Origin of the sequence: Paenibacillus sp. FSL R10-2199, from assembly GCF_038000235.1 — a bacterium.
Classification (GTDB): domain Bacteria; phylum Bacillota; class Bacilli; order Paenibacillales; family Paenibacillaceae; genus Paenibacillus_AQ; species Paenibacillus_AQ phytohabitans.
In genome coordinates this window covers 5,820,389-6,281,761 of sequence record NZ_JBBOBO010000001.1, presented here as the reverse complement: position 1 = coordinate 6,281,761, position 461,373 = coordinate 5,820,389, and the positions used below count along the sequence as shown (strand labels likewise).

The window sequence follows — 461,373 nt, the reverse complement described above, 5'->3', positions numbered from 1 at the left end:
CCAGACTACAGGACGAGAGCAAAGCCTACACGAATGTACGGGCATTGCTGGAGCATTCGACCCTGCCTAACCTGTTCGACAACCATCCGCCGTTCCAGATTGACGGGAATTTCGGAGGCACCGCGGGAATTGCCGAGATGCTGCTGCAGAGTCACACGGATAGCATCAGACTGCTGCCCGCGCTGCCTGCAAGCTGGAGCGAGGGCAGTGTGAAGGGGCTGCGGGCAAGAGGCGGCTATACCCTCGACTTCTCGTGGGCCGATGGACTCGTTACGGAAGCGGTGGTATCATGTACCGTATCCGGTCCTTGCCGGATCGAAGGCCCGGGCCTGGATTCCGTTTTCTTCATAGGGGAAGCGGGAGGCTCTTATACGTTTACCCGGTAAGCGTGAGCCGGAAGCTGCCAGGATAGAAGTTTATAGAAGACTGCGGAAACAGGAAGCTGGCAGAGTTGATGATTATAGAAAATTGCGTAAACAGGAAGCTGGCAGAGCGGATGATTATAGAAGACTGCGGAAACAGGAAGCTGGCAGAGTGGATGATTATAGAAGACTGCGGAAACAGGAAGCTGGCAGAGTGGATGATTATAGAAGACTACGGAAACAGGAAGCTGGCAGAGTAGCTGATTATAGAAGACTACGGAAACAGGATACGGTCAGAATGGATGATTTATAGAAGATTGTGCTGGGATTGGCGCATTTGCGCCAATCCTTTTCTGTGATTATGCAGGAAATTCTGCGTATAAAATAGACCCGCCCGAAGTAGGCGATACGCGGAAATGAAGGGGATAAATCCCACTAATTCCGCCGAAAGTTGGCTGTACGCGGAAATGAAAGGGATAAATCCCTCTAATTCCGCCGAAAGTGGGCGATGCGCGGAAATGAAAGGGATAATTCCCACTAATTCCGCCGAAAGTGGGCGATGCACGGGAATCAAAGGGATAAATCCCTCTAATTCCGCCGAAAGTGGGCGATGCACGGGAATCAAAGGGATAAATCCCTCTAATTCCGCCGAAAGTGGGCAATGCACGGGAATCAAAGGGATAAATCCCTCTAATTCCGCCGAAAGTGGGCGATGCACGGGAATCAAAGGGATAAATCCCTCTAATTCCGCCGAAAGTGGGCAATGTGCGGAAATGAAAGGGATAATTCCCACTAATTCCGCCGAAAGTGGGCGATGCACGGGAATCAAAGGGATAAATCCCTCTAATTCCGCCGAAAGTCGGCGATGTTCAGGAACGAAAGCGGGCGACAAGAGGAAACGAAGAGCAAAAGTGCCCCTGAATCCGCCGAAAGTCGGCGACAAGAGGAAACGAAGAGCAAAAGTGCCCCTGAATCCGCCGAAAGTCGGCGTCAGGAAGAAACGAGGAGCAAAAGTGCCCCTCAATCCGCCGAAAGTCGGCGACAAGGAGGAAATGAGGAGCAAAAGTGCCCCTCAATCCGTCCGATGTGCGCAGGCAAGAGAAAGGTGTAAACTATCTGTCTTGTTCTTCATTTATAGCTGCAGCCGTGTAATCGCCAGCGGGTGCATTAAGTCATTTGAAATGCCGGGAGCGGCTCAACAACCGCTGGCTGCTCCTGTACTAAAGAACGGAAATTCAGTTGCCGCGCAGCAAGCAAGCGTTTTCTTTTTATCGAATTTTCGGGGGGAAGTACTATAGTTTATGAATTGTAAGCGCATTCTGAAAACGTATAATTAGAGATGTCAACAAGAGAATTTATAAGCATAAGCGATTAGCCAAAAAGGGGAGGCATAACAACATGCACAAAACGGCAAAACGTTCAGCCAAGGCCGCGGCAGCCGGTGTATTAGCACTCACACTGGCACTTACAGGCTGTGGTTCTGGCAACAACAGCAGCAACACCGGAAGCAAAGATAACGCCAGTGGAGGAAACGCCAGTCCGGCGGCAGCCGGAGACGATAATGCTCCGGTAACATTCTCGGTATTTATGAGTGGTCCCGGGCAGCAGCCTACGCCTGACAACAAAATTCTCAAACTGATGAAAGAAAAAACCGGGGTCAGCTTCAATATGGAATTCCTGGTCGGCGACCTGCAGCAGAAGCTAGGCGTCATGATTGCCGGAGGTGACTATCCGGACATCATGTCAGGGGACGACAAGCTTATCAATGCCAAAGCTTACATTCCGCTGGAGGATCTGATTGAGAAGTACGCGCCCAACCTGAAGAAGCATTATGCCGATGTGTGGAACCAGATCAAGGATGAGAGTGACGGACACATCTATGTACTGCCAAGCTATGGCGTATATCAAGGTAAAATTACTGAACCGACTTACCAGGGACCAGGCTTCTGGCTGCAAAAGAAGGTGCTGGAGGAAATGGGCTATCCAACGCCTAAGACCCTTGATGAATATTTCGATATCATTGCCAAATATAAAGAAAAACACCCGGATGTCATCGGGTTCGAATCGCTCAACTTCGACTGGCGTGTGTTTCCGCTGCAGAATGCGCCTGAGCATCTGTCAGGACATCCGAATGACGGAGCGGTTATTGTAGACAACAATGTAGCGCAGATTTTTGCCGACAAGGATATGTCCAAGGATTACTACAAGAAGCTTAATGAGATTAACGCTCAAGGGCTGATGGATAAGGAAGCGTTCGTGCAGAACTATGACCAGTATCTGGCCAAAATCGCAAGCGGCAAGGTCGTCGGTATGTTTGACCAGCACTGGAACTTTCAGGACGGTGAGACTTCCCTGATCTCCCAGGGCAAAATCGAAGATACGTACATCGGCTTCCCTCTGCTCTATCCGGGTGCTGAGGAATGGTACCGTGACCGCGGAGCAGTCGGCACCAACCGCGGCTTCGGCATTTCGATCAATGCCAAGGACCCTGAGCGCATTATCAAATTCTGGGATCAGATGATCACTGAGGAATGGCAGAAGACGATCCAATGGGGAGTCAAGGGCGAGGATTATGAAGTGAATGCGGACGGTTCGTTCTACCGGACACCGGAACAACGGGCAAACGCTGACAAGACAAGCTGGCAGGTAGCTAACAAAATCACAGGTATGCACGGTTATATGCCTAAAATTCAAGGTACGTACAGCGACGGAAATGCAGCAGATCCGGGTACGCAGCCACAGGAATTCTTCGACAGCCTGAAGCCTTATGACCAGAAGATTCTGAAGGCGTACAACAAGAAATCCTGGTCTGAATTCTTCAAGGAACCCAAAGAGAACAATATCTACTTCCCGGCGTACTCCATCGTGCTTAAGGATGGTTCGCCAGCTCAGCTTGCACAGTCCAAGCTGAATGACCTTCAGGTTAAATTCCTGCCCAAAGCCATTATGGCCAGTCCGGCAGAGTTCGAAGGTGTATGGCAGGATTATGTGGACAAAATCCACAAGCTGGACATCAAGGCCTACGAAGACCGGATTAATGAAGGCATCCAGCAGCGTATCGAAAAATGGAGCGTCAAGTAAGCGGCACTAAGGCTTGAAACGGAGCGGGAAATGAACTTTCCCGCTCTTCCTAAATAGGAGTGGAGAGAACGATTACACAGGAGGGAATACTACATGTCTGATGCCGTACTGGACAAACAGGTCAAGAAACAGAAGACCCGTAGAAGCAAAGTCGATCCGGAAATCGGTGTGAGCCTCAGCTGGAAGACGCTAAAGATACAGAAACAGCTTATTTTTATGTCTGTGCCGATTGCCATCTATCTAATTATTTTTAACTATGTACCCGTTTGGGGCTGGATTATGGCCTTTCAGAATTACCGCCCGGCGCTGTCCTTCGGCCAGCAGGAGTGGGTAGGCTTCCAGCAGTTCAAATTCTTATTCTCCGATGAGACCTTCATGCTGGTGTTGCGCAACACGGTTGCCATGAGCTTCATCAATCTTGTACTCGGTACGGTGACGGCTATCGGCCTGGCTTTGCTGCTGAATGAGATTAGACTCAAGTTCTTCAAACGTATCGTCCAGTCAATTTCATATTTGCCGCACTTTCTGTCCTGGGTTATCGCAGCGGGTATTGTCGCTACCTCCCTGTCGATTGATGACGGGATTGTCAATGTCATTCTAATGAAGCTTCACCTGATCAAAGATCCGATTATGTGGCTCAGTGAGGGCAAGTATTTCTGGGGCATTGTCGGGGCTTCCAACGTGTGGAAAGAAGTAGGCTGGGGTACGATTATCTATCTGGCCGCGATTACCTCCATTGACCCTTCCCTGTATGAGGCAGCATCCATCGACGGCGCTACGCGTCTGCAAAAAATGCGTTTTGTCACTCTTCCGGGAATTAAAGCAACCTTTGTGATTCTGCTGATTATGAATATTGGACATATTCTGGATGCCGGCTTTGAACTTCAGTACCTGCTCGGCAACGGTCTTACTATAGACTATTCGCAGACCATCGACATCTTCGTCATTAAGTACGGGATCTCTATGGGGAACTATTCTCTGGCTACGGCAGCAGGGATCTTCAAGACCATCGTCAGCGTTATTCTCGTCTTCATGGCCAACTATACTGCCAAACGTCTCGGCGAAGAGCGGTTAATCTAAAGGAGGAAGCCCTTATGAAAGCTGTAGCAAAAGGATCAAGCCGCATAGAGCCGGTTGTGTTTCATACACTGAACACGCTGTTCATGCTCTTTGTGGTTGCTGTAACCCTGTATCCATTCCTCCACACGATGGCTGTTTCGTTCAACGACGGCAGTGACACGCTGGCCGGTGGAATCTATCTCTGGCCCCGTTCGTGGACGCTGGAGAATTACAAGGCGGTCTTTGTTTCAGGGACGATCTACCATGCCGCATTTATCTCGGTATCCCGCACGGTCATCTCAACGCTGCTCGGTGTTTTTCTCACCACTATGCTGGCTTATGCACTGGCGCAGCCACAATATATTTTTCGCAAAAAAATCGGCCTGCTGTTCATCCTGACCATGTATTTCAATGCCGGACTGATTCCGAACTACTTCCTGATCAAGAATATGGGCCTGCTGCATAGCTTCATGGTCTATATCCTTCCGAGTCTGGTCAGCGCATTCAACCTGATCATTATGCGGACCTATATCCGCGGTCTTCCGTTCAGTCTAACCGAATCGGCGAAGATCGACGGGGCGGGGGATTTCCGGATTTTCTGGAAAATCATCTTCCCGCTGTGTACTCCTGTACTGGCAACGGTTGCTTTGTTCATTGCGGTAGGTTCATGGAATGCCTGGTTCGATACCTTCCTCTATGCTTCCTCGGATCTTAAGCTAAGCACACTGCAATATGAAATGATGAAGCTGCTGGGTTCCACGATGAGCACGAACAATGATCCTTCCATGCTTGCGGGAGGCCAGAATAATCAGGTGCAGGCCCTGGTTACACCGGCTTCCATCCGTTCCGCGATCACGATCGTTACGGCTGTCCCGATTTTGTTCGTCTACCCTTTCTTGCAGAAGTATTTCGTGGTAGGGTTGAACCTGGGAAGTGTGAAAGAATAATTGTCATTTAGAATGATATAAGAAAAATATGGATAATATAACCGTTTCGGGTGAAGCCGAAGCGGTTTCTCCTGTTCAATACTGGTCAGCCTTGCAGAACTCAAAATACTTAAATAAAGAGGGTGATCCAATGCTTAAGGTACTGTTTGCCGACGATGAGCCGCTTATGCTGGAAGGGCTGCGATTCCTGGTAGACTGGGAGAAATTAAACTTTGAAGTATGCGGTGAGGCTCTGGACGGGGAGGACGCGCTGGAGCTGATTCACAGCACCCGTCCTGATCTGGTTATAACTGATGTGCGCATGCCGGTAATTGACGGTCTTGAACTAATAAAAAGAGCTTCCAAAACCGATTTCCGGCCCAAGTTTATTATCTTCAGCGGCTACGCCGACTTTGAATATGCCAAGCGGGCGCTTAAGTACGGGGTATCCAACTATTTGACCAAACCTCTGGATGAGAAGGAACTGACAGAGGCGCTGCAGATCGTAACCGACCAAATCCATAAGGAGCGCAAGGTGTCCTCACGGCGCGAGGCTCTTTCGGCTCTGATGCAGGCGGATACGGTATCCCGGCTCCTGATGCGGGAGAACACGGAAGAGGAGCGGCAGAAGGGGATGAAGAGCCTTGGGATCACCCCCGCCTCGCGGATATGCTGTATACTGGTCCATGGAACAGCGCCTGACAGTCTTCAGCTGCGTGAGCAGGTCTCTGCCATGGGCGGCAAGGAGCCGCTGTGCAGCCTGAGCGTCTATCCGTTCACTGCAGGAAGCGGGAAGCATGGATATTTGCTGGTGTCCCCGCAGGAAGGACCGGAGCTTGACCCGGCCATGCTCACAAGCTGGATGGATGAAATACGTCCCTTGTACAGCACTCCGGTCTGTTTCACGGCAAGCCTTCAGCATCACGGACCGGAAGCTCTGAATTCGGCTTATCAGGATGCGCTGGCTGCTGAGCTGTGCAGGCCGGATGCCGCGGAGGGCGGAGCGACCGGCTTCTTCGAGAAGCAGGATAAGACTCAGATGGCGATGCTTCCGGCAGAGCTGAGAAGATCGCTGCTGCAATCCGTCACTGAAGGGAAGCTTGAGCACCTGAGCGGGCAACTCCGCGATGTGTTCAAGATATTCTCGGCGGAGGTGGCTTCAAGCTCATGGATCGACGCTTTTCTGGCCAATATCAAAGCTGAGCTGCTACGTGAAATTACTGCCAGAGGGGGAGACTATGCGCAGTGGGTGAAAAAATGGTTTCCGTCCCGGTATACGGCCAGCTGCCTGCCTCTGCTGGAGAGGCAGACGGAGGAGGAGCTGTGCGAGGCTGCAGAATGGTTCGCAGCTGCTGCGGACGGCAGGCGGGAGGACCAGATAGTGTCTGCCGTGACGGAGTATGTCCGCAGGCATTATCAGGAGAAGCTGAAGCTGCAGGATATTGCGAAAGTTCTGCATGTGAATTCCGCTTACCTGGGACAACGGTTCAGGAAGCATTACGGCAGCTCTTTTAACGACTATCTCCATGAATACCGCATTGAAGAAGCCAAGAAGCTGCTGCGCCGGACCGATATGGGTATTTCCGATATCTCAAGCCGGGTGGGCTATGCGGACGCTGATGTGTTCGCTGCCAAGTTCAAGGCGCTCAACGGCGTTACGCCTACCGTATACAAGAAGAGCTAAATCAAGGGGAGGAGGGGACTGCATGAAGCATAAACGGAAGCCGTCTGCCTTCATCAATGATATTCCGCTCAAATACAAGTTTTTGTTTATCTACTTACTGTGTGTTCTCGTCCCCATACTCAGCATCAACGCCCTTTTTTATGTGCAGATCAGCCGCAACGTGGAAGTACGGGAGAGGGAGAATCTGGGGATTTCGGTAGACCGGGTGGTCTATGATCTGATGCAGATCGTGAATGAATGTGTGGCGATCAGCAATACGGTGGCTGCAGACCGGCCCTATATGGAGATGATGGATTATGCCTACCCGGATAATGAGGCTTATTATGATGCCTATAACGATTTTCTTAAGGACAAGCTGCGGCAGTACAGCAATCTCCACTCCTATATCTACTGGATGGGCATATATACCTCCAATCCGACGATCCAGAATGGCAGCAGCTATTTTATTCTGTCAGACAAGGATAAGCAGAGTGAATGGTACCGCAAAATATCAAGCAGCACAGACAAGGTATTGCTGACCTCCTATCAGGGGACCAACCCGCTTAATCCGCCCCAGCAGGAGGTGTTTGTCAGCCTGATCCGCAAGCTGGATAACTTTACGGGCCAGCCCTACAATAAGTATTTGCGGATTGATCTGCGGCTGAACAATGTGCAGGAGCTGTTCCAGAAGGAGCGTGATTATCTGGATTTCAAGCTGCTGGATGAGAAGAACCGGATCGTGCTGGCATCGGGTCAATCCTTCTACTCGCTGGACACCAATGCTCTGCTGAATGTGGACACAAGCCTGGATCAGCCATCCAAGCAGATTGTCCGTACGCTCAGCAGTGCAGCCTACACCAAGGGCTGGCGTCTGGTCGGAACTCCGGAGGGCCGGAAGGTGAATCATGAAATGGTCCATGCCCTAAGGATCTCACTGATTCTTGCTCTATTAACTATAATTCTCCCTACCCTGCTCATGATTGTGATTATAAGGTCCTATAATCTGCGGGTCAGATTGCTCTACAAGCATATGAAGCTGGTCAAATATGAACAGTTCGAGAGCATTGATATGTATGAGGGGAAGGATGAAATCGGCGGACTGATCCGCAGCTTCAATCTGATGACCGGGAAAATCCGCAATCTGATCAATGATGTCTATAAGCTGGAGATTCAGAAGAAGGACCTGGAGCTTGAACGGGTACGGGCGGAGCTGAAATATCTGGAAAGCCAGGTGGACCCTCATTTCCTCTTCAATACGCTGAATGCCATATTGGTCATTTGCAAGAAATATAAGTATGAACAAGTCACGGATGTCATCCGCAATCTGGCGCTGATTATGCGCAGGCTGCTAAGCTGGAAGGATGATCTTATTACTGTAGAGGAAGAGGTCTCTTTTATCGAAATGTATCTGCAGATTGAGAAGTTCCGCTTTCAGAACCGGTTCTCATATGTGCTGGATATTGAGCCGGAGGTGCTGAAATGCCGGATTCCCAAGATGAGCATACAGGCCTTGGTGGAGAATTCCTGCAAGCATGGCCTGCAGTCGGTCAAATGGGCAAGGGAAATCCACGTGTCCGCGGCGAGGGATAACGCTGGCCTGCTGATCGTAGTGACGGACAATGGCAAGGGAATCGAGAAGGAGAAGCTGGAATGGATCAAGTCCCATCTGGAAACGGAGCAGGATTCCGGACAAAATGTCGGGCTTCGCAATGTGTATAAACGCTTGATGTTGTACTATAACGGCAGAGCCAGGTTCAGCATTGAGAGCACCGAATATGAACAGACGGTCATTACCATCCGGATTCCCGAGGACTTGAGCCTGGATCTGGTAGTGGAGGGATCTCATGTATAAAGTGGTACTCGCGGATGATGAAACCCTCGCATTAGAGGGATTGCGGACACAGACGGATTGGGAAGAGCTGGGCTTTGAAATCTGCGGAGCCTGCGAGAATGGGGAGGAAGCGCTGGCTGCGATTGTACAAAACTCGCCCGATCTTGTGATTACAGATATCCGTATGCCCGGGATTGACGGGCTGGAGCTGATAAGGCGCGTGCGCAGCCTTGAGATGGAGCAGCCGATCTTCGTCGTTCTCAGCGGCTACGGCGAATTCGAATATGCAAGAACTGCCATTCGTTATGGGGTAAGTCACTATCTGCTGAAGCCGGTCGTAGAGGCCGAATGGGATAAGGTGCTTACAGACATTACGGATGAGCTGGAGCTGCGCGTTAAGCAGAGGATGCAGCAGAGCATGCTGGCGAGCCGGCTGCTGCCGCTGGCGATTGCGCGCATGCTTGAGGGCCACTGGGCCGAGCCTGAAGAGGAGGCGGCCGAGCAGATGGACCGTCTGGATGAGACCGTTACGGGCTGGACGTATCTGCATGTGGAGGGCGATAGCAGCAATATTACAGACCTTTGCCGGGAGCTGGCCGGACCGGCAGGTGCCCTGTTCATTGACCTGCCCGGCGATCAGGCCGGACTGGTTGTGGAGAGCTCGGCGGGGGCGGCCGGGCTGGCGGAGCAGCTATATGCCGGGCTGATCCGCAGCGGTGTGAAGGGCTCCGTCAGCATCGGGCCGAGTGTACAGTCACTCCGCGAGCTGCCTGTCTCCTACAGGGAAGCGGCAGGGGCTGCGGCCCGCCGCTATTTCTATTCAGACGGAAGCGGTCCGGTGCATTCGGCCATTGAAGGCGAGGGCCAGGTGAACTACAATCTCCCTGCCACAGAGTTGCTCGAGGAAATAATAAGCGCTGTGGAGAGGCTGCAGGAGCAGAAGGTTCAGGAGAAGCTGAACGAAATGTTCAGCGTGTTCAAGGAGAACCGGACAGATCCGGGAGTTGTACAGATGACCAGCATGGATATCATGCTGAGAAGCATGGAATTGCTGAAGGAATTCGGCGGAGCGGACGATCAGTGGATCGGTTCGCTTGATTTTTTCAGAACGGAGCCCAAATCACTGGAAGCCCTGCAAGCCACCCTTCAGAGCGCGCTGGCAACAAGTATGAATTATATCCGGCAGCACAAGGAACGTAACTCAGAGCATCCGCTTATCCGCGTAGAATGCTTCTTGCGGGATCATTATTCCAGGCATTTGACTGTAAAAGAGATTGCCGAGCATTTCTATATCAATCCGGTGTACCTGGGCCAGGCCTTCATCAAAAAGCATGGGATCAGCATTCTGGAGTACATTCACAATCTGCGTATAGAAGCAGCCAAGAAGCGGCTGATCGAAACCCGCGACACAGTCAGGAGCATTGTGGAGAGTGTGGGTTATGTGCACTATCACCATTTCCTGAGAGAGTTTGAGAAACGGACGGCACTGAAGCCGGTGGCATTCCGTGAACAGGCCCAGTCTGAAAAAGGATAGGATCCATTAATTTATTAGGGTCCATGTATTTAGTATGGTAATGGTAAACGCATACAAATTCGCTATGATAGAGATAGCTGTCCAACAATGCTGTTATTCACAGGAGGTCCACGGCATAGGCATGCAGGCCCATTGGAATATCTATGGCCCGTCCATTGAAGAAATCCGCAGCGCCCTTGAGCTGTACGCCTCTTTTGGGGCTCAAAATCCTGATTACGGAGCTGGATATCTCCATGTTCCGTAATCAGGATAAGCGCACGGACTTGAAAGCGCCAACATTAGAAATGCTGAGGCTCCAGGAGGAGCGTTATGCGGAGATCTTCGCCCTTCTGCTGGAATACAAAGCTTCCATTGATTCGGTGATCTTCTGAGGCGTGGCCGATGATTATACCAGGCTGGACGGTTTCGCAATCCTAATTGTTATAACCATCTTATCGCTAACAACAATGGAGGGAATTAAATGACAACTCAATTGAATCAGGCTACCGGAAAGGTACCCCCTAACGGTAATCCGCTGGTAGCGCACAGATACGGAGCCGACCCTTATGCCCTGGTATTCGGGGACAGAGTCTACCTGTACATGACCAACGACGCGCTGGAATATGATGAGAGCGGTGTGGTGAAAGAGAACTCTTACAGCAGTATCAATACCATTACCGTCATCTCCTCTGCCGACCTGGTCAATTGGACCGATCATGGCGCGATTGCCGTGGCCGGACCGGAGGGCGCTGCGAAGTGGGCTACCCAATCCTGGGCACCGGCAGCAGTTTATAAGGTGATTGGCGGCAAGGACAAGTTCTTCCTGTACTTCGCCAATAATGCCAGCGGGATTGGGGTTCTCTCAAGTGACAGTCCGGTGGGGCCATGGGTTGACCCAATCGGGAAAGCGCTGATTCTGCGCTCTACACCGGGGGTAGCGGATGTGACCTGGCTGTTCGACCCGGCGGTTCTGGTCGATGACGACGGCAAGGGCTACATTTACTTCGGAGGCGGTGTCCCGGAAGGACAGTTCGCAGAGCCGGGCACAGCCCGGGTGATGAGGCTGGGTGAGGATATGACCAGCGTAGTGGGTACGGCTAAAGTGATTCCGGCACCATTCATGTTCGAGGATGCCGGAATTCATAAGCGGAACGGTGTCTACTACTATACTTACTGCTCGAACTTTTATGACGGGGAACGGCCGGAGGACAGCCCTCCGGCGGGGGAGATCGCCTTTATGACAAGTGATAGTCCCATGGGTCCCTGGACATATCAGCGGACGATCCTGAAGAACCCGGGACATTTCTTCGGAGTCTCCGGGAACAACCACCATGCGGTGTTTGAATTTCATGACAGCTGGTATATTGCTTATCACGCCCAGACCTTATCCAAGGCACAAGGGATTGCGAACGGCTACCGCTCCACGCATCTTAACCGCCTGACTCATCTTGAGGACGGGTCCATTCAAGAGATTCATGCGGACTATGAGGGCGTGCAGCAGCTTGTCACACTGAACCCGTATGAACGCATTCCGGCGGCAACAATGGGCTGGAGCGCGGGGGTGAAGACAGAATTTCTCACTGCCGGGGGAGAGCAGATCGTAACGGATATAGAGAACGGCGGCTGGATCGGATTATCCGGAGTGGACTTCGGGAGCCGGGGAGCAAAAGCGTTCCAGGCTTCGGTTCTGGGCCTTGAAGCCGGCGGTGTACTGGAGCTGCATCTGGATGATCCGGCTGGCCCGCTCGCCGGCAAGCTGTCCGTGCCTGCGGCGAACGGGGCAGAATGGACGGAGCTGAAGACGGAGGTCCATGGAGCCGTAGGGGTACATTCACTCTATCTGGTATTCTCGGGCGCGAGCAGCAAGGACTTGTTCAAGCTGGCAGCTTGGCAATTCACGACAGAAGCATAACTAACCTCAAGGAGGCCAAAGCATTGAATACCGCGATCATTACCAATCCTGTAATGTGGGCAGATGTCCCGGATGTGGATGTCATCCGGGTCGGCCCTGTATTCTATATGGTCAGCACCAGCATGCACTCCATGCCGGGCTGTCCGATTATGAAGTCAGAGAATCTGTACGACTGGGAAATAGTGAATTATGTCTATGACACCTTCGAGGATCATGAGGCCCACCGGCTGGAAGACGGCCAAGGGATATACGGCAGCGGTTCTTGGGCGGCCTCCCTCCGCTATAAGGAAGGAATCTACTATGTATGCTTCTCCTCCAATGATATGGACCAGTTCTATATCTACCGGACCGGAGATATTGAGCATGGGCCCTGGGAGCGTTCGGTGATTCCGGGACTTCATCATGACCCGGCTCTGCTGCTGGATGAAGATAACCGCAATTATGTGATCTATGGGAACGGGGACATCATGCTCAAGGAGCTGACAGCGGATCTGACGGCTGTGAAGCCCGGCGGAACGGATCAGCTGCTGCTGGAAGGCGAACGGGAAGACATCGGTCTGCGGATTGAAGGCTGTCATGCGCATAAGCGGAACGGCTATTATTATCTGTTCTTCATTGAATGGCCGAGAACCGGCAATCAGCGCAGACGGCAGCTATGCTACCGTTCCCGTGAGCTGCCGGGTCCTTACGAGCGGAAGGTTATTCTGGATGATGATCTGGGCTACCAGAATAACGGTGTCGCGCAAGGCGGCATTGTCGATACACCGGACGGTGACTGGTACGCGGTGCTATTCCAGGATCATGGGGCTGTCGGACGGATTCCCTGCGTCCTCCCCGTAAGCTGGGAGCAGGATTGGCCGGTGATCGGGGAGAACGGTGAAGCACCTAAAGTGTTCCGGACGAAGCTTCCTGCGGGTGAGCCGAAGCCGCTGGTGATCAGTGATGAGTTCGATTATACCAGCGGCCGGCTGGCGCTGAACTGGCAATGGAACCATAATCCCGACAACGGGCTATGGTCGCTCACCGAGCGGCCGGGTTATCTGCGGCTGCGCACCGGACGCACAGCAGACAGCATTCTGCGGGCGCGTAATACACTGACCCAGCGGACCGAAGGTCCGGCGTGCAGCGCGGAGACGCTGATTGATCTCTCAGGCATGCAGACCGGCGACAGGGCAGGTATGGTTGCCCTGCAGAACGGGTACGGGACGGTCGAGGCTGCGGCCTTGAAGCAGGGCGGGTTCAGCGTGAATATGTGCGTCAACAGCGGAGACGGCTATCCGCAGACGGTGGAGAGTATTCCATTCACCGGCAACAGGATATATCTAAGAATCGATTTCAATTTCGAGGATAGCGTGGACCAGGCCCATTTCTTCTATTCGGCGGACGGGGCGGTCTGGAAGGCGATTGGCGGGACGCTGCATATGAAATATACACTGGATCATTTCATGGGCTACCGGATTGGCTTGTTCAATTATGCAACCCAATCAGCCGGCGGTTATGCCGATTTCGATTATTTCCGTTATCGCAGACAAGGCTAAGTCCGGGTCTTGAAACCGAACCCGGAAGCCTGGGATACTGAAGGCGGAGGGGGCAATTTAAGAATACCTGCCAGAGGCGGCCACAGAGTAAAGGTGTGCAAATAGTGGCGTAATCAACAAATGAGGGGCATTGGTTAATGCTTCTCATTTGCTTGTCGTCTAGCCCGCACCCGCTCCAGCAAAACTGCCGAGATAACTACAATTGCCTATTCTTCCTGCCGGGTTTCAGCCTGTTTGGAAGCAAGCTTCTCGCGGTAGGCCCGGGGGGAGAAGCCGGTAAGCTGCCGGAACTGCCGGCAGAAATGCTCGACATTCGCATAGCCGCAGAGTGCGGCGATCTCCGCAATTTTGTGCTGGCCATAGCCAAGCTTCTCCTTGGCCAGCCGAATCCGGCAGTGAATGACATCCTCCATGCAGGAGATGCCGAAGGTGGATTTGTATATGGTCTGCAGGTAGCCTGTACTTATATGCAGATGCCCGGCCATAGAGGACACGGTCCAAGGGTGGCCGGGGTTGCTGTAAAGCGTCTTGCGCAGCTCCAGAAGATTATAATATTGCGGAGTCAGCTTGTCCTCGGACGCCTCGGACAGCTTATTGAACAAGAGCCGGAACAGGTAGTCAATGGATAGCTCCCGGTAATCGTTCTGGAAGGAGTTCTCCAGTGTCAGCAGTTGAAACAGCTGATGACAATAGCCGGGGTCCGGCAGCGAGAACGGAGTACCTACCGGTAAGACGGTCTCTGTAATATAAGATTCATCCGCATCAAAGCGGACCCAGTCATTCACATACTTCCGGGAGCAGGCCCGGTAATAGATGCTGTGCTTAGGCGGATACAAGACAGCAGAATGAGCGGGGAATTCCTTCAATTCCCCATTGACTTCAAACAGTGCCGGAGTCTGTGTCAGTACAAGAAGCCAGGCATCCAGCCCTTCCGGAATGCTGTACACGAAATCATGCTGATGCGCAGCGTCATATTCAACGTAGTGTATTGCGGGCATTGGCTTCTCCTTCCTTCGGATAGATCAATTAATGGTCAGTAAATATCATTGTTAGAAATTCGCTCAATCTCTATAATTTATAGTGTGTATCACGAGCGTAACTGAATAATGACAGTGGAAGGTGTATTGCTGGTTATTAGAAATTATCAATAAGAAGGAAGGTTATTGATTAATGATACCACAACGGAACGAGGATCGGAATCAGATCCTTTGCTATACAAGGCTGCCGCAGGAGGATATGGTGTACGCTTCAAGGCTTGCCCACAGCATGCACTTGGCTTACAGCACAGACGGGCTTCTGTTTCAGGAATTGAATCATAACTCGGGTGTTCTGTTCGCCAAGGCGACGGAGAATGAAGACGGGACACTCCGGGCCAAGAGCCTGAATCATCCGTATCTTTTCCACTTGGCTAACGGGTTTTACGGCGTAATTGCCGTGCGTACTGAGGCAGACGGTGAAGCCGATGAAGAGAGTAAGGGGAAGGTGCTGTTGTTCTCCTCTGCCGATTTACTGCAATACAGCGAGGTGGGACTGCTGGAGCTTAAGGCCGATACCTTTGTAAGCGATGTCTCCTGCCAATACGATCCTGAGCGGAACGGTTACCTGATCAGCTGGATAGATGAATATGGTCAGGGGTATGAGAGCTGGATGACCGACATCATGAGCCTCAAAAATGTCTCGGCTCCGGAAAAAGCAAAGCCGTTCACTCTGGATACCGTGCTTGCCGATATTGAAGGGATTCTGCCGCGTAATGTGATCTCTGTCTCCGCAGAGACAGCCCGCAGACTCTTCTGCAAGCTTACTGTTCCAGAGAACATTGCTATCGTGGTACCGGACCGCGTAAGTGCGGCTTCGGTAGAGGAAGTGAAGGCTGTGCGGGCAACGGCCTTATACAGCGATGGTACGCAGGCGTCCAAAAAAGTGGATTGGAATATGGGCGCCATCGACTGGAGCCAGTCGGGAACCTACAGAATTACCGGGGAGATCCATCAGGAGCATTATCCGTTTCCAATCGCACTTGACCGTGCAGACCCCTGCATTGCACAGTGGAAGGGGAAATATTATTTCATTGCCACCAATGATGCGGATCAGAATCATACGCTGTATATGAGGGAAGCGGATACTATTCCCGGACTGGTAACGGCTGAAGAGGTGCTGATTCTCGATTCGTCCACCCATGAACAGATTCGCGGTCTGCTGTGGGCGCCGGAATTCCATGTCATTGAAGATGAGCTGTACATTTTTCATGCGGCAACCTCTGGTGGATTCTTCTATGAAGAGTCGCATGTGATGAAGCTGCGGGCAGGTGGTCATCCGATGAACGCGGCGGACTGGACCATCCCGGAGCGTGTAGTGAAGAAGGACGGCACATATTTGTGTGAAGCAGGCAAGACGATTTCTCTGGACATGACTGTCATCCGGTGGAACGGCAAGCTCTATGCGGCATGGTCGGAGCGCCAGTTCGTGCCTGTCGATCTGGGGGCCTGGGTCTATATCGCAACCATCGATCCGCAGGAGCCGTGGAAGCTGACCAGTGATCCGGTGCTGCTGACACGGCCCGACTATGGGTGGGCCAACAATCATACCTTTGTAGATGAAGGGCCTTTTGCCCTGTATTCGGATGACAAGCTCTACGTGACCTTTGCCAGCGCAGCGGTGGATGCCACCTATGTTGTCGGTCTCCTGACTGCAGATAAGGGGGCGGATCTGCTGGATATAGAGAGCTGGACCAAAGGCAATTATCCGCTGCTGACCTCCAGAAGTGTGCCGGGAGAATACGGTCCGGGCCATAATTCTTACGTGACGGACGAGGATGGGGTCATCTGGAACGCCTATCATGCGAGACCGGGAATTGACGGACCGCGAAGCTCCGGCCTCCGCCGTGTGCATTTTGACATTGACGGTGCTCCGGTTCTGGATCTCACAGAGGATAAGGACCTGAATCCGGAGCTGAAGCAGGTATCCATGGAAGTGAACGTAGGCTAGCTAGTGGGTCTGTTATCCGCATCAGCGTCTCCCTGGAAGAGTGAACGCAAGAATGAACGGGATCATCATTGTGGACGATAACGCCCTTAATATGCAGAAGACTTGCAAGGAAGAGGAGGAATTGATTATGGAATATCATGTTGCCATTCAAGGGAGCGATCAGGCGCCGGGTACGGCGGAACAGCCATTCTGCTCCGTTTCCCGTGCTGCGGCTCTTGCGGTGCCGGGAGATACGATTACAGTACATGCGGGGATATACAGGGAATGGGTCAGCCCGGCCAATGGAGGTACAGAGGAACAGCGGATTGTATATCAGTCTGCCGGGGATGGGGAAGTGGTTATCACCGGTGCTGAGCCTGTGGCCGATTGGACGGATGAAGGGGACGGCGTCTGGAGTACGGAGGTACCGAACACCCTGTTTGTTGTCCGCAACCCCTATAAGGTTAAATTGCACGGGGACTGGCTGTTTGAAGGCGCGTTCCAGCCGCATTTGGGAGAGGTATACCTTGACGGCAAGTCTCTATATGAATGTGATGGCGTTGACAAGCTGCGCAATCCCCAGGTTTGGCCTCAGGCCAAATATGCGGAGGACTCTCTGCTGCAGTGGTATGCGGAAGTAAGCTCCACGGCCACCACAATATGGGCGAACTTCGGCGGCAGGGACCCGCGCAAAGAGAATGTGGAAATCAATGTGCGCCCTTATTGCTTCTGGCCGGAGAAGACCGGCCGCAGCTACATAACTGTCAGGGGCTTCACACTCCGGCAGGCCTCACCCCAGTGGGCTCCGCCAACAGCTTTGCAGGAAGGGCTCATTGGCCCCCATTGGAGCAAGGGCTGGATTATTGAGGATAATCTGATCAGCGAGTCCAAATGTACAGGCATCAGCCTCGGCAAAGAAATCACCACCGGGCATAACGAATGGTCGGAGAACCGGATCAAGGGCGGAACGCAACGGGAGCAGGAGGTTATTTTCCGTGCTTTGCGCAAGGACTGGCACAAGGACCGGATTGGAAGCCATATTGTCCGCAACAACGTGATTCATGACTGTGAACAGGCTGGAATCGTAGGGCATCTAGGAGGTGCTTTTAGCCAAATCTATCAGAACCGCATTTACAATATCCATCATAAACGTATTTTCCACGGCGCAGAAGTCGGAGGCATCAAACTCCATGCTTCACTGGATACCCAGATTTGCGGGAATGTCATTTACAGCTGTTACCGGGCGCTTTGGCTGGATTGGCAGGCGCAGGGCACCCGTATCAGCCGAAACACCTTTTACGACAATTTGTCCGAGGATCTCTTTGTGGAGGTCTGTCACGGCCCTTATATGGTGGATCACAACCTGTTCCTGTCTCCGATGAACTTTCGCAATATGGCTCAAGGCGGTGCGTTTGTTCATAATCTGTTTGCCGGCAGGTTTGTGGTGCGTTCCGAGCTTACCCGTTATACACCCTACCATATGCCTCATGAGACAGCTGTTGCCGGGTTCAGTAATATCACGGGTGGCGACGACAAGTATTATAACAACCTATTTATAGGTGATGACGATCCGCGCAACGAGCCGCTGCCGATGACTTTTTTCGAGCATCTCCCACTCACTCCAAGAGAAAATCTGGATGATAGCGGTACCCGGGTAATGGACGGTATCCCGGATAACTCCCGCTGTTATCTTCATCCTGTGGGGCTTGGCGGGTACAACGATTACCCGGACTCCATGCACAAGCGGTGGTGGGAATACACCAAGGAAGAAATTGCGGCGATGGAAGAAGCTGGAAAGCCGTTCCAGCCTGATAGGATGGCACTTCCTGTCGCGATACAGGGCAATGTGTATTTGAAAGGCGCGGTCCCCAGTTCTCATGAGCCGGATGCAAGGGCCTATGTTCACAACGGTGTTGAGATCGAAATCGATCCAGCTGTAAACAAGGTGCAGGTGTATATTAAAAGCCCTGAAATGATGCATGCTGCAGCTCCAGCGGTAGTTACGACTGAGCTGCTCGGCAGAAGCTATCACGCGGAGATGAACTATGAGGAACCGGATGGCTCCGCTTACCGTTTTGACCACGACTTTTTTGGCAAACAGCGCCCGGATCAAAATATCACGCCTGGACCATTTGAATTGCTAGATGATAGTCCGGTGAAGATTGTGCTGTAACGCGGAGTAACGGGCAAGGCTCCCACACTTGGTTTATTAAATAAACTAAGTATGGGATATACATAAATTCAAGGAGAGGGATGAGAGACATTGAACGGGAATAATCCGAAGTATTTAACACAAAAGCCAGGGTATGATCAGGAGCGGGAAGGGATCGCGCGGGGAGAAATCCGCACGATAGAATACCCTTCAGCAACAGTAGGCAACACGCGGAAGGCCCGGGTGTATACACCGCCCGGATATTCCAGTGCAGAGAAATACAGCGTCTTGTATCTGCTCCACGGCATTGGCGGAGATGAGGACGAATGGTATACCCACGGCAAACCGCAGATCATCCTGGACAATCTGTATGCCGATCAGCTGCTGAAGCCCATGATCGTTGTGCTGCCGAACGGCCGGGCGATGCTGAATGACCGGGCGGAAGGCGATATTTTCGCCCCCGACAAGGTGCAGGCCTTTGCGACATTTGAATCGGATTTGCTGAACGATCTTATTCCTTATATAGAAGCGAATTATTCAGTCCTGACGGACCGGATGCACCGTGCCCTGGCCGGATTATCCATGGGAGGTGGGCAATCGCTCAACATGGGTCTGAGCCATCTGGACCGGTTTGCCTGGATCGGGGCGTTCTCCCCGGCTCCCAACACGAAGGAGCCTGAGCTGCTGGTACACGATCCGCAGCAGACGTCCACAGCGCTTAGCCTGCTCTGGTTATCCTGCGGCGATCGGGACAGCCTCAAGTATGTCAGCGACCGGACGCATGCCTATTTCGCGGAGCATGCGGTGCCGCATATCTGGGTTGAAGAACAGGGTGATCATGATTGGCCGGTCTGGAAGAACGGCTTGTATCAGTTCTCGCAGCTTATTTTTTAAATGGTTAGGGGCGTTCGGAATGGGCACCTCGTATGCCGCTGGAAGTGCTGCTATTGTAGCGGCGAAACGTCCTGCCGGACGTACACTGATTGTCCGTTGAACAAGCGTTGACCCAAGCGCTGACCGAGTACTGATTGAGTACTGATCGGGCATTGATTAAGTGCTGATTGAGTACTGATTGAGTACTGATTGAGTACTGATTAAGCATTGATTATCCACCGTTTGCCCATCAATCGCCCACTAAAAAAACACCCAACGTCCGACGAACGCCAACTAATCAGCCTCTAATCACTCACCTTTCGTCCACCGATCGCACAAGACTGCACTGCACTTAATTCATTGCAATTCACCTAAAATGGAGAATACAGCAAAATTAGATGCTCTTTTTCCACTTGCTTGCCTGCAAACGCCGGAATCCGCTTAATTAAGATACGTTTTTCCACTTGTTTGCTGACGAGGGCGATTGGTTGGATAGGAGCAGGCGGGTTGGCCGACGAGGGGCTCAATTGGCCGGAATTGGGCGGCAGTAGGCTGGAGAAGTTAGCTTATATATACTCAATTAAGCGCGATAAAGGCAGCCCCAAGCCATGTACATGGCTCCGGGGCTGCCTTTTCTTTTATACCTGGCCTTGCCGGTCAACGCTTATTTATTCGCAATCGCATCGGCACGCATTTTAACAATTTTGTCTGCTCTTTCTTTGTCGACAGCAAAGACATCATTCCAGCCGAGACCTTCGACATCGCTCTTGAGCTTCGTCCAGAGCTGATCGAATTCGCCCTGATCCTTGGCGAAGATCATTTTCCAGGAGGTGTTCTTCACATAATCCGAAATCTGGCTGCGTTTGTTCTTGACGTCTGAAGAATCGGAGCCGAGACTTGTATTGATGTTAGGTACAATATCGATCATATTGTTCTTCTGATAGTATTCGGTCGGAGTGATCGCGTCATAGGTTTTCTGCCAGTCTGTAGTCAGCGCTGTTTTGTTGGCTTCAATGGTGGAAGCCCAATAGGTGCTGTTGTAGAACTCCTTGGTTTCCGGGTCGACTACGAAATCACTCATAATCATCGAGTTCACCTTACTCTGGCCGTCCTGATAACCGCCGCCGCCGTACTCATCAGGTACAGGGGTATTCTCCTGGAATGCCGTTTGGCCTACCTCGGTCAGCTTGAATTTGCCGTCAGGCGTCTTTTCATAGTTGAAGCCTTCGAAGCCGTTGGTGTAATAGCGCAGACCTTCAGGGGAAGACATCCAGTCCATCAGTTCCATGATTCGTTCCGGTTCTTTCGCTTTGGAGCCGATGGCAAAGACTCTTCCGTTCCCGAAGTAAGCATCACTGTTCTGGATCAAGTGGGTGTCCGCAATCGGAACCGCAACGTTGCCGTCGCCCTGATTGCCTCTTTCAATCGTGTTGTAGAAGCCTCTCTGCCAGGAGTACCACAGGAGAAGAACCTGTTTGTTGGTCAGCTTTTCGGACACCTTGTTCCAGTCCTGGGAAGGAGAGTCCGGGTCGACAAGGCCCATCTTGTTAGCGTTATAGTAGAATTGCAGAATCTTCTTGTACATACTGTTGTCGTCTACGATCGGAACGATATCGCCTTTGGCATTCAGTTGAATGGTTGTAGTCCCGTTCGGCTGTTCGTAGCCATACCAGTTGCTGAGCCAGCGGACATTCTCCATGCTTCCGCCGTCCCAGTCCTTCCACAGCGTGATCGGAACAATAGGCTTGCCATCCGGAGTCTTCGGATATTTGGCCTGCATGTCCTTCAGGGCGGTCATCAGATCGTTCAGATTATTCAGCTTCGGCGCGCCGATTCCCTTGTAATAGTCCCAAGGCAGAATCGGGCTGGAGTATGGCAGCTCTTCCGAGAAGGTGGTTGGCGAAGTATCGGCGGTGAAGGCCGGCAGGGCATAGATTTTACCGTCCGGATTCTGCTTCTCGAAGGCAACATTGAACGGCTTGAAGTGATTGTCTACATATTTGGACAGATGCTCTGTATTCTTGATCAAGTCCGTAAGATCCATAATCATCCCCGCCGGAATCAATTCCTCGAGCTGGCTGTTCTCAATAATCAGAAGGTCCCCGAGGTCTCCGGATGCCGATCGGGTCTTGTACAGCTGATCGCCGGCCACCTGCGGAGCCAGAATGTTCAGCGTGATATTGAACTTGTCTTTCAGCAGTTTACCGTACCACCCGGTCTGCTCGCCCTGGTAGTTAGCCGCATTGTTAAATACCGTAAGGGTCAAAGGTTTGCTGTGATCAATGCCTGTACCCGAATCGGATGACTGGGCAGGTGTCCCTGGTTCGGCCGTCCCGGCAGCAGGTCCTGCATTGTTGGAATTTCCACTACAACCGCTTAGTACCGTTGTTACCAGAAGAATGGTCGTCCCGAGTAACAGCGCGGACTTTCTTCCCAGCTTAATGTGTGTTCTCATGTGTAGCCCCCCCGAATGATTAATGTATCATAATGGCGCAAGCGCACTAACCTTTGACTGCACCAATTATAATTCCTTTGACAAAAAATCTCTGGAAGATCGGATAGACCAGCAGAATAGGTGCGACTACGATAATGGTAACCGTCATGCGGATGGAGGTAGAGGTCTGCTTGGTCGCCAGCGTTGCCATCGCCGTTGATCCGGCATTCTGCAGATTGACCATAGTGGACAAGGAGCTTGCCTGATTGATGTAGTTATACAGAATGAACTGCAAGCTGTACAATTTGCTGTCCGTCACCAGCAGCAGCGTGTCCTGGAAGGAGTTCCATTGGTTGACTGCCGAGAAGATGGCAACGGTTGCAAGGATCGGCTTGCTGATCGGCAGAATGATTTTGTAGAAAATCGTGAAGATCCCGGCACCGTCAATGCTGGCCGCTTGCTGCAGCTCCTTGGGCGTTGCTTCCACAAAGGTTTTGACCAGGATAATGAAGAATGGAGCTACCACGGACGGAAGAATATACGCCAGGAAATTGTCGGTCAGATGCAGGGTTCTCATGGTCAGATACCACGGGATGATCCCGGCATTGAAGAACATCGTAATGATGGTGAAGCGGTACCAGAATTTCTTGCCCCACATATCCTCCTGCGCGAACATGAATCCCAGGAAGGCAGAAGCGCCGACAGTGAGAAGGGTACCTATTACCGTTCTGGCCAGCGAAATGACAAAGGCATTGCCGAGGCCCGGTATTTTGAATACATCGACATAGTTCTGGAAATGAATCCCCTTAGGCCAGAAGATAATCTCACCCTTGGCACTGAGATCGTTCGCGCTGATGGTATTGATAATGATCGAATAGAACGGATAGACACAGATGAAGGCGAAGAGGGAGAACAGGATATAGATGACGGTGGAAATGATTTTGTCGGTGGCGCTGACCTGCATTTTGACCGTTTTGGAGATGTCTATATCCCGGCTGTTTGGCGTAAGACCCGTCTGGCTGTCACTCATACGATGCCCTCTCCTCTCAACAATTTGGACAGTCCGTTTACCGAAAAGAGAAGCACCACACTAATCAGGCTCTTCAGCATACTGATGGCAACGGAGACGGAATAACTGCCGCCGCCCATGGCGAGGTTATACACATATAAATCGAGAACCTGTATAGTGTCCTTGTTAAACGCATTTTGGAAGACAAAATATTGCTCCAGTCCATTGTTCAGGAAGCTTGCAATCTGGAGCATCAGCAGCACGAAGTAGGTCGGCATCATGCTTGGCAATACGACATGCCGGATCACCTGCATCCGGGTTGCACCATCCACATAAGCCGCTTCATACAGCGACTCGTCAATACCCATGATGGCGGCGATATACAGGATCGCTGACCAGCCGAGTGTCTTCCAGGTAGCCCAGAACCACATGGTAAGCCAGACATGATCCGAGTTCTGAAGGAAAAGGACCGGAGAATCGGACAGCCCCGTCATGTGGAGGAAGCCGTTGACCATACCTTCACTGGAGAACATGGAGAAGGCCAGGGAGTAGACGAGGACCCAGCTGATAAAGTTCGGCAGCGTGGTTACGGTCTGAATGAATTTGCGGAACCGCACAGCCTTGATCTCGGTCAGGAAGATGGCGAAGATCATCGGGAGCCAGGAGAAGAGAATGCCCAGACCGCTAATGCCGAAGGTGTTCTTGATGACCTGGAGCAACTGGTCGACCTTCACCTGATTCTCAACCAGAGAGTGGAACCACTTCAAGCCGACAAACGGCGATTGGGACAACGGAATGGGCGGGGTATAGTCAAAGAAGGCATATACCCATCCGTAGAGCGGGTAATACGCAAAGACAGCAAGTAAAACCATAAAGGGCGAAATGTAAAGGAATTTCCGGAAAGAATTGCTTCTAATGCTCTGGCTGCGCATCGTTTCACTCCTCTTCGTATTCTCTTTGTATAATTGCCTCGTTGAAGCTTTCCAGGACTGCTATTCCTGGAAGTCTAAGTCTGCCTGTCATCCCCCTTTTTCAAAAGCAATTTCAACGGCCCCGAGGAGTGCGCTGTTCGTTGTTTCCCCTATTGTTTCCCCTAACCCTTCTATATTGATAACGCTTTCATATATGAAATCTATAATAAATTATCATCTACCTACTAACAATGACCGATCCTCACCACTTATTGATCTATTATGAGGTGAAATCCGGATGGGATCATGAGCATGTCCTCTCCGCAAAAGAAGTGGAAAAAGGACACTTAATTTTCTCGAATGATTCGATCTAAGATCATTAGGTGGAAAAAGTACAACTAATAAATCCGATATCCTGGTTTATGGCATAAACAGGATAATTAAGTGCTGTTTTTCCACTTGCTGCCGGACAGTAGCGTTAAATCATATAATTAGTTGTACAATTTCCACTTACGTTCCATGTCAGCCTGTTCTGCAATCCGTTGATTTCCACGTTTAATAAAAGCAACATTCGTCGATATGAAAGCAACGTCAAGCTATAGATTACAAGGTTCGTGTGTGATTAAATACATAAAGAATACAGCATTTTCTCTGGAACCTACATTTGGAATGATGCGAAAGGATGAATACGAATTATGGACAAACAACAACAGCTCGGCTTGACGCCTCCGATGGGCTGGAATTCATGGAACACCTTCACTTGGGATATTAACGAGCAACTGATCCGGGAAGCCGCCGATACTCTGGTGGCAGACGGCTACAAGGATGCGGGATATGATTACATTGTCATCGACGACTGCTGGAGCCTGAAAGAACGGGACAAGGATGGTAAGCTGGTCGCCGATCCGGTCAAATTCCCGAGCGGAATGAAGGCGCTTGCAGATTATATTCATTCCAAGGGACTGAAGTTCGGCATGTACTCTTGTGTAGGCACACATACCTGCGCCGGGTATCCGGGGAGCTTCGAGCATGAATTCCAGGATGCGGAATCCCTGGCCGAATGGGGCGTGGATTTTCTTAAGTATGACTATTGCTTCAAGCCCAGACATATGTCGGGAGAGCTGCTGTACAAGCGGATGAGCTTGGCGCTTAAAAACTGCGGAAGAGACATTCTGTTCTCCGCGTGCAACTGGGGCGAGGATAACGTCTATCAGTGGATTCGTGAATCCGGCGCGCATATGTACCGTTCTACCGGAGATATCCAGGACAGCTGGGAATCCATCAAGACCCTGGCTTTGTCGCAGTTGGATAAAGCCGCCTACACCGGCGCCTATTGCCATAACGATCTGGATATGCTGGTAGTCGGCATGTACGGGGGCAGCAACAGTGACTTCATCGGCAGTCAAATCGGCGGCTGCACGGATGTGGAGTACAAGACCCACTTCTCACTATGGAGCCTGCTGGGTTCTCCGCTGATGATCGGCAGCGATATCCGCAAAGCTAATGAGGCCACCAGGAATATTCTGCTGAACCCGGACCTGATTGCGATCAACCAGGATGTGGAGAGCCGCGGGGCTTACCGCATCAAGCCGGAACCCCAGTGGTTCCATGCAGATGATGTATTCATGCTGGTCAAGGTATTGTCGGACGGAGACCTTGCGATCGGCTTCTTCAACCTGAGTGATGGACAGAGAGAGATGTCGCTGCAATTCTGGGATTTCGGAATCCCGTATGCCTCCGGCAAATCGCTGTCCCTGTATGACTGCTGGGAGCATAAAGAGCTTGGCGTATTCAGAGAAAGATATGCTCCGGTCGTTGCAGCCCATGATTGTCTGATTGTGCGGGCTAAATTGGTGTAGAGAAGAGAAGGGCGTGAACATGAATAGAACATGCAGACAATGCGGTGTTCCCCTGATGACGGATGATGTGGCGATTTACCTGAAGCTGGTCACGCGCAATGCCCAGGATTTCCTGTGTATCAATTGTCTTGGAGAGCAGCTGAAGTGCGGGCGCGAGCCGATTGAGCGGCTGATCAAATACTTCAGGGAGTCGGGGAAATGTGTGTTGTTCCGTTAAAACGCGTTACCTCCGCTGCTTTATGTTTATCTATATAGCGAGAGAGTGTAAAGTGGAAGGGAAAGGGTGGATGGGGCAAATGGTTAAATACAGAACGGCAGCTCCGCATGAGCGCGAGGAATACATAGATTTGGCCAACCTGGCATTCCGCTTTGATTTTGAAATCCTGATGCCCAAGGCTTATGACAAAAGTGTAGATTCTTCGGCCATGCATAAGGTTGCTGAGGATGAGCAGGGCAGGCTGCGCGCACTGGTGGCTGTGTTCCCCGAGTCTCTACGGGTAGGTGAGGATACGTTGCGGACCGGCTATCTGGGGACCGTATCGGTCCATCCGCGTGCGCGCGGTGAAGGGCATATGAAAGCGCTTATGAATCTGTGGATTGAAGAGCTGCGGGGTACATGCGATATGGTTGTATTATATGGGCAGCGGCAGAGATATGAGTATTTCGGCTTCACGCTTGGCGGTGTCAAGTTCAAGTATACTGTGGCAGAAGCCAATGTGCGCCATGGCTTAAGAGAGGTGGATGACACCGGTATATCCTTCAGTCCGCTGTTTGAGATTGAAGGAGGAGCAGAATTTGCGCATAACCTGAACATCTCGCGCCTTGCTTATGTTGAACGTAACTTAGAGCAATTGCCGCTGATTTTCAGCACCCTCTGTCAAAAGGCACTTGGCGTTCTGGATCAGGGTAAGCTGATCGGCTATCTGGTTGTCAACGAAGCGGGCGATGATATAGCTGAATTCGCGCTGGAGAAGGCGGACGACATTCTGCGGACGCTTAAGGCATACATGGCCTATAGCAGAGCAGGGCGAATAACGATGTACGCGCCGGAATATGAGATTCCGCTGAATAAGGCTCTTGGCGGTATTGCCGAAGACTTTGTGACCGAGAACTCAGATATGTATCATATTCTGGATTTCGCCAATGTCCTGAAGGCTTATCTGACGCTGAAGCTCAAGACTACAGGTCTGGTCCCGGGGGAATTCTCCGCAGTGATGGACGGACAGCCGGTGACGGCGCGGGTGGACGAAGAGGGCGTGAGCGTTGAGCGGTCTGCCCGGCCGGGAGCTGTGGTCCTTGACAGGCTGCAGGCTCAGACGCTTCTGCTGTCACAACACAGCCGTTGCATGGCAGTGGATGCGCCTACAGGCTGGTTCCCGCTGCCGCTGTTCTGGTACAAGATTGATAAATTCTGAATAATTCCATGTCTTATAATAGAGCAACGCAAGCCTTCTACTCCTGGAGGCTTGCGTTTTTTTTGGCGTATCTTCCAGGCGAGATTCCGGTAATCTTGGTGAAACTGCGGATGAAGTTGGCATAATCGCTGAAGCCCGAAAGCTCACAAGCTTCGGCGACTGAGTTGCCGGCAGACAGGTGGCTTTTGGCAAGTGATATGCGCTGATCGATAATGTAAGAGCGTACCGTAAGTCCGGTATGCTCCCTGAACAGCCGGCTTATATATTTGCTGCTGTAATGAAACTCCTGCTCCAGCTGCTCAGAGGAGATAGCTTCGGCCAGATGCTCCTTGATGTAGGTCATCGTATGGCTAACCAGCGCCGGCATAAGATTGTTCGATGAGCAGGTAGATGACTGATACAAGGTGTTGATGAACACAAGCAGGCGGGTTGCATAGGACTCTGCCAGCAGATCCTGTCCGTATGCCTCCGAGCCCAGGCAAGTAATCAATTGGTCTGCAAGGCGGCAGTACAACACCGTCTGCTCCCGCGAGAGCCGGGTAAGATTGTTCTGTCCCAAGGGATGGGATTCAAAGCAGGCTAACAGATTAGAGCGGCCGCTTGAAAGTCTCTCCAAAGCTGACTTCTTGATATTCAGCCCTATCCGTTCATACATTTGATTGTCAATACAGATACAACGGTGCATTTCGCCGGGGCTGATAATGATTAAATCGCCGGGGACCAGTTTGTAGCAGGACTGCTCCAGATACATATAAGCATTGCCTCTCAGAAATAAATAGATTTCGTAAGCATCATGGCGGTGATAAGGCAAGGCCGGGTTAATGAGCTCGGTATCTGTTGTTTTATGAAAGCACAGCAATTCTTCCTGAATAGGGGTGAAAATATAGTGTATGTCCCGATCCATAGCTAACATTCCCTTTAATGTAATTTAATGTAACAATAGGCATTCGCGCAATATATTATCGTTAATATGCAAGGATTATACAGCGAATAATTTATATAATACAGTTAAAGGAAGCGTTTGCAAGTATTGTGAGAAAATTGGACAAGCATACGAGTGGTACAGCTGCGCTTCGACCGGACTGGAGGTGATAAGAACAAGGTTTGGCCGAGATTACACGAAGAGGAGATGGAATTAATGATTTCAAGGGTAAAAAAATCACTGTGCACCTTATTGGCCTGTGTAACTGTGCTGTCTGTTATGATGGTACCCGCACCTCCCAAGGCTTCAGCAGCAAGCGATGTGAACGTGAATTTGTCAGCCGAGAAACAGGTGATCCGCGGCTTCGGAGGCATCAACCTCCCTGCCTGGATAGGCGATCTGACCGCAGCGCAAAGAGAAACGGCCTTCGGCAATGGTGCGAACCAGCTGGGATTCTCTATTCTGAGAATCTATGTGGATGACAATAAGAATAACTGGTACAAGGAATTAGATACGGCGAAGGCAGCTATTGCTAAGGGAGCCCTTGTTTTTGCTTCACCCTGGAATCCCCCAAGCGATATGACAGAGACCTTCAACCACGATGGCGATACATCGGCCAAACGCCTCAGATACGACAAGTACGCAGCCTATGCCCAGCATCTGAACGATTTCGTTACGTACATGAAGAATAACGGAGTGGAGCTGTATGCGATTTCGGTTCAGAATGAACCGGATTATGCCCATACCTGGACCTGGTGGACTCCCGCAGAAATGCTTACTTTTATGAAAAATAATTCCGGATCTATCAACTGCAGGGTTATAGCTCCTGAGTCATTCTCTTACCTGAAGAATATGTCCGACCCTATTCTTAATGATTCACAGGCGCTTGCCAATATGGATATTCTAGGCGCGCATACGTATGGAACTTCGTTTAACAACTTTGCGTATCCTCTTTTCAAACAGAAGGGGACAGGGAAAGAGCTGTGGATGACAGAAGTCTACTACCCCAACAGCAATAATAACTCGGCCAATCTTTGGCCGGAAGCACTGGAAGTAGCCTATCATATGCACAACGCGATGACAGAGGCGGATTTCCAGGCCTATGTGTGGTGGTACATCCGCCGTCAATACGGTCCGATGAATGAGGATGGCACGATCAGCAAGCGCGGAGACAGCATGGCACAATTCTCCAAATTCATCCGGCCCGGATATGTAAGGGTAGACGCCACCAAAAATCCCAATACAAACATCTACACCTCGGCCTACAAAGGGGATAACAAGGTGGTCATTGTGGCCATTAACAAAGGCACTTCGGCTGCAAGCCAGAGCTTTGTCCTGCAGAATGGCACGGCAGCGAGCGTATCCGCCTGGATCACAGATGCCAGCCGTAAGGTAGCCGCCGGGACATCCATTAATGTGTCGAACGGTTCCTTCACGGCCCAGCTTCCAGCCCAAAGTGTGACAACCTTTGTAGCTGCACTTGGCAGCGGAAGTGGCACCGGAACGGGCACCACCTATGAGGCCGAGACAGACACAGCATTGACGGCTGCTGCAGCAGAAACGATCAATGCAGGCTACACCGGCAGCGGCTACGTCAATTTTAATGCCGCAACCGATGCCGCAATTCAATGGAACAGCGTGTACTGTGCGGTTGCAGGGACCAAGAATGTGAAATTCCGCTATGCGCTGGAGACAGGTACAAGAAATCTGGATGTATATGTGAATGGCACCAAGGTCATCAGCAATACCGCCTTTGCAGCAACGGGGAGCTGGTCAACCTGGGCAGAGAAGACGGTTCAGGCAGCCATGAATGCCGGGACCAATACGGTAAAAGTGGTGACTACCGGTACGGAAGGACCGAATGTAGACAGTATCAATGTATCTGCCCAGTAGGGTGATGCAGTGTCAATATGGAACCCCGGGCCCTCCGCTTTTTGGAGGGCTAAGGCTGTTCACCAATGATTGTAATTTCCGTATTGATCCATTTGGCTACAGCTATGCCTTTGGCCCTTAGCAGCAGAGTGTTGATGATATCCTCTCCCCAATTCTGCTCATTCTGTGAGATCACCCGCGTAATCTGCCCGTTGTCCATCGACTGCTTCAACGAAGGCGTGAGGCCCAGAGCGATATTATAGCGCGTCAGGCCTTTGGCTTTCCAGACCAGGACAGAGCTTGAGCTGGATACGAAATCCAGACTGACCAGAGCGCTGAAATGGGGATGGGCCGAGATCATTTGCTCCAGCTGCAACGCTGCGTTGTCCTCACTGCCGTCATTATGACGGATTTCCAGTACATCTATCTCGGTATGCTCCGCCAAATAATCCTGCAATCCGCGCAGCCGTTCTTGAGTGCCCCGCATGCGGGACATTCCAGACTCGACCAGAATCATCCCTTTTCCGCCAAGCAGGCGTTCCACAGTCTGTCCAATAGTAGCGCCGGTTGCTCTATTATCAGCCCCGATGAAGGCTTCTCTGCTGCTGGCAGGCGAATCCGACTCAAAACAAACCACGGGAATCCCCCGGGCTACCGCTTTGTTAATTACGCTGGTAAGCGCCAGGGAATCCGCCGGGGCGATGGCGATTCCGTCTACGCCCCGCTTGATCATCATCTCCATAATCCGGATCTGCTGCTCCAGATTGGCTTCGTCAGGCGCTTGAACCAGCAGCTCTACATTATGCTTTTTTGCCACAGCTTCTGCTTTCTCCGTTATCATTTCGTAGGTGGCATTCACCATGGGATAGATAATACCGAAAGTCAGCGGCAGCTCCCCGCTCCGACTTGATGAAGAGTCCAGGGCTTCCTCCGAAGGAATATTAGTGGCTCCGGAGGAACGGGAGCAGCCGCCAAGGATGAAGCCTGCTGCCAGCAGCAGGATAAAGACATACCGGATCCGCATTCTGGAAGAAGTCACTAATTACCCGCTCCTTTACGGCTGGGCTGAAGCTGATCCCCGGAATTTCCGTGCTTGCGATATTCCATAGGCGTCATCCCCGTTACTTTCTTGAACAGATTGGAGAAGTAATGCTGATCGTTGTAGCCTACACTAAACGCAATCTCAAACGTTTTATGTCCCGTTGACTTCAGCAGCTCTTTGGCTTTATCCATGCGTGTGGCCGTCAGGAATTCAGTGATCGTCTGTCCGGTCGCCTGGCTGAAGGTTTTGCTCAGATGGCTGGGACTGACCCTGACCTGACTGGAGATGTCGTTAAGGGAGAGCTGTTCTTTGTCATAATGCACACGGATATAATGCTTAACTTTGTCAATCAGCTCACGATATTTATCTGCCCCCTCGGATCTCCATTCCCATAGCCGCTCCAATAGCCGGTTCAAATAATGCAGACCTTCATCTGTATTGGAAATATGCTTCAGCTGTGTCTGGAATTCCTTAATGAGCTCCTCAGGATTTGGAGCCGCGCGAAAACATTTCTTAGCCGTCTGCACCAGCTCCAGGGTGATGTCGTTCATCAGGTAATAGGCGTACACGGATTGCCAATTCATCTGCTGGAGCTCCGCAGAGAGCTCCAGCAGAAATGCGGGAACCTGTTTGTGGTCACCCAGCTTCAGAAACTGGATCAGCCGGTTCCGGTCGAGCAGGATACCGCTGGCGGATGGATCGAAATATGCATCAAGCAACGCTGCTGAATTCAGTCTGGACATCTTCTTGAACATCCGGTCATCCTCGGCCTCCAGATAGGAGAGATGAATGCCCTGCAGCCGTTCCCGGACATCACCCAGACTGACGGATAGCTCCAGGCCGCAAGCCGCTCTCAGCTTCTGCTTCAGAATCCCGCAGATCTCTTCCAGGGCAATGCTCATCTGGGCCGGATTACTGCCTTTATAGATCAGGACAGTTTCAGTGCGGCTGCGCTTATAAATGAAGCCTTCTGCCAGCTCCTTCAGCAGGCCTGCGAGCAACTCTTCGGCATCCTGCGGCGCACCTGGGGAACCCGTTCCTGCATCGCTATCCAATGGATTTAACGTAAATATGGCAGTTGCATAGTAAGGGGCCATAATCATCAGCTCTAGCTGTTCCGCCGATTCGATGGCGGCAGCGGTACTGATCAGTCCTCCGCACAGATCGGCGAACAGATTCTCGGGGGTATAGGCTTGTTTTTGTTTCATCCGCAATTCTTCATCAATCCTGGAGCTGACACTATGGAGCAGCTGCAGCAGATCCGCAGAGCTGAACGGCTTCAGACAATAATCCTCAACCCCAAGCCGTAGCGCCGCCCTGGCGTATTGGAAGTCATCATGACCGCTTAGAATAATGATTTTGATTTTTGGGAACTTTTGCCGGACGACAGAGCTCAGCTCCAGCCCGTTCATAAAAGGCATTTTGATGTCGGTAATGAGAATGTCGGGGAGCTGTTCTTCGATGACCGGAAGTGCAAGCTCACCGTCGGGGGCGTCACCGCAAAAGATAAAGCCTTCTTTCTCCCAATCTACGGATTCCCGTATACTTTCACGGATCAGGATCTCATCATCCACCAGCATAACCTTTTTCATCTTCGGGTCCCCCTGTTCTTGGGTATGCGAACGGTAATTTGTGTGCCATAACCTTCTGAACTGTCCAAGCGGATTCCATACTCGTCTCCGAAATACAGCTGCAGCCGCTGATGTACATTCTGCAGACCGAATCCGTTCTGAGCGGTGTCCGGATCCTCCGATTGAATGGGATGCTCGAAAGATTCTCTGAGCTGCGCCAGCCGTTCTCCGGGAATGCCAATTCCATTGTCGGCTACGGTGAGCATGATGGAGTTCGCGTCTGTATGTCCGCTAATGCTGATCAGCCCTTTGCCTCTTTTATTTTTGATCCCGTGATAGAGGGCGTTCTCTATCAATGGCTGCAGCGTCATATTCAGAATCGGATATTCCTGCAGCTCCTCCGCAACTTCAATCTTGAACTCCAGAATGTCACGGTAACGCATCTGCTGGATGATCAGGTAGCTCTGGGCATGGGCAAGCTCAGAGCGGATCAGTACCCAGTCACGCCCTTTATTCAGGCTAAGCCGGAAGAACCCGGATAGCGCTTTCACGATCCGGATGACCCCATCGTTATTCCCCGCTTCAGCCATCCATACAATGGAATCCAGTGTATTGTATAAAAAATGTGGATTGATCTGCGCCTGTAGCGTCCGCAGCTCCGCCTTTTGCAGTTGCTGCTGCTTGCGGATGCTCTGCTCCAGCAGCGCTTTGATCTGCTCGACCATAATGTTGAAGCTTTGTCCCAGATCGGCAATTTCATCATTGCCGTCCGGTTTGACCTTGGCTTCCAGGTAGCCGCTTGCCGTCAGGCGCATCTTGTGCTGCAGCAGCTGGATGGGTCTGGTCAGCCGCCGCGTAAGCAAATAATTAAGCGTTATCGCGAAAATGATGCTTAAGCCTACGCTGACTATAATCAGCTGCCTGATCCGGTTGGCTTCGGCAACGATCTCCTGCAGCGGGGCCATGCCGATAATCTTCCAGCCCGTCGATAGGGAGGAGGTATGGACAATGAACCAGGGCGGGCCGGCGGTCTGAAGCACAAAGCTCCCGCTCCCGCTTATTTGCCCGGCAGGTAATCCCGTTTCTTGAACCAGGGCCACAGCCGCTTCTTGAACAGGCGGCACATAGATGGGGTTGTTCTGCTGATCGAGCAGGTAGAAGAACCCTGTTGTACCAATCGTCATCTTGTCGCAGAATTCCTTGATGAAGGAATCGTTCAGATCCACAATGATGAATCCGATCACCTCATGCGTGATCCGCTGCTTGACGGCTGTCATGATCGATATGACGCCCTGATCCCTATAGGTGAAGCCATCAACCCGGTCATAACCGGAAATCAGGGGCGGAGGAATCCGGAGAATGAGCTCGGGGTTCTGGGACAGTGTCTGGAAATGCGGATTGCGCAGCGGATTAATATTGGATTGAAAAATGCCCCTCCGCTCGCTGATCCCCTTGCCGTACAGATTAATCAGGCTGATATTGAGTACATCCTCATATTTGTAGGTGTCCCGGTAGAGTGTGAAGGTCTGCAGAATTGCCTTGGCCTCTTGATAGGTTTCAGATTGTGAGAAAAGAAAATGGATGACCTGGGGGTTATTGCTGAGCTCCAGCAGCCGCTCGGTATCTTTGAACAGATTATCGATATTCGTTCCCAGCATGTCAGCCTGAAGCATACTTGAAGCCTTGCTGTGACTGGAAATGGAAGTATAGGATTTCTGGTAAGAAATGAGGCCGACAGCGATCAGCGGTATCGTGGACAGCACAATAAACAAAGCCAGCAGTTTGGCCCTCAGACTGGAGGAGATCCAGTGTGTGATCCGCATCATCGGAAGTTCCCTTTCGCAAGTAGAGTAGATTTGGCTTCAATATATAGTTTATAACAAATTCTGGGATGCCGATACCCGAAAAGAAAGCGCAATCAAAATTCACACCTTTTAAATAAAAAAATACACAAAATCCTCCCGTGGACAGAACAATGCCAAAAATAGAAAGCAAACGCCAAAGGCTGCCCGTATAACGGACTTTTGTAAGCGGTTTATAATGGGCAGAACACCAGAACCTGGTGAATGCCGAGGGGGAGGAATATATACGTATGAAGAGATTCGGGAAAATGGGAGCAGTACTTGCACTAACCTTATCTATGGTCATGCTTGGAGCATGCGGCAACAATAATGGGGGGAGCAAGGCGAATACCGGAAAGGCCGGGAATGCGGCAACAGAAGCACCGGCGGCGAATGGCGGAACCAAGACGGAGGCCAAGGACATTACGCTCGGTTTCTCGCAGGTGGGTGCAGAGAGCGGCTGGCGTAGCGCCAATACGAAGTCCATTCAGGATTCAGCCAAGGAAGCAGGCTATACGCTGAAATTCTCGGATGCGCAGCAGAAGCAGGAGAATCAGATCAAGGCCATCCGTTCCTTTATCCAGCAAAAGGTGGATGTGATTGCCTTCTCCCCGGTCGTGGAATCCGGTTGGGATACTGTACTTAAAGAGGCAAAGGCTGCAGGAATTCCGGTGGTTCTGACCGATCGTGCGGTAGATTCCAAAGACACCTCGCTATACGTTACTTTCCTCGGCTCCGATTTCGTGGAAGAAGGCCGCAAGGCGGGTGAGTGGCTGTCTGAGCAGTATAAAGACGCTTCAGAGGACGTTAATATTGTGGAGCTGCAGGGAACAACAGGCTCTGCTCCAGCCAATGACCGTATGGCAGGGTTTGCCGAAGTCATCAAGAGCAATCCGCATCTCAAGGTCATTGCCTCTCAGACCGGCGATTTCACCCGGGCCAAAGGTAAGGAAGTTATGCAGGCGTTCCTGAAGGCCAATAAGGATATTGATGTGCTGTACGCCCATAATGATGATATGGCACTCGGGGCGATTCAGGCGATAGAGGCGGCAGGGCTGAAGCCGGGCGAGGATATTAAGATAATCTCTGTCGATGCGGTGAAGGACGGAATGCAGGCAGCCAGCGAAGGTGAAATCAATTTCATCGTTGAATGTAATCCGCTGCTTGGACCGCAGCTGATGCAGGTGGTGCAGAAGGTAGTTGACGGCCAGGCGGTTGAGGCCCGGATTGTGACTGAGGAATCAACCTTCACTTCCGAGCAGGCCAAGGAAGCGCTGGCTGGCCGGGAATATTAATCAGCAAGCCTAATAGAACGCGGCTAAGGCGGCAGGACAACCACCTTGGCGTTTCTATGGAGAATGAGGAGTGGATGCAACCATGAGCACGCAGCTGCCCATACTGCAAATGACCGGGATTCATAAACGGTTTCCGGGTGTAAAAGCATTGACTAATGTGAACCTCCGCCTGTTCCCTGGTGAGGTTCATGCCTTGATGGGGGAGAATGGTGCCGGCAAGTCAACGCTGATCAAAGTATTGACCGGCGTCTATTCCATTGATGAAGGCGGCGTAGAAATGGAGGGTGCGCCCATTTCCCTGCACAGCCCGCAGGAATCGCAGGCTGCGGGAATCAGCACAGTATATCAGGAAGTCAATCTGTGCCCCAATCTGACCGTTGCCGAGAACATCTTCATTGGCAGAGAGCCGCGGAGATTCGGATGCATTCTATGGAAGGAAATGAATCTGCGCGCTGCGGAGCTGCTCCGGGAACGGATGAATCTGCAGATCGACGTTACCCTTCCGCTGCATATGTATTCCGTAGCGGTTCAGCAGCTGATCGCAATCGCCAGAGCGCTGAATATTTCAGCCAAGGTACTGATTCTGGACGAACCGACCTCAAGTCTGGATCAGAATGAAGTGGAGCAGCTGTTCCGCATTATGAGGAAGCTGCAAAAGGATGGTTTGTCGATATTGTTTGTCACGCATTTTTTGGATCAGATGTACGAAATCTGCGACCGGGTAACCATCCTGCGGGGGGGTGAACTTGTCGGTGAATATAGGGTTAAGGAGCTAACCCGGCTGGATCTGGTCTTAAAAATGATCGGCAAGGAGCTTAATTTGCTGGAAGAGCTGCCGGGTCTGGCAGCAGAATACAAGGATGCCCTGGGTGATGAGCTGATCAGGGCTGAAGGGCTGGGCCGCAAAGGCGGGATTGAGCCGTTCGATCTGTCGATCCGCAAGGGTGAGGTAGTAGGGCTGGCAGGACTTCTCGGTTCAGGGCGGACTGAGGCAGCCCGGCTGTTCTTCGGTGCCGACAAACCGGATTCCGGGCAATTGAAGCTGGCGGAATCAGGAGGTGGGGTACATTCGCCGCGGGAGGCCATTGGACGGCGGATCGCCTTCTGCTCCGAGAACCGCAAGACAGAGGGGATTATCGGCGATCTGACGGTAAGAGAGAATATTATCCTTGCGCTGCAGGCCAAGTACGGCACGTTCAAGACCATCTCCCGCAGGCGGCAGGAGGAGATGGCTGGAGAATATATCCGCATGCTGAATATCAATCCTCCGAATCCCGACCTGCTGATCAAGAATTTAAGCGGCGGAAATCAGCAGAAGGTTCTCCTGGCACGGTGGCTGCTGACGGAGCCTGAGCTGTTCATTCTCGATGAGCCGACACGGGGCATCGACATTGGAGCCAAGGCGGAAATTCAAAAGCTGGTGCTGACGCTCTCACGGCAGGGCATGTCATTCCTGTTCATCTCCTCCGAGCTGGAGGAAGTGCTGCGGGTCAGTGACCGGATCGCTATCTTGCGCGACCGCCGCAAAGTGAAGGAAATTTCGGATAAGGACATGAGCCAGCAGCAAATTATGCAGGCGATTGCGGGAGGCTGACACGACCATGAGCCAACTGGTAAAACATCATTTATTCTGGCCGCTGTGCGTTCTGGCTGTACTGCTGCTGTTCAACCTGTGCTATTCGCAGGACTTCTTCTCGATTACAATCCATGACGGACACTTATACGGAAGCCTGATTGATATTCTTAACTTCGGAGCACCGCTTATTCTGGTGGCCATTGGGATGACACTGGTAGTGGCAACCAAGGGCATCGACCTGTCTGTCGGCTCCATTGTCGCTATATCCGGCGCCATTGCCTGCCTGAGCATCAGCCAAGCTTCAGACCCGAATGCCTTGGGTCTGATTCTAACCTCGGTGCTGCTGGCAGCAGGTTTGTCGCTGATGCTTGGCGCATGGAACGGTCTGCTCGTCTCCGGGGCCGGAATTCAGCCGATTATAGCCACGCTGATTCTGATGGTTGCAGGGCGGGGGATCGCCCAACTGGTTACAGGCGGACAGATTATTACGGTAACCAGCACGAAATATGCCTATATCGGGTCCGGCTCACTTGCTGCGCTGCCATTTTCAATATTTGTCGTAGCCCTGGTTCTGGTCATTGCCGTGCTGCTTACCCGTAAGACAGCGCTGGGCCTGTTTATAGAATCGGTGGGCTGCAATCCGGCGGCCAGCTCCATGTCCGGTATCCGCGCCCGCTGGGTTATTCTGTCGGTGTATGTATTCTGCGGTTTATGTGCCGGCATTGCCGGACTATTGCTCAGCTCGAATGTTTCCAGCGCTGACGGCAATAACGCCGGACTCTGGTATGAGCTCGACGCTATTCTGGCAGTAGTCATTGGGGGGACGTCGTTGAACGGCGGACGTTTTTATCTTACAGGTACCGTAATCGGTGCGCTGATTATCCAGACGCTGACCACAACCATCTATATGATCGGCGTCCCGCCGGAAATTACACTGGTCGTCAAAGCTTTGGTCGTGCTGGCGGTCTGCCTGATCCAGTCGGATACCTTCCGGGCCGCTATTGCCGCCCGCTGGAAGCCGCGGCATTATCCCGCAGAGAAGGAAGTGACCCGTCATGTCTCTTAACCGCAAGTTTATTCCGATTGTGGTCACCATCGCGCTGTTCCTCGTCATGTTCGCCGCCGGTTCCTTCCGGTATACCGGATTCTTCTCCCTGCAGGTGCTGATGAATCTGCTTATCGACAATGCCTTTCTGCTGATTACGGCCGTTGGCATGTCCTTTGTCATTCTGTCAGGCGGCATTGATCTCTCGGTCGGCTCTATCATTGCCTTGTCGACCATGGTCTCCGCAAGCCTGGTGCAGCAGCAGGGGTGGCCGCCGGCTGTTGTTATTCCGCTGGTGCTCCTGATGGGTGCGTTGTTTGGCAGCATTATGGGAGCGATCATTCATTATTTTGCAATCCAGCCGTTCATTGTAACGCTGGCGGGAATGTTCCTGGCCCGGGGTTTATGTTATGTAATCAGCATTGATACCATTACCATTGATAATTCCTTCTATACCGCCATTGCCCAGACGAGAATCCCGCTGCCGGGCGGCAGCTTTCTCTCGATCAGCGCCATTATTGCTCTTGTTGCCGTTGCTGTGGCGATCTTCACCGCCCATTACACCCGGTTTGGCCGCAATGTGTATGCGCTTGGGGGCAATGAGCAATCGGCTCTGCTGATGGGGCTTCCGGTGGCAAGAACCAAGGTGCTTGTCTATACGCTCAGCGGATTGTGCTCGGCACTTGCAGGAGTGGTCTTCACCTTTTATATGCTGTCGGGTTATGGGCTTCATGCCGTAGGCTTTGAGCTGGATACCATCGCGGCTGTCGTCATTGGCGGAACACTGCTGACCGGCGGTGTAGGTTATGTGCTGGGCACCTTCTTCGGTGTACTCATCCAAGGTGTGATTCAGACCATTATCAGCTTCGAGGGCACACTCAGCTCTTGGTGGACCAAAATTGTTATTGGCCTGCTGCTGTTCATTTTTATCCTCCTGCAGCGGGTGTTAAGCTCAAGGCGGTTGACTCTTAAAGAATAAGAAGATTGGATGGGGAGACAAATAATTCTTGTCTCCCCATGTTTTTGCTATATAATTGTAATCGCTATCATATGAAGGAGGGGTCCTGTTGAGAACGGCCAAGGGGTGCCTGGTTCTGCTGCTGTTACTGCTGCTGGGCGGCTGCTCAGGCAGCGGAGGCAACAATACGCAGGCATTGATGATGCCTCATCATTCTCCTGCAGTGAATCCCGGCTTGCTGCCGCCGGCAGATAGAGCCATGGCCAAGCCGATTGTGCTGGGCTTCTCCCAGCTTGGGTCGGAGAGTACCTGGCGGGAGGCCAATACCGCTTCGATCCGGGAAGCCGCCGGGGAGGCGGGGATTACCCTCATCCTGAAGAACGCCGAACAGGATCAGCAGCAGCAGTTCGATGCCATTCGTGCCTTTATCCGGAGCGATGTTGATGTCATAGCGATTGCTCCTGTGGTTCAGACCGGCTGGGAACCGATTCTTCTGGAAATCAGGCAGGCAGGGATTCCGGTTATTATTGTGGACCGTTCAGTCAACGTGGAGAACAGCTCGCTCTATGTCACTTTTATCGGTTCTGACTTTTATGAAGAAGGGGTAAAGGCAGCCAAATATGTGATTGATAAGATGCGCCATCATAGCGAAGCCATCCATATCGCAGAATTGCAGGGTACCGTAGGCTCGACACCGTCGATTGACCGTGGGCGCGGGTTCCGGAAGATGCTCGGGGATAAGCAGGACCTCCGGATTACAATGACTGCCCCGGCAGATTTCACACAAAGCGGCGGCCGTGAGGTAATGCGGACTTTTTTGCAGCAGCCGAAGGAGCAGTGGCCCCGGGTGCTCTTTGCACATAATGATGATATGGCTATTGGTGCGGTGGAGGCTATGAAGGAGGCCGGTATTGTACCGGGAAGCGATATTATAATAGTTTCAGTGGACGGCACACGGCGGGCATTTGAGCAGATGGCGGCGGGAAGTATTAATGCTGTTGTCGAATGCAATCCGATGCTGGGTCCCCTGCTGATGCAGGCAGTCAAAGAGATTATGGCTGGCCGGACGCTGCCCAAGCGAATGGTAACGCCGGAGGACATTTACACGCAAGAACTGGCTGGTAGGGAGATAGATAACCGTAAATATTGAAGAAGCAGCCTGGCGCTTTTGCTCCGGCTTTTTTTTTGCAGATAAAACGCCAAAAAAATTCAACTTTTCAAACAAAAAACTACATTGTTCCAAGCCGGAATCTATATTAAGATGATCTCAGATAACAAATATTAGTAGATTTGTCCAAAGAATGCTAGAAGGGAGGGGCTGCCGGGCGACCGTTATTTGTGCGGCAGCCGATTGAAAGGGATTACCAATTAATCTTAATGGAGGTATGCCGATGTTTAAAAAGCTCTTGGTCATTGCAGTAACCCTTGTGTTATTCCTGAACGGTCTGCCCTTGATGTCTGTGTCTGCTGCAAACAATGCCACGGCCAAGCAGCCGGGGAATTCCAATCCCCTGATGGATCACAAGCTGGGTGCCGATCCTTTCGCACTGACGTATAACGGAAGAGTCTATGTCTATATGTCCAGTGATGCTTACGTCTATAACAGCAACGGAACCGTGAAGGACAATGATTTCAGCGCCCTGAACAAAATCAATGTCATCTCCTCGGCGGATATGGTGAACTGGACAGATCACGGCGCCATCCCGGTGGCCGGAGCCAATAATGTCAACGGCAGCGCCGGCATTGCCAAATGGGCCTCTCTCTCCTGGGCGCCTTCGGCGGCGGTGAAAAAAATTAACGGCCAGGATAAATTTTTCCTGTATTTTGCAAACGGTGCATCAGGCATCGGCGTGTTAACGGCGAATTCTCCGATTGGCCCCTGGTCGGACCCGCTGGGCAAAGCGCTGGTGACAGGGGCTACACCCGGCATGTCCGGGGTGACCTGGCTATTTGATCCGGCTGTCCTGGTGGACGATGACGGCAGCGGATATCTGTATGCAGGCGGGGGTATCCCCAACACTTTGGACCCGGCATCCATAGCCAATCCCCGGACAGCCCGTGTGCTGAAGCTGGGTGCGGATATGACGAGTATTGTTGGAAGCGCATCCACCATTGATGCCCCTTATATGTTCGAGGATTCGGGCATTCATAAGTATGGCGGCAAATATTATTACTCGTACTGCTTCAATTTCTCCGGCACACACCCGGCTGCCTATCCGGCCGGTGAAATCGGGTACATGGTGAGCAACAGCCCGATGGGGCCTTTTACGTATACCGGACATTTCCTGAAGAATCCGTACACCTTCTTCGGAGTAGGCGGCAACAACCACCATGCGGTATTTAACTTCAACAACCAATGGTATGTAGTGTACCATGCCCAGACCGTAGCGAAGGCTGTACTCGGCGATGGCAAAGGCTACCGCTCACCGCATATCAACAAGCTTGTCCATAATGCGAACGGGAACATTCAGGAGGTTCAGGGAGACATGGCGGGCATTGCCCAGATTGCCAATCTGAATCCGTTCACCAGAGTGGAAGCCGAAACCATCGGCTGGAATGCAGGCATAGCTACTGAAGCTACTCAGGCTGCAGGCGGCCCTGTAAGCAATATGAATGTGACCAGCATTAACAATGGGGACTGGATTGCCGTAGGCAACGCGGATTTCGGTTCCGGGGCAAGCAGCTTCAAGGCTAATGTGGCCTCCGCCACAGGCGGCAAAATTGAAATCCGGCTGGATAGCGCAACAGGCACACTCGCAGGCACGCTTGATGTACCGTCTACCGGAGGCGCGCAGACCTGGAAAGAGGTTGAGACCCCTGTCAGCAATGTGACAGGTGTTCACAGACTCTACCTGGTATTCACCGGATCAGGCTCGGGCAATCTGTTTAATCTGGATTACTGGCAGTTCTCCACGGGCACCACTGCTCCCGGAACGGGAAGCAAAGTGGAAGCAGAGGATATGACCCTCAGCGGCACTTATGCGGGCAAGATCACTTCTCCGTTCAGCGGGGTAACGTTGTACGGGAATGATGATGCTGCTGCGTTCAATCAATATTTTGCCTATGGTACCCATAATATCTCAGTCCGTGGGGCTTCCAGCAGCTCCGCCGCAGCCAGGGTCGATTTGCAAATTGGCGGGGTGACCGTTGGCTCCTTCTACTTCAGCGGAACCACACCTACCGTGCAGACCTTGTCCAATGTGGCCCACGGCACCGGAAATCAGGAGGTTAAGCTGATCGTAACTACGGACAATGGAGCCTGGGATGCTTCTGTGGATTATATTGAATGGAGCTTATAATCGCCAAAGGAGATGGATTCAAATTGAAGAACAATATTAAAAAGCTTGTAGGCGGGCTGGCTTTAGCCGGCATATTACTCTCATCCGTCATGTCGGGGAACGCCAGTGCTGCGCTTACCAATGGGCCGAAGTTCCTGGGGAATATCATTGCAGGCAGTGCTCCTGCGAGCTTCGCCACCTATTGGAATCAGGTGACGCCTGAGAATGCAACTAAATGGGGAGCGGTTGAAGGCAACCGCAATAATATGAACTGGGGCGGTGCGGATACTTCCTATAATTATGCGGTAAGCAGAAACCTCCCCTTCAAGTTCCATACACTGGTCTGGGGAAGCCAAGAGCCTGCATGGGTTGCCGGCCTGTCGGCGGCAGAACAGAAGTCGGAGGTCAGCGCATGGATTACCGCAGCGGGACAGCGTTATCCTAAGTCGGCCTTCGTGGATGTCGTCAATGAACCGCTGCATGCCAAGCCCTCTTACCGCAACGCCATCGGCGGCGACGGAAGTACTGGCTGGGATTGGGTGATCTGGTCCTTCCAGCAGGCCAGAGCCGCGTTCCCGAACGCCAAGCTGCTCATCAATGAATATGGCATTATTGGTGATCCAAGCTTGACCGATAAATATGTGACGATTATCAACCACTTGAAGTCCAGAGGTCTGATCGACGGCATCGGCATTCAGTGCCATCATTTCAATATGAATACAGTTAGTGTCTCTACCATGAATACTGTGCTTGGTAAACTGTCCGCAACAGGCCTGCCTATCTACGTCTCCGAGCTGGATATGACCGGTGACGACAATACACAGCTGGCCAGATATAAGGAGAAGTTCCCTGTGCTGTGGGAGAATCCTGCGGTGAAAGGCGTGACCCTCTGGGGCTACATCCAGAATCAGACCTGGGAACCGAATACGCATCTGCTGAATTCTAACGGATCAGAGCGTCCGGCGCTGAAATGGCTCAAGCAATACCTGGGCGGCTCGTCGGCTCTCATGGAAACAACGGACAGTCAGGATATCACGGATAGTGTGATCCAGCCGGACAGTGTGGTCGAGCCAGAGCTTCAACTGGATCTCCAACCAGTGCTGGAACCCGTTCCGGCTGAGTAAGCTGAAGCAGGCCTTCAGCATAAGGGCTGTTGCCAAAGTGTGAACAAGGCTGTTTCTGATGCGTGAATATGGCTGCTCCCCATGCGCGGTAAGACGCGCCGGGAGCAGCCTTTTTGTGAGATGGGCAGTACGGAGGCGCGAGGGCCGAATGTAAGCGAAAAACCGACACATTGGGGAGTGCGGAGGCGTGTGGGCGGAATGTAAGCGAAAAACCGAACACATTGGGGAGTGCAGAGGCGTGCGAGCGGAATGTAAGCGAAAAACCGAACACATTGGGCAGTGCGGAGGCGTGTGGGCGGAATGTAAGCGAAAAACCGAACACATTGTACTTGTGTAGCTGGACCATAAGGTCTTCTGAGATCTTCATCTTGCGTTCGCTGACCAAAAGTGGCACACTAGTAATAGATGCAGTAAACGTGGCAAAGAATGCCCCGCTCCCTTCTCTTTAAGAAGGCGGCGGGGTTTTGTGCGTTTAGAGATTAATTTTATTGCAGAGCGGGGGAATTGGAGTGGGATTTACAGAAGAACATGACCATTGGTTAAGCAATCATTTGAAACGAAGAAAGGGGGAGCGGCTTGATGCGCTAAAGCGGGGACACAGCTACGGCAACCGCTTATTCGTGGAATATGTGTGGTGGCCGCTTGTTGGATATTTTCAGGGACTCCATCCGGAATATGAAGTTAAGGACTGGCGTGGGAGATCGTATTTTATTGATTTACTGTGGAAGGTCGGTTCCTCGCGTATTGCATTTGAGATTATGGATTATGGATCGCATGGCACGGACCGGAGCAAATACCGGATGGACTTGAATCGCGGTCTCTTCCTGCAATCACAGGACTACATGGTTCTCTATATCTCGCTGGATGAGATGAAAGACAATCCGCCTTTTGTTCTCTCCACAACGCGGAACGTTCTGGCTCCTTATTTGTCGGCCGGAACTGCTAATAAAAGAAAAGACAAATCCTATTCTCGAATTGAACGAGATCTGATGCGGTTAGCCATCCGTAACCACCGTGTCCTCCGTCCGGGTGATGCCGCGAGAGAACTTGAGCTACATAACACGACAGTTATTAAATACAGCCGTATGCTGGTGGATAAGGGGAAATTTCGCCCTGTAGCGAGAGGGATATCTCCACGGGTTACATACTACGAGTACATAGGTACCATTCAAAGCCCGGATTTGGTCTGAAGAATAGTACAACCCGGGATGTAAGCGAAAAACCGAACACATTGGGGAGTGCGGGGGCGTGCGAGCGGAATGTAAGCGAAAAACCGAGCACATTGGGGAGTGCTGGGGCGTGCGAGCGGAATGTAAGCGAAAAACCGAGCACATTGGGCAGTGCGGGGGCGTACGAGGATGGCGTAAAATAAGTTGTGTACCAGTATTTGGAGCCTAGTCAGGCAACAAAAAAGTAGGGTATCCTCAGGATTGCGAAACCACCAAGGAGGAACCCTACCAATGACTATTTTACCCGAAAGCTCACTGAATAATCTATTTGAAAAACTTGTTAACGATTTTGTGAAAGACCACTTGGAGTCCATCATGCGTGCAGAAATGCAGGCGTTCATGGCGAGCGAGGAAGCAGGTACACGCAATAGCCGTAACGGATACTACACCCGAAACCTGCACACGAAATACGGCAATCTAGAGGACCTGGAGGTCCCCCGCGACCGCCAAGGATTGTTTCAAACTCAGATGTTTGAGCCGTACCAGCGGCGGGACGGGTGGCTGGAGGAAGCGGTCATCCAGATGTATAAAAGCGGCATGGGGACGCGGGATGTGGCCCGGTTTATTGAAAGTATGTTTGGAAGCCATTACTCTCCAACGACCGTTAGCAACATTACGGCTACCGTCCTGGACGACATCCACCAGTGGCAGAAACGGCCGCTGAGCAAGCGCTACAGCGTGATCTACCTGGATGGGCTGTACGTGAAGCTCAAACGGGGTACGGTCCGCGGTGAGGTCGTTTATTTTGCGATGGGGATTGACGAAGAGGGACAACGTCAAATCCTCGGGTTCTACGTCGGCGGTCAAGAGAGTTCGAACGGCTGGCGCGAGGTGCTGAAAGACCTGTACGACCGTGGAGCGCAGGAGGTGTTGCTCGGTGTGTTTGACGGGCTTCCCGGGCTGGATGCGGCCTTTAAAGAGACGTACCCGCAGGCGGATGTGCAGCACTGTGTGGTGCACAAGGTGCGGGCCACGTTCCCCAAAATCCGGATCGAGCACAAAACCGATGTCCTTGAAGACCTGAAGACCGTGTATACCGCACCGGATGAGGTCGTGGCCCGGGCTAACTTTGATACGGTCAAAGCCAAGTGGAACAAGCTGTATTCGAAAGAAATGAAGTCCTGGGAGGAGCAGTTGTGCACACTCCTGACGTTCTACAAGTACCCGGAGCCCATTCGCAAAGCGATCTATACGTCGAATCCGATTGAGCGAATGAACAAGGAAATCCGCAAACGCCTGAAACCGATGAACAGTTTGACGAATATGGATGCGGCAGAGAAAATCGTGTATCTCGAAATGCTCGACTACAATGAACGTCATGGGCAGCGGGTCGTTCCTGGCTTTGGGATGGAACCCGTCAAAAAGAAGCTAAACGAGTTATTTGAAGCACGCTACCCTTCCTTGCCTACACCCGAAGAAGAATAGCGGATGAATCCAGTTTCTGGGGGTCGGGGTTCCCCGCCCCCAGAAACACCTGCACCCCCAACCCGTAACCCGGGGAGGTACTTCTACTCTCTTACACAAACTTCTTGACGCTACCCGTACGAGCGGAATGTAAGCGAAAAACCGAACACATTGGGGAGTGCGGGGGCGTGCGAGCGGAATGTAAGCGAAAAACCGAACACATTGGGGAGTGCGGGGGCGTGCGAGCGGAATGTAAGCGAAAAACCGAACACATTGGACACTGCGGAGGCGTATGGGCCAAATGTAAGCGAAAAACCGAACACATTGGACGCTGCGGAGGCGTATGGGCCAAATGTAAGCGAAAAACCGAACACATTGGGCAGTGCGGAGGCGCGTGGGCCAAATGTAAGCGAAAAACCGAACACATTGGGCAGTGCGGAGGCGTGTGGGCCAAATGTAAGCGAAAAACCGAACACATTGGGCGGTGCTGAGGTGTATGGGCCAAATGTATGCGAAAAACTTAGCACCCGCACCAACATCGCTCACCCGCACAGGTAAGTTATCCCCGCGCCCACCAAGGCATCCGCCAATCTCACCCCCCACCCCCATCCGCCGGAGGAAGTACATTCCCCTCCCTATACACCTTCCTGTACTGTGACGGCGTGTAAGAAGTAACCTTCTTGAAGATCTTAGAGAAATACAGCGGGTCGTGGTAGCCGACCGAATAAGCCAAGGATTTCACAGATAACCGGGACTCGCCCAGCAGCCCGCAGGCCCGCCGAATCCGAAAGGCGGTGAGATAGCCTGAGATGGAGGTGCCCGTCTCTTTCTTGAACAGCCGGAACAAGTAGCTGCGCTCGATTTTGACATAATCTACAACATCCAGAACCGACAAGGCAGATTTCCAATAGTTCCTCTCCACATATGCCTTGGCTGAACCTACATAGTCTTTCTTGAGGGAAGCCTGTTCGCTTGGATAATACTCCATGTAATAGGTTAACAACAGGCGAAATCCGGCATCCGACCGCTCCCGTTCATACGGCTCGATTGCATTCGCCTCGACTCTATCGAACATGGGCTTGAGGTCCTGCGGAGCAGCCGTTACAACGGGGTGATCCGGTGATATATGAATCATGTCCAGTAACCGCAAAGCCTCCGTTCCGCCACATTCAATCCAGCAATACGCCCACGGGTCTTGTGGATCAGGGTAATAATACACCTCCATCTGCGGGAAAATCACAAAGCTGTCGCCGGCCTCCAAAGGAAAAACCGCCTGGCTTGTCTTCAAATAGCCCCTGCCGCTTACGATATAATGCAGGGCATATACATCACGGACGCCCGGTCCCCATCTGTGCAGATTGGGTGGCTTATACCCGTTCCCCTTCACCAGCGGACCCTCGCTGAGTCCGTATTCCTTAGCGTTCATAGTCAGCACCCGTATCCTTCAACAGTATGATACTACTAGGGTAAAGCAATCTGATGAATAAAGATAGATCGCTGAGCCGGTACCGCACTTTAAATGGATAGCAACGCCGGTTCAATAACCGCATGTAAAAATGATAACGCTTTCTTAAGAATGTTGGCTTACGCCCTCCCTGGGCTCGAAGGTAAACTAAAGGTACGAGGGAGGAGCGAATATGGAATTGCAAACACAGGTAAGGAGTCCCGGGACCGGCGGAAGCCGGCGGTCGTTTTTATGGAAGCGTTTCAAAAAACAGAAGGTATTGCATTTGTTCGTCGGGTTGGGCATGATCTATCTGCTGATCTTCGCCTATACTCCAATGTTTGGTATTCTGATGGCCTTCAAGGATTACAGCATCTCCGGCGGGATTAAAGGGATCTTCACGAGTGAATGGGTCGGCTTGGAGTATTTCGATGAATTCGTGCATGATTATCAATTCGGCAAGCTGGTCCGCAACACGCTGGTCCTTAGTCTGCTGAAGGTCATCTTCGCCTTCCCGGCGCCGATTCTGCTGGCTATAATGCTGAATGAAGTGAAGCACATGGCCTTCAAGCGGTTGGTGCAGACGATCAGCTATCTGCCGCATTTTATCTCCTGGGTAGTCGTGGTTGGCGTATCCTATGCCTTCCTGTCCGCCGATGTCGGTGTGGTCAATAAGGCGCTGATGGCGATAGGCTTCACGGATGAGCCGCTGGCCTTCCTGACCAGTCCGAATTACTTTTGGGGGCTGGCGGTAGGGAGTGCGGTCTGGAAGGAGATGGGCTGGTGGACGATTATTTTTCTGGCGGCGATATCGGGGATCAGTCCTTCCCTCTATGAGGCTGCTGAGATTGACGGTGCCGGAAGGCTGGCGCGTATCCGCTATATTACCCTGCCGGGGATGAAGGGAACCATTGTTGTTGTGCTTGTTCTGACCATCGGAAGTATTCTCGGCGGCGGACTGGTGGGCTCCAACTTCGAGCAGGCCTACCTGTTCGGCAACAGTATCAATAATCCAACCTCTGAGATTGTCCAGACCTACGCATTCAGGGTGGGGCTAAGCGACGGGCGGTTCTCCTATGCAGCGGCGATAGATTTAATTCAATCAGTGATTTCGGTAGCCCTGATTTTCTCCAGTAACTATATTGCCAAACGGGTGTCAGGCTCAAGTCTTTTTTAGAGAGAGGAGGAAAAGCTGTGCTGAAGAGTCAGCGGCAGAAGGATGTTGTTTTTGACAGCGTGATCTATGTGGTATTGTTCATTATTATGCTCACGATGCTGTATCCGTTCTATTATGTGTTAATTGCTTCCTTCAATAAAGGCTCGGACTCGCTGCTGGGCGGTGTGTATCTGTGGCCCCGGAACTTTACCCTGGAGAATTACCGGGTGTTCATGGATGATCCCAAGTGGGTGAAGGCATTCCTGGTCTCCGTACTGCGTACGGTTTCCGGCACCTTGCTCGGACTGCTGCTCACCAGCATCGTCGCTTACGGCCTGTCCCATCGTGATCTGTTGTTCAGCAAGGTCTATTTCACAGTGATCGTATTCGCCATGTACTTCTCCGGCGGACTGATCCCTTATTATGTGGTGCTGCGTTCACTCGGCTTGCTTAATTCCTTTGCGGTGTACATTGTCCCGTCCATGCTCAGCACGTTCTTCCTGCTCATTGCGATCTCGTTCTTCCGCGAGATTCCTGCTGAGCTAAAAGAGTCTGCGCATATAGACGGGGCCGGCGAGCTTACGATATTCTTCCGCATCATCCTGCCGGTCTCAACACCGGTGCTTGCGACCATGGCCTTGTTCATGGGGGTCGGGCAATGGAATTCCTGGCTGGATTCAGCCTATTTCGTCCAGTCCGAAGAGCTGCGCACGCTGGCCTTCCGCATGATGGAGGTCATCAACAAGAGCAACTCTCCGATGGATTCGCTGGCGGTAGCCAACAGTGTCTCGGCGGGTGTCACCAGCTTCTCCTTGCAGGTCACTTCAATGGTCGTGTCCATTGTTCCGATTATCTGTGTGTACCCGTTCCTGCAGAAGTATTTCGTACATGGCATCATGCTGGGGTCGGTAAAAGGTTAGACCATTATTAATTCAATCATGGAGGGATTAGCTTGAACAAAAGCAGAAGCTTCAAGATGGTTGCAGCCGCACTCTCAATTGCCGTATTATCCGCCTGCGGCAGCGGAGGAAATGCCGTCCAGGTCGCCCCGTCCGTCAGTCCGGACGCAGCAGCAGGCGGGAATTCTCCGGCCAAACCTGCGGAAGTGAAGGAATTGAGCCTGTTCATTGATGCGTCGTGGTACCCGGTTACGGAATGGAAGGGCCCGGTCGCCGACATGATTACCGAGAAGACGGGAGTGAAGCTCAAGGTTACGGTCGCTACCGATGATAAGCAGCTTCCGCTGATGATTGCCTCCGGTGACCTGCCGGACCTGGTGTTCACCTCTTCCAACATAGACCGGTTATCCGACTCGAAGCTGTCATATTCCTGGAATGAGCTGATTGAGAAATATGCGCCGGATTTCAAGATTGACAAGACCCGGATTGCCATCCATACCATGGATGACGGCAAGTTCTATACCGTGCGGAATTCCTTTGCGACCCAGGAGGAGATGAAGAATAGTAAATATTCGTTAGGCAGCGACGGCAACCCGGGCATCGCGGTGCGGGAGGATATTCTGAAGGAGCTGGGGAATCCGCCGATCAAGACCCTGGATGATTTCGTCAAGGTGCTGGGCATGGTCAAGGAGAAATATCCCGAGATGGTCCCGCTGATCATGGACAAGGACTGGATTGAACAGTATTTCCTGGCCCAGTTCGGTACGGAGACCCTGCTCGACGGCTGGTATGAACAGGACGGCAAGGTGGAGTATGCGATCAGGCAGCCCAAGATGCTGGACTTCTTCAAGTTCATGAATAGCCTGTACCGCAATGGCTATATCCTGGCTGAGAATTTCGCACTGGCCAATGACCAGATTGATGATCAATATGCTACGGGCGGCAAAGCCTTCGCCCATAGCCATACCGTATCCACCGCAGATACCGATAACATCAAGATCAAGAGCAATCAGGGGAACTTCTCCTTCAAGATGCTGCCAAGCGTATTGTCGAAGGATGCCAAGGTAGTCAGTTCAGGACTCGGCTTCTCCGGAACCTTCATCACCAAGAAGAATAGGGACCCGGAGGCCTCCATCAAATTCATCCAGTATCTGGCCAGCGACGAGGGCAAGAAGCTGACGATGTTCGGAGTCGAAGGGATACACTGGACCTGGAATGAAGAGGGCCACCCCGACTTCAAATATAATCCGTCCGATGCCGATTTTGTGAACAGCAACGGGATTAAGTGGTGGTATCTCTATAACGATGGGGTTACCGAGGGCATGCTGTCTTATGTTCCTGAGCTGCAGAAGACGCAGGCGCTGATGGATCTGAAGTCCGTCAGAGTCTATAAGCCGGAGATCGGGCTGATCCAGACCCAGCCGGATTCACAGGAGAAGACCATCAAGACAAAGATTGACGAGATGGTCAAGAATGAGAAGGTCAAGATCTATCTGGCAGAATCGGAAGAGGCGGCAGTCGCAGCCTATGAGAATATGGTGAAGAATGCAGAGAACATAGGGCTGCAGAAGCTCACCGACTGGGCGAATACAACCTATCAGAAGAAAAAAGAATTATTCAAGTAAGGGAATTCCTGCCGGTAGAGACCTGTCTCTACCGGGTTTTACATGTTCATGGTAGGATTAGAAAAAAAGAAGTCGGGCACCGGGGGGGGACAGGCTGCCGTGAGCATTGTACGCAAAATGATATTAGGATATATCCTGCTGATTTTTATTCCGGTCGTTACCTTCGGCTATTATTATTACAGCAAGCTCTATGACAGTGTAAGCAGACAGTTTGTGGAGAGCCGTCAGAAGATACTGGAGCAGGCCTATTCCAATATGAAGGCGGATCTGGCCCGGATCGATTCCACCCAGCGGATGCTCCAGTACAACCCGTATGTCACTGACTATCTGGACGGCAGCTATGAGACGGACTCAGAGAGCATATATGCCTATAACCGTTATATTAATCCGGTGATTCTGCAATCGCTTAATATCAGTCCGGAGATCGACACGTTCAGAATCTATATAACCAAGCAGGGCGTGTTGCCCATTACTGACCGGCTGCTCGAACTATCAGCGCTGGATGAACAGGGTGCCGAGGCTACCCGTATGCTGCGGCCGGGACAGGGCAAATGGATACTCCCCGATTCCAAGGTCGAAGCACCCCCGCTGGTGTTCTATCAGAACATATATAATCATGACTTTACCGAGATTGTCGGACTGCTGGAGCTGCGGGTCGGCAGTGAGCTGATCCGCAAATTCTACCGGGCGACAGGCGGAGGGGATTGGACCGCGCTGCTTCTACCGCCGGAGAGGGAAGGCATTCCCTCGGCGGTTGATCCTGCAACCTGGGCAAGAATGGCATCGGAGGAGTCGCAGACGTATTTCATCAACCGTAAGGTCATCGTCAACCAGCTGTTCATTCAGGAGCTGGGTGTCCGGGTCGCCGTGATCGGCAAGGTATCCGAGGTGTTCCGTTCGATCAGGAGCCAGGAGATCGTGATGATTACCACCTTCGCCGTCCTGCTGGCGTTATTGTCTTTTGCTTATTACACGCTGGCTGCGACGATCACTAAGCGCGTCCTCCGGCTGGCCCGGCATATGCGCAACCTGAATGATGATAATCTGAAGCAGTCGATCAGCAAGGAAGACAAGCCGGGCCGCAAGGATGAGATCAGTTTCCTCACCGAGACTTATAATTCCATGCTCCTGCGTATGGATGAGCTGATCAACAATGTCCACCGTGCGGAGCTGCGCAATAAGGAAGCCGCTTACAAAGTCCTTCAGGCCCAGATCAAGCCGCATTTCCTCTATAATACGCTGGAGACGATCCGGATGCTGGCGGAATCCAACAACGACCAGGAAGTGGCTGAAATCTCGTACTGGTTTGGCAAGCTGATGCGGTACAGCCTGTCCGCCCAAGAGGATCATACGGTCCTCTCCCAAGAGATTGAGACTGTGGTCTTCTACCTCAATATTCATAAAATGCGGCTGCAGAAGAGACTGACCTATGAGGTCGATATCGCTGTGGCTGCCGAGCAGATGAGCTGTCCAAGGTTCATCCTCCAGCCGCTGGTCGAGAATAGCATCATCCATGGAGCCTCCGTGACGCTCCGGCCTGTCCATATCCGCATTCAGGCCGCCGAGACGGAGGACGAGATCAGGATAAGTGTGTCGGACAGCGGCATAGGGATTCCCGAAGACAGGTTGCAGCAGATCCACAGCCGGTTATCCCAGGGAGATGAGGTGAAGCCCCGGGAGGAGGCGGAAGGAGGCGTGGGGCTGTATAACGTCAGCGAGCGGATTAAATCGTTCTATGGCGGAGCTTCCCGGCTGGTTCTGGAGAGTGAGGAGGGCAAGGGTACCTGCTTGACTATTATCATAGCGAAAGGGGCGGCGAGCGAGCATGCGAATCTTAATAGTAGACGATGAGCCGATCATCCTTGGAGGACTGGTCAAGGTGATTGGCGCAGCCGCGCCGGTCGGAACTGAAATCCGGGAGGCAGGCGACGCCTTCGAGGCTCTTGGGATCATGAAGGAATACATGCCGGATGTTACGGTAACCGATCTGCATATGCCGGAGAAAAACGGGTTTGAAATGATGGAGGAGGCCAAGGAGAACGGTTTATGTGAGCGCTTCATTATTCTTACGGGATATGATGATTTTGAATACGCCCGCCGGGCGCTCCGTTACGGCGTGGTGGACTACCTGCTGAAGCCAGTGGACAAGGAGGAGGTGTCCCGTCTGCTGAGTCAAGTGAACCGGGATCTTCCCTCTATGGACAGCACGGACTGTCCTCCTCATGCCAAACGGATTCTTGCGTATACCCGAATGAATTATATGAACGACCTTTCCCTCGATCATCTGGCCGACCTGATGAAGCTTCATCCCAACTACATCAGCAACCTCTTCAAGAAGGTGACCGGCGATACGTTTGTGAATTATCTGAATGCCACCCGGATCAAAGAAGCGCAAAAGCTGCTTAGTGCCCACCGTGATCTGCCAGTTAGCGAGATCGGGCGCCGGGTCGGGTATGAGAATAAGCATTACTTCAATAAAGTATTCAAGAAATATACCGGCAGTACACCGGGTGCCTACCGGGAGGCGCATTGAAGCCTTAGCCCGGAGGGGCGGCGAGCAGAATGCGGGATTCATGCTATCATCTCATCCCGCGTTTTGCCTTCATGCACTTCAGATTATAGGTGCGGCCGTAGGCTTTGGCGTATCTGATCATTTGGTCAAGCATACGGGTGTCCTTCAGTTTGGTGAACGGGCAGGGATCGGGGGCGGTATTCACTTCCAGAATCCATGGGCTAAGCCGCCGGTCTAAGGCAAAATCTACGCCGATTTCATTCAGCGCCGGATAGGCAGAGCTTAATTGAATGGCAGACTTCACGCCAAGTTCGTTCATTTGCGTAATCAGAGCGCTGTGCTTCTTCAGGCTGGTGTGAACGCCAAGCAGTTCCTCGACCGGATATATGGTCCCGCCCTGACTTCCATTCGTAACCACCTTCTGCGGATGCGCGACGCGTCCTGCCGCTCCTGTAGCTTCCCACTTTCCCTGAGGATTGCGCTGCACCATTACGCGGATATCAAACGGCCGCCCGCCGTATGTCAGAAGACGGATACCCTTCTGTACTAAATAGGATTTCCCTCCGGTCTCCTCCATGATTGCTTGATATGCCTTGTCATAATCATCGAATATGCTCACCCGTGTACCTGCCTGATAGCGGTAGGTGCATTTTTGCGTCACGACAGAATCTCTCCCGCCAGAGCTGCCCCGGCTTGCAGGTGTCCTCTGTTCAACCCGGATAACCCCCTCGCCAAGTGAGCCGCAGCAGGGCTTAATATATACCATCTGGTATTTCTGCAGCATTGCATGCAGAACACTCCGGCTCATTCTTCGTGTGTCCGGGATATGCCTCTTTAATTCCGGCTTCTCCGCCAGTACTCTTGTCTTCGTCAGTTTACTGGAAATACGGCTGATCTGCTTCTTCATCGTAACCCTCCGTCCGGTAGCTTCTTATAGGCCATAGTACGGCAGAGAGCGGGCTTTTGATTGGGCAGACGTGATGGGCAGAACACACCGGGAGATTGCTACATATGTTATTGAAGGTGTGAATCCAAGAGGCTGCGGCATGCAGCCGGAGCAGGAGGCATCCATGATGCTGATGGACAATTGGCGGGATAAAGTACTTGAAGTCATCGGGCAGTTTCCCTGGTACAAGGGGCTTATTAGCAGCAGTGAGACTATGAATTACAGTCTGCAGAACCTTCCCCTGATGACCTCGGACATTCTTGAAACCCATTATTATAGCAGCTCACCCGATGCTTCGCTCGCCGTATACCGGACATCGGGTACAAGTACAGGCCGGCGCAAGGCTATAGTCTACTCAGAAGAAGATGACGCCCATTATATCAATATCAAAACCAAGCTGTTCGGTGAGTTGATTGCAGGAAGCGGATGTACTAGGGCGCTGGCCGATATGGGAACCGGACATGCTGCGAATACGGCGCTGGCCATTTTCGAACGGCTGGGACTTGTCAGCAGCTCAATCCCCTTCGAGCTGCCGATAGAGCAGCATATCGGGCGGATTCAGGCATTTAAGCCCGACCTGCTGTATACGATGCCCTCTATTCTGGACCATATCGTAAATGCTGCTGAAGATCCGCGTTCGCTCGGAATCCGCAAGATCATTCTGGTTGGTGAGATCGCTACAGTGGAGTGGCAGCGGAATATGGCCCGGCTGTTCGGCCTTGAGCCGCAGGACATTACCGATACGTACGGGTCTATTGAAATCGGCACAATCGCGTACTATTCGCATGATCTGGGCCGGTATATCTTTGCTGACGGAATTGTTGCGGAAGTCATCGGAACTGAGGCATTAGGGGAAGGGCTGGACCCTCTGGGAGTTGGCGAAGGCATCCTGGTGCTTACCTCAGCTGTCCGCAGGCTGCTGCCCGCTATCCGTTTTGTTACCTATGATGTCGTAAGGGATTTCAGGACAGTGAAGATAGACGGGACGGAGAAGCAGAGCTTCGGATCTATCGTCAAACGGGTGGGCCGCGAGCTGAAGCACGGGGAGAAGATCAGTATCTACGATATTGAACAGGTGGTCTACCGTCATCTCCAGGATGCAATGATCCGGGTCCAGGTCAGCAATAATGCTTTAACTGTGTATATCCAGAGCAGATCTGCGGTTCCATCCGAAGTTCCGGCGATCAGGGAAGAAATCAGGGAATGCATTCCGGAAATCGGTCTGATGATCCGCAATCATCTGCTTGACGATATTGAGGTCATTCTGGCAGCAGAGGACGGAAAGCTCCAGAGCGGACAGGTGAAGAACAAGAAGCTGTATTATCAGAAGGATGGAGTCAATGACAGGGCAGAGCTGAACCTGGACACCGGTATCTTATCCGCCATCGGCAAGACGCCATTGATCAGGCTGGACCATCTGTTTCCGCGAGGCGGGTTCAGCGTATACGCGAAGCTGGAGCTGATGAACCCGGGAGGAAGCGCGAAAGACCGTCCGGCACTGTGGATGATCCGGGAGGCTTGGAAGGAAGGGCTCATCGGGCCGGGTACAGTCATCATTGAATCAAGTTCGGGAAATATGGCGATCAGCCTGGCTATGATCTGCAAATATCTGGGGATGAGCTTCATCAGTGTTGTGGATTCCAGGACGACAGAGATGAATCTTCAGATTCTGAGGGCCCTGGACGCAACCATCGATTATGTTGCCTGTCCCGATCCCGAAACAGGGGAATTTCTGCCGGCCAGACTGAAGCGAGTGCAGCAGCTGCTCGCGGAGGTACCGGGCAGCTATTGGCCGAACCAGTATGCGAACCCCAATAATTATCTGTCCCATTATCATACAACCATGAAAGAGATCGTGGCTGAGCTTGGACAGGTGGATTATCTGTTCTGCGCTGTCAGTACATGCGGGACGATCCGCGGGCTTGCAGAATACGTGAAGGACAACGGGCTGCAGACCCGGATTGTGGCTGTTGATGCAGCGGGCAGCGCAATTTTTGGCGGCAATCAGGAGAAACGGCGGTTCCCCGGCCTTGGTGCCGGCATTGTGCCGCCTTTTTGCAGAACAGATTTGATTGACCATATTGTGCATGTTAACGATTCCGATATGGTTCAGGGCTGCCGGGCGCTTGCGCGGAAGGAATCCATTCTGGCCGGAGCGTCCTCCGGGGCAGTTCTTGCGGCCATCCGGCAGATGAAGCAGCAGCTCACTCCCGGAGCTGTCTGCGCCGCTATTCTGCATGATAAGGGTGAACGTTATCTCGATACGGTATTCTCGGATTCCTGGGTTCAGAGCCAGTTCGGACAGCAGCTGCCGCCAGCAGATGAAGAGTTCCTAACTTGAACGCATAAGGAGGAGACAGGTTGCTGTACTTAAATGACCAGGATCTGCGGGCAGTGGGCCTGAATTGGGCTGCTCTTGCAGAATCAGCAGAAGCTGCGGTGCACCTCATCCATTCCGGTGATTATGTGCAGCCGGTAAAGCCCTACCTGAGGTACAAGAATCCCCGTAACCGGATCATTGCCATGCCGGCTTATGCCGGGGGGAATGTCAATACAGCTGGGATCAAATGGATTTCCAGCTTCCCTGACAATATCAGGTCGGGTCTCCCGCGTGCGCATAGTATCATCGTATTAAATGACCAGGGTACGGGCCAGCCCTCAGCTATTCTGAACTCGCCGCTTCCGAGCATCGTCAGAACGGCTTCTGTCAGCGGGCTGATGATCCGCCATGTGCTGCAGAGCCGTTCAATGGAGCGGATTCAGCTTGGCATTATCGGCTGGGGGCCTATCGGGCAATATCATTGTCAGATGGTTATGGCTCTGTTCGGAGACCGGATTGAACGGGTCCGTATCTACGATATACGGGGAGCAGACTTGTCAGGAATTCCATCTCCATACATGGAGCGGATGGAAGTGGCAGAGACGTGGGCGGATGTCTACTTGCATTCTAATATTCTTATCACCTGTACAGTGTCCGATCACCGGTATATTGATATTCCCCCCGCCAAAGGCATGCTGCTTCTGAATGTTTCACTGCGTGATTACAAGCCGGAGGCGCTGGCTTCACTGAAAGCGATCATCGTCGACGACTGGGAGGAAGTATGCCGGGAGAATACGGATATCGAGCAGCTTCACCTGGAACAGGGGCTGACCCGTTCCGGAACACAGACGCTTGCCGATGTCGTCTGCCGCCGCAGTCTCAGTACATTCGCCGCCGATGATCCAATCCTTTTCTGTCCGATGGGCATGGCTGTTTTTGATATCGCTGCGGCGGTGCATTATGTTAAAAAGGCGAGAGAAATGGGGATTGGGACTGAGCTGGCTTAAACGGTGAATGTCCTGGATCTATGCATAATTTCGTCCCCTCCAGCAAATACCAACAGGAGGGGGATGGATGCCGCATGGAACAACAACAATCAGCCAAAGAGCATAATGAGCCAGAGAGATTGTATCCGGATCTTGCGTTCAACGTAGAACGGATGGAGCTGGAGTTTCTGGGTTGCTCTGATATTATGTACCGGAATTGCAGCATTGACGGGACCAACCGGGCAACACTGATCTATGTGGACGGGATGTGCGATACGCATGCCGTGGATGAATTTGTGCTGCAGCCGCTGCTGGAGCATTTCCGCAGAAGCACTAAGGTCAATGAAGGCAGAGAGGCAGAGCTAAAGGAGGTCTTTATTCCGACACTGCAAATCCGCATAGTCTATGATACGAAGGAAGTCATCCAGGCCGTTCTGCGCGGGGAGACGGTTATTTTCACAGAGGGCAACGCTTTTGCGATGGTGGCCAGCCTGATCAAGATGGAGAAACGTTCGATTGAGGAGGCTACTTCGGAGAAGGTTGTCCGCGGCCCGCGGGATGCATTCATGGAAACGCTGCGGACCAATACCTCCCTCCTCCGGCGGCGTATCCGCTCCTCCAAGCTGAAGCTGGAAAGTATGACACTCGGCAGTATCACGGAAACGGATATTGTAATCGGCTATATGGAGGGTATCGTCAAGGAGAGCCTGATCAAGGAAGTGAGAGCCCGTCTGCAAAAAATCCAAATTGACGGGATCATTCATTCCAGCAATATCGAAGAATACATTGAGGATAACGTGTTCTCGCCTTTTCCGCAGATTCAGAATACCGAGCGGCCCGATGTGGCGGTCTCCAGCCTGCTGGAAGGCAAGGTTATTATTATTACGGACAACACGCCGTTTGTGCTCATCGTTCCAATGACCTATTGGTCCGGGCTGCAGGCTGTAGATGATTATACCGACAGATTTATGTATGCCTCCTTTGTGCGCTGGATCAGATATACCTTCGTCCATACTTCACTTTTATTGCCTTCCCTTTACGTGGCATTGACCACTTACCATCTGCAGGTCGTGCCTACACCGCTCGTGGTCAGTATTGCCTTTGCCAGAGAAGGCGTTCCACTTCCGGCAGTGTTTGAGGCTCTGATTATGGAGTTTATCTTCGAGGGTCTGCGTGAAGCAGGGATCAGGCTGCCCCAGCAGGTAGGGCCTGCGGTGAGTATTGCCGGAGCCCTTGTTATTGGACAAGCGGTAGTAGCTGCTGGAATCATATCTACACCCATGGTAATCATTGTGTCTCTGACGGGGATCGCTTCATTTGCTTTTCCGCTGTATAACCTGGGAGCTGCCTACCGGATGCTCCGGTTTCCTCTGCTCATTGCCGCCGGAATTCTCGGCTTCTATGGAATTGTATTGTTTCTGATTATGCTTTCGGTGCATATGGTGACGCTGAAGCCGTTTGGGATACCTTATATGGCGCCTTATGCGCCGCTGTCTATGGAGAATCTGAATGATGTGCTTGTACGTGCACCCAAATATAAGATGCGCAGGCTGATGCCATGGCTGGCCAATGGCAAGACTGAGCGGTTCCCCAAACGCACCAAATAACCGGCAGGAAGGGACGGGGGCATATGTTCAGGAAAATAAGCTCTGTGTTCCTCGCCTTATCCCTGATTCTGACCGGCTGCTGGGACCGTCAGGAATTGAACGACCAGGCGATTGTCCTGGGCTGGGGCATGGACTTGATGGAGAACGGAGAATATCTGGCTACGGCCAATCTTGTGCTGCCGCTGGTATCCAAATCAGGCGGTCAGGAAAGCGGAGGACAGAGCAGCACATCCGGGTTCATGACCGAAAGTGCCTTCGGCAAGAACAACAGGGATGCCGAACAGAATATGCAGAGAAAGCTTTCGCGGGTACTGTTTCCGGGACACCGGCGGAATATCTTTATCGGGGAGAAGCTGGCGGAGAAGGGGGTCTTCTCCATCATGGACGAGTATGGCCGAAGCCCGATGGTCCGCCCGCGGTCGAATATTTTTGTTGTCAAGGGCGGGACTGCGCAGGAGGCGATGAGCATTGCTTATCAGCTTGAAGCCAATCCGGCAATTGCCGTGCAGAAGATTCAGGAGAAAAGCGGGGCACCGATCAGCCGCTCACTGCTGGACTTCTTCATCATGGCCAATGGCACCGGTTGCGGCGTCATGCCTGCACTCTCGATTGAAACTCCGGAAGTTAATACGGACAAGAAGACACCGGAGGACAGCCCGCCGCAGACGACCTTAAGCTTATACGGGGCGGCTGTTTTTAATGAGAAGCTGAAGCTGGCGGGATATCTGAATTATGATGAATTCTGGGTCAGACTCTGGATTACGAACCGGCTGGCCTTCCGGAATTTCACTACAATTATCAACTCTATTGATGCAGACAAGCCGGAGGGAGCGGCAGCGGATGCCCTCTCTGGAGCAACCAGGGGCAAGACCGTGAGCATTAATGTGGACACCTTCAAGAGTCAAATTACACCGGTTATGACCGGAGCTCTGCCCAAATTCCGGATTCTGCTGGAGGGAAAGGGGTTCATTGAAGAGAATAATTCACCGCTGAACCTCTCCAGGCCGGACAATGTGCAAAAGGTCGAAGCCCGGATGAATCAATACCTTGAAGCGAGGATTAAGAAAGTCTTAACCAAAGTGCAGAAGGATTTCAAATGTGACATCTTCGGTTTCGGAGATACGATTCATCACCGCCATCCGTATCAGTGGAAGAAGCTTGCTGCGGATTGGGATACGATCTTTCCGGATATTGATATGGACATTACGGTTAAGCTGAACCTTACTGGAACAGGCCTGACAGGACAATCGCTGCTGCCAACGAGAGACGGCGGTGAAGGGAAATGAAGATCAACAACCGGCAGCTGTTCTGGATGATTATGATGCTGGAAATCGGGATCAACCTGCTGATTTCGATGACAGCAACGATTCTTTATGCCAAGCAGGACGCCTGGATTTCCTACATTCTGGCTGGAGGCGCGGGTCTGGTCATTACCTATATTGCGTCCAAGCTCAGCTCCCGGTATCCCCGGCAGACCTTGATAGAGTACAGTGTGACTATTCTGGGAAAATGGGGCGGCAAGCTGATTGTCATTCCGTTCATTCTCCAATGGTTCTGGGTGATCAGTCTCATTCTGCGCGATGAATTCTTGTTCATACGCTTGAGTGTCCTCTATAAAACACCTGCCTGGGTAGTCATCGGAACGATGCTGGGCGTAGTTATATACACGGTCTATCATGGAGGCATTGAAGCCATCGGCAGGGTCAGTGAGCTGTGGGGGCCGATTCTGATGATTATTCTTGCGCTCACCTTTGCGCTCACCATCAATAATCTCAATGCGCCGATGCTGCTGCCCGTATATGCAGATATCGGACCGGGACCAATCCTGCAAGGAGCCCTGGCACCGGTCTCGCTGCTGGGCGAATCCGTTCTGCTCATGATGCTGTTTCCCTTTGTGGAGCATCCCGGCAAAGGAACCCGAAAAGCGGTGCTGCTGGGAGTGGCCTTATCCTCGGTAATGCTGCTGTTTGGCGTATTGTGGGTCATTATGACCTTCGGTCCGGCTGTAAGCGGACGGCTGCAATTTCCTTTTTTTGAGATGGTCAAGCTGGTCTATCTGATGGAGTTCATTCAGAATATGGATATATTTGTGATGGCGGTGTGGCTGGTCTGCATATTCGTCAAGCTGTCCATCTATATGTTCATTACCAGCTATGGCGTGGCCCAGTGGACCGGCAAGACCGGCAGCTGGAAAAAAATATCCCTGATCGTAGCCGCAGTCTCGTTCATCCTCACCATGCTGGTGATCATTCTGAATCCTCCGGCCGGGCTGCTGCTGAAGGGGGTATGGATCCGTTATGTGCTGCCTGTGAATATGATCGGAATTCCGCTATTCCTGTGGCTGGTTTCTGCTGTGAAAGCAAACCTTCATACAGATATCCGGCGCTAGTCTTACTGCGAAGAAGAGAAACGCAGTAAAATCCAATAAGATTGAACAAAGTCGCGAAATTTGCGACTTTTTTGTTTTATTTACGTATATGTATCTCTATATAGACTTAAATACGTAAAAAGGAGCGATGCATCTTGAATTTCATGAATGGGGATGGGAATAATCCGATCCCGGGACGCAAGCTTCCCGAGCTGAAACCGGGAATGTACAAGAAGATTGGATTAGGGGTAGCCGCTGCCGCTGTGTTGATTTATATTGGCGCAACTTCATTCTATACCGTGCAGGAGCAGGAACGTGCAGCTATCCTGACCTTCGGCAAATACACCAACGAGTCCTCGGCAGGACTTCATTTCAAATGGCCTTATCCAATACAGGAAGTGATAACGGTGCCTGCGGAACTGACCCAGCGGATACATATCGGGTACCGTCAGGAGGCTGATGGAGCTGTAGCTGTTGAAGATGAGGCGATGATGATTACAGGCGATGAGAACATCGTATCTGCCGATGCTGTAGTACAGTGGAAGATCAGCAATGTCCGCAATTATCTGTATAACATTGATGACCCGGACAAATTTCTGCGTAACTCGGCCAGCTCCTCCATCCGTGCGGTCATTGGTTCCGAGAAGCTGGATTATGCCATTACAGACGGAAAGACGGTTATTCAGGATAAGGTCCGGGTGCTGCTCGTCGATCTGCAGAAGAAATACAACACCGGTATTCAGATCATTGATATCAAATTCCAGGATATTGAGCCGCCGAGCGGTCAGGTAGAGGAAGCCTTCCGCGAGGTTACCAATGCCCGTGAAGAGAAGAACACGAAGATTAACAACGCCAAGAAATATGAGAACGATATCATCCCTAAGGCACGCGGTGAAGCGCAGGCGCTGATTGAGAGAGCCGAGGGCGAGAAGAAATCACGTATCCTGAATGCGCAAGGCGATGTAGCCCAGTTTAACGCCATATTTGCCGAATATAGCAACAATAAGAGCGTAACCGAAAGCCGGTTGATTCTGGAGACACTGGAGACTATATTACCTAGCGCCAAAATCTTCATTACCAACTCGGATAGCGATACTGTGAATTATCTGCCGCTGAATGAGCTGATGCGCAGCACTCCGGTCAGCCCGGCAGCTTCGGCCACGCCGCAAGGAGGAGATGCAGAGTGACAAGAAACCAGATCATCGGACTGATATCAACTATTGTTCTAGCTATTCTGCTTGCAGGCTCTATGTATGTAGTGAAGGAGGGTGAATACAAGGTAGTCCTGCGCTTCGGTGAAGCGATGCGTACTGTTGAGGAGCCTGGACTGAGGCTGAAAATCCCTTTTATCGAGAATGTCTCAGCTCTCCCCAAGTATCAGATGACATACGAAAGCTCACCCACCAGCATTCTGACGAAGGACCAGAAGCCGATTGTGGTTGATAATTACACCGTCTGGAGAATTACCAATGCCTCGCAATTCCTTAGAACCGTACAATCGGTAGGCGGCGGGATTCAGCGTATTGATGAAGCGGTATATAACTCCGTGCGGCGCAAGCTGTCGGAAGTCAATTATGAGAATATTATCAGTGAGGACACCGGACGGGGCAATATTAACGATGAGATCACCAATGATGTCATTGCCGCCTTAACCCGTGATAATTACGGGATTGAAGTGATTGACGTACGGATCAAACGTACGGATCTGCCGGAGGAGAACAAACAAAGTGTATACAACCGGATGATATCGGACCGCCAGTCCATCGCTGCGCGTTATCTGTCCGAGGGTGACGAGGAATCCAAGAAAATCACCTCCAAGGCCGACCGTTCCTCAAGAGAGCTGATGGCCCAGGCCGAAGCCGATTCTAAGAAAATCATCGCTGAAGGAGAAGGGGAAGCCGCCAGGATCTATAACCAGGCCTATGGAAAGTCTCCTGAGTTCTATAGCTTCTATCGTACGCTGGAGAGTTATGTGACCACGCTGAAGAATGAGCCGGTTATCATGATGCCGATTGACTCGCCATATGCCAAAATATTGATGGGGCAATAACCTCATCTGATCTATTGGCGGGATGTAAATATGAGAGGCCCATGCGGTTTGCGCATGGGCCTCTTTGATATGCTGCTGAGTGTATTCACCTATTTTTATTCACAGCCTACGCCGTCACCATCCCGATCCAGTTTGCGCGAGTACCCTGGTTCTCCGGCACGGATGGGGTCAGCTCCTGCCGCCCGAACAGCATCACAATTCTTGTAATATACATCCTGGACAGGTGCTTTAGTGGCCGCAGGTTTGTTGGTGGCCTTGGGTTTTGTTGTGGTGACAGGTTTGTTGGTAGCCTTGGGCTTGGTTGTGGTGACGGGTTTGTTGGTGGCTTTAGGTTTGGTTGTAGTAACGGGTTTCTTAGTTGGAACAGGTTTCTGTGTTGGAATGGAGGCAAGTGTATTTCTTGAGACACCCGGTTCCTCTGTTGCAACAGACTTCGTGGTGGCCGCAGGAGCTGGTGAAGGTGAGGGGGCTGCCGCGCTTAAAGTCTGATCTTCGGTTTTGGGAATAATAACGATTGCAATAATGAAACAAAGGAGCAGCTGAATTCCTGCGTACTTTGAAACCTTCTTCCGGTTACGGTTATCCTCATTCCCCCACCAGATCACTTTCTGAGGGAAGATCATTCCGAATAACCAGACAGGGATGGCGGCGAGGGCAAGGAAAAGGAAATTGAAGGCGATTACTACAAGGAAAGGGAAGGATAATAGCAGGAGGATTTCAAACAAAATAACAATTGCACTAATGATGAGAGCTTTTTTTGAACGTGACATAATAAACCCCTTTAATGTATTAGTTGACTCCAATTAGTTTAACAATTAAAGGAAGTTTTTTCTATATAAAACGACCCCATCTTTCGACAAAAATGCAAACGATTTTGGGGGTTATTTTGATAGAGAATTACACGAATGTACATGCTATACTGATGGGGTGTCTTCAACTATCCCTATAGAATCAAAGGGGATATCACTTATTTTGTAAGGGGTATGTTATGCTTGTTAATTTGCTCATCAATTTTTCATTGCTTACTACGTTTATCTTTTTTGGGGATATGATATTGGCCCTCTTAAAAGGAAAGCGGGCGTTCTCCAAGCTTCAATTACATGCTTTATACGGAATCGGGTTTGGACTGTTTGGCATTGTTCAGCTGTATTTTGCTTTTCCTTTAGGCGATGGCACCATTATAGACTTCCGGCAAGTCTCGATCCTGGCATCCTCATATCTTGGCGGGCCTGTTACCGGGATGATTTCGACAAGTTTAATTGCTTTGTTCCGGCTTTTTTTCCTTGGTCAAATTAATGAAGCGACCCTGTTGGGTGTTGTAAATATCGTGATTACTTTTCTGGTGGGCGTTTTTGCTTTTTCGCTTAAAATCCCCGCATTTTACCGGTGGCTGGCTGCAGCTTGCGGTATGGTCATACTCTCCACCTGTATACTGCTTCCGCTGGTAGGCTGGACTAACATAGGCACGATTCTTTTATTTGACATGATCTGTTTCATGGCATGCCTGTTTAATTATTTGCTCATTAACCACCTGGAGAAATCCCATGACGCATTAGAAATGTTTAAAGAGGCGGCAGAGCGGGATTTTCTTACGGGACTCCATAATCCCCGGTCCTTTAATCTGATTTTCAAAAAAACGGCGGAAATAAGCGCGCTCCAGAATGAACCGTTCTCTCTGCTGTTAATAGATATCGATCATTTCAAGGTTGTTAATGATACATACGGGCATGCGGCCGGAGATGTGGTCCTGTCCAAACTCGCTGATATTCTCCAGTCCGGTATCCGTATACGCGATTATTGTGCGCGCAAAGGAGGGGAAGAGTTCGCGGTTCTGCTTCTGCGGTGTACGGCGGATAAGGGCATGACGGTTGCCGAGAAGCTGCGTTCCTCGGTTCAAGACAGCATCTTTGTACTCCCTGACCAGTCCCAGCTAAGGATAACGATTTCTGTAGGGGTTTCTTCTTTTCCGGAATCTGCCCCGGCAGAAATGCTGGAGAAAGCCGACGAAGCTCTATATGAGGCTAAAGGAAAAGGCAGAAACCAGGTATGCTATGCTGAAGCGCGTCTTACATAAACTCGGTGATCAGTCAGGCGGTTAACGGACGGGCGTATAGTGGAGCACCACGACGCCGGAGCCGAAGGTTGTGGTTCCGCTCAGCTTCAGATCCAGCCGGTCACGGATTTCCCCCAATAACTTAGGACCGTGTCCGGCAACAATTGGCTGTACCAGGAAGTGATATTCATCCACCAAGTCTAGCCCTGCCAGAGTGGAGCCCAGGCCGGGACCGCCGTTAACGATCAGGCTCTTTCCTTCTGCCGTAAGCTGCTGCACTTCCTCTAATACGGTCCCCGTTAGCAAAAAAGAGTTCTGCCACGACAAGTGATCCAGCGTCCGCGAGAAGACATACTTGGGTTTCCGGTCGAGCTTATGTGCAAAGTCGACCATAAATTGGGGTCCTTCACCGCTAATAGCAATGGCTGGCCAAGCGCCTTCCATCAGCTGGTAGATTTTACGTCCCATAAGCAGGCCATCGGCCTGGTCCATCAAATCCGCCGTATACTGGTGGAGCTCCTCATCCGCTATCACCTGCGTGTGGTCGCAGCAACCGTCCAGTGTCACATTCATCTGCAGAATTACACGTCCCATATGCAGCCTCCTTATGTTACATTTTAGCCCGCTAAATACAGCTTTAGTTTAACGGACGAGGGGGGATTAAACAAATCCGCCCTTTAGCATAATTATCAGATTAACAGCTATTGACAATCTGCTACTATGTGTTACTATGTAGTGGTAGTAAGTAATACTGAATACCAGTCATACAGAGTAGTGAGGAGGAATTGTGCTGGATAATCTGACAGAAATGCTCAAGGGCGTACTTGAGGGCTGTGTCCTTGAAATTATAAGCCGCAACGAAACCTACGGTTACGAAATCACAAGGCAGCTGAATGCCCTCGGCTTCACCGATGTTGTAGAGGGAACGGTGTACACCATCCTGATCCGGCTTGAGAAAAGCCAGCTGGTCGATACCACTAAGAAACCTTCGGATATGGGGCCGCCGCGAAAGTTCTTCGCGCTGAATGATGCGGGGCGTGAGGAGCTGCAGAAGTTTTGGGGGAAATGGGAGTTTGTATCATCCAAAATGAACGAGTTAAAGGAGAGAAATCAATGAATTTTTGGGATAAGATCACCGGCAGAGATATGACCAAAGAATTCCAGGCTTTTGAGTTGCGGGTAAAAAAGCTCCCGCCTGATTATCAGACGGCCTGGGAGAAAATTAAAGCTGAGCTTTGGCCGCATTCTGATTTCACCGGCCGTAACCTCATGCCCATTCTTGACGGTGTGCTTGGCCTGCTGGAAGAAACGGCGGCGGACGGCCAGAATGCCCGGGAGGTATTAGGTGATGATATCCGGGGCTTCTGTTCAGCGCTGGCGGGTGAAGAAGGGGCAAAGTCTTACCGCGACAAGTGGCGCCAGCAGCTTAATGATAATATTGCCCGGAAATTAGGGAAGTAGGAGGAGGATACAATGAAAATACGGGATATGATCGAGGGGAAAAAAGAGTGGCGGGCGCATGTTGCGCGTGTCAAAGCACTGCCGCAGGATTACCAGATTGTCTATAAAGAGCTGCAAAAATATCTGTTTAAGGTCGGTCCTGTGGAGCTGACGGAGGGGAATGGCTTGCTCTCGGGGATTGTCGATCTTTTTGAGGAGGGCGCTGCACTGGGGAAAGGGGTGCTTGAAGTGACGGGCAATGACGTAGCGGCGTTCTGCGACGACCTCATCAAAGATTCCAAAACCTACGCTGATCTCTATCAGGAATCTGTGGACCAGGAAGTAGCCAAGGCCATGAAAAAGGCAACGGACTAAACAAAGTGAACGGGGGAAGCAGAAATGGGCAATGCCATTGAAGTGAAAGGTCTGCGAAAGTCCTTCAATAATATAGAAGTTCTGAAGGGCGTCGACTTTGAGGTGCGGAGCGGCGAAATTTACGCTCTGCTCGGTTCCAACGGTGCGGGGAAGACAACAATTGTCAGAACCCTAACTACGCTGCTGAAACAGGATGGGGGAAGTGCAACCGTAAACGGCTTTGATGTCGCATCGAAGCCTGATCATGTACGCCAGTCGATCAGCCTGACCGGACAATTTGCTGCCGTGGATGAGATATTGACCGGGCGGGAGAATCTGATCATGATCGCCAGGCTCCGGCACCTGAACCATCCGCTTCAGCTAGCAGACGATCTATTGAAGCGGTTCGGCCTGACTGAAGCCGGGAGCCGCAGAGTATCAACCTATTCAGGCGGGATGCGCCGGAGGCTCGACATCGCCATGAGCCTTGTGGGAGAACCGCAGCTTATCTTCCTCGACGAGCCGACCACCGGACTTGACCCCGAAGGGCGGATCGAAGTCTGGAAGACAGTCAAAGAGCTTGCCGCTAAGGGCACGACTGTATTTCTGACCACGCAGTATTTGGAGGAGGCCGAACAGCTGGCCGATCAAATCGCTATTCTGCATGAGGGCAGGATTATTGCGAGCGGCACACTCACGGAGCTGAAGAAGCTGTTTCCGCCTGACAAGGTGGAGTACGTGGAGAAACAACCCACATTAGAAGAGATATTCCTTGCCATCACCGGTAATAGGGAGGGAAAGTAAAATGGAAATGACAGCGAGACACTTCTTCAGTGATATGAGCGTTATGCTTGGACGTTCCATGCGCCATATTATCCGCAGCCTGGATACCATCATCACAGTCACCATCACTCCGATTGCCATGCTGCTGCTGTTCGTTTATGTGTTCGGCGGGGCCATTCAGACCGGCACGGACAACTATGTGAATTACCTGCTGCCCGGCATCCTGCTGATTGCAATTGCCAGCGGCATCTCCTATACGGCCTACCGGCTGTTCATGGATATGCAGAGCGGCATCTTCGAACGGTTCCACTCGATGCCGATTGCGCGCTCGGCGGCGCTCTGGGGGCATGTGCTGACCTCACTCGTGTCCAATGCGATTTCGGTTGCCGTCATCATTCTTGTAGCGCTCCTTATGGGCTTCCGCTCTCCGGCTGGCGTATTATCATGGCTTGCCGTGGCCGGTATACTCGCACTGTTCACGCTGGCCCTGACTTGGATCGCGGCGATTGCCGGACTGTCCGCCAAATCGGTAGACGGCGCAGGCGCCTTTTCCTACCCGCTAATCTTCCTTCCCTTCATCAGCTCCGCATTTGTGCCTACTGAAACTATGCCGCGGGCTGTCCGCGCCTTTGCCGAGAACCAGCCGGTGACCTCCATAGTGGAGACTATCCGCGCCCTGTTGGCGGGGCAGCCTGCCGGATATGACATCTGGACTGCACTTGCCTGGTGCCTGGGGATACTGGTTGCCGCATATCTGTTTGCGATGCGCGTATACAAACGGAAGGCGGCGTGAACGGCTGCCCGGTTTCTGATATTAAAAGCATGGCGCCTTCCCGGACCTTCCGGGACAGGTGCCATTTTTATGTGCGGACTAGGTATTGTCCCGGCGTTTCAATTGCTGGTGTTCTTAGACGCCTTAGCTGCGGTTTTACCGTTTCATCGGCTTTCTGTGGCTGATTTCTGATAACTTGTCATGAAATCCTGCACAGAATACAACATTTCCCCTCACATATCGCCCCAAATCCGGAATTGTTGTATGAAATGCAGGATTTTACCTTTTTCAAGCGGCTTAGCCGAATTATTCTTGTATTTTATACAACAATCCTCCTGGAAACCTAACTATCAATGATCCAAAGTTGTAAAACGTACAACATTTATCTCTACAGTGTTTACTGAAAAGTCTCCATCCTGCTGCAGCGCCCTCTGCCCATATATATTCCGTGAATCTAGTGAGCTTAATCTATATTTTTCACCCTATCCTTTGGTAATTCAGGTTATAATGACCATGTATATTGCAGGATATTGGGAAGGCTATGGCCACCAAGCCAGAGATTCTGTGATTTTACATCCCATTAACATGCTTCATATGTTCGCGTGATATAACTGAAACAATCGGTTATTGGAGGAGAAGATTAGATGAAGCTGAGTAAAGAGGAGAAATCATGGATTCTGTATGACTGCGGTAATTCTGCCTACTCGATGGCGGTGACTACGGCGCTTTTGCCCATTATCTTCGGCATGTTCACCACTGTGGGCAGCAGTATGGATTTGGGCTATTTCAATTCCATTGCCAGTATTCTGGTGGCGGTGCTCAGTCCGATCCTGGGGACGATTGCCGATTACAAGGACAGGAAGAAGCGCTTCTTTATCTTCTTCGCAGCGGTAGGCGTGCTTGCTACGGCTTCCCTGGCCTTCGTGTCACCGGATAGCGGACAATGGCAGCTGCTGATTGCTTTTTACATTCTGTCAGCGGTCGGGTTTGCCGGGGCTAATATCTTCTATGATTCCTTCCTGGTTGATATTACAGATGATGAGCGGATGGATAAGGTATCCACAAGAGGGTTTGCCTTCGGTTACATCTTCAGCTGTATTCCGTTCGGAATCAGTCTGCTGCTGATCTTCATGATGGGGATGGATAAGGCCATCGGCTATCAGATTGGATTCATCATCACTGCACTATGGTGGGGGCTGCTCACTGTGCCTATGATCAGAGATGTGAAGCAGCGCTACTATATTGAGCCTGAACCTAATCCGGTTGCAAACAGCTTCAAAAGAATGGCGAACACCTTCATGAATATCCGCCAGCACAAAATTGTATTTGTATTCCTGATTGCTTATTTCTTCTATATCGACGGGGTAGATACCATTATTAAAATGGTGGTGCCGTATGCGACGTCGGTGCTGGGCGGGGATTCGCTGGACACTTTCACCCTGTTGGGAATTCTGCTAATCATCCAGATCATTGCCTTTCCGTGTGCGATCCTCTATGGTAATCTGGCCAAAACCCACTCTGCCCGCAAGCTGATTATCTTCGGGATTTTCACTTATATCATTTCCAGTATTGCGGCTTTCTTCATCACCTCAGTGTGGCATATCTTTATTCTCGGCGCGCTCATCGGTTCGGCCCAGGGCGGCATCCAGGCGCTCAGCCGCTCGTATTTCGCCAAAATCATTCCGAAGGAGAATTCCAATGAATTCTTCGGCTTCTATAATATCTTCGGCAAGTTCGCGGCAATTCTCGGCCCGGCGCTGATGTCACTGACTACGACGTTAACGGGCGAGGCCCGCTTTAGCATTTTATCCATAATTCCGCTGTTTCTGATCGGATTCTTCATCTTCATCACACTACCTAAGGGGAACTGACATGGAACCGACAACGCCTCGCGCGCCATTAGCTAAACATCTGATCGTCATTTCCTACGATGCCTTCTCGGAGGACAACTGGGAACTGGCCAGCCGGCTGCCCAATTTATCCAGACTGATTAAGCAAGGTGCCCACAGCAACCGCTTGCGGAGCGTATATCCCACACTCACCTATGTAGTTCATACCACCATCGCTACCGGCGTTCATCCGGACAAGCACGGCATTCACCACAACAATCCGCTGCAGCCGTTCGTGAAGGAGGAGGATCAGCGCTGGTTCTGGTTCCGTGAGGCGGTCAAGGTACCGACAATTTATGATGCTGCACGTAAGGCAGGGCTCAGTACCGCCGGACTCCTCTGGCCGGTTTCGGGCAAGTCCTCGATCCGGTATAATATCCCGGAAATCAGGGCGCTGAAAGGTGAGAATCAGGCACTTAAGGTGCTGAGAAGCGGCAGTCCCGCCTACTGCATCCGTATGGAGCTGAAATACGGCCGGATCAGGCAAGGGATTACCCAGCCTTATCTGGATGACTTTACAACGAAGTGTGCGATAGACACGATTAAGCGCAACAAGCCTAATCTGCTCATGATGCATCTGATTGACCTGGATGATGCCAAACATCTGTATGGGACAGACAGCGATGAGGTGAAAGAAGTCATCCTGCGCATGGATAACCGGCTGGGTGAGATCCTGCAGGCTGTGGAAGATACCGGGATCAGGCAGGATACGGTAATTATGGTGCTCGGAGACCACGGCCAGTTCAATGTGCGCTACAAAGTGCATTTGAACAAGCTTTTGCAGGCAAAGGGTCTTATCTATGAAGAGGGCGGCGTAATGAAATGGCGGGCATACTTCCAGTGCGGCGGAGGTTCAGCGTACCTGCATGTCCGGCCGGGAGACGAAGAAGCAGAGCGGCTCGCGCTCACGGCTATTGAAGAATGTAGGCAGAATGACATGTCAGGGGTTGAAAGCGTATACCACAGAGAGACATTAGACCGTCTTCATGCAAGCCATTCCACAAGAGTAATGCTTGAAGCGCGGCGCGGCTATTCCTTTGATGAGAGTCTGGAGGAGCAGCTGGTTGTCGATTTGCAGGCACATGGAATTCGTTATGCTACGCATGGTTATTCTCCTGACAAAAGCGGCTACCGGTGCAATTTTGTCGTCTCCGGCGGCATGATTAAACAGGACTATTCTATCGGCGACATCGAAATGGTCGATATTGCGCCAACGCTGGGAAGAATTCTGGGGATCGATTTCGGGCATGGCGACGGGAGAGTGCTGGAGGAGATTGTCCGGGAATAAAAAAGTGCAAAACCGGCAAAAGAGTCCGATTGTCTTCTATACCCGGATGAATTAGTGTAGACGGGAAAAGAAAGGTGGATGCCCGTATGATATTTAACTATTCGTTTGTACCCGCATTGGATAGCCTGTATGACATGGAACAGGGTTATGGCTTTGCCGCTGCGCCGGCAGGCTCGAAGAATGAGGAGCTCAAGGATTCATGGCCCGGAGATTATTTCTCTCCTGCGGTGCCGACACTGCTGATGGATGTGCCGAATGGCAATTACACCGTAACGCTGGAGATCGGTTCACCGGACACCTCCGCCGTTACTACCGTAAGAGAAGGACTCGGCCGGCTCAGACTGCTTGAGCTGAAGACCGGGCCCGGTGAGATCACCACCCGCAGCTTTGCTGTGTATGTCGAGGATGGTGTGCTCAAGCTGGCTTTCGGCGGTGCTGCACCAAGTGTGCGGCAGGTGACGGTTAACCGGGTAAGCTCCATCCCTACTCTATTTCTTGCCGGAGATTCTACCGTAACGGATCAGGCCTCGGGGCAATTCCCTTATACAGGCTGGGGCCAAATGATCGGATTGTACCTGGATGAAGACATTGCTGTGGCGAATCATGCACGTTCCGGCAGAAGCGCCAGAACCTTTATTGAGGAGAGCCGTCTGCTGCGGATAGCCAAAAGACTGCGCAAGGGCGACTTCCTGCTTGTACAATTTGCCCACAACGATGAGAAGGAAACAGAAGAAGGTGCGGGTCCGTTCACAACCTATCAGCACTACCTGAAGCAATATATTGATCTTGCGCGGTCAGCCGGCGCGTATCCTGTGCTTGTAGCACCCATGCACCGGCGGTTCTTCGAGGAGGATGGGGCCATCCGGAATACCCACGGGGATTATATTGAAGCTATGAGGCAGCTGGCCGTCCGGGAAGCTGTACCCTTTGTGGATCTCGCTTCACTCAGCAAAGTATATTTTGAGGAGCTTGGTGAGGCTCGTTCCAAGCAAGTATTTCTGTGGGCGGAACCGGGCCAATATGCTAACCTTCCTGAGGGAGCAGAGGATAACACGCATTTCTCGGAAGCCGGGGCCATAGAAATGGCCAGACTGGTAGCGAAGGGCCTACAGCAGACAGAGGCGGACAAGCTCAAGCAGCATCTGATCAGCAATATAGGGGATTCCTTAATTTAAGCCAGATATTCGAGTTTATTTGTGTTTATTTATATTCAATAAAGTTCATCTATACTTTATAATGTTCAATATAATAGTTCATTTAAGTTTTAACTACACCCCTATATGTCTGGAGAGCTGAACAGTGATTAGAAAAGCGAGTGTTATGCATGTTTATCCCGATGCTTATGAGGAGTACAAACGCCGTCATGATGAGCTTTGGCCGGATATGGCTGAAGAGCTGAAGAACCATGGCGCACATAATTATTCTATTTTTCTGGATGAAGAAACGGGCAGCCTGTTTGCTTACGTAGAGATTGAAGACGAAGAGCGGTGGGATCAGATGTCGCAGACGGAGATTTGCCGGAAGTGGTGGGTGTATATGGAGCCGTTAATGGAGACTAACCCTGACCACAGCCCGGTGTCCAAGAATTTGAAAGATGTATTCTACTTAAAATAACCGATAGCCAAGAGTGCCCTGTGATATTGTGGGGCACTTTTGTATTGTACAAGAGAGTGAAGCGGACTGAGAATCGCTTATCTTGTTCATACTGGCGATTCATGCACAATAACAGCAAGATGAAGACATTCAAATAACAATGCCAAGCACGAAGCCGTCGTATCCCTTGCTGCCTACCGTCTGCAGTGCAGTAGCCTCGATTCGCGGCTCGGCGGAGAGCAGATCCATAAACTGACGGACGCCCTGTACGCGGTCATCTGGACTGTCTGCCTGAATGACTTCACCATCACGCACCACGTTATCGGCCACAATGACTGCTCCCGGCCGGGCCAGCTTCAATGCCCATTTCAGATAATGGGGATTGTTCGGTTTATCGGCGTCAATAAAGATGAAGTCAAAAGGGCCATGACCCCGGGCTTCAAGTGTCGCCAGCGTCTCAAGTGCCGGCCCCTCAATCACCTCCGTTTTATCCGCTAACCCTGCCATTCTCAGATTATCCTCAGCGACGACTACATGTTCATGCTCGAACTCGAGCGAAACCAGTCTTCCTGCTTCCGGCAACGCCCTGGCCAGCCAAATGGTGCTGTAGCCGCCCAGCGTGCCGATCTCCAGAATATTAACGGCACCTTTCATTTTAGCCAGAAGATACAGCAGCTTCCCCTGGTTCGGAGCAACATCAATCGCCGGTAATCCTGCACCTTCATTAGCGCCCAGAACGGCGTCCAGCACCGGATCTGCCGCCAGCAGCTTGTCATTGAAATACGCGTCAACCTTACTCCATTTGTTCTGTTCTTTCATGTGAATCCCTCCGTTTGGTTAAGTGTTGTATTGGATCTGTTTTAAATATAAGGTAAAATAATTCATAAAACTAATATATGTTTTTGTAGTTTGCATATAATTTGATTATGAATCGAGGCGATCTGCATGAACCTGCATGCACTAAGACTATTTTATTATGTTGCCGAGACGGGCAGCGTCACGAAAGCGGCTGCACGGCTCAATATCAGCCAGCCGGCGGTTACCAGCCAAATCAAGAAGTTCGAGAAGGATTTGGGGTTGCCTTTGTTTAACCCCAGCGGCCGCGGTATTTCACTTACTTCCTTTGGAACAGAACTGGCGAAGCAGGCAGGGAATCTCTTCACCTATGAGGAACAAATGGATGAATTTGTAGAAGACTACCGCCAGGGCAAAAAAGGGAAGCTGCGTATCGCCGCTACTTATCTGCCGGCTAATTTCCTGGTTCCCGGCTGGGCTGCCAGATTCAAAGCGGGACATCCAGGGATTGAGATCGAGATTACAACAATGAACTCCCAGCAGGCCTTTGAGCAATTGCAGCGGCATGAAGCAGACGTTGCCTTCTATGGGGGCGGAGCCAAGGAGAAACCGGAGGATGTCGAATGGCTGGAGCTTTTCGAGGATGAGCTGTGGTTCGTGGTAGCCCCTTCCCATCCCTATGCAGACCGTACGGTTTCACTGCCGGAGATGATGCAGGAGCCGTTCATTATGCGGGAGGAGGGCAGCTCAACAAGAGAGCGCCTTGTCTCGTTATGTACGACTTATGGCCTGAAGCCGCCAGAGGTCGCACTGCAATTCAGCGGACTGGGTGAAGCCATCCGTTCAGTAATCGCGGGGTATGGTGCAAACTTCATCTCCTCTCTCGCAGTGCACGAATATGTGGAGTGGAAGCAGCTCTCCCGTGTGCATGTGGAGGGGATTCACCTAAGCAACCATATTGCTGTCTGCACGCGTAAGAATGAATCCCTGCCTGCCGCGCTGCAGCAGTTTATTGATATCTGCCGCCAATGAGTAACAGATAAACAATAATTAAATATCATGTTTCAATCTAAATATATTGATAAACGATAAATTATGTGGTAAATTAAACTCACAATTCTGAAGTGAGGTGCTTTTACAATGAAACGCAAACCAGGGTCGACCACTTTTTTGAAGGCAGTGATTGTGCTGTTTGGATTGGCTGCACTTGCTCTATGTGTATTTGTAGTGCCGGAGATCGCGGGGTTTGCAGCAGAGCTGTATCCGGATATGGCTTACATACAGGCTCTCGTGATGATCGATCTGTACGGGGCGGCACTGCCTTTTTACATCGCACTCTATCAGGCCTTTAAGCTGTTAGGCTACATCGACCAGAACAAGGCATTCTCGGATACCTCTGTACAGGTGCTGAAGAATATCAAGAACTGTGCAGTCGCCATCAGCGGTATGTTTGTTATAGGCATGCCCCTGTTCTATCTGATGGCGGAGAGGGATGATGCCCCGGGGATTATCGTCATCGGAATGATCATTATCCTGGCTTCCATGGTGATCGCTGTATTCGCTGCAGTGCTCCAGAAGCTGTTGAACGAAGCTATTGAACTAAAATCTGAAAATGATTTGACAGTCTGAGGTGATGACCATGGGGATTATAATCAATATTGACGTGATGCTGGCGAAACGGAAAATGAGTGTAACTGAGCTTACGGAGAAGGTGGGCATAACGATGGCTAACCTGTCTATACTCAAGAACGGCAAGGCGAAGGCGATCCGGTTCTCAACGCTCGAGGCAATCTGCAAGGCATTGGATTGTCAGCCGGGAGATATATTAGAATACACTCCGGAAGCTACAGAATAAAAGGGAGCGGGGAACGAGGAGAGGACGATATTGAAATCATTGGTACGGCTGCTGCATTTCGGCTATCATCACGCGATGAGCTGCATTTTTCCCGTTGCGATCTTTGGAACCCTGATACTTACCAGTAAAGTAGAAGTGCCCTTCATCCACCGGTATGATGCCATTCTGCTGATCCTGCTGACCGTGCAGTACCTTATGTACCGCAGCGGGCTGGAGACCCTCGATGAGATCAAGGTAATCTGCGTATTTCATGTGATTGGTCTGGTGCTGGAGATTTATAAAATAAGAATGGGCTCATGGGCATACCCTGATCCGGGATACACGAAGCTGCTCGGGGTACCGCTGTACAGCGGATTTATGTATGCCAGCGTGGCAAGCTATATGTGCCAGATCTGGCGCAGGCTGAAGATGGACATGACCGGCTGGCCGGGGCTGGCCTCTGCGGGATTGCTGGGCGGAGCGATCTACCTGAACTTTTTCACGCACCACTTTATTCCGGATTTCCGCTGGTGGCTGACGGCGCTCGTGGTAATTGTTTTTTGGAGGACATGGATCATCTACCGGGTGCAGGAGCGGACGTACCGGATGCCGCTGACGCTGGCTTTTTTCATTGTAGGCTTCTTCATCTGGATCGCTGAGAATATCGCTACCTTCTTGGGTGCCTGGAAATATCCGGACCAGCATGAAGCCTGGCATCTGGTGGGCTTCAGCAAGATCAGCTCATGGTTTCTGCTAATTATCATCAGCGTCATTATTGTGGCTCAGCTTAAGCATGTTAAGGCAGGGCGTTCATAATTCAGGACGTTCATAATTCATAATCAGCACTCTTCACTAATCGGCTAAATGTGTCGATAATAATTCTAAACATTCACATTTAGGAGATGCTTATGGATAACTTGGCAGCATTGGTCGCAGCAGCACCTTTCTTCAAACAGATTCACGCACAGGATATTATGATCGGCATTACGGACCGGGAAATATTCCATTATTATGCACCCAGTAAAGTGCTGGATTTCGGCTTAACCAAAGGAAGTCCAGTTTCGCCGGATGATCCGTCCCTCGGCAATGCCCTGGCCGGACGCGCCACGACAAACCGTCTGTCACCTGAGCTGTATGGAGCAACTGTAATTTCTTCGGCAGTCCCGATTTACGGTACGGAGGGAGAAGTGATCGGGGCTTTCGCAATTGCCTATACGCTGGAAAATGAAGATAAAATGGAACAGCTGACGGAAAGCATTAATCAGATCAGCGGCCAGCTTGTGGATATGGTTCAGAATGTGGCGGCCCAGTCTCAGGAGCTGTCGGCGACAACCGCGCAGATTCTGGACAATTCCCGCAAGACGGTGGAAGAGTCCAAGCAGGTGAATAAGGTTGCCGGATTCATCCGGGAGATCTCCGAGCAGACGAATCTGCTGGGCCTGAATGCGGCGATTGAGGCTGCGCGGGTCGGAGAGCAGGGGGCAGGCTTCGGTGTGGTGGCGACAGAGGTCCGCAAGCTGTCGGTGCATACGAAGGAAGCTACGAAGTCGATTGAGGATTCTCTTAGCACGGTACAGCGCTCGATCCGGGAGATGGAACAGGAGATTGAGGCAATCGCCAAGTCTTCCTCGGCGCAGGCTGAGCTCGTTACCCAGTTCAGCGATGTCATTGAGAAGCTGAATGAGACCAGCGGTGAGATGGCCAGATTCATTTCATCCGTAATCCAATAAAATATCATAAACAAGGCGGCCGTTAGGTTAACGGCCGCCTTGTTGTATTCAGGAAGGCGTCAGGAATTAGAACTGCACGGAGGATTGGCATTCAGGTGATCGATCTGCTGCTCCAGCACTGCGCCAGCTTTGCCCAGAAACTGAGTAATCAGCAGGAGCTCTTCTTCCGTATATGAAGCAGCCAAGGCAATCATAGCCGAATGAAGTGTGGAATATGTCTCTATGACATCCGCTTTATGCTCATACAGCGGAACGATAATCACCTTGCGGCGGTCACCCGGGTCATTTTCTCTGCGGACATAGCCGGTTTTCTCCAGCCGGTCGATTAATGCGGTGACGCTGCCGGTAGTCAGTCCGGTTAGCTTCGACAGTTCTCCGGCGGTAATCGGACCTTTTTCACGCAGGATATCTACGGATATGAAGTCATTATTGTATAGTCCGAGGGCGGAGGCCACATTCTGCTGGTATTGTACTGTCCGGGTTCCCAGTCCGCGCATCAGCAGGGTGAATTGTTCCTGGAGCTCTGTCGGCTGAACGGGTTCTTGGCTGGACATGAGTAGTCCTCCTTAGGGAGAGATAGATAGCTTGGACGCGCCAGATTTGCAAATTTAAGATGTTTGGCGGACGGGTTAATGATTCATTTTATTGTAGCGAATCGCTTCATTATTTGCAAAAAGAGAATCTATCGGACAGTACTCCGCGTCCAGAAAGTGACGCCGTTCAGAGGGTAGGACATACTTACGCCGGTTCCGGCCTTCCCTGCGGATACCAGTGACAGACGGTTCCCGTCCGGCTGAAGTGTGAATAACTGCTCAATATGATAGACACCTGGCGGAGGTGCAGATTCGTAGAGGTTAAGGATTACACCAGCGGCAGTTATTGCAGTAATGTCTGCTTCATGTACACCTTCTACTCCATATTCTATTTGCATGGGCTTGCCGTTCTTCAACCCATAGGCATCCACTTTAACCGCGAAGCGTGCCGAGCCGAACCTGAATTTGCCGAAAGCCCGGACAGCAAAGTTACGGCAGGTTCTGTTCCGCAGCAGCGCAGGCAGACCTAATCTGCGCAGCACAGCAACAGCGGAGGTAGAGATGCGGGAATCGAAGCAGAGCCGGGTGGAAACAGATGGAACGCCTAAAGTTACAGGCAGAGTCTGCTGATCAGAGAAGGGAAAGCGGTAGGCTGTCCGGGTCCGCAGATCAAAGCCGAAGTCGGTGGACTTGCTCCCGGTGAAGCTTGAAGCCGTGCGCGCTTTGCCGTGTTCAGTAATCTCAAAGGCTGCACCCAGATTATCCACTGTCCACTCCAGTGCAGCTTGTCCGTGACTGTCTCCAAGCCCGAGCATTATGGAGATGTCAACGGACTCGGTATGCTCCAGTTCCTGCATGGCCCGTGCCGCGAGCAGGTTGGTCAGCCCTGGAGCCAGGCCGACACTCAGCAGGGCTGCAGCCTGGAGGCCATTCTTCACCGGGTCCAGCTTCTGCAGCTTGCTGAGGAACTCGCCGCTCGCCGAGACATCTACATAATGCGTGCCGCTCTGTAAGCAGGCTTCTGCCAGCCGGGTATCCTGCTGGTCCAGGCACATCACAACCAGCTTCACCCGTTCAAGCAGCCTCTGGTCCAGCGGCTCCTCTGCCGCCAGACGCAGCGGCTTCACATAACCGCCGGTACTCCGGGAGAATTCTTCGGCACGTTTCAGGTTTCTTCCCGCCGCATAGACCTTCCCGGGATGCTTCCCGCCAAGAAGCCGGCAAATCTGTGACCCGACATGACCATAACCGCCGATGACTATAATATCTGTTTTCATTGTATCTTCTCCGTCCTTGAATATTGAATGTAAGCTTACCTGCGATATAATAGGAATTATGTTTCATTATCGGGATTTCAAGGACGGGAGACCATCCCACATATGTGGGATTTAGAGAGGACACCAAGATGAACGAGGCGATGAAAAGCATTCTACAGCTGGACCCGGCCCGGGGCGGGAGAGCTATGAATTCACAGCAATACAGGGAAGCGGTTATTGCTAAACTCCGTTCTATTATCCCGTTTGCCGCGGCCTGCTGCACAACAGTAGATCCCCATACGCTTCTAACCACCGGGGCAGTCACGGAGCAGGGGCTCGCAGCTGTGCACTCTGTATTGTTCGAATATGAATATCTGCATGAGGATTATATGAAGTATGAGCACTTGGCTGAGGCGGAGCTTCCGGTAGCCTGCTTAAGCGGAGTTACCGGCGGAAGCCTTGAGAAGAGTCAGCGTTACCGCAAAGTACTGCAGCCCGCCGGGTTCGGAGATGAGCTGCGCGCAGCGCTCATGGCAGGCGGGGTCTGCTGGGGCTTCCTGACGTTATTCCGTCCGCTGGATAGCCTTCCGTTTCAAGCGCAGGAATGTGCCCGGATCGCTTCCGCTGCTCCGCTGATTGCTGCCGGACTGCGCAGTTACGCCACATCGCAGCCCGGCAAGGATTCGGACAGCGGGGCGCCGGAAGATAACGGAATTATGATGCTGAATGAGCGGCTGGTTCCGCTGAGTGCGAATGCAGCGGCGAATTATTGGCTGGAGCAGATGCAGAAGTTCGAACGTCTGGATACGGGAGTATTGCCGGGTCCGGTACGGGCCGTGTGCTTACGGGTCGTAGCGGAGGAGAGAGCTTCCGGTACTGTCCCTTCAAGCGCTAAAATATGCCTTCAAACCGGGGATGGGACTTATCTGACCGTTACAGCCAGCAGGCTGGACGGTCCGGAAGGCATGCTGGCCGTTTCATTTGTAAATGCCAGATCCTCCGATGTATTCCGCCTGCTGGCCGATGCCTTTACCTTAACCGCACGCGAGAAACAGCTTGCAGAGATGCTGCTGCTGGGGTTATCCACCAAGGAACTGGCGGAGTCGCTCCATATCTCTGCTTATACCGTTCAGGATCACCTGAAGTCAATCTTTGCCAAAGCAGGCGTGTCCAGCCGCCGGGAGCTGATCAGCAGGCTGCTGTCACGATAAGAAGAGCGGGGGTCCTGATGAATCATCTTAAAGATAGGATTAGACTTGTGCGTATGCGTATGGATGGAGGTATCGGCTGAACCTATAACTTCGGCCCGAATACAAAATTGTTGTATAAAATACAACATTTTCCTCATGATTTCGGCTCAAATCCAATAATGTTGTACAAAATGCAGCAATTCTCCTCCACCATGCGGTTTAGCGGGACAATTGTTGTATTTCTTACAACAATCGGCCTGAACACCCGGGTATATACCAATACAAGTTGCAAAACGTGCAACATTTATGTCTACAAAGCTTTTTATGTCTACCAAGTAGTCTCCATTCTGCCGGCGCCATTCCCACAGTGCTTGGAGCAACAGTCTGTTCGCGCAGCATTCTCACATAGTTCCACTATCAATCTATCAATCCATCCATCCATCTCAATGTAAAAAGGGGTCTCAATAGCCATTTCTGGCGGTTGAGACCCCTTTATTCCTTTATTAATGATAATGATGCGTTGCCATTACCCTTTATTTACTGACGCAAAGTCTTCAAGGCGCCGCTCCAGGCCAGAACCTGATCGAGCATGGCATTAACGTTGGCGGTATGCAGATCAGCCGGTTTGAAGACGGAGCCGTTCTCGAAGTCAGTGAACAAGGAGAGCAGAGGGTGTACGCGAACATCCGCTACGGACAGCTCGCCGAGAATTCCGCGTAAATGCTCAGCGGCGCGGACGCCTCCGGCTGAACCATAGCTTACGATACCGGCTGCCTTGTTGTTCCATTCTTCACGGGCGGAGTCCAGGGCATTCTTGAGTGCTCCGGTAAGACTGTGGTTATATTCCTGTACGATAAACACGAAGCCGTCCAGTGTTGCCAGCTTGGCTGCCCACGCTTGGGCTTCCGCATAGCTGTCGGTTTCACCGAGAAGCGGCAGTTTGAAGTCGGCAATATCCACGATTTCGTAATTGGCATCTCCGCGTGCATCTGCAATACCTTTCACCCATTCGCCTACCTGCGGGCTAACGCGGCCTTGGCGGGTACTTCCCAGAATAATTCCGATGTTTAATGTTGTCATTGTAATTCCTCCTCGAATGTGGTTGTAAGTTTTTTGAAGTATCTCTTATGTTTTTATTATAGCTTATAACTTAAATAAAGCAAGTTATTTTTAGAAACTATTATTAGGCGAATCTTACTAGACCGATATACTTGAAAAGACAGATATACTTGAAAGCACCCGGTCATCAGTGTGCAAAGCGGTACCATTTACAATGCTGTATGTATTGCAGCTTCCGGTAGCGCACCCGTTAACTTTTGTGGAGGATGGCCTGAATATACATCTATTAAGGTTTTGCTCCCATTATGTCATGATGCATAACATTGACAGGTGTATTTTAGGCGAAATTACAAAAGGAATGGATTTGTAATTGATTTTAGTAGCGAAATCAGTTTAAAATATACACAACAAGTTAGTTATTCTAACATATAATTAAATCATCTTATGCATTCATAGCGAATTGAGAGGTGGAGCGGTCATGATAGAGGAAAAGAAACGGCAGGAACAACTGGAGCTCCCGCGTGATTGCACCTTCTCGCCAGAAGACTGGCGTATACTGGCCCAGTATTGGTACCCGGTGGCGGCCGCAGATGAGGTTCAGGATAAACCTGTTCCGGTGAAGCTGCTGGATATGAAGCTGGTATTGTACCGCAGCGAAGGCAAGGTGGTCATTGCCCGGGACCTCTGCTTCCACCGTGGAGCGCCCTTAAGCAAGGGCTGGGTTGAGAACGGTGAGATTGTCTGCCCGTATCACGGCTTCCGGTATAACTGTGAAGGAAAGTGTACGGCGGTGCCGGCGCATCCAAGCAGCAAGATCTCACCCAAATTGAAATTGATTGTCTATCCCGCCGTGGAGCGTTATGGCCTGATCTGGACCTGCCTTGGTGGCGCGCCGGAGCAAATCCCATCTTTTCCGGCCTGGGATGATCCCGACTACATTAATATTCTAATTCCGAGCTTTGATATTGCCGGTTCCTCCGGGCGGCAGATGGAAGGCTTCCTGGATGTATCGCATTTCGCTTACGTGCATACGGCAACCTTCGGTGACCGCAACAACACAGAGGTCCCCCAGTATAAGGTATGGCGTGAAGGGGATACGGAGCTGGTAGCGGAGTATTGGAGCACAGTCAGCAACTACGGCAAAGGTCAGGAGAACCCTGCACCCGAAGGGTTCATGTGGCTGCGCGAGTTCCGCGTCTTTGCACCGTTTGCCGCTTCGCTGACTGTCTATTTCCCGGATGAGGGCAGGCTGAAGATTCTGAACTGTGCATCCCCGGTATCCGCCCGCTATACCCGGCTGTTCTGCCCGATCTCCCGTAACTTTGACAAGAGCGCCCCTGTAGAGGATACGATCAAGTTCAATCTGCAGGTGTTCCAGGAGGATGCGGAGATGGTGGAGTCGCAGACTCCGGAGGATCTGCCGCTCGATCTGCAGGCGGAAGCCCATATCCCGGCAGACCGGACATCGATTGCCTACAGACAGCTGCTGACCAGCCTGGGACTGGGCAAGAATTATACGTCTTAACCGCAGGTGTAATTCCTTCGAACCGTTGTTTATACGAATAGAAAGCAGCCCGATGGTCAGCGAATGACCGGGGCTGTTTTTTGTGTTTAGTTATTATATTCTAATTCACTGATGTCGCAGCATTCTGAAAATTGGAAGTGTGCTATATTGAAGGAATAAATTAGGTTTGAGGTGAGCAGATCTATGGAAATCGAATTGAATAGACTATTCGCAAGAAAAATGGGGGTTATGCTTGAAGCCAGGCTTATCTGGTACAAGCATTATTACTTCTTTTGTGATGAAATAATTGAACAGATGGATAAACCGCCATATTGGATTATGGACCTGGCAACCCAAAAGTACATTGGGGACGCTATAAGAATAGTGAATACGTACGCATTCTCAGAACCCTTTGAGGCTTTTCCGGATACTGTATACGATCTGCATATTGGCTGTCTCTATTTGCGGTATGAACGTAAGGAAATCTCATGGGCCTCCTTTTTGGCGGACTCCGGTAGATTCGCTGACAGTTACCAGGCAGTGAAGCAACCCTGTGAATTTTTTTATTATATGCTTAATGATTATGAGGATCATGAATACTGGAGCCCGTTAGAGCGTGAACAGGCGGAGAGTGTGGAAAGAGAGTTTCAGAGTGCTATTGCTGAGGCGAAAAGGCTGTATAGCCCATTTGTTGATTATTTCCGTAACTATGTTGCCGGCCAAAGGGGGAAGTGAATCTCAAAAAAGCTTCAATAAGCTGGCGGATGACTGTATAGAAGCGGAATGAAATAAATAACAGTAAAGTTTGAATATATAAAAACTATCCATGGAGCTTGAGTGGTTGCTTTAGGTAAAATATGGTGGTTGGGATTCCGGTACAGGAAATCGCCGCGCAAATTAGATTTGGAGGAGATATTATAAACTATATTGAGGTTGCCCAAAAAAGTACTGCACACTTACTTCCCCTGGTATCAGAGTTGTACGGGTTATACGGCTATGAGTTCGGGCAGATTGAGGCGCATGAGGGTGGGCGTAATATTGTATACACCTGTGAAAAAGCAGGCGCCAGCCCCAAAATACTCAGGTTCGCTTTCCTGCCTGACCGGAGCCGCGACGATTTCCTGGGTGAACTGGAGTATGTCCGCTACCTGTATGAGCATGGAGGCAGCGTCGCGAATGTGATCAGCTCCCGGAACGGGAATCTGCTGGAAGAGATTACTCACGATAATCACAGGTATTTTGTCAGCCTGTTCACTAAGGCCGCAGGAAAAATGCTGGTGGAGCATCATTACCGGTACAGGGAAGGTGTGCCCATTACCGAATATTATTATAACTGCGGTAAAGTACTGGGGAAACTGCATCAGTTATCCAAAGAGTACACGCCGGTCCATCGCCGGTATAGCTTTTTTGACAAATACAATCCCGCATATCTGGATGAGCTGATTCCTGAATCCCTGGCCTTGCTTAAGGGGAAGCTGATTGAGCTGCTTAGCACCCTGCGAGAAGTGGAAGCGAACGGGGAGACTTTCGGAATGCTTCATTTCGATTACAATGACGGGAATTATTCAATAGATTATGATACCGGACAAATTACCGTATACGATTTCGACAATTGCTGTTTCGGCTGGTATATGTTTGAGCTGGCAGCTCTCTGGACACATGGAGTGGGCTGGATACAATTTGAACCCGATCCCGGTAAACGTAAGGAATTCATGGCTGATTACTTTGCAACCGTTCTCGCAGGGTACAGGTCAGAGACCCGGATTGAACCAGCGGTGCTGGATCAGTTGCCTTTATTCATCCAAGTTACCCTGATGGAAAGTGTTGTGGATGCCTTCGAGGTCATGCGGAATAACGGCGGGGAACCGGAATGTGACGGGCGGCTGTCTTTTCTCATTAAATGCCTGGAAGACGATATTCTGTATAACGGATTTTTCGATGAGATTTACTCGTGCGACGAACCGTTTGAGTATGAAGGATGAAACAGATGCCGTCCCCCGGAGGACGGTATTGCCGTTTTTATCCGCGAAATTAAAATAGGTTGATAACCTACGTAATTTGTGCTTTAATTCAGTAGTACAATTTACGCCTACAACAAATGTGAGGAAGTGACCAATCGTTAGTCCTTCTATGGCAACAGCTGGAGCAAAGACCTCTTGTTATGCATATTATTGAAACGTGATGTAATTCTTTCTGAAATACAAGGAGCTAGAGACCACTTATGAAAAAATCATTTGATATCCGCAACAAGCCTATATTGCTGTTCACTTTTCTCTTGCTGCTCAAGAGTGGGGTGGCGTGGTATGTTGTTTTTAATGACGGGCCTAACTGGGGCACCATGTTTACGGAAATTCCATTTTTCCTCATTGTATTCAGTCTCATCGAGTGGCTGGCACGCAAGCGGAAGATTCTCTATTATATGGTGGCCAATCTTTTTATAACGGTCATTTATTTCGCTGTGCTGATGTACTACAAGTATTATGGCGTCATTGCGACATATCATGCGCTGCAGCAGGCCGACAAAGTTACGAAGGTTGGGGAGAGCACCTATTCCCTCATCACTCCTTATTATCTGTTTATCTTCGTGGACGTCGTGTTCTTCCTGTTCCTGATGTTCCGGCCGAAATATATTTCGCGCTGGAAAGAAAGAGGTACCGTGCGGATGAGCCGGCCGGTGCTGACAGTGATCACTGCTGTCTCCATCGGACTGTGTATCTTCAATATCTGGCCGAACCATGCGAGCATGAATGAGATCAAGAAAGCCGAGAGTATGGGCATCCTCAACTACGAGGTATATACCCTGTTCGCCGATACTACGGAGAAGGAAGAAATCATCGACAGCAAAGAGATTACGCAGACGGCTGTGAATGAATTGAAAGGCATTACCGTGCCAGAGTCCCCCCAGTATTTTGCTGCCGACCAAGGCAAGAATCTGATCGTGGTCCAGATGGAATCCTTCCAGAACTTCCTGGTCGGCCTGACCATTGACGGACAGGAAGTTACGCCGAACATTAACAAGCTTGTGAAAGACAATACTTATTTTAATAATTTTTATACGGATGCGGGTCAAGGTACAACCTCGGACGCGGAGTTCGTGGTGAATACTTCTTTTTATGTGCCCAAGAATGAGCCGGCGACTTCTTCCAATTATATGAACAAAGCACTACCGAGTCTGCCGGGTCTGCTGAAATCAAACGGCTATCATACGTATACCTTCCATACCAACAGCGTGGATTTCTGGAACCGCAAAGAACTCTATGCAGCCATCGGATTCGATAAGTATTATGATCAAAGCTTCTATGGGGACGATGACCATATTGCTTTTGGTTCTTCAGACGAAGTGCTGTTCGCCAAAACCGTACCCGAGCTGGCCGCTCTGGATGCGAAGGAAGAGCCGTTCTATGCCATGGTAATCTCCATGAGTGCTCATCATCCTTTCCGTCTGCCGGAGGATAAGCTTAAGATGACTCTGCCTGAGCAGTATCAGGGGACCTTGCTTGGCGACTATATCCAGTCCCAGAATTATGCGGATTATGCGATGGGGCAGTTCCTGGATGAACTTAAGGCCAGCGGAGTGTGGGACGACAGCCTGATTGTATTTTACGGGGATCACCAGGGTGTACCGCTCTATGCGCTTGGCGATAACGAGAAGGATTGGCTGAAAGAGCTGATCGGGTATGAGTACGGTTATACGGATATGTTCAATATCCCGTTCATTGTGCACTCTCCGTCCGGAACGCTGCCCGCTGTAATTGAGCATACCGGAGGACAGATTGATATTCTGCCGACTGTAGCCAATCTGCTGGGCGTCTCCGTGCAGAATCAGCTTCACTTCGGGGAGGATCTGCTGAATCAGGAGACCAATCTGTTACCGGTCCGGCACTTCCTGCCGACGGGCTCTTTTATCAATAATTCAAGTATTTATGTAACCGGAGAAGCCTACGCAGACGGAACCAACTTCAGCCAGAAGGATAATTCTGTGATTGCTGGCGGATCGACTGAAGCGCAGTTCAATAACGTGCAGAAGCTGCTGAATATGTCTAACAGTTACCTTGAGCAGCTGCCGGACCGTCCGGATGTTCAGTCAGAAGAATAGGTTTAGGTTTGAAAAAAGGCAGACCCAAAAGCCGTAATGGCTGGCGGGTCTGCCTTTTTTGTAAGCTACACAGTATAATTCTCCAGGGAAACGATCCATTTGCCGTCCTGATGCTCGATGGTGTGCAAGCCGGTATAGGAAGCCGGGAATTTACTGCCGCGGTTGTTCCAGTCTAATTCTTTTATAATATGATAGATAATATTAATGACTCCGCCGTGAGTAACAATCATGAGGTTACCTTCCGGATGGCGGTTGGCCTGTTCTTCGCATAAGCGGCCGAACGCTTCCTTGATACGTGTGAAGAACTCCAGCGGGCTTTCGCCGCCGGGATAGCGCTCGTCCATCCGTAAACCGGAGAAATACAAACCCGGAAACCGTTCATTTACGATTTCGTTCGGCATGCCGGCGATCACGCCATTATTCATTTCCCTCCAGTCCATACTGCGCTCGAGCGGCAATCCGAGCTCTCTTGCCAGCTCACCAGCCGTATCCAGAGCCCGCTGCAGATCGCTGCTGACAATACGCTTTATGTTAAATGAAGACTGGTTATCTTGAAGATAGCGGCCGAGCTTCTCGGATTGTCGGTAACCTTGCGTGATAAGTCCCCGCTGGCTCCATCCGCCACGGAATCCTTCATCATCTTTGCCGTGTCTTACCAAATAAATCGCCAATTTTCCTTCGGCCTCCTGTTCTGTAGAGAGTAAGCATGCTTCCTTATGCGGGATGCCCTGCTAAGTTTATCACTCACTTTCCAGATTTATCAAGAGGGGAAGTTACAACCGGGATAACAAAGCTTGACAAAAGCCGGACACGGGCCTGCTTATACAATTCAGGTCAGGGAATTACTTAATTCGCCGGCGTGAATACTACCCGCTGCTGACTGCCTGCCGGAGTATTCCACACTTCTTCAATCTTGGACAGCGGAAAAGCAATAGGGTTCGCAATGAGCTTGCCTCCAGCAATCGCATCGATGAGCGCCGGGAATTCGGCCAAGTATCCGGCTGGAGTCACAGACCCTTGACCGCTGCCGATGATCTGGAAGTTGGCCGAGCGGAGTGCGGCAGAAGGGATAGCGGCATCTGCTCCGGCAACGGAACCAATCTGGATCCAGGTCAGCAGCCGGCTGCGGTCAGACCGGCGGGTCAGCAGCGGAATCATAGCCAGTCCGGCAGGCTCGCCCCACAGATAGTCAAGAACGATATCCACTTCCGAAGCCACCTCGCCGAGGCGCCGGGCAGCTGCTTGCGGATCACCCGCAAGTGACACCGTTACATCCGCGCCAAGCGGCGTAAGCGAACGGAGACGCTCCGGGTCCCGCCCGGCAGCGATAATCTGACTGGCCCCCATAAGCTTGGCGATCTGGACCGCCATCTGTCCGGAATTGCCGGTTGCTCCCAGAATGAGAACCTTGAACCCCGGCTGTGCCTGAACCCTGCGGCGCAGGGTCACCCAGGCTGACATGGCCGGATTCATAGCGGCAGCGATGAGCACAGGATCGGCATGAGCGGGAATTGGCACACTGCGCCGCAGGTCAATTACAGTTTTGTCGGCAAAAGAGCCTAGAGCAGTATCTGTTGTAACGAAATAGACCAACTGACCGTCCGGCAGCCTGCCTACCCCGTCAACACCAGGGATCAGGGGTAATTCATCCGTACTGGTGTAGTGAGAACCATTGGCTTGTGCCCGTACCCGGAGATGCAACCCGGCTGCAAGCACATCAACTAGAGCTTCATGTTCTCCAGAGGGAACCGGAGTATCGTGAATTTCATATTTCGGATCTGAATCGAAGGATCGTACAACAACAGCATACATAATATTGGCCTCCATTTGCCCCATGGGCGAATTTTGTTTGTGACACAAACTAAAAAGTTTGTAATACAAACAATATAGTTTGTTTCACGTACAAAGTCAACGGCGATTATGATACAATGTGGACAGCAGGTTAGATAAATGATGAATTCCGGAGGGGCGAATATGAGCAGTTACGATGATTCTTTTGATAAACTGGATGATCTGTCGATTGTGGACAGTCTGGTGCAGCTATCCTTCCTGATCCAGAACATTCTCGCCAGAATAGGGGCGGAGCATGATCTCTCGATCATTCAGATCCGTCTGCTGGGTATCCTGAGGGACCGGGAACCGGGTATGCTGCAGCTGGCCAAGCATCTGGGACTTGATAAATCCAGTATTACCGGACTCGTGGACCGTGCCCAGCGCCGCGGACTGGTGGAGCGGACCGTGTCACCGGCCGACAAGCGGGGATTCAACGTGAGGGCAACTGCGGCAGGGTGGCAGATCATTCATGAAGTCGGAGAGCAGATTGAACGTCAGATTACGGAGGTAACCGCAGGTCTTACTGAAGCGGAACGTGCACAGACTATTGCTCTTGCCAGTAAGATTCTGATTACTGCGCCTGGGGCGAGTCGCTGAACAGAAAGAAGGCCATCCGCAAAGGATGGCCTTAGAAATTTCAAAGGATAGCTCAGATTATTTATAGACTCCCCGATAGCCTTCGGGTAATAATTCTGCTATTTTTTTCATTATGTATGAGAGGGTGGACTCTTCATATTCTTTTTTATCCTGCTCCTTCGCCCGCTGAAGCAATTCGAATTGTTGTCCGATCTGGATATGCACATCTGCCTTATTGAACGTTTCCGCCTTCATATCGCCATCTTGATGAATAGGTAAAAGCTTCTCTGTCCCATATAACCCGACAGGTACAATGGGAGCTCCGGTTAATCTTGCTATAAGAAGGATACCTTTCTTCGCTTCAATCAAACTGCTGGCTCTGCTTCGGGTTCCTTCCGGGAAGATCAGTAAGCTTTCCCCTTGTTTAACAAGCTTGATTATCTTTTCGAGACCCTCTTTGTCAGCGGTATTGGGCTTAATAGTTGTAGTCTTAATTACATTAACACCGATGCTGGTCACTGCATTATTTGACAGCTTTTCACCTGCTACAAAAGTCGGATCAATCGCTTTTAGAGCTTTGTCCAGCACTAATCCATCCGAATTGCTTAGATGATTACATACAAAAATAGTCGGTGTTTGTATTTCTTTTAAGTTTTCACTGCCGGTTATATGTATATTTGCATATTTGTTCAGGTAATTATTAATAATATTTCTCGATATGGATGTGACCCATTTATCCGGCAAAAAATTTATGATTCTTGCCGCTGTAGCGGTAATCATATACGTATCCCCCCAATATTCACCTGCATCAAGGATACCATATCCTGACATGAAGATTAATGTCTATTGGAAGAACGAATAAAGGCCGCCATCACTGGAAGCCTCTATGTATCCTACTCCATCTCCATAGTGCCTTTAACCCTTGCTAAATATTCAGCATAATAGAACAGCAGTATACCCAGGAGAAAAAATCCGCATCCAAGCAAACCCTCTTCGGCCATCCGGGTAAGGATGGTTGTAAATTCATTATCCCCGGTACGAATAAGCAGTTTTGTCGCTTCTACACCTCTTGTCAGCGGGAAGAATTCAGATAATGTGTACATCCAGTCCGGCATATAAGAACGCGGGAAGCTGGCTCCGCTGAACAGGAGCAACACGCTTGCAAGCAAATTGGACCAGATATGCATCGAAGGCGACCAGAGCGCAAAGCTTGAGATCACAAACCCAAGTCCGCAGGCGGCGGAAATGGATACGGTCCACACGAGGCCAAGCCATGCAAGCTGCTCTCCCGAGAAGGTAAGCCCAAAGATCAGCATTCCGAAAGCGAGTCCAAGTGCTGCCGTGAACAGGCCGCTGACAATATGAAAGATAGCCCGGGCAAAGAAGACGGCTATTTTGCTGGCAGGGCTTGCCACTACCAATTGCAGTGTACCCATCTGGCGGTCAGAGTTAATAACGGTCATCATGCCGAAGACAGCGTTCATCACGCATAACAGAAGCGCATTCGAAACCACATAACCGGCAAGATTGCTTCCCTGGAAAGCGTATTTGGCCAGCATTGCGAAGAAGAGCAATTGGCTTAACGGGTTAATGACCATAACCATCAGGTAGACACCGGGATTAAGCCAGCCGAACAGTGCTTTGAACGACAGGTGCGCATGCCGGTAAAACCGGGCAACAGATTCCATTTTAGAACACCCCTAAATTTCCATTTATTCTGGCTCGTTTCTCTACAAGCCGGTAGTAGGCAAGAGAAATAACGAGATAAAAGACGGTTAACAGCAGCAGTACTCCCCAAGCAACAACAAGCTCATCCTGTTTCATATCCTTCCTGCTAATGATTCTTAGTAATTCAATGGCCCAAGTAGGGGGCAGCACCCAGGATAAAGGCTTGACCCAGTCTGGAAGTACGGAGACCGGAAACATAAAACCGCATATGAGATACACCGGATATTCCAGCATGTTCATCAGGGCATAAGCCTGACGGGACAGCGTAAAAGACATGGCCAGAAAGAAGGAGAAGACCGACAGTGCGCATAGGACAAATAGGTAAGCAAGTATGAATTGCAACGGATGCCCGATAATCACTGGAACGCGGTAAATGACGATTAAATAAAAATAAGAAATCAGTATGGATAATATTCCCCATAGAGTGTTGGCAATAATTTTGCCGGCCAGCGTAAGCCCGAATGGGGTAGGGGCTGTGAACAACAGCTCTAAAGTTCCATAGTACTTCTCACGGTTAACATCACTGGCGGAAGAGAATACGATGGAGGACCAAAGGGTAATGAACCCGGAGCCCAGCACAACATACTTAAAAATTTGCTCCGCAGAGGAATTTCCATATACCAATATCGCTATGGTCGAGAACAGGAATGGCATCAGGAAGATAATAAACTGGAACATTGGACGGGCGAGCGAGAGCTTCATATGTACTTTAATCGTATGGAGTAAGGATCTCAGATCCGGTGTAAGGGTGTAACTCATGAGGCATCCCCGCCTAATATTTGAATATAGACATCCTCTAAAGTAGGCGTTGTAATCGACAAATTCGCCATTCTTACCGGGCCTGCAATATGATACAGCTCCATGATGAGCTCTTGGGGAAGTCGGGTTTGAATTCGCAATCGCAATCGCTGCAGCTGCTCCGGCTGATCAATTTGCAGATGGAGGGTTGCCGGATGCGCCGTGATTATCGCCTGTTCCTCCTCCGTAAATTCAGTGATGCTGCAGGTTACAACGGAAATTTGATCGATTCGCTTCTTAAGCTCCTCTGGAGTGTCCAGTACAGAAATCAGCCCTTTATCTATAAAAGCTATCCGGTCGCAGAGCTCATCCGCTTCAGGCATGTAATGCGTAGTGAGCAGAATCGTCGTACCTTGCCGCTTTAAATGATGCAGAATATCACGCAGCTGCCTTGCGCTCACCGGGTCAAGCCCGATCGTCGGTTCATCCAGGAACAGAATTCTCGGCTCATTCACCAGACCGCGGGCAATCTGCAGCTTTTGCTTCATGCCCTTGGAGAAGGTTTCGACTCTGCGGTGGGCAACTCCGGTCAAACCTACCAGCTCCAGCAATTGTGGAATCCGGCTCTTCTGCACCTGGCGGGGGACTTTATATAAATCTGCAAAATAAGCGAGATTATCATAGGCCGATAACCGCCAATACAGATTGCGCTCTCCACCGAGAATAAAGTTGATCTGTGAGCGCAGCTTCTTGAATTCCTTCACAGGGTCAAGCCCGAGAATACGGACCTCGCCGGATGTCGGCGTTAGCAGCGTGGTCAATATTTTTATCGTTGTTGTTTTACCAGCGCCGTTCGGACCTAATAACCCGAGAATCTCCCCTTCACGCACAGAAAAGCTGATACCCTGAAGAGCCTCGACAACCTTTCGCTTTCTTCTGAAAATGCCTTCCTCGGTTTGATAGGTCCGCTTCAAATTATGAACCTGGATGATCTCTATGCTCATGTAAGATAACCACCTTTATAATATAAGATAAACGTCTAATATTAAAATACCATCCCATTTCTATTTTAGGCAAGTACATTTTTTATGATGAAATGAAAAACGACCACCCGGTTAACGGGTGATCGTCTAATTTACAGCTATTCCATTTGCACAAATGAACTCAGCTCTTGCAGCAGCCTGTTGAACCTGGAATGATCAAGCTCGAAATATTTAATGTTGCCAACCTTCTCCTCAACGATCAGACCGGCTTGCTTCAATATTTCCAAATGATGCGAGATTGTCGCAGTCGTTAAATCGAGTGTGTTCGCAAGCCTTGCCCCGTACTCCTTGTGCTGATGCAGAATTCGCAGAATCATAATGCGGTTACGGTCGGATAATGCCTTCAGCTGCTTCTCCAGCTCCAGGCTCCGCTCCAGGGTATTCAATGGAGTGTTATAACAGCCATAAATAACGATGCAGGTATGATTATCGAATATCCGGATATGACGGGGAGTCAGGAAATAGGAAGGGATGAAGTAGAACGTCTGATAGTTACTGACTCTGCGAAACGATTTTTCCATCAGCTTTTGCGCCAAGTGAAGCGGCTCCAGCCCGAAAGCCTGGGCTTCTTGGATGGCAGCTTCATATAAACCTTGCTTAGTGTTCAGGTGCTCCTGAAAGACAGCCGAGGTTGTTATCTCCTGCAGCAAGAGATTGATGGATACACGAATCGGCTTTATATCAGTGAACATGACCTTTATAAATTCCGGCTTATCGCCAAACATGGAGGCCGGATTAAGGCCAAAATCAGCAGTTGTATCCGGATGGAGCAAAGCTTCAGCAATCTGCTGCTGTGGCACTTCCCCGCCAAAAATATAGAATAGATAAGACTCGTCAGACAGCCCGGAAATTTCATCCAGGAATAAAGCCATATCATTGAAATGGGGAAACGGAATAAAAAACTCATACAGGTACATGAAATCCCAACGGCTGCTTATTCTCCAGTTAGTAATAAAGGCAATGGCCTCAGCAGATAACGCTTGATGCAACAGCTCATGCTCATGCTGTGCATAGGAATGCTGGTCAGCCTCGGTATAACTTGATAATAATGCAATAGCTTCCGCTACAGAAGAGATTGTATGTATAACTGTCTTAGTAATGCTGTTCTCACTCTGTTCGAGCGCCAATGGACATCCCCCTTTACTCTCATTTCAACATAAGAGATGAAACTTCTTTTGTCAAATTGCTGGTGCGCGCTTATATCTTGACAGCAACAATTCAAACATGATAACTTTACGGTAGATTAATAAAGGCAATGTAACCTAAGGGTTCAACCTCGCTGAGAAGTGGGGTTGGGCCCTTTTTGCATTGGCGGACCAGAGGAGGATTCATATGCGGAGAACAGAATTGCTGCTGCAGCGGCTGGACGAAATCGGCAAGTCACTGGAGCGTACGGGCGATGCTCTATTATTATTAGGTGTTGGTTCCGTTGGGGTCGAGACGGCACGGATGGATGAGTACTCAGATTTGGATTTCTTCGTTATTGTGAAGCCGGGAGTGACCCGGAGATATATCGACCGGTTGGATTGGCTCGAAGCCATACAGCCTCTTGCCTATGCTTTCAAGAATTCGGACCTTGGATATAAGGTGTTGTTCGAGGATGGGATTTTCGCGGAATATGCTGTATTCGAGGAATCGGAGCTGGCGGACGCCGCTTACACGGAGGGCCGGGTGATATGGAAGAACCCCCTGTATGCCAATACGGCAATCGCCAGACCTTTAAGACCCCTCCCTTCTCCGAAGGAGGATTCCCTGGACTTTCCTTTGAACGAAGCCTTAACCAATCTATACGTAGGCCTCGGACGTTATGCAAGAGGTGAGCGTCTATCCGCTACGCGGTTTATTCAGGGATATGCTATTGACAGGATTCTGTCTGTACTCCATCTGCTGGAGGACGAGGTTGATTATTATCCCGACCCGTTTGGAAATGAAAGACGGCTGGAGAAGAGATACCCCCGTTTTGCAGAGATTATCGGCGGGATGATTCAGGGATACGATCATGTGCCCGAATCGGCACTATGCATTCTGGATTTCTTGGAAGAGGTGTATCCGGTCAATCCAAGGTTAAGTGATGAGATCAGGCGGTTGGCCAAGCTAATGTAAAGTAACGGACTTGCTTCCTGTTATGGGAAAGAAAGGTTCTTGAATTTCTTTCCCGAAATGCAGCCGGGGTGGAATTTGTGGTATCTTATTTCCGTCCAAAGAAATAAACGATTAAATGAAAAGGGATGATTTCCGTAGACCAGGAACTTGTGGCGGCTCTTGCCACCGAATTTAGGAACTCGCTCAAGGTGCTTAACGCGGTCGGAGATGAGACCCGGCAGGCCATCCTGATGGCCTTGCTTCAAGGGCCGCAGAATCCCGGTATGCGTGTAGGTGAGATAAGGGTGGAAACCCACTTATCCCGTCCGGCCGTTTCGCATCATCTGAAAATCCTGAAAGAGGCACAGATTATTAGCGTCCGGAAAGTAGGAACACGTAACTATTATCGTCTGGACACCGGAAGCAAGCTGATGTTGTTGAAAAGCTTAGTAAGCGAATTGGAGAAGGCCCTTGCACAATGTGACAGGTAATCATCGGAGCCGTAATCCGGAAGAGGAAGGGAGGGGACCGTCAATGAATCAGACAGTTCAAGCGGTGAACGGAGTAAACATTCCCCAACTGGGGTTTGGCCTGTATAAGATCAAGAATGGGGAAGCCTTTGAGCAGACGGTAGAGAATGCTATCCGGAGCGGGTACCGCCATTTCGATACAGCGAAAATATACGGTAATGAAGCGGCACTGGGCCGGGTCATCCTGCACAGCGGCATTGACCGTGAGGAGTTCTTCATTACCTCCAAAGCCTGGACGACGGATCTTGGGTATCATGCGACGAGAAAGGCGTTCGAGCAGACTTGCCGGAAGCTGAACGTAACGTATCTCGATATGTATCTGATACATTTCGCAGGCCCTCATTATGTTGAGGCCTGGAAGGCGATGGAGGAGCTGTACGATGAAGGCAGGATCAAAGTCATAGGTGTTGCCAATTTCGGTATCCGGCATCTGGAGCAGCTCAAGAAGAACGCCCGGATCCTGCCGATGGTGAATCAGATCGAAACTCATCCGGAGTTCCAACAGAACGAATTGTATGACTATATGGTTCAGAACCGGATTCTTCATGAGGCGTGGGGGCCGCTCGGGCAGGGAAGCAAGGTGCTGCTGGAGCATCCGGAGCTGACAGCCATCGCTCATGCTCACCGCAAGTCGGTTGCGCAGGTCATTTTGCGCTGGCATCTGGAGCGGGGGAGTATTGTTATCCCTAAGTCGTCCAATCCGCAGAGGATCCAAGAGAATAGCGAAATTTATGACTTTGCACTGAATCGGGAGGAAATGGAACGAATCCGGAGGTTGGACACGGGGAAGAGATATTCCGTAAACCCGGCAGGTCTTATGGTTAATCCGGTGTACGTGACATTCATGAAGCTATTCATTCCAAGGTGACTCCGCATATAGACAATGCGCATAGAGAAGAGGCCAGCCCGCGAGGGGGTGGGCCTGGAATTTCCCGTGAATTACCCGTAATGATGTATTGCGGCAGCCGTATCTTAAGCAGTCAAGGTGCTTTCGTTCTCTCCGCCAGTGAAGCAATCGACTCCATGTCCTGATCGGTTAACTGACTCAGGAAATGCCTGCGTATTGCCTTGGAGACTACAGGAAGGGCTGCCTCCAGGGCGGATCGGCCGGCAGAAGTAATGATGATTTGTACACCCCGGTCTGTGTCCAGCGGTTTTCTTAGTACGAGACCCCGTTTCTCCATCCGCGTCAGATGATGGGATAACCGGCTTTTATCCCAGTCCATAGAGTCAGCCAGCTCCTGTTGGCGAAGCTTGCCCTCCCCGAATTGTACTAACCGGTCTAATACTCCGAAATCGCCCTCGGATAGCCCGGTATGCTCAGACATCTCTTTCACAACCCGGCCGAAGATACGTTTGAAGGAGCCTTTCCACATATTCCATAATTGCATTTCATCTTCGTTTAATTCGCTCATATTGTCCATAGAAGGATCATAGCACGGTTGACGTATCAACCACAAGATGCTATTGTATGTTTGTTGGTTGATACGTCAACCTAAAGATTCATAAACATATAGGAGTGTGACTATTCAATGGAATATGTGAAGCTTGGACGAAGCGGCTTGGATGTATCGAAGTTAAGTCTTGGAACCATGAGCTTCGGGGTACCTGAACGCGGCAATACCCCGTGGTCGTTGAATGAAGAGAACAGCAGACCGATTATTAAAAGAGCAATCGAATTAGGCATTAATTTTTTCAGTACTGCTAATATGTATTCCGATGGTACCAGTGAAGAGATTCTCGGAAGGGCCATAAAGGATTTTGTCCGCCGGGACGAAGCGGTGATTGCCACGAAGGTGTTCGTACCGATGCGTAAGGGTCCCAATGCAATGGGGCTTTCCCGTAAAACCATAATGACCGAAATTGATAACAGTCTACGACGGCTTGGAACAGACTACATTGACCTGTATCAGATTCACCGCTATGATCCGAATACGCCGATTGAGGAGACGATGGAGGCTCTCCATGACTTAGTAAAGGCTGGCAAGGTTAGGTACCTTGGAGCATCCTCCATGCTGGCATGGCAGTTTGCGAAGGCGCAGTCCACCGCAGAGCGAAACGGCTGGACAAGGTTTATTGCTATGGAGAACAGACTTAACCTGCTCTACCGGGAAGAAGAAAGGGAAATGCTCCCGCTATGTAAAGATCAGGGGGTAGGGATCACACCTTATCTGCCTCTGGCTGCGGGCCGGTTAACCCGGGATTGGGATCAGCTCACTGAACGATCAGAGAAAGACCAGATAGCCAAGGCGATGTTCACCGGAACGGAGGAAGCGGACCGCAAGGTTGCCCAGAGAGTTGCTGAGGTTGCTGCGAACCGTGGGCTTCCGCGCGCACAGATTGCGCTTGCCTGGCTGCTGCATAAGGAGGAGGTTACAGCTCCGGTCATCGGGTCTACCAGGATCGGCCAGCTTGAAGATTCGGTTTCGGCATTGTCTGTTCAATTGACACCTGAAGAAATCACAAGCCTGGAAGAACTTTATATCCCTCATCCATTCATCTAAACAGCCTGAAGTTTTAATTAAAATGTGATTCCCGCTATATTTGCAAGAAGAAGGGCGCCGGAGCTGCGCCCTTTTTTCCTGTTTGTAACATTTTTAACGCGACAGCTCTGCAAAAGCATGTTATTCTATAATCAATTACCGACAGACAGTCGGTCGGTACAACTTAAGGAGAACTAAACTATGAGAATTGTAAAAGAAGCCGAAATACGCAGAAATGAAATTCTTGACGCAGCGGAAGAGCTTTTCGGCCAGAAGGGCTTTGACGGAACCAGCACGGGCGATATTCTGGGCAAGGTCGGGATTGCACGGGGGACGCTATATTATCACTTCAAGTCCAAGGAGGATATTATGGATGCGCTGATTGAACGGACGAATGCCAATATTCTGGGGGCTGCGCAGCACATTGCCGCTGACAAGAGCATACCTGTCATTGACCGGATTCTCCGCGTGGTTATGGCATTGAACATTAGCGGCGGAAACGGAAGCAGCACGGAAATCATGGAGCATATTCACAAGCCGCAGAACGCGCTTATGCATCAGAAGATTCAAAAAGCGATCATCAGCGGTGTTCCGCCGATCCTGACACCGATTATCTGCGAAGGCATTGAGCAGGGAATATTCAACACCCAGTACCCCTATGAATGTATGGAAATGGTTGTGATCTATGCGAACACGATTTTTGATGATGACATGGTTGAAATGACGGATGAGGTACGCATGTCACGGGTACTGGCGTTTATTTCGAATGTAGAAAGGCTGCTCGGGGCCGAAAGCGGAAGTCTGATGAGCGTAATGCAGATGTTCGGTAACGGAGAGGAAGCCAGAGATGAAGACGGCGAATAGATCCGGCAAAGGGTTCAGTAAATTTCTGCTGCTCTGGTCAGGGCAGCTGATTTCAGCAATAGGAAGCGGGCTTACCTCGTTCGGGCTGGGGATTTATATTTTTCAGCAGACCGGTCAGGCATCCGCCATGGCACTGGTAACTTTGCTGGCGTTTATGCCTTCGCTGCTGTTGAGTCCGCTAGCGGGGGTGCTGGCGGACCGCTATGACCGCAGGCTGCTGATGGTACTGGGCGACAGTCTTTCCGCAACAGGACTTATTTTCATTCTAATCTGTTTACTGAACGGAGAAGCGCAGCTGTGGCAGATTTGTATAGGAGTGACTATTAGCTCGGCGTTCTCCTCGCTGCTTGATCCGGCTTACAAGGCTACGGTTACGGATCTGCTCAGCGAGGAGCAATACACGAAGGCTAGCGGTTTTGTTCAGGTGGCCGGTTCGGCCAAATATCTGATTTCGCCTGTCATCGCCGGATTTCTGCTCGTTGTTTCAGATGTGAAGCTGCTGCTGGTCATCGACATCTGCACATTTTTCGTAACTGTTGCTGTAACACTTGCTGTACGCAGCGGTCTTTCCCCGAAGAGCTCCGGGCAGGCACAACCCTTTATCCGTGAATTCAAAGACGGCTGGAGAGCTGTTTCCGGTAACCGGGGCGTGCTCGTGCTTGTGGTTATGACCTCTGTAATGACATTTTTTATTGGTTTCATTGAGACCCTGTCCATGCCGATGATCCTGACTTTTTCGGACAGTGCGGTATTAGGGACGCTTGAGACTATTATTGCTTCGGGGATGCTTGTGTCGAGTGTGATCATAGGAATGCTGCCGATGAAGAAGGGTTTTGTCAAAATCCTGTCAGTGTCGCTCTTTTGCTCGGGAATAAGTATGGCGGCTTTCGGACTCCGTGAGAATATTGTGCTGCTTGGCATTTCAGGATTTCTCTTTTTTGCCATGCTGCCATTCACGAACACAGCCCTGGATTATCTGGTTCGCACCAACATCGATAATTCCGTTCAGGGAAGAGCCTGGTCACTGATTGGACTGGTGTCACAACTGGGGTTTGTCGCCGCTTATACGCTATCCGGTGTGCTGGCTGATTATGTGTTCACTCCATTGCTGGTTACAGGCGGAGTGCTTGCAGGCAGTGTGGGGAAGGTCATCGGCACAGGCAGCGGACGGGGCATGGGACTGCTTATTATTATCGCAGGGCTGCTGTTAAGCTTAGCCTCGCTCATCATTTATCATTTGAAATCAATTAGAAGCCTTGAGAACAGAGGTGACATATGTACTACCGAATAATCCGGAATGATATTCTCAAAAGCAAGGGGATTACCCTGACCACGATGATATTTGTGGCTGCCGCAGCAATGCTGGTTTCTCTGTCTGCGATACTGGTCGTTAATCTGTCCGGGGCCATTGATACGCTCATGAAGCAGGCCGGTACACCGCATTTCATGCAGATGCATTCCGGTGAACTGGATAAGCCGCGGTTTACCGCCTTTGCCGAGCAGAACAGCAAGGTTGACGAATTTCAGGTGCTCGATTTCCTCAATGTTGAAGGTACGAGGATTGTGATTGACGGCCAATCGCTTGCGGACAGCGTTCAGGATAACGGCTTCAGCACGCAAAGCGGGAAATTTGATTATCTGCTGGACCTGGACGGGAACGTGATAACGGCAGCCGACGGTGAGGTCTATGTTCCGGTTACCTATATGAAGGACGGCTCAGCAAAGGTTGGGAGTTCGCTCGCAGTGGCCGGCAAGACTCTCACTGTAGCAGGTTTTTTGCGTGATTCACAGATGAATTCGCTGCTTGCCTCGTCCAAGAGATTCCTCGTCAGCGAGCATGATTATGCAGAAATTAAGGATTCAGGAAGCACAGAATATCTGATTGAGTTCAGACTCAAGGACTTGTCCATGCTTGGCGCATTTGAATCAGATTACACTGCAGCTGGTCTTGAAGCCAACGGACCGACCCTAACCTATCCGCTATTCAAAATGCTTAATGCCATATCCGACGGACTCATGATTGCGGTCATCCTCCTGGCAAGCGTGCTGGTGGTTGTTATTGCATTTATGTGTATACGCTTTACGCTCCTAGCAACCATAGAAAGTGATTACCGCGAGATCGGTGTGATGAAAGCCATCGGATTACGTGTATCTGACCTGAAGAAAATCTATCTTGCGAAATACGCAGGTGTGGCGGCGCTGGGCAGTATTCTCGGATTCGCGCTTTCGTTCGTATTCAGAGGTCTGCTGCTTGAGAATATCAGGTTATACATGGGGGAGAGTGAGAACTCTGCGCTTGCCTTAGGCTGCGGGGGCATTGGTGTTCTGCTTGTATTCCTTGCGGTTACCGCTTATGTGAATAGGGTGCTTACACGCTTCCGGAAGATTTCCCCCGCAGAAGCCATCCGCTTCGGTACTTCCCAGGAACAACCGGCGGGCTCGAAGCGTTTCAATCTGAGCGGGAACCGGCTGCTGAATACGAATGTTTTTCTAGGCGTCAAGGATGTCCTGTCGAGGAAAAGTCTATACGGCACAATGCTCGCTGTACTCGTGATCTCTGCATTTATTATGATTGTTCCCCAGAACCTCTACAACACGATTGCCTCCAAAAGCTTCATCACCTACATGGGAATCGGGGACAGTGATCTGCGCCTGGATATTCAGCAGACCGGTAATATTGCCGGGAAGGCGGCAGAGATTGCACAGGCTATGGAGCAGGATGCAGCCATCTCCCGCTATGCAGTGCTGACAACGCAGGCTCTCAAGGTAAAGCTGGAGGATGGATCGGAGGAACGGTTAAAGGTTGAGCTTGGCGATCATTCGATCTTCCCGGTGGCTTATTCCCAGGGAAACAGACCGGCTGCGGAGCATGAAATTGCCCTCTCCGCTGTGAATGCGGATGAACTGGGTAAAAAGACCGGAGATGCTCTTAGCCTGATGATCGACGGGGAGGCCAGGGAGCTCACGGTAAGCGGCATTTATTCGGATGTGACCAATGGCGGGAAAACAGCCAAAGCGGTGTTCACTACGAGATCGGCTGAGGTTATGTGGTCCGTTATTTATGCGGAGCTTGCAGATCCGTCGCTAACCGGCAGCAAGGTAACCGAATATGCGGACCGCTTCAATTATGCGAAGGTGTCGGGCATTGATGAATATGTTACACAGACCTTCGGCTCTACCATCAGCTCAGTCGGTAAGGCCTCCCGGGTAGCCATTACCGTGATGCTGTTCATCAATGTACTGATAACGCTGTTGTTTATGCGGATGCTTGTGGCCAAGGACCGGCATTCCATTGCCGTCATGAAGTCACTCGGGTTTACAAATTCGGATCTGACTGTACAGTATTTCTCACGTTCGGTATTCGTGCTGCTTATCGGGATGGTTCTCGGCACACTGCTGGCAAACACGCTCGGGCAGGTACTTGCGGGGGTGCTGATTTCCTCGTTTGGAGCTTCATCGTTCAAGTTCGTAATCAATCCGCTATCGGCGTATGTGTTATGCCCGCTGATGATGGCAGGCTCAGTGCTGATCGCCACAATTATTGGTACAGCAGGAACAGGGCGAATTCAAATATCCGGGAATATTAAGGAGTAGGTTATGGAGATGAAGAAGATGATTACCGGTATAAATATAACCAAACATTACGGCACCGGTGATGACAAGCGTAATGTTCTGGACGGAGTGTCTATCGAAATTAAAGAAGGGGAGTTCGTGTCGGTTATGGGACCTTCGGGCTCTGGCAAGTCGACGCTGATGTTTGCGCTGAGCGGAATGGAGCGGATTGACGGCGGACGGGTTACCTTTGACGGCAGGGATCTGGGGACACTTGCGGAGAATGAGCTTGCTGACCTGCGCAGAACGGGAATGGGCTTTGTGTTTCAGCAGCCGACACTAATGAAGAACTTGAACATCCTGGATAATATTATCCTTCCGTCCATGCGTGACAACAGGCGCAACGCAGCAGGGATTACAGAGAAAGCAAGACAGCTTATGCAGAAGGTGGGAATCGCGGAGCTGGCGCAGCGGGATATTACGCAGGCCTCTGGAGGGCAGCTTCAGCGTGCAGGGATATGCCGCGCATTGATGAGCAGCCCGGGCATTATTTTTGCTGACGAGCCGACCGGTGCGCTTAACCAGGCAGCGGCTCAGGGCATAATGAACCTGCTGTCTGAAATTAACGCGGAAGGTACTGCGGTCATGCTGGTCACTCATGATGCAACCATTGCTGCGAGGACGGAGCGGATTATGTTCATGTGTGACGGCAGAATCGTCAGCGAGATGCGTCTGCCGAAAGATAGCGGCAAGGACATAGAGGGCCGGGTGGAGATGATTACGGCTAAGATGCGGGAGATCGGGATTTAACGATTGCAAATGAACGATTAGGGAGGGCTGGACGTATTATATTTATTTGCAGACACCAATGAAGAGGTGAGAGAACATGCTGACGATTAAACATTTTACGAAGAGCTATAAGGGCGGGAAGAAGGCGGTAGATGACTTAAGCTTAGTGGTCGAGCGGGGCGATATCTATGGCTTCATCGGACACAACGGGGCGGGCAAAACAACGACCATCCGCGCTGTAGTCGGTGTTCTTGATTTTGAAGAAGGGGAAATAGAAATTGATGGAATCTCCATTAAAAAAGATCCGGTAGCCTGCAAGGCGAATATTGCCTATATTCCGGATAACCCCGATCTGTACGATCATCTTACCGGCATTCAGTATTTGAATTTCATCGGCGATCTATTTCGAGTATCCAAGGCCAACCGTGAGCGGCTTATTCAAAAATACAGCGATGCCTTTCAGCTTACGGCTAATCTGGGCGATATGATCTCCTCGTATTCTCACGGGATGAAGCAGAAGCTTGCGATTATCTCTGCGCTTATTCATGAGCCGAAGCTGCTGGTGCTGGATGAACCTTTTGTAGGCCTGGATCCCAAAGCTGCGCATACGCTGAAAACCATCATGGCTGAGCTATGCAGCAGCGGCGGGGCGATCTTCTTCTCGACGCATGTGCTGGATACGGCAGAGAAGATTTGTAATAAGATCGCGATCATTAAGGCAGGCCAGCTCATTGCTCATGGCAGCACTGAAGAGGTGAAGGGCAAGAACAGCCTTGAGGAAGTATTCATGGAGCTGATCGACAATGATTAATATCTGGAGATTGACGAAGCTGCAGCTGATGTCCACCTTCGGCCTGAATAAAGCGCTGCATACGAAAGACCCTGCAGAGAGACGCAAGGCGCTGCTGCTCAGCATAACGATTATGGCCGGTGTGCTTATGATTGGGGCGTTTTCCTTCAGCTACAGCTTCATGATGGCGATGGCATTTGAAGAGCTGGGGCGGATGGATCTGCTGCTGGCGATTATGATGGCCGTTACCTCGATTGTCGGGTTCTTCACCACGGTCTATAAGGCAAGCGGGGTATTATTCAGCTATAAGGATTATGATATGATCATGTCGCTGCCAGTGAAGACGAGTCATGTGGTGGCGAGCCGTGTGCTTCAGCTGTATGTGATGAATCTGTTTTTTACACTGCTGGTTATGCTGCCTGCGGGTGCGGTGTATGCGATACAAGTGAATCCGGGAGTGCTGTTTTATCTGTTCTTTCTAATAACGCTCTTGTTCATCACCTTGCTGCCGATTATAGCGGCAACGATCATTGGCGCACTCATCAGCTGGGTGTCTTCGAGATTTAGAGCAAGCAAGATGATTAGTGTAGTGTTCACTTTCGCCGTCCTTATTCTCTTCATGCTGGGTTCATTTAATCTGGATGGAGACCAGCAGGAGCTTGCTGATATGGGGGCAGGGCTGGGTGATGCGATCTTTAAGCTGTATCCCCTGGCGTCCGTGTATGTCGATGCGGTCTGCTCGTACCAAGTAAGTTCACTGATCTTCTTCATTGCCCTGTCTGTCCTTGCATTTGTACTCTTCTCCGCCGTGCTGGCAACCCGGTACAAAGCCATTCATACAGGCCTTATGACCAGCCGCTCAGGCAGCAAATATACCATGAAGCCGCTGCAGGCGAATTCTGCTTTTAAGGCGTTGTATCTCAAAGAGCTGCGCCGCTATTTCAGCTCAGCCAATTATGTGCTGAACACAGGCATCGGTATGGTTCTATTGCTGGTTATGTCGGTTTCCTTATTGTTCGTCAGCTCAGAGAAGCTTGGGGTCGTGCTCGACATTCCGCAACTATCGGAGTATTTGAGCACGCTGAGTCCGCTTGTGGTTTCTTTATTTGTGGTTCTGAGCTGCACTACGGCGAGTTCGATTTCGCTTGAAGGGAATCATTTGTGGATTTTACAAAGCTCGCCCGTCTCTAAACCCGCCATTATACTCAGCAAAGTAGCTGTGAATCTCACCATTACGCTACCGGTCATTGCCGTGAGCTGGGTGCTGCTTATCTATACACTGCGGACCGGATGGATGGAAAGTATATTAATGCTTGTGATCCCGGTGATCTACGCTTGTTATTCTGCCATGCTGGGCGTTATTGTGAACCTGAAGCTGCCTAAGCTGGACTGGACAAGTGAGGTAACAGCGATCAAGCAGAGCGCAGCGGTGCTGGTATCGATGATTCTGGGGTTCATCAGTCTGGTTGTTCCGGCCGCGCTGTTCATGCTGCTTCGTTCGGTGAATGGAAATCTCATCTTGCTGGGCTACGGTGTTATTATGGCAGCGGTCTGCGCCGGGATGTACAGATATATACGGATTAGCGGGGAACGGTTGTTTCTGAGGTTGTAGCCATTGTTGTCTTGAGCAGGATCAACGTGAGCACTTGGGTGGACGCTGCGCGAACGGACTGTTGTTCCAATCGCTGTTGTCCCCAGATTTTATTGATTCTCCTTAGCGGTGAAAATCCGGGGACAAAGGCGACCGCTGCCGCTTTTCCACAATCATTCCGTCCTCTCCGCTGTTTAAGCGGGAAACGATTTTATACAAAAGAAACCACTCTTAAAGTAGGATTAAACCTTTTAAAGAAGTGGTTTCTTTGTGCTGTCTATGACAATAGCTCACCAAGACTAAACGGAATGCTATAGTACTCTATTAAGGTTTGGTGCCGCAGGCCATAAAAAATAGCATCATCGCATGCGCATCCGGGGAACGGTCGAATTGTTCATAGGCTCTGTTCAATTCCTCATATTCGTATTCCGTAATGATCCCTTTCTTATAGAACCCGGTGAACCGGTTAATATCAAATTGACGTTTGAAGCCTTCTATACCATGCAGATCGCTATGCTGGAGGATGGCATCCATATCTACATCTGTATAGCCGGAGCCGGATAACAGGCGCGGCAGGCTTCGGCCGATATTGCGGTTACCGCCTCTTGAAGCCTGCTGCTGGACCAGCTTTTGGATAATAGCAGGCATAATCCCGATTTCAGGCTCGATTGCCCCGAAGACACCGTCGTCCACATCAATAATGACCAATTTGCCGCCTGGTTTGAGGACACGTCTAAGCTCTGCTGCTGCCTGCTGCGGGTTATGTAGATGAAGAAAGATTAAACGGGCAATAACAAAATCGTATTGATTGTCGGGCAGTCCAGTCTCATACACCGAAGCATGGGCGAAGGTAAGCCGTGATTCGGGGATGTGGCTTAACCTGAGCTTAGCCTCTTCTAGTAAAGCATCATCGATATCAAGGGCTGTGATTTCACTGTGCGGGAAATGCTCCAGCAATTGGGCGGTAACGAATCCCGGACCTGCACCGGCCTCCAGAACCTTCATCCCGTCTGCCAATCCGAATTGCTGCAAGGTGCGGTACTCTTTGTTCCAGCCCATCGAAGCCTGTTCCTGCAGGCGCAGCAGTTCTGATTCTGCCCCGTTACTGACATTCTGGAAATTATACGTGGAGTTACGTACGTTCATAGCTATTGCCTCCCAACCGGCTATTTGTAAAAGTTTGAATTTGATAATTTTACCATACCGTCCGTTTGAGTTAAACTCCGCTCCAGGGAGCTTATTTAAAAACGCCCGATCTTCGCTTTGACCTGCGCAAGCAGAGGAGCAGCTATGGCTCTTGCCTTCCGGGCACCTTCACTCAAGATCGCGTCGATCTGCTCTGGCGCTGCCATGAACTCATTGTATTTCTTCCGGGGTTCATCCAGAGCAGCATTAATCACCTGGAACAGCTCCTGTTTGGCCTCACCCCAGCTAATGCCGCTTAGATATTGCTTCCTGAAATCCTGTACTTGAGAGGGAGCCGCAAACTCTTTGTACAGCAAGAAAATATTTGACGTATCCGGGTCTTTCGGCTCCTGGGGAGGCGTAGAGTCCGTTTTGATTTTGCTGATCAGCTTCTTCAGGTTTTCTGGTGTTTCGAACAGCGGAATCGTATTATTGTAGCTTTTGCTCATCTTCCGCCCGTCCAGCCCTGGAATCACGGATATGTTCTCATCGACCCTATAATCAGGGAGCTTGAAGGTATCTCCATAAATCCGGTTAAAGCCCTCGGCAATATCTCTGGCGATCTCCACATGCTGAATCTGGTCCTTACCGACAGGGACCTTGTCAGACTGGAACAGCAGAATGTCCGCAGCCATCAGCACCGGATAAGTGAACAGGCCCATATTGACTCCTGCATCTGCATCCACGCCTAATTGAATATTTTGTTCATGAATGGCTTTGTACGCATGGGCACGGTTCATTAGACCTTTGGACGTCAGACAAGATAGAATCCAGTGAAGCTCGAAGATCTCCGGCACATCAGATTGCCGATAAAAGACTACCCGCTCCGGGTCCAGTCCCAGTGCCAGCCATGTAGCTGCGATACCGTAAGACAGATCACGAAACTCGTCTCTGTCCTGAATGAAAGTTAATCCATGATAGTCAGCGATAAAATAAAGTGCAGTACAATCACCGGCCCCGGCGAGTTGCAGGGCAGGCTTGATTGCTCCGATGTAGTTTCCCAGATGGACTTTGCCCGTAGGCTTAATTCCGGTTAATACAATTTCCTTACTCATGTTATCCCTCCGTTTATGTAATCAAAAAGGGGTTCTCTCATCCTGAAAAGGACGAGAGAACCCCGTGGTACCACCTTAATTAGCCCGGATTATGATCCGGACCCGCTTAAACGTATCGCGACATCGCTATATGCCCTGAATACGCGTCTCTTGTAACGATGAGACCTTCGCCAAAGCCTACTTCCTGAAGGTTCGGTTTGGATGCTCAGAAGCCCACTTCGGCATAATCCCTACACTGATTCGCAGCAATCATCAGCTCTCTGGAGTATTCGTTATGCGTACTCTCTTCGTCATTGCAAAGTTGTATACTATTGTATTACTGTATTTTTACAATACATGCGGGCGAAAGTCAATTTTTATTATTGGATTTATGGAAACACCCCTTGAATTTGACGCGGCGTCAAGTGATACGATAGCTATGAGATCTCAGAGAGGAGAGCGAAATGAACAGATCTGTTGCTATACAAGAAATGTCGGAGCAGCTTGGGCTGACGAGCCGCACGCTGCGCCACTGGGAAGCGGAAGGGTTATTCCAAAGCGGTAGAGATGTTTCCTCGGGATGGCGTGTCTACGATGAACATGCGCTGGCATGTATTCGGATCACGGCAGTGCTGCGGAAGATGGACATACCGATCAAAGAAATAAAGTCAGTGATTATTGCGAATTCAGTAGCCGGGCTTAGCAAAGTCATAGTGAATAAACTGAATTCTATCAGGAAGCAAAGGGAAGTGATAGGGGTTGTTGAACGGCAGTTAAACCGGGTCCTGGAATACCTTGAGCGGCAGAACGAAGGCAAGCTGGACTTGGATAATATTCTTACCGAGACGGAGGCTGTATTTATGAGCAGTTTAACGGAACCGTATGTATTCAAAATTATCGATTTACCTCCCATGAGAGTGGCTTTTCATATTGTTGTGGACGCAGCTCCCGAAGACAAAGCGATGGGCCCTTTAATGGACTGGCTGAAGTCAGCGAACCTGCTGGGTACGGCGCGGCTCTTCGGTGGTAATATGAAGCCCATGCCAAGCAGTGCGGGCAAACCCTATGGTTACGGGATGTGTGCGTCAATTCCAGCGGCCGTCGTTGTTCCAGAGCTTTTCAAGGAAATGCAGCTGCCGGGAGGATTGTATGCCATGCTTGGTAGCAGTGACGACATCGGCGGTTCCTGGAAAAGTCTGATGAATCAATTATCGCAAAGCAAGAAGTACCGTTCAGATCGCGGAAGGCTCTGCCTCGAAGAGCATATCCGTAACGATCATCCGGAGGGCAGCGGCAACCTGTATGATCTGAACCTTCTGGAGCCGGTAAAGGCGAAATAAGTGTAAACAGGCGGGCTTCCTTAGTGAAGTTCTGCCTGTTCGCGTCCAATCACTTACATGCAATATGTCATGGTAGAATGATGTAATTCAATGTAATGTTTGGAAGTGAATTAAAGAGGAGCTGGCGAGGAGGCGAGGCATGGGTATTGAATTTAAGAAGGTGAGCAGTTTTCAACGGGGAATATTGTTTGAATTATTGAAAGATGCCTATGCCTTTGATTGCCGGTATGAGCAAAGCTGCCTTGCTGAATGGCGGGAATTTGATAACTTTTTCTTTGACAATCCGCCGATTGCAGATAAATACGGGTTCATCACAACGCTGCATGATGAAGCTGTCGGCTTCGTTTCCTGGGACCCGAGGAACCTGCCTGAGGTTGCGGAAATCGGCCATAACTGCATTGCTTCAGCCCACAAAGGTAAAGGTTACAGTAAAATGCAGCTGCAAGAAGCAGTGAATAGAATCCTCCAAAATGAAGTCCGGAAAATTATTGTAACAACAAATGATGATCTGGTTCCTGCCCGGCGGATGTATGAGAGTATCGGATTCACCATGTATCAGACAAGGCCGAATCAACATATTGCAGGGATGGTCGGCGAACACTTGGATTATGTATATTTTGTATAAAATCTGGAGGTACATAGGATGGAAGTTACTTTAAGTAAAGCGGTAGCAGAAGATGCGGCAGCGATTCATGAAATGCAGACCCGGGCATTCCTGCCCTTGCTCGAGAAATATCAGGATTATGGTACGAACCCTGCTAATGAGACTGTAGACAGTACGGTAGAACGGATCAACCAGGCTCATGCAGACAATTACATCATCCGGTATTCCGGGGAGGCAGTTGGTGCGATTAGAGTGGTCCGAAAAGAGAATGCCGTATTTCGTGTCGGACGGATATTTATCCAGCCGGAATACCAGGGTCTGGGCATAGCCCAGCGGGTGTTTGCCTTGATCGAGCAGATCTATTCCGAAGCTAAAGTCTGGGAGCTGGATACCGTAATGCAAGAGGAAAGAAACTGCTACTTGTATGAGAAGCTGGGTTACAGAAGAACAGGTGAGACCAAAGAGATCAATGACAAGCTGACTTTGTGCTTCTATGAAAAAACGCTTATTTAAGGCTCACGTTATAAAACTATAAAATGCTGTATATATTGCAACTTTGATTCATAAATACCTAAGTATTCGAGGGGATTGTTGTATGAAATGCAGGAATTATCTCTTTCAGCGGCTTGGAGGAGGCGGAATGCTGCATTCCGTACAACAATTTTCGATTATGGACGTTTTTGGGAGGAGAATGTTGTATTTTGTGCAGGATTGTAAATAGTAAGAGAGATAGACAAGTGCTTGACAAGCGGAATAATAAAAAGTAAAGTGAGAATATAAATTATCTTAACTTAAAGATAATGTTTAACCTAATATCTTAAAGTAAAGATAAAATGTTAATCTAAGCTAACCAAATTTAATTAGGAGTGAATTTAAATGAACAAACAAACTATGGGCATTCATCATATCACCGCAATTGTCGGCCATCCGCAGGAAAATATGGATTTTTATGCAGGTGTGCTGGGACTCCGGCTGGTTAAGCAAACGGTCAATTTCGACGATCCGGGAACATATCACTTCTACTTCGGCAACAATGGCGGCAAGCCGGGGACGATTATTACTTTCTTCCCGTGGGCAGATGCATATCAGGGTAAAATCGGCGGGGGGCAGGTCGGCGTTACTTCATATGTGATTCCGGTAGGGGCGATGGCTTTCTGGAGAGAAAGACTGACGAAGTTCAAGGTTGCTTTTACCGAAATGGAGCGGTTTGGCGAGCAGTATCTGGAATTCGATGATCCCCACGGTCTTCATCTCGAACTGGTGGAACGGGAGGCTGGAGAGCGTAACGAATGGACCTTCGGCGGGGTAACTCCGGAGGTTGCGATCAAAGGCTTTGGTGGTGCAACACTGCTGTCCACGCATCCGGAGCAGACTGCTGAGCTGCTGGAGAAGGTGATGGGACTTACATTCGCAGGACAAGAAGGCGATATCGCCCGTTACCATTCCACTGCGGACCTCGGAAATGTGGTTGAACTGAAGGTAACAGCGGTACAGCGCGGCGAAATGGGTGTCGGCACCGTGCATCATATTGCCTGGAGAGCGAAGGATGACCAGGATCAGCTTGAATGGCAGGAATATGTGCATGATAATGGATATGGAGTAACGCCTGTTCAGGACCGGAATTACTTCAATGCTTTTTACTTCAGAGAGCATGGGGAGATCCTGTTTGAGATCGCTACTGATCCTCCTGGCTTCGCCCATGATGAAACGCCGGAAACGATGGGCAGCCACCTGATGCTGCCGGCACAATATGAGCCGCACAGAGAACAGCTTGAGCAGGTATTGCTGCCTTTTACCGTAAGAGCAGTAGATTAACCGACTTTCAGAGAAGAGGGGATGCTAAGATGATTTCAATTGATCCACTGCAGAATAGCGAGCGGGATAATTATAAGCTTCTGACCGGGAGCATTATCCCGCGGCCGATTGCTTTTGTGACGACGATGTCGGGAGAGGGAATCTTGAATGGTGCGCCGTTCAGCTATTTCAACATTGTTTCCTCCAATCCGCCGATGATCTCCATTTCGATTCAGCATGCTGCGGGCCAGTCCAAGGATACGGCGCGGAATATTATGCAGACGAAGGAGTTTGTCGTTCATATTGTGGATCAGCAGAATGTCGGGCAGGTGAATATCACCGCAGCGCCCCTGCCACCGGACCAGAGTGAAGTTGCTTTAGCCGAACTGACGCCTGTAGATAGCCTGCAGATTACTGTTCCGGGGGTTAAGGAAGCGAAGGTGCGGATGGAATGTACACTTGAGCATTGTCTGGAGCTGCCTAATAATGACCTGATTATCGGCAGGATTGTACAGTTTCATATCGATGAGGATATCTACGAACAGGGAAGAATTGATCCGGTGAAATTAGGGGCGGTAAGCCGCCTGGCAGGGAATAATTATGCGGGGATTGGTGAGGTATTTACCATAGAGCGCCCGGTTTAAGGCTGTGCTCGTAAACAGGCAGCCGTAGGAAGTCTGTTATCTCAGTTTCTTATATCTGAACAACAAAACCCTGGCGCAAGCGCCAGGGTTAATTATGTATCGGGAAGTATTGCATACAAAGAAGTAATATGTTAATGTTAAAGAACTGTTGACTTTTTTTAAAAAAGAACGGAGGTAATGCATCTTACTTATATTTTAATTATAGCAAATGGACATCCGGTTTGTCAACCCGCCAGTTTGGGATTATTGCAGCGGGGAAGATAAGGAATATCATTCAAGAAAAGGGAGTGGTCGGGTGATGGAGAAGATAAGCAGCTGGGAGCAGGAACAGGAGTGGCTGGAGCAGGTAAAAGAAAAGCTGAAATCGGGGATTGCTAACCTGGAGCCGGAGGTTGGCCGGTTAAAGGAGCAGGCAACAGATATCCGCAAAAGATTCTGGGAAGAGGTAACGGTGAATACCAGCACCCAGGAAGACTTTGAAGAGAGCTTCTTTACCATAACTCAGCAGGATGCCGTCTTATCTGAGCGGGAACGCAGCCACGCGCGGAAGCTGCAGCAGTGGAAGAATATGAAGCGGCTGCTGCCGTCCCCTTATTTTGGGCGGATTGATTTTCATGAGGATGGGCAAAGTGCTGAAGAACAGGTCTATATCGGGGTCTCCTCCTTCGTCGATACAGACGGACTGAGCTTTGTGGTCTATGACTGGCGCACTCCAATTGCGAGCCTGTACTATGACTATCCGCCGGGAAAAGCAGCCTTCGACACACCGGGAGGACGGATCAGCGGAACAATGAGTCTGAAGCGGCAGTACCAGATCCGTAACGGCCAGCTTCAGCATCTGTTCGATGCGAATGTAACGATCGGCGACGAATTGCTGCAGCAGGTGCTCGGCAAGGGTGCGGATGCCCAAATGAAAAGTATCGTGGCAACCATCCAGGCGGAGCAGAATGCGATCATCCGCAACGATAACAGCCAGATGCTCATTGTGCAGGGAGCGGCCGGCAGCGGCAAAACGTCAGCAGCGCTGCAGCGTGTAGCTTACCTGCTGTATAAACACCGCGAGCGGCTATCGGCAGATCAGATCGTGCTGTTCTCCCCTAACCCGATGTTCAACAGCTATGTGTCTACTGTTCTTCCCGAACTGGGTGAAGAGAATATGCAGCAGACGACCTTTCAGGAATATCTGGAAACTTGGCTAAGTCCGGAATTCCGGCTCGAAGATCCGTTTGATCAGATTGAATATGTATTGACCGGGGAGCAGGACAGGAGTTATGGCTCCCGCCTTCAGGCTATTGAATATAAGGCATCGGAAGCCTTCCTCCGGGCACTTCAGGGCTATTCGCAGTGGATCAAGCAAGAGGGCATGCTGTTTAACGACATCTGTTTCCGGGACCGCGTGCTGATCTCAGGAGAGCAGATCAAGACCAGGCTGTATAGCTATGATCCTTCGATTCGTCTGCCGAACCGCGTCACCCTGGTGCAGAAATGGCTGCTGGAAGAGCTGGCCAGACTGCAAAAGGAAGAGCAGGGAGCGTCCTGGGTACAGGAGGAGATGAATTACCTCGATAATGAGCAATACGCTAAGGTATACGGCATGCTGCACAGAGAGAAAGGGGTGTTTGACTTTGCCGAGAAATACCTCCGGCTTCAGGAAATGCTGGTGCACAAGCGCGAGCTGGATGAGAGTGATTTTGATTACGCCGAACGTGAGGAAGAGCTGCTGGGCCAGATGATCGTGAAGGAGCAGTTCAGACCTCTGAGACGGGGAATCAAGCGGTTCACATTTATCGACATGAGCGGGTTATACCGCCAGCTGTTCACTGATGAACGGGCCTACAGGGAAATGACAGGTGAAGCGGAGGTGCCGGAGCTTTGGCCGGAGATCTGTGCGCAGACGAAGGAGAAGCTGAGCGGGCAGGAACTCTTTTATGAAGATGCGACACCCTATCTGTATTTAAAAGAGCTGATCGAAGGCGTCCGGACGAACACGCAGGTGCGGCATATTTTCGTTGATGAGGGCCAGGACTACTCCATGTTCCAGTATGAGTTTCTCAAAAAGCTGTTTCCCCGCGCCCGTATGACGGTTCTTGGTGATTTCGGCCAGGCGATCTTCACCCAGGCGACGAATCTGTCAGGTGAGAGTTCACCGCTGGTTCAGCTGTATGAAGAGGCGGAGACTACGCAGTATCAGCTGGTCCGGAGCTACCGGTCAACTTATGAGATCGTGGAGTTCACGAAGCCGCTGTTGCCCGGCGGTGAGGCGATTGTCCCTTTTGAGCGGAGAGGCAGAAAGCCTGTTCTAACTAAGCTGGAGAGCCATGAGATGAAGGCGGAACGCATAGGGAAAGATCTTGCCACGCTTCAGGCGGAAGGGTACACTTCAATTGCCGTGATTACGAAGACTGCGGCTGAGAGTATAGAAGCTTATAAGAAGTTGACCGCCGGAGGCGCCGCCGAGCTGCGGCTAATCACGAAGAACACGCCTACTTTTGAGAAAGGGGTACAGGTGATTCCTGCTTATCTGGCCAAAGGCGTGGAGTTCGACGCTGTGCTGATCTATGATGCTTCCCCGCAGACGTACCGGAGGGAGAACGAGCGGAAGCTTTTTTATACCGCATGTACACGGGCGATGCATGTGCTTCAGCTGTACACGACGGGGGAATGGTCGCCTTTCATCCGGGAGGAAGACCCGGCATTGTATGAACTGGCGGAGTGATAAGCGCAGGTTATACCCTGAGATTTCTTGAAAGGAGTGGATGCATGCTTATTTCCAGTCATTTGAACAAGTATAAACAGACGATTCTTGAGCTCCCGGAAGATAAAATGCTGTCCAAAGCGGAATTGCTGGCCAGTGACTTGCTCATGAAGCGCAGCGGCCTGCTTGAAATGTATTATGCTCCGCACAACGAGTATGTCAATCCTGCTGCCAAAGTAGTGATTATCGGAATTACGCCCGGATGGACACAAATGAGAATAGCGCTGCAAGCAGCCAAAGCCGGCCTTAAGGCCGGACTCTCCGATGAGGCAGTGTGCAGGCTGGCGAAGGAAGCGGCCGGCTTTGCCGGAACCATGAGAACCCATCTAATTGACATGCTGGACGCGCTTGAACTGCACCGATATCTGGGAGCCGGATCTTGCGGGGATTTGTTTCGGGATCAGCACGAGCTGCTGCACACCACTTCTCTGCTGCGGTTTCCGGTTTTTGTGGCGGGGAATAATTATAACGGAACCCATCCCCCTCTGCTGACCAACCCTTTTCTGAACCAGACTGTCTTACGCTCATTGCAAGATGAACTCAGTCTCATGAATCAGCCGTTAATCATACCTCTGGGCAAAAATGTAGAGCAGGTGCTTCAGCAGCTGGTAGCGGACGGGATGCTAGATGCACGAGACTGTCTGTGGGGATTCCCTCATCCTTCCGGCGCCAACGGACATCGACATAAGCAGTTTGCCAGCCATCAGGAGTCCATGCGAAATAAGATACGTGCACTTAGCGGTAAATGAAGAACGCTCTGAATGCCATATCCTAGAGAAAATATGAACAGTAACCGACCGGCTGCGCTGCAGCTGGTTTTTTATTATATGTGTTTCCGCGCCTCATTGGTTGCTGGGAGACCTGAGATTCTTCAGACAATGTGGCTTAAATGTTGTACGTAATGCAACTTGGCTAGCCAGAAACCTAGGTGTTTGGACAGATTGTTGTATGAAATACAAGATTTATTCCTTTAAACCGCTTGCAGGAGGAGAAATCCTGCCTTTTGTACAACAATTTTGGATTTAAGCCGGGATCTCGAGGGAAATGTTGTATTATGTGCAGGATTGTTTATGGCGGGAATACCTTAAATCATTCCCGCATATGAACGGTCCTCAAACACCGGTATGATTAAGCTGTTTCGGAATACCTAAAGGGAGCGGGATTATGAAAGCGAAATTGCCATTATTCATTATCACTGGAGCCAGCGGCGTGGGAAAGACTACGGTTATGCACGAACTGAGAGGGCGGATGCCTGAATTTGTGCTGTTCAGCACGGATAACGATAATTTCGGGACAACGGCTGGGAAGCTGGAATATCAGGACCGGTATAACGTGCTGCTGCACTGTGCCCATGCGGTCGCCATGTCGGGAAGAGGGACCATTATATGTGGAACGTTCATGCCCTGGGATGCCAGGAAATGTGATGTCTACAGTACATTTAGTGAACTGCACTTTATTAATCTGCACTGTGATGATTCTACCCGGAACAGCCGCCTGCGTACCCGTGAAGATGCAGCGATGTGGAATGACGGTATGCTGAAGCGGCATGAAGAGTTCGCCCGGTGGCTGCTTGAGCATGCGGATACAGATTATGATCCGCCGATGCCTACGTTTGACTCGACTTCTACGCCGCCAGCCCTGCTGGCGGAGCAGATCAAGGAATACATCGGGTTAAAATGGCATGAGAGCGTTGGTGAGGAGAAGAAGGGGACGGGTGTATGAACGTGAAACTGGAGAATCCCAGGAGTTCATCTGTCCGGTTTATAATGCAACGGGAAGATAGAAAGGAGCCAACGGACAAATTGCCGTTGGCTCTAAAAGTTTTTGCACCCGATAAGGTGAATGGAGTGAACTGGATAAGCTCAGAGGGGAGGGGAAGCGGAATTAGTTGGATTTCCTCCACTTGCTGATGAACGAATGGCAGCATCTAAACCAACAGTTGTAAAAACAACACTTAAAGCTGCCCATTTTATCCACAGTAGCGAAAACTAACTAGATTAGATGCTGTTTTTCCACTTGCTTCCGTATATCCCGCGGAACTGGGCTAATTAAGATACCTTTATCCACTTGTTTGCCGCTGAAGAGGTAATGCAGGGGTAAAAGTGCACCTGATTCTGGTGGAAGTGGGCTGATGCCCGTAAGCAGCAGCTTAAGGATTCATGCTGTTCCACAGCGCCTGGAAAGCGCCGGATTCGACCTCGAAGAATACCGGAGCATTGCCGTAGCGTACCAGTCCCTGGCCGAACAGGGTCAGCTCCACCCGGGCCTTGTCATCCAGCTGAAGGTAGATGATCTTGCGGTCTTCGCTGTCATAGATGCCTTGCTCCGTCAGCGGCTCTGCTGCCAGTGGTTTGGCGGCATTAAGTGCGCTCAGGAAGCCATCCAGCGCGACACCCTCCGGCAGCGGCAGATACTGCTGCTGGCCATTATTCCAGCTGCTGAAGCTCTCCCACTGGGCGGAGGCAATGCGGCCTTCCAGATTCAGCTTGCCGAACAAATCAGCGCCGCTGCTTACAGTAATACCATTCGTGTGTTCATACAGCTCCGCATATACCTGGCCGTCAATCTCCGTATAGGACATCAGCAGGAATCCGGAATCGTATCCCTTTACGGCATAGATATCCGCTTCGCCAATATTGGAGGCCAGCTCGATATAGTCATCCTTGCCGCTCCATTCATCAATGCCGCCGGACGTCCGGCCCAGCTTCTCGCCGCGCAGTGCTGCAGCATCAGCCGCATCGATACGGGTCGCCGCTTGAGTATAGATGTTGCCCTTATATACGACAAGGGCGATCATATCTGCTGAAACACCGGAGCTTTTATCCGGCAGCTCTATCTTGGGAATGACGATGCTGGCGGAAGTACCCGCAGCAGGTGTGCCCGGGTCTACCTGAGCCACTTGACCCGGGGAGGCCGTTCCATTCAGCTGCTGCATAATGCTTGGTCCGGCTAAGCCGATTCCGGCGGCGAGCAGTACGCTTGCTGCCACATAGACCATTTTACGCGGACGGCGTTTCTGCTCCATTTTATCGGTTAATCCTTGTTTCATGGTTTCACTGGATTTCATTGAATTCACCGCTTTCTTATAGTTTGTGCGAAAATCTTCTTCCTTCACTCGGGTCCGCTCCTTCCAGCTCCAGTTTTAACAGCTGACGTCCCCGCTGAAGTCTCATCTTCACGGCAGACTCGCTGATTTGCAGAATCCTGCTGATTTCCTGGATGGGGTAATCCTCGTAATAATACAGATGGATCACCGTTTTATACTTTACCGGCATCGCCAGCACAAGCTGCAGGATCGCCATATCCTCGGGGGTGTCGGCCGCAACCGGCTCAATACCCTCCAGCTTGACTTCGCGCTTGCGCCAGCCTCTGCCCAGCAGATTTTTACAATGATTGGTGATTACCCGGATCAGCCATGCCTTCTGATGTTCGTCATCCTTAAATGCGGGAGCTTTCTCCATCAGCTTGATGAAGGTGTCCTGCGTGGCTTCTTCGGCATCCTGGCGGCTGCCCAGATGGATCAGGGCAATCCGGAACAGCATATCTGAGTAGACCTCGTAACTTTGTATCACATGATTGCCCGGCCGGGTCATGGGTTGCTGCATGAGGTTATGCCCTCCTTTACCTATAACACCCTTAAGGACGGCATTTGGTCACATATTGTTTCCGCAAAATTCATTTGGGTTGCATTCCTGTCCCTTGAGTGAAATAGAACAGGGGATGGGGAAGTCTAAGACTTCCCCATCCCCTGTATTAGCGGTCATATGAAGCGGCCATACGTTCAGCCGCTTATCTGTGCCAGGATGCTCTTCCTACTCCGGGGTTCCTTGGGTCACCCCATGCACATAAGTCTGCCACGGGGAATCCAGCGCTCCCTGACCCGGGTTATAGGTGAAGAAGTATTCCACGGTATCACCCTGCTGAAGGTTATTTACCGCGTAGGTGTAGTTGCCGTTGCCTGTGGAGGTCATGGCCACGTTCTGTTGTCCGCCGTTATTGATTTTGTAATGCAGGTCGGCGAAAGTTGCGCCGTTCACATAGAACAGCAGGTTATTGCCTGTTTTCTTCAGGCCGCGCACCTGATCGCCGATCACAATTACAGTTGCAGGCTGGGGCACCACGGTAATCGTGCTGGTGGCTGTTTTGTTGCCATCTGCCGTTGTGGCCGTAACGGTTGCTGTACCCGGGGCAAGACCGGTTACGAGACCATTCTGGTTCACGGAGGCAGTACTGCTGTTCGATACGCTCCAGACAACCTGTTTATTAGTTGCACCAGACGGCGCCACATTGGCAGTTAACTGGACGCTCTGTCCGGCCTGCACCTGGGCGGTGGAAGGAGTTACGGAGACACCGCTAACCGGAACGTTGCCCGGGTTGCCGGGATTCCCGCCGCCGCTGCCTTCCTTGTAGACCCGTACATAATCTACCTGCATCGTTGCCGGGATGTCAGACGGAGCGGGGGAGAGCCCGCCGTCAAAATGTCCGCCGACCGCCAGATTCATAATCAGATAGAAGGGCTGGTCGAAGGGGGCATTCGGATTGTTCGGTGCTGCTACGGAATACCATTGCTCTCTGTTGACCTTGAAGAAGAATTTGCCGTCCACATACCATTTCACATTGTCTTCTTCCCAGACCATGGAATAGACGTGATAATCGTTCGCGAAGGTCTGCCCCGAAGGGAAGTGATACTCACCGGCGATATACCGGTTCACAGGCCATTGTCCGCCGAAATGTACGGCGCCGCTGGTCGTGCCGGGAAGCCGTCCCTTGGCTTCCATAATATCGATTTCACCGGATGCGGCCCATGCCCCGTAAGCGGCATCTTCCGGCAGCATCCACAGTGCAGGCCAGATGCCATTGCCTGTAGGCAGCTTGGCGCGGATGTCCACCCGGCCGTACTGGAAGGACAGATGGTCCTTGGTGTTGATTTTGCCGGAGGAATATTGCGCATACCGGCTCGGGTCCTGCGGGAAGGACTTTGGTTCATTAATGGCCTTGATATTCAGCTGTCCATTCTGGACAAATACATTCTGGGTACTGTTGGTATAATGCTGCAGCTCCGCATTGCCCCAACCCCAGCTGTTGGGGTCATTAGTGATATAGTACCCCTGTTCATAATTCCACTTGCCGGTGTCGAGCGCTGTCCCGCTGAACTCATCCTGCCAGAGGAGGTTCATCCCGGCCACAGCCGGGTCTGTTGGTGTTCCCAGCGTAATATCTTCCTGGTCGCTTTCATCGGGACGCGGGGCATTGGGATTACCGGTGAAGGTGTAATAGACATAATTGCTGCCGACATTTCCGCCTTGCTGCCCGTTCAGCGGATACCCGATGCGGATTTCCATATTCACCTGGATCGGCTGGAACCACAGGCCATAGATGTAATCGGCCCAGTAGCCCCACTGGTTGGCAGCGGACATATTATTATAGCCATTGCCGGCATAGACGAATCCGCTCTGGCTGGAATCGCTGAGATCCACCCACTGGCCGCCCGCTTTGATCTGATAGACGAATTTGCCAAGCTCGCTGCCAACCGGTGCGCCTCCGTCTATTTTTGGGAGAGGGAAGCCGATGGAGCCGTTGTTATCCGCTGTGTAAGCCGTACCGTCATATGCCGATAGGACATATGAATTCCGGACCGGCTGATTGAAGGTAATCGTATAGATGAGACTGGCCGAAGAGGTCTTGGATGCCAGCTTGACATTGATGGATTCCGTAACGGTGAACCAATAGCCTCCGCCGCCATCGGTGAACTGGCCAAAGTTGCTGTCATAGATCCAGCCGCTGGCTGCGTTATTATCGATATCAATCCAGGTGCTGCTGTTAACAGGCTTCACGTATACTTTCAGATCATCCGCCACGGATTCATAAGTTAAGGCCGGATCATTATTGAAGGTAGGGTAGGTAAAGCCTGCGCTGCCTGTAAAGCCTGCTGTAATCTGCGGCCCTTGTGTAGGCGCCATAGCCGAGATGGTTGTTGTGTTCAGGTTCTGAAAGGCCAGTGTGTAATTAAGAGTGACCGCGCTATTAGCCTTGGAGTAGAGCTGAATTTCGGTTGTAGCGGAGAGCGTGAACCAGTAGCCGTTCATCCCGCCGTCGCTCCAGTGCCCCCAGTTCTGGTTGTAGACATAGCCGCCTGCGCTGTCGATGTCTACCCAGTTGCCGTTTACTTTGACTTTGACGCCTACATCATCCGACACATCATTCCAGGTGGCAGAGCCTCCGTTGAACACTGGCATGACGAAGCCAAAGCTCGCTTGTCCAACCCCTGATTTGGAGATAACTGGACCGTCTGCTGCTGAAAAATAGGTCATGGAGCTAACAGTGATACCTGCTGCTTCCGCCGTCTGAATTCTCGAAGCAGGCAGCAGGCCGATGCCGGCCAGCATCACTAAGCTCAGGAACAAACATAATACCTTCTGTTTAAATCCGATATCCCTAAGGTGAAGTCGCTTCATACTTGCCCTCCTTTAATTAAATGGTAGTGAAGGTAACCGCTTACATATGAGAGAACATCTTTATTCTATCGAATCTAATATCGCGCTTAAAGGGACAATCCTTTTTGTTATGACCCAATTTTTTGGCTTTTGCTTTATAGGCAGACGCTATTGCGCCTACAGTTCAGAACCTAAGAAGTGAGTGTATTCAACATTGCAGCAATTGATGGAGTTCTGTTCTAAGTGAATATTCAGTGATAGCTGTATAACGTGCAATTAAAAACAGTGAAAAGGAATGCGTGACTCTTATAACTGTAGTCTATACAACTAAATCTGCCCGGATAGGTGAGAACCAAGACAAGTGGAGGTTTTAATTGTACAAAATACAGCTAAACGGATAACTAGTAGCAAATCAGACATTTTAGTTGTACGAAGTACAATTAAGCCGCCTACCGCCTACCGCCTACCGTCTATGCTCATGTACCATAACGATAATCGTGGCACGGCAAACCCTCTGCAAGTATTTTGGCAGCGTGGTTGTCGATGGTCTAAATCTGACACTGTATTGGTGGACTTATTTAGTGGAGTCTTGCTCGATTTGCAGCCCGCTGTCCCGGTAATCGCCCTCCTTGCCATGCCTGCGGCGGATCAGCTGCCGGTATTCCGTGGGCTGCATATGCATCACATCCCGGAAGGCCCGTGTGAAGCTTTTGTAGCTTTCATATCCGACCATGGAGGTAATCTCGACGATCTTATGGTCAGTTTCTGCAAGCAGACGCCGGGCTTTATCCAGACGCACATCACGCAGGTATTCGGCGAAGCCTTTGCCGATATTCTTCTTGAACTGGTTGGAGAAATAAGCGTAATTCAGCGACACATGGTTGGACACCATCGCGAGATCCAGCGGCTTGTGGTAATTCTCGTGGATGAAACGAATGGCTTCGTTCAAGTCCTGAGAGTTACGGTAGCTGCACTTGTATTCATAATAAAATTGGTTCAGCCGGAGCAGCTGCTGCTGCAGCGCCTGAATATAATCGCGGATGCCCGGATAGTCGAACAGGTTGCGCAGAGAGTCTAAGTCCAGCGCTTCTTCTCCCATATACGGGCGGATTACACGCTCATATTCCTCCATCATCTGGACTACGGCCCGGCATAGCTGCTGTGTATATCGAATGTGATACCGCTGCAGCACATCCTTGTGGAATAGGCTGGAGATCCCTTGGGTGATTCTGCCGCTGTTCTTGGTGCCGGTTAACTGGAACAGGGCATACAGCTCCTCATAGGGGAGCTCCCACTGCTGCTCCAGCCGCTCTATATGCGCAGGCAGGAGACAGCGCTTATCCGGAAACAGGAAGCTGTGGCGGTACAGCTCCAATACCAGCGTATAGCTGCCCGGAAGCTCCCTTAATCCATGCTGCGGGCTGGTCATTGCAGTAATGGCCTCCATCTGCTCGGTTTGGAGTGCAGCAGGGAAGATTCCCGGATCTACGGCTGCATCAACCGCCAGGATCAGGTGGGGGCGGTGCTGAAGACAGATACAGCCGTGTCTGCCATATACGCGGTAAGCAATAGATTCTATGCTATGGCTGCTGCTGGCACCCGGCTGGTTAATCCACAGCTCCTCGCGCAGCAGGCAGAGCCGGTAGCTGCTCCATAGCTCTGCGCTCTGCTGCTCAGTCGCGTCAATCCACGTTTCATCACCCGCCGCGCCTTGCATATACATGCGCAGCTCCTTACGGTCGGTCTCCATGGCGCGGCGGGACAATTGCTCAAGATTACGCGAGAGCGACATTCGCGTCTGAATTTCCTGCCAGACATGCTCCACCGAGGACTGCAAATCCTCCCGTTTCACAGGTTTGAGCAGATAACCCTTAGCCCCAAGCTCAATGGCCTTCTGGGCATAGGCGAAATCGCTGTAGCCGCTAATAATCAGATAATCAACCTTAATACGTTCCTCTTTGGTCTGAGCCATCAGCTCCAGGCCATCCATATCAGGCATCCGGATATCGGTAATCACCAGCTGGATGCTGTGCTGACGCAATAGCTCCAGTGCCTCAATCCCGCTTACAGCGCTGTATATATGGTCAAGCTGCAGAGGGAATTGGCGCAGCATGGCCTGCAGGCCGTCACGGATCTGCTTTTGATCATCCACAACCAGAATATTGATCATGCTACCATCCTCCAAGATTCACATTTTCCCAAGGGAGCCGTATGGTTACGCAGGTATAGGCGCTCTGCACGCTGTCAATCCAAAGTCCGCAGCCCTTGCCGTAATGCAGCTGCAGGCGCTTATGCACATTCTCCAGACCCAGCCCGTTCTTGCTGGTAATAATCGGCGTATCCGAGTCGCCCCGCAGCACAGACTGCAGCTTCTCCAGCATCTGCGGATCAATGCCTGCGCCGTCATCGCGGACCTCGATCAGCAGCAGGCTGTCATTCTCTACCCTAACAGTAATTTGGATATGTACACTGCCGCCTGCAGGGGCTGCGTGATGCACGGCATTCTCGACGATAGGCTGCATGCACATTTTGGGAATCGTATAGTGCTGCACCTCCGGGGGAAGAGCGGCCGACAATTCAATGCTTCCGCCTTCCATGAAGTTGATGAACCGGATATAGCTGTGGATGTTGGCAAGCTCTTCACTAAGGGCAACCGTATCGCTGCGCCACTGCATGCTATAACGCAGCAGTGAGCCTAAAGAGACCAGTGCACCAGCCATAGCTGGCTGCTGCTGGACCTCCGCATGCATCCGGATCGACTCCAGGGCGTTGTACAGGAAATGGGAATTAATCTGTGAGTGCAGGGAGTGGAGCTGTGCGTTCTTGGCGATAAGCTGTTTATCCACCACCTGTGTCATCAGATGCCGGATTTCGTCCAGCATATTATTGTAGCTGACGGCTACGTAGTCGATTTCGTCACCGGTTTCGTTATGCCGGAGTCCTGTTTCAATCTTCGCATCCAGTTGCCCCCTGCGTACCTTGCGCATGGAGACGAGCACCTTCTCCAGCCGCCGGAATATACGCCGGGTCATCTGTGAAACGAGCAGCAGCATAAGCAGCAGCACACAGGAGGTGACGGCGATCACAATCAGGTACCAGTTCCGCGGGCCCTGCATCAGCGCCTGACGGGAGGCGATATCGACCACATAGGCGTTCAGAGGAGCGATGTAGCGATACATCGCGTAGTAGGTCTGATCCCCGGAATGAATCTTAACCGGGTTATTCTGCTGCAGCACATCCAGCTGTTCATGAACCCGGCTAAGGATTCCGTCCAGCTTCTCCCCGGCATTCTGCGGGAATTCATGCCCCGGATTGTATACATTCCGGAAAGCACTTGTTCCGTCCATTACAACACTGAAGAAATCACCACCCGTGTCTTCAAGCAGATCGCTGAAAAAAACACTGTGCCTGGCGCGGATTTCCATAATGGTGGGGAGCTTCTGCTGCTGGCCCTGAGGCCGCACCAGCCTGTAGTAGGATAATGTATCCTCGCCATCCTTAAAGGCGGATAAGCGGAAGGCGGCCCCGCCTTCATCCCGGAGCGTCATCCAGTAATCCTGCGGCCAAAACTTGCTGTAATGATAGATTTCAGGCCAGATTTCGTATACATCCGGGTTATCGACATAGAAGCTTAGCTCACTTATCAGCTCATGGCTTTGAATGATATTATGCATCTGCTCATACTGGTTTTGCTTGAATTTCACGAGCCGCAGGCCGTCCCCGCGCATATTGGTATGAATGAAATCCACAAATGCCTTCTGGGTCAGAGCGGTGGAGGAAGCGTTCTCAAGAATATCCATCCGGCTGCGCAGCCGTTCATTCAGGCGTGCGACATGATTGCTGCCCTCCGCCATAGCTTCCTTGTAGAGCTGGCTTTCCTGCGTACGGATGAATAAAAAGGAGACCACGATCGCAGGTATGGCAATCATGAGGCTGAAGGCCAGAAACAGCTTGGTTGAGATGCGGGAATTCCGGTAAAGCTTCCTCATCGTAGTCAGCAAATACTTCATCTGGTTAACCTCCCATCCCTGTAATATACCATATATTACAAACCGGCTGGTAGGTAATAAGGCGCTGCGGCTTAAGGGGAGAAACCCCTCTAAGCAGGGAAAACCGGCCGCCATTCCGGCCGCCGGCATAGTTCAAGACATTATTCCGCCATTTTGGCTTTGCGTGCATCCAGCTCCGTCTGGCGGTATTCCTTCACCTGCTCGAAGCCGTAGCTGTCGCGGCGGGACAGGAAGCTGTCGAAGATTTTGTCAAAAGCAGCTTCGTCCTTGGCCGTAATCAGCTCAGGGAGTACTTCTTCCCAGTTCTGGGAGATGCGCGCCCAGGCCACCGCTACATCCGAATCGCCAAGCGGGTCCAGTCCTTTATAGATACCGCTGTCGATATCGGCCTGTGCGTTCGCGAAGTCTTCCATCTGCTTGATCACAGGCGCTTTCTCCGGTCTCCACTGGTTGACGATAACAGGGTTGCGCATCATCCAGTAGGTATCCAGTATGCCGTATTCCTTCTCCAGCTTCTCAATATTGCTGCCCAGCATGTCAACGAATTCAGTCTTCAGCTGCGGTTTGCCGTCCACCGTATCCCAGGTTTCGCCTTCCTTGCCGAGGAACAGGTCTCGCTGGCCCTCTTCACTGGCGAGGTAGGTCAGGAAGCGGATCGCACGCTCCGGATTCTCTGTGGATTTGCTGATCATGGTTACCATCCAGCCGTCCATGTTGCCGGGGAACAGCTTGGCGCTGCCGCCTTTGCTGTTCTGCGGCCCGTCAACTGCGATGTAGTTGGAGTCCGGATTAGCACCCGCAGCCAGCATCGGATTGACAGCGGTCATGCCGGTCCATTCGCGGATCATCATGAAGTAGCGGGCGTTGTTCGTTTTCTCTTCCACCTGGGTATCGGAATCCACCAGGAAATCCACGTTAATCAGTCCGCGCTCGTAAGCGGTACGGAAGGTTTTGAGCCAGGCGATATAATCCGGGTCGGTCACACGGTCATATACGCTGCCGTCTTTCTCATGCGGAACGGCCAGCAGATTCTGCAGATATTCCGTCATCCCGTAAGGGACATTTCCCTGGGCGAAAAAGGGGCTCATAGGCTGACCCTTATACTCGGAATACTTATCCTTCAGCAGCTGCAGCGCACCCAGGAAGCCCTCCGGGGTACTGAGGTCCGGACTGCCCATTTCCTCGTACAGATCTTTGCGGACCAGGAAGGTCTGATTGGCGGCCGTCATGCCGGTCTCATGCATCAGGTTGGGGCTGTAGGAGTCATTCGGAACCCCATACGTGTTGCCGTTCTCCTGGCGGTACCACTTCAGCGTACCGTCACCTGCTACCTTGTAGAAGTAAGGGTCGTACTGATCGGCCAATTCATTGAGGGCATAGACATGATCGCCTTCCCACAGCTTTTTGACAGCGGTTTCCCAGGAACCCATAGAAATGAGATCCGGCAGCTTGCCCGAGGTCATCATTAGAGTAATTTGCTCGTTAGCTTCACCGGAAGGGACCTCCAGCTTGACATTGACACCCGTTTTCTCCGTCACATATTTGGAAGCCAGGCTCTCGCCCCAGGTGTGTGCATACCAGTTCGCTCCAACAAACCAGGTTAAATCGATAGGGCTGGTATCGAGCTTCCAGGCGGGTTCATCAGGATTCTGAGTGGCTTCTGCCTGAGGCGCCGTTGTAGTATCAGCCTGCGGCGCAGTTGTGGGTGCGCTTTCCTTATTGGCGGAATTGCTGCTGCAAGCGGCCAAGGTTAACGTCAGGATTACGGCCAGAATCATGGCTAAGAATGGTTTGACAGATTTGCTTTTCACGGCATAATCATCCTTTCTGTATGTGTGTAGAATGGTTCATTACGGCTAACCTTTAATAGCACCTATCATCACACCTTTGACCAGATAGCGCTGGATGAAAGGGTAGAAGATGAGGATAGGCAGCGTAGCCACCATCATGGAGGCGAATTTGATCGAGTTGCCGGGTAATCTTGCACCGAATTGCGCCATCGCCTGCTGCTGCATGAAGGACATGGAGTTCTCGGCAATGATTTTGTACAGCATGGTCTGCAGCGGCAGGAGCTCCTGGGAATGGATATAGATGACTCCCTGATAATAGTCGTTCCAGTGATAGACTGCAGAGAAGAGGGAGATGGTGGCAATAACAGCCATGCTGTTGGGCAGGACAATCCGGAACAGGACGCCATAATCCGAAGCCCCGTCCACCTTGGCTGATTCCTCAAGGCTGTCTGGAATGGTGCGGAAGAAGCTCATAAATATAACCATATTAAAAAATGTATACATGGAAGGGATAATGAATACCCAGAAACTATCATACAGGCCCAGCTTCGTCATGAGAATGAAGGAGGGGATCAGCCCGCCTGAGAACAGCATCGTAATCAAAGAGATTTTGAGATACAGCTTGCGGCCCATCAGATTGGACTTGCTCATTCCGTAAGCTACGATAGCGGTGAACAGCACATGCACCACAGTCCCTATCACCGTACGCATGGTTGTGATGTAGAAGCCGTTCATCAGCGTCTTATCATTAAAGGCTACACTGTAGCTGGCCAGCGAGAGCTCTTTGGGAAACCAGTTGACGGTACCCAGCGAGGCCTGCGCCGGTGAATTCAGCGAGTTGACGAGTACAAACCACATCGGGTACAGCGTCAGAAAGCAGACCGCCAGCATCAGCAGGGTATTGCCGACCTCGAAAGCGCCAATCCGCCGGAATCTTCCGCGTCTTGCCATGAATCTGTTATCTCCTTTCCAGGTGGAGTCGGCTTCGCCGCTCATAATCCGTTTTTTCTAAAAAATACTGTCGCCGGTCAGCTTCTTGGAGGTCTGATTGGCCAACAGCAGCAGCCCCAGCGCTACGATTGAGCGGGCAAACAGGACGGCGGTGGAGAAGGAGTGACGCCCGGAGACAAGCCCCATGTTGTAGATGTAGAGGTCGAGACTTTCCGCCATCTTCATATTCATGTTGTTCTTAAGCATGAAGATTTGCTCGAAATTACTTCCGAGTATTCCGCTGACCGCAAGGATGAACAGAATAGCGATCGTGGGGCGGATGCTCTGCACGGTAATATGCCACATCCGCTGCCAGCGGTTCGCGCCGTCCAGCTCGGCTGCTTCATACAGCCCCGGATCAATGCCCGCTATGGCTGCTATGTAGATAATGGCGCTCCAGCCGGTTTCCTTGAGCGTATCGGTGAAAAAGGTAATCCACCAGAAGTACTTAGGGTCGCTGTTAAACAGGATTTCCCGGTCCTGGAACCCGATCGCCATCATCAGCTGGTTAATGACACCGCCCTCCCCCAGCCAGTTGAGTGCGATTCCGCCAAAGATCGTCCAGGCGATGAAATGGGGCAGGTACGAGATTGTCTGCACCGTGCGCTTAAACCGCAGACCCCGGATTTCATTAAGCAGCAGGGCGAATAGAATGGGGATCGGAAAACCTAGTACGAGCTTGATTGTACTCATCCCGAGGGTATTGCGGATCGAGCGCCAAAACCGGTCATCCGTCATAAAATCCTGAAAATGCTTCAGCCCGACAAACGGCGACTCCAGCATAGGCTTAGCAATGCTGAAGTCCATAAAGGCGATGATCAGCCAAAACATAGGGATATAACAAAAGATGAACATCCAGATAATGCCCGGTATTACCATGCTTTGCAGCTGCCACTGTCTGACGAGCGCTTTCATTTGTTCCGTTCTGTATTGGAACATGTGCTGTGCCCCCCTTCCTCTTTCATCGTATGAGAAAAGGGCAGAGGAAAAAAGGCCATGATTATTGACCCTATCCCAATTTTTTGGATTCCACCCACCGGGCCTGGAAATTAAGTATGCTGTGATTAACTGAAGGGAGTGTGCGAAGGATGAACAAGCTTGTATGGGAGCAGGATTTCCTAAGCGGAAATGCGGATTTGCAGAGCTGGAATATCCGCCTGGGCAACGACTTATTAGACAATGACGGGAAGCCGGTGTATCCGGGCTGGGGCAACGGGGAGCAGCAGTTTTATACGGGGAATCCGCGGAATCTGTCTATTGGAGAAGAAGGCCTGCAGCTGTGTGCGCGCCGCGAAACTGTGGAGCAGGATGGACGCAGCTTCGCGTATACTTCAGCCCGCCTGGATACCCGGAACCAGTTCTCTTTCTGCTACGGCAGGCTGGTCGTGCGGGCCAAGCTGCCGGTGGGGCAGGGAATCTGGCCCGCCATCTGGCTGCTTCCGCAGGATCAGGCTTACGGGCCCTGGCCCGCCTCCGGGGAGATCGATATGCTGGAGGCGAAGGGACGCCTGCCCCGGCAGATTGCGGGAACGCTGCATTATGGACCGGATCTTGCGCATAAAGTCGTCGAAGAGTTCACCTATGAGCTGGAGAACGGAACGATTAACGAGTTCCGGGAGTATGCGCTGGAATGGGAAGCCGGTTCCATGCGCTGGCTTGTCGACGGGCAGTGCTTCGCGGAGCGGAGTCTGGAGCCGGGGGTGATGCCCTTTGATCAGCCTTTTTATCTGCTGCTTAATCTTGCAGTGGGCGGGTGGTATGACAATGTGGCGGTGGACGAAGCTAGCCTGCCGGCGGTGATGACGGTGTCAAGCATCCGGCTGTATCAGCACTGAGGCAGCTCAAATTCCGGCGAAAATATCCTCCAGGCGGTCCCAGTTGGCGGCGACCCAATTATTTTCGTGGCGGAAACGGATGAGCGGTGTGAATTCATCCTTTTGGGGAACCGCAATCCATTCGGCTTCCCTCCACCACGTTAATTTAATGGAACGGATCAATTTGTTAACGGGTAATGGGATATGCTCGCGGTAGCCGGTCACAAAGGCTTGGACCCGGTCCAGCCGGAGCTGGCTGCCTGACAAGGCGCAGGACAGGATGGGGCGTGATATATCGAACTCCGGGTACACGAAATGCAGTCTGTCGAAGTCAAGGATAGCGGCCACTTCATCGGCGCTGAACAGAATATTATCGACGAACAAATCCCAGTGCCCCCAGCCCCGTTCGCAGTCTGCAAAGATACCGGTATCCATTCCATCAATAATTCTCCGCTGAATCTCAAGCGCTGCAACCGTTTCGCCATTATGAAGGGTGGTCGCCTGAAGGTATCTTTTGTCCCAGTGCTTCACCATAGCTTCTTGGGTCCGTATATTCCAGTGCAGGGGCAATGGAGTCAGGTCCGTGTTCAGCAGCTTATGCATCCGGCCCACTACGCTCCCCAGCGCATACATTTGGGGCTCACTTGCCGAGCCCGGCTCAACACTGCTTCCGTCACACAGGTTCATCAGCACATACCGTTCCTGCGAAGGCGTTCGTAAGACATATTTCCCCTGATGTGAAAATAACTTCGGAACCGGGATGCCCTGCAAATGCAGCTGATCCTGATGAGTCAATGAAATTTCAAGTCCGTGGGTGAGGTGCTCCGGGTAACGTATCTTGCTGTATTGCTTCACGAATAAACGTCCGTGATCACTTTCAAGCTTCCATTTCAGATTCAGGAAACCCTGATCAATCTGCGTAGCCTTAGTAACGTGTACCCCGAAAATCTCTGAAATGGAGCCTAAGATTTCATCCCGGATGGTTGCGGCTGTGTCGGACATATAATATCTCCTCACCTGGAAATATAAATGATGAATGTATTCAGGGTTAACACTAGTTTAATCTCTGTAATGCTGCTATATGACTTTATTTTCACCGGAGTGAAGGGATTATTCAAGATAAATATTTGCTGAGAAACTGAAGGGGGACGCAGCCATTTACTGCCCGGATAGTTCAACTTCATAGACCAGTGAATGCGGAATACGGGTGCTTAAATTTACACTGTAAAAGCTTAAATGTTGTACGTATTGCAACTTGGTTTCGCAGAAACCTGGGTGTGGGGATAGATTGTTGTATGAAATACAAGAATTGGGCTGCTAATCCGCTTGGAGAAGGGGAAATGTTGTATTTCATACAACAAAAGTGGATTATGCCCGGAATTATAAGGGAAATGTTGTATTTTGGGCATGATTTTTAAAAAATGGTTATTACCTCACAAGCATCCGGCAGAGAATTTTATTCGCCAGGGCGCATGAGGAGGATTGAAGCTCAATTTCGTGCGGTGAGGCTTAGTTCAGCAGTTGATGGGCAGATGATGAGCAAGCGAAAAGAGGTGTCCCAAGCCGCAGAACCGGCTGCCGGGACACCTCTTTATTGAAAATATAATTTATATGTTTCACATGCTAACTTATCCTTCTATTCTACTTGTGCGGAAATTTACACGAGTGAAAGCGTGAAACGGAAGGAATACGGACGGTTAGCAGGCAGGGTGAACTGCTCATGGGTCGGGGCGCCCCAGCTGTCGTCACCGCCGACGCCCATCTGCTTGTAGTTCACGCGCAGCACCGTTTTGCCGGATACAGGCAGCTTGTAGCCATGATCGCTGGCTTCCAGCTCAGCGGCACTCCATGGAAGGGCGTTGACTTCGATAGGCAACGCGCCTTCTACATGCAAGCCGTGTCCATCACTGCCTGCAGTGACAGAGGCATATCTTACATCCGTCTTGTTGCCGCATTCCTGCGGACGGAGATACGGTGTGTATTGCCCGCTGACCGAGCCGCTGTAACGTCCCAGCGGAGCTCCGGACTGCCGGTCCCAGTAGTTCTCATGCGGGCCGCGGCCGTACCAGGAGATGGTGTCGAGGCTGCTGTCCAGCTCGAAGGCCATGCCGAATTCCGGAATCTCCGGCAGCTTGCTGCTGCCCGGCTGAAGCTCCTGAACAATCTCTACCGAGCCGTCTGTGCGGATCTCGAATTGAACACGCAGCAGGGATTTCGGCTGGGTATCCAGCAGATACTCAGCAGTCACGAAACCGAGACTGCCCTCTACACGGCAGCTGAACCCGGTGAGCTGACGGCTGTAAGAGACTTCCTTCCAGACTGCGCATCGCTCGGGATGCTTGTTGCCGAGGTCATTGTCGGTTACCGCTCTCCAGAAGTTAGGTCTTGCCGGTGCAAGCAGATGCTCTTTGCCGGAAGACTGGTAAGAAACCAGGGCGCCGGATGCCGTGTCGAACGATATTCCGAAGCTGCTGCCTGCAAATGTCACCAGCCCGTCTTGCTCATTGACCTGCAGCTTACTCCCTGGATTAACAGGAGTGGCGGCCGGAATATATGGGGACAGAATGAACTGTTCCCAGGCGACTTCGTGGCCTGCACCTGCCCAGGCTGTTTCGGCCTGCAGGAAGAACGAGACCGTAAGTACAGCTTCTTTGCCGGTTTCAAGCAGGCTGTGATCGTACGGAACGGCAATTTCAGCGGTTTCACCGGGTGCTGCGGACAGAGGCAGCGTTCCCTCCTGGACGGCTTCTCCATCCAGCGCCAGCTTCCATTGCAGCTGATAGTCTTCCAGATCCGTAAACAGGAAGTTATTGCGAACCTGCAGACGTCCGGTGTTCAGGTCCAGCGCGGTGAGGACAATGCTCTGATAGCATTTTTTGACCTCCAGCAGCTTGGGAGTAACCGTACGGTCAGCAAACAGCAGGCCGTTGCCGCTGAAGTTGCCGTCATGCGGATTTTCCCCGAAATCACCGCCGTAGGCCAGATAGCTTGTGCCGTCAGCTGTAGTAGTGCGGATCGCCTGATCTACCCAGTCCCAGATAAAAGCGCCCTGAATGATGTCATACTTGTCAAACAGCTCGGTGTACAGATGCAAACCGCCGCAGGAGTTGCCCATAGCATGGCTGTATTCACAGAGAATGTATGGCTTCTTGGGATGGTTCAGCGCATATCTCTCAACATCATCCGGTTTGATGTACATGGTGGATTCGATATCACTTGCGGCTTCCGATGCTCTGTAATGGAAAATCCCTTCGTAATGCACCGGACGGGTCGGGTCGGCTTCCCGCAGATAGTCGTGCATGGCCAGGAAGTTATCGCCGCCGAAGGACTCGTTGCCAAGCGACCAGATGATGACCGACGGATGATTCTTGTCTCTTTGCATCATGGAATTGCAGCGGTCAATGACATTGGCGCGCCATTCCGGCCGGCTGGCAGGGACATTGTGCTCATGCAGCTCCTGCTGCCCGTATTGCCAGGAGCCATGGGTCTCCAGATTCGTCTCGTCGATGACATAGAGACCGTATTCGTCACACAGCTCATACCATACGGACTGATTCGGATAATGGGAAGTCCGCACAGCATTGATATTATGCGATTTCATGAGCTTGATGTCGGTGATCATATCTTCTCTGGAGAGCGCCCGGCCGGTGTCACAGGAGAATTCATGACGGTTGGTACCCTTGAGCACGATCCGTTTGCCGTTGATCTTCATCAGACCATCCTGGATCTCGAAGGTACGGAAGCCTACCTTGCAGCTGACCGCTTCCAGCACTTGTCCCTGATCATCCGATACAGCAATAACCAGTGTGTACAGATAAGGCTTCTCGGCGCTCCACTTCTTCGGGTTCGTCACTGCTGCGGACAGCTCTAGCTGCTGAACTCCGTCCTGACCGAAAGCGACAGAGGCGGAGACAGGTTTAGCCCATATGGGCTGTTCCTTACCGTCATAGAGCTGGACCTGTACCGAATGGGACTCAATCACCTTGTCAAAATAATTCTCAATCGTCAGATTTACATTCAGCTGCGCATCGGTAAACTTCTCATCCAGATCTGTGCGGACGTAGAAATCAGCAACCCGCACAGGCGGTGCAGTACACAGATAAACATCGCGGAATATTCCGCTCAGCCGCCAGAAGTCCTGATCCTCCAGCCAGCTGGCATCGCACCATCGGTAGACTTCTACAGCCAGCTTGTTGACACCGGGTACCAGATAAGCGGTAATATCGAACTCGGATGGCGTGAAGGTATCCTCACAGTATCCGGCCAGCTCGCCGTTCACCCAGACATAGAAAGCGGATTCAACCCCCTGGAAGCTGAGGTACACCGGCTGCCCATCCCAAGTCTCGGGTACGGTGAAGGTGCGGATATAAGAGCCTACCGGATTGTACACGGTCGGGGCAAAAGGCGGCTTCAGCTCCGGCTCGGACACGGCCCATGGATAACGGACATTGGTATATTGCGGATAATCATATCCCTGGAACTGCCAGTGGGAGGGTACGGTAATATCCGCCCAGTCTCCGGAGTCATAACCGGCAGTATAGAAATCCTTGATCCGTGCTTCCGCAGTTTCGGCGAATGCGAATTTCCAGGTTCCGTTCAAGGATTGATAACGGGAGGAGGCTTCTTTAGTTCCCTGCAGGGCTTCAGCCACTGCCGGGAAAGACATCATGGAGGCATGCGCGTCTATCCGGTTCAATTGAAATAGCTCAGGATTATTATTCCATTCCGGATATCCGTTTGCAGGCTGCTGGTATGAGAGCTTATGGCGCAAGTTAACATCTCCTTATATTGTTATATTCATATTATAGAATGGAGAATGTCTGGGGTATATATAATGATATTCATCAAATATATCAAAATATGAAACAAGAATAGACTGGAATTTGAAACTGCGGGCCGTTATGATGGAGAGGCGGGACAGGAATACCGGCGGTTAGAACCCGCTGGGCTTTTACAGAAAGGGGGACGCCTGTGAGAAGTACAATGATCTTCAGCGAAATGGAAGAAACGCTTCCGCTGCCGCTCTATGCCACAACCATCGGGTATTGGGAGCATCAGGAAGAGACTCTCCGGCCTACGGGCTTTCCGGATTACCAGCTGCACCAGGTACTTGGCGGAAAAGGCGAATTGACTATCGGGGATAAACGTTATACTGCAGGTCCCGGTGATATCATGTTTCTCTATCCGGATGTTCCCCATTCGTATGCGCCGCTGAGCCGGGAATGGGAGCTGGCCTGGATTTCCTTTAACGGGCGGGAAGCGGCCCAGATGCTGCTCTATGCCGGTATACGCGAGTCAGGAATGGGGAGCTTAAGAGAGCAGCCCATCCTAAAACCGCTGGAGGAGATGCTTACCCTTTCATACGGCAATGAGCTTCAGGATAATCTGGAACGTTCGAAGTTATTGTACTCGCTGCTTCTGGATCTGAAACGCAGCCTGCTTCCCGCCTCGAATGAGGATAATGAGCTGGAGCGGATGAAGCCGGTGCTGCAATATATAGAGCTCCACCTGCACCGTCCGCTGCTGCTGAAGGAACTGGCCGAGGTGGCTGAAGTATCGCCGCAGTATCTGTGCAGGCTGTTCCAGCGCACCGTCCGCGAGCGGCCGGTCGCCTACATTAACAAACAGCGGGTGAACCGGAGCAAACAGCTCATGTTCAGCAGCAGAGGGCAGAGAGTCTATGAAATCGCCCAGCGGGCAGGGTTCGAGAATGTCAGCTACTTCTGTGCTGTGTTCAAACGGATGACCGGTATGCAGCCCGAAGAGTGGAGGCGCCTGCATGGTCTGGATTAGGGGCCGCCAGGCTCCGGATTCGGATTCGGATTCGAATTCGAATCTGTATCATAGACTCTCCCTCAGCCGGGCGAACATCCAATTCGCGATTTGGCGGTAATCTGCAGCCGGCCCGGCAGACGCTGCGGATTCAACAACCGGCTTAGGGTCATGTGTCTGCAGCACCGCCCACATCGCATTCCAGAAGTTGACCACGTAAGAGATCTGTTCAAGGCTACGCAGGGTATCCGCATCATAATGTCCGAAGTAGCAGGCAAGGAAGGTTTCCTTCTGTGGCAGGGAATAAGCCGAGCATACACATGCCAGATCAAACATGATATCGCCCATTCCGGCATATTCCCAGTCAATCAGCCGCACCGTTCCGTCATCCAGGAAGTTGTTTGTAAAAGGATCATTATGGCACAGCCCCAGCTGCTGTTGTCCGTTTGACGCCCTGTCCTGCTGAATGGCCGCAAGCTTCTCCAGGAACTCGTTCAGATCTCCAGGAAGCCCGAGCTGATGCCGGGCGGCGAGTTGTATCCGGTCCTTAATATCCTGATAAGGAGAGAATGCATAAGGAACCGGCGGCAGGGCATGCACTTTCCTCAAAGTATCGGCGATCCGCTTCATATTCACATCGGTGCCGGCATCTGCGTCGTTCCATTTCACGCCATCAATAAACTCTGTGACCATATGACCCGTCTCCGTGGAGAAATACACTACCTCTGCACCTATCCCTAAGTCTGCCGCCGCCTGCATAGCGGCAAGCTCTGCTTCCCGCTTAATGCCAAGCCTGTCCGCATTCCCGCCGCTAATGCGCAGCGCCAGCTTACGGATACCGTTCGTAATAATATAATTCTGATTCGTCAAGCCATCCTGCTGGTATTCAATGGTTGTATCCGCAATATCCCACTTCAATTTTTCCTCAATAATCTGCTTCATGGCTTCAGTCCATCCGCTCATGCTGGTTATTCCTTCCGTTGTGAAGAGTAATAGGTAAAGATCAGGCAAGCTCTAGCTTGAACACAACCGGCAGGGCGCTGGCCACCGCTGTGGTGCGGATCGTTAACGCTTCTGCATTCCGCTCCCAGGCAGGCTGTTCATCGAAACCGAGCACGGAAATTTTCTGGATGATACCCTCGAAATAGGGGGATTTCTCCCTAAGTGATGTAATGCGCACAGCGCCATCCTCAGGGAATACCAGGACGGTTGCATACAGGCAGCTCCCCTTCACGGTGAAGCGGATGTCCTCAGAGGTGAACACCTTGGCGCTGCCGTCGGTGAACTGTCCCTCTTCAATGCGTGTCGGCCCTTCACCGAATGTGCACCAGAAGGAGCTCTCATAGATGGCTTCACCATTTGTGCCCAGCCAGCCGCCTATAGCAGCCAGTATCTCCTTATCTTCATCGGCAAAGCTGCCGTCAGCCCGCGGCCCCACATTCAGCAGGAGATTGCCGTTTTTGCTGACGATATCCACCAGATCGCGGATGATCTCTCCGGCAGATTTGAAGTCATTATTCTCCGTATAACACCAGGAGTTTCGTGCGGCTGCTGTATCCGTCTGCCAGAAGAACGGCTTCAGCTCCGCGAATTGCCCCCGCTCTACATCGGGAATGGCTGTGCCGAACATGAAAGCATCATGTTTATAATTAATAGCAGCCGTAGTTCCGCGCTGAACTGCCCGGTTGTAATAGTAGGCGGCGAATTTCTTCAGATACGGCTTGAATACAGCATTCTCAATCCACCAGTCGAAATAGAAGACCTTAGGCTGATACTGGTCGACCAGCTCGCAGCAGCGGATCAGCCAGTCTTCCAGATACTCTTCTGACGGGGGAGAGCCGTAGAGATCGTGATGATCAGGTTCCGGCATGGACGGCCAGTAGAAATCGCCGCGTTCCAGCGGCTCATGGATATCGGACTCGAACTCTTTGCCGTGGGACATGAAGAACCAATGCTCCGCGCGGTGGGAGGAGACGCCCAGCTCCAGATCATGCTTCCCGAAGGCGGCCTTCAGCTCGCCGAGAATATCCCGCCCGGGCCCCATCTCGTACGTGTTATAATGGGAGACAGCGCTTTTATACATCTGGAAGCCGTCATGATGCTCTGCAACGGGAATGACATACTTGGCGCCGGAGGCTTGGAATAAGGCAGCCCACTCGTCCGGGTTGAACTGCTGCGCCGTGAACAAGGGAATAAAATCCTTATAACCGAAATCCTTGTGGTTCCCGTAGACAGTCAGATGATGCTCATATTCCTTCGTGCCTTGGATATACATATTGCGGGAATACCACTCATTACTGAAGGCCGGAACAGAATACAGCCCCCAGTGAATGAAAATGCCGAATTTGGCCTGGCGGTACCACTGCGGCACCTCATACATACTTAGCGAATCCCAATCATCCTTATAGGGGCCGTTCTTAATGGTCTCGTCGATAAGGTGCAAATAATCAGTCAGGTTCATAGTCAGTTTCTCATCCTCCCGCGATTAATATAACGCTTTCATTGTACCGGGCCGCAGGGGGATTAAGAATGTACGGGATTAACTTTCTGATGTACAAAAATAACCTTTAAGGCGGTCTGAACGATGGATCATCACGCATTGCTCACCAGCTACTTATCCAATCTGAAGGTCGACCTGCTCATGGCGGACTATAACCAGTGCACCACACAGTGGAGGGATCTGGACTATACTCCGGACTACAGCAAGTTCTATTACATCTGCGGCGGTGAAGGTTGGCTGAAGATCGGGGATAAGGAATATTATCCGCAGCCGGGGGAGCTGATCCTGATGCCTGAGGGTGTGAAGCAGTCCTACTCATGCATCAGCGAACGCCCTTTTCTCAAATACTGGTGTCATTTCAGCGCCAAGGTCGGAGAGATTAATCTGTTCCGTATCCTGGAGATGAGCCATGTATGCATTCCGGAGAATCCTGCTGCTGTCGAGGCGAGGTTCAAAGGGATTACCGGGGGTGCCCAATCGGACGCTGTATATGCCCCGCTGCTGGCCAAGAGCAAGCTGCTGGAGCTGATCTCCTATTACATCATGAACCTCAGGCTGGATGAAATCTCTTATAAGAATCTGGGCTCCGCCCGGAAGCTGACAGCCGTTCTGGATTACATCGCCGCGAATATCGAACACAATATTACCATTCATGACCTTGCCGAAATTGCGCATATGCACCCTAACTATTTCATACGCCTGTTCAAGCAGCAGATCGGCGTGCCCCCCATCCAATACATCACCCGGCAAAAGATTGAAAAAGCGAAAGACCTGCTGGCAGCCACCTCCGGTTCGGTCAGCGAGATTGCCGACCAGCTCGGCTTCGGCGATCTGTTCTATTTCTCCAGGCAATTCAAGAAGCATGCCGGGCTTGCGCCCACAGAATTCAGGAAACAGGAAACAGGAGGTGTTAAACTATGATCAGCGAACCATACAGCGGTTATCAGATCCGGTTAATGGATGAGCCGGCAGCCAGAGAGATTCTGAACTGGAAATACGAACCGCCATATTCTCTGTACAATATGCTGGATGATTCTGCTGGAACGGAGGATATCGAAGAGCTGATGGACGGCTCCTACTTCGGCGTACGCACTGCGGAAGGGGAATTGGCCGGATTCTTCTGTTACGGGAGGAATGCCCAGGTGGGAAGAGGGGTAGAGCTGGGATATTATCTGGATGGTACAGCGCTTGATATCGGACTGGGATTAAGGCCGGACCTGACCGGCGCTGGAAAAGGGCTTGTTTTTCTGCAGGCGGGTATGAAGTTTGCACAGGGGACCTATGACGCGAAGCGGTTCCGGTTGTCGGTTGCGGCCTTTAATCTCCGGGCTATTGCCTTGTATAAGAAGGCGGGTTTCCTGCCCGGGCAGAGCTTCATCAACCGTTATGGGGACAGCGAAACGGAGTTCCTGCTGATGGAGACGCCGGGCCTGTTCTGAGCATCTATAGCCAGAGTGGAGAATACAGGGCGAAGTCTGTTAAAATAGAATTATGGCATCATACATATCAAAGGAGAACTGAATGTGAACGATAACTTGAAGCAAGCGTACGCGCGGCTAGGATTAACTGAAACCGTAACCAGAGAGGAATTGAACAAACGGTTCGATTTGCTCCTGAAGCGCAGACGGACCCTTTCTACGGATGAAGAAATAGCGGACTATGAAGCGGATTTCCAGGCGTACAAGCTTATTCTGGATACTTGGGACGAGCAGGAGATTCAGGAAGCTGAAGACCAGCGTCTAGCCAAATACGGGCGGTTCTCCGGGACTGCAAGCAAATGGGAACGCTTTATGCGGCTCTACAAAACGCATGTTATCCTGTCCATCGTCGCAGTGCTTGTGCTCATTTTTGGCGGGAAGGCACTGTACGATAACTATCAGCACAGACAGTATCTTGCTTCGCTGCCGCCGGTGGATGCGACCATTATGTTCGTGGGTAATTTCGGGGCCAAGGACAGCAGCGGGGATACAGCGGCATTGGAGCAAGCGGTCATTGACGCTTATCCGCAGTGGAAGCGGGTAGAGGCGACCATTGTGTATCTGCCCAAGACCGGAGAAGGTGCTGATACGCTGGATATGAACCATATGCAGAAGGCTGTGGTCGAGCTGGCGGCCAACCGGCCGGATATCGTCATTATGGATGATGCGACCATCGAGTGGATCGGCGGACAGGCCGGATTCCAGAATCTCGAACCCATTACGGCGGACGGCAAGCTGGCTGCTGACGATACACGTATGAGATGGGGAACGAATGAAGATACCGGCAAGCGAGAGCTGTATGGTGTGAATATTATGGATTCTCCGTTTATCTCTGCGCTGCCCATTGACTACAATGTGAAATCGATCATTATTGGTGTGCTTGGCGAAGACAATAAGGATAAGACGATTGAGTTTGTGAAGCATATTGCGGAGGAACAAGCCGCGAAGTAAATAGAATACAGAGATCAGCATCTCTGAAAATAACAAAAAACCTCTCTTCCAATGGATGTTCACACCCATTCCCGAAGAGAGGTTTTTTGCTGCTGCGCCGTTATCCGGCAGACTGGCTGTTCCTAGTTCTCCAGACGGTAGCCGCCGTGGAATACAGGGCCGACATACTGGTTAAAGGCATAACCGTTGCGGATGGCTGCGGACACGAAGTCCTTCGCTTTCACTACGGCTTCCTTCACCGACAAACCGTTAGCCAGGCCGCCGGTAATAGCGGCAGCGAAGGTGCAGCCGGCTCCGTGATTGTGGGCGGGTTCGATCTTGGCCGTCTCCAGAACGACATATTCGCTGCCGTCGAAGAAGATATCGATCGCCATATCTCCGCCCAGTGCCTTGCCGCCTTTGACGACAACATTCTTGGTGCCGAGCTGATGAATCAGGCGGGCCGCTTCTTTCATCTCTTCAAGAGTAGTCAGCCTGCCCAGTCCGGAGAGGACACCTGCTTCGAACAGGTTCGGTGTCGCTACAGTAGCCAGAGGCAGCAGCAGATCGCGGATCGCATTGGCGCTCTCCGGATTCAGTACCTCATCTTCGCCTTTGCAGACCATCACCGGGTCAATAACCACGTTAGTCTGCAGATTGTTCTTGATCGCCTGTTCGGTAACCTGCACGATCTCCACGCTGCCCAGCATACCCGTCTTCATCGCGTCTACGGGACCGCCGGCGAAGATCGTTTTGAGCTGCTCTGCGACGATTGCGGCATCGATCGGATATACATTATGGTGCCAGCCCCGGTCGGGGTCCATGGTAACGATTGTAGTCAGTGCGCTGAAGCCATAGGTGCCGTATTCCTCAAAGGTTTTGAGGTCAGCCTGAATGCCTGCGCCTCCGCTGGAGTCACTGCCGGCAATGGTTAAGGTTTTGATGATTTTTGACAAAGGTAACGTCCCCTTTTTGTATATGAATGGTATGGAGCCTGTTTTGGGTGCAACTTTTTAAAAATATAAGCGTTTATATGTTTCACACGATAACTTATCCTTCTATTTCTCGCTGAAACGGTACCGTCCTTTAAAAGGACGGCAACGCCGTTTCCACTTGCTCTACGACATTATAACAAAAAACACTCTAGCTGTCCGCATGACAGTACTATTTTCAAAGATAAGAATTGAGAATAACCTATGTGTGCAGCCGGGATAAGTGGTGCGGGAGCAAATAAACGGAATCTCAGTCCGTTTCAGAGGCGGAGCGGCCTTCGAGGCTGCGCAGCGCCAGCTTGATGGCCTTGTCATAAACGTAGGGCTCAGCACTGTCCCCGCCCATCCAATACACCACAAGGAATTTCCCTCCCCTGAAGACATGAGGGTATATGCGAACTCCTCCATCATTTGTCGTACGGTTAATCTCCAGCTTCAACGCAGCCAGACCTTCGGCACATTCCAGGCTGTCAGCGTAGGTATAGACGGACAACCGGTCCGGCCGGGCCGGTGTATCGGTCTTATCGATCAGCAGCTCTTCAGGCCAGACACCGGCCAGCTGCTTCTTGAACATGAGCTCAGTGGTATCCGGGACGAGACTGAGCTGCATGCCCCGCTGTTCCAGAGCCAGGTAGAGAGACTGCGTGGTATACTCTGCACTGCCTGCGGCAGATTCCGGATTCTGCACTGCAGGAAGGAGGAGCGGGCCATGATTGGCTGCAAAAAATCCCTGGATGCTGTCAATCACATCATGCCCGTCAAAGGCTGAAGAGGTGGTCATCTCCAGCTTGCGGAACAGATACCCCCATTCGCCTTCATCATAGTAGGCCGTTCCGGCTGTTTCATACCCCCTGGCTTCCGCGGGCAGAGAATACCGTACAGTGCGTGCATCCGCTCCTCCGGTTCCCGCCATATACTGTTCGGTGAACGCAGGAGGAATAATGGTCAATCCATACTCATCCGCCCATTCTGCCTTTCCGGGGAAATAGGTCCCGATGCTGCCGACTGCACAGCCCTGACAGCCCCAGGCATTATCGGAATATTGCAAAGTTTGCTCCGGATTTTCCGGGTCCTCAAACGTCGCCCCCAGGGAGCCGTTGGCTCCGGTAACAGCCGAAGCTTTCCAGCCGGCAGGGGCCAGCAGGATATAAGTACTGCCGGTATCGCCCTGGAAGATGAGGGCCGCCTGCAGCTTGTCTTCCATGCCGGCCGGCAGCGGGAAGGTCATTCCGGGCAACGGGGGCGGAGTGACATGTGCAGGACTGTTACCGTCGTCCAGAACGGGAACTGAAAGGATGGCAGTCAGCGGGATCAATACTTCAGCCCTTTTGTCTTCAACAGAAGGGAAAGGGACTTCAGCATTATAAATGCTGCGGATGCCAACCGCATAATCATTGCTTGGAACGCTTTGGCTATTGCCGGTGGGAGCGGGGGAGAAATCCGCAGCTCCGGTTTCCCGGGGCGGGGGAGCTTCCGATACCAGGGGAGTTATCCGGCCGGCAAGCTTGCCGGGTTCCAGGCCGCTGTAACCGAACCATAGCAGCATGGCCATGACCGGCAGCAGTACCGCTGCGTAAGCAAGAATCTTATAACGCTTGCGCTTGGGCTGATACCCTCCCAGACGCTGCTCTACCTTCTTCTGCATTTGCGGAGTGAAATTCATGCCCTCAAAAGGCTTCTCCTTCAACTGCTGTTCCCATTCCTCCGGTAATTTGCTCATGATCTGTTCAACTCCTTTTCCTTTTCCCAGTATTCATTGGCTTGCTGCCTTGCGCGGTGCAGTCTGGATTTGGCTGCAGATAAGGATATCCCCAGCATTCCGGCCATTTCCTCCATGCTGAGTCCGTAGTGGGCATAGAGCATAAGAACCTCCCTGGCGTTACGAGGCAGCTGCAGGACTACCTTCCACACCTCACTGCTCAAGGATTGCTGCAAAAACACCTCTTCAGCGGATGGGCTTGAGCCGGATCTGCCAGCGTGAGCTTGTAAGGTTACCCGCCGGATGAAGCTGCTGCTGCGGTAGGACAGCCAGCGGTTGCGGGTAATCCGCAGTAGCCAGGTTCTGACTGAAGCTTCACCGCGAAAAGTATCCCTGTATTTATAAGCCCGGATGAAGGTCTCCTGGGAGATATCATCAGCAGCGCTTCTGCTGCGGGCCAGGTAGTAGGCATAGTTCCATACATCCTCGCCATAGTCTTCCATAAGTGTCTTTAACGCGGCGGCGTTCATAGTATTGGAATCCTTCGTTGCACCGTACATACGGTCCCTCCCTTTTCTCTCTACTGTATTGACCTCTGCATCCTCCGGAAAGTTTCTTTTGTGCTGAATAAAATTATATAGGGGGGTATTAAGGGCGGCAGATTGGGTAGGAACGGGAGTTCCAATTGGAGGGGGCTGCATATTTATATAAGAGGATAACGATTAGGAGGCTGCCATGATAGAAATCAGCTTATGCATGATTGTCCGCAATGAAGAGAAGAGCCTGCCCCGCTGCCTTACTTCCATTGGAGCGATTGCGGATGAGATTATCATTGTGGATACAGGCTCGACGGACAGAACCAAGGAGATTGCGGAAACCTTCGGAGCGGTGATATATGATTTTACCTGGATCGAAGATTTCTCTGCTGCCCGCAATTTCGCCTTCAGTAAGGCGACCAAGGAATACATCTTCTGGTTGGATGCGGATGATTATCTGAAGGATGAGGATCATGCGCGGCTCAGGGAGCTGAAGCACGCCCTGCCGGAGAATGTGGACAGTGTGAACATGCAGTATAATCTTGCTTTTGACGGGGAGGGGAAGGTCGTTACGTCCCTGCGGCGCAACCGGCTGGTCCGCCGGTCCTGCGGGTTCAAATGGATCGGACCGGTGCATGAATACCTGGAGGTATACGGCCCTTCTTACAGCAGTGATGTCTGCATTACCCATGAGAAAGACAAAGAGTACACGGACCGCAATTTGCGGATCTACCGGAAGCGGGAGGCTGAGGGAGAAGTCTTCTCTCCGCGCGATCAATATTATTATGCCAATGAGCTGCGCGATCATGGAATCCATGAGGAGGCCTGCCAATATTACGAGCTGTTCCTGAACGGAGGGCAAGGCTGGATTGAAGATAATATTCAGGCCTGCCTGCGGCTGGCCGAATGCCGGGAGCGGCTGGGTGACAAGGAAGCGGCGTTCACTGCGATTACCCGGACGCTCCAGTACGATTCTCCGCGTGCCGAGTTCTGCTGCCGGCTCGGTGCCTGGCATGTGGAGCAGGGCCAGCTTCACCCGGCTATCTACTGGTATGAGCTCGCTGTTATGCTGCCGCGGCAGACAGAGTCTATGGGCGTGAAGAATGAAGCCTTCGCCACCTGGATTCCGAATCTGCAGCTCGCACTCTGTTATGACCGGCTGGGCCAGCATGAACGGGCTAATATGTTCAATGAAACGGCACTGCGTCACCTTCCCGGTCATCCCAGCATGCTGTACAACCGGACCTACTTCCAGAAGCTTCTGGGGGACAAATACGTTTCACTTCAGCCGAAGGAGACCGCCGGGGAGAAGAAAGAATAGCAGGGTTACTTAACAGCGGTACCGAAGAGGCGAATAAATGACAGACCGGCCAAATGAATAAAGGCGCTCCTCAAGCCGTAGCTTGGGAGCGCCTTTGTGTGTTTTTATTGGAACAGCAGGGTTTGAATCGCATGGGCCGGAATTGAACCCTCCGCCAGCTGATCCCGGAAATGCAGGGTGTATGGAAGCCCGCTGTCCGTGCGGTTGAGTACGACCACGGCATAAGTGCCGTCTGTATTGCGGAACGCCGTAGTTTCGAATTTGTCGGTATATCTGGAGCTGCCTACACGGACGGCGCCCGGACGGATATACTTGCTGAAATGCCCGATGTAATAGAACGAGCTCTCATAGATTACTTCATCCTTCAGGGTATCGCCGATAATCGGCGCATCGCAGAAGTTGCCCACATGATTCGGGCCGCCCTGCTCATCAAGGACGATATTCCAGTCCGTCCAGCTGGACATCCAGTTGTTCAGGTTGCCGATGATATCATGGCCGTAACGTTCACCGGTGTTCCAGGAGCCGAGGTGTACGCCGCCCTCCTGGCAGCCTTCGCTGAAGAACAGCTTTTTGTCAGGAAAACGCTCATGTACAGCGCTCAAGGCTTCGAAATGATCACCGGAATACCAGTGGAAGCAGATGCCCCAGATATATTTTGCCGCCTCCCGATCATTGAAAGCGGTCTTCGCCCGGTCATAGACCCGTTCTTTATTATGATCCCAGATCATGATTTTGACATGGCTGAGGCCGGCTGCTTCCAGGGCAGGACCGAGATAATCGCGTACGAAATCCCTCTCTTCTTCAGCGGTATAAATGCAGGAATCCCAGATCTGCTTGGCTTTGGCTTCATTCTGCACACTGACCGCCCAGATATCGATGCCGGCTTCAGCGTAAGCCTGAATGTATTTCACGAACAGATTAGCCCAGGCTTCCCGGTATTCCGGCTTCAGCTTGCCGCCGTTATTCATCTCGCCGTTCGTCTTCATGAAGGCCGGAGGGCTCCATGGGGAGGAGAACAGCCGGAAGCTCCCGCCCACAGCGTCAGCCGCGCGTTTGATTAACGGAAGTATCGACTCCTGATCTCTGGAGATATTGAAAGTAGCCAGCTCCGGGTCAACGCCATCTACATAAGCATAGTTACCTGTTGAGAAGTCACAGCTCTGGATATGTGATCTGCACAGGGTGTAGCCGATTCCGTGCTCCGGATGGAAGTAGGCATCGATTATTTCCTGCTGCTTCTCCGGACTAAGCTTGGCCAGCGTGACTGCAGAGGCTTCCGTCAGCGCACCGCCGAAGCCTTCAATTTCCTGATATTCCAAATCCTCATAAATGTTAATTAACTCCATTTCCTTCTCTTCGGAATCGGGCCGGAAGGACAGAGGCTGTAATTCTGTTAACCGGTCACCGGTTTCTTTGGCTGTCTGGATCACGCGGACTGTAGTGCTCATAGGACTTATGTTACCTCCTGAAAGTTTGTAGGAATAGTCTCATTATAGAAGGTATTCCGCTGCACTTTGAAGAAACAATATGGTTAAGAACCTCAACGATCTGGTCATGAGGCAAGAGTAAGGAAGGGTGATCCAGGATGGGTACAACCGGTGTAGATATTCATCTCAGCTCATTTTCCCGGCATATCCAGCCGTTCTGGCATTTGTTCCGGGAAGGGCTGGATACCTATATCATCAGGCTCCAGGCAGAAGGGGAATGTGAAGCTCTGATAGACGGGGAGATGGTCACGGTGATGCCGGGTGATCTGCTGCTGTTCCGTCCCGGCGAGCTCTACGATCTGCGGATTGGCGAGAAAGAAAGTCCGCTGGGCTTCAGCGCAGACTACTATGTCATGAGTACAGGTGAATGGGTGGATGAGTGGTGGAACAAGCAGGTGAGGGCTAAGAAGTCCAGGATTGCCGAGGACAGCAAGCTGCATAGCATCTGGCAGCAATTAATTCTGGAAAAGCGGCGGATCGACGGAGGCAGCCCGGAGATTCTTGAGGCGCTGTTCAAGGCACTGTGCCTGCTGCTGGACCGGGCTATCGCCGAAGCGCCGGCCTCCTCCTCCTCTTCACTCCTGCAGGGACTGAAGATCAAGAATTATGTGGAAGAGCATGCGACATCCTCCATCCGGCTGGAGGATGTGGCCCGCCACGCAGGAATCAGCGTCACCCGGGCGGTTCACCTGTTCAAGGAACAATTCGGGTATTCGGTGATGCAGTATGCGGTGCAGGTCCGTCTGGCGATGGCGCTTCGGCTGATGGACAACAGCAACTATACACTGGAGCGTATTGCTGAGGAGACCGGCTTCGGCAGCTATACCTACTTCCACCGGGTATTCCGGGAGCGGTACGGCGTTGCACCGGGAGTGTACCGGAGGCGTTCATAGCCTGTGAAGATGAAAAGGTGTGTCCCAATCCGCCGTTGCGTGACAATGGCGGATTGGGACACCCTTATGTATGGAGCCCGCAGGGGCTGCACTGATATTTCGGTTTTTTGCTAGACCTATATTCCGCTTGTCCGGAAATCAGTGTCCCGGCAACGCCGAATTGTCCAGCAGAAGCTGCGGTTCGCTTGTGCGGATGAAATCCATGACCTTATCATAAATAATCCGGTGGCCCTCCCGGTTGGGGTGGATTCCGTCCCGGCAGATAAACTTGGTGTAATCCGGCTGCTGCAGGAATGCGCCCCGGACATCAATGATCTTGGTCTTGGTGCTCTCGGCGACCTTGATAATTGCGGAGTTGTACCGCTCCTGCCACCAGTAAATCTTGGTAACGCTGCCGAGGAATTTCAGAATGTTCAGTTCGGTGTCCGGATTATTGCCGCTGACCCATTTGAAATAGTTGTCCGCATTCAGCGGGGGCAGACTCATCAGAATAGGCGTAATCCCCTGATTCTTGAGGTAATCAATCATATCCAGCAGCATCCGCTCGAACGCCGGGAAATCAGTTTTGGGGTTATGCTCTGCTTCGGGATTGCTTGCAATTTCTTCCCAGTGATAGTCGCAGTCATTGCCTCCGTATTCAATCAGTACCACATCCGGCTTGTCTTTCAGCACATCGCGTTTCAGATTGCCGAAGCCCTTCATCAGCGTATTGCCGAATCTGGCGGTATTACGCATAGCTCCCTTAAGCTTGCCCTGCAGCAGGGACACGTAGTTATCCTCCAGAATAACATACCTGCTTCTTGCTTCATCATAGACAACACCCTTGGAGATCGAATCTCCGCTGACCATGTATTTAAACTCAAGCCCCGTAGCTTCCTTCTGCTCTTCGTACGAATTCATTGTCCCACCTCCGATAACCCTAGTGTATATAGCTTTAGTGTAAACCATACATGGAGCAGTGACTATGCATATATGTCATGGTTTCATGCGGGCCGAGGGTGTGCCGGAATGGTGTTAGTCCAGTCAATTAAGATGAATTCTCCATAGTATATACGAGAGTGAATATGGTACTGGGAGGTTAGGGGATGACCCAAATTATTGATTTCAGCAAAAGCGCAATTACCAGCTTCAGCCAAACGATAGCTATACCGGTTCTCGCTGCTCCCTCCAGCAATACGCTTACCCAATTCGGGCTTGCGGCGGCTCAAGGCGGGAACGTACTGCTTAATGCTTCAATAGGTGTACAAACCGTGCTGGGCAGTCCCGACCTGTTATTTACTATTTTGCGTGCAGGGGTGCCTGTATTCACACTCCGGACCACGGCGCTTAGCACCGGGCAATATGATCTGATCAGTCTTTCTTATGTGGATGCCAGTCTTCCGGCAGGGTATTTCGCTTACACCTTAACGGTCTCACTTGTGAACTCCTCTGTTCAAAATGCTGTTAATCTGATTGGTCCCGTGGATTTCTCGGGCCTTTCCATGGTGTGAGCGAGAATGAACATTATTGATTTCGGCAAAAGTGTCCCGTCGAGCTTCAGTCAATCCGCCACCCTTCCCGTAATGAGCCTGCCAAACAGTACTGTCCTGGGACAATTCGGGGTATCTGTCGGCGCTAACGGTTTAGTACTGCTGGAGGCAACGATCGGCCTGCAGAACAGCAGTCCCAGCACTTCGGATCTGATCATTACCATTGTTCGTAATGCAGTACAGATATTCACTGCAAGGTCAAGCTCCTGGACAGGGAGTAATTATGAAGCCATCCATCTAGCCTTCACCGACAGTGGGATTGCCGCCGGTTATTATGGATATGCTCTCATTGCTTCCTCGATTAGCAGCGTGAATCCGCCGACCATTATAGGCCCGCTTGTGTTCTCGGGGCTGTCGGTTTCTTAGCATAAAGCCGGGGATGGAGTTCCCCGGCTTTATTAGCTGATCACTCACCCCTGCCGTCGAAGCGGACTGAGAATCGCTTATATTGTTCATTGGAGCCCGAAATGCGGCGTAACGGGACCTATAAAGGATTCTCGGTCCGATTGGGCAGTGAAACCGCCTGATCTGCTCAAATAGGGGTTTCTCAGTCCTCCTCATTAGCCAATCACAACCTTCTTACATATATTTGCTCATTGGACAAATAACGGTCTACATATACATAGAAATGGAGAGATATGCAGCCTGTTGTTAAGAGAGGAGAAGAGAAAGGCTAATCATGAATGCTCTGTTTGACAGAAGCCGGGAAGGAGTACGGGAATTATGCCCTATACAACGGGAGCGGTATACAATCCGCCCGCCGGAACGTCACATATCGACCGGATTCAAATTTCCTGCCTGAATGATTCCATTATCGTAGCCATTAATATTAATCTGCAGATCTTTCATTTCATCGGCAGCAGCTTCACGCGGGTACCAGTGGGTGAGGCTTTGTTTCAAGTGGATCCCCAGCAGCTGGTTGTGCAGACGTATTCGGTGAATGCTGCTAACTATTACGAAGCACAGATCAACTTTTATAGTGCAGTCAACACAATCGTGAATGTATTTGCACTAGATGCTGCCGGAAATATCATCGAGCAAATCCTTCAGCCTGAGCTTACATACATTGACCGGCTGTCCATTATTCCTACTTGAAGTGAGGTGATATTTATTGGCGAATGTCAATATTACCGCAGGACTGCCAGGCAATCATATTGAGCCTTCAATCGCGGTTAATGAACTGGACCCTAATATTATGTGTGCGGTAGCGGTAGATTCCAGTACCGGTACAGCTTTGACCGGCTTCTACCGTTCCATAGACGGCGGAGCGACCTGGTCAGCGACAATTCTGCCGCAGGCTCCGGGATTTATGAGCGCGGAGGCACCGACAATTGATTATACGTTTCCGAATACGTTTATCGTCGCTGTCCACTTCTTTAATGAGTTCAATGACGGGACAATCGCAACGTATACCACCTTTGACAATGGGCTGACCTTCAATCCGCCGGTGATCGTCCAGCGGGGGTATGGTTTATACGTTCATAACGACGAACCCTTTCTTGCGGTCGACCGTTCTCCCTCCAGCCCGTACCGGGGTCATGCTTATGTGGGCTATACGCCGCTGTATTATTTGGCGACCAATGCCGCCATCTTCTTCCAGCGTTCGCTGGATCAGGGCATGAGCTGGGAGCCGCCGCAGCGCATATCCGATCCAAGGGGCGACCTGGAACGGGCGGCTCTGATTGTCGGGCTTGCGGGCCAGGTATATGTGGGTTATATCCAGCTCGGGCCAGGCCCGAAATATGCCTATATCCGGGTCTCCCAGGATGGAGGCGTTACGTTTAGCCCTCCTGTAACCCGGGGAGCTACCTTCCTGGCGAATACAGTCCCGGTACCTAGTCCGCTGCCTGTCCCGAATTATGCCTTCCGGGTACAGACGAATCTGGCCCTTGGAGCCGATATATCACCCGGACCCTTCGCAGGTTTCGTATATGCGGTGTGGAATGATTTCCGGCTGGGCTATGCGGATATATTCTTCTCCCGCTCACCGGACGGCCTGCTATGGTCGCAGCCGGTCAGCATCACCGGCGCACCGCCGGGGTCGCAGAACTTCTCGCCTGCGATCACCGTTTCGCCGTCCAATGGAACGGTGCGTGTAATCTATTATACGAACCGGCTGAACGGCTTCCTGCTGGATGTGTTTGTGGCTGAATCCATCAACAGCGGCTTGTCCTTCGCGAACCGTAGAGTGTCCGATGTATCCACCAATCCGAATGGAAGCTCACCGATACCTTCAGTGCTGATTGGTGACTACATTACTGCGGCAACGATCTTCCCGGATACACTGGCGGCGGTGTGGAATGACACGCGGCTAGACAAACAGGATGTTATCTTCGGAAATTGAAGCATACTTTAAGCGGATGCAGACATACAGAAGAGGTCCAACTCATGTGCTTCCAAGTTGGGCCTGTTTCTGTATTTCCGTGTCCGGAGCAGGATTACTTCCTGCGCAATCTGAAGCCGCCTAGTCTTTGCAGAAGCGCTGATTTGGGCGGAGTGTTTACTGGATTTCCAGTCAGGAAGCCAAGCGCGGTCTGCTCCATAATCCTGACACTGTTCTCCCAGGTCCAGGCCCGGGAATCGGCTTCCCCCCGGGAGGCAAGGCGGACACGGAGCGCAGGGTCCTGAATCAGCCGGATGACATCCTCCGCAATCCGGTTCTCGTACCGGTAGGACAGCAGGCAGTTCTCTTCGTGGCGGGCATATTCCAGATTCCCTCCCGAGTATACGGACACAAGCGCAGCACCGCAGCGCATGGCCTCAAGGCCCGGCAAAGATCCGGTATCGAAAATACTGGAGCTGACAAAAATATCGGCCCCGTTATAGTGATAGCAGAGTTCATCATCATTCAGGGGCGTGAAAAAGCGGTATTTGCCGCTGGCCTTCATTTTTTGCAGTGAATCCGAACTGTAGAACTCATCCGGCGGACTGATGAAATTGATATTTACCCCCGGAACATTATGCTTCACGATATCAAGCTGCTTCACCAGATAATCCTGTTCACGGTGCCAGGAGAAGCCGTTCTCCACTTTGCGCAGGATGGCGGTAATGTTCAGCGGCTCCTGAAGCTTGTGGCGGATATGCATATTTTGAAAAGAGGAGCTGATCCCTACAGGCACAATGCTTCCGCTAATGCCGTGACCAAGCTCAATTAACTCCTGCTGCCACTGGGACAGAACAATCAGCTTATCGGTGGTATGATAGGAGGGAAAGGATACCTCATTCTGCGGCAGAAACAGCGGTTCGTAACACAGGGACAGGCGGATATGGATGCCCTTGCCATTCTGGCTTGCAGCCTGTGATACCGGAACCGTTGTATAAAAATTCGAAACGATAATATCGCTGACCGGGAAATCGGATTCACGGAGCAGCGTATAATCGGTAATCAGCAGAGTGGAATGGACTTCATAAGAAACATCGCCTCCAAGCGGCATGAGGATCACCACCTGATGCCCTCTGGCAGTAAGACCATTCGTGAGCTCCACGAGCATGCGTTGTGCCCCGCCATGGCATAAGGTAAGAATGGGGAAAGTGAATCTCATGTATGATCCCTTCCTTTCTGGCTCGAGAATCGCTTGCGAACCTGCGGTATGTATACTATTTTATTCAGCAGTTAGCGAAAAGTACCGGATATACGGCGTATTTGCAGCAAATGGGGGTTATGGAGTGAGGCTCAGGAATGGAGGGCTACAGCTGGAGTATATAAAAAATACTGGCCGGTACAGCAGAGGGATCACCCCTGACATACCGGCCGGATTGTAGCGCTGCCAAAGTCACTGCAGGAGGATGAAGCACGTCTCCTGAACTGGCAGCTTATGATTAGTGGCGCAGATTGCGCAGCAGGGTAACAGTGTCCTTAATATCTATGCCAGTTACTTCTTCCAGCGAAACGTCGATCATCGGCTTGTGTGCCTCCAGCTTGTTCAGGAACTCTGTGGTGTGGAACAGCCCTTGCCCTGAAGCGCCATGGCGGATCCGGGTTCCGTCCTTATAGATATCCTTGAGATGGGCCAGAATGATCCGGTCGCCGAACAGGCTGAATGCACTGTCTACGATCTCATCCTGCAGATGCACCTCTTCGCCAATCAGGTTGCAAGGGTCCAGTACCACACCGATGGAGCTGGAAGGAACCTCGTCGAGGATACGGCGCATTTTGGCCGGAGAGGACAGCGTATGGGTGCAGACTCCTTCAAGCGCCAGGAATACACCCCATTTCTCGGCTTCCTCTGCCAGCTCCTCGACCGTTGCCTTGAGGGCGTCCCAGCCGATTTCTTCATACCGGTAAGGATCGAATTCCTGAAAAGTCGTCAATGCGCCGGTCTCTGTAGCGACCATAGGTGCACCGAACTGGCGGGCATAACGCAAATGCTCCTTGAAACGGTCAATCTCTACCCGCCGGATGGCAGGATCGGGATGAATGGGGTTGATATAGCAGCCAAGTACGCCAATGCGGATGCCGGCTTTGTCGAACTGCTCACCGATATAGGAGGCCAGGCCGGGGCTCAGCTTGCCGGGAGACAGATCGATATCCTGAATGGCTTTGGCCAGGGCGAGCTGTACGAAGTCAATATCGTAGGTCTGTAGAGTGGCGGTCAATTCTTTGAGCGGCAGGCAGCCCGCTGTATGTGCCAAGGTTCCGTAACGAATGAATAACATCTCCTTTGGAATTCTATGGATTTATATTTATAATATTAAATGCGCTTACAGTGTCTTGCAATGATAAAGAAGTTTATGAGAAACAGGAGGAACCGATGAATGAATGCTATTGAGCAACGCAAACAGGAGCTTGAGAATTGCCGTCCAGAGCCTACACTGGACCCCGAAACGATTGACGAATTCTGGAATGATCTGCTCGCCGAAGATGAGGAACTGCCGCTGGATGTTACAATAATCCCTGAAGAAACTCCATATCCGGGCATGGAGGTTAGCAAAGTAAGCTATACAGGTTATGGGGAAACGACCATCCATGCCTGGTACATCCGGCCTGCTGCTGACACAAGTGAGCGGGGAGATCTGCCGTGTATTGTTACGTTTCCCGGTTACACCGGCGACCGGGGGTATCCGGAACGGTATGCTCACTTTCTAATGCTTGGCTATGCTGTACTCGCCGTGGATGTGCGTGGACAACTGGGAGAGACCGGCAATCTGCTGCCGCAGGAAGAAGGGATAGTCAGAGGCTGGATCACCCAGGGGCTGCTGGAGAAGGAACGTTCCTATTATGTGGCTGTAGCGATAGATACGGTTCGTGCCATTGAGACCTCAGCACAGCTGCCGGGTGTTGATCCCGAGCGTATTGCCATTACCGGGGGGAGCCAGGGAGGCGGGATTGCGCTGTTGGCCGGGGCGCTGAGCCGCCGGGTTGCTGCAGTGGCCGCAGACATACCGAATCTCTGCCGCTTGGACTTTGGAGTCCTGAATTCAACCAGCTCGCTCACCGAGATTGCCGACTATCTGAAGCGCTATCCGGAGCATCTGGAGCGGGTGCTGCAGAACCTGGCTTATTTCGACATTGTTAATCTGGCGCACCGGTTCACCGTACCTGTTCTGATGTCCGCAGGCTGGAAGGATACTGTGTGCATGCCGGAGACCATCTATGCTGCCTATAACCGTATCGAGTCACCGAAGCAAATGATGGATTATCCGTTCTCCGGGCATGAGGTCAGCGAATATCAGCGCAGGCAGACGGTACTTTTTTTCCGGGAGCATCTGGGTTAAAGGATTAATTACCGGAAGGCTGATTAGCGGCGGGTGATTGGTGTAAAGGTTATAATGAAGGTGCTAAGCTGTCAGAATGCGAAGGCAGCCTAAGGAATGGGAGGGAATGGCAGATGAATAAGGATGGAGACAAGCTTCCCGCGGAACTGGTCGTGGAGAATTTCGAATACAGCCAGAAGAATGAGCAGCGGGTGAAGAAGAGCTTCTGGAGCAAAACGAGGAAAGCGGCAGGCAAAATCCCGTTCACCAAAGATGCGGTTGCCATGTATTACTGCGCCATTGATGCCAAAACGCCGTTATGGGCCAAAGGTATAGCCTTCGGCGCGCTGGCCTATTTCATTTCACCCATTGACGCGATTCCCGATGCGCTGATCGGACTCGGTTTCACGGATGATGCAGCGGTCATTGCTGCAGGCATCCGGGCGATTGCCGGTCAGGTGAAGGAGGAGCATAAACAGAAGGCCGAAGATTTTTTTGAACAACCGTGAGTAATGGTACAAAAAAAAGTGCAGCGGGTTGCTGCACCGGATTCATTATGCTTCTTCCTCTAAATGTCCATTTCCAGGGGGGCAGCGGTCTGCGGATTGCTGCTTCGCCTGGTATTCTGTGCCCCAATCCCTCATCAGCTTAATGATCGGAATCAGCGTCCGGCCAAATTCGGTCAGCGAGTATTCAACCTTCGGCGGAACCTGATGATACACCTCGCGGTGAACCACGCCATCCTCCTCCAGCTCACGGAGCTGCAGTGTCAGCATACGCTGCGTGATGCCGGGACAGATCCGGCGGAACTCGTTGAAGCGTTTCGTTGAATCCATCATATGGTATAAAAGCACACCCTTCCACTTGCCGCCAATGACATCGAGGGTGAATTCAACAGGACAAGCGGCGCCCTGGCCGTCCGGGCAAGCTCCGAAACCGCCTTTACGGTCACGCATAACAGAACACTCCTTAAGTATCATTTTGTATACTACCTATCAAAAATGTGCGTACTTCACGAATGGTTATCTATCCACTACTATAAGCATGTGAGCAGGATAACGTCAATTCCAAACCTGAAGGATACACAGAAAGGGAGTAAGTGAAATGGATACTACAGTAAAAGAAACCGCAACAACCAAGCAGGAAATTCTGGCCGCCTATGAATACAGACACGCTACCAAGGTATTTGACAGCAGCAGAAAGATCAGCGAAGAGGATTTCGGGTTCATCCTGGAAACAGGCCGCCTGTCACCGAGCTCCTTCGGCTTCGAGCCCTGGAAATTCGTTATTGTCCAGAGTATGGACATCCGTGAGAAGCTGCTTCCTTATGCCTGGGGTGCACAGAAGCAGCTGCCGACAGCAAGCCATTTCATGCTGATTCTCGCAAGACTGCCGCGTGATATGGCTGCGGACTCGGAGTATATTCAGGGCATAATGCGGGATGTGCAGAGTCTGCCGCCGGAGGTTGCCGAGGGTAAGCGGAAGGTCTATGATGTGTTCCTGAAATCCGATTTCGGACTGGAAGGCAATGAGCGGGCGATATTTGAATGGGGTGCACGGCAGACCTATCTGGCTCTGGGGAATATGATGACTGCTGCGGCGCAGATTGGCATCGACTCCTGTCCGATTGAAGGCTTCGACAAGGCAAAGATCGAGCAGGTGCTTACAGAGGAAGGGATAATGGACCCGGCACATTTCGGAATTGCCTGCATGGCGGCCTTTGGTTACCGGGTTAATGAGCCGCGCGGCAAAACCCGTCAAACGGCCGGTCAGGTGGTTCAGTGGGTCTAAACGCAGCCGCGTCAGCAATTTGGGCGAAGTGTGAGCCAATTAAAAACAGATGCCATCCTTATAAGGGCGGCATCTGTTTTTTTTGACGAGTTATGAAAATACATAGAAGCTTCGAAAAAAGTTTGAAAACTTGCTGAAAATTCTGATACTCTTAATAAGTCAGCTTGTTACTAACAACAGGCTGCTTGTGACCGCCATTTCAAGATTGAAGGGATTCCTGCAATATGAAAATCATCCGCGTTATCGCTGAAGTCTGCTTGCTGTATATGTTCTTCCTGGCCGGAGATTACTTGCAAAAACTGCTGCATCTGCCGGTTCCGGGCAGTATCGTAGGGCTGCTGCTGCTATTCGTCTTGCTGCTGCTCAAGATTGTTCCGGTGAAGCTGATCGAGAACGGCTCATCCTTTATTCTGGCTTATCTGCCCATGTTCTTCATCCCGGCAACCGCAGGCATTATGAACCATCTGGATATCTTCAGCGGAAGAGGGCTTCTCCTGATTGGCATTCTGGTGGTCAGCAGTGTACTGACCATGGTCGTCACGGCACATTCCAGCCAGTGGATTGCCAGCCGCAGCGCCAAAAGGCTGAAACGCCGGACGTATCGTGCCCGCAGCCTGCAAGGGAAGGGGAAGGAAGCATGAGAATTCTGCTGGCCGTTGGGTTTGTCCTGATGAATGTTCTCATCTATCTCTTCATGTCCATGTTATACAAACGCTACCGTCTTCCTGTCCTGCTGCCAGCACTGACCGCAACGTTCACTGTAGTCGTGCTGCTCATGGGCTTCCATATCTCTTATGAGACTTATATGATCGGCGGCGACTGGATTAACCGCCTGCTTGGACCGGCGGTTGTATCCCTGGCCTATCCGCTGTACAAACAGCGTCACGTACTGTGGAAGAACCTCCCGGCCGTTCTTGGCGGAACGGTGACCGGACTGCTCGTCGGAATGTTCAGCGGTCTGCTGCTGGCAGCCGGACTCGGCTTCTCCAAGCTGTATGTGCTCTCCATCCTGCCCAAATCAATCACAACCGCTGTAGCCATCCAGATCTCCAGCAATCTGGGCGGAGATTCCTCGCTTACCTCCGTATTCGTAATGATCGCCGGATTCACGGGGGCCATCGGCGGGCCGTATATTATTAAGCTGTTCAGAATCCGCGGCGAGTCCGGCATCGGCATCGGCCTGGGAACAGCTTCCCACGCCCTTGGCACAGCCAAAGCCCTGGAGTACGGTGAGCAGTCGGTTTCCATGAGCTCTGTGGCCATGACGGTATGCGCCATTGTCGGCTCCATTGCCGGACCGTTCGTTGCCTGGATCATGTACCATTAATGCAAGGTATTACCCGTTGACACGCAGCCGGATAACATTCCACGAAGCTGCCGGAAGCAGGGCGCTTACCCGGCCGCCGTCAGCGGCCGCCGTTCCGCGGTTATGCGGGAGCACATTCGCCGGGTTCGAGCGGGTGTTCGCCGCTTGGAGATCCTCATGCTCAAGGATGGTATGCTGAATCACCTCAACGGCACCGAAGCTGCGCAGATCGACGGTCAGCTCCATACCTTCGCCCAGATGACGGTTGACAGCAAAGACGGTAACCTCGTTCACCTCTTCGTTAAATACACTGACCGCTTCCAGATAAGGGACGTCGGTGAAATCCCGGGAATCATATTTCGGACTGGTAATCAGCGGGTGCAGCACCGTTCCCCGGCCATAGATTGAAGCGTGCATGTAAGGATAATACGTGGTCTGCAGCCAGAGGGGCCCCCCGTTCTCAGTCATAATAGGGGCAATGACATTGATCAGCTGGGCAATGCAGGCCATCTTCACCCGGTCCGCATGCTTCAGCAGGCTGATCAGGCAGCAGCCTACCACAAGTGCATCCTCAAGATTATAGACATCCTCGAACTCCGGCGGGGCAATTTCCCAATGCTGCTGCGCGCGGCTGGTCCCCTGCGTTTTCCACACATTCCATTCGTCCAGAGACAGATAAATCTTTTTCTTGCTTTTCTTCTTAGCCTTGATATAATCACATACTGCTGCTACGCTGTCGATGAACTGGTCCATATCGAGTGAGCGTGCCAGGAAATTGGCCGTGTCTCCATCATTATTGTTGTAATAGGTATGCAGGGAGAGGAAATCTACGTTATCGTAAGTGAGATCCAGCACGGTTGCTTCCCATTCGGCAAAAGTATTCATGGAGCTGCCCGAGCTGCCGCAGGCGACAAGCTCCAGGGTAGGGTCAACCCAGCGCATGGCTTTGGCGGTTTCATTCGCGAGTCTGCCGTATTCGACGGCTGTTTTGGCTCCGATCTGCCACGGGCCGTCCATTTCGTTGCCCAGGCACCAGGTGCGGAAATTGTGGGGAGCCTGATACCCGTGGGAGATCCGCAAATCGCTCCAGTAGGAACCGGAAGGGTGGTTGCAGTATTCCACGAGGTTCCTTGCGGCATCGATCCCGCGGGTGCCCAGATTGACCGCCATCATGACCTCTGAACCGGCCTGCTTGGCCCAATCGGCAAATTCATTGGTACCCATCTGGTTCGTCTCAGTAGTCCACCAGGCTAATTCAAGAGAGCGCTTACGACTCTCCTTGGGACCTACGCCGTCTTCCCAGTTATAACCCGAGACAAAGTTACCTCCGGGATAACGGATGATCGGCACGCGGAGAGCCCGGATGGCCTGCAGGGCATCACCCCGAAAACCGTTAGCGTCTGCGGTAGGATGTCCCGGCTCATAAATCCCGCCATAAACGGCCCGGCCCAGATGCTCGATGAACGATCCGTACAGTCTCGGGTCTACCTCGGCCAGCTTGAAGTCCTTGTCGACAATCATCTTGGATTGAATGCTCATTGTGTTAAGCTCCTTTTGTAGTGAAGTCATATTACGATTAATGAAAATATTAATCTAGTATCCTGAATTATGATTCCATCATACGGATTACAGCGTATACTAAGCAATAAAAATATTTAGGATTAATAAAAATGCTAATTCAAAGAGTGCGGAGGTTAGAGGATGTATTTAACAACGGATTCCGAATCGCTGAAGGTGTATGAAGCATTGGCCAGTGAAGTGCGGCTGCGGATTATTGATCTGCTCAGCGCGCGGGAGATGCATATCAAGGAAATCGCTGCCCGGCTGTATCTAAGCAGCGCCATTGTCAGCTCCCACGTAGCCAAGCTCCAGAAGGCAGGCATCGTCAGCTCCCAAATGAAGCGGATTGACGGCGGCACGTATAAATACTGCTCGCTTTCCGCTAATTTTCTGCAGATTAAATTGTCTGGAGCCAAAGGCATTGCCCGGAAGGTGGTTGAGGTCTCCGTGCCGGTGGGGCATTATACCGATCTTCAGGCTTCACCGACCTGCGGCATTGCCACCACCGAGAAGCTAATCGGATATTATGATGATCCGCGTTATTTCCTGGACCCGGAGCGGGTTGATGCCGGAATTCTCTGGTTCGCCAAAGGCTATGCCGAATATAGGGTGCCGAACTATCTGTTCATGGACCAGACGGTACAGGAGATTGAGATTTCGATGGAGGTCGGCTCGGAAGCGCCGCACGTCAATGAGAAATGGCCTTCAGACATTGCGTTTACGATGAACGGAATTCCGCTTGGCAAATGGACCAGTCCCGGTGATTTCGGTGTGCAGCGCGGAAGGCTGACTCCGGCCTGGTGGAATTCCGATGTGAACCAGTATGGGTTGCTGAAGGTGCTGAGGATTAATGCAGGGGGAACTTACATAGACGGCCAGCAGATTTCTGCAGTCACCATTGATGAAGTAGGCTGGCAGCAGGACCAGTGGAGCTTCAGGTTAACTGCAGAAGACACCACCCGAAGGCGGGGCGGTTTAACCTTGTTCGGACGCGGGTTCGGGAATTACGAGCAGGATATTGTTTTTCGCGTGTATTACGAATAGTGAAACTGTATGGATGAAGAGTATGCTGAGTGATAAAATATCTTGCCCGCCGCAAAGAGCTTATTTATTGTTAAATAATGGTCTTTGCGAAGCTTTTTACAGGGGATGTGTGCCGGTTTGAGACAATTGCTCTACGGCTGTATTGCTGTACTTATTCTGGCAGGAATTATTGCTTACGGCTTCCTGAGTGCACCCAAGGTGATCCGGCTGGACCGGGAAATGCAGGTGACCGCCTATAAGCTGCAGGATGCGAATTATGCGAAGACAGTGACTGTGACCCTGAAGGGTGCTTATGCCGAAAAAACCCGCTCCTACACCGGTAAGCTTGCTGTTAACGGGGTTCAGTACGAATACTGTGAGTTGAATCCGGAGCTGGGGTTCATGATCTGTGCGCTGGAGGGAGCGCGGGGTGAAATCAAACCCTTGGGCCAGGTTTATGCAGATTCCGGCAGTAAGACATGGAGTCTTGCCTTGCAGAAGGGGGAGAAGGCTCCCGGTTATGCAAGTAACAGCTTCTATTATGCAATTTACGGGGAAGATGATCCTGGTGATGACAGCATCATTCTCAGCTATCCGGCGGAAGACAGAGCTACAGCAATTCAGCAGTATGAGGCACTGTACTCGGCCTGGCTGGATCAATTGGAGCGCCGGGTTAAATAACCTCCAGCAATAAATGTTTGCAAAACAGGTCAACGGGTAACTATAACTAAGTAATCCAAAACCTGCACAGCTTGCATAAGGAGGAGTTCAGATGCCAGATCATATCGAGAATGAAGCAGACATCCGCAACAAAGAGAATAAAGACGGTGATTCACTCGCGGAACGCAAAAAGATGGAAAATGGCGTAGATATTGAACCGGAAGCCGATGACTGGGTTGCCAAACCGGCAGAATCCGCTCATCCCGACCCGCTTCCGAAGAATTAGAGCGTCAAATACATTGCGCATGGATGCAGCAGACTGTTCCTAAGGGACAGTCTTTTTTCACATTAGTAGGACGCTCTCCTTACGAGGGTATCCGGTTTAAGTTTGTTTGCGCTTGTGTACATGGGCATATTGAGCTTGGTTTAGTAAATACTGTATACTATAGGGAAGTACAACCTCATCACGTCTTGATTCTCCAGATCATCGCAGGTTCACAGGTCTCAGGCAATTCAAATTGCAGGGAGGAAACCTAGTATGCGTAGTCGGAACGAGAACGGCCGGTATCGGCAAAAGCGCGGTGATGCCCTGACAGGCAACCTCGAGAAAAAGTACGGATCGAGCTTCGGTGTGCGAAGCGACATGAAGCTGGAAACGCTGAGAAGCCAGCGTGAGGAAGGTCCGCCCTTAATGCAGATGCAGAGAGAACAGCAGCACAAGGAATGAACCCTGAAGGCTAGTGTGGTCGTTATTCGGCCCTAAATCATTAACTCCTATAAAAGACTGCAGTTCCTAACCGGAACCCTGCAGCTTTTTCTTTGTATAGGAAATTACGATATTCGTCAGTTGTGGATAAGCTTCTCTGGAAATTGTAGCAGGTCCGTCTGAAGGAGGCAGGAGGAAATTAAAGGGATAAATCCCTCTGAATCAGCTGAAAGTGGGCGCAGGCAGGAATAAGGGGCAAAAGTGCCCCTGATTTTACCGGAGGCTACCCCAAACAAAGCAGTCAGAAAAGAGCAATGTGAGATGGCTTATAATCTACATTAGCTGTAAGGCTGCATAGCACGGGCTGATTCACCCGTTAGGGTAATTTTGTTCGTGTGAGGACCGCCAGAAATTACCGTCATAACCTCCGTTTCCCGGAGGCATACTAGCTTCCATTAGTGAATACTGGGGCTGGAGGCGGGAGCGAACACGATGACAACGGTACTCTTGCAAGATAGTTATAATGCACTGGCAGCTATAAGTCCGTATTTGTTCTATTTCACCGTATATTCTTTCCTCGGCTGGGTGCTTGAAGGCAGTTATAACCTCTACAGCGCAGGCACCTTCCGCAAAGAAGGCTTCTTGAAGGGTCCGTTCAAACCCATGTACGGCTGTGCGCCGCTGCTGCTGCTGACGGGACAGGGTATTGGGCTTCCGCTTCCTGTATTCCTGATGCTTGCCCTGATTGTTCCGTCGGCTGTTGAGTTTGTCAGCGGCTGGCTGCTCAAGGGTATTTTTCGTAAGCAGTGGTGGGATTATTCGGGAATGCCATATCAGCTGCAGGGACATATCTGCCTGAAATTCTCGCTGTACTGGTGGGGGTTGTCTATTGCCTGTATCTATGGTTTGCAGCCGCTGGTTCATTTCCTGTATCTGCATGTTGAGCAGGTATGGACACCGGTGATTCCGCTGGCTATGCTGCTATTCTCGGCAGATCTGCTGTGGACTTTCCGTACCCGTCGGCGCGGGCTGAGGGAGCTGGATCCTACGGAGCAGCTGGAGCTTGGTGAGGGATAATTAGTCTAGGGGATGTTTGTGTTAATAGGTCAGCCAGAGCAATTTGGTTGGCCTATTTCTGTTGAGGATGAAAAAGAACTCACTCTTATCTGTTCTTAAGTCCCTTTAAGGTTTGATCATATTCATTCATAACCTGAAACAGGTAGTCCATGAATTCTATACTAATGCCGGCGGGTAATGAGGACTTCGTGTTTGTTTTGATTACAATCTTACGTTCCATTTCAGTCACCTTTTTCCTCGTCAGATTGATTTGATTTTTTTAGCTGTTAAAGCAATCATACGATAACCTTAAGACTTAAGAAATATTTATATCCAAAAATATAGGAAGTGGACTGCGTTATGGATCTGTTCGGATTACGCACAGACAAGGAATATCTTACAACCGTGTCAAATATAAGAGGTATACGGGTTGCCTAATATACCCCGGAGCGGGAGGGAATATGAAGAAATTCAAGAAATACTATCCGGCTATTATCATTCTGGAAGCGCTGATCATAGTTTTACTCTCAGGGTTATGGATACGGGAAATCAATAAGCCAGTCCCTCTAGCCAGGGATCAGCGTAACTTGATTACGCATTTTGATCAGCTGGATTTGGACAGAATTAGAGAAATGATACATAGATTTAAGGAAGGCAAGGGAGATAATCTTACCATGCTCCGGTGGGGTGTCGATAGCGGACCGTTTATTCATGATGTATATGATGACGGTAAGGTGGTGCACTGGACGGTGGATAGCAGCCGGGATGGGGCCGGGTACAATGGGAAAATAGAATATGTATGCAAAGCGGTCCGGATAGCCGATAGCGGAGATTTCTACAAGGTAGAGCTGTCTGATTGTGAGAATCAGCCGGAAGACTTCAAGGTTAATCCGGTTTCTTTTCGCAAGGATGAGCTTTAGGCCGGAATGAAGGGTTATAATAAAATGCTAAATCAAACTTAGGAGGAATCTTCATGCCAATGTCTGACTATTACCGGGAACTGCGCGGCAAGACCGGCAACGGGTTATTAATGATGCCGTCAGTAGCGGCGGTAGTGCGGGATGAACAAGGCAGAATTCTGCTGATCCGCAAGAAAGATGAGACGCTGTGGGGGCTGCCCGCAGGGGCGGTCGAGCCTGGAGAAACACCATCCAGAGCGCTCCGCAGAGAGGTGTTCGAAGAGACCGGCCTGATGGTCACCCCTGAACAGATCCTCGGAGTATTCGGCGGAGAGAAATTCAGGTATGAATATTCCAATGGTGATCAGGTGGAGTACACGGTGATTGTGTTTGAATGCGTCATCGTCAAAGGACATCTGAGAAGTGTGGACGGGGAGGCGGAAGAACTGGAATTCTTCAAGGAAGATGAACTGCCTGAGTTAGCCATCCCGTATCCCCCGAAGCTGTTTGTGAGCGATGCCTCTGATACACGGAAAGTTATTTTTGAGTAGAGCACTGCCATTTAAGCAAAATGAAGATATTGTTCCCATAGGATTCAGCAGTTTCAATACAAAGGAGTAATTCCATTGCATAATCCGGTAATAAGATCCAAACTGATCTACTGCGGCGCAGTAATGCTCGCTGTTATGCTGGGCCTTGGGACCAGAGCATACGCTGACCAGCTGCCGCGCTTTGTCAGCGGACATTTTGGGGATGCGATCTGGGCAGGGATGATATATCTTGCCTTCCGGGTGCTGTTGACCCGGTATCCGCTAAAGGTGTCGCTTATACTCAGCCTGTGCTTCAGCTTCGGGATTGAGTTCAGCCAGCTCTATCAGGCGGAATGGATTATACATGTACGCTCGACAACAGCCGGAGGACTGATTCTGGGCCAGGGTTTCCTCGGGATTGATCTTGTCCGGTATACGGCCGGGATACTCTTCTGCTATGTAATTGACCAAATCTTACAAAATTGATTCTGGAATATACAGGAGGAAGAATATATATTAAGTGAGGCGATGCCGGTATGTAATAATTTGGAATGAGACTGCCGGTAATCCGCCGAACGCTGCCTGATTTGGAGATGAGTAACTGCAAATGACGAACAGTTTAATCGTGGTATGCCTGCTGACCTTGATCATTCACACTGCTGAGACGTTATCGTATTCGGTACGGTTTGCCGGAGTGAAGCTGAATAAGATTGCCATCGCCTTATCCCTGACCGGTATCATTGTGCTGGTCTCCAGAACGGCTAATATGGTACAGGCTCCTTTAACCGCCAAATTCGTAGACTATGGCAAAATAGATGACAGCTTTCCGCTGCTCAACTATCTGCGGATTATTATGCTGGCTTCTTCACTGGGCACATTAATAGCCATCGCCTTGTTTCCTACCTTCGTAGGGCTGTTCGGAAGAATCATCTCCAAGCTTGAGATTGAAGGCTCCATTCCGAAGCTCCTGACCAGCGTAACCGTCGGCCAGCTCAAGAATACGCGGAAATATATCCGCAGGCCGAAGGTAAGGCTGCGCAGCTTCCGTTATCTGGGTATTCCCAAACGGTTCATTGTAATGAATATATTCGTTACGGCCTTCTATACCGTTGGGGTGTTATCCTCCATGTATGCAGCCAAACTAATGCCTGACTTAAGCACAACTGCATCCCAGGCTTCGGGTCTGATAAACGGGTTAGCGACGATCCTGCTGACAGTGTTCATCGACCCGCAGCTCGGAATCATTACCCATAAGGCGACTGAAAATGTGGAATACCGTGATCAGCTGGGCAAAATCTATGTTCTGCTGATGGGCTCACGCTTTCTGGGATCACTGCTGGGTCAAGCACTGCTTGTTCCGGGAGCCTACATCATTTGCTGGCTGGTGAAGCTGCTCTGATTCTGCGGGACAAGTTACTTCGGCAGCTTCAATTCTGCGGAACGGAGTGCTGTACTGATCTGCTGTTCCCAGCTGTACATACGTCCGGTCATTGTCCGGATCTCACCCATTTTGCTGTAAGACAGCTTCATCGCAGCCGCGGCATTGGTGGCATCTCCCGCCTTGACGGCGGCTTTGTAGCGTTTGTCAGCTTCGCTTCTTTCGGCTTGCATGGCTGAGTACAACTTGTTCTGGGCGGTGATCTGTTTCTTGAGATTTGCAATGGGTGCAAGGGCATCCTTAGCAGGCTTATTTCTTGCAGCAGCAAGCGACTTGGCTTCTGCTAGTGCAGAGGTTGTGACCTTTACCTCAGCCCGCGCTGCAATTGCGGCCGGCTTAAGCTTATTGCGCTTGATCTCAAGGAGCGTGGCGCTCTTCAGGTTATTGGCCTTGCGCGCAGCTGCCGCCTGTTTACCAAGTGAAGTGTATTGCTCCAGCACTGGGGCATGCTTCTTCTGCATGGCTTCGGCTGCAGCACGCAGCTTGGCAAGCTGGGCGGCATCTGTGGATTGCAGCTTGGCATTAACCGCTGTGAGCGCCGTATTATTCTGCTTGCGCAGCTCCTGATTCCGCTGAATTTCCGACTTTAACACTACTTGCAGTTCCGTATAAGCCGAATAAAGATTGTGAATCTCTTCAAGTGCTGAATCCCAGTCTGAAGCAGCAGAAACCTGAGGGGCAACACCAGGCCAAAGTGTCAGCAGGATCAGCATAACCGTGATTCTCTTTACAAACTCGCTGGTAAAACGGTTCAATTTCAACATTCCATTCCGCTCCTGTCATCATTAATTTGCCAATACAACACCATAGGACACAAAGAAGCACCTCCAAGAAAGGCATGAACTGCCGATCCTGCGAGGTGCTTCTCCCGCTTAGCGTATGTTATTGTTTATTTACTATAACCCTGAAGGAATGGATAGTCAAGGCAAACGAAGAACATTAGTTCTTATTTGTGATATGCTTCTTTTTATATGACTTGGCCAGGAAATCTAGTAGAATATATCTATAGTTTACAATAATATATAAAGTTCGACATCTAGGTACTCATAGGATAGGGGATGCAGGATGCAACTTAGACATGTAAAAATAAAAGGTACAGGCAAATATCTGCCGGAACGCCAGATTAGTGACGCGGAGCTTGATCTTGTCCTTGGCACACCTGCGGGCTGGGTTAATAAAATTACCGGAGTAGGCGTCCGTCACTATGCCGGTGAAGGTGAAACTGCTTCTATGATGGGGGCAAAAGCTGCGGAAGCGGCATTGGCCGATGCAGGCTTAAGCTTCGAGGACATCGATTGTCTGGTCTGTACAAGCGGGACCAAGGAGCAGCCGCTTCCGAGTACGGCAGTATTCATTCAGCAGGCGATGGGACAGGCAGATTCCGGCGTTCCGGCTTTTGATATCGATGCGACCTGCCTGAGTTTTCTGGTAGGTCTTGATGTTATGTCATATATGGTTGAAGCGGGAAGATACAGGAATGTACTGCTGGTTGCTACAGAAATAGCATCGGCAGGGCTCAACTGGGAGGATAAGGAGAGCTCGGCACTGTTTGGTGACGGGGCGGCGGCAGTCGTTATTGGTCCTGCAGAAGCCGGTGATGCCTCAGGGATTCTTCATGCTTCACTCAAAACCTACAGCAGCGGCGCGCGTTATTCGGAAATCGCCGGGGGCGGCACAAGGCTTCATGCCCAGAAATACACTGCGGAGAATGCAGTGCCTTATTTATTCCATATGGACGGGCAGGCCATCTTCCGCAAGGCTTCGAAGCTGCTTCCGGATTTCATCAGTGAAATGCTTACAGCTACGGGTAATCAGATGAGTGACTTCCGTCTGGTCATTCCTCATCAGGGCAGTGCCATGGCTATGCGGCTGCTGCGCAAGAAGCTGGGAATTGCCGAGGACCGGTTCCTCGACAATACAGCAGGACATGGCAATACCATTGCGGCATCCATACCGATGGGACTGCATGAAGCGATAGGGCAGGGCCGGATTACACGCGGAGACCGGATTATGCTGATTGGTACAGCGGCAGGGTTGTCTTTGGGAGGCATGATTATTGATTATTGATCAGAATATTCTGATTACCGGCGGACGCGCCCCGGTAGCCCTGGAGCTGGCCAGGCTGTTCAAGGCAGCAGGCCACCGGGTCTTCGTTGCGGAAAGCGCAGAGTATCATCTGTGCCGGGTGTCCTCCGCTGTCGAGGCCAGCTTCCTTGTGCCTTCTCCCCGGCATCAGCCACAGGCTTATATTCAGCGGCTCGCCGGATTAACGGAGGAACTGAATATTAACTGTCTGATTCCCACCTGCGAAGAGATATTCTATATCGCTGCTGGACTTGAGCATATAACCGGCTGCCGGGTGCTTGCTCCCTGCCGTGAGATCCTGGCGCGGCTGCATCACAAGGGGGAGTTCATTGACTGGGTCCGCTCTCTTGGATTTGCCGTCCCGGAGACTACTCTAATCATCAGCGCTGCCGAGTGGCACCGGACCCAAGAGATTGCTGCGGCGGACGGTAAACAGCAGGTCTATAAACCGGCCTTTTCCCGGTTTGCCTCTAAAGTGATCCTGCCTGGTAGCGGTGATGCCGCAGGGTCCCGGAGCCAGAAGCAGCGACAAATCCCCCCTCCGTCCGGTATTTCCGCTGCTGCACCCTGGGTGGCACAGCAGTATATCAAGGGCAAGGCAGTCTGTACTTACAGTATCGTGCATGAAGGCTCGGTAGTAGCGCATGCAGCGTATGACAGCAGGTACCGGACGGGCCGGAGCGGTGCGAGTGTATATTTCGAGCATCTTGACCACCCAGCGGCACAGGAATGGGTGCAGCGGTTTGCCGGAGTTATTGGCTTCAGCGGCCAGATCGGGTTTGATTTTATAGAGTCGGAGGATGGAATTCTGTATCCGATTGAATGCAATCCGCGTGCGACCAGCGGGATTCATCTGTTCACCCCGGAGGAGGGGCTAACGGAGGCTCTGCTGAACCCCGGTATGCTTGTGCAGACCGGAGAGGTATTGATTCCGCGCTCAGGCCGAAGAGCTATGCTGACTCTGCCCATGCTCGGCTGCGGACTGAAGCCGGGGCGCGGGGGCTGGAGCAATTGGCTGCGGTCATTTCGCGGGGCAGAAGATGTAATCTGCCGGAAGGATGACCAGCGTCCTTTCCGCGAGCAGTTCCGTGTGGTCTATGCCGCGCAGAAGACTGCCTGGCGGCACCGGATTTCAATTACAGAAGCGCTGACAGAAGATATAGAATGGAATGGTGAAGGATGACAAAAGCACTGGTGACAGGGGCGACCGGCTTTCTGGGGCAGCATACCGTACGCAGACTGGTTAAGCTGGGCTGGGAGGTCTACGGGCAGGGACGGAATCCTGAGCTTGGGAGACGGCTTGAGAAGGAAGGAGCGGTATTCCTTCCCGGGGACCTGCGGAATGCTGAAACGGCAGACCGTGCCTGTCAGGGGATGGATTTCGTATTCCACTGTGCGGCGTTGTCTTCGCCTTGGGGGAAATACCGGGACTTCTATGCATGCAATGTGGAAGCGACAGGCCATATTGCCGAGGGATGCAAGCGGCAGGGTGTAGGGCGGCTGATTCATATCTCTACACCAAGCGTGTATTCCAGCCAGCGTCACCGCTTCGGAATCCGGGAGAGTGACCCGCTGCCCGGGAAGCCGGCCAATGCTTATGCCGCGACGAAGCTTATGGCCGAGCGGGTAGTGGAGCAGGCAGCAGGGCACGGGCTTACAGCATTTATGCTCCGGCCGAGAGCGATCTTCGGCCCGATGGACAATGCCCTCTTCCCGCGGCTGCTTGCGGCTAATGAGACCAAGGGTGTTCCGCTGATGAACGACGGAACGGCAAGAATTGATCTTACCTGTGTGGAGAACGTAATCGATGCCATGCTGCTCTGCTGTGAAGCCCCGCACTCTGCCTCCGGGCGGGCCTATAACATTACCAACGGTGAGCCGGTCATGTTCAGGGACCTGATGACCAGCTTGTTCTCCCTGCTTGATATTCCTCTGCATACCAGGTGGCTGCCGTATGCTGCCGCTTATGCCGCAGCAGGGATGATGGAGGGTGTCCACAGGCTGCTGCCTTTCCTGGGAGAACCGCTGCTCACCCGTTATTCGGCAGCCGCGCTGGGAATCTCCCAGACACTGGATATTTCGGAGGCCCGGGAGCAGCTTGGCTATCACCCGCGCGTGACCTTAGACGAAGGTCTTCGTAACTTCGCAGAATGGTGGAGGGAACAGCAATGATTACAGAGATACCGGTTGGATTATCTATATTGTCTGCGGGATATTGCCTGCATCCTGAACTGCTGACACTGCGGGGAGGTTCGCTTAAGCCCGCCCGTTTTCCGGCAGGCTATGCCTTGATCCGGCATCCGCAGCATGGCCCAATCCTGTTCGATACGGGCTATAGTGCCCGGTTCTTTCAGGAAACAGCGCGTATGCCGGCTTCGCTCTACCGCCGGATCACGCCAGTAGTGTATACAGATGAAGAGAGCGCTGCGCGGCGGCTCCAGGAAGGCGGGATTGCTCCGGAGGATGTTCGTTATGTTGTGCTGTCTCATTTCCATGCCGATCATATCGGCGGGGTGCAGGATTTCCCGCAGGCGAAGTTTATCTATTTGCGTAAATCCTACGATGCCGTAAGCAGACTGGGTCCGGTCCGGGCAACGAAGGCAGGATTTCTGCCGGGACTGCTGCCGGAGGACTTCAACGTCCGTTCGTTGCCCGTAGATGAGTATTCGGCTATGCGCCAGCTGCCGGAAGGGCTTCCGTTCACGGAGGCGTATGATCTGCTTGGAGACGGAAGCCTGCTGGCGGTGGAGATGTCAGGCCATGCCGCCGGCATGATTGGCTTGTTCGTCTCCACCGGGGAACATGATTATCTGCTCTGCGCGGATACGGTCTGGTCCAGCCGGGCGTTCCGGGAGAACCGCAAGCCGCATCCGGCAGCCGGCCTGATCATGTCCAGCCGCGCGGAGTACAAACAGAATTTTGAACGGCTGCGCCAGATCCATGAGCGGTTTCCGGATATCCGGATCGTACCGAGCCATTGCCGCGAGGCGCTTGCGCTCTGGGGAACGGGAAGTGTGAAATGAAGCGGATGAGGCTAGTCATTACACATTATATTCTCACCAAATGGGGCCGGCGCTGGAAGAACCGAGCAGAGCTGGAGCAGTGGCAGGAGCTGCGCATCCGGCGCCATGTGGACAAGGTAAGGGAGAGCTCACGGTTCTACAGGGAGCTGTGGGGAGGCATTCCGGCGGCTGAATGGCGGAAGTTTCCTGTGATTGAGAAGTCACTGATGATGGGGAATTTCGATGACCTGAATACAGCGGGTATCACGAAGGAACAGGCGTTTGCTGAAGCCTATGAAGCGGAGAACAGCAGGGATTTCAAGCCTACCCTTCAAGGCGTCACTGTTGGTTTGTCCTCAGGAACCTCGGGCAGCCGGGGGATCTTCCTCGTCGGAGAAGACGAACAGGCAGCCTGGACCGGCACCGTGCTGGCCAAGCTTTTGCCCGGGGGACTGTGGAGACGTGCGCGGATTGCCTTTTTCCTGCGGGCAAACAGCAATTTGTATGAATCCGTGGAGCAGGGCCGGCTGCAGTTCCAGTACTTCGATCTGCTGGAGCCGCTTCCGCAGCTCATGGCCCGGATGGAGCAGTACCGCCCGGATATCTGGATCGCACCGCCTTCCATGCTGAGACTGTTAGCCGAAGCACGGCAGTCAGGCAGCCTGAATCTGCAGCCGCGCAGAATCATCGCTGTCGCGGAAGTGCTGGACCCGCTGGACCGGGAGCATATTGAGCGTACTTTCGGACAGAAGGTGCATCAGGCTTATCAATGCACCGAGGGCTTTCTTGGCGCTACCTGCAGTCATGGGACACTGCATCTCAATGAGGACATCGTACATATTGAAAAGGAAGTACTTGATGAGGCATCCCGGCGGTTCATACCGGTCGTGACCGATTTCTCCAGATCCGTCCAGCCTATAGTCCGCTACCGGCTGAATGATATTCTGACCGAAGCGGCTGAGCCTTGTCCCTGCGGTTCACTGTTTACAGCGATCGAGCGGATTGAAGGCCGTTGTGATGATATCCTGTATCTGCCGCATGTTTCAGACGGCCAAATGGTCACGGTGTTTCCGGATTTCATCACCCGGGCAGTACTGGCAGCCTCTGCAGATATTGAGCATTACCGCGTTATCCAGCATAGCTTGCTTGAGCTGGAGATCTCGTACCGCACACGGCCGGGCAGCACGGAAGATACGGAGCCGCTGATTGCCGGCGAGCTGTCACGTCTGTTCGCTCGGCTGTCCTGTATTCCTCCGCAGCTGAAATTCAGAGCGTACAGCTTCACTCCCGGCAGGCAGAAGCTGCGCCGGGTGGAGAGGGGCTGGAAGCTGTGAACAGCAGAGTAATTCAATATGACCGCCATTCGGTGGATCAGCTGGAATGGCCGGATACAGAATATGGGCGGTATGCCCGCGAGTATATTACTCCGCTGCTGGAACGGGATACGGAATATTATATCTCCAACGTCCATACCATCGTTAAGGTGCTGACAGTGGACGGGATCCCGGTTCCGGTTACGGTCAACGATGGCAATTATGATAATTCATATGTGTGTTCCCCCTATACGCATTATGTCAGTTATGCGCGCGAGGAGCTTGCTCTGCTGAACAACCGGATGCTTGAAGGCGCATTATCCATCATGCTGGGGGGAATGGGCTGGCTGCTGAGACAAGGACGGTTCAACCGGGTGATTCAGGTTAATAACTGGCTGCTGTCCACCAATCTGTATCCTGCGCTCAGCGCCAGTCAGCTGACGGAATTGCTGGAGTATCTCCGTCACGCCTATCCCGGCTATACGATTATGTACCGCTCGCTCAGTATAGAAACTTCAGGAGACCTCATCGGCAGTCTGCGCGGGTACGGCTGCAAGCTGGTGCCAAGCCGGCAGATTTACCTGCTGCAGCAGAACAGCACCGGCTCCAAAGCCAGATGGCTCGTTAAACGCGACCATAGTCTGCTGGCCAAACACGGGTACACCGAAGTATCCCCGGCTGAAATTAAACCAGAGGATATTAACCGGATTGTGGAGCTGTATAGGCTGCTGTACATTGACAAGTATTCGGCGTATAACCCGCAGTTTACAGAAGCTTTCATTGCCTTGGCACTGGAGCGGGGGACGCTGCAGATCTACGGGCTGCGGCATGAACAGGAAGGAAGGCTGGATGCGGTACTTGGCTTCTATGAGCGGGATGGCGCAATGACAGCGCCGCTCTTCGGCTATGACACAGCTCTGCCCCAGTCTGTCGGACTCTACCGTATGCTGTCTGCCGTTCTGATCGGGCTTGCCGGAAGCCGCGGTCTACTGCTGCATGAGAGCTCTGGTGTAGGCCAGTTCAAACGCAATCGGGGAGCGGTGGGGGCCATAGAATATTCTGCCGTGTACGACCAGGACACTTCCTGGCTGAACCGCTGCGGCTGGTCATTTCTGGAGCAGCTGCTCCGGCGGATCGGCATGCCGCTGATTCAGAAGCTGAAGCTGTAGTCTGGATCAACAAATCGTAGGAGGCAAAAAATGAATCTCGCTAACCGTATCACCTTATTCCGGATATTACTGATTCCCGTGTTCATTGCACTTTTTCCCATTTATCCTGATGCGTTAATCAGCAAATCGGTGATCCTGCAGCATCTTGAAATACATGGGGTTTTCTATGCGGCATTGGTCTTTATTGTGGCTTCTGCCACAGACAAGCTGGATGGATATATCGCGAGAAAATATAATCAGATCACAAATTTCGGGAAATTGCTTGATCCTCTGGCAGACAAACTGCTCATTGCCGCTGCGTTAATCCTGATGGTAAGCCTGCATTTGATCGCTTCTTGGATTGCTTTTATAATCTTGGCCAGGGAAATTGTAATGATGGGCATCCGGATCGCTGCTTCAGCGCAAAGACTGGCTCTATCAGCTGACAGATATGGCAAGTGGAAAATGGTGCTGCAGGTTGCGGCCATCTCGGCAATCCTGTTGAATGATGCTCCGTTCAGCCTGTTCACTTCGTTTCCGGTCGGCCAGACACTGATGTATGGCGCTTTGGGCATGACTGTATACTCGGGATATAACTATATTAAGAACAACTATCTGGCATTGCAGCTAGGCCGCTAATAATCACCTAACTAAAGGAGTTGCTTATGGAACCTATTTCCAATTTGCCCCATGGTCATGATCCAATCGCACTCATTACCGGCACTTCCAGCGGTTTCGGGCTGCTGACTGCACTTACACTGGCGCGCAGAGGCTATAAGGTAATCGCAACCATGCGGGATCTCAGCCGCAAAGATGAGCTTGTTCAGCAGGCTGAACAGGCAGGTGTTCTGGAGCGTATTCATCTGATGACGCTGGATGTGACGGATGAATCTTCCGTTGCTTCAGCAATCCACGCGGTTACTGAGCTGTTCGGAAGAATGGATGTGCTGGTGAACAATGCCGGATATGCTGTAGGCGGCTATGTGGAGGAAGTAAGCATGGAGGCGTGGCGGCGGCAGATGGAGACGAACTTCTTCGGCCTGATAGCAGTAACCAAGGCGGTACTTCCCATCATGCGCATGCAGCGCGCGGGGCTGATTATCAACGTAAGCAGTGTCAGCGGGCTGACCGGTTTTCCCGGATATGCACCGTATGCCGCCTCCAAGTTTGCAGTGGAAGGCTTCAGCGAGAGCCTGCGGCAGGAGATGCTTTCTTTTGGCGTCCGCGTAGTACTGGTGGAACCCGGCTCATTCCGCACGCCGATCTGGGGAAAAGGCATTGCCGGAATCCATAGCAGCGAAGGCTCTCCTTACCAGGCCAGGCTGGAGGAGGTGCTGCGCTACTCCCGGCGGACCGCTGAGACAGCGCCGGATCCGCAGGAGGTTGCTGAGCTGATCGGGCGGATTACAGAGAAGCGTGCACCCAAACTGCGCTATCCTGTCGGCAAAGGCTCACGGGTCCTCATGCTGGGCAAAATGCTGCTTCCCTGGAAGGTACTGGAGGGCATCATTGCAAGGTCATTGCGCGCGATGAAATGAATGACAACCTGAAATAGCTGGGAGCCGCAGCCCAAGGATGAGGATTGCGTTCTGCCGGAATTTCCCTTACAGTTTAGCTATGGCGCTGACGCCGGGAATTGTCTGGAAGATCACATTTTGAACTTGAACAGAGGAGAATGGTCATGCATGAGCTGAATGGAGCTAATCAATGGCATATCAGCATTGGCGGAGATTACGGGTTGAACTTCGCATCATATGTAGGCTGTTCAGTCGGGGCATTGCGCGGACCTGGAGGGCAGCATGTGTGGCCTGCTTCCGGCTCTGACCCGGGTCTTCCGGACTCCGATTCGCTGAAGTTGGCTTATGAACAGTGGTGGCTGGAGCTGGTGCGTTATAAAACGGATTGCATCCTGGCGGGGAGACATCCGCTGCTGCATCAGCCTCCGGGGTTTGAGACTGTGGCCGATCCGGCACTGCGGCAGACCTGTGCCGGACTGTGGCCGGCTTTTATAGAATGGTGGGAGATGGAGGTGGGGGGGCAGACTGCTATGCGCTTCTGGGAGGCTGCACCGGACATCTACAATTATATTAACGAGTTTGAGGTGCAGACAGGCAGAAACATCAGTACCTTCACACTGAGGATTGATCTGGTCTATGGTATTACGGAACCCGTGAAGCCGGTCCATGGTTATCTTCTGCTGCCGCCCGGTTATAAGTATCTGGTGAACAAGCAGTGGTGGATAACGCTTTTGGAGGAGTATTGTTAGCAGTATTTCTTATCTTTGCAGAAGCAGAACTGGGGTGTATGCATTGCCGGGAACAGTAGGATTACATATTTGCTTTGATGAGCGTGGCCGTGAGATTGAGGTTCTGGATGTGACTCCGGTTGCCCCGGACAAATACCGGATTGAAGAAACGCCGATTTTTAACCCGGGGATTGCTCTTGGGGACATTATCAGAGTGAGAGAACAAGAGGGCATTGCCTATTATGTAGAAACGGTGCAGAAATCCGGGTTCGTCAGGTATGCCTGGCTGCTTAGCAAAGAAGCGGCTGCTTCGCAGGAGATCCGCAGCTTCACTGAACGGGTTACGGAGCACGAGGGGAGATGGGAGCAGATCTTCGGCGGTTTGCTTGTGATTCATCTGCCTAAACATTCTGCTGTGGATGCAGAGCTGGAAATGTCACGGATTATCGGACGTTTTGAAGCCTAATTATACTAATTCGAGGTGGCATATTATGAAGAAATTCTTGAGACAATGGGTGCCCAGTATTGCAATCGGCATTATTCTATCCTTATTTATCCGGACTTACGTGGCCGAAGCGATGAGAGTACCGACCGGCTCCATGATTCCGACCATTGAGATTAACGACCGCCTGGTTGTGGACAAAATGCTCTGGAACTCCTCGCTGAAGCATGGCGACATTGTTGTGTTCTATCCCCCGGTAGCCGGAGATGAGCATAAAAGATATGTGAAACGGCTGATTGGGCTGCCGGGAGATGAAATTGAGATTAAGGACGGTACCCTGTACCGTAATAATGAGGTGGTTGACGAGCCGTATCTCCAGGAAGCGATGACCTACACCTTCGGACCAGTCACCGTTCCTGCAGACCACTATTTCTTCCTTGGCGATAACCGGAATGTCAGCTATGACGCGCATTTATGGAGTACTCCGTTTGTAGACAAAGACAAACTGATTGGTAAAGTGCTGTTTGATGTGAATAATCTTTTCTGATATAAGCTACGGGCGAACCGGGTAATCTACCACGACGACATTCTCCAGAATCCCCTCCAGCCTTGCCACAAAAGCACGGTGCGCCGGATGCGGCCCGTATTGACGCAGGGCTTCCTGATCTGTAAAGGTCACGCGAAGCCCCAGCGTATAGCCGTGGATATTCTCTGTTTCCTCCGTCATGTTCACTCCTGCCGTAATCTCCACAATTCCCGGAATCTGATCCTTCAGCCCCAGCAAGGCTGCAATCAGGCCTTCTTCACTGCCCGGTTCGAAATGCTCATTGAATTGGAAAGCTACCAGATGCTCGTACATAATTGATCCTCCTAAAAGTTTTGTAAGCATAAGCTCCCTGTGATCACTTCGTCAAAACTGACTACGGAAGCATAAGCATCGTTTTGTAAGCATAACGGAATTATACTATAAATTTGTTCAATGGAAGGAGAACACAATGCCTGAATACTCCGCCGGCAGCAGAATCAAGGCCCCCATGTCCCTTCGGACATTGATAGGCATCCTTCTCCCGGGGCTGCTCGTGGCTCTGACTCCCATAACCAACGCAGATAGGCATCCGTATATCTACTATATCCGGGTGTTCTGGTTGAGTGCCAGCCTCCTGGCTTTTCTGTTCATTCTATTCAACGCTTTGCGGAAGGCCAGTAGTCTCCAATGGGAGACAGATGCACTTATAGTTCGCAACCGGAGTTACTCCGGCAAGGAGATTAAGGCAATATACATAGATGGTCCGTTAGTAGGAATATTGCCCGAAGGTAAAAGGATTGTCCCGGTTAATCTGTGCTTCAGGTTCATCGAAGACCGGGAGGAGGACATGAAAAGACTGATGAACTGGACGGAAGCCAACGGAATCAAGCTGAAATATAAGAGATTTGTGAAGTGGATGTGAATATTTAATGGAAAGGCGGCTTAAGACAGGGATTCATTTGAACTATATTAAGGGCAGATTGTGACTTTCACCGGATTGTTACTTTGGGGTCTATTGACTATGATCAAGTGGAGCATAACGGAATATTCCTATAAACTAAAGGAGTGCTGAAACTTGAAAGTACATGTCACGGATCTCAAACACGGCGATTGTCTTATGACAGACACTTTCAACGGTGTAGGTCTGCATGTTCTCCCCAAGGGGACGCATGTTGAACGGGAGGAGATTAGTATCCTCATCCGGCACAAAATTCATTATGTGGATATTGAGCCGCGCAGTATGCAGCAAACGGGCAGTGAAGAAGAGCAAAGTCACGGATTGCATGATGATTTCGATCACGCTATCCTGAATTATGAATCTATTTTTCTGGAAGCGTTGACCCAGGGGAGCTTCTCACAGTCCATGGTCGATGATACATTGAAACCGCTTCTGGAAACATTGGAGGGGCAAAAGGACGTAGTCTCCCTGCTGCTTCTGCTGGACCGGGATGACATTGATACATACCATCATTCTTTACAGGTTGGCTTACTATCATATTATATTGCATTATGGATGGGCTACTCCAAGGAGGAGCGTTATCTGATCAGCCGCGCGGGCTACCTTCATGATATCGGCAAAAGCCAGGTTCCCCTGTCTATCCTGAACAAACCGGGTATTCTAACCGGTTCTGAAATAGAGGAACTGGCACGCCACACCTCCTATGGTTATGATCTAATCCGCGGCTCCAAGCTGGATGAGGTTACAGCACTCGTGGCGCTGCAGCATCATGAATATGAGGATGGCTCTGGATATCCGAAGCAGCTGCTCAAAAATAATATTCACCCTTACACCCAAATTGTTACCGTAGCCAACATATATATGTCCTTGACCACTTCAACCTTGAACCGTCCGAAGCAAGGACTGGTTACAGTACTGCGCAAGGTACATGAGATGGGCTTCGGCCAGTTGAACGGAACGGTTGTACAGGCACTTACCGGACATTTGCTGCCAAGCTTCGTAGGTAAGAATGTTCAGCTCAGCAACGGCGAAATGGGTATGATTGTAATGAATAACCCGCTGGATCTGTTCAAGCCGCTGGTAAAGGTAGACGAGGGCTTCAGAGATTTGTCCCGTGAGCGCAGCCTGTCTGTAGTTGAAGTCTTTAATTGATACGCCGGATAAGCGGCCTCTCTGGAGAGCGCCCGGTTCTTATGAACGGATATACCGTCCCCCCGGGATGGTGTATCCGTTTTTTGCGCAACTAGAAGAAGGTATAGCTTGCCGGTTTGTATTCCGGGAATAGATTGGCTATGATTAATGAGAGATTACTATAGCAATTCTGTGCAGCAGCATAAAGGAGAAATTACAATGAATGCCGACAATCAATTAGAGAAATTCAAGCAGATTAAATATGAGCTTACCCGGTTTATGATGATTTACAAATTCGCCCTCGCCGAAATGGAGACCAAGATTGAGATTCTCAAAGAGGAATTTCAGCTGCTCCACGACTACAGTCCGATCGAGCATACCAAGTCGCGGATTAAATCCCCGGAGAGCATTATGAATAAAATGCTGCGCAAGAACAATGAGCTGTCACTCGCACAGATCAGATCCAGCATCAAGGATATTGCCGGACTGCGCATCACCTGCTCGTTCATTTCGGATATTTATCAGGTCAGTGCCATGCTGCAGAAGCAGGACGATCTCAAGGTGCTGGCGGTCAAAGATTATATCAAGAACCCGAAGCCGAATGGTTACCAGAGCCTGCACCTGCTCGTAGAGGTTCCGGTATTTATGTCTGACTGCCAGGAGCATGTCTGTGTAGAGGTGCAGATCCGTACGATTGCCATGGACTTCTGGGCCAGTCTGGAACATAAAATTTTCTATAAATACAGCCAGGCGGTTCCCGAGCATCTGACACGTGAACTCAAGAATGCGGCAGACAAAGCGAACGCACTCGATTTGCAGATGGAACGGCTGCACCGTGAGATTCAGGAAATCAAGGATGCCCAGGAGGACGAGGATTCCTTCTCCGGACTGCGGGAGATTATCCTCAATAATCAGCAGTTTAACCTGCCGGCAAACTTTATTAAGCTGTTAGGGGAATAGCCATTCCGAAGTCGAAGGGTGGAAGGCTCATGCACAGAATGGCCTATGTTACAGATCTGGATGGAACCCTGCTGAACTCGGAACAAAAACTCTCTGCTTACACAGTGCGGGTAATAACGGAAGCGATGGAACAAGGAATGATAATCAGCTTCGCTACAGCTAGAGGGTTCATCAGTGCAGACATCGTAGCTGCGGATATTTCCTGGAAATATCCGCTTATTCTTTATAATGGGGCACTTATCTATGACAGCATGACGCACAAAGTGATTGCCGGTTACTGGCTGGACCCCGTTATTTCCGGGGAAATCATCAACATCGGACGGGAATTTGAACTTACACCGTTTCATTTCCTGCTGGATGCAGCGGACGGCGAGCGGGTGCTGTATGAAGCGCCTATCCGCACAGGAGATGTGGAGTTCTACAAGTCCCGTATGAATGATGTACGTTTCCGTGAGGTGAAGCGGCTTGATTGTCCGGCAGATCACCGGACGGTGGTGATAACTTACATCGGACGGCAGGAGGAATTGGCCCCGCTGCATCAGAAAGTGCTTGACCGGTTCGGTTCAGAGGTACATATTCATTTCATGAAGGATATATACATAAAAGATCATTATTTCCTGGAATTCAGCCATCCGGATGCGAATAAGAGCCAGGGGCTGAAGCTATGGGCACAGCATATGGGGCTGGATACAGCGGATGTTGTTGTCTTCGGCGACCATTTGAATGATCTGGGGCTGTTTGCTGCAGCGGGAACAGGTGTCGCGGTGGAGAATGCCCATGAGGATCTCAAAGCTGTCGCACATCGGATTACCGCATCCAACAATGAGAATGGTGTTGCAGTGTTTCTGGCAGAAACTATGAACAAGGGAGAGATGACAGGTGAGTGAACAGCGTCTTCGTACCATTACAGTGAACCAGGCGGGTTATTCCAGTGCAGGGGAGAAGCTTGCCCTATTTACCGGAGAGGTGTCCCGTTTCCGGGTAGTTGATCTGCAGACTGGAAGCGTTGTATTTAGCGGACAGACAGGGGAAGGAGTGGAGGATAAGCCAAGCGGGAGCCGTGTACATACCGGTGTATTCTCCGCCGTGACGGCTCCGGGCAAGTACCGGATTGAAGGTGAGGATGGACAGGCTTCGGCTGCGTTTATGATTGCAGACAAGCCTTACGGGGAGCTGCAGCAGGGTTTATTGAAAGCCTTCTATTATTACCGCTGCGGAGTGGAGCTAAGCGGAGAGTACGCCGGACCCTGGGGACATGAGTCCTGTCATCTGGCAGCAGGAACGGTAATCGGCCAGCCGGAGTTGAAGCTGGATAGCTGCGGAGGCTGGCATGATGCCGGTGATTACGGGAAATATTCAGGGCCCGGAGCCAAGGCCGTTGCCGATCTGCTGCTGGCCTGGGAGCTGTATCCTGCGGCATTTGCCGGTGTATGTACACTGCCGGAGAGTGACGGCGTGATGCCGGATGTACTGCTGGAATGTAAAGTGGAGCTGGACTGGTTGTTCAAAATGCAGGAGAGCGGCAGCGGTGCTGTGTACCACAAGCTGACCACACAGAACTTCCCGGGGCTTGATGTGATGCCGGAAGAGGATACGGCGGAGCTGTATTTCTCCCCGGTGTCCGCTACGGCTACAGGTGACTTCGCCGGTGTAATGGCGATGGCGGCGCGGGTCTATAAGCCGTTCGATGAAGTCTATGCTGCCCGGTGCCTGGAAGCTGCGGTGGCTGCCTGGAGCTGGATGGAGGCACATCCGGCGGAGCCGGGCTTCACTAATCCGCCGGGTATTACGACCGGGGAATACGGTGATGAGGAAGATCACGACGAGCGCTTCTGGGCAGCGGCGGAGCTGTTCCGGACTACAGGCGGTGAGCAATACCATAGCGCAGCCAGAGAATTGGCGAAGCTTCCATTCCCGAAATACAGCCTCGGCTGGGCGGATATGGGCGGCTATGGCACACTGGCATACCTGTTGAACGGGGAAGAGCAAGCTGAGGCTTCTCTGTATGCGGAGCTGAAGGAGGGGCTGGTGGCTGAAGCCGCGCGTCTCCTCCGGCAGAGCCGGGAGGATGGTTACAGAATCTCGCTGCGGGAAGAGGATTATATCTGGGGCAGCAACATGCTGGTCATGAATAATGCCATGCTGCTGCTGGCGGCGGAGCATTTCAGCGGGGAGACTGAATATGCGGCCTGTGCACTGGATCATCTGCATTATCTGCTCGGCCGCAATGTGCTGGGCATCAGCTACGTGACCGGCTTCGGTGAACACGCGGTCATGCATCCGCATCACCGCCCATCCGTGGGAGACAACATAGCAGAACCCGTTCCGGGTCTGGTATCAGGGGGACCTGACCGCGGGCTTCATGATGAATATGTGCAGGAGCACTTGCAAGGCAAACCGGCAGCCCAGTGTTTCGTTGATCATGAAGACAGCTACTCGACGAATGAGGTCACCATTTATTGGAATTCACCGGCGGTGTTCGTGACGGCAAGGTTCAATTCCTGATCAGAAGAGGAGACGGGTCCATGCAGACATTCAAGGTTATTAGTCTGGATATGTTCCAGACTCTGGTGAATATTCAGGGGAGGCGGGCAGAAGTCTGGAAGCCGATTCTTAAGCAGGAATTCAGCGAAAATAAGTCCCGGGAGCTGGGCAGCAAGCTGCTCAGCCACTATTTCGCTGTATCAACCGAAGCACGGGAGGCGGGCAGCTTCATCAGCAGCAAGGAAATATACAGCAGAGGATTTCAGCAAGTATTCATGCAGTATGGCTTGGACTATGATTGCTCTCAGGCTGTTGATAACCTGTTTGCCCAGCACCGGCTGTCCGCAATGTATGCGGACACCGAAGCCTTCCTACAGCGGATCTGCGGGGAGTATCAGGTCTGCATTGTCAGTGATACCGATGAGCTTATGCTTCCGGACTTCTACCGGAGTTATCCTATCTCTTTATTCACTTCCGAAAGGTACCAGTCTTATAAGAATGACAGTCATAACCGGATGTTCACTGAGGTTATCGCCCATTATGGTGTGGAGCCGGAGCAGATTCTCCATATCGGAGACTCGGCATCAGATGTGCTGGGAGCAGCCCGGGCGGGAATCAAATCCTGCTGGATCAACCGGGAGCAGCTCGCCTGGAAGCATGGGGTGAAGCCGGATTATACAGTGGGAACCCTGGAAGAGGTCTATGAATTGATATCGATAGCGAGTAGTCCGATATCCATTGATTAATAATGAGGAGCCGTGAGGGAAATGAACCACAAACCGACAGAGCAGGAACTGGAGTTACTGAAGTATCCGATCGGGAAATTTACAGCTGTGGAGAGCCGCACGGAAGAAGCGCGGCAAGAATCCATACGGATCATGAAGCAGCTGGCGGCTGAACTTAGGGAGGCTGTAGGGCCGCTAACGGCGGAGCAGTTAGACACGCCTTACCGTCCGGGCGGCTGGACAGTGTGTCAGGTCGTACATCATCTGGCGGATACCGGCATGTATGCCTATCTGCGCTTCAAACGGGGGCTGACAGAAGAAGCACCGCAGGTACCAAGCTACAGACAGGATCTCTGGGCGGAGCAGAGCGATTATACGGATGAACCGGCGGAGTCCTCACTTCAGCTGGTGGAGCTGCTTAACCGGAGATTCGCAACCCTGCTTACTTCACTGAAGCCGGGTGATTATGATCGAAGCTTCGTAAGTGCCGGTCTGGGCACGTTGACGCTGGATGCCGCAATTCAAAGATATATCTGGCATAGCCGCCATCATCTGGCCCAGATTACTTCACTAATCCGGTGGAACGGCTGGTAAAACATATTCATATTCATCAAAAAAAGAGCAGATGGAATGGGGTAGCCCCTTCCATCTGCTCTTTTTCAGTTGTTCGTTATCTCTGCATCATACGGTATCCTAATGAAATCTACTCCCGGCTGGCTTGAACGATTTTGCCGGCAATGGCCGCAGGCTTGGTATGCACAGTAGTCAGATGATCTCCGGTTCCCTCTATATAGCGGAACATACCCAGGTGGCCGGATTGACCCGGATGCCAGCCTCCTGCAGCTCCCTGCGGCAGGACCATATCCTCGGTCAGGAACAGATAGCTTTTGGGAAGATCGAGACTGTAGAACTTCTTCAGATCCAGCTTCTGAAAAGCCGGACCGGCAGGCTCGGGAATGACTTTTTTATACAAAGCCTGTGCTTCTTCAGTAGTAGCTGTATTCACAAACACATCACGGAATAAGGGGTAAGGGAGCATGAGCGTATTGTTACCGGAGGCTTTCCGCAACCCCTCGAACAGCAGCTGTACCGGAGCAGGGAACTGGTCGGCCACACTCTGCCCGTCCAGCGGTACAAAAGCATCAAAGAACACAAGCCGTTTAACCCGTTCCGGAACCAGCTCAGCGGTCTTCTGAACAACAGAACCGCCAAAGCTGTGCCCGAGTAAAATAATATCATGCAGATCCTTCTGCTTAATGAAATCCGCTACGGACTTCGTTACCTGTTCGTGCGTGACCATAGTATTCTTGTCCCCGCCGTGACCCGCATATTCCGGAGTATAGACGGTATGGCCCATTTTGCGGAGTTCTGCCGCCGTTTCATCCCAGAAGCTGGCATCCACCCATGCACCGTGGACAAGCACGAAGGTTAAGTTTTGCTGATCTCCCGGCGTACCTTTTGCCGCTGCTCCTGCGGGTGAAGGGTGGAACGGCAGGAATGCGAGAAGGAAGAGCAGGGCAACCTTCCCGGTTAGCGCTTTTCTGATTCGTTGATTATTCATATCGACTCTGGCCTCCTGCAATGTGATCGAACCTAATAGACAGGATGCCCGGATCCTAGCGTAAAGATGTAATTTCAGGGAAGAAAATGGAACTCAAACTGGTTGTGTACTCCATTTCCCAATCGTATATAATTAAACCATATGGGCTCAGGCAGACAAGGAGGTTGAGGAATGCCTACACCAAAAGGAGCAGAACATAAACCTAAAAGGAAACTCAGTCTAACATTGCTGCTCATGGCCCTGGTGACCATGGTGTTTCTGCTCACAACAACGATTCTGTTTGTTGGCTCTTACCAATCCAAGAAGAAATCCCTGATGGCTACCACGCTTAGTCTGAATTACTCCAATGCAGACAGAATGAGCAAAACGGTGGATTCGCTTATCCTTTCAATGCGCAGCAGCTTGATTTATGGTGCAGACAAAATCTCCGGCATGGAGTCAGCAGGGCCGGAAGCTATAGATGAATATCTTGATTTAATGCGCAACAGCAGCAATTACTTTAATTCAATCATCCGGGTAGATGCCGAAGGGAAGGTGCTGAATAATTCACCGTCTGCCCTTGGAATGATAGGCAAGCAGATTATGTCACCTCCGGTGCTGGAAGCGCTGCGGTTGAAGAATGAGTACCTGTCACCGTCCTATACTTCGTCCACGACCGGCAGAATTCTTTTTTTCATGAGTGAACCGCTGTATAACCAGGACAAACAATATCTGGGTCAGCTCGGGGGTACAGTCTATCTCCAGGATTACAATATCCTGAACATGATATTCGGGAACAATACCGTCGATGAATCGGGTTCCTATTACTATATTGTCAGCTCGGAAGGGCATCTGCTCTTCCATCCCGACAAAACACGAATGAACGAGGATGTAAGTGACAACGAGGTTGTGCAGCTGATGATGCAAGGGAAGAGCGGGGAAATGATGGGGCGTAATACCAAGGGCGTGTTGATGCTCGCTGGTTATTCGGCAGTTCCGGCTAACGGCTGGGGTGTTGTTGTGGTGTCACCGGTCAAAGTCATCAAGGATCAGCTGCTGGCCCATTTGCGCAAAATCGTAACGTATACCGTGATTCCGTTTATTATCCTGCTGCTATGCGTATTTGTGCTGGCTCACCGGCTGGCGAAGCCGTTTGTGGTGCTTGCTGATCTGGTGAACCGAATCGGCAAAGAGAATGTTGAGCTCCCCGATCTGAAGCCCCATTGGAACCGGGAGGTGGACCTGCTGACCAAAGCGGTGGTCATTGCCTGGACGGACATCCAGAAGCAGACGAACCAGCTAACCCAGGAAGCGATGACGGACCTGCTGACAGGACTTACGAACCGCAGATCCCTGGACCTGAGTATGAGCCAATGGATTGCCGCCCGGGTACCTTTTTCCGTCATTGTTCTGGATGTGGACAAATTCAAATTCGTTAACGATACCTACGGTCATCTGGCCGGGGATGAGGTACTGAGACAGGTGGCTGAAGTGCTTACCGCAAATATCCGCCCGGGTGATGTGTGTGCCCGTTACGGGGGAGAGGAATTTGTGCTGCTGCTCCCGCGGACCAGACCCGAGGATGCCTACAATGTGGCCGAACGAATCCGCCAGACGCTTGAGAAAAGCAAGGTCCCCTTGCCGATGCAAGTGACCTCTTCCCAAGGGATTGCCCATTATCCTACGAATGGCCGTACGCGCGAAGAGCTGCTGGGGAAGGCGGATGAAGCTTTATATACTGCGAAGCATACCGGCCGGAACCGGACCGTGATTGCCCGCGAATAGGGAAAAGGAGCATCTCCATCATGGGGATGCTTTTTAGGTTCCACTCCTGCAGCTGAAATTAATCGTCACCTGGGCATTGGCGGATACATATCCTACCTCAGAACGATAAAAAACGGCCCCGATGAAAGGAAGGATTCGCGTGACCTCTTATATGGATTACACGTCACCTAATACACAGTTTACGTTTGACATGAATTGCAACACATTGTTTAAGAAGGATGACTGCAATTATATCAATGTATTGGGTATTAAGAATTTGAACACCCTGGAGAACACCTCGCTGCTTGATATCTTTCTCAGCAAATCCAATGTGGTAGAACCGCATTATCATCAGAATGCTGCAGAGCTGGTGTATTGTATATCCGGCTGTGCGGTGGTATCGCTGATCAACCCGTTCACAAATGAACTGCTGCATTTCCCCATATCACCGGGCCAGGTAGCCAATGTGCCGCAGGGCTGGTGGCATTATGAAGTGGCAACGGTGGATTGTACCCATCTGCTGGCTATATTCAATGCGCCGACGCCGGAGGTCATTCTGGGCTCGGATATTCTGAGCAAGACACCTGCCAATGTCCTGGCCCATACTTACTGTTTGAATGAAGCGCTGGTTAAGGAAGCACTGGCTCCCGTTAAGCCCCAGACCTTCATTGGGCCGCCAGCAGATTGCTGCGATCCCTCGCAGGCGGCTGCTGCGAATATGAAGGGTACGAAGCTGGCTCCCGTCAATATGGCGCCTATGATGGACAATGCCAATATGCCTCCGATGATGGCAAATGCGAATATGGCGCCTTATTGTTATCAGCAGGCTCCGCAGTCTTTCGGATACCAGCCTATGCCGGTCCACGGCTACTATACCCAGCCGTATGCCCAGCCTTACCGCCAGCATCCATATGTCCAGTTCAATCCGAATGCGGGTAATGCCGTGAATGAGACCGGAATCGAATAGCAGAAAAGGGAATGAAAGAAGACGGCAGCGAATTCTGAGGATTCAGAATACACTGCCGTCTTGTTATATATATTAAACTGAAAAATTAACGAGGGAACAGCGCCGGGAAATTATGGAACCTAGGACAGGCGGACAAGCACGCGGCCCCGTGTATTCGACTTCAGAATATCCTCGAGTGCAGCAGGCAGCTCCTTCAGGGTAATCTCGCGGTCCACCAGCTCCTCCAGTACGGCAGGCTTCATGTCGCCGGCCATACGCTGCCACAGCTTCGCCCGTTTCTCCGCAGGGCAGGAGACGGAATCAATGCCAAGCAGGCTGACTCCGCGCAGGATGAACGGCAATACCGTTGTTGGAATGGCAGTTCCTGCAGTTAAGCCGCTTGCGGCAACTGCGCCGCCGTATGCGATTTTGCTCAGCACAGCCGCTAGCGGTGTGCCCCCTACAGAATCTACAGCAGCCTGCCACAGCTGCTTGTCGAGCGGCTTAACCGTGCTGCCGGCTACATCCTCGCGCGAGATTACTTCAGCTGCGCCCAAGGCTTGCAGATAACCAGCTTCGTCTGTTCTGCCGGTGCTGGCGGTTACCTGGTAGCCTTGCTTCGCCAGAATGGCCACAGCAGCACCTCCGACACCTCCGGTTGCACCGGTGACGAGCACTTTTCCGTTATCCGGAGTTAGTCCGTGAGCTTCCAGCGCTTCAATAGACATTGCAGCCGTGAAACCGGCCGTTCCGTAGATCATCGCTTCCCGCAAAGTTAAGCCCTCAGGCATGGGAACAACCCAGTCTGCAGGAATACGTGCATATTCACTGAAGCCGCCGAAGTGCGATACGCCGATGCCATAGCTGGTGGCAATAACGGACTGGCCTTTCTGGAAACGGCTGTCGGCAGAAGAGACCACGGTCCCAGACAGATCTATGCCGGGAACAAACGGATAATTTCGCACAATGTTGCCATCCGGGATACCCGCTAGTCCATCTTTATAGTTTACACTGGAATAGGCTACCTTAATTAGGACTTCACCGGCCGGCAGGTTTTCGAGTGACAGCGGCTTGACCTCTACAGAGAAAGTGTCAGTCTTATCTACCACCAAAGCTTGAAAAAGGTTAGTCATATCTTTTATTCTCCTTAACCGAACTCTATTTGTACATCTGTTATATAATATTTATTCTGACCGGTCAACTTTTTATTGACTATGATATAATACACATTATTCTTAATTCGCGGAGGTCCTATGGTACGTTACAAGAAATCTGAAGAGAAGCGCAAGCAGATCCTGCACGCTGCGTTTCGGGCATTGTCAGAGCGGGGCTACGATGCTGTAACCCTGCAGACGATCGCCGATCATGCGGAGGTCAGCAAGGGCGTCGTCCATTATTATTTTGAGAGCAAGGAAGCGGTGCTGGTTGAACTCCTGGAATGGCTGACCGGCAGAATCTCTGCCAAGGAGCAGGCCGCTGTGGGGGAACAGCATACCGCAACGGGTAAGCTGACGGCATACATTGAGTCTGCATTTCCGGGTCCGGCGCAGAACCGTGCCTTTTACCGTGTCTATCTGGATTTCCTGGCACGGGCTAGCCGCATTCCGGTGTACCGGGAGATTAATCAGCGTTTCTATGACAGCTGTGCGGGAATCAGTACGGAGGTGCTGACACTCGGGCAGCAGGAAGGTATTTTCTCCAAAGAGCTGTTACCAGAGAAGACTAGCCCGGTGATCCGGGCGATTATTGACGGCTGCCTGATCCAGTGGCTGATGGCCGATAAGGACGAGCTGCATGAGGTATTCAAGGATTCCTGTTACACGGCAATTATGAAGGTTCTGAGTGTGTAGAGGGGAATATGAAGAAACCGGAGAAAGGTGGATAGCATTTGGGGAGGAAATGGCGGAAAATCGTACTTATAGCTGTGGTCTGCCTTGTTCTTGGCGGGGGAGTGTTGTATCTGTATGGGGGTTCTGATTCTGGCCCTGCAGTACACAGGCTGCGGCTTGGCAATGAAGAACCGGCGAAATATTTGCAGGGAATGGACGTGCTAACTCTGGATCAAATGGAGCTGTCGCTTGGCCATCAGAGCCAACCCGGCGGCTACATCAGTATCTATAATCATTCGGAGATATTGTGGAAGAAACCGGTCACGATTCCGGCAGGAGAAGGGCAGCTGATCAAGTTCACACAGGGAGGGAGTGCTGTATTTCCTGCTCCTGAGGTTATTTATTATTGGCTATGTATTCAGCGTCCCGGCAAACATGCGGAGGATAACCTTGTAACCTACTATATTGAAGCCAAATTACTTGGTGGAGATGAAGATGCTGCGGAAAATAAGCTGCTGAAGCTTGCGGAGAACTGGGAGGTTCCGGATTGAGCAGTATACGTTGTCTCGTTTTGAAATATCTGATTGGTGAAGATAAGTCAAATTAGTTAATTTTTTGTCGGTAATTGTTGTATTTCCATGGATTATTTTAAGAATTGAGGAGGATGGTGGGAATGAGGTGGCGAATATGTAGTTTTGAAAATGAGTCTGGTTCATGTTTGAAGTTGGTTTGGACTATGTGTTTCTTATAAATCCGCTGTTCAGAAAGGATTTGAAGAACGTCTTCCTAAACAGCTCACTTATGACCAAATAACTACGAATTATTTGGAGGTTATTATAGTCTATGACAACCGAATTATATAAATTTCAAATAAAGGTAATAGATATTTTAAAGCGAAAATTTCAAATTGAAGGCATTGTGAATTTAGTAGGTACCTCATTAAGCGGAAGAACAACTATTATAGAGAATTTTCAATTGAATGGATATGAAAAACATGTAATTACAGGAAGAATTGATAATAAATTCGAGGATTTAGAACTTTTCAGGAAATCGTCCTTGTACTCCAAATTGCGAAAGATAAAAGGGCCTTTAAAAGAAGTAGCTTCAATTGTTACTTCTTTTTTGGGGCAGGAATCTTTCATAGAAGGAATTGATGGATTAGTTGGCCTCATTCAAACACCAGATATTACTTACTTGTTAGAACGACTAAACAAAGGGAGAATTTTGCTCGTTATAGATAATATTGAATTAATTGATCAAATGTCCATTACCTTTATCGAATATATTATGAGCTCTGTGATTAATAAAAAAATGCCTAATTTAAAAATATTACTAGTGATGAATTCGTTAGAACACAAGACTGCTTTTAGAGAAAGCAGTTATCATTCTGTTCTTATTGAAGACCTTACTGATGAGGATTACTACACATTAAATCTAACTGAACCTGCTAATTTTAAAGGCGTTCCGATTGGAATCATAAGAGAATTTGTAGCTAACCAAGAGGAACGGTCAATTAATGATTTTCGAAAAAATGATTTTGAAAAAAAGTATAGTCTAATTGTTAATGATACAGATAAGAAACTGATTCTAAAAACTATTTTGTTATATGGGGAAATCGCAGAAAATAGATGGATCAAATTGGATAATGTTCAAGGGTATTTATTACAAAATCATACTTATGATGTTCAATTCAATCTAGATTCATTAATTAAAGTTGATTTTATTGAGATGTCTAATAACAAACAGTACGTCTCTTTACACAATAAGTATTTGGAGTACATAACTAAAGAATTAAGAAATATAAGTGATAACGACCGTACATTTATATATTTGGATTTTCTCGAAAGAAATGCTCCTTTTATGTATTATGAGAAATATTTAAGTTATGTACATATAGGGAATATTGACCTTGCACTGAAAAACGCAATGCTTGCATATTCACAATTAATGAGAGAACAAGGGATTACATCTACTACAAATCAATTATTACGTTTTATTGAAAGTACCGGGAGTTTTGAAATTAAGGAGATACTGGAACAAGTCTTTACTCAGTTTGTACACCATAACTATCAAAATGCTTTTCACATTGTGGATTCTTTTATAGAAAATTTACAGGGTAATTATTACGCTTTTTCTGTAGAATTTATAGCGGAGCTTTCCTATATTCGAGCTTTATCACTGGCAAGATCTATAAATCGAAAAACTACAGGTGACCGTCATATTTTCGAAGCGGATATTACCCATCTGGAGAAAATATTAGGTTCCTTAAATGATATTAATATAGATTTATCAACTAGACTACAAGAGGCTATATTAGTACTTTCTAATGATATCTTAGATTCTAATAAAGTTAATGAACGAGAGAGCCCAACCAAGATCTTTGATCAACTATATAAAATATATCAGAAAAAAATATCTGAAACATCTCCGAAATACGTTGAGTTTTGGCAAATCAGATTAGCTGTACTTCTTTCAAAGATTGAAATGGTCCAAAGTGAACATACCCAAGATTTAATACCTGTACTCCAAAGATCATATTTAATATTAGAACAGTATAAACATAAGTATCCAAAAAATTACCTTGGAATTGCGTGTAATTATTCAGGAGCTAATTATTGGAAGGATCCCTTTAATAATGCTTTACAAGTGTTAGAAAAAGCTATTGCCTTTATAGAAGAAAAAGATTTAACCCCGAATTGGGGTGTTATCTATCAAATGGATACCATGCTAAGAATCATCAGAAACAAAGGTGATGAATCTGCTGTTAATTTCTATACTTCAGAAGTATGGGAAGTGGAGTGGATAAGGAATAAAATGCACGAACAGTATATATGCATTTCTAATTATTCGATTTTCTTATTATCAACTAGCACTATAGAGAACATTAACAAAGCCATAGAATATCTTGAACTTTCTTTACAGAATAGCCCGGATGATCCTTATGATATGTATCTGTTAAAAACGAATTTAGGGGTTGCAAAATATTTGAACGGTGAGAGAACCATCGCACTGGAAATTGAAAATGAATGTCTAACTCTAATTGATGGAGGTGAAATAAAATATTTTGACAACAGATTATTGAAAGTGAGAAATAGATTATTACAAAATCTCTATCAGAATCAAAGTGAACAACTACATGTTTTGGATGTTTTAAATCTTAACGAAATCATAGATTGCAAGCAATGCGTGGATAATTATTTAAGATTAGGTTTATTTTCTGATATATCCTACTGGGCAGATTAGATTAATTGAATCAATTTTGCTCCTATTAAAGCTTTGTATAAAGCATGCTTATTATTAGGAAATGAATGAGCAAATGAAGTGTAGCAAGAACTATGTTCAGTTATAAGAGGAATTGCAGCAATATCAAACAACCATGGTTCTCCAAATTCATCAATAATAAAGTCCACACGGCAAAGTCCTTGGCTCTGCAGAGTAGTAATCACTTTCTCAGCAGATCTTTGAATGTTTTGGATATTATATTCATTTGATAATATTTCGAAAGAATATTTTTCATAATCCACTTCTTCCTGAGATAAAATTTCATGTTTTTTATTTATCCTTATTGGATGCAAGGCTAAGGCTTTTCCGTTTTTTACAATAACAGGGACTTCTACTTCTATCCCTGCCTTAAATTCTTGAATTAGAATAGGTTGTACAAATTCTAAATACAGGTCAATTACTGTACTCTTGGAACCATTACTATAAATGATATCTTTTACCCCTCTAGCCGAACATTCGATATTAGGTTTAAGAATGTATCTACGATTGGTAAGTTGTTCAAACACACTATGATCCTTTCCATTAAATAGAAAGGTTTTTGGAACATTGACATAATTTTTTGCCAACTCATAATAATGTGCTTTATTCTGCAGTAAAGATAAACTGTAACTATCACAAGTTAAGTTGAAAATATTATGTAATTGCGCGAAGTTAGGGATAAAAGAACGACGATTAACATCTACTCCTATTTGAGCAGCCGAATAAAGAAAAATGAATTTGTTTTTATAATGTAAGAATTTATTTAATACAATATCGCCTACAAAAGTGGAAGGGTTATTATAAAAGTAGAAACATTCGGAGGTCATTTCAAAGCTTTTAATAATTTCTTCGGCTTCTTTTTTTTCTAAATATCCAGAATTAGCTTCAGTGTATTTTTTATCCCCATTAATAAATATTATAACAAATTTTTCTTGATGCTTTTCTGTAAGAGAGATTAATTCTTGAATTTCCAATATGTTGTCTGTCATAATAACCTCCAAATAATTCGTAGTTATTTGGAGGTCTCAAGCCGGTTGCGCGGATTAAATTGAGAAAGTACATCTTTCTTTCGTTTTACTGATACTTCGGTGTATATTTCTGTGGTGCTCACGCTAGAATGACCTAAGATTTCCTGGACAGCTCGTAGGTCAGCTCCATTCTCCAGTAGCTGGGTAGCAAATGAATGACGGAGATAGTGCGGGGTTGATTTTTCATTAATACAGGCCAGCTTTCTGTACTTAGCAAATATATCTTCAACACCATAAATGGATAGAGCTTGACCATATTTGTTAAGAAAAAGAGTATCGCTTTGTGGACGGAATAACTCCCTTACAGCTAACCAATTGTTGAGTTTGTCAATGAGTTCAGTGCTGGATAAATATAACAACCTCTCTTTGCGTCCCTTTCCGAATATAATAACTACTTGATTTTTTAAATCAATATCTTCCAGTTGAATTTGTGCAAGTTCGCCAATCCGGATTCCAGTTGAAAATAACAAATCGATAATGGCATCATTACGAATAGATAAGCGGGTACGGAAAGGGGATGCAAAATGTTCTCTGTCCTTCAGAGGTGATTGCAACAATCGTTCTATTTCTTCAACGGCTAGTGTTTTCGGAATTCGTTTTGCAGTTTTGAATTTTCTTCCGAAGTTGTTGAGCGGGGATTGGTCAATCCAGCTTTTCTGGACTAAGAATAAAAAGAAAGCTTTAAACGTTATGTATTTTCTCTTAATTGTGGAATCCTTAAGGATTCCTGCGCTGTTGAAGCTGTGAAAGTAGCTATGCAGGATATCGCTTGTAATTGCCTCTACTTTATTTTCTTTCAGCCAGTTATGAAGTCGGTTTAAGTCTGATACATAAGCCTTGATAGATTTAGGTGAAAGGTTTTTTTCGATAATTAGAAAAGATATGTATTTTTCAATGTATTCATCTAATGCTGAAACGGAAATTGCCAATGATATTCCTCCTGATGTTTAAGTATCTTTAAAATGGATGTTCAAAGTATAACAAAGCCTTTCGGTAAAGGGGGAAATAAGAAATATATATTTATATAATCAAATAGACGAATGTGAATGTTACAGCATATAAGTCACCTATCCCTTATGTATGATTGGATTTTATTATGTACAATCTGTGAACTGTAGTATATTGGACTTAGATTCGTCTGATGAGGGAGGCATATTCTATGTCAATTGCAACAACGATGATTATCCGGCTGGAGATCCGCAAGTCTGAAGCGTCTTTCGGGGATGTGGCAGCAAGGCTCGCGTCTGCGGGCGGCGATATCGTGGCGATAGACGTCATCCGTGGTGGTAAAGATGTGACAACCCGGGATCTTACAGTAAATGTGCAGGATGCGGCCAATGAAGAGATAATAAGTGTGCTTAGGAATATGCCGGGTATAAAAGTCATTAACGTCTCCGACCGGACCTTCCTGGCCCATCTCGGCGGCAAAATTGAGATTACTCCGAAGATGCCGATCAAGAACCGGGAGGATCTGTCCCTGGTCTACACACCTGGTGTGGCCCGTGTCTGTATGGCGATTGCCGAAGATCCCGCAAAGGCCTATTCGCTGACGATGAAAAGAAATACGGTAGCTGTCGTTACCGACGGCACCGCAGTGCTCGGGCTTGGCGATATCGGACCGGAGGCGGCGATGCCGGTGATGGAAGGGAAGGCCATGCTGTTCAAGCAGCTGGCGGATATTGATGCTTTTCCGCTGTGTCTGGACACGAAGGACCCGGATGAAATCATCCGGATTGTGAAAGCGGTTGCTCCCGGCTTCGGCGGAATCAATCTGGAGGATATCAGCTCTCCGCGCTGCTTCGAGATTGAGCGGCGGCTGTCAGCCGAGCTGGACATTCCGGTCTTCCATGATGATCAGCACGGCACCGCAGTGGTAGCGCTGGCCGGTCTGCTGAATGCACTCCAGGTAGTGGACAAGGCTATAGCCGATTGCAGAATTGTTGTCGTCGGCATCGGCGCGGCTGGTGTGTCGATCTGCCGTCTGCTGCTGGCAGCAGGGGCGAAGCAGATATATGCTGTGGACCGGGCAGGGATTCTGAACCGGGACGTAACCTACACCAACTCCGAATGGAGCTGGCTGGCTGAGGCTACGAATCCGGAGAATATGAGCGGAGGTCTTGACGAAGCGATGCGCGGGGCAGATGTATTCATCGGCGTATCCGGCGGAGGGATTCTTCAAGTGAAGCATCTGCAGACCATGGCGCCGGACAGCATTGTGTTTGCTATGGCTAATCCCATCCCGGAGATTGAACCGGAGCTGGCTGAGCCTTTTGTCCGCGTGCTGGCTACCGGAAGAAGCGATTATCCGAACCAGATTAATAACGTTCTCTGTTTCCCGGGGATCTTCCGCGGAGCGCTGGACTGCCGGGCGAAGACCGTGAATCTGGAGATGAAGCTGGCGGCGGCACAGGCCATCGCTGCAGTTGTCCATCCGGATGAGCGGAATGAGCAGTACATTATTCCGAGTATTTTTAACGAAAAGGTAGTGGAGCAGGTACGTCTTGCTGTTATCCAGGCAGCCATCGCTACCGGCATAGCGCGGCGTATTCCGCCGGATATTAGCTGAGCGGAGATTGCTTACCCGGACAGCGACTTGAATACTGGCAAGGCAAATGAAGCTGCGGCCACTATGGCTTGCGGCTTTTTTGTGTTGGTTGCGGAGATATTTATGTTAAATTAACAAATTTCGACAAATATCTCGGTATTACTGTGGTACCATTCGTCTGATAATCAATAATCAGCTGGCTGTTGCATATGGAGGTCTATGATGCACGATGACAATAACTATCGGGTAAGAGAAAGAAGAGTTTCTAAAGATGGTAAACAAGCGGGATTCGGAAAATACGGCTGCGCAAGCATTATACTGCTTATTATGATTGGGCCATTCCTCATTTTGGGATTGAGTCAGCTGATTGATACGATCAAAGTAAGCAATCGACATGAAAGTAAACTTGCCATTCAGTATCTCCAAAGCAAATATGGCGAAGCGTTTAAGGTAGTGCGCGGAACCGTGAATTATAACACTCCTCTTCAAATGATAACGCTGAAGGCCTCGTCGGAGGCTGAGCCGGACATCATATTTTCAACTAAAGCCTATATAGGGGGAAGTGAGCGATTTTACTGGGATGATCTCCCTGTCCAAAGAGGATTCGACCGGATTATCTCCCATTATTTTAATAGAGATGAGTTCTTCTATACAGTCAGTTCATTTAATGAAGACAATTTGGGGAGTTCAACGTTAGCGCAAGAACCGAAAAAGTATGTTGACGAATGGACAGGATATCTTGAAATGTTTAGAGACAAAGAATTCAACGTTTCATTATACACCTATTGGAGCTCAGATCCGGTTGTCAATACAGCAAAGTTTGCAGACATGAACAGCTTCTTTCAGGCGCTGAAAAAATATTCATTAAATGATTCTAACATTTTATTAAATTACGATTTTAGAAATACTAGTGGAGATAAGGGGGAATTCGATCGGCTTGTAGAATATTTGAGAAAAGAGCAAAAACATATGAAAGTGAAGAATTCAGAAGTAGTTGAATACGAAAGCTGTGATATTCCAATTACATATATTAATAGCAAAAATGATCTTGAAAAATATATACTGGATAACTGTTCTTATGTTCGGACCAACATCAACATGGTAAAATATACAATTGAAAACATCTATTCAATTATTCAGGAGGCGCTATGAACCGCAGAATTCATATTATGGGAGCTTCCGGAGCGGGGACTACCACACTTGGCAAGGCGCTTGCGGCAAGGCTTCCGCATGTTCATCTGGACAGTGACGATTATTTCTGGGAGCAGAAATATAGTAAGCAAACTCCGGTTGCAGCGCGGCTAAGCAGATTGCGTACCGATTTGGAGCGGCAGGAGCCGTGGATTCTATCCGGTGCGGTCTGCGGATGGGGAGACGGGCTGCGCGATACTTTTGATCTGGTGATTTTCCTGTGGATACCTGAACAGCTCCGGCTGGAACGTTTGCGGGCGAGGGAATATGAGCGATATGGCGATGAGGGGCTGCCTGGGGGAAGCAAATATGAGGATGTGAAGACCTTCATGGAGTGGGCGGCGCTCTATGATACGGCTGGACCGGAGGTCCGGAGCCTGGCGCTGCATGAGGAATGGATGGCGGGGCTGAATTGTGATGTTGTACGTTTAGAAGGAGATATGCAAGTGGAAGAACGGGTGGCGGCTGTACTGCACCATATGTCCCGGTAAATCCCGGCATGACCGGATCAGGCTTGTTTTTTCACAATATAAGCAATGGAAAAGAGGGCTAAACATGAAGAAGATCGTGCGTGCGCTGCTGCTTCCCGGAGTCATGCTTATGCTGCTTACGTCCTGTAATACGGAAACTACTCATTTCAATTATACGTTCAAAGGCGAGAGTGAAACCTGGTCGGCTGTATATGAGCAGACAGCAAGCCAGAAGCTGATCATCAAAAATGACCGCGTGAAGGATTCCGAAACCAGCAAACGGTTTACATTTGATCTTCATTACAAAGGAGAACAGTCAGACCTCGGAGAGATCAAACAGTTCAAATACAGCTATAAAGGGACAAGTGGCGGTGGCAGCCGGACTCAGGAAGGACCCGTTAGGCTCGACATGCTGCATTCAGGAGGGGATGGAACCGGTGCATTTGAGCGGGAGGATTCCGTCATTAAAGTAAATGTGGAATGGGACGGTCACAGTGAGGAGTTTGAACTCAAAAATGATAAGCAGGGCAATTAAGAGCTAATTCCACGGGGAACTGATTAGGAGAGGCTGCCCATGATGAAAAAAGAGAGGGTTGCGGTGGAATGAGCTTAGGGCTGGTAAGGCATTTCAGAGTGCAGCACAAGCCGGAGCGGACCTGGCTGACTGGAGAGCAGTTCAATCTATGGATACAGGGATATGAGACAGCCCCAATTCAGCAACCGGGACATAAGAGCAATATGCAGAAGTGGGATATTTGTCTGTGCAGTGATCAGGCGAGAGCGGTACATACGGCAAGTTATTTTGATGCTCAAGAGTTCGTATATACAGAGCAGCTAAGAGAAATTGGTATAGCAGCCCTGCAGTTAGGTGAACTTAAGCTAAGCGGACTGCGCCTGCCTCTCTCCTGCTGGCTCGTACTTGCACGTTTGTCCTGGACTGCCGGTCATCCCTCTCAACCGGAGAGCAAAGCGGCTGTTCTGCAGCGTGCCCATATGGTAATAGATTCTCTAGCGGCAGAAGCTGAAGCAGCTGCACCGGAAGGACGTGTGCTGATCGTCAGCCATGGAGCGTTCATGAAGGTACTGGACAGGGAACTCCGGCGCAGGGGATATAAGGCAGAACGGATGTTTTTTCCGCGCAATGGGCAGTTATTTCTGTATGAGAAGAACTAAAGGATTCACAAATATATGAAAGCGGGGCACACAGACTATGGTAACAATCGAAGAAATCGGCATTGAATCGCTTAAGGCGCTAAACACGCTGTACGAAGAACTGATTGGCGGACCGACAGATCCGGTGAAGCTGGAGACGGCATTCCGGTCCATCCGGGAGGATAGCCGGTATGTATTATTGGGTGCTTTTGTAGACGGGGAATTGCTGGGCTCTATGATGGGGATCGTCTGCCAGGACCTCGTTGGGGATTGCCGCCCGTTCATGGTGATTGAGAATGTAGTGGTCTCTTCGCGTGCACGCCGTCAGGGCATTGGCAAAAAACTGATGACCGCCCTCGAAGACATCGCCCACGAGCGGGACTGCTACTATATTATCTTCGTGTCGGGAGAGAAGCGGAAGGAAGCGCATGTTTTTTATGAGAAGATGGGCTACAAGGAAGAGCGGGTGGAGGGCTACCGTAAGCATTTGAGCTCGCATTAGGTGGATAAGGTGCAAACGAGTAGAGGGAAGCTCACAAGCGTAGGAAATCATAAATTGTATAACATTATCGAAGGTAACAATAAGGGTCTGCCCCCCGTGGTATTTGAGCATGGCTGTGGTTCATCTGCCTTGTTATGGTCGCTTGTAGCCCCCGAAGTTGCCAAGGTTACACAAGTCATCGTATATGATCGCGCAGGTTACGGATGGATTGAACCAGGGCCGTTCCCGCGTACCAATGAGCAGTGTATATCAGAGCTTTATGAGCTGCTGCTGCAGGCTGGAGTTGAGGGGCCTTATATTTTTGTGGGTCATTCCTTCGGAGGATTAAATGTAAGGCTGTTTACCGGGAAATATCCGCAGCTCGTGGCAGGGGTTGTGCTGGTTGATTCCATGCATGAAGATGAAATAACAGACCGTTTTCCGGAAGAACATGTTAAGGGACAGCTTATGGCTGTTAAGTTCTATTCTGTATTAAAAGTACTGTCTAAGATCGGAGTATTGAAGATTCTTTCGAGCTTAAAAAAGTTCCCCGGGTTCTCTGCAACCATTAGCCCGTTTTCAAAGCAGACCCGGACGCTTTTATGGAAGACATCGTTTCAAAAAAAGACTATTGCGGCCATGCATAGTGAATTCTCCAATGTGCAGGATGGTTACCGGAAAGTCAGGGAGTTGCCCGCAACAGATATTCCCTTGATTGTCATCAAATCAGGTGTAGTCAATGAATTCTATCCGGGGACTTCAGAAGATACGAAGAGAATAATCAGAGCGAAGCTCCTGGAAGCGGCAAATGATCTGAAGAACTGGTCAGTCAACGGGAGGCTGGTTGAAGCGTCGGGCAGCGGACATAACATACATATTGAGAACCCGCAGGTTGTTATAGATTCAATTATTGAGATCCTCGGAAATACATCTCTGACTAAGATTCGATGAAGCCTTCGAATCAGTCATAAATGGATTATTCAGTAAAGCTGGGACGTCCACGTTCCAGCTTTATTGTATTTGATACAACTAAAAAGAAGGATTGGGGTTCCAAATGTAATTTAGTTGCATTCTCTACAACTAAAAACCTGCTTATTCTCTTAGGGAGCACTTTTCTTATTTTTAGTTGTACTGAATACAGTTAAACTTGGAAAATCCGGCTTTGCCTCGTTTTTAACTGTATGAAATACAATTATCCCGCTAAGCTATACTTTGTATTAGATTTCATCCCCCGTAGTAGCCTTAATATTCTTCTCCAGAGCGCATTATCACCTCTCCCCCCAAAATTACCGTTTGACCATCCCGATGACAGCGCTTTATAATCCCTTCATGAGTGGCGGACCAGTGGTCATGACTACAGAAGGCGGGGGACAACTGTGAATCAAATATGCAAAGTGCTGATTGTGGACGATGAAATTCTGGTCCGGCAGGGGATTAAATATGTGCTGGACTGGGAACGCGAAGGATTTCAGATTGTAGGGGAAGCGGCCAACGGGCAGGAAGCGCTGAATTCGCTGCAGACCCTGCAGCCGCATATCATCATTACCGATATTGTGATGCCGGTGATGGACGGCGAGGAATTAACACGCCTAGTGAAGCGGGATTATCCGGCTACGGAGGTAATCGTGCTTAGCAGCTTCAGCGAGTTCCATTATGTGCGCTCCACCTTCCAGAATGGGGTGGCCGATTATATTCTGAAGCCGAAGCTGGAAGCCGGGTCGCTGCTGCAGGTGCTGCGGAAGACCCGGGAACGTATCCCGGGTCTGGGAGCCGCAGCATCTGGAGTTCAGCCAGAAGCGGCACCCCAGCGGCTGGATGCCCTGCTCAGCCGTATGATCTCAGGCTACCGGTTGCAGCCCGAAGGCGAGGAGTTCGTGAAGCAGCAGCTTCCGCAGGACTGCTTCAGCTTCCTCGGCTGGGAGACCGGGCGGACCGGACCTGCCGGTGCTGTTGATGCTGATGGCGCTGCACTCGCAGCTGGTGCCACTAACGCTAACGTTGCCGCAGACGCAGACGCATTAACAGCCATCACCGCAGCTGTAACCGGGGAGCTGGAACGGACTGTTCCAGGATTGGTGCAGTGCATCATTCCTGGCGGCGAGCCGAACGCGGCACTGCTGCTGGTCAACCTGCAAGAAGAGCAGTGGCCGGCGCTCTTGCGGGCTGTGAATAGGCTGGCCCACGCCTTGGCGGGACAAGAGCCTGAGCTGCGCCTGACCCTCAGCCGGGCCTTTGGTTCGCTTAGCGGGATGGCAGCGGTCTATCAGGAGAGTGTTCTGAAGCTGAGGCAGTACCGCTTCTTTTTGCCGGATCAGGTACTGCTGGTACACGATGAGCTGCCGCAGCGGGAAGCGCAACTGCCCAAATTTAACCTGACCCAGTTCACGGAGCAGTTGAAGCGCCAGCAGCTGGAGGAGGCGTTCGGCGATCTTCATCAGCATGTCGATGTGCTAAGCCGGCAATATGACGGGGATGTGTTTCAGTTCAAGTCCTTCCTCGGCAATATTATCTTCAATGTGACGAATCAGTTCAGCCACCTGGGAGAGCTGGAGGAAGGGAAATACGGGCTGTTCCGGGCCATAGATGAGGCGGGCTCTGCGGATGGAGCCGTGCGGATTCTGGATCATTTTCTTGCCCGGGTCATGGAGTTGACCTCATCGGCAGCACTGACACCAGGGAGCAATGCCAATATGGCCAAGCTGCTCCAGTATATGGAGGAGCACTACGCCGAGCCGCTGAGTCTTACGGAGCTGGCCCGTCATTTTCATTTCAACCCTTCCTACCTGTCCAGTCTGTTCACGACCTATAACCAGGAGGGCTTCAAGGAGCATCTCAATACGATCCGTACGGGCAAGGCGGCAGAATTGCTACGGGCAGGCGAGGCGCCAATTTCCGAGATTAGCAGCATGGTCGGATATGGCGATCACAGCTATTTTTGCAAAGTGTTCAAGAAATACACCGGCCTGTCCCCGAGCGGCTACAGACGTCAGCATTACGGACAGGAGTAGAGCCTATGCGCAGATATTGGGACCGCTTCAAATTCCACAGCCTGTTCATCAAAATATTCATCGTGATGCTGATCAGCATTATTGCTGTAGCCATCGCTTCATCATGGACCACCGTCCGCATGTCGGAGAAGCTGTTCATGAACACCTTCAGCATTACGAATACCAAGGTGATCAGCCAGATTAAGGCGAGCTTCGAATCGTTTCATTATTCCATCGTTACTGCAACCAACAACACACAGCTGAGCGGCACCATTAAGAGCTTCCTGACGGAAGAGGACTCGAATTCCCTGCGGGTGCTGCGGACCTATTACAATATGACGACCCAGATGAAGAAAATCCAGTCTACTCTGGACTCCTACCAGGTAGGGATCAAAATCATGGGCAAAAACGGACGCAGCTATTCCACCAATACGAACAATCTGCTGATGAGTGACCAGGAGCTGCAGCAGCATGAGCTGACCAAGAATACCTTGGCAGAGCCGAAACGGCTGATGTACCAGTTCTATGAGGAGAGCAGCAAGGATTCCCCGCAGAAAGAGGCTGTGATCGTAGCCAGCAAAGCGCTCATGGAACGCACAACAGGCGATATTTATGGAACCTTGTATTTTACCATTCATGAGCAGGACTTCCGCCCCTTCTATGCAAGCTTTGTCAGTACCGGGAATGATGTGGCGATTCTGAACAGGGATGGAGTCATTGTCTCGAGCAACCGCAGTGATCTGATGGGCCAGCAGGCTGAGGATTTACTGCGGTTTGCCAAGGAGATCGAAGAGAAGCAGCTGGATTACAAAAATGTTGATTTCCGCGGCACGGATTCCATTCTGATTGCGGATTATCTGTCTTCATATGATTTCTATATTGTGAATCTGATTGATAAAAAGACGGCTCTCGGCCAGATGGTCAACGGTAAAATGGTGGTGCTGATCTGCTCAGCCATCGTCATCGTAGCGCTGATCGTCGTGTTCCTGATCTTCAGAAGGCTGACCCGGTCGCTAACCCTGCTTACCCGGCAGATGTCCAAGATTACCCAGCGGGGCTTCCATAATTACATTACGGTAACCGGCAGCTTTGAATTTCAGGAGCTGGGACATGCCTATAACTATATGCTTGATGAGCTGAATGATTATGTAGAGAAGCTGGTCGAGACCCAGAAGGAGCAGCGCAATGCAGAACTGGCTGCCCTGCAGCATCAGATTAACCCGCATTTTCTGTATAATACGCTGGCCTCGGTCAACTTCCTGGTGCAGCAGGGCAGCCAAGAGAAGGCGGTTCACACGATTCATGCCCTGATCTCCATGCTGCAGAATGCGCTGAGTAACGTCAGTGAGAGCATCACGGTGGCGCAGGAGCTGGAGAATCTGAAGTCCTATGTGTTTATCAACCATGTACGCTACGGGGAACGGATCAGAGTGAATTTCTTCATCTCCCCGGACTGTATGGACTTCCATCTGCCGAAGCTGATCATTCAGCCGTTTATTGAGAATGCTTTTTTCCATGCGTTTACGAAGAAAAGCGGCGGGTATATTCATATCCTCATCTCCCAGGATGCCGGTTCCCTGCTCTGTGAGGTTGTTGACAATGGAGACGGTATGGATACCGGAGAAGCCGATCTCTCCATGTCCGGGCCTGCGAGCAAGCGCCAGCTATTCACCGGGATTGGAATCAAGAATGTGCATGACCGGCTGGTGCTGATGTATGGCGAAGAGTACGGGATTACTATTAAAAGCGTCCCTGGTGAGGGGACAGCCATTAGAATCCGCCTGCCGCTGATCCCGGGACAAAAATAATACCAATATCTAAAAAAAGAACAAATTGCAGATAGGTAGCGCTTACAATAAGGCGATAAAATGACAAATCCCTATAAAGTAAGTTCTAACGGGTCCTCTTACGCGGATGATAAGATTACTTATGTAATAAATAAGCGCTTACATGGAAGCGGAACTCATAAAAGCGCATCAAAGGGGAGGATTACAAATGAAAAAAGGCATTGCGTTATTGCTGATTTGCCTGCTTATGCTTACTGCCTGCAGCTCCAATTCGAACTCTAACTCCGGCTCCAAGAACACAGGGAATGCAGCTGCGGACACCGGAACAGCCGGAAACACAGCAACCACAGAACCTGCTCAGGCAAAAGAAATTACAATTTGGGCCTGGGACCCTGCATTCAATATTGCCGCACTGGAAGTGGCCAAAGCGGAATATGCCAAAACCAACCCTGATGTAAAAATCAACATTGTAGAATATGCACAGGCTGATATTATCCAGAAGCTGAACACTGGGCTGAACTCTGGAACAACCAAAGGCCTGCCGAATATCGTGCTGATTGAGGACTACCGTTCCCAGAGCTTCCTGCAATCGTATAAGGATTCCTTCTACGACCTGAGCGGCTCGATCAAAGGCTCTGACTTCGCGGATTACAAAAGCGGTCCGACCAGCCTGGACGGCAAGCAGTACGGAATTCCTTTTGACTCCGGCGTAACCGGACTCTATGTCAGAACCGATTATCTGGAGCAGGCAGGCTACAAGCTGGCCGATCTGCAGGATATTGACTGGAACAAATATATTGAAATCGGCAAAGCCGTGAAAGAGAAGACCGGCAAGGCGCTGATTACACTGGACCCGAACGACCTTGGACTGATCCGTGTGATGATTCAATCCGCCGGTGAATGGTATCTGAAGGAAGACGGCAAGACGCCGAATATTGCCGGCAATGCGCCGCTGAAGGAAGCGTTTGAAATCTATAAACAAATTATGGAATCCAATGTGGCTAAGGTGCATGCGGACTGGAGCCAGTTCGTAGCTGCTCTGAACAGCGGGGACGTCGCTTCGGTACCGACAGGTAACTGGATCACTCCATCGATCACAGCTGAAGCTACACAATCCGGCAAATGGGGGATCGCACCGCTTCCCAAGCTGACTGCGAATGAATCGGTTCATGCCTCGAATCTCGGCGGAAGCTCATGGTATGTGATGAATGTGGACGGCAAGGAAACTGCAGCTGACTTCATGGCAAAGACTTTCGGCTCCAATGTGGAAATGTATCAGAAGCTGCTCACAGACATCGGTGTTATCGGTACCTTCAAAGCGGCAGCGGGCGGAGAAGCTTACAGCCAGGCCAATGAATTCTTCAGCGGCCAGAAGATTGTATCGGATTTCGCCGCCTGGACAGAGCAGATTCCAAGTGTCAATTACGGTATCAATACTTACGCAATTGAAGACATCCTCATTGTAGAAATGCAGAACTATCTGAACGGCAAGGACATTGACAGTGTGCTGAGCGATGCCCAGGCCCAGGCTGAATCACAGATTAAATAGCTGAGTCTTGCACACAGGTAAACCTTGGGCGTGGCCTGCGGCTTCCGGGCTTTCAGGAGGGCGGGGCAGCGTCCGGGGTTTATTTTAAAAGATAAGAATTTATATGCTCCGCGCATAAATTATCCTTATCTTTCTCGCTGAAACGGTACCGTCCAAAAAAAGGACGGCAAAGCCGTTTCTACTTGAATACCATGAAGGGGCTGGGCCGATGTGAAAAAAACAAATGCGAGCGTGAGTATCCGTACCAAAAGCGTATTGACCGGATGGTCCTTCGTCCTGCTTGCGGTCATTCTGATCTTCGTCTTCTATTTCTACCCGATGCTCCAGGCGCTGATTCTGTCGTTCCAGACAGGCACCGGCAGCAATCTTACCTTCACCGGATTCGATAACTATACACGGCTGCTCTCAGACAAAACATTCCTTACTTCCGTGAAGAACACCTTCATCTATCTGCTGGTTCAAGTGCCGCTGATGATTGTACTGGCGCTGTTTATCTCAGTGCTGCTGAATGACAGCAAGCTGAAATTCAAAGGGTTTTTCCGGACGGCAATCTTCCTGCCTTGTGTAACCTCGCTGGTTGCCTATTCGGTAGTGTTCAAGTATTTGTTCGCCGGCAACGGGCTGGTGAATACCATGCTGCTGAAGCTGCATCTGGTCAGTGTCCCGATTGAATGGATCACCGATCCGTTCTGGGCCAAAATTACGATTATTATCGCAATCACCTGGCGCTGGACGGGCTACAATATGATTTTTTATCTGTCCGCCCTGCAAAATATTGATAGCTCCATCTACGAGGCCGCCAGAATTGATGGGGCTTCGGCGTCACGGCAGTTCTTCGGAATTACTGTCCCGCTGCTGAAGCCGATCATCCTGTTTACCTCGATCACATCCACCATCGGTACCCTGCAGCTGTTCGATGAGGTCATGAATATTACGAAGGGCGGTCCGGGAAATGCAACACAGACGATCTCCCAGTACATTTATAATTTGTCGTTCAAATATTCAGCGGACTTCGGCTATGCAGCCACTGTATCGTATTCCATCGTGATTATGATTGCGCTGCTGTCGGTCATCCAGTTCAAAGTGGCAGGTGATAAAAATGGCTAAGAGCAAACGTTTCTTCATGTATCTGTTCCTAAGCATCGCGGCCATTGTCTCGATTTTCCCGTTCTTATGGATGGTGGTCAGCTCCACGAACAAGTCGGTTGACGTCACCCGCGGACGGCTGCTGCCCGGAACACATCTGCTGGATAATTTCCAGAAGCTGCTGGACACCACAGACCTGCAGTTATCCCTGATCAATTCTGCTAAAATCTCGATAACCACCACCCTGCTGGCGCTGCTGATTGCCTCGCTGGCCGGTTATGGCTTCGAAGTCTTCCGCAGCCGCTCGAAGGATATTGTGTTCAACATCCTGCTGCTGTCGATGATGATTCCGTTCGCCGCGCTGATGATTCCGCTGTACCGGATGTTCGGCAAAATCTCCAATGTGTTCCCGTGGATGGGCATTGATACGATGACTTCGGTCATCCTGCCTACGGTCACGACGGCATTCCTGATCTTCTTCTTCCGGCAGAGCACGAAGATGTTCCCGAAGGAGCTGCTGGAGGCCGGACGGATGGATGGGCTCAGCGAGCTGGGCATCTTCCTGCGTATCTATCTGCCCACCATGAAAACGACATACGCCGCCGGGGCAATCATCACATTCATGTCGAGCTGGAATAATTATCTCTGGCCGCTGATCGTGCTGCAGACCCCGCAGACGAAGACGATGCCACTCCTGATCTCAACTCTCGGTTCGGGCTACGCCCCGGACTACGGCATGATTATGATCGCGATTGTGATCGGCACGATCCCGACGGCGCTGGTGTTCTTTGTGATGCAGAAGCAGTTTGTGGCTGGGATGATCGGGTCGGTGAAATGAACAGAAGAGTTCACTTGGGGCGGGGCGTAGCTACGGTGGATATTTTGGACTTCCGGCCGCTGTTGTCTCCAGATTTCTTGATTCTAGCCGCTTATAGCGGATGAAATCCGGAGACAAAGGCGGACGCTACCGCTCCTACAGTTCCAAAAATCCCCCTCCGTACGCAAGCCCTGTTGTGAAATTCTTAAGTTCATTTATGTGGGGTGTGGCAGGGGAGAAGCGCGAAAGAGGCAAGCAGCAGAAAGGATGCTGCTTGCCTCTTTCGCTTGCTTATTTTACTAGACGAGGGTTAAATTAGGGGGGGAGGGATAAGATGAGTTGCTTAAATGCGGACATTCAACCCGAATTTGGCGGCTGGAGCGGTGTTCGTTAAACAATGCAGCAATTGATGTATTCTGCTCCAAGCGGAATTCAGCAATAGTTGTATTCTGTACAATTAAAAACAGTGAAAAGGTAGACTCGCCTCTTTTAACTGTAGTTTGTACAACTAAATTTGCTTGAATGGGTGAGAACCCATATACATGGACTCTTTAGTTGTACGAAATACAACTAAACGGAGAATCGTTTGTAAATCAGACGTTTTAGTTGTACAAAGTGCAGTTAAGCGTAACGGAGGATATACCGTAATCGGGTCATGTCAAACCTCAGCAGGCGATTTACCAAGGTTTTGTCACTAGGTTTAACCTGATACGGGTACTAGTTTAATAGTTGCATGCGTTAACTTAACAAGAAATGCAGTAGCTGGAGCGATACATTCCAAACAAAGTAGGGAGTGGGGATGATATATACTATGAAGCAGACAAAGAAACTTCTGGTGGTGTTGCTGCTGGCAGCGGGAATGAGCTTGGCGTTATTAATAGGGGGTAGCGCGGGGAAGGTGCAGGCCGCAGCCAAGGAATATCCGGTGCTGCTCAAGATCAACGATTATTATGTGGTCTATACGGCACCGAAGGCGCCTTATGTGGATTCACAGGGACGAATGATGATTCCATTGCGCTCGATCAGCGAGCTGCTCGGGGCGAAGGTCAGCTACGATGCCAAAAGTAAAACGGCTACAATCGGGATGGATGATGTAACAGTTATGTTCACGATTAGGTCGAAGTCCGTTTCGGTTAACGGGGCTGCTCGCTCCATGGATACGATTCCGGTATTGGAGCAGAATTCGATGTTCATCCCGGTTAGTGTACTGGCGGGCAGTTTGGGCATCGTGAGTAAATGGGATCAGAGTAATCATCTCTATACATTGACAGGGGACACTCTGATGCAGACGAATATTATTAAATTAGCGATAGAGGATTTGGAGAGAAGCGCCTTTGGAGCACCGCCGGGGGCGATTATCAGCAACGATGCTTTCCGTCCTGTCTCGTACACGTATGACGAGGTAAAGGGCAGCTTTACTGTCAAGTCGCAGAATATAACCGGAAATGATATTCCGGCAGGAGCAGCGGATGTGGCAGCATATGTGGTGTTCAAAGATTCAGTCCAGTTCCCGGTGCAGAAACGGGAAAGACCGGCTGTCGGGAAGGACGGGTTCACCTTGGTTACCGCTCAGAAGCAATCGCCCTATCCCCCGCTTTATTTGCTTGTCAAAGGGAGGCTGCTTGACCGCTCCCCCATATAATTACCTGAACAAAGGTGGAATCAGATGATGAAAGATATGCAGGAAATCGTAAACGCTGTTAGCGGCTTGAAGGAAGATGAAGTACACTTGTATTTCATGCGGATTCTGGCGCAGATCAAGCGGTTAAAGGAACAGAGTGAGCGGCTTGAAGCACCGCTTGATGAACATATCGCCGGACCGGTTGCCAGCCTGCTGGGATACTACACCAGTCTGATGGATACTCCCAAAAAGCGGGAATTCTGGGACCCCTCACCGGATTGTACCCATGTGCATATCGTGTGCGGTGATTCCTTCGCCGGAGGCATGAAGCAAGCGTTGACAGGGCTAGGCTGGACAGACTCGCACAAGCTTGTTACACTGCGGGAGAATTATGCCATAGGTCCGCTGGGCCAGCTGGATTCGCCGGAGGGAAGGAAGGCCCGGAGTGAATGGTTCTTCCAGAATATCGTGGGATACACTACCGCCACTGATGAGTGCGAAGAAATGTATTCGGAGCTTATGGATAAGCTGGAGCAGATTCCTGAACAGGCTCAGGTCGTGATCTGGACCAGCGGTAATGCTAATGAGCAGACCGGGCTGCGTCTTGCTGTTCATCTGCTGGGGAGCAGACAGAGCGGGATTGTGGTATGTGATGCCTGTGCAACTTGTGAAGAGCTGTACAACACTCCGGATGCCTCCATCAAATACCGTAGTTCCGGTGAGATTCCGGCCGATAAGCTTCGGGAGGCGCTGCTGCGCATTCAGGACGGCAACAGGCTTACTGCTGCGGATATCACGCGGCTGGACCTGGAGTGGCAGAACATCTCAGAACAGTCCCGGGTATTGCGGATATGGCAAGAGGATGCTGTGCTTGAGGTGCCGGCTGATTATTATGACAGCTACCTGCTGGAGAAGCTGGACTACCTGAAGCCGCCTTCCGGAGATGACGGATTCCTGAAATCAGCCCGGTTAGTTGGAGAGGCGCTGGGATATTGCGACCAGTGTATCGGGGACTCTTTTTTCGAATATAGGGTAAGAGAACTGATCTATAGCGGTATCCTGGAGATTAAGGGCGTTCCGACAGCGCTGAGATTCTACAGTGTCAGACGGAGAGCAAACTGAACATGGAAACAGTACGTTGAATGCCGGAAATTCAAAATTACATTACAATTCAGGAGGCAGCCTATGCAAACATTATTCCGTTATAACTGGATGGTCCGCGAGGAATGGTACAAATGGTGTGAGGAGCTGCCGGAGGAAGAACTGCTGAAGGAACGGACCGGCGGAATGGGCGGAATCCTGAAGACGCTGGTTCATATTATCGATGTGGAATTGAGCTGGATCCGGGATATGGAGGGGAAGCCTGATTTTCGGGCAGATTTCCCGGAATATAACACTCTGCAGAAGATCAGGGAGCTGGATGCAAGGTTCCGGCCGGAGGTAGAGCAGTTCGTGCTGGCGTGGCATGAGGGGCTGGAGCAGAACATACTGAAGGATGAGCGGGCGGATGGACGGGTAATTGAGGATGCCTGGGGTGAGATTATGCGCCATATTATCGCTCATGAGATTCATCATTCCGGCCAGCTCTCTGTATGGTCCAGGGAGCTGGGCAGGAAGCCGGTATCCGCCAATCTGGTGGGCAGAGGGCTTGCGGGCAGTTTGCCCGGCAGAGAATAAAGGGTGCGTTTAGTCCTCTTTCAGACTTGATTTTACACTGCCAGCAGGCATGAACAAGATACAAATCTGAGTGTTGAAAAGGCCGCATCCAAGGCGGGCGAAGCTTAGATTAGCTTTACAGCTCCGGCGGAAACCAAAGGTGACGCAGATCCACCCAGCCCTGGCTGTTGAAGGTAACGCCACGGACAGAGGGCAGATAAGCCGTCTCGGCAGGCTTCTCGTACAGGATGTGCAGCTGATGATCCCGGGTCAGGCTGTCCTCGATAATCCTGAAGCCCTCTGTCCGGGCAGCGGCGTCAGGCTCCCGGGAGATCATATGCAGTCTGCCTTCAATGTCGGCGCGGGTGCGCGGCTCAATATGCTGCGATAGTGTCAGATACAGATCGTACAGCCGCAGCTGTTCATCCTGATCACGGAGCAGAGAGAAGACAATCAGATCCGATTGCAGGCGGATCGGTCCCTTGAATTCCTCCGGGGATACGGAGACCACCTTACAGGCATATCCGTGCTGCTTCAGCCTTGCTGCAATGTATTCAGCGTCCCCGGCATACTGCGGAATGGTGGCAATCTGCAGTGCTGCCGCCGGAAGACCGGCTGAATGCGTGAAAGGTTCACGGGGAGCTTCATGCAGACAGGACAGAATATCGGCACGGAGAAGGGGATCGCTTAGCGGTCCCTTTTTTTTGGTGTTGCAGGTGACGAATTTGCGTACCGAGGATTCGGAATGAATCTTGCTCAGGGAGCCGGTACCCGCTGCCTGCGGATTCGGAATGACATGGAAGCCCGAACCCGTCTCGGAGGGTCCCGGCGCAAGCCCCCAGGGTACATAGATGATTTCCACACGGTCCAGATGAGCCCTCCCCTGAAAATAATAAGGGAACACCTCCAGCACGCAAGTATCCTCGCTCATCTCTACTACCTTGAAAGGCCCGGTTCCCGCAGGTCTTCGTCCAAATACATTCTCACCGATGGACTGCAGGTCACGGGGGACGATCGCCGCCCGGCTGGTGCAGAGGAACGGGAGGAAGAGCTCGTTCGGCTTCTTCAGCAGAATGCGGACGGTGGAGGCATTCAGTGCTCTAACTTCCTGGATTTCCTTGAAAATATAGCTGTACAGCGTCCGCTGTGAGGTAGACATCATCCGTTCAAACGAGTAGACTACGTCCTCGGCGGTCAGTACCTTGCCGTGATGGAACAGGACTTCTTTGCGCAGATGGAAGGTCCACGCGGTACGGGCTTCGTCGGTCTCCCAGGCATGGGCCAGACCGGGGATCACTTTGCCGCGTTCGCCGCTGCGGCCGACCAGACCGTCGAAGACATGGCTGGAAACAAAAGACTCTGCCAGCAGATTCATATACAGCGGATCGAAGGTATGCAGCTGCTGCGTGACCGGCAGCCGCAGCGTATCAATCCGCTTGTCGCTCTGCATCTCGGCATGATGCCCGAAGTAAGCCAGCAGCCAGCCCTGGAGTGTATCCTGCAGGGCGGAGGTGCGCGCATGTCCGCGGATTCCCTCCAGAGCGCTGCTGATATCCTTGCTGCTGATGGCCTGCATCATGGATTCCAGGGCAATATCCTCGGAGGCTGCGAGGAACACCAGCTTGGAGCGCCGCCCCCGTCCCCGGCTGGGCGTCCAGGTGATCCAGTTCATTTCTACCATTTTGCGGATCACATGCAGTGCATTGCGGTGGGTACAGCCGAGGGTCAAGGCCAGCTCATCGAGAGTAACAAGGACCTCTGCCGGGCCTCCATGATGCGAATGCAGCTTCAGAAATTGACTGTGTAGCTTCATTTATAGGGTTCTCCTTTCACAAAATAGGAAATTAATAATAATATATTTCTCTTTTTCTTCTTATTTTATCAGCTAGAATCAGGGTAGGAAAGTAAAAAGATGGAGGAATTTACCATGGACAATCAAACCGTATCCAAACCGGGGTTTGCGCGCGTTGTTTTGTTGGCCGCGTTTCTGCTTGCGCTTGTGCATCAGTACCTGTTCTACGGCAAGATGCCCGGAATCTCTTACCCGATTTTTGTAGTGCTGTTCTATGCCTTTATGCTCTATTTCGGCAAGGAGAAGCTTCGTAAGCACAACTGGTTCAGCTATATGTGGATGGGTTCGGTCTTACTCTTGTCGCTGACGTACGCACTGTTTGGCAACTGGTTTTTCTTCGGGCTTAATTTTCTTGTCATTCCGGCGCTGATTCTATTACATATGACTTATATGTTCAGTTACCGCCTGCCCGCCTGGAGCGGCTTCGGGCTGATCGGAGCGGCTTTGGAGCATTTCTTCCCCCAGAGCCTGCGCCACTGGAATACTGCAGTGAAGCTGTTACGCCGCAGACAGGGCGGAGTGTCTAATGAACGCAAGCAGGTTCTGATCCGTGTGGTGATCGGGCTGCTGATTTCCCTTCCGCTGCTGCTCATCGTCACCTCGCTTCTCTCCACGGCGGATGGGGTATTCAACCGGCTGCTGTCAGAGCTCCCGGGTTACTTTGATAATATCTCTTTTGGTGAGTGGGTCTCCAGGGCGTTGTGGATTATTCTGCTTGGACTCGGGATGTTCGGCTTTGTGTGGGGATTTATTGACAGTAAGTCCTATATCCGGACCTATCCGCCGAGCGGGCTGGATGCTCTGACAGAGCAGGATGTGACCGAACCGGAAGAGGAAAGCATCGGCGTTGATGATCCGATCATCATTACTACGGTTCTTGCGGTAATTAATGCCGTATACATGCTGTTTGTGAGCGTGCAATTCTCGTATTTGTTCGGGGCCTGGGAAGGCATTCTGCCGGATGGCAAGACGTATGCGGATTATGCGCGGAGCGGATTCTTTGAGCTGATTCTGGTGACAGCGATCAATTTCGCTATTCTGCTGCTCTCCTTGCTGGCGGTGCGCAAAGCAGGCGGAGGGCTGAAGCGGGTAATTCAGATTCTGCTCTATATTCTGGTTCTGTGCTCCATGGTCATGCTCTACTCTGCATACTCCCGGCTGACATTGTATGAAGAAGCGTATGGTTATACCTATATCCGCTTCCTGGTGCATGCCTTCATGATCTTCCTCGGGCTGCTGCTTGTTCTGGCTGCGGTGCGGATCAGCCGGGCAGAATTCCCATTGCTTAAGTGTTACATCGTGCTCGGTTTGTTGTCTTATGTGCTGATGAACTATATCGGGATGGATCATATTATCGCCCGGCAGAATATTCAGCGGTACGCCGCAAGCGGCACCCTGGATGCCAATTATCTGGCCGGACTGTCCGCGGATGTGGTTCCGGAGCTGATTGAGTTCAGCAGGCAGGAGAAAGGTATTCTTGACGAAGCGCTGCACAGCCGTTTGTCTGACCGGTCAGAGCCGCTGAAGAGCTGGCCATCCTTCAATCTAGCCAAATTCCAGGAGCGTAGGGAACTGGAACAATATTTTGAGAAGGGCGTTGCACACTAATATGGGGATAAAACGGATAGTATTTATTCTGATTGCTGTGATCATTGCGGGTTTCGGTGTCTATCAATTCTCGGCATATTCCGAAAAGCTGACGTCTTCCACAGACCTTGCCCGCGAAGCGATCGGCGGTGTGAACCTGCATGACAATATTAATGACAGTCATCTGCTTAAGCAGTTAGGCAGCCCGTTAAGTAAAGAGGATAATGAGCTGTATGATTACTATCATTGGGAGGACGGTCTTGTCACTGCCTCAGTTCATTCCGGCCCGGATGAAGGAATGATCAAGCGGATCATGATCACCGCCACGGATAATAACCGTTCGGATGATCCGCTCCATACAGCCTTGGGCATCGGACTCGGAGACAGCAAACAAAGTGTGCTTGACCTGTATGGAAGCAAATATTACAAAAGCAATGAGCAGACCGCAGATATTATCGGATACATTGATCACAAACAAGGGGTAACTTTGGAATTCTGGTGTTCTCCGGATGCAACTGTAGCTGAAATCCGCCTGGACGACGCCGATATGAAGTAAGGCCGGTTAGCCCTTTGCCCTGAAGCTGTGGTACAGTTTGAACATAAGCTTGACTTTACACGGCGGGAGAGGAAGAACGGCATGAATTCGATAGTAAATCCGGAGGCGGTACGCAGTCTTGCGGAGCAGAATAATCTTACGGCAATGTTCAGCAGCGGCGCAATTGCCCAAATGGAGCTTCGGCGCTACAGCGACGGGGACGCAGTGTGTTCGGTGGGCGACCGGCTGGAGAGCATGTTCATTCTGGTGCAGGGCAAGCTGAAGATTCATACCCTGCTGCCTAACGGCAAATCAATGCTGGTCAGGTTCGCAAGACCGATGTCGGTGATCGGGGATGTGGAGCTGCTACGCCAGTATCCGGTCAAGAATGAGGTGGTATCGGTGGGGGACAGCCTGCTGCTGGTGGCCGGAAGAAAGCTGCTGCTAAAAGAGTTCGAAGACAATACGGCGCTGCTGCGTTTCCTCGTCGGGGAGCTGAGCCACAAGCTGTATACGCTGGGCCAGACCTCGGCCATGAATGTGCTGTATCCGGTGGAGAACCGCTTCGCCAGCTACCTGATGTCACTCTTCTCGGACAACACCGGCGCTCAGCGGGTAGAAGAGATCCGTACCTCCAGCCTGACAGAGACTGCCGATCTGCTGGGGACAAGCTACCGGCATCTGAACCGGGTGGTGCGGCGCCTAATCGAAGAAGGGATCATTGAACGCAGGCGCGGCCGGCTAATTGTGCTGGATGAAGAGAGGCTCGCCATGCTTGCGAACGGGAATTTGTACGAATGAATCTAAGTGAACTCTAGCGAGACTGAGCAAACCTGGGTGAATGACAGCAACCTACTTACATAGCTATAGAAGTTTAACGCATAGAGTACTCTTCCAGAAAACCGTCATTTCCTGCCTTCTTTGGCCGGGGTGGCGGTTTTTTTGTGTTGTTTATGAAAAAAGGGTGATTTTGCTCTTGCATCAGGAATCCCGCTGAATCCCCCGGAAGCCGGGCCAAAGGAGAGCCAATGTATGCGAAAAACCGAATACAATGTGCTGCCATGGAGGTAATCGGGCCAATGTATGCGAAAAACCGAATACAATGTGCTGCCATGGAGGTAATCGGGCCAATGTATGCGAAAAACCGAATACAATGTGCTGCCATGGAGGTAACCGGGCCAAATGTATGCGAAAAACCGAACACAATGTGCTGCCATGGAGGTACCCGGGCCCAATGTATGCGAAAAACCGAATACAATGTGCTGCCATGGAGGTACCCGGGCCCAATGTATGCGAAAAACCGAATACAATGGGCTGCCATGAAGGTACCTGGGCCAATGTATGCGAAAAACCGAACACAATGGGCTTCCCTGGAGGTACCCGGGCCCAATGTATGCGAAAAACCGAATACAATGTGCTGCCATGGAGGTAATCCGGCCAATGTATGCGAAAAACCGAACACAATGGGCTTCCCTGGAGGTACCCGGGCCCAATGTATGCGAAAAACCGAACACAATGTGCTGCCATGGAGGTACCCGGGCCCAATGTATGCGAAAAACCGAATACAATGTGCTGCTATGGAGGTATGTTACTGTAATTCACGATTCTTATATTTGCCGCAATCTCCTGCTGAAACATACATTGCCTTAGAGCCGGATCAGCTGCTTCTGCATTGTTTCAGCGAATGCTCAGCTCCATTTCAGATTGGTTTAAGGATTGGAACGTAAGATACAGGCATGAGGAAAAGATTAGCAACATGCTTAAGGAGGGACGGGCCAGCACCAGACGCATGGAGCGTGCATGCAGGTGGATACACGCAGGATACATAGTGTACAAGCCCCTAAGGGCAGGGGTTATGCAGTATAGCTTACATATGGAGTGGAGGAATTCATGATGTTCAACAGACTTAGAGGGATACGTGCCAAAATCATGTCGGGGTTCGCCGCCGTTATTATCGTGTTCATTATCGCAATCGCGGGCAGCACATTATTTCAGGGGAAGGTAACCATGCTTACGGAGCAGATCAACCGTAATTACAGCAAGCTGTCACTGGTGCAGGGGTTAACCGATGATATCCGTACAGCAGATGGGCTGGCGGCGAGGTATGTCATGAGCAATACGGATGAGGAAAGAACGGCCAACCTGACTGCTTATGAAGCGATGATCCCGCAGATTACGGCGGCGGCGGAAGAACTGAAGGATGCGGGCCTGAACGAAGCTGAGCTTGCGGGAATTACGAATCTGGAGAGTGAATGGGGCAATTATCTGGCCGTGCTGGAGGAAGCTTTTGCATTAGCCAAAGACGGCAATTTCCCGGAAGCACAAAAGTCGTTTACGACGCTCTCTCTGGATACCATTATCGATTCACAGCTTGTATTTGAGAATATGCTGCATGAAGAAATTGCGAAGGAGCAGAGTCAGGCGGCTACCCATCGCAGCTCGTCTATGGTTACGAGTATGGGAGTCACGGGATTATCTGTCCTGCTGGCTGTGCTGATCGCGTTCGTGATGTCGGCACGGATTCTGAAGCCGCTGAGTGATGTGAACAAGCAGCTCAAAGAGATTGCAGACGGCGATGCCGATCTGACCCGCAAGCTGAGTGTGCGGACGAAGGATGAGATCGGTGATCTGGCCCTGAATTTCAATAAAATGACCGATAATCTGGCGGCGATGATCGGCCAGGTTAATGCTTCTGCCAGCGGCCTCGCCGCTTCTTCGGTCAAGCTGACCGCTGATAGCGGGATGACTGCTGAAGCGACTGAGAAGATTGCCGGGATTATGGGCGAAGTTGCTACTGGCACAGGCCGGCAGATGAATGATCTGCAGACCAACATGAATACGATTATTGAAATGTCAGCCGGGATTCAGCAGATTGCTGCCAGTGTACAGGATATTTCGGAAGCCTCTCTGCGCTCTGCCGAATATGCGGTTGCCGGAGATCACTCCCTGCAGTCCGCCGGCCGTCAGATGGATTCCATCAACGAATCCATTCAGTCCCTCTCGCACCAGGTCATGGGCTTCGTGAAGCGGTCACAGGAAATTGGCAGCATTGTCGGAGTGATCAAGGGGATTGCCTCGGAGACGAATATGCTGGCGCTGAATGCAACGATCGAAGCGGCGCGGGCCGGAGAGCAGGGCAGAGGATTTGCGGTAGTGGCCGATCAGGTGCGCAGACTAGCCGAACAGTCAGCTGAATCCGCCAATCTGATTGCCGAGATGGCGGCCGGAATCCAGTCCGATGCCGACCATGCAGTGAAGGTGATGAAGAACAGCATGAACGAAGTGCAAAGCGGAACTAATATCATTGAAGAGGCCGGACATTCCTTCCATGAAATCCGCAGCTCGATTGATTCGCTGGCCGGACAGGTTCAGGAGGTATCCGGGGCCGTGGAAGAAATCACGGCGGCTACGGAGGAAATCGTAGACTCCATCCGCACGGTTACGCAGATTTCGGAGACTACTGCGGCTAATACGCAGCAGGTATCCGCTGCCTCGCAGGAGCAGATGGCTTCGGTAGAACAAATTGCTTCATCTGCCAGCGCGCTGAGTATGCTGGCGCAAGGTTTGCAGGGTCTCGTGGCACGTTTCAACGTGTAGATTAACAGGCCTTCAGCTTATTTTCAGCTTGATCATGCAGAATAATTAAGAATTCTCTCCCAGAGAATATAACAAAGACCCTCGCCGGAAACGGCGGGGGTCTTTGTATTCAGCGGGTAGAAGCATTCATAATCATTCATGCCCGATGGACGAATATACTATTTCGCCATCTTTCTCCGGTAGGCTTCCTCAAGAATCTGAAGTAACCCTTCACTCCGTTTATGAATGAACGTCTCCCAGAACAGCCTGCCTTTCTCACTTAATTCTTGATCGGTGTAGCTGCCTTCTTCAAATTTCCCCCAGCAGCCATCTTCGGTAAGCTTGTCCCATCCCATATAATCTGCATACAACCGGTTGTCAGCAGGGATGCTGGAGCCCATAGACTTCGTCTGAACCCGTTCAGGGCATAACCACATGGCGGTGCACACCGACAATAACCCGGCATGCATCTCATCTAAACCTTCCAGACCGGCTTGCATCGCTGCTTCTGTCCAGGCATGAGGAGTGTTGTGATTTGGGGCAATCAAAAGAAGCTCGGGGTACTTGTAATTGATATGCTTAACAAAGGCCGCTTCCCAGTACGCTCCACCATGTCCATTGCATACTACAAACTTGGTAAATCCCTGTCTTGCTAAATTCATAATAATATCTTCTAACATTGCAGTTAAAATATTCGGGCTGACCGTTACCGTTCCCTTACAGTTGGCATGCTCTTCTGAAGTGTTAAACGGGAGGGTAGGCAGAACGTAGGCATTTAATGCTTTTCCATAGGATTCAGCATACAACTCTGCAATTAATGTATCCAAATGCATGGGAAGAAAGGGTCCGAATTGCTCGGTTGCACCAACGGATATAATAACGGTATCAATTCCGCTGGCTGCAACTTCGGTCGTTGTATTTTTATAACTAAGCATAATAACCTCCTGATCATATGGCCATTTAATTATCCCGTAGAATTACCTAAACCTTCATATATTGTCTATACAGCTCCTCAAAGGTACTATAGCGTTCGACCGGCCGGCCGGTGCGGTTATATTCTTCCAGATATTCATCCATCGCCAGCAGGAACTGCTCCTTAAATCCATCAAGCTGATCCGCATCGAAGTGTTGCAGCAGATCAAACCTCCGGGTTCCCCGCGACTCTGCCATTTCATCCAGGAACTGCTGTGCCCCCATTGCGGTATAGAAAGCATAGGATTTGTCTTTCATTTCGCTGCTTGCAATAACCTTATGGCGGTAATTACACCATAGCTCTTCATAGGTGCCCGCCAGATTATCGTAGGCCGGTACAGGCTGGATTACATATTTTTGATACAAGGTATTGTACAGATCATGGATGCTTCTTAGAAGGGTATAGGTGGTGCTTCGTATGTCATCCATAGTCTTGGCATGAATCACATCCATATATATCGTTTCAAAATCCTCAGGAATATACCGGTAGGCGGCAATTTCCTCCAGATATCGCTTAAGCCCTCTTTTAAAATACGTATTATTCAAATTTGTCAGTGCATAGACCAGATTGTAGACCACCTCGCATGAAGCCAGCCTGACGGTTCCGAGATCCTCAGCAAGCATGGTATTCGCATACTCCTGCTTGGCACTGTCGATCCACTTCTTCGCTCTGCCGATGCATTCGCTCCCGATAGGCTTAGCTAAAGTGTCCAGCGCCCTCTGTCTGTACGCATTGAATTTCTCCATATATTCCGGTTTGGCACAATAGAGCACCTGCAAATCTATCAGACTGGAGGTCATCGGACTCTCAAGCGCAGCCTGCTCTTCAATCCGGGTCTCCCATGGAGTGCAATAGATATCGTATCCGACATCCCCCAGTATGAAGCAGGAAGAGATGCCCCAGCCCTGATGGTTGTTATTGATGATAATTAGATCCAGATCGCTTTTGTCATGGAAATCTCCGGTACGAAAAGAGCCCGTAAGCCCGATCATTGCAATCTCCTCCGGATAATCCCGCTTGGCCCTCTCAATAACCATGTTAATGAGTTTCTCGTTTTTAAGGAATAGTTCCTGTTGGTCAGCTTCATTCATGTGTAGTTCCCCCTTGGCCCGTGCCTTGTGTATCCATTGTATAGGCATCCTGCCTGCGGGGGTATGCCGACTTTAGTTAAGTTTAAACTCTCCCGGTGTTGTTCAGTGGAATCGAGTGCTGCTCCGCTCAGGAGTGCTGCATAAAAATATGAAATCCGTATTTATGCACACACTAATCATAGAATACGCCATCGACCTCAACCTAGTGATATCTTATATTATTACCATAATTAGTTAGTTCATAGGCTCACTCCGGGTCCGGTCCGTTTCTCTTGCGCTTGCGGTTTGCTGTTCTGCATATTGACGCAAGGAGCGGACCGGTCTTTTGAATGTGTAAGGGAAGCAGTGGGGGGAGGAGTGAACTGGCTGATTGCAAAATTATCTTCAGGACTGCAAGAAGGCAGGGGAATCTAGGAGGCGAGGAGTATAAGGATAAGGATAAGGGGAAGGGGCATTTTTGAAAGCGCATACTTTAAGGCTGCATCATAAAATTATAGGAGGTGGTTGGCAGATGATTACCAGACACAAGGCTTCTGTGAAAAGGACATTCCTGTTGTACAGTCTGATTCTTGCGCTATGTGTGGGCCAGTTGGCGTTATTCCCGGCAGTGGGGGCAGCGGCAGGCAATCTGGCTCAAGGCAAGACGATTACCGCTAGCTCGGTCGGTGATGTGTATGTGGCAGCGAACGCCAATGACAGCAACCAGGGGACGTATTGGGAGAGTGCCAGCAATGCTTTTCCGCAATGGATCAAGGTCGATCTAGGCTCCAGCAGCAGCGTCAATCAGGTTGTACTCAAGCTGCCGTCAGCCTGGGAAGCAAGAACACAGACATTGTCCGTTCAAGGCAGTACGGATGATGCTTCTTACAGCAACCTGGCTGCATCTGCTGCCTACAGCTTCAATCCTTCCAGCGGCTCTAACACAGTCACTGTTAATTTCACTGCTGCAACAGCCCGTTATATTAAAATAACCTTCACGGCCAACACCGGCTGGCCTGCTGCGCAGTTATCCGAACTCGAGGTGTACGGAACTGCGGTTTCGGCACCGGGAACTTATGAAGCGGAAGCTGCCGCCTTGTCCGGCGGGGCCAAAACCAACACAGATCACACCGGCTATACCGGGTCGGCGTTTGTTGATGGTTATCTTGCCCAAGGAGCAGCGACAACGTTCACCGTTTCGGCTGCATCTGCTGGCAATTACAGCGCAGCGCTGCGGTATGCCAATGCCTCCGGCAGCACCAGGACGCTGAGTGTCTACGTGAACGGTACCAAGATCAAGCAGACCTCACTTGCTAACCTGGCCAACTGGGATACCTGGTCTACACAGGCAGAAATCCTGGCGTTAAATGCCGGAAATAACACGATTGCCTACAAATACGATGCGTCCGACTCCGGCAACGTGAATCTGGATCAGCTGGTCCTGACCGTCTCAACGGCCCCGACGGCTACAGCAACCCCCGTTCCGACGGTGGCACCAACGGTAGCGCCGACAGCCACACCAGTGCCAACGGCAACAGTAGCACCAACGGCTTCTCCTACTGTAGCCCCGACGGCCACACCAACCCCAACGCCTGCTCCAACCCCAACTGTCACACCATCACCTTCGCCAACTGCCTCGCCTACGGCCTCCCCAAGCGCGGGTCCTGGCTCGAACCTGGCAATCGGCAAAGCGGTTAATGCCTCATCTTCAGTCTTTACGTTTGTCCCCGCCAATGCCAATGACGGAGATGTGACTACGTACTGGGAAGGAGCGGGCGGAAGCTACCCGAACACACTGACTGTGAACCTTGGCGCGAACGCCAATGTGACCTCGGTAGTTGTGAAGCTGAATCCTGCAGCGGCCTGGGCTACCCGTACCCAAACCATTCAGGTACTGGGTCATAACCAGTCTACCGGCACCTTCACGAGTCTAGTTCCGGCCACGGTGTACACCTTTAACCCGGCCAGCGGCAACTCCGTGACCATTCCTGTCACAGCAACGGCCAGCGAGCTGCAGCTGAAATTCACCACGAACTCCGGTTCAAGCGCCGGACAGGTAGCTGAATTTCAGATCATCGGCACACCGGCTGCGAATCCGGATCTGACAGTAACGGCAATGTCCTGGAGCCCTTCCGCTCCGGTAGAGACCGATGTCATCTCGCTGAATGCTACCGTCAAGAATACCGGGTCTGCTTCAGCGGCAGCAACAAACGTCAGCTTCTATCTGGGTACCACGCTTGCCGGGACAGCACCAGTCGGTGCACTGGCCGCAGGTGCTTCGGCTACAGTATCGCTGAACATCGGCGCCAAAGATGCCGCAACCTATGCCTTAAGTGCAAAGGTCGACGAGAGCAACACCGTCATTGAGCTGAATGAAGGGAATAACAGCTTTTCGAATCCCGCATCGCTTACCGTAAATCCGGTATCCAGCTCGGATCTGATTGCTTCTCCGGTCAGCTGGTCGCCGGGGAATCCGGCTGGCGGGAATCCCGTGAGCTTCTCAGTCGCTATTAAGAATCAGGGAACGGCAGCCTCGGCAAGTGGTGCACATAACATCACACTGACCTTGACTGATGCGACCACCGGTGCGGTAATCAAAACGCTGACCGGTGCTTATAACGGTGTCATTGCCAGCGGAAGCACAACGGCTCCGGTTGCCCTTGGAACCTGGACCGCTGTGAACGGGAAATATAATGTAAAAACTGAAATTGCCGCAGACGCTAATGAACTGGCAGTGAAACGGGCCAACAACATCCAGAATCAGTCGCTGTACATTGGACGCGGGGCCAATATGCCTTACGATATGTATGAAGCGGAGGACGGGGTTGTCGGGGGCGGAGCAGTCAAGCTGAATCCGAACCGCAATATCGGTGATCTTGCCGGTGAAGCCTCGGGCAGAAGAGCAGTCACGCTGAATACTACAGGCAGCTATGTTGAGTTCACCACCAAAGCCAGCACTAATACGCTCGTTACCCGGTTCTCAATTCCGGACTCGGCAAGCGGTGACGGAACAACCGCTACACTTAATATCTATGTGAACGGCGTATTCAACAAAGCCATAACGCTGAACTCCAAATACGCCTGGCTGTATGGCTCAGAGATCAGCCCGGGCAATATGCCAAGCGCCGGTTCGCCGCGCCACATCTATGATGAAGCGAATATTATGTTCGACAGCACCATTCCGGCGGGCAGCACAATCAGACTTCAGAAGGACGCAGCCAACACTTCACAGTATGCGATTGACTTCGTCAGCCTGGAGCAGGTAGCGCCGATCGCTAATCCGGACCCGGCCAAATATACGGTTCCGCTCGGCTTCACGCACCAGGACGTGCAGAATGCGATTGATAAGGTCCGTATGGATACAACCGGCAACCTTACCGGTGTATATCTTCCAGCCGGATCGTATGAAACCTCGAACAAGTTCCAGGTCTACGGCAAAGCGATTAAAATTGTCGGAGCCGGACCCTGGTATACCCGGTTCTATGCACCGGTCAACCAGTCCAATACGGATGTTGGCTTCAGGGCTACCGATTCAGCGAACGGCTCCACCTTCTCGGGATTTGCCTATTTCGGCAACTATACCTCACGCATTGACGGTCCCGGCAAAGTGTTCGACTTCTCCAATGTAGCGAACATTACAATCGACAACATCTGGACCGAACATCAGGTATGTATGTACTGGGGGGCGAATACCGACTACATGGTGATCCGAAACTCCCGTATCCGCAACACCTTCGCCGACGGCATCAATATGACCAACGGCAGCACGAACAACCTCGTGTCCAACAATGAAGCACGGGCGACCGGAGATGACAGCTTCGCGCTGTTCTCGGCAATCGATTCCGGCGGCTCGGACATGAAGGACAATGTATACGAGAACCTGACTTCGATCCTGACCTGGCGTGCAGCCGGTGTAGCCGTCTACGGCGGTTATGCCAACACCTTCCGCAACATCTATATTGCGGATACACTCTGCTATTCGGGGATTACGATCAGCTCACTGGACTTCGGGTATGCCATGAACGGCTTCGGCGCATCGCCGACTACGAATTTCCAGAACATTTCGGTCGTCCGGGCCGGCGGACATTTCTGGGGCTCACAGACCTTCCCGGCCATCTGGGTATTCTCCGCCTCCAAGGTGTTCCAGGGCATCCGCGTCAGTGATGTGGATATCATTGATCCGACCTATCACGGGATTATGTTCCAGACCAACTATGTCGGCAATTCACCGCAATTCCCTGTAGCGGACACGATTTTTACAAATGTTACGATTTCCGGCGCGCAGAAGAGCGGCGATGCCTTCGACGCCAAATCCGGAGTCGGCATCTGGGCCAACGAATCGGCTGAAGCAGGTCAAGGCCCGGCGGTAGGTAACGTAGTTTTCAATAACTTGAAGATCCTGAACACTGTAACGCCTATTAAAAATACCACGTCGACGTTTACGATTACGGTGAATCCGTAGGGCTGAAATTGTATAGCTGATTATTGTATGGCTGAATATTGCTCAGCTGCATTATGCTAAGTTGCATGATATTCAGCATGCTGCAAAAAACCGCCTCCCGTGTGTCCGGGGGGCGGTTTTTCCCGTTGAACCGGATAACTGTCCTCCTTTGGACAGCAGAACCTGTTCATCTTGGAACCGGGTCTAGGACTGTTTGTACAAACAGCCACCAAACTGCGGAAATCCTGCAGGTTATACAACATTTCAGGCTCAAGCTCGCCTAACTGCGGAAATCCTGCATATTTTACAACATTTCAGGCTCTGTCCAGCCTAAAAAGACGGAAATATTGTATGTTTTACAACAATTAAGGAGTTATCTTGCTTATCTGAGGAAAATTATTGTATTTTGTACAACAATCCGTAATTTGGCTCGCTCATCTGCTGAAAATCCTGCATAAAGTACAACAATTCCGGTTGTGTCCCACATTACCGGTGTTATCCCTGCTAGTTAGTCCTGTGTCCGCGCTAATCCTTACTATTCTCGCAGCCCTTGCAGCCCTTGCAGCCCCCGCCGCCACACCCCCCGCATCCCCCTGCCGCCACGTACTACACATCCCCCCACAGATCGCCGTTCAGCACTAAGTACACTTATACAAGCCCTCTGACTCCACTATTCAAGCGGGCATAGGCGGTTCAGTATTCTGTCCGTGGATATTAGCAGGGTTTCTGGCTTAAGAGTAGCCCCTCTGAAGCCGCCAAATCGACAAGTGCCACCCGGTAGCGATACAATGGATGTTACATCGTGCATGAAGATTAAGACAGGAATAGGGGAGGTATATATATGACTAAGCTGGTAGTCAATAATATTACAGAGCTGATCGGCGGTACGCCGGTTGTACGCTTGAACCGCATTACCGGGCCGGAGGATGCGGAGCTGTACGTGAAGCTGGAAATGTTCAATCCCAGCGGCAGCGTTAAGGACCGGGCTGCATATAATCTGATCCTGCAGGCGGAGCTGGACGGGCGCCTGCAGCCCGGCGGGACGATCATCGAGCCGACGAGCGGCAATACCGGCATCGGCCTGGCGATGAATGCGGCGGCGAAAGGGTATAAGGCAATCCTGATCATGCCGGATAATATGACGAAGGAACGGATCAATATCCTGAAGGCCTACGGAGCGGAGGTTGTGCTGACACCGGCGGCAGAGCGGATGCCGGGCGCTATTGCCAAGGCAGTAGAGCTGGGCAAAGAGATTGCCGGGAGCTTCATTCCGCAGCAGTTCGAGAATCAGGCGAATCCGGACATTCACCGCATTACCACCGCTCCGGAAATTCTGGAGCAGATGGAAGGCCGGCTGGACGTATTCGTAGCTACATCCGGAACAGGCGGCACGATTACCGGCACAGGAGAAGCGCTGCGTGAGCAGCTGCCGGAGCTCCGCGTGGTTGTCGTGGAGCCGCAAGGGTCACCGGTGCTCTCCGGCGGCAAACCCGGACCGCATAAGCTGGTGGGCACCAGCCCCGGATTCGTGCCGGCGATTCTAAATACCGGCATCTATAATGAGATTGTGCAGGTATCCGATGAAGATGCACTGGATATGGTAAGGAGGTTGGCCAGTACCGAAGGGATCCTGATTGGTCCTTCCGGCGGAGCAGCAGTATGGACAGCCTTGCAGGAAGCCCGGCGCCTTGGCCGCGGCAAGCGGGTGCTGTGCATTGCTCCCGATACTGGTGAACGCTACCTTAGTATGGGTATATTCGAATAACTCCACTGGAGGGGACCCTATGAATCGCGTGAAGAGAAGTTCCCGGCACCGGCTGAAAGCAGCCGGACTGATTATTCTTATGGCGGCAGTAGTCTTCGCCTTGTCCGGCTGTTCAAGGACAGATGGCAATGACAATGCAGGCGGTGCAGAATCTTCGGCCATGCCATCACCTGTGGCGCAGAGTCCGTCGCCTGTCCCGCAGCAGACCGCTGTCCCGCAAACGGCGGACCCTACTGCAGCCGCCGAGGGTACCGAGTCGCCTGCCCTGGCGGCATTCCTCGATCCCGCCAAGCTGCAGCCTGTCTTCGGCTTCGCCGACGAGACCGGGAGTCATATTCTTGTGACCTCGCAGGAAGAGGGAAGCGGGGAGCAGATGGAATCCCTGAATACCGCTATCGGCAACGGAGGCCAGGTACTGGCCGTGAAGTTCGGGAAGCGGCAAGCGGGGAGTGAGAACAGCAATGGACGGGAGCTGGCGAATAATTTCGCTAACCTGGCCGGATTTGTCTACACGGTAGAGAGTGGCGCAGCGAAACCGGATGAAACCTATTATCTGGCTGATTCCGCCCTCTTCCCGCCGGCTGCCTTGCTGGAGCTTCAACCGGCTGACCCGGCTGCTCCGCAGCTTGCCGCCGGAGATCCCGTGCGCAAGAGCATTGCTGCCGTTAAGCACCGGGAGATTCAGTCCGCCTGGAAGCTGGCTGATCTGGCCCTGAATAGGGAGCTGTATCTGGTCCAGTTCATAAGGCAGGATAAGGATATGCTGTTCAGTCTTGTCCTGAATGAAGACGGTAAGCTCAGCTTCATGGATTATCCTGCGGTTATTGAGAACGATGAATATTCGGTCTGGCGTGTCGATGACGGCGGGGAGATGCGGCCGGAGATGTTCTCGTTATTGTTTGCTGCACAGTCGGCAGACGGATTACTGCTTGGCCTGAACTGGTGGGGAGCGGAGGGCGTGAACTCCTTTTTCCTGCTGCAGCAAGGCAATGCCTTCAAAGAACTGGAGATCCAGTACGGCCGGTACACTTCTCCGATATAAGGCGGGATATAAATCCTTAGCGATGACAAAGGCTCCCCGTCACCTTTTGGTGACAGAGGAGCCTTTGCCGGATATAGCAGGAGGATTAGACTTCGTATCATAGAAGATCCTTCTTTTTTCCGCTGGTGCAGGGTCGTCCTTGTTGGCGGCACCGCCTTTTCCGCTTGGCTTAAATGCCTTCATCACAGGCCGGAACAGGATATACCCCAGCAGCCCGCCGAAGGTATTCAGAATGAGATCGTCCACATCAAAGGTTCCGATGTAGAATACCGCCTGCGAACATTCAAGCACTGCACTTAACGCCAAAGAACGCAGCAGGACACCGGTGAAGGAGCCGCCGCCTTTCCCGTTCGGGGACAGTAGCACAAGGAATATGCCATAAGGGATAAACAAGGCAATATTTCCCGCGAAATTAACCAGGGTAGTAGCTGTCAGATGATGATACGTATTGGTCAGGGTAGCGAGCGGAACAAAGTTTCCTGTGCGCAGACTGCCGGCAATATTATCCGGGCTCTTCTGCAGCTGCTGCCAGAGAAAGCTGAAGTTAATCGAACCAAACTTGAATAAGATGATTTTGAATAGTACATAGATGTATACGGCGAAAAGTGACTGCAACCCGTATATTCTCAGTTTGTGTGCCGGATTCATTCCGCATCACCGCCTTCTCTAGGTTATATTGTTATATGGCTTGGCTCTTATGGATATACCGTCATAATAACGCCGTCGATATTATTGCCCGAGAACTCCACATGCCGGCCTTCAGGGGTAGGAACCGGAGTATTTCCAGAGACCGCTATATAGGAAATCTGATATTCTGTATCGTTAACGGTAGCGGTAATCGTCTCCTGCTGCTTCAGATAATCCAGGTATTCTTCCAGGGTGAAATGCTTATCCCTCATAATGACGCTGTGCGGCAGGCCGACATAACGGAAATGCCAAGGCTCATACTGGATGCCGGTAATATCCGTCTTATCTTCAGGATAGCGCAGGATAAATCCGTAATCCCAGGCGTTGTCACGAAGCCATTGCCCTTCCGGAGCCTGGCTCATCGCCATCTGCGAGGAGCCGATATCAAGTGACAAGCCCAGATTATGCTCGCTATGGCCGGGTGGAAGGGCATATTCGGCTCCCTTCTCCTCATAGAGCTGCTTCTGCTCCGGGTTGTTCCGGTATCCGCTGCTGATCAGGAAATTCTGGACACCCTGCCCGGCTGCAGCTCCTATCATAATCGAGAATTGCTCCGCTACCTGTTCGGAGAGCATCGTCTTGTTGTCCAGCAGGCCATAGCCCTCGGTCAGCTCCTGATGCTCAGACAGATTCACAATATCTTTACTGACTCCCGCTTTATGTACAGGGTATTCTTTGTTGACGAGCAGCAGATTGCCCTGATGAACCCTGCTTTTAGGGATAACCGTCAGATTCTTGGAGCCGTGGTCTGTAAGGACTTGAACGATTGGGATGTCCTGTCCGGGGACAACAGCTTCTCTGCCTTGGTACAGCCCTTCATACCCAAGCAGACCGGCAAGAACAACCCAAAAAACCCACTTCTTCATTTCATCTTCCTCCTTGGACTCTATGTCTATAAGAATAGGGGAGTGAATTTAAAAAGAAGTGGGGTAAAGATAAAGTTTTTCTTAAATCTCTACTTGAGCAGACCCGGCAGCCGCACCTCAAAGAGAGTGCGGATCGTGTCACTCTGGACAGAGATCGTGCCGTGGTGCTGCTCGACGATATTTTTGGCAATGAACAGGCCTAGTCCGGTACTGCCTTCCTGATGTGTCCGTGCCCGGTCGCCGGTATAGAACATATCGAAGAGAAAAGGCAGCTCATCCCCGGGGATGCTATCGCCATAGTTGATCACCTGGACAAGCGCATTCTCCCCCTCCGGGTTGCAGCGGATATCGACATACTGGCCGTCTTTGCCATAACGCACGGCATTGGTCAGCAGGTTCTCGAACACCCGGGCCAGCAGCTCGCCGTCCCCGGATATTCTCATCTGCGGAGCCAGCGCAAGGCGGGCAGTCAGCCCGTTGTTCTCCAGCACAGGATATAGCTCTTCGTTCAGCTGGACGAGCAGCTCGCTTAGATCAAGCGGAAGCTTCTGGACGGTCAGCATGCCGTAATTCATCCGGGTAATCTCAAACAGCTCATCAATCAGCTTCTCAAGCCGCTGCGATTTGGTGTAGGCAATCGTTGTGTAATGCTTAACCTGATCGGCGCTTAACTGCCCGTCCTTCAGCACCAGATCCAGATAACCCAGCACGGAGGTCAGCGGTGTCCGCAGATCATGGGCCAGATTGAGCACTAGCTTGTCCTTGCTGTTCTCGGCGAAATCCCCGCGTTCTACCGCCTGCTGCAGCTTATCCTTGGCCAGATTCAAATCGGCGGCAATATCCTCGAACTCATCGCTGGAAGTGATGCTGATGCGGCTTTTGAAATCCCCGTTCGCCAGAAGGCGGATATGGTGGGAGATCTCTTTGAAATAACGGGCATACGGCTTGGTGAACAGGAAGAAGAACAGCAGAGCCAGCGGGATGAAGAAGATCAGGAAGAAATTGAGGTCGCCGAAATTGGCGATCATCCAGCGGAAGCGGGCCAGCGGGTCCTCCAGCTTAACCTGTGAGGTATAGTACATCTGCAGACCTTTATAGAGGGCAAAAGTAATGGCGCCGGAGCAGATCATGCTCAGAACGAGCAGGGAGATCATTTTGAAGCGGAAGCTGCGGAACAGATTAGCCATTGAATGTGTACCCTACCCCCCAGATCGTTTTGATCCACGTGTTTTTGGTCTGTTCTTCGCCAAGCTTCTTCCGCAGGGTGCGGATATGAACCATGACTGTGTTTCCGCCTTCATAATAAGCTTCGCCCCAGACCTGCCGGAAGAGATGCTCTGCACTGAACACCTTCTTGGGATAGCTGGCCAGCAGATAGAGGATATCGAACTCCTTCGGCGTCAGCTCAACCGATTGTCCGTACAGCGTGACCGACCGGCGGTCCGGATCAATGATCAGACCTCCCGTTTCCAGCACTGCCTTGTGCTCCGTAACCGGCTGATTCAGCTGCGTGGACCGGCGGAGCTGCGCATTCACTCTGGCGACCAGCTCCATAGGGTTGAACGGCTTGGTCATATAATCGTCGGCGCCGATGACAAGTCCGGTGATTTTATCCAGATCCGAAGTCTTCGCGCTCAAAAAAATAATCGGCAGCCCGTGCTTCTCCCGGATCTGCCGGGTCACCTCATACCCGTCCATGCCGGGCATCATAATATCCAATACCGCCAGATCAATATGCTGGGATTGGACCGCCTGCACAGCCGCTGTGCCGCTTGTGACCTTGATGGGGTGATAGCCCTCTTTTTCCAGATGCAGTCCGATCAGCTCGGCAATTTCCGCATCATCATCGGCGATAAGAATCGTAATACGTTTCATTTCAATGTCTCTCCTGTATAGTCAGCATGAATTCATACTTGATTGTGCTTTGTTCCTAGTGTACCCTATCGGATATGGTTTCGCGACCTGCTATTATTGTAAGTATGGAGTCCGGACGAGATAAGATTATTTTTAAAATACTTATATTTGTAACATTTATTGCCGGGCATAGCCCGAAAGAGTCATGCCGGGGAAGTCGCGGTAATGATAAAGTTATCTTCAGTATTAGGGAGGCGACAGCGACGTATACCCGAATTAAAGTGCTCATCCTGCTCATTCCAACACTTATGGTCGGCATCTGGGAGTTTGTGCGGCATCAGTTCCTGATGCAGTACATCTCCATGGACATGGGAAACTATTTAACGCCGGTGCTTGTCTTTCTGTTCAGTATTATTCTGCTGCTGCCGCTCTTCCGGATGCTTGAACGGAGCCAGCGGGAGCTGGAACGGGAGCGGGCGGCAACTACGGCGATGGAAGCACGTGAGCTGCTGGCCAAGGAGCTGCATGACGGGATGGCACAGTCGCTGTTTCTGCTCTCCGTGCGGATTGACCGCCTGGAACAGAACCGCAAAGACGGTGAGATCAGCGCAGAGAGCGTAGACCAGATCAAGAAAACAGTTCACGAAGTCAACCGTTATGTGCGTCAGGCCATTGCCAATCTGAAGGTGCCGGTCAGCGGCAAAGAAAGCTTCTCCCTGGAGAGGTCCATTCAAGAGCAGCTTGCCGGAATAGCCGGGGAAGTGATGATTGAGGTGTCGCTGGACTGGCATCTGGACGAGCAGGCGCTAACGTCAGCCGAACAGGCTGAGCTGTTGTCCTGCATCCGCGAAGCCATTATTAACGTGCGCAAGCATACGCGCGCAAGAAAGGTGTCCGTCTCCGGACAAGGCGATAGGCTGAATTGGAACGTGGCTGTTACCGATAACGGTGCCGGATTTGTGCATGCCGATCCTTTTGCGGTGAGCGGGAGCTATGGTCTGCAGATTATGAGAGAACGGGCACGCAGCATGGGCTGGAAGCTTAACTTACAATCCGGTTCTGCCGGAACAGTGGTAGAGATTGCGAAAGGGGGGACGCCGGATGGAACGCTGCCGGGTGCTGATCGTAGATGACCATGCGCATGCGCGTGAAGCCATGAGTGAAATCGTGGCGCTGGATGAACGGTTCGAAGTGATCGGCACTGTTGCGAGCGGGGCGGAGGCGATCGTCTGGACCGGACAATGGATGCCGGACCTGTTTCTGATTGACATCGAGATGCCGGGAATGGACGGGCTGGAGACTACGCGGCGCATTAAGCTGGAGTACCCGTATGTCAAGATCGTCATCGTCACCGTATCGGATGAGATCTCCTATCTGTTCGAAGCGCTCAAGCAGGGGGCGCAGGGGTATCTCCTGAAGAACCTGGCTCCGTCGACCTGGATTGAATATTTGCTGGCGATTGTAAGTGAGGAGGTTCCGCTGAGCCGGGAGCTGGCTTTTCAGATTCTGAAAGAGTTCGCCGTGACCTCCGTCAAGGAGGAGCGGGAGGCATTAACGGCGCGGGAGAAGGAAATACTGGGCTGTGTATCTTCCGGGTCAACGAATAAGGAGATTGCGGCCACCCTCGGGATCTCTGAGCACACCGTCAAAAACCACCTCAAAAACATTCTCCAGAAGCTCCAGCTTCAGAACCGCACGCAGCTCACCCGGTATGCCATGGAGCAGGGACTGGCTTCGCGGGAGCGGGATTTTCCGGGGAAAAGATAGAGCTTACAGAATGATAATGGGATTACATATGAGAGAAGGGGAGATCGAATTGAACAGACTTTTCCGTAAAATAGCAGCACTGGCCGTACCAGCGGCCGCAGCACTAATGGTATTCGCAGCCGTAGCTAGTGCGCATGTAACCGTCAGCCCTACACAATCGAGTGCAGGTGCCTGGGAGACTTACACGCTCAAAGTACCATCTGAGAAAGATATTGCTACAGTGCAGATCGATCTGCGCATCCCGGCAGGAGCTGCATTCAAGCAATATGAGGCTGCTCCCGGCTGGGACGTAACGGTGGATGGCGACAAGGTCAGCTGGATCGCGAACGGAGACGGCATTCTGGCCGGACAGTTCCAGCGCTTCTACTTCACCGTCCAGAACCCGGCCGCCGCAGGCGATATCGCCTGGAATGCCTACCAGCATTATGCCGACGGCAGCGTGGTCCAGTGGTCCGGCGAAGAAGGCTCGGAATCCCCGCATTCCATCACGGCGATCGCCGAAGCTTCCAGCGGAGGCAGCCACTCCCACGGCTCCATGGACATGGCGGATAACGGCACCATGACCATGGACGAGCATGAAGCGATTATGGAGGAAGAGGGTAATAGCTCCAGCGTGTCACCGATGCTGTACATTGCGCTCGGCATCTCGCTGCTGTCCTTCCTGCTGGCGGCGATTGCTTTGCTGCGGGGGAAGAAGGAGTAGGGCTGGGGCATAAGTGGCAACCGTCCTTTGTAGTAATATAATAACCCCGTGCAGGAAGGTGAGCTCCATCATCCAGCGCGGGGTTATTTGTACACTAAATCTGATCATACCCGGAATAATATAGGATTGGGCACAATCAACGGATAACAACTTTCATTAAGGGAGCAACCCCTTAGCTTGCAGTATAGAAAGTTTGGCTTCAGGAATCGCCCGTTGCAGTTCTCCGTTATACAGTTCAATACCTTCCCAGTGCACAAACACGAAAAAATCATCAGTAACCGGCACTTGACCGGTTAAATCCTGTTCATTGAAAGAATAAGCAATTTCCTGCCAGAAATCTTGTCGTTCCTTTTCGCAGTATAAACCCCCGCCTTTAAGATTCCAATATACATAAAGCGTCCGCAGCTTCTCAAGCAGCCCTTCATTCTCAATTCCGGTAAACCAAGTCGGCTGCATTTGAGTATCATTCCAGAGAGTATACTCACATTTCTTGTCTTCAAGCAGTTTCGCCCTTCTCTGCTCAAGTCCGGAATAATATTCCGGATCACTTCCTCCGCTGAATTCATCATTACTCAGATAAAGTCCAAAATAGCAGAGCCTATCATGACTGAATTTTTGGGCGGATTCTTTTAAAAGATTAATAGACTCCGTTACGGCTTCAGTAATCAATGCTGTTCTCAAAGTCAGTGCTTGAGATTCGTTCATATTGTTATACAGCATCTGATTCATTCCGTTGTAGATTTGATATAGCTCACCGGATTCATCGTACTTCAAATAAGTATTAGCGATATGCTGGTAATGATCTTTTCCTACGTATTTAGGATTGCGTATTTCAATAAGCCTTTCTTCTTCATAAATATATTCTTCGATGGTATACCTGTCTTTTGTACTCTCCAGATCAAGACCAGGCATCACATCGTATTCTACTGAATGTTCGGGCTTGCCAGCCTTACCGTAAAAAATCTTGATTGAATCTATCTTCTCTCTGACATACAGCCGTGTAATGATATGATCCGGGTGATAAGAAGTATATCCGACTCCATCAATTAAAAAATCGCAATACGTCACTCTAAGTCTGTTTTCATGATCAAATCCATAATATACTCCAGTGTCCTCTTCAGTAATCTCTCCCCGGCAGTCAGTATTGCGTTCAAACCAATAAGGTGCCAGATCATATCTTTTATCTGTAACAAACTCTGTCCGAACCACACTATCCTCTGCCTCTTTTTTGTAACGTTCATAATGTTCCTGTGCATCCACACAAATATTTAGATAATATTGCGCATCAATCATTTCTGTCAGCCCCTTCTTATCGTAAAATACATCTACTTCGGTAAAACAGTGTAGTCTACAGTTTATCTGCCAATGTATCCCAGGTAAGCTCAAGAATTCCGGTCATATGATCAGGCTCATCAGATACGTAGGTAACCACGGCATTCTTATCCGGAAGCACACCAACATATTGTCCATATGATCCGTCCAGGTGGTATGAATTAGGGTAAGAATTCATCCATAGCTGCTATCCATAGCCCTGCTGATAGTCTGCGGTTGCAAAGTCAGGAGTGAAATCGTCTGTCTTCATCTGGACGGAAGTCGCTTGTTCTACATAACTTGAAGGAAAGAGCTGTTGTCCGTTCCAAGCCCCTTTGTTCAGAAACAGCTGTTCGAATCTGGATAAATGCTCTGCAGTTCAGTGTAATCCTGAAAACTTGGGGGAATCCCAATGGGCATTTGTCCCACTTCAGAAATTCCGTTTCGTGAGTACAGGTATGTAAGTATTCCGGAAAAAATCTACCATAAGGTCATCAAGTTTACAATATCCCTTATAAACGGCAATCCCCACAGCCATGGAAGTAAAAGTTTTGCTTGCAGAATATAATAAGTGAGGCTGGTCCGCCTCAAAATCATGTCTGGCTATTAGCTCGTCGTTCTGCCTGATCACCACGTTCAAAATATGCCGGTTCTGTTCATTCGCAGATACTAATTCGTCTAATATAATATTACAGTGTTCATGGTTCCGCTTCCGTAAGCCACAAAGTTAAGATTATTTGGATTTTGCTTAGTCTTACTATAGCTGGATATGTATTATACTGTAAGTGACGTTGGTATGAAGTTTCTAATATCGAAATCAATTGGAGGAGTGTTTATCTCAATTTAGAAATAAATCTCGTAGACCGTGCTTAGGAGGTGGATATATGGCTGCGAACTTCAATGTAATCACTTTTACCAAAAGCATAATTGATTTAAGTTGGCTATTCGAAGCCGTTCAAGAAAGAGGGTATAACGCTAATATTAATCAGATTGAATCTATCGGAAATTGGGAGTTCAACGACTTAATAAACCACCCGCATGATGTTGAGATAGCGGAAGTCCTCGCGCTTCTTGAGAAAGGCCGAATTATATTAATATTTGGTGAAGTCCAGTCCAATAAGTTTGTGATGATGTTAAGTAAGACCGGAACCACCTATGAAGCAGGACTGTCTCTAGATACAAAATACATAGATTACTTAGACAGAGATACGCTTAATGATGTTACTCGTCCTATCTATGATGAAATTTCGAACCTATTGTTATCTTCTGAAATGGTGAATAATTTACTTGTTTCTGCATTAGGCGTCGAGGTGGTTGTGGACTACGATGAGGATTTTCATAAGATGCATCTTGATAGTCATAATGTGGCGAGATGGGTTTTTGGCACCGAAGAGGGTGCAGGTGAGCGTGATCTTATGGGTTACACGCGGGTAGCTGCTGGTATTTGGGATAGAGAGGGTTAAGTTCTACAGATACGAGATATGAGAATAGCTAATTACGATGACTAGAAGTTCTTCAGGCGGAGATGAGCGAAGTGAGATTCAAGCTATTGATTATTGTGCCGATTGTCATTTTATTAATATCATGTAGTGCTGAAACTAATGTTCATTCTTATAAAAAAGGGGACAACAGGGAGACTGTTCCTGCATTAAGCTACAAAGTTGAAAGTGATAGTTATGCTCAAAACAATATTAACATTACATATCCAAAGCTGGTTGATTTACCGAATGATACAAAGGAAGAAGTTATAAATGACCTGATACGGGTAGAGGCGCTTGGTGTTCTTGAATCTTATTCATTAGATTTGGATAGTCACAATACTTTGGAAATAGACTATCAGATTACATATAAAAGTGATAAGTTCCTAAGCATTCAATATATTGGTTCAGCTCTTAATAAGGGAGGAGCATATCCGTTAAATGTTTTTTATACAACAAATATAGATGTGGATAAAGAAATTAAAGTTAAATTAACCGACTTACTGGAGATCGATGAGGCATTCGTACAAGAATTAAAAAATGGAATCTACAGAAGCTATGATGACAATTTGAATTTGCGAGAGGAAGGAGTTATGAGGGATTATTGGAGCGGGATTAAAGACCAGGAGTTACTTAATGATTTAAAATATACAGATGAAGCGGACGGGGCAAATAATTCAGTGATATTTAGTTATCTCACTCAAGATTCACTGGGGATAAGTCTTTCAGTTCCTCATGCGTTGGGAGACCATCTTGAAATGGAGATCGGTTATGAGAAATTGAGCGAAAATATAAAGGGTGATAATAGCCCGTGGGACTAGTGAAGGAGTATTTATTTTACAAATAAAACCTATAAGTACTACGCCATTTTGCTGAAGATGGAATCACTGTAACTTTCGCTGACTTGCCGGGCTTCAATTGTAATATAGTTGCAAGCACATGCTGAATATTTAAGTAGGAGGTTCATTATGAAAATAGTCAACATAACATTTCCAACTTATCTTTCAAGTATAGAAAACATAGAAAACGACAATATTGATGTCTTCGTAGAGCTAGAGGATGGTGTTACATACACTATGGTTGTGGCTACACCCCAAAATTATTATTGGTATATGGACAAGGAAGGGCTTGATTATGTGCCACCGTCTCCCCCAGATATTATTGTAAGAAGCCTAACGGAAGATAATATCCGGAAAGCTATTGAGGCTTTTGCAGCGGATGATGCTTATTGGATGAAACTTTATTTTCTATCAGGTAAAAGAACAGGTGTTTTTGACATGGATAGAATGAATAAGATGTTGGCAGAAATTAAGAGAATAAATGATGAGATTTTAAATGTTGAATAAGGCGAGGTGAAATGATTTAGAAAACATTTTTCAGGGGAGTAGTGATGATAAGGGCAATTTGTTAGAGTTAGTTTTTAGCACAGTTTATCCGGAATCAATGGGTCTTTAAGAACCAATAAAATGATCTCTATAGAGATTATGGGAAATTATCGGATTTTAAAAGGAGTTCCTTATTTTGAAGATGAATGGTAGTTGTTCTTTCATAATACGTAATGAAACTATAGATTTTGATGACATTACTAGAAGGTTAGCAATTAGACCAACTTCAATCCAGAAGAAGGGGCAGGCCATCAGAAAAGGAGCAGTGAGTCAGGCTCCCTTTGATATTTGGCGATATGAAGTGATAATCTCTGAACATGTTGAACCGGAAGAAGCATTTGAGCTTTTACTGAATGATTTAACTTCAAACTTTAAAGAAATTAATGAGTTAACAGGTCTATATAAAGATGTTGGAATTGATTGTTACTTGAGATCGGATTATGGCCAAATGGGCTTGCAGCTTACGACGGAAATGATGAAGAAAATATCGATTTTAGGATTAGGGCTTAATATACATATTCTTTCCTTTGGTGGGGTTGAAGAGGATGACTAGTGCGAATAGTATTAGTGTGTTTTATTTAGAGGATACGGAACTTGCAGAATTTGAGGCTTCTAACAAAGGTTATCGAAATGATGTTTATGTTATGATATTGAACGATTTATTTAATATAAAGGTTTATGATATCGTGCGTCTTAAACAGGATTTTGAATTGGAGTCAGAGAGTTACGGGTATTACTCAGTCGAACCTAATTTGATTATAGTAAAGGAAGTAACTAAAGAAGCTATAGAATTTGTTGTGAAGAAGTTATATGAGCAGAAGTATTTGGAGTCTATTAAGACTGTTGATGATGATAAGCTTATAGAATATTTTCAATAATGAAACACTCAGAACTACAGGTGGTAATTGCTGCTTATGGTTTCTTTTTTATATATCTAAGTTACCCCTATTAATAGTTCGTGGGAGGAAGTTATGAAAGTTGAAACGTATTTAAAGAAACCCGATTTAATATTGCCCGGCAACTTTATGGATGAACCCAACAAATATTTTATTCATATGGACAATGAAATTGAAATTGAAAAGTACATCCACAAATTTGATCTTAGATATCTGGATGGTGCTATTGTGATCGAATGGAACTACAAAATCGTTCTGGATTATAACTTGTGGGACTCGGTAAATTGTTTGTGGGACTATTTAATGAATGCGTTAGAAGAATATTTGCAAATGGGAAAAGGGGACTTTCTTTTTCCTGATCAGCCCATAAAATTTGAAATGATAAAAGTGAATTCTTATTATATGGAATTGAAAGTTGGAGATGGGAAATACGGACACTTCAAACTTCCCAGTGAAGAATTTATTCATGCTCTATTAAATGGGGCAGAACATTTTTATAGAAGATACAAAGAGTATTTCAATAGTCATAATAATGCGTTTTATCATTCGAAAATAGCTGAAATTAGAAGAAGTTTATATTAAGAATAAAAAATACGCGTAAGATACGGGAAAGGACAGGGGATTCATGTCAATCTCAGCCTCTATAAATATAAGTTTGAGCAATCATAGTTGTGAATGCTTATCGCTACCGGATTTGTTTCAGAATTTTGAAAATGAAGGTTGGACATATGTAAAAAGTAATGGGGAGATTACTATACTGCCTTTGGGTGATGATGACGATTATAATTGGACATCTAGTGTACTTAATAGAGACAGCTTCTTCGATATCTTGAAAAAAAAGCAGGATCAAAAAGAGATTGTTGGAATTGAGTTAATGCGGGTAGATTCTGATGTTGGATGTGAGTTACTTATCTTTAATACAAATCAAATGATGTTTAGTTTATCAATAGCAAGAAAGAAAATTAATGCAAAAGATGATATAGATATTACTGATTTTAGTTGGTATTTGGAACGTATTTTGCCGGTTTTAAAGAATTTACAAGTGGAACAAATAAGCTGTGAACAATTTTAGTAAGGTGTTTTTATTATGGTTCTGATTGAGGTGCTTAGAGGCGATAATTATACGATTTCATATAAATTAATTCAATATGAAGGGCTGATATAATATCTTTAAGATGGAGTTAACATTTGAGAAGCCGTTGGAAAGTATACCTGAAACAGAATACTTAATATCTGATTTAGAACTTGATGATGAAGTGGCTATTCTAATGTGTATATGCAAAGCATTTGAAATTTCACAATCTGTAGCTTTCGTTGTTGGTGGTTTTGGGCAAGATAATTGGCCTGTTGATTGTAGAACGGATCTATGTACTGTTATTGAACAAGTTCCTGATATATTAGGGAAAACAAGAGCGGGTATATACTCCTTTGAATTAGATTTCTACGAACAGGGAATTGAAAGACGGCTCCTATTCAAGGAGGATACAAATCTTGTTAAGGTCACTTGCATTAGTCGTACTAAATGGGAACCTCATCCAAGTTCAATGGTTATGGAAAAGGCCGTAGTTTCCAAAATATTCGAAAAGATTTATAGTGATTTTTGGCATTTAAGCGCTGTGTTGTGTGAAGGGATACATAAGAAATTTTCACGTACTTGCAGTTAGCCCTGATACTTTTATTTATGCACCATCCTATTACGTTATTGAATTTTATCATAATGGTGATATATATTTTGTTAACGGGAAACGGTAGTTTCATTCGAGAGAGTATTAATAAAATAAATGCAGAAAAAGAAACTAGCCTGGACGGTTAACGTCCGGGCCAGTTTAATTAAGCAGAATTATGAGAGATTAGAGTCTATAGCCGCTTCCGCTTATAAAAGCTAACAAATACCGCGGCCAGTAAAAGCAAAACAATCGCTATGCCGGTAGTAACAGCTTCGCTGGTACTACCTTGCTGCTGCGGTGTATTGCCTTGGCCGCCGAAGTCGCCGCCCATGCCGCCACCGCCGAAACCGCCGCCGCCCATGCCGCCGGCGAAGCCCATACCGCCACCCGGGCCGTAGCCGCCCTCGGGGAAGCTCGGACCGCCCATAGCGCCCGGCTCACCGCCGGGAACGCCTTGGCCGGTCTGCCCACCTTGCGCCGCTTGACCTTGCGGCGCACCGCCATTGCCGCCTTGCGGCTGCTGCCCCGCCGCCGCACCGGCACCGCCCTGTGCGGCTTCGCCAGCCGCCGCGCCCGCCTGCCCTAGCGCCGCGCCGCCAGCCGCCGCGCCCGCCTGCCCTTGCGTCGCTGCGCCAGCCGCTGCGCCATCGCCCTGCGCCGCCTGCCCGCCAGGCGCAGCACCAAACCCACCGCCGCCGCGCCCGCCGCCAGCGCCGCCCATACCAGCGCCGCCGAATCCGCCACCACTGCCGTTGCCGTCATTAGTAGCGGGAATCGTGCCGTCGAGCTGCTGCGAGACGTTGCCCGCCATGGTCGACATGAAGGTCTTCACGGACTCGAGGCCGCTCTCATACTGCTCGAAGGTATAGAAGGCAGAAGGGTCGGCCTTCACGTAACTTGCAATCATGGTATCCAGCTCGTTGATCCGGGCCTGGAAGGTCTCATCCTTCAGGTAGCCGCTCAGCATGCTGCGGACAATCTCGTGATATTTCGCTAAGTAAGTCTCATTCGCCAGCAGCTTCGCTACCAGCGGCCGCTCGGCGAGGGTGCCCTGAGTAGGCTCGTCAATCAGCACATCCGAGCCGCCCATGCCGCCGAAGGCCATGTTGTAATCCCACGGCAGGATGGAGAAGATGCCGTCATCTTCATACAGGTAGTAATTCTGCTTGTTGCTGCCGAGATAACTGTCCATATTGCCGGTCACTGCGTTCAAGGCAATATAGCCGAGAGCGTCATCGACATCGATGTATTTTTCATAGTCGGTGCCGTTGTTCAGCTCATCCAGCATGTCGACGAGAATGTCATCGTTTGATTTCTTCGATTTCATCTCAAGGCCGGTGTAGAGTGAAGCGTCATCCCCGAGCCAGGTCAGATCGCTGCCCTGTCCGGTCATCTGGCCTTTATAGAGTGCGCCGTAGGTGTTGCCGAAATGGCGTTCCAGATAGGTATCGCCGATCTGCTCTACCGCCAGATAGAAGCCCTTAAGCTCCCCGTTGACATAGATATTGACGAACGAGTATTTTGGCACGGGCAGTCCCATGCTCTCCGCAAGCTCATAGGTCAGGAATTCCCGCATGTATGAGGCGTCGCTGTAGTTGTTGTTGAGATTGATTTTGGTAATTCCGAACAGGTTCTGATTCACATACTCGTCAAAAGACAGCTTGAAGCTGTACCGGTCCGAATCGCTCATCTGCACCACGCTGCGCAGACTTAAATTCCCTTTGGTCCGCACTCCGACATTATCCATTTGGATGCCGTTATATTCGACGGAGGCCGTCTTGTATTCCTCGGCGCTGGCATTGTCCAGCATATCCTGGAAATCATCCGGGTCCAGCGTGATTTTGACATCTACAACCTTGTCCTTCGGAAAAACCTCTGTACCCTGACTCTGTTCCTCGCTTGATACCGCCTTGTTCTGCGTGTCCGTCATAGTGGTGCTGTTATCCGCAGAAGGATTTGAAATCTGACAACCAGCTATAGCGGTAACCAGCAGCAGGCAACTAAGAATGAGCAGAATCTGCTTACCTCGTGCTTTCATCTTGGGCACCGCCTTTCATGAATATAGATCTACCAGCCTGCAGCAGGCCCGTGATCATGAGACATAGTCGCCGCTATAGCTGATCAGCAGGGCATTCTTGACACCGGTAAGGCTGGAGACCGTGTTCACGAATCCGCCTTCCTTGTCGTCTAGCCGTAGCTCAAGCGTAAGCTCAATATTGCCGGCCGTTACCGTTTTTTGCTTCATATTATACCGTTTCACCGATTTGTTCAGATGGCTGTGGATTTCCTTCTCGCTGTCGTCGCCGTCGCAGTTAATCACCAGCAGGTACGGAGTTTCGATAGAAGAACGTTTAATGAACAGGAACAGGATCAGGCCGATGATGATGGAGCCGATAATAGCCAGTGTGAAGAAGCCCGCGCCCGTTACGATTCCGGCAACAGCTGCCCAGAACAGGAAGATCAGGTCGGTTGGATCTTTGATAGGCGTTCTGAAACGGACGATAGACAGCGCACCGACCATACCGAGTGACAGCACGAGGTTCGAGTTGATCGCGATAATGACGGTTGCCGTGATCATGGTCATGCCCATCAGAGAGACGTTGAAGCTTTTGGAGTATAGGACACCGCTGAAGACCCGTTTGTACAGAATGTAAATGAAGAATCCGATCAGAAAAGCAACGCCGAGCGTAATCAGTATTTTGGAGATGCGGATATCGGAAACGAAGTTGTCGGTCACAGAGCTTTTGATCATATCGGAAAAGGTAGTTGCCGTGTCGTTCGCTCCCTGTGCTGCGGCTGCAGCCAGACTTGCTGTGATGCTCATATCAATAATCCTCCCAAGTGTTGGTTTTTAGAAATTTCCGGCAAATGACGTATTTAGAAGCGGACTGCCGGTTCAGACCTTCAAGCTGCAGGGCAATCCGGATATAATCGGGCAGGTATTCATCGAATTTGACCTCGAAAATAATTAAGCTCCCGTCAAGTGCCCGGACCGGCTGCAGCTCCTTGCTGAATATATCCACCGCATGCAGTCCCGTACGAAGCTCTTTGTCAAAAGTAATCCGCACGTTGCCGTTATGGCATACATAAGGCTCGCGGACATAATCGACGATCACCTTCGGGCGCAGCAGGTTATGCCGCATCTGATTGTAGAGCTCCATAAACAGCGGCTTATCCGGTACATTCAGCACCTCATAGTTGCCGGCCATAATCTCATCGTACATGTCCCGCGTCAGCGGTTCTTTGATTTTGGCGATATAATCATCCATCTTTATTTTTTTCTCAAAATGAATGACATCGTCCTGCACATTGTAGATCCGTATGCGGTATTTGGCACGTTCACGCAGGCCTCCCAGCTTGTCGGACAACGCTGTATTGTTCATATCATCGAAATACAGGCTGCGGATATGGTATTCCCCGCTCTCGTCAGCATTCTGGTCTGTATCCATTAGGCTCTGGAGCCGCTGCCGGATGATAAGATATTGATGATAGCTAATGAAGAATTTCAGCTCGTGCCGGAATTGCAGCCTCTTGTTCATCTCACACCTCATTTCTCTCTCTAAGTTCTTGCGTGATCTGGCCGCTGACCCTATTCTAAGGGACCGACCTTATGATTTTCTTAAATTGAACTGAACGTCAGCTGAATGTTTTTACACTGCGTTTACAAATGTCACGAAATGTAAGGTTATTCCGGGGACGGGGATTTGACTTCCTGATGCCACTGGGGCTACCCTAGAATACAGAAACAGAACGGATCGAGCGGCGGGCTCAGAGAGATTGCAAGAATTGAAGCTGCAGGCGGAGGGAGCACATGAAAGACTTGAAAACATTCATTATCATCGGAATTATAGTCGTTGTGTTGATCATACTGGCGCTTGGCGTGGAGCGGCTCAAATCGGAGCGGGCCGCAGGGGGAGGATCTGAATTCTCGGGTGTACTCTACGATTTGGTCAGTACGTTTAAGGGTGATGCGGCCACCAGCCGCGCCTTTACCTGGTACACCGGGGACCCCGGAGCAGACGGCTGGCTTGAGGCAGTGAAAGGCGGGGCGGCTGATTTTACCGGAGATGGGGTCATTAGGGTTCAGGCAGCCAATACTGTGATCAAGACGGATCAGGGTACAGCAGGCGTGCACAAAGCCGAGATTACCGGACTGGAGCCGGGAACACGCTACACTTACCGGGTTGGCAGCGGGGAGGAACAGGAGTGGAGCCTTGCGTATGAGTTCAGCACTGCGGAAGCGGACAGCGGTCAGGTGACCTTTATCAACGTTACGGACTCCCAGGGAGTAACAGATGCGGATTTCGCAATCTGGGGCAACACCCTGGAACAGGCATTCAAGACCTTCCCGGCAGCAGAGTTTATTGTGCATAATGGTGATTTTACTGAAGATCCGGAGGATAGTGCGGCATGGAACAGTTTTTTCACTCACGCACAAGATTACATGGTTTCGTATCCCCTCATGCCTGTGACCGGTAACCATGACGAGATTGATGAAGAGGCGGAGCTGTTTACCTCACATTTCCATCTGCCGGATAACGGGGCCAAGGATTCGATCGCCGGTACCTCCTATTCCTTCGATTACGGCCCGGTTCATGTGACTGTGCTGAATACAGAGAGTAATCTGAAGAAGCAGGCTGACTGGCTGAAGAAGGACCTTGCAGGTACGGATAAACCGTGGACAATCGTAGCGATGCACCGTCCGGCGTATGGCGGGAACATGTACAGTAAGGTGGAGGACTGGACGGAGATTTTTGACAAATATAACGTGGATCTTGTGCTGCAGGGGCATAATCATGAGTATTCCCGTTCTTATCCGCTGCGCGCCGGTGAAATCGTGCCTGAGAGTGATGGTGGCAATGTTACAACAGGCGGAACGGTCTATGTGGTGACCAACGCCTCCGGGGCCAAATTCAACGAGAAGAAGGAAGACCAGTTCTACCATAAGGTTCATTTCCAGAATAATAAGCCGATGTTCGCCGGAATCACGGTTAGCGGGGATACCCTGACCTATCAGGCGTATGATACCTCTGGCAACAAGCTGGATGAGTTTGTTCTGAAGCATTAGAAATAGGGGTTCTTTTGGATGACATTCCATTAGAACCTTTTATTGTTAAAATAGTAATAAAAAGTGTGAAAATGGTACGATGATTGCTGACAGTTTTCTTATGGATTCGACCGTTTTCCCTCACTGTACAGGTTGTCAGCGCTCTATAATGAAAGCGTTATCAAAGAAAGAACCTGGGAGGTTAGAACCGTGATTCGAAAACGTATCCGAAGAATGGGAATGGTTGTCCTGCTGGCTGCAATGCCCTGCTCATTGTTTACCGTTTCTCCCGCAGTAACTCATGCCGCAGCAAGTGAAGCCTACAACTGGAACAGCGTGGTTACCGGTGCAGGCGGAGGGTTTGTTCCGGGTATTATTTTTAACCAGACTGAGCCGAATCTGATCTATGCGCGGACGGATATCGGCGGTGCCTACCGCTGGAATCAGACATCCGGCAGCTGGACATCGATCAGCGATGCTGTCGGCTGGGTGGACTGGAACAAGAATGGCGTAGATGCGCTGGCAACCGATCCGGTGAATCCGGACAAGGTGTATATGGCTACCGGCACCTATACGAACTCATGGGACGATAATGGACAAATCATGCGCTCCAGCGACCGGGGAAATACGTGGCAGACAACGCCGCTGCCGTTCAAGGTTGGCGGTAACATGCCCGGACGTTCGGCAGGCGAACGGCTTGTGATTGACCCGAATAAGAACAGCATCCTGTTCTTCGGGGCGCGGAGCGGGAACGGTCTGTGGAAGAGCACCGACTCCGGGGTCACTTGGTCCAAGGTCAGCTCCTTCCCTAATGTGGGGACGTACATTCAGAATCCGACGCTTGATTACGGCAATGATCTTGTAGGATTATCCTGGATTACTTTTGATAAAAGCACAGGCACCTCCGGGAATGCCACCCAGACGATTTATGTGGGAGTAGCGGATACGGCAAGCAGTGTCTACCGCAGCACGGACGGGGGAGCAACCTGGAGTGCACTGCCCGGCCAGCCTGTAGGTTATCTGCCGCATCATGGTGTTCTGTCTTCTACAGGTGATCTGTATATTACCTACAGCAATGGCGTTGGGCCGTATGACGGCAGTAAAGGCGAGGTCTGGAAATGGAACAAAACAAGCGGGGTGTGGACGAATATCAGTCCGTCTACGGGAACCGATAACTGGTACGGATTCGGCGGACTTGCCGTTGATGCGCAGCATCCTGACACCGTGATGGTCTCCAGTCTGAATGCCTGGTGGCCGGATGAAGTCATCTTCCGCAGCACCAACGGCGGGGCAACCTGGAGCCGGATTTGGGATTGGGGTAATTATCCGGAACGGACCTATAAGTTCGCAATGGATATCACGGCTGCCCCGTGGCTTGACCATGGAGTAACGTCCACCTCCCTTGATCCTTCGCCCAAGCTGGGCTGGATGATGGGGGATCTGGAGATTGATCCGTTCAACTCCAACCGGATGATGTACGGTACGGGTGCTACCATCTATGGTTCAAATAACTTAGGCGCTTGGGATACCGGCGGTAAAGTCAATATTTCCGTGATGGCGAAGGGAGTGGAAGAGACTGCAGTGCTGGGGCTGATCAGCCCTCCAGCAGGAGCACACCTGATTACTGCACTCGGGGATGTGTCCGGCTTCCGGTATGATGATGTCACTGCAGCACCGGTGAAGTTCCAGACAAGTCCTTCCTGGGCAACCACAACCGGCATCGATTATGCTGAGTTAAGCCCAGCCTATGTAGTACGTGTTGGCGGTGCGGACAAGGAGAAGTCCCCAAGCATGAAGTCAGTCGGGATCTCCAATGACGGCGGCACGAACTGGTATATGCCGAATGCAGAGCCCTCGAACGGGACTAAGACGACTGCCGGGCAAGGCCAGGTAGCTGTATCCGCGAGCGGCAACTCTATTCTGTGGAGCACCTCGGATATTGGCGTGTACTATTCCAAGTCGACCGGCAATTCCTGGACAGCCAGCAGCGGTGTGCCTGCCGGGGCCAAGATTGCTTCGGACCGGGTGAATGCGAATAAGTTTTATGCCTTCTATGCGGGAACCTTCTACGTCAGTACGGATGGCGGAGCAACGTTCACGGCTACGGGAGCAACAGGCTTCCCGACCAATAATGTCGGTAATCTTCAGCCGAATCAGGCCCAGATCAGCATCAAAGCCATGCCGGGCATCGAAGGCGATATCTGGTTTGCCGGCGGCAATACGGTTGAGAACAAATATGGCTTATGGCACTCTGTCAATTCAGGCGCAAGCTTCACCAAGCTGGCCAATGTTGATGAAGCTGACCTCATCGGGTTCGGCAAGGCAGCGCCGGGCCAGAGCTACATGGCACTCTATACAGTAGCTCAGATCGACGGTGTGAGAGGGGTCTTCCGGTCTGATAATGCCGGGGCCAGCTGGGTACGGATCAATGACAATGCCCATCAGTATGCCAAAATCAACATGGCCATCACTGGAGATCCGCGCATCTACGGACGCGTATATCTGGGAACCAATGGCCGGGGCACTTTATACGCTGATCCGGTGAACCCGCCGGCGGCAGGCTCAACAATTACACCGGTCAGTGCCAGCTTCGATAAGAAGACGGCGAATCAGGCGGATATCAACGTGACGGTGACGCTGAACGGGAACACACTAAGCAGCATTAAGAACGGCGCGGCAACGTTGACTGCCGGAACGGATTATACTGTGAGCGGCTCGGCAGTCACGATCAAGAAAGCATACCTGGCAGCGCAGGCGGTGGGCACGACAACGCTGAGCTTCAATTTCAGCGCCGGAGCGGCGCAGACCTTGGCTGTTGCGGTAGTGGATACAACAACGCCGGCCAGCAATTCTGCGATCACGCCGGTAAGCGCCAGCTTCGACAAGAAGACGGCGAATCAGGCGGATATCGCCGTGACGATGACGCTGAACGGGAACACGTTAAGCAGCATTAAGAACGGCGCGGCAACGTTGACCGCCGGAACAGATTATACTGTGAGCGGCTCGGCAGTCACGATCAGCAAAGCATATCTGGCAGCGCAGGCGGTGGGTACGACAACGCTGAGCTTCAATTTCAGCGCCGGAGCGGCGCAGACTTTGGCTGTTGCGGTAGTGGACACAACAACTCCGGCCAGCAATTCTGCGATCACGCCGGTCAGTGCCAGCTTCGATAAGAAGACGGCGAATCAGGCGGATATCGCCGTGACGATGACGCTGAACGGGAACACGTTAACCTCGATTAAGAACGGTGCGGCATCGTTGACCACCGGGACGGATTATAGTGTGAGCGGTTCGGTTGCCACGATCAGCAAGGCGTATCTGGCCGCGCAGGCGGTGGGTACGACAACGCTGAGCTTCAATTTCAGCGCCGGAGCGGCGCAGACCTTGGCTGTTGCGGTAGTGGACACAACAGCACCGGCCGCTGGCGCCATTAAAGTTCAGATGTACAACAGCAGCACAGCGGCTGCGGCCAATACGCTGAGCCCGAAGATTAAGCTGATGAATACCGGCACGGCTGCTGTTTCATTGGCCGATGTGAAGATCAGATATTATTACACTATTGACGGTGAGCAGACCCAGAGCTTCTTCTGCGACTGGTCGCAGGTGGGAAGCGCGAATGTGACCGGGACGTTTGTGAAGCTTCCGGCTGCCAAGACCGGAGCTGATTATTACCTGGAGCTTGGATTTACAAGCGCAGCAGGTTCCCTTGCGGCCGGGGAGAGCATAGATATTCAGCTGCGGGCGTCCAAGTCGGATTGGAGCAATTACACCCAGACCGGAGATTATTCCTTTAATGCAGCAGGTACGGCTTATGCGGATTGGGCCAATATTCCGGCCTATATCTCCGGCAGCCTGGTATGGGGGAATGAACCATCTTGATTAGGAGTTCAAGTAAGTAGAGTAGCAGAGTCTTGAACAGCTTCGAACAGACAGCCCCCTTCCGCAATAGTGCGGAGAGGGGGCTGCTTGCTGTGTGTAGAATGAATCTGCCAGCGCTATAGCGGCTATAAAGTCTGCCCGCTGTCGACTGTGATAATCTGCCCGGTCATGGCTTCCTGAGCGAGCGCGGAGCAGATGAAACGGGCGATATCTTCCGGCGCGGCAATGCTCTGCAGCAGCAGGTTCGGTGCGAGCTTGTGCATCTGCGCTTCCCGGCCCGCCCACCAGCGTGTCGCTACGGCTCCAGGGGCAACGCAGTTGACCCGGATGTCAGGGGCGAGAGCCTTGGCCAGCGACCGGGTCAGACCGTGAACAGCCGCTTTGGACACCGCGTAAGGAAGTGACGAACCGGCACCCGTATTTCCGGCAATACTGCCGAGATTGACGATGGCTCCTTGTCCGCTTGACTTCATATACGGGGCGGCTGCCCGGGCACAGAAGAACATACCTTTGACATTCACGCCGTATAATTCATCCCACACCTCCGAGGTGACGGCTTCCAGATCATCCATAGGAATATGCTGCGTGATACTGGCATTATTCACCAGCAGGTTTACAGTGCCGTAGGTCTGTACTACTTGTTCTACCATTGCCCGTACCTCGGTATTTGCGGACACATCAGCTTGTACAGCAATGGCCTGCCCGCCCTGCGCTATGATCATGTCAACCGTTTCCCGGGCTTCCGCTTCCGAACGGGAATAATTCACGGCAACCTTTACACCTTGCCCGGCAAGCTGAAGGCTGGTTGCCCGCCCGATACCTGTTCCTCCGCCTGTCACTATCGCGACTTTACCCTTCAGATCCATCCTTATCCGCTCCCGACTTCTTATTGTTATGGAATATCCTGAGTACAATTGTATTCAGTTTGCCTGGTTTTGTATAATTGAATGAAATGAAGGATTGGTTCAATAATATTGAACTATATCGAGCGCACTAGAGCAATCTCAACAGCAGATGGTCAATGGACTCTGTAATGAAACATCCTCAAGCTCAGGGAGGCTGAATGCTATTCGCCATTCCCTATTGCACTCTGTACAGTAGAATTCTGTGAAATCGGTGAATGTGAGCAGAAATGAGGAAATCAATTGTATGAAGGACTTGTAGAAAATGCAATGAAGAACGATAGGACGGCGAAAAACGGGATAAGTGTAGGGATAAAATAAATGTATTTTGCCGGGAGTCTTACTGGAAAGAGGTTAGCGAAAATGGATTTCAAAACTTTAAAAACCTTTCAGGCCATTGTGAGCACAGGAAGCTTTAACCGTGCAGCCGAAGAGCTTAGCTATGCCCAGTCTACGGTAACTATGCAGATCCAGAAGCTTGAGGCTCAACTGGGCGTTCAGCTGCTGGAGCGCGGCAAACAGCAGGTGATCCTGACGGAGGCCGGGAGGCTGTTCCATGAGCAGAGCCTGCAGATTGTGAAAGACATGGAGCGGCTGCAGAGCAGTCTGGCTGATCTGCAGTCGGGCGGAGCAGGGAGCGTCCGGATCGGTGTAACCGATCCGACTGCGAGTTACCGGCTGCCGCAGCTTTTGCGCATATTCATGGAACAGTTTCCCCGGATCGTACTTTCAGTAGAGATTGCCGGAACAGCGGCTCTCAGCGGGCGGCTCCTCCGGGGAGAACTCGACATGATTCTGTGCTCCGCCCCGCAGCTTGGGACGGAGCTGTATTTCGAGCCGCTTTTCACCGAGCAATTCGTGCTGCTGCTGCCCGAAGGTCATCCTCTGGAGACGGAGAAGGAGATTACTGCGGACCTGCTTCGCGGACACCGTCTGCTCATTACGGCTGCGGATTGTCCTTACCGTAAGAAGCTGGAGAGTATTTTGCAGGAAGCAGCCGGTCCCCCGCTGAACACCATGGAAATCGGCAGTATGTCCGCCTTGAAATTCTATGTGGAGAACGGTATTGGGATGGCTTTTGTACCTGAGATTACCTTACAGACTCTTCCGTCTGGTACAGTGGTCAGGAGACTATCAGGGCCGGCAGTTGATATGAGCTGCGGAATCGCCTGCAGAATAGCTGATTACCCGCTGAGGGGGGCGAACTTACAAGTCTATCAATTCCTGAAGCGGGAATTGGGGATACCTGTGCATATGTAAATAGAGCTGATAAGAACCGTTTTTGACAACTATACTTTACTTCCACATCCGGCAATTCATGACGAAACTCATGGGCGGCCGGCTTTTTTTGTGTAAGGATTGAATTTATTGTACTCAAAGGGAACCATTGTCCCGCAGCGGACCAATATAGAGTGAAAACCAAGACAGAGAGGAGAGAGACGGATGACTGAGGAAGAGCTGCATGGCTGTCTGCAAAGGCTGAAAGAAGGAGACAAGGATGCTTTCACTGCGCTGCATGACAGCATCAGGCACCAGGTGTACGGGACAGTCTGTCTGCTTGTTGACCGGCAGGGCGATGTGGCTGATGTAGTGAATGAAATCTACATCGAATTGTTCCGTAGTCTGCCGCAGTATGACAGGAATCGGCCTTTTGGGGCATGGCTGAACGGAATGATTGTACGGCAATGCAGCAACTGGAGCCGGAGGAGCTGGCGCAGGCTGCGCATCCAGATCCGCAGCAGGGAGAATGCAACAGAGTTGTTGCTGCCGGGAGCGGATACACCGCTCCTTGAGCAGGAACAGCGGGGAGAGCTGCTCCAGCTGGTTGCTGGGCTTCCCCCTAAACTGCGCAGTGTTGTTGTCCTTCGCTACTATGGGGAATGCAGCTTTGACGAGATTGCCTCTGCCTTGGAGATACCGCTGGGTACCGCTAAATCCAGGCATCACAAGGCAATGCGCAAACTGCGGCAGCATGCCGTATTCACAGAGGAAGATGAGATGAAGGGGGACTATACATGCCTGTCGAAAGTCAATTGAAACGGGAATTTGCCAGCCTTAAGCAGAATACAGTAATGCCGGAACAGCTGGAGACACAGATTTCCGCAAGCTTTGATCAGTACTTCAAATTCCAAAACGAACGGAAAACCAAAAGACATATGCGCGGCACTGCAAGGATAGCGGTTGTTCTCTGCGGCCTGATGCTGTTCGGAGGCGTGGTTTATGGTGCGGAAAGGTTATGGGCCGTTACATATGGTTCTACTGGAATAAAGGTGATCGTTCATTCGGACTATACTGAATCCGATGAACACGGTGAGCACGTGAAGCTGCTTGTTGAAGACATTCAGACTAAACTGGCTGTGAATGAATCCGCCTTCCTGTACGTGTCACTGCCCAATGGGGGATATGACCTGCTTAAGGTGAACTGTCCGCAGCTGTTCTCCGATATAGAGAGCTGGAAGGAGGTCATCGAGCCAATTACCGGAAAGCTGGCTGTGCCAAGCAGTCTGCCGGAAGGATATTATTTTGCCGAAGCGAGATCTGACAGTCAGATTGGGATTATAGACGAGTCCTGGGTAAAGAAATACACCAATGTCCTCTCGAAAAGGGTCAAGCCCGGTGAGGATTATGCCTGGATCAAGAGCTTCAACACTCCTAATAGAATAGCTAAGACTGTAAGCCCGCAGCTCATATATGAGGGTCCAAGAGGGAAAAGTGATGCAATTGTGGTTAAGTATACGCCTAGCGGACCGGAAGCGCAGCTCACAGCAAATTTTGCAGCGGCTACTACGGTTGAGGAGATGAAGGTTGGAGCTTTAGATGCTTTATATATTGTGAATAAAGAAGCTTATGGGAACCAAAACAACTATTATGCTTATATCCAGTGGATCGAGCTAGGGGAGAATAACGAATGGAACATTTTGCATGAAGTAAGCACAGAATCACCGGATGTATCCAAAGAGACTCTGCTTAAAGTTGCCGAAGGCCTGCGCTAAAGCGGCCTATGCCAAGGTCAGCTGCATGCTTGTCCCGCTATAACTAAAATAAATCCCCCTATAACACATATAAACCTCTATTATTGATAGCTTCATCAACAATAGAGGTTTATATAATAACCACTATACCCATGTTCTTCTCAGACTCCTTATCCTATCCTTTGTACTCAGCCGGGTAGAAATCGTCCGAGGCGGCAGTCAATTTGCCTATCCTGCCCGTTAAATCTTCTCTAATTCATCCGCTGACCACGATAGGATTGATTGTGGGCTTTTGAGCTTTAAGAAGCTCATACCATTTCGTGTAGGGATGGATTGAAAGCTATAACGCCAGGATCAAAGATATAGTCTCAAGCTCAGGGAGTACAGCTGCTTAAGAGGACTGCCGGAGATTCTGCCCCCGCATGCGTTCTTACCGCAGTGTATGGTTCCTTGAGTTGATACCTGTATTATACCGTGACATGCCGCAGCCGTAAAAAGGCGAATACTTTAAATTTGCGGTTATTTTTCACTGTAAGATCATGTAAGCGCTATTATGCTTCCTTATCCTTAGTTTTTTAGGAGGATTCCGAACACAAGCCCTTATTTCGCCAAAAAGCCTCCTGATCAGGAGGATTCGGACTGAGAATCCTTTATCCTGTTCTTTTAAGCGCTATAACAAGGCGTTTCAGGACATTAACGGAATCTCAGTCCGAATGTCCTGGCAATTCGCCATTTCTTCGCAAATAACGGAATCCCAGTGCTCCTCACGAGCTGATGCGTTCATGAGCCCGTGATGCTCTAGCCAATCTCCAGCCAAGCTCCAGGTGAGGAAAAGTGCAATTGCTAAGCTACTTAGCTCCAGCATGATTTGTCCGCAGGTAGCTTCACAATCTCTAGCTTGATTCACCTGCAGGGCAAATTTGGTGCCCTGGAACAGTGCTGTCTTATAAAATGGACGGCAAAAGCGTTGCCGTTTGCTGTATAATTTACTGATTGTTATGTTGCGGTTCAGCTATCCGGGCACTTGAGGGAGGAAGAAAAGGATGAGTTTGTTTGGAGTGAGGCTTGACGGAACCCGCAGCGGGTTAATCAAGTCTTTTCTGGAGGATAATTATGTATGTGCGGGAGATCCTGTTGTTGGAGATCTGGAGTCCAGCGGGAGAGAGGATATCCGCAGCAGGCTGGCTGCATCCGGAGCTTATCAGGGGCAGGAGCTGGAAGAAGCTCTCAGCAGTTTAGACACGTTCGTCAACGTGATGCAGGACGGGGATTATGTGCTGATTGCGGATGAGGAATGGGTATACCTTGGCGATCTGGGTGATTATTTCTTTGATGCCCGGCAGGAGAGTGTGGAGGGCGGAACTGCGCACCGGCGCGGAGTAACCTGGCTGAAGAGTCTGCCCCGTACAGCTGTGAATTCTGCAGTACAAGCACGGCTTGCTTCGGATCAGGAGGTTACCCGCTATTCAGGGCTGCTGCCTGCAGCAAGAATGGATTTGTGGCTTGCAGATTCTTCGGCTGGCGATATGGAGACTGCTCATTCCCCGGCCCGTGTGGATGAAGCCACAATAGCTGAGGCGCTGGCTGTTCTGAAGGCTGCCCTGCACAGTCCCGATGCGGAGCGGCGGGAACGCGCGGCAGCGGCTATACTGCATTATGCCAAATGAACATCAGACTGAAGCTTTATCTTATAAAATCACAGCAAAAAGGTCTTCCGGTTAAGCTGCCGGAAGACCTTTTTGCTGTCAACTATTAAACAGGGACTTCGCTGGACCGGGTTTATTCTCAGATAAATTCAACGAACTCATTAACCGGCTTGCGGTAGCCGCGCGGTCTAATTTTGTGCTTGTTGTCTTTGCCGATCGTAATCAGCATTACCGGAACGAAGTTGTCGCTGAGCCCGAGGGTAGCTTTCACCGCCTCCGGATCAAAACCGATCATCGGGCAGGTATCCCAGCCCTTGTCTTTGGCAATCAGCATGAACTGCATAGCTGACAAGGAAGCATTGCGGATTGCTTCATCCCGCTGGAAAGCGTCTTTTCCAGTATAAGAATCATTAATAGACTGAATGGTGCGGTCGTAATCCTCTTCGCTCATGGCTCCCAGCATTTTAAGTCCGCTATAGATTTCTGGAGCCTGCTGGTAGGCGTTTTTGTCACCCAGCACGACGATGACAGCCGAGGCGGTGTGGATTTTGTATTGACCGTAAGCACCTTTACGGATTTCTTCCTTCACAGTGTCATCGCTGATGACTTTGTAGTGGGCGTGCTGCAGGTTGAAGGCCGATGGAGCCAGGCGGGCCAGTGAGAACATCTCCTCCAGCTCATTCTGTGGGATTTGCACCCCTTCAACGAAATTCATTGCCGATCTGCGGGACTGTACCAATTCTGAAAAAGCACTCATAAATAATGACCTCCATTGGGATATGTATGTTGGTTAGTAAAAATCAATAGCTGATATTAATAAATAAGCTTACAATAAGTTACTTGCTTAAAATATCACAACTACAAGTGTACGTCAATGATTAAACAACAGTAAATTGTGAATTTTAGTTCAAATAGTCGATAAATTTTGAAAAAGCGAGAAAAGAAGTGATTTTAATCACAAAATAAGGCTATAAAGCCAAAAACATTGTGACATTTATTACAACCGGAATGTTATAATAGTCACATAGTTTCAGTGGATGAATACTTTTAAGCAGCAATGCCATTGTAAAGGAGACTTCAATATGTCAGAAACCATTACCCAAACCCCTTTGGAACAAGAAATACCCGCAGCAGGCCTTCCCCAAGAGGATTTGCTGAATCAGCTTCTGAAGCCGGAAGTTCAGGAATCCCTGATTCTTCTGGTGGAGCAGCTGCCGCAGATTACCCAACTGGTGAATGTATTAACCAAATCGGTCGATTTCGTACAGTCGGTTGCAACGGATGAAGTATTGAAAAATGATACGGTAGGCGCAATCAAGGAGATGGCGGGTCCTGTGGTAGGCTCTGTCAAGAATTTGGCGGCTACGGTTATTGAAGCGAAAGACCGCGCGGATGCAAGCAGTGAAACCATCAGCCTGTTTGGCATGATGAAAATGATCAAGGACCCGCAGGTACAAAACGTGCTCCGTTTCATGAATGCATACCTGCAGGTCAGCGGCGAACGCCAATCCGGTAAGTAATTATTGTTCAATTCTTAATCGTAGGGATGGAGGAAATATGATGTCAAAACACATAGTTATTCTAGGTGCAGGTTACGGCGGCTTATTGAGTGCGCTAACCGTGCGCAAATATATGAGCAAAGCTGAAGCCAGAGTTACAGTGGTTAATCAGTATCCGACACACCAGATCATTACCGAACTACACCGCCTTGCAGCAGGAAGTGCTTCTGAACAGGCGGTTGCCATGCCGCTTGCCAAGCTGTTCGCCGGTAAGGATATCGATCTGAAGATTGCCAAGGTTAATTCGTTCTCGGTGGAGAACAAGCAAATCATCCTCTCGGATGGTGTAATGCTGACTTATGATGCTCTTGTTGTCGGTCTGGGCAGCACGACGGCTTATTTCGGCATTCCGGGACTTGAACAGTACAGCATGGTGCTGAAATCGGCGGCGGATGCACTGCGGATTCACGGACATATTGAAGACCGGATTCGTGAATATGCCAAAAGCGGCAATGCGGCCGATGCAACCATCCTGATCGGCGGGGGCGGCTTGACAGGTGTTGAGCTTGTAGGTGAAATTGCCGATGTACTGCCCAAGCTGACTAAGAAATATGGAGTGAATCCGGCTGAGATCCAGCTGCTGCTCGTAGAAGCCGGCCCGAAGATTCTTCCGGTTCTGCCGGATCATCTGATTGAGCGCGCTACAACCAGCCTCGAGAAACGGGGAGTTCAGTTCCTGACAGGTCTTCCTGTTACTAATGTAGCAGGCAATACCATTGATCTGAAGGACGGCCGCCAGATTGTGGCGAATACCTTCGTCTGGACCGGCGGCGTGCAGGGCAACCCGCTGATCGGTGAGTCCGGGCTTGAAGTGAACCGCGGCCGCGCAACCGTGAATGAGTTCCTGCAATCCACTTCACACCAGAATGTATTTGTAGCCGGTGACAGTGCGGTTGTGTTCGCACCGGACGGCCGTCCGTATCCGCCAACGGCACAAATCGCCTGGCAGATGGGTGAACTGATCGGTTATAACCTTTACGCTTACCTGAATGATAAAGCCTCCGAGACCTTCAGTCCGGTGAATTCCGGGACACTTGCCAGTCTGGGACGCAGAGACGGAGTAGCGATTGTCGGCGGCAATTCCACACCGCTGAAGGGTCTGCCGGCAACGCTGATGAAGGAAGCAAGCAATATCCGGTATTTGACCCATATTCACGGGTTGTTCAGTCTGGCCTATTAATTCTCTCCTAACCATCTATCCTATAGCAGGCCGCTTCCATGCGGCAGATCATCCCCTTTAACCGCCGGCAGGCAGTTGAAGGGGATTTTTCATGAATTCAGACGGTGAAAGGAGAGCTGTGTGAAATTACATAGTAAATTACTGGAAGGACCTTTATCCTGAATGAGGCATACATCCTTTATATGAACTTTTTGCGCAGCACTAGGAGGAGAAGATGATTCAGAACGGATTTACATGCAATTGGATGGAGGTTCAAACGGACGGGCAGGGCCGCGGATTGTATTATAAATATTCTGCATACCGTGCGCCTGCTGTCATCTTTATTTCCGGATTAGGGGATGGTTGCGATTCCTGGAGCGGTGTCCAGGAGAATATTGCGCAGCATGCCTCAACCCTCGCTTATGACAGACCCGGTACCGGGACCAGCCCGGGAGTGCCGGGGCCGCGCTCCTGCCAGGATCTGGTGGAGGAGCTGTACCGGCTGCTTGCACTGCTGGATATTAAAGCCCCTTACATTCTGGTCGGTCATTCCTTTGGCGGTCTGGTAGCCAGACTCTTCGCTTGCTGCTATCCTGAGCGGACTGCGGGAATTGTACTGATAGATGCTGCAGGCGAATATAAGGAGCTTACTTATGAGCAGGTGCTGCCCCCGCAGCATATCGCTGCGAACCGGGCGTACCTGCTGAACCCTTCGCTCAATAGGGAGCAGATCGATAAGATGCAGAGCTATAAGCAGATCTCTGCTGCCCGGGGTTCCATGCCAAGCCAGGTTCCGCTGTCGGTGATAACCAGGGGGCTTGCGGATGAGGATGGATCAGACTGGCCGGCACACGCGATACTGGAGATTGAGCAGAAGAGCCAGGCGGAGTTCCTGGAATTATCTGCGGCCAGCAGACAGCTGATTGCGCCGGGTAGCGGTCATTATATCCATCATGACCAGCCCGGGCTCGTCATTGAAGAAATTATTGGGATGATACAAGCTCATTCCAATCGGGCTTAAAAACTGATATCAGCGTCTTCACAAGAACCTTCACAATACTGGAGATTATCAGCAATCAACCGAGAAGCCGCAGAAGGCAACCTGCATACTGCCCTGCATGAAGCGCTTAGAGCTGTGAACAGATTTACTCCGTAAATATGTAATGAAAACGTATTCGCAGAAAAATCTATTTGTTATAATGTTGATGTTTATACCATTACAGATGTTTTCATAGGAGGATTTCAGGCATGCCATTTCAAAAGAACGATATCATCCTGTTCCAGGGTGATAGTATCACGGATTGCGGCCGCAATTACGCAGACGCTTCATCACTTGGTGTAGGTTACGCGCTGATGGCGGGCGCTCGTCTTGGGCTGCAGTATCCGGAGAAGAACCTTACCTTCATCAACCGCGGCATCAGCGGCAACCGCGCCGTGGATCTGCAGGAGCGCTGGGACCGGGATTGTCTGGAGCTTAAGCCGACCTGGGTGTCGATTTATATCGGTGTTAATGATACCTGGCGCTGGTTCGATTCCGGGCAGGAGACTACTGCAGCTGAGTTCGAGGCTTCCTACCGTGATCTGATTGAACGCACCAAGCAGAGCCTGGATGCCAAGCTGGTGCTGGTTGAGCCGTTCGTACTGCCGGTGCCGGAAGACCGTAAGGGCTGGCGTAAGGACCTGGACCCGAAAATTCATGTGGTCCGTGAGCTGGCCCGTGAATATGGCGCTGTATTGGTCCCGCTGGACGGACTGTTCGCCGCCGCATCGGTTAAGGCCGAGCCTGCCTTCTGGGCCGGGGATGGCGTACATCCTTCACCTGCCGGCCATGCGCTGATTGCAGAAGCCTGGATGAAGGCTGTAGGGGCTATAAGCTAAAGCGGAATATAGCAGACTACTCCCAACATATTGAGTTTGCTGCTCAGACCGGTTCCTGCGTATCAAGCGGACCGGTTTTTGGCATACGCCGGGGCGGATAGGTTGCCTTCTGAACGGAAGCGGGAGATCCGTGAATTTCACTCTGCTTAAGAAGGCTGTTATACTTGTATCATACATAAGGATGTGGAGGTGGAACCCATAAGGCGGCTACTGCTGATTCTGCCTGTTCTTCTGGTTGTTCTATTAAGCGGCTGCCAGAATGCTTTCGGCTACATTAATTCAAGATGGATTTCTGAAATTGATTTGACCTATAACTCTATAGAGAGCCAAGCGGAGACGGCTCCCTTTGAGTCCAGGATTTTCAAAGACGGCGAGTTCATTAAGACGATGGCTTCTGCCATGAATACAAGCAAGCGTATTGCGGGAGAGCTGGATTACGATGCGGATTTCCGCATGAAGCTGGTGTACGGGGACGGCTATACAGAAGAATTTATTCTGGGTCTGGGCGAGCAGGAGGGGAACACCGGTCTGCTGCTGTCCGCTGAGCGCAGCGGGACAGGCTATACAGTCTCCGCCAAGAATGCCGATAAGCTGCGCAGGCTGATCTTCAGCGGCGGAAGTCCAGCAGCGGCGAAGTCCGAAGCGGATGAGGCATCGGTGGTAACTCAAGGTCCGGTAACGGTCTCACGCAATGATTTATTCCCGGTCACAGGAAACAAGGAATTTCTGAACCTGCAGCTGCTGAAAGGCAGGTACAGCGAGGATTGGTCCAGCCCATCACCGCTGGCTGGACGGAGCTGGAGCGGGCAATTCCGGCTGGCCATTACGGATGAACAGGGCGCAGCACTGGGCACGTTCGCGCTGAGCCGGCATTTCACCGAAGAATTGAGCTTCGGCGATTTGTTCCAGATTCAGTTCGCTGATTACAACGGAGACGGTAATCCCGATTTTACGGTTGGCCAATATGGTTCTTCGAACGGATCATTGTTCAAGCTGTTTACAGTGAAGCCGGATCATTCGATCCAGGAGCTGCAGATTAAGGGGGCGGCATCCGGGCTGTTTATCAGTAGTCCTGACCGGTATTCGGTCAAGCTGGAGACAGTCGAAGGCGGTTTCCGGGCGGATCATTATGACAACTCTGTTGGCAGGCAGGTTGAGACTTCATACCTCTGGGACGGAGCCGCTTTTCAGGAAGTTGCCGGAGAATCAACAGATACGAGAGGAATGTGAACAGGATGACGAGCGAGACACTGCAGGATTTGCAAGGACTGAAGGCAGCCGGTAAAGTGGTAGGCCACACCATCGCCGAGATGAGGAAAAGTGTAGTTCCCGGAATGACGACTGCAGAGCTGGACGAAGTGGGCGCGAGGATTCTGAACCATTTTGGCGCGAAATCTGCCCCTAAGGTAACCTATAACTTTCCCGGAACCACCTGCATCAGCGTCAATGAAGAGGTGGCACACGGAATCCCGGGTCAACGGGTGATCCAGGCCGGCGATTTAATCAATATTGATGTCTCGGCCGAGCTGAACGGGTACTACGGGGACGCCGGAGTATCTTTTCAACTGCCTCCTTATAATGAGAAGCTGGTCCATCTCTGCCGGAGTACGGAGGAAACCATGATGAGCGTGATTAATCACCTCAGAGCGGGAATGAAGGTGAACGAGATCGGCAGGGTTATGGAGTCGGAGGCACACAAGCGCGGCTATAAGGTTGTGCGCAATCTGTGCAGCCACGGCATCGGCAAATCGTTGCATGAGAAGCCCTATGAAATCCTGCCGTTCTATAATCCGCGGGTAACGACGGTGCTGAAGGAAGGACAGGTCATCACGATAGAGCCATTCCTGTCTACGGGTGCGGATTTTGTAGAGCAGCAGTCGGATGGATGGACGCTCAGTGTGGCGGACAACAGCCGTGTTGCCCAGTACGAACATACGATTGTGGTCACCAAAGGCAAACCGATTATTCTGACAAGCGCCTAAGAGCTTAGCACCTAAGAACGAACAGATACGGTCTGCCCTGAAGAGGGTGGACTTCTTTATTATTGTATTCTACCAATGGAGGGACAAAGAATGGACAATCTACCGCAAGTCAGCAATGCATTCATGACGTTTATGAAGGAAGCACCGGAGCAGCAGAAGGCCTGGGGGGAAGTCGTGCAGAAGCTGGATGCAGCAAGTGCGCTTGACGCCAAAACAGAAGAAATTGCCTATATCTCCGTACTCGCGGCGGTCAGGCTGGAAAGCGGGCTGGCCTTTCATGTCAAGCATGCCAAATCACTCGGCGCTACCCGTGAGGAGATTATAAGCGCAGTCCTGCTGCCTCTTCCGGCTGTAGGCAATGTGGTCATTCAGGCCTTGCCCGTTGCTTTGCAGGCTTACGACAGCGAGTAAAATTACAGGACGACGGATATTGAAGGAGCGGGTAGCGTGAAAATTGCTTTTATTCTGTTTGACGGCATTACGTTTCTGGATTTCGCGGGTTTTTATGATGTAATCTACAGGCTGCGCCAGTTCCCAGCAGGGGAAGGGCTGGAGTGGGATATCTGCGGTCCGGCCGGGGAAATCACAGATGAAATGGGGCTTACGGTCAAAACCGGTAAAGTGCTGCCGGATTTATCAGTGTATGATCTGGTATTTGTGCCCGGCGGGTCCGGGACGAGGGCATTGCGTCATGACGAGAGCTTTATCTCCTGGCTTCAGGGAGCAAGCGGGGTTCCATATCTGGTATCCGTATGCACCGGTGCCCTGCTGCTGGGTGCTGTCGGATTACTGGAGGGACGAAGGGCCACAACGCATGCATCGGCATATGAGCTGCTTGAGCCGTATTGCCGGGAAGTGGTTCAGGCCCGGATTGTGCAGGACGGGAATGTTATTACCGGAGGCGGGGTCTCAACCTCAATTGATCTGGGATTATATCTGGTATCCTTATTTGCCGGCCGGGAGGCTATGGCTGCCGTGAAGCAGCAGATCGACTATCCGTATGATGCGCAAGGCGTTGTAATGTACTCCAATGAAGGAAACCATTGAAACCGGAGGGATGAAGGTGAATAGTGGCAAGCTTGCCGCATTGCCGTTTCAGCAGCAGATAGAGAACAGTGAACAATGGCCGCTGCTCGCAGAGGATTACATGAACCGGAGCGGGCTGCCGGGTCCGCGGGCGAACCTGAGCCTTGCCGGGGAGTTCTCCCGATATTACGCCCGTACTGGGCTTTCAGCACAGTCGTTGTCGCTGCTCACTTCCTGGACGGATATTTCTGCAGCGGAGGCGGAGGCTAATGACCCGGAGGAATTTCTTCCATTCTGTGCTTTACTGGCTTACGGTGCGTATTACGGATATGCGGAGCAGGGAGAAAGATCCGGGATAGAAGTCAGGCTGCGCAGGGCAATGAATGATTCAAGATGGCGCGTTCGTGAGGCGGCGGCCATGGCATTGCAGCAGATTGGAGAGTTCGGCTTCGGGCTGCTGCACAGGCTGCTTGAAGGCTGGAGAATGGAAGCGACCGTGCTGGAACTGCGTGCTTTTATTGCCGCGCTGGCGCATCCTCCCTTGCTTAAGGAACAAGCCTGTGCCGACTACAGTCTGGAGCTGTCAGAGCAAATCCTGAACGAGCTGCTGTCGGGCAAATACAGACAAGCCGATCCTGAGCATCTCCGCGTATTATCCAAAGGAATGGAGTATGCGCTTAGCCTGTTTGTTGCCAGCCAGCCGGATGCGGGCTTTGCCTTGCTGCGCAGACTGGCCGGGAGCGGCGATAAGCTGATGATCCGGATCGTGAAGAGTAATCTGGGGAAGAAACGTCTGAGTCAGAAGTACCCCGAGGAGGTCACGGAGCTCCTTGCAGGATTGACAATTATCTAGAATGTAACTATTATTGTTACATCTGCCGGGAAGCATTCTGGTCAGTATGAAGGAGAGATTCCCATGAACATCAGCACCCGGTTTGCGGTCGCTATTCATATTCTAACTTTAATAGACAGCAACAAAGACGGTAAAAGCACCTCGGAGTGGATCGCCGGCAGCGTCAATACGAATCCGGTTGTCATCCGCCGCCTTACAGGCATGCTGAACAAGGCCGGTCTGGTGGAGGTACGCCCCGGGGTAGCCGGTGCGAAGCTTACCCGGAGTAGCGCGGATATCACGCTTCTGCAGATTTACAAGGCGGTCAATGCAGTGGAAGAGGATTCACTCTTCTCTGTCCACGAGCATCCGAACCCGGAGTGCCCGGTCGGCAAGAACATTGCCGGGGCAATTATTCCCGTGTTCTCTCTTGCGCAGAAAGCGATGGAGAATGTGCTGCAGGAGGTTACACTGGATCAGATCGTACATCAAATTCCTGTTTCGTGAGGCAGAGGAGGAATATGGTATTCGAAACTCTATGCGCAAGCGAAAAGGCGCTGCTTTTTATATAACGGTATTGCTCGGGCTCGGGTTATTGTATCTGCTCATTTGTCCTTCTCCTACCCCTGAGCTCGCTGTACGCAAGAGCCTGCTGATTCGTGATCCGGCGGCTGCATTGGCAGGCAGGGTTACAGAAGGACGGATTAAGGATGATCCAAGGTACGGTAATCTGTACTTTGCTGAACAAACAGAGCGAAGCTACATCTATGTGAAGAAAAGCAGACTGGGCTGGAATGTAACCTCAAGCGGCACCGGCCCGTGATGTAAGATTTTGTAGACTGCCACAGAAACTTAAGGAAACTTTCAGCAGAGATTTATGTACTTTTAAGGTTCGGGGAGTATATTAAAGGTCTCCACCCCCCAGTGGATACATTTATGATAGACCCCGCCGTGCCTCGGCAGGGTCTATCTCTTTGTTTAGGACTTATAAATTCATCAAACCTTTATGTGATTTTCATCAGGCATTAAGCTTCAGCCTGTATATTAATCACATGACCCCCTTATAATAGACTTTGGCCCTGCCGGATCCCGGCAGGGCCCCTTTTTTGATTGATAAGAATTTATATGTTTTGGGGTCCCCGCAATGTAACTGAGTCATAATCGAAGCCAAAGCCCCACTTTGTGAGGCTATTTCATGAGCGGATCTATGCTTTACACATTATTCCAGATGGTTTAGACTGACACCATGTGTGGCTTACTGGAATAAGGGGGAAGAGCATTGATATGATGGTATTTTTGGCACTGATTATATGGTTCCTGTCGTTGCTGGTCTTTATGCTGATTATCCGCAAGGCCATTGATGGATCTAGGGCTACCTACAAACTGGACGAATTGATTCAGGAAATCCGGCTGCTCCGCAAGGAGATCAAGGAGAACAAGCATATTATAGACAAGCGGCTGTAGCGGCAGATAGGGGACTGTCTGCACCTTGATTTTACAAAGGAGTAAGGGGATATTGTACATGAAGAATCAAATTACAATCCTGGGAGCAGCACTGATTCTGGGTCTTTCTTTAATCGCAAGCAGTCTGATTATCAGCAACGAACGTGCATCCAGCAATGAAAAGGCGATGGAAACACAGATTGCCCAGTTGCAGACGGAGGCCAAAGAGCAAGCGGAACTGTTAGAGCAGACTGTATCTACTGCCGCTGAGAGCCCATTAATGACAATGTCGGAGGCAGCGGAATTTCTGCATTTAACTGAGAATGAGGTGCTGAATATTATCAAGGCAGAGCACGAGGTTCTAAAGTATAATGGTTCACTTACGGGAATTCCCTATATGAAAGTCGATGAGCAGTTCATGATTAACCGGGCGGAACTACAGAACTGGGTTCAGCAGGCGACGCTTGAAAAAAGGGTATATATGGGCACGAAGATTACCAATAGATGAGACTTGGGGAGTAAAGGAGCGCCAAATGAAATTTTATACATATTCATGGTATGAAGAAATGCAGGTGCGCGGCTTTATGGTGTTCCCTGAGATGGAGCAGGATTGGCTGGAGGATGTTGCGTGGCATGCTGCGGAGGGGCTCAGCTATAAGGAGAGGACGAGGGATTTCCTGGAATACCTCAAAGCGGATTTGCTGAAGTACCTTCCGGAATACTTCCATCCATCCATTCATGACGGAACAATCAATTCTACTTATCCAGAACCTGAGTTCAAAGAACAGGCGCAGCAGTGGCGTAATGAATACGAAGCCAGGATGAAGGTGCTGGATGATGAATACTACAGAGGGTATCTGTCTATTAAGGACAGCTTGCCTGTACATGCTGTTCAGCTAGTTGAGAAGTCCCTTCATGATTCAAGGGTGATTTCATATACTGCACCGGCGGAGGAGGTTGTGGAGATCGTTCTGGACTGCAGCGGAGCCATGCATTATCAGTGTGATATCAGACTAACCTTTACCGGGGTGACCGGGTTGGTTCTGCCTGAACGCCTGAACAGAATGGTCTGGTTGTATACCGAGATCTATGCGGTGGAACAAGGGTTTGAATTACGGGTTCTGCTGGACCCGCCGCTGAGTGAGCTTAGGATTACTGCACAGGATGTATCATTTGAAATGCTTAGTGAACCCAAATACAACGGATGACTGCTTCGCAGCCTGGCCAATTGGCCGGGCTTTTTTATAAGAAGTTATGATATTCGTCTGTTGTAGATAAATTTCATTGAAATTTGGAGTTTATCCGTAGAGATGAGCCAATGTATGCGAAAAACCGAATACAATGTGCCACTGATAGGACAGATGAGCCGAATGTATGCGAAAAACCGAATACAATCGGTGCGACCCCCTTATCCCGGAGTCCTCCGTATAAAATCAGTACTTGTTGTAGATATGCTCTTTATTTCGCTTTTTCTCTCGGCCAGAAGAAGCGGGAGCGGTCTTCTAGGGTCAGCACCCACTCTGCAAAGGTAGCTGGCGGCAGGTTACGAAGGCTCGTATGCATTCTGCGATTGTTGTAAAAGTCCATGTACCGGTCCACCGCTTCATAGGCCTCTTCGAACGTTTCGAATGCCTCTTTGCGGAACAAATCCCGATCGATATTACTGTGGAATGATTCAATAAAAGCATTTAAATCCGGCGTTCGAGGCGGAATACGTTCATGGGTCATTTCCCAGCTTTCACACATGTCGCCAAACAGGTGGCTGATGAACTGTGGGCCGTTGTCGGTGCGGATCACAGGGCGAGCGCTGTCAGGGGCGCAGTGATGCTCCATGGCGCGCGCCAGCGTCTGGCAGGCGTGCTTGGCCTCACACGACGATCCCCGGTGGTAGCCGACGATGACACGGGTAAACACATCGATAATGCTCAGGACAAAGAAATGCCGGTCACGTCCCTCCACATACCCGTATTTAATGTCCATCTGCCAGAGCTGGCTCGCTCCTGTAATGACTCGGTTCTCCGGCAGCTTCCGGGGATGCTTAAAGCGCTTCTGACGCTGGGGCTGCAGGATATCCAGCGCCTGACACAGCCGGTAGCTTTTCTTGTGATTGAGCTTCAACCGGTGCTGGTTCCACAAGCACTTGGCCAGGAGTTTGTACCCGTACACGTGCTCTTCTCCAGCGATTAATTCCAGCAGCCATTCCTGGATCTCCTCGTCACTAATCTTTTCCCCAGACTCGTTAAAGGAGTAGCCTGGCTGGGGTCTTCCACGCCCCCCTTGAACGGCCTTTGGGGACAGTGACCTGCGTTTCTTACGGTCGTAGTACGTGGACTCTGCTAGCCCCATGAGACGCAGTACCAAAGCTGCGGTATTCCCCTGCTTAATGAACATGTCGGCTACCTCGATTTTTTCGGATAAGCAGGGGTTGGCTTTTTTAGCAGTTCACGCAGAATCTCAATCTCTAACTCCTTTTCGCCGAGTATCTTGACGGCCTTCTCGTATTTCTGCTCCACTTCCAGGAGGCGCTTCAGTTCCTCCACCTGCTCCTGGGGATACGGATGATCTTGTTCCCCATGGGCCCCTCGGTAATCTCTCACCCACTGATTCACCGTCGCTGGGGTCACCCCATATTTTCGGGCAACCACCGCTGCCTTAATGCCAGACAACACCTCTTGCGCTGCCTTCTCTCTTGTTCCCGTTAAGTGTCCCATTGTGTTCATCCTCCTCCTGTATTCAGTCTACATTTTTATGGGGGAGGACTCCAACTTCATTAGGGGGCTGTGGAGCAATGTGCCACTGATAGGACAGATGAGCTGAATGTATGCGAAAAACCGAATACAATGTGCCACTGATAGGACAAATGAGCCGAATGTATGCGAAAAACCGAATACAATGTGCCACTGATAGGACAGATGAGCTTAATGTATGCGAAAAACCGAATACAATGTGCCACTGATAGGACAGATGAGCTGAATGTGTGCGAAAAACCGAATACAATGTGCCATTGATAGGGTAGATGAGCCGAATGTATGCGAAAAACCGAATACAATGTGCCACTGATAGGACAGATGAGCCAATGTATACGAAAAACCGAATACAATGTGCCATTGATTGATTAGGTAGACCAACCAAATGAGTTATGAATTCCTCTGATTGCGCCGGAAGTCGGCTGAATGGGGAATTTAAGGGATATATTCCTTTGATCTCACCGGATATAACTATTGGATTACCGCCTGATTCGCCTCTCCGGACGATTTTTAAAAGTAATTGACAAACATATAGAGTGCAACTATACTAAAGTTAGTTAATGTGTAACGGAAACAGTTACAAGCTTGAATGATGATTCTATAAACAGTCAAGACTAAGCAGCACTGAGCACGAACGGCACCGGAGGGTTTAGCCTTTTATATTATCCATATGTTTTTATTCAGGAGGGGTTTATATGACAACAACAGCAGCACTGCCGCAAGAACTGGAAATTGGACTTGTACAGATTAGAGTAAGCAATTTGGAGCGTTCGCTCACCTTTTATCAGAATGTAATCGGACTGAAGATCCTGCGCCAGCAGGGGCGTGAGGTTGAACTGACGGCGGACGGCGTGCATGTGCTGCTGGTGCTGCGGGAGATTGAACAGGCTCAGATTCTGCGCCGTAATTCGGCAGCCGGACTGTATCATTTCGCGATTCTGGTGCCCGACCGTCCGAGTCTCGGACTGGTGCTGCGTAATCTGATTGATGCGGGCATCGAGATCGGCCAGGGTGATCATCTGGTCAGCGAAGCGCTGTATCTTCAGGACCCGGACAATAACGGCATTGAGATATACCGCGACCGGCCGCGCGACACCTGGAAGTATGAGCCTACTGGCAATGTGGTGATGACTACAGACCCGGTTGATGTGGACGGCTTGCTGGCGGCTTCCGAAGGGCTGAACTGGACCGGACTGCCTGCGGGCACCGTGATCGGGCATGTGCACTTTCATGTAGGCGATCTGGCGGAGGCCAAGAAATTCTATGTGGATGCGCTTGGTTTTGCAATCACGGCTCATTACGGGGACGCTGCACTATTTATCTCGGCGGGCGGATACCATCACCATATGGGGCTTAATGTCTGGGCGGGACAAGGAGCTAAGGCGGCTCCGGCCAATGCGGCGGGCATCGATTATTTCACTCTGCTGCTTCCGGGCAGCGGGGATGTATCTGAAGTGGCGGAACGTGTGAAGCAAGCGGGGTACCGTGTAGAAGTAGAAGGCGGCATCACTACCTTGAGAGACCCGTGGAATATTGGAATCCGGCTGCTTGTCAAAGGCTGAGAGGAATGAAAACTTGTCCATCTTCGCTCATTCCCCTATAATATGTGGAAATAAATGAGCGAAAGGATGAATCTTTTGCACAATTTCAAAATGGCTTATGTTGTCCTCTGTCACAAGAGCCCTCAGCAGATTAATTTGCTGATCGATCGTTTAACGGATGAGCATGTGGAGTTTTTCCTTCATGTGGATAAAAAAAGCGGTATCGAAGAGCAAATTATCCATCGCGAAGATATTCATTTCGTAGAGCAGCCGGTAGACGTACAGTGGGGCCATTACGGCCAGATTGAATGCATCCTGAAGTGCTTCGAACTGATCCGGGCAAGCGGGAATTATAACTATGTTCATATCATCAGCGGACAGGATTTGCCTCTTGCCTCCAATAAGGTGATTGCTGATTTCTTCAAGGAGCATGAAGGGCAGGAGTTCGTCAAGCATCTGCAGCTTCCGAATGAGGCGGAAATGTGGGGCTGCCTGTACCGGGTGTCTGTGTATTATCCGCGGTTCCTGGTCTCCCGGGCCAAAGCTGTCTCAGAGATCCGCAACCGTTATATCAATCTGGTGATGTCTGTACCCTGGCTTAAGCGCAGCCTGAAGGATCTGCCGGAGGCGCTGTATAAGGGCTCGAACTGGATGTCACTTACCGGGGGATGCATGCAGTATATCCTCGAATTCATCGCGGAGCATCCCGGATACGTCCGGTTGTTCCGGAATTCGTTCTGCGGCGATGAGATCTTCTTCCATTCAATTATTTTGAACAGTAAATATAAGGATAATGTAATCAATGAGATCAAACGTTACACGGATTGGAATACCGGACCGGAATTCCCCAGAACACTGCGGGCCGAGGATTATGAACGGATTCGCGAACAGGGTGCAGGCTGCTTCTGGGGCCGGAAGTTCGATCTGGATGTCGACAAGGAGATCATCAGCGATATTCTGCGGCTGGCTTGAGGCTCTAACTACTTAGGAGGCATTTATCATGAAAATAGCAGTCATTGGAGCAGGCGGCAAAGCAGGCAGTGAGATTGTGAAGGAAGCGCTGGACAGGGGACATGAGGTTACCGCTATAGTGCGGAACCCTGCGAAGGTAACGGACAGTAGAGCATCGGTGCTGGAAAAGGATATCCTGTCCTTGACGGCTGAAGATTTGCGGATTTATGATGCCGTCATAAATGCGTTCGGAGCGCCGTTTGGACAGGAGCATCTGCATGTGGAGGCCGGAAATGTTCTGATTGAGGCTCTTAAGAATGTGCCGGATACCCGGTTGATTGTCGTCGGCGGTGCGGGAAGCTTGTACGTGGATGAAGCCCGGACGGTGAAGGTTGTGGACACACCGGGGTTCCCGGATTTTGTGAAGCCGACAGCCCTGAACCAAGGTAAGAATCTGGAGATTCTTCAAACCACGGAGGGACTCCGCTGGACGTTTGTCAGTCCGTCAGCTAATTTTGCCGTCGGGGAGAGAACAGGTGCATATGTGAAGGGCAAGGATCATCTGCTCGTTAATTCCAAAGGCGAGAGCTACGTAAGTTATGCCGACTATGCGATTGCGATTGTAGATGAGCTTGAACAGCCGCAGCATATCGGCGAACGGTTCACGGTGGTGTCCGAATCCTGATCCTAAAGCTGCTGCTTCTGCAGTGAGGCGGCAGGATGGACGCTGGATAGAATATAGCGGGAGGCACAAGCGGAAATTCCGGTGTGTCTTCCGTTTATTGGCGTTTATGCAGTTGCTGCAAATAGCTGCAAATATAGGATATAATATTTTGAAAAAAGATATTCGGGAGATGATGGGGCTTGGAGACTTTTCTTGCTGTGCTGCTGATGCTCGGGCTAATCGCGGTATCGAATATCGTGAACCGTTTCATTCCGTTTGTGCCGGTTCCTCTGATTCAGATCGGACTCGGGATCATCGCCGCACTTGTGCCGACCGGAATACATATGTCCTTTGAGCCTGAACTGTTTTTTGTGTTGTTCATTGCCCCTCTGCTGTTCAATGACGGGAGACGGACACCGCGTGATGAGCTGTGGAATCTTAGAGCACCGATCTTGCTGCTGGCGCTGGGGCTTGTATTTGTAACGGTTTTTGTCGCAGGGTATGCCATTAACTGGATGATTCCTTCAATTCCGCTGGCGGCATCTTTTGCACTGGCGGCGATTCTGTCCCCTACGGATGCTGTAGCGGTCGGTGCGCTGGCCGGAAGGGTACATCTGCCGAAGAGTATACACCGTATCCTTGAAGGTGAATCGCTGATGAATGACGCCTCCGGTCTGGTTGCCTTCAAATTTGCGATCGCGGCCATGGTTACGGGAGTTTTCTCGCTTCCTAAGGCATCGCTCAGCTTTGTAATGATTGCCGCAGGCGGTCTGCTGCTGGGTGCGGCGCTCTCCTTTCTGCTGATCCGCCTCAGTGTATTCATCCGCAGATTCGGTATGGAGGATGTGACGATCCATGTGCTGCTGCAGATTCTTACGCCGTTTATCATTTATCTGATCAGTGAAGAGATTGGCGTATCCGGCATCCTTGCTGTTGTGGCCGGTGGTGTAATGTACGCCATTGAGAAGGACCGGGCCGTATCGCCGCAGTATAAGCTGCAGCTTGTATCAGCCAGTACCTGGTCGGTGCTGCTGCTGGTGTTGAACGGACTGGTATTCCTGATCCTCGGAGTGTCCGTACCGGATGTAGTGGAGGTCATCTACCGTGATCAGACGCTGAACAACTTCATGGTTGCAGGGTATGTGATGGCGATTACCGCGCTGCTCATTGTGCTGCGGTTCCTCTGGGTCTATGCCTATTCCCTATGGGAGAGCCGGTTCCGCCGGGTAGAGAAGGCGCCGCTTAAGTCACAGGTCATTACTTCAATCTCCGGCGTGCGCGGAGCGGTTACGCTTGCCGGTGCCTTCTCCATTCCGCTCGTGCTCGGGGACGGTATCACGCCGTTCCCTGAACGGGATCTGATTATTGCTCTGGCCGCAGGTGTCATTCTGATGTCGCTGGTTATTGCCAGTATCTTCCTGCCGCTGCTGGCCGACAAAGAGGAGACCGTGGTGCAGACGATTGGCTACGGAAATACGGAACTGGCAGCCAGGAATGTAGTGATCGATGCCGGGATGTCGATGCTGCGCAGCCTGGTTACGGAAAGCCCGGAGCAGACGAAACAGCCGGTGTTACTGGAGTTCACAGACAAGATCGACCGGCTGTGCACCGCCAAGCCGGACAGTGATCCGGCAACGGAGCAGTTCCGGCGGCTGGGCGTTGAAGCCCGGTTGAGCGGCCTGGAGGCAGAGCGCACAGCACTGCGGCGGATGCTGGAGAACGGAGCGGTGCCCGCCCCTGTTGCCGTTAAGATGGAGGAGCTGCTGGATCATACGGAATCGCTGCTCTGCAGACGGCTGGATACGCAAATTAAGTTCACCGTAACTGAAATTCAGCGCCTGTTCTCCGGCCTGTTCTCGGGCCGCTTCAATGGGGAAGAGGGCCGGCGGGCGGTGCAGAATGCTGAAAGTGCCCGGACAGCGAAGATAGCGATGTGTCAGGCGGCCGTGTCAGCCGTCAGCGCCGGGATAAGCGACGAGAACCGGCTTGCCTCGCAGAAGGTCATCGACAAGTATGAGCGGCTGGAATCCCGGCTGGTGCAGGGCGAAGGCTGGAGCAAAGACGGCGTTGTCGATGACGAGAAGCTGGAGCTGAAGCTGCAGGCCATTCAGGAGCAGCGGAATACCGTGCAGGAGATGTATCAGAACGGGGCTATTAATCTCAAGATCGCGGGTAAGCTGCGGCGGTTCGTAGATCAGCTGGAAACATCTATATGGGAGGATTAATGAATTATGGGGGAATTGCTTGCTAGCGGGCTGCACTTTGCAGAAATTACTGAGGAACATCTGGCCGGTGTGCTGGATATCTATAACTATTATGTACTTAACACTACCGTATCGTTTCATACCGAGCCGCAGACCCTGATGCAAATGCGCCAGTCTGTGCTGAACGGGGACCCGCGGTTTAAGTCATACGTCCTTCTGCAGGACGGGGAGCTGCAGGGCTACGTGCTGATTACCCGGCACAAGAACAAAGAAGCCTACGATACCTCCGGTGAAGTCAGCATTTACCTGAAGCCCGGGAGCGGAGGACAAGGTCTGGGCGGGCAATCGCTGCGGTTCATTGAAGAGCGGGCTAATGAGCTTGGGTTCCATGTACTGGTAGCTACCGTATGTGCAGACAATGAGCCCAGCCGCCGCCTGTTCGCGAAGCACGGCTACGAGCAGAGCGCCTTATTCAAGGAGATCGGCCGCAAGTTCGGCCGGTGGCTGGATATTGTCAGCTATCAGAAAATTATCGGCTAATCGTGAGCCGAACCCTGGAGCCGCTTAACCAGAATCCTGCACGAAATACAACATTCCATCCATGATATCGAGAGTAATTGGGAAATGTTGTATTAAATGCAGCATTTCCCCTTATCTGAGCGGTTACGAACAGAAATTATTGTATTTCATACAACAACTCTTACAAATCACCCAGTATCTATAGGTACAAGTTGCAATACGTACAACAATTAGGCTTGTGTATGTATACAGTTCAAACAATAATTAGCTCACTTGGCTACAGGGCGTCGACTTAGAGAGTTGAGAGTTCTGTGCTGCGAATTCCACGTACCGATTGCCAAATGTATAGACTCAGTATAGTTACTGTTAATATTGCATTTAATACGGACGGTTTGGTGAACTTAATAGGGAAGCAGACATCGGTGTGCCCCCATACAACGCAATAAGCCCGCTTGCCTTGCAAGGACCAGGTCCCTGCAGGCAAGCGGGCTTATTGTACGTTAAGGCGCACCGGTGGGCGGAGCCCCGGGGGAACAACTATCCGGATACGTGCTTCCTCCGGAACATCTGTCCCAGTACCTCGCTCAGCACAAGGCCGGCGGCGATGGCCCCGGACAGCAGCAGCGCCTGTACCGCAAACTGAATCCCCTGGTTGTTGTCACTCTCCACGAACTGGCGCATGGCATCATAAGCCAGGCCGCCCGGAACCAGCGGGATAATTCCGCCGACGCTGAATATAATCACCGGCATTTTGAAGGAACGCGCAAAAAATTGGCTGATCACTCCGACAACCACGGTGGCTCCAAAGGTGGCAACAACGGTATCCCATCTGTCATCCAGCTGCAGATACAGTATCCAGCCGATCATTCCGGCGAAACCGCATTGAAGCAGTGCGCGCACCGGCGCATTAAACAGAACGCAGAAGGCTGAGGCAGCGATGAAACTGGTTATGAGTTGCAAAATCATGTAGGACTACCTCTTTCAAGTGGTAATTAGAAAAGGGACAGCACGAGTCCGATGCCGGTTCCAATGGCAAAGGCGGTCAGGAAGGCATCGGCTCCCTTAGACAGGCCGGAGACCAGATGGCCGGCCATAAGGTCACGGACGGCATTCGTGATGAGCAGCCCCGGTACAAGCGGCATTACGCAGCCGATGATGATCTTGTCCATCTCTTGTCCAATGCTAAGCCTGACAGAGAAGAAAGCCAGCAGGCCGATGATAAAGGAGGCGATGAACTCCGCGAAGAAACGGATCTGGACCAGGCGGTGCAGATAGGTGACGGCGGCGAAGCCGACCCCGGAGATCAGCAGCGACGGCAGGGCATCCCACAGGCTGCCCTTGAACATTACGGTGAAGCAGGCGCCGGTCAGGGCGGCAGCTACAGTCTGCAGCCAGACCGGATAAGCATGCGCCGCGTCGTCGACAATCCCCAGACGCTCGCGGGCTTCGGCTGCGGTAAGCTGGCGTTCGCTCAGCCGCCGCGAGATGTCATTGACCTCTGACACTTTTTGCAGATCGGTCGTCCGTTCAGCTATCCGGAACAGCTTCACCGGTTCGGTTCGGCTGGTGGTGAACATAATGACTGTCGGCGTAACGTAGCTATGCGCTCCAGGGAATCCGAGCGATGCGGCCATACGGCTCATGGTATCCTCCACGCGGTAGGTTTCGGCGCCGCTTTGCAGCATGATTTTGCCGGCCAGCAGGCACAGGTCTATGATATCATGCGCGGTAGTATTGCTATTGTTGCTTGTGCTATCCAACTTCGTCGATCCTCCCCGGGAATGTTATCTATTCGATTGTCGCCGCAATGTGTGAAAATTTCAACCTTTATTCCATATATTCTGACGAATAATAAAATTTTATCAAAAAGGTAATATGAATATACATTTTTTAACACAGAAGCATAGAAGCTCTGGCAACCGGACAGCCTAAGGACGCGTTCTTTGCAGTCCAGTCTAGTCTTCCAGCGTACATAGACCGGTGGCAACACCGCCGGAGACAATAGTCAGTATGGAATGAAAAAAAGTCTCTTTGGAGATCAGTACACCGCCGGCGCCGATAATTACGAAATCCGTCAGGAAAATAATCACTCCGACATTGAGCGGAATGTAACGTTTCATGAACTTGGCCAGCAGATCTGTTCCGCCCGTACTGGCTTTGAACCGCAGCATCAGGCCGAGCCCGCTGCCCATCAGGAAGCCGCCGATAATAGCGCTGGATATGGAACCGAGTTCGATATAATACAGAAAGTAATATTGCAGCGGCCCGAGCAGTTCGATCAGGAAGGATGAGGTCATCAGCCCCAGGATGCTGTTATAGAAGATATCCCGCTCCCGGAACCAGGCCAGCAGGAAGATCGGAAGACTGCAGACAATGATGGCCAGTCCGATTTTGATGCCGGAGATGTAATTAATGATGAGGGCAATGCCGATAATTCCCCCATCGAGTATTTTATAGGGCACTAGAAAAAAGTTGGTTCCCGCTGCAATCAGCAGGCTGGCCAGCAGAATAATGACATACTTGGGATATGAGCGCATCTTCAGCATCTCCAGACTTAAGGCATGTCTTAATAAATATGCACCGGTCTGGAAAAAAATAGCTATAAAACAAAAAATCCTGCTTGCGCAGGATTAGGGGTGAATTGCTCAGGCGTGAACCAGCTCTGGTTTCTTTAGCTGCAGCGGAGGCGGGATCAGCCAGCCTTTCTGCTTGTTCATTTTGAGCAGTGCCATGCCGAAGGCGGCCATTTGCGCGTGGATCTTCATGAACATTGCGCCGATATCCTCGCGGACCGACATGCCCATGATCTGGCTGCAGACCACTAGACTTAGCGATACTGCCCCGGAGAGGGCCGCAGCAATCTCAGGGTCGGAGAACCTTGCGCCTGCCGGGATATCCTCGAGCTTGACGGAGGGACGGTCCGGCAGTGCAGGCGGAGGCGCGAAGCCGTTCACCTTGAGGATTTTGTCACAGTCCTTAATTTCCTGCTGTGCCTGATCCATAAGATCATCGATAATCTTCTTCAAATCCTGGTCCCCGGCATGAAAGTGAAATGCCTGATAGGTAGATAAGGACATTTTGGCTGTTGCCGAGACCTGCCACATATTGAAGATTTCACCATAGTGAAGCGGTTCATCTTTGGGGTTGCCGTTTAGAACTCCCATAATTACAGAACTCCTCTACAAATAGGTTATGAACGTAAATTAGGTTGTCCAGTGCAATCAGCGTTATTCAAGTGCACTAAATAAAGTCACAGTAAAGCAGGTGTAGCCCGATGGATTATATCTATAAAGTGCTGGAGAGCGACATGGAGCTGCTGGCTGCGGCACTATCGGAGGTTCAGGTAACGGTTGTGCTGAAGGAGGGTACAGAGGAGGTGCTGGAACCGGGGGGACAGATCAGAGCATACACCGCGAAATCTGTCCGGATCCGGGGATTATCGTATTGCCGGGAGGTACATGAATTCCGAATTCTTCCGGCAGAGCCTATGTAGACTCCCCGCTCCGTGGATAGAAGCGCTTCTGCAGCAGATTCAGCGGGAGTAACGCTTGCGGAAGCGCAGGGGAGAGATGCCAACCTTCCGGCTGAAGCGCCGGGAGAAGTAGGCGGTGCTCTCGAAGCCGGTGCGTTCTGCAATCCCGGATATAGGGATTTCTGTCTTGAGCAGCAGCAGCTTGGCCTGCTCCAGCCGGTAATCCGTCAAGTATTCCATAGGGGTCAGCCCATAGACACGTTTCATGCAGCGGGCCAGATAATTGTAGTGAAAATGCAGCGCATCCGCCAGGGATGCATTCGTGAGATCCTCCGTAAAATGATTGCGCAGGTAGGCTTCCGTCTGTTCAGCGATCTCTGCCGCCTGGCTGCCCGCAGTATCCTGCTGGGCCATATCCATCATCCGCAGCATCTCTTCAAAGATGCGCTGCTGCTGCCATACGGAGCTGGAGCGCCGTCCCTGACTAAGCTGCAGTAATTGCTCTGCCTGTCCGCTCCGTGCGAAGGGGTCCGGGAGAGGTCCGAACTGGGGTATGCGGATCGTATAAGGATGAATCAGGAATTGCCGGAAATGCTTCTCCCGCTCAGCATATACAGGATCACCTTCCGCTTCCATCCACTCACCGACCGTGTGAAAATGAACCCACGTGAAGGAGGTGATCTCCTCGCAGGGTTTAACTGAATAATGATAGCGGTCCGGCAGCAGAAGGAGGGTGTGCCCGGAGGTTACCGTCCACTCCTTATCATCCTCACCGATGAACAGGCAGCCTTGTTCTACAATAATAAGATCGAATTTCCCCATACGGCTGCGGTTTGGATGCTGCTCGCCGGGCAAATATACGGTATGGCCGCATTCCAGGAAATAGGGGAACGGCGGTGCTGACAGATGAATATAGGCAGGACTGGGTGGCATATCTGCTCCTTTCGCAAGCTCTTTTCTATTAGCCGGACTTCCGTAGAAGGTTGGTAATCCGAGTGTGAAATAGTACAAAAACAGGGTTGCTTATGATTCTGTTTTTTATTCATTTTACCGTCTATAATTGCAAATAGCGAGGATGAAATGAAAAGGGGAGAAAACACTTGAGTAAATTTGCAGATATTCAGCAAGCTGCGGACACAAGCCGGCAGGTAGCTATTCAGGATGAATTCTGGGGGCGTTATATCCGGCTGGTTCAGGATACCGTTATTCCGTACCAGTATGAGGCGCTGCATGACCGGGTGGCCGGAGCAGAACCCAGCCATGCCATTGCCAATTTTGAAATCGCTGCCGGCAGGAGGGAAGGCGAGTTCAACGGCTGGGTCTTTCAGGATAGTGATGTAGCAAAATGGCTGGAGGCAGTGGGGTATTCGCTTAGCATCAAGCGTGATCCTGAACTGGAGCGTCAGGCGGATCAGATGATAGAGCTGGTCGGCGAAGCACAGCATGAAGACGGATACCTGAATACCTATTTTACACTCAAAGAGCCGGGCAAACGGTGGACGAACCTGCTGGACTGCCATGAGCTGTATTGTGCGGGACATTTCATTGAAGCGGCAGTGGCCTATTATGAAGCGACCGGCAAAGACAAGCTGCTGGTCATTGTGCGGCGGTTCGTTGACCACATTGAAACCGTCTTCGGACCGGAAGAGGGGAAGCTGAAGGGCTACGACGGTCATCAGGAAATTGAGCTGGCCCTTGTGAAGCTGTACCGGCTGACCGGTGAAGAGAAATATCTGAAGCTCAGCAGCTTTTTCATCGATCAGCGTGGACAGGAACCGAACTTCCTGCATCAGGAGTGGGAACAAAGAGGACGGGTTACGCACTGGACAGGTACGGCTACAAGCAGTGTGGATGTCAGTTATAATCAGGCCCATATCCCGGTCCGTGAGCAGAGCGTGGCCCTGGGACATTCCGTCCGTGCAGTCTATATGTATACAGCCATGGCCGATCTGGCCCGGCTTACCGGAGATGAAGCGCTGCGCGAAGCCTGCGTGCGCCTGTGGAACAATATGACGGAGAAACAGATGTATATCACCGGCGGAATCGGGTCAACACATCATGGTGAAGCGTTCACCTTTGATTATGATCTGCCGAATGATACGGTCTATGCGGAGACCTGCGCTTCGATCAGGCTGATCTTTTTTGCCAAGCGGATGCTGGAATTGACCCCGGACGCCCGGTATGCCGACGTGATGGAGCGGGCGCTTTATAATAATGTGCTCGGCTCCATGGCACAGGACGGCAAACACTATTTCTACGTGAATCCGCTTGAAGTATGGCCGCAAGCCTGCAGCTGCAACCCCGGCAAACATCATGTCAAAGCAGAGCGCCAGGGCTGGTTCGGCTGTGCCTGCTGTCCACCGAACGTGGCACGCCTGCTGACCTCGCTGAATCAGTATATCTACACTGAGCATGGCGACACACTTTACACTAACCTGTATATCGGCAGTGAGCTGAAGACCACACTGGGCGGCACAGAGGTAGCAATCCGCCAGCAGAGCCGTTTCCCTTGGGATGGAACGGTGACCCTGAAGGTTGATCCTGCGCAAGCCGGAGAGTTCGGGATGGCGCTGCGTATTCCTTCCTGGAGCGGGAACGCGGAGATCAGAGTGAACGGAGAGGCGTTAGGCGATGCTGCTGCAAGCCTGCAGCAGGGTTATGCTGTGATCCGCAGGGAATGGAAGGCTGGCGACGTGATTGAGCTGAAGCTTCCAATGGAAGCGCACCGCGTATACGCCCACCCGAATCTGCGTGCCGATGCCGGGAAGACTGCCATTCAGCGCGGACCGCTGGTCTACTGCCTGGAAGCGGCTGATAACAGTGAACCGCTAAGCTCGATTTCCTTGAGTAGAGACAGTAAGCTCATGGAGGTCTACGACAAGGAATTGCTTGGCGGAGCTGTGGTGGTGAGGGAAGCGGGCTACAGGGTAGACGGGCTGAGCTGGAACGGCGGTCTTTACAGCCGGACCAGAGCCGATGTGCAGCCGGTGGAAGTAACGGCTATCCCGTACTATCTGTGGGGCAACCGCGGCCGCGGCGAAATGAAGGTATGGATTTGGGAGTGAGCCGCAAGCGTAACAGACAGCAACTTTGGAGCGAGTTCGGCGTCTAACAAGCATCTGATACAGGGAGGATGCGTATGAAGCGGACATGGTTTTGGCTGCCGGTCCTGGCAGTACCGCTGCTGCTTGCCGCCTGCGGCGGGCTCGTGAATCCGGCTAGAGACAACGGGTCTGCGGATGCCGAAACTACCAGCAGGCCGGAATCAACTCTTAAGTCTGGAGAAGTCTCTCCGGATAATCCGAGCAGGATTGCTTTTGACATCGATGGCATTCATGATCCGCTCGTTAATGAAGAGATCAAGGCGAGCCTGAGAGATGCACTTGAGGGAATTGTGAATGAGGACCTTGAACAGTTTAACCGGGCTTTTGCCAGTATAAGTCTGGCAAAGGCGAATGAATTCGCCTTCACTCCCGGCAGCATCACTTTCACCGGAGTCGATGAGATTTCGGAGCAAAGCAGCAGCAGAGTTGTCATAAACGTGCATGATGTCCGTACAACAGCGGATGGGGAAGTGAAGCACAGCTGGAATTACTGGTTCATGCCGGATAAGGACGGCAACTGGAAGCTGGTCACGATTGACTGAGGACCTGCCCGTTTAGACGTTTTACCTGCATCACAAAAAAGGAACCCGGTCGCACCGCCTAGGCGGACAACCGGGTTCCTTTTTTATACTCAAAGTTTAAAACTCGCTAATTAACCCAATACAACTACAACCTGGTGAACCGCACCGTCGCCCACAGGAGCAATGATGTTGCCTTCAACAGCAGTGCCGTCGAGAGTCAGGCTGGCCACGCCTTTGGAGACATGGTTCGGGTTCTGGATCGAGATGACATAAGTGTCGCCGCGGAAGACGCGGGTAATCTCGAAGCTGTCCCACTCCGTAGGAATACAAGGATCAACCTTCAGACCGGCAAAGTCAGCCTGGATACCGAGGATGGACTGTGTAATCGCTACATAGTTCCATGCCGCTGTACCTGTCAGCCAGGAGTTTTTCGCTTCACCGTGACGTACAGCGTCTTTACCGGCGATCATCTGCGAGTACACGTAAGGTTCCATACGGTGAACTTCGCTGATGTCCTCCAGGTAAGCCGGAGCAATTTTTTTGTAGATATCAAAGGCTCTGTCGCCGTGTCCAAGCACCGTTTCAGCGATCATGATCCATGGGTTGTTGTGGCAGAAAATACCGGCATTTTCTTTATAGCCCGGAGGATACGTAGAAATTTCACCCAGGTTCACATAGTACTTGGAGTAAGGAGGCTGCTGCAATACGATACCGTAATCCGTATCCAGACGTTCCTGAACGGAAGTCAACGCACGGGCTGCTTCGCCGTTCTCCACACCGATACCCGCCATTACGCACATCCCCTGCGGCTCGATGAAGATCTGGCCTTCTTCGTTCTCCTTGCTGCCGATCTTGTCGCCGTAGTGGTCATAAGCGCGCAGGAACCAGTCGCCGTCGAAGCCGTGGGACAGCGTAATGGCACTCATGTTCTCGATCTTCGCAACCGCATCAGCAGCTACATCATCCAGTCCGCGCATGCGGCAGATTTCAGCATAGTCCGGTCCAACGAAGACGAACAGACCTGCGATGAACACGGATTCCGCAACGCCGCCTGCGATATTCTCAGTAGTCTGGAATGATTCGCCCGGCTCTGTGGAGAAGCAGTTCAGGTTCAGACAGTCATTCCAGTCCGCGCGTCCGATCAGCGGCAGGCCGTGAGGTCCGAGGTTATTCGTTACATGCTCGAAGCTCAGCTTCAAGTGCTCGAACAGGGTAGCCGTGTGATCCGGATTGCTGTCAAAAGGAACCTGCTCATCAAGGATCGAGTAGTCGCCGGTTTCCTTAATATAAGCAGCCGTACCGGAGATCAGCCAAAGCGGATCATCGTTGAAGCCCGAGCCGACTTCGTTGTTGCCCTTCTTGGTAAGCGGCTGGTACTGGTGATACGCGCTGCCGTCAGGGAACTGGGTAGCAGCGATATCGAGAATACGCTCTCTGGCACGCTCCGGAATCTGGTGGACGAAGCCGAGCAAGTCCTGGTTGGAGTCGCGGAAGCCCATACCGCGGCCGATTCCGGATTCGAAGTACGAAGCGGAACGGGACATGTTGAAGGTAACCATACACTGGTACGGATTCCAGATGTTAACCATCCGGTTCAGCTTGTCGTCACCGCTCTGGATCTGATATTTGGACAGCAGGTTATCCCAGTGTGCAGCCAGGGTAGCCAGGGCAGCATCAACCTGGGCATCTGTAGCGAACTGATCGATTACAGCCTGTGCAGGCTTTTTGTTGATAACGTTCAGGGATTCCCATTTCTCATCTTCAGGGTTCTCGATATAGCCGAGTACGAAGATGAAGCTTTGCTCTTCACCTGGTTCCAGGGTGATTTCCAGTGCGTGGGAGCCGATTGGCGACCAGCCGCTGGCCACCGAGTTGGTAGCTTCACCGGCAGCAACTGCCTGCGGAGCGTCCAGACCATTGTACATACCCACGAAGGATTCGCGGTCAGTATCGAAGCCGGCGATTTCCTTGTTTACTGAATAGAAAGCGTAGTGGTTTCTGCGCTCACGGTATTCGGTTTTGTGATAAATGACGGAATCCTTCACTTCAACTTCACCGGTGCTGAGGTTACGCTGGAAGTTTGTCATATCATCATTGGCATTCCACAGACAGAATTCGGCAAAAGAGAACAGCTTAACAGTTTTCTTCGCGTCGCCTGTGTTCTTAACGACAAGGCGGTGTACTTCAGCATTGTGGCCCATCGGTACAAAAGCAAGCTGATTAACGGAAATTCCATTGCGTTCGCCAGTGATGGAAGTGTAGCCAAGACCATGGCGGCATTCGTAGAAGTCCAGATCGCGTTTTACCGGCATCCAGCCCGGGGTCCAGAAATCACCGTCATCATACAGATAGTAGTAGCGGCCGCCTGTATCCAGCGGAATATTGTTATACCGGTAACGGGTAAGTCTTCTCATGCGCGCATCGCGGTAGAAGGTGTAACCACCGGCAGTATTAGAGATGAGGCCGAAAAATTGCTCGTTGCCGAGGTAGTTAATCCATGGATAAGGTGTTTTTGGGGTGTTGATTACATACTCTTTGCGAGTGTCGTCAAAAGTTCCGAATTTCATTAGAGACAAGTCTCCTTTCAATTGTGAACGCGCGTTTACAAAGCTGAGAAAAAATTCCCTCGGGGTAAGGGATTTTTCTGTACTAGAACATTACTGCTTCGGCGGCTGGCAGGAATCTCTTGCCACCAGACGTGCCGGGAAACTGATCGTGCTGAAGGTCGGCTGCTGTGAATCGCACAGCTCGATGACCTTCTCGACAGCAGCCTTGGACATTTCGTAAATCGGCAGACGGACGGAGGTCAGCTTGGGATGAATCCGGGAAGCGAGCTGCACATCATCAAACCCCGCGATTGACATATCCTCCGGCACGGAAATGCCATGCTCAGAGAACGCTTCCATGGCCGAAATAGCCATATCATCATTGGAAGAGAAGAATGCAGTCGGCAGCGGGCCGCCGGAATTCAGCAGCTTCTTCACCTCTTCATAGGCGGTTTCCTTGAGGAAATCACCCTGTAGGATGAAATTCTCATTCAGCGCAAGCCCATGACGCTTCAGCGTATCCTCGTATGCCATATAGCGTTCCCGTCCGGAGTACGTGTTCATCCGTCCGCAGATCATGCCGATTTCTTCATGGCCGAGACCGATCAGGTACTCAATGGCTTCAACCGTACCCTCATAGTCCTTGGAATTCACTATAGCCAGATGATTGCGGTCCAGATGCTCCGACATAATCTCCGAAATGTCATAATCAATCAGCACAAGCGGTGAGTCGAGACCGACCATTTCCCGGACAATCTCGATATCCTTCTGGGTGCCGACTATAATGCCGCCGTCAATCCGTTTCTGCAGGAAAGCCTGCTTCACCTTCAGGAAGTCGTCGGGAGAATATACGGTATGAATCAGAACATAACAGCCGCGGGCATTCGCTGTGTCGACAACGGCATCAACGAACGGTGCGAAGTAGTTATTCTGATAGATCCGTGTCGCGTTCTCTTTCTCGTTCATGCTGATTGCAAAAAGCCCGATCGTATCGGTCTTCTTGCCGGCCAGAGCCCGGGCGAAGCTGTTAGGCTCGTACTGATGCTGTTCAATGATCTTCAGCACCTTGGCCCGGGTCTCCTCAGGGACATTGGAATAATTGTTGATCACACGGGATACTGTGCTTCGCGAAACCCCGGCTAGCTTGGCAATATCTTCGCTTCGCATGGTGTACCCCCTCTATTGTAAACGCGCGTTTATGAACTCATTGTAAAATAAACCGGCGCGAAAATCAATCGTCCGCCCAAATAATTTTGCCTTGAAATATAAGAAAGATTATTTTACGCCAAACTTTATCCTTCAATTGCTCGCTGAAAGTAATCCCATCCCTTATGGACGTAATAACCGTTTCCACTTGCCGGATTCTCCGATCTGCGTTACAAATAAATGCATCAGTAAATAAGAGGGACTGGAGAGGACGAAATCAATGATTATACAGGAAATAGATTCGCAGATACGCAGGGAGAAGGAGGGATTACTATCTTTTACTCGTTAAAAAACCGCCTGATCGCGTTCTTCGTTGTGCTGCTGGTACTATCCTTCGGCACGATGTCGCTGCTGCTGTTCAACCAGTCACGCTCCATCATCCGCTCTTATATCGAATCCTCGGCACTGGAGAAAATGGACGAGTACGGCTCATTTATTAACATGGCCCTGCAGCAGAGCTATGACTTGTCCTCTCTGGTCTACAACAGCGATATCACCCAGAGGTGGGATGCCCAGCTGTCCAATCCGGCTTCAACCGAAGGGCAGAAGATGCTCTCCAATATCACCATGAGCAAGTTCCTGACCCAGACTACCAACAATTACTCGATTGTCTCCTCAGTGACCATCTACCGTCAGGAAGGGATGCGGATCGGTGCCGATAACCAGGTGGTTACGGATGCTTCGTTCAAGCAGGAGACGTGGTACCGCAATTTCATTGAGCACAGCAATCACTGGGTTCCGGCCCATACGGATCAGGTGGAGATTAAGGGGGCCAAGCCATATGAGGTGGTAAGCCTGCTGCTGCCGATCGGGATTTTTGAACCGTCACTGGCCAAAAATGTGATGAAGGTCAACATCAAGGCGGACTTCCTGCTGGAGCCGCTCAATCGTATACATCTTGGTGAAAGCGGTACCATCTTTCTGCTCAACCAGCAGGGTAATCCTATTCTGTCCCAGCAGGAGTACAGTGCTTATCCGGAAGCGGCGGCGGAAGTCCAGCGGGTCCGTGCAGGCAAAGCCGCGCAAGGCGTTGTCTACCTGAAGGATCAGAAGGGAGCCTCACATATTCTGGTCTACAAAAAGCTGGCAATCACCAACTGGCTGCTGGTCGGCTTTGTCTCTGAACAGGATCTGTATGCCAAGCTGTTCAAGCTCCGCAACAGCATTATTGTATTTGCTTCCCTGATGCTGATTGCCGCCTTTGTGCTGGCTTACTGGATTTCTTACGGTATTACCAAGCCCCTGTCCCGTCTGGTGTCGGCCATGCGGCATGTCCAGAAAGGGGATTTCGCCCAGGCCGAGCGCCTCACTCCGCCGGAACGCAGGATACGGAACGAGGTTGACTACGCAACGGACACCTTCCGGAGTATGGTCAAGCAGCTGAGGTATCTGATACGAACCGAGTTTGAGCAGAAGCTGCTGCGCCAGCAGGCTGAATATAAAGCGCTGCTGATGCAGATCAATCCCCACTTCCTGTTCAATACGCTGGAGCTGATGAGCAGCCTGGCTATCCAGCAGCGGACGAAGGAGACGGTTACCGTTATTGATTCCCTGGGTAAAATGCTCAGGTTCTCGCTGCGGATCAGCGAGGATCTGATCCCGCTGCGCGAGGAGCTGAAGTATGTGCGTTATTATATGTCCATTCTGGATATCCGCTTCGGCCCGGGTCTTGATCTGCGGATCGAAGAGCAGGGCGAGCTTGACGATCTGGAAATCGTCAAGTTCCTGCTCCAGCCGCTGATCGAGAATGCGGTGAAATACAGCTTCATTCACCAGGCGAATGCCAGGGTACGGATCACGGTAAGACAAGATAAGGAGCGGCTGTATCTTGCTGTTGCCGATAACGGAATCGGAATGGCTCCGGAGCTGCTCCGCGAGCTGAATGATCAGGCCATGCGCCAGCAGCTGGAGCAGCTTCTGCAGAGCAAGACCCATCAGATTGGACTTCGTAATGTGCTGGCCAGATGCTGGCTGTATTATGGCGATTTATTCAGCTTCAGGATAGATTCAAGCGAACAGCAGGGCACCAGCATCGAGCTGAGTCTGCCCATACAGAGGAGGAATGAAGATGTATCGTGTATTGATCGTGGATGATGAGCCGGAAATCCGCCAGGGCTTACGGCTGAAGGCGGACTGGGCTGGCCTGAATCTGTCAGTGATCGGTGAGGCAGGGAATGGCATGGAGGCAATGGAACGTCTGGCCTGTGAAGCGGTTGACATCGTAATCACAGATATGAACATGCCTGTGATGAACGGCGTGTCTTTCCTTGAGGATTGCCGCAGGCTCTATCCGGAGCTGAAGCTGATTGTAATTACCGGCTACGAGGATTTTCATTACGCCAGAGCTGCTGTCCGTAATCAGGCGCGTGATTATCTGCTGAAGCCGGTAGCTGCCGATGAGCTGATGGCCGTATTGCAGAAGGTGAAGGAGGAGCTTGACCGGGAGCGTAATGACCGTGATCAGCAGGCCGTAATCCAGTGGCGGCTATCCCGGTATTACATGGAGATGAAAGAGCATTTCCTTGTTCAGCTTGTCAAGGAGGACGTAGAGCAGGTGGATGCGCTGAAAGAGCGGGCCGCACTCTTTGAGCTGGGTGAATGGGATTTGACGGAAATTCATGTTGCGACAGCTGGACTCAGAGAACGGACGGGGGAGGCTCCGCAGCTGCCGGAGCGCACTCCCGGCAAGCTGCGCCTGCCGTTTGAGCTGCTGGGCAGGGAATTCGCGGGCAGGTACGGCAGTGGCTGCCTGGTGTTCCGCGATCCGAATTACCCCGGACTGATTCACTATATTCTGCAGGAGAGTCTGACGGATATGCCACAGTTCCGCGCGGATCTGGCTGCTTGTATCTCTGCACATCTGGGCTTTGAGCCGGTCATCGGCTACGGCGGCGTCAAGCACGGATTCCACCAGTGGAAGGAAGGCTACATGGAGTCTCTGCTGGCCTGGAATCTCTCGGAGAATGCCGCTTATCCTCCGGCTGAAGGAAAGTCTGAGCCGGGAGCAGTGCTTACTGAGGAGCTGACTCGGACTCTGCGCCGCCTGCTGATTCAGGGGGAGTGGAGCTGCTTCGGCCAGACGGTCCGGCAGGAGCTTCAGCAGGCCTTCTCCCAGTCACGTTCCCGTTTCGTGAAGCTGATCTTCCAGCTTTATCTGCTTGTGGACGGAGCGGATGGGGCGCCTGCACATGGGAACGGTCATGCCCAGCAGCTGTGGCTCCATCCGGAGATGGTCCATAAGCTTGACTCAGTAGACAAGGCGGAGCAGTTCCTGCTGGAGCTGGCCGGACGTGCACACCGTCAACTGCAGGAAGCAGGCGACCCCGATGATTCGGTGATCCGCACAGCGACGCAGTATATCGATAGCAATTACATGTATGATCTGAATTTGACCCAGCTGGCCAAACGGTTCAATTACAATTCGTCCTATTTCTCGGAGCTGTTCAAAGCCAAAGTAGGCCGAAGCTTCATGGCCTATCTGACCGATATCCGGATGGCCCAGGCCACGCATCTGCTGGTAAGCACAACCCTTGGTCTATGGGACATTGCCGAGCTTACCGGATTCTCGAATGCCAGCTATTTCAGCTCCAAATTCAAAAAGATGTACGGGATCGCCCCTTCGGACTTCCGCCTGAACCCACCTGAAAAATTCAATAGTGAGCAGCCGAAGAAATAGCATTCAAGCGGGCTGCGCTACTTTCTATAATGAGCCTATATCCATTAAGAAGGAGAAGGCGCATATGAAGACAGCACACAAATCGGTTTTATGGAAAAGGAGCGGCACCGCTTACCTGTTCCTGCTTCCCTGGCTGATCGGCTTTTTCGGACTGACACTTGGCCCCATGCTGGGATCCTTTTATCTGTCCCTGACCAAGTACAACCTGCTCAATGCCCCGGTATGGCTGGGCTTTGACAATTACAGACACATCTTCACGGCAGACGAATACTTCTACAAATCTCTTACGGTGACTTTCAAATACGTGCTTTTTTCGGTTCCGCTCAAAATGGCCTTTGCCCTTCTGGTCGCCGTCGTCTTGAACAAAGGCATCCGGGCGCTGGGCATCTACAGAACGGTATACTACATTCCTTCACTGCTGGGAGGAAGTGTAGCCATCGCCATCGTATGGCGGCAGATTTTTGACGGGGAAGGCCTGATCAACCACTTTTTAAGCTGGTTCGGGATTGAAGGTCCGGCCTGGATCGCCCATCCGAGCTACATTCTCTCCACGATCGTTACCTTGTCTGTCTGGCAATTTGGTTCCGCGATGGTCATATTCCTGGCCGGAATCAAGCAGATTCCTGCGGACCTGTACGAAGCGGCACAGGTAGACGGGGCCGGTAAGCTGCGGCAGTTCGGCAAAATAACGCTGCCCATGCTGTCACCGGTAATCTTTTTCAACCTGGTCATGGGAATTATCAATTCCTTCCAGGTGTTTACCCCGGGGTATGTCATTGGGGACGGACGCGGCGGTCCGGTAAATTCAACGCTGTTCTATACGCTCTATCTGTATCTAAAAGGCTTCTCATTCTTCGATATGGGCTATGCCGCCGCTCTGGCGTGGATCATGCTGATCATCATCGGCCTGTTTACCTCGATGGTGTTCGTGACCTCCAGGTTCTGGGTGTTCTACGGCGACGGAAAGGACGGGCGATAAATCATGGCTGAACAAAAGACGATTTTTAAGCTCGGCAAGCATGGTCTCATCATTCTGTTTGGGCTGCTGATGCTGTATCCGGTGCTGTGGCTGCTGTCCAGTTCCTTTAAGCCGAATGAGCTGATCTTCTCTGATCCCGGTCTGTGGCCGGCGAGGTTTACTCTGGAGAACTATGTGAATGGCTGGAAGGGGCTTCAGGGCATCTCGTTCAGCCGCTTTTTCCTCAACTCTGCTACCATCTCCGTGCTGTCGGTCATCGGCAATATTCTCACCTGCTCTTTGGCGGCATACGCGTTCGCCCGGCTGGAGTTCCGTCTCAAGAGTGTACTGTTTGCCTGCATGCTGGTGACAATTATGCTTCCTTACCATGTGCTGCTGATTCCGCAATATATTATTTTCAGCAAGCTGGACTGGGTGAACACCTACTTGCCTCTGATCGTACCGAAATGGCTGGCGCATGACTCGTTCTTCGTGCTGCTGATGATCCAGTTTATCCGCGGCATTCCGAAGGAGCTGGATGAAAGTGCAACGATTGACGGCTGCGGACAAGGCCAGCTGTACTTCCGGATCATTATCCCGCTGCTGGTTCCGGCGCTGATCACAACGGCAATCTTTACTTTTATCTGGACCTGGGATGATTTCTTCAGCCAGATGATCTATTTGAGCCGGATCAATCTGTTCACCGTTCAGCTGGGCATACGTTCACTCTATGATCCCTCCGGATCATCCGACTGGGGCGCGCTCCTGGCGATGTCCGTGCTCTCCCTTGTGCCGATCATGACGATCTTTCTTCTCTTCCAAAAGCATTTCCTGGAGGGCATCGCTACGACCGGTTTGAAATGACGGGCTCAACTGAAATGCAGACCCGAAAAAACCACTAGCGGAGACCCGAAGAAATGAAATTCAACTCCGGTCAAGAAATGATTAGGATGGGAATGCAAGCGATTACAAAAATTCTTGGGGGGACATTTCGATGAGAAAAATCTTAGGTCTTACACTGGCCGCAATGCTGCTGGCCGCAACGACCGCCTGTTCGGGCGGCAATAACGGCAAACCTGCAACCGGCAGTTCAGACACTGCAGAGCCGTCTGTGGATCAGGTTGAGCTGCGGATTATGTGGTGGGGCGATCAGAAGCGGGCAGACAAGACAAACGAGGCACTGCGCAAATTTGAGGAGAAGTATCCGAATATCAAAGTGGTCGGGGAGTTCGCTCCAAACTCCGGGTACTTTGACAAGCTGAACACCCAGCTGGCTTCGGGGACAGCGCCGGATGTATTTTTCCTCGGAGGCAACGTAACGGATTACGCGGATAAAGGGGTACTGCTGGATCTTCAGCCTTATGTCGGCAAAGAGCTTGATCTGACGGATATGGATCAGACGATGGTGGAATACGGAACGCTGGGAGGCAAGCTGGTTCATATCTCTGCCGGAGCGAATGCCAGAGGGATGGTCATCAACACCGAGCTGTTCAAACAAGCCGGAATGGACATTCCTGCGGACGGCTGGAGCTGGGAAGATTACGCCCGGATCAGCAAGGAGATCTCCGGGAAGCTGGGCAAGGGCTATTACGGCACCTACAACTTTACAGTTGAGGGCATGGACATCTATATGAAGCAGCGCGGCAAGCAGGTCTATGATATGGAGAAAGACGCACTTGGCTTCGAACAGCAGGATGCCGAGGATTGGTTCAACTACTGGAACGACATGTCTAAAAACGGCGGGATGGTTACACCGTCCCTGCAGGTATCGAATCCTCCGGGAGACACAAGTAAATCACTGGTGGTCACAGGTAAAGTGGCAATGAGCCTCATTCCGTCCAACCAGTTCGCAGCCCATCAGAATCTGATCCAGGATACGCTGACGATGGTTCAGGTCCCGCGGGGTCCTAAAGGCACAGGTGTCGTATTCGAATCCAGCCAAGGCTTGTCCGGATATGCGAAGACGGAGCATCCGAAGGAAGTCGCTACACTGATGAACTACTGGATCAATGACCCCGATGCCGCGCAGATTCTCGGCAGTGACCGCGGAGTCCCTGTTACCTCCAAGATGCGTGACCTGCTGATGAAGGATGCCACTCCGCTGGAGCAGACCGTATACGACTTCACGAGCCGGGTGTCTGAGGCGACGAAGAAAGAGCCTTTTGCCATCAGCTACAATCCGCCAAGCTTCACCGAGTTCACCAAGCTGGCTGAAACCGCGGTGCAGGAGATCGGTTTCGAGCAGAAGGATGTGAAACAGGGAGTGGAGGATTTCTATAAAGGCGCTACGCAGATTTTTGGCAGCAAATAGGGAGTTTACCGGAAGCAGACTGCCCGGGCAGTCTGCTTCTCTGTCTTTGGAGAGAAGTGAAGATACAGGAGGGAAAGTGCATGACCAGGGACTTATTACAACAGCTCCGGGAAGTAACGGCTGATGACCGGATCGGAGTGCTCAAGAAGGCGGCGGACCGTAGCTCTACGGAGCAATGGAGGCAGTCGGGAGTTGCTTTTGCCGCCTCATCGGAAGCGATGGAGAATGTCTATTACTCCGGATTGCATAAGCTTATGGATTGTATCGTGCCGATGGACGGCAATGGCCATGTTCTGCATGAAGGAGGTGTCTACCTCGGCAGCTGGCTGGAGAGCACGGGAACCATCAGCGCTGAGCTGCTGTCACGCTTCATGCCGGCGGTGGCGGAAGCGACCTTTCGCCTGTTCGCCGATTATCAGCGGGAGGATGGGCTGATTCCTTACAAAGTAACCCCTGCAGGACCGGCTTACCGGCAGATCCAAATGGTGACCCCGCTGGCCCGGAGTGTCTGGAATCATTACGTGCAGAATGGACGCAACAAGATGTTCCTCCGCTCGATGTACCAGGCGATGAGCAGATTCGACGACTGGCTGGCCAGCCGGCGCGATACACGAGGAACAGGCTGCGTGGAGGCCTTCTGCACCTTTGATACCGGACATGATCTGTCCCCGCGTTTCTGGCATATTCCGGATACACCCCATCTGGACGATGCTGCGCAATGTAACCCGGATTCACCGCTGCTGCCTTTTCTGGCCCCTGATTTAACGGCCAATGTCTACTGCCAGCGGCAGTATCTGTCCAGAATAGCAGAGGAACTTGGAGAGTGCGGGATGGAGTGGGGGGCCAAGGCGGCTGCCAGCAGCCAGAGCCTGTTCAGTCATTGCTATGACGAGGAAGATGAGTTCTTCTATGACCGTGACCGCGGAGGCCGCTTTGTGCGTGTGCAGTCGGATGTGCTGCTGCGTGTGCTGGCCTGCGAGGTGGGAGACCGCGATTTCTTTGATGCTGCACTCCGGCGTTATCTGCTGAATACCAGCAAGTTCTTCGCCAAATATCCGTTCACCTCCATAGCGATGGATGACCCGAGGTTTGATCCGTTCTCCAGCTACAACACTTGGGGCGGCTCATCCAACTTCCTCAGTATCATCCGCGCGGCGCATGCCTTTGAGCATCACGGGCGTTATGTCGAGCTGACCTGGGTGATGCTGCCTATTCTCGCTGCGCTGTCGCGGATGACACGATTTGCCCAGACGTTAAGCCCTTGGACAGGAGAAGAGGGCTATACAGAATCGTATTCCCCGGCTATTCTGTGCCTGCTGGATTATGTGGAGCGGCTGTGTGGAATTATGCCGGTTGCCGGAGAAGAACTATGGTTCACCGGACTGCTTCCTTATGATATGGATCATGGACAGGAGGTGGCCCATGAGACAGGATACCGCCGGGCGGTAGATGGAGCAGTCTATGAGCTGATCACTACCCGCCAGGGGGCAGTGATCTACCGGGACATGGAGGAGTACATGGCTTTTCCGTTTGGAGTCCGCGTAATCACGGACCGGAACGGGCAGCTGCTGAAGCTGATCGGGATGAGTATCCGTGAAATCGAGGGCTGCATCTGCTATCTGGGCCAGAGCCTCCCGTTCACGATTAAGGGCAATGAACAACTGGAGTATGCGGATGGCGGCTTCAGCAGCATCAGCGATATTGGAGTGGTGCTGCTGGAATACCGGTAAATAAGTTGAACTTTACGTACTCGCTCCTCCAGTTCCAATATTCACCTTCGTTCCTTTTCACCTATTGTACTTTCTTAAGTACACCTTATATAAATATTGGCTTGCAGCGTGTGTGATAGAAAGGAGAGTTTTAAATGATAGATAACAACAGCTTACAGATCAGAGATCCGTTTGTGCTGCCGCTTGCCGGACAAGTACAGGGACAAGGACAAGTACGGGGACAAGGACAAGGACAAGGACAAGTACAAGTACAAGGACAAGGACAAGTACAAGTACAAGTACAACGACAAGGACAAGGACTCTACTATTTGTATGGCAGCACCGACAGCAATATCTGGGGTAAGGGCACCGGGTTCGACGCCTACACAAGCAAGGATCTGGAGCATTGGGAAGGACCGTTTCCGGTATTCCGTCCAGAGGCGGATTTCTACGCAGAGCATAATTTCTGGGCTCCGGAAGTCTATGCCTACGGCCGGAGATACATCATGTTCGCCACCTTCCGGCGCAAAGACAATAATCTGCTGGGGACGGCAGTGCTTGCTTCGCCACATCCGCTTGGCCCTTTTACCCCGCATAGCGAAGGTCCGGTGACCCCGCAGGACTGGAGCTCCCTGGACGGAACGCTCTATATAGATAATCAGGACCAGCCATGGATGGTCTTCTGCCATGAGTGGCAGCAGACTGGAGACGGGGAGGTCTGCGCCATGCGGTTAACGGAGGACCTGCGGAGAGCGGAAGGAGAGCCGGTTACTTTGTTCCGGGCATCGGACGCGCCATGGACAACCCCGTTTGTATCCAAGCGGTATGCGGATCAGCTCAATTACGTAACAGATGGGCCATTTCTGTTCAGGTCAAGTGACGACGATACGTTGTATCTGCTTTGGGCCAGCTTCATTAATAACACCTATGCGCTGGGCATTGCCCGTTCCGGGAGCGGCGAGATAACCGGACCGTGGATTCATCAGGAGGAGGCACTCTATCAGAAGGACGGCGGACACGCGATGGTATTCCGGACCTTTGGCGATAAGCTGATGCTGGCGATCCATACACCGAATCAGACTCCCGACGAACGGCCGGTATTTCTGGAGCTGGAAGAAAGCGGCGGTGTGATGAGAATGAAGGAATAGGTGTTGGAACGCTTTTAAGCAATCTGATTCCACCGGCTCTACATCGGACACCGTGCCCGAATGGCAGGTTGTCTGCTAAAAGACACTCGCTTCATGTTTAACTGTATTTTGTACAACTAAAACGGGCGATTTTTGCCCCGTGGGAGTTTTAGCTGCACTTCATACAACTAAAAATAACAGCTACGCCCCAAACGAACACTTTTCTCAATTTTAGTTGTACAGAGTACACTTATCCTAGCTCATCCGGTTTTTCGCCGTCTTTTAGCTGCACGAAATGCAACTATTCCTTATGTAGTAAGTATAAAACCTCGTTGCGAAGGGAACGTACGTTTTGCTATAGTGGGCTCATGATTAATGATTTTACTATAGAGGAGATGTATTCCAATACAGCTGGGTTGTACGTATCTAATCGTCCGTGATATGAAGAGTTCCATTGCATTTTATGAAGCGTTGCTGAATATGAAAGCAGATTCCCGCAAGCTGGAGCGTTGGGCACAATTCCACTGCGGGAACACACTCGCGTTATGGAATCCGGAATTCGATAAGGAATTGATCCGCACGAATAGCGATGTGTCGGAGCATTTTAATGAGGCGTATTTGAATAAGCAAGAAAGTGAGGTTCGATACGGGAATAATGTGATCCTTAACTTCAATGTTACTGATTTGAATGCAGAGTATGAGCGGGTGAAGTCACTGGATATTGGAGTAGTATCTGAGATTTTCTATATCAATGTTGTGCGGCCTTATCATTGCTTCATGATTGAAGACCCGGATGGGAATCTAATCGAAATCACAGGAGATTATCATACAGAATCTATTAAATTCTAAATATTTACATGGGAAATTATAGATGATATATTAAAAATGCTCATATAGACCGTTTGAGAGGGAAGGAGACTTGCTTATAGACTCCAATCTGCCGGGTAGAGTGAAGTGCAAATAGTCTGCTGCTCTGTTGAGCCGGACTACGCCAAGCGAGTGCTGTGCGTTTCGTTCAGACCGATTCCCCTATACCCAAAGAATTAAGGAGGATATTAATAAATGCGAAAATTAAAAACGTTGATCGTGTTTCTCTTCGCAGCAAGTTTCTTGTGGGTCTCCGCTCCCTCTGCGCATGCCCTTTCTCTGGCGCCGGGATTTAATTCGCCAGTAACTCTTACTCTGCAGCCGGGACAAACCACATATTTGCTCTGTACAGCCTCCGCCAAAACGATTAAAGCCGTTGTAGAGAAGCAATCGGATACGGGTAAAGTGACGGGACCTTATTATTTCAACATGAGCAACCGCGGCCAAATCCAAATGGGTACAATGAGCGGTGCCAGTGCTGTACAGGATCTGTATTTCAGCTATTGGGACGGCAGTGCCGGAAATGCGCTGCTCTATCTGAATGCAACGGATACTACGGTTCCTATTCAGGTGAAAGTGACCTTTTATAATTTAAGCAACTAATATAAGAACAGGCGATAATCCGTCAAAAGAAAAGATTGCTACTCCATTGCGGAGTAGCAATCTTTTTAGGGTTATAAGAGATTATTCAATGTTAATTAAACTTTAAATCACCCCATCTCCCCCGGCAGCTTTGTCACATGACTCATTTACAAATAGTTCCACAAGAAATATGCTATCCTTATTTAATACTGTGTAATCACAAGGAGGGCAACTGATGAAAGGGGCTTACCTGAAGTATTTTGGCGTGGCGATCATCGTGCTGGGGGTAATTGCTTGTATTCCAGTGGGATTCCATTTGGGCGGTGTGCTTGGTGTTGCTATCTTCCTCGCCGTTTCCTGCATAGCCGGTATGTTTTTTATTGGCTTTGGTGAACTTGTCTACTCCATGCAGCGAATCGAGCTGGAGATTGCCGGGGAACGTCCGCAGTATGATCCTTGGACCGGACAATATCAGGTACCGCCCAAAGATAACGGCCGCTGATCATGCGTGCACAGTTTGAAATTTAATCTGATTTGTCCAACCTCATAAACTCCTCTAGCATATTCTATGAGTAGAAGATTAGAGAGGAGGAATCACCATGGCAACGATTATCGACACAGGGGCCAGTACTGCGACAACGGGCAGTCAGACCGTATCTATTCCAATTCTTTCACCTGCGGGCAATTTGATCTTGGCCGAGTTTGGCCTTGCTACTGTAACTTCGGGGGTTGTATTACTGAGTGCCTCCATCGGATTTCAAACTACGCTCGGCGTACCCAATGTAGTCTTCACATTGTACCGGGACGGGCAGCCCATCTTCAATATGGGCTCCAGCGGCCTTGCGCTTTTAGCCATTCAGCCTATTACTATTGCTTATATGGATAGAAGTGTACCCGCTGGCTATCATGCATACAGCTTGGGTGTCGCCAATAACAGCTTGAATGTCCTGCTCAATGCAGCCAGTGTTACGGGACCCGTGACATTCTCAGGAACCTCCATCGGATAAAAGAAATGAATAGAACAAACCCGCTGAACTCCGGTCCGGCGGTTTTTTTTGAGTGTATATACAATTTGTTCCAAAGCAATTATGATTTACTTAAAGATTCTGAACTCTATACGAGGAGAGGGGCTGTGAGAAATGATGGCAACAGGTTTTGGGTCATTGCTTGCCGGCAGTTTTAGTATATTTTTCTTTTTAGTCTGGCTGGCATGTCTGGGGCTCGGTATTTATTTATTCGTTCTGGTAGTGAAGCTCGCGCGCAGAGGAATTGTTGCATTGGATCTGTACAATCATGCCAAGAATCTGGAAATCCGCAACCATTACGAATCCGTTCACAAAAAAGATGAGTTCTAAATGATACATAGCCAATTGGAATTGGAAGTATGGATGCCCTGCCTGAAGGCGGGGTGTTTTTTTGTATTTCAGCGGATTCTCAGCCATTTGCATATTATGGTAAGATTTATTATACTCCCAGTATGTAAGTTTTAAATTTGAAATACATGGAGAGGAGTTTGATCGGGTGAAAAAGAAATTAACCGCTGCGCTGACTGTTTTTGCTGTACTTGGAGGAATGGGGACGGGGGTATACGCCGGAGCCAATCTGCAGGAGATCAAAGCTTTTCTGAACCCGGGAATTAAATTCAAGGTAGATGGCCAGCCTGTGCAGCTGAAGAATAGCAGCGGTGCAGTGATCGCTCCGATTTCTTATAAGGATACTACGTATCTGCCAGTCCGTTCTGTGTCGGATCTGCTCGGAGTTACCGTTAAATTCGATGCCGCCTCCAATACCATTTCATTAGGCGAGCAGACGGAAGGAGTCTCGATTGCAGCCGGTTTTGACTCGTCGTACCATACCAAAGATCCTGACAAAACCGTCTATAAAGATAAGGACTATAAAGATGTCCATTTCGATAATGGCAGCGGCACTCGCGGCAGCTCGTTCATGCTCTACCCGAACAAGAAATATCAGAAGCTGTATATTCAGGTCGCGGCGATCGGCACTGATATTAAAGACTTTACCGTGCAAGACAGCGATACGGATACGGTGCTTAAGAAGCTGAACATTACCCCTGAAGAAGGGCTCGTAACCGTAGAGGTGGACATTGCCGGAGTAAGCTCTATCTATGTAACCGGAGACGTACAAGACGGCTCATCCATGTTCGTTCCATTGACTACTTCCTATTATAAATAACTATAGAAGAACCCGGGAGACTTTTGTCTCTCGGGTCTATTTTTTGTTGGCGTGGGTAGCTGTGACAGAAGTGTCGTATCCCCGGTCGGTCACATAATTCTCTATGCTCCAAATCCCCAGCCTCGCAGACTTAGCCTGTTTCTCAGTGGCTCTGAGCTGATCCACATATTTCACATCCGGCGGATACACGGCAACCCTGGCCAGACCCTCTGCAATCAGCATTTCATTCACCATCTCATCACCGAGATAGACATAAGCCAGAATCCGGCCGTATTGATCACGTTCAGACACATCCATTTCGACCCTAACCGTTTGCCCGTTCAGAAGCTCCGTTAAGTATTCACTGGCCTCAGGGCCAAAGGGCTGAACCGGTGTATTGTCGCGCTTGGTTTCAGGAGTATCAATGAGCAGGAGCCGGATTTTGTCCACCGTACCATCTTCGAACTTAACTTTGAAAGTATCTCCGTCGGTCACCGATAGAACTTCTGCTTGAGAAGGATATGTAAGAACAATTGTGTCCAGTGTTTCAAGGTTATTGTCCGGTTCATCTTTCGACAGGACAGCTGTCACCAACGAAATCGTAAGAGCTAATACAATCAAGCCGTACCTGGTAAGCATCTTACCGTTATTAGATTGGAACATGTGTTAATGACTCCTTTGCCGTGAATATATCATTCCGGTTCACTCAGCCGGAGGATCTTTTGGATCATTCTTAGATTTGCCGGGTCTAGAGAAAACAACTCCAAAGGCAATACCCAAGGCTATGCCCAAAGGTAAATTATCAAAAGCCATCCAAAACACTATACCAAAACATAAGCCCAGGGCGATGCCTTGGGAGGAGTCTTTTTTCTTATCCATATCCATGTCTCCTTGAATAGATGTAATTAAAATCAAGCAGCTGATTGGCGGAATAGCATAAAGGGTATTATCCGGTAAGCCTGCATATCTTACTGGCAATGTTAGGCCTAGAACGCTTAAGGAGTGAAGATGTGTATACCAAAAAACTAATCTTGACCTTATCGATGATGTTATCCATGTTAGCAGTGAATGCCTGCAGTAATCAGCCGGATGTGCCTGCAACTGATTCTATGCAGACCTCTGCACCGTCCGCCGGGAACAATGGAGTTACGGCTCAGCCGGATGCTTCTGCCGTTTCCCAAGAGCTGCCGGAGAATCTGCCGGAGGATTTCCCGCTGCCGGAGGATGTTCAAATCAAGCTATCCCATTCTGAAGAGAACGAAGGCAAAAAGACAGCTCTTCTGATCTTCACCACAACACAAAGCATGGATACAGTATCGAAGCTCTATCAGGATTATTTCTCTTCAAGACTCGGAAGCGATTCTGCACAAACCCTTGATGACAAGAACCTGATTATCCAGGGTACCACCAAAGACAATAAGCAGAGCTGGTCGATCATCGGCGGTTCTTTGGCTTCCCAGGAAGGTACTGTAGAGCTAAATGTAACATGGGCGGAATTATAAATTAACAATCCTGTTTAGTGATGAACATCCGTTGGTGTATGGTCAGGAGAGACCGGCGGATGTTCTGTTTGTATTAGTGTATTTTACCATACAATCCCCCGATATTAATCCCGCGTGGACCAGAGAATGGCAGCAATAAGTCTGAATTCCCTTCACTTGTTACCCTTATCCCCTAAGAGAAGCTGCAAAATAAAAGAGCCTGGCAATTAGCCAGACCCCTGAAATCCTATCAATTACGCTGGAGTAACAAATATCCGCTGATGCTTGAGGTTTTTTTGCGGAATACGATTCTGAAACCGATGTCGTTGTCCTGCAGACAGGCTAAGGCCGTGCTAAGCAATCCATTGGTTCTTAAGCTGGGCAAGCAGGGTTCGGCATTTCCGATAACCCGGCTGGTGGTAATTCTGCGTGCAGATCCGGGCACTAACGGGTTCCGGCTCCAATTGATCAACACCAAATCCGGCTGACGAGTCGCCATGCTAATCTACCCCTTTCTATTAAGGTTCTTTATATAGAATGCAGGGGAGAGAGTTTTGTGCTGGACAAAGGCGGAGAGAAACAGGGGAGAGCCATAGAGTACGAATGAAATTTTGTGCAATAGACTTGGTTAACAGCTAATTGTTGAAAAAAATACGCAGAATGGGGGAGAAAGTGTCGAATAATGTAAATAAGTAGTATACGCTGTGGCGTGAGCAGTTATATAATTAATTCAATGAACGAAAATCAGTCAGGCGGTGTTATGGTTTGTCATGGGAACCTGTTGGCTTTATGTTTTTCTCAACAATAGAAACTCTTGCTCTATATTATCTCATTATGTCGCTCTTTAGATTTAAATGGAAATGGTACTTATGGCAAGTATTATTCGTTATTTTACTAAATAATCTTCAAAGCTATTTGTTAAGAAATGAGCTCGGGATGGCGAATATCTCGCCGCTCATTCTAATATTGATTTTCATCCTGTTCTTCTCCGCTGTGGTCAGGATGCCTCTAATTCTATCAATCATTGCTACAATATCAGGTTACGTTATTTTTGCTGTGATTCAAACGATCATAGTCCTTCTAGTATTTGGCTCCATATCTGATATTTATGCTAGCGTAGGGAATGGATATTTTCTGCAACTCCTGACTTCTGCCGTTGTGTTCTTTATCTTCAGTTATGCTTACCGCAAAGGGAAAGGATTCACTTTTGATCTGGATAAACTAAGACTGAAATTAGAAGATATTCTTCTGTCTGTATTGATACTAGGTTTTGTGATAGGCATATCAGTACTGCTCTACTACAATGATATCCTGTTAAATGCTGTGATCTTTGTGATCATGTCTGTATTCCTTCTATATTATTCAACCAGAAAGGAGAAGGAAGATGCTTGATATCATGTCCGCGAAGCTCGCTACCGGGATAAAAAATATTGTTCCGGAGCACCCGGCGTCCTATGCCGTTTTAAAGTTTGCTATTGAGGTAGTCCTTAATGTGGTATTTATTATGGGTCTCACGTTGGCTGTATCCCTTCTGACCGGTAGGACAGGAGAAGCCATCCAGATACTGATCTCCTTTGCATTATTACGTCAAGTATCTGGAGGAGCACATCTCAAATCCGGAACAGCATGCGTCTTGTTTACGACAACGTTGTTTACGCTTTTGTCCTTTATTGAAGTTAGCCCCTCATTTATTCTGCTTATGAACGGTATCAGTCTTATAGTGGTTCTATGGCTGGCCCCGATTGGAATCGAACGTCAGACCCGGATTCCAAGAACGCAATGGCCCAAGTTGAGAATTGTAGCTGCACTACTTGTGACAGCTAATATATTTATAGCTTCACCAGCTATTGCTGCCAGTTTTATGGCACAATCCATTAGTCTGATAGTCGCTAGAAAGGAGGTGAAAACCTTACGATGAAATCACTGCAACGTAAAGCTGTTTACAAACTTGCTTCTGGTTTGTCCGCAATGGCCGCTCTTCTAGTTTTGGTTACCGCTAGCGTATTATATGTAAATCAACCGGAAGTCCCTGAAGAGTTACTCAATTAATATTGGAGCTGATCCCTTTGAGTAGTATATCTGTCACAAGAGACACAGAGGGAAACACTGGTGTATTCTCACTCGATATTGCAAAAATAACTTATATGGAATTTGAACGAACTATCTATAGGATAATCGTCCATACGTACGATCAAACCTTTTATACAGTAGGTACGCTGAAATATTGGCTTAACACCCTAGCCAGTTCAGGATATAATTTCGTTCTTGCGGATAGAAACACGTTAATACAAGTCACCAATATTATCCAGATGGATAAGACATTTCATATCGCTTATTTCGGGGAAGACCACAAAGGGGTCGAACAAAAGTGTTTTCTTTCAGAAAAGGGTTACAAAGAAGTTCTCAAAAATGTTAAAACGTCCGAAACGAATATTAAATTTGTCGAGCTACCGGAGTGGTAGCTCATTTTTTTTATTCGGTGAAGTTAAAGGGAGCCCCTAATCACTCAATCCCTTGCCGTTCAAAATATGCGGCGTATATTTCTCAACCCGTGCTGTACGGGTTTTGGATTGTTTGGGGTCTGTGAAATAAGTGATATATTGTCTTTTTCGTCCGGGGGTTAAGGCTTCAAAGGCTGCTTGCAAATCCGGATTCTCATCGAGCTTTGTTTGAAACTCTTCAGGAATCTCATACTCCGTATCCTTCTTATAATCCACTTCCAGACCAGCGGTTTCAACCTCTATGGCATTATAGATATAGTCTTTAATAGTAGCTTCCCTATCGGATATTTCTTGAACCGTATTGAACCGGATCTGGCGCCCGGCCTGCACATTCTTGGTTTGCTGAATCAGAATGCCCTGGGGATCAGGCAACAAGGAGCCTTTGACGAACATAATCGCACAATATTCTTTGAATCCGTGGATTAGAGCGATATTCCCGCCTTGAAACGTATAACAAGGAACCCCCCACTTCAATTCCTCTGTCAGCTGACATCCAAGCAGGATCGCCCGGAGTTTCCCGTATTCTTCCTTCCATTGGCTTGCTTTATTAAAGAAAAAATCCACTTTAGGATTCATTTCACTACCCGTCATTCAGATACACCTCTTCTTTTTGATATATATATTGTGATGGCTATCCTCACTGGCAACTTTACGCTCGAAGTCTGTGATGAAGTAACGGCCGGATTGAGTTAGCCTGCTGCCGGTAACAACGGCCAACTTTATGCGATTTAGTAAACCGCCCCGTTTAAAAAAAATAATTGTAGCCCAGTCTGCTTTATGTATCTCTTCCAGGGCAGCGTAGAAAGCTTTCTTACTAGTGCCTATTTCCCGGGCGGCGATTGGTATAACAATATCATTTTCGACTAGGAGGGTACAAGGATAGCAATTATCATGTTAATGGTATTTGTGGTGACTCTTATAACAGCGTGTGGGTTATACCTGACCAATAATAGCAAGAGATCCGGATTTTATGATTTTTGTAATAGTGGAATTATACCAGCAGGTTATGTTGATAATATCCGATAATGAGGAGAGGTTCAGATGGCTACTATTTTTAATGACAAGAACGTTTCGTTTGAACAAAGACAATCCCCGGTTCCTGAGTTCGCCTGGCATACAAGCAGGAAGCTGGCGGAGATGGCAGGGGCGAAGCAATTGCTTTTTGAAATCAGGTCGCTTGATCCAGGGAAGTATTCGTATCCATATCATTTCCATAGAAGTGTTGAAGAGGTATTTGTAATTCTATCAGGCCGGGCTACGCTCAGAACGCCAGCAGGGTTTCAGGAAGTGCAGGAAGGTGATACGGTGTTTTTTGAAACGGGGCCGGAAGGGGCGCATCAATTATTTAATCATACCGCAGAGCCTTGCAGGTACTTGGATTTACGTACGAACCTGGGGATCGATATTTGTGAATATCCGGATTCCGGAAAGATCAACATTCTGCCGTACGAGGAAATCTATATGGCGGAAGAGCGGGTGGACTACTATGAAGGCGAGGACAATGTTGCGGAGAAATGGAAGTGAGCTGGCGTGCAGTCCGGGAGCAGGGTTAAAAGCCCTGCCGCCAGTAATGGTCCGCAGGGCTTTTTTCTATTTTTTAAATTACGCCTTCTCCTCCAATAGCGGTTGCTGTGAATGCTATAGGCCCAAAAAGATTTATAGGCAAGATGCTATCATTTTGGATGATCAATTCATAGTTGTGGACTCCAAGATAAGGACCATCAACCCACAGAACATTTAATTGGATATCAGTAATTGTAGTGAAACGATAAAAGGAACTATAAATATCGACCCCGGCACGCCGGATGATAACTAAAAATTGACTATTAGCAAGTGCAGTAAGACTAAAGCTGCCTTTTAACTCGACTCTACTGGAGAAAGAGGCAGGATTAGCAGGACTAATATTTACTTGCGCTGTGGCTAGAGCCGCGCCTGCTCCAGGAATCCCCGCAACCGTTACAGCAGAATTGAACGGGTCTAACGGGATTTTTGCCTCTGAACCATAACTAATAATTGTCGCCATTTATCATCACTCCATTTCATCGGTATACGTTAATATATTGTAAATCCGCAAGTATATATTGGACGTAGTTCCTGATGATTATATACATTTAACTTAAAAAGAGAGAAATGAAATAACAGCAAGTAAAATCAAGTAAGGATCTTCCATTATCTTTAAAATAAATGTAGGGTGATTGAAACGGGGTGAAATGACGAATGTACGAGTGGCAGAAACAAATTCAAATCATCGTTGATGAAATAGACATATGTATTAAAAATTATAATGATGAAGCCTTGACACTACGCAATCTTTCCCGCAGGCTGGGTTATTCCGAATTTCATACTACGAGAAAATTCAAGGAAATATCGGGTATGCAATTTAGGGATTATCTGCGGCATAGAAAATTAGCCTTTGCGCTTAAAGAAGTTCGGGATAGTGAAAAAAGCCTTTTAGATATTGCCTTTAATTATGGCTTTTCATCACATGAAGCGTTTACCAGAGCCTTTAAGGGAACCTATGCTGTAACCCCAAGTAATTTCCGGAAAAATCCTAAGCCAGTCGTTCTTCGTACAAAATTAAACCCGTTTGACCGCTACTTTTTTGGATTGGGAGAGATTGGGATGATGAAATCTACAGATGATGTGAAAATTTATTTTGTAACCATTCCCGCTCACAAATTTTTGCACATTAAAAACTATGAGAGTAATGGGTACTGGGATTTTTGGCAAAAGCAAAATCTTATCCAGGGACAGGATTACGAAACCGTCTGCGGCTTACTCGATAGTATCAAGGGCAAATTGGATGACGATGGCGGGAGTGAACCTAATGGGGGCAGCGGTCAGATTATGGCGTATATGAATGACCCGGACGGCAGACTCTGTGATTGGGGTATCCCGCGTACAGAGTGTTATGGTGCACGGCTTCCTTTGGATTATAAAGGCGAAGTACCACCACAAATGCTTATGGCTGATGTTCCGGAAGATAAATATATTGTATTTGAACATGGGCCATTCGATTATGAGCAGGAGAATCGTAGTGTGGAGGAAAAGATTGAACGGGTAATGGCAACTTTTGATTTTGCAGGCACGGGTTACTCATTTGATACTTCCGCCGGTAGGATGATTTACTTTTATTTTAATCCGGAACGGCATTTTAAGTACATCAGACCTGTGCGGAGCCACCTTTAAAGAACACGCTCCCGCGGCTGGCAATATGCGCGTTTTGATTTATATGAAATGATATAATATCAGAAATTTAAAGGTCACTGCTTTTAAAAGGGTGGCCTTTTTCTATGTCCTGGGAGGTGGTTACGCCCTCAGTGTGGATGGAACTTAAAGGGCATGAAGAATGACCGTTTCTGCACTCATGCGGCTACACAGAGACGTTTAATAGAGGAGATGATCACAGATCATTGTTGATAACTTCGCGGGGGCGGCGAGGCGAGTACGGGAATGGAGCTGGCTGTTATGTTATGCAATTGCTCGAATCAATTCATCCGCATGGTGGCAATCATTATATAGATTAATAGGGGCTGTTATACCCCCTATTGATTACTTCCGTTTCTTACGGCCAATTAAGCCGCCAACGATCCCAAAGATCAAAATACCAACAAAGGCAAATACAATCCAAAAAGCTATACGCACAACAATCACTCCTTTGAATAAACAATACGATAATAGGTGGATTTTCGCAATGAAGGAGGCAGGAGCTATTGCCTTTTCTAGTTGACGGAAAGAAAATATTGATCAGTGAAAGTGCTATGAAAAGAATAGTGAAGCCCACCATCTTCACCAACTCCTTTATCAAATTTAGGCATGAGCGGAAACTCACTTATCTTTAGGGGGCTTTGGCTTCTCTGCCTCATACATGGAGACTCCAAATATAAGTCCTAACCCGCCACCAATGGCGATGTTGTCAAAAACAATGGAGAATGCAATACCAAAACTGATGCCTATAAAAAGCGCAGAGAGCAATCTTCTATTATATTTCAACACGCAGCACCCTTTTCAATTATTTAACATTTGTACGCCGATCAGAGATTTTAGTTTCGAGGGGGATAGCCCCAGGGAGGGAACAGACATGTTGCGAATAGTTCATCCTCTCTGCACCACCGGATCAACCCAGGCGGACGAGAAGACACCGGCAGTAAGCTTTTGGGCTGCAGCAAGAAAACTTCTCGGGGCTCAGGTGGAAAAGGCATAAAAAAAGAGCTGCTTTCGCAACTCTCTCATGAACTGCCATTTACTCTGGCATGATCCAAACGATCTCACAGATGCGTACAAAGAATTTTCTGCCTCTGGTATCCAATACAACGTGGTCTGGCTTTACATCCATCAAACAGCCGCTAATCCCGCCGCGAGTGGTTTCAAGTACCACCTGCTTACCTTTTACAGACATTAAGGTTTCAACGACATAGGGATCAATAGGATAGACCATGATGGCTTGCGGCATCTGTTGATGCATTGGATACATTTGATTATTCAGCACTTTGTTACCTCCCAAATGGTTATACCTCATGCTATGCAAATGCCTAATTAAAGAGCTAGGCGAGAGCCCATTTAAGATAGGTACTAAGCGATATGACACAAATACGTAAAAATAATAATTCAACGGAGGGAATGGTTTCGGACAATGTAGATTCTAATTGTATCGTAATCAGATGTCCCGATGAACTTGCTGAAATGGCAAGAGTTTACCAATAGAATTATTAGTTTCCATGCTGCGGATATGCAAGACCGAGTCATTTTAGAGAAAAGTGAACTGAACTGGGTGAAGGAGTTTATTTCAGGAGAAGTTGTTGGTCAGGCCGAAGGCCATCGACACGCGACCAAATAATCTCAGCGCAGGGAGGCCGGTTAGTGTTAGCTATTAATTACTAATGATATACCATAATAATATATAAGTTATTCCGAAGAAAAGGATTACACCCAGTATTGAGATGGCAAGAAGAATAAGGATAACTTTATTTCCGTTCATAAATGCACCTCTTAAATAAAATACCTCTCCCAATTTTTAGTGTAGGGGAGAGGTCGAAGCGAAAGATTGGGCAAGCCCTCACAACTCGATTGTAAAGGATTGGCAGAGAACTATCAAATACACATTTAAATGTAGGCTTCCTAGTGGAGACAAAACCCATACCAAACTATCCAGGATACAGTGTAAGCCGGGGTATGGTGTCCACCGCCTCCCACTGCACAAGCAAACGGCGGGCAGAAGACACCTGAACAACTGCAGGAAGCAGTAAGAGAAGCAGCGCTTGTTTCATTAAAAAGAGTTGGTCGCGGTGATCAGATCAAGGAGGTGAACTAAACATGGACTGATATCCCTATGGCGGTTTCCCAGGTCCTGGAACGGAATTCACACAGATGTTTACGGAAGTTTTGTTGTCCACTGACAATCAAGCGAAACTTCCCGGTGGCATCCTTTTGAAAAAAGGTCAGGGAGTTGTGAAGAAAGGGACAGTCATTGGCAAAATTACAGCTGCTTGAGCTGATCAAGGCAAGAGGGTAGCCGTTTTTGATGGAAAAAACGTCCCCAATCTCATAAAGTTGAAGGGATGCTACAATCAAAAAAAAGACAAAACCCTTATAAAATAAGGGTTTTGTCAGGTGATGCAGTATAGGACGGATGGGGTTCGAACCCATGACCCCTACCCTGTCAAGATTGACAGGCCTGTAAACCGCTGTATCCCGACATAGCCGGAAGTCCTTGTTTATCAAGGGTTTTCGGCTTTTTTATATTGGGTTGTGACCTGTCGTTTCCGCTTATTATTTCGAGTTCGTGACCAGTGTGTGACCGCATCGCATTAAGATAGATTGTCTTGGTTTAATAGTTTTTTATTCGTAAATATTTATTGAAATAATCTTCAATTATTCTATAGCGTTCCTTAATGGACAGTGCATCATTGGTGCCTTGCTGACTTAAGCGGTCATATTCCAACAAGTCAAAGTCAGCGTCCGATATATTTTCTGATGCGGCCTTTCTGTTTTCCTCAATTGCATTTTTAAAATCCAGGAAGAATTTGCGACCAACAAGGTTTAAATCATTAATTTTTTCTTTTTGCCCTCTAAATAACAAATAGTAAATAGGAATAGATGCTTGAGATCGTAACAATTCGTCATTCGTGTTGAATACATTTTCCATTGAATCTAGGATACTCAAGACCACTGACCCGATATCTCTTGGCTTTAAGTGTTTGTTATTTTTGAAAATTTTAACAAAATTATCAAGATATACTTTTTTTGTATCAACTATTCTTTTTTGGTGTTTGAGTGAGTATTCAATGAAAAGGAGTCTACACGCAACTTCACGATGTTGAAATCGCTTATCTGGAAATCTAACATTATTCTTGAAAAAGTCATGTGAGGCAATTTCACGAATTATTTTAGCCATCGGTCCTCCGATGGAATTACGTCTTTCCGCTGCGTTAAGGGGGACGGCTTCATTTAAACGTGAAAACATGTCTTCTATTAGCTCTATGTCATCAGTTTCCACACATATTATTGGTAAAACAAATGAATCAAAAACAATTTTTAATTTTGGATAATTGATCCCTAAATCTGCGTAAGTAAGGTTTGCCGCTTTGATGCTATCGTCACGAAAATAAACGAAATCTTCAGATAATGCAAACTCGCCTTTAATAAATTTCCATACTGTTTCTAATCTTTGTCTTCCATCAATGATTGAGTGAGTGTAAATATTTTTTTTGTTGGAATTGTCTGGTATGACATGGAAATACAACTTGGGTAGATCATAATCATTTAGTATTGAATCGATAAGCAGTTGACGTTTTTCTACTGTCCAAATGTCGCCTCTTCGTTGATAATTCGGGTCTTTTTCAATTGCATCATATTCTGAATTTATTCTTAATATAGTACTGTTATTAAGTGGATAAGTTTTAATAGTACTTTTCATTTTTACACACTCCTTAGTATTTCCCCTATGCTTTGCATCTCAGGGAACAGTTGGAATTTCGAGATTCCTAGTAATGATAACTCCTCCAGTATAGATTGTTTACAAGAACTAGGTACAATATAACGCCAAACGTGCTTTTTATCACCGATATTCTCAATAGTTGAATCATTACGATGGTCTATTGTAAAAGCACCGAGTTGAGATTGCATACGAGTACTATTTCTCGGTGCAATCGCTGCTAAAGGGTACAATTTACTTGTCGTCTCTCCTGCAATTGATTCCGGGCTATAGTTTTTCAATAATACATCTTCAAAGGAAGGAATATCATAAGTGTAAGTTGGTTCAATGTTACTATGCTTATTTAATTCTACCGGAAGGAGTACCCACAAGGCCCCATCTTTATCTGCTTCTCCACTTGCACAAAAATAAAGAGCAGTTAAAGGACTCTCTGACCAATCAAGCAGTCGTGTAGGCACACCATGATGTTGCATAATGAATAACCAGTTGAACTCATTAGCAGGCAATGGATTAAGAAGCATAGTTGCACTTTGCTTAAACTTCTTAATTAAGTTACTCTCGGATACACGATTTGATACTCGAGCATATGATGGCTCTAGTTTCCAGGTCTTATCGGATTGCCCACGGTACCATATAGGACCATCATAAGCCCCAATATTTGGCTTCAGGTGCTTAAGAAGGTCACTAATTGACTTTATTTGTTTATCAGTGTATTTATAACTCATGTAAACTCCTCCATATGAACTATGTTTTATTAAAGTCTTCTACGGTATAAAGGGAAATTCCTCCATTTATATTATATTGTTTTACGATTTAAAAGAAAATGTATAAAATTGAACATTCACAACAAAAGCATACCCCTTCGGCGTATAGCCATCAATACCGCACTTCAATCCTTTAAACTGCTTCTCTAAAGATGCTTTTGCGGCAATTCTTCAAAACGACAACCTGATTCAATCTGAGAGTTCTACGGATCTTTATTGGGTTCAAAACCTGCGGGAAATGCTATAATAGATAATGAATGGAGCTGATGCCGATGGATTTGCTGGACCCACGTGTAGATTTCGTATTCAAACGGATATTTGGCAGCGAGAACAATAAGGATGTGCTGTTGGCGTTTCTTAACCGCATTTTCACGGAAGCTGGCGAGCCGCCGCTGACCGAGATCATTCTGATGAATCCTTATACGGACAAAGACGATCCGCTTGACAAACAATCCATTTTTGATGTTTATGCCAAGACCTCTGAAGGTAAACTGATTGATATAGAGATGCAGTTATTTAATAAGTACGACATAGAGAAAAGAACGCTTTTTTATTGGAGCAAACGATATGCGAGTCAACTCAGTGAAGGCGACAAGTATCCAGAGTTGAAGAAATGTGTGATGATCAACATTTTGAATTATTCGTTCCTGAAGAACGACCAGTACCATAATGTATTCCATTTGCGTGAAGACCTGACAGGGGTGTCTTTGATTGACGACATCGAGGTTCATTTCTTAGAATTACCGAAGCTAGATGAACGTAGTGTTCCATCTGAAGGTGGATTGATCAATTGGCTGTTGTTCTTAAAAGGTGCCGATACATCACACTGGGAGGTGCTGAAGATGAATGAACCGGGATTGGAGAAGGCTATGGATACCCTGCAATATTTGAGTCAGGATTCGGATGCCAGACGACTGTATGAGGCCAGACAGAAGTATTTGCATGATGAGGCATCAATGATTGAAGGGGCGAAATCTGCGGGTATTGCAGAAGGTGTAAACAAAGGAAAAAGAGAAGTTGCCCAGAATTTGTTGGCTATGGGAATGGATCATGCGGCTGTCGCCAAAGCAACTGGTCTAAGTGAGGATGAAATCAGGTCTATAAAGTTTTAACATCCTTATTCTTTCAGCAGATTATATTAAAAAACAAGGACTTTGGAGGGCTCATCCATGTCCTTGTTTCATTTATAGCAGCTCTTCGAAGGCGGTGGGCTTGAAGCCTGCTGCAGAGTATATTACCGCTTAATAGGCCGTAGTACACAGGAATGTTCATTTGATTGTAGATGTGTCTCTGCTAATGCTTGCTATTATGGGATTCCAAATAAAAAAATAAAATATTTCGCATTAAACCAGCCGTTTTTCCGTTTTGGAGAAACGGCTATTTTTGTGCTGTTTTTTCTAAGTTTACCTGTTGAAAATGTCTATTACAGAAACGAAAATGCGAAAAATTTTCTGACCCCTCCAGGATAATTATAAAGAAGGAACTATTGAGAATTGTTGCCCGGGGGGTGTCATTTGTGATCTGTGTCTATGCACTTAATGATGTAGGCCCCTTTGAATAGGAATTAACCGAAGACGGGTATCTAGGCTGATCCCCAAAATTGATGAGCAGCTCTTCTAATCTTTATCTTTATGAGTTTTCCCCATTTTTTGGGAAAAGGGTAGACCTGAAATAGTTTGAAAGGTGGTGATAACAAAGAACAAGAGACCAGTATTATCAGAATATATGAAATCATAAACAATCACCTGCACATTCCCCAAATCTGGGGAACGAGCATCACGAAAGGAGGTGATCAGTGGATAAGAATCTTAGTTTATCAGACAGCATACTTTCTGTGGTGTCTCTATGACTAATCATGAATCACCAAAACACATTCGCCAAAACTGGCGAGAGTGCTTTCTACAAAAGGAGGTGATAACAATGGTCGAAAGGCGAGGATTACCTGATGACATAACTATACTTGTGCGACAGCTAGTCATGAACGGTCACATTCGCATGGCTGGCACTGTGCTGTACACGTACTTTATCAGGTGCTGGAAACTGGATGATGAGCATGCTGCTTACTACATGCGGCGTTACTTTGAGAAGTATTTCGCTCCGCAGTTGCAGAGACATCTTCAAAAGCTTAATAAAGTGTGATCCATCTTAAATGTGAAAGGAGAACTTCCATGCGTTATCCTTCATCGGAAACGAACCGGATACAGAATCCACCTTACCTTGATTCTCCTGAAGGCCGTAAGTACATGCGAGTGCTCGTTCAATCTGTCCTGAATCAAATGAAGATCAATCAAACAAAAAAAGGTGGCCCGCAAAAGGAGCACACCAAGTAATTCAACTTATCATCAGCTTACCAAAAATATAGTTCGCCCACAAGCAGGAGAGGCCACTACGGTCTCTTCTGTTTGCATTTCAACCATATGGAGGTCAATTGACATGCAATCATATCAAATGAACAACCTGAAAGCCCTACTGGCTGATACACTCTGCGAAAAATCAGAGGGATATGTAATGAAGCAATTATTCAGCCGCTATACGACTTTGCCTGAACTATTAGATGTAGATGAACACGAACTGCTAACCATTAAAGGGGTTGGCAAGTCTAAGGCTCGTCAGATCATATCTGCTCTGCAACTGGCACGTATCTTGAATGCACCTGCCCAACAGGTATACACCATACGCTCTCCTAAAGACGCAGTAGACCTCATGATGCCAGAGCTCGCTTACTTGCAACGAGAGCATTTTGTACTGCTCTTTCTGAATATAAAGAACAGAGTGATCGGTAAAGAGACGATTGCTATTGGATCACTTGACTCAGCTATTGTGCATCCACGCGAGGTCTATAAAGCTGCTGTTAAAAGAAGCTCTGCTGCGATCATAGCCGTTCATAACCACCCTTCAGGTGACCCAACACCTTCGCGGGAGGATATCGCTCTTACCGAACGTCTGGTGACCGCAGGAGAGATTATGGGAGTGCAGCTTTTGGATCATCTAATTATCGCTAATGAAAACTACTGCTCAATGAAAGAACATGGCCTAATGTAGCTCCTTCATTGTTACGTTCGAGCCGCCCTTGACACGGAGCCTCTGTCGCCATGATACAAGGCGATAAGGCGATGCCATGAACCAGCATCGCCAAGGCATCAGCCTATCATGGCGACCCCTCCGTATAAAGGGCTTTGATGTTCATTCTTATTCGTTGTTGTGCTGCCCCTGTTCAAAGTGTGGCAACATGGCCTTGACTACATCTAAGACCATTTGTTTCTGTGGATCATCCAATCCATTTGTTAGTAATGCGAATTGAAGGGCAAAGACATCTCGTTCTACACTGTCCAGCGTTGCTTTAAGCAAGGTGTCAGTAGAAACATTAAGAGCAATGGACAACCGTACTAGCGTCTCGACAGAGAGAATACGCTCTCCACGTTCAAGCAGCCCCATGTATGAAGCCGATATCCCTACGCTCTCTGCAAGCTTTTCCTGAGTCAGGTTGTATTTTAGTCGCTCTTCGCGTACGCAATTTCCAATGAGCTTGTAATCTATTTTATCATCCATGCTACCATTCCCTTCCTCCCAAAATGTAGTGGAAAGTGAAGGAAACAGTAACGGACTTCAAGAATTAATATATTACAACCATAAGCATTGACGTATATTGGCACATTTCGTATGCTTATGGGGTTACAGCCTATGAACGAGTAACTTGGAGGGAGGGAATCAATATGTCGATGAAAAATGGTTTAGGAACTGAATATTATCCAAGTGGTCGCGTTAGATATATCGGTGAGTTTAAAGATGGAATCTATCATGGAACAGGAAAAGTATATTGGGAAACAAATGGAATCCTGATGTATGAAGGTGAACTTAAGGACGGCGACTTTAACGGACACGGAACATCCTATTTCAGTGATGGGAGATTGTGCCACAAAGGAATGTTTAAAGACGGAAAACCAGTTTTTGAATAATAGCTGGAGGTATGAAGATGGATGTTCAAACGGCGGTCAACTTAATGCAGCAAGGACTGCAACATAAGCGTAACGGAAAATATGAGGAATCTTTGAAATGTTATTTGGTAGTTGTGTACTGGATCAAAAGTGAACCGGAGCCTTACAAGAACCTTGGGAAGATCTATTACATACTCGGTCAATATCAGAACTCAATCAATTGCTACAAAAAATGTATTAATTTAATGGGCACCATGGACATTGATAATCTACGGCATATGGGTCATGCCATCTGCGATCCTCTGGCAGCTTCCGTAGAGGAAAAAGCGATTGTAGAAAATTACCGCTGCTCTATTGATCCATACTTTGGGCAGTTTGGCTCAAAAAAATACGGGCATGTAACAATAGCACCGGATACTCAAGAGGAATACAACAGGTTATGCATGAACAAGGCTGCATCGCTTCTAGGATAATGGATTCGTTCATAACAGAGAGGTGTCCTGACCATGCTTATGGTTTCTCGGTTCGACGGATATTGTCGTAAATGTGGATTTCCTATTTTTGAAGGAGATGTTTTTGATTATCAGCCTAATACTCCCTATAGAGCACAATGCGTCAAATGCTTCAAGGAGGTTCCGCCTGAATCTCCATGCCCTCATTATGCTGTATGGGCAACGGCAGACTATTTTACACCGTCCAATCGCCATAGGCACACTACGTCAGGAACACGGAAACATATGGTCCACTGTTGCATTTGTCAGAAAGAGTTTAATAACGTTCCAGAGAAAGCGGTATGCGTTAAAACGTTTATCACTTCCCAGCATGGAGCAAGCTATCCATCATCCAGAATGGAATTCGAGGTATCGACCTCAAGTTTGCAGCGACAGAAGCATCTTATTAAAACGGTGGCATCGGTGATTCAGGTTATGCTGCTGAAGCATCAGTTTCCTGACATGTTGATAACGGAGGCATACGCACAAATTGATAGACTGATCGAACTGTATCAAAGCGATTAATCGACCTGTTGAAGGAGTCTCTCAACTTGCTGGTAATGGATAAAATTAAGCAATTGTACAACATGTTTCCCCATGAGGTGTATCTCGAAGTCAGCAGAGCTGTCTTTTTTACGCTTCAATGCCTTGGCTGCTCTAACGGCACATTAGGTGCAGGGGCACTCTTCTATCTTGCATCGTTAGGAGATAATGACAGTTTATTGGATGATATAGTGCAGCATATCAGGCGTTTTGGTGATTCGCAAGAATCTTTACTCTTTGCACATGTTGTCACTGAACTGTCCTCACAGATGCAGTTGTCCTTGCGGCAGAGTATCGAACTATCAGATATGGTCGCAGATATAATCAGGAAGATGAACCACTGAAAGGGAGTCAAACATGCAGATAAGTAAACTAGGGTCGTTGGTTGAGAATGAGACGGATAAGATTATTTTTTCTCACATGTCTGAAGATGGCGATGCCAAACTGGTCAAACGGATTGGAGATAGGATCTGTACGTGTATCGGAAGCTTTCGGCTACATACAGATCAAAAGAATCAAATCCGAAGCACGCTTAATGGCTTTAACGCGGATTCCTTTGGCGGTGTTGGGGCAGCTCTTTTAATCATTCCGTATTTTGAGATCAAGTTTAAACACATGGAGAAAATTGCGGAAGCGAGCAATGGATTTGTCATTCATTTAATGAATTACTTGATCAAGGAAATCGGTAAAGCTGAATTCATCCAAAAAATCTGGACTCTTCAGGAGGCCGTAGGGATATCAGACAAATTCTACGATGGACTCGTGGATTACTTTGGCTCCAGAAAAAGTGAAGTTATTGTTCCGATCATGAGCAGAATCTAATGCCGTAGCTGTTCCTATTATACTTGGAGGTGTCGAAGAATGAATAAAAGAGCAATTCAAATGATGTTAGTATTATGTTTGATTCTGGCCTCAATCGGTACAGGTGGTCATGTGCATGCCGATTCTACACAAACCATAAAGGTTATGGTAAACGGCGATTATCTTAAGCAGGACAAGCTTGCTACAATGAAAAATGGGCGAGTCATGGTAGCGATCAATCCGGTCAGTGTCGCATTGAAAGCCACTTTGCAGTTCCAATCCGCTAAGAAGCCTATCAAAATCAAGTATGGGACCAATGAGGTTACTTTTACATTGGGTCAAAAGACAGCTTATGTAAACGGGAAAAAGCTTGCACTTGATGTGCCGCCGCAGACCATCAACAATACGACCATGGTACCCCTGCAACTCCTGAGTAAAGGGCTGAATGTTGATACTGCCTGGAAAGAAGTATGGAAAGTCGTTGCTATCGAACCCAAGCATGCTGCTAGTGAAATTGCCCTTACTGAGTCTGAAGCGTTGAAGAAAGTAAAATCCTTGCTGGGCAATGGCGTAACCATCAAAAGTAAAGGGACTGACCTACTCAGATTCTATACATTTCAAGGTAGCACATCCGAATATGAGTATGATTTCTTCAACTATGTAGACAAGTACACTGGTGAGATTTATTCCGTTACTCTTGACGCAGCGTTTGAGAGTCTCTCTAAGGCCGAAGGGCTCAAGGCACTGGATGCCAAGGTTCGCCCATTGCTTACACGGGAGCCGAATATCGAGGATGGATATGATACAAAGATAATCAATGGCAAAAAACATTATGCGTTTGAAGTCTTTTTCGTTGGAGCCAGTAACCCCTATTATTATGTAACTACTGCGTATGTAAGCGTGGATGCCAAAAGTTTCTATATGCTGACGAAGGACAATAAGGTTGTTCTGTTCTCAGACAAATTGTTTGTTCAATATATGAACGATACTCTTAAAGAATAAATGTCAATCTTGAGCGGATATTCGCTGTTCATTTTACTCACCTTCGCTTAGATATGGTCTGATATCTAGGAAAAGCCCTTGACTGATTTTTTAAGTTGAGGGCTTTTGTATTGAACAGAAATGTTTGTACGGAGCGTAGCAATTCAATTTGATAGATTAGTCTTCTTGCTGTTTATAACGCTTCTACGAACGTCTCAGTGGCTTATAGAGGGTGGAAATAGTCAAGCAAGCTCTGTCTTGGATTCGGTAATTGATTCATCGCCCAACCTGAAGGTATCGTGACTGGGTTTATACCGAGCTTTCTCAAAGCTTTAACTCTCCGATTGAATACCTCTTTGCTGGCTGTGAGCATAAACTGCTCTTTGGCCGAATTAACACTCCCTGCATCCTTAACAAGCCGAAGCATACCGATTAGATTATCCTGTGTTCTTTTCTGCCGCACCAACTGTCGCACACGTCTTCTTGCATACGAAAGGCTGTAGAAGTCACCAAGACCAATTGAGCGGTCAAAGTAAGTCAGGAGGATGGATTCAGCAAGCTGTTCACTTAAGAAATGCTCTATGTGCTTGTTGGGAAATCCCGCTCTCCTTCTTATGTAGTTAATCTTACTGCTACGGCACTGTACCTCAATTCGCAAAATATTCCTTGCCTCTTCAAGATGTTCTATTCGTATTGTTGTATGCTCATTCTCCAGCCGACTTTCCGTTTCATTTTCTTTGTCGTAAAAGTTCAAGATGAGTGATCTGGATGTGGAGTATGCACTGCTATCGTATTCATTATGGAGTGTATAGTGACGGTTGGGCGTCCTGCTGTGATGAAAAAGCTGAATATACTCACTGACGTTCTCTGTCGATACATCAACACAGTAGTCAATTCGTTTGCAATTCCAATGATTGAATGTTGGTAAAACTCCCGACAGGTTGCCAAAGATAGTGCGAAGTTCTCTATCAAAAGGTTCAGTAATTAAGGGTATCTCCGTCACTGTAGTGGACTGGATGAGTAGTTCGGGGTTCAGCAGTAGCTTGGGATTCAATAGAATCTCAATAGCTCTGTACGTTAATCCTGTATGCAGTGTGTAATGAATCAATCGGATTTCTCGAAAACCATTTGGGCTATAATAAGTGTTTTTATAAACACCTCTGGATACGTCCAGATTCAGCCGCTCTTCAACATCCCTGAAAAGCTCTTCATCTGTTATTGGGAACACAATTTCCATGGTGTGCATCATAATGTCTGCCTTCTTTCTATAGTAGCTTATATTGCATCTGGTGAGGCCTTGAGAGGCCACCAGACGTAATGTAGCAAGGAGTTTAAGCAATTCTCAGGAGCAAAAATCGGTCTCGCTCACAGGGAAGTACTTTATCTTTTTACCGCTTATCTTGTCTTAATAATATTGTGATCGTGACAAATTTGTTACAGCGTTATTGTATGAAGCTGATATTGTATGATTGCATTACATGTGATCTGTAGGAAACAGTATAGTATGTGGATGAGTCGCTGTAAATAAATTAAATAGGCTAAAACGGCTTAAAACACTCATTAAGTACGTAAAAAACCACAAATATCTACTGTGATTAGCGCTTATCTACGTTTTAAGCCGACTATTATCTATTGACTATCGGAATTTGGAAAAGTATACTGTTTCACACGGGAAACGACCAATGAGGAGGATGATGAAAGTGGAAATCGGTGAAATCATCAAATACTTTAGAGATATGAACAACATCGGGGTAAATGAACTGGCTAGAATTTCTGAAGTTCCTGCGAGCTATATTAGCAAACTGGAACGAGGAAACAGCAACAATCCATCTTTTGCGATTGTCAACAAACTTACCAAGGCACTTGGACTTACTGACGATGAAATAGCCTTCATCATGCAGTCTCTTGATAGAGATATGTCAGTAGATCAATTGTACGTGGAGGTGAAAAAAAGAGGCACTATGGCCTATCTTGGTGTAGAACAGGGCATTGAGTTTCAACATTTGTGTTTTGATCCTATCAGGAGTAATTTGTATCGTTATGCAGGTGATTTGACGAAAGAGGACTATATGTTGATCAGCAGCAGCGTAGAGCATCTTGTACAATACCTTGCTGCCCGAAACAAAAGTGAAAATAGAGAGGATGATTAAGCATGGAAGTAACCAATAAAGAAAACACATCTGTCGTCTTGTCTGTAGCCGATATTCAACGGATGATGGGGATTGGCAGGAGACAAGCCTATGAGCTAATGCATTCCGGCCAGTTTCATGTCGTTCGAGTTGGACAACGCATTCTCGTATCTGAAGCGGTGTTTTTGAACTGGCTGAATCAACCTGCAAGTTGATTTCATCGTGAGTATAAGTATCAAAACTGAAAGGGGGTGATCGCCTTGAGCGATTAATCAGCGGTGGGCTGTCGCGGCTCACCGTTATTTGTGTTTTCAAAAAACTTGAGAGGATGAGCTATTATGGAAGGTTCAGTGAAAAAGGATGATAAGACTAATAAATGGTTTTATGTTGCCGATGTTGGAAAGAAACCAAACGGAGACCGCAATCAGAAGAAGAAACGCGGCTTCAAGACCAAAAAGGAAGCAGAAAAAGCGTTAAACGAATTGCTCAATCAAGTTCATTCGGGAGCCTATGTGGAGCCCTCGAAAATGCTATATAAGGACTATCTAAAACAATGGCTGGAGGATAAACAGACTAAAGTAAGAGCATCAACCTTGCAGACCTATTCATGGCTCGTAGAAAATCACATTATCCCCGCTCTAGGGCATGCAGAGCTTGCGAAGTTAACTCCATCACTCATTCAGCAGACATATACAGTAATGATGAAGGAAAGCAAGCTGGGCAGTGAAAACATTCAAAAGATTCATACCCTCATAAACGATTCTCTTAAAAGGGCAGAGCGTTGGGGATTGATTTCAAAGAATCCTGCTGCTTTGGTGGATCGTCCAAGAGCAGATAAGAAAGAAATACAAATTTGGGATATGAATGAGTTGAATGTTTTTCTAAGGTCAGCACGTGAGAGTCGCTACCATATCGCCTTCTTTATAGCGGCTTGGACGGGTATGCGTCAAGGTGAGATTTTGGGATTGCGGTGGAAAGATATTGATTTTGGTAATAAGACGCTTCGTGTAGTCCAGACTTTGCGGCATAACAGCACGGAATTGGTTTCAACAACTAAAACAAAAGCAAGCAATCGCAATATCGCTCTTTCAGAAAAAACCATTGAGGCACTGCAAAAGCAGCGTAGACGGATGCTCAAAGAGCGATTACACGCTGGAGAAGTCTATAACGATCACGATCTTGTTGTCTGCACGGCTGTGGGAACACCACTAAACTCCCGCAATTTGAATCGTGCGTTCTACGATCTGATTAAGAAGGCAAAGATAAGACGCATATCCTTTCACAGTCTTCGTCATACACATGCATCATTGATGCTTGCATCGGGTGAAAATGTGAAGATCGTGTCCGAGAGGCTTGGACACGCCAATATACGTATCACACTGGACACATACAGCCATCTGCTGCCAAACATGCAAAGGAACGCTGCTCAAAACTTCGATAAGCTAATGCTCACTGGTTACGGACTGGCGGAGGCTGTAAATCAAAATTAAAGATGCTTCGATTTCACACTCTGATCTTAAGGAGAACATACAAATGAGGAATAATTATGATGAGCAACAATCGGTGAACAGTAAAAACAATTTGAGAGATGATAAATAAGCGATCTTCCGGAAATTATGGGAGGTCGCTTATTTTATTTGTGCAGATTTATACGCTCGTGACCAATCCGTGACCACAAGGGGTCAACGGCTTCTTTGGCATGTCTATTTTCTGTCCATAAAAAGCAAAAAAGCCTTATATAATAAGGCTTTCTGCATATAGGACGGATGGGGTTCGAACCCATGACCCCTACCCTGTCAAGATAGTGCTCTCCCGCTGAGCTACCGTCCTGCAACGAAATTTATAATACCATACGATGTGAGGGAATGGCAAGAATTTTTTATAACGAAGAAATAGACTGGATGTCATATGGGGTTTAATGGAAATAAATAGGAGGTATTGCTATGCTACTCTGGGGAAGCGGATCACGGCGGAAGAGAAGAAGGCCGGCCGTGATTTGACAGGTTAGATTAATCCCTTTACTGGCGGCAGATGATAAGTTAAGGTGCAGGTCCCGCTGAATGTGAGCGGGGCTTTTTTGCAGCGAAAAAGTTGAGCGACACAGAAAAGATTTTATAATATAATGATGGCAATTGTCTGGGAATATCTCTCAATCATTCCATTATACATAATGAAGCCGAAGGAGTTCTTCTAATGATCGTAACTTTGCATGAATCTGAAATGCCTGAGGTTAGTCTTAAGTATGTTGTGATTGTCATGAAGCAGGGTGAGGACTGGGTTCTGGTGCGGCACCGCGAGCGGTCCACATGGGAATTTGCCGGAGGACATATTGAAGCAGGAGAGAGTTCTGATGAAGCTGCCGCCAGGGAGTTGTATGAGGAAACAGGCGCTGAGGCGTACAAGTTATACCCTATATGTGTATATTCGGTCAGAAGTGAAGAAGTACCCGCGAACTACGGGATGCTATACTTTGCAGCTGTAGATAAGTTCGGCCCCCTGCCCCCATATGAAATGGAGGAGATTCGCAGATTCAGAGAAATTCCGGAAACGGTTACGTATCCGGGGATATATCCGACGCTAATCGCGAGAGTAACTGAATATATCAAGCAACTGAGCGGAAATGCCAATGAAAGCAGATCTATTGAACAAGTGGAATTTGGTGCGCAATAATCATACCATTGAACGGAGTGATTGCCGTGTCTATGCCTACTCATATTGTGGCGGTCGGCGGGATTGTTGAGAATGGGCAAGGAGAAATTTTGCTGGTCCGAACGTTTCATGGCGGTTGGGTGTTTCCTGGAGGGCAAGTGGAGGCGGGAGAGAATCTGATGGATGCGCTAACCCGTGAAATACAGGAGGAAAGTGGCATCCTCACTGTGGTTGACCAGCTGATCGGCGTGTATTCCAATACGGGGATGTACAAATGGCATGACGGTGTAACCGATGTCCCGACCAAAGTGATGCTGGACTATGTGTGCAGGCCAATCGGCGGGGCATTAGCAACATCGGATGAAACATCGGAGAGCTGTTGGGTCAGCCGGGATAAAGTGCTTGAGATGATTACCAGCCCTGCTATCCGCACCCGTTATGAAGCTTATCTGGCATTTGACGGTACAGTCGCTTATATGGCCTACCAGACCAAGCCCGAATTTACAGTAAGTCTGAGCAGGAAGATATGATGCAGTACCATATAAGGAGATTATAGATGAACGTAGAATATGGGAAATTAACTTTTCTGGAGATTAAGCAAAAAGCAGCCGAAGGCTATATGGCTATTATTCCAACTGGCTGCACGGAGCAGCAGGGGCCGCATGCGACGGTGGATTTTGATATCTGGCTGGCTACCGAGCTGTCTATTGAAGCAGCAACTATGGCAAATTTGAGCTACGGTGTGAAGTCGCTGGTAATTCCGACGATTCCATTTGGTCCAACTCCCGAGCACCGCAATTACGGCTATGGCTACATCGACATCCCGCAGAAGGTATATGAGGATGTGATCTATGCGGTTCTGGTTTCACTGGCTGACCAGGGCTTCAAGCAGCTGGTGATTATGCGCGGCTGCGGCGGACATATGCTGAACCAGGTGGCTGTGAAATTTAATCAGGAGTATGCAGGAAAAGCCAGGGTTCATCTTCCGCATCATCCGTTCCATGGTGTCTGGTGCACACATGCCGATCCGCATATTCCGGGTGGTCATGCTGATAGCTTCACCACATCGCTGGGACTCTATAAACATCCTGAGTGCATCCGTGAGGAGCTGATTGCCAATCCCGGCAGCAGTGAACCGGACTGGGATGATCCCGGACTCGACTTCACCAGGTACTCGGCAACGGGTGTCATAGGTGATCCGACTCATGCCAGTGAAGAATTAGGCCGCAAGCTGTGGAAGGGCTCTGTGGAGGCTATCGCAGCCGAGCTGCAGAAGATTGCTGCGCAGGCTGTTGAAATTACTACGGCTGAAGCTTCCAGGCTGTAATGCAAACATAGGCAAGCAGCAGAGAGACACATGCGAGATAGTTAAGCCCCGTAAGCCTCGTCCATGTTACCGCACCAGCGGCTTGGAGAAGCCAGCGGGGTTATTTCTATTGATCGCGGTGCGAAGCGAAGGGTGTTCTACAGCTTTTTATGCGAGAGATTATGGTATAGCTTCTCAGGTCCGAATTCCGTGTGAGTTTGTGAACGGCAGAGAATAAGGTAGAATAGGGACACCAATTGCTGTGAGAAGAGGTTAGTTTATGAGCGATGAGAATTCGAAGTTTAAGCGGCTTGGAGAGTATCTGAAATCACGCCGGGACCGGCTGCAGCCTGAAGCTGCCGGGCTTAAGGAAACGAACAGCCAGCGCAGAACACCCGGACTACGGCGGGAGGAAGTGGCGATTCTGGCGGGTGTCAGCAGCACCTATTATACGTGGCTGGAGCAAGGCAGAGAAGTTACTGCTTCCAGAGAGATTATGGAGAGTCTCAGCCAGGCCCTGCGCTTGACCCCTGATGAGCGGACGCATCTGTTCGAGCTGTGGAATCCAGGGAACCCAGATACAGTTCCTTCTATTAATACGGTGAGTCCCGGGCTGAATCCGCAGTGGCGGGATATTATCAGCCAGCTGTCTTATCCGTCTTTTATTACGAATGAGCGGTCCGAGGTTCTGGCCTGGAATGATAAGGCGGGTGAAGTTCTTAGCAATTTCGGGAAGCTGCCCGCTTCCGAGCGCATTATGCTCCGTCTATTGTTTCTCGATCAGGGGCTGCGCCGCCGGATGCTGAATTGGGAGGAGTTCGCGCTCTATTCAGTAGCTGTGTTCAGAACCTATTATGACATGCATCTGCACGATCCCTGGTACAAAGACATGGTAGTGAAGCTCTGTGAGGACAGTATGGATTTCGCAGAGATGTGGAAGCTGCACAACATTCAAGGCAAAAAAGTAAATCGCGTAGTCATACAAAGTCTAAGCACAAATCAGTCTGTGACCTATGACATTAACTCCGTTGCGAGTCTGGCCGATCATCCGGGTCTGCATATCTGTATTTATACACCTGTGGTGGCAGAGAGCTGAGAATCGAAAGGAGTCACCTGGACGGCCGGTCTGTTTCTATTTCTGTTCTGTGCTGTTCTGTTACCTGGTAATGATCTTACTAGCATAAACGTACTGTGGCTGCTCCATGGCAGGAAGGTTAGAATAGGGACATATCCGAAGAATCTTTCACCGGGAAAAGAGGGAGACAACCAAATGCAGACAAGAACACTCGGAAACGAAGGGCTGACAGTATCGGCTCTGGGACTAGGAACGATGATGATGCCGGAGAACGAAGAGTCGGTAAAAGTGATCCATGGGGCACTCGACCTGGGAGTAACCCTGCTGGACACAGCAGATATCTATGGAGATTTCGCGCAGCAGCGTTTTGGCAGCAATGAGAGGCTCGTGGGCCGCGCACTTAAGGGTAGACGGGATAAAGCGGTTATTGCGACCAAATTTGGCATTACGCATACTCAGGGCCCCAAGGGTGATCCGGCTTATATCAAAAAATCCGTAGATTCCAGCCTATACCATCTCGGTATGGATTATATTGATCTGTATTATCAGCACCGTCCTGATCCGAACACACCTATCGAGGAGACTATAGGCACGCTGGCTGAACTGGTCAAGGAAGGGAAGATCCGCTACATTGGCTTATCGGAAGCTTCACCTGAGCTGATACGCCGCGCACATGCGGTACATCCCCTTACGGCACTGCAGACAGAATATTCGCTCTGGAGCCGGGAGGTGGAGGATGAAATACTGCCGCTGGTCAAAGAACTGGGCATCGGATTCGTTCCTTATAGTCCGCTGGGCCGCGGATTTCTGACCGGTCAGATTAAAAGCTTCGACGACCTGCCGCCGGACGATTACCGCCGTAGCTACCCGCGGTTCCAGGGAGCGAATTTCGCCAGGAATCTCGAAGTGGTCTCGCTGATCGGGCAGATGGCAGCCGAGAAGGACTGTGCTCCTTCGCAGCTTGCGCTGGCCTGGCTGCTTGAGCAGGGTGAGCAATTTGTGCCGATCCCGGGAACAAAGCGGCTGGATCGGGTGCAAGAGAATCTCGGCGCGTTGCAGGTAGTATTGTCAGCGGATGATCTGGCCCGGATCGAGCGGATCTCCCCGCAGGGTGTTGCAGCCGGAGGGCGCTTTCCCGGCCATTAAGGGCTGAAGGGTTAAGAATTGCAGCAGCATCAGCTACGCATTGAAATCCAAAAGCGTTCTTATCTGCACCGCTTGTTTTGTAAGCGGTGCGGATAAGGATGCTTTTTTGAGTTGCGCCGGCATATCACCAGTGTTCGGAATCTTGTGAAAACGGAAATAGGTAACAAGTAAAAGGTAGTAGGTAGCAGGTGACAGGTAGCAGGTGACGGGTGATAGGTGACAGGCGACTGACGACAGGCGACAGGTGACAGGTGACAGGTGACAGGTGACGAGTAACAGGTAGCAGGTTTACTGGAGCAAGTGTTCATCGCAAAAGTGAAGCGGACTGAGAGGACCCTATTTCCCGAAAAAGCCGCATTTTGAGGCTGCAACGGACTGAGTGCGTTATTTTGTTCATCCGGCCCCAAAATGAGGGGCGGCCGGGCATATAAGAGATTCTCAGTCCGATTGACCCGGGAATCTGCCTGATTTGCAGGAATAGAGGAATCTCAGTCCGCCTCATCAGCCAGCTGACGAGGGGATGATGAAGTTTTCCGCCTCAGCGCTGCAAGCTCTTAAGCCGCTCGGTCTCCTCCTCAATCCGCGCCACATCAATCCGTTCGAACAATAATTCCAGCCCCTGCACCCGCTGATGCGCCGGAACGGCTACCGGCTGCCAGACAGGCTGTTCAAGGGCCAGAAACCCCCTGATCTTGCCGCAGGAGAATGGAATGAACGGGTTCAACAGGTTGGATAGATTAGCAATGATTTGTACACAGGTATACAGCGTGCTGGCACAGGCGGCGGGGTCATTCTTAATCTGCAGCCACGGCTGCTGCTGATCGAAATATTTGTTGGCCTGGCGGATATGGGTGAAGACATGCTCGAGCGCTTCTTTGAAGCTGCCCCCCTCAATAAGTCTCCCGGTCTCACTGTACAATGTATTAATGCTGCCGGCCCATGCGGCATCCAGTGTGCCCTCAGGCACCTCGCCATTCCAGAACTTATTCACGAATACCAGACTGCGGTTGACGAAATTACCGAAGGCACCCAGCAGCTCGCTGTTATGGCTGTAGATGAATTCTCTCCACGAGAAGTCGGCATCCCGTTTCTCAGGACCGTTCGCCGTCAGGAAATACCGGATGGAGTCCGGATCGTAGCGGCAGAGAATATCCGGCACCCAGACGGCCCAGTTACGGCTTGTGGAGAATTTCTCCCCTTCGAGAGTCATGTATTCACAGGAGAAGATACGGTCCGGCAGATGAAGGTCTCCAGCACCCAGCAGCAGAGCCGGCCAGATCAGGCTGTGAAAAGGCACATTATCCTTGCCATGCACATAATAGGCTGTAATGGGAGGGTACCCGGCGTCCTTGTTCTCAGTGGATTCAAGCCAGAAATCCTCCCAGCGGTTGCCAGTCCCGGCAGCCCACTGCTTGCTGGCGGACAGATAGCCGCTGACCGCTTCAATCCACACATAGATTTTTTTGTCCGTGAAGCCATCTACAGGAACATCTACCCCCCAATCCAGATCCCGCGTTGCGGCGCGGTCCTGCAGTCCTTCCTGCAGATATCTGCGGGTTAAACGCACAGCATTGTCTCTCCAGCCCTGCGCAGAATCCACATAATCTGAGAGTGCGCATTGGAAGCTGGACAGTGACAAATAATAATGCAGGGTGGAACGCAGCACCGGCGGGGTTCCGCAGATTTTGCAGGTACGCTCCAGCAGGTCAACCGGGTCGAGTATCGTAGAACAGTAATCACATTGGTCACCCCGGGCCTGCTGTCCGCAGACCGGGCAGATTCCCTCTACATAGCGGTCCGGCAAGTAGCGCTGATCCTGCTCACAGTAGCATTGGAGCGTAGACTTCTGGTACAGATGGCCGTTATCCAGCAGCTTAAGGAACAGCTCCTGCACCACACTGTGGTGATGCTCCTGATCGGTCCGGGTGTATAAGTCATAGGTGAATCCAAGCGAACGGAAGCAATCTGTGAATTCCTGATGATATCTGCTGGCGAATTCACCAGGGGATACACCTTCCTGCGCCGCCTGCACAGCGACGGGAGTGCCATGGCAGTCACTGCCGGAGACATACAGCACAGCGTCGCCTTTGGCACGGTGATAGCGGGCCAGGATATCTCCCGGTAGAATACTCGCAAGCCTGCCCAGATGCAGGGAGCCATTGGCATACGGCCAAGCCCCTCCGATAAAAATGTTTGTCATGTCATTGTCCTCCTATAAGTTTTGTTGACAGATGTTTCCTTGAAACGGATTCGGACAAAACCCGTTTCGGAAAACATGTTTAGATTTCTAAGCGCACAAAAAAGACTCTCATCCCCAAAAGGGACGAGAGCCTGTGCTCACGTGTTACCACCCAAATTCATCAATGCCTTGCGGCATCCACCTCTTCAGGTACGTCCGCATAAGCCTGCGGGTATACCCTAGCATGGTAACGGATGCGGGTTCCGGCGCAGCCTACGTCCCGTTTATGCGGGCTTCGATGCGCAGCTCTGAGACCATATTCCCGTGGGTTTTCTTTGCTCCTTTTCAGCGGCCGGAGCTCTCTGTGAAAGAATTGCCAAGGTACTCTTTCTCTTCATAGCTATTGTGGTTATCCTAATTACTGGATATCATATATGCAGGTGATGGCTTATGTCAACACCAGATATAGAGATAAAGGAGAATGAGACTTTTGCCGGAAAAATAGCAGGAAAAGAAAAGCTCAGGCATAATGGGATGGCTTGGTAGCGCGGGAGTACTGCTGCTGCTGAAGGGCAAAACCATTCTGTCTCTGCTTAAGCTGGGGAAGATTGCGGGACCGCTGATTTCGATGATGGTGTCTATCTGGGCCTATGCACTGATCTCACCATGGCAATTTGCAGTGGGCTTCGTTGCCTTATTATTCGATCATGAGATAGGCCATGTTATCGCTGCCAAGCGGATCGGGCTGCCGGTGAGCGCACCGCTGTTTGTTCCTTTTATGGGCGCATTAATTACGATGAAGAAACAACCGCTGGATGCCAGAGAGGAAGCCTACGTTGCTTTTGGAGGTCCCATTCTGGGGAGCATTGGCGCGGCCGCCGTCTTCGGAGCAGCTTATTACTATCACAGCCCGCTGCTGTATTCACTGGCTTATGTCGGATTCTTTATAAACCTGATCAACCTGCTGCCAATTCATCCGCTGGATGGGGGAAGAATTGCAACTGCGGTTACCCGGTGGTTATGGCTGGTGGGTCTGGTTGGAGGTCTGGCTGTGATCATCTATCTGAAATCTATTCTGTTCGGTATTATCTGGCTGTTATTTGCCTATGACATGTACAAGAAATATATCAGCCGGCGCACGAAGAATCAGATGCATGCCGTATTGAAGAGCTTCCTGATACCGATTGAAGATTTGCAGGATCAAGGGTATCTGATTCCCGGACCTGAGCACAAAAGGGAACTGCCTTTTACCACCTACAGTGATTTGAACCGCCAGCAATATCTTGGTGTCCGCTGGGACAATCTGGACTACTACGGTACAACGACTATGCCTGTGCAGTCCATTATCGATAAAGTCCGGATCGTACAGCTGGACCAGCTGTATGTGGATGCTAAGCTGCAGCTGAAGATGCAGTGTGAGATCAGTTTTACAGTGTTTGATAATGATAAATATTATGATGTGCCGGCCGCGTTACGCTGGAGATATGGTATTGCTTATTTTGTACTCGCAGGCTTTCTCGGCGGCATGATGTACCTTGTGCATATCGTTGGCAATGTAAATCTGTAAGAAATCGTTTATGAAGCCCCTGATTCGTCAAAGCTGTATAGAGCCAAGAAGAACAGGGGGTACAATTATGCGCAGGTCAATAGTGTGGAGCGGGGTCATTGGAGTATGTGTGATGCTGGGGACGGCCGGATGTGCGGCTGGCGGTGAGTCTCCCGGGTATACGGGGATTCATAAGATGAACGGGCTGGATGGCAGACTGGATACACCGGATAGTCTTATATCACCGGTTATGCAGGATGTGTACGACCGTTCGATTCCGGAAGAGGTGTATTCCATTCAGTAGTCCGGCGGAAGCGGCTTATCCGTCTTCCCTATCCCTGAAGACCAGAGGCTCTATACAGGATATTAAAAATTCTGTATAATGGCTCAATGTTGATTGGACCTATAGAGAGGGGCTAGAGGAGAATGGCAGTGGAAATCGTACATGTCACTACAGAGGAGCAGCTCCAGATGGCGCTTGCGATCCGCAATAAGGTATTTGTGGAGGAACAGAAGGTGCCGGCCGAAGAGGAGATTGATGAATATGATGTGATCGGTGACAACGCGCATCATTTCCTGCTTAAGGACAACGGGGAGCCGGCAGCTACCGGAAGACTGATTTATTACAAGGCAGAGACCGCTAAAATGCAGCGGATTGCTGTTCACGAGCATTACCGGTCCAAGGGTTTCGGACGGATTTTGCTGCTCGCTATGGAGGGGCATGCCCGTGAACTCGGCCTGGTAGCCTCTATTCTCGACGCCCAGTGTCATGCAGAAGCCTTTTACAGCAAACTGGGCTATGAAGTAATTTCCCCGGAGCCCTTCTATGATGCCGGTATTCTTCACGTGAGAATGCAGAAAACGCTGTAATCAGCCCGGGTACATACTCTTTCGATTCTATGGACAAGCTATCTGTGAGCCAGATTGATGGCTAATCCCAGGCGCGAAGGAGAAGATCCTAAGTGATGAACAACGAACGTGAACGCTTTATTGCAGCCCAAAGAAACGGTGATGGTGATCTGACCAAGTTCCAGACCTCTTCCGGCCGTGTGCTGGATTATCAGCAGGCACTTCAGGAGGTTCAGTCCGGGAGTATTGCCGGAGTCAACGCATTCAAAGGGAAAGACGGCGAAATGTATATTCGCGGCGATGCAGATGGGGATCCTACCAACAATCTGGATCAGCTTCCGCAATTTTAACCAGGCATAGATAACAGGATGAAACGGCCGGGCAAGCATCTATTTTGATGCTAATGTCCGGCTTTTTTTGTTTTGTGGGGAGGGCACATTTCCCTGAAATTCCATAGATTCCATACCGAAACCGGTTGCATAATGATGCATGTTTCTTTTCTACTGCAAAAAGAAATAATTCCCTGAATTCTGCGCAACTTGTCGAAGGGTTGGTAGTATACATTAACAGCATGAATTATTTGGAGGGGCTCTACAATGAGATGGAAAAAAATTGCTCTATGCGTGGTTGTGTTTTCCATGATGGGAAGCTCATATTTGTTCGCTGACGCTGTAAACCAGAAAATCAAAGTGTGGAGCAATGGAAAGGAAATAGCCGATGGGGGCTATTTGATTGACGGCAAGGCCTATATCCCTGCGAGAGAAGCGGGAGGTGTCGTCAGCTGGGACGGTTCAGGCAAAGTGACGATCCTCAAGCCTAATGTGCATATTGTGCTGTTCAAGGGCGATACGGTATTCGGCAATGTAAATACAGGCAAGCTGAAGATGAAGATCCTTACCCAGGTTGACAGCCTGAAGGACAGCGTCTCAGCTGTGAAGGTGTCAATCACCGATCCGTCAGGGAATGTGAAGGATATTCTGGAGGATGCCGGCGGCTCGAAGAATGAGGACTTCTGGTTCTCCACCCCGGAATTCACCTATGATTTCAAAGAATCCGGCAAATACAGTGTAGGGTTCTTCATCAAGTCATCCAAGAGCGGAGATTACGTTCTTGTGTCAGAAAAGGTGGTTACGGCTTCGGCCAAGAATTAACCGGGGTCTGCAAATTGACCTGAACTTATCTTACGTGTTACGATACCAAATGTAGGATAATTCAATTTAAAGTGAGGTATTTCAATGAGCGATCACAAACATGAGCATGGCCATGAACATGGTGAAGCATGCGGTTGCGGACATGATCACGACCATGAGCACGAGGAGTTTGTGCTGACCTTGACGAACGAGCAGGGCGAAGATGTAGAAATGGTGCTGGTAGAAACGTTTGACGTAGGCGAGAAGTTATACGCACTGCTGCTCGAGCGCGAAAACCCTGAAGCAGACGGCATCATTCTGCGTATGGAAGAAGAAGACGAAGAAATGGTTCTCTACAACATTGAAGATGAAGCTGAATGGAAAGCTGTTGAAGAAGCTTACAACGAGCTGCTGGCCCAGCAAGAATAGATTTCAGTGAATCAAGTACTTAGGCTTACTGTCTTGGACAAGACAGCACCGCCTAATACCAAAACCCCGATACTGTAACAGTATCGGGGTTTTGTATTGCTGCAGGGACCTGAGCCGATTAAGAAATCGGCTCAGCCTCTACAATTACTTTGATGTTGGTGATGCTGCGGTCCTCAGGGCCTTTGACCGGCAGGCCGATTTCCACATGGTCGATGATATAGTCAATGTTATCTTGGGTAATAACTTCACCAGGGAGAAGAATCGGGATGCCCGGCGGATAAACATAGATGAATTCTGCAATAATGTAGCCTGCAGACTCCCGGAAGGGAACCAGCTGTGTATCGGCGTAGAAGGCATCTCTCGGAATCAGGGCCAGCTGCGGAATATTCGGCACCTGCACCTTCATCTCATAGATCTCACCTTTGCTGTAATGGATCGCTGAGAGCACGCGCAGAGCGGCTAACAACTTATCTACCGATTCCTGGGTATCTCCAGGGGTAATCAGGCAAAGAATATTATACATGTCGCTGAGTTCTACTTCGATGTTATACTTCTGACGCAGCCAGTTCTCGGTTTCGTATCCGGTAATGCCCAGATGGCGGACGTGAATGTTAAGCTTGGTCGGGTCGAGATTAAAGGTTGCCTCTGTACCGAGAATTTCTTTGCCGAAGCTGTACAAGCCTTCAATGCTGTTAATAGCGTCCCGGGCATAGTTGGATAAGGCGATGGTTCTGGAGGCCATCTCATGGCCGTTTAGCGCCAGGTTGCGTCTGGAGGTATCCAGAGAAGCAAGCAGAATATATGATGTTGAAGTTGTGGTCAGCATGCTGAGAATGGTTTGTACCCGCTGAGGGTTAACAAGACCTGTCTTGGCATTGAGATTCAGTACCGAGCTCTGCGTCATGGAGCCGCCCAGTTTATGCACGCTGGTTGCTGCCATATCCGCACCGGCCTGCATGGCCGATACCGGTAATTCCTCATGAAAATGAATCAATACTCCATGTGCCTCGTCCACAAGTACGGGAACCCCGTAACTGTGGGCCAGGTCGACAATCGAACGCAGGTCGGCGCACACGCCAAAATACGTCGGATTGATAACGAGGACACCTTTGGCATCCGGATGGCGCCTCAAAGCCCGTTCGAGCGAGCTTGTGGTTATGCCGTGGTCTATCCCAAGATTCTCATCCTGTACAGGAGAGACGAAAATAGGCTTGGCTCCGGAGAAAATAATGGCCGACATCACTGATTTGTGAATATTGCGCGGCACAATAATTTTATCTCCTTCTGAGCAGACAGAGAGGATCATAGTCATGATGGCATTGCTCGTGCCTTGTACACTGAAATACGTGTAATCGGCGCCGAAGGCCTCTGCAGCCAGCTTCTGAGCTTCAAGAATAACCCCGGTGGGCTGATGAAGGTCATCAAGCGGTGCAATATTGATCAAATCTATGGATAGAGCGTTATCGCCGATAAACTCACGGAATTCGGCATCGGTCCCTAGCCCCTTCTTATGTCCCGGAATATGAAATTGAACTGGGTTTCCGGCGGCATGCTTTTTGAGAGCTGTGAAGAGGGGAGTTACATGTTGATCCATTTAATGCTGTCACAACCTTTCGCGAAGATTAGTTTTTTTCAAGCAAGCATCAGTATAACAAATCAATCAACATAATACTAGGATGTGATGAAATGTCTGGCAAAGTAGCGCAGCGTATGCATATCAATTTGGCCTCACCGTTCATTGTGGAGATGTGGGTCATTATTTTTCTGGTCGAATTCGTCAAAGGATCGCTGCTGGTAGCCCTGCTTCCAGTCTACATGGAGAATATTCTGGGCCTGTCGGTGACGGTGGTCGGCTTCGCCTTTGCCCTGCAGTATCTGGGAGATAATCTGTTCCGCAGCCCGTTCGGCTGGGTGATGGAGCGGATTGGCTACCGCTGGACGATGACAGGTGCGCTGCTGCTGATTCTGGTGGCTGTCGGAATGATTATCTATGCCAAAGATGCAACCACATTGTCTATTGCCTGTCTAGTCCTGGGCATCGGAACTTCGCCGCTATGGCCTTGTACTATGACCGGGATTACCGAACTTGCCGGTTCTACGGAAAGCGGCAGCAGCGGGGCGGCTATGGGTGCTGTGGAGATGGCGTCGCTGGCCGGTACCGGGATTGGCCCGATTATCGTCAATTTCATGATGGACCATGGCGGACAGAGCTACCGTACAGTATTCCTGGTGCTGATGGGCTTCGCCGCTGCCGTAGTGGCTGTAGCACTGCTGCTGCCTTCTAGAATTGGCGGCCATGCGCCTCATGTCGTCCGTGAGATGAATCCCGAAGGGACTGCAGTGCCGCGCACGCCGCTGCGGCCGCTGCAGAGCCTGAAGCGGACCTGGCATCAGGTCAGAACTTCCCTGAAGGTAAGCCGGCTGCTCTTCCCGGCGCTGTTCCTGCAGGCTTTTGCCATCGGGCTCATGACCCCGGTGGTTACTTTGTTCGCCCGCTCCGAGCTGCATGTGACGCCTAACCAGTTCAGCCTGCTGCTGATTGCCGGCGGGGGCATCACGGTGCTGGCGCTGATTCCGGCGGGCAAGCTGGTTGATAAAATCGGGACATCGGTCTTCCTCAACATCGGCTTCCTGCTGGCAGCCTGTTCCCTGGCGTTCTTCTCGCAGGTCCGCTGGCTGCCGCTGGCCTTCGTTGCCGTGGCGCTGGTCGGAATAAGCTATGCGCTTATTCTGCCGGCATGGAATGCCTTCCTGGCCAAGCAGGTTCCCAAGGGAGAGCGGGGGACGGTCTGGGGCCTGTTCCTGACGCTGCAGGGCTCGGGAATGGTTGCAGGTCCCGTGTTGTCCGGCAAGCTGTGGGATTCCGTCAGCCATAGTGCGCCTTTTCTGGCCAGTGCAGGTGTAATGGTCCTGCTCTTCGGCCTGCATTTGCTGATTGTCCACCGGACGAAGCTGAAGCAAGGAAGCGCGCATTAAGTGCTGCTTATATTAAAGTATTAGGAAATACTAAAGCCGCAGACAGACCGGTAAACCCGGCTGCCTGCGGCTTTTATATATTTATTTTGCACAATAGACCGGGGAATGACTTCAAAAGTAGGGTCTGGCGTTTGGAAAAGGCGGAAAGCGGGTAAAAATAGTCAATAAACCAAGTTACCGCTACATAAAATGAAGTATAAAATAAGTGTAAGACGAAGGCAAAATGATGGGGCGTATGTGGAGGTCCGGCAGTCAGTTCTACTTCTAAAGTTAGGCCATGAAACTGGCTATGCTGTAACCAAGCAGTTAGGGGGGAGTGCCGTGAACAAAAATGACGAAGTGGAGTACTGCAATCTGGAGCTCCGGTTTGACAGACAACATATCCAGGACTTGATCAAGGATCTGATAAAGGAAGGCTATTCCCTTTACTGGAGTGAGAATGAGAATGTTTTTCTTATTTCGGTGCGCACCGGACGCAAGCTTGTGAAGCTGCGCTTCCAGCGGATTAAGGATGGCTTCAAGCTGGTGGGAGATTATATGATCCGTGATGCGCGCCTGGCTGAATGGATGGAGAAGCTGATTGGTGATATGCGCGGCCATGCCGTAGTCAAACGTTTCCGCGACCGCCAGATTATTATTGAGAATATTCTTTTCGGCGAAGTGATCCGACTGGTGGAGATTTCCGGATATCAGCAGCGTGTGCTGTATCAGAAAGGTCCGCTGCTATCCGACCAGGAACTGACGAAACTGTTCTACTCTATTGAAGGCGAGGAGCGGATCCGTGACCGCCGGCTGGAGGTTGATGAGCAGCTGGACCGGCTGAGTGAAGCCATGCGCAATAAGGATTCTGCAGAGGTGGAGGCTTGCACGGCCAGGCTGAACATTCTGACCAGGGAGCTTGCCGCGCTTGAATGGTGAAATTGAATGAATTATCTTCTGTTCAAGGCATCCCGCTATGGGGTGCCTTGAACTTTGTAATGCAAGTTGCGTGCAGGGGTTCACTTCTGCGCTCAAAACCGTTAAAATAGTCATTGTGAGCAATTTCCCTGATTCTTAGGACTTTGTCAATGAAATTGATCTCTCTTTCGCAGGCGGAACTTTGCTGTCTCTGACAAAGGGTGGTATTCTTATACTGCGAGAAATGGATTTCACAAAAAATACAGGGTGCAAAGGGTGGAGAACCAGATGTCAAAACAACAAATCGGCGTCATTGGCTTGGCGGTAATGGGCAAAAATTTGGCTCTTAACATCGAGAGCAAAGGCTTTAGCGTATCCGTGTTTAACCGTTCCCCGGAGAAGACACATGATCTGGTCGCAGAAGCAGCAGGCAAGAACCTGGTAGGTACTTTCTCAGTCGAAGAGTTTGTACAATCCCTGGAAGTGCCGCGCAAAATCCTGATTATGGTTCAGGCGGGCAAAGCAACCGATGCTACCATTGAGCAGCTGCTGCCGTTCTTGGATCAGGGCGATATTATTATCGATGGCGGTAACGCTTATTTCCCTGACACTGTTCGCCGCAGCAAATATCTTGAGGACAAAGGCTTCCGTTTCGTAGGTACTGGCGTATCCGGCGGCGAAGAAGGCGCACTGAAAGGTCCTTCCATTATGCCTGGAGGTCAGGAAAGCGCGTATAAGCTGGTTGAACCTATTCTTACGGCTATTTCTGCCAAAGTGGACGGAGAGCCTTGCTGTACATATATCGGACCGGACGGTGCCGGGCACTATGTAAAAATGGTGCATAACGGCATTGAGTACGGCGACATGCAGCTGATCGGCGAAGCGTACCATTTGCTGAAAGATGTGCTGGGCCTGGATGCCAAGGAACTGCACAACACCTTCGCAGAGTGGAACAGCGGCGAGCTGGACAGCTACCTGATCGAAATTACTAAGGATATCTTCGCGCAGTATGACGAAGAAACCGGCAAACCCATGGTAGACGTCATTCTTGATGCTGCCGGACAAAAGGGTACCGGCAAATGGACAAGCCAAAGTTCGCTGGATCTCGGCGTGCCACTGTCCATGATCACCGAATCCGTATTCTCCCGCTTCCTGTCTGCAATGAAGGAAGAACGCATTGAAGCCAGCAAAGTGCTGAGCGGTCCTGCTGCTGTAGCCTTCGATGGTGACAAGGCTGAATTCATCGAGAACGTGCGTAAAGCATTGTTCGCCAGCAAAATCGTATCGTATGCACAAGGCTTCGCACAGCTGCGTGTAGCTTCTGATGAATACGGCTGGGATCTGAAATATGGTGAACTGGCCAAGATCTGGCGCGGCGGCTGCATTATCCGCTCCCGGTTCCTGCAGAACATCACGGATGCCTATGCCAATAATGCAGACCTGAAGAACCTGCTGCTTGATCCGTTCTTCAAGGATGTTATGGATAACTACCAATCCGCATGGCGCAAAGTTATTGCTTCGGCCGTAACCCTGGGTATTCCGGTTCCAGGCTTCTCCAGTGCGCTTGCTTATTATGACAGCTACCGCACTGAACGCCTTCCGGCGAACCTGCTGCAGGCACAACGCGATTATTTCGGCGCCCACACCTTCAAACGCGTGGACAAAGAAGGGGTGTTCCACCACAACTGGCTGGCTGAGTAATTGTAACCGCCCAGCTTAGGCTATAGAGAGCCCGAAATGCTTTTCGCTTCCTGCGGAGAGCTTTCGGGCTTTTTTGCACCTCTGCTGCATTGTGCAAACTTTTCACCCTGTGTTATGATATGACAAATGTCGCGGTTGGAGGTAGTTATGGCTGGGGATCAGGAAGAACGGCAGAATATACGGGAAATAACAGAGAACAGAAATATCATACTCGTCGGAATGATGGCTACGGGGAAGTCAACGGTAGGCGCTATGCTGGCTGAGGAGCTTGGATATGAACTGGTTGATCTGGATGCAGTGATTACGGAGAGTGAAGGCCGGAGTATTGCGGAGATTTTTGCCGCAGGCGGCGAAGAGGCTTTCCGGAAGATTGAATCGGCCGTACTGAAGCGGATGCTGCAGGGTGAGCGCAGAATTATCTCTACAGGTGGAGGCGCAGTGCTGGCGCCCGGTAATGCGGAGGTTATGCTCGAGCAGGGGCTTGTTGTGGCGCTTACAGCCACTGAGGAAGCGATTATCGCCCGTGTCAGCGGGGATGAGAACCGGCCGCTGCTCGCCGGCAATGCCGAAGAACGGGTCCGCGCTATTATGGAGCAGCGTAGGGAGGCTTACCGTTTCGCGCACTGCACGGTCGATACAACGGAGCTGAATGTGGCCGAAGTCTCACAATATATTTTAATGCATTACCGCGCTTGAGCTTTTAAGTGTGTTTGCGTTCGTGCTTAGACTAGGCTTGTCCGGTTTCATTCCATTCAATCATGCCGCCGCTCAGATTCGAGCCCTTAATGCCGAATTGCTGCAGATATTCGCAGACACGCTGGCTGCGGTTGCCGGAACGGCAAATGAAGATGATCTCAGTATCAGCCGGAAGCTCATCAGTCTGCTGCGGGATCTGGCCCATTGGGATATGCTGCGCACCGGGAATCATGCCGAAGGCAACCTCATCATCTTCGCGGACGTCGATCAGAACAAGCTCTTCGCCTGAAGCGAGCCGCTCACGCAGTTCCTGTGGTGTAATCTGTGGGATTTCATTCATGGTTGTACCCTCTTTTCTGTCCTAATAGAATGTATCAATGATAACACAACTGCGGATTACCCTGTCAAACGGGGCCGTACATACAGAAACTATATTACTTTAAGGAGCGCTTAGATTATGGACGTTATTGTTAGGCCAACGCCGGCACTGCAAGGAGAATTCGGAGCTCTGTCATCCAAAAATTACACAACACGCTACCTGCTGGTAGCTGCCCTGTCGGAAGGAGTCAGCACGATTTATCATCCCGCGCACAGTGAGGACAGCGATGCCATCCGCAGATGTATCGCCGATCTCGGGGCTGTACTGACCGAAGATGAGGAGAAGATTGTAGTTCAGGGGTTCGGGCGTCACCCGCGTGATGTCAAAGAGCTGAATGTCGGGAATGCCGGCGCCGTGCTGCGTTTCCTGATGGCGGTTGCCGCGCTCAGCCCGGAGGTCACTTTCGTGAATACGTATCCGGATTCACTAGGCAAACGCCCGCATGATGACCTGATTCAGGCGCTGGGCCAGCTTGGTGTAGAGGTGGAGCATAATAATGGAAGGCTGCCGATCACTATTCGCGGCGGTAAACCGCAGGGCGGACGGATTACCGTATCCGGTGCTGTAAGCTCACAGTATCTTAGTGCGCTGTTGTTCCTCACACCGCTGTTAGAGGAAGACAGTGAAATTATTGTACTGGATGATCTGAAATCCAAAGTGGTCATTGGCCAGACACTTGAAGTCATGGAGCAGGCAGGCATTACTGTACATGCTGCTGACGATTACATGTCCTTCAAGGTGCCGGGTAGGCAGGCTTATGCGGCCAAGTCATATACGGTTCAGGGGGATTACCCGGGTTCGGCAGCCGTACTTGCTGCCGCAGCGGTGACGAAGTCGGATGTGACGATTCACCGTCTGGCTGAGAAGAGCAAGCAGGGGGAACGGGCGATTGTTGATGTGCTGCGGATGATGGAAGTGCCGCTCACGCATGAGAATGGTACCGTGCATGTGCAGGGCAACGGTATTCTGAAGGCAGTAGAATTCGATGGTGATGCAGCTACGGACGCTGTGCTGGCCATGGTGGCCGCTGCCGTATTTGCTGAAGGAACCTCACGCTTCTACAACGTTGAGAATTTGCGATATAAGGAATGCGACCGCATTACCGACTACCTGGCCGAGCTGACCCGTGCTGGTGCGAAGGTGGAGGAGCGCCGTGACGAGATCATTGTCCATGGCACGCCCGAGGGTGTTGAAGGCGGCGTAACCATTAACGCGCATTATGATCACCGTGTAATTATGGCGCTTACTGTAGTGGGCCTCAGAGCCCGTCAGCCGCTGCGGATCAAGGATGCCCATCATGTCGCGAAATCTTACCCGCAATACTTCGATCACCTGCGTTCGCTGGGCGCGAATGTGGAATGGGTAGAATAACAAAGGTGGGTCCGTTAAATATCAATCCGCTCAAGGAGGATGATATTTCTCCGGTATCGGATCTTTATAGGCTTGCGATTACGGATGCTTTTGAAAGCGACGGACTGGGTCACCTGCAGGGTGACATTCAGCAGGAGATTGAATCCAAGATACGAATGGCAGCAGCGTCTCTTAATCCGCTGAATTCAGACATCTGGTTCTGGGTCGCGAGAATTGACGGTAGGGTTGTCGGCACCATTTCTTATGCTCCATGCGGAGAAGACATCAGGGTCTGCACCGGGAATCAGCTTGATGCTGTAGGCGAGCTGGGCAGTCTGTATGTTTTGCCTGAATATCAGGGGCAAGGGATTGGGTCGGCTTTGATTGCAATGCTCATGGTATTTCTCCGGGAGCAGGGTATTGATCGGTTCTGCCTGGACAGCGGCTACAGACGTGCACAAACCAGGTGGCTGCGGAAATTCGGAGAACCCTATGTGATAGTTAAGGATTATTGGGGTCCGGATTCTGTCCATATGGTCTGGCTGTGTACGGTAAGCTGAGGGTTCTGCCGCACTAACGGCACCGCATCTCCGGCCGCACGGCTTCAAACCGGCCTGTTTAAGAATGGATTCGGCCGTTGCGGGAGTCATGTGAATTTGGAACTTGGTACGCTCCGCTGTATGATGTATTTATAACGAACATCTAACCACGGGAAGGGGAAATACACATGAGCTTTGAGAATCCAAGCAGGGAAGAAATCGGAGATATTCTGGCTGGAGCAGGCAATATTGCCGTAGTTGGCCTATCTGACAAAACGGACCGCACCTCGTATATGGTCGCAGGCGCTATGCAGAGCCGGGGGTACCGGATTATTCCGGTCAATCCATCGGTAGACGGGGAGATCCTGGGTGAGAAATGCTATCACACGCTGGCGGAAATTCCTGAGCCGGTGGATATTGTGAATGTATTCCGCCGCAGTGAATACTGCGCGGCAGTAGCGCAGGAAGCCGCAGATATCGGAGCGCGCGTGCTCTGGCTGCAGCAGGGCATCATCAGCCAGGAGGCGGCGGACATCGCCGCTGAACACGGCATGATCGCCATCATGGACCGCTGCATCAAGGTGGAAGAGGCGATTACGATGAAGGGCCGGAGCCGGGGGTAAGTGCTCGGTTGCAGCCGGATGAAAGAGCTCATAGGGGAGCCGGAGTAAGCTCCGGCTTCTGGTTTTCATAATCCGGAATGCTGGAACGGTGCGAAGCCTTGGAATCCGAATGTTGCTCATGCAGAATATAGATTTTATTGATTGCGATTGCTATACTTGAAACAGACGAAGAACGTCCTTTACTCCATTTCATGGGGGAAGGGCGTTTTTTTTATTTTACAGGAGGTCATTCATATGGACTTTGAACAGGCACATTGCACGTTTATTGAGATGCATACTAATGAAAGAGCTGGTGAACGGCGGGGGAGGCTGGTGCGTGGACACAACTATGCGGAGAAACTGTTTTTACAGAATGTATGGTGGCCGTTGTTTGAGTCGCTGGAGCATCTGCATCCGGAATACGAAGTGTATGACTGGAACCGCAAGTCGCAATTTTTGGATTTTGCTTTTCTGCCTGCAAGCGGCCGTCGTTTCGGAATTGAATGCGATGGTTTTCAGAGTCATGTTAAAGACGTGGACCGCGAAAAATTCAGCTATGCACTTAACAGGGATACCTTCTTAACGGGAATGGGCTGGAAAATGCTGCATTTCTCATTCGACGATATCCGGCAGCGTCCGGAGGTATGCCGGATGCTGCTGCAGCTGGCGTTGGCACCTTATTTAGCCCGGAGTACAGCCGCTCAGCATTTGATTTCTGAAGAGATGGATGTGTTAAGACTGGCATGGCGGATTGCACGGCCGCTTCGTCCCAAGGATGTGACTGAATATTTACACATCAATTTCCGGACGGCGCGCAAGCTGCTGATTGCCTTGAGCGATAAAGGACTGCTTAAACCTGTATTTTCAAAGGAACGGGTGCGGTACTACGAGGTTAGCACAATGCGGTCCGATATCGTATGGTGACTTCAGAACACTCAGAACACTCAGAACACTCAGAACACTCAGAACACTCAGAACACTCAGAACACCCTTCCTTTGCGTGACAACTAGTAATGTTTCAGATTAAGGTTGCGCCAATGACAGCTGATCAATGCTGAAGTTCCTACTTTTACTGCTAAAGTTTTTAGGCCATCCGGTGTAGTAGGAGATAAGTGTATTTAGTACAACTAAAATGTGCTCTACAAGGGGTTTTTCAGGAATAACTGCACTTCGTACAATTAAAAAACAGATTTTTGCGATTTAAGCGGAATTGAACCTGAATAGTTGTACAGAATGCAATTAAAATAAAATATAAGATCTCCTAGTCAATTATAGTTGTACAAACTACACTTATTCAGTCGCAGGAGTCGCAGGAGTCGCAGGAGTCGCAGGAGTCGCAGGAGTCGCAGGAGTCGCAGGAGTCGCAGGAGTCGCAGGAGTCGCAGGAGTCGCAGGAGTCGCAGGAGTCGCAGGAGTCGCAGGAGTCGCAGGAGTCGCAGGAGTCGCAGGAGTCGCAGGAGTCGCAGGAGTCGCAGGAGTCGCAGGAGTCGCAGGAGTCGCAGGAGTCGCAGGAGTCGCAGGAGTCGCAGGAGTCCTGCGACTGACCTGCATTGCAGAGGATAGTTTGTGTCAGGTAAAAGTATCCTGGTAATCGCCCCCGAGCCAGGCTATCCTTGCTGTGTTTGTTTACACGTATTCTTTTGACAAAAACTGCTGCAGCGCTTACCATTCAATATAGAAAGAAAGGAGAGGGTCACCTTGAATTGGCTCGGATCTTTGCAGCAGTTAGGCAGAGCCATTATGCTTCCTACCATGGTGCTTCCGGCGGCGGCCATCCTGCTGAGTCTGGGCAGCTTACCGTGGTCTGCATGGGGACTTTCTTCGGTATCCGAAGTGACGACATACGCTGGGCAAGGAATATTCTATTTCATGCCTTATTTGTTTGCTGTCGGTGTGGCGTGGGGATTGTCCAATCAGGCCGGACCTGCCGGACTGGCAGCGCTCGCAGGGATGTTCACTTATGACCGGATTGTTTCCAACATGGGAGACGGGGCTGTACAGCCTGCAACATTAATTGGTATTATCCTTGGGATTGTAGCCGGCGTAGCGCATAACCGGTTTAAGAATATCAAACTGCCGGAGGCGATCCAGTTTTTCGGAGGGTCGCGTTTTGTACTGCTCTTTATGGGTTTGTTCTCGGCGCTGTTCGCCTGGGTGATGCTCGGCGTATCACCGCTGCTCCAACAGCTGCTGAATGATCTCTTCCGGGTCGTGCAGGTTACCGGCGGATATGGAGTATTTGTCTACGGGGTATTATACAGGGTGCTGACGGCCTTTGGCCTGCATCATATTCTCAATAATGTATTCTGGTTTCAGCTGGGCTCCTTCACGACGCCTGACGGAAGTGCAGTCGTGCAAGGGGATTTGCCGCGTTTTTTTGCCGGTGACCCTACAGCGGGGATCTTCATGGCCGGGCTGTTCCCGATCATGATGTTTGCCTTGCCGGCGATTGCCTTCGCGATTATCCAGGAAGCGCGTGAGGACCTCAAGCCAAAGATCAAGAAGACTTTTTTGCGTGCCGCTTTGGTCTGCTTTCTGACCGGGGTGTCGGAGCAGATTGAGTTCGCCTTCCTGTTTGCTTCACCCTATTTGTTCGCGCTGCATGTAGTCATGTCCGGCCTTGCCATGGTACTGACCTACTCGCTCGGCATTCATCACGGGTTCTCGTATTCGGCAGGTGCGATCGATTTCTTCCTCAATCTGCATCTGTCCCAGCGGGCCTGGCTGCTGATTCCGATCGGGATCGGCTATGGCATCGTCTACTATAATGTGTTCCGCTGGGCGATACGCCGCTTCCAGATTCCTACACCGGGCCGCGAAGAAGGGTCCGAGCTAGGGGACTGGGCGGGGAATATACCTTATCAGGCTCCGCTGATTCTGGAGGCGCTGGGCGGCAAAGAGAATATCGTACAGGTACAGGCCTGCATCACCCGGCTAAGATTAACTGTGCATAACGACCGTTTGATAGATACAGGAGCACTCAAGGGGCTTGGCTCCGCAGGCATTATCAAGCTGGGCGGCGGCAACGTGCAGGTCGTCTTCGGCACATACTCGGAGCTGATCCGCGAAGAGATTGACAAGCTGATGCTGCGCGATTTGCCGCAGGTGCTGTTCAGCTCGCCCATCCAGGGCCGGATGATGCCAATCGAAGAGGTGCCGGATCATATTTTCGCCGCGAAGCTGGTCGGGGACGGAGTAGCCTTTTTCCCGGAAAAAGGAGAGCTGGTCTCGCCCGTATTCGGCAAGGTGATGCATGTATACCCTACAATGCACGCAGTGGGTATTTCTACACCCGAAGGGCTTGAGGTGCTTATGCATATAGGGATTGATACTTCGCAGCTTAAAGGGCCGTTTGAGGCGCTTGTACAAGAGGGTGACAGCGTGGAGCCCGGGCAGCTGCTGGTCAGATTTGATCTGGCTTTCTTGAAGGAGCATGCCGCTTCACTCGCTACACCTATGGTCATTACCAATCCGGACCGCGTAAAATCCTGGAGCTATGCTCCATTTAAAAATGTTAAAAAGGGGCAGTCGTCAGTCATGTCCGTTGTTCTACACGAAAGTAATGTTGGAGGGATCGAAGCATGATACAAGGCATAGGCGCCGCAGCAGGTGTTGCCATCGGGAAGGCCTTTGTCTTGCCGAACTGGGAATGGAGTCTGCCGGACACTCAGGTGAATCCGGTGGATCTGGCTAAGGAGTTTGAACGTTTATACGAAGGGATCCGCACCTCCAAGGATGAGATCGAATTTATCAAAAGAGAATTCCGGGAGGTCGTCGGGCCGGAGGAATCGAGTATTTTTGATGCCCATCTGGCGATCCTGGACGACCCTGTGTTCATGAGCGAAATCCGCGGCATTATCGAACGCCAGTATAAAGCGGCCGAGGTGGCGGTTAAGGAAGCCATTGACCATTTTGTAGCTATGTTCGATCTGCTGGACGATGAGTATATGAAGGAGCGGGCGGTGGATATCAAGGATGTCGGCAACCGTCTGCTGAAGCATCTGCTGGGTGCGCCGGAAGTTACCCTTCCGTCCGATACACAGCCTTATATTCTTGTGGCGAAGGAGCTCTCTCCGTCCCAGCTGGCGCATTTGAACCCGGCCTATGTGCTGGGCATTGTCACGATGATGGGCGGCAAGACTTCGCATTCCTCCATCATGGCCCGGGCGCTCGGCATTCCGCTGGTCGCGGGCCTGGAGAACAAAATCATTACCCCCATTCAGACCGGGGACATGCTGGTGCTCGACGGGGAGACCGGAGCAGTGATGCTCCATCCGGATGAGTCCACCGTGCGGGATTTCACCTCCAGACGTGCCAAGCAGCTCAAAAAGCGGGAACAGCTGGAGCTGCTCGCTACCGTTGAAGCTTTCACCAAAGACGGCGTATCTCTTCGTCTGGCCGGCAATATCAGCTCTGTGAAGGAGCTCAATATGGCGCTGAAATATGGAGCCGAAGGTGTGGGACTGTTCCGTACGGAGTTTCTGTATATGGACCGTAATACGTTCCCGACGGAAGATGAACAGTTTGAAGTCTATAAGCTTGTAGCTGAAAAAGTCGGCAAGGAGTCTGTAGTCATCCGCACTCTGGATATCGGAGGAGACAAGCATCTGGATTACTTCCAGCTGCCGGAGGAGCAGAATCCGTTCCTCGGCTACCGCGCGATCCGCATCAGTCTGGACCGCAAGGACATGTTCAAGACGCAAATGACGGCAATTCTACGGGCCAGCCATTACGGCAATGTCCGGATGATGTTCCCGATGATCTCCTCCGTAGAAGAGGTTCAGGCTGCCAAAGCCGTGCTGGAGGAAGTGAAAAGCGAGCTGGACAGCCGTGGGATTCCATATGACCGCAAGCTGCCTGTGGGCATTATGATTGAGGTACCAGCCGCTGTTATGATTGCCGATCTGCTGGCGGAGGAAGTGGATTTCTTCAGTATCGGCACGAATGATCTGGTGCAGTACGTACTCGCTGTGGACCGGATGAATGAGCAGATTGCCCATATGTATCATCCCTACCATCCGGCAGTGCTGCGCATGATCAAGATGACCGTGGATGCGGCCCGCAGCGTAGGGATCGATGTCAGTGTGTGCGGTGAGATGGCCGCAGATGAACGGTCATTACCGCTCTGGCTGGAGCTCGGAATCAGTGTGCTGAGCATGTCGCCTCAGGCGCTGCTTAAGGTGAAGCACCGTACCCTGAACACGCTGGCTTCCGAAGCCAGAGAAGTTGCTAAGCTCTGCTTCCGTAACCGGACCAGCTCGGAGACAGAGGAGCAGCTGAGTGCCTTTGCAGGGCGCAGCGGAATTACGCTGGGTGCAGGCGGGGATTCCAAAGAAAAAACGTCATAACCATTAACGGGCACACATAATGAGCTTATCTAATATAAAGTCCGGCGTGGTGGTCAACCCATACACGCCGGGCTTTTTGCTGTGAATCACAGCTGTTACAGACTCCTCAAAGAGAGAATTTCTAACCCGTTTATCTTATTTGTCCCAAAAAAGTAAAACCGTTTGCGGCGCTGTGCAGTCAGTATATACAGAAATCAAAAAAAGCAGAGGGAGGATGCGGGATGGAGAATGTTTGGGAAGGCGAGCGGATGCGGGTCTTAAATGAGCAGGAACAGCTGTTCATCAGCCGGGTGCTAGAGCAGAAGAAAATACTCTACAGCATAGCCTATAGCTACTTGCGGAGCGAGGCGGAGGCACTTGAAGTTGTGCAGGAAACTACATATAGAGCCTGGGTCAAGCGTGGGAGCCTGAAGGATACAGAGCGATTTGCACCATGGCTGACAAGAATTCTGATCAACTGCTGTAAGGATGAATTGAAGCGGAGGAAACGTCTGGCGTCTCCTGGTCCGGTTCAGATTAGCGGCGGCCTGCAGGAGATGACCAGTGACCGCAAGCTGGATATGGAGCAGGCGCTGAATGGGGTCAAGCCGAAATACCGCCAGGTGCTTGTGCTGAAGTATTACCGGGATATGACACTGACCGAAATCGCCGAGGTGCTGGGCAAGCCTGAAGGGACGGTCAAAACTTGGCTGAACAAGGGACTGAAGCAGCTGCGCGACAAAATGAGAATTAGAGGGGGACTATAGGATGGCTACGAGTGAAGAAACACTGCTGAAGGAGTATTATCACAGTCTGTCAGTCGAAGCGGATGAAATTGCTGAGCTGAAGCTGAATGCTGCAATTCGCAAGGGGATAACCCGGTCGCAGAAATTCAATATGTCTCTAAAAGCGCGTTATGTTTTAGGTTCGGCGGCTATGCTGGCGATTCTGCTGCTGTTCGTTTTTCCTTGGGGGAGCGAGGCTTTGAAGCCGCGAAGTGGTGCTTTGAGTTCGCAGGTAACGGTGCAGGATATGAAGTGGTTCGAAGCTTACAGCAAAGTTGCCGGAAGTGATTCTACAGTTAATTCAGCATTGGCGGCAGGTCTCATTAAGCCGATAAGCGGTGCAACAGCAGAGACGGATGGATATGTTCTGACAGTGGAAGCCGTTGCAGCAGACCGGATGGGAATCCTCTTTTTCTATAAGCTGGAGAATAAGAACTTAAGTGCATCTGCTTATTCGCTCTCAGTGACTACAGTTGCAGATATAGAACTAGGACAAGGGGCTTACTTCAGCAGTAATCCGAAAGCTGTATCTGGAGTAACACGAGGATACCAAAAAGCACTTTGGAACCGCAATTATACGAAGCTGCCGGAGCGGATGGCGGTAAAGCTGAGTGTGGTGGGTCCGGTAGGCGGGGTGGTCGATGGCATACAGAACTTTGCGACAACCACTGAGGTGTATGTCCCGATCACCATTGAGCAGAATGCTGTTGCACAGTCCGGAGAGACTGTATCCATTAACCGGACTATGGAAATCGCTGGCCAGGATGTTGAGATCGGGGACGTATATATAGCTGCAACTGGCATCTATGTGGAAACTGCATACAGCCCGCAGAATTCCGTGGAAATATTCGGTCTGAACAGCCCGCATATTCTGCTTGGAGGCGGTAATGATTTCACTGCATTGTATTCAAAAGCATCGATTAATGTTGAGGGGAAACAGTTCCTCGTATTCCCTGGCAGTGAATTGTCACCTGGAACCATGAAGCTGCAAATTGATGGTGTCGTCGGTCTTGAGAAATCCGCCCAGGAGCTGATAGTAGATACGGATAAGAAGCAAATAATCAAAGGACCTGACGACCGTCTGCGGATAACCGCTGCGTCTAATACTCATAGCTTGATTATGGAATACCAAAGACCCAGCAATAAAAGCGCTGGTTATACTGCAAATGTAATTCTGGATCAGACATTCAAGGACGGAGCAGGCAAATTGCATACGGCTACGTATAATCCCGCGGTGCCTGTTATTGATCCTGCTCATGCTGACGACAAGGTTCCTCCCTTTCAACATGCTTACAAGCTGGGCACGGCCGAGCTGCAGCAGCCTTTGACATTCAAGATCATTAGTTACCCGAACCTGATTTCAGGTTCAGCAGAGCTTACTCTTCGCAAATAACACAATGTAATTTAAAAAGCCCTGCTCGCCGCTACAGCGGAGAACAGGGCTCTTCATGTATCTTCACGTATTAGTTTTCACTTAATATCAATATGTTACGGCTTATTCCCCCGCCAGCGCATCGCAGAAAGCCTTGCCGTAAGGCGGCAGATCCGGCGGACGGCGGGCGGAAATGATATGTCCGTCGGTTACCACAGGCTCGTCCTTCCAGATGGCTCCGGCATTCTCCATATCATCACGGATGCCTGGAGTGGAGGTGACGGTTACACCCTCCAGTATTTTGGCAGAGATCAAGACCCAGCCGGCATGGCAGATCTGCCCGATCGGCTTCTTGGCGTCGTTGAAATCCTGCACCAGCTTCAGTACTGCGCTGTAACGGCGGATTTTGTCGGGAGCCCAGCCTCCGGGTACCAGGATGCCGTCATAATCGGCTGCGTTCAGTTCATCCCATGAATATTCAGCAGTGGCGGGTACGCCGTATTTGCCCACATAGGTCTTATTTTTCTCCAGCCCGGCCAAATGAACCTCGGCGCCCTCTTCCCGCACGCGGTACACAGGATACCAGAGCTCCAAATCTTCAAACTCATCATCTACAAGCGCTATAACCTTTTTGCCAGCCAGTCTCATTCCATGCAGCTCCTTCCGGTTAATAACATCTCGGTTCTAAGCCATTCTATCAAAAGAAAAAGTTGAAGTCACTTTTCATATGGTAAAGTCTAAGCATTTTGCCAATTAAATCATTATATGCAAAACGGCAGGGATTCGCAGGAGTAAGGTCGAATATAGCATCTGAACAGGTAACCATACGTGTTTTTTGAAAGATAATGGATAGGCTTCACGCAATAATTGTTCCAGGACGGCGTAGCTGTTTCTGCTTGGATTATTAAAAGATCATTCTGAGGTGTAGGAGATGTATAAAGATAATTTAATGAAGAAGTCATGCGGCTGCGGCGGGATCATGACCATACATATGCATACGCTGATTTATAGTGCAAAGATCAAAATTACTCATGTACCGGTATATACCTGCAGGCAGTGTGCCCGCTATGAACCTTTGCCCGTGATCAAACGGGATCTGGGGAAGCTCATCGGTGAGCTTGCTGCTAATCCGCCTGGCCGGAAGCAGCTTTCGTTTGCGGAGCGCAATGAGTGGGCCAGTGTACTGAAGGAAACGTTTGCTTCCGGTTTATTTGCCGGCGGGTTGCCTGAACTGGAAGAGTCCATCCGGAGTGCGATTCAGGGGCGGATTGATCTGCTATTGGACATTTACCGCTTAGCTGCAGATATGTCCGACAGGTCATGGATGGGTGAAACTGGACTTAGACTGTCCCAATTAACGGCTCAATCGGCAGAAAGTGCTAAATAAATGGTGTTTTTTGGCGTTTTGAAAAATATTTCTGCAAAATCAATGAAAATCTTTCAACGAATGTTGGATTTTTCACGCACTTTTTGATACGATAGAAAGAGATTACAGGATTGCTGCAGCTGTCCGGTGGTTGGAGCGCAATTTCGGCTTTTATCCACCCCTGCATTTCTGAAATTTAAAGCGGTTTACGGCTGGGAGTTATTGGAGTATCAGGAATTGGCGGAAGGCGTAAAAGCCGCGCCAGGACTGGCGTTTCAACCTTTGAAAGAAATTTTGAAAGGAAAATGAAGCGTTATCATTGCACAATTGTACAAAGTGTCGTATCATAATTTTAATTAGTCGAACGATAAAATTTATCGCAATGGAGAGAGTAATTTGACGGTAACCATTTACGATGTAGCTCGAGAAGCAGGCGTATCTATGGCTACGGTATCACGGGTTGTGAATAATAACCCGAACGTGAAACCGCAGACCCGGAAGAAGGTTTTTGAAGCGATTGAGCGTTTGGGCTATCGTCCAAATGCCGTGGCGAGAGGTCTCGCCAGCAAGAAAACGACAACCGTTGGGGTTGTTATCCCTGATATCTCCAACTCGATTTTTGCGGAAATTGCACGCGGGATTGAAGATATTGCCAATATGTATCACTACAATATCATTTTGTGTAATGCGGACAAGCGCAAGGAGAAGGAAATTCGTGTTATTAACACGCTGCTTGAGAAACAAGTGGACGGGCTGCTCTTCATGGGCGGAACCGTTACGGAGGAGCATATTCAAGCCTTCCAGACCTCAGCAGTTCCAATTGTGCTCTGCGCCACTCGTGATGAGAAGGGCACCTACCCTTCCGTCGATATCGATCATGAGACGGCTGCGTTTGATGCAGTGAACACGCTCATCCGTCACGGCCACCGTGAGATTGCAATGATCAGCGGAACACTGCAGGATCCCGCGAACGGCTATGCCCGGTTCCACGGCTACAAGAAAGCGCTGGAAGCGGCAGGCATTGAGTACCAGGAGGATCTGGTCCGCATCGGTAACTATCGTTACGAATCCGGTGTCGAAGCCATGAAGTATTTCCTCGGTCTCAAGAAGAAACCAACCGCTATTTTTGCAGCAACCGATGAGATGGCCATTGGGGCAATTCACAGTATTCAGGATGAAGGATTGAAGGTTCCAGACGATTTCTCGATCATCAGTGTCGATAATATCCGGATGGCATCTATGGTTCGTCCTTTGCTCACTACTGTGGCACAGCCAATGTACGATCTGGGAGCCGTAGCGATGAGACTGCTGACGAAACTGATGAAGAAGGAAACGGTGGAGAACCCACGGGTTATTCTGCCGCATGAAACCATTCTTCGCCTGTCCGTCAACCATGTGAACAAATAAGATTTGTCCGTTCAACAAGTGAATATAAGGTACGTAGAAAGCTCCTTCGGGAGCTTTTTATGTTTCAGGGAAGTTATAAATGGGAGGGTTAAGGATGAGTGAAGTTCTGGGTCTGATTGGCGCAATGGATGAAGAGATTATGCTGCTGCTTGAGGAAATGGAGAATAGACAGACAACCGTGAGGGCGGGGATTACCTTCCATTCGGGAACTGTATTCGGCAAAACAGCGGTGCTCTGCAAATCGGGGGTCGGCAAGGTGAATGCTGCAGTAACAACGCAGATTCTGCTGGACAGCTTCGGCGTTTCGCGGGTATTGTTCACTGGTGTGGCAGGTGCAGTGCATCCCGATTTGAATATCGGGGACATTGTCATTTCATCGCAGTGCATCCAGCACGATATGGATGTGACAGCACTCGGTTACGCCAGAGGGGTGATTCCTTACCAGGAGACCTCTTCATTTCCGGCAGATCCGCAGCTGGTGAAGCTGGCGGAGCAGGCGTGCCGGGAGCTGAAGCAGAAGTCTGTGACAGGGATAGTACTATCCGGAGATCAGTTTATTGCAAGTAAGGAGACCGTTACCGTGCTGCGTGAGCAGCTGGACGGAGCTTGTGCTGAGATGGAGGGGGCCGCTGTCGCCCAGGTCTGCAATATGAACGGAACGCCGTTTGTGATCATCCGTTCCATGTCTGACAAAGCGGATGGTTCGGCCCATGTCAATTACCGTGAGTTCACGGTGACTGCTTCGGAACGTTCACACGCCATACTGGAGTATATGCTGAAGGCAATGTAAGCTCTGTGTAATGCAATCCCGGCCCTCAATACATGAACCGCTGTCTGAAGCGGACCCGGTCGAAGGTCTCGCGGGAGGACAGCGGAACAGCCTGGCCCATGCGGACCATCAGGCAATTGGCCGGATGGGAGCAGATTTCCGGGTCATCCGTGGCATACCACACCATATCTACGGTCTTCATCAGCTTCTCCATCATCTGCCTGTATTCCCAGACCGTGAGGCCGCTGCCCTTCAGATCCCAATGCCAATAATATTCCGTAGTGAATACGATGCAGTTCTCCAATTGCCCTTCTTCAAAAGCACTGGAGACCAGTAGCTTCGCAAGCCCGCATCCCCGGTATTCATCCGCGACTTCGATGGCCCCCAGCTCTACGAGATCTTCCATCCCTCCCTGGGACCACAGCTCCAGCTCATCCGGATAATGAAAGGTGACATACCCTACTATAACGCCTGAGACCACTGCAGCGACGACCCGGCCCTCCGGCAGTCCTGATATCTCGATCAATGCTTCCAGCTGCTCCTGCGGCTTCCGGAAGGCATCCAGATCGCGGTGCATAGCCAGGAGCTTGAGAGTATCCGGAGATAAAGGTCCTTCAACGGATATAAGCCTTTCTTTATGCTCTAAGGTATGGGACACGGGGATTTTGCAGTGCTCCATGATTGGGCTCCCTCCGGTTCACTATATTATGGAATGTAACCGCTTCCTGTGATATACTGGTTCCGACACGAAAAATTCACATTTGGCGCGTTGACATCATTGCAGTTAAGAGATTCTTACCCTTAAAGCTTAAATCAAACCAGTAGGGGAGGCAAGAGTAATGGGGCAAGTCCACAGCGAAATTTTGCCGGGCCGTGTGCAGCACTCGAATATGAAGGATTATTCAAGGGCTGTTGACGAATTCCGGTGGGAGGATGTCGAGAGAAGCTTCTCCTGGCATGGGACAGGTAAGGTGAATATGGCTCATGAAGCCGTAGACCGTCATGTGCAGGAAGGGCGGGGAGCAGCTACTGCTTTGATCTATAGTGATACTGTGCGCGAGGAGAGGTACACCTTTGCCGACTTGCGTGAGCGGTCGAACAAGTTCGGTAATGTGCTCCATAAATATGGGATTGGCAAAGGGGACCGGGTATTCATCTTCATGCCGCGCACACCGGAGCTGTACTTCAGCCTGCTGGGCATTCTGAAGGTGGGAGCCGTAGCAGGACCGCTGTTCGAGGCGTTCATGGAAACGGCAGTGAAGGACCGCCTGGAGGATAGCGGAGCGGTGGCTCTGGTGACTACGCCGGATCTGCTGCAGCGGGTGAAGCGAGACCAGCTTCCGGGGCTGCGTCACATTATTCTGGTTGGAGGTTCCGCAGCTGAAGATCCGGGGCTGCTGAGTTATGAAGCGGAAATGGCAGCAGCTTCGGCAGAGCTGGAACCGGAATGGTTGAGTCTTGAGGATGGTCTGATCATGCATTATACCTCCGGGTCCACCGGCAAGCCTAAGGGCATCTATCATGTGCAGCGGGCAATGATTCAGCATTATTATACAGGCAAGGTTGTACTGGATTTGCGTCCGGATGATGTGTACTGGTGTACAGCAGATCCCGGCTGGGTGACCGGAACCTCCTACGGGATCTTCGCTCCCTGGCTAAACGGAGTAGCCAACGTGATCCGGGGAGGCCGCTTCAGCCCGCAGGACTGGTATAAGACCATTGAACGCTATGGGGTAACGGTGTGGTACAGCGCGCCTACGGCTTTCCGTATGCTGATGGGCGCAGGGGAAGGAAGCCTTCAGGATATTGATCTGAGCAGTCTGCGCCATGTTCTGTCAGTAGGGGAACCGCTGAACCCGGAAGTCGTGCGCTGGGGTGATAAATTCTACCATCAGCGGATTCATGACACCTGGTGGATGACGGAGACAGGTGCGCAGCTAATCTGTAATTATCCGGGGATGGCTATCAAGCCCGGCTCCATGGGGCGGCCGCTGCCCGGAATTGAAGCTGCGATCCTGGATGATCACGGCAACATTCTGCCGCCGTATTCCATGGGCAATCTGGCGATCCGGACACCCTGGCCGTCGATGATGGGTAAGGTTTGGAACAATCAGGCCAAATATGATGAATACTTCCGGATTGCCGGATGGTATATTTCCGGGGATTCGGCTTATATGGACGAAGACGGTTACTTCTGGTTCCAGGGCAGGATTGATGATGTAATCAATTCTTCCGGAGAGCGGATCGGTCCGTTCGAGGTGGAGAGCAAACTGGTTGAACACCCGGCGGTGGCTGAGGCAGGAGTGATCGGCAAGCCGGATGTGATGCGCGGAGAGATTATCAAAGCGTTCATTTCACTGCGGGATGGCTACTCCCCGACTGCAGAGCTGAAGGACGAGATTGCTGCTTTTGTCAAAGCGGGCCTGTCTGCCCATGCTGCGCCGCGTGAGATTGAATTCAAGGAGAAGCTTCCGAAGACCCGCTCCGGCAAAATTATGCGCCGTGTCCTAAAGGCCTGGGAGCTGCATCTTCCGGCAGGCGATTTATCTACGATTGAGGATTGAAGCCTATATCAGCCAGCTTATAGAAAAGACCGTTCCCTCAGATACAGGGAACGGTCTTTTACAGTTCATTCAATGGGTGCCATCCATAGACTTTAGCTTATGGCGTGGTTGCACCGGTATTGCCGCCGGCTCCGTTACTGCTGCCAGACGGCGTTGCTTCATTGCCGCCCGGCGGCTGGACAATGATCATTCCCGGATCATCGCTGCTTTCCGGGATGATTCCCGGATCCGGCGTTGGCTCCGTACCGTCAGAGCCCGGCACTTCCTCCGGAGGCAGCGTCGGCTCTGGTGTAGGCTGAGTCCCGGCTACACTGCCGGAGGCTGTCTCATGCCCTGCAACGTCTACAGCAGCCACATAGAAGGTGGCGTTGGCGCTGGCAGGCGTGCCGGGCTTGAAGACGGTACTCTCACCGGCTGAGAGCACAGCCTGCTTTTGGAAGGAGCCGCCGTTCAGTGAACGGTATAACCGGTAACCCGCAACATCGGATGATCCGCTAGGAGTGAAGGTAACTACAGCTTTACCTGTACTGTAGGAGACCATCACTTCACCCGGAGCACTAGGCGCGTTGCCGTCATCCACCCGGGGGTCTACCTCAGTCGGGAAGTCAGTCTTGGCATCTTCCGGCATGTAGTACGACAGAGATTCATGTTCTTTCATGGCCGGGAAGGCCGCAAGCAGTTCTTTGACCAAGCTCTGAATCGGCTTCTCGCGCTTGACGACAATCTTCTCTTTCAGGAAATCCTCCGGCGTTCCTTCCAACGGAAGGTAATTCACCCCGTTGTAGGTGATATATTTGGCTTTGGAGATTCCATCATCACTTTCTGTGGGTACGAACTTGGCGTTGAACAGGTCCGTGGTGAATTTATCCGTCAGCTCCGACGGCTTCTTGCCGCTGTAAGCGGAGACCGTCGCTTTGACGATGCCCTCCGGCTTCGGGAATTCCTTCGTCACGAACAGCTCCGGACGTTTGTCGATCACGGTATTCATAACCTTGGTCCACAAAGTCTGCGCCTGCCGTTTCTGCGTATCTCCCTGCAGGGTGTTAATCTGTTCTTTGTACCCAACCCACATGCCCAGGGTAACATCCGGAGTATAGCCCATGAACCAGACATCCCCGTAGTTCTGCGTAGAACCGGTTTTGCCGACAATCGGAACTTCTTTGAAGTGCTCATATTTGCTTTTGACTGTACTTGCCGTACCGTCTGTTATTACTGTGCGCAGCATATCCGTCATCAGGTAAGCGGTCTGCTCGGAGAAGACCTGCTCCGGATTCACTTTGTGCTGATAGATGATCTTGCCTTGGGAGTCTACAATCTTCTCAATCATATAAGCATCATTGAATGCGCCCTGATTGCCGATTGAGGAATAGGCATTCGTTAATTCTTCAACGGAAACCCCGTAACGCAGCCCCCCGATTACTCCGGTCTGTGCGTTATAATCATCGTCCTGAATCGTAGTAATCCCGAGCTTTTTGGAAAAAGTCCAGGCATTCTCAATGCCAACCTTGTCATTGAACAGCTTCAAGGCCGGCAGGTTGAGGGATTTATTCAGGGCATAACGGGCGGTAACCAGCCCCTGATAGCGGTTATTGGCATTCTTCGGAATGTGGAAGCCCTTGCCGCCGTCCTTCATTACAATCGGGGCATCATCCAGGATGCCGGCAGGCTGGATTAATCCGGCATCCAGCGCAGGCAGATACGCGGCAATCGGCTTCATGGTGGAACCGGGCTGGCGGACCATCTGGGTAGCATAATTCATTTGCTCGATGTTGAAGTCACGCCCTTCAATCATCCCGAGAATCGCTCCGGTCTTGTTGTTAATCATGATGCCGGCCGTCTGTTCCTTGCCTCTGGCCTTGCTGTCCTTCGTGAAGTTATCACTGTCTTCCGAGATGCTGTGCATCGCGCTGTACACTTTCTTATCAATGGTAGTGTATACCCGGTAGCCACCGGTCATCAGCTGCTGGCGGGCTTCCTCGAGAAGCAGCGTGTTGTCGGTGGTGGTGGCGGCGGCAGAATCCGAAGCAGCACCTGTGTTGTCTTCGTTCAGCGTCAGCATAATTTCAGCCGCTTTGCGCTCTGTCTCCAGCATCAGATAAGGGAAGGTAGCATAAGCCTTCTTCGTATGCGGAGCAAGCGAGCCCTTGATATCAAAGAGCAGGGCTTCATCATATTGCGACGTAGTAATCTTGTTCTCTTCCAGCATCCGCCGCAGCACCAGGCGCTGGCGGTCCATGGCCCGGCCAAAGGCAGTTTCATTGAATTCGCCTACGCCGTTAAACGCGGAATATTTGGAGGGGAGCTGGGGCAGGCCGGCCAGATAAGCCGCTTGTGCCACGTTCAGCTTTTCCAGATCATCAAGACCGAAGATGCCTTTGGCGGCAGCCTTGATGCCGAATACATTATAACCGTTCGAGCCGTTCCCGAAAGGAACCTTATTTAAGTATGCCGTTAAAATTTCCTGCTTGGACAGAAAACGTTCCAGCCGCAGCGACAGCAGGATCTCCTTCACTTTGCGGTCTTCTGTACGGTCCAGATTCAGGAACACGCGGCGTGCCAGCTGTTGGGTCAGCGTACTGCCCCCGGTCTGAACGGATTCGTTCAGCAGCCTCTGCTTGACTGCACGCAGGGTGCCGTTGAAATCCACCCCTTTATGATTGTAGAAATTATTGTCCTCTATAGCGAGAACGGCATCAATCACAAGCTGTGGAATATCGTTGAATTCAATAAGTCTGCGGTCTTCTTCCGTCCGGAGCTGGCCGATCGGCTGCCCGTCACTGAAATAGGCAAAGCCGGTAATGGCGTTCTGGCTGACTTCCTGTTGAATTAATTCTTCGGTGCGGACAGGGTCATCTTTCACTATCGAAGTCACGTAGCCTGCCACAGCGCCACCGGCAAACAGAATGCCGAGTATACCGAGTATAAACATCCACTTCACGACTGAACCGAACCTGCGGAGCCAGGATCTGCGCGGTGGACGCTGTTTTGCGGTCTTCTTCTTATTCTCCTCAACCATCGACGATTATCCTCCTTTTAACGGAACTATTATAGCACAATTTGGCGATTTTGAATGCGCTTCTGCCGCAGGGGATTTACTCTTATGCTGCTTTTGCCAAAGATTCTGAGTAAGGAATAGTCCTAAGCGTTGTTTCAGGGAGCAAACTATAGGAGTAACGGCAAGCGGGGAGAGGGTATAGAACAAAAAAAGCTCCCGGATAAAGTATCCGGGAGCTTTGATCAGATTCGCTGGAAGCAGAATCTTAACGGTTGTAGAATTCGACGATTTGTTTCTCATCGATATCTTGGGACAGCTCGGCACGTTCCGGCAAACGAATGTATTTGCCTTCGAATGAACCATCAGCATATTCCAAGTAGCCTGGAAGGTGGGAGCGGTTGTCAAGAGCTTCTTTGATAGAACCCATAGCGCGGCTTCTTTCACGAAGTCCGATAACGTCGCCCACGCTTACGCGGTAAGAAGCGATGTCGACTTTTTTGCCGTTAACGGTTACGTGGCCGTGGGATACCAGCTGACGTGCGCCTGCACGGGAGTTAGCAAATCCAAGACGGTAAACCAGGTTGTCCAAGCGGCTTTCGAGCAGGAACATGAAGTTTTCGCCCGCGATACCCTGGAGCTTTTGTGCTTTGGTGAAAAGAGTTTTAAACTGCTTTTCGCCCAAGCCGTACATGTGACGCAGTTTTTGTTTTTCCAAAAGCTGCATTCCGTAGTTACTTACTTTTCTGCGTTGGTTAGCGCCGTGCTGTCCTGGTGGGAAAGGGCGTTTCAGGTCTTTGCCTGTACCGCTTAGGGAAATGCCCAGACGGCGGCTGAGTTTGAATTTAGGTCCGGTGTAACGTGCCATTATAGTAGACTCCTTTTAATTTGCAAATGTATTGTAGGGCCTATTTGCGCCGCAAATCGTATCCGTGAAAGCGTTAGATGGTTTCACACTGCCGAGGGAAGTTCAGCCGCTGCCCTGGCAGTAACGAAATGCGTAGAGGGTGACACAACGTTACGCCCAATTAAGACTTGTTACAGTCTTGTTCAACAATAAATATTATATGAAAATGACAGTCAAAGTCAAGCGCAACTTAAAAGAGTTTTTGTCTATCTTTGTCGTTAGTTCTTTGGTCCTAAAAAAAATCCCGGTTTTGAGGAAAATATAATGCAATACCTAAGAAAAGGGAGTAAAATATAGCTAATTAGATGTTATCGGGAAAATTTGATATCAAATAGCAAAGGGGATCCTCTTTATGTCGGAGCAGGAAGCATACGACCGCAAGGGCAGTCGTATGCTGTTACAGGACACCAAGCAATCAGGCGGAGATTATGAAGATCCCGCTGCTTGGCTGAGGGAGACGGACATAGTGTCCCATGATTTTCCTTATGCAGCCAACCTGATTGCCGAGAGTTTCAATGAATGGCTGGGACAGGCCGTACCGTCCTTCGCCAAGTCCTGGAACTGGTGTGTACTGAACTATGAAGCAGAATGGATTGATCCCATATACGAATTCCGGCAGGGGCGCTGGAAGTCAGAATGGGAAGAGGCGGCGGGAGCCTGCCTGCGCTCTGGCGGGATGCATGCCATTGAGGTTCAGGAGGATGGACAGGCGCGGACATTATTAGCTATGCCGATCTTTACACGCGGGCACGGGGAAATATTCGCGGTCCTTGGCTGTGAGATGCCGTCAGAGCAGTATGCCGAGGGTGGAAGACATACGGCAGAAGCGATGTCGATGCACTTCCAGACCTGCTTTTATCATAAATTTGAACATGTATTTGTTTCGGATCTTGCAGGTGTGCACCTGCATGCCGAGCGGGAGAGCAGCCGCCGTTCACTGCTCTTTCAGATTGTCCAGCGGATGCATGACAACATAGATGTGGATGCCGTGCTTACCGAGGTGATCGACAGTATTGCGGCGATGTATCCCGGGGCGCGGCTGGACCTGTTCATGTCGCAGGACCACCGCAGTACGCATCCCCAGGTCAAACCGCTGCCGCTCCACTGGGCCATTAATGACGTCTGTGCCAGAGCCTTCAAGGATGGACGGGTTGCGCTTCATGCCGGACGTGAGGACAGCTGTACGGTCGAGGTAGGTCTTCCGCTCGGAGGCAAGCAGGGTGTCTATGGTGTCTTTCATATGGTAATGGACAAGCCCTCCTTCCGTGAAGTGGATCTGCGTTTTCTGACCATGGTTGCGGATACGGCCGGCACGGCATTCGAGAACGCCAAGCTGTATGAACGCTCCAACCAGCTTATCCGGGAGCTGCGTATGAGTAATGAGCTTACGCAGCGCCTCAATCAGAGCCTGCGTCTTGGGGATATTTTTCAATTTGCCTTTGAGGAGCTTCTGGGGATGTTCGAGGCCGATTATTGCTGCATCCTCCATATGAATGAAGAAAGAGGCGGACTCGAAGTCATTGCCTGTAATCATATCCCGCTGCTGGGGGAATTGGTGGAAGCCGGGCAAGGACTGGGCGGGAAGGTCTATACTTCAGGCGAGCCGCTTCTTCTATCCGACTATAAGTACGCCGCCGGAATGACCTCTAAGCTTTTGGATGCGACCGGCTCGCAGTCGCTGATCGCCACTCCGCTAAATGTAGGGGGAGAAGTCCGGGGGGCTATTATGCTTGCCCATAAGGACGCCCACTTCTTCTCCTACGACAGCTACAGGCTGCTGCAGGCTATGGCCGGGCATATCGGGCTTGCGGTCGGCAACGCGCGGCTGCATGCTGAAGTGCGGCGCCTGGCGAACCGCGACAGCCTGACCGGACTCTTCGCCCGGCATTATCTGGATGAGGAGATCAAACAGCGGCAGTCTACGGATTTCTGCGGAACGCTGATTGTTGTTGACATCGATCAGTTCAAGGCGGTCAATGACACTTACGGCCACCAGAAGGGTGACAAGATACTGAAGCAGGTAAGTGAAATTGTGAAGTCCTCGATCCGCCAGGGGGATATCGCGGCCAGGTGGGGCGGAGAAGAGCTTGCCGTGTATCTGCCCCAGCTTGGGGTGCAGCAGGCAGTATTTGTGGCCGAGCGCATCCGCAAGCGGGTGATGGGGGAGACGGAGCCGCGTGTAACCGTGTCCTGCGGTATTGCAGAGTGGAGCTGGACAGATGAGCGGGTGAGTGTAGAATCGCTGTTCTACCGGGCGGACATGGCGCTGTATGAAGCCAAGAACAACGGCCGGAACCAGGTAGTGATTGATAACAAAATCGTTGAGAATACCGCTAAGAATCCTTGGGCCTAAGCCTCAAGGGTTCTTTTATTTATTTTTGGGGCCCCCGCAAAGTACTTGAGTCATCATCGAAGCCTAAGCTCCACTTTGTGGGGTTGTTTTTGGGGTTAATTTGCGTATAAGCCCTGCAATCAGGGAGACCCTAGGAAGAATGAATGATAATCCGACCGGAGGTCTTGAATGCCATGGTGAAATTATTGCTGTCCCGTGCAGGAATCCTCTCCCTTGTCCTGCTGATCTGCTTGATTCCTGTAAGCGGCTGCCGCGTCATGAATGACAGGCCGGCTGACGAGGATCTGAGTCTCGTGCTGGCCGGGATGGACGGCAGTGACGGCGTTTCCTTCGAAGGGGCGGCAGCGCTGCTGGTCGGCGGCAAGGCGGTTCCGGAATCCTCACTCTATTATGGAGGAAAGGTGGCGGACCATAACAAAGTCAGCTTATATTCCCTGCTGCCGGACGGGAGCCAGCCGGGTGCCGCCGCCGGATCAGCTCCGCATCCTCTTGAGCAGGGCTCAGGGGATGTTCCGGTCTACTACACCAGACTGGTGAAGGAAGACGGTGAATGGAAGACGCAGCAGGCAGCGCCGGCTCTGCAGGAGAGCAATCCGCTGGAGGCGCTGAACCCGCTCCGGCAGCTGGAAGAGCTGGAGGGGCTGGAGAAGACGGTAACCGAGGAGGCGGGGAGTGCCAGGGGAACCCGCGTGCTGCGCATTGAACTGACGCCGGAGGAAGCGCGCAGCCAGCTGTCGGCGGAGCTGGAACGGGAGATGCAGGCGATAAGGCCGGCTAGCCAGGTTGCCGCTGGAACGGCTGCTGGGGAGCCCGCTAAGGAGCTGGAGGCACGCGCAGCATTATGGGAGCAGAAGCAGGCTGAACTGCAGCAGAGACTGAAGCAAGCCAGTATCAGGACGGTTTATTATCTCAAGGTAGATGCGAAGCGCAATCTGCCCGCGCGGCTGACCTGTAACCGGACGACAACCTCCCCCGGCAGTGCGGGAGTGGTTACTGAGGAAACCTACATTACACAGGTTGATTTCTATGGCTATCAATGAAAGCTCACATGCCGTAAGAGCTTGCGCTCTTTAGCGGGCGTGCTACAATATAACGGTATATTTATTTTCAGCATGAGGAAGGAAGAGAGAGAAACATGAATGATCCACGAATTCAGAAGCTTGCGGCGAACCTGGTAGGGTATTCCGTAAACGTACAACCCGGCGAGAATGTGCTCGTCGAAATGATCGGCAGTGAAAGAGATTTAATTAAAGCAGTAGTGGAAGAAGTGGGCAAAGCCGGAGGCCGTGCATTTGTACAGCTGACGGATCGTACCGTTCTGCGCAGCATGCTTAAATATGGTACACCTGAAGGCATCCAGACCTGGGCAGAGATCGATCTGAACCGGATGAAGCAGATGGACTGCTATATCGGCATCCGTGCCGGTGAGAATGTCAATGATCTGGCTGATGTGCCGGAAGAGAACATGAAGCTCTACAATTCACTCTATTCCCACCCGGTACATAGCGAACAACGCGTCAAGCATACCAAATGGGTAGTATTGCGTTACCCTAATGCCAGTATGGCGCAGCTTGCCAATACAACAACCGAGGCTTTTGAAGACTTTTACTTTGCGGTCTGCAATCTGGATTATGCCAAAATGGACAAAGCCCAGGATTCGCTGGCTGAGCTTATGCGCAGAACGGACAAGGTGCGGATTGCCGGTCCCGGAACGGAGCTTACCTTCTCCATCAAAGGCATCGGCGCAGAGAAATGCTCCGGCCAGAAGAACATTCCCGACGGTGAAGTCTACAGCGCACCAGTGCGTGACTCTGTGAACGGGACGATCAGCTACAATGCTGCGACGCTCTATAACGGCGTGACTTTTGAGAATGTGAAGTTTACGTTTGAGAACGGCAAAATCATCGAAGCCTCCAGTAATGACACGGTGCGGTTGAACGAGATACTCGATTCCGATGACGGCGCGCGCCATATCGGTGAATTCGCCATTGGCTTCAACCCGTATATTCTGCATCCGATGAAGGACATTCTGTTCGATGAGAAGATCGCAGGCAGCCTGCACTTTACACCGGGCCAGGCTTATGATGTTACGGACAACGGCAACCGTTCGTCCATTCACTGGGATCTCGTGCTCATTCAGCGTCCGGAGTACGGCGGCGGAGAGATTTACTTTGACGATGTGCTGATCCGCAAGGACGGGATTTTTGTGCTGCCGGAGCTTGAAGGTCTGAATCCCGAGAATCTGAAATAAAATGTAATACAAAGCTCTGAAATGCAAGCCTGTAAGCTTGTTTTCAAGAAACACCTTGCGTGAGTAAGCGGATTCAATGTATCATGGAATTGGTTACAAATGAACTTAAGTTTATTATCAAGTTGCGGAGGGATTTCTATGTCCAGTAACAATGCGGCAATCGTGGATATTGCACAAACAGCCAGCCAGTTTAATTCTTCTATCGTTCTTCAAGCGGACAACAAGTACATTGATGTTAAGAGTATCCTTGGTCTGTTCACTACTCTGGTATCGAGCCAAAGCTACGAGCTTCATGTACATGGCACAGATGCCGAGGAAGCCAAGAAAGCAATGAGCGAAGTATTTGCTAAGCACAATTTGAACTTTACAGTTGTAGCGGAGTAATCCATTATTTCCGAAGACGTCCGGCCTTGCGGCAGGGCGTTTTTGCTGTGTGACCCGTAATATTTGTCCGTTCTTCACGAATCGTAAACTGAATTCTTGTATTAGGTCCTGATTTCGACTAATATTAAGTATAATAAGCAGTAGAAGCTGTAACTTTTGGACATAGGGGGGATAATGCATGACTTCATCGGATTTGCAGGAACAGCTTAATATCAAAGCAATCAATCTTCTACAAGAAGATGCCAATAAAATTGAGAAGCTTATTGAAGTGCAGATGGAGAATTTGGCGACTCGTTACTGCCCTCTCTATGAGGAAGTGCTGGATACCCAGATGTATGGTTTCTCCAGAGAGGTTGATTTTGCGGTCAGAGCCGGGCTGGTGCCTGAATTCACAGGCAAGCAGGTCCTGAGCAAGCTGGAACGCAACTTGGCTGTACTGTACGAAGCACTCAATAAGAAGGCTGAGGAGCGGGAGATGTAATTCCGGTCATTCATAAAAACGCACACGGGGACCCGGGAGGCCGCTCATGTGCGTTTTTTTTGTGCAGAGTTGTTATACCAGATAGAACGATACACCGAGAATCAGATATACCGCGAGCAGCAGCAGACCTTCGTACCAGTTGGTTGAGCCGTCCTGAATAATCGACTTGGCGATAAATACCGATACAGCAATAGCTACAATCTCGATGGTGGTGAATACGATGGACATGGTGTTGCCCATGAAGTAGCTGGCAAAGATCAGCACCGGGGCAACGAACAGGGCAATCTGCAGACTGCTTCCTACGGCAATCTCTACCGCAGCGCCGATCTTGTTCTTCATGGCCAGCATAATGGCTGCACTGTGCTCGGCGGCATTACCTATGATTGCCACCAGGAATGCACCGACGAACAGCTCACTGAAGCCGAAGCGTTCTGTCAGGGTCTCCAGGGTGCCGACTAGCCATTCGCTGACGAAAGCGACCATAACCGTAGCGACCACCAGGTAGAGGATCGAACGGTTTCTGGACCAGACCGGAGCATGCTCATTAGGCAGCTCTTCTGCACTGTCATCCGTTACATCAGCGAGATATTTCTTGTGCGTAATCATAGAGAAGACGAGCCAGGCCATGTAAGCGGCAATCAGGAGGCCGGCGACGACAAGGCTGAGTACATCTGTATCCTTCTCTGTGATAGAGTGGGTGTTGAAGAACATGGCGGGCACGAACAGGGCGATGACGGCAACAATCATCAGCGATCCGTTCAGCCCGGCGAGCGTGACATTGAAGTTCTGAACCTTGAACTTCATACCGCCGGCAAAAATACTGAGTCCCAGCACCAGCAGGAGGTTACCGATGATCGAGCCGGTGAGACTGGCTTTGACCATGTCGAAAAGTCCTTCTTTGACCAGGAAGAAGGCAATGATCAGTTCGGCAGCGTTGCCGAATGTGGCGTTAAGGAACCCTCCAAGCCGCTGACCGGCATAGTGGGCTACGCTTTCTGTCGCCCGGCCGAGGAAACCGGCCACGAAGATAACCGAGATAGCGGATAATACGAACTGCAGGGTATGGTCCCAGTCCGCATAATGTCCGATGGCGCTGAGGAGGAAGGTGATGACCAGCAGCGCCGGCGAGATCCATTTTTTCAAGGTAAAGCACACTCCAGTCTCTGTATGTAGGTTGAATTCATAATCAATATACCCAAATTGTTCCTGACTGTAAACGGGAATGCGAGAAAGTCATTTGCTTTTTAGCCTGTTTTCGAATTACAATAATTGATAATGAGTGTAGGGGGGATATGGCATGGCAGAACAACTTCAACTAGAAATGGGAAATATACGGATATCGAATGATGTTGTCTCGAAAATTGCCGGATTGGCAGCTTTGGAGACTCCCGGAATTGCAGCCATGTCTGGCGGTTTGTCTGAGGGCTGGGCGAAACGCCTGAGCGGTAAGAATGTGCAGAAGGGCGTTACTGTTGAAGTGGGCCAGCTGGAAGCGGCAGTGGATTTGCGCATTATTGTTCTCTATGAAACGCCGATTCATGAAGTGTGCCGGATGCTGCAGCAGAATGTCCGCGAGGCTGTGGAGAGCATGACAGGGCTTCATATCGTAGAGGTAAATGTTAAGGTAGAAGGCGTGGCCTTCAAGAACGATGAGATCTCGTAAGCGCTAACTGTATAAGGAGCATAACGGGTACACAAAAGGCAGTCCGGGGAGTTCATCCGGACTGCCTTTTGTTAGTACGCCCAGCATGGGCGTCATCTTTAGGGTGAAAGTCCCGAACGGGGGCTGGCGAGCGCCTACCGTTAGCCAAGGGCAAGGGTGTCCACCGTGAGGTGGAATCTGAAGGAAGCCGGAGGCAAAAGCACGGGCCAAGGTACACGAACTGGATTTGAGGCTGTGTCAGTCGGATGAGTCACCTAAACATGACGAAATCCAAAGCCGCCAAGGGCTGGCGCGGTATACTCCAGTGGTCGCGGGCAGACAGATGACGTTCTTATCTGGGGAGACCTGTCAGATAAGCAAGAAAAAAAACTTGTAACCGTAGCTGAGAGGCTGCGCTGAACTGGCAGGAGTCAGCAGAAGCCATAGTACGTAAGCTGTTGCAACAATTTACGGAAGGGCTGAACCGAAAGGAGAGAGGAAAGCGATGCGTTCGCATGAAGAGCAACGACAGCAGAATATCTCGCAAGGGAGCTTGCGGCAAAGAGAAGCGGTGAAGCCGTCAGGGTATGCCGGAGCGCCGAGTTCTTCGTCGGCACAAGTCGTCCCTTCCTCTCGCGAAGACCAGAACAACTTGCTGGAGCAAATGCTCAAAGGAGATAACCTTCGACTCGCTTACAAACGAGTGGTGCAAAATGGAGGAGCGCCCGGTGTGGACGGTGTAACGGTAGCGAATCTACAAGTTTACCTGAATACGCACTGGGCATCGGTGAAAACTGAACTTCTGACGGGAACTTACAGACCTGCGCCAGTCAAACGGGTGGAAATCCCCAAACCTGGAGGCGGTGTACGGCAGCTAGGCATCCCGACTGTGATGGACCGTTTCCTCCAGCAAGCACTTTTACAAGTCATGAACCCGATCTTTGACGCACAATTCTCGTGGTACAGCTACGGCTTTCGGCCGGGGAAGAGCGCGCATGACGCCGTTAAACAAGCCCAAAGATATATCCAAGGCGGCCTCAGATGGGTCGTGGATTTGGATCTGGAGAAATTCTTTGACAAGGTAAACCACGACATGCTAATGGCAAGAGTGGCGCGGAAAGTGGAGGACAAAAGAGTGCTGACGCTAATCCGTGCTTACTTAAACGCCGGAGTTATGGTGGATGGAAAATGGGAGCGTAGCCGGGAGGGAACGCCACAAGGCGGTCCGCTTAGTCCGCTTCTAGCAAACATTCTATTGGATGATCTGGACAAGGAACTGACCGGGCGAGGTTTGCGATTCGTACGCTACGCGGACGACTGTAATATCTTTGTGGCGAGTAAACGAGCAGGCGAGCGTGTCATGGAATCGGTAAGTCGGTTTGTAGAAGGAAAGCTAAAACTGAAAGTAAACGGGGAGAAAAGTGCGGTAGCGAGACCTTGGCACCGAAAGTTCTTAGGATTCAGTTTCCTGAGCCAGAAACAGGCAACGATTCGGATTGCTCCGAAGAGTCTCGCAGCTTTTAAAGGGAGAATTCGAGAGCTAACGAAACGTACCTGGTCCATTTCCATGGAAGAAAGGATTTACCGACTGAACCGCTATCTGATGGGTTGGCTCGGTTATTTCCGTCTAGCCTCGGCGAAGACACACTTCCAAACACTGGACCAGTGGATTCGGAGGAGACTTCGAATGTGTCTGTGGAAACAGTGGAAACGAGTACGTACACGAATCCGCGAGCTTCGAGCACTCGGGGTTCCAAAGTGGGCTTGTTTTAAGATGGCCAACTCGCGGCGAGGCGCGTGGGAAATGTCCCGGAACACGAATAACGCCCTTTCGACTTCCTATTGGGAAGCAAAAGGGCTGAAGAGTTTACTTTCACGCTATCTGGAACTTTGTTAACCTTTTGGAACCGCCGTATGCGGACCCGCATGTACGGTGGTGTGAGAGGACGGGGGCTTGCCGCCCCCTCCTACTCGATTACCCTATTCAACCGCTCAGGATGCAGCCTCTTAACGGGCACGCGTGCTGGCACGGCTATTCGCACGTACCTGTCTGACGGTAGTGACGGACTTGACGACTTCCTCTTTGGAGGGACGGTTGGTTTCCCTGGAGATGCTGAGCATAATCCCCATACAGAGCATGGTGACCAGCAGGGAAGAGCCCCCGTAGCTGATGAAGGGTAACGTAACTCCCGTAAGCGGAATGGTGTTGGTCACACCGCCGATATTGATAAAGGCCTGAATCGCAATCAGCCCCATCACACCTATGCCGACCAGTGTGCCGAAGGGGTCTGTACACCGCAGCGCGATCAGAATGCCTCTCCAGATGAAATACAGATAGAGCAACAGGAAGATGGAGGTTCCTACAAATCCGAGCTCTTCACCGATAATGGCAAAAATAAAATCCGTATAAGGGTACGGCAGATAGTGCAGCTTCTGGATGCTTTGGCCGAAACCGGAGCCTTGTGTCCCGCCTTCTCCCAAAGCGATCAGTGACTGCATAATGTTATAGCCGCTGCCTTCCGAGTTATTCTCGGGGTCCAGGAAGGCCTCGATCCGGCCTTGTCTGTAATCCTGATTGGCCGCTGCCTTCTCGGTCGGCGGCGACAAGGAGTCGATGGCTGTCTTGGCTCCCATGACAAGAGCGACACCCAGGACCAGCAAGCCGATTGAGCCAAGAATATGCTTCATGCTCGCGCCGCCGGCATAGATAACAAGACCGCTGGTAGCCACGAGAATCAGACAAGAGCCCAGATCCGGCTGCATCATGATCAGTCCGGCCACAATACCGACGATGATCATCACAGGAATGTATCCGGTGCGAAGATCCCGCAAACGTTCGCCTTTTTTGGTGATGAGTGCAGACAGGTACAGAATGATAGAGATCTTGGCCAGCTCGGTAGGCTGGATGCCAAGGCCTCCGATGTTCATCCAGCTCTTGGCTCCGTTAATTCTCTCGGTGGTAGCCACGAAGAGCAGGAGCACCAGCGTGATGACGAAGATCGGAGCGTACCATTTCTTGAACTTGCTGTAATGGATATTCATCACAGTGAACATGACGAAGCTTCCCAGCACGGCCCAGACTAACTGGCGTTTCACGAAATAAAAAGCGTCATAGCTGAATTTCTCACTGGCCAAAGTTAAGCTGGAGCTCGCGCTGAAGACCATGACCAGACCGAAGCCGACGAGCAGCAGGGTAAGAATAAGCAACTGGAAATCGGGCGTTCCTCTTTTGGGCAGGCTGGCTTTGGAGGCTGTTTTTCCCTTCGCGGTACTCAAGCTTCCAGCAGCTCTTTCAATTGATGAATATGCTCTGTTGCGGTATCCAGTACCGCCTGAGGCACCTTAGATTCATACTCCAGACCGTGGGGGAAAGTGGCTTTGCCCAAGTAGACGGCTTCAATGGCCAGTATGGCATCCGCCTTTTCCAGCTTCCCTTCCACAGCGCGGGTGTTGATCCGCAGGAAGTACTCGCCGCCGTTCTGGCGGTCTTCTATCTTGCAGTCGTATGTAGCGCGGTAGTATTCCCACTGCCAGCGGATAAACCCGGCTTTGGTTGCGCTCTCGTCCAGATAAAGAAGGTCACTCTTCAATCCTTCGAGGCCCGTGTTCTCAAATATCATAGCGCACAACTCCCCTGTATGAAGTATAATGATACATTTGTAATTAAAATTTGCGATGTTCCTCCTCATGATAGTATGTTTCACGGGGTTGTGCAAGGTAGAGCGGGCCTATTGATACCCACTTTTTTGTGTTTCTGCTACAATAAAAGATATATGGCATGCTGCGGCCGGTCTTTACATAGAAGAGTCAGACTGCAGGCTTGTCCGAAGTATGCTGCCGGAGAAGGGAATGGAGAATTATGGAGAGGTTAGCGGTAGAGGAGCTGCTGCCGGAGATGGTGAAATGGCGCCGCCATTTACACCGCCATCCGGAGCTGTCTTATCAGGAGAAGGAGACATCCGCCTATGTCGGGGCAAGACTGTCCGAACTTGGGATTGAAGTTAGAAGAAGCGGGTCCGGCTACGGACTGACAGGTATACTTACAGGGGCACTGCCCGGCAGAACAGTTGTTCTGCGTGCAGATATGGATGCCCTGGCGATAACTGAAGAAAATGGACGGGAATATGCTTCGCAGAATCCCGGGGTTATGCATGCCTGCGGACATGACGGGCATACGGCTATGCTGCTGGCTGCGGCTGCCTATTACAGTGCACGCCGTGAAGATATCCGCGGCGAGATCCGTTTCCTGTTCCAGCCGGCGGAAGAGGTCTGTCCGGGCGGTGCAATGGGGATGATCGCAGAAGGTGTGCTGGACGGTGCAGATGCCGTCTATGGACTGCATCTGTGGACGCCGTTTCCGCTAGGAACCGTAGGCAGCGCGCCAGGCCCGCTGATGGCCTCCGCCGATGAATTTTTCATCGATATTATCGGCAAGGGCGGCCACGGCGGCATGCCGCACCGTACGGTGGACAGCATTGTGGCAGGGGCGGCCCTTGTCACCCAGCTGCAGAGCATTGTCAGCCGGACTGTAGATCCGCTGCGTCCTGCAGTGGTCAGCGTAGGAACGATTCAAGGCGGATCTGCCCAGAATATTATTGCCGAGCGCTGCCGGATTACCGGGACTGTGCGTGCGTTCGATGAAGAGACACGCTATCTGATCCGTCGCAGAATCGAGGAGATGACGGCTTCCATCGCAGCAGCGTATGGTGCAGAGGCGACTGTCGAGTATCTGATGGGTTACCCGCCGCTGGTGAATGATGAAGCGGAATTTAACCGCTTTTACCGTGTCGCCCCGGAAGCGCTGGGAGAAGGCGCAACTGTTATGCTGATGGAGAAAATTATGCCTGCGGAGGACTTCTCCTATTATGTTAAGGAAATCCCCGGCTGCTTCATCTTTGTGGGCGCTGGCAATCCTGCCAAGGATGCCGTCTATCCGCATCATCACAGCAAATTTGATTTTGACGAGGATGCCATGCTCTATGGGGCGAAGCTTCTGGTAGCCATGGCCGATTCCTGTCTGAATGAACAATAATGTATTTGTATAATATTTGACGCTTGAGGAAAAACTACTCACAAATGGCATGGTGACATGGCAGACAGGAGGGTTCATTCTTGAAGACAGTCAAGGAAGTAATGACCGCCAATCCGGCTTCGGTCACGCTGCTCGATAATATCTATGAGGTTGCCGTCAAAATGAGAGATTACGGGACGGGCTTCATTCCTGTAGTAGATTCGGCCGACGGGGCAACGCTGCTGGGTGTAATCACGGACCGTGATCTTGTATTACGAGGCTATGCGGACAAGCATCCCGGCTCCACAGCCGTTGAAACCGTCATGAGCCGGGAGGTTATCTCCATTTCGGAGACGGCTTCTGTTGATGAGGCAGCGGAACTGATGGCTTCAAGGCAAATCCGCCGTATTCCGGTGACCCGTGACAAGAAGCTGATCGGAATTGTGTCGCTTGGCGACTTGGCGGTGAAAAGGATTTATGCGGATGAGGCAGCAGAGGCGTTAAGCGGAATCTCCCAGCGGCAGCTGCATTAAATAGGGTTATGGGAAGCTCATGTCCGTTAAACGGAGGTGGGCTTTTTCAAAATTGAAATTAATATGCAGAAAGCCCCACGTTGTGGGGTTATTTTGTGCTACCTGTTTATGGGGATAATCCATTTCCTGCTGTATTAAAGCTTATACACTGTAGATCACAAGGAGGGAATACTATGAATGCTGATGGAAAGGGTGCGTGCATTACCAGAAACGACCGGACCATTCTGCTGGAATGCGGCCATCCCGGATATGAGGAAGCCCGGGCAGTCCTGGCTGATTTTGCCGAGCTTGTCAAAAGCCCTCCGGTCTATCACACCTACCGGATAACGCCGTTGTCCCTGTGGAATGCAGCGGCTGGAGGCCAGGAGGCAGAGGCGGTTATTGCTAAGCTCCGCATGCTGTCACGCTGGGGAATTCCCTCCGGCCTTGAGGGTGAAATCAGGCAGCTGATGGCCCGGTACGGAAGATTGCAGCTGCGCACGCATGAAACTGATCCGCTGCTCATTACGCTCTCGGCTGATCAGGCCGGACTGCTGGATGAACTGGAGGGCAGCCTGATTCTGAAAGAGCTGGGCTGGTACAGGGCAGGCTCTTTGCAGAGCCATTGTCCGAAGAGCAACAGGGGGCTGCTCAAGCAGAAATTAACAGGACTTGGTTATCCTGTACTCGATTATGCCGGTTTCCGGGACGGGCAGGAGCTGAAGCTTGCCTGGACGGAGGAAGCGGGGAAGGGGGCCGGAATTAGCGGCGAGGCTTTCGGGCTCCGGGATTACCAGAGAGATGCTGTACAGCAGTTCCAGGGGATTGGGGGCATCGGCGGCAGCGGTGTTGTTGTTCTGCCTTGCGGTGCGGGCAAAACGGTAGTAGGGATTGCAGTACTGGAGCATCTGCAGTGTGAAACGCTGATTCTTACCTCCAGCACGACCTCGGTCGAGCAGTGGCGGGGTGAGCTGCTGCAGCGGACGACCCTGAACGTGGATGAAGTCGGGGAATATTCCGGTGAGAAGCGGGAGGTACGGCCTGTCACGGTCGCCACCTATCAGATTCTGACCCACCGTACAGCCAAGGGAGGGCCGTTTGTCCACATGAATCTGTTCAATGAGCGGAACTGGGGACTCATAATTTATGATGAGGTCCATCTGCTTCCGGCTCCTGTCTTCAGGGCAACGGCAGACATTCAGGCTACGCGCCGGCTGGGTCTTACAGCAACGCTGGTCCGGGAGGACGGCAGGGAAGGTGATGTGTTCTCCCTGATCGGGCCCAAATGTTACGATCTACCCTGGAAGGTGCTGGAGAGGCAGGGATGGATTGCGGCAGTGGATTGTACAGAAGTGATAGTCCCGATGGATGAGCGGCTGCGGCAGCAATATATCTATGCCGGGGCGAAAGAACAGTTCCGCCTTGCGGCCGGCAATCAGGCTAAGGCTACGGCCGCGGCATCGATTGCTGCGACACATGCCGGGGCGGCGATCTTGGTGATCGGCCAGTACCTGGACCAGCTGGAGCAGCTGGCGGAGACTCTGGGCGCACCGCTTATTACCGGCAAAACTACACAGAAGGAACGGAGCGCATTGTATGCCGCCTTCAACGAAGGGCGGTTGCCCCTGCTGGTCGTTTCGAAGGTGGCTAATTTTGCCGTCAATCTGCCGGATGCCTCGGTGGCGATTGAGGTATCCGGAGCCTTCGGCTCACGGCAGGAGGAGGCTCAGCGGCTGGGGCGTATTTTGCGGCCTAAGCCGGGCGACAACAAGGCGTATTTCTATACGCTGGTCTCGGGGGACAGCAGGGAGCAGGAATTTGCCTTGCGGCGCAGGATGTTTTTAACCGAGCAAGGCTACGATTACGCAGTCAGAATGCTGGAATCCGCGGAGGAGGCTATTCTATGATGAGACAGGAGCCTGATGCAGATATTCAGAAGCTGACGCCGGAAGCGCAGGCAGTGCTCCAGGCGATTTGTGCGGAACACGCAGCCAGTCCTTGGGCGGCGGATACCATTGAACGGCTGCGGCCGGCATTCCTGTGCCGTGCTGAGCAGGAGCTGGCGCTGAATGAGCTGCTCATGGCAGGGATGCTGGAGCTGCGCCAGAAAATGTGGGGAGAGAAGCTGTATCAGATCCCGCAGCAGAGGTTCCCCCGGATCGTGCGGAGCTTCTGGCCTACCCGTCCGCAGAGTCTTGGAGAAACAGATGTACAGGCCCAGCTTGCTGCCTGCACGGGTCTGGCTGCCGAGCTGTTCCGGGGACTGTTATTTACAGCGCGGGAGGGCTTGCCGCTGACGTCCAAGGGACTTATACACAAGAAGCAGCTCGGTCTGCTGGCAGGCCAGCTGTCGATGCAGGAGGAGCATCTTGCTGGACTTAAGCTCAACCAGGCCAGTTCTGAGCCTTACCCGCTTCCGGTAACCGTTATCGTAGATTTGATGGCTGTTCTGGGTCTGATCAGCCGCAGCAGCAGCGGATATTTAATAGACATAACGAAGCTGCAGTGCTGGCTGGCGCTGACTGAGCAGGAGATGACCGATACGCTATACCGCATTGTAATTAGCCGATACGGCTTACCGGAGCCTGCCGGACAGCATTTCAGACATCTGATCTCCACGGCGGAATTCCCCCCGGGAGAATGGTTTGCCGTGCCGCCTCTTCTGGAATGGATGATACAGAGCGGCCTTGCCAAAGAGCAGTCTGTTGCTGGGCCGGACGGTCCGGAGCTGCATGCGTCCGCCATGGCCTGGCTCCGCTGCCTGGCAGGCTTCGGCTGGTGTGACCTGGGTTATTCAGCCGAGGGAGAGCCCTGCTTCCGGTGGAAGGCAGTGAAGCCGCAACTGGACGGAGCTTCGGCAGGTACAATAGAGCCGGAGATAAGCGGAGAAGATACAGGTATAGTGAAAGCGGAGGAATCGCAGCCAGATGAAGCCTGCGGCGGATCTGCTGTACCAGAAGGCCGGCCAGAACATGAGCATGATTATGAGCAGGAGCAGGAGCAGGAGCAGGAGCAGGTGCAGGTGCAGTCACTCTCCGGCAGCTCATTGAAGCCAGGGGAGACTAGCGCGGACTGGGGTTTGCCTGCAGAATTTGCTGTACCTGCGGCCGGCAGGTTCGTTGTCCAGCCGGATTTCGAGGTGCTGGTCCCGCCTGAAGTTCCGTATACCATCCGCTGGACCCTGGCAGGATACGCCGAACTGCTGCATAATCAGGACCTCTGGAGCTTCCGGCTGACCCGGGAAATGCTGGAGTCCGCAGCAGAGCTGGGCTGTCCTCCAGGGAATGCCATTGCTTGGCTTACCGCGCATGCTCAGGGGGGGCTGCCGGAGCAGGTGGAGCTGTCGCTTCGGCAGTGGGCTAAGGGAATCGGGCGGACATCATTGTCCGAGGTTATTCTGTTGTCCTGTGCAGGTGAACAGGAGAGCGGAGATATTGCTGCGCATCCCCGGCTGCAGGATATTCTGACCCGGATTGGCCCGCTCCACTTCATCGTTCGCCCGGAATCTGTCGGCCAGCTGCGCAAGGAGCTGGCTGCAGCCGGGCTGGCTCCGCCAAGAATCATCGGCGGCCGGGAGGAGGCCTTGCAGCCTTACAACCCGTTCGGACCTTTTGAACGGCCCGCAGCAACATTCCGTTATGAGCTTCCTTCTCCCGTCGGGGAACGGGGACTGCTTGGTGCTGCAGCGTATCCGAAGCTCCTGCCATTGGCGGGGACAGCGCAGGATCAGGAGCTGCTTCCGGGTGAAGATGCCGTTCCGCAAATGTGGTTCAACAAGTGGAGGCAATACCATGTGACTACGGCGCAGAAGGTGATGGAGCAGGCGCTGGGCTGGGGAATCAAGGTTAGAATTTCTGTGCAGGGCGAAACTGCAGACTTCATTCCGGAGCAAATAAGCGGCCGCCCGTGGAGAGTACGGGGGAATCTGCTGCGTTCAGGTTCAGGGACTGTAGAGCAGATGCAGCTTGCCGCCGAAGACTGGCAGGAAATGAAGCTGCTGCATCCGGTCAAACAGAGAAATTCCTCTTCTTCTCGAGCAGCCGGATATGTTATGATAAGGTAGTCTACCGTTTGCGGTAGAACATTAATGCAGAAAAGAGTTGAAGTTCATGAGCGTAGCGGAATTAAATACGGTCGATATGGCCGAAGTGCTGACATACGCCTATGAATTAGGCGATATGATTAATCAATCCGCCGAAGTGTCGGATTACTTATACTGGAAAGGGCGGGTCGATCAGAGCCCCGAAATCCAGGCCATGGTCAGACGGCTGCAGAGCAAGAAGGAGCTGTTTGAGGAGACACAGCGGTTTGGACATTTTCACCCGAACTATCATTCGGCCAAGGATGAGGTTGAGTTAGTAGAGCGGGAGCTGGAACAGTTCGAAGAGGTTGTCCGCTTCAAGAATGCGGAGAAGACGCTGGATGATATTCTTCACTCCATGTCTGAAGCAATCGCCTTCTCGGTATCGGACAGCATCAAGGTTCCGAGCAATGACCCGTCCCCCAAAGGCGGATGCGGCAGCGGAGGCAAATGCTCTTGCGGATAAGCTGGCCGTATAGAGAATAGAGAAAGAAAGGCGGATGAGCTTATGTTTGCGGAACGGACAGGTTATATCGTTTGGGTTAGCGACGTCAAGGCAGCGCGTAACCTGGAGAAATACGGAACACTGCACTATGTTTCCCGAAAGATGCACTATGCGGTAATGTATGTGAACGCGGAACGCGCCGAGGAAGTTATGAAGAATGTCCGCAGACTTTCCTACGTGCGTAAGATTGAACGTTCCTACCGCAATGAACTCAAGACTGAATACACCAGCAATGGACCGGACAAGTCCCGTTATTACGGTTTGTAAATTTAAATATAGCCATTTTGGACAGGCGCCGCTGGCGTCTGTTTTTTTGTATTTAATATATTTTATGATCACATAAACAATTTGCCAGCGGTAGGGCAGACGAGCCGAATGTAAGCGGAAAACCGAATACAATGTGCCAATGATAGGGTAGATGAGCCGAATGTAAGCGAAAAACCGAATACAATGTGCCAATGATAGGGTAGATGAGCCGAATGTATGCGAAAAACCGAGTACAATGCTCCAATGATAGGGTAGATGAGCCAAATGTATGCGAAAAACCGAGTACAATGCTCCAATGATAGGGTAGATGAGCCAAATGTATGCGAAAAACCGAATACAATCTGCCAATGATGGGGTAGAAGAGCCAAATGTATGCGAAAAACCGAATACAATCTGCCAATGATGGGGTAGAAGAGCCAAATGTATGCGAAAAACCGAATACAATCTCCAGCGATAGGGAAGACGAGCCAAATGTATGTGAAAAACCGAGTACAATACTCCAGCGATGGGGCAATGAACCGAATGGGGTATGATTACCTTGGAATCTGCCGAAAGCGGGATGGATGACATTTTCCCGGGGGAATGTTAACTAAATTGACAGCTAATCGCCGGTGACTTACTATATCCTCAAGGAAAGCAAGCTGATCCCGCTGGGATTATCTGCAATAGATCTATACAATAAATACAATACAATAAATACAACACAATGAGTTCAACAGAGGTCTCAGACGTAATAGGCAGGCATGGCAGAGCGGTGCAAGGCTGATAAGGCGTCTTTTTTTTATACTTTGGCAATTATTTTGGCACTGGAGCAGGCGGGAGGGAACGGCATAGAACCGAAGCGCGAAATCACCAGTGTCGGAATTGATATTGGAACAAGTACGACTAAAATAGTCTTCAGCAGACTTACGGTCGGACGGAGATATGGTCTGTCCATGCTGCCGCAATATCAAATCACGGAGCGGAATATTATATATGAGAGCCCGATGCATCTAACACCGCTGATAGGCGAATCGCAAATCGATCTTCCGGCGCTACAGCAGATCCTGTCGGCAGAGTACCACAGCGCGGCACTGAAGCCTGAGGAGGTAGATACAGGGGCTGTCATTATTACTGGAGAAACGGCGGTAAGACCGAACGCGGATTCCATCCTCCATCAGCTGGCGGGGGAGTCGGGAGAGTTCGTGGTTGCCCAGGCAGGCGGGGATCTGGAGGCTGTCCTTGCAGGTAAAGGCGCTGGAGCGGAAGCTCATTCGCAAAGAGCGGCGGGGACGATAGTCAATGTGGATATCGGAGGCGGTACGGCAAACGCGGCATATTTCAATAGCGGAAGTTGCAAAGGAACCTTGAACTTTCATATCGGCGGCCGGCTGATCATGCTGGATAAGGCTGGAACCGTAGCGAAAATATATCCCGCAGCCCGGCAATGGCTGAACCGTGAAGGGCTGTGGCTGCAAGAGGGGGAGCAGGCGGACTGGCCTGTGCTGCAGGAGGTCACCCGGAGATGGAGTGAACTGCTGCTGGAGGTCCTGCTTAAGGGCAGTGATCCGCAAGCCTGTCCATTAATCTATGGTCACCCGGACCTTCCGGCTGCATTTGCAAGAGAGGCTACAGTTACGGAGCTTTGGATCTCCGGGGGTGTGGGTGCATTAATGGAGCAGGCCGCTCCCCGCAATATCGCGGAGACTGCAAGGTATGGGGATATCGGGCCGCTGCTGGCTCATGCCATTAAAAAGGCGGCCGAACACTACCCGGTGAAGCTGCAGGCCGCTCCAGGCGCGCAGCGGGCTACAGTGATTGGTGCCGGTGTTCATACCCTGCAGCTCAGCGGTTCAACGGTTTATGCAGACCCCAACCTGCTGCCGTTGCGGAATATTCCCGTTGTAGAGCTGGTCTGGCCCGTACAGGTCCAGGATGTTGAGCAGCCGGATGCGTTTTTAGCCTCTATACAAGCCGCTTTTGCTGCGGGAGCCATAAGGCACGGTTCAATTGAACCGGAAGTAATGCAGTTTGCAATCGCCATCCCGGAAATCACCCCCTGTTCCTATGCTGTGTTACGCCGGATTGCTGAAGCAGTGACCGGGTGTTCCCGGAAGTATAAGCTGAAGCTTTGCATCCTGATCTGTGAGAATGACATTGCCAAAGCTTTGGGCAATTGTATCTATCTGCTATCCCAAGGCCGGCAAGCCTGCGTCTGTCTGGACCAGATTACAGTGGCGCATGGCGATTATATTGACATTGGAATCCCGGCGGACGGGAATTATATACCGGTTGCCGTTAAGACCCTGGTTTTCAATTCAACAAATTAGGCGGAAAGGAAGTGATAACCGATGAAGCTGACAGTCTCCCTGCTTGGCGAGAGCTACCGGTTTCATGATCTGAAGGAGCTGTTTGCCAAGGCAAATGAAGAAAAGTCCGGGGACCAGCTTGCCGGAATCGCTGCAGCGGACGACCGCGAACGGATGGCAGCCAAGCTTGTGCTGGCCGATTTGACCCTTGCGGATATCCGCAGCCACCCGCTGCTGCCTCCAGAGACTGACGAGGTGTCCAGAGTGATCGAAGAGGGAGTCGATGAAGCGGTCTACGAAACGATCCGCAACTGGACGGTTGGAGAGCTGAGAGAACATCTGCTCGCTGCATCTGAGACTGAGGTGCGCCGGATCGGCAGAGGCCTGAATAGTGAGATGGCCGCTGCGGCGGCCAAGCTGATGTCTAATCTGGATCTGATCCAGACCGCGGCCAAGTGTGAAGTGATTACCCGCTGCAATACTACGCTGGGAGAACGCGGGCGGCTCGGGAGCCGGGCCCAGCCCAATCATCCTACGGATGATCCGCTGGGGATGAAGGCTTCCATCTATGAAGCATTGAGCTACGGCATCGGGGATGCGGTAATCGGTATCAATCCTGTCATTGATACAACAGACAATATTATCCGCCTCCTCCACGAAACCAAAGAGGTCATTCACAGATGGGGCATACCAACGCAAAACAGTGTGCTTGCCCATGTGACCACCCAGATGAGAGCCATATCCAAGGGGGCTCCGGCGGATCTGATCTTCCAGAGTCTTGCCGGTACAGAGAGCGGCAACCAATCCTTCGGGATTGATCTGCGGCTGCTGCAGGAGGCGGATCAGCTGATCCGGGAGTCCGGCACGGCCAGCGGGGAGAACCGCTGGTATTTCGAGACGGGCCAGGGATCTGAGCTGTCAGCGGGCAGTCATCACGGTGTGGACCAGCTTACACTGGAATCCCGCTGCTATGGTCTGGCCAAAGCATTCAAGCCGTTTCTGGTGAACACCGTCGTCGGTTTTATCGGACCTGAGTACCTGTATGACAGCAAGCAGGTAATCCGGGCCGGGCTTGAGGATCATTTCATGGGCAAGATCCAGGGACTCCCGATGGGTGTGGATGTCTGTTATACGAACCACATGAAGGCAGACCAGAATGACATGGATAACTTAGCTGTCCTCCTGGCGGCCGCCGGAGTGAACTTCTTCATCGGGGTACCGATGGCGGATGACTGCATGCTGAATTACCAGTCGACCAGCTTTCATGATATTGCTACTGTACGTGAGCTGCTGCGTCTGCAGCCGGGGGCAGAGTTCTCAGCTTGGGCGGAAAAAATGGGTATCCTGAAGAATGGCCGACTGACTGCACTTGCCGGTGATCCGACGCGGTTTTTCTAAACAATGAAGGAGGAGCAAGCATGGTATTCCACGATCCGGATGGAATGGAAAGATTGCGTAAGGCTACACCGGCGCGGATCGGCACAGGCCGGGCAGGAACACGGCCGACGACCCGTGAGCAGCTGCAGCTGCGCCTGGATCATGCGGCTGCAGTCGATTCAGTATACGGCAGCGTCAGCAGCATCTTGCTGGATGATCTGGAGCTGTTTGCGGTTAACTCAGAGGTGACGGACAAGGAGCTGTACCTCAAACGGCCGGATCTGGGCCGGCAGCTGCCGGAGAGCAGTATCCGGCTTCTGCGGGAGCGCTGTATCCAGGCTCCGCAGGTGCAGATTGTGGTGTCGGACGGACTAAGTGCCGATGCCATTGAAAGCAACCTGCGGGATATCTATCCGGCGCTGCTGGACTCTCTGGCGGTTCACGGGCTTACTGCGGGGACGCCGTTTTTTGTGCGGAAGGCCAGGGTCGGCTGTATGAATGCTATTGGCGATATTCTGGAGCCCGAAGTGATTGTTCTGCTGATCGGGGAACGTCCGGGGCTGATCACCTCCCGGTCCATGAGTGCTTATCTTGGCTACAGGCCGCGTTCCGGAATGACAGATTCCCAGCGGATGGTCCTATCCAACATTCATCAGGGAGGTACTCCTCCGGTAGAGGCCGGCGCCCATCTGGGCAGCCTGATCGCCAGGATGCTGGAGCTCAGAATGAGCGGAGTGGGCCTGGAGCTGTAACTGAGCTTTAATTCTAACGTATCCTATAAGTCACATGCTCTTTTGTGTTTCTAACCTAACCTCATTCCGCCAATGCGGGCCTGAGGTTATTTGCTGTACCCGGAAATACCTTGAGTATGTTCCGGTTAGTACAACAGCTCATTTAATGCAACAATTTGTGTATCCAGAATCAATTGGGTATTCAATGATAGTTGTAGTTTGTGCAGTTAAAAACAGCGAAAAGATGTGTTTGCTCCGTATAACTGTATTCTGTACAACTAAATCTGCCAAATTGGGTGGAAACCTTCTGCAACAGCCACTTTAATTGCACGAAATACAACTAAACGTTGAGGGGGTTCAAAGTCAGAGGATTTAGTTGTACAAAGTGCAATTAAGCATACCGGATACTCCTAGGCATATACCATAACCGGATCACTGCAGACCCTCAGCAGGCGTTTTGCCTAAGTGATTTGTACTAGTGTGAATCTGACGCTATACCAGTCCGGGATTGTCCTAAATTACTGCCGGAAACCGGTGACTGCCGCCCATAGTTTATACCTGCTTAATACTTCCGGACTATGCTGGAGAGAGGGTGACAAAATTCACGAAGAAAACATACAGGTGATAAAATGAATAAATCAGGGACACTGTCCCGCAAGCTCGCGGCGCTGCCGCAATACTTTCAGCATCTGAGCGGAAGATTCAGGGAAGAAGCCAGGGAACTGGGCAGATTATCGGTGCTGCTTGATATTATGGATAAGGAGATGCTGGATACATACTTTCAGCCGATTCTGCATCTGCGGAGCGGGACAACGATCGGACATGAAGTGCTGAACCGTCCGCCCAGTTCTCCGCAGTTCCCGAGCACCGAGCATTTCTATGATTTTGCCGGAAGGACAGAGCAGATGTTCAGATTCGAGCAGTACTGCAGGAGAATGTCCTTGTCCCGTTATATGGAGAGGCTGCCGGAGGCTGATGCTGCGGGTGATAAGCTGGTATTTGTTAATGTGCATCCGGGGGTGCTGAATGATTCCCGCCACAAAAGCGGTGAAACCCTTACCCTCCTGAAGGAGCTGGGGCTTGCGCCGGAGCGTGTAGTGTTTGAGCTGACGGAACGTCAGGCCGTGCAGGATTATATCGGATTCGAGAAAGTGTTGTCCCATTATCGTGAACAGGGCTTCAGAATTGCGGTGGACGATGCCGGCTCCGGCTACAATAGTCTCAAGACGCTGGTCTACCTGAAGCCGGAGTTCATTAAGCTGGACAAGTCGCTGATCCGCGGGATTCACAGCAGCAGGGAACAGCAGGAGCTGCTGGAGCTGGTCCGGGAATACGCGGAGCGCTCGTCTACCCGGGTGATTGCCGAAGGCATCGAGACGGCGCAGGAGCTGCTTTTTTTGCAGATGGCAGGAGTGGAGTTTGGTCAAGGTTATGCGCTTGGAAGACCGGCCCATCTGCCTGAGCATGGAGGATTCCCGTCTTCGGCACTGCCGTTTCCAGTAAGAGGAGGGTATAGGCATGTTTCTTCAAATTGGTGAAATCGCCGAACAGATTCCGGAGATTACGATCCATCACAAATGTGAGTATGTAGATCAGATTTTCAAAAAGAATCCACAGCTCCAGGGCGTCGCAGTAACTGACAATGGCTGTACGGTAGCGCTCATCATGAGAATCCGTTTTTATCAGCAGATCGGTACGCTGTATGGTTATACGCTGTATATGGGCAGATCCGTGGAGCTGGTGATGGATAAAAATCCGCTTGTGGTGGACTATAAGACGCCAATCATTGAGGTGAGCAGGCTGGCTATGGCCAGGAACGAAGAGAATCTGTACGACTATGTGATCGTCACCCACGGGAACGCATTGTCCGGAGCGGTGAGCGTGCGGGATCTGCTGCTTAATTTTGCGGAAATTCAGGCGGTGGCGGCCAGCTTTCTGAACCCGTTAACGGGACTGCCGGGCAATGTCAGTATTACAGAGTGGATGGTTAAATCGCTGCTGCAGGAGCAGTTCAGTGTTCTTTACATTGATCTGGATCACTTTAAGGCCTACAACGATACATACGGGTTCAAGGAAGGCGACCGGATGATTCAGGCTACGGCGGAGCTTCTGAAGCATGAGGCGCTGCGTCTGGACGGTTTTTTGGGACATATCGGCGGGGATGACTTTATTATCTTCATCAGCCATTATCAATATGAGGAGTGCTGCAGGAGCATCATCAGGGCGTTCGATATGGTGGTACAAGATTTCTATCATGCCGGGCATCTGGCCCAGCAGTTTGTGCTGACCGAGAGCCGTTCAGGACGGATGGAGGAGATTCCGCTGGTCTCGATCTCCATCGCCGTTGTAACCAACCGCAGCCGCAGATTCGCTTCGGTTGAGGATCTGTCCGAAGAAGCGGCCCGCTTCAAAAAAAGCTGCAAAATGATCAAAGGCAGCAGCTATGTCGATGACAGCGATATCAGCCTGCACAAGATCGGACACTAAGACTCACGCCTGTACACTTCACAGGGAGGGCGGAATGCTTGAACAACAGACATCAATGCGGTAAGATTGACAACAATAAGAGCATGCCAAGACCCTTTTACGTGGAGTGTGATGACAATGCATGGCAAGGGGATGGAATGGTGGGGGGCGTATGAGCCCTTCCATATCGTGCTGAATAACTACGGGATTGCCGATATCGTGCTTACCCAGTATGCGAAGAGCCGCTATGCGGACCGGGTCGCTGAGGAGAATAACGGGAACGGCGAAGTGACGGCATGGATCTGGCAATGCTTGAAGCAGAACAGGGTTAGACCCTATTCGCACAGTGAGTATAATGCCTATCTGATCGACGATGATACGGTGATTGTGGTCGATTTCAGGCAGCTTGAGGGCGTAACCACGCTCTCCGGTGAGCCGCTGTACGTCATGGTGGTGGTGTCGTTTCTCGGCCGGATTTCGGCGACTCCCCAGCTGCGGGATCTCAAGAAATACTATTCGTGGCTGCGCCACTCCCGCCGCATGAAGCTGATGAAGAAGCGCCGCAGACGCAAGTAGAAGAGAGTATGGCAACGAAGGCATGCGGCTTATGGCTGCGTGCCCTTTTTTGAAGAATTGCCATTCATTCGAAGCAAATCGCCACTTTGAGTGGTTATTTTGAAAAGGAGTCAGAAAAGCATGAACTTTCACCAGCTACATATTTTTTATACCGTATCCGAACGGGGCAGCTTCTCGGCGGCGGCACTGACGCTGCATATGACACAGCCCGCAGTGACGATGCAGATTCAGGCGCTGGAGGATTATTTCGGAGCCAAGCTGTTTGACCGGTCGACTAAAAAAATAATGCTCTCCGAAGCCGGCCGCACGCTGATGCCATTCGCGCTGCGCAGTATGCAGCTGATGCGGGAGACGGATCAGGCGATGTCAGCCTTCACCCATATGCTGGAGGGCCGGCTGCAGCTGGGCGCGAGCCTGACGATCGGCGAATATGTGCTTCCGCGCCTGCTCGGCCCCTTCGGCAGGGAATACCCGAACATCTCAATCATGATGAAGGTGATGAACACCACGCAGATTATGGAGGAGATTAACAAACACCAGCTGAACTTCGGGCTGATCGAAGCGCCGGTGTCCCATCCGGATATGGTCATCGAGCCCGTTATGGGCGATGAGCTCAAGTTGATCGTTCCGCAGGGTCATACGCTGGCGGACCAGGCTGAAGTTACCCTAAGCGATGCGCTCGGCTATCCGTTCGTGCTGCGTGAGCAGGGCTCAGGGACACGGAGAGTGATGGAAGAGCAGCTGGTAGCGAAGGGGCTTGATCCCGGTGCCATGCGGATTGTGATGGAGCTGGGCAGTACAGGCGCAGTGAAGTCGGCAGTGGAGGCCGGGCTTGGAATTACGATTATTTCAACATCATCGGTTAAGCATGAGGTGGCGCTCGGACTGCTGAAGATTGTCAATCTCACTGATGCCTCGTTCAAACGGCAGTTCTACGCGATTCATCTGAAGTCGACGCTGCTGCCGATTTCGGCTGTAACGTTCCTGACCTTCCTGCGCCAGCATGCGGACGGGCAATAGCTGAATAAGAACGCCGCAGACAAGATATAACTTGGAGAATGGAGGGGCATTCATATGGAAGAGAAGAATAATAACAGTGAACATACGCAGGGAATCGAAGAGGGGCCCGCGCCGGGAAGATGTGATCTGCATAGCCACACACAGGCTTCGGACGGTATGCAGCCTCCGGCTGAGAATGTGCGTCTGGCTTATGAGAAAGGGCTGGCGGCGGTAGCCATTACCGACCATGATACCGTAAGCGGTATTGCAGAAGCGCTGGAAGCCGGTAAGCGGCTGGGAATTACGGTGGTTCCCGGTGTAGAGATCAGTACGCGGGCCGGAGGGAAAGAGATTCACGTGCTCGGCTATTATATCGATACAGAGCAGGAGCTGTTCCTGTCCCGGCTGGAACAGCAGCGGAATACCCGCCTGGGGCGAAATGAGGCAATAATAGACAAGCTTCGCGGGCTGGGGATTGAGATCAGCATGGAGCAGGTGTTATCGGGCATGGGCAGAGAGCTGAAGCCGGATGAGAGTGTTGGCCGGCCGCATATTGCCGATGAGCTAGTGCGCCTGGGAGCGGCAGCGGACATGCGGGATGCGTTCGATAAATATCTGGCTGAAGGTGCAGCGGCGTATGTATCGCCTCCGCGCATCACGCCGGAAACCGCTTGCCGCTGGATACAGGAAGCGGGCGGTGCAGCGGTGCTGGCCCATCCCGGTATTTACGGGGATGATGAACTGGTGCGGAAGATCCTGGAGACCGGTGCTCTGCGCGGAATCGAGGTCTACCATTCCGATCATGGTCCGGCGGAGCATGAGCGTTATCTTGCGCTGGCTGAGGAATTCGGCCTGCTGGTCACCGGCGGCTCGGATTTCCATGGGGCGCGGCATGGCGTGATTTTCCACGGGGATATCGGCAGTGTCCATGTATCCACAGCTGTGCTGGAGCAGTTGAAGGCAGCCCGAAGCTGAGCCTGAACCTGAATGGTAAGCGATCCGCCCTAGGAAAGGCCGGTAGCCTGTGAAAATACCTGCCCTATGAAACTTGTAGGGCGGCAATACCAAAAACAACCTCCATTCCATTGGCGATGATGCCAGTGGCTGGAGGTTGTTTGGTTTCCCGGGGCTAGCTTCGCAGAACGCTTGCCAGACCTTTGATACGCTCTTCATCCGGTGTGACGAATAGCGTCCGCTGATGATCGTAGATGACGAAGCCCGGTTTAGCCCCGCTTGGCTTGCGGACGTACCGGATCAGGGTGCTGTCTACCGGAACGCTGCTCGACTGCTTCGCCTGGCTGAAGTAAGCGGCGAGCTGTGCAGCTTCTTCTAAGGTGGCATCGCCGAATTCCTCGCTGCGGATAACCACATGCGAACCCGGAATGTCTTTGGTGTGCAGCCAGGTATCGTTCGCCGAAGCCAGACGGTTGGTGACATATTCGTTCTGCAGATTGTTTTTGCCTACATAGATGTCGATGCCTTCGGAAGAGGTGAACACCTGCAGGGTAGGGCGGGTCGCCTTCTTCTTCTTTTTGCCCTTTTTGCTGCGGTCACGCAGGTAGCCCTGGCTTACCAGCTCCTCACGGATTTCCTCGATATCATTCAGTGAGGCGTGGGCGAGCTGTTGCTGCAGCGTCTCCATGTAGGCAATCTCCTCATGGGTCTTGAGCAGCTGTTCGCCGATGACCCGCAGGCTGTTCTTATATTTGTTGTATTTCTTGAAATAGCGCTGCGCATTGTCCGTAGGGCTTAAGAGCGGATCTAGCGGAACAGTGATTTCCGCCTGATTCTCATCGTAATAGTTTACTAGCTTTGCCGTCTTATCCCCTTTGTTCAAAGTGTGCAGGGAAGCGAACAGCAGCTCGCCCCAGATCCGGAACTGGTCGGCGTCCTGGGCCTCGTCCAGATCCTTCTGCAGATTGGCAAGCTTCTTGATGTTTTTGCCGCGCTCATTGCCGAGGAAACGGATCAGGTCGCTTACCCGCTGCTTCACGGTATCCTTCTCCGCTTTATCCCCGTAATAATCCTCCAGGCATGTGCTGATGGAGCTGTACTGCTTCACATTCCCGCCCATCAGCTTCAGCGGTATGGCGGAAAAGATCGGTTTGCCTTTGGCATTCAAGCCGGAGACCGGCGAGAACCGGAGCTCCCTAACCGGCTCCATTACAGAATTGAAGGCTTCCCACAGCTGGTCCGGGTGGTTTACCCCGCTGCTGAACTCCTGGGCATCGCCCCCGAGTACCTTGTAGCGGTGGACGATCTCACCGGCAATGAGCGGACTCAGGCCGTTAAAAGCATGCACCAGCCAGCCCGCAGGGTCGTCTGATGGGGAAGGGCCGCCGGAGCCGTCGGCTTTCGGTTCTTCCAGTGAGGCTAGAAGCCCCGCAATCTCGCCCTCGATCATATCCTCCTCAGGCTCCTCCGGATGCTCCGCAGCATACAGGGCAGCTTCTTCTGCCGAAGCCATCAACGAGATGAAAGCGGCCTGGCTTATGCCGAGCGGATTCAGCTTATGCTGCTGCGGCGGCTCGGTATAGGCTGCTCCCGGCATAACGACCCGGTAGCTGCTGATCGACGGGGTGACATGATGAATCCCGTCAATAATCGTGCCGGTGGACAGCTCGGTCAGAATGATGTTGCTATGCCGTCCCATCAGCTCAATGATGATCTTTTTGGCGGAGACATCTCCCAGCTCATCCCGGGTCCTGATAGTGATATGAATGATCCGCTCCATGCCCACCTGCGTGATGCTCTCAATGGTGCCGCCTTCACAATGCTTGCGCATCAGCATGCAGAACATGGGCGCTTCCGCCGGATTGATAGTGCTTCTCTCGGTCAGATGCAGCCGGGGATAGGTCGGATTCGCTGACAGCAGCAGCTTACCGCCGCCGCCCGCACCGCGAAGGGTGAAGATCAGGTCATGTGTGCTGGGTTGATATATTTTGCTGACGCGTGCACCAATGAAGGATTGAAGCTCATGCACGATCGCTTTGGTAACGATACCGTCTAATGCCATGATAAAGTTCTCCTGTCGCCTAAAAATAATGTACTCCCTCTATGATGCCATACTTTCACTCGTTCGCGCAAAAGGAGAAACCGGATGCGGTGATAATTTGGGACGACCATGAATACACTTGGACATGAACAGGTGGAAAAGCTGTGCGCCGCCGGAAGTCAAGAAACGACCGGGAGGGGAAAGATAAGTCATGGAACAAAAAAGTTGGCACCGCCTCGGTGCAGAGGAGCTGCAGGAGATGTTCAGCGTTCATCCGGGAGAGGGTCTGAGTGCTGAGGCTGCTGCAGAGAGACGTAAAGAGAGCGGGTACAATGAGCTGTCGGAGGGCAAAAAGGTATCGCCTGTTATGCTCATGCTCAATCAGTTCAAGGATTTCATGGTGCTGGTGCTGATGGGTGCGACACTGGTATCCGGCCTGCTTGGCGAATATCTCGATGCGATTACGATTATTGCCATTATTCTGCTTAACGGGGTACTCGGTTTCGTACAGGAGTTCCGCGCAGAGCGTTCGCTCCGGGCACTGAAACAGCTGTCTGCCCCGTCTGCCAAGGTATTGCGCAGCGGGAAGCAGGAAGTGATTGCAGCCAAAATGCTGGTCCCCGGTGATATCGTCCTGCTGGAGAGCGGTGACCGTATCCCTGCGGATGTCCGCTGGCTGCAGTGCAGCGCCCTCTACGCCGAAGAATCGGCACTGACGGGGGAATCCTTACCGGTCTCCAAGCATGCGGAGGCGATTCATGCCGAAGAGATTCCCCTTGGCGACCAGAAGAATATCGGCTTCATGGGCACGATGGTGACCCGGGGAACAGGCCGGGCAGTCGTCATCCGCACCGGCATGAATACCGAGATGGGCAAGATTGCTGACCTGATCCAGAATACAGAAACCCAGGAAACGCCGCTGCAGCACCGTCTGGAGCAGCTTGGCAAGATTCTGATCTATGTCTCCCTGGGCCTCACGATTGTCGTTGTTCTTGCAGGGATTCTGCATGGACAGCCCGCACCGGCGATGTTCCTGGCAGGTGTAAGTCTGGCTGTAGCAGCCATTCCGGAAGGTCTTCCGGCGATTGTAACCATTGCTCTTGCCCTGGGTGTCCAGCGGATGATCAAGCGCAAGGCCATCGTACGGAAGCTGCCGTCCGTAGAGACCCTGGGCTGTGCCTCGGTCATTTGCTCAGATAAGACGGGGACGCTCACTCAGAATAAAATGACGGTAACGCGGGTGTGGAACGGCGGACGGAGTCTGGAAGTGACCGGCGAGGGTTATTCGCCTGCGGGACATGTACTCCATAAAGGCAAGCCTGTAGATCTGAAGAATGACCAGAGTCTGCGGCGGATGCTGCAGGTGGGTGCTTTATGCAGTAATGCTGAGATTTTTGAGACTATTGCTGATACACGCGGCAAGAAGAAGGGCAAAGGCGCGGAAGCCGAAAAGGTTGCGGACACCCAGTCTGTGTGGGAGCTTAAGGGAGATCCGACAGAGGGTGCGCTGGTAACCCTGTCTGCCAAAATGGGGTTAACCGCACAAACGCTTGCTGTTACCTATACCCGGGAAACGGAGTTTCCGTTTGATTCAGAACGCAAGCTGATGTCTGTAATCGTCAGCCATCCCGGCGGACGGATGATCTGCACCAAGGGCGCACCTGATGTGCTGCTGAATTGCTGCTCCTATATGCTGTGGGAAGGCGGAGTAGTTCCTTGTACGCCAACCTTGCGCCAGAAGGTGCTGGAGGCCAATGAGGAAATGGCCGGAGGTGCGCTGCGCGTACTGGGGATGGCATACCGCGAGATGCGTACCGGAGAAGTGGCCGGCAGCGAGAAAGAAGCGGAGTGCCAGCTTGTCTTCGTAGGGCTTGCCGGAATGATTGACCCGCCGCGCCGTGAAGTGCACGATGCGATTCAAGTTACCCGCCGGGCCGGAATCAAAACCGTGATGATTACCGGAGACCATGGAACGACTGCGGAAGCAATTGCCCATCAGCTCGGCATTCTGCAGCGTGGGGGAACTGTCCTGACCGGCAGCCAGCTTACCCGGATGGACGATGATGCACTCGACAAAGTATCCGATAACGTCTATGTATACGCCCGGGTATCTCCTGAGCATAAGCTGCGGATTATCAAGTCGCTGCAGCGCCAGGGCCATGTGGTGGCGATGACCGGGGATGGTGTGAACGATGCTCCGGCAATCAAGGCGGCCGATATCGGAATCTCCATGGGTATCACCGGCACGGATGTAACCAAAGAAGCATCATCACTTATCTTAGGGGATGACAATTTCTCGACGATAGTTGCAGCCATTGAAGAAGGCCGGAACATCTATGAGAACATCCGCAAGTTTATCCGCTATCTCTTGGCTTCGAATGTCGGCGAGATTCTGACGATGTTCTTCGCCATGATGCTGGGGCTGCCGCTGCCGCTGGTGCCGATCCAGATTCTCTGGGTCAACCTGGTCACGGATGGACTGCCGGCGATGGCGCTGGGGGTAGACCAGCCGGAGAAGGATTTAATGGAGCACAAGCCGCGCGGAGCCAAGGAAAATATCTTCGCCCGCCGTCTGGGCTGGAAGATCGTCAGCCGCGGTCTGCTGATCGGCCTCTGCACCCTGGCCGCATTCTGGCTGACGCTGCGTATTGCTCCGGATAATGCACAGCAGCTGGTGCGGGCGCAGTCGGTTGCTTTTGCCACACTGGTTATGGCCCAGCTCATCCATGTCTTCGACTGCCGCAGCTCCCGGTCGGTATTCCACCGGAATCCGTTCCAGAACAAAGCGCTGGTGCTCGCCGTTCTGTCATCCGTGATCCTGATGCTGGCCGTTATGTACCTGCCGTTCCTGCAGCCGGTATTCAAAACCGTTCCGCTCAGCTTCCGCGAATGGTGCCTGGTGCTGGTGATGGCCGGCGTCCCGACTTTCCTGATGGGTGCGGGCAGCGTCTGGGGCGGCAAGAAGAACCGCAGCCGCAGCGGCGGACGGCAGATGATAAAAAGTACAAAGTTTTCGGCATAAAATCAATAGCATCACTCCACTCCTTTAAGGTATGCTGGTTACACTGGGATGCTTGGTTTACGATGAACCGGCTGGCATATTTCAAACAAAACTTTTAGGAGTGGACGATACAATGGAATTTACTAAGATGCACGGACTAGGCAATGACTTTATAGTTGTATTCGGCGAAGAGGAGCTGCCGGGCAATGCTTCGGAGCTGGCAGTTACGCTGTGCAACCGGTTCTTCGGCATAGGGGCTGACGGGCTGGTGTACATTCTGCCTTCAGAGCGCGGTGATTATATGATGCGTATCATGAACTCTGACGGCTCGGAAGCCGAGCAATGCGGCAATGCCATCCGCTGTGTCTCCAAATATGTGTATGAGCACGGACTGGTGGAATCGGAGCAGATTGTGATTGAAACGATTGGTGCCGGTGAACAGAAGGTGTCCCTGAAGGTAAAAGATGGTGTGGTGGAGACTGTTACCGTGGATATGGGCGAGCCGGTTCTGTCCGGACTTCAGATTCCTGTAGCGATCGATGCGGAGCCAGTGCTGGATCAGCCGATCGAGGCGGACGGAACGGAATTCAAATTCACCTCCGTATCCATGGGCAATCCGCATGCGGTTATTTATGTAGACGATGCTGTATCCTTCGACCTCGGCACGTGGGGACCGAAGCTGGAAGTACATCCGCTCTTCCCGCGCAAAGTAAATGTGGAGTTTGCTACCGTTGTGGACCGCGGACATGTGGATATGCGTGTCTGGGAGCGCGGTGCCGGACCTACGCTGGCCTGCGGAACCGGAGCCTGTGCCACTCTGGTCTCCTCCGTACTGAACGGGGTAACGGACCGTTCAGCCTGGATCAGCCTGAAGGGCGGCGACCTGTTCATCGAGTGGAATGAGGAAGATAATCATGTGTATATGACCGGTCCTGCACAGGTGGTGTATACCGGTTCGGTGGATATTTAAGCCGGATTAAACACCAATAGCAATAGATATGGAATCCCCCGCGAGCTGCGAGCTTACGGGGGATTTCTGCATCCGCCGCCGGGGCTTCCCCCGGTGGAATTTGAACTTTTCGCTGCGGCTGGAGCACGATTTCCCTGATGAACTCCGCCAATTGCACCATAGCCCGCCATTTTTTAAAAATCCTGCCCGAAATACAACATTTCCCACGTTAATCAGCTCCAAATCCGGAATTGTTGTACGAAAAGCAGCATTTCACCTCCTCCAACCCACTTTGCGAGATAATTCCTGTATTTCATACAACAATCCTCTAGAATGCCCCGGTATCTATGAGCCAAAGCTGTAATACGTGCAACATTTTGCCGGTGTGGCGTGAATTCAAGTGGCGTGAATTTAAGCGGCGTGAACTTAAGAATCTCAATTCAGCCCATTGATACCCGGGAGCTCCAGGCCTAAGGGAACCCAGCCGAATAATGGCAAGGATATCCGCGAATAATAGAACTCTGCATGAGCATGGGAGGGATGAGGCGGATATGAAGTCATGGTCCAATAAACATAAACAGACAACAGCTGCAGCTCCGGCGAACCGGCCAGCTGAAGGCGGAACTCCTGATCTGTCCGATAACGTTGCCCGGAATCTGGATAATATGCAGTCTGAGCTTGGCGGCAGTCCGGATCTCAAAGTCCGCAGAATCCAGATCGGGGGAGAACGCCGGATTGAAGCGGCGGCAATCCACCTCAGCGGATTGGCCGATACGGTGGCCGTTAACGAATTTGTGATTGGCTCGCTGCTGGGCAATACGGAGGACCTGTTCCCGGACGATTCGGACGATATGGTAACAGCCAGCGATCAAGCCGCACCGGAGACCAGCCATGGCGGTGCAGCAGCTTCCGGCACCGCCGCTCGGGCGGAAGCTGCAATTAACGCCACAGCTGAGTCTGCTGCTAACTCCGCTGCTAAGTCTGCCCCCATATTCACCGCAGAGCCCGGCACCGGACGCTCCACCCTTCCGCAGCTGATTCTAAACCGCGCCCTGGAAATCGGCGACGCGGTACTTCAGGAGGGATGGAAGGATATCATGTTGGCCGTTCTCTCAGGCGACACCGTTATATTGCTGGAGGGATACCGGACAGCTATTATCTGCGAGACCCGGGGCGGAGAGCAGCGCTCGGTCAGCGAGCCTTCCTCACAGCTTGTGGTCCGGGGGCCGAAGGATGGTTTTGTAGAGTCAGTGGCCACGAACATCTCACTGATCCGCCGCCGGATCAAATCGCCCAAGCTGCGTCTGGAATACATGAAGATAGGTACAGAAACACAGACCCATGTGGCTCTGATGTATATGAAGGGGATAGCCGGAGAAGATCTGATCCGGGAAGTCAGGGAACGTCTGCATAAGATAGCCCTAGATGAAGTGCTGGAGTCGGGCTTCATTGAAGAATTAATTCAGGATAAGACGTTCACACCGTTTCCTACCATATACAATTCGGAACGGCCGGATGTGGCGGCAGGTAATCTGCTGGAAGGCAGAGTGGTCATTATTGTCGACGGAACCCCGTTTGTCCTGATCCTTCCGGCAGTGTTCACACAGTTTTTTCAGTCTGCAGAGGATTATTCCCAGCGTTTTGATATCGCCATTTTGATGCGGGTCATCCGTTATGTCAGCTTTCTGGTCCTGATTCTCGGACCTTCCGTTTATCTGGCACTGACTACCTATCATTATGAGATGATACCGACAACACTGCTGATCAATCTGCTCTCGCAGCGGGAGAATGTACCTTTCCCGGCTTTTGTGGAGGTGCTGCTGATGGAAACGGCTTTTGAGATTCTCCGGGAAGCCGGAGTGCGGATGCCCCGTGTCATCGGGCAAACGGTATCCGTTGTCGGTGCGCTTATCCTGGGAACCGCTGTGGTGGAAGCGGGGATCATTACACCGATCATGGTTATCGTGGTAGCGTTGACCGGGATTGCCAGCTTTGCCATTCCGGCGTATAACATGGCGATTGCCGGTAGGCTTATCCGGTTTGCTTTTCTGATCATGGCAAGCATGTTCGGCTTCTACGGGATTACGCTGGCACTGATTGTACTAGTGGCACATATGAACAGCCTGCGTTCCTTCGGCATTCCCTATCTGTCCCCGTTCGTGCCTCTTTCGGTCAAAGGGCAGAAGGATACGATTCTCAGGCTGCCGCTCTGGCTGATGGGCCCCCGCAAATCACCGCAGCAGATGCGCGCAGAGCTGCCTGAATACATGCAGCTAACAACGGGCTATGACGAGCAGCTGTCTCCGCTCATTCTCAAGAATAATACCGCTGCCAGGCAGCAGGCCGAAGGTGAACAACATGAAACTGATGAATAAGATAACCGTCATCCCTGGACTGCTGCTGGCTCTTCTGCCGCTGCTCCTGCTTACCGGCTGCTGGGACAATGTGGAGCTTAACCGACGGGCCATTGTCTCAGGGGTAGCCATCGACCGGGGGCCGACCGAGGCCGAGAAATACCGGCTGTCTTTTCAGGTCATCGTTGCTGAGGAAATTTCCGGGGAGAATGCCCGTGGGATTTCCCCGGTTGCCATGTACACAGGTACCGGCCGGACGATGTTCGAGGCACTGGCCGATGCTTCCCGGCAAACAGCGCGTTTCTTATCCCTGGGGCATGTACGGGTGCTGGTGGTGTCCGAGGAGCTTGCCCGTGAAGGAATCAAGGATATCCTGGATGTGCTGGAGCGGGAGAGTGATACCAGGCTCACCAGTCTGATCTTTATCGCCAAAGGACAGCCGGCGCATGAACTGATGTCGACGATGACTGTGTTCAGCAAAATCCCCGCGAATGATCTGGTGGAGAAGCTGGAGACGACCTCGAAGCAGTTCGGCTACAACTTCCGGATGGAGGTGGATGATGTGATCCGCGGGGTTCAGCTCACAGGAGGCGGACCTATTATCAATGGGGTGTTTACGAGCGGAAGCAGGGAGGGCGCAGACACCAACGATAACCTGAAAAGCATTTCACCCAAGAACATTCTGAGAATTTCAGGACTGGCAGCGTTCAAGGACGATAAGATGAAAGGCTGGCTGGACGGCGACGCCGCGCTGGGCACCGTTCTTTTGCATAACAAAATCAAAGAGTTTCCCGTTGTAATCAAGGACAAAGAAGGCGGCTATCTGTCTTTCAATGTCTATCAGTCCCAGGTAACCTTGAAGGCGGCTGTTACAGATCCGGAGCATCCGGTCATTATCGTGAAAATCAGACAACAGGCTGCGATTAAGGAATCTGCCAATTCCCTGGACCTTACTTCACCGGAGGTACTGGAGGGATTGTCTGAACAGCTGACCGAGGAAACGATCAAGCAGATTAAGGCAGCAATTGCTTCAGCCCGGGAGTTCAAAAGCGATTATCTCGGCTTCGGCCAGGTGCTGCAGCGGACCCATCCGCGCGGCTGGAAGCAGGTCAAGGATCATTGGGAGGATATTTTTGCAGCCTGTGAAGTCCAATTTGACGCAGATGCCGTCATCCGGCATACGGATATGCGCAGCAACTCTTTTCAGATCAACAAATAAATCCGGGGAGGTCTACATATGGGGACGATCAAAATTGGACTGGGCCAGTTCTTCTGCTTGACCGTTTTGTTTGAGCTGGGAACGGCACTGGTTGTCAATCTGGGCATGGAGTCCGGCAGGGATGCCTGGCTCTCGATTCTGGTCGGCTGTGTGGCCGGTCTGATCGTGTTCACGGGTTATGCCTATCTGTACCGCAAGCACCCCGACATGCCATTTACCGCCTATACGCGGCAATTGCTCGGCAAATATATCGGAACCCCGGTGGCCATACTGTACATCATTCTCTACATTAACCTTGCCGCCCGGGATTTGCGCGATGGCAGCACTATGCTCGCTATGGCAACCATGCACAACACTCCGCTGTTTATTCTCAGCACGCTGATGGTGCTCTCGGGGGCGTATGTGCTGCATAAAGGCGTGGAGGTGCTGAGCAGGACTTCGGTGGTTTTTGCGCTTGTCGTGATGCTGATCGGCTTGTTCGGCACAATTATGCTGGTGCTCTCGGGGTCTATCAATTTGCACAGACTGCTGCCCGTGCTCGAGAATGGCCTCCAGCCTGTGCTGGTCTCGGTGGCGCATCAGAATTACATGTTTCCGTTCGGTGAGATGGTTTGCTTCACCATGCTGATGCCCTATTTGTCCAGTGTCAAAAAAGGACCATGGGTCATCGCCGCCGGTATCCTCTTCTCCGCCATTCTGCTCAGCTTCACTATGGCCTTGAATATTTCAGTCCTGGGTGAGGATATTGTGGAGCGCTCGCCGCTGCCGCTGATGCCGACGATCAGCAAGATTTCGATCTCGGATTTCATCCAGCGTGTGGATATATTTGTAGTGATGGTGCTGATTATCGGGGTGTTTTTCAAAATGGCTGTGTTCTTTGCCGCTGCACTGGTCGGTATTTCGGAGCTGTTCCATATGCCTTTCCGCCGGATGCTGTATCCTTGTGCGCTGATTATTCTGTTCACCTCCATGCTGGATGCCCGCAGCTTTACAGAGCATCTGGATGAGGGCGGAGGTCTTTTATATTTGGTGTATCCTTTTTTCATGCTGGTTGTTCCGGCGGTGCTGGTGGTGATGGCGGCAGTCCGGGCTCATTTCTCTGCACCGCGTCCGGGCTGAGTTCCGCGTATCCAGTAGACGGCATCCGGCACGATCATGCAGAGGATCAGCACTGTTGCGGTCAGCTTCTCGGAAGCAGTATAGAGCAGGTAATCGAAAATGTAGCCGATATTATCCAGCCCGTACCCGAAAAGCCAATCCCCCAGATACAAATACAGCAGCGAGAGGGCGGACAGCAGCAGGATGACAGCATATTTGCGCAGCAGCAGCTTACGGGTGTTTTTTTTCATTGGACAGGCTCCTCTGTAAAAGAATAGGAGTAGTATGAATCATTTGCCGGTATGCCATGCAAAGGGCGTCTGTTTCCGCTGATCAAAGCTTATCATCCATCCCGTTTTATGTTACATTAGTATGAAACTAATGACAAAAAAGGGGAGGTTCTTGCGGTGAAGCCGGATTTGCGCTCTGCATGGGAGAATAACGTATTGGTCGGAGACGGAGCGATGGGAACCTTTTTATATCAAAAGGGTTTCCCTGTAGGCATCTCCTATGAGGAATTAAATCTGACCTCTCCGGAGGTGATTGAGGATGTGCACCGGAGCTATATGGAGGCCGGTTCTGTCCTGCTGGAGAGTAACACATATTCGGCAAACTATGATAAGCTCTCCAAATTCGGGCTGGAATCGAAGGTTGCCGAGATCAACCGTGCCGGGATAAGAATTGCCCGTACTGCCGCCGGAGAGAACGGATATGTAGTCGGGGCTGTGGGCTCGATACGCGCCGGCAAACGGGCTAATTTGTCCTCGGCCGAACTTAAACGGTTTTTCTCACAGCAGATTGCCGCCCTGCTGGAAGAGCAGCCGGATGGTATTATGCTGGAGACCTTCTATGATGTGGAGGAGCTTCACCTGGCGCTTAGAACCGTCCGCAAGCTCAGTGAGCTTCCGGTAATCTGCCAGCTGGCCGTGGATGATTCGGCGCGCACACTGGACGGGCTGACACTGCCTGAGGCGTTCCGCATTCTGGAACAGGACGGGGCAGATGTCATCGGCTTCAACTGCAACACCGGACCGAACGGCATCAAGCGTGCGCTGGGCACTCTTCAGGGGCGGCTTGTGCTTCCGGTATCGATCTATCCCAATGCGGGGGTAGCAGATTATGTGGACGGCCAGTACCGCTATGGGGCATCACCGGAATATTTCGGCCAGATGGCTCCGGTCTTCGCGGATATGGGCAGCCGGATCATCGGAGGATGCTGCGGCACCACTCCCCGGCATATTGCGGAAATTTCCGCTGCACTCAAGGAGTACACGGTTACGCCGCTTCCGGAGCCTGATGAACATAGAATGGCAGAACGGATTTCTGTACATGAGCATTTGAGCGAGGATGAAGGACAGGGCGGAGCTGAACCGACACTTGTGGATCTGGTCAAGGAACGGCATACGGTAATCGTAGAGCTTGACCCGCCGCGTGATTTGGACATCGCGAAGTTCATGCGGGGAGCAGAAGCGCTGCGTAGAGCCGGTGCGGATGCGCTGACACTGGCAGACAACTCGCTCGCTGTTACCCGGATGAGCAATATGGCACTGGGACATCTGGTTCAGGCACGTACGGGCTTGCGGCCGCTGGTGCATATTGCCTGCCGGGACCGCAATCTGATTGGTACCCAGTCGCATTTAATGGGCTTTGATGCCCTTGGCATTGACCATGTCCTGGCGGTAACCGGTGATCCTGCGCGTTTCGGTGATCTGCCCGGGTCCAGCTCGATTTATGATCTGACTTCTTTTGAAATCATACGTATGATCAGGCAGCTGAATGACGGTGTGGCCTTCTCGGGCAAGCCGCTCAAACAGAAGGCGAAGTTCGTGATCGGTGCTGCGTTTAATCCCAACGTCAAGCATTTGGACAAGGCGGTGGAGCGGCTGGAGAAGAAGATCGCATCCGGTGCGGATTATATTATGACCCAGCCTGTCTATGATCCTGAATTAATTGCCCGGATTGCCAAAGCCACAGAGCATCTGGATATCCCGATCTTTATCGGAATCATGCCGCTGGCCAGCGGCCGGAACGCTGAATATCTCCATAATGAGGTTCCGGGAATTCAGCTCTCCCCCGAGGTCCGCAGCCGCATGCAGGGACTGGAAGGCGAAGCGGGGCGCGCGGAAGGCGTTCTTATCGCCAAGGAGCTGCTGGATGCGGCGACTGCGCATTTTAACGGCATCTATCTGATTACACCCTTTATGTTCTATGATATGAGTGTACAGCTGCTGGAGTATGTCTGGGAGAAGCAGGGACGCAGATTGTCCCCCTTGTTTCGCTAGTAAGAATCAATTACAATAGTGTAATGGATGTGATTCCGTTGTCATTTAGTATGACCGGATACGGTCAGTCATCCCTGCAATTCGGTGGACACAAGATTAGTTTCGAAGTCAAATCGGTGAATAACCGTTACTGCGAAGTTGTGCTGCGGATGCCCCGGGATTGGACGGGTTATGAGGATATGGTGCGGCGGCTGGTTCAAGCCCATATCAAACGGGGACGGGTAGATGTCATCATTAATAGGGAACTCACCGAGGGTGCTGCTGAAGCGCATGCGCTGAACCGCACGCTGGTGAAGTCCTATCTGGACGCAGCAGAGGCCTTAAGACGGGAGTATGGATTCCAGGGAGAGTTGACTCTCCGTGATATACTTTCTATGCCCGGTGTTATGGAATTCAAGGAAGAGATTCCGACTGCTGCTGCGTCTCCCTCTGAAGAAGTTGCAGAGCTCCTCGAGAAGGGGCTCCGCCTTAGTCTGGAGGCCCTGCTGGAGATGCGTGCCCGCGAGGGCGGGTATCTGGCTGCTGACCTGTCACGCCGGCTTGACCGGCTGGAGGAGCTGCATGCCGGGATAACCGGGCTTGCGCCTATGGTTGTGCATGAATACCGCGAGAAGCTGCGGCAGCGGCTCAGCGGACTGAATGACGGGAACTTCCCGTGGGATGAGCATAAATTCGGCATGGACATTGCTATTTTCGCCGACCGCTGCAGTATAGATGAGGAGCTTACCCGGCTGTACAGTCATTTCGGGCAATGCAGGGCTTTGCTGCTTGGCAGTGAACCTGCAGGGCGCAAACTTGATTTTCTCATTCAGGAGATGAACAGGGAGACCAACACCATCGGGTCCAAGTGCAATCATCTGGACATCGTGAATCTCACGCTTGACATGAAGGCGGAGCTTGAGAAGATACGCGAGCAAGCGGCGAATTTAGAATAACAGGGACCTGAAACAAGCAAAGATGTAACTTATGGGGGGAACAACCGGAACATGGCAATCAAATTAATCAACATCGGCTTTGGGAATATCGTGTCGGCCAACCGCATTATTTCCATTGTCAGCCCGGAATCTGCACCGATCAAACGAATTATTCAGGAGGCCAGAGACCGGCATATGCTGATCGACGCCACCTACGGAAGACGGACGCGGGCCGTCATTATTACAGACAGCGACCACGTCATTCTCTCGGCCGTTCAGCCGGAGACCGTTGCTCACCGCCTATCCAGCAAAGATGACGATAACGACGAATAACAACAAATGGAGTGTACTATGTCAAAAGGATTGCTGATCATACTATCCGGCCCATCCGGCGTCGGCAAAGGTACGGTATGCACTGCGCTGCGGCCGAAGATGCCTGAACTCGTCTATTCCGTTTCCGCCACCACGCGTTCACCGCGTGCAGGTGAAGAGAACGGCGTCAATTATTTTTTCAAATCCAGAGAGCAGTTCGCGGACATGATTGAAGGTGACCAGCTGCTCGAATATGCGGAGTACGTAGGCAATTATTACGGTACTCCGCGTGACTTTGTGGAGAGAACACTCGAGAGCGGAAGAGATATTATTCTGGAAATCGAGGTTCAGGGAGCTCTCAAAGTCAAAGACAAATTCCCGGAAGGTATCTTTGTCTTCCTTCTTCCTCCGTCGATGGACGAGTTGAAGGACCGTATCCGCGGACGCGGTACGGAGCATCCTGATGTGATTAATCACCGCATGTCTGTTGCAGAGGATGAAATCGGCCTGATCCGGCATTATGATTACGCAGTAGTGAATGACGAGATCGATCTGGCCTGCAAGCGAATAGAAAGCATTATTATCGCCGAACATTGTAAGGTGAGATGATAGGTTCTACAGGATTGGTTCATATTTATAGTAAAAGATGAAGAGGTGTTCTGCATGCTATATCCATCCATTGACGAACTGGTGACCAAGGTCGACAGTAAGTATTCCCTGGTTGTCGCTTCAGCCCGCCGGGCTAGAGCGCTCCGTGAAGGCGGAAAGACTGATATCAAGAACCCGAGATCGCACAAGTTTGTTGGTGTTGCGCTTGAAGAGATCTATGAAGACCGCATTATCGTAACACGCGGCGACGAAGAATAGTCTCAAGGTTCCGGCTCAAGGCTCACAGCAGAAACGGAAACCATCCCGCTTAGGGATGGCGCAGCCGTTTCTTCTTGAGTTAAGCCAGTTAAGCTGCACAATGAAATAGATAATAGCCCGCACCGGGCTGTTCCTGACAACCGGAAGGTTGTTATTTTTTTCTCTATTTATAAGGAAATAATGAAGCGGGATAGATTGAACTTGAAATTTTGAGTGAAGTGAACGGAGCAGCGGAGGGGATTTTGGAACTGTAGGAGCGACAGCGACCGCCTTTGTCACCGGATTTCCACCGCGATAAGCGGTATAAATCAAGAAATCTGGGGACAACAGCGGCCGGAAGTCCAAATATCACCGCAGTGGCGATAGTTCCTTTATTCAAAAAACTAAATGAAATCTATACAGCTTCCTTTTGACGTAAATATGAAGATTTTCATTTCTTCTTTTCATAGCGGCATATACAATGGGCACAGATTGAGGTACAGGGGGGAGATCAGTTTGAAGAGTTTACAAGGAAAGTCGATTATACTCGGAATTACAGGAGGCATTGCTGCCTATAAGGCGGCGGCCCTGACAAGCAAGCTTACCCAGCAAGGCGCCGAGGTTCATGTCATCATGACAGCGTCGGCCAAGCAGTTCATTACGGAGTTGACACTGCAGTCATTGTCGAAGCAACGGGTATACAGCGATACTTTTCAGGAACGCGACCCGTCCTCCATCTCACATATTGATCTGGCGGATTCGGCCGATCTGGTCCTGATCGCACCGGCTACCGCGAATATTATTGCCAAAATGGCGCATGGACTGGCAGATGATATGCTGTCTACTACACTGCTTGCCGCTACAGCTCCTGTAATGGTAGCCCCTGCGATGAATGTTCATATGTATCAGCATCCGGCGGTATTGAGCAATATCGATACACTCTACAACCGGGGGGTACACTTTATTGAACCGGGCGAAGGACTGCTGGCCTGCGGTTACGTGGGCAAAGGGCGGCTGGAAGAGCCGGAAGCGATCGTGAAGGTTGTGGAGAACTTCTTTGCGCTGCAGAACGACAAGAAATCCGGGCCGCTCGCTGGTAAAAAGGTAGTTGTTACCGCTGGCGGTACGGTAGAACGTATCGATCCTGTCCGTTACATTTCCAATGATTCCTCCGGAAAAATGGGCTTCGCGCTGGCACGGGCAGCACGCGCCATGGGGGCAGAGGTTACCTTGATCGCCGCGCGTACGGATGAAGCGCCGCCGCGCGATGCCGATATCCGACTGGTCCGCGTGGAATCGGCGCAGGATATGTATGAAGCGGTCACGGAGCGCTGGGCCGATTGCGACATCCTCATTAAAGCGGCAGCTGTCGCAGATTACCGCCCGAGACACAGCGCGGAGTCCAAAATCAAAAAGAGCGGTGACACCATGACCCTTGAACTGGTGAAGACTACCGATATTCTGGAGAGTCTCGGCAAAATGAAGGATAAGCAGTTCCTGATCGGGTTTGCCGCCGAAACCGGAAATGCGGAATATTACGCCAAAGACAAGCTGGTGCGCAAGAATCTTGACCTGATCGTAGCCAACGATGTTGCAGTGGAAGGTGCCGGATTCGGCACCGATACCAACATTGTGTCAGTCTATGATGCAGACGGTCTGGTACTGGATCTTCCCTTAGCTTCCAAGGATGAGGTAGCGCGCCGGGTGCTGCAGCTCGCCGCTGAGCGTGTTGCCGGAGCCTTGTTATAATGGATATTGCTAAGGTCATTGTCGATGTTCCTGTGCGCAGCACCGACCGGCCGTTTGATTATTTGATTCCCGATTCACTGAAGCTTTGGATTGAAGTAGGCAGCAGAGTGGCGGTTCCGTTTGGACCCCGGACCGTTCAGGGCTTTGTTGTATCCCTGGAGTCGGGAGAGACCGGCAGTGTATCAAGAATGAAGCCGATTGTGGAAGTGCTCGATCTGCTGCCTCCGCTGTCGCCGGAGCTGGTAGAGCTGGGCGACTGGATGAGCCAAAGATATGCCTGCAGACGGATCTCCGCACTGCAGGCTATGCTTCCGACTGCCCTGAAGGGCAAAGCCGAGCGGCTGATCTCGCTGGGTGATGCAGAGGCAGCAGCCCATACTCCCGGAGATGAGCTGTTTCCGCTTTTCCTGGAGGCTGACAACGAAGAGCAGGAGATTACTGACTTCGTCAGACGCCATGGGGAAGTATCGATGAAGCTGCTGACCCGTACCTTCCCGGAGGCTGCTGAGACTGTAAAGTTCATGGTGCGGCGCGGTGTGCTGGCGGAGAGCCAGTCGATCAAGGACAAGATGGGCAAGAAGAAGCTGAAGGCCGTTGATTTGGCCATCGGCCTCTCTGCAGCACGCGAATCCCTGTCCGGCTTCCCGGCGCGTTCGGCGCGCCAGAAGGAAGTGCTGTCCTTCCTGATCGATATGGAGGCAACACTTCCCATGCCGCTCAAGGATGTGCTGTCGGTTCTTCAGGTTACGGCCGGCACGGTGAAGGCACTGGAGGACAAAGGGTATATTGAGATTAGTGAAATTGAAGTATACCGTGACCCCTATCAGGGACGCGATTTCAAGCCGAGTACACCCTTGCCGCTGACAGCGGAGCAGGAGGTTGTGTATAAGCGGATTGTGGGAACTGTAGAGCAGCAAACGCATGAAGTCTTCTTATTGCACGGGGTAACGGGCAGCGGGAAGACGGAAATTTATCTGCAGTGCATTCAGCGCTGTGTGGAGCAAGGGCGTCAGGCCGTAGTGCTGGTGCCGGAAATTGCCCTGACTCCACAGATGGTTGAACGGTTCAAAGGCCGGTTCGGCAGCGGGGTGGCGGTAATGCACAGCCGGCTGTCTGTCGGCGAACGTTACGACGAATGGCGCAAGATCCGTGAGGGCAAAGCGATGGTTGCTGTCGGCGCACGCTCGGCAGTGTTTGCTCCGTTCGCCAATCTGGGCCTCATTATCATGGATGAAGAGCATGAGGGCTCCTATAAGCAGGAAGAAAATCCGAAATACCATGCCCGTGATGTCGCGGTCCGCCGGGCTGAACAGGGCGGGGCAGTAGTGATTCTGGGCTCGGCTACGCCTTCGCTGGAGAGCTATCACGCAGCCAGATCACAGAGCGACATTCATTTCTCCCCTATTCTGCTGGAGATGCCTAGCCGCGCACTCGGTAACGAGCTGCCCAAGGTGGCAGTGGTTGATATGCGCGATGAGCTGAAGGAAGGCAACCGCTCGATGTTCAGCCGCAGGCTGCATGCTGCGCTGGTGAGCAGGCTGGAACGCGGAGAGCAGACGGTACTTCTCTTGAACCGCAGAGGGTTCTCCACCTTCGTCATGTGCCGGAGCTGCGGATATGTTGCCGGTTGTCCCGAATGCGATATCTCGCTGACCTATCATAGCCGCAGCGACAATCTGCGCTGCCATTACTGCGGCCATGCCGAGCCTGCACCTAAGCTGTGCCCCGAATGCGGCAGCGAGCATATCCGCTTCTTCGGGACAGGGACCCAGCGGGTCGAAGAGGAGCTGGGCAAGCTGTTTCCCGGTATCCGCGTCATCCGTATGGATGTGGATACAACCACGGAGAAGGGTTCACATGAGAAGCTGCTGAACCAGTTCAGAGACAAGAAGGCCGATGTACTGCTGGGAACGCAGATGGTGGCTAAGGGACTTGACTTCCCCGATGTTACACTGGTCGGTGTCATCACTGCGGACTCGGCGCTGAACCTGCCGGATTTCCGGGCGGCGGAGAAGACGTTCCAGCTGCTCACACAGGTAGCCGGAAGAGCGGGCAGACATCAGCTGCCCGGCGAAGTGGTTGTGCAGTCTTATACACCTGAGCATTATTCGATCATCCATGCCAGCGGACATGATTACAGATCGTTCGTGCGTGATGAGCTTAAGCACCGCAAGGAGCTGCATTATCCGCCCTATTGCCGGCTGATTCTGGTTACGCTGTCGCATGAGCAGCTTCCGCTGCTGCTGAAGCTGGCGGAGAATTATGCCCTGAATATCCAGGGCAAAGCAAGGCAGCTGCGCTGGTATGGCAGTCTGGACAAGCTCTCCTCGGATGCACTGGATCTGCTGGGTCCTGTAGCGTCACCCTTGCCTCGGCTCAAAGGCCGTTACAGATTCCAGTGTATTATCAAATGGCGCGGTGCGATTGATGCGATCGGACTGGCCCGTCAGGTTGCCGAGGAGCTGGAGGACTCTGTCCGTGACAAAGGACTGCAGATCAGCATTGATGTGGACCCGCAGATGTTGATGTAATCTCCCGGCGTGTTACAATGGGTAAGGTGTTTTACTATGAAATGAAAGAATGATTTCATTTTATATACTATAGACATGTTCAGAACAAGGATGGTGTTTTTGTAATGGCAATCAGGCTGATCGTGAAAGAACCGGATGAAGTATTACACAAGAAAGCTAAGACCGTAACAACCGTAACCCCGAATGTGCAAAAACTGCTCGACGATATGGCAGATACGATGTATGACGCGGAAGGTGTTGGTCTCGCAGCTCCGCAGGTTGGAATTCTAAAGCGTCTAATCGTAATCGATGCCGATGAAGAGCATGGATTGATCAAGCTGATTAACCCTGAGATTGTCAGCATGGACGGGGAGCAGTTCGGACCTGAAGGCTGCCTGAGTATCCCCGGCCTGAACGGCGATGTACGCCGTGCAGAGACAGTAACCGTACGCGGTCTGGACCGTGAAGGCAACGAAGTTACAATTACCGGAAGCGGATTGCTTGCACGGGCATTTCAGCATGAAATCGATCACCTGAACGGTGTGCTGTTCACGGATATCGCCGAGAAGGTATATGAGTATACAGCTGAACGCAGTGAAACTGAGGAGTGAATGAAATGAAGATAGTGTTCATGGGAACGCCGGCTTTTGCGGTACCCTCCCTGCGGATGCTGCTGGAGGAGGGCTATGAGGTAGTCGCTGTGGTTACCCAGCCGGACCGTCCGCAAGGCCGCAAGAAGACGCTTGCCCCTTCACCTGTGAAAGAGGCTGCACTTGAACTGGGCTTGCCGGTTCTTCAGCCGGAACGGATGCGGCGCCCGGAGGCGGTAGCTGAACTGGCTGCCTATGAGCCGGATCTGATTGTTACAGCGGCTTACGGGCAGATTCTGCCGAAGAGTGTGCTGGAGCTGCCGAAGAACGGATGTGTGAATGTTCATGGCTCACTGCTGCCGAAATACCGCGGAGGCGCCCCGATCCAGCGCTGCATCATTAACGGTGAGAAGGTAACGGGTGTGACGCTGATGTATATGGCGGAAGGACTGGATACCGGAGATATGATCTCGCGGGTAGAGGTGCCGATTGAGGACGAGGATACCTCAGGCACCATGTTCGGGAAGCTGAGCATTGCCGGACGTGATTTACTGAAGGCGGAAATGCCGCGCCTCGCGGCTGGACGTGTAGAGGCGACGGTGCAGGATGACAGCGAAGCAACTTATGCGCCAAATCTCAGCCGCGAAGATGAACGGATCGACTGGACGGCCGGGTCACTGGCAACCTATAACCGTATCCGCGGGCTGGTACCATTCTCGGGTGCCTTCACCCTATGGAATGACGAGACCTTCAAGGTATGGGCGGCGGCGAAGCCGGATAACGGCAGTTCCGCCGGCGGCAATGCTGCTCCGGGTACAGTGCTGTCTGTAAGCGAACGAGGGGTTGAAGTGAAGACCGGCGACGGGATTCTCCTGCTGACAACCGTACAGCCTGCCGGCAAAAAAGCGATGAGTGCGGCAGATTTCAGCCGCGGCGCAAGTCTTAAGCCCGGCACGGTGCTGGGGTGAGCGCGGGCGGCAAAGGCGGCGGACCGCGTAATCCCACTGGCGGCAACAGGTCAGCGGCTTCCGGGAGCTCAGCTCCGGGTGGTCAAGCCAGAGGAGCAGGCAAGATGAAGCCGGGCGGCAAACCGCCGGCGGCAGCTTCTGCACGCGAGGTTGCGCTTGATGTTCTTGTCCGCGTAGAGCAGCAGGGGGCCTACAGCAATCTGCTGCTCGGCAGCAGCCTGCAGAAAGGCGCTCTCAGCCGTGAAGATACCGGACTGGCTACGGAGCTTGTGTATGGCACGATCTCACGGATGATTACTCTGGATTATGTTCTGGAGGGTTTTGTGAGCAAGGGAGTAGCTAAGCTTCAGCCTTGGGTACGTAATCTGCTGCGTCTGAGCCTGTACCAGATCATGTATCTGGACCGGGTTCCTTCGCATGCAGCCGTTAATGAGGCTGTGAATATAGCCAAGAAACGCGGCCATCAGGGTATCTCCGGCATGGTTAACGGCGTGCTTCGCAGCGTGCTGCGGGCCGGGGAACTGCCGGTGTTGCCGGAAGGGCTCAGCAGGGAAGAGCGGATCTCTATTGTTCATTCCCATCCGCTCTGGATGGTGCAGCGCTGGTCTGCGGAATATGGCACAGACACGGCGGAGGCCATGTGTGCTGCGAATAACGAAGCGCCTGCGGTCAGTGTCCGCGTCAATACAACTATGATCAGCCGTGAGGCGCTGCTGGCCGAGATGCTCGAAGCGGGTCTTGAGGCCTCTGAATCGAAGGTTAGCCCCTTCGGGCTGATTGTCAAGGGCGGCGGCAATATGGCTCTGACTTCCTGGTACAGGGACGGATATCTCTCAGTGCAGGATGAAAGCTCCATGCTGGTGGCTGAAGTTGTTGACCCTGTAGCAGGAATGAAGGTGCTGGACTGCTGCGCCGCTCCCGGAGGCAAAAGCGCGCATATGGGCGAGATGATGAAGGACGAAGGATCTATACTGGCCAATGATCTGCATGAGCATAAGGCGAAGCTTATCGCAGATCAGGCGGCCCGTCTGGGTCTGGAATGCATTGCTACCTTAAGCGGCGACGCACTGCAGCTGGGTGCTGCTCTTCAACCGGAATCCTTCGACCGGATTCTGCTGGATGCCCCTTGCTCGGGGCTTGGGGTGATCCGGCGCAAGCCGGATCTGAAGTGGCGGAAGCAGCCCGGAGATGTGGACAGCGTAGCTGCGCTGCAGCATGAACTGCTGCAGTCGGTCGCCGGGCTCCTGAAGCCTGGCGGTGTGCTGGTCTACAGCACCTGCACTACCGAGCAGGCGGAGAACAGCCGGATTGTCAGGGATTTCCTGGAGCATAATCCCGGGTTCGCTCCGGTCAGCTTCAAGACCGCCGTCTGGGAACGGCTTGAGGGAACCGCAATTGCCGCAGGCGATGGAATACAGCTGCTTCCCCATCATTTCGGAAGCGACGGATTCTATATTGCCCGGCTGAAGCGACTCTCGTAATATAGTGATTTCTGCATGGAATTACAGCTTCCCGCCCCGCAGAGGTTTTGCGCGGCGGGCTTTTCTTTTACCGGCTCTGGAATTTGTGTTAAAATAGGAAGAATGAGAAATAATACGCATATAATTTACGAAAGAACAGGTGCTAATAACAATGAAACCTTTAATATATGATTTTTCTTTAGAAGAGTTGCAGCAGTGGGCCAAGGATAACGGAGAGCCGGCTTTTCGCGGCGGACAGATTTTTGACTGGCTGTATGTGAAGCGGGTCAATGATTTTGAATCCATGAGCAATCTCTCCAAGGCACTGCGCGGCAAGCTGGTGGAACAATTCAGTATTTCGGCTCTGACTGAAATTACGAAGCTGGAATCCAAAGACGGTACTGTGAAATTCCTGTTCGGTCTGCATGATGATCATGCGATTGAGACAGTTATTATGAAGCACAATTACGGCAACAGCGTATGTGTAACTACCCAGGTTGGCTGCCGGATCGGCTGTACCTTCTGCGCGTCTACGCTTGGAGGTCTGAAGCGCGATTTGACCGCAGGGGAAATTGTAGCCCAGGTAGTGCGTTCCCAGCAGATTCTTGATGCCCGCGGCGAACGCGTCAGCAGCATTGTTATCATGGGCACCGGCGAACCTTTCGAGAACTACGACGCAACCATGAGATTCCTGCGCCTCATGATCCATGAGAAGGGTCTGAATATTGGCCAGCGCCATATTACAGTATCGACCAGCGGGATTGTGCCGAATATTTACAAGTTTGCTGATGAGGATACGCAGATCAATCTGGCGATCTCGATTCATGCGCCTAATGATACGCTCCGTTCCAAGCTGATGCCGGTTAACCGCCGCTATCCTTTTGATGATGTAATCGAGTCATTGCGCTATTATCAGGCCAAGACAGGCCGCCGGATCAGCTTCGAATATGCCTTGATCGGCGGCGTGAACGATCAGCCCGAGCATGCCGAGGAATTAGCGGGTGTGCTTAAGACCATGCTCTGCCATGTGAACCTGATTCCGGTTAACCATGTGCCTGAGCGCAAGTATGTACGGACTTCCCGCAATGATATCTTTGAATTTCAGCGTATACTGGCCGATCATGGCGTGAACGTTACGATCCGCCGTGAGCAAGGCCATGATATTGCGGCCGCATGCGGTCAGCTGCGTGCCAAACATATGGAGTTGGGGTGAGGATATTTGATCAGAACAGTTCAAGCCAGCGACATTGGCCGGGTACGTACCGTCAATGAGGATTCGGTCTGGATCGGCGCTACGCGCCACGGTTATACCCTCGGCATTATAGCCGACGGGATGGGGGGACATTTGGCTGGCGATACCGCGAGCAGGATTGCGCTGGAGACGGTCAGGAACATTCTGGACCAGCTGCAGCCTGATCTTCCGGAGGCAGAGCTGAAGGAGGCACTGTCAGCCGCCATATTGGAAGCCAATCACACGGTCCACAAAGAGGCTCAAAGCGATGAGAAATACCACAACATGGGGACTACCATCGTAGCTGCTCTACTGAAAGGGTCAGCGGGATACATCGGCCATATCGGAGACAGCAGGGCATATCTCATTCAGGACGGTGCTGCAATACAACTAACCGAGGACCATACGCTGGTCAATGAGCTGTTCAAGAACGGCCAGATCAGCCTGGAGGAGCTGGGCAGCCATCCGCGCCGAAATGTGCTGACCCGGGCTCTGGGGACGGATGCCGTGGTGTCTGCGGATCTGGCTTCTGTTACGCTTGCACTTGGGGAGCTTCTGCTGCTGTGCAGCGACGGACTCAGCAATTTCGTCAGCCCCGAGCATATGGCCAAGGTAGCCGGAATTCATGAGATTTCTCTGGAAGAAAGAGCGGATCGTTTACTTCAGCTGGCTTTGCTTGCCGGCGGCAACGATAATATCAGCGTTGCTATGTTAGAACACCAAGGAGAGGCCGCAGTGCCCGAGACAAAGGAGTGGGATAGATGATCGGTCACGAATTGGGCGGCCGCTACCAAGTCATCGAACGGATCGGTGGAGGTGGCATGGCGCTTGTCTACAGAGCCCATGACATTCTGCTCAACCGGAATGTTGCTATCAAAGTATTGCGCAACCAGTTTGTGCATGATGAGGAATTCATCCGCCGGTTCCGGCGGGAGGCGCAATCAGCTGCATCGTTATCTCATCCAAATGTAGTCAGCATTTACGATGTCGGCCAGGAAGATGAAGTCCATTATATTGTTATGGAATATATTGAAGGCAAGAATCTTAACGAAATCATTAAAGAGCGGGCTCCGCTGCAGGTTGACGAGTCCGTGCGGATTGCATCACAAATTTGTGATGCACTTGATCATGCGCATTTGAACCAGATTATTCACCGCGATATTAAACCTCATAATATTCTGATCGGCCGTAATGGCCGGGTTAAAGTAACGGATTTCGGGATTGCCCGGGCGGTTACGTCCACTACAATAACCCAGACGGGTTCCGTGGTCGGTTCCGTACATTATTTCTCGCCTGAGCATGCCAAAGGCGTGACCACAGGAGAGAAGTCCGACCTCTATTCTCTGGGGATCGTGCTCTATCAGATGCTTACCGGGGTGCTGCCTTTTCTGGGGGAAAGCCCGATTAGTGTAGCACTGAAGCATCTGCAGGAGGAATTTGAGGAGCCGCGCCTGCTGAATCCGCTGATTCCGCAAAGCGTGGAGAATGTAATCCTGAGATCAATGCGCAAGAATCCGGAAGAACGGTATCAGTCCGCCAAGCAAATGCTGCAGGATCTGGAGACCTGTCTGCTGCCAGAACGGCGGAGCGAGTCCAAGGTCTTATTCGATGACGAAGAGGACGAGGACAGAACACGGGTAATTCCTGCAATCAAACCGCTCCAGCGGGGGCTGGGCAGCCGTGGCGGCGGGGGAGAGGAACGTGTCCGCAGTATGGAGGATGCTCCGCCTCCTCCACCCGGCAAGCGCAAATCGGGCCGCGCGGCGCTGTGGATCAGTCTTACCCTGATACTGCTGATCGCCATGGGCGGGGTCGTCTGGTATGTCAACTCCAAATTGTCCGTGGATGAAGTGGCGGTGCCGGTTGTTACCGGTATTTCTTTTGAGCAAGCCAAAGCTGCCCTTGAAGAGGTAGGCTTGTTCGCAGAAGAGCCGCCGGTGCAGGCATACAACCCGAATTTTGCAGAAAATATCGTCTGGAAACAGAGCAAGACTGACACGATGGTCAAGGAAGGGACGCATATTATTCTGACGGTAAGTACCGCCAAGGTTCTGCCTAAGCTTAAGGATGTTTCTAATATGAGCTATGATGATGCAGTCAAGGAACTAATTGCACTGGGAATTGCACAGGATAGAATCACTCCGGACGAACGTTTCAGTGAGGAATTTGAGAAGGGCAAAGTAATCAGCTCTGAGCCTGAGGCAAATAGTGAGTATGATCCTGAGACTATAACGGTTAAGCTGATCGTGAGTAAAGGGAAAGAGAGCACCAATATGCCGGGCCTCCTTGGAATGACGGAGAAGGAAGCGAAGGCAGCGATTGAGAAAGCCGGCCTTGTGCTGGATGAAATTAAGGAAGAGCCCAGCTTCACGTATGAGAAGGGCAAAGTCACGAAGCAATGGGCGTATGAGGAAGGAGATCAGGTTACTCCCGGGGAGAAAATAACCATTTACCTCAGTACAGGTTATCCTCCGGAAGCACTGGAATATACCTTTAACGTACCGGTTGCACCAGCAGTGGACGGACAGAAGAGCAAAATCCGCATTGTCTTTGCAGATGCGCGTAATAATGGCGAGAACCAGGAGTGGGGCACACGCACAATTGGCAAAAGTCAGACCTTATCCGTGAACATGTTGCTTGCTCCTAACAAGGATGGGATGGTATCCGTATACCGGGACGGGGATTTCCTCGAGACTTATCCTATAACTTACGTGGATGTCAAGAATAATAATGTGCAGACGCCTGAACCGCCTCCGGTTCAGACACAGACACCTGAGCCGACCGTTGCACCGACCGAGACTCCTGTTGAGCCGACAATCGAACCGGAGATTCTGCCGCCGGGCACCGGAGAGGGCGAAGAGACAGGTGCAGGTGATCAGACGGGCTTCGTACCAGGTAAAGACAACAATAATAAACTGATTGCCGCTTCCCCTGGAAATGGCAAGGGCAAAGGCAAGGACAAGAATAAATAAAAAGAGATAAGCTTCAGCGGGGCGGTGGCAACACCATTACAGCTGGAGCGGCGAAATGACCCGGGGATATAATCTTGGGTCATTTGCGCAAAATCAGGAGAGGAAGGCTTAATATGTATGCCTGAAGGAATCATTATCAAAGCGCTGAGCGGATATTATTATGTGAAGCCGCTTAAGGATGGACTCATCGCAACGGAGGAACAGGCTGTACAATGCCGGGGACGCGGAATACTTAAGAAAAGAGGAATAGCTCCTCTGGTAGGTGACCGGATTATCTATATGCTGACCGAGAACGGGGAGGGGATGGTGGATGAACTGCTCCCCCGTGATTCTGAACTGATCCGTCCGCAGGTAGCGAACGTGAAGCTGGCCGTACTGCTGTTCTCTGTACGGGAACCGGATATGAACCTCAACCTGCTGGACAAATTCCTCGTTCATATCGAGCATTCCGGACTGGACACGCTGATTGTACTGACCAAGCAGGATCTGGCGGATGATGAGGGCCAGGCTACAGAAGCAGTCAAAGCTCTCTATGAACAAATTGGCTATGAAGTAATGGTTACGAGCTCACTAAACGGATCAGGCGCCGATGAGCTGCGGAAGCGATTGGGCGGAATCATCAGTGTATTCTCAGGCCAGTCCGGCGTAGGGAAGTCAACCCTGCTGAACCGCCTCGTACCGGGCCTTGAGCTGGAGACAGGTGAAATCAGCATGCGGCTTGGCCGCGGGCGTCATACGACACGTCACGTTGAATTGATGGATATCGGGAATGGCGGTTTCGTAGCCGATACACCGGGGTTCAGCCAGCTGGACTTTCTGGAGCTGGGTGTGGATGAATTGTCCGAATGCTTCCGTGAGTTCGCTTCCTATGCGGAGAATTGCAAATTCCGCGGCTGCAGCCATCTTCACGAACCGGGCTGCAAGGTGATAGAAGCATTGCAGGCTGGAGAGATTGCGGACAGCCGCTATGAGCATTACAAGCTGTTCTACAACGAAATGAAAGATAAAAAGCGGAGGTACTAAACACATGGTTATTATTGCTCCTTCCATATTGTCAGCAGATTTTGCCGCACTTGGCGCAGAAGTCACGGAAGCCGAAGCCAGCGGTGCAGACTGGATTCATGTAGATGTGATGGACGGTCATTTTGTGCCGAATATTACCCTGGGTCCTGCCATTGTGGCAGCGGTCAAAGCCCATACTTCCCTGCCGCTTGATGTTCATTTGATGATCGAGAATCCGGAACGGTATATTGCTGATTTTGCCGCCGCAGGGGCGGCTGTAATTACCGTCCATGCAGAAGCTTGTGTACACCTGCACCGGGTGGTTCATCAGATCAAGGAGCTCGGCCTGATGGCCGGTGTGGCGATTAATCCGGGTACTCCGGCAGCTGCTGTGCGTGAGGTTCTCGAGGATGTTGATCTGGTGCTGGTCATGACAGTGAATCCGGGGTTTGGCGGACAAGCCTTCATTCCGCGTACGCTGCATAAGATTACACAGCTTAGAGAATGGGCCGGTGAGATCAATCACAAGGGGCTGCGTATTGAGGTGGACGGAGGAATTGCCGAAGCTACAGCACCTCTCGTGGCTCAAGCAGGGGCTGATGTATTGGTAGCGGGCAATGCGGTCTTTGGACGCAGTGACCGCGCAGGTGCAATCCGGGCGATCCGCGAGGCGGCGGATGGTGCTGTCCTTTAATCGCGAGTGCTTAGGTATAGGCCAAGTTATACCCGCATAAATATGGTTACATGAGCAGAAATCTCATGTAGCCTTTTTTTGTACAATAAGGGAGGTCTGCAGTTCGTTGGCATACACATCATGACAGGATAGTCTCCTACTGCATGGCATGAATTGATGGGAGGGTTAATCATGAAATTTTACACGTTCAAGCTGCCAAGATTTTTGGGAGGTTTTGTTAAAGCGATTTTGAACACTTTTCAGAAGAGCTGAGCGAGGCAGAACAGAAAACATGAAAAAAAGCACCTTACGAATGTAAAGGGTGCTTTTTGCTTCAAATATAAGACTTTATATGCTTTGCACTATAAAGTGTCCTTCTATTTCTCGCTGAAACGGATACCGTCTATTTAAGGACGGCATGTCCGTTTCTACTTGATATGAGATATCGCTAGGCCCTAGAATAATCCAAGACTAAACGCGTTCAACTTTACCGGCTTTCAAAGCACGGGTGCTGACGTACACGCGTTTCGGTTTGCCGTTCACTAGGATACGGACCTTCTGAACGTTAACTCCCCAAGAGCGACGGTTGCGGTTGTTTGCGTGAGACACGTGGTTGCCGCTGCCCGGTTTCTTGCCTGTTACTGTACATTTGCGGGACATAGATTACACCTCCTTGTTACTTACACCTGCGTAAAACAATACTTAAATATAATATCACAGCAAAATTTGCTACGTCAACCGATTCAAAAACATTTATTTCTTTAGACTCTTATAGTACAATATAAATTAGTGCATTATGTCCAGTTAATCATAGAATTGATTAGGCATGAAGTTAGGAAGGGGAATTCTCATTGAGTAAGCGTTCTATAAACGGGACAGATTTTACCGCAATGGTACTCGCCGGTGCGGAAAAGCTGCAGCAGCATGCGGAGCATGTCAATTCTTTAAATGTTTTTCCGGTTCCGGATGGAGACACGGGAACCAACATGAATTTGACGATGACCGCTGGCGCGAATGAATTGAAGAAAAATAATACTGCCTCTGTAGGCCAATGTGCAGGAGTACTCTCCAAAGGACTCTTGATGGGCGCGCGGGGGAACTCCGGCGTTATTTTGTCGCAGTTATTCAGAGGTCTTGGACGTTATGCAGCCCAATATGAAGAATTGAACACGCAGCAGTTCGCTGCAGCACTGCAGACTGGCGTTGATACAGCCTACAAAGCAGTGGTTAAACCGGTTGAAGGCACGATTCTTACCGTCGCCAAGGAAGCTGCGAGACATGCAGTGTATTATGCGCGCCGTACAACGGATGTTACTGAGCTTATGACCGAAGTATTGGCCAAAGCCAAGGAAGCGCTAGCTAATACACCTGAACTTCTGCCTGTGCTCAAGCAGGTCGGTGTTGTGGATTCCGGCGGTCAGGGTCTGGTCTACATCTATGAAGGTTTCCACCAGTATCTGACCAGCGGATCAGCCGCTGTACAGACACCTGTACAAGGACAAGCCTCAGTTCCTGCACCAATTCCTGCAGCAGTACTGACTAAACCTGAGAACGTATTGTCCTCCGTACAGTCTTCCGCCCAATCCCAGCTTTCTACGGAAGACATCGAATTTTTATATGATATGGAATTTTTCATCAACCGCCAGCTTGGCGCATCTGTGAAATCAGATTTTGATGAGGAAGTTTTTCGGAAAGCGTTGTCAGTTAACGGTGACTCCATTATCGTAATTTCGGATGATGAGACCATCAAGGTGCATGTGCACTCGAAGACTCCCGGCGAGGTGCTTAACCTGGCGCTGCTGCATGGTGAGATCACACAGATTCACATTCTTAACATGCGTGAGCAGCACCGCGATCTGTTGACAGCCGGAATGGATATTGCTCCAATGCCGGATGTATTCGCCGATATTCCGGAAGAGAAGGCCAGCGTACAGTCGCCTGCAGTTCCTCCTGCGGATGATCTGGCGCCATACGGCTTCATCGCAGTCTCTTCGGGAGATGGAATCTCTGATATCTTCCGCAGCCTTGGCGTGGATGCCATCCTGGCCGGCGGCCAGACGATGAATCCTAGCACGGAGGATTTCGTTAATGCGATATCTTCTATTTCAGCGAAGCATATCTACATTTTGCCGAATAACTCCAATATAGTACTGGCTGCGCAGCAGGCCAAGGAGCTGCTGGAGGGCGAACGTGACATCACGGTTATCCCTAGCAAGAGTATTCCCCAGGGAATCTCGGCCGCCTTTGCTTTCCAGGAAGAGGAAGCGGTAGATGCCAACACAAGCAATATGCTGGAGGCAATCGCACAGGTCAAATCGGGACAGGTTACCAATGCCGTGCGGGATACAGTCATTGAAGAGCTGGAGATCAAAGCCGGGCAGTATATCGGAATCTCGAACTCCAAGATCGTTGCTGCCGCCGATGAATTGCTTGCTGTAAGCAAGCAGCTGCTGGCTAGCATGCTGGTGAACGGTGACGAGATTGTGACAGTGCTGACAGGTGCAGATGCCGAAGCAGACGTTACGGATTCCATCAGCACATGGCTGGAAGAAACGTACCCGCAGGTTGAAGTAGAAGTTCATGATGGAGGCCAGCCGCTGTATTACTATCTTTTCTCAGTGGAGCCATAGACATCTTAGACCTAAGCAAGCAGAGTGGATCAGCTAAATCATAGTATGGGGAGGAAATCCATGAATCGTACCGTAATCGTTACCGACAGCACATCCGATATCCCGCCAGCCTTGGCGGATCAGTTCGGCATTGAAGTCGTTCCGCTGACTCTGATGTTCGGCGAAGAGGCTTTCCGGGATAATCTGGATATGACTCCGGAGCAGTTCTATGAGCGTCTTCCCCGCTCGCCGCAGTTGCCGACCACCTCACAGCCGTCGCCGGTCGAATATATGAACGTGTACCGCAGCATTCAGGAACGTTATCCGGGCAGTCCGATCCTGTCCTTCCATATCTCCTCCGGTCTTAGCGGAACCTATCAATCTGCTGTCCTGGCCAAATCCATGCTGGAAGAGGAAGGGGAGTCGGTCACCGTGGTTGACTCCCTGTCCGCTTCCTACGGATTCGGTTTCATGGTAGTGGAAGCCGCTAGATTGGCCGGGCAGGGTAAGGCGCCGGAGGAAATTCTGGAGCAGGTAGAGAGTATGCGCAAGTCGCGCAAGCTGTACTTCCTGGTGGATACGCTGGAATATCTCCAGAAGGGCGGCAGAATCGGCAAAGCGTCCGCCATCCTGGGTACGCTGCTCAATATCAAGCCGATCCTGTCGATCGATGCAGAAGGAATCATCTATGCGGTAGAGAAGGTTAGAGGCCGCAAGAAGGCAGTTGCCCGCATGATCGAGCTGTTCAAGGCAGATCTGCCGGGTGTGAACAAAATCAATGTGGCCGTGGGTCATACGGCTGAACCGGCTTCCGGCGAAGAATTCCTGAGGGAATTGTCCGGGCATTTCACCTTGGAAGAGAAGGTACTGACCAACATTGGACCTGTCGTAGGCAGCCATGTCGGCAACGGGACCTTAGCCGTATTCATCTGGCCCGCCTAGTATAGGGGATGAACATGGTGCTGGCTTTGGAATCAATTGAAGTGAAACAAATAACTGGCGTGAGCGCTCAAAAGCAAGGCGAGCTTCACGCCTTTGGCGTCTTTACAGTGAAGGATTTGCTGGAATACTACCCGTTCCGTTATGAGGATTTCCGGCCAAAGTCTCTTAGTGAAGTTAAGCATGGCGATAAAGCAACCATTGTAGCTAAGGTAATCGGCATTCCGGTGCTGCAGCGCTTCGGGGGCAAATCACGAATGAGCTGCAAGATGGTGGCTGAGCCGTGGATGTTCACGGCAACGTGGTTCAATCAGCATTATGCACGTGAGCAGCTGACAGTGGGCCGCGAAGTAGTACTTACCGGGAAATGGGACCAGAAACGGAATCAGATTACCGTAACCAATTATGAATTTCCGGACCGGGGGGAAGGCAAGACGGGAACCTTGCAGCCGGTGTACTCTGTAGGCGGCAAGATCACACAATCCTGGATCCGCAAAGTCATAGGCCAGGCCCTGCAGCAGTATGGAGAGCTGATTCCGGAAATCCTCCCGCACAGTATTATGCGCAAGTATGATTTCATGTCGCGTAAAAAGGCTATTGCCACGATCCACCAGCCGGAGGATACACGCGAAGGACAGCAGGGAAGGCGCAGGATGGTCTATGAAGAGCTATTCTTGTTCCAGCTCAAGGTACAGGCCTTCCGTGTACTGAACCGCGGCAGAATGGACGGTGTGGTCCATACAGTGGATAACGCCACAGTCCGCCAGTTTGTGCGGAGCCTGCCGTTTGAACTGACGGACGCCCAGAAGCATGTGGAGCTGGAGATTCTGCATGACATGCGCTCAGGGTACTGTATGAACCGGCTGCTGCAAGGGGATGTAGGCTCCGGCAAAACCGTGCTGGCGGCTATTGCACTGTATGCGACTGTAAGATCGGGATTTCAGGGGGCACTGATGGTGCCGACTGAGATTCTGGCCGAACAGCATATACGCTCGCTCACCAGAATGTTTGAACCGTTCGGCATTACAGTCGGTCTGCTGACCGGCAGTGTGAACGGACGCAAACGTAAGGATCTGCTGGCTTCTCTGCAGCTGGGAATGCTGGATGTGGTCGTCGGAACCCATGCCTTAATTCAGGATGATGTCTTCTTCCGCAGTCTGGGACTTGTTGTCACAGATGAGCAGCACCGGTTCGGGGTGAACCAGCGCAGTGTCCTGCGGCGCAAGGGCTACAACCCGGATGTGCTGACGATGACGGCCACCCCGATTCCGCGTACGCTGGCGATCACTGTTTTTGGCGATATGGATGTGTCTACGCTGTCCGAACGGCCAAAAGGGCGTGTACCGATTACGACCTACTGGGTGAAGCCTGATCTGATGGAGCGGGTATTGAATCTGATCAGCCGTGAGATTGACCAGGGGCGGCAGGCCTATCTGATCTGCCCGCTTATTGAGGAGTCGGAGAAGCTGGACGTGCAGAATGCGATTGATCTGCATGTTCAGATGTCGCAGGCGTTCCCGAACTATAAGGTAGGGCTGCTTCACGGGCGGATGACGCCTGCAGAGAAGGATGAAGTGATGCGCGCCTTCTACAGCAATGAGCTGCAGCTGTTAGTCTCTACTACAGTCGTAGAGGTAGGTGTGGATGTACCGAATGCCACATTGATGATCATTATGGATGCCGACCGCTTCGGCCTGTCACAGCTGCATCAGCTGCGCGGACGGGTCGGCAGAGGGGAACATGCGTCCTACTGCGTGCTGATGGCAGATCCCAAATCGGAAATTGGCAGAGAGCGGATGACGGCGATGACGGATACGGATGACGGCTTCGAGGTGTCCCGGCGTGATCTGGAGCTGCGGGGACCGGGGGATTTCTTCGGGACGAAGCAGAGCGGGCTGCCGGAATTCCGGCTGGCGGATATGACGGCTGATTTCGAGACGCTGGAACTGGCGCGTGATGACGCGGCAGAGCTGCTGCGGGATGCCGCGTTCTGGACATCGGCGGATTATGCTCCGCTGCGCGGGTATTTGCAGCAGGAGCAAATATTCCAGGGAGATTTAATTGACTGATTAGGCACATGCGGAGACCGGCCCTCATATACTGTGAATGATTGGATATGACGGGAGGTGCTATGCTTGGGTTATCAGCAATTCGGAATCAGTCCTGCGCTGGTGGATCGCATTAAGCTGAAGATGAAGAATCCGGCGGTTAAGGAACGCATCAAGAATATGATCAACGGAATTTCCAAGCAAGAGCTGCAGGACACTGCCGTTGTGCGCAGGCTGGTGCGCAACGCTTCTGCAGTGATGAATGAGAAGCTGACGTCCTCGCAGGAAGAGCAAATTGTTAAATTTGTGATTGCCCAGAAGATTGATCCGGGCAACACCTTTCACCTGATCCGCTTATGGGGAATGTTCCGCTGAAAGAGCGGAGCCTGCCCTTGCCTGATCTAACCAAAAAGCGTTCCCGCAACTAAATGCGGGAACGCTTTTTGGTTAGATCAGTGGCTATAAGCTGTCCGCTGAATACCATCGGTCAACCAGGCGGGTGATTACGGAAGAGCGCGGAAATCCGGCTGTTCCGGGCCGCATTGATGACGATCTTACTGTCCTGGTCGCATCCGTGGACGATGGAAGCCAGCTCCTCTTCCTCCAGCCTGCTTGCCAGGCAGAAGACGGTGCCGGGCTGTCCCTCAGGACCGGTGGACCTGACGAGTTTAACTTCGCGGTCAAGTGACTGCTGGAGCCTGCGGCGGATCTCTTCACAGTTGCTGCTCGTAATCCAGACAGCCTGGGAGAGGGATAGGTCTCTTAACGAGAAGCGCAATGCTTCAAAGGCCAGCAGGTAAGCAATGATGCTGTACATAGCCTGATCCCAGCCGAACAATGAACCGCCGAAGAGCAGAATGGCACAGTTGAACAGCATAATGCCCATTTCAGCAGATTTGGGCGGACCGCCGTTCAGCAGCCGGACTCCCTGCTTCTCGCTTCCGCTGGTAATGCCTCCGAAGCGGACAGAGATGCCAAGCCCAAAGCCCAGGCACAGACCGCCGGCTATTGCAGCAGGCAACGGTTCGCTGGTGGCTGCAGGGAAGTGGTGAAGGGCCAGCGAGCCCGCCGTCAGACAGATTAATCCAAGCATCGTATATAGGGCAAACCGGAGATTAATCTGCCTGCGCGACATTAGAATGAACGGAAGGTTGAGCAGGAACAGAAATAAGCCAAGACGCATTTCGGTTAAATGTGACAGCAGAGCAGACAATCCGGCGATTCCGCCAGGCAGCAGCTTGTGCGGCATCAGGAACAGTTCCAGTCCTACAGCAGCGAGCAAGCCCCCGCCTATAACAGAGAGCAGGCGCAGGATTTTGGAATGGCGCAGGGGGGCAGCCCCTCTATATCTGATTTTCAATGGATTTCCTCCTTTCAGCAGGAAACCTGAATTTGTAGGTTCGTTTGCTATAGATAATGCGTTGTGCGCTCAAAGGATTTATTGGAGAGCCTTTACCTTATAAAGTGTGATGTGCATTTCAGCGGATACAGCAGCAGCCGCTTCAGAATGATGTAAATGATGGGGAAGAACGACACACAGAGCAGAGGCAGGGACGCTTCCGGATGAAGCGCCAGCAGGTTCTCAGGATGGGCCAGCCGCGCGGAAGGAATGTAATGGAACGTTGTGCTGTGCACCCGTACCGGCTGAGCCATTTTATGCTCATAACGCTCCAGTCTGGCATGCTGCACTTCGGAAGCCTCCTGTTCGTTCAGCAGCTGGGAAGAAGCAGCCAGAAATGTCAGGAGAAGCACCGGTATGAAGGCCGCCTTCAGGAGCTTAGAAATGGGTAAGCGCGCTAGATATGTCATCAAGAGAACACATCCTTACTGTATATTGTAGTTAAAGCATAACATAGGATTCTGGGCAGGACCAAATTTCCGGAGCTGTTTTTTTGGGGTAAATGTCATGAAAATACGAAACCGGAGCCGTTACACCGCGTATTCTCTAGTAAAATGAACATTTTATAATTATTTTTACCAAAGGAGCGTTTAATTTGCATAAAGAGGGCATTTTTAACGGATTTCTGAATTCGGCTGTAGCCAGTTCCTCCCGCGGCTTCTTCTCCGAAGGGCCTTATTTATTACAGCTTGTGCTGCTGCTGATCGCAGTTTTTGTTGCTTACACTATTGCCAGAGCCCTGAAGATCTGGATGACCAATAATGCCAGTCCGCTCGAGTCGAGGGTGGCGACAGCTGTTACGAAACGCACAGAGGTCTGGGGCGGCAGAGGGCATGCGGGCACACACACCAGCTACTATGTAACCTTTGAATTCCAAAACGGGAGCCGGAGGGAGCTGGAGGTGAAGGCCAAAGCGTATGGTCTGATCGTTGAGGGAGACAGGGGCGAGCTGTCCACCAAGGGGACCCGGTTCAAAGGATTTGCCCGTTCGGGCAGGCACAACCTTTGATAAATCTACATATGTTTTTAGAATTCTCCTGCTATTTTTGGGTAAAACTCCATATAAGGGTTTGAACTAAATAAATTATAGAAGGAGCGGATGAATTGAACTCAGATTCTGCTAAAAGCAAAAGTAAAGAAGGTGTATTGTTCCATACTCTGGATACGGCCGAGGTGCTGAAGCAGCTGGAGAGCAGGGAAGCCGGACTGACTGCAGAAGAAGCGGCAAGGCAACTGGAACGTTACGGCAAAAACATGCTGCAGGAAGCCAAGTCTAAATCGCTGCTGGCTAAATTCATTGAGCAGTTCAAGAATGTAATGATCTTCATCCTGCTGGCGGCTGCCGTGCTCTCGGGAATCCTCGGAGAGTGGACGGATACCGTTATTATTTTGCTGGTGGTGATCCTGAACGCGGTGCTGGGTGTCATCCAGGAGAACAAAGCGGAGCAGGCACTGGAGGCTCTCAAAAGCATGTCCTCTCCGCAGGCGAGAGTCCGCCGGGCCGGGCAGGTCACAGAGATCAAAAGCGAGGAGCTGGTGCCCGGCGATATTGTGCTGCTGGAAGCCGGCAACGTGGTGCCTGCTGATCTGCGGCTGCTCGAAGCGGCGTCACTGAAGACCGAGGAGGCGGCGCTGACGGGTGAATCACTGCCCTCGGATAAGCAGTCGGGAGTGCTTGCGGGCAATGATCTTGTGATCGGTGACCGGACGAATATGGCTTATATGAGCAGCAGCGTAACCTATGGCCGGGGTGTGGGTGTGGTAACGGCTACGGGGATGCATACCGAAGTGGGCAGGATCGCCGGATACATCTCGGAGGCGGAGAATGAAGTTACCCCATTGCAGAAAAAGCTGGATGAGCTTGGCAAATATTTCACCTTCATTATTCTGGGTGTCTGTGTCGTTATCTTCGTGGTCGGCTGGCTGGAGGGCAGAGAGCTGCTTGATATGCTGCTGACCTCCATCTCACTTGCGGTAGCGGCGATTCCGGAGGGTCTTCCGGCCATCGTAACCATCATTCTGGCGCTAGGCGTGCAGCGGATGGCTAAGCGCAAGGCAATTATCCGCAAGCTGCCTGCGGTGGAGACACTGGGCAGTACAGAGATTATCTGTTCTGACAAGACGGGCACATTAACACTTAACAAGATGACCGTGGAAAAGCTGTATGTGGGCGGAGAGACTATCGAGGCCGATTCGAAGCTTAACGAAACGCCGGGCGGTGATTTGCTGCTGCAGGCGATGACCCTGTGCAATGATTCCAGCATAGACGAAGGCAAAAGTGCTGGAGGGAAAGCTACGGATGGAGCCCGGGCAGAGGCGAAGCCTGGTTCAGCAGGCGGGACCCGGAGCGGTAAAGCCCTTATCGGCGACCCTACCGAAACGGCGCTGGTTGACTTCGCACTCAGCATCGGGACTGACAAACGGGAGCAGGAGCAGCGTTATCCGCGGGTGAATGAGCTGCCTTTTGATTCGGACCGCAAGCTGATGACGACGATCCATAAGCTGGATAACGGCGGGTTCCGGGTGCTGACCAAGGGAGCGCCGGATGTGCTGGTGTCCAAATGCAGCCATATTCAAGAGAATGGCACTGTAGTGCCCTTAACGGAGGCACATATCAGCCGGATCACAGCCAGCAACAAAAGTCTGGCAGACGAGGCGCTGCGGGTGTTGGCGTTTGCTTACCGCGACCATGCAGAGCAGCCCTCCGATCCTTCAACGGAGGGGACGGAGAAGGATCTGGTGTTCATCGGCCTGACCGGGATGATCGATCCGCCGCGTGAGGAGGTCCGGGATGCGGTTGCCGTATGCAGACGGGCGGGCATCCGGCCGGTGATGATTACCGGGGACCACCGGGACACGGCTGCAGCCATTGCTAAGCGGCTTGGAATCATCGATGATGACAAGGCAGTGCTGACCGGCCGCGAGCTGGATCAGATCAGCGAGGCGGATTTTGCCACAAGAGTGGCCGATTATTCCGTGTACGCCCGTGTATCGCCAGAGCATAAGGTAAGGATCGTCAAGGCCTGGAGACAAATGGGCAAAATCGTTGCTATGACCGGTGACGGAGTCAATGATGCGCCTGCGCTGAAATCAGCGGATATCGGCGTTGGTATGGGCATCACAGGAACAGATGTGGCCAAAGGCGTATCGGACATGGTACTGGCCGATGATAATTTCACTACGATTGTCGTTGCTGTCGAAGAAGGCCGCAAGGTATACAGCAACATCCGCAAAGCGATCCAGTTCCTGCTGTCGGCTAATTTGGGGGAAGTGGTGACCCTGTTCATTGCGACACTGATCGGCTGGCGGATTCTTGAACCGATTCATATCCTGTGGATTAATCTGGTCACAGACACCCTGCCGGCGCTCGCGCTTGGACTGGAAAAAGCGGATAATGATGTGATGTCGAAGAAACCGCGTAAATCGAGCAGCAGTATTTTTGCCGGAGGCGTGGGGATCGGAATCATCTATCAAGGGCTGCTTGAGGCGGCACTGACCCTGCTGGTGTATTACTGGGCACATACCCATTACGACGAAGGCGTTGCAGTCACGATGGCCTTTGCTACGCTGGGACTGCTGCAGCTTACCCATGCTTTCAATGTCAGATCCAATACCAAGTCATTGTTCCAGATCGGCTTGTTCAGCAACCGCTACATGCTGGGGGCTTCGGTCATCTCGGGACTTCTGCTGGTGCTGGTTATTATCATTCCCGGGCTGAATGAATGGTTCGGAGTGGAGCATCTGAGCGGTCTGCAGTGGGGAATTGTCTGCGGGGCTGCAGTGGCGATAGTGGTGATTGTGGAGCTGGTGAAGCTGGTTCTCCGCTTAAGCGGGCGCAGTAAGAACTGGGAATAGTATACTGCCGGACAATGGCGGTGGCATAAAAAAATGCAAGGAGGTCCGGCGCTTCGGCAGAAGCCCGTAACCTTCCTTGCATTTGTTGTATTTAGGGGATTATAACACCCGCTGCATGTGCAAAATAACATTACTCCAGTACCCGCTGTCCAGGTCACTGATCTGTACTCCGGGATCGCCCCAAGTATGAATGAAACTGCCGCCCCCCATGTAGATGCCTACATGACCGGGAATGGCGTCGCTCTCGAACCGACCGGGTACCGTGAAGAAAATTAAATCCCCGGGCTCCAGCTCGCTCCTTGATATGCGTCTGCCAATATTATCCTGATCTTTGGCCAGCCGCGGGAGATCTACGCCAAATTTCTTGAATACATGACGGGTGAAGGATGAGCAGTCAAACCGTTTGGTCTCCTCATAAGGTCCGGCACCGAAATCGTAGGGTACGCCGAGATACTTCCTGGCATAGGCGATCAGTTCACCGGTATCCACATTGGAGACGCTCTGGATCCGCAGCGGCTTGGCTGCTTCACCTGCACCTGTATTGGCGGTAGTATCCCTGTCAGAAGGGGCAGCAATATTGATCTCTCCGGTGCTCGGGTTCCAGCCAACCTCGGTCTGCAGCAGCTTGGATAATGCATTAGGCGTGATGTAGATCTGACCTTCGCGGCGGATGGGAACGTCCGGCAGGGTGATCTTCTCCCCCAGGGAGAAAACCTGGCTGGAATCCGGTCGGAGCATGTACATTACATCGCTGTAGCCCAGCTTGGTATATCCTCCGCTCGAAGTGTCGTCTTTCATTCGGTATCCTATGGAGGCAGCGGCCGGCTTCAGCGGAATCCAATACTTGCCTTCTTTGTCCGTGATGGAATTCTTCTCATAGTAGCTTCCGGCAAATGTTCCGGTTGGCGTAACCGAATTCACCTTCGGGGTAGTGTCCTTGCTGGAATAGCTGCAGGCGGTTGAGCCAAGAATGACGGCAGTAAGCAGTGCGGCTGTGGCCGCAGTTTTGGATGAATTGATTATTGGCATTTGGCACGCTCCATCTTCAAACTTTAAGTAAAGTTTGTGCAGGGCGGCTTTTTTTATGTGGAAAAGGGTTTAGCAATCAATGTCAAGAGCAACAGGCTTGTTCTTGTCGAAACATCAGCCCATTGTGCGTTTTTTGTAAAATATGGAGCCGTGATAAATGATTGACGGAAAATCAACCTACATATAATATATGTTTAATAGATTGCGGCAGTGGATGCGGAAATGGTGCGGGCTTTTGCTTTAATGCTTTCAAAGATGAAAGCGATAATGCTGAACCGCTAACCCAGGTTCGCGCGCTGAATCCGTAAAAGAAGAGGGGTTATCTGATGAAGAGAAAGAACATTTGGCTTGGCCTGAGTATGTCCTTGATGCTGGTAGCAGCAGGTTGCGGTAACAATAATGCAGCCGTAAATAATGGATCCAATGCAGGAAATGCTCCGGCAAACGCAACCAGCGCTCCGGCAGACACCGGTTCTGCGGACACCAAATCCTACACGATTGCCATCTCACAATATGTAGAACATCCGTCGCTGGATGCTACTCGGGAAGGCTTCCTGGCGGCACTGAAGGATGCCGGAATCGTAGAAGGTGAGAACTTGAAGGTGGATCTGGAGAATGCCCAGGCGGATCAGGCGAACAACCTGTCCATTGCACAGAAGATTGCGGGTGACAAGAATGATCTGGTGCTGGCGATCGCCACTCCGTCCGCACAATCCATTGTCCAGAAAGTGAAGGATACGCCGATTCTGTTCGCGGCAGTCACTGACCCGCTGGATGCCAAGCTCGTAAGCGACCTGGAACATCCCGGCGGCAATGTCTCCGGCGCATCGGATACGAACCCTGAGTCAATTACACGACTGATGAATTTCATCGCAACGCAGTTCCCGGATGTGAAGAAGCTGGGCCTTGTCATTAATGAAGGTGAACCTAACGCAGTAGTTATGGCGGATATCGCCAAGGAAGAATTGGACAAGCACGGGATTGAGCTGGTGAAGGCAGCCATCACGAATACGTCGGAAGTGAAGCAGGCGGCTGAATCCCTTGTAGGACGTGTGGATGCCCTTTACATTACACTTGATAACTCCGTCGTAAGCGGTGTGGATACGATTATTCAGACAGCCAATGACAACAAACTGCCGTTCTTCTCGGCAGACCGTGATACGGTTGAGAAGGGTGCTTTTGCCACTGTGGGCTTCAAATACTATGACCATGGCTACCAGGTTGGCGAAATGGCAGTGGAAGTACTTAAGAACGGCACAAGTCCAGGCGACATGAAAATAACGATGCAAGAGAAGCTGGACCTCATTCTTAACCTCAAAGCGGCAGCAGCACAAGGCATTGAAGTAACGGATGCTATGAAGGCTGAAGTTGCAGATCCTGACAATAACATTATTCAATAACATACAGATATCATAACGGGGCGTTTCCATGCGGGCGCCCTTTGCCGCTTGAGGGAGGAAGTCATCTATGTATAGTTCATTAATCGGCGCCCTGGAAATGGGCCTGCTGTACGCTTTTATGGCACTTGGGGTGTATATTACCTTTCGTATTCTTGATTTTCCGGATTTAACTGTAGACGGGAGCTTCACCACCGGCGGCGCGATTGCCGCAGTCATGATCACCCACGGATATTCTCCCCTGCTGGCAACAGTATGTGCCCTGCTCGGAGGGATGGCTGCAGGCATGTGTACAGGTCTGCTGCACACTAAAGGGAAGATCAACGGCCTGCTATCCGGGATTCTGATGATGATTGCGCTATATTCCATCAATCTGCGGATTCTCGTGCGGCCGAATGTTTCCTTAATGGGTGAGGTATCCCTCTTCAGCTCTATTAATCCTTTGCTGGTTATGCCTTTTGTGGTTCTGCTGGTCAAGATTCTGATGGATCTGTTCCTGCGTACAGACCTTGGACTTGCCTTGCGTGCTACAGGAGATAATTCCCGGATGATCCGCAGCTTCGGTGTCAATACGGATACTACTACGATTCTCGGCATCAGTCTTGCGAACGGAATGGTGGCCCTCTCGGGTGCGCTGATCGCCCAATATTCTACGTTTGCCGATTCATCCATGGGTATAGGCATGATTGTTATCGGGCTTGCTTCGGTAATTATCGGGGAAGCGATATTCGGTGCGGGCAACGTCTTCCGCGCTACATTGGCCGTAGTGCTCGGCTCCATCGTCTACCGGATCGTTGTGGCGCTGGCTCTGCGGGTGCCATGGCTCAAGGCTTCGGATCTCAAGCTGATTACGGCTATTATCGTTATCATCGCCCTCGTCTTCCCGTCCGTTCAGCGGTTCCTGAAGCAGAAGACGATGGCCCGCAGACGGACTGAAGAGCTTGCGGAGCTGACGCGCAGCAGCAAGAAAGGAGGGGCAGCCGATGCTAAAGCTTGATAATGTATCCAAGCTGTTCAACCCGGGTTCACCTGACGAGAAGATTGCCCTGCTGGGCATCGATCTGGAACTGAGCGCCGGAGATTTCGTGACCATTATCGGCAGCAACGGGGCCGGTAAATCGACACTGATGAATATTATCTCCGGTGTCATGAAGCCGGATCTCGGTGAAGCGCGCATTGAAGGCAGCTCGATCAGCAATCTGGCCGAGTACCAGCGCGCACGCTGGATCGGCCGGGTCTTCCAGGACCCGATGGCCGGTACGGCGCCTCATATGACCATTGAGGAGAACCTGGCCATGGCTTATAAGCGGGGCCAGAGCCGCGGGCTGTCCTTCGGGGTGAATGCGGCCAGACGCACGCTGTTCCGTGAGCAGCTCAGCAAGCTGGGCATTGGCCTCGAGAACCGGCTGCGCGCCAAGGTAGGGCTGCTCTCCGGAGGCGAGCGGCAGGCGCTTAGCCTGCTGATGGCGACCTTCACCCAGCCGCAGATTCTGCTGCTGGATGAGCATACAGCTGCGCTGGACCCTTCGCGCGCTGAACTGATCACGAAGCTTACGGAATCCATTGTCCGTGAGATGAAGCTGACTACACTGATGGTCACCCACAACATGGATCAGGCCATCCGTTTAGGCAACCGGCTGATTATGATGGACAAGGGATCGATCATTCTCGATTTTGATGAATCCCGCAAGAAGGATCTGACGGTAGAGCGGCTGCTTGGTGAATTCGAAGCCATCAGCGGCCATAAGCTGGCGGATGACCGGATGATGCTGGGATAAGCAGGGATTGAACTGAAGAAGGCTTGAGTGCTGTCTGTTAGCTGGACAGCTGCTCAAGCCTTTATTGTTGTGTCTTTGTCTTTACTTTTTAATGGTGCAGAGAATGGGGTCAAATTCCATCCAGGGCTTCCTTCAGCTGAGCCAGATGACGTTCTTCATGAATGCCGATGAAATCCACCCACTGGGCGACATCCATCGGGCCGAACACCGGGTGGGGATACAGCTTGCGGTTCCACAGGCGCTCTTCACTCTGGGCCAGCACCGTCTTCAGGTCAGAACGGGACTGGTCCAGCCGGGCCCGTACATCGCCAAGCGGGATGAATTCCTCGGACGGCACAAGATGGGGCGGGGCATCAATGAACCGGTTGCGGTCCAGCGTCAGCTGATAGGGCTTCGGCTCTGTGACAGCTTCTTCCGTGGCAGCAAGCGCCTGCATGATCCCGGCGGTGATCGCTTTTTCCATCAGATACAGATGCTCCAGTACTTGCACAGGTGACCATTTGCCTTCGGCTGGCTTCCGGTTCAAAGTCTCGGAAGAGAGTCCGGAGACTGCAGCGCAGATTTGATCACGAATCTCTTCATTATGGTTCATCATGAGTAATAATCTCCTCTGTGTAGAAAATAAAGGCATGTCTAAAGTCAATTTCATTATTGCTTCTTAAATTATATCCCCAAATGAGGATTGGCAAAACAGCAGGGCAGCCGATTCACTACGCGGTATGAGAGGTAAAGTTTAAGGAGAGAACTTGACTTGAACAATAACAACGACCTTAGGAGGAGACTACACTTATGACCACTAAGAAACTGGAAGGCAAAGTAGCAATCGTAACCGGAGGCGGATCGGGGATCGGCCGGGCGTCGGTGCTGGAGTTCGCCAGAAACGGAGCCAAGGTGGCACTTCTGGACCGCACTGTGGAGAACGCAGAGAAGGTCGCACATCAGGTGGTGCAGGAAGGCGGAGAAGCCGCTGTGTTCGAATGCGACATCGCCGAGCCGCAGCAGGTGGAGGACGCCGTGAAGCAGGTGGTTGCCAAGTGGGGACAGCTGGACATCGTGTTCGCGAATGCCGGAATCAACGGTGCGATGACACCAATTGAGACGATGGATATCGAGTCCTGGGACCAGACCATTCAGATCAATCTGCGCGGTACGTTCGCTACGGTTAAATATGCCATCCCCCATTTGAAGGAGCAGGGCGGCAGTATCCTGATCAACAGCTCCATCAACGGGAACCGGGTATTCTCCAACATCGGATTCTCGGCATACAGCACCACGAAGGCCGGGCAGGTCGCTTTTATGAAAATGGCGGCGCTGGAGCTGGCCCAGTACAAAATCCGCGTAAACGCCATCTGTCCTGGTGCGATCACCACCAACATTGATGACAATACGTACCCTTCGGATGATCTTAAGGAAGTGCAGATCGAGGTTGAATTCCCGGATGGCGGACAGCCGCTGGAGAAGGGGCCCGGGCGACCTGATCAGGTAGCCAAGCTGGCGCTGTTCCTGGCTTCTGCGGATTCGGATCATATTACCGGAACGGAAATCTATTGTGACGGAGCAGAATCGCTGCTGCATGGCTGATTCTTCTAATCGTACTTTAACACTCATATAATGGGTGAAGTACAGCCTTTAACTGAAGCGGACGTTGTCCCTTTGCCGGAGCTCATCAGAAACCGTTTGATGACCGGCTGCAGAGGTGCTGACGTCCGTTTATTCTTTTGAAATCAGCTTGCGAAAAATTACAGTAAGGATTGCAGTGATTTTCAGGTATACTGATTCTATCTGTCATGGAGAGGAGGACAACAATGAACATTGATTTACACACAGAATCGATTGTGAAGCTGCTTGTGGCCATGCTGTTCGGGCTGTTCATCGGGATTGACCGGCAATTAAAACAGAAACCGCTGGGAATCCGGACCAGTATGGTCATTAGTATCGCCAGCTGTCTGGTGACACTGGTCTCGATCCATGCTTATGATAAATTCGGCGGGCCGGAGCATCCCAACATGGACCCTATGCGGCTGGCGGCGCAGATTGTCAGCGGGATCGGTTTTCTCGGGGCAGGCGTCATTCTGCGCAGAGGCGGAGATGCGATTTCGGGACTGACATCAGCGGCGCTCATCTGGACGGCTTCCGGTATCGGGATTGCGGTCGGCGCGGGATTCTATGTAGAAGCGGGTTATGCAGTGGTGCTGCTTATGTTCGCTGTAAATGCGGTGCCCCTGCTAATTAAGGCCATCGGCCCGGAGGTGCTGAACAAACATGAGATATCGATTAAAATCATCATGGAACCGAACTATATTCTAACCGATGTGATCCAGAAAATTGAGCAGCGCCATATCATTGCCGAGCAGCGTAAAACACGTAAAACCGGCCGGACGATCCGGCGTATGAAGATCAAGGATCTCGAAGACGGGAGACAAATGATTGATATGGTGATCTCCGCACCGGACCGTGATTATGCTACGGAAATCTATTACGATGTGAAGAAAATTGAGCATGTGATGAGCGTCGAAGTGGAACAGCTGTAAAATTGAGATGTTGCCGATCCGGCAGATGTGGTACTCTATCTATGAGAGAGTCATTATGAGCTTATGGAAGGGAGATTATAATTATTATGTCGATTACTGCATTTGAAGGACAATATGAGGGAGAAGCCGCAGTCTGGCTCAAGGCCGGACGTTACGAGGCTGCAATTCTGCCGGGCATCGGAGGCAACCTGATCTGCTTCCGTGATACTGAGAGCGGTTACCGTTTCCTGCATGAGCCAGGCGCAGAAGAGATGGAAGCCTTCAAGGCAAGCCCCGGGATTCACGGCATCCCTGTACTGTTCCCGCCGAACCGTTATGAGGATGGAGAATTCCCGTGGAATGGACAAACCTACCGTTTTCCTGTTAATGAAGCCAAGACTGGAAACCATTTGCACGGATTCCTACATACAGCGGCCTGGGAGGTCGAAGAATTCGGCAGCGGCAAAAGCGAAAGCTTCGTCACTGTAGCGATTAAGGTGGATGAGAATCATCCTTCTTATCAATATCTGCCGTTCAAATACACCGTCAAGCTGCGCTATACTCTGGGAGAAGGCGGCCTGTCCCAGCAGTTGCTGGTCCATAATGACGGCGCAGAGCTGATGCCTTGTCTGCTGGCGTTCCATACTGCCATTAATGCACCGTTCGCACCAGGCAGTACGCCGCAGGATTACCGCGTGAAGCTGACTATCGGCGAGCGTTGGGAGCTTAGCGACCGGATGCTGCCGACCGGCAAATTCCAGGAGCTGACTGCGGATGAAGTGGCACTGCGTGATGAGGGCTTGTATCCGTTCTATGCGCCAATGGACAACCACTATACCGCTGTAGCCCAGAACGGCCGCAACCGCATGGAGCTTACCGACAGCAAAGCCGGCGTTACGCTGGTGTATGATGTGGGAACCTCTTATAAGCAGTGGATGATCTGGAACAATGGAGCTACTGAAGGGTTCTTCTGTCCGGAGCCGCAGATCAACCTCGTTAATGCACCGAAGGTAGATCTTCCTGCAGATGACATCGGATTGTTTGGTCTGGAGCCGGGAGAGTATTGGGAAGAGACTAGCCGCCTATATGTGAAGTAGGGGGGTATAAACTGAATTTCAGAGGTTAACATAAAGCTTCGGCGTCACTGCGGTGAAGATTTGGACTTCCGGCCGCTGTTGTCCCCAGATTTCTTGATATATACCGCTGCCCGCGGTTGAAATCCGGTGACAAAGGCGGACGCTACCGCTCCTACAGTTCCAAATTTCCCCTCCGGTCCTTTTGCTTATAGTTATTTCTTTTTTCAGTTTATATAGTTGTAGAGTTAGCAGAATGAAGAGCAGCGAAGTTCGCTGCTCTTTTTTGCGTGAAATACCATGCTGATAATCTCGCATCAGGGGATTATAGAAGAGGCTGTGAGGTGCATAATACGAAGATGTACTTCTTTTGGATACTGAATTTTAAGGCGGCTTTAAGCTAAAAGGCGTATACTACTCCTTTAATCCAGTTAGGAGTGAATCCATTTGTCGCGGTTATTGCCTTCCAAACGTTTCTCTTATTTGCTGTTAGTCCTGCTGGCCGGGGGATTTGTGCTGAATTATTTCCTGCAGGCGGCTTCCTTTAGTATGAATTTGACGGGTGCACTGCAGTGGATCGGCAGGTACCCATGGCTGTATGGTGCAGGAAGCCTGTTCATTTTCTTCATCCTGCTCTTAAGTTCAGTGATCTTGCCTAATACATATGCGGGGCCAGCGGTTGTCAGTGTACTATGTCTGCTGCTGGGTGTTGCCGATTATCAGAAGCTTGTTACGAGGGGCGAACCTCTTTTTCCATGGGATCTCATGCTGGTCAAAAATGCCGGTGAAATGAGCAAGATTACCAAAGGTATGATCTCACCACTGGCGCTAATAGCCGCAATATTAGTGGCATTTGGTCTGGCGTACATGATCCGCAAGCTGCCCAGGAACAGAATCAGGCTGCCTTTACGCTTAAGTCTGGGCGGGATCTCTGTCGCGCTGAGCGCAGGTTTTCTTGTGCTTGTCTCGGGCCATTCGTCTGTTGTTACGGCTATGAACTACCAGAACATCTTCTGGAACCAGAAGGTGAATTATACGCAGAACGGATTCATATTTGCATTTGCCGGAAATTTGCGCCAGAGCCTGCTGGAGAAGCCCGAAGGGTACAGCCGTGAAGCGGTTGAAGCGGTGGCAGCCAAGTATTCGGCATTGCCGGATGAAACGGCGGCAGCGAGTCCTGAGGAACAGCCGAATATTCTGTTTATGATGGACGAGGCTTTCTTTGATCCTACGCGTCTGCCGGGGTATACCTTAAGCGAAGATCCGCTGAAATTCATTCACGAAGCGGCGGATGAGACTCCGTCTGGTTATTTGCTGTCACCGGAATTCGGCGGCAATACGGCCAATGTTGAATTCGAGGCCCTGACCGGGCTGTCGATGTATTTCCTTGGAGACGGAACCATTCCCTATCAACAGCGGATTGTCAAAATGTCTTCACTGCCGTCCATCGTCAGTATTCTGAAATCGCGGGGCTATCAGGCACAGGCGCTGCATCCGTTCGATGAGACCTTCTATAACCGCAACCGTGTCTATCCGGTACTTGGTTTTGACAGCTTCATCAGTGAAAAGGATCTGCCGGATGCTAACCGCCTCACCCCGGATGGCTATATCTCTGACAAGGCTGCTGTACAGGAGGCTGTCCGCGAGCTTAAGTCGGCGTCCGGGCCGGCCTTCCTGCATCTGGTGACGATGCAGAATCATTTCCCGTTCACCAAAGGTCTGAATGGACCGAATACGATTACCGTAGAAGGCGGACAGCCGGGACAGAAGGACGAGATGGAAACCTATGTGCAGGATACTAAGCTGACTGACGAGGCACTGGCTTATCTGCAGCAGGAGCTGCTGACGATTGAACGTCCGACCATTGCTGTATTCTGGGGTGACCATCTGCCGGCGCTGACCGCCGGGATCTATACAGAGGCTGGCTGGGATCAGGAGCCTAGGCTGAAGCACGAGACACAGCTGCTGATTCTGGCTAACTATGAGATCGGTAATGAGCCGCTGGGCACACTTAGTCCGGCCTTCCTTGGCCCGACCGTCTTTAGACTATCCGGCCAGCCGCTGCCTGCCTATTACAAGCTGCTGAAGCAGGTGCAGGAAGAAATCCCCGGTCTCAGCAAGAATGTGCTGGTCGGGACCGGCAGCAGCGGAATCCTGAGTGAATTGACACCCGGGCAGCAGGAGCTGCTGGATGACTATCGCCTGATCGAGTATGACCTGCTGGAAGGGGAGAAGTATGCCGAGGGCTTAATGTTCTAACCGGATTGGCTATAATCAGCGCAGCCCCACATCATGGAAGCGGTTCTCGATCGGCTCGCGCAGCAGCAGGCGGATAGACTGGATCGCTTCGGTCTCGGTATGCTTAGCCTCTCTGACGAGAGGAAGCAGCCTTTGTTGCCGTAGAGTTGGAGCAAGTGACGCGTTCGGGCTTAATAGAGCTGTGATTTCACCGTAGACAGCGGAGAGATGCTCATAATGGCTGGCGGTGGACTCGAGCTCAGGCCAATATTCGCAGGCTGCTCTGGTGTAGCTGGACGCGTCCTTCTTACTGGCAGCATAGAACACCAAGGTTTCATATGCACCGGCAGCATCATATGATCTGCCTGTCAAGGCATCCAGCATGGCATCATAAGCCTGCAGTCCGCAGGCATACTGCGATTCCGGCAGCATCGGATCGTGTACCTCTGCCTTGTATACAGCCTGAATGAAGGATTCTCTGATCACCTGCCGTATGTCCTTCCGGATCTGTCCTTCGATGATCTGACAGTGCCAATAAGGGCCCGCATTTCTTCCCAGCTGCTCATAAGGCAGCTCCAGCTCTGCTCTTGAAGATATTTCGTTGTAGCAGAATACCTGCTTCTGATCATCGGAGCGGGTTATCACCACAAAGTTATCTTTCCAGCAGATGACGCCTGTGCCTTGCTCAAGCGATTTGCGGATTGCCAGGATAGCCTGTCTCTGATAGAGCGGAAACGTAGGGGTGAAATGAAACCCTGCCGCTTGTGCAGTAACAATGCCGATTAAATCTGCTGCCACCGTGTGCTCAGCCATCCAGTTATAAGCCGTAGGTGAGTCACGGTGAAGCTGCCTATGCACGGACAGACGGAAACAGGAGGCAGTCATTCCGGATAACATATATTTGGGCATTGTGAACCAGCCGTTAGCCGACAGAACCTGGTACATGGCATCTACATAAGAATGAGACAATTGCGGAGGATGCACGGCCGCCGGTACTGAATCCAATTCTGTTCTGTTCATCATCTGGCCGTATGCGCCCCCCATCTTGGAATAATTGAACGTTTCCGGTCCGGATACCGCCCGGAGATAATTCTAAGCTGCTGCATCGCGCGTTCCTCCAGCTCAAGCGCCTGCTGCAGGGTGGTACAGAGTGAGGGAAGCTGCTGGTGTACCAGCGCCCGGTTGCTGTTAGTCAACGGAAGTGCAACGTTCAACTGCCCGCGCACCATCTCTTCCAGCTCAGCATAAATACTGTGTACCTCATTCAGGCCCGGCAATACGGACTCAACCTCCTGCAGATAACTCGTGATCTCTGAGCGCGCCGTCAGGTAAGATTCGAGAATATAGACGGCCCCGCTGCTGTCGAACTCTCCCTGCTGAAGAGCCCGGATCAGGAAGCTGTAAGCCAGTCTGCCTGATGCAATGCTCTGATCGGGCAGTGTTTTGTACGGAGTCTCCCAATCCTCAAGGGCGAGCCTCAGTGATTCCAGTACTGCGTCACGCAGCGGAATATCCACCTTATCTCCGATATACTGGCAATACCAGAACGGGGTAATGTTGAGGCCGAAATTATCATAGAGCACATAACGGGTCTCGATGGACGATCCATCCTGCACATAGAACACCCGGTCGTCCTCATCATAGCCGTGAATAACGCCGAACTCCGGTATCCAGTAGACACAGGCGAGTCCGCGGTCCAGACTATGCTTCACATCTTCAATGGCGGCCTGCTGATATACGGCGAACGAATCATGTCTTGTTCTGCCTCCGCTATGTCCGGTAAGGATGCCGAGATTATCGATGGCCGGTCCATGCTCTTTGCCCCACTGTCCATAAGCAGTAACGGAGAAGGGGAAGAGCTTCTCATGCACAGAGAATTTGAAGGCCATACCGCTGAGCCCGGAGAGCATGAATGTGGGTCCATGGAATAACCCGGCGGCAGTGAGAACGGCATAGAGGGCATCGGTAAAAGATTTGGATTCGCGCTTCATTTGTATTCCGTTAATGATCACTCCGGCCCTCCTGTTCATTCAGCAGATTCAGTACGTTCTGGCATCTGATTCTTACTTTCTCTTTCAGCCATTTGGGGGACAGGATTTCGGACCATTCCGAGCTGAACAGCTGCCCCACAAAGGCCTCCGTGTCAAAAAATTCGATTTCATAGACTTCTCCATCAGCGGACCGAATCGTATACCCTCCCCATGAGGAATCTGCAGGCATCCCGCTTAGCCGGATTCTGGCTGTGAACGGCTTCAGCTGTCTATTCTGTTCCGGCGGAGCGGCTGAGAATTCATCGTCCGCTGCGAAATATCTGTCCGTCAGCTTCAGCTGCAGGATTTCAGTCAAGTTAAAAAACTCTGTCCGGGAATTCCCCTCTATGGCAGCAAGCACATAATCTTCATCCAGACGGCGGCTCAGTTTCAGGGGACAGAGATATAGCTCCTGTGGTTTGTCAGGCTGTTTCCGGCAGAGGATGTGAATTACATTACGGGCCTGAATGGCTTGTTCCAGGAGCCCGATAACCTGCAGACGCCGGGCATTTACTTCAAACAGAGGCAGCCTGTATTCCCCCGCCTGCAAGTGCTGGTCTGTGAACCGTTCCAGCAGGCCACCGACTCTCCGGATAGTCTGGCCGTTCTCATAATCATAATGGCTGTACCGGTAAGCCAGATATTTCAGTACCTGCTGCTCTTCGTCCGTGATGTACAGATGAGGCAGGACAAAGCTGTTATCCTCATACATATACCCGCGCTGGCTGGCCACGTACCGGAGCGGAGCCCGCAGAGATTCCGCCATATATTCAATATCCCGCTGCGCCTGGCGCCTGGAGATTTCGAATTGCTCCGCAAGAATATTGCTGTTCGGATAACAGGCATTTCTGATTTGCTGGTCAAACCACTGAATACGGTGAATATGGCTCATGCGGCTCCGCTCCTTTCTGTCAGATTTCAGTATAGCGTCTGCTGAACTTCCACCGCAACAAGGCAAAGATGCCGCCCGGACATCCATGCATGAAGCATGAAGCCGGGCGGACATCCGGGTTGTGTTTACTTGGCTACGGCATCTACTTTGGCTTGTGGCGCCTTGTCACAGCGCTTGCAGACCTTCAGGGTTCCCCCATCAGACTTTACTTTTGTGTAGAGCAGCTTAATTCTGGTTGTTCCGCAGACCGGGCAGGTGCCGCGGCCATGGGAGGGCAGGGTCCAGAGTACCCGTCCGCGCTTTGTTTTTACCATTTGTGTTGTCCTCATTTCAGCAATTTGAATGTTACTGTTCCAGTATAAAACAGCTGGTACGACATAAAATGTCGCATCAGATTCATAATTCTAAGAGCAAGGCTTCCGGACCGCCTAACCGATGCTCAAACTGATGCTCCAGCCGAAGCAGATCAAACAAGCGGATCGTAATTGACGGAAAGCCTGCTAAGCCTTTAGACTAGACTGGACATCGGTCAGGGCAAGCGGACGATGTCCTTTACTTCTTTTTTTGAAAGGGGTTACATATGTGAAAAAGCTCTGGCTAGTCTATGTACTGCTAATCGGTATCTTCCTGATCTATGTGCTGAATTACAAGCAGCAGGGGGATTCGGCGGACCCGTGGGAGACAGCCGGACTGCGCGGGAATATTGAAGATAAATATGTGATGGTCACGTTCCAGATCGGCATCGACTACTGGAAAAGCGTGCTGAAGGGCTTCGAGGATGCGGCAGAGGAGCTTAATGTGTCCGTGGAATACCACGGCTCGACCCAGCATAATGCCAATGAACAGATGACCGTGCTGGAGCAGACCATCGCCAAGAAGCCGGCAGGGATTGCGATTTCGGCGGTGAATTCCAAGCTGCTCACGGCGACCATCAACAAGGCGGTGGAGGCCGGCATTCCGGTGGTATTATTTGATTCGGGAGCGCCGGACAGCAAGGCTTATTCCTTCCTGGGAACGGGTAATTACAATGCCGGGACCCAGGCCGCACATAAGATGGCTGAGCTGACCGGCAGCAAAGGCGAAGTGGCCATCATCACCACACCGGATCAGCATAATCATCAAGAGCGGACCGATGGCTTCCGGGATACTATCCGAAACGAGTATCCGGAGATGACGCTTGTAGCCGTCAAAGATGGCCGGGGAGACCAGGTGGCCTCGCGGGAAGCTGCCGAGCAGCTGCTGGCCGGGTACCCGCAGCTGGCCGGGATTTTTGCCACGGAATCCAATGGCGGGATCGGTGTGGCAGAGGCGGTGGATGCTGCTCTAGGCAGCGGCCTTGCACCGCAGATTATCAGCTTCGATACCGATAAGGGCACGCTCGATCTGGTGAAGGAAGGCAAGATTGCGGCAACCATGGCGCAGGGGACCTGGAATATGGGCTACTGGTCGCTGACAGAGCTGTTTCATCTGCATCGTGATCTGGAAGCGGACCCTGAAGCGTATGCGAACAATAAGCCCGTGCCCGTGCCGGATACGGTCGATACAGGGATAGACGTGGTCACACGGGTGAACGTGGATAACTATTATGCCAAGTAGGCTGCTGCTGCGGCAGAGGGGGAGCATGTGATGCGCAAGGGCAGCCTGAACATGGAGAAGCTGAAGCTGAATAATATGCCGATCCGCTACAAGCTGATTATTCATTTTTTGCTGATCAGCATTCTGCCCTCCATCGGGCTGGGGCTGCTGATTGGCTGGACGGTTGACCGGATCGTGGAGGAACAGAGCAACGAGAACACGGTGCAGCTGATCGGCAAGGTGAATACGGCCATAGAGAGCGATGTAGAGAATCTGCAGAAGATTACCTATCTGATTTCGTTTGACCCCGGTGTGCAGAAATTTCTGAAGGGGAATGTGACGGGTAACGGGCAGCGAGGCAGTACTGAGGGCAACGGGGAGTCGGCGGAATATAACATCCGCAAGTTTCTGCAGGGCTTCACTACACTCAGCTCCGAGATTGCCGGGATAATGCTGGTCAATAGTGAAGGCGATTTCATCAGCAATGAGATGTATACCCGTTCCGGTACCCGGCTGACGGAGGAGGCCTGGTACAAGCAGGCAGCGGAGAACAAGGGGATCTTCAAGATTGTCGGGCATCCTTACGGCCGCGCTGTAATGTCCCATGTGGATTATAAGGAGAGCGAGGTGGTCTCTGCCGTAAGGGCAATTGTTGATCCTGAAACGCAGGTTGTGCAGGGAGTGGTGCTGGTCGACCTGAAGCTGCGGGTCATTGCCGAGACAGCCAGAGATGTCACACTGGGCAAGACAGGCTACCTGACGGTGGTGGACGACAACGGGGAGATGATCTACGCGCCGCAGCACCCATTTATGCAAAAGATTCCGGCAGGCCTGTTCACCGAGTCTTCGGGCATCACCTCGGAAATCGTGGACGGCCGCCATTTGCAGCTGATCTACCGGACCTCTCCCTTTACAGGCTGGACAACGATGGGCGTATTTCCGATGGATGAGTCAGCCTTTGGGGTACGCGAGATTACCTTCAATGTCGTAACCTTCGTGTTTGTAGTCTGTATGCTGGGGATGACGGCTTCCTTCTATCTCGCATATTCCATTTCACGTCCTATCGGACAACTGGCTTCCTTCATGAGCAAGGCACAGTCGGGCGATCTGACGATCCGCTACTGGGGGAACCGTTCTGATGAGATCGGGCTGCTCGGGCGCAGCTTCAATACCATGCTGGCCCAGATTGGCCGGCTCTTGTCTCTGACAGAACTGCAGGCGCGGCAAAAGAGGGAAGCGGAGCTGCGCAGTCTGCAGGCGCATATCAAGCCGCATTTTCTCTACAATACGCTGGATACGATCCACTGGATGGCCCGCAGCAAGGAGGCGGAGGATATTGCCGAGGTGGTGCAGTCCCTGTCCAAGCTGTTCCGGCTGGGCTTAAGCAAAGGGAGCGATATGATCCCGCTCTCCGATGAGCTGGAGCATATCGTCAGCTATCTGAAGATCCAGCATGTCCGCTACAGCAGCAAGCTGACATATTCCATCGAAGTGGAGCCGCAGCTTCAGGAGCTGTATGTGCTTAAGCTGCTGCTGCAGCCGATGGTGGAGAATGCGATTTATCACGGCATTAAGGAACGCCGCGGTCCCGGACATCTATCTATTGAGGTCGTGGAAAGGGAGAATGAGCTATACCTTACAGTTCGTGATGACGGTGCAGGGATCACTCCGCAGCGGCTGAGTCTGCTGAAGCAGCGGCTTGAGGCTGTAGGAACACAGGACAGCGGGCATATGGAGACAGAAGCGCCGCTGCCGGACAGCGCGGGAAGCGGCTACGGAATTCTGAACGTGCAGGCACGGATTAGACTGACCTACGGGAAGCCGTATGGAATTACACTTGAGAGTGAGCCCGGAAGCGGCACGGTCGTAACCGTCCGGCATCCGGTGGTCCGTGACAGTTATCCTGCGAAGGATTAAGGAAGAGGAGGATATCCGAACATGCTGGACAAATGGAAAGTAATGATTGCCGATGATGAGGGGATCATCCGCGAAGGCATCCGGCAATGTGTGGACTGGGACAGTATGGGTATGACTGTGGTTGCCGAGGCAGAGGACGGGGAAGAGGCACTGGAGCTGGCGGTGCAGCATTCCATTCATATTGTGCTGGTGGATCTTAATATGCCGATTATGCATGGCATGGAGCTAATGAAGCGGCTGAGGGAACAGCTGCCCGGCTGCAAAATCATCGTCATCACCGGCCATGATGAATTCTCATATGCCCAGGAGTCGATCCGTTTGCAGGTGAATGACTACATTCTGAAGCCAGCCGAGCCGAAGCAGCTGATGCAGGTGCTCCGGGGTGTCAGGGATGAGCTGGAATCGGAGAAGCAGCAGAGCCAGCATCTGCAGCAGGCCTCCCGGCAGCTGCAGAAGAATTTCCCGCTGCTGCGCGAGCGCTTCTGTCAGGAATGGCTGGACGGGAATCTGAGCCAGGCGGAGATCAGGGAGCAGCTGCAATTCCTGCAGCTGCCGCCGCAGCGGCCGGAGCGGATCGGCATTATCCGCTGGAGATGGGAGGGCCAGCATCCGGGGATGAAAGAGAACGAACGCCAGCTGTTCCTGTTCGCGATCGAGAATATCATCACGGAGCTGCTGGAGCCGTATACCAAGGTGATCTTCCGGGACACTGCCGGACTGGTCGTTGCACTGCTGTGGGATGACGCAGGCGAGCAGGTGTTTGCCGGGGTAGAAGGTGCTGTGCGCAGCAATCTCAAAATTGCTGTTGAAGTCGGCACCCGGCTTGTACAGGGGGAGATTACCGAGCTGGCTTCAGCCTACCGGAGCTGCCGGGTGGCACTGGCCAAAGAGCAGCCGCTGTCACCGCTTGTCCGCCGGGCGAAGCAGTATATACAGGAGCATTACAGCGAATATGGGCTTACCCTGGAGGGGATGGCCGGGCAGCTTCTGGCCTCACCTGTATATCTCAGCCGCCTGTTCAAGCAGGAGCTGGGTGAATCCTTCGGCATGTATTTGACGCAAATACGAATCCGCCGGGCCGCCCAGCTGCTGCATTCAACAGAGCTGAGCATCCATGAGGTGGCTGAGCAGTCGGGGTATGAGACGCAGCATTATTTCAGCACTGCGTTCAAGAAGCAGACCGGCGTGTCGCCCCTGCAGTTCCGCAAAGGGGTGCAGCCTGAGAATGGAAGTGACGGCAGGCCCAGAAAAGAGTAGGATGTTCATATATACATACCGCAAGGGGTGCGCAATTTGGAAGAAGTCAATGCTGTGAGCAATACCGGAACGGCCGGAGAATATAGGCAAGCTGCACTGGGCAGCATCGTAGTTCTGGAGTCGTGTCTGGAGAAATTTGCGTTCACCGAGCTGACCAGACAGCAGATGAATCAATTTTTCAGGCTGTCCTCAGGGCCTGCGGAAGCGGAGAATATCACCAGAAGAATCTCGGGTGTTTATATGGCTTTCTTAAGCAAGACCAATTTCAAACACAAGACTGCAGAGAGTAACCGTCTTCTGTTCACCCAATTGAAGCAGGAGCTGGAAGAGATCAAGCAGGCGTTAAGCGATTTGAATCAGCCCGTATAACTCCATTGCTTCACCCTTAACCGTGTGCGCCTCCGGGCTGCATGCGGTTTTTTGTTGTACCCTCCGATTACAAAAGTTGGAATTTTATAAAAACAGTAGTCTGAGTGTAAATACGCCCCATGGCCTCCGTTGCTATACTCAACATGTCACACGGGAGCACCCGTGGAAGACAACAGAATAGTCCAGGGGGTAGTGCAGGAATGAAAAAATATTCAGTGATCACATTGCTACTAACACTCGTACTTATCTTATCCGCATGCGGCAGCAACGGGAATTCATCAAGCGGCACAGATGCGTCCAAAGGCAAAGTAGGCATTGCAATGCCTACGAAATCCTCGGAACGCTGGGTAAATGACGGCAACAACATGGTGAAGGAGTTCGAAAAGCTGGGCTACGGCACCGATCTGCAGTATGCCGAGGATGTCGTGGAGAACCAGGTATCCCAGATTGAGAATATGATCACCAAAGGCGTGAATGCGATTGTAATCGCTTCAATTGACGGAGAGGCCCTGACGGATGTGCTGCAGAAGGCGCATGATGCGGATGTCAAAGTCATCGCTTATGACCGTCTGATCAAAAAAAGTGAATATGTAGACTACTATGCAACCTTCGATAATTTCAAGGTGGGCGTGCTGCAAGGCTCCTACATTGAAGAGAAGCTGGGCCTGAAAGACGGCAAAGGCCCGTTCAATATCGAGCTGTTCGGCGGATCGCCGGATGACAACAATGCATACTTCTTCTTCGATGGGGCGATGTCCATCCTGAAGCCGTATATCGATTCCGGCAAGCTGGTCGTCCGCAGCAAGCAGCTTACGATGGATCAGGTCGCTACGCTGCGCTGGGACGGTGCCGCTGCCCAGGCGCGGATGGATAACCTGCTGAGCGCCAACTATGCCAGCGATAATCTCGACGCTGTATTGTCTCCTTACGATGGTATCAGCATCGGAATTCTCTCTTCCCTGAAGGGCGTGGGCTACGGGTCGGGAGACAAGAAGCTTCCGGTAGTTACCGGACAGGATGCCGAGCTGGCTTCCGTGAAATCCATTCTGGCCGGAGAGCAGACGCAGACGGTATTCAAGGATACCCGTGAGCTGGCCAAGAAGGCGGTGGAGATGACCGAAAGCGTGCTGAAGGGTACGGAAGCCGAAGTCAACGATACCACAACCTACGACAATGGTGTCAAAATCGTTCCGTCCTACCTGCTGGAGCCAGTGTCTGTGGATGCAAGCAACGTAGACAAGGTGCTGGTAGACGGCGGCTACTATACCAAAGATCAGCTGGGAGAGTAACCGGCTGCACAGAGTGAACTTAAGAAGCAGGAAGAGATCCTTCTTAAGTTCAGCTTATATGGCAGTTATTTAGCGGTAAACCGGCGGCAGCCAGGATTCAGGGCAGCCGCCGTCAGCCGCTGCACAGTCACAAGGAAAGCTGGGTGAGAGACACTTGAGTGAATATATCTTGGAGATGAAAGGCATTACGAAGACATTTCCCGGCGTCAAAGCGCTCGCGAATGTCAATCTGCAGGTTAAGGCAGGCGAGATCCACGCCCTCTGCGGGGAGAACGGGGCCGGCAAGTCCACGCTGATGAAGGTGCTTAGCGGAGTGTATCCGCATGGCACCTACGAAGGGGATATTTTGTATCAGGGGCAGGTATGCCAGTTCAAGGATATTAAGGACAGTGAGGGCCTGGGCATCGTCATTATCCACCAGGAGCTGGCGCTGATTCCGTATTTGTCGATTTCGGAGAACATCTTCCTCGGCAATGAGCAAGCGCGGCGCGGGGTGATCAACTGGAACGAAACGACGGTGAAAACCAAGGAGCTGCTTACAACCGTCGGCCTCAAGGAATCGCCGTTTACCGGAGTATCAACGATCGGCGTCGGCAAGCAGCAGCTCGTAGAGATCGCCAAGGCGCTCTCCAAGGAAGTGAAGCTGCTCATTCTTGACGAACCGACGGCGGCGCTGAACGAGGATGATAGCGAGAACCTGCTGCTGCTCATTCTGGAGCTGAAGAAGCGGGGGATTTCCTCGATTATCATTTCCCACAAATTGAACGAAATCGAGAAGATAGCGGATTCTGTAACGATTCTGCGGGATGGGCAGACCATTAAGACGCTGGATATGAAACGCGATGCAGTCACTGAAGATGTGATTATTAAGGGCATGGTCGGGCGCGATCTGACGAACCGTTATCCGGAGCGGACGCCGGAGCTGGGGGAAACCATCTTCGAGATCCGTAACTGGGAAGTATATCATCCCACCCAGCAGGACCGCAAAATGCTGGATCAGATCAATCTGCACATCCGGCGCGGCGAGGTTGTCGGCATTGCCGGGCTGATGGGCGCTGGACGCACGGAGCTGGCCATGAGCGTGTTCGGGAAGTCTTACGGCAAGCGGATCAGCGGACAGACCTTTATGCACGGCAGAGAGGTACAGCTTAACAATATTACCCAGGCAATAGAAAGCGGGCTAGCCTACGTCACTGAAGACCGCAAGCAATACGGCCTCATTCTGATTGACGATATCAAACGTAACATTTCACTCAGCAATCTGAAGAAGCTCTCCCGCCGCGGGGTGATCAATGAGAATGAGGAAGTGCTGGTCGCCGAGGAATACCGCAAGAAGCTGAACATCAAGACGCCGAGCATTCTGCAAAAGACCGTCAATCTCAGCGGCGGCAACCAGCAGAAGGTGGTGCTCAGCAAATGGATCTATGCCCAGCCGGATATTCTGATCCTGGATGAGCCTACACGCGGGATTGATGTTGGCGCCAAATACGAAATCTACTCGATTATTAACGGTCTGGCGGCAGAAGGTAAAGGCGTGCTGGTCATCTCGTCCGAGCTGCCGGAAATTATCGGGATGTGTGACCGGATCTACACGATGTGCGAAGGGCGCATCAGCGGGGAAGTGGAGCGGAAGGATGCATCGCAGGAGCTGTTGATGAAATTTATGACACGAAGCAGGGGGTAACACCGCATGGGAGCCATTACTGAACTTTTCAAAAAGAATATCCGCCAATACGGCATGATTATTGCGTTGATCTTTATTTCTATTTTCTTTCAAATTATGACGGACGGCATTCTGCTGAAGCCGCTGAACGTAACCAATCTGATTCTGCAGAACAGCTACATTCTGGTGCTCGCCATCGGGATGGTACTCGTCATTATCACCGGGCACATTGATCTGTCAGTAGGTTCGGTGGCCGCCTTCATCGGCGCACTTTCGGCCATTATGATGGTCGATATGAAGATGAATCCTGTGCTAGCTGTGATTCTCTCGCTATTGATGGGCGCTCTGGTCGGTGCATGGCAGGGCTTCTGGGTCGCTTATATCAAAATCCCCGCGTTTATCGTCACCCTGGCAGGGATGCTGCTGTTCCGGGGCCTAACGATGATCGTGCTTAATGGACAATCCATTGCACCGTTTCCCAAGGCTTTTCAGAAGATCAGCTCGGGGTTCCTCCCCGATATTGCCGGCGGCAGTTCGCTGAATGTGCTGACCCTGGTCATCGGAGTCATCCTGTCCGTTCTGGTTGTCTATCAGGAATACCGCAGCCGCCAAATCACCCTCAAATACGGCTTCGAACAATCCCCGGTGTGGATTTCGGTTGGCAAGGCGGCGGCACTGGTCATTGTAATCAACCTGTTCACTTATGTCATTGCCCAATATAACGGGATTCCGAACATCCTCGTCATTCTGCTGGTACTGATCGCGATTTATTCATTCGTCATGAATCACATGACGATGGGCCGGCATATCTATGCACTGGGCGGCAATGAGAAGGCGGCAAGCCTCTCCGGGGTCAAAACCAAACGTGTCACCTTCTGGGTATTCGTTAACATGGGGGTGCTTGCCGCATTGTCCGGGCTCGTGTTCGCTGCACGGCTCAACTCGGCTACACCCAAAGCCGGCACCAACTTCGAGCTGGATGCCATCGCCGCCTGCTTCATCGGCGGAGCATCCGCTTCCGGCGGGATCGGGACCGTGGTCGGCGCAATCATCGGCGGTCTGGTCATGGGGGTTATGAATAACGGGATGTCGCTCGTCGGCCTCGGCGTAGACTGGCAGCAGGGCATTAAAGGTCTGGTGCTGCTGCTGGCAGTAGGCTTTGATATTTATAATAAGTCGAAGACGGCTTAAGTTTGAATAGCCTCCAGAATTGCTCCCAGGCAGGGGCATTTCTGGTTTTTTGACATAAAGATCCCTTGCAACACTTGCAGCATCCCGCCCGGCCATGGATAATAGCATCTAAGGCGTAAACTAATACATAACTGTGACAGGAGGCCACAGATGCAGATTATTGCCATGCTGACCATGCTGATCGACCACATCGGCTATATTTTTTTCCCGGGCGAGCTTGCCTGGAGGGTAGTGGGGAGAATTGCTTTTCCGATTTACTGCTACGCGCTGGTGCAAGGGCATATACATACTTCATCGAGACCCCGCTATCTGCGGCGGCTGCTGGTGATCGCCCTGCTTGCCCAGATTCCGTACAATTTGGCGCTGGACCCCGGCGGATGGAATGTGGTGTTCACCCTCCTGCTGTCTGCTGCCGTGCTGACGCTGCTCGATAAGCTGCCGAAGCTGTGGTACGGGATTCCGGTAGTTATCCTTGCGGTGCTGCTCATGGATATTCTGCCGCTGGATTATAATGCGTACGGGCTGCTTCTGGTGCTGATTTTCCGTTATACCCGCTCGTATTGGCTTGTGCTGGCACATTTTGCACTGAACGTATTCTATTTGTTCTATTATAACTGGCTGGTGCAGATGGCCAGTATAGTCCCTACCATCCTCATTGCGCTGACTCCGGGCTTCTGGATATTACTGGAGCGGAAACGGCTGCCGCGCTGGGTCTGGTGGTCATTTTATCCCGCACATTTAGCGGTACTTGCGTTGGTAAAGATTCTCTTTTTCCAAGATTGGGTATCTATAGAGTGGCGGAGTTTATTTACCCTATGAAGGGGGAATAGAATCTGACCTCTACATTTACAAATCCTTCCTCCTTTGAGATGATGGATACGTTACCACATTATGAGCTAGAGGAGACATGCTATGAAGAAAATGAAAGCAAGAACCAAATGGATAGTGCCGTTTCTCGCACTGCTGCTGATCCTGGCAGGCTGCCAAACCGTCGGCGGATTTGATGTCAACAAGGCATTGCTCGGGGATCTCGATGTGAAGTCCTCAGAATCAAGTACGACGCTTAGCTTAAGCGCTGTTCCTGCAGTAGGCCTCCGTGCGGAGGATCAGGAGATTGTCGATCTTATTAATTCATTATCCCTCACGCTTGGAAATGTGAAGCTGCAGGACAACGGCAATGTCTCGGCATCGGGAATTCTAGGGTATAAGCAATCCAAAATTCCTTTCTCCTTCTTCATGGATCAGGCGAATATTGTCTTTACCGCTGAAGGAGCCAAGCAACCGTTCTACTTCCCGATTCAGGGATATGAAGACACACTCGGCATAGAAGGTCTGGATCAGACGAAGACACTGGAGCTCTCCAAGCTGATCTCCCAGTTCGTGGTGAAGAACCTGCCGAATCCTGGAGCAATTACGGTTGCCTCGGTATCGGAATCTGTATATGGCCAGCAGACGAGCTTGACGAAGCTACATACCGAAATTACTGGTGAAGAGCTTCCGGTGTTGCTGAAGAGCTTCCTGAGATCGATCTCCAAAGACACTGAAGGCTTCACTGCCCTGATCAGCGGCCTCTATGATTATCTGTATCCGCTGCTGGAGGCTTCAGGTGAAGATCTGAATAGTCTGGGCTTCGGAGAGATCCCGCTGGATGACAAAGAAGGCGTAGTCACTGTAGCGCATGATGCTGCCAAGCTGGCAGTGGATGCTCTACTGCTGGTCTACGACAAGCAGCTCGAGAGTCTCTATGAGAGCACTCCTGAACTGAAGACTGTTCTTGGTAAGGACACGAAGCTGACCGTAGATCTGTTCGTAGACAGCGGCTTCCATGTCCGTAAGCAGAATATTGATCTTAAGGTTGCTCTTCCGGCCAGTGAAGATCTGCCGCTGCAGAGTATCAATGTGAAGCTGGTTTCAGAGACCTGGAACGTGAATGGTCCTGTAACTGCTGATCCGATCAGCACAACCGGCGGCATTGATTTCTCCTCAGCGCAGCTTACTCCGGGTGAGACGCTGAGAAGCTTTGAACAGGGTTCTGCGGTCTACAACCTGCTCAAGGATGATATGGGGATTACGTCCAAGAGCCTGATGATGGCACCGGATGATGATTATTATTATCCTATCGTGGACAACGGCACCACTTATGTTCCGCTGCGCTATATTGCAGAGGACCTGGATGCTTCTGTTGAGTGGGATGCGGCTAATCGCGCGATTAATGTAACCGATGATGTCTACGGCGATCTGCTGGTATTCAAAATCGGCTCCGCACAGGCACAGATTGCCGGCGCTACCGTTAAGCTTCCACAGCCTGTATTCGTGGATGAATACGGAGATGCTTATGTGCCGCTGCGTGTTCTGGCACAAGGTCTACATGCTACCGTTGAAGTGGATGAAGACGGATATATCTGGATTGACCGTCCGTAAGGTTAAAGAGGTAAGCATGAAGCCGGAACCCCTAAGAAATTAGGTGGTTCCGGTTTTTTTTATATTCAGGTATAGTGAAATTAAAGAAAAGGATAAAATTTCAGATAAATGAAAGGGCGGCTAGCATGCAGCGGATCATTCTAATCTACAAACAATTCTTAACAGAACCACTGTGGTTTAAGATTCTTATTATTACCACATTGCTTGCGGCCGTTATATTTAGCAGCTCCTCTTTTCCGCAAAATGGTTATTATCAGCTTACCTCTAAATTAGCAGCAGCAATCTTTTTTACAGCCTATGGCGTTAATTTCCGTTCAAACACCCGGGTTTCTGCTGTTTTTTTTGTAATGGCGGCGGTTTGCGTTTTTCTGTCCTGGAATATCTGGATGGATCATCTGTAAGCTGAGTAGGACTATCTTGACTTTCTCGTTCAGAACCGTCCAGCCGCGACAATTAGAGCCAACACGATAAAGAAGATGTTCACGCCGATCTCCCGGTATTCCTTGCGTCTGATATGAAAAAGGGCGCCGCACAGGACAGTCACTGCAAGGGCTGCTGCGGCAGCCGGCGTTAACACAGGTACAATATTCAGCGCATAAGGAAGTATCAATCCAAGTGCGCCCAATAGTTCGGCTACCCCTATAAAGACCACTAATGCCTTGGGAACATCCGATACCCATCCCCAGGATTTTTTCGCCTGCCCGTACCGAAAGGCCTTAAGCCAGCCCGAATATACAAAACCTGCTGCTGCAATTCCCTGTACAATCCATAATGCAGTATTCATAAATGACTCCTCCTGATACGTTTTTGCTGTCTGTTACTGGTATAATAGCCCCAATGAAGCGATACGCGAAAGTAGGCACTTTTAATAAACATAGTTAAGAATAAGTAACCATACGCAGGATAAGGAGCTGGAGGCTATGGAATCGTATTGTAAGTTTGAATCGGCACTGGACATTCTGATCGGGAAATGGAAGCCTGTTATTCTGCTGCAGCTAATGAACAAAGGCACCATGCGATTCGGAGAACTGCAGAAATCCATTCCGGATATTAACAAGAAGATGCTCACCCAGCAATTAAGAGAACTTGAGTATAACGATATCGTTCACCGTGAAGTGTACAATCAGATCCCGCCAAAGGTTGAATATTCAATCTCGGAATATGGGAAAGGATTAAGTTCTGTGCTGCAGGTATTGAATGATTGGGGAGTTTCTCATATTGAGCATATGAAGAAGCTGTATGGTGTGGACCGTTCAGGGAGTTAAGCGGACGCAAGGAAATGCTGGATACTCTAATCAGTAAAGTTTAGCTGTGCAGTTCAAAATCAAGGGGGCAATGTAAATGCAGACGGATGAGCAGAGGGTACCGGAAGATATTCAGAAGGGGAGAGCGGGGGCTCTTCTTGAAGTACTGCTTGTATCTGCTAAACTGGGTCTTACTTCGTTTGGAGGACCGATCGCTCACCTGGGTTACTTTCACAATGAGTATATACGCCGCCGGAAATGGATGGATGAACGGAGCTACGCTGATCTGGTAGCTCTTTGCCAGTTTCTCCCTGGTCCGGCGAGCAGCCAGGTTGGTATCGGTATCGGTGTTGTAAGAGCAGGTTTGCTGGGAGGGGTTGTTGCGTGGCTAGGCTTTACTTTACCTTCTGTCATTGCGCTGGTTGCCTTTGCCTTTTTGCTTCAAGGATATGATATAGGCAGTGCAGGCTGGATTCATGGACTGAAGATCGTTGCTGTGGCGGTTGTTGCCCATGCTATTCTTGGAATGGGGCAAAAGCTGACACCTGACCGGGAAAGAGTAACCATCGCTGTTATTGGAGCAGCTGTTACATTGTCCTGGCAGACAGCCTACAGCCAGGTACTTACAATTGCTGCAGCTGGCATAGTTGGGGTTTGGCTTTATCGCAAAAAAACTGCGGAAGGCACAGCAAACCTTCACGTTTCAATCAGCCGAACCTTTGCTATTCTCTGTTTACTATTATTTTTTGGTCTCTTAGTAGCTCTCCCTTTATTAAGAGGAACTGCAGAGACCGGAGGGTTGGCGATATTTGACAGCTTTTATCGTTCCGGTTCTTTGGTATTCGGCGGCGGACATGTTGTGCTTCCGCTTCTGGAAAGAGAAGTAGTTCCTTCAGGCTGGGTTAGCCAAGCAGATTTCCTGGCGGGGTACGGAGCCACGCAAGCAGTTCCGGGTCCGTTGTTCACTTTTGCAAGTTACCTTGGGGCCCTGACCGGAGGTGTTACCGGGGCAATCGTTGCCACGTCCGCCATCTTCCTACCGGCCTTTCTTCTCGTAGTCGGCGCACTTCCTTTTTGGAACAGCTTAAGAAAAAACCTGAAAATTCAGGGAGCCCTGGCCGGAATTAATGCAGCTGTTGTTGGGTTATTACTTGCTGCCTTGTATGATCCCCTGTGGACTTCTGCTATTGTGGAGCCGATGGATTTCGCGCTGGCCGCCATTCTATTTATTATGCTGGTTTTCTGGAAGCTTCCGCCTTGGGTAGTCGTTGTAGCTGGTTCAGCGGGCGGAATGTTACTTGGAGTATATTAGTCAGCGGGGAGATTAGCACATGAGCACTCAAACCGAACAGGGGCTATATCCGGGAAAATACAGCAAATACAAAACAGTCTCTGGAATGATTCCAGAGACTGTTTTGTATGCCGATTTTATTCAAGACCTAATTCAACATAATAACAGAAACGAAAGAAACAGTCTATATTTTTTCCGGAAAATATAATACAGTGGGGTAGCCGGCAATAAATGAAGAAGCGGAGTGTTGTTCCTTGGAAAATTATTGTCATCTCGATCCTGCTGCCTTACAGGCGTATGTGGAGAAGGTCTTTGGCACAAGTTATTGTGTTGCAATGGTTACAAAGATGCATGGAGGCGCGCAAAAGGTGGTCTATAAGATAGACTGCACTAATGGATTTTCCTGCGTTCTGTATGTGTGGGATATTACGATGAATTATTTTCAGGAAGAAATTGTGAATCAGAATACGAATGTGCAATCCTACGGCAGTGAACAATTTGAGATAAACAACAGATACTTACTAGAACAATCTATCCGGACGCCTGCCCTCTATGATATGAATAAGGACAGGAATCCTTATGATTTTGATTATGCGCTTGTTGAGTATGTAACCGGGCAAGCTGCCGAGGCCTATTTCAATCATTCTGATTCCAGGGTTAAGGATACTATCTTCCAACGCCTGGGAGACATGATTACGGGCATGCATGCGGGGGAAAGCGATATCTACGGGAAGCCGGATCAAACAGAGCGAAGTTCGGGACAATGTCATCTTATCCAATTGCAAAATGCTATAATTCAGTTGTCATATGCCTCTGAATATATTGATGTTATCCGCAGGAATCAGGGTAAGCTGCTCGATATGCTGTACAAACTTGAATCAAGAGTAGAACGCAGAAGCCGTTATGGATATATCCATGGAGAACTCGGTCCTAACCATGTGCTGGTTACGGATCAGCTTGAACCCTGTTTGATTGATATTGAAGGAGCCGGATTCTACGATATTGAGCACGAGCACAGTTTTATGGAATTCCGTTTTGGTGATTTCTACCGGTATCTGAAGAATGATAATCTCGATGTAAACAGGAAGCTGTTCTATCAATATCATCATCATCTTTCGTTGATCTCGGCTGGCTTAAAGCTGGTCCAGAGAGGTTATCCGGATCAGCAGACTGCAAAGGGAATCTCTGATTATCATACCAGACGTGCTTTGCAGTTTATAGAATCTTGAGGGGAATCAAAGATGTAACCGCGAAATAAATAATACTGCGGACTTCAGAAAGAAAGTCTCTCTCCACGATGTGGATGAGAGACTTCTGTTAGTACGCCCAGCATGGGCGTCATCTTTAGGGTGAAAGTCCCGAACGGGGGCTGGCGAGCGCCTACCGTTAGCCAAGGGCAAGGGTGTCCACCGTGAGGTGGAATCTGAAGGAAGCCGGAGGCAAAAGCACGGGCCAAGGTACACGAACTGGATTTGAGGCTGTGTCAGTCGGATGAGTCACCTAAACATGACGAAATCCAAAGCCGCCAAGGGCTGGCGCGGTATACTCCAGTGGTCGCGGGCAGACAGATGACGTTCTTATCTGGGGAGACCTGTCAGATAAGCAAGAAAAAAAACTTGTAACCGTAGCTGAGAGGCTGCGCTGAACTGGCAGGAGTCAGCAGAAGCCATAGTACGTAAGCTGTTGCAACAATTTACGGAAGGGCTGAACCGAAAGGAGAGAGGAAAGCGATGCGTTCGCATGAAGAGCAACGACAGCAGAATATCTCGCAAGGGAGCTTGCGGCAAAGAGAAGCGGTGAAGCCGTCAGGGTATGCCGGAGCGCCGAGTTCTTCGTCGGCACAAGTCGTCCCTTCCTCTCGCGAAGACCAGAACAACTTGCTGGAGCAAATGCTCAAAGGAGATAACCTTCGACTCGCTTACAAACGAGTGGTGCAAAATGGAGGAGCGCCCGGTGTGGACGGTGTAACGGTAGCGAATCTACAAGTTTACCTGAATACGCACTGGGCATCGGTGAAAACTGAACTTCTGACGGGAACTTACAGACCTGCGCCAGTCAAACGGGTGGAAATCCCCAAACCTGGAGGCGGTGTACGGCAGCTAGGCATCCCGACTGTGATGGACCGTTTCCTCCAGCAAGCACTTTTACAAGTCATGAACCCGATCTTTGACGCACAATTCTCGTGGTACAGCTACGGCTTTCGGCCGGGGAAGAGCGCGCATGACGCCGTTAAACAAGCCCAAAGATATATCCAAGGCGGCCTCAGATGGGTCGTGGATTTGGATCTGGAGAAATTCTTTGACAAGGTAAACCACGACATGCTAATGGCAAGAGTGGCGCGGAAAGTGGAGGACAAAAGAGTGCTGACGCTAATCCGTGCTTACTTAAACGCCGGAGTTATGGTGGATGGAAAATGGGAGCGTAGCCGGGAGGGAACGCCACAAGGCGGTCCGCTTAGTCCGCTTCTAGCAAACATTCTATTGGATGATCTGGACAAGGAACTGACCGGGCGAGGTTTGCGATTCGTACGCTACGCGGACGACTGTAATATCTTTGTGGCGAGTAAACGAGCAGGCGAGCGTGTCATGGAATCGGTAAGTCGGTTTGTAGAAGGAAAGCTAAAACTGAAAGTAAACGGGGAGAAAAGTGCGGTAGCGAGACCTTGGCACCGAAAGTTCTTAGGATTCAGTTTCCTGAGCCAGAAACAGGCAACGATTCGGATTGCTCCGAAGAGTCTCGCAGCTTTTAAAGGGAGAATTCGAGAGCTAACGAAACGTACCTGGTCCATTTCCATGGAAGAAAGGATTTACCGACTGAACCGCTATCTGATGGGTTGGCTCGGTTATTTCCGTCTAGCCTCGGCGAAGACACACTTCCAAACACTGGACCAGTGGATTCGGAGGAGACTTCGAATGTGTCTGTGGAAACAGTGGAAACGAGTACGTACACGAATCCGCGAGCTTCGAGCACTCGGGGTTCCAAAGTGGGCTTGTTTTAAGATGGCCAACTCGCGGCGAGGCGCGTGGGAAATGTCCCGGAACACGAATAACGCCCTTTCGACTTCCTATTGGGAAGCAAAAGGGCTGAAGAGTTTACTTTCACGCTATCTGGAACTTTGTTAACCTTTTGGAACCGCCGTATGCGGACCCGCATGTACGGTGGTGTGAGAGGACGGGGGCTTGCCGCCCCCTCCTACTCGATGGAGTTTAGAACATGGACAAAGCTAAAAGGGAACTTTTAATGAATATCTGCCTCATCTCGCCAGTGTTAAGTGTGTTATACGGCATAATGGTCACGGGCATCGATAATTCATTAGTGTCTGAGACCTCATATATCAGTGGCCCTGGCGGATTCGTCGTGTTTGTGCTGTTCTTTTTAATTCTATACCCTCTGCATATCCTGCTTAGTATTCTTCAATTTGCTGTCATCAGATTTGCCGGGGAATCGCTGGTAAAGCGGCTTGTTATCTCCAATGCAACGGGGCTTGGGGTTGTCGGAGCCATCTATTATATTACACAAGAAATTGAAGCGCTCTGCCTGATTTTCTCTCTGGCGGTTTTCTCTGTGGCAGCGCTTATAAGTAAATGAAGAATTCAAGCAGGCGGTATGGAGCGCATGGCAGATAACTGTATTCTGTACAATTAAAAGGCGGAGAAAACCCGGATGTGCAGGAATAACTGGATTCTGTACAATTAAAATTGAGCAAAATATTCTTCTTCGGCAAAAAAGAATTATATAAGTGTACAGAGTGCAATTAAAACTCCTTCTGAGGCATGTGGGCAAGCTTTAGTTGTACAAAATACAGTTAAAGCTGGCTCATGTCTCTAGCTAAGCCAGTACAACATAACAGCGGCAGCTCAGGACTTCATCCCGTCCATGGCTGCCGCTGTTTGATGTATCACGTTGAGCGTCACACTACACCAGCTTACTTGGCAAAATCAAGCCCTTTGTCTGCAAGCGCCTGCCGGAGGATACGGATGCCCTTAGGACCCATACCGTGCAGCTTCAGCAGCTCTGCTTCTGTAATTGTGGTTAGCTGCTCCAGGTTTACAATACCGGCTCCGGCCAGCGCCCGGTGCGCCGGCTTGGAGATTATCTCAGGCAGGCTGCTGCCTGGAGGGGATTCATGAGTATCTGCCACTAAGCATGCTCCTCTCTAAATAATGTCGCTTACTGTGTAGTCAGAACCATCTCCAGCGATACATTGCTCTGTCCGGAGTGTTCGGCCATACTGCGGATATACCCGGACATGAATCCGCCCTCCATACTCTCCCACAGCTTGTACCCCGGCATGGCTTGGATCTCGTCCAGTGAGTCAGCGGCGGTGCCGGCGAAATATTTCACGTTCAGCTTGGACATGACCTCAGCCATTGACTGCTTCTGAGCTTCTGTAAAGGTGCTATCCTTCAGTCTGGTCATTGCCTTCTCATAAGATTCACCTGCAAAGGTATCTTCAGCATACGATTTGAAGTTCAGCAGATGAGGATCGGTAATATCCTTCGCTTGAGCCCAGCCCTCCACGTCGACTGCGGCCGTATTATAGGTAAAAGCACGGGAGACCGGGTCAAACGTCATCGCGCCGTACTGATGGGGATTAACCGCCATTGCGCTTGTAGCAATATCGTATACAGGCATGGCCGGATCAATAGAATCCTCGGCAGGGTCCCGGCGGATATCCTGCATATGGATATGCCCGGATAAGACCAGATTGAGGCCATCCTTGCGGAGTGTCTTCATGGTTTCCTGGCTGTTGTTAAGCTTGAAGCCGGATACCGCCATGGAGGTGTGACTTAACAGATTATGATGCATTACAGTAATGATCGAGGCATGCTCCTGTGCGGCCAGCTTCACATTCTCATCCATCCAGGACAAGGTTGAAGGTAAGATCCGCCCGTCTGTCTGCGGGAAATTGTATTCTTCATTATGTGCATACTGGGCGCTGTCAATCATCAGAAGCCAGAGGCCTGGAGCGGCCTTAACCACATAGCTTAGGCTGTCAGCATCCCGGGATAGCGCCTCATGGTAACCGAAATCCTCATAGGTCGCGAGGAAATCCTCCACATTAATATGATCTGCAACCACCTGCTTGTCACCGTCAAAGGATCTGGCCCAAGGGTTATTGATATCGTGGTTGCCGGGAATAACATATACGCTGGTGCCCATTGCCTCAATCCGGTGCAGCTTCGCGGCTAACTCTTTATGGCTGCTTGCTTCACCATTGTTGGTGAGATCGCCGCTGAGAATGAGGAATTCAGGTTTCTTTTGTTCCACATCATAGACAAGAGCCTCAGTTAATTCATCACTGTAGGGAAGCATCTTACCGTCTCCGCCCGTGACATAGGTCTGGAAGGCTTGGCCGCCATCCTCAAGCGCTTTATCCAGATAATGTGTATCGGTAGCGACCCAGAAGGACACAGGCGCAGTGGAATCTATAGCTGTCTCAGGTGCTGTAACCGCGGCCGCTGCATTTAATGATGTCGAAGCTGTGTCTTTGCAGCCGCTTAGAATCAAGGCAGAACTTAGCAGTATTAATAATGTGAATTTCATTGTTCGTTTAGTTCCATCCTTAAGAGGGGAGCTCATAAATGACCTTCTTTCTGCACTTTTGCTGAATCATTGTAGCGTATTTATTGACAGGTTGTATATACGAAAAGTTAGTGCCATGTTTCTAAACGTGAAGATCAGCTTATAGAAAATAGTGGAAGGCGCATAATTACTGCGAATACAGCGACACTAAGAGCTGATATATAAGCATAAGTAAGCAGACAGGAAAAAGTTGTGAATAAGAGTTGTATTCCGGTAGGAAAAGTGTTAAGATTTATAAAAGTAAGTTACTTAATTAAATGGAGGTAGTTATTTTATGTCTAAGAACTTTTTCGAAGCGGTAAAAGGCAGACGTTCCGTATATGCAATCAGCAAAGAATCCCCAATCTCTGATGAACAGATCCAGAAGATCGTTGAAGAGGCAGTATTACATAGCCCGACTTCCTTCAACTCCCAGAGCTCCAGAGCCGTGGTCCTGCTGGGTGAACAACATGATAAACTGTGGGATATCACTGCAGAAACCTTGCGTAAAATCGTTCCGACTGAACAATTCGAAGGCACTGCCCAGAAATTAGCTTCTTTCAAAGCCGGTTACGGCTCCGTGCTCTTCTTCGAAGACCAGGCGGTGGTGAAGCATCTTCAGGAGAACTTCGCGCTGTATGCAGAGAATTTCCCGATCTGGGCCAACCAGTCCTCAGGAATTCTGCAGTTCGTAGTGTGGACAGCATTCGCAGAACAGGGTCTGGGCGCTTCGCTTCAGCATTACAATCCGCTGATTGACGATGAAGTCAAAGAAACATTCGGTATTCCGGCAGAGTGGAAGCTGATTGCACAGCTGCCGTTCGGTACCATTGTAACCCCTCCGGGAGAGAAAGAATTCCAGCCGATTGAAGAGCGTGTGAAAGTCATTAAATAAGGAAACATTACAATAAATGGTTTAGAACCTCCCTGATCCGGCTAAGTATGAGTATAGTCAGATCAAGGAGGTTTTTGTTATGCCATGGAATAAAGGAGACTATCCGGATTCTCTGAAGAACTTCACTGCACCTGTGCGCAACAAGGCTGTGGAAATTGCCAATGCGCTGCTTGAGGATGGTTATGAGGAGGGGCGGGCGATTGCCATTGCAACCGCACAGGCCAAGGAGTGGGGCGAGAATCACGACAAACAGATCCGTAAAAAAAATCATTGACAGCTGCGTCCGGGCCTAAGGCCGGACAAGCAAAGAGGACAGGCGGGAATCCGCCTGTCCTCTTTAGGTATGTGTGTATTATGCAGGAATGAATAGATTACTTGGCTGGAGCTTCTGTTGCAGCAGCAGGGTCTGCACTGGCATCTGGTGCGGCAGATGCTGCCGGAGTAGCGGATGCATCAGGTGTATCGGTCAAAGTATTGGTGATGGTGGCATTCTTGGTCAAATCAGCCAGCCAGGTAGAAGACATTTCCGAGACTTTTTGCGCTTTCAGAGTCTTGGTGATTTCCTCTTTTTTCTCAGCAAGCGTGTATTCATGTGCTTCTTTACGGTCAGTAACCTTGATAATGTGGTAACCGTAATCGGTCTTCACAGCACCGCTGGTTTCACCAACCTTCATGTTGAAGGCCGCATCGGAGAATTCAGCAACCATATCGGCACGTTTGAAGAAGTCGAGGTCTCCGCCTTTGTCTTTGGAACCGGTATCTGCAGATTTCTCTTTAGCGAGTGTGGCGAAGTCTGCTCCGTCTTTCAGCTGTTTGACGATGGCATCAGCTTCTTCTTTGGTTTCAACGAGGATGTGTGAAGCGCGAACTTCTTCTTCCTGATTGAAGGTTGCTTTGTTCTCATCGTAGTATTTGGAGATGTCCTCATCCGTAATGGTAACCTTCGGTTCAACCAGCTTGCGGATCTCAACCTGCAAAGGCATTTGCTTCTTCAGGTCATCCAGAGTCATGGAGCTCTGCTGCAGAGCAGAATTCAGGGCTTCCTCACCGCCGAACTGGGTGGTCAGATCTGCGATCTCCTGGTTAATGTCTTCATCGGTTACGGTAATGTTGGCTTTCTTCGCTTCCTGATCCACGAGAGTGGTAGTAATCAGGTTCTGCAGCGTGGATTCGCCGCCTGCTTCAACCAATTTATCGTAAAGCTGTGCTTTCGTGATATCCGTTCCGTTAACGGTAGCAACAGCGATCTTGCTGTCGTCTTTCTTGAAAGGCTGCACAATCAGGACTACAATTAATGCCGCTGCCAATATGATGGAGGCGATCATCCAGCCTTTGCCGCCTGCAGGTGCTGCCGGCTTCGAAGGAGGAGTACCGTCGCCTACCTTGTTCATCACGGGAACGCTTTCTTCAATTTTCGGAGAGTGCACGCTGCTGGAGCTTTCGGTTGCAGCTTGTACAGGTTCTGCCGGAATAATTACTTCAGCCTGAGGTTCAGATACGGCCTCCGCAGGTTCAATTCCATCTTCCGGGGTAACTACAGAAGTGTCGTTCTCTTCCGGCGGCGTTCCGCCGTTTTCAAGCTGTCCATTTTCGTTAAAATCTTTTTTGTCCATTATAATTAATGACTCCCTTCAATATAGGTGGTGCCTGTCTTTCTACAACTTTACCAGAAAACAGAATTCCAAACCTTAAGAAAGTATAAAAAAGCATAATAACTTTTTAATATTCCATTAAGAAACAGGAAAAAGCCGGAGCAGCAATAGGTTTCCCCATGCGCGCTCCGGCCAGATGAGAGAGACATTGAATGCGTAAAAATAATTCCGTGCTGTATTCTACGGATTAGCAGGCAGCGGATATGTATCCGCCTCAGGAGCTAAGCCCTCTCAGCAGATGGCGGATGCTTTCCTGTTTGCGTCTGGGAACGCGTACAGATTTCGCATACAAGCCCATTTCACCGAAATAGATACAGTCATCTTCGATGGAGCTGATCTTGTTCAGGTTAACGTAGCAGCCCCCGTACACATGATAATAGCTGTTACTCGACAATAAGCGGTTCAGTTGCTCGGCAGTCATTCTCTTTTTAATGTTGTAGTTTCTGCCGTGAAAAATGACAAGGTCATGGTCCCCGACCTTAAAGAACAGAATGTCTGTCTCCACCTCGAAGTCCTCATATACATTTCTGGCTTCCAGCAGGCTGCTCATTCGTGTTCCCCCTTTATACATAATTAACATTGATGTTAGCGCTTTCATTATAGCATACTCTTTTTGCTTTGAGAAGTCTTATTTTTGAAATGTTTTTTGTCATTTTTTCCGTTGCATTTGTCATACCTCACGAAAAACTGTAAATTATATAGATGGCTGATATGCATCCATAACCACAAGTTGGAGGAGGATTACCCAGATGAATGAGAATACGAAGCTGCTGTTGTTTACCGGCTCTTATGCAACGGCTGAGGAGAGCGGAGTTCAGGTGTTTGCTTTTGACGGTGAAGCCGGAGGTACACTTGAGAGGCTGGATACAGCTGATGGCATAACGAACCCGACGTTCGTAAATGTGGACCCTTCCGGGCTGAAGCTGTATGCGATTGGCGAGAAGCCAAGTGGGGAGGGCGGCAAAGAGGGAGAGATTGTAACCTTCGCGATTGAGCCGAAGACCGGCAAGCTGACTGAATTGAAGCGGACTCCGACGATGCCTGCCGCAGGCACGGGTCAAACCACGACCTGTAATATCAATAGAGATGCTGAAAGCGAACATATTGTAGTATGCAGCTATCACGGGGGAACGGTAGGACTGCTCACCCTGGATGCAGACGGGATACCCGAAGCCCTGACGGATATTGCAGTACATACCGGACATAGTGATCTTCCGGGCCACGACCGGCCGCATCCGCATTCGGCCATCTTCAGTCCGGATGAGCGCTTCCTGTTTGTATCTGATCTGGGGCTGGATCTGATCCGGACCTACCGGATTAACAAAGAAGCGAAGAAGCTTGAAGCGCTTGGAGATACTGTACTGCATGAAGGAGCGGGACCACGCCATTTCGTGTTCCATCCGGATGGCAAATCCGCTTATGTGATCAATGAGCTGGATTCCACCGTAACTTCCTTCCTATATGATGCTGATGCAGGGACTCTGCAGACGGCATTTACGGTATCGACACTTCCGGAAGGTTACCCGTCAGAGAATAACAGCTGTGCCGAAATTGCATTTTCCAAGGATGGCAGATATCTGTACGGCTCTAACCGCGGCCACGACAGTATTGTGGTCTACGCTGTAAATCCGGCATCGGCTGAGCTTACATTGGTGGAGCATGTATCCACAAGAGGGGGGCATCCGCGCCACTTCACGGTCACGCCGGACGGAGCCTATCTGATTGTAGCCAACCGGGACGGCAATAATCTGGTGGTCTTCTCACTGGATGCTGCCGGCGG

Annotated in this window: 436 protein-coding genes, 1 tRNA gene and 2 other annotated features (2 of these 439 only partly in view); of the genes, 322 read left to right on the top strand and 115 right to left on the bottom strand. The window is 50.9% G+C overall.

Features of this window, described 5'->3' with window-relative positions; genetic code table 11:
- Positions 1–386, top strand: partial view of a glycoside hydrolase family 95 protein gene (locus NYE33_RS27730; protein WP_341068446.1) — the 3' end only. It extends 1,861 nt beyond the left edge of the window; the window shows 386 of its 2,247 coding nt (coding positions 1,862–2,247); its start codon lies off the left edge, out of view; the stop codon is at positions 384–386.
- A gap of 65 nt (positions 387–451) precedes the next feature.
- Positions 452–622 carry a hypothetical protein gene (locus tag NYE33_RS27725; RefSeq protein ID WP_341068444.1) on the top strand — a complete coding sequence of 57 codons (171 nt, stop codon included), beginning with the start codon at positions 452–454 and terminating at the stop codon, positions 620–622.
- Positions 623–669: 47 nt separating this feature from the next.
- On the opposite strand, the gene NYE33_RS27720 is transcribed toward NYE33_RS27725, so the two are convergent.
- On the bottom strand, positions 670–1,407 hold the full coding sequence (locus NYE33_RS27720; RefSeq protein ID WP_341068442.1) for a hypothetical protein: 738 nt from the start codon (positions 1,405–1,407) through the stop codon (positions 670–672).
- Between the two features lie 353 nt (positions 1,408–1,760).
- Between NYE33_RS27720 and NYE33_RS27715 the strand changes: the two genes are divergently transcribed.
- The 10 genes from NYE33_RS27715 to NYE33_RS27670 all read left to right on the top strand — a co-directional run bounded on the left by NYE33_RS27715 (position 1,761) and on the right by NYE33_RS27670 (position 13,885).
- Complete coding sequence (locus NYE33_RS27715) at positions 1,761–3,443, top strand: extracellular solute-binding protein (protein ID WP_340946717.1); 1,683 nt, start codon at positions 1,761–1,763, stop codon at positions 3,441–3,443.
- Between the two features lie 93 nt (positions 3,444–3,536).
- Positions 3,537–4,523: an ABC transporter permease gene (locus NYE33_RS27710; protein ID WP_340946716.1), complete on the top strand. Its 987-nt coding sequence runs from the start codon at positions 3,537–3,539 to the stop codon at positions 4,521–4,523.
- 14 nt (positions 4,524–4,537) lie between these two features.
- The gene (locus NYE33_RS27705) at positions 4,538–5,449 is read left to right on the top strand and encodes a carbohydrate ABC transporter permease (RefSeq protein ID WP_042135910.1); all 912 of its coding nucleotides are present in this window, start codon (positions 4,538–4,540) and stop codon (positions 5,447–5,449) included.
- 130 nt (positions 5,450–5,579) lie between these two features.
- The gene (locus NYE33_RS27700) at positions 5,580–7,112 is read left to right on the top strand and encodes a response regulator transcription factor (RefSeq protein ID WP_076244385.1); all 1,533 of its coding nucleotides are present in this window, start codon (positions 5,580–5,582) and stop codon (positions 7,110–7,112) included.
- A 22-nt stretch (positions 7,113–7,134) separates the two neighbouring features.
- The gene (locus NYE33_RS27695) at positions 7,135–8,943 is read left to right on the top strand and encodes a sensor histidine kinase (RefSeq protein WP_042135915.1); all 1,809 of its coding nucleotides are present in this window, start codon (positions 7,135–7,137) and stop codon (positions 8,941–8,943) included.
- Positions 8,936–10,456 carry a response regulator transcription factor gene (locus NYE33_RS27690; protein ID WP_341068440.1) on the top strand — a complete coding sequence of 507 codons (1,521 nt, stop codon included), beginning with the start codon at positions 8,936–8,938 and terminating at the stop codon, positions 10,454–10,456. Before NYE33_RS27695 ends, NYE33_RS27690 begins: the two co-directional genes overlap by 8 nt.
- Positions 10,457–10,490: 34 nt before the next feature.
- Positions 10,491–10,700, top strand: coding sequence for an endo-1,4-beta-xylanase (locus NYE33_RS27685; RefSeq protein ID WP_336101112.1), 210 nt, complete (start codon positions 10,491–10,493; stop codon positions 10,698–10,700).
- Entirely contained in the window at positions 10,651–10,827 is a 177-nt protein-coding gene (locus NYE33_RS27680) for a hypothetical protein (RefSeq protein WP_341068775.1), read from the top strand. The genes NYE33_RS27685 and NYE33_RS27680 overlap by 50 nt, the downstream gene beginning before the upstream one ends.
- A gap of 89 nt (positions 10,828–10,916) precedes the next feature.
- Positions 10,917–12,347 carry a glycoside hydrolase family 43 protein gene (locus tag NYE33_RS27675; protein WP_341068438.1) on the top strand — a complete coding sequence of 477 codons (1,431 nt, stop codon included), beginning with the start codon at positions 10,917–10,919 and terminating at the stop codon, positions 12,345–12,347.
- A gap of 23 nt (positions 12,348–12,370) precedes the next feature.
- A complete protein-coding gene (locus NYE33_RS27670; protein ID WP_336101110.1) occupies positions 12,371–13,885 on the top strand; it encodes a glycoside hydrolase family 43 protein in 1,515 nt (504 codons plus the stop codon).
- Positions 13,886–14,091: 206 nt separating this feature from the next.
- Here NYE33_RS27670 and NYE33_RS27665 read toward each other — a convergent pair whose 3' ends face one another.
- Positions 14,092–14,883 carry a helix-turn-helix transcriptional regulator gene (locus tag NYE33_RS27665; protein ID WP_341068435.1) on the bottom strand — a complete coding sequence of 264 codons (792 nt, stop codon included), beginning with the start codon at positions 14,881–14,883 and terminating at the stop codon, positions 14,092–14,094.
- 172 nt (positions 14,884–15,055) lie between these two features.
- Here NYE33_RS27665 and NYE33_RS27660 point away from each other — a divergent pair, with 172 nt between their 5' ends.
- The 3 genes from NYE33_RS27660 (at position 15,056) to NYE33_RS27650 (ending at position 19,895) form a co-directional block, all read left to right on the top strand.
- Entirely contained in the window at positions 15,056–16,870 is a 1,815-nt protein-coding gene (locus tag NYE33_RS27660; protein WP_341068434.1) for a family 43 glycosylhydrolase, read from the top strand.
- 127 nt (positions 16,871–16,997) lie between these two features.
- Positions 16,998–19,022, top strand: coding sequence for a right-handed parallel beta-helix repeat-containing protein (locus NYE33_RS27655; RefSeq protein WP_341068433.1), 2,025 nt, complete (start codon positions 16,998–17,000; stop codon positions 19,020–19,022).
- Positions 19,023–19,112: 90 nt separating this feature from the next.
- The gene (locus tag NYE33_RS27650) at positions 19,113–19,895 is read left to right on the top strand and encodes an alpha/beta hydrolase (RefSeq protein WP_341068431.1); all 783 of its coding nucleotides are present in this window, start codon (positions 19,113–19,115) and stop codon (positions 19,893–19,895) included.
- A gap of 643 nt (positions 19,896–20,538) precedes the next feature.
- On the opposite strand, the gene NYE33_RS27645 is transcribed toward NYE33_RS27650, so the two are convergent.
- From NYE33_RS27645 to NYE33_RS27635, 3 genes are read right to left on the bottom strand one after another with little or no spacing between them, the layout of a single operon-like run.
- On the bottom strand, positions 20,539–22,329 hold the full coding sequence (locus NYE33_RS27645) for a hypothetical protein (protein WP_341068429.1): 1,791 nt from the start codon (positions 22,327–22,329) through the stop codon (positions 20,539–20,541).
- 46 nt (positions 22,330–22,375) lie between these two features.
- Positions 22,376–23,338 (bottom strand): carbohydrate ABC transporter permease, encoded by a 963-nt coding sequence (locus tag NYE33_RS27640; RefSeq protein WP_144026091.1) that lies wholly within the window; start codon positions 23,336–23,338, stop codon positions 22,376–22,378.
- Positions 23,335–24,189, bottom strand: coding sequence for an ABC transporter permease subunit (locus NYE33_RS27635; RefSeq protein WP_341068427.1), 855 nt, complete (start codon positions 24,187–24,189; stop codon positions 23,335–23,337). The genes NYE33_RS27640 and NYE33_RS27635 overlap by 4 nt, the downstream gene beginning before the upstream one ends.
- A 734-nt stretch (positions 24,190–24,923) precedes the next feature.
- Between NYE33_RS27635 and NYE33_RS27630 the strand changes: the two genes are divergently transcribed.
- The 3 genes from NYE33_RS27630 (at position 24,924) to NYE33_RS27620 (ending at position 27,502) form a co-directional block, all read left to right on the top strand.
- Entirely contained in the window at positions 24,924–26,087 is a 1,164-nt protein-coding gene (locus NYE33_RS27630; protein WP_042135929.1) for a glycoside hydrolase family 27 protein, read from the top strand.
- 19 nt (positions 26,088–26,106) lie between these two features.
- Positions 26,107–26,304, top strand: coding sequence for a hypothetical protein (locus NYE33_RS27625; RefSeq protein WP_341068422.1), 198 nt, complete (start codon positions 26,107–26,109; stop codon positions 26,302–26,304).
- Positions 26,305–26,383: 79 nt separating this feature from the next.
- Complete coding sequence (locus NYE33_RS27620) at positions 26,384–27,502, top strand: GNAT family N-acetyltransferase (RefSeq protein WP_341068419.1); 1,119 nt, start codon at positions 26,384–26,386, stop codon at positions 27,500–27,502.
- Positions 27,503–27,539: 37 nt separating this feature from the next.
- On the opposite strand, the gene NYE33_RS27615 is transcribed toward NYE33_RS27620, so the two are convergent.
- Positions 27,540–28,406, bottom strand: a complete 867-nt coding sequence (locus tag NYE33_RS27615) for an AraC family transcriptional regulator (protein WP_076246807.1) — start codon at positions 28,404–28,406, stop codon at positions 27,540–27,542.
- Between the two features lie 234 nt (positions 28,407–28,640).
- Between NYE33_RS27615 and NYE33_RS27610 the strand changes: the two genes are divergently transcribed.
- Positions 28,641–30,317, top strand: coding sequence for a carbohydrate-binding protein (locus tag NYE33_RS27610; RefSeq protein WP_341068416.1), 1,677 nt, complete (start codon positions 28,641–28,643; stop codon positions 30,315–30,317).
- Positions 30,318–30,366: 49 nt separating this feature from the next.
- Here the strand turns inward: NYE33_RS27610 and NYE33_RS27605 are convergent, their stop codons facing one another.
- From NYE33_RS27605 to NYE33_RS27595, 3 genes are read right to left on the bottom strand one after another with little or no spacing between them, the layout of a single operon-like run.
- Positions 30,367–31,335, bottom strand: coding sequence for a sugar ABC transporter substrate-binding protein (locus NYE33_RS27605; protein WP_341068414.1), 969 nt, complete (start codon positions 31,333–31,335; stop codon positions 30,367–30,369).
- Positions 31,335–32,930: a response regulator transcription factor gene (locus NYE33_RS27600; RefSeq protein ID WP_341068412.1), complete on the bottom strand. Its 1,596-nt coding sequence runs from the start codon at positions 32,928–32,930 to the stop codon at positions 31,335–31,337. The genes NYE33_RS27605 and NYE33_RS27600 overlap by 1 nt, the downstream gene beginning before the upstream one ends.
- Positions 32,927–34,735, bottom strand: a complete 1,809-nt coding sequence (locus NYE33_RS27595; RefSeq protein WP_231575344.1) for a cache domain-containing sensor histidine kinase — start codon at positions 34,733–34,735, stop codon at positions 32,927–32,929. The genes NYE33_RS27600 and NYE33_RS27595 overlap by 4 nt, the downstream gene beginning before the upstream one ends.
- A gap of 266 nt (positions 34,736–35,001) precedes the next feature.
- Between NYE33_RS27595 and NYE33_RS27590 the strand changes: the two genes are divergently transcribed.
- The 9 genes from NYE33_RS27590 to NYE33_RS27550 all read left to right on the top strand — a co-directional run bounded on the left by NYE33_RS27590 (position 35,002) and on the right by NYE33_RS27550 (position 46,680).
- On the top strand, positions 35,002–36,045 hold the full coding sequence (locus tag NYE33_RS27590; RefSeq protein ID WP_341068410.1) for an ABC transporter substrate-binding protein: 1,044 nt from the start codon (positions 35,002–35,004) through the stop codon (positions 36,043–36,045).
- A gap of 82 nt (positions 36,046–36,127) precedes the next feature.
- Positions 36,128–37,639 (top strand): sugar ABC transporter ATP-binding protein, encoded by a 1,512-nt coding sequence (locus NYE33_RS27585; RefSeq protein WP_076246796.1) that lies wholly within the window; start codon positions 36,128–36,130, stop codon positions 37,637–37,639.
- Between the two features lie 7 nt (positions 37,640–37,646).
- Positions 37,647–38,687, top strand: a complete 1,041-nt coding sequence (locus NYE33_RS27580) for an ABC transporter permease (protein ID WP_042135944.1) — start codon at positions 37,647–37,649, stop codon at positions 38,685–38,687.
- On the top strand, positions 38,677–39,645 hold the full coding sequence (gene yjfF, locus NYE33_RS27575) for a galactofuranose ABC transporter, permease protein YjfF (RefSeq protein WP_042135946.1): 969 nt from the start codon (positions 38,677–38,679) through the stop codon (positions 39,643–39,645). The genes NYE33_RS27580 and yjfF overlap by 11 nt, the downstream gene beginning before the upstream one ends.
- A gap of 88 nt (positions 39,646–39,733) precedes the next feature.
- On the top strand, positions 39,734–40,774 hold the full coding sequence (locus NYE33_RS27570; RefSeq protein WP_256703980.1) for an ABC transporter substrate-binding protein: 1,041 nt from the start codon (positions 39,734–39,736) through the stop codon (positions 40,772–40,774).
- Between the two features lie 241 nt (positions 40,775–41,015).
- On the top strand, positions 41,016–42,923 hold the full coding sequence (locus tag NYE33_RS27565) for a carbohydrate-binding protein (protein ID WP_340946687.1): 1,908 nt from the start codon (positions 41,016–41,018) through the stop codon (positions 42,921–42,923).
- A gap of 23 nt (positions 42,924–42,946) precedes the next feature.
- A complete protein-coding gene (locus tag NYE33_RS27560) occupies positions 42,947–44,026 on the top strand; it encodes an endo-1,4-beta-xylanase (RefSeq protein WP_336101094.1) in 1,080 nt (359 codons plus the stop codon).
- Between the two features lie 509 nt (positions 44,027–44,535).
- Positions 44,536–45,216: a hypothetical protein gene (locus NYE33_RS27555; RefSeq protein ID WP_341068406.1), complete on the top strand. Its 681-nt coding sequence runs from the start codon at positions 44,536–44,538 to the stop codon at positions 45,214–45,216.
- Between the two features lie 270 nt (positions 45,217–45,486).
- Entirely contained in the window at positions 45,487–46,680 is a 1,194-nt protein-coding gene (locus NYE33_RS27550) for an IS256 family transposase (RefSeq protein ID WP_042133759.1), read from the top strand.
- A 571-nt stretch (positions 46,681–47,251) separates the two neighbouring features.
- On the opposite strand, the gene NYE33_RS27545 is transcribed toward NYE33_RS27550, so the two are convergent.
- The gene (locus tag NYE33_RS27545) at positions 47,252–48,085 is read right to left on the bottom strand and encodes an AraC family transcriptional regulator (RefSeq protein ID WP_341068404.1); all 834 of its coding nucleotides are present in this window, start codon (positions 48,083–48,085) and stop codon (positions 47,252–47,254) included.
- Between the two features lie 211 nt (positions 48,086–48,296).
- On the opposite strand from NYE33_RS27545, the gene NYE33_RS27540 reads away from it, so the two are divergent.
- The 5 genes from NYE33_RS27540 (at position 48,297) to NYE33_RS27520 (ending at position 54,316) form a co-directional block, all read left to right on the top strand.
- On the top strand, positions 48,297–49,280 hold the full coding sequence (locus tag NYE33_RS27540) for an ABC transporter permease (protein ID WP_341068402.1): 984 nt from the start codon (positions 48,297–48,299) through the stop codon (positions 49,278–49,280).
- Between the two features lie 17 nt (positions 49,281–49,297).
- Entirely contained in the window at positions 49,298–50,179 is an 882-nt protein-coding gene (locus NYE33_RS27535) for a carbohydrate ABC transporter permease (protein ID WP_076246789.1), read from the top strand.
- A gap of 32 nt (positions 50,180–50,211) precedes the next feature.
- Positions 50,212–51,783, top strand: a complete 1,572-nt coding sequence (locus NYE33_RS27530) for an extracellular solute-binding protein (protein ID WP_341068401.1) — start codon at positions 50,212–50,214, stop codon at positions 51,781–51,783.
- A 99-nt stretch (positions 51,784–51,882) separates the two neighbouring features.
- Positions 51,883–53,634 (top strand): sensor histidine kinase, encoded by a 1,752-nt coding sequence (locus NYE33_RS27525; RefSeq protein ID WP_042135956.1) that lies wholly within the window; start codon positions 51,883–51,885, stop codon positions 53,632–53,634.
- Positions 53,609–54,316, top strand: a complete 708-nt coding sequence (locus NYE33_RS27520) for a response regulator transcription factor (RefSeq protein WP_042135958.1) — start codon at positions 53,609–53,611, stop codon at positions 54,314–54,316. The genes NYE33_RS27525 and NYE33_RS27520 overlap by 26 nt, the downstream gene beginning before the upstream one ends.
- Positions 54,317–54,362: 46 nt before the next feature.
- On the opposite strand, the gene NYE33_RS27515 is transcribed toward NYE33_RS27520, so the two are convergent.
- On the bottom strand, positions 54,363–55,202 hold the full coding sequence (locus NYE33_RS27515) for a YheC/YheD family protein (RefSeq protein ID WP_341068399.1): 840 nt from the start codon (positions 55,200–55,202) through the stop codon (positions 54,363–54,365).
- A gap of 73 nt (positions 55,203–55,275) precedes the next feature.
- On the opposite strand from NYE33_RS27515, the gene sbnA reads away from it, so the two are divergent.
- The 7 genes from sbnA to hflC all read left to right on the top strand — a co-directional run bounded on the left by sbnA (position 55,276) and on the right by hflC (position 64,572).
- The gene (gene sbnA, locus NYE33_RS27510; protein ID WP_341068758.1) at positions 55,276–57,582 is read left to right on the top strand and encodes a 2,3-diaminopropionate biosynthesis protein SbnA; all 2,307 of its coding nucleotides are present in this window, start codon (positions 55,276–55,278) and stop codon (positions 57,580–57,582) included.
- Between the two features lie 20 nt (positions 57,583–57,602).
- Complete coding sequence (locus tag NYE33_RS27505; RefSeq protein WP_341068397.1) at positions 57,603–58,568, top strand: 2,3-diaminopropionate biosynthesis protein SbnB; 966 nt, start codon at positions 57,603–57,605, stop codon at positions 58,566–58,568.
- A 74-nt stretch (positions 58,569–58,642) separates the two neighbouring features.
- The gene (locus NYE33_RS27500) at positions 58,643–60,154 is read left to right on the top strand and encodes a spore germination protein (protein ID WP_341068395.1); all 1,512 of its coding nucleotides are present in this window, start codon (positions 58,643–58,645) and stop codon (positions 60,152–60,154) included.
- Between the two features lie 23 nt (positions 60,155–60,177).
- Positions 60,178–61,440: a Ger(x)C family spore germination protein gene (locus tag NYE33_RS27495; protein ID WP_341068392.1), complete on the top strand. Its 1,263-nt coding sequence runs from the start codon at positions 60,178–60,180 to the stop codon at positions 61,438–61,440.
- On the top strand, positions 61,437–62,543 hold the full coding sequence (locus NYE33_RS27490) for a GerAB/ArcD/ProY family transporter (RefSeq protein ID WP_341068390.1): 1,107 nt from the start codon (positions 61,437–61,439) through the stop codon (positions 62,541–62,543). Before NYE33_RS27495 ends, NYE33_RS27490 begins: the two co-directional genes overlap by 4 nt.
- A gap of 143 nt (positions 62,544–62,686) precedes the next feature.
- Positions 62,687–63,709 (top strand): FtsH protease activity modulator HflK, encoded by a 1,023-nt coding sequence (hflK, locus tag NYE33_RS27485; protein ID WP_081970485.1) that lies wholly within the window; start codon positions 62,687–62,689, stop codon positions 63,707–63,709.
- Complete coding sequence (gene hflC, locus NYE33_RS27480; RefSeq protein ID WP_341068388.1) at positions 63,706–64,572, top strand: protease modulator HflC; 867 nt, start codon at positions 63,706–63,708, stop codon at positions 64,570–64,572. Before hflK ends, hflC begins: the two co-directional genes overlap by 4 nt.
- 95 nt (positions 64,573–64,667) lie before the next feature.
- Here hflC and NYE33_RS36590 read toward each other — a convergent pair whose 3' ends face one another.
- Positions 64,668–65,342: an excalibur calcium-binding domain-containing protein gene (locus NYE33_RS36590; protein WP_445669794.1), complete on the bottom strand. Its 675-nt coding sequence runs from the start codon at positions 65,340–65,342 to the stop codon at positions 64,668–64,670.
- A 284-nt stretch (positions 65,343–65,626) separates the two neighbouring features.
- On the opposite strand from NYE33_RS36590, the gene NYE33_RS27470 reads away from it, so the two are divergent.
- Positions 65,627–66,646, top strand: coding sequence for a GGDEF domain-containing protein (locus NYE33_RS27470; protein WP_341068387.1), 1,020 nt, complete (start codon positions 65,627–65,629; stop codon positions 66,644–66,646).
- Positions 66,647–66,667: 21 nt separating this feature from the next.
- Here the strand turns inward: NYE33_RS27470 and NYE33_RS27465 are convergent, their stop codons facing one another.
- Positions 66,668–67,219, bottom strand: coding sequence for a dihydrofolate reductase family protein (locus tag NYE33_RS27465; protein ID WP_042135972.1), 552 nt, complete (start codon positions 67,217–67,219; stop codon positions 66,668–66,670).
- Between the two features lie 214 nt (positions 67,220–67,433).
- Between NYE33_RS27465 and NYE33_RS27460 the strand changes: the two genes are divergently transcribed.
- From NYE33_RS27460 to rhaM, 9 genes are all read left to right on the top strand, one after another.
- Positions 67,434–67,742 (top strand): PadR family transcriptional regulator, encoded by a 309-nt coding sequence (locus NYE33_RS27460; RefSeq protein ID WP_269323273.1) that lies wholly within the window; start codon positions 67,434–67,436, stop codon positions 67,740–67,742.
- A complete protein-coding gene (locus NYE33_RS27455; RefSeq protein ID WP_042135976.1) occupies positions 67,739–68,086 on the top strand; it encodes a DUF1048 domain-containing protein in 348 nt (115 codons plus the stop codon). The genes NYE33_RS27460 and NYE33_RS27455 overlap by 4 nt, the downstream gene beginning before the upstream one ends.
- A gap of 12 nt (positions 68,087–68,098) precedes the next feature.
- Entirely contained in the window at positions 68,099–68,440 is a 342-nt protein-coding gene (locus tag NYE33_RS27450) for a DUF1048 domain-containing protein (protein WP_042135978.1), read from the top strand.
- Positions 68,441–68,464: 24 nt separating this feature from the next.
- Positions 68,465–69,223 (top strand): ABC transporter ATP-binding protein, encoded by a 759-nt coding sequence (locus NYE33_RS27445; protein WP_076246773.1) that lies wholly within the window; start codon positions 68,465–68,467, stop codon positions 69,221–69,223.
- A gap of 1 nt (position 69,224) precedes the next feature.
- Positions 69,225–69,995 carry an ABC transporter permease gene (locus NYE33_RS27440; RefSeq protein WP_341068386.1) on the top strand — a complete coding sequence of 257 codons (771 nt, stop codon included), beginning with the start codon at positions 69,225–69,227 and terminating at the stop codon, positions 69,993–69,995.
- Positions 69,996–70,618: 623 nt separating this feature from the next.
- Positions 70,619–71,845 (top strand): MFS transporter, encoded by a 1,227-nt coding sequence (locus NYE33_RS27435; protein WP_341068385.1) that lies wholly within the window; start codon positions 70,619–70,621, stop codon positions 71,843–71,845.
- Between the two features lies 1 nt (position 71,846).
- Complete coding sequence (locus NYE33_RS27430) at positions 71,847–73,151, top strand: alkaline phosphatase family protein (protein WP_341068384.1); 1,305 nt, start codon at positions 71,847–71,849, stop codon at positions 73,149–73,151.
- Between the two features lie 86 nt (positions 73,152–73,237).
- On the top strand, positions 73,238–74,326 hold the full coding sequence (locus NYE33_RS27425; RefSeq protein ID WP_341068383.1) for a rhamnogalacturonan acetylesterase: 1,089 nt from the start codon (positions 73,238–73,240) through the stop codon (positions 74,324–74,326).
- Positions 74,327–74,450: 124 nt separating this feature from the next.
- A complete protein-coding gene (gene rhaM, locus NYE33_RS27420; protein WP_076246765.1) occupies positions 74,451–74,765 on the top strand; it encodes an L-rhamnose mutarotase in 315 nt (104 codons plus the stop codon).
- Between the two features lie 129 nt (positions 74,766–74,894).
- Here the strand turns inward: rhaM and NYE33_RS27415 are convergent, their stop codons facing one another.
- The gene (locus tag NYE33_RS27415; protein ID WP_042135987.1) at positions 74,895–75,563 is read right to left on the bottom strand and encodes an O-methyltransferase; all 669 of its coding nucleotides are present in this window, start codon (positions 75,561–75,563) and stop codon (positions 74,895–74,897) included.
- Between the two features lie 126 nt (positions 75,564–75,689).
- Here NYE33_RS27415 and NYE33_RS27410 point away from each other — a divergent pair, with 126 nt between their 5' ends.
- The 5 genes from NYE33_RS27410 to NYE33_RS27390 all read left to right on the top strand — a co-directional run bounded on the left by NYE33_RS27410 (position 75,690) and on the right by NYE33_RS27390 (position 79,103).
- A complete protein-coding gene (locus NYE33_RS27410; protein ID WP_341068381.1) occupies positions 75,690–76,571 on the top strand; it encodes a LysR family transcriptional regulator in 882 nt (293 codons plus the stop codon).
- Positions 76,572–76,679: 108 nt separating this feature from the next.
- Positions 76,680–77,168: a DUF2975 domain-containing protein gene (locus NYE33_RS27405; RefSeq protein ID WP_039308893.1), complete on the top strand. Its 489-nt coding sequence runs from the start codon at positions 76,680–76,682 to the stop codon at positions 77,166–77,168.
- A gap of 10 nt (positions 77,169–77,178) precedes the next feature.
- The gene (locus tag NYE33_RS27400; RefSeq protein WP_042135991.1) at positions 77,179–77,394 is read left to right on the top strand and encodes a helix-turn-helix domain-containing protein; all 216 of its coding nucleotides are present in this window, start codon (positions 77,179–77,181) and stop codon (positions 77,392–77,394) included.
- A 30-nt stretch (positions 77,395–77,424) separates the two neighbouring features.
- Positions 77,425–78,189, top strand: coding sequence for a DUF817 domain-containing protein (locus NYE33_RS27395; protein ID WP_076246759.1), 765 nt, complete (start codon positions 77,425–77,427; stop codon positions 78,187–78,189).
- 92 nt (positions 78,190–78,281) lie between these two features.
- Entirely contained in the window at positions 78,282–79,103 is an 822-nt protein-coding gene (locus NYE33_RS27390) for a methyl-accepting chemotaxis protein (RefSeq protein ID WP_042135993.1), read from the top strand.
- A gap of 59 nt (positions 79,104–79,162) precedes the next feature.
- Here the strand turns inward: NYE33_RS27390 and NYE33_RS27385 are convergent, their stop codons facing one another.
- Together NYE33_RS27385 and NYE33_RS27380 are read right to left on the bottom strand one after the other, a co-directional pair.
- Positions 79,163–79,657 carry a MarR family winged helix-turn-helix transcriptional regulator gene (locus tag NYE33_RS27385; RefSeq protein ID WP_042135995.1) on the bottom strand — a complete coding sequence of 165 codons (495 nt, stop codon included), beginning with the start codon at positions 79,655–79,657 and terminating at the stop codon, positions 79,163–79,165.
- A 128-nt stretch (positions 79,658–79,785) separates the two neighbouring features.
- Positions 79,786–80,913 (bottom strand): saccharopine dehydrogenase family protein, encoded by a 1,128-nt coding sequence (locus NYE33_RS27380; protein WP_341068378.1) that lies wholly within the window; start codon positions 80,911–80,913, stop codon positions 79,786–79,788.
- A gap of 128 nt (positions 80,914–81,041) precedes the next feature.
- Between NYE33_RS27380 and NYE33_RS27375 the strand changes: the two genes are divergently transcribed.
- On the top strand, positions 81,042–82,103 hold the full coding sequence (locus NYE33_RS27375; protein WP_341068376.1) for a helix-turn-helix transcriptional regulator: 1,062 nt from the start codon (positions 81,042–81,044) through the stop codon (positions 82,101–82,103).
- Positions 82,104–82,619: 516 nt separating this feature from the next.
- Here NYE33_RS27375 and NYE33_RS27370 read toward each other — a convergent pair.
- A complete protein-coding gene (locus NYE33_RS27370; RefSeq protein WP_042135999.1) occupies positions 82,620–83,162 on the bottom strand; it encodes an NADPH-dependent FMN reductase in 543 nt (180 codons plus the stop codon).
- A 457-nt stretch (positions 83,163–83,619) separates the two neighbouring features.
- On the opposite strand from NYE33_RS27370, the gene NYE33_RS27365 reads away from it, so the two are divergent.
- From NYE33_RS27365 to NYE33_RS27350, 4 genes are all read left to right on the top strand, one after another.
- Positions 83,620–84,666: an aromatic ring-hydroxylating dioxygenase subunit alpha gene (locus NYE33_RS27365; RefSeq protein ID WP_340987766.1), complete on the top strand. Its 1,047-nt coding sequence runs from the start codon at positions 83,620–83,622 to the stop codon at positions 84,664–84,666.
- A gap of 183 nt (positions 84,667–84,849) precedes the next feature.
- A complete protein-coding gene (locus NYE33_RS27360) occupies positions 84,850–85,380 on the top strand; it encodes a hypothetical protein (RefSeq protein WP_341068373.1) in 531 nt (176 codons plus the stop codon).
- A gap of 242 nt (positions 85,381–85,622) precedes the next feature.
- A complete protein-coding gene (locus NYE33_RS27355) occupies positions 85,623–86,627 on the top strand; it encodes a phosphotransferase enzyme family protein (RefSeq protein WP_341068371.1) in 1,005 nt (334 codons plus the stop codon).
- A 239-nt stretch (positions 86,628–86,866) separates the two neighbouring features.
- Positions 86,867–88,741, top strand: a complete 1,875-nt coding sequence (locus tag NYE33_RS27350) for an LTA synthase family protein (protein WP_341068369.1) — start codon at positions 86,867–86,869, stop codon at positions 88,739–88,741.
- 65 nt (positions 88,742–88,806) lie between these two features.
- On the opposite strand, the gene NYE33_RS27345 is transcribed toward NYE33_RS27350, so the two are convergent.
- Positions 88,807–89,412, bottom strand: coding sequence for a histidine phosphatase family protein (locus NYE33_RS27345; protein ID WP_336101603.1), 606 nt, complete (start codon positions 89,410–89,412; stop codon positions 88,807–88,809).
- A gap of 175 nt (positions 89,413–89,587) precedes the next feature.
- Positions 89,588–90,553 (bottom strand): quinone oxidoreductase family protein, encoded by a 966-nt coding sequence (locus NYE33_RS27340; RefSeq protein ID WP_341068366.1) that lies wholly within the window; start codon positions 90,551–90,553, stop codon positions 89,588–89,590.
- A gap of 162 nt (positions 90,554–90,715) precedes the next feature.
- Between NYE33_RS27340 and NYE33_RS27335 the strand changes: the two genes are divergently transcribed.
- Positions 90,716–91,171, top strand: a complete 456-nt coding sequence (locus tag NYE33_RS27335; protein ID WP_042141050.1) for a MarR family winged helix-turn-helix transcriptional regulator — start codon at positions 90,716–90,718, stop codon at positions 91,169–91,171.
- 57 nt (positions 91,172–91,228) lie between these two features.
- On the opposite strand, the gene NYE33_RS27330 is transcribed toward NYE33_RS27335, so the two are convergent.
- The 5 genes from NYE33_RS27330 to NYE33_RS27310 form a co-directional block, all read right to left on the bottom strand.
- The gene (locus NYE33_RS27330; protein WP_076246741.1) at positions 91,229–91,930 is read right to left on the bottom strand and encodes a lysophospholipid acyltransferase family protein; all 702 of its coding nucleotides are present in this window, start codon (positions 91,928–91,930) and stop codon (positions 91,229–91,231) included.
- 113 nt (positions 91,931–92,043) lie between these two features.
- Positions 92,044–92,838: an ABC transporter permease gene (locus NYE33_RS27325; RefSeq protein WP_042136007.1), complete on the bottom strand. Its 795-nt coding sequence runs from the start codon at positions 92,836–92,838 to the stop codon at positions 92,044–92,046.
- A 1-nt stretch (position 92,839) separates the two neighbouring features.
- A complete protein-coding gene (locus tag NYE33_RS27320) occupies positions 92,840–93,637 on the bottom strand; it encodes an ABC transporter permease (protein ID WP_340946644.1) in 798 nt (265 codons plus the stop codon).
- Positions 93,634–94,620: an ABC transporter ATP-binding protein gene (locus tag NYE33_RS27315; protein ID WP_042136012.1), complete on the bottom strand. Its 987-nt coding sequence runs from the start codon at positions 94,618–94,620 to the stop codon at positions 93,634–93,636. The genes NYE33_RS27320 and NYE33_RS27315 overlap by 4 nt, the downstream gene beginning before the upstream one ends.
- Before the next feature lie 137 nt (positions 94,621–94,757).
- Positions 94,758–95,786 carry an ArsR/SmtB family transcription factor gene (locus tag NYE33_RS27310; protein ID WP_052421809.1) on the bottom strand — a complete coding sequence of 343 codons (1,029 nt, stop codon included), beginning with the start codon at positions 95,784–95,786 and terminating at the stop codon, positions 94,758–94,760.
- A 205-nt stretch (positions 95,787–95,991) separates the two neighbouring features.
- Here NYE33_RS27310 and NYE33_RS27305 point away from each other — a divergent pair, with 205 nt between their 5' ends.
- From NYE33_RS27305 to NYE33_RS27295, 3 genes are all read left to right on the top strand, one after another.
- Positions 95,992–96,762 carry a hypothetical protein gene (locus NYE33_RS27305; protein ID WP_042136014.1) on the top strand — a complete coding sequence of 257 codons (771 nt, stop codon included), beginning with the start codon at positions 95,992–95,994 and terminating at the stop codon, positions 96,760–96,762.
- 125 nt (positions 96,763–96,887) lie between these two features.
- Entirely contained in the window at positions 96,888–97,232 is a 345-nt protein-coding gene (locus tag NYE33_RS27300; RefSeq protein WP_042136016.1) for an ArsR/SmtB family transcription factor, read from the top strand.
- Positions 97,233–97,275: 43 nt separating this feature from the next.
- A complete protein-coding gene (locus tag NYE33_RS27295) occupies positions 97,276–98,139 on the top strand; it encodes an aldo/keto reductase (protein ID WP_042136018.1) in 864 nt (287 codons plus the stop codon).
- Between the two features lie 112 nt (positions 98,140–98,251).
- On the opposite strand, the gene NYE33_RS27290 is transcribed toward NYE33_RS27295, so the two are convergent.
- On the bottom strand, positions 98,252–98,686 hold the full coding sequence (locus NYE33_RS27290) for a MarR family winged helix-turn-helix transcriptional regulator (RefSeq protein ID WP_341068364.1): 435 nt from the start codon (positions 98,684–98,686) through the stop codon (positions 98,252–98,254).
- Positions 98,687–98,803: 117 nt separating this feature from the next.
- Here NYE33_RS27290 and NYE33_RS27285 point away from each other — a divergent pair, with 117 nt between their 5' ends.
- The 7 genes from NYE33_RS27285 (at position 98,804) to NYE33_RS27255 (ending at position 107,361) form a co-directional block, all read left to right on the top strand.
- Complete coding sequence (locus NYE33_RS27285) at positions 98,804–99,775, top strand: aldo/keto reductase (RefSeq protein ID WP_042136022.1); 972 nt, start codon at positions 98,804–98,806, stop codon at positions 99,773–99,775.
- Between the two features lie 180 nt (positions 99,776–99,955).
- The gene (locus tag NYE33_RS27280) at positions 99,956–100,618 is read left to right on the top strand and encodes a TetR/AcrR family transcriptional regulator (RefSeq protein WP_042136024.1); all 663 of its coding nucleotides are present in this window, start codon (positions 99,956–99,958) and stop codon (positions 100,616–100,618) included.
- The gene (locus NYE33_RS27275) at positions 100,602–101,909 is read left to right on the top strand and encodes an MFS transporter (protein WP_042136026.1); all 1,308 of its coding nucleotides are present in this window, start codon (positions 100,602–100,604) and stop codon (positions 101,907–101,909) included. Before NYE33_RS27280 ends, NYE33_RS27275 begins: the two co-directional genes overlap by 17 nt.
- Positions 101,894–104,212: an ABC transporter permease gene (locus NYE33_RS27270; protein WP_336101598.1), complete on the top strand. Its 2,319-nt coding sequence runs from the start codon at positions 101,894–101,896 to the stop codon at positions 104,210–104,212. Before NYE33_RS27275 ends, NYE33_RS27270 begins: the two co-directional genes overlap by 16 nt.
- 9 nt (positions 104,213–104,221) lie before the next feature.
- Positions 104,222–104,980: an ABC transporter ATP-binding protein gene (locus NYE33_RS27265; RefSeq protein ID WP_336101609.1), complete on the top strand. Its 759-nt coding sequence runs from the start codon at positions 104,222–104,224 to the stop codon at positions 104,978–104,980.
- Between the two features lie 76 nt (positions 104,981–105,056).
- Positions 105,057–105,770, top strand: a complete 714-nt coding sequence (locus tag NYE33_RS27260) for an ABC transporter ATP-binding protein (protein WP_039308926.1) — start codon at positions 105,057–105,059, stop codon at positions 105,768–105,770.
- Entirely contained in the window at positions 105,763–107,361 is a 1,599-nt protein-coding gene (locus tag NYE33_RS27255) for a hypothetical protein (protein WP_341068361.1), read from the top strand. The genes NYE33_RS27260 and NYE33_RS27255 overlap by 8 nt, the downstream gene beginning before the upstream one ends.
- A gap of 303 nt (positions 107,362–107,664) precedes the next feature.
- On the opposite strand, the gene NYE33_RS27250 is transcribed toward NYE33_RS27255, so the two are convergent.
- Both NYE33_RS27250 and NYE33_RS27245 read right to left on the bottom strand, forming a co-directional pair.
- Positions 107,665–108,486: a class I SAM-dependent methyltransferase gene (locus tag NYE33_RS27250; protein WP_341068359.1), complete on the bottom strand. Its 822-nt coding sequence runs from the start codon at positions 108,484–108,486 to the stop codon at positions 107,665–107,667.
- Between the two features lie 95 nt (positions 108,487–108,581).
- Positions 108,582–109,580: a tryptophan--tRNA ligase gene (locus NYE33_RS27245; protein WP_341068356.1), complete on the bottom strand. Its 999-nt coding sequence runs from the start codon at positions 109,578–109,580 to the stop codon at positions 108,582–108,584.
- 44 nt (positions 109,581–109,624) lie between these two features.
- Positions 109,625–109,883: a binding site (T-box leader), on the bottom strand.
- Positions 109,884–110,023: 140 nt separating this feature from the next.
- Between NYE33_RS27245 and NYE33_RS27240 the strand changes: the two genes are divergently transcribed.
- From NYE33_RS27240 to NYE33_RS27205, 8 genes are all read left to right on the top strand, one after another.
- Positions 110,024–110,899, top strand: a complete 876-nt coding sequence (locus tag NYE33_RS27240) for a MerR family transcriptional regulator (RefSeq protein WP_341068353.1) — start codon at positions 110,024–110,026, stop codon at positions 110,897–110,899.
- A gap of 139 nt (positions 110,900–111,038) precedes the next feature.
- On the top strand, positions 111,039–111,524 hold the full coding sequence (locus tag NYE33_RS27235; RefSeq protein WP_042136040.1) for a GNAT family N-acetyltransferase: 486 nt from the start codon (positions 111,039–111,041) through the stop codon (positions 111,522–111,524).
- A gap of 18 nt (positions 111,525–111,542) precedes the next feature.
- On the top strand, positions 111,543–112,016 hold the full coding sequence (locus NYE33_RS27230) for a GNAT family N-acetyltransferase (protein WP_336101592.1): 474 nt from the start codon (positions 111,543–111,545) through the stop codon (positions 112,014–112,016).
- 363 nt (positions 112,017–112,379) lie between these two features.
- Entirely contained in the window at positions 112,380–113,318 is a 939-nt protein-coding gene (locus tag NYE33_RS27225; protein ID WP_341068350.1) for a ring-cleaving dioxygenase, read from the top strand.
- A gap of 29 nt (positions 113,319–113,347) precedes the next feature.
- On the top strand, positions 113,348–113,941 hold the full coding sequence (locus NYE33_RS27220; protein ID WP_042136046.1) for a flavin reductase family protein: 594 nt from the start codon (positions 113,348–113,350) through the stop codon (positions 113,939–113,941).
- 298 nt (positions 113,942–114,239) lie between these two features.
- Positions 114,240–116,657: an RNA polymerase recycling motor HelD gene (gene helD, locus NYE33_RS27215; protein ID WP_341068347.1), complete on the top strand. Its 2,418-nt coding sequence runs from the start codon at positions 114,240–114,242 to the stop codon at positions 116,655–116,657.
- Between the two features lie 62 nt (positions 116,658–116,719).
- Positions 116,720–117,445 carry a hypothetical protein gene (locus NYE33_RS27210; RefSeq protein WP_341068345.1) on the top strand — a complete coding sequence of 242 codons (726 nt, stop codon included), beginning with the start codon at positions 116,720–116,722 and terminating at the stop codon, positions 117,443–117,445.
- Between the two features lie 415 nt (positions 117,446–117,860).
- Entirely contained in the window at positions 117,861–118,418 is a 558-nt protein-coding gene (locus tag NYE33_RS27205; RefSeq protein ID WP_042136051.1) for an AAA family ATPase, read from the top strand.
- A gap of 427 nt (positions 118,419–118,845) precedes the next feature.
- Here NYE33_RS27205 and NYE33_RS27200 read toward each other — a convergent pair whose 3' ends face one another.
- The 8 genes from NYE33_RS27200 to NYE33_RS27165 form a co-directional block, all read right to left on the bottom strand.
- On the bottom strand, positions 118,846–119,745 hold the full coding sequence (locus tag NYE33_RS27200; RefSeq protein ID WP_340946616.1) for a hypothetical protein: 900 nt from the start codon (positions 119,743–119,745) through the stop codon (positions 118,846–118,848).
- A 34-nt stretch (positions 119,746–119,779) separates the two neighbouring features.
- The gene (locus NYE33_RS27195; RefSeq protein WP_042136056.1) at positions 119,780–120,301 is read right to left on the bottom strand and encodes an RNA polymerase sigma factor; all 522 of its coding nucleotides are present in this window, start codon (positions 120,299–120,301) and stop codon (positions 119,780–119,782) included.
- A gap of 207 nt (positions 120,302–120,508) precedes the next feature.
- The gene (locus NYE33_RS27190; RefSeq protein WP_341068343.1) at positions 120,509–123,151 is read right to left on the bottom strand and encodes a family 16 glycosylhydrolase; all 2,643 of its coding nucleotides are present in this window, start codon (positions 123,149–123,151) and stop codon (positions 120,509–120,511) included.
- 553 nt (positions 123,152–123,704) lie between these two features.
- Positions 123,705–125,300 (bottom strand): response regulator, encoded by a 1,596-nt coding sequence (locus NYE33_RS27185; protein ID WP_341068341.1) that lies wholly within the window; start codon positions 125,298–125,300, stop codon positions 123,705–123,707.
- Position 125,301: 1 nt separating this feature from the next.
- Positions 125,302–127,140: a sensor histidine kinase gene (locus NYE33_RS27180; protein ID WP_341068340.1), complete on the bottom strand. Its 1,839-nt coding sequence runs from the start codon at positions 127,138–127,140 to the stop codon at positions 125,302–125,304.
- A gap of 140 nt (positions 127,141–127,280) precedes the next feature.
- Entirely contained in the window at positions 127,281–128,951 is a 1,671-nt protein-coding gene (locus NYE33_RS27175) for an extracellular solute-binding protein (protein WP_341068338.1), read from the bottom strand.
- Positions 128,952–128,996: 45 nt separating this feature from the next.
- Positions 128,997–129,881, bottom strand: a complete 885-nt coding sequence (locus NYE33_RS27170) for a carbohydrate ABC transporter permease (protein ID WP_042136063.1) — start codon at positions 129,879–129,881, stop codon at positions 128,997–128,999.
- Positions 129,882–129,938: 57 nt separating this feature from the next.
- Complete coding sequence (locus NYE33_RS27165) at positions 129,939–130,859, bottom strand: ABC transporter permease (RefSeq protein WP_039297276.1); 921 nt, start codon at positions 130,857–130,859, stop codon at positions 129,939–129,941.
- 149 nt (positions 130,860–131,008) lie between these two features.
- Between NYE33_RS27165 and NYE33_RS27160 the strand changes: the two genes are divergently transcribed.
- Complete coding sequence (locus NYE33_RS27160; protein WP_341068337.1) at positions 131,009–131,755, top strand: glycoside hydrolase family 16 protein; 747 nt, start codon at positions 131,009–131,011, stop codon at positions 131,753–131,755.
- A 6-nt stretch (positions 131,756–131,761) separates the two neighbouring features.
- On the opposite strand, the gene NYE33_RS27155 is transcribed toward NYE33_RS27160, so the two are convergent.
- Both NYE33_RS27155 and NYE33_RS27150 read right to left on the bottom strand, forming a co-directional pair.
- Complete coding sequence (locus tag NYE33_RS27155; protein WP_341068335.1) at positions 131,762–132,736, bottom strand: phosphotransferase; 975 nt, start codon at positions 132,734–132,736, stop codon at positions 131,762–131,764.
- 655 nt (positions 132,737–133,391) lie between these two features.
- The gene (locus NYE33_RS27150; protein WP_336103769.1) at positions 133,392–136,505 is read right to left on the bottom strand and encodes a glycoside hydrolase family 2 TIM barrel-domain containing protein; all 3,114 of its coding nucleotides are present in this window, start codon (positions 136,503–136,505) and stop codon (positions 133,392–133,394) included.
- A gap of 200 nt (positions 136,506–136,705) precedes the next feature.
- On the opposite strand from NYE33_RS27150, the gene NYE33_RS27145 reads away from it, so the two are divergent.
- Positions 136,706–137,527: an AraC family transcriptional regulator gene (locus NYE33_RS27145; RefSeq protein ID WP_042136069.1), complete on the top strand. Its 822-nt coding sequence runs from the start codon at positions 136,706–136,708 to the stop codon at positions 137,525–137,527.
- Positions 137,528–137,575: 48 nt separating this feature from the next.
- On the opposite strand, the gene NYE33_RS27140 is transcribed toward NYE33_RS27145, so the two are convergent.
- Together NYE33_RS27140 and NYE33_RS27135 are read right to left on the bottom strand one after the other, a co-directional pair.
- Positions 137,576–138,469, bottom strand: coding sequence for a phosphotransferase (locus NYE33_RS27140; protein ID WP_336103768.1), 894 nt, complete (start codon positions 138,467–138,469; stop codon positions 137,576–137,578).
- A gap of 40 nt (positions 138,470–138,509) precedes the next feature.
- Entirely contained in the window at positions 138,510–139,967 is a 1,458-nt protein-coding gene (locus NYE33_RS27135; RefSeq protein WP_341068332.1) for an alpha-L-fucosidase, read from the bottom strand.
- A 123-nt stretch (positions 139,968–140,090) separates the two neighbouring features.
- Here NYE33_RS27135 and NYE33_RS27130 point away from each other — a divergent pair, with 123 nt between their 5' ends.
- The 3 genes from NYE33_RS27130 (at position 140,091) to NYE33_RS27120 (ending at position 142,435) form a co-directional block, all read left to right on the top strand.
- Positions 140,091–140,927 (top strand): AraC family transcriptional regulator, encoded by an 837-nt coding sequence (locus tag NYE33_RS27130; RefSeq protein WP_341068331.1) that lies wholly within the window; start codon positions 140,091–140,093, stop codon positions 140,925–140,927.
- Positions 140,924–141,445, top strand: coding sequence for a GNAT family N-acetyltransferase (locus tag NYE33_RS27125; protein WP_083705666.1), 522 nt, complete (start codon positions 140,924–140,926; stop codon positions 141,443–141,445). The genes NYE33_RS27130 and NYE33_RS27125 overlap by 4 nt, the downstream gene beginning before the upstream one ends.
- Before the next feature lie 84 nt (positions 141,446–141,529).
- A complete protein-coding gene (locus tag NYE33_RS27120) occupies positions 141,530–142,435 on the top strand; it encodes a hypothetical protein (RefSeq protein ID WP_042136074.1) in 906 nt (301 codons plus the stop codon).
- Positions 142,436–142,557: 122 nt separating this feature from the next.
- On the opposite strand, the gene thiD is transcribed toward NYE33_RS27120, so the two are convergent.
- The 3 genes from thiD to NYE33_RS27105 all read right to left on the bottom strand — a co-directional run bounded on the left by thiD (position 142,558) and on the right by NYE33_RS27105 (position 145,665).
- Positions 142,558–143,370 (bottom strand): bifunctional hydroxymethylpyrimidine kinase/phosphomethylpyrimidine kinase, encoded by an 813-nt coding sequence (thiD, locus tag NYE33_RS27115; protein ID WP_341068329.1) that lies wholly within the window; start codon positions 143,368–143,370, stop codon positions 142,558–142,560.
- 286 nt (positions 143,371–143,656) lie between these two features.
- Positions 143,657–145,126: a DUF4850 domain-containing protein gene (locus NYE33_RS27110; protein ID WP_341068327.1), complete on the bottom strand. Its 1,470-nt coding sequence runs from the start codon at positions 145,124–145,126 to the stop codon at positions 143,657–143,659.
- Positions 145,123–145,665, bottom strand: coding sequence for an RNA polymerase sigma factor (locus NYE33_RS27105; protein WP_341068324.1), 543 nt, complete (start codon positions 145,663–145,665; stop codon positions 145,123–145,125). The genes NYE33_RS27110 and NYE33_RS27105 overlap by 4 nt, the downstream gene beginning before the upstream one ends.
- Before the next feature lie 175 nt (positions 145,666–145,840).
- Between NYE33_RS27105 and NYE33_RS27100 the strand changes: the two genes are divergently transcribed.
- Positions 145,841–146,962, top strand: a complete 1,122-nt coding sequence (locus tag NYE33_RS27100; RefSeq protein WP_341068322.1) for a glycosyltransferase family 2 protein — start codon at positions 145,841–145,843, stop codon at positions 146,960–146,962.
- 104 nt (positions 146,963–147,066) lie between these two features.
- On the opposite strand, the gene NYE33_RS27095 is transcribed toward NYE33_RS27100, so the two are convergent.
- Entirely contained in the window at positions 147,067–148,410 is a 1,344-nt protein-coding gene (locus NYE33_RS27095; protein ID WP_341068321.1) for a glycoside hydrolase family 30 protein, read from the bottom strand.
- A gap of 137 nt (positions 148,411–148,547) precedes the next feature.
- Here NYE33_RS27095 and NYE33_RS27090 point away from each other — a divergent pair, with 137 nt between their 5' ends.
- On the top strand, positions 148,548–149,342 hold the full coding sequence (locus NYE33_RS27090) for an AraC family transcriptional regulator (RefSeq protein ID WP_341068319.1): 795 nt from the start codon (positions 148,548–148,550) through the stop codon (positions 149,340–149,342).
- 138 nt (positions 149,343–149,480) lie between these two features.
- Here the strand turns inward: NYE33_RS27090 and NYE33_RS27085 are convergent, their stop codons facing one another.
- On the bottom strand, positions 149,481–150,242 hold the full coding sequence (locus NYE33_RS27085; RefSeq protein ID WP_341068317.1) for an SGNH/GDSL hydrolase family protein: 762 nt from the start codon (positions 150,240–150,242) through the stop codon (positions 149,481–149,483).
- Positions 150,243–150,427: 185 nt separating this feature from the next.
- On the opposite strand from NYE33_RS27085, the gene NYE33_RS27080 reads away from it, so the two are divergent.
- From NYE33_RS27080 to NYE33_RS27065, 4 genes are all read left to right on the top strand, one after another.
- Positions 150,428–150,832: a hypothetical protein gene (locus tag NYE33_RS27080; protein ID WP_341068316.1), complete on the top strand. Its 405-nt coding sequence runs from the start codon at positions 150,428–150,430 to the stop codon at positions 150,830–150,832.
- A 6-nt stretch (positions 150,833–150,838) separates the two neighbouring features.
- A complete protein-coding gene (locus tag NYE33_RS27075) occupies positions 150,839–151,237 on the top strand; it encodes a hypothetical protein (RefSeq protein ID WP_076246653.1) in 399 nt (132 codons plus the stop codon).
- A 357-nt stretch (positions 151,238–151,594) separates the two neighbouring features.
- Positions 151,595–151,966 carry a hypothetical protein gene (locus NYE33_RS27070; RefSeq protein ID WP_042136087.1) on the top strand — a complete coding sequence of 124 codons (372 nt, stop codon included), beginning with the start codon at positions 151,595–151,597 and terminating at the stop codon, positions 151,964–151,966.
- Positions 151,967–151,982: 16 nt separating this feature from the next.
- Positions 151,983–153,215, top strand: a complete 1,233-nt coding sequence (locus tag NYE33_RS27065) for a hypothetical protein (protein ID WP_042136089.1) — start codon at positions 151,983–151,985, stop codon at positions 153,213–153,215.
- 94 nt (positions 153,216–153,309) lie between these two features.
- Here NYE33_RS27065 and NYE33_RS27060 read toward each other — a convergent pair whose 3' ends face one another.
- The gene (locus tag NYE33_RS27060; protein ID WP_063779794.1) at positions 153,310–154,413 is read right to left on the bottom strand and encodes a glycosyltransferase family 4 protein; all 1,104 of its coding nucleotides are present in this window, start codon (positions 154,411–154,413) and stop codon (positions 153,310–153,312) included.
- Positions 154,414–154,690: 277 nt separating this feature from the next.
- Positions 154,691–155,503 (bottom strand): sugar phosphate isomerase/epimerase family protein, encoded by an 813-nt coding sequence (locus tag NYE33_RS27055; protein WP_256703975.1) that lies wholly within the window; start codon positions 155,501–155,503, stop codon positions 154,691–154,693.
- Between the two features lie 123 nt (positions 155,504–155,626).
- Between NYE33_RS27055 and NYE33_RS27050 the strand changes: the two genes are divergently transcribed.
- Positions 155,627–156,586, top strand: a complete 960-nt coding sequence (locus NYE33_RS27050) for an acetylxylan esterase (RefSeq protein ID WP_341068314.1) — start codon at positions 155,627–155,629, stop codon at positions 156,584–156,586.
- Between the two features lie 113 nt (positions 156,587–156,699).
- Positions 156,700–157,074, top strand: a complete 375-nt coding sequence (locus tag NYE33_RS27045; RefSeq protein WP_341068313.1) for a YkvA family protein — start codon at positions 156,700–156,702, stop codon at positions 157,072–157,074.
- A 45-nt stretch (positions 157,075–157,119) separates the two neighbouring features.
- Here NYE33_RS27045 and NYE33_RS27040 read toward each other — a convergent pair whose 3' ends face one another.
- Positions 157,120–157,521 carry a winged helix-turn-helix transcriptional regulator gene (locus NYE33_RS27040; protein WP_076246647.1) on the bottom strand — a complete coding sequence of 134 codons (402 nt, stop codon included), beginning with the start codon at positions 157,519–157,521 and terminating at the stop codon, positions 157,120–157,122.
- Positions 157,522–157,669: 148 nt separating this feature from the next.
- On the opposite strand from NYE33_RS27040, the gene NYE33_RS27035 reads away from it, so the two are divergent.
- The 3 genes from NYE33_RS27035 (at position 157,670) to NYE33_RS27025 (ending at position 159,683) form a co-directional block, all read left to right on the top strand.
- Entirely contained in the window at positions 157,670–158,356 is a 687-nt protein-coding gene (locus NYE33_RS27035; RefSeq protein WP_341068312.1) for an NAD(P)H-dependent oxidoreductase, read from the top strand.
- A 224-nt stretch (positions 158,357–158,580) separates the two neighbouring features.
- The gene (locus NYE33_RS27030; protein ID WP_341068310.1) at positions 158,581–158,997 is read left to right on the top strand and encodes a CidA/LrgA family protein; all 417 of its coding nucleotides are present in this window, start codon (positions 158,581–158,583) and stop codon (positions 158,995–158,997) included.
- A complete protein-coding gene (locus tag NYE33_RS27025; protein WP_039297246.1) occupies positions 158,994–159,683 on the top strand; it encodes an LrgB family protein in 690 nt (229 codons plus the stop codon). The genes NYE33_RS27030 and NYE33_RS27025 overlap by 4 nt, the downstream gene beginning before the upstream one ends.
- A gap of 9 nt (positions 159,684–159,692) precedes the next feature.
- Here the strand turns inward: NYE33_RS27025 and arfA are convergent, their stop codons facing one another.
- A complete protein-coding gene (arfA, locus tag NYE33_RS27020) occupies positions 159,693–161,201 on the bottom strand; it encodes an arabinosylfuranosidase ArfA (protein WP_042136102.1) in 1,509 nt (502 codons plus the stop codon).
- A 162-nt stretch (positions 161,202–161,363) separates the two neighbouring features.
- On the opposite strand from arfA, the gene NYE33_RS27015 reads away from it, so the two are divergent.
- The 9 genes from NYE33_RS27015 to NYE33_RS26975 all read left to right on the top strand — a co-directional run bounded on the left by NYE33_RS27015 (position 161,364) and on the right by NYE33_RS26975 (position 167,495).
- Positions 161,364–162,266 (top strand): ArsR/SmtB family transcription factor, encoded by a 903-nt coding sequence (locus NYE33_RS27015; protein ID WP_341068308.1) that lies wholly within the window; start codon positions 161,364–161,366, stop codon positions 162,264–162,266.
- 117 nt (positions 162,267–162,383) lie between these two features.
- Positions 162,384–162,926 carry a hypothetical protein gene (locus NYE33_RS27010; protein WP_341068306.1) on the top strand — a complete coding sequence of 181 codons (543 nt, stop codon included), beginning with the start codon at positions 162,384–162,386 and terminating at the stop codon, positions 162,924–162,926.
- Positions 162,927–163,017: 91 nt separating this feature from the next.
- On the top strand, positions 163,018–163,191 hold the full coding sequence (locus NYE33_RS27005; protein WP_179093583.1) for a hypothetical protein: 174 nt from the start codon (positions 163,018–163,020) through the stop codon (positions 163,189–163,191).
- Between the two features lie 252 nt (positions 163,192–163,443).
- Positions 163,444–163,632 carry a hypothetical protein gene (locus NYE33_RS27000; RefSeq protein WP_039297241.1) on the top strand — a complete coding sequence of 63 codons (189 nt, stop codon included), beginning with the start codon at positions 163,444–163,446 and terminating at the stop codon, positions 163,630–163,632.
- Between the two features lie 471 nt (positions 163,633–164,103).
- Complete coding sequence (locus NYE33_RS26995; protein WP_042136108.1) at positions 164,104–164,688, top strand: putative ABC transporter permease; 585 nt, start codon at positions 164,104–164,106, stop codon at positions 164,686–164,688.
- Between the two features lie 440 nt (positions 164,689–165,128).
- Complete coding sequence (locus tag NYE33_RS26990) at positions 165,129–165,587, top strand: hypothetical protein (protein WP_336103029.1); 459 nt, start codon at positions 165,129–165,131, stop codon at positions 165,585–165,587.
- A gap of 53 nt (positions 165,588–165,640) precedes the next feature.
- Positions 165,641–166,117 (top strand): NUDIX domain-containing protein, encoded by a 477-nt coding sequence (locus NYE33_RS26985; RefSeq protein WP_341068304.1) that lies wholly within the window; start codon positions 165,641–165,643, stop codon positions 166,115–166,117.
- A 75-nt stretch (positions 166,118–166,192) separates the two neighbouring features.
- The gene (locus tag NYE33_RS26980) at positions 166,193–166,582 is read left to right on the top strand and encodes a ribosomal maturation YjgA family protein (protein WP_341068303.1); all 390 of its coding nucleotides are present in this window, start codon (positions 166,193–166,195) and stop codon (positions 166,580–166,582) included.
- A 121-nt stretch (positions 166,583–166,703) separates the two neighbouring features.
- On the top strand, positions 166,704–167,495 hold the full coding sequence (locus NYE33_RS26975; RefSeq protein WP_039297192.1) for a lipid II flippase Amj family protein: 792 nt from the start codon (positions 166,704–166,706) through the stop codon (positions 167,493–167,495).
- A 14-nt stretch (positions 167,496–167,509) separates the two neighbouring features.
- Here NYE33_RS26975 and NYE33_RS26970 read toward each other — a convergent pair whose 3' ends face one another.
- Positions 167,510–168,298 carry a hypothetical protein gene (locus NYE33_RS26970; RefSeq protein ID WP_042136114.1) on the bottom strand — a complete coding sequence of 263 codons (789 nt, stop codon included), beginning with the start codon at positions 168,296–168,298 and terminating at the stop codon, positions 167,510–167,512.
- A gap of 301 nt (positions 168,299–168,599) precedes the next feature.
- On the opposite strand from NYE33_RS26970, the gene NYE33_RS26965 reads away from it, so the two are divergent.
- The 11 genes from NYE33_RS26965 (at position 168,600) to lepB (ending at position 178,316) form a co-directional block, all read left to right on the top strand.
- Positions 168,600–169,601 (top strand): beta-ketoacyl-ACP synthase III, encoded by a 1,002-nt coding sequence (locus tag NYE33_RS26965; RefSeq protein WP_340946561.1) that lies wholly within the window; start codon positions 168,600–168,602, stop codon positions 169,599–169,601.
- Positions 169,591–170,802, top strand: coding sequence for an ATP-grasp domain-containing protein (locus tag NYE33_RS26960; protein ID WP_341068301.1), 1,212 nt, complete (start codon positions 169,591–169,593; stop codon positions 170,800–170,802). Before NYE33_RS26965 ends, NYE33_RS26960 begins: the two co-directional genes overlap by 11 nt.
- Positions 170,799–171,791 (top strand): NAD-dependent epimerase/dehydratase family protein, encoded by a 993-nt coding sequence (locus NYE33_RS26955; protein WP_341068300.1) that lies wholly within the window; start codon positions 170,799–170,801, stop codon positions 171,789–171,791. Before NYE33_RS26960 ends, NYE33_RS26955 begins: the two co-directional genes overlap by 4 nt.
- Complete coding sequence (locus tag NYE33_RS26950; protein WP_042136122.1) at positions 171,788–172,642, top strand: MBL fold metallo-hydrolase; 855 nt, start codon at positions 171,788–171,790, stop codon at positions 172,640–172,642. The genes NYE33_RS26955 and NYE33_RS26950 overlap by 4 nt, the downstream gene beginning before the upstream one ends.
- Positions 172,643–172,647: 5 nt before the next feature.
- Positions 172,648–173,955 (top strand): F390 synthetase-related protein, encoded by a 1,308-nt coding sequence (locus NYE33_RS26945; protein ID WP_231575415.1) that lies wholly within the window; start codon positions 172,648–172,650, stop codon positions 173,953–173,955.
- Positions 173,952–175,103 (top strand): GNAT family N-acetyltransferase, encoded by a 1,152-nt coding sequence (locus NYE33_RS26940; RefSeq protein WP_340946552.1) that lies wholly within the window; start codon positions 173,952–173,954, stop codon positions 175,101–175,103. Before NYE33_RS26945 ends, NYE33_RS26940 begins: the two co-directional genes overlap by 4 nt.
- A gap of 30 nt (positions 175,104–175,133) precedes the next feature.
- Positions 175,134–175,721, top strand: coding sequence for a CDP-diacylglycerol--glycerol-3-phosphate 3-phosphatidyltransferase (gene pgsA, locus NYE33_RS26935; RefSeq protein WP_076246621.1), 588 nt, complete (start codon positions 175,134–175,136; stop codon positions 175,719–175,721).
- 26 nt (positions 175,722–175,747) lie between these two features.
- Complete coding sequence (locus NYE33_RS26930) at positions 175,748–176,620, top strand: SDR family oxidoreductase (protein ID WP_042136129.1); 873 nt, start codon at positions 175,748–175,750, stop codon at positions 176,618–176,620.
- A 143-nt stretch (positions 176,621–176,763) separates the two neighbouring features.
- Positions 176,764–177,348: a hypothetical protein gene (locus NYE33_RS26925; protein ID WP_042136131.1), complete on the top strand. Its 585-nt coding sequence runs from the start codon at positions 176,764–176,766 to the stop codon at positions 177,346–177,348.
- Between the two features lie 43 nt (positions 177,349–177,391).
- The gene (locus tag NYE33_RS26920; RefSeq protein WP_179093582.1) at positions 177,392–177,793 is read left to right on the top strand and encodes a DUF4265 domain-containing protein; all 402 of its coding nucleotides are present in this window, start codon (positions 177,392–177,394) and stop codon (positions 177,791–177,793) included.
- Between the two features lie 25 nt (positions 177,794–177,818).
- Positions 177,819–178,316 (top strand): signal peptidase I, encoded by a 498-nt coding sequence (lepB, locus tag NYE33_RS26915; RefSeq protein WP_341068298.1) that lies wholly within the window; start codon positions 177,819–177,821, stop codon positions 178,314–178,316.
- Between the two features lie 6 nt (positions 178,317–178,322).
- Here the strand turns inward: lepB and NYE33_RS26910 are convergent, their stop codons facing one another.
- Entirely contained in the window at positions 178,323–178,628 is a 306-nt protein-coding gene (locus NYE33_RS26910; protein ID WP_042136136.1) for a Dabb family protein, read from the bottom strand.
- A 136-nt stretch (positions 178,629–178,764) separates the two neighbouring features.
- Between NYE33_RS26910 and NYE33_RS26905 the strand changes: the two genes are divergently transcribed.
- The 7 genes from NYE33_RS26905 to NYE33_RS26875 all read left to right on the top strand — a co-directional run bounded on the left by NYE33_RS26905 (position 178,765) and on the right by NYE33_RS26875 (position 185,147).
- Positions 178,765–179,217, top strand: coding sequence for a hypothetical protein (locus tag NYE33_RS26905; RefSeq protein ID WP_076246619.1), 453 nt, complete (start codon positions 178,765–178,767; stop codon positions 179,215–179,217).
- A 153-nt stretch (positions 179,218–179,370) separates the two neighbouring features.
- A complete protein-coding gene (locus NYE33_RS26900) occupies positions 179,371–180,405 on the top strand; it encodes an HD-GYP domain-containing protein (protein ID WP_042136140.1) in 1,035 nt (344 codons plus the stop codon).
- A gap of 198 nt (positions 180,406–180,603) precedes the next feature.
- Positions 180,604–181,344: a GTP pyrophosphokinase gene (locus tag NYE33_RS26895; protein WP_042136141.1), complete on the top strand. Its 741-nt coding sequence runs from the start codon at positions 180,604–180,606 to the stop codon at positions 181,342–181,344.
- Between the two features lie 29 nt (positions 181,345–181,373).
- Complete coding sequence (locus NYE33_RS26890; RefSeq protein ID WP_042136143.1) at positions 181,374–182,231, top strand: Cof-type HAD-IIB family hydrolase; 858 nt, start codon at positions 181,374–181,376, stop codon at positions 182,229–182,231.
- Complete coding sequence (locus tag NYE33_RS26885; protein WP_341068297.1) at positions 182,224–183,849, top strand: glycoside hydrolase family 9 protein; 1,626 nt, start codon at positions 182,224–182,226, stop codon at positions 183,847–183,849. Before NYE33_RS26890 ends, NYE33_RS26885 begins: the two co-directional genes overlap by 8 nt.
- 20 nt (positions 183,850–183,869) lie before the next feature.
- Complete coding sequence (locus tag NYE33_RS26880; protein WP_341068295.1) at positions 183,870–184,574, top strand: HAD family hydrolase; 705 nt, start codon at positions 183,870–183,872, stop codon at positions 184,572–184,574.
- Positions 184,575–184,595: 21 nt separating this feature from the next.
- Complete coding sequence (locus tag NYE33_RS26875; RefSeq protein ID WP_341068293.1) at positions 184,596–185,147, top strand: YfiT family bacillithiol transferase; 552 nt, start codon at positions 184,596–184,598, stop codon at positions 185,145–185,147.
- A gap of 109 nt (positions 185,148–185,256) precedes the next feature.
- Here the strand turns inward: NYE33_RS26875 and NYE33_RS26870 are convergent, their stop codons facing one another.
- A complete protein-coding gene (locus NYE33_RS26870; RefSeq protein WP_341068290.1) occupies positions 185,257–186,114 on the bottom strand; it encodes an alpha/beta hydrolase in 858 nt (285 codons plus the stop codon).
- A gap of 171 nt (positions 186,115–186,285) precedes the next feature.
- Between NYE33_RS26870 and NYE33_RS26865 the strand changes: the two genes are divergently transcribed.
- Together NYE33_RS26865 and NYE33_RS26860 are read left to right on the top strand one after the other, a co-directional pair.
- Entirely contained in the window at positions 186,286–187,878 is a 1,593-nt protein-coding gene (locus tag NYE33_RS26865; protein WP_042136150.1) for a sensor domain-containing diguanylate cyclase, read from the top strand.
- Between the two features lie 139 nt (positions 187,879–188,017).
- The gene (locus tag NYE33_RS26860; protein ID WP_445669793.1) at positions 188,018–188,824 is read left to right on the top strand and encodes a cupin domain-containing protein; all 807 of its coding nucleotides are present in this window, start codon (positions 188,018–188,020) and stop codon (positions 188,822–188,824) included.
- 119 nt (positions 188,825–188,943) lie between these two features.
- Here NYE33_RS26860 and NYE33_RS26855 read toward each other — a convergent pair whose 3' ends face one another.
- Complete coding sequence (locus NYE33_RS26855) at positions 188,944–189,936, bottom strand: acrylyl-CoA reductase family protein (RefSeq protein ID WP_341068286.1); 993 nt, start codon at positions 189,934–189,936, stop codon at positions 188,944–188,946.
- A 120-nt stretch (positions 189,937–190,056) separates the two neighbouring features.
- Between NYE33_RS26855 and NYE33_RS26850 the strand changes: the two genes are divergently transcribed.
- From NYE33_RS26850 to NYE33_RS26840, 3 genes are all read left to right on the top strand, one after another.
- Positions 190,057–190,653: a TetR/AcrR family transcriptional regulator gene (locus NYE33_RS26850; protein ID WP_341068283.1), complete on the top strand. Its 597-nt coding sequence runs from the start codon at positions 190,057–190,059 to the stop codon at positions 190,651–190,653.
- Positions 190,654–190,691: 38 nt separating this feature from the next.
- On the top strand, positions 190,692–191,183 hold the full coding sequence (locus tag NYE33_RS26845) for a hypothetical protein (RefSeq protein WP_341068281.1): 492 nt from the start codon (positions 190,692–190,694) through the stop codon (positions 191,181–191,183).
- A 292-nt stretch (positions 191,184–191,475) separates the two neighbouring features.
- On the top strand, positions 191,476–193,875 hold the full coding sequence (locus NYE33_RS26840) for a hypothetical protein (RefSeq protein WP_341068279.1): 2,400 nt from the start codon (positions 191,476–191,478) through the stop codon (positions 193,873–193,875).
- Here the strand turns inward: NYE33_RS26840 and NYE33_RS26835 are convergent.
- Together NYE33_RS26835 and NYE33_RS26830 are read right to left on the bottom strand one after the other, a co-directional pair.
- Positions 193,872–194,882: an ATP-grasp domain-containing protein gene (locus tag NYE33_RS26835; protein WP_042136161.1), complete on the bottom strand. Its 1,011-nt coding sequence runs from the start codon at positions 194,880–194,882 to the stop codon at positions 193,872–193,874. The genes NYE33_RS26840 and NYE33_RS26835 overlap by 4 nt on opposite strands.
- Before the next feature lie 23 nt (positions 194,883–194,905).
- Entirely contained in the window at positions 194,906–195,850 is a 945-nt protein-coding gene (locus tag NYE33_RS26830) for a tyrosine-type recombinase/integrase (RefSeq protein WP_042136163.1), read from the bottom strand.
- 230 nt (positions 195,851–196,080) lie between these two features.
- On the opposite strand from NYE33_RS26830, the gene NYE33_RS26825 reads away from it, so the two are divergent.
- The 15 genes from NYE33_RS26825 to NYE33_RS26755 all read left to right on the top strand — a co-directional run bounded on the left by NYE33_RS26825 (position 196,081) and on the right by NYE33_RS26755 (position 212,284).
- Complete coding sequence (locus NYE33_RS26825; protein ID WP_042136165.1) at positions 196,081–197,487, top strand: NAD-dependent malic enzyme; 1,407 nt, start codon at positions 196,081–196,083, stop codon at positions 197,485–197,487.
- A gap of 198 nt (positions 197,488–197,685) precedes the next feature.
- The gene (locus NYE33_RS26820; protein WP_144026158.1) at positions 197,686–198,618 is read left to right on the top strand and encodes a hypothetical protein; all 933 of its coding nucleotides are present in this window, start codon (positions 197,686–197,688) and stop codon (positions 198,616–198,618) included.
- Entirely contained in the window at positions 198,615–199,148 is a 534-nt protein-coding gene (locus NYE33_RS26815) for an AAA family ATPase (RefSeq protein WP_341068275.1), read from the top strand. Before NYE33_RS26820 ends, NYE33_RS26815 begins: the two co-directional genes overlap by 4 nt.
- A gap of 64 nt (positions 199,149–199,212) precedes the next feature.
- Positions 199,213–199,662 carry a hypothetical protein gene (locus NYE33_RS26810; RefSeq protein WP_340946537.1) on the top strand — a complete coding sequence of 150 codons (450 nt, stop codon included), beginning with the start codon at positions 199,213–199,215 and terminating at the stop codon, positions 199,660–199,662.
- Positions 199,663–199,730: 68 nt separating this feature from the next.
- A complete protein-coding gene (locus tag NYE33_RS26805; RefSeq protein ID WP_076246600.1) occupies positions 199,731–200,300 on the top strand; it encodes a histidine phosphatase family protein in 570 nt (189 codons plus the stop codon).
- 37 nt (positions 200,301–200,337) lie between these two features.
- Positions 200,338–200,781 (top strand): GNAT family N-acetyltransferase, encoded by a 444-nt coding sequence (locus NYE33_RS26800; RefSeq protein WP_042136175.1) that lies wholly within the window; start codon positions 200,338–200,340, stop codon positions 200,779–200,781.
- Positions 200,782–200,835: 54 nt separating this feature from the next.
- Positions 200,836–201,711 carry an alpha/beta fold hydrolase gene (locus NYE33_RS26795; RefSeq protein WP_341068272.1) on the top strand — a complete coding sequence of 292 codons (876 nt, stop codon included), beginning with the start codon at positions 200,836–200,838 and terminating at the stop codon, positions 201,709–201,711.
- Positions 201,712–202,136: 425 nt separating this feature from the next.
- Positions 202,137–203,768 (top strand): response regulator transcription factor, encoded by a 1,632-nt coding sequence (locus NYE33_RS26790; protein WP_042136179.1) that lies wholly within the window; start codon positions 202,137–202,139, stop codon positions 203,766–203,768.
- 5 nt (positions 203,769–203,773) lie between these two features.
- Positions 203,774–205,555: a sensor histidine kinase gene (locus NYE33_RS26785; RefSeq protein ID WP_340946529.1), complete on the top strand. Its 1,782-nt coding sequence runs from the start codon at positions 203,774–203,776 to the stop codon at positions 205,553–205,555.
- A 187-nt stretch (positions 205,556–205,742) separates the two neighbouring features.
- Positions 205,743–207,083, top strand: a complete 1,341-nt coding sequence (locus NYE33_RS26780; RefSeq protein ID WP_039297147.1) for an ABC transporter substrate-binding protein — start codon at positions 205,743–205,745, stop codon at positions 207,081–207,083.
- Positions 207,084–207,293: 210 nt separating this feature from the next.
- Complete coding sequence (locus NYE33_RS26775; RefSeq protein WP_042136182.1) at positions 207,294–208,190, top strand: carbohydrate ABC transporter permease; 897 nt, start codon at positions 207,294–207,296, stop codon at positions 208,188–208,190.
- Complete coding sequence (locus tag NYE33_RS26770; RefSeq protein ID WP_042136184.1) at positions 208,183–209,007, top strand: carbohydrate ABC transporter permease; 825 nt, start codon at positions 208,183–208,185, stop codon at positions 209,005–209,007. Before NYE33_RS26775 ends, NYE33_RS26770 begins: the two co-directional genes overlap by 8 nt.
- Positions 209,008–209,797: 790 nt before the next feature.
- Positions 209,798–210,628 (top strand): stalk domain-containing protein, encoded by an 831-nt coding sequence (locus NYE33_RS26765; RefSeq protein ID WP_341068270.1) that lies wholly within the window; start codon positions 209,798–209,800, stop codon positions 210,626–210,628.
- Positions 210,629–210,652: 24 nt separating this feature from the next.
- Entirely contained in the window at positions 210,653–211,729 is a 1,077-nt protein-coding gene (locus tag NYE33_RS26760) for a DUF1835 domain-containing protein (RefSeq protein ID WP_341068267.1), read from the top strand.
- 63 nt (positions 211,730–211,792) lie between these two features.
- Positions 211,793–212,284, top strand: coding sequence for a DinB family protein (locus tag NYE33_RS26755; RefSeq protein WP_042136186.1), 492 nt, complete (start codon positions 211,793–211,795; stop codon positions 212,282–212,284).
- Between the two features lie 115 nt (positions 212,285–212,399).
- On the opposite strand, the gene NYE33_RS26750 is transcribed toward NYE33_RS26755, so the two are convergent.
- Positions 212,400–214,076, bottom strand: a complete 1,677-nt coding sequence (locus NYE33_RS26750; protein ID WP_042136189.1) for an ABC transporter substrate-binding protein — start codon at positions 214,074–214,076, stop codon at positions 212,400–212,402.
- A gap of 114 nt (positions 214,077–214,190) precedes the next feature.
- Here NYE33_RS26750 and NYE33_RS26745 point away from each other — a divergent pair, with 114 nt between their 5' ends.
- The 4 genes from NYE33_RS26745 (at position 214,191) to NYE33_RS26730 (ending at position 219,834) form a co-directional block, all read left to right on the top strand.
- A complete protein-coding gene (locus NYE33_RS26745; RefSeq protein WP_083705663.1) occupies positions 214,191–215,723 on the top strand; it encodes a DUF4153 domain-containing protein in 1,533 nt (510 codons plus the stop codon).
- 37 nt (positions 215,724–215,760) lie between these two features.
- Positions 215,761–216,258: a hypothetical protein gene (locus tag NYE33_RS26740; protein WP_341068265.1), complete on the top strand. Its 498-nt coding sequence runs from the start codon at positions 215,761–215,763 to the stop codon at positions 216,256–216,258.
- A gap of 81 nt (positions 216,259–216,339) precedes the next feature.
- The gene (locus tag NYE33_RS26735; protein ID WP_171719768.1) at positions 216,340–217,038 is read left to right on the top strand and encodes a Crp/Fnr family transcriptional regulator; all 699 of its coding nucleotides are present in this window, start codon (positions 216,340–216,342) and stop codon (positions 217,036–217,038) included.
- A gap of 1,089 nt (positions 217,039–218,127) precedes the next feature.
- A complete protein-coding gene (locus NYE33_RS26730; RefSeq protein WP_083705783.1) occupies positions 218,128–219,834 on the top strand; it encodes a methyl-accepting chemotaxis protein in 1,707 nt (568 codons plus the stop codon).
- 158 nt (positions 219,835–219,992) lie between these two features.
- Here the strand turns inward: NYE33_RS26730 and NYE33_RS26725 are convergent, their stop codons facing one another.
- Positions 219,993–220,748 carry a creatininase family protein gene (locus tag NYE33_RS26725; RefSeq protein WP_341068263.1) on the bottom strand — a complete coding sequence of 252 codons (756 nt, stop codon included), beginning with the start codon at positions 220,746–220,748 and terminating at the stop codon, positions 219,993–219,995.
- A 46-nt stretch (positions 220,749–220,794) separates the two neighbouring features.
- Entirely contained in the window at positions 220,795–221,877 is a 1,083-nt protein-coding gene (locus NYE33_RS26720) for a nucleotidyltransferase domain-containing protein (RefSeq protein WP_341068261.1), read from the bottom strand.
- A 511-nt stretch (positions 221,878–222,388) separates the two neighbouring features.
- On the opposite strand from NYE33_RS26720, the gene NYE33_RS26715 reads away from it, so the two are divergent.
- The 3 genes from NYE33_RS26715 to NYE33_RS26705 all read left to right on the top strand — a co-directional run bounded on the left by NYE33_RS26715 (position 222,389) and on the right by NYE33_RS26705 (position 229,104).
- A complete protein-coding gene (locus NYE33_RS26715) occupies positions 222,389–226,318 on the top strand; it encodes a galactose-binding domain-containing protein (protein WP_341068259.1) in 3,930 nt (1,309 codons plus the stop codon).
- A gap of 820 nt (positions 226,319–227,138) precedes the next feature.
- Positions 227,139–228,062: a cysteine synthase A gene (gene cysK, locus NYE33_RS26710; RefSeq protein ID WP_042136199.1), complete on the top strand. Its 924-nt coding sequence runs from the start codon at positions 227,139–227,141 to the stop codon at positions 228,060–228,062.
- 19 nt (positions 228,063–228,081) lie between these two features.
- Positions 228,082–229,104 carry a hypothetical protein gene (locus NYE33_RS26705; RefSeq protein ID WP_076245257.1) on the top strand — a complete coding sequence of 341 codons (1,023 nt, stop codon included), beginning with the start codon at positions 228,082–228,084 and terminating at the stop codon, positions 229,102–229,104.
- Positions 229,105–229,143: 39 nt separating this feature from the next.
- Here the strand turns inward: NYE33_RS26705 and NYE33_RS26700 are convergent, their stop codons facing one another.
- From NYE33_RS26700 to NYE33_RS26685, 4 genes are all read right to left on the bottom strand, one after another.
- Positions 229,144–229,752 carry a VanZ family protein gene (locus tag NYE33_RS26700; protein ID WP_076245259.1) on the bottom strand — a complete coding sequence of 203 codons (609 nt, stop codon included), beginning with the start codon at positions 229,750–229,752 and terminating at the stop codon, positions 229,144–229,146.
- Positions 229,753–229,799: 47 nt separating this feature from the next.
- Positions 229,800–230,657, bottom strand: a complete 858-nt coding sequence (locus NYE33_RS26695) for a M15 family metallopeptidase (RefSeq protein WP_076245262.1) — start codon at positions 230,655–230,657, stop codon at positions 229,800–229,802.
- Between the two features lie 89 nt (positions 230,658–230,746).
- Entirely contained in the window at positions 230,747–231,844 is a 1,098-nt protein-coding gene (locus NYE33_RS26690) for a sensor histidine kinase (protein ID WP_341068254.1), read from the bottom strand.
- Entirely contained in the window at positions 231,837–232,532 is a 696-nt protein-coding gene (locus tag NYE33_RS26685; protein WP_042136202.1) for a response regulator transcription factor, read from the bottom strand. Before NYE33_RS26685 ends, NYE33_RS26690 begins: the two co-directional genes overlap by 8 nt.
- A 287-nt stretch (positions 232,533–232,819) precedes the next feature.
- Between NYE33_RS26685 and NYE33_RS26680 the strand changes: the two genes are divergently transcribed.
- Genes NYE33_RS26680 through NYE33_RS26670 form a run of 3 tightly spaced genes read left to right on the top strand, consistent with a single transcriptional unit; the run spans position 232,820 to position 234,981 of the window.
- A complete protein-coding gene (locus tag NYE33_RS26680; RefSeq protein WP_042141068.1) occupies positions 232,820–233,644 on the top strand; it encodes a histidine kinase in 825 nt (274 codons plus the stop codon).
- A complete protein-coding gene (locus NYE33_RS26675; protein ID WP_042136203.1) occupies positions 233,613–234,278 on the top strand; it encodes a response regulator in 666 nt (221 codons plus the stop codon). Before NYE33_RS26680 ends, NYE33_RS26675 begins: the two co-directional genes overlap by 32 nt.
- A gap of 49 nt (positions 234,279–234,327) precedes the next feature.
- Positions 234,328–234,981: a YcnI family protein gene (locus NYE33_RS26670; RefSeq protein ID WP_052421820.1), complete on the top strand. Its 654-nt coding sequence runs from the start codon at positions 234,328–234,330 to the stop codon at positions 234,979–234,981.
- A gap of 156 nt (positions 234,982–235,137) precedes the next feature.
- Here NYE33_RS26670 and NYE33_RS26665 read toward each other — a convergent pair whose 3' ends face one another.
- Both NYE33_RS26665 and NYE33_RS26660 read right to left on the bottom strand, forming a co-directional pair.
- On the bottom strand, positions 235,138–236,274 hold the full coding sequence (locus NYE33_RS26665) for a hypothetical protein (RefSeq protein WP_042136204.1): 1,137 nt from the start codon (positions 236,272–236,274) through the stop codon (positions 235,138–235,140).
- 55 nt (positions 236,275–236,329) lie between these two features.
- The gene (locus NYE33_RS26660; RefSeq protein ID WP_231575354.1) at positions 236,330–236,491 is read right to left on the bottom strand and encodes a hypothetical protein; all 162 of its coding nucleotides are present in this window, start codon (positions 236,489–236,491) and stop codon (positions 236,330–236,332) included.
- Positions 236,492–237,176: 685 nt separating this feature from the next.
- Between NYE33_RS26660 and NYE33_RS26655 the strand changes: the two genes are divergently transcribed.
- The 8 genes from NYE33_RS26655 (at position 237,177) to NYE33_RS26620 (ending at position 241,715) form a co-directional block, all read left to right on the top strand.
- Entirely contained in the window at positions 237,177–237,755 is a 579-nt protein-coding gene (locus tag NYE33_RS26655) for a hypothetical protein (RefSeq protein ID WP_042136205.1), read from the top strand.
- A gap of 71 nt (positions 237,756–237,826) precedes the next feature.
- On the top strand, positions 237,827–238,591 hold the full coding sequence (locus NYE33_RS26650) for a hypothetical protein (RefSeq protein WP_042136206.1): 765 nt from the start codon (positions 237,827–237,829) through the stop codon (positions 238,589–238,591).
- 147 nt (positions 238,592–238,738) lie between these two features.
- Positions 238,739–239,116: a hypothetical protein gene (locus NYE33_RS26645; RefSeq protein WP_042136207.1), complete on the top strand. Its 378-nt coding sequence runs from the start codon at positions 238,739–238,741 to the stop codon at positions 239,114–239,116.
- Positions 239,117–239,297: 181 nt separating this feature from the next.
- Positions 239,298–239,708 carry a DUF4279 domain-containing protein gene (locus tag NYE33_RS26640; RefSeq protein ID WP_231575417.1) on the top strand — a complete coding sequence of 137 codons (411 nt, stop codon included), beginning with the start codon at positions 239,298–239,300 and terminating at the stop codon, positions 239,706–239,708.
- Positions 239,701–240,033 (top strand): hypothetical protein, encoded by a 333-nt coding sequence (locus tag NYE33_RS26635; RefSeq protein WP_042136209.1) that lies wholly within the window; start codon positions 239,701–239,703, stop codon positions 240,031–240,033. The genes NYE33_RS26640 and NYE33_RS26635 overlap by 8 nt, the downstream gene beginning before the upstream one ends.
- Before the next feature lie 93 nt (positions 240,034–240,126).
- Complete coding sequence (locus NYE33_RS26630) at positions 240,127–240,633, top strand: hypothetical protein (protein ID WP_052421821.1); 507 nt, start codon at positions 240,127–240,129, stop codon at positions 240,631–240,633.
- A 43-nt stretch (positions 240,634–240,676) separates the two neighbouring features.
- Positions 240,677–241,123: a hypothetical protein gene (locus NYE33_RS26625; protein ID WP_042136210.1), complete on the top strand. Its 447-nt coding sequence runs from the start codon at positions 240,677–240,679 to the stop codon at positions 241,121–241,123.
- 103 nt (positions 241,124–241,226) lie between these two features.
- Positions 241,227–241,715 carry a hypothetical protein gene (locus tag NYE33_RS26620; RefSeq protein WP_052421822.1) on the top strand — a complete coding sequence of 163 codons (489 nt, stop codon included), beginning with the start codon at positions 241,227–241,229 and terminating at the stop codon, positions 241,713–241,715.
- A gap of 193 nt (positions 241,716–241,908) precedes the next feature.
- Here the strand turns inward: NYE33_RS26620 and NYE33_RS26615 are convergent, their stop codons facing one another.
- The 3 genes from NYE33_RS26615 to NYE33_RS26605 are packed head-to-tail and all read right to left on the bottom strand — an operon-like array spanning position 241,909 to position 245,257.
- Entirely contained in the window at positions 241,909–243,756 is a 1,848-nt protein-coding gene (locus NYE33_RS26615) for a CotH kinase family protein (RefSeq protein ID WP_042136211.1), read from the bottom strand.
- A 54-nt stretch (positions 243,757–243,810) separates the two neighbouring features.
- Entirely contained in the window at positions 243,811–244,542 is a 732-nt protein-coding gene (locus NYE33_RS26610) for a DUF4956 domain-containing protein (protein ID WP_042136212.1), read from the bottom strand.
- Between the two features lies 1 nt (position 244,543).
- Complete coding sequence (locus NYE33_RS26605) at positions 244,544–245,257, bottom strand: polyphosphate polymerase domain-containing protein (RefSeq protein WP_042136213.1); 714 nt, start codon at positions 245,255–245,257, stop codon at positions 244,544–244,546.
- Between the two features lie 272 nt (positions 245,258–245,529).
- Between NYE33_RS26605 and NYE33_RS26600 the strand changes: the two genes are divergently transcribed.
- Together NYE33_RS26600 and NYE33_RS26595 are read left to right on the top strand one after the other, a co-directional pair.
- A complete protein-coding gene (locus tag NYE33_RS26600) occupies positions 245,530–246,786 on the top strand; it encodes a purple acid phosphatase family protein (protein ID WP_042136214.1) in 1,257 nt (418 codons plus the stop codon).
- A gap of 192 nt (positions 246,787–246,978) precedes the next feature.
- The gene (locus tag NYE33_RS26595; RefSeq protein WP_442950226.1) at positions 246,979–250,644 is read left to right on the top strand and encodes a X2-like carbohydrate binding domain-containing protein; all 3,666 of its coding nucleotides are present in this window, start codon (positions 246,979–246,981) and stop codon (positions 250,642–250,644) included.
- A gap of 125 nt (positions 250,645–250,769) precedes the next feature.
- Here NYE33_RS26595 and NYE33_RS26590 read toward each other — a convergent pair whose 3' ends face one another.
- Positions 250,770–251,510 carry an SDR family NAD(P)-dependent oxidoreductase gene (locus NYE33_RS26590; protein WP_042136215.1) on the bottom strand — a complete coding sequence of 247 codons (741 nt, stop codon included), beginning with the start codon at positions 251,508–251,510 and terminating at the stop codon, positions 250,770–250,772.
- A gap of 399 nt (positions 251,511–251,909) precedes the next feature.
- Between NYE33_RS26590 and NYE33_RS26585 the strand changes: the two genes are divergently transcribed.
- The 4 genes from NYE33_RS26585 (at position 251,910) to NYE33_RS26570 (ending at position 256,185) form a co-directional block, all read left to right on the top strand.
- On the top strand, positions 251,910–252,806 hold the full coding sequence (locus NYE33_RS26585; protein WP_042136216.1) for a LysR family transcriptional regulator: 897 nt from the start codon (positions 251,910–251,912) through the stop codon (positions 252,804–252,806).
- 183 nt (positions 252,807–252,989) lie between these two features.
- Positions 252,990–253,583, top strand: coding sequence for a sigma-70 family RNA polymerase sigma factor (locus NYE33_RS26580; protein ID WP_042136218.1), 594 nt, complete (start codon positions 252,990–252,992; stop codon positions 253,581–253,583).
- Complete coding sequence (locus NYE33_RS26575) at positions 253,562–254,539, top strand: hypothetical protein (RefSeq protein WP_042136220.1); 978 nt, start codon at positions 253,562–253,564, stop codon at positions 254,537–254,539. Before NYE33_RS26580 ends, NYE33_RS26575 begins: the two co-directional genes overlap by 22 nt.
- A 1,022-nt stretch (positions 254,540–255,561) precedes the next feature.
- Positions 255,562–256,185, top strand: coding sequence for a hypothetical protein (locus tag NYE33_RS26570; RefSeq protein ID WP_042136221.1), 624 nt, complete (start codon positions 255,562–255,564; stop codon positions 256,183–256,185).
- Between the two features lie 118 nt (positions 256,186–256,303).
- Here the strand turns inward: NYE33_RS26570 and NYE33_RS26565 are convergent, their stop codons facing one another.
- Positions 256,304–256,921 (bottom strand): nitroreductase family protein, encoded by a 618-nt coding sequence (locus NYE33_RS26565; protein WP_042136223.1) that lies wholly within the window; start codon positions 256,919–256,921, stop codon positions 256,304–256,306.
- Positions 256,922–257,246: 325 nt separating this feature from the next.
- On the opposite strand from NYE33_RS26565, the gene NYE33_RS26560 reads away from it, so the two are divergent.
- The 14 genes from NYE33_RS26560 (at position 257,247) to NYE33_RS26495 (ending at position 267,251) form a co-directional block, all read left to right on the top strand.
- Complete coding sequence (locus NYE33_RS26560; RefSeq protein WP_042136226.1) at positions 257,247–257,684, top strand: DUF1641 domain-containing protein; 438 nt, start codon at positions 257,247–257,249, stop codon at positions 257,682–257,684.
- A gap of 40 nt (positions 257,685–257,724) precedes the next feature.
- Positions 257,725–258,903, top strand: a complete 1,179-nt coding sequence (locus tag NYE33_RS26555) for an NAD(P)/FAD-dependent oxidoreductase (RefSeq protein WP_042136228.1) — start codon at positions 257,725–257,727, stop codon at positions 258,901–258,903.
- 244 nt (positions 258,904–259,147) lie between these two features.
- Positions 259,148–259,903, top strand: a complete 756-nt coding sequence (locus NYE33_RS26550) for an alpha/beta fold hydrolase (protein WP_042141074.1) — start codon at positions 259,148–259,150, stop codon at positions 259,901–259,903.
- Positions 259,904–260,130: 227 nt separating this feature from the next.
- Complete coding sequence (locus NYE33_RS26545) at positions 260,131–260,760, top strand: SGNH/GDSL hydrolase family protein (protein ID WP_042136230.1); 630 nt, start codon at positions 260,131–260,133, stop codon at positions 260,758–260,760.
- Between the two features lie 189 nt (positions 260,761–260,949).
- Complete coding sequence (locus NYE33_RS26540) at positions 260,950–261,990, top strand: hypothetical protein (protein ID WP_042136232.1); 1,041 nt, start codon at positions 260,950–260,952, stop codon at positions 261,988–261,990.
- 5 nt (positions 261,991–261,995) lie between these two features.
- Entirely contained in the window at positions 261,996–262,742 is a 747-nt protein-coding gene (map, locus tag NYE33_RS26535) for a type I methionyl aminopeptidase (protein WP_042136234.1), read from the top strand.
- Positions 262,743–262,832: 90 nt separating this feature from the next.
- Entirely contained in the window at positions 262,833–263,153 is a 321-nt protein-coding gene (locus tag NYE33_RS26530) for a carboxymuconolactone decarboxylase family protein (RefSeq protein ID WP_042136236.1), read from the top strand.
- A gap of 36 nt (positions 263,154–263,189) precedes the next feature.
- A complete protein-coding gene (locus NYE33_RS26525) occupies positions 263,190–263,789 on the top strand; it encodes a DJ-1/PfpI family protein (RefSeq protein ID WP_042136238.1) in 600 nt (199 codons plus the stop codon).
- Entirely contained in the window at positions 263,773–264,621 is an 849-nt protein-coding gene (locus tag NYE33_RS26520) for a HEAT repeat domain-containing protein (RefSeq protein ID WP_042136240.1), read from the top strand. Before NYE33_RS26525 ends, NYE33_RS26520 begins: the two co-directional genes overlap by 17 nt.
- A gap of 63 nt (positions 264,622–264,684) precedes the next feature.
- Positions 264,685–265,107 carry an Rrf2 family transcriptional regulator gene (locus NYE33_RS26515; RefSeq protein WP_039297077.1) on the top strand — a complete coding sequence of 141 codons (423 nt, stop codon included), beginning with the start codon at positions 264,685–264,687 and terminating at the stop codon, positions 265,105–265,107.
- 31 nt (positions 265,108–265,138) lie between these two features.
- Positions 265,139–265,423, top strand: coding sequence for a hypothetical protein (locus tag NYE33_RS26510; RefSeq protein WP_042136242.1), 285 nt, complete (start codon positions 265,139–265,141; stop codon positions 265,421–265,423).
- A 461-nt stretch (positions 265,424–265,884) separates the two neighbouring features.
- Positions 265,885–266,064: a hypothetical protein gene (locus NYE33_RS26505; protein WP_042136244.1), complete on the top strand. Its 180-nt coding sequence runs from the start codon at positions 265,885–265,887 to the stop codon at positions 266,062–266,064.
- Between the two features lie 58 nt (positions 266,065–266,122).
- On the top strand, positions 266,123–266,551 hold the full coding sequence (locus NYE33_RS26500; protein WP_042136245.1) for a helix-turn-helix domain-containing protein: 429 nt from the start codon (positions 266,123–266,125) through the stop codon (positions 266,549–266,551).
- A 25-nt stretch (positions 266,552–266,576) separates the two neighbouring features.
- Complete coding sequence (locus NYE33_RS26495) at positions 266,577–267,251, top strand: DUF4085 family protein (RefSeq protein ID WP_042136247.1); 675 nt, start codon at positions 266,577–266,579, stop codon at positions 267,249–267,251.
- Between the two features lie 250 nt (positions 267,252–267,501).
- Here the strand turns inward: NYE33_RS26495 and NYE33_RS26490 are convergent, their stop codons facing one another.
- Together NYE33_RS26490 and NYE33_RS26485 are read right to left on the bottom strand one after the other, a co-directional pair.
- Positions 267,502–268,434, bottom strand: a complete 933-nt coding sequence (locus NYE33_RS26490) for an IS3 family transposase (protein ID WP_341064582.1) — start codon at positions 268,432–268,434, stop codon at positions 267,502–267,504.
- A gap of 5 nt (positions 268,435–268,439) precedes the next feature.
- The gene (locus NYE33_RS26485) at positions 268,440–268,754 is read right to left on the bottom strand and encodes a helix-turn-helix domain-containing protein (RefSeq protein ID WP_052421685.1); all 315 of its coding nucleotides are present in this window, start codon (positions 268,752–268,754) and stop codon (positions 268,440–268,442) included.
- A 731-nt stretch (positions 268,755–269,485) separates the two neighbouring features.
- Here NYE33_RS26485 and NYE33_RS26480 point away from each other — a divergent pair.
- From NYE33_RS26480 to NYE33_RS26460, 5 genes are all read left to right on the top strand, one after another.
- Positions 269,486–270,352, top strand: coding sequence for a VOC family protein (locus NYE33_RS26480; protein ID WP_042136250.1), 867 nt, complete (start codon positions 269,486–269,488; stop codon positions 270,350–270,352).
- A 90-nt stretch (positions 270,353–270,442) separates the two neighbouring features.
- Positions 270,443–271,303: a beta-1,6-N-acetylglucosaminyltransferase gene (locus NYE33_RS26475; protein WP_341068235.1), complete on the top strand. Its 861-nt coding sequence runs from the start codon at positions 270,443–270,445 to the stop codon at positions 271,301–271,303.
- Between the two features lie 28 nt (positions 271,304–271,331).
- A complete protein-coding gene (locus NYE33_RS26470; RefSeq protein ID WP_042136253.1) occupies positions 271,332–271,967 on the top strand; it encodes an NAD(P)-dependent oxidoreductase in 636 nt (211 codons plus the stop codon).
- Between the two features lie 179 nt (positions 271,968–272,146).
- Entirely contained in the window at positions 272,147–274,171 is a 2,025-nt protein-coding gene (locus tag NYE33_RS26465; RefSeq protein ID WP_042136256.1) for a Na+/H+ antiporter, read from the top strand.
- 6 nt (positions 274,172–274,177) lie between these two features.
- On the top strand, positions 274,178–274,690 hold the full coding sequence (locus NYE33_RS26460; protein ID WP_042136258.1) for a GNAT family N-acetyltransferase: 513 nt from the start codon (positions 274,178–274,180) through the stop codon (positions 274,688–274,690).
- A gap of 516 nt (positions 274,691–275,206) precedes the next feature.
- Here the strand turns inward: NYE33_RS26460 and NYE33_RS26455 are convergent.
- The 4 genes from NYE33_RS26455 to NYE33_RS26440 all read right to left on the bottom strand — a co-directional run bounded on the left by NYE33_RS26455 (position 275,207) and on the right by NYE33_RS26440 (position 277,833).
- Positions 275,207–275,635: a threonine/serine exporter family protein gene (locus NYE33_RS26455; protein WP_042136260.1), complete on the bottom strand. Its 429-nt coding sequence runs from the start codon at positions 275,633–275,635 to the stop codon at positions 275,207–275,209.
- A 26-nt stretch (positions 275,636–275,661) separates the two neighbouring features.
- Positions 275,662–276,429, bottom strand: a complete 768-nt coding sequence (locus NYE33_RS26450; protein WP_042136262.1) for a threonine/serine exporter family protein — start codon at positions 276,427–276,429, stop codon at positions 275,662–275,664.
- Positions 276,430–276,624: 195 nt separating this feature from the next.
- Positions 276,625–277,206: a YitT family protein gene (locus NYE33_RS26445; RefSeq protein ID WP_039297036.1), complete on the bottom strand. Its 582-nt coding sequence runs from the start codon at positions 277,204–277,206 to the stop codon at positions 276,625–276,627.
- 108 nt (positions 277,207–277,314) lie between these two features.
- Entirely contained in the window at positions 277,315–277,833 is a 519-nt protein-coding gene (locus NYE33_RS26440; protein ID WP_042136265.1) for a DUF3231 family protein, read from the bottom strand.
- Positions 277,834–277,943: 110 nt separating this feature from the next.
- Here NYE33_RS26440 and NYE33_RS26435 point away from each other — a divergent pair, with 110 nt between their 5' ends.
- On the top strand, positions 277,944–278,162 hold the full coding sequence (locus NYE33_RS26435) for a hypothetical protein (protein ID WP_042136267.1): 219 nt from the start codon (positions 277,944–277,946) through the stop codon (positions 278,160–278,162).
- Positions 278,163–278,201: 39 nt separating this feature from the next.
- Here NYE33_RS26435 and NYE33_RS26430 read toward each other — a convergent pair whose 3' ends face one another.
- The gene (locus tag NYE33_RS26430) at positions 278,202–279,074 is read right to left on the bottom strand and encodes a helix-turn-helix transcriptional regulator (protein WP_042136268.1); all 873 of its coding nucleotides are present in this window, start codon (positions 279,072–279,074) and stop codon (positions 278,202–278,204) included.
- A gap of 167 nt (positions 279,075–279,241) precedes the next feature.
- Here NYE33_RS26430 and NYE33_RS26425 point away from each other — a divergent pair, with 167 nt between their 5' ends.
- Together NYE33_RS26425 and NYE33_RS26420 are read left to right on the top strand one after the other, a co-directional pair.
- Positions 279,242–281,206, top strand: a complete 1,965-nt coding sequence (locus NYE33_RS26425) for a glycoside hydrolase family 127 protein (protein WP_341068231.1) — start codon at positions 279,242–279,244, stop codon at positions 281,204–281,206.
- A gap of 74 nt (positions 281,207–281,280) precedes the next feature.
- Complete coding sequence (locus tag NYE33_RS26420) at positions 281,281–281,787, top strand: hypothetical protein (protein WP_042136270.1); 507 nt, start codon at positions 281,281–281,283, stop codon at positions 281,785–281,787.
- A 110-nt stretch (positions 281,788–281,897) separates the two neighbouring features.
- Here the strand turns inward: NYE33_RS26420 and NYE33_RS26415 are convergent, their stop codons facing one another.
- Positions 281,898–284,333 carry a GH36-type glycosyl hydrolase domain-containing protein gene (locus tag NYE33_RS26415; RefSeq protein WP_042136271.1) on the bottom strand — a complete coding sequence of 812 codons (2,436 nt, stop codon included), beginning with the start codon at positions 284,331–284,333 and terminating at the stop codon, positions 281,898–281,900.
- Positions 284,334–284,423: 90 nt separating this feature from the next.
- Complete coding sequence (locus NYE33_RS26410) at positions 284,424–285,479, bottom strand: LacI family DNA-binding transcriptional regulator (RefSeq protein ID WP_042136273.1); 1,056 nt, start codon at positions 285,477–285,479, stop codon at positions 284,424–284,426.
- Positions 285,480–285,791: 312 nt separating this feature from the next.
- On the opposite strand from NYE33_RS26410, the gene NYE33_RS26405 reads away from it, so the two are divergent.
- From NYE33_RS26405 to NYE33_RS26345, 13 genes are all read left to right on the top strand, one after another.
- Positions 285,792–287,612, top strand: a complete 1,821-nt coding sequence (locus NYE33_RS26405) for a sensor histidine kinase (RefSeq protein WP_042136276.1) — start codon at positions 285,792–285,794, stop codon at positions 287,610–287,612.
- Complete coding sequence (locus NYE33_RS26400; protein ID WP_042136277.1) at positions 287,587–289,194, top strand: response regulator transcription factor; 1,608 nt, start codon at positions 287,587–287,589, stop codon at positions 289,192–289,194. The genes NYE33_RS26405 and NYE33_RS26400 overlap by 26 nt, the downstream gene beginning before the upstream one ends.
- Before the next feature lie 64 nt (positions 289,195–289,258).
- Complete coding sequence (locus tag NYE33_RS26395; RefSeq protein ID WP_042136279.1) at positions 289,259–290,173, top strand: carbohydrate ABC transporter permease; 915 nt, start codon at positions 289,259–289,261, stop codon at positions 290,171–290,173.
- A 3-nt stretch (positions 290,174–290,176) separates the two neighbouring features.
- The gene (locus NYE33_RS26390) at positions 290,177–291,016 is read left to right on the top strand and encodes a carbohydrate ABC transporter permease (RefSeq protein WP_039297839.1); all 840 of its coding nucleotides are present in this window, start codon (positions 290,177–290,179) and stop codon (positions 291,014–291,016) included.
- A 130-nt stretch (positions 291,017–291,146) separates the two neighbouring features.
- Complete coding sequence (locus NYE33_RS26385; RefSeq protein ID WP_042136282.1) at positions 291,147–292,463, top strand: ABC transporter substrate-binding protein; 1,317 nt, start codon at positions 291,147–291,149, stop codon at positions 292,461–292,463.
- An 80-nt stretch (positions 292,464–292,543) separates the two neighbouring features.
- Positions 292,544–294,193 carry an MGH1-like glycoside hydrolase domain-containing protein gene (locus tag NYE33_RS26380; protein WP_042136285.1) on the top strand — a complete coding sequence of 550 codons (1,650 nt, stop codon included), beginning with the start codon at positions 292,544–292,546 and terminating at the stop codon, positions 294,191–294,193.
- Positions 294,194–294,327: 134 nt separating this feature from the next.
- Positions 294,328–295,320 carry a glycoside hydrolase family 43 protein gene (locus NYE33_RS26375; RefSeq protein ID WP_081969950.1) on the top strand — a complete coding sequence of 331 codons (993 nt, stop codon included), beginning with the start codon at positions 294,328–294,330 and terminating at the stop codon, positions 295,318–295,320.
- A 378-nt stretch (positions 295,321–295,698) separates the two neighbouring features.
- Complete coding sequence (locus tag NYE33_RS26370) at positions 295,699–296,148, top strand: VOC family protein (protein ID WP_341068755.1); 450 nt, start codon at positions 295,699–295,701, stop codon at positions 296,146–296,148.
- A gap of 213 nt (positions 296,149–296,361) precedes the next feature.
- Positions 296,362–296,769 carry a hypothetical protein gene (locus NYE33_RS26365; RefSeq protein ID WP_042136288.1) on the top strand — a complete coding sequence of 136 codons (408 nt, stop codon included), beginning with the start codon at positions 296,362–296,364 and terminating at the stop codon, positions 296,767–296,769.
- Between the two features lie 214 nt (positions 296,770–296,983).
- Positions 296,984–297,250: a hypothetical protein gene (locus NYE33_RS26360; RefSeq protein ID WP_042136290.1), complete on the top strand. Its 267-nt coding sequence runs from the start codon at positions 296,984–296,986 to the stop codon at positions 297,248–297,250.
- Between the two features lie 97 nt (positions 297,251–297,347).
- Positions 297,348–297,755 carry a hypothetical protein gene (locus NYE33_RS26355; protein ID WP_042136294.1) on the top strand — a complete coding sequence of 136 codons (408 nt, stop codon included), beginning with the start codon at positions 297,348–297,350 and terminating at the stop codon, positions 297,753–297,755.
- Positions 297,756–297,887: 132 nt separating this feature from the next.
- The gene (locus NYE33_RS26350; RefSeq protein WP_039297855.1) at positions 297,888–298,103 is read left to right on the top strand and encodes a hypothetical protein; all 216 of its coding nucleotides are present in this window, start codon (positions 297,888–297,890) and stop codon (positions 298,101–298,103) included.
- Positions 298,104–298,269: 166 nt separating this feature from the next.
- Positions 298,270–298,941: a stalk domain-containing protein gene (locus tag NYE33_RS26345; protein WP_042136296.1), complete on the top strand. Its 672-nt coding sequence runs from the start codon at positions 298,270–298,272 to the stop codon at positions 298,939–298,941.
- Positions 298,942–298,977: 36 nt separating this feature from the next.
- On the opposite strand, the gene NYE33_RS26340 is transcribed toward NYE33_RS26345, so the two are convergent.
- Both NYE33_RS26340 and NYE33_RS26335 read right to left on the bottom strand, forming a co-directional pair.
- Positions 298,978–299,583, bottom strand: coding sequence for a thermonuclease family protein (locus tag NYE33_RS26340; RefSeq protein WP_052421826.1), 606 nt, complete (start codon positions 299,581–299,583; stop codon positions 298,978–298,980).
- Positions 299,584–299,622: 39 nt separating this feature from the next.
- Positions 299,623–299,799 (bottom strand): hypothetical protein, encoded by a 177-nt coding sequence (locus NYE33_RS26335; protein WP_171716491.1) that lies wholly within the window; start codon positions 299,797–299,799, stop codon positions 299,623–299,625.
- 131 nt (positions 299,800–299,930) lie between these two features.
- Between NYE33_RS26335 and NYE33_RS26330 the strand changes: the two genes are divergently transcribed.
- The 6 genes from NYE33_RS26330 (at position 299,931) to NYE33_RS26305 (ending at position 302,863) form a co-directional block, all read left to right on the top strand.
- Positions 299,931–300,422 (top strand): hypothetical protein, encoded by a 492-nt coding sequence (locus tag NYE33_RS26330; protein WP_052421827.1) that lies wholly within the window; start codon positions 299,931–299,933, stop codon positions 300,420–300,422.
- A 260-nt stretch (positions 300,423–300,682) separates the two neighbouring features.
- On the top strand, positions 300,683–300,889 hold the full coding sequence (locus NYE33_RS26325) for a hypothetical protein (RefSeq protein ID WP_042136300.1): 207 nt from the start codon (positions 300,683–300,685) through the stop codon (positions 300,887–300,889).
- Positions 300,890–301,166: 277 nt separating this feature from the next.
- Positions 301,167–301,793, top strand: a complete 627-nt coding sequence (locus tag NYE33_RS26320; RefSeq protein WP_081969952.1) for a hypothetical protein — start codon at positions 301,167–301,169, stop codon at positions 301,791–301,793.
- Positions 301,786–302,319: an accessory gene regulator ArgB-like protein gene (locus NYE33_RS26315; RefSeq protein WP_042136302.1), complete on the top strand. Its 534-nt coding sequence runs from the start codon at positions 301,786–301,788 to the stop codon at positions 302,317–302,319. The genes NYE33_RS26320 and NYE33_RS26315 overlap by 8 nt, the downstream gene beginning before the upstream one ends.
- Complete coding sequence (locus tag NYE33_RS26310) at positions 302,316–302,450, top strand: cyclic lactone autoinducer peptide (RefSeq protein WP_081969953.1); 135 nt, start codon at positions 302,316–302,318, stop codon at positions 302,448–302,450. The genes NYE33_RS26315 and NYE33_RS26310 overlap by 4 nt, the downstream gene beginning before the upstream one ends.
- Before the next feature lie 2 nt (positions 302,451–302,452).
- Positions 302,453–302,863, top strand: a complete 411-nt coding sequence (locus tag NYE33_RS26305; RefSeq protein WP_042136304.1) for a LytTR family transcriptional regulator DNA-binding domain-containing protein — start codon at positions 302,453–302,455, stop codon at positions 302,861–302,863.
- Between the two features lie 36 nt (positions 302,864–302,899).
- On the opposite strand, the gene NYE33_RS26300 is transcribed toward NYE33_RS26305, so the two are convergent.
- Positions 302,900–303,493, bottom strand: coding sequence for a YdeI/OmpD-associated family protein (locus NYE33_RS26300; RefSeq protein WP_042136307.1), 594 nt, complete (start codon positions 303,491–303,493; stop codon positions 302,900–302,902).
- Between the two features lie 450 nt (positions 303,494–303,943).
- On the opposite strand from NYE33_RS26300, the gene NYE33_RS26295 reads away from it, so the two are divergent.
- Positions 303,944–304,426, top strand: coding sequence for a cupin domain-containing protein (locus NYE33_RS26295; RefSeq protein ID WP_042136309.1), 483 nt, complete (start codon positions 303,944–303,946; stop codon positions 304,424–304,426).
- Between the two features lie 73 nt (positions 304,427–304,499).
- Here NYE33_RS26295 and NYE33_RS26290 read toward each other — a convergent pair whose 3' ends face one another.
- Positions 304,500–304,925: a hypothetical protein gene (locus tag NYE33_RS26290; protein WP_042136310.1), complete on the bottom strand. Its 426-nt coding sequence runs from the start codon at positions 304,923–304,925 to the stop codon at positions 304,500–304,502.
- Between the two features lie 194 nt (positions 304,926–305,119).
- On the opposite strand from NYE33_RS26290, the gene NYE33_RS26285 reads away from it, so the two are divergent.
- Positions 305,120–306,091, top strand: a complete 972-nt coding sequence (locus NYE33_RS26285) for a helix-turn-helix transcriptional regulator (RefSeq protein WP_042136312.1) — start codon at positions 305,120–305,122, stop codon at positions 306,089–306,091.
- A gap of 639 nt (positions 306,092–306,730) precedes the next feature.
- On the opposite strand, the gene NYE33_RS26280 is transcribed toward NYE33_RS26285, so the two are convergent.
- Complete coding sequence (locus NYE33_RS26280; protein WP_179093550.1) at positions 306,731–306,895, bottom strand: hypothetical protein; 165 nt, start codon at positions 306,893–306,895, stop codon at positions 306,731–306,733.
- Positions 306,896–306,983: 88 nt separating this feature from the next.
- On the opposite strand from NYE33_RS26280, the gene NYE33_RS26275 reads away from it, so the two are divergent.
- Positions 306,984–307,106 (top strand): hypothetical protein, encoded by a 123-nt coding sequence (locus tag NYE33_RS26275; RefSeq protein WP_269323257.1) that lies wholly within the window; start codon positions 306,984–306,986, stop codon positions 307,104–307,106.
- Positions 307,107–307,145: 39 nt separating this feature from the next.
- Here NYE33_RS26275 and NYE33_RS26270 read toward each other — a convergent pair whose 3' ends face one another.
- Positions 307,146–307,376, bottom strand: a complete 231-nt coding sequence (locus NYE33_RS26270; protein WP_231575419.1) for a YuzF family protein — start codon at positions 307,374–307,376, stop codon at positions 307,146–307,148.
- A gap of 195 nt (positions 307,377–307,571) precedes the next feature.
- Between NYE33_RS26270 and NYE33_RS26265 the strand changes: the two genes are divergently transcribed.
- Positions 307,572–307,739: a hypothetical protein gene (locus NYE33_RS26265; protein WP_156118607.1), complete on the top strand. Its 168-nt coding sequence runs from the start codon at positions 307,572–307,574 to the stop codon at positions 307,737–307,739.
- Between the two features lie 990 nt (positions 307,740–308,729).
- On the opposite strand, the gene NYE33_RS26260 is transcribed toward NYE33_RS26265, so the two are convergent.
- Both NYE33_RS26260 and NYE33_RS26255 read right to left on the bottom strand, forming a co-directional pair.
- Positions 308,730–309,818 (bottom strand): DUF262 domain-containing protein, encoded by a 1,089-nt coding sequence (locus NYE33_RS26260; protein ID WP_341068222.1) that lies wholly within the window; start codon positions 309,816–309,818, stop codon positions 308,730–308,732.
- Between the two features lie 2 nt (positions 309,819–309,820).
- Complete coding sequence (locus tag NYE33_RS26255; RefSeq protein ID WP_042136319.1) at positions 309,821–310,561, bottom strand: FRG domain-containing protein; 741 nt, start codon at positions 310,559–310,561, stop codon at positions 309,821–309,823.
- A 311-nt stretch (positions 310,562–310,872) separates the two neighbouring features.
- Between NYE33_RS26255 and NYE33_RS26250 the strand changes: the two genes are divergently transcribed.
- The gene (locus tag NYE33_RS26250) at positions 310,873–311,712 is read left to right on the top strand and encodes an Rpn family recombination-promoting nuclease/putative transposase (protein ID WP_081969954.1); all 840 of its coding nucleotides are present in this window, start codon (positions 310,873–310,875) and stop codon (positions 311,710–311,712) included.
- Positions 311,713–312,571: 859 nt separating this feature from the next.
- On the opposite strand, the gene NYE33_RS26245 is transcribed toward NYE33_RS26250, so the two are convergent.
- Positions 312,572–312,715: a hypothetical protein gene (locus NYE33_RS26245; RefSeq protein WP_341068219.1), complete on the bottom strand. Its 144-nt coding sequence runs from the start codon at positions 312,713–312,715 to the stop codon at positions 312,572–312,574.
- A 318-nt stretch (positions 312,716–313,033) separates the two neighbouring features.
- On the opposite strand from NYE33_RS26245, the gene radC reads away from it, so the two are divergent.
- A complete protein-coding gene (gene radC, locus NYE33_RS26240) occupies positions 313,034–313,642 on the top strand; it encodes a RadC family protein (RefSeq protein WP_052421828.1) in 609 nt (202 codons plus the stop codon).
- 147 nt (positions 313,643–313,789) lie between these two features.
- Here radC and NYE33_RS26235 read toward each other — a convergent pair whose 3' ends face one another.
- On the bottom strand, positions 313,790–314,149 hold the full coding sequence (locus tag NYE33_RS26235; protein ID WP_019911550.1) for a helix-turn-helix domain-containing protein: 360 nt from the start codon (positions 314,147–314,149) through the stop codon (positions 313,790–313,792).
- A gap of 164 nt (positions 314,150–314,313) precedes the next feature.
- Between NYE33_RS26235 and NYE33_RS26230 the strand changes: the two genes are divergently transcribed.
- The 5 genes from NYE33_RS26230 to NYE33_RS26210 all read left to right on the top strand — a co-directional run bounded on the left by NYE33_RS26230 (position 314,314) and on the right by NYE33_RS26210 (position 317,372).
- Complete coding sequence (locus NYE33_RS26230) at positions 314,314–314,556, top strand: toxin-antitoxin system YwqK family antitoxin (protein ID WP_052421829.1); 243 nt, start codon at positions 314,314–314,316, stop codon at positions 314,554–314,556.
- 17 nt (positions 314,557–314,573) lie between these two features.
- Positions 314,574–315,008 carry a tetratricopeptide repeat protein gene (locus tag NYE33_RS26225; RefSeq protein ID WP_042136323.1) on the top strand — a complete coding sequence of 145 codons (435 nt, stop codon included), beginning with the start codon at positions 314,574–314,576 and terminating at the stop codon, positions 315,006–315,008.
- A gap of 569 nt (positions 315,009–315,577) precedes the next feature.
- Positions 315,578–315,913: a hypothetical protein gene (locus NYE33_RS26220; RefSeq protein WP_042136325.1), complete on the top strand. Its 336-nt coding sequence runs from the start codon at positions 315,578–315,580 to the stop codon at positions 315,911–315,913.
- Between the two features lie 76 nt (positions 315,914–315,989).
- Positions 315,990–316,391 carry a hypothetical protein gene (locus NYE33_RS26215; protein ID WP_341068215.1) on the top strand — a complete coding sequence of 134 codons (402 nt, stop codon included), beginning with the start codon at positions 315,990–315,992 and terminating at the stop codon, positions 316,389–316,391.
- A gap of 39 nt (positions 316,392–316,430) precedes the next feature.
- A complete protein-coding gene (locus NYE33_RS26210; RefSeq protein WP_042136328.1) occupies positions 316,431–317,372 on the top strand; it encodes a copper amine oxidase N-terminal domain-containing protein in 942 nt (313 codons plus the stop codon).
- Between the two features lie 202 nt (positions 317,373–317,574).
- On the opposite strand, the gene NYE33_RS26205 is transcribed toward NYE33_RS26210, so the two are convergent.
- Positions 317,575–318,600, bottom strand: a complete 1,026-nt coding sequence (locus NYE33_RS26205) for a hypothetical protein (RefSeq protein ID WP_042136330.1) — start codon at positions 318,598–318,600, stop codon at positions 317,575–317,577.
- Positions 318,601–319,042: 442 nt separating this feature from the next.
- Here NYE33_RS26205 and NYE33_RS26200 point away from each other — a divergent pair, with 442 nt between their 5' ends.
- The 3 genes from NYE33_RS26200 (at position 319,043) to NYE33_RS26190 (ending at position 320,970) form a co-directional block, all read left to right on the top strand.
- Entirely contained in the window at positions 319,043–319,501 is a 459-nt protein-coding gene (locus tag NYE33_RS26200) for a helix-turn-helix domain-containing protein (RefSeq protein WP_197074357.1), read from the top strand.
- Positions 319,502–319,503: 2 nt separating this feature from the next.
- The gene (locus NYE33_RS26195) at positions 319,504–319,695 is read left to right on the top strand and encodes a helix-turn-helix domain-containing protein (RefSeq protein ID WP_042136332.1); all 192 of its coding nucleotides are present in this window, start codon (positions 319,504–319,506) and stop codon (positions 319,693–319,695) included.
- Positions 319,696–319,818: 123 nt separating this feature from the next.
- A complete protein-coding gene (locus tag NYE33_RS26190; RefSeq protein WP_042136333.1) occupies positions 319,819–320,970 on the top strand; it encodes a tyrosine-type recombinase/integrase in 1,152 nt (383 codons plus the stop codon).
- 268 nt (positions 320,971–321,238) lie between these two features.
- On the opposite strand, the gene NYE33_RS26185 is transcribed toward NYE33_RS26190, so the two are convergent.
- A tRNA-Val gene (locus NYE33_RS26185) sits at positions 321,239–321,310 on the bottom strand.
- 363 nt (positions 321,311–321,673) lie between these two features.
- Between NYE33_RS26185 and NYE33_RS26180 the strand changes: the two genes are divergently transcribed.
- The 5 genes from NYE33_RS26180 to NYE33_RS26160 all read left to right on the top strand — a co-directional run bounded on the left by NYE33_RS26180 (position 321,674) and on the right by NYE33_RS26160 (position 325,656).
- Positions 321,674–322,150, top strand: coding sequence for an NUDIX hydrolase (locus NYE33_RS26180; protein ID WP_042136496.1), 477 nt, complete (start codon positions 321,674–321,676; stop codon positions 322,148–322,150).
- 26 nt (positions 322,151–322,176) lie between these two features.
- Entirely contained in the window at positions 322,177–322,659 is a 483-nt protein-coding gene (locus tag NYE33_RS26175) for an NUDIX hydrolase (RefSeq protein ID WP_042136497.1), read from the top strand.
- 26 nt (positions 322,660–322,685) lie between these two features.
- A complete protein-coding gene (locus NYE33_RS26170; RefSeq protein ID WP_042136498.1) occupies positions 322,686–323,456 on the top strand; it encodes a creatininase family protein in 771 nt (256 codons plus the stop codon).
- Positions 323,457–323,715: 259 nt separating this feature from the next.
- Positions 323,716–324,531: a helix-turn-helix transcriptional regulator gene (locus tag NYE33_RS26165; protein ID WP_042136499.1), complete on the top strand. Its 816-nt coding sequence runs from the start codon at positions 323,716–323,718 to the stop codon at positions 324,529–324,531.
- A gap of 174 nt (positions 324,532–324,705) precedes the next feature.
- Entirely contained in the window at positions 324,706–325,656 is a 951-nt protein-coding gene (locus NYE33_RS26160) for an aldo/keto reductase (protein WP_042136500.1), read from the top strand.
- 538 nt (positions 325,657–326,194) lie between these two features.
- Here NYE33_RS26160 and metG read toward each other — a convergent pair.
- Positions 326,195–327,856 (bottom strand): methionine--tRNA ligase, encoded by a 1,662-nt coding sequence (gene metG, locus NYE33_RS26155; RefSeq protein ID WP_042136501.1) that lies wholly within the window; start codon positions 327,854–327,856, stop codon positions 326,195–326,197.
- Positions 327,857–327,972: 116 nt separating this feature from the next.
- Positions 327,973–328,242, bottom strand: a binding site (T-box leader).
- A 122-nt stretch (positions 328,243–328,364) separates the two neighbouring features.
- On the opposite strand from metG, the gene NYE33_RS26150 reads away from it, so the two are divergent.
- The 6 genes from NYE33_RS26150 (at position 328,365) to NYE33_RS26125 (ending at position 331,789) form a co-directional block, all read left to right on the top strand.
- Complete coding sequence (locus NYE33_RS26150) at positions 328,365–329,402, top strand: site-2 protease family protein (RefSeq protein ID WP_042136502.1); 1,038 nt, start codon at positions 328,365–328,367, stop codon at positions 329,400–329,402.
- A 67-nt stretch (positions 329,403–329,469) separates the two neighbouring features.
- Positions 329,470–329,685 carry a hypothetical protein gene (locus NYE33_RS26145; protein ID WP_144026120.1) on the top strand — a complete coding sequence of 72 codons (216 nt, stop codon included), beginning with the start codon at positions 329,470–329,472 and terminating at the stop codon, positions 329,683–329,685.
- 122 nt (positions 329,686–329,807) lie between these two features.
- Complete coding sequence (locus NYE33_RS26140; RefSeq protein WP_042136503.1) at positions 329,808–330,251, top strand: GNAT family N-acetyltransferase; 444 nt, start codon at positions 329,808–329,810, stop codon at positions 330,249–330,251.
- A 92-nt stretch (positions 330,252–330,343) separates the two neighbouring features.
- Positions 330,344–330,580 (top strand): DUF3892 domain-containing protein, encoded by a 237-nt coding sequence (locus NYE33_RS26135; protein ID WP_039297904.1) that lies wholly within the window; start codon positions 330,344–330,346, stop codon positions 330,578–330,580.
- Positions 330,581–330,826: 246 nt separating this feature from the next.
- Entirely contained in the window at positions 330,827–331,381 is a 555-nt protein-coding gene (locus tag NYE33_RS26130; RefSeq protein ID WP_042136504.1) for a hypothetical protein, read from the top strand.
- Positions 331,382–331,465: 84 nt separating this feature from the next.
- Positions 331,466–331,789 (top strand): DUF1292 domain-containing protein, encoded by a 324-nt coding sequence (locus NYE33_RS26125; RefSeq protein ID WP_019911532.1) that lies wholly within the window; start codon positions 331,466–331,468, stop codon positions 331,787–331,789.
- Positions 331,790–331,907: 118 nt separating this feature from the next.
- Here the strand turns inward: NYE33_RS26125 and NYE33_RS26120 are convergent, their stop codons facing one another.
- The gene (locus NYE33_RS26120) at positions 331,908–333,383 is read right to left on the bottom strand and encodes an aminotransferase class I/II-fold pyridoxal phosphate-dependent enzyme (RefSeq protein WP_039297911.1); all 1,476 of its coding nucleotides are present in this window, start codon (positions 333,381–333,383) and stop codon (positions 331,908–331,910) included.
- Positions 333,384–333,475: 92 nt separating this feature from the next.
- Between NYE33_RS26120 and NYE33_RS26115 the strand changes: the two genes are divergently transcribed.
- The 4 genes from NYE33_RS26115 to NYE33_RS26100 all read left to right on the top strand — a co-directional run bounded on the left by NYE33_RS26115 (position 333,476) and on the right by NYE33_RS26100 (position 338,059).
- Positions 333,476–334,765: an MFS transporter gene (locus NYE33_RS26115; protein ID WP_042136506.1), complete on the top strand. Its 1,290-nt coding sequence runs from the start codon at positions 333,476–333,478 to the stop codon at positions 334,763–334,765.
- 321 nt (positions 334,766–335,086) lie between these two features.
- Complete coding sequence (locus tag NYE33_RS26110; protein WP_039297913.1) at positions 335,087–335,683, top strand: hypothetical protein; 597 nt, start codon at positions 335,087–335,089, stop codon at positions 335,681–335,683.
- A 267-nt stretch (positions 335,684–335,950) separates the two neighbouring features.
- On the top strand, positions 335,951–337,363 hold the full coding sequence (gene gndA, locus NYE33_RS26105; RefSeq protein ID WP_042136508.1) for an NADP-dependent phosphogluconate dehydrogenase: 1,413 nt from the start codon (positions 335,951–335,953) through the stop codon (positions 337,361–337,363).
- Positions 337,364–337,510: 147 nt separating this feature from the next.
- Entirely contained in the window at positions 337,511–338,059 is a 549-nt protein-coding gene (locus tag NYE33_RS26100) for a shikimate kinase (RefSeq protein ID WP_042136510.1), read from the top strand.
- A 31-nt stretch (positions 338,060–338,090) separates the two neighbouring features.
- On the opposite strand, the gene NYE33_RS26095 is transcribed toward NYE33_RS26100, so the two are convergent.
- A complete protein-coding gene (locus tag NYE33_RS26095) occupies positions 338,091–338,399 on the bottom strand; it encodes a rhodanese-like domain-containing protein (RefSeq protein ID WP_042136512.1) in 309 nt (102 codons plus the stop codon).
- Positions 338,400–338,516: 117 nt separating this feature from the next.
- On the opposite strand from NYE33_RS26095, the gene aroA reads away from it, so the two are divergent.
- The 8 genes from aroA (at position 338,517) to NYE33_RS26055 (ending at position 348,434) form a co-directional block, all read left to right on the top strand.
- The gene (gene aroA / locus NYE33_RS26090) at positions 338,517–339,809 is read left to right on the top strand and encodes a 3-phosphoshikimate 1-carboxyvinyltransferase (RefSeq protein WP_042136513.1); all 1,293 of its coding nucleotides are present in this window, start codon (positions 338,517–338,519) and stop codon (positions 339,807–339,809) included.
- Positions 339,797–340,348: a GNAT family N-acetyltransferase gene (locus NYE33_RS26085; RefSeq protein ID WP_081969962.1), complete on the top strand. Its 552-nt coding sequence runs from the start codon at positions 339,797–339,799 to the stop codon at positions 340,346–340,348. The genes aroA and NYE33_RS26085 overlap by 13 nt, the downstream gene beginning before the upstream one ends.
- A 167-nt stretch (positions 340,349–340,515) precedes the next feature.
- Positions 340,516–340,950: a CoA-binding protein gene (locus NYE33_RS26080; protein ID WP_042136517.1), complete on the top strand. Its 435-nt coding sequence runs from the start codon at positions 340,516–340,518 to the stop codon at positions 340,948–340,950.
- Between the two features lie 234 nt (positions 340,951–341,184).
- The gene (locus NYE33_RS26075; protein ID WP_042136519.1) at positions 341,185–341,853 is read left to right on the top strand and encodes a hypothetical protein; all 669 of its coding nucleotides are present in this window, start codon (positions 341,185–341,187) and stop codon (positions 341,851–341,853) included.
- Positions 341,854–342,627: 774 nt separating this feature from the next.
- A complete protein-coding gene (locus NYE33_RS26070) occupies positions 342,628–344,514 on the top strand; it encodes a glucose PTS transporter subunit IIA (RefSeq protein ID WP_042136521.1) in 1,887 nt (628 codons plus the stop codon).
- Positions 344,511–346,277 (top strand): phosphoenolpyruvate--protein phosphotransferase, encoded by a 1,767-nt coding sequence (gene ptsP / locus NYE33_RS26065; protein ID WP_042136523.1) that lies wholly within the window; start codon positions 344,511–344,513, stop codon positions 346,275–346,277. Before NYE33_RS26070 ends, ptsP begins: the two co-directional genes overlap by 4 nt.
- A 221-nt stretch (positions 346,278–346,498) precedes the next feature.
- Positions 346,499–347,023 carry a sigma-70 family RNA polymerase sigma factor gene (locus NYE33_RS26060; protein ID WP_081969963.1) on the top strand — a complete coding sequence of 175 codons (525 nt, stop codon included), beginning with the start codon at positions 346,499–346,501 and terminating at the stop codon, positions 347,021–347,023.
- 1 nt (position 347,024) lies between these two features.
- Positions 347,025–348,434, top strand: coding sequence for a hypothetical protein (locus NYE33_RS26055; protein ID WP_042136525.1), 1,410 nt, complete (start codon positions 347,025–347,027; stop codon positions 348,432–348,434).
- A gap of 102 nt (positions 348,435–348,536) precedes the next feature.
- Here NYE33_RS26055 and NYE33_RS26050 read toward each other — a convergent pair whose 3' ends face one another.
- The gene (locus tag NYE33_RS26050) at positions 348,537–349,061 is read right to left on the bottom strand and encodes a type 1 glutamine amidotransferase domain-containing protein (RefSeq protein ID WP_042136527.1); all 525 of its coding nucleotides are present in this window, start codon (positions 349,059–349,061) and stop codon (positions 348,537–348,539) included.
- A 301-nt stretch (positions 349,062–349,362) separates the two neighbouring features.
- Here NYE33_RS26050 and NYE33_RS26045 point away from each other — a divergent pair, with 301 nt between their 5' ends.
- The 4 genes from NYE33_RS26045 (at position 349,363) to NYE33_RS26030 (ending at position 351,976) form a co-directional block, all read left to right on the top strand.
- Complete coding sequence (locus tag NYE33_RS26045) at positions 349,363–349,800, top strand: hypothetical protein (RefSeq protein ID WP_341068209.1); 438 nt, start codon at positions 349,363–349,365, stop codon at positions 349,798–349,800.
- A gap of 126 nt (positions 349,801–349,926) precedes the next feature.
- Positions 349,927–350,088, top strand: a complete 162-nt coding sequence (locus NYE33_RS26040; RefSeq protein ID WP_341068207.1) for a hypothetical protein — start codon at positions 349,927–349,929, stop codon at positions 350,086–350,088.
- Positions 350,089–350,175: 87 nt separating this feature from the next.
- On the top strand, positions 350,176–351,186 hold the full coding sequence (ccpA, locus tag NYE33_RS26035) for a catabolite control protein A (protein WP_036695017.1): 1,011 nt from the start codon (positions 350,176–350,178) through the stop codon (positions 351,184–351,186).
- A gap of 94 nt (positions 351,187–351,280) precedes the next feature.
- Entirely contained in the window at positions 351,281–351,976 is a 696-nt protein-coding gene (locus NYE33_RS26030) for a 5'-methylthioadenosine/adenosylhomocysteine nucleosidase (protein ID WP_042136531.1), read from the top strand.
- A 25-nt stretch (positions 351,977–352,001) separates the two neighbouring features.
- On the opposite strand, the gene NYE33_RS26025 is transcribed toward NYE33_RS26030, so the two are convergent.
- A complete protein-coding gene (locus tag NYE33_RS26025) occupies positions 352,002–352,634 on the bottom strand; it encodes a GNAT family N-acetyltransferase (protein ID WP_042136533.1) in 633 nt (210 codons plus the stop codon).
- 160 nt (positions 352,635–352,794) lie between these two features.
- On the opposite strand from NYE33_RS26025, the gene acsA reads away from it, so the two are divergent.
- Positions 352,795–354,519, top strand: a complete 1,725-nt coding sequence (acsA, locus tag NYE33_RS26020; protein ID WP_341068206.1) for an acetate--CoA ligase — start codon at positions 352,795–352,797, stop codon at positions 354,517–354,519.
- 97 nt (positions 354,520–354,616) lie between these two features.
- Here the strand turns inward: acsA and NYE33_RS26015 are convergent, their stop codons facing one another.
- Both NYE33_RS26015 and rpsD read right to left on the bottom strand, forming a co-directional pair.
- Positions 354,617–357,535, bottom strand: coding sequence for a transglycosylase domain-containing protein (locus NYE33_RS26015; RefSeq protein WP_340946390.1), 2,919 nt, complete (start codon positions 357,533–357,535; stop codon positions 354,617–354,619).
- Between the two features lie 244 nt (positions 357,536–357,779).
- Complete coding sequence (gene rpsD / locus NYE33_RS26010) at positions 357,780–358,379, bottom strand: 30S ribosomal protein S4 (protein ID WP_039297946.1); 600 nt, start codon at positions 358,377–358,379, stop codon at positions 357,780–357,782.
- Positions 358,380–358,770: 391 nt separating this feature from the next.
- On the opposite strand from rpsD, the gene NYE33_RS26005 reads away from it, so the two are divergent.
- The 5 genes from NYE33_RS26005 (at position 358,771) to NYE33_RS25985 (ending at position 363,887) form a co-directional block, all read left to right on the top strand.
- Positions 358,771–360,771, top strand: a complete 2,001-nt coding sequence (locus tag NYE33_RS26005; RefSeq protein ID WP_076245401.1) for a sensor domain-containing diguanylate cyclase — start codon at positions 358,771–358,773, stop codon at positions 360,769–360,771.
- 173 nt (positions 360,772–360,944) lie between these two features.
- On the top strand, positions 360,945–361,811 hold the full coding sequence (locus NYE33_RS26000; protein WP_076245403.1) for a hypothetical protein: 867 nt from the start codon (positions 360,945–360,947) through the stop codon (positions 361,809–361,811).
- Between the two features lie 95 nt (positions 361,812–361,906).
- Positions 361,907–363,022, top strand: a complete 1,116-nt coding sequence (locus tag NYE33_RS25995; RefSeq protein WP_341068205.1) for an aminopeptidase — start codon at positions 361,907–361,909, stop codon at positions 363,020–363,022.
- Positions 363,023–363,160: 138 nt separating this feature from the next.
- Positions 363,161–363,406, top strand: coding sequence for an HPr family phosphocarrier protein (locus NYE33_RS25990; RefSeq protein ID WP_042136544.1), 246 nt, complete (start codon positions 363,161–363,163; stop codon positions 363,404–363,406).
- Between the two features lie 178 nt (positions 363,407–363,584).
- Positions 363,585–363,887: a YlaN family protein gene (locus NYE33_RS25985; protein WP_039297956.1), complete on the top strand. Its 303-nt coding sequence runs from the start codon at positions 363,585–363,587 to the stop codon at positions 363,885–363,887.
- Positions 363,888–363,959: 72 nt separating this feature from the next.
- Here NYE33_RS25985 and cax read toward each other — a convergent pair whose 3' ends face one another.
- On the bottom strand, positions 363,960–365,030 hold the full coding sequence (gene cax / locus NYE33_RS25980; protein ID WP_042136546.1) for a calcium/proton exchanger: 1,071 nt from the start codon (positions 365,028–365,030) through the stop codon (positions 363,960–363,962).
- A 154-nt stretch (positions 365,031–365,184) separates the two neighbouring features.
- Here cax and NYE33_RS25975 point away from each other — a divergent pair, with 154 nt between their 5' ends.
- Entirely contained in the window at positions 365,185–365,550 is a 366-nt protein-coding gene (locus NYE33_RS25975; RefSeq protein ID WP_019911482.1) for an Asp23/Gls24 family envelope stress response protein, read from the top strand.
- Between the two features lie 484 nt (positions 365,551–366,034).
- Positions 366,035–367,426, top strand: a complete 1,392-nt coding sequence (gene ltrA / locus NYE33_RS25970; protein WP_081969899.1) for a group II intron reverse transcriptase/maturase — start codon at positions 366,035–366,037, stop codon at positions 367,424–367,426.
- A gap of 110 nt (positions 367,427–367,536) precedes the next feature.
- Here ltrA (NYE33_RS25970) and ftsW read toward each other — a convergent pair whose 3' ends face one another.
- Positions 367,537–368,805, bottom strand: a complete 1,269-nt coding sequence (ftsW, locus tag NYE33_RS25965; protein ID WP_081969965.1) for a putative lipid II flippase FtsW — start codon at positions 368,803–368,805, stop codon at positions 367,537–367,539.
- Positions 368,802–369,149, bottom strand: a complete 348-nt coding sequence (locus NYE33_RS25960; RefSeq protein ID WP_042136549.1) for a YugN family protein — start codon at positions 369,147–369,149, stop codon at positions 368,802–368,804. Before NYE33_RS25960 ends, ftsW begins: the two co-directional genes overlap by 4 nt.
- 239 nt (positions 369,150–369,388) lie before the next feature.
- On the opposite strand from NYE33_RS25960, the gene NYE33_RS25955 reads away from it, so the two are divergent.
- The 14 genes from NYE33_RS25955 to NYE33_RS25890 all read left to right on the top strand — a co-directional run bounded on the left by NYE33_RS25955 (position 369,389) and on the right by NYE33_RS25890 (position 385,317).
- Positions 369,389–370,561, top strand: coding sequence for an amidohydrolase (locus NYE33_RS25955; RefSeq protein WP_042136551.1), 1,173 nt, complete (start codon positions 369,389–369,391; stop codon positions 370,559–370,561).
- A gap of 80 nt (positions 370,562–370,641) precedes the next feature.
- Complete coding sequence (locus NYE33_RS25950; RefSeq protein WP_042136553.1) at positions 370,642–371,073, top strand: CBS domain-containing protein; 432 nt, start codon at positions 370,642–370,644, stop codon at positions 371,071–371,073.
- Positions 371,074–371,246: 173 nt separating this feature from the next.
- Complete coding sequence (locus tag NYE33_RS25945) at positions 371,247–372,959, top strand: DNA repair helicase XPB (protein WP_341068202.1); 1,713 nt, start codon at positions 371,247–371,249, stop codon at positions 372,957–372,959.
- Positions 372,956–375,115 carry a helicase-associated domain-containing protein gene (locus NYE33_RS25940; RefSeq protein WP_341068201.1) on the top strand — a complete coding sequence of 720 codons (2,160 nt, stop codon included), beginning with the start codon at positions 372,956–372,958 and terminating at the stop codon, positions 375,113–375,115. Before NYE33_RS25945 ends, NYE33_RS25940 begins: the two co-directional genes overlap by 4 nt.
- Positions 375,116–375,161: 46 nt before the next feature.
- Complete coding sequence (locus tag NYE33_RS25935) at positions 375,162–375,599, top strand: YlbF family regulator (protein WP_042136559.1); 438 nt, start codon at positions 375,162–375,164, stop codon at positions 375,597–375,599.
- Between the two features lie 42 nt (positions 375,600–375,641).
- A complete protein-coding gene (locus NYE33_RS25930) occupies positions 375,642–375,905 on the top strand; it encodes a YlbG family protein (RefSeq protein WP_020432997.1) in 264 nt (87 codons plus the stop codon).
- Positions 375,906–376,693: 788 nt separating this feature from the next.
- The gene (locus tag NYE33_RS25925) at positions 376,694–378,214 is read left to right on the top strand and encodes an ethanolamine ammonia-lyase reactivating factor EutA (protein WP_341068199.1); all 1,521 of its coding nucleotides are present in this window, start codon (positions 376,694–376,696) and stop codon (positions 378,212–378,214) included.
- Between the two features lie 21 nt (positions 378,215–378,235).
- A complete protein-coding gene (locus NYE33_RS25920; RefSeq protein ID WP_341068197.1) occupies positions 378,236–379,591 on the top strand; it encodes an ethanolamine ammonia-lyase subunit EutB in 1,356 nt (451 codons plus the stop codon).
- Positions 379,592–379,611: 20 nt separating this feature from the next.
- Positions 379,612–380,322, top strand: a complete 711-nt coding sequence (gene eutC, locus NYE33_RS25915) for an ethanolamine ammonia-lyase subunit EutC (protein ID WP_340946373.1) — start codon at positions 379,612–379,614, stop codon at positions 380,320–380,322.
- Positions 380,323–380,930: 608 nt separating this feature from the next.
- Positions 380,931–381,839: an EAL domain-containing protein gene (locus tag NYE33_RS25910; protein ID WP_341068195.1), complete on the top strand. Its 909-nt coding sequence runs from the start codon at positions 380,931–380,933 to the stop codon at positions 381,837–381,839.
- Positions 381,820–382,788, top strand: coding sequence for a GGDEF domain-containing protein (locus tag NYE33_RS25905; RefSeq protein ID WP_341068193.1), 969 nt, complete (start codon positions 381,820–381,822; stop codon positions 382,786–382,788). Before NYE33_RS25910 ends, NYE33_RS25905 begins: the two co-directional genes overlap by 20 nt.
- Before the next feature lie 117 nt (positions 382,789–382,905).
- The gene (locus NYE33_RS25900) at positions 382,906–383,343 is read left to right on the top strand and encodes a hypothetical protein (RefSeq protein ID WP_341068752.1); all 438 of its coding nucleotides are present in this window, start codon (positions 382,906–382,908) and stop codon (positions 383,341–383,343) included.
- A gap of 120 nt (positions 383,344–383,463) precedes the next feature.
- Complete coding sequence (locus NYE33_RS25895; protein ID WP_341068192.1) at positions 383,464–384,363, top strand: selenium metabolism-associated LysR family transcriptional regulator; 900 nt, start codon at positions 383,464–383,466, stop codon at positions 384,361–384,363.
- A 93-nt stretch (positions 384,364–384,456) separates the two neighbouring features.
- Positions 384,457–385,317 (top strand): PHP domain-containing protein, encoded by an 861-nt coding sequence (locus tag NYE33_RS25890; protein WP_042141104.1) that lies wholly within the window; start codon positions 384,457–384,459, stop codon positions 385,315–385,317.
- 154 nt (positions 385,318–385,471) lie between these two features.
- On the opposite strand, the gene NYE33_RS25885 is transcribed toward NYE33_RS25890, so the two are convergent.
- Positions 385,472–387,358, bottom strand: coding sequence for an Rqc2 family fibronectin-binding protein (locus tag NYE33_RS25885; protein WP_042136574.1), 1,887 nt, complete (start codon positions 387,356–387,358; stop codon positions 385,472–385,474).
- 190 nt (positions 387,359–387,548) lie between these two features.
- Here NYE33_RS25885 and NYE33_RS25880 point away from each other — a divergent pair, with 190 nt between their 5' ends.
- From NYE33_RS25880 to NYE33_RS25860, 5 genes are all read left to right on the top strand, one after another.
- Positions 387,549–390,359: a calcium-translocating P-type ATPase, SERCA-type gene (locus tag NYE33_RS25880; protein WP_341068190.1), complete on the top strand. Its 2,811-nt coding sequence runs from the start codon at positions 387,549–387,551 to the stop codon at positions 390,357–390,359.
- Between the two features lie 112 nt (positions 390,360–390,471).
- On the top strand, positions 390,472–391,308 hold the full coding sequence (gene dapF / locus NYE33_RS25875) for a diaminopimelate epimerase (RefSeq protein ID WP_341068188.1): 837 nt from the start codon (positions 390,472–390,474) through the stop codon (positions 391,306–391,308).
- Between the two features lie 530 nt (positions 391,309–391,838).
- Entirely contained in the window at positions 391,839–393,662 is a 1,824-nt protein-coding gene (locus NYE33_RS25870) for a spore germination protein (protein ID WP_231575360.1), read from the top strand.
- A complete protein-coding gene (locus NYE33_RS25865; protein WP_052421841.1) occupies positions 393,646–394,860 on the top strand; it encodes a Ger(x)C family spore germination protein in 1,215 nt (404 codons plus the stop codon). Before NYE33_RS25870 ends, NYE33_RS25865 begins: the two co-directional genes overlap by 17 nt.
- Before the next feature lie 18 nt (positions 394,861–394,878).
- Positions 394,879–395,979 carry a GerAB/ArcD/ProY family transporter gene (locus NYE33_RS25860; protein WP_042136580.1) on the top strand — a complete coding sequence of 367 codons (1,101 nt, stop codon included), beginning with the start codon at positions 394,879–394,881 and terminating at the stop codon, positions 395,977–395,979.
- Here the strand turns inward: NYE33_RS25860 and NYE33_RS25855 are convergent.
- On the bottom strand, positions 395,952–396,209 hold the full coding sequence (locus NYE33_RS25855; RefSeq protein WP_042136582.1) for a hypothetical protein: 258 nt from the start codon (positions 396,207–396,209) through the stop codon (positions 395,952–395,954). The genes NYE33_RS25860 and NYE33_RS25855 overlap by 28 nt on opposite strands.
- A gap of 156 nt (positions 396,210–396,365) precedes the next feature.
- Here NYE33_RS25855 and NYE33_RS25850 point away from each other — a divergent pair, with 156 nt between their 5' ends.
- The 16 genes from NYE33_RS25850 to spoVM all read left to right on the top strand — a co-directional run bounded on the left by NYE33_RS25850 (position 396,366) and on the right by spoVM (position 413,740).
- Complete coding sequence (locus tag NYE33_RS25850) at positions 396,366–398,240, top strand: bifunctional homocysteine S-methyltransferase/methylenetetrahydrofolate reductase (RefSeq protein WP_042136585.1); 1,875 nt, start codon at positions 396,366–396,368, stop codon at positions 398,238–398,240.
- A 38-nt stretch (positions 398,241–398,278) separates the two neighbouring features.
- The gene (locus tag NYE33_RS25845) at positions 398,279–399,175 is read left to right on the top strand and encodes a YicC/YloC family endoribonuclease (protein WP_042136586.1); all 897 of its coding nucleotides are present in this window, start codon (positions 398,279–398,281) and stop codon (positions 399,173–399,175) included.
- 51 nt (positions 399,176–399,226) lie between these two features.
- Positions 399,227–399,487, top strand: a complete 261-nt coding sequence (gene remA, locus NYE33_RS25840; protein ID WP_006209218.1) for an extracellular matrix/biofilm regulator RemA — start codon at positions 399,227–399,229, stop codon at positions 399,485–399,487.
- Between the two features lie 18 nt (positions 399,488–399,505).
- Positions 399,506–400,075: a guanylate kinase gene (gene gmk, locus NYE33_RS25835; protein WP_039298007.1), complete on the top strand. Its 570-nt coding sequence runs from the start codon at positions 399,506–399,508 to the stop codon at positions 400,073–400,075.
- Positions 400,076–400,129: 54 nt separating this feature from the next.
- Positions 400,130–400,333 carry a DNA-directed RNA polymerase subunit omega gene (gene rpoZ / locus NYE33_RS25830; RefSeq protein ID WP_042136588.1) on the top strand — a complete coding sequence of 68 codons (204 nt, stop codon included), beginning with the start codon at positions 400,130–400,132 and terminating at the stop codon, positions 400,331–400,333.
- A 495-nt stretch (positions 400,334–400,828) separates the two neighbouring features.
- Complete coding sequence (gene coaBC, locus NYE33_RS25825; protein WP_042136590.1) at positions 400,829–402,061, top strand: bifunctional phosphopantothenoylcysteine decarboxylase/phosphopantothenate--cysteine ligase CoaBC; 1,233 nt, start codon at positions 400,829–400,831, stop codon at positions 402,059–402,061.
- The gene (gene priA / locus NYE33_RS25820; RefSeq protein ID WP_042136592.1) at positions 402,061–404,592 is read left to right on the top strand and encodes a primosomal protein N'; all 2,532 of its coding nucleotides are present in this window, start codon (positions 402,061–402,063) and stop codon (positions 404,590–404,592) included. Before coaBC ends, priA begins: the two co-directional genes overlap by 1 nt.
- Before the next feature lie 104 nt (positions 404,593–404,696).
- Entirely contained in the window at positions 404,697–405,182 is a 486-nt protein-coding gene (def, locus tag NYE33_RS25815) for a peptide deformylase (protein ID WP_042136593.1), read from the top strand.
- A 5-nt stretch (positions 405,183–405,187) separates the two neighbouring features.
- A complete protein-coding gene (gene fmt / locus NYE33_RS25810) occupies positions 405,188–406,129 on the top strand; it encodes a methionyl-tRNA formyltransferase (protein ID WP_042136595.1) in 942 nt (313 codons plus the stop codon).
- 104 nt (positions 406,130–406,233) lie between these two features.
- A complete protein-coding gene (rsmB, locus tag NYE33_RS25805; protein WP_042136597.1) occupies positions 406,234–407,610 on the top strand; it encodes a 16S rRNA (cytosine(967)-C(5))-methyltransferase RsmB in 1,377 nt (458 codons plus the stop codon).
- A gap of 151 nt (positions 407,611–407,761) precedes the next feature.
- Positions 407,762–408,802: a 23S rRNA (adenine(2503)-C(2))-methyltransferase RlmN gene (rlmN, locus tag NYE33_RS25800; RefSeq protein WP_042136599.1), complete on the top strand. Its 1,041-nt coding sequence runs from the start codon at positions 407,762–407,764 to the stop codon at positions 408,800–408,802.
- A 6-nt stretch (positions 408,803–408,808) separates the two neighbouring features.
- Positions 408,809–409,585 (top strand): Stp1/IreP family PP2C-type Ser/Thr phosphatase, encoded by a 777-nt coding sequence (locus NYE33_RS25795; protein WP_039298018.1) that lies wholly within the window; start codon positions 408,809–408,811, stop codon positions 409,583–409,585.
- On the top strand, positions 409,582–411,792 hold the full coding sequence (gene pknB / locus NYE33_RS25790) for a Stk1 family PASTA domain-containing Ser/Thr kinase (protein ID WP_042136600.1): 2,211 nt from the start codon (positions 409,582–409,584) through the stop codon (positions 411,790–411,792). Before NYE33_RS25795 ends, pknB begins: the two co-directional genes overlap by 4 nt.
- Before the next feature lie 117 nt (positions 411,793–411,909).
- Entirely contained in the window at positions 411,910–412,815 is a 906-nt protein-coding gene (gene rsgA, locus NYE33_RS25785; RefSeq protein WP_042136602.1) for a ribosome small subunit-dependent GTPase A, read from the top strand.
- Positions 412,816–412,819: 4 nt separating this feature from the next.
- Positions 412,820–413,488: a ribulose-phosphate 3-epimerase gene (gene rpe / locus NYE33_RS25780; RefSeq protein ID WP_042136604.1), complete on the top strand. Its 669-nt coding sequence runs from the start codon at positions 412,820–412,822 to the stop codon at positions 413,486–413,488.
- Between the two features lie 171 nt (positions 413,489–413,659).
- A complete protein-coding gene (gene spoVM, locus NYE33_RS25775; protein WP_020431362.1) occupies positions 413,660–413,740 on the top strand; it encodes a stage V sporulation protein SpoVM in 81 nt (26 codons plus the stop codon).
- Positions 413,741–413,938: 198 nt separating this feature from the next.
- Here the strand turns inward: spoVM and rpmB are convergent, their stop codons facing one another.
- Entirely contained in the window at positions 413,939–414,127 is a 189-nt protein-coding gene (gene rpmB, locus NYE33_RS25770) for a 50S ribosomal protein L28 (RefSeq protein ID WP_019911441.1), read from the bottom strand.
- A gap of 191 nt (positions 414,128–414,318) precedes the next feature.
- On the opposite strand from rpmB, the gene NYE33_RS25765 reads away from it, so the two are divergent.
- The 4 genes from NYE33_RS25765 (at position 414,319) to NYE33_RS25750 (ending at position 419,438) form a co-directional block, all read left to right on the top strand.
- Positions 414,319–416,097, top strand: a complete 1,779-nt coding sequence (locus NYE33_RS25765; protein WP_042136606.1) for a DAK2 domain-containing protein — start codon at positions 414,319–414,321, stop codon at positions 416,095–416,097.
- A gap of 60 nt (positions 416,098–416,157) precedes the next feature.
- Positions 416,158–417,018, top strand: a complete 861-nt coding sequence (locus tag NYE33_RS25760) for a DegV family protein (RefSeq protein ID WP_042136608.1) — start codon at positions 416,158–416,160, stop codon at positions 417,016–417,018.
- A gap of 14 nt (positions 417,019–417,032) precedes the next feature.
- Complete coding sequence (recG, locus tag NYE33_RS25755; protein WP_039298034.1) at positions 417,033–419,084, top strand: ATP-dependent DNA helicase RecG; 2,052 nt, start codon at positions 417,033–417,035, stop codon at positions 419,082–419,084.
- A 66-nt stretch (positions 419,085–419,150) separates the two neighbouring features.
- Positions 419,151–419,438 (top strand): stage VI sporulation protein F, encoded by a 288-nt coding sequence (locus NYE33_RS25750; RefSeq protein ID WP_039298036.1) that lies wholly within the window; start codon positions 419,151–419,153, stop codon positions 419,436–419,438.
- Positions 419,439–419,550: 112 nt separating this feature from the next.
- Here the strand turns inward: NYE33_RS25750 and NYE33_RS25745 are convergent, their stop codons facing one another.
- The gene (locus NYE33_RS25745) at positions 419,551–420,423 is read right to left on the bottom strand and encodes a YitT family protein (RefSeq protein ID WP_042136610.1); all 873 of its coding nucleotides are present in this window, start codon (positions 420,421–420,423) and stop codon (positions 419,551–419,553) included.
- Positions 420,424–420,515: 92 nt separating this feature from the next.
- The gene (locus tag NYE33_RS25740) at positions 420,516–420,875 is read right to left on the bottom strand and encodes a hypothetical protein (protein WP_197074362.1); all 360 of its coding nucleotides are present in this window, start codon (positions 420,873–420,875) and stop codon (positions 420,516–420,518) included.
- 182 nt (positions 420,876–421,057) lie between these two features.
- On the opposite strand from NYE33_RS25740, the gene NYE33_RS25735 reads away from it, so the two are divergent.
- Complete coding sequence (locus NYE33_RS25735; RefSeq protein ID WP_231575361.1) at positions 421,058–421,471, top strand: DUF2500 domain-containing protein; 414 nt, start codon at positions 421,058–421,060, stop codon at positions 421,469–421,471.
- Between the two features lie 137 nt (positions 421,472–421,608).
- The gene (locus NYE33_RS25730; protein WP_042141108.1) at positions 421,609–424,317 is read left to right on the top strand and encodes a calcium-translocating P-type ATPase, SERCA-type; all 2,709 of its coding nucleotides are present in this window, start codon (positions 421,609–421,611) and stop codon (positions 424,315–424,317) included.
- A 99-nt stretch (positions 424,318–424,416) separates the two neighbouring features.
- Here the strand turns inward: NYE33_RS25730 and NYE33_RS25725 are convergent, their stop codons facing one another.
- Entirely contained in the window at positions 424,417–425,346 is a 930-nt protein-coding gene (locus tag NYE33_RS25725; protein ID WP_341068183.1) for a C40 family peptidase, read from the bottom strand.
- A gap of 326 nt (positions 425,347–425,672) precedes the next feature.
- On the opposite strand from NYE33_RS25725, the gene NYE33_RS25720 reads away from it, so the two are divergent.
- From NYE33_RS25720 to NYE33_RS25710, 3 genes are all read left to right on the top strand, one after another.
- Positions 425,673–426,746 (top strand): ABC transporter substrate-binding protein, encoded by a 1,074-nt coding sequence (locus NYE33_RS25720; protein ID WP_042136616.1) that lies wholly within the window; start codon positions 425,673–425,675, stop codon positions 426,744–426,746.
- Positions 426,747–426,813: 67 nt separating this feature from the next.
- Positions 426,814–427,740 (top strand): ABC transporter permease, encoded by a 927-nt coding sequence (locus tag NYE33_RS25715; protein WP_042136618.1) that lies wholly within the window; start codon positions 426,814–426,816, stop codon positions 427,738–427,740.
- Positions 427,727–428,521, top strand: coding sequence for an ABC transporter ATP-binding protein (locus NYE33_RS25710; RefSeq protein WP_039298046.1), 795 nt, complete (start codon positions 427,727–427,729; stop codon positions 428,519–428,521). The genes NYE33_RS25715 and NYE33_RS25710 overlap by 14 nt, the downstream gene beginning before the upstream one ends.
- Positions 428,522–428,630: 109 nt before the next feature.
- Here the strand turns inward: NYE33_RS25710 and NYE33_RS25705 are convergent, their stop codons facing one another.
- Positions 428,631–429,116 (bottom strand): DinB family protein, encoded by a 486-nt coding sequence (locus tag NYE33_RS25705; protein WP_340946328.1) that lies wholly within the window; start codon positions 429,114–429,116, stop codon positions 428,631–428,633.
- Between the two features lie 194 nt (positions 429,117–429,310).
- Here NYE33_RS25705 and NYE33_RS25700 point away from each other — a divergent pair, with 194 nt between their 5' ends.
- From NYE33_RS25700 to NYE33_RS25685, 4 genes are all read left to right on the top strand, one after another.
- Positions 429,311–430,102 (top strand): SDR family oxidoreductase, encoded by a 792-nt coding sequence (locus NYE33_RS25700; RefSeq protein WP_042136621.1) that lies wholly within the window; start codon positions 429,311–429,313, stop codon positions 430,100–430,102.
- A gap of 224 nt (positions 430,103–430,326) precedes the next feature.
- Positions 430,327–431,052, top strand: a complete 726-nt coding sequence (locus NYE33_RS25695; protein WP_042136622.1) for an MgtC/SapB family protein — start codon at positions 430,327–430,329, stop codon at positions 431,050–431,052.
- 86 nt (positions 431,053–431,138) lie between these two features.
- Positions 431,139–432,128 (top strand): aldose 1-epimerase, encoded by a 990-nt coding sequence (locus tag NYE33_RS25690; RefSeq protein ID WP_340987514.1) that lies wholly within the window; start codon positions 431,139–431,141, stop codon positions 432,126–432,128.
- Positions 432,129–432,551: 423 nt separating this feature from the next.
- A complete protein-coding gene (locus tag NYE33_RS25685; protein WP_341068180.1) occupies positions 432,552–434,363 on the top strand; it encodes an LTA synthase family protein in 1,812 nt (603 codons plus the stop codon).
- A gap of 15 nt (positions 434,364–434,378) precedes the next feature.
- On the opposite strand, the gene NYE33_RS25680 is transcribed toward NYE33_RS25685, so the two are convergent.
- The 4 genes from NYE33_RS25680 to NYE33_RS25665 form a co-directional block, all read right to left on the bottom strand.
- The gene (locus NYE33_RS25680) at positions 434,379–435,365 is read right to left on the bottom strand and encodes a hypothetical protein (RefSeq protein WP_042136628.1); all 987 of its coding nucleotides are present in this window, start codon (positions 435,363–435,365) and stop codon (positions 434,379–434,381) included.
- Positions 435,362–436,354: a hypothetical protein gene (locus NYE33_RS25675; RefSeq protein WP_341068179.1), complete on the bottom strand. Its 993-nt coding sequence runs from the start codon at positions 436,352–436,354 to the stop codon at positions 435,362–435,364. The genes NYE33_RS25680 and NYE33_RS25675 overlap by 4 nt, the downstream gene beginning before the upstream one ends.
- Entirely contained in the window at positions 436,344–437,264 is a 921-nt protein-coding gene (locus tag NYE33_RS25670; protein WP_076245471.1) for a helix-turn-helix transcriptional regulator, read from the bottom strand. Before NYE33_RS25670 ends, NYE33_RS25675 begins: the two co-directional genes overlap by 11 nt.
- A 125-nt stretch (positions 437,265–437,389) precedes the next feature.
- The gene (locus NYE33_RS25665) at positions 437,390–437,578 is read right to left on the bottom strand and encodes a hypothetical protein (RefSeq protein WP_042136633.1); all 189 of its coding nucleotides are present in this window, start codon (positions 437,576–437,578) and stop codon (positions 437,390–437,392) included.
- Between the two features lie 268 nt (positions 437,579–437,846).
- On the opposite strand from NYE33_RS25665, the gene NYE33_RS25660 reads away from it, so the two are divergent.
- The 10 genes from NYE33_RS25660 (at position 437,847) to NYE33_RS25615 (ending at position 449,347) form a co-directional block, all read left to right on the top strand.
- Positions 437,847–438,860 carry a substrate-binding domain-containing protein gene (locus tag NYE33_RS25660; protein ID WP_341068177.1) on the top strand — a complete coding sequence of 338 codons (1,014 nt, stop codon included), beginning with the start codon at positions 437,847–437,849 and terminating at the stop codon, positions 438,858–438,860.
- Positions 438,861–438,890: 30 nt separating this feature from the next.
- The gene (locus NYE33_RS25655; RefSeq protein ID WP_341068176.1) at positions 438,891–440,756 is read left to right on the top strand and encodes a cache domain-containing sensor histidine kinase; all 1,866 of its coding nucleotides are present in this window, start codon (positions 438,891–438,893) and stop codon (positions 440,754–440,756) included.
- Between the two features lie 21 nt (positions 440,757–440,777).
- Positions 440,778–442,013, top strand: a complete 1,236-nt coding sequence (locus NYE33_RS25650; protein WP_341068175.1) for a response regulator — start codon at positions 440,778–440,780, stop codon at positions 442,011–442,013.
- 36 nt (positions 442,014–442,049) lie between these two features.
- A complete protein-coding gene (locus NYE33_RS25645) occupies positions 442,050–442,382 on the top strand; it encodes a hypothetical protein (RefSeq protein ID WP_341068173.1) in 333 nt (110 codons plus the stop codon).
- 200 nt (positions 442,383–442,582) lie between these two features.
- Positions 442,583–443,671 (top strand): multiple monosaccharide ABC transporter substrate-binding protein, encoded by a 1,089-nt coding sequence (gene chvE / locus NYE33_RS25640; RefSeq protein ID WP_076245477.1) that lies wholly within the window; start codon positions 442,583–442,585, stop codon positions 443,669–443,671.
- Positions 443,672–443,825: 154 nt separating this feature from the next.
- A complete protein-coding gene (gene mmsA, locus NYE33_RS25635; protein WP_340987506.1) occupies positions 443,826–445,355 on the top strand; it encodes a multiple monosaccharide ABC transporter ATP-binding protein in 1,530 nt (509 codons plus the stop codon).
- Positions 445,356–445,361: 6 nt separating this feature from the next.
- Positions 445,362–446,525, top strand: coding sequence for a multiple monosaccharide ABC transporter permease (mmsB, locus tag NYE33_RS25630; protein ID WP_042136644.1), 1,164 nt, complete (start codon positions 445,362–445,364; stop codon positions 446,523–446,525).
- Positions 446,526–446,675: 150 nt separating this feature from the next.
- The gene (locus tag NYE33_RS25625; protein WP_340946306.1) at positions 446,676–447,344 is read left to right on the top strand and encodes a TraX family protein; all 669 of its coding nucleotides are present in this window, start codon (positions 446,676–446,678) and stop codon (positions 447,342–447,344) included.
- 93 nt (positions 447,345–447,437) lie between these two features.
- The gene (locus tag NYE33_RS25620; protein WP_341068172.1) at positions 447,438–448,946 is read left to right on the top strand and encodes a copper amine oxidase N-terminal domain-containing protein; all 1,509 of its coding nucleotides are present in this window, start codon (positions 447,438–447,440) and stop codon (positions 448,944–448,946) included.
- Positions 448,947–449,071: 125 nt separating this feature from the next.
- The gene (locus tag NYE33_RS25615) at positions 449,072–449,347 is read left to right on the top strand and encodes a hypothetical protein (protein ID WP_042136647.1); all 276 of its coding nucleotides are present in this window, start codon (positions 449,072–449,074) and stop codon (positions 449,345–449,347) included.
- A 29-nt stretch (positions 449,348–449,376) separates the two neighbouring features.
- Here the strand turns inward: NYE33_RS25615 and NYE33_RS25610 are convergent, their stop codons facing one another.
- Complete coding sequence (locus NYE33_RS25610) at positions 449,377–449,730, bottom strand: DoxX family protein (RefSeq protein ID WP_042136649.1); 354 nt, start codon at positions 449,728–449,730, stop codon at positions 449,377–449,379.
- 136 nt (positions 449,731–449,866) lie between these two features.
- On the opposite strand from NYE33_RS25610, the gene NYE33_RS25605 reads away from it, so the two are divergent.
- From NYE33_RS25605 to NYE33_RS25585, 5 genes are all read left to right on the top strand, one after another.
- Complete coding sequence (locus NYE33_RS25605) at positions 449,867–450,211, top strand: winged helix-turn-helix transcriptional regulator (protein WP_042136651.1); 345 nt, start codon at positions 449,867–449,869, stop codon at positions 450,209–450,211.
- A 76-nt stretch (positions 450,212–450,287) separates the two neighbouring features.
- The gene (locus NYE33_RS25600; RefSeq protein WP_042136652.1) at positions 450,288–451,502 is read left to right on the top strand and encodes a chromate transporter; all 1,215 of its coding nucleotides are present in this window, start codon (positions 450,288–450,290) and stop codon (positions 451,500–451,502) included.
- Positions 451,503–451,780: 278 nt separating this feature from the next.
- Complete coding sequence (locus NYE33_RS25595) at positions 451,781–452,710, top strand: phosphotransferase (RefSeq protein ID WP_076245547.1); 930 nt, start codon at positions 451,781–451,783, stop codon at positions 452,708–452,710.
- A gap of 501 nt (positions 452,711–453,211) precedes the next feature.
- A complete protein-coding gene (gene ltrA / locus NYE33_RS25590) occupies positions 453,212–454,603 on the top strand; it encodes a group II intron reverse transcriptase/maturase (protein WP_081969899.1) in 1,392 nt (463 codons plus the stop codon).
- Between the two features lie 91 nt (positions 454,604–454,694).
- Positions 454,695–455,069, top strand: a complete 375-nt coding sequence (locus tag NYE33_RS25585; RefSeq protein ID WP_341068171.1) for a hypothetical protein — start codon at positions 454,695–454,697, stop codon at positions 455,067–455,069.
- 337 nt (positions 455,070–455,406) lie between these two features.
- On the opposite strand, the gene NYE33_RS25580 is transcribed toward NYE33_RS25585, so the two are convergent.
- Together NYE33_RS25580 and NYE33_RS25575 are read right to left on the bottom strand one after the other, a co-directional pair.
- Positions 455,407–455,622 (bottom strand): DNA-binding protein, encoded by a 216-nt coding sequence (locus NYE33_RS25580; protein ID WP_042136656.1) that lies wholly within the window; start codon positions 455,620–455,622, stop codon positions 455,407–455,409.
- 29 nt (positions 455,623–455,651) lie between these two features.
- Positions 455,652–457,028 (bottom strand): metallophosphoesterase, encoded by a 1,377-nt coding sequence (locus tag NYE33_RS25575; protein ID WP_341068169.1) that lies wholly within the window; start codon positions 457,026–457,028, stop codon positions 455,652–455,654.
- Positions 457,029–457,341: 313 nt separating this feature from the next.
- Here NYE33_RS25575 and NYE33_RS25570 point away from each other — a divergent pair, with 313 nt between their 5' ends.
- Positions 457,342–457,941: a nitroreductase family protein gene (locus NYE33_RS25570; protein ID WP_042136658.1), complete on the top strand. Its 600-nt coding sequence runs from the start codon at positions 457,342–457,344 to the stop codon at positions 457,939–457,941.
- A gap of 79 nt (positions 457,942–458,020) precedes the next feature.
- Positions 458,021–458,215: a hypothetical protein gene (locus NYE33_RS25565; protein ID WP_039298089.1), complete on the top strand. Its 195-nt coding sequence runs from the start codon at positions 458,021–458,023 to the stop codon at positions 458,213–458,215.
- Positions 458,216–458,312: 97 nt separating this feature from the next.
- Here the strand turns inward: NYE33_RS25565 and NYE33_RS25560 are convergent, their stop codons facing one another.
- Positions 458,313–459,554: a peptidylprolyl isomerase gene (locus tag NYE33_RS25560; protein ID WP_341068167.1), complete on the bottom strand. Its 1,242-nt coding sequence runs from the start codon at positions 459,552–459,554 to the stop codon at positions 458,313–458,315.
- Positions 459,555–459,807: 253 nt separating this feature from the next.
- Positions 459,808–460,143, bottom strand: a complete 336-nt coding sequence (locus NYE33_RS25555; protein ID WP_039298093.1) for a LytTR family transcriptional regulator DNA-binding domain-containing protein — start codon at positions 460,141–460,143, stop codon at positions 459,808–459,810.
- A 199-nt stretch (positions 460,144–460,342) separates the two neighbouring features.
- Between NYE33_RS25555 and NYE33_RS25550 the strand changes: the two genes are divergently transcribed.
- On the top strand, positions 460,343–461,373 hold the 5' portion of the coding sequence (locus NYE33_RS25550) for a lactonase family protein (RefSeq protein WP_042136662.1). Its footprint extends 76 nt past the window's final position; 1,031 of the gene's 1,107 nt are visible here — the first part of the coding sequence; it begins with the start codon at positions 460,343–460,345; its stop codon lies beyond the right edge, outside the window.

Coding starts and splice junctions, on each gene's coding strand:
- NYE33_RS27715 (WP_340946717.1), top strand. CDS start 1,761: ATGCACAAAACGGCAAAACGTTCAGCCAAGGCCGCGGCAGCCGGTGTA.
- NYE33_RS27710 (WP_340946716.1), top strand. CDS start 3,537: ATGTCTGATGCCGTACTGGACAAACAGGTCAAGAAACAGAAGACCCGT.
- NYE33_RS27705 (WP_042135910.1), top strand. CDS start 4,538: ATGAAAGCTGTAGCAAAAGGATCAAGCCGCATAGAGCCGGTTGTGTTT.
- NYE33_RS27700 (WP_076244385.1), top strand. CDS start 5,580: ATGCTTAAGGTACTGTTTGCCGACGATGAGCCGCTTATGCTGGAAGGG.
- NYE33_RS27695 (WP_042135915.1), top strand. CDS start 7,135: ATGAAGCATAAACGGAAGCCGTCTGCCTTCATCAATGATATTCCGCTC.
- NYE33_RS27690 (WP_341068440.1), top strand. CDS start 8,936: ATGTATAAAGTGGTACTCGCGGATGATGAAACCCTCGCATTAGAGGGA.
- NYE33_RS27685 (WP_336101112.1), top strand. CDS start 10,491: ATGGTAATGGTAAACGCATACAAATTCGCTATGATAGAGATAGCTGTC.
- NYE33_RS27675 (WP_341068438.1), top strand. CDS start 10,917: ATGACAACTCAATTGAATCAGGCTACCGGAAAGGTACCCCCTAACGGT.
- NYE33_RS27665 (WP_341068435.1), bottom strand. CDS start 14,883: ATGCCCGCAATACACTACGTTGAATATGACGCTGCGCATCAGCATGAT.
- NYE33_RS27660 (WP_341068434.1), top strand. CDS start 15,056: ATGATACCACAACGGAACGAGGATCGGAATCAGATCCTTTGCTATACA.
- NYE33_RS27655 (WP_341068433.1), top strand. CDS start 16,998: ATGGAATATCATGTTGCCATTCAAGGGAGCGATCAGGCGCCGGGTACG.
- NYE33_RS27645 (WP_341068429.1), bottom strand. CDS start 22,329: ATGAGAACACACATTAAGCTGGGAAGAAAGTCCGCGCTGTTACTCGGG.
- NYE33_RS27640 (WP_144026091.1), bottom strand. CDS start 23,338: ATGAGTGACAGCCAGACGGGTCTTACGCCAAACAGCCGGGATATAGAC.
- NYE33_RS27635 (WP_341068427.1), bottom strand. CDS start 24,189: ATGGTTTTACTTGCTGTCTTTGCGTATTACCCGCTCTACGGATGGGTA.
- NYE33_RS27630 (WP_042135929.1), top strand. CDS start 24,924: ATGGACAAACAACAACAGCTCGGCTTGACGCCTCCGATGGGCTGGAAT.
- NYE33_RS27625 (WP_341068422.1), top strand. CDS start 26,107: ATGAATAGAACATGCAGACAATGCGGTGTTCCCCTGATGACGGATGAT.
- NYE33_RS27620 (WP_341068419.1), top strand. CDS start 26,384: ATGGTTAAATACAGAACGGCAGCTCCGCATGAGCGCGAGGAATACATA.
- NYE33_RS27615 (WP_076246807.1), bottom strand. CDS start 28,406: ATGGATCGGGACATACACTATATTTTCACCCCTATTCAGGAAGAATTG.
- NYE33_RS27610 (WP_341068416.1), top strand. CDS start 28,641: ATGATTTCAAGGGTAAAAAAATCACTGTGCACCTTATTGGCCTGTGTA.
- NYE33_RS27600 (WP_341068412.1), bottom strand. CDS start 32,930: ATGAAAAAGGTTATGCTGGTGGATGATGAGATCCTGATCCGTGAAAGT.
- NYE33_RS27595 (WP_231575344.1), bottom strand. CDS start 34,735: ATGATGCGGATCACACACTGGATCTCCTCCAGTCTGAGGGCCAAACTG.
- NYE33_RS27590 (WP_341068410.1), top strand. CDS start 35,002: ATGAAGAGATTCGGGAAAATGGGAGCAGTACTTGCACTAACCTTATCT.
- NYE33_RS27585 (WP_076246796.1), top strand. CDS start 36,128: ATGAGCACGCAGCTGCCCATACTGCAAATGACCGGGATTCATAAACGG.
- NYE33_RS27580 (WP_042135944.1), top strand. CDS start 37,647: ATGAGCCAACTGGTAAAACATCATTTATTCTGGCCGCTGTGCGTTCTG.
- yjfF (WP_042135946.1), top strand. CDS start 38,677: ATGTCTCTTAACCGCAAGTTTATTCCGATTGTGGTCACCATCGCGCTG.
- NYE33_RS27565 (WP_340946687.1), top strand. CDS start 41,016: ATGTTTAAAAAGCTCTTGGTCATTGCAGTAACCCTTGTGTTATTCCTG.
- NYE33_RS27550 (WP_042133759.1), top strand. CDS start 45,487: ATGACTATTTTACCCGAAAGCTCACTGAATAATCTATTTGAAAAACTT.
- NYE33_RS27545 (WP_341068404.1), bottom strand. CDS start 48,085: ATGAACGCTAAGGAATACGGACTCAGCGAGGGTCCGCTGGTGAAGGGG.
- NYE33_RS27540 (WP_341068402.1), top strand. CDS start 48,297: ATGGAATTGCAAACACAGGTAAGGAGTCCCGGGACCGGCGGAAGCCGG.
- NYE33_RS27520 (WP_042135958.1), top strand. CDS start 53,609: ATGCGAATCTTAATAGTAGACGATGAGCCGATCATCCTTGGAGGACTG.
- NYE33_RS27515 (WP_341068399.1), bottom strand. CDS start 55,202: ATGAAGAAGCAGATCAGCCGTATTTCCAGTAAACTGACGAAGACAAGA.
- sbnA (WP_341068758.1), top strand. CDS start 55,276: ATGGGCAGAACACACCGGGAGATTGCTACATATGTTATTGAAGGTGTG.
- NYE33_RS27500 (WP_341068395.1), top strand. CDS start 58,643: ATGGAACAACAACAATCAGCCAAAGAGCATAATGAGCCAGAGAGATTG.
- NYE33_RS27495 (WP_341068392.1), top strand. CDS start 60,178: ATGTTCAGGAAAATAAGCTCTGTGTTCCTCGCCTTATCCCTGATTCTG.
- NYE33_RS27490 (WP_341068390.1), top strand. CDS start 61,437: ATGAAGATCAACAACCGGCAGCTGTTCTGGATGATTATGATGCTGGAA.
- hflK (WP_081970485.1), top strand. CDS start 62,687: ATGAATGGGGATGGGAATAATCCGATCCCGGGACGCAAGCTTCCCGAG.
- NYE33_RS36590 (WP_445669794.1), bottom strand. CDS start 65,342: ATGTCACGTTCAAAAAAAGCTCTCATCATTAGTGCAATTGTTATTTTG.
- NYE33_RS27465 (WP_042135972.1), bottom strand. CDS start 67,219: ATGGGACGTGTAATTCTGCAGATGAATGTGACACTGGACGGTTGCTGC.
- NYE33_RS27460 (WP_269323273.1), top strand. CDS start 67,434: ATGCTCAAGGGCGTACTTGAGGGCTGTGTCCTTGAAATTATAAGCCGC.
- NYE33_RS27455 (WP_042135976.1), top strand. CDS start 67,739: ATGAATTTTTGGGATAAGATCACCGGCAGAGATATGACCAAAGAATTC.
- NYE33_RS27450 (WP_042135978.1), top strand. CDS start 68,099: ATGAAAATACGGGATATGATCGAGGGGAAAAAAGAGTGGCGGGCGCAT.
- NYE33_RS27445 (WP_076246773.1), top strand. CDS start 68,465: ATGGGCAATGCCATTGAAGTGAAAGGTCTGCGAAAGTCCTTCAATAAT.
- NYE33_RS27440 (WP_341068386.1), top strand. CDS start 69,225: ATGGAAATGACAGCGAGACACTTCTTCAGTGATATGAGCGTTATGCTT.
- NYE33_RS27435 (WP_341068385.1), top strand. CDS start 70,619: ATGAAGCTGAGTAAAGAGGAGAAATCATGGATTCTGTATGACTGCGGT.
- NYE33_RS27430 (WP_341068384.1), top strand. CDS start 71,847: ATGGAACCGACAACGCCTCGCGCGCCATTAGCTAAACATCTGATCGTC.
- NYE33_RS27425 (WP_341068383.1), top strand. CDS start 73,238: ATGATATTTAACTATTCGTTTGTACCCGCATTGGATAGCCTGTATGAC.
- NYE33_RS27415 (WP_042135987.1), bottom strand. CDS start 75,563: ATGAAAGAACAGAACAAATGGAGTAAGGTTGACGCGTATTTCAATGAC.
- NYE33_RS27410 (WP_341068381.1), top strand. CDS start 75,690: ATGAACCTGCATGCACTAAGACTATTTTATTATGTTGCCGAGACGGGC.
- NYE33_RS27405 (WP_039308893.1), top strand. CDS start 76,680: ATGAAACGCAAACCAGGGTCGACCACTTTTTTGAAGGCAGTGATTGTG.
- NYE33_RS27400 (WP_042135991.1), top strand. CDS start 77,179: ATGGGGATTATAATCAATATTGACGTGATGCTGGCGAAACGGAAAATG.
- NYE33_RS27390 (WP_042135993.1), top strand. CDS start 78,282: ATGGATAACTTGGCAGCATTGGTCGCAGCAGCACCTTTCTTCAAACAG.
- NYE33_RS27385 (WP_042135995.1), bottom strand. CDS start 79,657: ATGTCCAGCCAAGAACCCGTTCAGCCGACAGAGCTCCAGGAACAATTC.
- NYE33_RS27380 (WP_341068378.1), bottom strand. CDS start 80,913: ATGAAAACAGATATTATAGTCATCGGCGGTTATGGTCATGTCGGGTCA.
- NYE33_RS27375 (WP_341068376.1), top strand. CDS start 81,042: ATGAACGAGGCGATGAAAAGCATTCTACAGCTGGACCCGGCCCGGGGC.
- NYE33_RS27370 (WP_042135999.1), bottom strand. CDS start 83,162: ATGACAACATTAAACATCGGAATTATTCTGGGAAGTACCCGCCAAGGC.
- NYE33_RS27365 (WP_340987766.1), top strand. CDS start 83,620: ATGATAGAGGAAAAGAAACGGCAGGAACAACTGGAGCTCCCGCGTGAT.
- NYE33_RS27360 (WP_341068373.1), top strand. CDS start 84,850: ATGGAAATCGAATTGAATAGACTATTCGCAAGAAAAATGGGGGTTATG.
- NYE33_RS27350 (WP_341068369.1), top strand. CDS start 86,867: ATGAAAAAATCATTTGATATCCGCAACAAGCCTATATTGCTGTTCACT.
- NYE33_RS27340 (WP_341068366.1), bottom strand. CDS start 90,553: ATGTATGCTGTTGTTGTACGATCCTTCGATTCAGATCCGAAATATGAA.
- NYE33_RS27335 (WP_042141050.1), top strand. CDS start 90,716: ATGAGCAGTTACGATGATTCTTTTGATAAACTGGATGATCTGTCGATT.
- NYE33_RS27330 (WP_076246741.1), bottom strand. CDS start 91,930: ATGATTACCGCTACAGCGGCAAGAATCATAAATTTTTTGCCGGATAAA.
- NYE33_RS27325 (WP_042136007.1), bottom strand. CDS start 92,838: ATGGAATCTGTTGCCCGGTTTTACCGGCATGCGCACCTGTCGTTCAAA.
- NYE33_RS27320 (WP_340946644.1), bottom strand. CDS start 93,637: ATGAGTTACACCCTTACACCGGATCTGAGATCCTTACTCCATACGATT.
- NYE33_RS27315 (WP_042136012.1), bottom strand. CDS start 94,620: ATGAGCATAGAGATCATCCAGGTTCATAATTTGAAGCGGACCTATCAA.
- NYE33_RS27305 (WP_042136014.1), top strand. CDS start 95,992: ATGCGGAGAACAGAATTGCTGCTGCAGCGGCTGGACGAAATCGGCAAG.
- NYE33_RS27300 (WP_042136016.1), top strand. CDS start 96,888: ATGATTTCCGTAGACCAGGAACTTGTGGCGGCTCTTGCCACCGAATTT.
- NYE33_RS27295 (WP_042136018.1), top strand. CDS start 97,276: ATGAATCAGACAGTTCAAGCGGTGAACGGAGTAAACATTCCCCAACTG.
- NYE33_RS27290 (WP_341068364.1), bottom strand. CDS start 98,686: ATGAGCGAATTAAACGAAGATGAAATGCAATTATGGAATATGTGGAAA.
- NYE33_RS27285 (WP_042136022.1), top strand. CDS start 98,804: ATGGAATATGTGAAGCTTGGACGAAGCGGCTTGGATGTATCGAAGTTA.
- NYE33_RS27280 (WP_042136024.1), top strand. CDS start 99,956: ATGAGAATTGTAAAAGAAGCCGAAATACGCAGAAATGAAATTCTTGAC.
- NYE33_RS27275 (WP_042136026.1), top strand. CDS start 100,602: ATGAAGACGGCGAATAGATCCGGCAAAGGGTTCAGTAAATTTCTGCTG.
- NYE33_RS27270 (WP_336101598.1), top strand. CDS start 101,894: ATGTACTACCGAATAATCCGGAATGATATTCTCAAAAGCAAGGGGATT.
- NYE33_RS27265 (WP_336101609.1), top strand. CDS start 104,222: ATGAAGAAGATGATTACCGGTATAAATATAACCAAACATTACGGCACC.
- NYE33_RS27260 (WP_039308926.1), top strand. CDS start 105,057: ATGCTGACGATTAAACATTTTACGAAGAGCTATAAGGGCGGGAAGAAG.
- NYE33_RS27255 (WP_341068361.1), top strand. CDS start 105,763: ATGATTAATATCTGGAGATTGACGAAGCTGCAGCTGATGTCCACCTTC.
- NYE33_RS27250 (WP_341068359.1), bottom strand. CDS start 108,486: ATGAACGTACGTAACTCCACGTATAATTTCCAGAATGTCAGTAACGGG.
- NYE33_RS27245 (WP_341068356.1), bottom strand. CDS start 109,580: ATGAGTAAGGAAATTGTATTAACCGGAATTAAGCCTACGGGCAAAGTC.
- NYE33_RS27240 (WP_341068353.1), top strand. CDS start 110,024: ATGAACAGATCTGTTGCTATACAAGAAATGTCGGAGCAGCTTGGGCTG.
- NYE33_RS27235 (WP_042136040.1), top strand. CDS start 111,039: ATGGGTATTGAATTTAAGAAGGTGAGCAGTTTTCAACGGGGAATATTG.
- NYE33_RS27230 (WP_336101592.1), top strand. CDS start 111,543: ATGGAAGTTACTTTAAGTAAAGCGGTAGCAGAAGATGCGGCAGCGATT.
- NYE33_RS27225 (WP_341068350.1), top strand. CDS start 112,380: ATGAACAAACAAACTATGGGCATTCATCATATCACCGCAATTGTCGGC.
- NYE33_RS27220 (WP_042136046.1), top strand. CDS start 113,348: ATGATTTCAATTGATCCACTGCAGAATAGCGAGCGGGATAATTATAAG.
- helD (WP_341068347.1), top strand. CDS start 114,240: ATGGAGAAGATAAGCAGCTGGGAGCAGGAACAGGAGTGGCTGGAGCAG.
- NYE33_RS27205 (WP_042136051.1), top strand. CDS start 117,861: ATGAAAGCGAAATTGCCATTATTCATTATCACTGGAGCCAGCGGCGTG.
- NYE33_RS27200 (WP_340946616.1), bottom strand. CDS start 119,745: ATGAAACAAGGATTAACCGATAAAATGGAGCAGAAACGCCGTCCGCGT.
- NYE33_RS27195 (WP_042136056.1), bottom strand. CDS start 120,301: ATGCAGCAACCCATGACCCGGCCGGGCAATCATGTGATACAAAGTTAC.
- NYE33_RS27190 (WP_341068343.1), bottom strand. CDS start 123,151: ATGAAGCGACTTCACCTTAGGGATATCGGATTTAAACAGAAGGTATTA.
- NYE33_RS27185 (WP_341068341.1), bottom strand. CDS start 125,300: ATGATCAATATTCTGGTTGTGGATGATCAAAAGCAGATCCGTGACGGC.
- NYE33_RS27180 (WP_341068340.1), bottom strand. CDS start 127,140: ATGAAGTATTTGCTGACTACGATGAGGAAGCTTTACCGGAATTCCCGC.
- NYE33_RS27170 (WP_042136063.1), bottom strand. CDS start 129,881: ATGGCAAGACGCGGAAGATTCCGGCGGATTGGCGCTTTCGAGGTCGGC.
- NYE33_RS27165 (WP_039297276.1), bottom strand. CDS start 130,859: ATGTTCCAATACAGAACGGAACAAATGAAAGCGCTCGTCAGACAGTGG.
- NYE33_RS27160 (WP_341068337.1), top strand. CDS start 131,009: ATGAACAAGCTTGTATGGGAGCAGGATTTCCTAAGCGGAAATGCGGAT.
- NYE33_RS27155 (WP_341068335.1), bottom strand. CDS start 132,736: ATGTCCGACACAGCCGCAACCATCCGGGATGAAATCTTAGGCTCCATT.
- NYE33_RS27140 (WP_336103768.1), bottom strand. CDS start 138,469: ATGAGCGGATGGACTGAAGCCATGAAGCAGATTATTGAGGAAAAATTG.
- NYE33_RS27135 (WP_341068332.1), bottom strand. CDS start 139,967: ATGAACCTGACTGATTATTTGCACCTTATCGACGAGACCATTAAGAAC.
- NYE33_RS27130 (WP_341068331.1), top strand. CDS start 140,091: ATGGATCATCACGCATTGCTCACCAGCTACTTATCCAATCTGAAGGTC.
- NYE33_RS27125 (WP_083705666.1), top strand. CDS start 140,924: ATGATCAGCGAACCATACAGCGGTTATCAGATCCGGTTAATGGATGAG.
- NYE33_RS27110 (WP_341068327.1), bottom strand. CDS start 145,126: ATGAGCAAATTACCGGAGGAATGGGAACAGCAGTTGAAGGAGAAGCCT.
- NYE33_RS27105 (WP_341068324.1), bottom strand. CDS start 145,665: ATGTACGGTGCAACGAAGGATTCCAATACTATGAACGCCGCCGCGTTA.
- NYE33_RS27100 (WP_341068322.1), top strand. CDS start 145,841: ATGATAGAAATCAGCTTATGCATGATTGTCCGCAATGAAGAGAAGAGC.
- NYE33_RS27095 (WP_341068321.1), bottom strand. CDS start 148,410: ATGAGCACTACAGTCCGCGTGATCCAGACAGCCAAAGAAACCGGTGAC.
- NYE33_RS27090 (WP_341068319.1), top strand. CDS start 148,548: ATGGGTACAACCGGTGTAGATATTCATCTCAGCTCATTTTCCCGGCAT.
- NYE33_RS27085 (WP_341068317.1), bottom strand. CDS start 150,242: ATGAATTCGTACGAAGAGCAGAAGGAAGCTACGGGGCTTGAGTTTAAA.
- NYE33_RS27080 (WP_341068316.1), top strand. CDS start 150,428: ATGACCCAAATTATTGATTTCAGCAAAAGCGCAATTACCAGCTTCAGC.
- NYE33_RS27075 (WP_076246653.1), top strand. CDS start 150,839: ATGAACATTATTGATTTCGGCAAAAGTGTCCCGTCGAGCTTCAGTCAA.
- NYE33_RS27070 (WP_042136087.1), top strand. CDS start 151,595: ATGCCCTATACAACGGGAGCGGTATACAATCCGCCCGCCGGAACGTCA.
- NYE33_RS27060 (WP_063779794.1), bottom strand. CDS start 154,413: ATGAGATTCACTTTCCCCATTCTTACCTTATGCCATGGCGGGGCACAA.
- NYE33_RS27050 (WP_341068314.1), top strand. CDS start 155,627: ATGAATGCTATTGAGCAACGCAAACAGGAGCTTGAGAATTGCCGTCCA.
- NYE33_RS27045 (WP_341068313.1), top strand. CDS start 156,700: ATGAATAAGGATGGAGACAAGCTTCCCGCGGAACTGGTCGTGGAGAAT.
- NYE33_RS27040 (WP_076246647.1), bottom strand. CDS start 157,521: ATGCGTGACCGTAAAGGCGGTTTCGGAGCTTGCCCGGACGGCCAGGGC.
- NYE33_RS27035 (WP_341068312.1), top strand. CDS start 157,670: ATGGATACTACAGTAAAAGAAACCGCAACAACCAAGCAGGAAATTCTG.
- NYE33_RS27030 (WP_341068310.1), top strand. CDS start 158,581: ATGAAAATCATCCGCGTTATCGCTGAAGTCTGCTTGCTGTATATGTTC.
- NYE33_RS27025 (WP_039297246.1), top strand. CDS start 158,994: ATGAGAATTCTGCTGGCCGTTGGGTTTGTCCTGATGAATGTTCTCATC.
- arfA (WP_042136102.1), bottom strand. CDS start 161,201: ATGAGCATTCAATCCAAGATGATTGTCGACAAGGACTTCAAGCTGGCC.
- NYE33_RS27015 (WP_341068308.1), top strand. CDS start 161,364: ATGTATTTAACAACGGATTCCGAATCGCTGAAGGTGTATGAAGCATTG.
- NYE33_RS27005 (WP_179093583.1), top strand. CDS start 163,018: ATGCCAGATCATATCGAGAATGAAGCAGACATCCGCAACAAAGAGAAT.
- NYE33_RS27000 (WP_039297241.1), top strand. CDS start 163,444: ATGCGTAGTCGGAACGAGAACGGCCGGTATCGGCAAAAGCGCGGTGAT.
- NYE33_RS26995 (WP_042136108.1), top strand. CDS start 164,104: ATGACAACGGTACTCTTGCAAGATAGTTATAATGCACTGGCAGCTATA.
- NYE33_RS26990 (WP_336103029.1), top strand. CDS start 165,129: ATGAAGAAATTCAAGAAATACTATCCGGCTATTATCATTCTGGAAGCG.
- NYE33_RS26985 (WP_341068304.1), top strand. CDS start 165,641: ATGCCAATGTCTGACTATTACCGGGAACTGCGCGGCAAGACCGGCAAC.
- NYE33_RS26975 (WP_039297192.1), top strand. CDS start 166,704: ATGACGAACAGTTTAATCGTGGTATGCCTGCTGACCTTGATCATTCAC.
- NYE33_RS26970 (WP_042136114.1), bottom strand. CDS start 168,298: ATGTTGAAATTGAACCGTTTTACCAGCGAGTTTGTAAAGAGAATCACG.
- NYE33_RS26965 (WP_340946561.1), top strand. CDS start 168,600: ATGCAACTTAGACATGTAAAAATAAAAGGTACAGGCAAATATCTGCCG.
- NYE33_RS26955 (WP_341068300.1), top strand. CDS start 170,799: ATGACAAAAGCACTGGTGACAGGGGCGACCGGCTTTCTGGGGCAGCAT.
- NYE33_RS26950 (WP_042136122.1), top strand. CDS start 171,788: ATGATTACAGAGATACCGGTTGGATTATCTATATTGTCTGCGGGATAT.
- NYE33_RS26945 (WP_231575415.1), top strand. CDS start 172,648: ATGAGGCTAGTCATTACACATTATATTCTCACCAAATGGGGCCGGCGC.
- pgsA (WP_076246621.1), top strand. CDS start 175,134: ATGAATCTCGCTAACCGTATCACCTTATTCCGGATATTACTGATTCCC.
- NYE33_RS26930 (WP_042136129.1), top strand. CDS start 175,748: ATGGAACCTATTTCCAATTTGCCCCATGGTCATGATCCAATCGCACTC.
- NYE33_RS26925 (WP_042136131.1), top strand. CDS start 176,764: ATGCATGAGCTGAATGGAGCTAATCAATGGCATATCAGCATTGGCGGA.
- lepB (WP_341068298.1), top strand. CDS start 177,819: ATGAAGAAATTCTTGAGACAATGGGTGCCCAGTATTGCAATCGGCATT.
- NYE33_RS26910 (WP_042136136.1), bottom strand. CDS start 178,628: ATGTACGAGCATCTGGTAGCTTTCCAATTCAATGAGCATTTCGAACCG.
- NYE33_RS26905 (WP_076246619.1), top strand. CDS start 178,765: ATGCCTGAATACTCCGCCGGCAGCAGAATCAAGGCCCCCATGTCCCTT.
- NYE33_RS26895 (WP_042136141.1), top strand. CDS start 180,604: ATGAATGCCGACAATCAATTAGAGAAATTCAAGCAGATTAAATATGAG.
- NYE33_RS26890 (WP_042136143.1), top strand. CDS start 181,374: ATGCACAGAATGGCCTATGTTACAGATCTGGATGGAACCCTGCTGAAC.
- NYE33_RS26880 (WP_341068295.1), top strand. CDS start 183,870: ATGCAGACATTCAAGGTTATTAGTCTGGATATGTTCCAGACTCTGGTG.
- NYE33_RS26875 (WP_341068293.1), top strand. CDS start 184,596: ATGAACCACAAACCGACAGAGCAGGAACTGGAGTTACTGAAGTATCCG.
- NYE33_RS26870 (WP_341068290.1), bottom strand. CDS start 186,114: ATGAATAATCAACGAATCAGAAAAGCGCTAACCGGGAAGGTTGCCCTG.
- NYE33_RS26865 (WP_042136150.1), top strand. CDS start 186,286: ATGCCTACACCAAAAGGAGCAGAACATAAACCTAAAAGGAAACTCAGT.
- NYE33_RS26855 (WP_341068286.1), bottom strand. CDS start 189,936: ATGACTAACCTTTTTCAAGCTTTGGTGGTAGATAAGACTGACACTTTC.
- NYE33_RS26850 (WP_341068283.1), top strand. CDS start 190,057: ATGGTACGTTACAAGAAATCTGAAGAGAAGCGCAAGCAGATCCTGCAC.
- NYE33_RS26840 (WP_341068279.1), top strand. CDS start 191,476: ATGACAACCGAATTATATAAATTTCAAATAAAGGTAATAGATATTTTA.
- NYE33_RS26835 (WP_042136161.1), bottom strand. CDS start 194,882: ATGACAGACAACATATTGGAAATTCAAGAATTAATCTCTCTTACAGAA.
- NYE33_RS26825 (WP_042136165.1), top strand. CDS start 196,081: ATGTCAATTGCAACAACGATGATTATCCGGCTGGAGATCCGCAAGTCT.
- NYE33_RS26820 (WP_144026158.1), top strand. CDS start 197,686: ATGATGCACGATGACAATAACTATCGGGTAAGAGAAAGAAGAGTTTCT.
- NYE33_RS26815 (WP_341068275.1), top strand. CDS start 198,615: ATGAACCGCAGAATTCATATTATGGGAGCTTCCGGAGCGGGGACTACC.
- NYE33_RS26810 (WP_340946537.1), top strand. CDS start 199,213: ATGAAGAAGATCGTGCGTGCGCTGCTGCTTCCCGGAGTCATGCTTATG.
- NYE33_RS26805 (WP_076246600.1), top strand. CDS start 199,731: ATGAGCTTAGGGCTGGTAAGGCATTTCAGAGTGCAGCACAAGCCGGAG.
- NYE33_RS26800 (WP_042136175.1), top strand. CDS start 200,338: ATGGTAACAATCGAAGAAATCGGCATTGAATCGCTTAAGGCGCTAAAC.
- NYE33_RS26785 (WP_340946529.1), top strand. CDS start 203,774: ATGCGCAGATATTGGGACCGCTTCAAATTCCACAGCCTGTTCATCAAA.
- NYE33_RS26780 (WP_039297147.1), top strand. CDS start 205,743: ATGAAAAAAGGCATTGCGTTATTGCTGATTTGCCTGCTTATGCTTACT.
- NYE33_RS26770 (WP_042136184.1), top strand. CDS start 208,183: ATGGCTAAGAGCAAACGTTTCTTCATGTATCTGTTCCTAAGCATCGCG.
- NYE33_RS26765 (WP_341068270.1), top strand. CDS start 209,798: ATGAAGCAGACAAAGAAACTTCTGGTGGTGTTGCTGCTGGCAGCGGGA.
- NYE33_RS26760 (WP_341068267.1), top strand. CDS start 210,653: ATGATGAAAGATATGCAGGAAATCGTAAACGCTGTTAGCGGCTTGAAG.
- NYE33_RS26755 (WP_042136186.1), top strand. CDS start 211,793: ATGCAAACATTATTCCGTTATAACTGGATGGTCCGCGAGGAATGGTAC.
- NYE33_RS26750 (WP_042136189.1), bottom strand. CDS start 214,076: ATGAAGCTACACAGTCAATTTCTGAAGCTGCATTCGCATCATGGAGGC.
- NYE33_RS26745 (WP_083705663.1), top strand. CDS start 214,191: ATGGACAATCAAACCGTATCCAAACCGGGGTTTGCGCGCGTTGTTTTG.
- NYE33_RS26735 (WP_171719768.1), top strand. CDS start 216,340: ATGAATTCGATAGTAAATCCGGAGGCGGTACGCAGTCTTGCGGAGCAG.
- NYE33_RS26730 (WP_083705783.1), top strand. CDS start 218,128: ATGATGTTCAACAGACTTAGAGGGATACGTGCCAAAATCATGTCGGGG.
- NYE33_RS26725 (WP_341068263.1), bottom strand. CDS start 220,748: ATGCTTAGTTATAAAAATACAACGACCGAAGTTGCAGCCAGCGGAATT.
- NYE33_RS26720 (WP_341068261.1), bottom strand. CDS start 221,877: ATGAATGAAGCTGACCAACAGGAACTATTCCTTAAAAACGAGAAACTC.
- NYE33_RS26715 (WP_341068259.1), top strand. CDS start 222,389: ATGATTACCAGACACAAGGCTTCTGTGAAAAGGACATTCCTGTTGTAC.
- cysK (WP_042136199.1), top strand. CDS start 227,139: ATGACTAAGCTGGTAGTCAATAATATTACAGAGCTGATCGGCGGTACG.
- NYE33_RS26705 (WP_076245257.1), top strand. CDS start 228,082: ATGAATCGCGTGAAGAGAAGTTCCCGGCACCGGCTGAAAGCAGCCGGA.
- NYE33_RS26700 (WP_076245259.1), bottom strand. CDS start 229,752: ATGAATCCGGCACACAAACTGAGAATATACGGGTTGCAGTCACTTTTC.
- NYE33_RS26695 (WP_076245262.1), bottom strand. CDS start 230,657: ATGAAGAAGTGGGTTTTTTGGGTTGTTCTTGCCGGTCTGCTTGGGTAT.
- NYE33_RS26690 (WP_341068254.1), bottom strand. CDS start 231,844: ATGGCTAATCTGTTCCGCAGCTTCCGCTTCAAAATGATCTCCCTGCTC.
- NYE33_RS26685 (WP_042136202.1), bottom strand. CDS start 232,532: ATGAAACGTATTACGATTCTTATCGCCGATGATGATGCGGAAATTGCC.
- NYE33_RS26680 (WP_042141068.1), top strand. CDS start 232,820: ATGGTCGGCATCTGGGAGTTTGTGCGGCATCAGTTCCTGATGCAGTAC.
- NYE33_RS26675 (WP_042136203.1), top strand. CDS start 233,613: ATGGAACGCTGCCGGGTGCTGATCGTAGATGACCATGCGCATGCGCGT.
- NYE33_RS26665 (WP_042136204.1), bottom strand. CDS start 236,274: ATGATTGATGCGCAATATTATCTAAATATTTGTGTGGATGCACAGGAA.
- NYE33_RS26660 (WP_231575354.1), bottom strand. CDS start 236,491: ATGAATTCTTACCCTAATTCATACCACCTGGACGGATCATATGGACAA.
- NYE33_RS26655 (WP_042136205.1), top strand. CDS start 237,177: ATGGCTGCGAACTTCAATGTAATCACTTTTACCAAAAGCATAATTGAT.
- NYE33_RS26645 (WP_042136207.1), top strand. CDS start 238,739: ATGAAAATAGTCAACATAACATTTCCAACTTATCTTTCAAGTATAGAA.
- NYE33_RS26640 (WP_231575417.1), top strand. CDS start 239,298: ATGAATGGTAGTTGTTCTTTCATAATACGTAATGAAACTATAGATTTT.
- NYE33_RS26635 (WP_042136209.1), top strand. CDS start 239,701: ATGACTAGTGCGAATAGTATTAGTGTGTTTTATTTAGAGGATACGGAA.
- NYE33_RS26630 (WP_052421821.1), top strand. CDS start 240,127: ATGAAAGTTGAAACGTATTTAAAGAAACCCGATTTAATATTGCCCGGC.
- NYE33_RS26625 (WP_042136210.1), top strand. CDS start 240,677: ATGTCAATCTCAGCCTCTATAAATATAAGTTTGAGCAATCATAGTTGT.
- NYE33_RS26620 (WP_052421822.1), top strand. CDS start 241,227: ATGGAGTTAACATTTGAGAAGCCGTTGGAAAGTATACCTGAAACAGAA.
- NYE33_RS26615 (WP_042136211.1), bottom strand. CDS start 243,756: ATGAAAGCACGAGGTAAGCAGATTCTGCTCATTCTTAGTTGCCTGCTG.
- NYE33_RS26610 (WP_042136212.1), bottom strand. CDS start 244,542: ATGAGCATCACAGCAAGTCTGGCTGCAGCCGCAGCACAGGGAGCGAAC.
- NYE33_RS26605 (WP_042136213.1), bottom strand. CDS start 245,257: ATGAACAAGAGGCTGCAATTCCGGCACGAGCTGAAATTCTTCATTAGC.
- NYE33_RS26600 (WP_042136214.1), top strand. CDS start 245,530: ATGAAAGACTTGAAAACATTCATTATCATCGGAATTATAGTCGTTGTG.
- NYE33_RS26590 (WP_042136215.1), bottom strand. CDS start 251,510: ATGGATCTGAAGGGTAAAGTCGCGATAGTGACAGGCGGAGGAACAGGT.
- NYE33_RS26585 (WP_042136216.1), top strand. CDS start 251,910: ATGGATTTCAAAACTTTAAAAACCTTTCAGGCCATTGTGAGCACAGGA.
- NYE33_RS26580 (WP_042136218.1), top strand. CDS start 252,990: ATGACTGAGGAAGAGCTGCATGGCTGTCTGCAAAGGCTGAAAGAAGGA.
- NYE33_RS26575 (WP_042136220.1), top strand. CDS start 253,562: ATGCCTGTCGAAAGTCAATTGAAACGGGAATTTGCCAGCCTTAAGCAG.
- NYE33_RS26570 (WP_042136221.1), top strand. CDS start 255,562: ATGAGTTTGTTTGGAGTGAGGCTTGACGGAACCCGCAGCGGGTTAATC.
- NYE33_RS26565 (WP_042136223.1), bottom strand. CDS start 256,921: ATGAGTGCTTTTTCAGAATTGGTACAGTCCCGCAGATCGGCAATGAAT.
- NYE33_RS26560 (WP_042136226.1), top strand. CDS start 257,247: ATGTCAGAAACCATTACCCAAACCCCTTTGGAACAAGAAATACCCGCA.
- NYE33_RS26555 (WP_042136228.1), top strand. CDS start 257,725: ATGTCAAAACACATAGTTATTCTAGGTGCAGGTTACGGCGGCTTATTG.
- NYE33_RS26550 (WP_042141074.1), top strand. CDS start 259,148: ATGGAGGTTCAAACGGACGGGCAGGGCCGCGGATTGTATTATAAATAT.
- NYE33_RS26545 (WP_042136230.1), top strand. CDS start 260,131: ATGCCATTTCAAAAGAACGATATCATCCTGTTCCAGGGTGATAGTATC.
- map (WP_042136234.1), top strand. CDS start 261,996: ATGACGAGCGAGACACTGCAGGATTTGCAAGGACTGAAGGCAGCCGGT.
- NYE33_RS26530 (WP_042136236.1), top strand. CDS start 262,833: ATGGACAATCTACCGCAAGTCAGCAATGCATTCATGACGTTTATGAAG.
- NYE33_RS26520 (WP_042136240.1), top strand. CDS start 263,773: ATGAAGGAAACCATTGAAACCGGAGGGATGAAGGTGAATAGTGGCAAG.
- NYE33_RS26515 (WP_039297077.1), top strand. CDS start 264,685: ATGAACATCAGCACCCGGTTTGCGGTCGCTATTCATATTCTAACTTTA.
- NYE33_RS26510 (WP_042136242.1), top strand. CDS start 265,139: ATGCGCAAGCGAAAAGGCGCTGCTTTTTATATAACGGTATTGCTCGGG.
- NYE33_RS26505 (WP_042136244.1), top strand. CDS start 265,885: ATGATGGTATTTTTGGCACTGATTATATGGTTCCTGTCGTTGCTGGTC.
- NYE33_RS26500 (WP_042136245.1), top strand. CDS start 266,123: ATGAAGAATCAAATTACAATCCTGGGAGCAGCACTGATTCTGGGTCTT.
- NYE33_RS26495 (WP_042136247.1), top strand. CDS start 266,577: ATGAAATTTTATACATATTCATGGTATGAAGAAATGCAGGTGCGCGGC.
- NYE33_RS26490 (WP_341064582.1), bottom strand. CDS start 268,434: ATGTTCATTAAGCAGGGGAATACCGCAGCTTTGGTACTGCGTCTCATG.
- NYE33_RS26485 (WP_052421685.1), bottom strand. CDS start 268,754: ATGGGACACTTAACGGGAACAAGAGAGAAGGCAGCGCAAGAGGTGTTG.
- NYE33_RS26480 (WP_042136250.1), top strand. CDS start 269,486: ATGACAACAACAGCAGCACTGCCGCAAGAACTGGAAATTGGACTTGTA.
- NYE33_RS26475 (WP_341068235.1), top strand. CDS start 270,443: ATGGCTTATGTTGTCCTCTGTCACAAGAGCCCTCAGCAGATTAATTTG.
- NYE33_RS26470 (WP_042136253.1), top strand. CDS start 271,332: ATGAAAATAGCAGTCATTGGAGCAGGCGGCAAAGCAGGCAGTGAGATT.
- NYE33_RS26460 (WP_042136258.1), top strand. CDS start 274,178: ATGGGGGAATTGCTTGCTAGCGGGCTGCACTTTGCAGAAATTACTGAG.
- NYE33_RS26455 (WP_042136260.1), bottom strand. CDS start 275,635: ATGATTTTGCAACTCATAACCAGTTTCATCGCTGCCTCAGCCTTCTGC.
- NYE33_RS26445 (WP_039297036.1), bottom strand. CDS start 277,206: ATGCGCTCATATCCCAAGTATGTCATTATTCTGCTGGCCAGCCTGCTG.
- NYE33_RS26440 (WP_042136265.1), bottom strand. CDS start 277,833: ATGGGAGTTCTAAACGGCAACCCCAAAGATGAACCGCTTCACTATGGT.
- NYE33_RS26435 (WP_042136267.1), top strand. CDS start 277,944: ATGGATTATATCTATAAAGTGCTGGAGAGCGACATGGAGCTGCTGGCT.
- NYE33_RS26430 (WP_042136268.1), bottom strand. CDS start 279,074: ATGCCACCCAGTCCTGCCTATATTCATCTGTCAGCACCGCCGTTCCCC.
- NYE33_RS26420 (WP_042136270.1), top strand. CDS start 281,281: ATGAAGCGGACATGGTTTTGGCTGCCGGTCCTGGCAGTACCGCTGCTG.
- NYE33_RS26415 (WP_042136271.1), bottom strand. CDS start 284,333: ATGAAATTCGGAACTTTTGACGACACTCGCAAAGAGTATGTAATCAAC.
- NYE33_RS26410 (WP_042136273.1), bottom strand. CDS start 285,479: ATGCGAAGCGAAGATATTGCCAAGCTAGCCGGGGTTTCGCGAAGCACA.
- NYE33_RS26400 (WP_042136277.1), top strand. CDS start 287,587: ATGTATCGTGTATTGATCGTGGATGATGAGCCGGAAATCCGCCAGGGC.
- NYE33_RS26395 (WP_042136279.1), top strand. CDS start 289,259: ATGAAGACAGCACACAAATCGGTTTTATGGAAAAGGAGCGGCACCGCT.
- NYE33_RS26390 (WP_039297839.1), top strand. CDS start 290,177: ATGGCTGAACAAAAGACGATTTTTAAGCTCGGCAAGCATGGTCTCATC.
- NYE33_RS26385 (WP_042136282.1), top strand. CDS start 291,147: ATGAGAAAAATCTTAGGTCTTACACTGGCCGCAATGCTGCTGGCCGCA.
- NYE33_RS26380 (WP_042136285.1), top strand. CDS start 292,544: ATGACCAGGGACTTATTACAACAGCTCCGGGAAGTAACGGCTGATGAC.
- NYE33_RS26375 (WP_081969950.1), top strand. CDS start 294,328: ATGATAGATAACAACAGCTTACAGATCAGAGATCCGTTTGTGCTGCCG.
- NYE33_RS26365 (WP_042136288.1), top strand. CDS start 296,362: ATGCGAAAATTAAAAACGTTGATCGTGTTTCTCTTCGCAGCAAGTTTC.
- NYE33_RS26360 (WP_042136290.1), top strand. CDS start 296,984: ATGAAAGGGGCTTACCTGAAGTATTTTGGCGTGGCGATCATCGTGCTG.
- NYE33_RS26355 (WP_042136294.1), top strand. CDS start 297,348: ATGGCAACGATTATCGACACAGGGGCCAGTACTGCGACAACGGGCAGT.
- NYE33_RS26350 (WP_039297855.1), top strand. CDS start 297,888: ATGATGGCAACAGGTTTTGGGTCATTGCTTGCCGGCAGTTTTAGTATA.
- NYE33_RS26340 (WP_052421826.1), bottom strand. CDS start 299,583: ATGTTCCAATCTAATAACGGTAAGATGCTTACCAGGTACGGCTTGATT.
- NYE33_RS26335 (WP_171716491.1), bottom strand. CDS start 299,799: ATGGATAAGAAAAAAGACTCCTCCCAAGGCATCGCCCTGGGCTTATGT.
- NYE33_RS26325 (WP_042136300.1), top strand. CDS start 300,683: ATGCTTGAGGTTTTTTTGCGGAATACGATTCTGAAACCGATGTCGTTG.
- NYE33_RS26315 (WP_042136302.1), top strand. CDS start 301,786: ATGCTTGATATCATGTCCGCGAAGCTCGCTACCGGGATAAAAAATATT.
- NYE33_RS26310 (WP_081969953.1), top strand. CDS start 302,316: ATGAAATCACTGCAACGTAAAGCTGTTTACAAACTTGCTTCTGGTTTG.
- NYE33_RS26300 (WP_042136307.1), bottom strand. CDS start 303,493: ATGACGGGTAGTGAAATGAATCCTAAAGTGGATTTTTTCTTTAATAAA.
- NYE33_RS26295 (WP_042136309.1), top strand. CDS start 303,944: ATGGCTACTATTTTTAATGACAAGAACGTTTCGTTTGAACAAAGACAA.
- NYE33_RS26290 (WP_042136310.1), bottom strand. CDS start 304,925: ATGGCGACAATTATTAGTTATGGTTCAGAGGCAAAAATCCCGTTAGAC.
- NYE33_RS26285 (WP_042136312.1), top strand. CDS start 305,120: ATGTACGAGTGGCAGAAACAAATTCAAATCATCGTTGATGAAATAGAC.
- NYE33_RS26275 (WP_269323257.1), top strand. CDS start 306,984: ATGTTGCGAATAGTTCATCCTCTCTGCACCACCGGATCAACCCAGGCG.
- NYE33_RS26270 (WP_231575419.1), bottom strand. CDS start 307,376: ATGTATCCAATGCATCAACAGATGCCGCAAGCCATCATGGTCTATCCT.
- NYE33_RS26265 (WP_156118607.1), top strand. CDS start 307,572: ATGAACTTGCTGAAATGGCAAGAGTTTACCAATAGAATTATTAGTTTC.
- NYE33_RS26260 (WP_341068222.1), bottom strand. CDS start 309,818: ATGAAAAGTACTATTAAAACTTATCCACTTAATAACAGTACTATATTA.
- NYE33_RS26255 (WP_042136319.1), bottom strand. CDS start 310,561: ATGAGTTATAAATACACTGATAAACAAATAAAGTCAATTAGTGACCTT.
- NYE33_RS26250 (WP_081969954.1), top strand. CDS start 310,873: ATGGATTTGCTGGACCCACGTGTAGATTTCGTATTCAAACGGATATTT.
- NYE33_RS26245 (WP_341068219.1), bottom strand. CDS start 312,715: ATGTCTCTGCAACTGCGGAGCGAAATACTTCTCAAAGTAACGCCGCAT.
- radC (WP_052421828.1), top strand. CDS start 313,034: ATGCAATCATATCAAATGAACAACCTGAAAGCCCTACTGGCTGATACA.
- NYE33_RS26235 (WP_019911550.1), bottom strand. CDS start 314,149: ATGGATGATAAAATAGATTACAAGCTCATTGGAAATTGCGTACGCGAA.
- NYE33_RS26230 (WP_052421829.1), top strand. CDS start 314,314: ATGTCGATGAAAAATGGTTTAGGAACTGAATATTATCCAAGTGGTCGC.
- NYE33_RS26225 (WP_042136323.1), top strand. CDS start 314,574: ATGGATGTTCAAACGGCGGTCAACTTAATGCAGCAAGGACTGCAACAT.
- NYE33_RS26215 (WP_341068215.1), top strand. CDS start 315,990: ATGTCTGAAGATGGCGATGCCAAACTGGTCAAACGGATTGGAGATAGG.
- NYE33_RS26210 (WP_042136328.1), top strand. CDS start 316,431: ATGAATAAAAGAGCAATTCAAATGATGTTAGTATTATGTTTGATTCTG.
- NYE33_RS26205 (WP_042136330.1), bottom strand. CDS start 318,600: ATGATGCACACCATGGAAATTGTGTTCCCAATAACAGATGAAGAGCTT.
- NYE33_RS26200 (WP_197074357.1), top strand. CDS start 319,043: ATGATGAAAGTGGAAATCGGTGAAATCATCAAATACTTTAGAGATATG.
- NYE33_RS26195 (WP_042136332.1), top strand. CDS start 319,504: ATGGAAGTAACCAATAAAGAAAACACATCTGTCGTCTTGTCTGTAGCC.
- NYE33_RS26190 (WP_042136333.1), top strand. CDS start 319,819: ATGGAAGGTTCAGTGAAAAAGGATGATAAGACTAATAAATGGTTTTAT.
- NYE33_RS26180 (WP_042136496.1), top strand. CDS start 321,674: ATGATCGTAACTTTGCATGAATCTGAAATGCCTGAGGTTAGTCTTAAG.
- NYE33_RS26170 (WP_042136498.1), top strand. CDS start 322,686: ATGAACGTAGAATATGGGAAATTAACTTTTCTGGAGATTAAGCAAAAA.
- NYE33_RS26165 (WP_042136499.1), top strand. CDS start 323,716: ATGAGCGATGAGAATTCGAAGTTTAAGCGGCTTGGAGAGTATCTGAAA.
- NYE33_RS26160 (WP_042136500.1), top strand. CDS start 324,706: ATGCAGACAAGAACACTCGGAAACGAAGGGCTGACAGTATCGGCTCTG.
- metG (WP_042136501.1), bottom strand. CDS start 327,856: ATGACAAACATTTTTATCGGAGGGGCTTGGCCGTATGCCAATGGCTCC.
- NYE33_RS26150 (WP_042136502.1), top strand. CDS start 328,365: ATGGGATGGCTTGGTAGCGCGGGAGTACTGCTGCTGCTGAAGGGCAAA.
- NYE33_RS26145 (WP_144026120.1), top strand. CDS start 329,470: ATGCGCAGGTCAATAGTGTGGAGCGGGGTCATTGGAGTATGTGTGATG.
- NYE33_RS26140 (WP_042136503.1), top strand. CDS start 329,808: ATGGCAGTGGAAATCGTACATGTCACTACAGAGGAGCAGCTCCAGATG.
- NYE33_RS26130 (WP_042136504.1), top strand. CDS start 330,827: ATGAGATGGAAAAAAATTGCTCTATGCGTGGTTGTGTTTTCCATGATG.
- NYE33_RS26125 (WP_019911532.1), top strand. CDS start 331,466: ATGAGCGATCACAAACATGAGCATGGCCATGAACATGGTGAAGCATGC.
- NYE33_RS26120 (WP_039297911.1), bottom strand. CDS start 333,383: ATGGATCAACATGTAACTCCCCTCTTCACAGCTCTCAAAAAGCATGCC.
- NYE33_RS26115 (WP_042136506.1), top strand. CDS start 333,476: ATGTCTGGCAAAGTAGCGCAGCGTATGCATATCAATTTGGCCTCACCG.
- gndA (WP_042136508.1), top strand. CDS start 335,951: ATGTCAAAACAACAAATCGGCGTCATTGGCTTGGCGGTAATGGGCAAA.
- NYE33_RS26100 (WP_042136510.1), top strand. CDS start 337,511: ATGGCTGGGGATCAGGAAGAACGGCAGAATATACGGGAAATAACAGAG.
- NYE33_RS26095 (WP_042136512.1), bottom strand. CDS start 338,399: ATGAATGAAATCCCACAGATTACACCACAGGAACTGCGTGAGCGGCTC.
- aroA (WP_042136513.1), top strand. CDS start 338,517: ATGGACGTTATTGTTAGGCCAACGCCGGCACTGCAAGGAGAATTCGGA.
- NYE33_RS26085 (WP_081969962.1), top strand. CDS start 339,797: ATGGGTAGAATAACAAAGGTGGGTCCGTTAAATATCAATCCGCTCAAG.
- NYE33_RS26080 (WP_042136517.1), top strand. CDS start 340,516: ATGAGCTTTGAGAATCCAAGCAGGGAAGAAATCGGAGATATTCTGGCT.
- NYE33_RS26075 (WP_042136519.1), top strand. CDS start 341,185: ATGGACTTTGAACAGGCACATTGCACGTTTATTGAGATGCATACTAAT.
- ptsP (WP_042136523.1), top strand. CDS start 344,511: ATGATACAAGGCATAGGCGCCGCAGCAGGTGTTGCCATCGGGAAGGCC.
- NYE33_RS26060 (WP_081969963.1), top strand. CDS start 346,499: ATGGAGAATGTTTGGGAAGGCGAGCGGATGCGGGTCTTAAATGAGCAG.
- NYE33_RS26055 (WP_042136525.1), top strand. CDS start 347,025: ATGGCTACGAGTGAAGAAACACTGCTGAAGGAGTATTATCACAGTCTG.
- NYE33_RS26050 (WP_042136527.1), bottom strand. CDS start 349,061: ATGAGACTGGCTGGCAAAAAGGTTATAGCGCTTGTAGATGATGAGTTT.
- NYE33_RS26045 (WP_341068209.1), top strand. CDS start 349,363: ATGAAGAAGTCATGCGGCTGCGGCGGGATCATGACCATACATATGCAT.
- NYE33_RS26030 (WP_042136531.1), top strand. CDS start 351,281: ATGAGTGAAGTTCTGGGTCTGATTGGCGCAATGGATGAAGAGATTATG.
- NYE33_RS26025 (WP_042136533.1), bottom strand. CDS start 352,634: ATGGAGCACTGCAAAATCCCCGTGTCCCATACCTTAGAGCATAAAGAA.
- acsA (WP_341068206.1), top strand. CDS start 352,795: ATGGGGCAAGTCCACAGCGAAATTTTGCCGGGCCGTGTGCAGCACTCG.
- NYE33_RS26015 (WP_340946390.1), bottom strand. CDS start 357,535: ATGGTTGAGGAGAATAAGAAGAAGACCGCAAAACAGCGTCCACCGCGC.
- rpsD (WP_039297946.1), bottom strand. CDS start 358,379: ATGGCACGTTACACCGGACCTAAATTCAAACTCAGCCGCCGTCTGGGC.
- NYE33_RS26005 (WP_076245401.1), top strand. CDS start 358,771: ATGTCGGAGCAGGAAGCATACGACCGCAAGGGCAGTCGTATGCTGTTA.
- NYE33_RS26000 (WP_076245403.1), top strand. CDS start 360,945: ATGGTGAAATTATTGCTGTCCCGTGCAGGAATCCTCTCCCTTGTCCTG.
- NYE33_RS25995 (WP_341068205.1), top strand. CDS start 361,907: ATGAATGATCCACGAATTCAGAAGCTTGCGGCGAACCTGGTAGGGTAT.
- NYE33_RS25990 (WP_042136544.1), top strand. CDS start 363,161: ATGTCCAGTAACAATGCGGCAATCGTGGATATTGCACAAACAGCCAGC.
- NYE33_RS25985 (WP_039297956.1), top strand. CDS start 363,585: ATGACTTCATCGGATTTGCAGGAACAGCTTAATATCAAAGCAATCAAT.
- NYE33_RS25975 (WP_019911482.1), top strand. CDS start 365,185: ATGGCAGAACAACTTCAACTAGAAATGGGAAATATACGGATATCGAAT.
- ltrA (WP_081969899.1), top strand. CDS start 366,035: ATGCGTTCGCATGAAGAGCAACGACAGCAGAATATCTCGCAAGGGAGC.
- NYE33_RS25960 (WP_042136549.1), bottom strand. CDS start 369,149: ATGATATTTGAGAACACGGGCCTCGAAGGATTGAAGAGTGACCTTCTT.
- NYE33_RS25955 (WP_042136551.1), top strand. CDS start 369,389: ATGGAGAGGTTAGCGGTAGAGGAGCTGCTGCCGGAGATGGTGAAATGG.
- NYE33_RS25945 (WP_341068202.1), top strand. CDS start 371,247: ATGAATGCTGATGGAAAGGGTGCGTGCATTACCAGAAACGACCGGACC.
- NYE33_RS25940 (WP_341068201.1), top strand. CDS start 372,956: ATGATGAGACAGGAGCCTGATGCAGATATTCAGAAGCTGACGCCGGAA.
- NYE33_RS25935 (WP_042136559.1), top strand. CDS start 375,162: ATGAGCGTAGCGGAATTAAATACGGTCGATATGGCCGAAGTGCTGACA.
- NYE33_RS25930 (WP_020432997.1), top strand. CDS start 375,642: ATGTTTGCGGAACGGACAGGTTATATCGTTTGGGTTAGCGACGTCAAG.
- NYE33_RS25920 (WP_341068197.1), top strand. CDS start 378,236: ATGAAGCTGACAGTCTCCCTGCTTGGCGAGAGCTACCGGTTTCATGAT.
- eutC (WP_340946373.1), top strand. CDS start 379,612: ATGGTATTCCACGATCCGGATGGAATGGAAAGATTGCGTAAGGCTACA.
- NYE33_RS25910 (WP_341068195.1), top strand. CDS start 380,931: ATGAATAAATCAGGGACACTGTCCCGCAAGCTCGCGGCGCTGCCGCAA.
- NYE33_RS25905 (WP_341068193.1), top strand. CDS start 381,820: ATGTTTCTTCAAATTGGTGAAATCGCCGAACAGATTCCGGAGATTACG.
- NYE33_RS25900 (WP_341068752.1), top strand. CDS start 382,906: ATGCATGGCAAGGGGATGGAATGGTGGGGGGCGTATGAGCCCTTCCAT.
- NYE33_RS25895 (WP_341068192.1), top strand. CDS start 383,464: ATGAACTTTCACCAGCTACATATTTTTTATACCGTATCCGAACGGGGC.
- NYE33_RS25885 (WP_042136574.1), bottom strand. CDS start 387,358: ATGGCATTAGACGGTATCGTTACCAAAGCGATCGTGCATGAGCTTCAA.
- NYE33_RS25880 (WP_341068190.1), top strand. CDS start 387,549: ATGGAACAAAAAAGTTGGCACCGCCTCGGTGCAGAGGAGCTGCAGGAG.
- dapF (WP_341068188.1), top strand. CDS start 390,472: ATGGAATTTACTAAGATGCACGGACTAGGCAATGACTTTATAGTTGTA.
- NYE33_RS25870 (WP_231575360.1), top strand. CDS start 391,839: ATGAAGTCATGGTCCAATAAACATAAACAGACAACAGCTGCAGCTCCG.
- NYE33_RS25865 (WP_052421841.1), top strand. CDS start 393,646: ATGAAACTGATGAATAAGATAACCGTCATCCCTGGACTGCTGCTGGCT.
- NYE33_RS25860 (WP_042136580.1), top strand. CDS start 394,879: ATGGGGACGATCAAAATTGGACTGGGCCAGTTCTTCTGCTTGACCGTT.
- NYE33_RS25855 (WP_042136582.1), bottom strand. CDS start 396,209: ATGAAAAAAAACACCCGTAAGCTGCTGCTGCGCAAATATGCTGTCATC.
- remA (WP_006209218.1), top strand. CDS start 399,227: ATGGCAATCAAATTAATCAACATCGGCTTTGGGAATATCGTGTCGGCC.
- gmk (WP_039298007.1), top strand. CDS start 399,506: ATGTCAAAAGGATTGCTGATCATACTATCCGGCCCATCCGGCGTCGGC.
- rpoZ (WP_042136588.1), top strand. CDS start 400,130: ATGCTATATCCATCCATTGACGAACTGGTGACCAAGGTCGACAGTAAG.
- priA (WP_042136592.1), top strand. CDS start 402,061: ATGGATATTGCTAAGGTCATTGTCGATGTTCCTGTGCGCAGCACCGAC.
- def (WP_042136593.1), top strand. CDS start 404,697: ATGGCAATCAGGCTGATCGTGAAAGAACCGGATGAAGTATTACACAAG.
- fmt (WP_042136595.1), top strand. CDS start 405,188: ATGAAGATAGTGTTCATGGGAACGCCGGCTTTTGCGGTACCCTCCCTG.
- rsmB (WP_042136597.1), top strand. CDS start 406,234: ATGAAGCCGGGCGGCAAACCGCCGGCGGCAGCTTCTGCACGCGAGGTT.
- rlmN (WP_042136599.1), top strand. CDS start 407,762: ATGAAACCTTTAATATATGATTTTTCTTTAGAAGAGTTGCAGCAGTGG.
- pknB (WP_042136600.1), top strand. CDS start 409,582: ATGATCGGTCACGAATTGGGCGGCCGCTACCAAGTCATCGAACGGATC.
- rsgA (WP_042136602.1), top strand. CDS start 411,910: ATGCCTGAAGGAATCATTATCAAAGCGCTGAGCGGATATTATTATGTG.
- rpe (WP_042136604.1), top strand. CDS start 412,820: ATGGTTATTATTGCTCCTTCCATATTGTCAGCAGATTTTGCCGCACTT.
- spoVM (WP_020431362.1), top strand. CDS start 413,660: ATGAAATTTTACACGTTCAAGCTGCCAAGATTTTTGGGAGGTTTTGTT.
- rpmB (WP_019911441.1), bottom strand. CDS start 414,127: ATGTCCCGCAAATGTACAGTAACAGGCAAGAAACCGGGCAGCGGCAAC.
- NYE33_RS25760 (WP_042136608.1), top strand. CDS start 416,158: ATGAATCGTACCGTAATCGTTACCGACAGCACATCCGATATCCCGCCA.
- recG (WP_039298034.1), top strand. CDS start 417,033: ATGGTGCTGGCTTTGGAATCAATTGAAGTGAAACAAATAACTGGCGTG.
- NYE33_RS25725 (WP_341068183.1), bottom strand. CDS start 425,346: ATGCCAATAATCAATTCATCCAAAACTGCGGCCACAGCCGCACTGCTT.
- NYE33_RS25720 (WP_042136616.1), top strand. CDS start 425,673: ATGAAGAGAAAGAACATTTGGCTTGGCCTGAGTATGTCCTTGATGCTG.
- NYE33_RS25715 (WP_042136618.1), top strand. CDS start 426,814: ATGTATAGTTCATTAATCGGCGCCCTGGAAATGGGCCTGCTGTACGCT.
- NYE33_RS25710 (WP_039298046.1), top strand. CDS start 427,727: ATGCTAAAGCTTGATAATGTATCCAAGCTGTTCAACCCGGGTTCACCT.
- NYE33_RS25705 (WP_340946328.1), bottom strand. CDS start 429,116: ATGATGAACCATAATGAAGAGATTCGTGATCAAATCTGCGCTGCAGTC.
- NYE33_RS25700 (WP_042136621.1), top strand. CDS start 429,311: ATGACCACTAAGAAACTGGAAGGCAAAGTAGCAATCGTAACCGGAGGC.
- NYE33_RS25695 (WP_042136622.1), top strand. CDS start 430,327: ATGAACATTGATTTACACACAGAATCGATTGTGAAGCTGCTTGTGGCC.
- NYE33_RS25690 (WP_340987514.1), top strand. CDS start 431,139: ATGTCGATTACTGCATTTGAAGGACAATATGAGGGAGAAGCCGCAGTC.
- NYE33_RS25680 (WP_042136628.1), bottom strand. CDS start 435,365: ATGATGAACAGAACAGAATTGGATTCAGTACCGGCGGCCGTGCATCCT.
- NYE33_RS25670 (WP_076245471.1), bottom strand. CDS start 437,264: ATGAGCCATATTCACCGTATTCAGTGGTTTGACCAGCAAATCAGAAAT.
- NYE33_RS25665 (WP_042136633.1), bottom strand. CDS start 437,578: ATGGTAAAAACAAAGCGCGGACGGGTACTCTGGACCCTGCCCTCCCAT.
- NYE33_RS25655 (WP_341068176.1), top strand. CDS start 438,891: ATGCGCAAGGGCAGCCTGAACATGGAGAAGCTGAAGCTGAATAATATG.
- NYE33_RS25650 (WP_341068175.1), top strand. CDS start 440,778: ATGCTGGACAAATGGAAAGTAATGATTGCCGATGATGAGGGGATCATC.
- chvE (WP_076245477.1), top strand. CDS start 442,583: ATGAAAAAATATTCAGTGATCACATTGCTACTAACACTCGTACTTATC.
- mmsB (WP_042136644.1), top strand. CDS start 445,362: ATGGGAGCCATTACTGAACTTTTCAAAAAGAATATCCGCCAATACGGC.
- NYE33_RS25625 (WP_340946306.1), top strand. CDS start 446,676: ATGCAGATTATTGCCATGCTGACCATGCTGATCGACCACATCGGCTAT.
- NYE33_RS25620 (WP_341068172.1), top strand. CDS start 447,438: ATGAAGAAAATGAAAGCAAGAACCAAATGGATAGTGCCGTTTCTCGCA.
- NYE33_RS25615 (WP_042136647.1), top strand. CDS start 449,072: ATGCAGCGGATCATTCTAATCTACAAACAATTCTTAACAGAACCACTG.
- NYE33_RS25610 (WP_042136649.1), bottom strand. CDS start 449,730: ATGAATACTGCATTATGGATTGTACAGGGAATTGCAGCAGCAGGTTTT.
- NYE33_RS25605 (WP_042136651.1), top strand. CDS start 449,867: ATGGAATCGTATTGTAAGTTTGAATCGGCACTGGACATTCTGATCGGG.
- NYE33_RS25600 (WP_042136652.1), top strand. CDS start 450,288: ATGCAGACGGATGAGCAGAGGGTACCGGAAGATATTCAGAAGGGGAGA.
- ltrA (WP_081969899.1), top strand. CDS start 453,212: ATGCGTTCGCATGAAGAGCAACGACAGCAGAATATCTCGCAAGGGAGC.
- NYE33_RS25585 (WP_341068171.1), top strand. CDS start 454,695: ATGGACAAAGCTAAAAGGGAACTTTTAATGAATATCTGCCTCATCTCG.
- NYE33_RS25575 (WP_341068169.1), bottom strand. CDS start 457,028: ATGAAATTCACATTATTAATACTGCTAAGTTCTGCCTTGATTCTAAGC.
- NYE33_RS25570 (WP_042136658.1), top strand. CDS start 457,342: ATGTCTAAGAACTTTTTCGAAGCGGTAAAAGGCAGACGTTCCGTATAT.
- NYE33_RS25565 (WP_039298089.1), top strand. CDS start 458,021: ATGCCATGGAATAAAGGAGACTATCCGGATTCTCTGAAGAACTTCACT.
- NYE33_RS25560 (WP_341068167.1), bottom strand. CDS start 459,554: ATGGACAAAAAAGATTTTAACGAAAATGGACAGCTTGAAAACGGCGGA.
- NYE33_RS25555 (WP_039298093.1), bottom strand. CDS start 460,143: ATGAGCAGCCTGCTGGAAGCCAGAAATGTATATGAGGACTTCGAGGTG.